The sequence below is a fragment of the Methylotuvimicrobium alcaliphilum 20Z genome, assembly GCF_000968535.2.
Lineage (GTDB): Bacteria > Pseudomonadota > Gammaproteobacteria > Methylococcales > Methylomonadaceae > Methylotuvimicrobium > Methylotuvimicrobium alcaliphilum.
In genome coordinates, this window is record NC_016112.1 from 2246092 (window position 1) to 2707464 (window position 461373).

Consider the following 461373-nt stretch of genomic DNA (forward strand, 5'->3'; position numbering starts at 1 on the left):
AGTATGAATTCAATCTATGAAATTGTCGATAACGAATTACAATTTATAGAATATTCAGAATTTAGCGACATCCCTCTGTGTCAATATACCTGAGACACCGCCCCATGCATTAATTAGGGAACATTTTCGGAGAAAATCTCATGACTGACACAACCGTACAAGCTATTCCTCATGCCGCGGCGAACGCGGAGGACACGCAAGACGCCCGTAGGGCGGCTGAAGTGTCCTCCGCGTTCGCCGCGGAACCTTCCCGCATCACCAGCGAAGTGCTTGAAAAGGCCGCCCGCCGGACGTTTACCGCCGAATACAAAGAGCGCATCTTGACCCAGGCTGATGCGTGTAGCGAACCGGGCTGCATCGGCAAGTTGCTGCGCACAGAGGGATTATATTCCTCACATCTCAGCAAATGGCGCAGCGAACGTGAGCAGGCCATCCGCGCCGGTCTATCCAAGCCGCGTGGCCGCAAACCTTCGGACAAGAATCCGTTAGCCGCTGAAAATGCTCGTCTGCAAGCCGAAATTCAGCGTTTGCAGGCATGCCTAACACAGGCGGAGGCTATCATCGATGTCCAAAAAAAACTTTCGCAACTGCTGGGCTTGTGCGAGATTCCAGCCCACACCGGGAGAGCATCATGAAGGCCACGCTTGAACTCAGCCGTGAGGTAGGCGTTAAGGCCGCCTGCGAGGCGCTCAACTTCAACCGTGCCTCGTTTTATCGCGCACAACAAGATCGCTCTTCGTGGCCGGTCGAACGTCCGCGCCCGCCGCTGGCACTGAGTACGGACGAAGAGCCACACGTCCTGGCGCATCTGCACAGCGAGCGTTTCATGGATCGCTCGCCTTATCAGGTCTATGCGGCGCTGCTCGACGAGGGCGTTTACCTGTGCTCCATCAGCACCCTCTATCGCATCCTGGTGCGCCACCAGGAAGTGCGCGAGCGCCGCAACCAGCTTCGTCGTCCCAACTACACCAAGCCCGAGTTACTCGCCACTGCGCCCAACCAAGTATGGTCATGGGATATCACCAAACTCAAAGGCCCGGCCAAATGGACGTATTTCTACCTCTACGTCATTATCGACATTTTCAGCCGCTGCGTGGTCGGCTGGATGGTAGCGCACCGCGAATCCACCGAGCTGGCTAAGCGACTGATTGGCGAAAGCTGTACTCGGCAAACTATCCGTGAAGGCCAATTGACTATTCACGCCGACCGCGGCAGCAGTATGACCTCCAAAGGCGTCGAGCAACTGCTGGCTGACCTGGGCGTGACCAAAACCCATTCACGGCCCCATGTCTCCAACGACAACCCGTATTCCGAGGCGCAGTTCAAGACCTTGAAATACCGACCGGGCTTTCCGGCTCAATTCGGCGCTATCGAAGATGCCAGAAGCTTTTGCGGAACGTTCTTCGACTGGTACAACCATGACCACTATCACTCCGGCATTGCACTGTTAACCCCGGCCAGCGTTCACAGCGGCCAAGCCGTCGAGATAGTTACGCAGCGCACGCAAGTCCTGCATGCCGCATTCGAGCGCAATCCGGAACGCTTCAAAAACCGCCAACCCCATGCCCAAGCCGTACCTGAAGCCGCTTGGATTAACCCGCCCCCTTCACGGACGGCAAATGAGGCTCTCGACCAGGAAAACTAAACTCACAATCTACACTAATTTTTTATTATGGGTGTCTCAAAATCATTGACATATACCGCATACCCAGTTTCACTTACCGACTTAAGACTTGCATAGACTGTGTTTGGTCCATCGGTTCCAAGCAATTAGTGCAATATGACGGATCTGATTGGCGAGAGCTAATGCTACTTTCATAACTTATACCCTGAAACTATGGACGAGCGGTCACAAATAACTCTTCAATGGCATCTTGTTCTTACGGCGAATGAACGTAAGCTAGATTTACCTTGGCAATTTACCTTCGGACGGAGCAATGATTCTGTAATGTCCGTCAATGTTTCTGGGCGGCTTTAATGAAGGTTTGCTGGCGCGAAACCGCCCTACGAATCTAAATTGATATTCGGGAGATGGCATGCTGAATTATCGGCGTAATTTTGTGCCGGGCGGTTGTTATTTTTTTTACGGTCAATTTTCTGGAACGTAAACGGGATTTGTTGGCCGACCATATCGATTTGATGTGTGCTGCCGAGTAACCCTACTCTGTTCCGATTCCGTACTTTCATAGTAACGTTCATGAAGGCTTTGCCATCGTCCCAGTAAATGAAAGTGCGAGGCGTTGGGGAAGGTGCGGTCACTCGCCCGACAGGACGCCGTGAATACGTCCATGTAGGCTCGGCGGCGGCTATCCCTGCCGCCGACGCCTATCGGTCGAGCAACCGCACCCTCTTCGGAACCGGCATTTTTACAGAATATTTTTGCATATCGAAAAACCTGATTAGCAAGTTTCTTCAGCTAAAGCCCAAAAACCAGGAGATCCTAGCAGGACGGGGTTTTCAACCCCGTCCTAAACGTTTCGACTTTGGCCGAAGTAAGCCGAAATGTTTAGGGCAAACCGAAACTTGGGGACAGGTTAAATAACCCGTCCCGCAGAAGTGGCTGCGGCTACAACTGGCCTCCGCTCGGACACTTGGCTTCGGCAAGCTGAAGCATCTTGCTAATCAGGTCGAAAAATTAGATAAAAAGTCTAAAACTACGAACTTTCATAGTAATAAGCTTCGCCGTACAAAATTTGCCTATTCTGTACTTTAGGCCCTTAATAGACTTTATGGAGGCATTGACGATGTCATTCCCGGCAACAACTGAACCGATGTCACCCGAAGAATTCCTCGAATGGGAGGAACGGCAAAAGGACAAACACGAATTCATTGGCGGCGAGATTTTCGCGATGGTTGGCGTGACGCGTCAGCATGCCACGATAGCCGGGAACCTTTTTCGATTCCTTGGAAACCACCTTGCAGGGACTCCCTGCCGTGTCTACATGGCTGACATGAAATTGAAATTGGCGAATGCTTTTTTTTATCCTGATGTGTTTGTCACCTGTTCCGAGTCGGATCATAAAGCCGAACGCTATATGTCCGAACCGCGTTTGATCATCGAAGTCTTGTCCGAATCCACGGAAGCATATGACCGGGGAGAGAAGTTTGCCAACTATAGAAAGTTTTCATCCTTGGCCGAATATGTATTAATCGACCTGGTTGCCCATAAGGCGGAAATCTTTCGGCGGGACGATACCGGGCATTGCGTTTTGTATGAATTCTGTGAGAATGAACCATTTTTTTTCAAGCGTAGACTTGGCAATCGATTGCGCTACGCTTTTCGAGAATGCCGATTAATATCATTCATCAACTATCCGAATAGAAACCAGGTAAACGCAATTTGCAAACTCCCAGCGTAATAACCAAAAGAATCATTCCCCAGATTCTCGAACAACACGCCGAAGAAACGGCTTTTCTGTGGATATTACGCAGTTATGCCGTCTATGCCCCGCATTATCGCTTGGAAGACTTGGCAAAACTCGACAGCCGCATCGAAGCGCATCTGGACGGTTTACGAATTGCCGGGAGCGAGGCTTGGCAGTTATGCGAAGAGGCCTTAAAATTCGGCGAACCGGGGGAGGTCTTTGCCGCAGGAATCTTGGCGCTGGAGAGCAAGTATGCGAATCGTCTCGAACGCGTTCTTGAAACAGTGACGCAATTTCCGGAAGCATTGCGCGGTCTGGTTTCGGCGTTCGGTTGGGTTGCGCCGCAACGACTTGCCGGTACGGTCAAAAGCTATTTGACATCGGATTCGCCTTTACTCATACAGATTGGCATTGCCGCCTGCGCAGTTCATCGCGCCGATCCGGGCTTGGTTCTCGCTAAGACTATCGCTGATGACCAAGCACCGGCTTCGCTAAAGGCCTGTGCATTAAGAGCCGCGGGGCAACTCAAACGCCGTGATTTGATTGAACCGATTCAGGATCAGCTAAAAGCAGACGATGAAGCAGTCCAATTTTGGGCCGCCTGGTCCTCAGTGCTGTTAGGCGATAGGATACGAGCGATCGAAACATTGAAAACGTCTGCTTGCATCAAGTCCCCGTTGGGCCAGCGCGCGTTTGATTTGCTATTACGCGCAATGTCTCCCATTGATGCGCATCGCTGGCTGAAAAACTTGGCTCGATATCCGGAATGGCAACGCGATTTGGTCGTCGGCGTCGGCATCATCGGCGATCCGTTTTATGTTCCTTGGCTGATCAAGCAAATGAGCATTCCCGAGTTGTCGCGAGTGGCCGGCGAGGCGTTCAGCAGCATCACCGGCGTCGATATCTCTTATGAAGATTTGGACGACGAACCGCCGCAAGGCTTCGATGCGGGGCCTACCGAAAATCCGGAAGATGAAGATGTAACGATGGACAGCGACGAAGACTTGCCCTGGCCTAGTCCTCTAAAAATAGCCGCTTGGTGGGACGCGAACAAGGGACGTTTCAACCAAGGCGTTCGCTATTTGTCAGGCATGCCAATCTCGGAATTGCAGTGTAAACGCATATTGACTGAAGGTTATCAGCGCCAGCGTAAGTCGGCGGCCTTGGAACTTGCGTTGATGCAAGTTGAAGCGCCTCTGTTCGAAGTGCGCGCACCAGGATGGCGGCAACAATCATGGTTAAGCGAATAAGCGGGGAGAACGGTTCATGTCGATATCCATTGCAGGATTGATTTTTTTGCTCGTTTCAATTGTATTTTTCGGTTTGGTATTAAGAAACTTTTGGACTCACCGGCACAGCCTAACGACAGAGGCGCAAATATGGTTAAGGCTCGCAATGATTTTCGGTATTGTCGCCGTTTTGCTGCTGTTCGTTTGAAGATTTTGCCTACTTAATGAATATGCTTTACTTTTTAAAATAAACGGAATTTGTTCCTCATTTCTTTGCGCAGATAAGTATAGTCGACAATGATTTTCCAATCGTGTTTGACATTAAATTCAATAGAATCCCAAGCGGCGATTTTAAAGACCTCTGTGCCGTCTTCGCGATAACTGTAATAACTGATGCTGTCGTCATCGATCATGACTAATCTCCCGAAAGCCTGCAGCGAGGGTGATTGGCGGCTGACCGGGTCGATAAAAAGATTCGTACCGATATAGTCCGAATTGGCGTCATACAGGATTAAGCCATCGTTACGCATGATCCAGATATCCGGTTGTATTTCATCCTGGTTCAGAATGGTCGCAAACAGTTTGGGCAGTATCTTTTCCGGGGACATTCTAGCTTCGAGGTATTCGACAATGCGACCGTCCTTTTTGATAGGCATTCGGTATTTTAGAATAAGTCGGTTATTTTCGAAATCGGCAATCGGTATTAGCTCATCGTTTTCTTCACTTGCGATAAACGCTCCTGTTAGCACTGAAATAGGTTGAATAAAAAACGAATCAAACTGCGGATAACGGTTTTGTAATTCTTCTAAGATCGACGACTCGTCGATATCGCCGGAGCTGAGTTTTTCTGCCGCTTGGCTCAGAACGGAAAATACCAGTGCGATTTTCGATTGCAGCGCATGCGCGATGGAACGTGCTTGTTGCTGTGAGCGTTCTCCGTAAAAAGTGATTCGGCTTAAGGCTTGTTCGGCTTCATGTTTAGCTTCATGCATTTGGTGTGCATAATGAAGCGAAAAGCCCGCTCCGATACTAATTGCAATGAGTAGCAAGGCGGTCAAGAAAACGGCAAATTTATTTTGTGCAAAAAAACGGCTTAATAATTCACGTCTTGAATAGGCATAGACATTGACCATGCGTCCGTCACGAAAAGCCTTCAATTCTTCAGCTAATTTTCCGGCATCGGTAAAACGTTGCAAAGGATTCTTATGCACGGCTTTTTCGCAAATCGCGATCAATTCAGGAGGTGCTGCAGTATTGAATTGTTTAGGAGAGGGAGTATCGGAATCCTTTTCTATTTGTTGCTGTACTGCGGAAATCGAGCCGCGGTAAGGTTGAGTGCCGGTAATAATTTTATAGAGAATCATTCCCAAACTGTAAACATCCGATGTTTTATCCGCGCGACCGCTGAATTGTTCCGGCGCCATATAGGCGGGCGTACCCAGCGCTTCCGATGTACTTGAGTCGCTTAAGCTATCGCGTTGGTGAGTGAGAGCTTCTCGATAAAAATAGGTATTGTCGTCATCGTCCAGCACCTGGGCTAATCCCCAGTCGACAACGATGGTTTCGCCGAAATTACCGACAATAATATTCGCGGGTTTTAAGTCGCGATGAATGACGCCTTTGGCATGAGCATAGGCCAAGGTATTGCAAACATCGATTAAAGTATCTAATAGTTGAATGCGTTGGTTGAATCCAGTTTTGGGATCGGTGTCGGATATTTTTTCGAATTTCCGGGCCAGCGTTTCGCCTTTAATATAGCGCATCACATAATAAGGCCTACCGTCGTTTCGTTGACCTAGCTCATAAACAGGAACAATGCCCGGATGTTCGAGTTTTCCGGTAATTTTGGCTTCATGTAAAAACGAATGATCGAGTTCAGCGTCGCCGCTTAGTTCATCCAGCATTTCCTTGACCGCGACTCGCCTGCCGATGGTCTCGTCATAGGCTAGATAAACCCGGCCGACACCGCCTTGACCGAGAATATCGAGTACGCTCAGATTCTTGAATCTTTGATTACCGGAATTTTTATTGTCGGGTTCAATAGTCAAAGGACGATTTGTGGCAAAACGTGTCGAGTCGTCTTCATCGATCAGCGATGTATTGGAATGGGATTCGTCGTTAAGCATTTGACCTCGGCTGCTCTCAGGCGTGTGTTCTGTTGAATATTGTCATAGTCTTTATCTGCTTCGGCACTCTTTTATCAAAACGCATAAACTTTTACTAAAGGATAATTTAAAATTTTGCTTTGCAATGGGTATAAATTCGTTTAATTTAAGATTTTTTTCTTCAAAGCCAATAATTCGTCATGCTTGGGTATTGCTTCGAGCCCTTCTTCAATTTTGCTTAGGCTTTCATCGTATTTTCCTTCAGCATATAATTGCTGGGCTTGTTCTGCCAGGATATCGGCAATCTTCTTTAAACCGTTTTTGGCTTCTTTATTATAAGGATCGATTTCAAGCGCTTGTCGATACGACCATAACGCATTACTGCCGGTCGGGGCGGTCAGATAACCGACTTCAAAATGAATCTCAGCCAGTTCCAATAAGTCTTTGACCTTAAGTTGTTGCTTCGGCGTTAGTTCAATAATTTTATCTTGAAGCGGGTCGGTTTCCTGCGATAGTTTGATATAGCCTCCGGTCGTAACGGCAATGGCTATTATAGCCATTGTGCCCAGAATAATCGGTAGGGGCGATTGTGGCTGCAAGTCGGTGATGAGCTGCTTGACCGAGGGAGTGCGATCTTTTCTTTCCAAAGCCAAGGCGCGTTGCAGGCCTTTCCACTGCCGACGACTTAAGCTAGGCACCGTTTTAGGTTGCAGATTAAGCTCATGGGCCTTGAGTGCCGATAATTTTCCGTAAGGATGCTTTCCAGTCAAAACTTCATAGATGACGCAAGCAAGCGCGTAAACATCGTCGCTAGGGTCGGGCTCTTTATTAGAAAACATTTCAAGGCTGGCATAAGCCGGCGTCAATGCGCCTAAATCCCTACGAGCATCGAAAATGGTTTCGTCCTGATCTTTACCGGGACGGACTGCACAGGCGATACCAAAATCGAGGACTTTGACTTCGCCGTTTTCTAATATCGAAACATTGCCCGGTTTAAAGTCGGAATGGATAATGCCGTTTTTGTGCGCATAAGCCAAAGCCAAGCACATGCCTTTGATAATGTGCCAGGCTTTTTTGAACGGCATACCGTTAGGAATAACTTTATTGATGTAGTCTTTTAACGACTGTCCGGTCAATACTTCCATCGACATAAAAATATGCGATCGGTCTCTGTCGAAGTCATAGACGGTAATGATATTCGGATGAGCCAATGTTTGAGCCTTTCTGGTCTCCCGTTGCAAAGCAATATAGGAAGTTGGGTTATCCTTGAATTCGTCGTTTAAAATTTTCAAGGCGACATAAGGAGACTTATCTTGAGCTTCTTGTTTACGTAAATCCAGCGCTTTATAAACGACGCCCATGCCGCCGCTACCGAGCAATTCCTCCAGTATGAAACGGTCTTTTAACACCGAGCCGATACCGATTTTTTCAGATTCGGTTGAGCTAAATCCCGATGATCCGGAATATCTAGTGCCGCGAGTCGTATTAATCATTTGCCCGGATGTTATATCAACCGAACTAACCGCACCCCTTTGGGCTGTGGATTCGAAACGATCGGTCAACCGGGTTTTCTCGAAGTCAACATTCGGTTGAATGATTTCGCCCGGTTTTGGTGTATTGGTTTTTGTTGTTGGCCAGACAATGGTTTCATCTTGCTCGTGAGAGGACGTGCTTATTCGTGTTTCGTCGTCATTATGCAGAGATAGAGTTGTTTGTACGATTAAGCCCTGGTGAATTTGCGGTGGTAAATAGCCCTGTTCAAAGCAGTCATCCAGCAACTTGCGCAGTTCGCCTGATTGTTCGGGATGTTCGCTAAGCAGTTGACGCATTTGTTTCGACAAATCGCCGAAGGTTGCTTCGCCTTCGCGGAAAGAATTTAGTACCTGAACAAAGTGGCTTAATGGGGTTTCCATGATTTTCCGGTGAATCGGGCTGTAACGGCTCTTAATGAGCGAAATGATAATGCAAAATAATAGGCGGGTAATAGCGAATGGTAAATAGTAAAAGGTGAAAGGTGAAAGGTGAATAGTCAATGATTAGCCGGACGAGGTTTTGTAAACCCGTCCGTAACGTTTTTAAGGTAGGAAAGGCATCAATCGCGTAACCTAGTATGACTGGGACAACGGGAAGTCCTTGAAGAAAGGTACGCATTGTCAACCTTCCGGTGCTTGTAAAAAAGCGGAAATGTCCCCACCAACTGCAGCAATAGCGCAGACCATTCAATTCAATCGAGAAAAATTAATAAGTATTTCCGAACCCAAATCCAAGCAAGCAGTCCATTCACTATTCACTATTCACTATTCACTATTCACTATTCACTATTCACTCTCTTAAACACCATCAGCGTAATATCGTCATTAAACACTTCGGTTTGGCAAAATTGTTTGAGCTGTTGAACAATATTATCGATGATGGCATCCGGCTCGTATTCAGTGGAATGAGAAAAAATATCCACGAGCCGCTTGGTACCGAAGAAGTCGCCTTGGGGGTTTTCCGCCTCGGTCAAGCCGTCCGTGTAGAGTAGCAAACAATCGCCTTCGGCCAACACGGTTCTTTTTTCCTCGAATTCGACATGCTCCCGAACGCCGACGATGAGTCCTTCCGTGTCGAGTTGCTCGCATTGAGCTCGAGTCCGGCGATAAAGTAGAGGGGGCGGGTGCCCGGCATTCGAATACCTAAGGTGGTGAGTTTGTGTCTCGTATTGCAAGTAAAATAAGGTGATAAAGTAGTCGGAATGGTTAAGATCGGCAAACAGAAAGTCATTTAATACATTGAGCGTTTGCGCCGGCGATGCCGGCCAATGCGCTTGCGCCCTAATGGCGCTTCTTGCCGAAACCATAAATAAAGCGGGTCCCACGGCATGACCGGAAACGTCGGCAATGACCATGTCGAGATGAGTGTCGTCACGGTAAAAATAATCGAAATAATCGCCTCCGACTTGCGTAGCAGGTAAGCAAAACCCGGTGATCTTGAACTGATTCGATATAACTGGTGCAGAGGGAAGCAAAGATGCTTGTATATTCTGAGCAATTCTCATTTCGTTTTGCGCAATGGCCAAATTAACTTGAGCCATGCGTATTTGGCGTTCGGCGGCTTTTCGCCCTGTAATGTCATGCACAAAGCCGCTGAATTCGTAAGCATGGCCTATTTTTAGCGGCGCTACACTGAGTTCGATAGGAAATTCAACACCATCTTTACGTAAAGCGATCTGTTCGGTCAGTTTATTCAAAACCGGGCTTTTACCGGTTTGCAAAAAGGTTTGCAGTTCGTCGTTCAGCGATTTACGAAAGCGTTTAGGTACAATCAACCCGGCGACATTTTGACCTATTGCTTCCTCGCGCGACCATCCGAACATGAGTTCGGCTCTTTGGTTCCAATCGGTAATGATGCCGTAGGAATCCATGATGATAATGGCATTGAGCGCGGTTTCAATGATCAACCTTGTTCTTTTCTCGCTTTCTATTAATGCGTCTTCATAATGTTTACGTGCCGTGATATCTCTGTCCACGCCGCGCCATTTAATCAAATTGCCTTGTTTGTCAGTTATCGGTAATCCGGTAGATTCGGCGATTACCTCGTGCCCGTCCTTATGTCGATAATGATTAAGTAGCGAATAGAAAGGTTTATGTACCGAAGAATAAGGCTGAAAGCTAGTTTGATCCTGAGGTGTCAACAGCTCCGTATAGTGCTTTCCTAAAACGGCTTCAGGGGTGTAGCCGATGATGGTATCGACCGCATTACTGCTATAGATGTAATAGCCGTTCGGGTCTTGCTCCCACAGCCATTCTCCGGTCATTTCGGCCATTTGCCGAAACCGTTCCTCGCTTTCCTTAAGCGCCGCTTCAAAATGCTTGCGTTCGGTGATATCTTCTTCGACAGCGAGAACGTGCGTAATTTGGCCTTGGCTGTTTTTTATGGTGCTGATGCTTTCAAACGCCCAGTAATCTTCACCGTTTTTCTTTTGATTTTTAATTTCTCCGCGCCATTCGCCCCGACTTAACAGTTGTTGCCACATGTTTAGATATTGCTCGGCGGTCGTATCGCCCGACTGCAAAATTTTCGGGTTAAAACCGAGTAGCTCTTCCTTAGAGTATCCGGTCATTTCACAAAATTTCGGATTAATGTATTCGATGCGTCCGGAAGGGTCGGTGATAATGACTGCGCTAGCGCTTTGCTCAACGGCTCTGAGCATTAAAATAAGGTTGATGTCGAGCTGGGTTTTTTCACCAAGTTTTTGAATCAGCAAAGCAAATCGGCTTACATTATCGGTTTCGCTTAAAGCAAGGCGGCATAATGAAATCAATGCGGGGAATGGAGAATCGGTTGCATCCTTCAGTTCGGCTTGAAAACTGATGCTGGTTTGCTCGAAAGGCATTTTCTCCAGAATTTCCTGCCAAAAATTCGCAGGATTAGACGCTGATAATAGTCTGTCGAGCGGTTTATCGATTAGCTGTTGCGTTTGATAACCGAAAAGCGCGATTGCGCTTTCGTTGACCGCATCGATAACCGGTGTCGAAGGTGTCCGGTTTTCAATGCTGGCGATGATTAAGCTTAAAACCGGGCCGTCGATAAACGAATGCATGTTAATCGGTTTATTTGGTAGTGTGAATCAAAAGACTGGGCAGTAGTAATCGATCAAAAATTAAAAAAACTGTGGATTATCGGCGACAAAACCATGTACCTTCGATTTGGGCTTAAAGTCCGGGGCTATCCAAGGTTGAATATCTTCATCGACTAAGTATTCAGCCAGCCATTGCGCTTGCCCGCGTATCGGCAAAATAAAGGCATATAGTTTACCGTTAGGTAATTCGGCGACGTCACCGATTGCAAAGATGGCCGGATCGGTGGTTTGCATGAATGAATTCACTTTTATCCCTCGGTTGACAGCCAGTCCCGCTGCGGCAGCAAGTTCAGTTCTCGGCTTGAATCCACAAGAGACTAAAGCCGCATCAAATTTACCGCCGTTATTGGAATTAACAAGTATTTCGCCGTTTTTCTTGTCGATGCCGGTGACAGATTGGTTAAATAAAACGTTAACTTCGCTATTTTTCAAAATTTTAAGCAGTTTTGCCGAGTCGCCATTGCTCAGTTGCCGCTCCATCAAGCGATCCATGGCATGAAACAGGCTAACTTTATCTCCCGAAACGGCTAAATCCGATGCCACTTCGCAACCGATTAAGCCGCCGCCGATAATCGCCCAATGAGGCGGTTTGTTCTTGTTCAACAACGTTTGTCGTATCTGACGTAATTCTTTGAGGTCGGCAAGGCTGTTAAGGAGATGAAAATTATTGCGATCGGCCATTAACGCCGGCGGGATGAAGGCTGCGGAACCTTGGGCTAAAACTAAAACATCATAGTCTATAGTTGTTTTTATTGATTCGGCTGCCAAATTGACGATTTTATGGTGGCGATCGATAACTTCCGCTTCGGTCTCTGTTAGAACTTCAATCCTTTTTTGTCGAATAGTTTCAAAAGTTTTGAGAATGATGGACTGCTCTATACCCTCCTTGCTAAAGCCGTGAGAAAGCAACGGCCGAGAATAAAAGCCGTCGCTTTCCCGTGTTACCACGGTGATACGAGCATCCGGGTTTAAAGTATGTAGTTTTTCGGCAAAGGTTATGCCGGCAAACCCCGATCCGATTATCACGACTTTCATGGCAATAATACTTAGAGGGGCTCGAAAGCGCTTTTTTCAGCTCCGCACTCAGGGCAAACCCAATCATCAGGAATATCTTCCCAACGAGTGCCGGGTTCGATTCCGCTATCCGGATCACCTAATTGCTCGTCGTAAATATGTCCGCATTCTAAACATTGATATTTTTTATAATCTGCCATAACGTTGCCTTATTAATGATGGATGAAATAGTCGTACCAAACACAATTTTCTATGAAATACCGATAGTGATTTATTTATAACTCAATTAGCTAAGCCAAGGCAAACATGAGTTTTAACATAACAGTCAAGCCAAGGTATCCAGTTCAAGCCTTTCGAGAATCATTTCGCTGCCGGCAGTAAGCCGAGTATCCCGGCTTTGGCAGACTGGGCAATAGAGCCGATTAGCCGGCACCTCCGACTCGATGCCGCACTGTTCACAGACGATTTGCGCCGCTTGTCGTTCAATAATCAAAACGGCACCATCGGCTATGGTATCGACGCGATTGATTTCAAAAGCGCTTTGCAACAATAAGGGCTCTACACCCGATAAAACACCGATTTTAACCGTGATGCTAGCAACTTTCGTTGCTTGATGTTGCCGGGCCAGATTTTTTACTTGATCCAGCAAATCCTCGCATAGCGAGAGTTCATGCATGCTGCGCATCCTCGGTTAGCATTTGATCGAGTAATTCCCAAGTTGACCGCGCTTCTTCCGCACTGATTTTCTGGATTGCATAGCCGACATGGATGAGAACATAATCGCCGATGCCTATCGGTTCATCCTGCAGTAAAAACAAACTGACTTCTCGTTCGATGCCTTTGATCGAACAAATAGCGCGACTACCGTTAATAGAGGCAATTTGCATAGGAATGGCAAGACACATGAGAATTCCCGAAATGAGTTTTAAATTGTGATAGTGGTTAGGTAAAGTCCCGCGGCCGCAATTGCTAGCCCCCCGGCTCGAGTCAACCAAAGCCGGCGTTTAATTAGCACGGCCATCGTAATGCCGAACGCATGAACCAGTGAAGTCGCGACAATGAAACCGGCGCCGTAGAATAAAGGCGATCCGGCTTGCGGCATTTCCAGTCCGTGCGCATAGCCATGGACGCTTGCGAATAAACCTGCGATCAGCATACTGGTGACGACGGGTAAACGCACCGAAAACATTAAAAAAACGCCTAAAAGCAATACCGTTGCGGCTATGGCAAACTCAAGCAAAGGCAGATTCAGGCCATACGAGGCCAATAATGCTGACAGGCTCATCGTGCCGACAAAAGCAACCGGCAAGCGCCAGAGTGCTTTATGACCTAATTGTACGGCCCAAATGCCAATTGCCAACATCGCCAGCAAGTGATCGACGCCTATGAACGGATGGATGAATCCTTCGGCAAAACCCGCGCCTTCCGCGCCGAAGGTATGGGCTTGAGCCGCCGTACCGTAAGCGGAGAACGCGGTGATTCCGATTATTGCATTGATAGACTTTATATTCATGTCACACCTTTTCGGCTAAATTTGAGGATAAAACTTCGTACTTGTTGTGAAAAAACCGGCTTAATGCTCCAGGACAATAGGTTTTATAACATGCTAGTATCTTGGCGGCAAAAGCAGTTAATAGAGTCGTGATTGTTGAATGGCTTTACGGCTTACGCATCCTGAAAAACAAACCCACCTAAGAGTTTTACTATAGCCATCATGATAACAGAACATTCATTTTCCGATACCTACATTACGCTTGCACATGGTAATGGCGGACGTTTCATGCGCGAATTGATCGAGCATTTATTCGCTAAATATCTCGATAATGCCTGGCTCGATACCCGTGCCGATGCGGCCGCCATGCCTTTCGACGAATCGGATGGTGAGTTGATGATCACGACGGACGGTTTTACGGTCGATCCATTAGAATTTCCCGGCGGTAATATCGGTAGTCTGGCTATCCATGGAACCGTGAATGATTTAGCGGTGGCAGGCGCAACGCCGCGTTACTTGAGTCTCAATGCATTTATCGAAGAAGGCTTGGAGATAGCCGTACTTGATCGACTTATTCGCAGCATGGCTGAAGCTTGCCGAGAATGCGGTGTTGATATCGTAGCCGGCGATACTAAAGTATTACGCCGGGGGCAGGGCGGCGGTGTTTATTTTGCCGTAACCGGTGTCGGTAAACGCTGCCATTCTATCAATCTGGGTATTGATAATATCGAGGCCGGCGATTGCATTTTGCTTAGCGGAACTGCCGGCGATCATGGTTGTGCCGTGTTGTTGGCACGCGAGCAATTCGGCTTGAGCGGAACGTTAAAATCCGACGCGGCGAGTGTTTTCCCGGTGACGCGTGCATTGCTGGATCTGCCCGGGTTACGATTTATGCGCGACCCGACCCGAGGCGGAATAGCGACTGTCGCGCACGAAATTGCCTCGGCTGTCGCCGGCACGGTCAAACTGCTCGAATCGAAGATACCGATTAACGAGCAAGTTAAAACCGTCGCCGAAATCTTAGGTTACGACCCTTATTATTTAGCCTGCGAAGGGAGGGTAATGGCCGTAGTCAGTGCCGGCGATGCCGAAGAAGCGCTTAAAAGAATGCGTAGCGCGGGTTGTAGCGATGCGGCGATTATCGGCGAAGTTCATGCCGGTAGGGCCCAGGTGATTTTGGAGACGGCGTTAGGCGGTGAACGAATACTAGAGGAGCTTGAAGACGACCCGCTGCCGCGGATATGTTAGATCTTCGAGCTGTCAAACATACCTTAGGAATATGCACAAAATAACTTATACAAGCAGTAGGTTTTTGGCGGTTTGATGACTCGCTTGACAGGGCGCCGTGAACCCAGCACCTTAATTATCAAAGATAGTTAACCATAACGTTCATGAAGGCCTAGCCATCGCCCCGGCAAATGAAAGTTCTCTGGTGGCGAAGGGTGCTGCCACTCGCCCGACAGGGCGCCGTGAATACGTCCGTGTGGGCTCGACGGCGGTTATCCCTGCCGCCGACGCCTGCCGGTCGAGCAACCGCGCTCTCTTCGGAGCCGACATTTTCTCTGCCGAGCTTCGTATATCGAAAAATTAGATATAAAGAGCCTAAATCTACGAACTTTCACAGTAACCAATGGGCTATGGAATTTAGGCGCTGGGTGAATACTTCCTTATTTACTCAACGAAATAAAAGATGAATCGTTTTGGTTATGAGTCGTGGTGATGATAGGTTTCAAAGATCGTAACGTGAAACGTTTCGATCATTTAATCCGGCAATATACCGGCCAGTCGCACAAAATTTAAGTATTTTTGCCGTTTTCCAGCAAATATCCCAACCCTCTTATAGTTCTGATATTGACTTCGAAAGGCTTAAGACGTTTACGTAAACGGTGTATATAGACTTCTATGGCATTATCGCCTAGTTCATCTCCGCCAGTCGATAAACGCTGAGCGATTTTATCCTTACTGACTACGTATCCGGCCTGTAGCATAAGCGTTTCAAGTACGCCATATTCGCGCTGAAACAAAATCAATGGATCTCCGTCGACTAGAACTTGGTGCTCAAGCGTGTCGAGGGTTAGCCTACCAACCACAATATCTTTACTAAAACCGCAGTAACTTCGACGAATTAGAGCATGGACGCGTGATTCCAATTCCCTACAATCGAATGGTTTCACCATGTAATCATCCGCGCCGCGCTTAAGCCCATCGATTCGGTCGTTTAATCCGTCTCGAGCCGTTAAAATCAAGATGGGAACCGTATCTTTGCGCATTCTCAGTTTCCATAAGATTTCGCTGCCGTCCATGTCGGGTAATCCTAAATCCAGTATCAACAAGTCAAAGTCTTGTGCGAGCAAAGCGCCTTCCGCATAATTGCCGTTCGGTGCACAGGTGACATCATAGCCGGATCGGGAGAGGGTATATGCCAATCCATCCGCCAGAACGGCATCGTCTTCTACGAGTAAGATTTTCATAGTTTTGATCGCGCTGTAAATTACATTGTTTCCTCGGTTGCTCGTTAACGAGCCAACGGGTGTTTTTTGCCGTTCTTTCTTTGGTCGTTGTAGGTTTAATCCCCCGGAATTTCCGGAGGATTAAACATCATCTATCGTTTCTCCTTTAGTTAGTTTTAGGATCCGGCCGTTCCCAGAATCGGCTGACCAATAAAGCCTCCATAATGCTCATTGATGGAATTGGGGACCAGCTTGGCATATTTACCTAGCCCGAAAACGCCCATCAGCATTAAAATAATACCGGCGATCACCGAGACTAAAACCAAAAAACCGTGCGCCTCGGCGAATGTGTCTCCGCCAGCTTCGCCGTGATCGGAATGAAGGCGGCGGTCGGCCCGTAAACTTGATACTTAGAACCGCTCCAGGTCCGGCCGATGATACAGGCCAGTGCGCCGGCGATGATGCCTTGTTCCGGCCGCAGCCCCATCGCCGTTGCGAATCCCATTGCCATTGGGATTGCGGTCAACGCAACGATGAGTCCGGCGCTGAAGTCGCGATAGGTGGTTTTCAACTAGGTTTCGCGGGTTAAATCTTCGAAACGGCTGTCCCAGAAGGTGTTGGATTCCTTCAGCCGCTGCAAAATCGATGTCGGTTGATTGGTTTGCGGCTCAGTTTTTTTACCGGAGCCGCCGGATCCTTCTTGAATATGTTTTTGAATAGTACTCATAAATTGCTCGCAAAATATCAAGTTAATAAATGCCCAACTTCATAACGCTAAGCACGTAGGAAGCCATTCGGCAATAGTGTCAAGCTTTGGTTGCCTTGACTGTTTTGCTTAGCGCCTAATGAAACTTCGGTAATTTTCAGGCGACTTTTGCGAATGAAAGGAATCGGATTGAAGCTGGGTTGCCGGTTTAACCTAGGGTTGTACCGTTTCGGAATGACGGCTTCATCGATTTGGTTGCCGTCGATAAAGGCGTTGAAAGCGGCTTGATTCAAGCCGGTAAAGAGCTCCGTTTTAATTAGTACCTTGTCGGCTGAATAGCTTTGACGTAAGGCCTTGCATGTTTTTTTGAATTCCGGAGTCTTCAAGGACTGAAGCAATTCGGTCTTTGAAAAATACAAAAGGTCGATTGGACAATCGGAAAGAAATCGGCAATGCGTCAAGACGAAATGGAGCTTGTCGTCTCCGGCGTTAGCTAGGGTATGCTTGACCAAATTTAGCGATTCCACCGAAAAATCGGTCGGAATCAAGATTGTTCTTTTCATATTTCAATCCTCTTAAAAATGGGGCAAGCTCATGTTATTGATTAATACTTTCACATGCCTTTCACCAAGCTTTCGCGAAACTTGCTTGAAACTTTCGTGAAACTTACACGGCGAGAAGAGATGTGTTGCGGCTTGAGGAATTTAAGGGATTTAAATCGAATGAACCCGGAGGTAACTATTTTTTTAAAAAAGAGGGTGACCAAGTGCTAATGGGCTTTAAATGCAGGGAACTGATCAATTAAATGCGGAGTGCTATATTGCAAAGGCAAAGGCCTTGAACATAAAAAGAGCAGTTAGCATATGTTATAGACCGTTCGTGCTGAGCTAAGTCGAAAGGAGAGCAGAAAAGTCTGAGTTGATTTGTTAAGCTGTTCATGGCTCAACAGGCTCACTACGAATGGCTTAACTTAATGGCAGTAAAGTGTGGGGGGCTAGTCAGTTTTTGCGTGAAATCAGAATAAGTCAAACTGTATCGGTTCAGCTCGAAATTGTCATTATTCCAGTGACTATCGCTACGAAAAGTATAGAGTTTGTCGACAATGGTTCAAACCGGGCAGGCTTCGATGATTTGTCCGTAACTGATGCCTGCGTCGTTTCCCGGTAATCGTTCCGGTAGATAAACCTCGAAGCCTTCCTGTTTCAAGTAGTTTATCGCCAATTCGGTCAATCGTTTATTTTGAAACACGCCGCCGCAGAGACCAATTCGGTCGATTCGGTGCGTTGTTCTAATCCGGATAGCCTGACCTCGGATCGTTTCGGCTAGACTGGCATGAAATTGACCGGCTCGTTCTTGTTTAGATAATTTCTTGTTTTGCAGCATCGCCAATAAAGGCGTCCAATCGCTGCGCCAAATGCCGTTTTCGTCTTGTGCCAAGGGAAGCATTGGCCCCGGTCCGCCATCGGCGCTCAAGGCTTCCAGTTCCATCGGAGCTTGGCCGTCGTAATCGGCTGTCGATACCAGCCCTAGCAATGCCGATGCGGCATCGAACAATCTGCCGGCGGAACTGCATAAAGGCGCATTGAGCTCGTGTTGCCAAGCTTTTTTCAAGAGTTCGGTAGGGAATGGGCATTCTTGCCATTCCCGGCCGCATTCCCAAAATAAAGCCGCTGCGCTTCGCCACGGTTCGCGACCGACTTTGTCGCCGCCGGGTATTCTGAAGGGTTTTAAAGATCCCGCGCGTCGCCATTCCCCGGGCTTGCCCAATAACGCTTCGCCTCCCCAGATCGTGCCGTCTTCGCCGTAGCCGGTCCCGTCCCAGGTAAAAACCAGCATGGTTTCGAATAAGCCGTATTCGCCGGCTAATGCCGAGGCATGGGCGTGATGATGAAATACCTGCGTTACCGGAAATCCCGATTGTTCGGCCCATCGGCTCGAACGGTAATCGGGGTGCGCGTCGCGAATGACTTTTCTGATGCTTATGCCGTAGAGCGTTGCGAGCTCGTCTATGGTTTGTTCGAAGACTTCTTGACTCCGCCTCGATCCGAGGTCGCCGATATGCGGAGATATCACGGCGCGGTCGTCCCAAGCTAGTGCTATGGCATTTTTCATGTGTCCGCCCACTGCAAGCACCGGCTCTTGTAACGTAAACGGTAGTGTCATTTCCAAAGGTGCACAGCCGCGGCCCAGTCTAATCGGTCTCATGCTACCGGCAATTTTTCTGAAGACCCCGTCGTCCGCCGGTCTCAATATCGGACGGTTATGATGTAAAAAAGCATCGGCTACCCGGCTTAATCGCCTCTCGACTTCATCGCCGTCGGTCATGACCGGTTCGCCGCTGATGTTCGCCGATGTCGCAACCAAAGGACCGCCAAAGTCAGCGCTTAATAGATGATGCAATGGGCTATAAGGCAGCATGATGCCGATTTCGGTGATACCGGGGGCGACGGATTCGGCCAGTGGACTACTGTTCCGTTTCTCGACCAAGACGATAGGACGGAGCGGGTCTTGCAATAAAGTCAATTCTGCCGGGTCGGGTTCTGCGTATTCCATCACGGCTGTTAGACCTTTTGGACCGCGCCAAGGAAGGAGAACCGCGAGCGGTTTGCGGGCGCGTTGTTTTCGTTCTCGCAAGCGTTGGACTATTGCCTCCGAGCTTGCATCGCAGATCAAGTGATAACCACCGACGCCTTTGACCGCAACGATTGCCCCTGCGCGTAAGGCTTCGATGCAGGCGGTCAAAGCCTTTCCGGTATCCGAAATGGTTTTTTCACCGGCGATGTGAAAAGTCAATGACGGTCCGCAGAGCGGGCATGCCAAAGGTTGAGCGTGAAATCGCCTGTCCAGGCGATTTTCGTATTCTTTTCGGCAGTCGGAACACAGTTCGAATTCGGACATCGCGGTGTTGACACGGTCGTAGGGCAGTTTTTTGATCAGCGTGTAACGGGGTCCGCATTGCGTGCAATTGATGAACGGGTAACGGTAACGGCGTTGTTTCGGATCGCTCATTTCGGCAAGACAGTCGCCGCATAAATAATAATCAGGCGGTATGTGAATGGCAGAAGCCGACTCGGTAATGCTATCGAGAATCGAAAACGTATCCAGGTCGTCGGGTTCGGCGGTTTGCCAGCTTGCGAGTGTCGGTTTTGAGAGAGGAGGGGCGTTATCGATGAGACGTTCCATGAACCGGTCGATCCGGTTCGGTTCGCCTTGTATCAAAATTTCAACAGTACCGGCCCGGTTAAGCACCCAACCGCTTAAGTTTAATTCATGGGCCAAACGGCATATGAAGGGGCGAAATCCGACGCCTTGCACTTGACCTGTGACTATCAAGCGGCGCGCATCGTTTTTGCGGAAAGAGGTTGTTAGAGTGGATATCAATACAAGGCGGGTTCAGCAAATTAAGTGCAAGTCGTTTCTTCGTGTTCGGCTGATCGAGTCCTGATTCCCGACGACCACCAAATTCGGCAGGCGCCTTCATCGGAAACCATGCACGGGCCAACCGGCGAGCGCGGCGTGCAGGAGGCGCCGAAGAGCTTGCAATCGACCGGCTTGATGCGGCCCAGCACGACTCTTGCACAGTCGCAGCCCGGCGGCATCGCGCCGGCATTTTTTCTCGCATTTTCGGCATGAACGGGAAAACGAAGCCGGGCGTTATGCTGTGCATAGTCGGCGCTAAGCTCAAGTCCTGAGGCTGGTATGATGCCGATTCCTCGCCAAGGGGCGTCGACGATCGTCAGGGTGCTTTCGACCAATCGGCGCGCGGTCGGATTGCCATGCGGTTTAACGACTTGCTCGTAGCAATTATCCAAAAAAATTCGGCCGTCGAGTTTTTGTCGTAAGACAGAATAAATCGCCGCCAATAAACTGTCCGGCGTGAAACCGGCAATCGCGGCCGGGAAGCCGTGGCGGTCCACGACGAATTGCCATTCCTCAGGCCCCATCACGGTTGAAACATGGCCCGGGGCAATCAGCGCATCGAACGACGGCGTTTCGTAGTCGAGTAGCATCTCAACCGCTGGCCAAGTCAGGCGACCGCTCATTAGCAGCAATAAGTTATCGGGAATGCCTTCGGCGAGCATACCGGCGACCGGGGCGCAGGTCGTTTCGAAGCCGGCGACGAAAAATACGACGGTTTTACCGGGTTCGGATTTCGCAATTCGAACCGCTTCGGAAGGCGAGGCGATCGGGCGAATGTCGGCGCCGGCGGCTTTGGCTTGTTCGAGAGAACGTACCGACTTGCTCGAAACATTGACCGGCACGCGCAGCATGTCGCCGAACGCCACGACGATGCTATCGGGTTCGTTCAGGCCGATTTGTATCGCTTGATAAATGTCTTCTTCCGGACAAACGCAAACCGGGCAGCCGGGACCCGGAATTAGGTCGATCATGTCGGGCAGGGCGCTTCTGAGTCCCGCCATCGAAATCGAACGCTCATGACCGCCACAGACGTTCATGATGCGCACCGGCGAGGTCAACGGCAGTGCGCGGATTTTATCGAGCCATTGTCGTGCATCGAGTGCCATCGGAAGACCTTAGGCTGGTGCGCCGGCTTTAACAACCGGGCGAAAGCGGACTTGCGCCGGATCGGCGTGTAATAGTTGGCCGTCGCGCTGGACGTTAGGGCGTGTCGTTTGTTGTTGCGCCAGTTTATTTCGATGCGCTTGGAGTTGTTCGTGCAGCCAATCAATCCAGGCACCCAATCCGGAATCGCCATTCTGCCGAGAAGATAGGTTAAACACAGGAGCTTTACTGGCTAAATTACGTAGTGCTTGTTCGGCCCTTTCCGGTGAAAAATCGTCGAGAAACGGCAATAAGTCGGTCTTGGTGATCAGCATCAAATCCGCAGCTCGGAACATGACCGGATACTTGGCCGGTTTGTCGTCGCCTTCGGTCGTCGAGAGCAGGGTGACGTTCAGATGATGTCCTAGATCGAAACTGGCCGGACAAACGAGGTTGCCGACATTTTCTATGAACAAGATATCGATAGACGACAAGTCGATATGATGCAGGGCATCGTGAATCAGATGCGCGTCGAGATGACACGCAGTCCCTGTCGTGATTTGATAGGCGGGAACGCCATGCGCGCGAATTCTGGCGGCATCGTTTTCGGTTTCAAGATCGCCTTCGATTACGGCCAAGCGTAAAGAACCGTTCAGGCGCTTGATCGTCGCTTCGAGCAAGGCGGTTTTGCCTGAGCCGGGCGAGGACATCAGGTTGATCGCCAAGACTTTCCGGGCATCGAAATGGCTCCGGTTATGTTCGGCTTGGCTGTCGTTTTTGGCGAGTAAATTTTTCAGTACCGTGACCGTCGTGGTACCGTTAGCCGGTTTTTCCGCTAAAACAAACGGACGATTACCGGGCGTGATATTACAACCGCAGGTGTTGCACATAGGGGTGGCCTCTATTACTTCTAATTAGTGCATAGCTATGTTATATGAGCGCTATGAATGGCACAAGCCGATAATAACACTTCGAAGGTTTGAGGGTACTCAAAATTCGGCAATCCTGAGTAAGATTGGAAGGTTGAATCTCGGAGTGAAATTCCCATAAACTGTTTTTTTGTATTTAAGGAGTCAATAAGATGCGTTATTTACACACGATGGTACGGGTTCGCGATTTGGAAGAAGCATTGGATTTTTATTGCAATAAGCTCGGATTGATCGAAACCAAGCGAATGGAGAGCGAGCCGGGCCGCTTTACGCTCGTTTATTTGGCGGCGCCGAAAGATAAGGAGCAGGCCGAGAACCAAGAGGCGCCGTTACTGGAATTGACCTACAATTGGGACCCTGAGGAATACACCGGCGGCCGCAACTTCGGCCATTTGGCTTTCGAGGTCGACGACATTTACGAAACGTGCCGAAAATTGATGGATGCAGGCGTTACGATTAATCGGCCGCCTCGGGACGGTCATATGGCCTTCATTCGCTCGCCGGATGAAATTTCGATCGAGTTACTGCAAAAAAGCGAGCCGTTGGAGCCGAAGGAGCCTTGGGCGTCGATGCAAAATACCGGAACGTGGTAATTAAGTCCGCCGGATTTGGAAATTTAGGCATTCGATTCCCGCGCCGGGACTCGGGAATCGATTGAAAGCCGAATTAGCTATTAACTTGAGCAATCCAGTCTTGCAAGTTGTAATAATTGGAAATGCGAGCGACTTTGTTATCACGGATTTCGAAGAAGGCGCCCGCAGGCAGTCTGTAAGTTTGTCCGGCAGCTTCCGGCAAGCCTTCGTCCGTTTGTAAGTATTCGCCCAAGACGACAAACTCCGCGGCGGCGCGTTTGCCGTCCGGGGTAGTCATGATGACCATGTCGACTAATTCTTCCTTGTAATTATTGTTCATGCAAGCCATGAACTGCGTAAAGGCCTCTTTGCCGATTTGGCGCTCGCCTTGATTGATATCGTGAATGACGTCATCGGTCAGCAAGCTTAAGAAGGTATCCATGTCGCCGGCATTGAAAGCAGCGTAGTATTGTTGTACTAAGTTAATGGTATCTTGATTCATAATGGCCTCTAGGGATTGAAAGGTAACTTTTAAAAAACCGACTATTTTATCGTTGTATTGGTTTTTACGCCATAGAATGCATGGCATTCAGTTTCGATCGGGTCTGATTCGGCGGTGACAGGCGCGTCTAATTGACGCAGATGCTTGCATTACAGCGGTCGCTTGTTTAGTCTTCCCGGGGACATTACTAGAACGGACTTGACGTATGAATCATCCTGAATTTCCATTGGCCGAGGAATTAATTTATTTAAACCATGCTGCTGTTGCTCCCTGGCCACTACGGGCATGCAATGCCGTAAAAGCATTTGCCGAGCAAAACACGCAGTTCGGAGCTTACCATTACCCCGATTGGCTCAAAAAAGAAAACGAGCTTCGCATTCAGCTACAAGCTTTGTTGAATGCGCCTTCGTCTGACGATATAGCGTTGGTTAAAAATACTTCAGAAGCGCTTTCGTTTGTCGCTTACGGCTTGGATTGGAACGACGGCGACAATATCGTCTCGACAAACGAGGAATTTCCTTCCAATCGCATACCCTGGCAATCCTTGGCAGGACGTGGCGTCGAATTTCGCCAGGCAGACTTGAACGGTACTTCCGCTCCGGAAGAGGCGCTATTTGCATTAGTCGATAACAATACACGCTTATTGACCGTGAGTTCGATAGAATTCGCTTCGGGCTTACGTCTGGATTTGGAAAAAATAGGCCGGTTTTGTAAAGCCAACGGTATCCTGTTCTGCATTGATGCGATTCAAAGTTTAGGAGCTGTTGAATTCGATGTGCAAGCTTATCAAGCCGATTTTGTGATGGCCGACGGTCATAAATGGATGTGCGGTCCCGAAGGCTTGGGGGTTTTCTACACGCACCCGGCCGCCCGAGCGCAATTGCAATTGACTCAGTTCGGCTGGCACATGGTTAAACATATCCACAACTATGAAAACAAGCCCTGGGAAGTACATCCCGGCGCCAAGCGATTCGAGTGCGGTAGCCCAAACATGCTGGGGATTCATGCCTTATCGGCCAGTTTGTCATTGCTGCTGGAAATTGGTATGGGTCATGTTGAAGCAGCAGTTCTTGCCAACGCCGATCGGCTTGCCGAAGGTATTATGCAAAATGAACGCTTGGAATTGATTAGCCTCCGAACTCGCAAATTGAAATCCGGTATCGTCGTATTTAGACATAAAACACTGGCGAATAAGCTGTTGTTCAAGCAATTGCAAGCCTGTGGTATCGTTTGCGCATTGAGAGGCCAAGGAGTTCGCTTTTCACCGCACTTTTATCATTCGGAGGCCGACATCGAGCGTGTACTGGATAGCTTGTCAAGCTTTTAAGGGATCGCTTTTAAATCTAAAAAGAGCAGTTGGCATGTGTTGTAGGTCGTTCGTGCTGAGCCAAGTCGAAGCATGAACGGTCTATAACGATTTTACCGGTAAGGGGTGTTTAGCCAGCAATTCCCAGTTTGAGCAGTTTCGCCGATTTTAGGGTGTGGGGTATGCCTGTCGAGGAGCGCCGTAAACCCATCCATGGGGGCTTGGCGGCAGCTCGAACGCCAAGGATGGCGTGAATGCAGATTTTGCATTACGCCAAGGATGGCGTGTAGTAGGGCAATGCAGGAGCAATTGCCGAGGAGCAAAAATCCGCCCTGCTGCCGACATCTTCGCCAAGCATACCCCATACCCTTTTTGATCTCCAAATTGGGAATTGCTGGTATTTAGCAATTTCACTTGCTTCAAATACCTCCGCACGTCAAAATCGGTTGCTTTCTTATATCAAGTGATGACTTCAAAATGTCCATCGATAGTCTATGAGCCGGAATAATCGGATTTTATTTGCCGGAGACCCCCATGGAGATTTTCAATCTTTGATTGATGCGGCGATTGAAAATAGACCTGATGCAGTAGTTTTATTAGGCGATTGCGACCTTGAACGACCTTTGGAGCAGTATCTACAAAAGATAATCGGTTTGACACGAATTTGGTGGATTCCAGGCAACCACGATTTCGACTTTCCGCGCCGTTATCATTATCTTTTCAACTCCGAATTGGCCGAATACGGCCTTCATTTGAAAGTCCGTGAAATCGCCGGGCTTCGAATAGCCGGTTTAGGCGGAATATTCCTTGGACGCATCTGGTATCCGCCGCAAAAGCCCCGATGGAAAAACAAAGCGCATTATCTCGCTAGCCAGCCTGGGCATATTAAAAAAAATGGATTATCGCTTAAATTAAAATCGGCAATTTGGCACGACGAAGTGGAGTCATTGAAGCGCCTTAAAGCCGATATATTGGTGACGCATGAAGCGCCAGGTTGCCATGAATACGGTTTTAGCGCGATTGATGATATTGCTAAGGCCATGGGGGTTAAAAAAATTTTTCATGGGCATCAGCATGACAGTTATTATGCAAAGTTACCTTATGACATCGAGGTCTTCGGGGTTGCCGACCGGAGTGTTGTCGATCTTTCCGGTAAGTTCTACCCGGTAAAGACCGACTAAGCAATGAATGTCATGAAGGCTATTTTGATATTGATTGAGCAAATATTTGCCGAAAACGCGACGCGGAAACCATTGCAAAAATGCCGAAGTTGATGATAAGTGTATCTTTCGCACTTCAAATTTCGGCAGTGCCTGAAGAGGCGCCAGGGGCCGCATGGGGCTGGCATAGAGCCTACAGGGATGTATTTACCCAGCACCTAAATTCCATAGCCCATTGGCTATGGTTAATTGTCTTGGATAATTTAGGTGCTGGGTTCACGGCGTCCTTTGACGGACACCCCGGCGCCGAATTTTGATCTGCGATGGGTATAATTATTGGGAAGAGTTATTGTTATTTGAATCCGCGCGCGTTATTTAAAATAAGAGCAGCAATAATCGGTAGGGCTTTTGATGTTAATTTGAAATTGCGCATTCGCAGGAACGTCGAACGACTCGCCCCCTTTAACTTTTTGCCATTGTTCGGAGTCCGGTAATAAAACCTCAAGTTCTCCGTCGATTATTTCCATCAATTCTTTATCGGTGGTGGTAAAAGTGTATTCTCCAGGCAACATAAAGCCTAAAGTTTTGATGCTACCGTCGACAAACTTAACGGTACGACTCGTAACATTACCGTTATGGTAGACATTAGCTTTTTTGATGACAGAAACATTATGGAATTTCGACATGGCGATCCTTTATTATGCACAGTAAAAAGGATGCGATTTTAGCAGACTTTTGAGCTGCTCTACATTAAAAGTAGGTGGGATTGCGGAGAGCGGGAGCTCAGGAGGGACTTTAACGCGTGATGAGATTTGGTCAAGCTTGGGCAAACTGTAGTTGCCCAAGCGCCCGGTTTAACTTAAATTAATATTCGGCTTTAACTTCTTGGTAGCCTTTAATTGCTTCGATTAAAGAAGCCTCGGCTTGAGCTTTGTCGCCGTTTCTGACGGCTCTACGTGCTTTTTTCAAATGAGCTGCAGATCTAGTTCTTTTGACATCCAATCTGCCAACTTCAATGCGCTTAGAGTCTTGACGCGCTCCTTTAATCAGCTCCAGTACAGTTTCGTCAGCTTCGCCGTTTTTCAGTGCAGCCAAAGCATCCTCTGACTTTTGCGCGGCGCCTGCAATAGATGCGGCAACTTCTTCCGGTGTTGCGTTTTCAATCTTTCCTGCGGCCAGGACTTGAGTAAAGCTTCCTAGGGAAAAAGTGACGGCGAGAGCGATGACGATCTGTTTTAAAAATTTCATGTTCTAGTTTACCTTTTGTGAGTTAATAATTTTGGCTATTGCTAAAACCTCGGGATTACGATCGCGGGTAAGACGCGTGTTCCGCAAACCTGATGCGCATGCATATTGAGCGTCTTGTCTAACTTTAGCCAATGTAGGGCCTTGCCATGAGCAAGCCTCACGCTAAGACCTTACAAAATCCATAGTAACACACTCAGAAATATTTACTTAGTAATTCTTACAATGGAGGCCAAAATCATGCTTTGATCCATAAGTTAATCAAAGTAAACTTGGCTATACCTTTCGCACTTCAAATTTCGGCATTGTCGAAGGAGGCCTTGGGGTGCTAGGTCGATTTTGCTCATGCAAAATCGACATTCACGCCATCCATGGCGCTCGCAAAGGCTTTGCCTGCATGGAGCTGGCATAGAGCCTACATAGACGTATTTACCCAGCACCTAAATTCCATAGCCCATGGTTAATTGTCTTGGATAATTTAGGTGCTGGGTTTACGGCGTCCTTTGACGGACACCCCGGTGCCGAATTTTCATCTACGATGGGTATAAATCTCTAAAAGATCAAGTTTAACGTTATAATGTTAATTTTAATCGCCTAAAGCGAATGTCCATACACGCACAATTCAAACAGCTTGCCCATCGATTACCGGAATGCCTGAATCAAGACCGCCATCGCCTGAAACGCCAACTCGACCGTTTGCGCAAAGACGCCAAAAATGGCAAGGTCCCGTCCGACAAACTTACTGACTTGACCGGCCGCATCGAACAATCGGCAGCATTGTTTTCGAAACGGCGCGCGTCGATACCCGCCATCTCATTTCCCGATTTGCCGGTCAGCGGCAAAAAAGACGAAATCGCGCAGTTGATTCAAGACCATCAAGTCGTGATCGTCTGCGGCGAGACCGGCTCCGGCAAGACCACGCAATTGCCGAAAATCTGTTTGGCTATCGGACGAGGCTCTGCCGGCTACATTGGTCACACGCAACCGCGCCGCATCGCCGCGCGCACGGTAGCGGACCGCATTGCCGAGGAGTTGGGCGAACCGGTCGGCAAATCGGTCGGTTACAAGGTTCGTTTTCACGATCAAACGCGCAAGGAATCGTTGGTCAAATTAATGACTGACGGTATTTTGTTGGCCGAAACGCAAAACGACCCGTATCTGAATCAGTACGATACGATCATCATCGACGAGGCACACGAGCGCAGCCTGAATATCGATTTTCTGCTCGGCTACATGAAATGGCTGTTGCCGAAACGCCCCGATCTGAAATTGATCGTGACCTCGGCTACGATCGACCCGGAGCGTTTTTCGAAACATTTCGCCGATGCGCCGATCATCGAGGTATCGGGCCGCACCTATCCTGTCGAAATTCGTTACAGGCCTATCGAACAGATCGAGGAAGGTGACGAAACGACGGCCGATTTACAAATGGCTATTTTGGATGCGGTCGACGAACTCGCGCGTGATATGCGTGGCGATATTTTGATATTTTTGAGTGGCGAGCGGGAAATCCGCGAAACGACCGAGTCGCTGCGCAAGCATCATCCGACCGGCTACGAAATTCTGCCGCTGTATTCGAAACTCAGCGTCGCCGAACAAGAACGTGTATTCAAGCCGAAAGGCGGACAGCGCATCGTGCTCGCGACCAATGTCGCCGAAACGTCGTTGACGGTGCCGGGCATTCGCTGCGTGATCGATACCGGACACGCGCGTATTAGCCGTTATAGTCATCGCAGCAAGATTCAACGTCTGCCGATCGAGCGCATCTCTCAGGCCAGTGCCAATCAAAGGGCAGGGCGCTGCGGCCGCGTCGCGGAGGGTATCTGCATTCGCCTGTATTCGAAGGAGGATTTTCAAGTACGTCCGGTATTTACCGAACCGGAAATTCTGCGTACCAATCTGTCGTCGGTGATTCTGCAGATGATTGCCCTTAACCTTGGCGATATTGAGGATTTTCCGTTTATCGAGCCGCCCGAAGACAAGATGATCCGCGACGGCAAAACGATGCTGCATGAAGTCAATGCGCTCGATAAACAGGGTAATTTGACCGAAATCGGTAAGCAACTGGCCAAATTGCCGACCGATCCTAAATTGGCTAGGATGCTGCTGGCAGCCGCCGACTATCAATGCCTCCATGAAGTATCGATTATTGTCGCGGCGCTGAGCATTCAAGATCCCCGTGAAAAACCGGCCGACAAGATGCAACAGGCGGATGCCAAACATGCCGTTTTCCGCCATGAAGAATCGGATTTTCTGACCTTGCTGAATCTGTGGAACCATTTCGAGGAGCAGAAAAAGCATTTGTCGAACAACAAGCTGCGTAAATATTGCAAAGATCAGTTTATATCCTATGTCCGCATGAAGGAATGGTTCGACATTCATGCGCAGATCATGCAGGTGATCAAAGGCGAATTGAAGCTCAAGCCAAACATGATCGAGGCCGGTTACGGCGAAATTCACCGCGCCTTGCTACCGGGCTTGTTGTCGAATATCGGCTTCCGGCACGAGCAATACGAATACCTCGGCGCGCGCGGACTCAAGTTTTTCATCTTTCCGGGTTCGGGATTGCACAAGCCGCGTCCGAAATGGATCATGGCCGCTGAACAGGTCGAAACGTCTAAAGTTTACGCAAGAACGGTCGCCCGCATCGAACCGGAATGGATCGAGGCCTGTTCCGGGCATCTGGTCAAGCGCAATTATTACGATCCGCATTGGGAGAAGAAGGCAGGGCGTAGCGGTATCTACGAGCGCACGCTGCTGTACGGTTTGACTTTGCAGGCGAAGCGCAAGATACCTTACGAACACGTCGATCCGAAGGCAGCGCGCGATTATTTTATTCGTTTCGGCCTTGTCAATCAGGATTATCAAACCAATGCACCGTTCTTCAAGGCCAATCAACAATTGCTCGAAGAAGTCGGCTACATTCAGCACAAGGGCCGGCGCGTCGATTTGATCGAGGACGAGGAATGGCTGTATCAGTTTTATGATAAAAAAATTCCCGAATCGGTCGTCAATAGCATTACGTTCGATCAGTGGCGTAAAAGCGTCGAACGCGACAATCCGAAATTTCTGTTCCTGACCAAGGAGGATTTAACTCGCGAGCAGGATGATTTCATCAACGAATGGGATTTTCCGGACAGCAAGCAAATTGGACGTTTGAGTTTCGATTTGCAATATCGTTTTGAACCGGGGCACGACGAAGACGGCGTGACTGCGGTCATTCCGGTGCATCAACTCAATCAAGTGATAGCGCAACCTTTCGATTGGTTGGTGCCGGGCATGCTGGAAGAAAAACTCATCGCGTTGATCAAGTCGTTGCCGAAACAACTGCGTAAGCATTTCGTGCCGGTGCCGCAGACAGCGAAGCAGTGCCTCGAAATCGAGCCTGATTTCAAGGGTTCGCTCTATGAGTGGCTCGGCATGCGTTTGCGCAAATTGACCGGCGAAGCGATTCCGTTGACCGAATGGCATCCGGAAACCTTGCCCGAGCACTTGACGATGAATTTTCGTATCGTCGACGAGCAAGGTAAGTTGCTCGACTACGGGCGCGATCTAAAAAAGCTACAGGATAAATACGCCGTCGAGGCTGTCGACAGTTTCGACAAAAAGGCCGCCGATGAATTGAATTTCACAGGCTGTATTCAATGGGCCTTCGACGATTTGCCGGAAACTTATGAATTCATACATGAAGGTCAGTCGTTTATCGGCTTCCCGGCGATCGTCGACGAAGGCGATGCGGTCGGCGTCAAGATTTTCGATACGCGTGATAAAGCCGACCGCTTGCACAGAGCTGGTTTGACTCGGCTGTTCCAGTTGCAGTTGAAAAAGGAAAAGACCTATTTGGCAAAAAACATGCCTCATTCCACGGCTGCTGAGCTAACGGTCAATCAGTTGCCTGAACATTCGATACTAAAAGATCATGCGGGCGCCTCTTACAAAGAAGATTTACTTTACTTAGTTTTTCTCGAATTGTTCGTCGGCGATCGCGTCATCCGGACGCAGAAAGATTTCGAACAGAGTATTCGCGAGCACAAAGGGGGGTTAGTAGCGTTCGCAAACGAGGTCGGCAAACTGACGCTGGATATTGTCGAACGCTATCAAGGCGTCAAAAAACGCCTGTCACGGTTGCAACAGGACAACGCGACCGTGCTCGATATCAACGAACAATTGTGCCTATTGATTTATTCTGGTTTCATTCGTCATACGCCGTTTGCACAGCTCAAACACCTGCCTCGCTACCTGAAGACGATCGATTACCGTCTCGATAAAATCGTCGGCGATGCCTCCAAAATCCCGATCGTGCAGCGTTATTGCACGCGCTACTGGAAAGATATTGCGAACCGAGCTAAGAAAACCGTCGTGCTACCGGAACAAGAAGCGTTCCGCTGGATGCTCGAGGAATTTCGCGTGTCGGTGTTCGCTCAGCAATTAAAAACCCCGTATCCGATTTCGGAAAAGCGCATCGAAAAGGCCTGGGATCAGCGGCAATAGTTCGGAGTCGCTACGAGTTATACACAGCATAAATCAAGGACTTATCCAGCTTGTTTCCATAAGCCATTGAAACATGAGCCCTCAATGTAAGTCATTGATTTTTATTTTAATAAGTTATCTGTATCGATTTTAGACAATTTAACTGAAGCGTAATAAATCCGGTGCGTTAGCGAATTAAAAAACAACGAATCCACAGAGTTATCCACAGGTTTTGTGGGTAACTTTCGAAACTATTCAGCGTGTTTGTGTTGTAGCAAAGACCGTTCATTGCTAAGAAGGTGTATATGAATTTTGTAAGCTACCAAATACTTCTGTCATTTTATTCGTTAATGCCGAAATTTGAAGTGCGATAGCTATGCCAGGGGGGAGCAAGAAAGGGGAATAAGAAGAGACTCCCCGAAAAACCCGGGGAGTAAGGCTTGAGCTTATTTACTGGAACTTATTTAAAAGTGCCACCGTATGATGTAGGGCGATCGAACTCCGTCCAAACATATTTCGGTTCTACCATACTTTCGGTTGGGATCGGACTCGTGATAATGTCGAAAACCCCGGAAGCAGTTCTTCCTACAGTTTGTAAAGTTCCGTTGATCAATCCGCCTGTCGCACCGACAACCGGGTTAGTTTTATTGGTTACATCGATCAAGTTTTTAGGTACTTCAGCAAGACCTGTAAACATATTTGCAACACCACCTAAAAATTTATCGCCAACTCGAGAAAGATAGCTTTCCTCTGCATGACTGATTGGGGTGTAAGCACCTAACGTTAAAACTAAAGCCACTGCGACAGGCTTGAACGTATACATCATTTTTCTCCTTGGTGATTTTTAAAGTATAGTGTCGTATCGCTATCACAGTATAGAGGAACCCATATGACTGGTCAAAGACTTAACATATAAAACTTAAGTGACGCTTAACTCGTATTCTAGAAATTCAGGCTGGTTTAATGAGGTAAAGGCGGGGCGTACTCTTTTGATTTTCCTGACTGTTGATGCATGACTTATCGTAACGGGAACCCTCCAAATCGGCGCACCATTTGTCGACTTCATCGGCTTCTTGATCGCCGCCGGGATGGCCAGGATAGGCAAGTATCGTCAATAATCCATCCGGTGCAAGCATTCGAAGGGCCTGATTCAGTGCGGCAATCGTCGTATCGGTTCGAGTGATCAGCAATTTGTCGCCGCCTGGAAGATATCCTAGATTGAACATGACCGCTTTGATGCGCCCGTGAAATTGCATGGGAATTATGTTTGTCATTTCCGCGTGACTCACCCTGAACAGCTCAACTTGCGTATCGATTGTTTCCTGTTCGAGTCTGCTCCGCGTTTTATCGATCGCGCTTTGCTGAATGTCGAATCCGAGCACGATGCCTCCGGGACCGACATGCCGAGCCAGAAACAGCGTATCGTGCCCGTTGCCGACTGTGGCATCGATCGCGTAATCGCCGGCTTGCAATACAGCCTTTACGGCTTTATGCGCTTTGTGAACTAGGGAAATGCGTTTCATAATAACGTTGGATGTTGCAGTGCTTATCTAAGGTTGCGTCGTTAAGTAAGGTATCGGCCAAATGACGGCTATAGCACGGAATTTGAAGGCTGCCCTTGGCGCCGAAACCATTGAATACCCAAAGCTTGGTATTTGCGGGATGCCTGCCTAGAAAAGGCATTCGGTCCTGCGTGCAGGGGCGGATGTTGGCTTGTTGATCGATGATGCGCGTTTTGGACTCGAAACGTGGATCTATCTTGGCAAGCGATTGAATCAATCGATGCTTGGCCCGCTCTGTAACGGCTGTATCGGTGCAATGCCTTTCGAATGTCGCACCGGTCCGGTAACGATTTTCTCCGATGGGAATCAGCCAGTTGCCGAAATTGATGATCTGTTCCGGTAAGACAAAGTCGCTTTCGATGGTTAGTATTTCGCCTTTGACCGCCTGCAATGGTAGCCAGGAAAACCAAGGGTTATTGAGTAAACGGTATCCTTCGCAAAAAATGATCCGTTTCGGCTTGAGTCCTTGCCGGTAGAAAGGCTCAAAGTCTTGTGTGCCGCGAAAATCGAACGTGATTTTTCGGTAACTGTCGAGGCCGATAAAGAAGCCCTGCAAAGCATCGAGCAGCGGACGGGTGTTTAAATAGCCTGTTTGTTTTTGCTCCAATAGCCGGCGGCAATATTGGAACGGATAAGCGAATGATTCTCTTGGGTGTATTTTCGATAAGTAGGCGCCATATTCAGGGTCGTTTAAGCGTTTTTGACATTGCGCGATTTCGGCTTCGTTGCGCAACAGACGAAACATCGTTTTTTCTACAAAGAAATTCCGATCGAAAACTTTCGATAGACGGCTGTAGAGCGCTTTCGCTTCCGGCAATAAATCGTCAACCCGATCGGATTTGACCAGGCGTATGCCGGTAACAGGATTAATGAGGCCGGCCGCAACTTGCGAAGCATTTTCGCGGCCGTCGTCGACGACCATGACCCGTGCGTTGCGTTGCATCAGTTCAAAGGCAAGCAGGCTTCCGGCCAGTCCTTGTCCTACGATTAGAAAATCGATATCCATTTTGTTTTTAGCCGCGACGTAGACATCGCTCCGAAACGACTATTTGAGCGTGAGCGGCATGCTCTTGAATTGTATGCCTTGCCATCCGTAACACATGAAATTTCGGATGTTTTGATGACCGGTTCCAGTCGGGTCGTTCAACACGTCCAAGCGATAATAATCGCCGAATAGATTCAAGGTTTGTTGCTCATCGAGTCCGTTCATTTTTGCGAACGCGAAAATTTTGCATGAGCCTTCGTTTGTACCGGCTTTATTGATTAATTCATTATCTTCGAGGCCGTTGCTAAATTCGGCTGGTTGATATTCGTAGTGTTCGGCTATCACAGCCATCGTTTCTTCGAAATCGACCGGTCTATTGGATTTTAATTTGTCGAGAAATTCAGTTAAAGTCATTGTTATCTATTGTTTTGTTAACCCAGCTTTAATATTTTCTGGGTATAAGTTATTGAATAGTTAAAATAAACACTATGCGCTATAGCACCATTCCAGCCTCTTTGTTTGAGCGCCTCTTCAGGTAGGGATTCGGTCATAAATAACTTCTTTAATTTTAATGTAAGGTAAGCACAGGGCAAACGCATTAAAACACTATAGAAAATCAGATAGTTAAAATATTCTTTTTTTCCTGGTTAACTATAAGATTTGGTTTGCTTGAAACCTAAATAAGGCTTTGTGTCGCTATCGCGACGCTTATGTGTAGTCGGTTCGCGGACCGACAACCGCGATACTGCTACGAAACCCAATCCCTGGGTTTCGCCCTTCGGGCCAGCTAAAGCTGTTCAAAATCGCTCCAGGCGATTTTGTCTTTGCTTGTCCAAAGAAAAGTATCCAAAAGAAAAGACACCCGGAGGCCGCTGCATCCTGCGCGCTGACGATTTTGCCGAGGGTTTTCGGAAGGGCTATCCTTAGCCCTCCGAAAACGAGCGGCATCCCTGCCGCTCCCCTAACGGGCTATTCTCGGCAAAATCGCCAGTGCTCGGCGCGGCCTAACGGGGCCCAGGGAGGGGTACCATAAGTTAAACCGAATTGACTAAGCGTTCTAAGCAACAGGATAACATATTGATATGTTGATTATTTTAATGCGTTTACCCTGCCGAACCCGCTACAAAACGTATAGCTCTAGGAAGTTATTTATCACAAAATCCTAAGCTCTTGCTTACCGGTTTCGAGAAGCCGGGATTGGGGCTTCTCGTACTGCGTCCCCAAGCAAAGAGCTTGGGGACGAGCGACCGGCCTTACTTCAGTCCGCTCACTGCTGACTGTTAACCGCTGACTATGCTTTAAGCGTGTTTCATCAAGCGTTCTTTTTCGCGCTGCCAGTCTCGGTCTTTCGATGCCGTTCGCTTGTCATGTAATTTTTTGCCTTTGGCCAAGCCGATTTCAACTTTGGCCCGACCGTTTTTCCAATACATCGATAAAGGAATCAACGTATAGCCTTTGCGCTCGACGCTGCCGATCAATTTATTAAGTTCTTGACGATGCAATAGCAGTTTTCTACCGCGTATGGAATCCGGATTGACATGTGTGGAAGCGGATAATAGCGGCGAGATATGAGTGCCATACAACCACGCTTCGCCGCGCTTGATTTGCACATAACTTTCCTTTAGTTGCGCCCGGCCTTCTCTCAGACTTTTGACTTCCCAGCCTTCTAAGACTAAACCCGCTTCGAAGCGTTCTTCAATAAAATATTCGTGCGTAGCCTGGCGATTGGTGGCGATGGTATTATTTTGTGACTTGTTTTTTTTCTTCGATTTTTTATCGGCCATGGCGTGTTAAGTGGATTTATAAACTGACGGGATCTAATAATTTTGGTATTTTACTCGATTTATCGATAATTATTTAGCTTTATAGCAAAGAACAGGCACGGAAATGACGCAAACAAAGAAATCAATTCATGGTGAATGGTCGTCGCGCTTAGCATTCATTCTAGCGGCAACCGGTTCGGCGGTCGGTTTAGGCAATATCTGGAAATTTCCTTATATTGCGGGAGAAAACGGTGGCGGAGCTTTTGTTATCGTTTATCTACTTTGTATTCTGTTGATCGGCCTTCCGATTATGATTGCGGAAACGCTCATAGGTCGCCGCGGACGGCAAAGCCCTATCAATACGATGTCCGATTTAGCTGATGAGGCGAATGCCGATCCTAAATGGCATTATGTGGGTTGGTTAGGCGTTATTTCCGGATTTTTGATTTTGTCTTATTACAGTGTAGTAGCCGGTTGGGGCATTGCCTATGTTTTTAAAGCTTTTTTAGGCGGCTTTTCCGGTGCGGACGGCACAACAATCAAAGATACTTTTAGCAGTTTAATGAGCAGCCCGCTGCAACAGATTTTTTGGCATAGTATTTTTATGCTGGTGACCATGCTAGTGGTCTCAAGAGGAGTGGCCGGCGGCTTGGAGAAAGCAGTCAGATTTTTAATGCCCGGTTTGTTTGTCATTTTAATGTTGTTGGTAGCATATGCAATGACGACCGGGTCTTACCAACAAGGCATTAACTTTTTGTTCAACCCGGACTTTAGCAAAATTACCGGTCAAGCCGTTTTAACCGCAATGGGGCATGCGTTTTTTACATTGAGTCTAGGCATAGGCGCGATCATGGTTTACGGTTCTTATTTACCGAATAGCATTTCGATTACTCGAACGAGTATCTTGATCGCCGGAGCCGATACTGCTGTTGCCTTGTTGGCCGGTATCGCGATTTTTCCTATTGTTTTTGCAAATAACTTGGAAGTTGCTGCCGGACCCGGGTTGATTTTTCAAACGCTACCGATTGCATTCGGCAATATGACCGGCGGCTGGCTGTTTGGCATTTTGTTTTTTGTTTTACTGGTTTTTGCGGCGCTTTCTTCATCAATTTCGCTAATCGAACCGGCTGTTGCGTGGTTGGTCGAAAATAAAGAAATCGATCGCAAGAAAGCATGTGTTTGGGCCGGCCTTGCAACTTGGGTTGTCGGGTTAGGTACGGTCTTTTCTTTTAATGTGTGGTCGGATTTTAAAATTTTCGACCGGACCATTTTTGATTTATTGGATTATTTGACGGCTAATTTATTGTTACCCATCGGCGGTTTCTGTGTGGCCGTTTTTGCAGGTTGGATCATGAAGCCCGATGATAGCGAGCATGAGCTGCGTAGTTCCAAGCCAATACATTACCAAATCTGGCGTTTTCTGGTTCGATACGTCTCTCCCGCAGCAGTTTTTCTGGTATTTTTGAATGTGGTTGGAGTGCTTTAATAATGGTGTTGGTACAAAAAAGCGCGCTGGTTAAATACTCTGCGCAAAAGATGTTCGATCTGGTCGATAATATCGAAGCGTATCCGGAGTTTTTACCCTGGTGCTCAGGAAGTCGCATTTTGTCTCGTAAGGACGATGTTGTTGAAGCCGAATTGATGATTGCTAAGGGAGGGTTTAAAAAATCGTTTGCAACCCGTAATAAACTGGACCATGGCGGTCGAATTACGATTGAATTACTGAACGGACCATTCACGCACCTGGAAGGCAAATGGGATTTTATGCCTCTGCGGGAGGATGCGAGTAAAATCTCATTGGATCTTGAGTTCGAAATGTCCGGAAAATTGGCGAGTCTGGCTTTCGGGGCTGTCTTTAATCAAATATGCAATACCATGGTGGCCTCGTTTACCGAGCGTGCAAAGGAAATATATGGCTGAAAAATTCATTAGAGTAGAAGTCGCTTATGCTAAACCGGAGCAGCAGGTTATTTTAAACGCCTCAGTACCGGAAGGTGCAACAGTCGAAGAAGCTATTATCAAATCGGGGGTTTTAACGCGCTTTCCTGAAATCGATTTGTCTCAAGCCAAGGTTGGTATTTTTAGTAGCGCCTGTAAACTGGATCGGGTGTTAAAGGAATTTGATAGAATAGAAATTTACCGGCCATTATTGCACGACCCTAAGGAGTCAAGAAGAAACAAGGCTGCAAAAGAATAAGTGATTGGCTTGTAGAATTCCTTCAAAAAATTCAACACTCTAAAGGAATTTTTAGGCTAATTGATCCTAGAGGATGAGGTCAGCGGATCATTGTCGATTGTGTTGTTGTCGGTCGGTTTTTTGAACTCGATCGTGCTACTTGATGTTTCATCGCTACCAAACACACCGGTTATTTTTTCCCAAACTGTTTTATCCAATTTGCGCTTGGGTAACACAATCGTTGTCTCGTGCGAAACTCGTTCTGTGGGCTTTGAGCTGGGTCTGAAATCGCCTTGTACTCCTATCAATTGATCCTCATCAAAGAGAAGCGTTACTTTTTTTTGCAGTCTAGCTCCGCCTTCCAATTGTTCAGAAAAAATATAATCCCAACGATGCTGTTGAAAGGGGTCGAGCAACATGGGCGACCCCATGATGTATAAAACTTGGCGTTTATTCATGCCAGGACGCAACTGATCGATGGTTTCCTGGTCGATCATATTGCCTTGTTGAATGTCCAATGTATAGACGCCCGGCAAGTTTTCCATGATAGTTGTACATGAAGCGAGTATTAAGCTTGCTAGGAAGCATGAAAAGACAAGCGGCTTTCTCATTTAGCGTCTAAGGGATAAGCAAAACGGGAATCTTACATCAATTACAATAATTATCCTAGAATGCAGTTCTGTACTGTTAAACTGTATGCTCATTGCAGGTAAAAAAGGCTACAATAGCTTTTTGCTTCCAGTTCTCTAAATTTTCAGGTACCGAACGGATTTAATTTATTCCGGAAAGCAAAACGATCCACTTTTTTATAGGAGATTTTATTTTGGAAAAACAAGATTTAAGGGACGCAGGCTTAAAAGTCACTCTACCTCGCGTTAAAATTCTTGAAATTCTTGAAAGCCAAAAAGATGATCGTCATCTAACTGCCGAGCAGGTTTACAAAATTTTGTTGAGTGAAAATGAAGAAATCGGGCTGGCCACTGTTTATAGGGTTTTGACTCAATTTGAAGCCGCTGGTTTGGTTGCAAGACATCATTTCGAAGGTGGAAATTCGGTCTTCGAACTAAATACTGGCGGTCATCATGATCATATCGTCTGCGTCAAATGCGGAAAAGTCGACGAATTCACCGACCCGGTCATAGAAAGCAGACAAAAAGAAATTGCCGACAAGCTGGGTTATGAATTAACCGATCACAGCTTGTACTTATATGGATTGTGCGTTAATTGCAAAAAATCCTAATTTCGTCCATCCTCTATCCAACACTGAATGTTTAAGCCTCTCATTTTGTATATTGGCCTGCGCTATACGCGGGCAAAACGCCGTACACAATTTATTTCATTCATCACGCTGACATCTATACTTGGCATCGCATTGGGAGTGACCGCATTGATTACCGTCTTATCGGTGATGAACGGTTTCGAAGCGGAATTGCGCGAACGGATTTTAGGTATGACTTCACATGCTACCGTTACAGGGCTCGATGGCCAATTGGAGGACTGGCAAAAACTAAACGGTTTGATTGACAACTATCCTAATATAGAAGGAACGGCTCCATTTATTAACGGCCAAGTCATGATTAATGCGGACCGACGAGTCAGCGGTACGATGCTGCGAGGCATCTTGCCGAACGTGGAGCATCAGGTTTCCGAAGTTGCCGAAAAAATGAAGGCCGGTTCGCTCGAACAACTAATGCCCGGCGAATACAACATCGTTTTAGGTGCGGAATTGGCCGCCTATCTCGGCGCGATGGTTGGAGACAAAATTACTGTAATCACCCCTCAAATCACGTCCACGCCGGCCGGAATATTGCCTCGTATGCGCCGATTTACCGTTAGCGGTATTTTCGAAGTCGGCATGTATGAGTATGACCGAAACATGGCGATTATCCATCTGGATGATGCATCAAGATTGTTCAGAATGGGGGAGGCGGTTTCCGGTCTACGCTTAAAGCTTGACGATTTGTTCAATGCGCCGCAGATCAGTCGATCCATCGCTCAAGCATTGTATGAGGATTATCGGGTTAGCGATTGGACGCAAGCGCACAGTAATTTTTTCCGCGCGATTCAAACCGAAAAGCGGGTCATGTTTATTATCTTACTGTTAATCGTTGCAGTGGCCGCTTTCAATATTGTATCGACGCTGGTCATGGTTGTAACCGATAAACGCGGTGATATTGCCATTTTAAAAACTCAGGGGTTATCTTCGCCTTCGGTCATGGGAATTTTCATCGTTTTAGGCGCGATTATCGGTGTGGTCGGCACTTTACTAGGAACTGCAGGGGGGATTGCCTTGGCGCTGAATGTCGAAACCATTGTGCCGGCGATTGAACAATTTTTCGGCGTGCAATTTATGGCGGCCGATGTCTATTACATCAGCGAGTTACCTTCGAAACTGGAATGGGAGGATGTGTATACAATCGCAGGAATGGCTTTTTCGTTATCGTTACTCGCAACCCTTTATCCTGCCTGGCAAGCATCAAAAATTAATCCCGCGGAAGTTTTAAGATATGAATGATTCGACTATTTTACAATGCCGCGATTTGACAAAGAGTTTCAAGCAAGGCGGACTCAATGTCGATGTATTGAAAGGCGTCGATTTAAATATCGGCATTGGCGAACGTGTGGCTATCATGGGCGCCTCGGGTTCAGGTAAAAGCACCTTACTGCATATGCTCGGCGGTCTCGATAAACCCGATGGCGGTGAAGTCGTTTTGGACGGAGTCAATCTCAATAAAGTCAATTCGACTAAATTAAATAAACTGAGAAACAGCTCTTTGGGCTTCATTTACCAATTTCATCATTTGCTGGGCGAATTCACGGTATTGGAAAATGTGGCAATGCCGTTGTTGATCGGCGGTGAAACGGTAGGTCAAGCTCGTCATAAGGCCGATGAGCTATTGCAACGAGTCGGTTTAGGGCATCGAGTGGAGCATAAGCCCGGAGAGTTATCCGGTGGTGAGAGGCAGCGGGCCGCCGTTGCCAGAGCATTGATCAATCAACCGAAATGCGTATTGGCCGACGAACCGACCGGTAATCTAGATAGTAAAACTGCCGAGCAAATTTATCAATTGATGTTGGAGTTGAATCGCGAACTCAAAGTGAGCTTCTTGGTCGTTACTCACGATCCGGTTTTAGCTCAGCGCATGGATACCGTGTTGCATATGGAAGATGGTCTGATCGTCAATCACTGAAAGGTGAAAGGTGAAAGGTGAAAGGTGAAAGGTGAAAGGTGAAAGGTGAAAGGTGAAAGGTGAAAGGTGAAAGGTGAAAGGTGAAAGGTGAAATGATGTGGCTTTTCTATCTCTTGTCAAGACTACATCATTCACACTTGATCGACTTGCATGCCTTTACACGAAACAAAAAAGCTAGCTATTTAGTACGATGTCGTAAATATACCTTTTCATCTCTGACGATCCTTATCGCAGACTCTTGTCAATCGATCAACCGAACCCTACAGGAAATAGAAAGGGGATATTTATGACCACATCTCCTCAAGGTCTTTATCATAAATCGCGGGAACTAGCGCTTCTGCCGCTTAGTCCAGCGCTTACCGACATGATAGCGCCAGAGATTGCTCATGCCGAAATAGCCGGCAGTCGAGCATATCGTGCCAATTACCAAGCAACCGAGTAAAAACGGCGCCCAAATATCGCCTAATTCCGCCATAGCATTTTCAAAGGTAAATTCAACGTCGTCATGCGGCTTTCTCGCCATCAGGAGTAACCCGACCCTATAGGCAAAATAAAACATCGGCGGCATTGTAAATGGGTTAGTGATCCACACCAACGCGACCGACAAAGGTAAATTAGCACGAAAATAAAAGGCGCCAACCGCGGCGATTGCCATCTGGCCGGGGACAGGAATCCAGGCGGTAAATAAACCGATTGCAAAAGCTAGCGCTACCGAACGGCGATTTAAATGCCATAAATTCGGCTCGTGCAAACGCTCACCCAAAAACTGTAGATTTTTGTGTCCTTTGATTTTATCGGGATGAGGCAGATACTTTTTGATGAGCTTTTTAGGCATGATCTTTGTAGTTATAGTTTTTCAGGCCCGTAGTTTATCAGGTTTCTTTTAAGCCGAAAAAGCATAAATCATTCGGAGAATCGATGGTTGAATCTGCGCTTTTCTTCGCAGCCGGTATTTGGACGGTTCAACAATTTCCACAATTGCCTGGAGGATGGCATTGGCTAGTCTCTGTTTGCGTTTTGGTCGGAATCTTACTCAGACTTAAGTATCGAAAAGCCGCAATCTTTTTGTTCGGTATGCTATGGGCGATTGTTTATGCATCGAACGCTTTATCGAATCGACTCCTAGTTGACTTGGAAAGCAAGATAATACCGATAGAGGGCCGCGTGACCGGACTGCCCCGTCAAAGCGATAGACGTGTGCGCTTCAACCTAACCGATATTCAAGGTCCTGAAGGCACACCTAAGAAACTGCGCTTGAGTTGGTACAATCCTAAGCGCGAAATTAAAGCCGGTCAGTATTGGTCGTTTTCAGTCAAACTCAAACGACCGCATGGCAATTTGAATCCGGGTGGTTTCGATTTTGAACGTTGGTTACTGAGCGAAGGCATCGGGGCAACCGGTTATGTTCGTGATAGACCGACGCCAGTTATGGTTTCGGATAAGACGTCGTTTTTTGATATTTCAACTTGGCGTCAACAGCTTTCGGATAGGCTCAATAACGCAGGTGCTTCAAGCGATACAATCGGCATTATCAAGGCTCTGGCAATCGGCGAAAGGCAACAGCTAAGTTCGGCCCAATGGAATATTTTCCGTAACACCGGAACCGTTCATTTAATAGCGATTTCCGGTTTGCATATCGGGCTAATTTCAGGGCTGATGTATTTAACGATCCTTAAATTCTGGGCCCGAACCGGAGTATTGAGATGGTCGCCCCATTATGTCGGCGCACTTGCGGCGCTGTTTATCGCTGCGTTCTATGCCGGTTTGGCCGGGTTTTCGGTGCCGACACAACGCGCATTGATCATGCTGGCAGCAGTTATGCTTTCGGTCATTTGGCAAAGAAACGTTAGTCTCTCCAAAACATTAGCGTTAGCTTTATTTGCTGTACTGGCGATGGATCCCTTGGCAATATTATCACCCGGTTTTTGGCTCTCGTTTTTGGCGGTTATTTTTATAGCCTTCATTGCAGGAGGGAGACTTCAGAAAACAAATCGCTGGCTGGCGGCGCTAAAAATTCATTGGGCGATGGCATTTGCGCTTGCGCCGGTATTGTTATTCTTTTTTCAGCAAACGTCATTAATTGCGCCACTGGCAAATTTAATTGCTGTTCCTGTCGTTAGCTTTCTGGTTGTACCCATTCTGCTTCCTTCCATGTTTCTTCTCGGGACGATACCTGGGTTAGCGGAACCCCTATTGTTGCTAGTCGACACAATATTAAAAGGATTGCTTTGGTTTTTGGCTGAATTAGCCGATTGGCCATTCGCGACAGTTTCTTATCCTCAACCTACGTTGATTGCAGTGGCTTTTTTTGTGCTGGGTGTTTTTATGTTATTGATGCCTCGAGGGTTAACCGGGCGCTGGCTGGGATACCTAATGCTTTGTCCATTATTTTTTCCGAGCTTGGATCGCCCGGAAGATGGAGAGGTCAAACTAACCTTGCTCGATGTCGGACAAGGCTTAGCTACCGTAGTGCAAACCGCAAAGCATGTGTTGGTATTCGACACCGGAATTCGTTTCGATTCCGGATCGGATAGCGGCACATCGGTCTTGTTGCCGTTTTTACGTTATCAAGGCATCGATCGAGTCGATAAGCTTATTATCAGTCACGGCGATAACGACCACATCGGCGGCGCGGCTACATTACTCAGGGGTATTAGGACGGATGCAGTTTTGAGCAGTGTTCCGGAGCAAATTGATCATATATCGGCTGATTTTTGTAGAACCGGTCAAAGTTGGTCATGGGACGGCGTCTCATTTGTTATGTTAGCGCCTGGCGAAACGGCCGGTTTTCGTTCGAACAATGATAATTCCTGCGTGCTCAAGGTTATCGCCGAGCAAGGCAGTATCTTGTTGACCGGCGATATTGAAAAAAACGCTGAAGCTTGGTTAATCGAAAATTACGCTTCCGATTTGCTTGCCGATATTTTGATCGTTCCGCATCATGGTAGCAAGACATCCTCGACGCTGTCTTTTTTGCAAGCCGTTTCCCCTAGTTATGCACTGATTCCATCCGGTTATAAGAATCGCTTCGGATTTCCTCATCAAGAGGTCATCAAACGTTTGGATAATTTAAACATTAATTGGTTTGATACTGGGCGCCATGGTGCTTTGACCGTAACGACGACAAAACATACGCTAAAATTGGAAGCGCAGCGCTTAGCCCGTCGGCGCTATTGGCATGCGGCCCCATGATTAATCTATACCCTTTGCTGGTCAAATTTCGGCGCCTGGGTGTCCGTCAAAGGACGCCGTGAATACGTCCATGTAGGCTCTGTGGCAGCATCTCCGCTGTCAAAGCCTTTACGAGCGCCATGGATGGCGTGAATGTCGATTTTGCAGGAGCAAAAATCGACCTAACACCCCGGTGCCTCCATACGTCAATGCCGAAATTTGAAGTGCGATGGGTATAACCCCATAAAAAAGCCTAATGGAAAAAATAATAACCAAGCACTTTACTATGGTATTAAATAGGACTAAAATAGTCCTGAATTTTTGGAGCAGAGTATGTTGCGTCTAGGCAAGTTAACAGATTATGCGACAGTGATTTTAAGCTATATGGCAAAAAACCGCTTCCAGATGCATGCTGCCAATGAAATCGCCGATATAACCGGTATTGCACCGGCAACGGTCAGTAAACTTTTAAAACAACTCGCCAAGGCGGGTCTAGTTTGCTCGACTCGAGGCGCGAAAGGCGGTTATGAGTTGGCGAACTTACCCGAATATATTACTGTGGCGAGCATTATTAGCGCCGTAGAAGGCCCTATTGCTTTAACCGAATGCAGTATTTCGCAACAAAACTGCGAACAGGCCGGCGGCTGCGAAATCCGCGGCAGTTGGGGGAAAATCAATCAAGCCATCTTTAATGCGCTTGATTCAATTACACTAGCGGATTTGATTTTGCCGGCATCGAAGCCGGATGAATTTTATGTGCCGGTAGCGAGTCTTTACCGGTAACGACGGAGAACGAAATGTCAGCAAGCGCAAAAGAAATCGAACAACTGATCGGAAAAGAATACAAGCAAGGCTTTGTCACGGAATTGGAAACCGACACTTTTCCGCCCGGTTTGGACGAAGAAGTAATTCATAAGCTCTGGAAAATCAAAAACGAACCCGAGTTTATGCTGGAGTACAGGCTGAAAGCGTTTCGCCATTGGCAAACAATGAAGTCGCCTGAATGGGCCTTCGTTAAGTTCGAACCGATCGATTATCAAGCAGTCAGTTATTATTCAGCACCTAAGCGTAAGGAAGACGGGCCGAAAAGCCTTGACGAAGTCGATCCGCAAATCTTGGAAGCCTATAAAAAGCTCGGTATTCCGCTCGACGAGCAAGAGCGTTTGGCCGGGGTTGCGGTCGATGCAGTGTTCGACAGTGTTTCGGTTGCAACCACATTTAAGAGTAAGCTGAAAGAGGCAGGGGTAATCTTCTGCCCGATATCCGAAGCCTTACGTGAATACCCGGAATTGGTTCAACAATATCTCGGCTCTGTCGTGCCGACCGGCGACAACTATTTCGCAGCCTTGAACTCGGCCGTGTTTACCGACGGTTCGTTCGTCTATATTCCGAAAGGCGTGCGCTGCCCGATGGAATTGTCGACTTATTTTCGCATCAACGCGGCCAATACCGGCCAGTTCGAAAGAACGCTGATCATCGCCGACGAAGGCAGTCACGTCAGTTATCTCGAAGGCTGTACCGCACCAATGCGCGATGAAAACCAGTTGCACGCCGCGGTCGTCGAGCTGATCGCATTGGAGAATGCCGAAATCAAATATTCGACCGTGCAAAATTGGTATCCCGGCGATAAAGAAGGCAAGGGCGGAATTTATAATTTCGTGACCAAGCGAGCCGATTGCCGTGGCGACAATTCGAAGGTTTCGTGGACGCAGGTCGAAACCGGATCGGCAATCACCTGGAAATATCCGAGCTGCGTGCTGACCGGCAATAATTCGATCGGCGAATTTTATTCGGTCGCATTGACCAATAATTATCAGCAAGCCGATACCGGCACAAAAATGATACATATCGGCAAAAATACGCGTAGCACGATCATTTCGAAAGGCATTTCGGCGGGCAGGGCGCAGAACACTTATCGCGGCTTGGTCAAGGTCTTGAAAGGTGCCGAGAATGCGCGCAACTATACGCAATGCGATTCGCTCTTGGTCGGCGACAAATGCGGCGCGCACACGTTTCCGTACGTCGAGGTAAAACAACCTTCAGCGCAGGTCGAACACGAAGCGACGACGTCGAAAATCAGCGAGGATCAACTGTTTTTCTGCCAACAACGCGGTCTTTCGGCCGAAGACGCCGTTTCGATGATCGTCAATGGTTTTTGCAAGGAAGTCTTCAAGGAATTGCCGATGGAATTCGCGGTCGAGGCTCAAGCCTTGTTGGGGCTCAGTTTGGAAGGATCGGTTGGGTAGTGGGTAAATACGACAAGCTGCTTCAGAAAATATTAAGCGGTCGTTCCGATGGCAATGTTTCGTTTTCCGAACTCAGGCAGTTATTGACAAGACTCGGATTTGAAGAGCGTATAAAAGGTGACCATCATATTTTTGTTAAACACGGCATTTTTGAAATTATCAATTTACAACCGAAAGCTAATTTAGCGAAACCATACCAAATAAAACAAATACGAAATATTCTTGTTCGATACCGATTAGGTTTAAAAGATGATCAGCAAATATGAATTGATAGTTTATTGGAGCGATGAGGATTCGTCATATATCGTTGAAGTGCCTGAACTCCCGGGTTGTATGGCGGATGGGTCCAGTTATCAGGATGCGGTTGGAAATGCCGAGCGCGTTATTCAAGAATGGTTGGAAACCGCTCATGAATTAGGACGACCGATTCCCGAACCCAAAGGCAGATTAATGTATGCCTAATTTCAAGGCAAACACATCATCATATAGAACTTAGGCTAATATCATGCTCAACATTGAAAACCTCCACGTCAGCGTGGACGACAAACCGATACTGAAAGGGATCAATCTTAAAGTAAATTCCGGCGAGATTCACGCGATCATGGGGCCTAACGGCTCCGGAAAAAGCACGCTATCCCACGTTTTGTCCGGTAAGAGCGGTTATACCGTCACCCAAGGTCAAGTGACTTACGAAGGCAAAGACCTGACTGGAATGGCGCCTGAAATCAGAGCCCGCGAAGGCGTGTTTTTGGCATTTCAGTATCCGGTCGAAATTCCGGGCGTCAGCAATATCTATTTGCTCAAAGCAGCGTTGAATTCGATTCGCAAACACCAAGGCTTGTCCGAAGTCGATGCGATGGATTTTCTGACGCTGATCAAAGAAAAAGTCCGTTTGCTCGAAATGGATGAAAAATTTCTGTACCGGGCCGTTAACGAAGGCTTTTCGGGCGGTGAGAAGAAACGCAACGAAATCCTGCAGATGGCGGTGTTGGAGCCGAAACTGTGCATTCTCGACGAGACCGATTCCGGTCTCGACATCGATGCATTGAAAGTCGTCGCCGAAGGCGTCAATTCGATACGTTCACCGGAGCGTTCGTTCGTGATGATCACGCATTATCAACGACTGCTCGATTACATCAAGCCGGATTTCGTGCATGTCTTGGCGCACGGACAAATCGTCAAATCGGGCGGGCCGGAGTTGGCCTTGGAGCTCGAGGAAAAAGGCTATAGCTGGGTTGAAAACAAACAGGCCGCTTGATATGACTACGCAAACCGCTAGCCGTTACACGGCAGAATATTCGAAAATCGAAACGACGTTACCCGGCGGGTCGCTGCCGTGGCTGCGCGCATTGCGCAGTGATGCGCTGAAGCAATTTTCCGGGCGCGGTTTTCCGTCGCTACGGGAAGAAGAATGGCGCTATACGAACGTTTCCGGCATCGAAAAAAATTTGTTCGAACCGCGTCTTGAACCGAGTGACAATCAAATCGACAAAGATTGGCTCGAAAATTATCGTTTGGCCGATTGTTGGCAAATCGTGCTGGTCGACGGGTATTATTCGCCCGAACTCTCGGACTTAGCGGACCTTCCGGAAAACGTAACGGTCAAGAGCCTAAGCGAATTGCTCGAGGCCGATGCAGGGCAAATCGAAACTTATTTCGGCCAAGCGGTCGGCATCGACGAGCACAGTTTCGTCGCATTCAATACCGCGTGGTTTACCGGCGGCGCATTCATTCGCATACCGGCCAAAACCGTTTTGGACAAACCCGTGCAATTGCTGCATGTCGTCACCGACCCGAACCGCTTGGCAACGACGCGCAATCTCGTGATTGCCGAATCGATGGCGCAGGCGCAGATCGTCGAGACCTACGTCGGTACGGATCAGTCTTATTTATCGGCTTCGATCACCGAAGTTTTCGTTGAACAAAATGCCGATTTGACTCTATATAAAGTGCAATGCGAATCGGAAAAAGCGTATCACTTCGGCGGTACTTACGTGAAACAGGGCAGGAACGCGCGCTTCAGTCATCACAACTTCGCATTCGGAGGTCTACTGGCAAGAAGCGAAATTCACGTCGATCTCGGCCATGCGAGCGAATGCAATCTGAATGGTTTGTATTTAGGCATCAAACGGCAGCATCTCGATAATCACACGCGTATCAACCATCTCGAGCCGCACGGCATCAGTCGCGAAGTTTATAAAGGCGTTCTGGACGGCAGGGCGCGTGGCGTGTTTCAAGGCCGGGTCGTGGTCGCCGAGGATGCACAAAAAACCGATTCGGAAATGAACAACCGAAATTTATTGCTTTCGAACGATGCCGAAGCCGACACCAAGCCGCAATTGGAAATCTATGCCGACGATGTCAAATGTGCGCATGGCGTGACGGTTGGACAACTCGACGAAAAATCGGTGTTTTATCTGCAATCGCGCTGTGTCGACGAGGAAACCGCTCGCAATATGCTGACGTTTGCGTTTGCGAACGAGATGGTTACTAAGATAACGCAAAAAAGCCTGCACGATCTCGTGCTCGCGGAAGTGCTGAAACGATTTCCGCAGCAGGGGATTATGCAAGATTGGTTGTAACGGGTATTGGCCGTTGATTCATCCACAGGGAACACAGAGCATTTGTAGCCATGCCTCTGTGAACTCGGTGTTCTTTGTGGTTTTATTGTTTTGAAGAGATAAATGATAAAAGCCTAAAGCAACCTGAGTTCGGGTTAAGAAACTCAGCCAGTATCAGGCCTCGCTTCCAGAAGACGCCGTGAATAGCTTGAGCACAGCATCCATGCTGCGCACACTTCTTCCAGCGAGGCCTGATACTGACTTGACCATCTGGAATATATGCTTTTTATATTTCGAACTCAGGTTAAATTATGTCGCCGATATCGATTGTGATTTCTGGGAGTTCGGACAAGGCGATCGAATCACCGGACGTCAATGTTCGCTTCTCGGCATAAAGATCGCCGGCCGGCTTTCGGTAAATTTCGACGCTGGCCTCGTTGAGGTTGACTAGCCAGTACTCGGGAATTCGGTGCATGGCATAAAGATGCATTTTTTGATTGCGGTCGAATTCGAGCGACGAATCGGCGACTTCGATCAGCAATAAGACATCGTTGGCGACGGGATGACGGGTCGAGTAAAAGTCCGGGGTCGGTTTCAAGAGCATGAAGTCCGGTTCCGGTTCGGACAGATCGCCGAGTCGCAAAGGATTTTGCGCATTCATGATAGCCTTTCCGGCTACGCGTATGGCAAAGAAATTCATTAGCCGGATGACATGACCGGCATGATTGCAGCCTATCGGGGACATTTCCAAGATTTCTCCGTTGATCAATTCGAGACGGCTGTCGGGCGGGAAAATGCCGGCTTCGCCCAATCTGCGCCATTCGTCGATATCGGTCAGATGTTTTCGAGGATTTGCGATCGCCATAATTGAAACCGGTTGATTTTAAAAAAGATGTCATTATTCAGCATAAGTCATGTATGAGAAGGTGCCAGGCATTGATTTATAAGGCTGTCTGCAACAGGACGTTGCAGTCAGAGCTTACAGGGATGTATTCACGCGTCCTTAGAAATCAATGCCTGACACCAACCTACCGCATGCGCTGAATAGTGACAAAAAGATAAAATATAAAGAATACACGCCAAACAAGCAAACCATGACTCAATTTCCTATCGATAAAATACGCAACGATTTTCCGATTCTGAACGAGAAAATCCGTAATAAACCGCTGGTCTATCTTGACAATGCGGCCTCCAGCCAGAAACCGAACGTCGTGATCGATTGCATCAGTCATGTCTATCGCCATGATTACGCGAACGTTCATCGCGGCGTGCATACGCTTAGCGTGCGCTCGACCGACAAGTTCGAAGGCGCACGGGAAAAGATCAAAGATTTCATCAATGCCGAATCGGATAAGGAAATCATTTTCACGAAAGGCACGACCGAATCGATCAATCTGGTCGCGCAAAGTTACGGCAAAGACAATATCAAAGCCGGCGACGAGATTCTGATCAGCGCAATGGAGCACCATTCCAACATCGTGCCGTGGCAGATGCTGTGCGAACAGACCGGCGCGATACTGAAAGTCGCTCCGATTAATCTTCGCGGCGAACTGATCCTCGACCAATTCATCAAACTGATCGGCGATAAAACCCGCTTGGTTGCGGTCGCGCATATGTCGAATGCACTGGGTACGATCAATCCGGTCAAACAAATCATCGCGGCCGCGCATGACAAAAACATTCCGGTATTACTCGACGGTGCGCAAGCGATACCGCACATGCCAGTCGATGTGCAAGAATTGGATTGTGATTTTTATGCCTTTTCCGGCCATAAGCTATACGGTCCATCCGGCATCGGCGTGTTGTACGGCAAACAAGCCTTGCTCGAAGCGATGCCGCCGTATCAAGGCGGCGGCGATATGATTCGCAGGGTTACGTTCGAAGAAACCGAGTACAATACGCTGCCTTATAAGTTCGAGGCCGGCACACCGAGCATCGCCGACGCAATAGCCCTTGGTGCCGCAATCGATTATCTAAGCGCAATCGGTATGGATGCTATCGCCGCATATGAGGCCGAACTACTCGATTACGCGACCGAACAGGCTAAGAAGATCAAAGGCCTTCGAATCGTCGGCGAAGCAAGCGAAAAAGGCGCGATCCTGTCGTTCGTGCTCGATCATATCCATCCGCACGACATCGGCACGATGCTCGACAGTCTCGGTATTGCGGTTAGAGCAGGACACCATTGCGCGATGCCGGTCATGGACTTTTTCGAAGTGCCCGCAACCGCACGAGCGTCGTTCGCGATATATAATACGAAGCAGGAAATCGATGTATTGATGAACGGCATAGAATCTTTAATAGAGGTATTTGGTTAATGTTTGACGATTTAAGAGATCTTTACCAAGAGGTCATTTTCGACCACAACCGCAATCCGCGTAATTTCAGGATCATCGAGAATGCGGATAGGAAAGTGGACGGTTTCAATCCGCTGTGCGGCGACCGTCTGACGCTGTTTTTGAAAATGAACGGCGATGTGATCGAAGACGCGAGCTTTCAGGGTTCAGGTTGCGCAATTTCGACCGCCTCGGTTTCGTTGATGACCGAAATCGTCAAAGGCAAAACCGAAGCCGAAGCCGAAGCCCTGTTCAAAACTTTTCACGAAATGACGACTGGCAAGGACGAACAAATCAATCTCGAAGCGGTCGGCAAACTGGCCGTGTTAGCTGGCGTCAGAGAGTATCCGGCGCGCGTCAAATGCGCGACGCTGGCTTGGCATACGCTCGATGCCGCGCTCAAAAACGAAAAGCAATCGATTTCGACCGAATAAGCGCCTTTGACTGAGCCACTTTATTTGGGCAAACTTGCGGTGCTTTATGAAGGGCAGGGCGATGCCGATGATTTTAAGCGATTGGCCGAAAGGTTGGGCGTTCCGCTTAGAGTAACGTCCGAACCCAATTTCGATCAGCTTGAATCATTTTATTTGACCTGGCGCGATGGTGTGCTGAAACTGCTCGACCGTGAACTGCTGAAAAAAGGCGGTCTGGCGGTCGACATCGAACCCCGTCCCGGCGAGCAGCGTTCCTGGCCTGCTCCGAAAAACACGCCGCTGGGTCAAGCCTTGGGACGAAAAACGCAGACCGTTGTCGATGCGACGACAGGCTGGGGCCAGGATAGCCTTCATATCTTCAGGATGGGTTATAGTTTGCGCTGCATCGAACGTTCGCCGGTCATGGTTGAGCTATTGCAAGATGCTTTTCGGCGTTTGGGTGAATTGGAGTGGGTCAAAAATCTGTCGCTCGAGTTACCCGAACTGATCGCCGGCAATGCGATTGAAACTCTCGCCGGGCTCGATGAACATCCAGATTGCATCTATATCGACCCGATGTTTCCGCCGAAACGCAAAAAATCGGCGTTGGCGAAAAAATCGATGACGATTTTGCAAGAATTGCTAGGCGATGATCCGGATAAAGATGAATTATTTTCCGCAGCGATGCAGTCAGCAGCGAAGAAGGTGGTTGTCAAGAGTCCCGATTATGCCGAGCCGCTCGGCGGCAAACCGAGTCAGAGTTTTCAGGGAAAACTGTTGCGTTACGATGTATATGTCAAAAATTAAAATCTAGGAGTCATCATGTCCGATTGGATAGATGTCGTCGATCAAGATGCCTTGGCCGATGGCGAACATGTCGTTATCGATGTCGATGGCGCCGACGTCGCAATATTCAAAATAGACGGCGAATTTTTCGCGATCGAGGATGTCTGCACGCATGACGGCGCAGAAATCGCCAGCGGCGAACTCGACGGAGACGAAATCATTTGCCCGAGACACGGCGCTCGGTTTTGCGTTAAAACCGGCGCTGTCAAGTCGCCGCCTGCCTATGAAGACATCCCCTGTTTTCCGTTGCGTATCGAAAACCACCGTATTCAAGTTCGCGATGATCGTTGGGATTAACCGTTCAACTTAGAAAAAGTATTTCACCATGAAGAATAGGAAGTTAATTCAATAACTTACTACTCGTTTGTGTAGAACGTTCGCTCACCAAAAAGGTTAGTGAGAAGGTTTAGGTAATTTCTTGAAATCCTTCATGAACTTCATGTGCTTCATGGTTAAACTGCCGAATTCAGGTTCAATCGTTTTTCGTTTATGAATGAAACGCGCTAATCGTATATAATCTAATGTTTTTCCATGAGGCTGATTGAGTGCGAGTCAATGTTCGGCCAATGGTTTTTCGGTTTCTTTAGATTATAAACATTCATGCAAGAAATTAATCCTATCAAAAACAAAATCTCCGACCTCAAAAGCCGCGGCGACGCGCTTAGGAGGTATCTTTGACTTCGATATCAAAAGCGAGCGCCTGGTCGAAGTCCTGAAAGAACTCGAAGATCCCGCGATCTGGAACAATCCCGATCAAGCCCAAGCCATGGGCAAGGAAAGGGTGCAACTCGAAAAAGTCGTCGGCACGATCAACGAGTTGGATAGCGGCCTCGCTGACGCCGAAGAGTTACTAGCGATGGCAGTAGAAGAGGGAGATGAAGAAACCGTCGATACGGTTGCGAACGACCTCGATCAACTCGAAAGAAAGGTTGCCGAACTGGAGTTTCGGCGCATGTTCTCCGGTGAAATGGATCCTAATAATGCCTTTCTCGATATTCAAGCCGGTTCCGGCGGCACCGAGGCACAGGATTGGGCTTCGATGATCGAGCGCATGTATTTGCGCTGGGGCGAAGCGAAAGGTTTCAAGACCGAATTGATCGAAGAATCGCCGGGCGATGTCGCCGGCATCAAGAGCGCGACGATCAAGTTCGAAGGCGAATACGCCTTCGGCTGGCTGCGCACCGAAACCGGCGTGCATCGATTGGTTAGAAAATCTCCGTTCGATTCGGGCAACCGTCGTCATACTTCGTTCGCCTCGGTATTCGTATCGCCCGAAATCGACGACGACATCGATATTGATATCAATCCGGCCGATTTGCGTATCGACGTTTACCGGGCCAGCGGCGCAGGCGGTCAGCATGTCAACCGGACCGAGTCTGCCGTAAGGATTACTCATGGACCGAGCGGCATTGTCGTGCAATGCCAAAGCGATCGTTCGCAGCATAAGAACAAAGACACCGCAATGAAACAGCTCAAGGCCAAGTTATATGAAATGGAAATCATGAAACGCAGCGAGCAACAACAGGCGCTCGAGGATTCCAAATCCGATATCGGCTGGGGCAGTCAGATCCGGTCGTATGTCTTGGATCAATCGCGCATCAAAGATTTACGCACCAACGTCGAAACCGGCAACACACAGGCAGTACTCGACGGCGAATTGGATCAATTTATCGAAGCAAGTTTAAAAAGCGGGTTATAAACGAAAGGATTGAAACTCAATACGATATAGTCGAAATCCTAAAGAAAGTTGCTATACCCCTCGTAGATCAAAATTCGGCACCGGGGTGCCCGTCAAAGGACGCCGTGAATACGTCCCTGTAGGCTCTAGCCCAGCTCCATGCTGGCCCCTTACCTAGCGTTAGGTGAGGGGCCGAGCACCCCGGCGCCTCCTCAGGCACTGCCGAAATTTGAAGTACGAAATGTATATCAACGCGAAACCACTAATGGTACAAGTAGCACCCTATTGCCCCTGTCTTCTTAACATTTAAAATCTTAAATAACACCTTAAAATCATGTCCGAACTTTTGCAAGACGAACAAGAACAAATCAGACAACGCCGCAGCAAACTGATTGAAATACGTGAGCGCGGCATAGCATTTCCTACGGATTTTCGTCGTAATGTCGTAGTCGGCGAACTGCTGGCGGAATACGGCGAAAAAACCAAGGAAGAACTCGAGGCCGAACCGATCCGCGTCAAGGTGGCCGGACGCATGATGACTCGCCGCATCATGGGCAAGGCGAGTTTCTGTCATATTCAGGATATGTCGGGGCAAATGCAGCTTTATGTCGCGCGCGATCATCTGCCGGAAGGCTTTTATAACGAGCAGTTCAAGAAATGGGACATCGGCGACATCGTCGGTGCCGAGGGCGTGTTGTTTAAGACCAATGTCGGCGAATTGAGCATCAAAGTCGACGATATTCGTTTATTGACCAAAGCGCTTAGGCCATTGCCTGAAAAATTCCACGGCATCGCCGATCAGGAAATCAAATATCGCCAGCGTTATTTGGATTTGATCATGAGCGATCAATCGCGCAAGACTTTCCTGATCCGTTCGAAAATCGTCACATACATTCGAGACTTCTTGGTCGCGCGACAATTTCTCGAGGTCGAAACGCCAATGATGCAGGCGATTCCCGGCGGTGCGACCGCGCGTCCGTTCAAGACGCATCACAATGCCTTGGACATGGAGTTGTTTTTACGCATTGCGCCGGAATTGTATTTAAAACGACTGATCGTTGGCGGTTTCGAACGCGTTTTCGAAATCAACCGTAATTTCCGCAACGAAGGCCTGTCGACACGGCATAATCCGGAATTCACGATGCTTGAATTCTATCAAGCCTATGCCGAGTATCACGACTTGATGGATTTGACCGAAGAAATGGTGCGAGGCATTGCACTCGAAGTACTCGGCCAAACGCTGATTACTTATCAAGGCGAACACTACGACTTCGGCAAACCGTTCGATCGCATGACCGTGGTCGAATCGATTCTGCATTTCAATCCGGATTTGACGGTCGATGATCTCGCGACGCGCGAAGCGTCGGCGAAGGTGGCCGAAAATTTGAAAATTCCGGTCAAGGACGGCTACGGTCTCGGTAAGCTTCAGATCGAGATCTTCGAAAAAACGGTCGAACACCGCTTGATGAATCCGACCTTTATTACTGCGTATCCGGTCGAAGTGTCGCCATTGGCCAGACGTAACGATGATGACCCGCATGTGACCGACCGTTTCGAGTTTTTCGTCGGCGGGCGCGAAATCGCGAACGGTTTCACCGAGTTGAACGACGCCGAGGATCAGGCCGAACGTTTCCGTAAACAAGTCGAGGAAAAAGAAGCCGGCGACGACGAAGCGATGCATTACGACGCCGACTATGTCACGGCATTGGAACACGGCATGCCCCCGACGGCGGGCGAGGGCATAGGCATCGATCGTCTGGTGATGCTGTTCACCGACGCGCCTTCGATTCGAGATGTATTGTTATTCCCACATCTTCGGCCTAAGAATTAACCTAGAAAAAGCATTTCACCATGAAGATAATGAAGAATAAGAGGTTAATTCAATAACTTGCCAATATCATTACGACTTCAAAAGGATTTTATCGGGTAAAAAGGAAATGTAATAAACAAACTGCTTAAACCGAGTAGTCCATCATGAATCATCCGGCTTTACGCGAGGCGACTTACGAAGACTTGTTCGATCTGCCCGAACATATCATCGGCGAAATCATTAACGGGCAGTTAATGACTCAACCGCGCCCCGCACCAAGACATGCCTTGGCCGCTTCGGTGATCAGCGGCCAGTATATCAGTCCTTATCATCGAGGTAGAGGAGGGCCCGGCGGTTGGTGGATATTGTTCGAACCCGAATTGCATTTGGGTCGAAATATTCTGGTTCCTGATTTGGCCGGTTGGCGGCGCGAACGCATGCCGCAATTGCCCGATGAGGCTTATTTTAGTATCGCTCCCGACTGGATTTGCGAAGTGATTTCGCCCGGAACTTCGCGCATCGATCGCGCCGTTAAGATGCCGATTTATGCGGCATGCGAAGTGTCGTGGCTATGGCTGGTCGATCCGGGGCCAAAAACGCTTGAAGCCTATCGTTTGCTGGAAGAGCATTGGTTGCTTGAGCATACCTGGCAGAATGACGATATGGTTAGGGCGCCGCCTTTTGACGAAGTGGAACTGGTCTTGGCGGACTTGTGGGCTCCTTGATGGTCATTCGCGGGCTTTCGTATGAATAAAAAACTTCTTATCGGTGCAACGCTATATACCTTTTTCGTCGTCTACGGCAGCTTGGTTCCGCTCGATTACCGGCCAATGCCTTTCGACATAGCTTTGGAAAAATTCCGAAATATTCGTTATCTCAATCTAGGCATAGAATCGCGTGCGGACTGGGTAGCGAATATTCTGCTTTACATACCGTTGGCTTACTTGTGGGCGGCTGGTTTTGGCGGCCAATTTCGCGGATACACCAGGCTACTGGTTGCGGCACCGGTTTTGCTGTTTTGTTGGGCTTTGGCTGTTTCGGTCGAGTTTGCTCAGTTATTTTTCCCACCCCGTACCGTTTCGATCAACGATTTAATCGCCGAGGCAATGGGCTCGGCCATGGGCGTAGGGCTATGGTTATTTTCAGGCGATTATTTTCGACGTTTATCTCGTCATCTTTCGCTTGGTAATTTTCTATCGATCAAAGCGGCGATTATTTTCTATATCGCCTTCTATTTTGCCTTAAGTTTTTTTCCGTTCGATTTTGTTATTTCCCATCAAGAGCTTGACGCTCGGCTGACTTCCGGCAGTCACAGTCTTTTTATGTCCATCGATACCTGCCGCGCCGATGGTATTCGCTGTGTAGTCAAACTCGGGGCAGAAATAGTCGTATTGATTCCGTTAGGAGTTTTACTCTGTTTATTGCCTTATATTTCGCACCCCAAACTGGTTTGCATCTTGACCGGTTTTTTTATCGGATTGTTTGTCGAAACCGGTCAATTATTTCTGGCGTCTGGTGTGTCGCAAGGTATTTCGGTTCTGACGCGCATGACAGGCCTCGGGCTAGGCGCGGTCGTGTTTGCCTTTTTTTCTAAACATGACAAAGACTATTGGATCGCTTGGTTGAAGCCCACGATCCTAACGCTTCTACCTCTCCATGTTTTTTTGGTAGCCGCACTGAATGGCTGGACAGGCGGGAATTGGATCGGTCTTGAAAAGGCTCTTGAAAAACTCGAGACTGTTCAGTTTTTACCGTTTTACTATTTCTATTATACGACCGAGTCCTTGGCCATGGTGAGCTTGCTCAGCAACATCGGGATGTATTTTCCGATTGGCTTGGCTTTTTGGTTATGGAACTATGCAGACTCCAAACCTGAGCGTTTTCATTGGTTTTTAGTCGGATTAACTGCCGCTGTTTTTGCCACTTTGATAGAAACCGGCAAGTTGTTTTTAGCACCTAAACACCCTGACCCAACTGATGTATTAATCGCATTTGCTTCGGCGGCATTGGTCTATGAATCGCTTAATCATGCGATGCGCTGGTTTGCTAACGGAACGATCAAGCAGGGAAGGGGATTATCGATTGCCGAAGCATTCCACGATGACGAAAACTCTATTTCAGAGGATGATCCTATTCGGTCATCGACAACCGTCAAACCGGAAGAAATCGATAAACGTTGGCGCTTATTCTCGGGAATTCTTGCGCTGATTATTGGTTGGGCTTTCTTGAATTATCCGATCGGCGCACCATTTCTATCGGTATTATTAATCGCTTACGCGGCTTTATTGTTTCGTTATCCTCATGCCTGGCTATTCGTCTTACCGGCAATGCTACCGGTTTTGGATTTTGCCCCTTGGACCGGGCGGTTTTATTTTGACGAGTTCGATCTGGTCGTCATGACAACCCTTGCGGTTTATTATTGGCAAAAATCCAGTATTCGATTAACTCGACAGTTTTCCGGAACAGTTAAGCTATGTTTAGGATTGTTTGCTTTAATTTATCTAACTAGCCTATACAGAGGCTTATTTCCGTTGCAAGACATCGATATCAACGCCTTTTCCAATTACTACAGCTATTATAATAGCTTACGAGTGGGTAAGGGGGTTATTTGGGCCTTCTTTTTGTTACCGCTGTTAAAACAGACATTGCAACAATACCCAAAGGCAAAACAGTATTTCGGTTACGGAGCGTTGTTGGGATTGATCGGCGTCATTGGCGTTTCGATTTGGGAGCGCTTTTTGTTTTCCGGTTTGTTCAATTTCGAAAGCGATTATCGCATCACCGCAATGTTTTCAACCATGCATACCGGTGGCGGGCATATCGATGCTTATTTAGTCTTGGCATTACCTTTTATTGCGATGCTGTTTCTCTACACGCCCCGCAGATTGATAGGAGGAATGGCCGGCTTTGGAATTTTCGCTGCCGGCCTTTATGTCCTGATGGTGACCTTTTCCCGAGGACCTTATCTGGCTTTTGCGGTAGCATTTCTCGTTTTTTTGATCAGTCTAGTTTTTGCCGTTAACGCGAGACATTTGCGCACTAACCGAAAATCAATACCGCTGTTGAGCGTGGTATTACTCGTTCCGATAATGGCTATTCCGGTCTTTCAAGGTGGCTTTATACAAGAGCGCTTCAAGCGTATCGATCAAGACCTGGATGTTCGCCTGCAGCATTGGCAAGCTATTCTCGACATGAGAGATGACGATGCCATGACAACCTTATTTGGAATGGGCGTTGGCAGTTACCCAAGAACCTATTTTTGGTGGCATAGAGGTGTTGGCATGCCGGCCACCTATACGATACAAAGCGATGTCGGAAATCGCTATTTGCGTTTAGGATCGGGGGGGGCGCTTTATTTAGACCAACAAGTCGCGATAAAGCCCGATACTGAATATCGTTTGTCCGCGGATTTACGTTCGGAGTCGGGGCGAGGGGAGATTACCTTACCCATCTGTGAAAAATCGTTATTATATTCGTTTCGTTGCGTCTGGAGCACCCTACGAATCGATTCCGAGCCGGGCACATGGAGCCGGGCGGAAAAAATCTTAAATACAAAATATGTCGGATCCAGTTTGGGTAAAACAGCGGGGGAATTGTCGAGACGTCCGGTTAAACTGGGTATTTACAATAATAGTCAAGGCAATGTCATTGATATCGATAATATCAGCTTGATTGATTCTAATAATAAAAATCTGCTTAGCAATGGCGACTTTTCCGAAGGTACGGATTATTGGTTTTTTACGATCGATAATCACCAAGCTCTCAATGTCGACAATTTTTGGGTACATTTATTATTCGATCTAGGCTGGTTTGGTACCACTGCATTTATAATCTTGCTGATTTATGCTTGTTATAGACAGCTTAAAGCGCTTAGCAAAGGTGACTATTATGCGGCGATTTTACTCTCATCGATTTCGGGATTTGTTATTGTCGGTACGGTTGGTAGCCCATTCGAAGCGCCTCGACTCAGTTTATTGTTTTTCCTGATCGTGTTTTTTGCATTGAGCGAAAACAAAAAATTACCATTACGCAAGCGAACCCCGCAATTCGTTAAGTCGTCATTAAGTTAATCCTTGGAAAATGTAACCCGGTCTTAGCTTAACGGCTATGACTACGGCTACGGATACTTTAACCGTTATACGCGTTACTTTTTTTCAGGAGATTCAACAATGATGAAATTGATCGCAATAATCATCACGGGTTTGGTTTTTTCAACATCGGCCTTGGCTTCAGGCGGTCATCACCATCCAGGCCGAGGTAAAGGATATAGCAAACATTATTACCATCCGAAGCATAGAGCTAAACGATACCGGCCTGTCGAACGCGTGTATTATCGCGAAGAGGTCCATTACTATCCGCAAAGAGTCACGTTTTACGAGACAGTGCCTCGTTACATACCGGCCCCCGCCACCTATGTGCCGGCTCCACGCTATAGCCGCTATGACCAAAGGTCCACGCAAGGACTGGTAGGCGGCGCCGTGGGTAGCATGTTAGGTTATGAAGTTGGAAGAGGCGATCCGATTGCATCAGGCATCGGCGCTGCGGCCGGCTCATTGCTTGGCAACGAATTGGGACGTAGATAACGATAAATCTATTCGGCGGATTCGTACAACATGAGATGCAGGCCCCATAAATCGGTGAGTCACAATGGTTGTTAGTTTCCGTTGGGCTTTCGGCGGGTCATAATAAGAAATTAAACCACCAAGGGAACATTTGGATTCTTAGTGGTTTAATTTCGCCATCAATCGCTGTAAAACACCAGCCCAATTTCGCGTGATATACTCATCGTAGATCAAAATTCGGCACCGGGGGCGCGGAAGACTTTTGAGGTGCTAACGGAATAAAGCAGGACTATAAAATACAAAGCAATAAATGATTTTAATGGCGCATAATGTATATTATGTTAAATAGTGGCATAGTAGCTTTGTCGTTTGTAATAATCTTTATCAATTAACCCCCTCATCATTTGATATTCACAGAATAGTAACTAAACTTTGATTTCTTTTTACAGCTCACTTTAAGACCTAAGGCGCTTCCCATTTGAAGTCAAACGAATCGAATAAAAATCTACGACGAAAGCAATTTGGATTTTTAGTGTTGCTCTTTGTTTTGATGTCGCAGGTTTTATCCGCTCCAACGCCAAGCATTTATCCTGTTGTCAACAGCGCATTAACGCAAAACTCTGTTAGCCGAAACGGGTTGAGCGCTATATTTAGAATGCGGCTTCGTCAATGGCAAGACGGGTCACCCATCACTGTTTTTGTATTGCGTGACAACAATCCTCTTCATCAGCAATTTTGCAAACAAGTGTTAAATGTGTTTCCACATCAGATGCGTCGAAGCTGGAACAAGCTGGTATTTAGCGGGACCGGCCAGGCCCCCGTTACCGTTGCCAGCAAGGAAGAAATGGTTGATAAAATCGCATCTACACCTGGCGCAATCGGATATTTAAGCGATGAAGACATCACTGAAGATATCAAAATCCTGATCATTAAATAAGGCCTTTTCCAGTCATGCGTCATACGTCGACTTTAAACCGTTTTTTTAAATTGCATAGCTACGGTATCGTATTAGTTTTATGCTGCTTGTTTACAAACGCCCAAGCCTTCGAAAACGACTGGTTACCTCAAAACCTTCAAATTCACGGTTTTTTATCTCAAGGATTTATTCATACTTCCGATAATAACTTTTTTGGTAAAACTGACGACTCGATATCAAGCGACTTTAGAGAGCTCGGCATCAATGCCTCTTATAGGATTTTGCCGGAATTGCAAATTGCCATGCAGGTGGTATGGCGCGATGCGGGTAAAACCGACGATAGCAACGTCCGAATCGATTACGGTGTAGCCAGCTATAATTTATATTCGTCGGAACATTCATTGTTAACACTCAGGGGTGGCAGAGTCCCTACTCCGTTAGGCTTATACAACGATACGCGGGACGTTGCCTCGACTCGCCCCAGCATCTTATTACCGCAATCGATTTATTTCGATGTCAATAGAAATTTGGCCTTATCAGCCGATGGCGGCTATATCTACGGAGAACATAGAACCGACTATGGCGATTTTTCGTTGAATTTCGGTGTAGTTATACCCCGATTGGACGATCCTGATTTCAAGAATGTTATTGTAGGCTCCGATCCTGGGAAAATGGAAGGCGATGTTTCCTGGGTATTGCGTACCGGTTATGAATGGGAAAACGGCTTAGTCAAATTGGCCGTTACCTATGCCGACTTCAATGGCGATTATAAGCCGTCCTCCGGTGCTCTTTTACAGCCTGGTTCCTGGCGATTCAATCCATTGATTTTATCCGCTCAATACAATACCGAAAAATGGTCGCTTACCGGGGAATACGCCTTACGCCGAGCTCAATTGAGGAATTTCGGGGCTATTCCGGACACTGAATTTACCGGCCAAAGTTTTTATATACAAGGCACCTATAGACTAACTTCTTCTCTAGAAGCTTTAGTGCGTTATGACGAATTAATTTGGGATATGGATGATAGAAAAGGTTTGAAACTCGCGCAAGCCGCACCCGGAATTACCAATCATTCCAGGTTTGCTCAGGATTGGACTTTTGGTTTACGTTATGAAATATTGCCGGCATTGAATTTCAGTGCCGAATACCACCGAATCAATGGAACCGGCTGGCTATCCAACTTGGAAAACCCCCAAGGAACAACGCAGCATTGGGATATGTATACCATTATGATGTCTTACGATTTCTAATAGCCTACATCGTCATTCTTATGAAATTCAAGAAATGGCATCGGCTTGCCTATTCCATAACCTTGCGCATAATCGACACCAAGTGCTCCCAGTTTTTCGAAAATAGCGTCATTTTCAACGAATTCGGCAATCGTTTTTAAGCCCATTCCCTGTCCTACACTGTTAATGGCGTTGACAAATAATTGGTCATCTAGGCTTGAATTAATATTTTTTACAAATGACCCGTCTATTTTTAAATATTCAACCGGCAGTTGTCTTAGATAGCTCATCGATGAAAAGCCCACACCGAAATCGTCCAAAGCAAAACTTCCGCCTATGCTGTTTATATTATTTATAAATTCATGGGCGGACTGTAGGTTGGTTACGGCTTGCGTTTCGGTGACTTCAAAAATAAATTTATGTGCATCGAGCCCATATGAACGCAACAGCTTATCGATTTTTGAAAAAGCATCGACATTTGAAAGCGTCTCCCCGGATAAATTAATTGACAGCCTAATATCGATTCCTTGTTCTATCAATTCAACCTGTTTTACGAAAGCGAGTTCGACAACGCACATATCGAGTTGAAAAATTAACCCCGTTTGTTCGGCGACTTCGATAAACATACCTGGCGGAATGATTTCGCCGTTGCTTCCAATCATTCTCAACAGACACTCGTAATGAGATATAGTCTTATCACGAATATGCATGATCGGTTGGTAAAACAGCTTAAATTGTCGATCGTTAAGTGCCTGTTCAATTTTAGCTTTCCAATTGACCTTCGTCTTGATTTCGCTCCGATGAATATCCTCGCTATTTGCGAGTCGCCACCCTCCCCGGCCGGATTCTTTGGCTTTATACATCGCAACATCGGCAGTGGCCAAAAGGTCTTGAGCGGAGCAATTAGGCTCTGGAAATATTAACAATCCTGCACTAACCGAGACCCGGTGTTGTTGATTGTTGTCCGTTATCGATACCGAGGTCATTCCTGTACAAATTTTTTGCACTAAATCCTCGGCTGCTTGTTGACTGATTTCAGGAGCCATTACGATAAATTCATCGCCACCAAAGCGAGCGATAACATCGGTATCGCGAGTGAAGCTGCGTAGTTTTTCGGCCACTTTAACTAATAGTTCGTCACCGACTTGATGGCCGCTGCTATCGTTAACGTATTTAAATTGATCGACATCGAAAAAAATCAAAGCCGAACTATGATGATAGCGAATCGCCATATTGATAGCATGCTCGAATTCTTTTTCGAATTTTCGGCGGTTATATAGACCTGTCAACGGGTCGTGTTCGGCTAACCAAGTCAATTGTTTTTCGGATTTGCGTCTATCGGTTAAATCCAACCCGACAATGAGAACTTCAGGATCGGCATCGATACCTAGCTCTTTGAGCACTAATGGCGATAAAAACCATGAGATATAGAGTTGAGCACCGTCGGCGGAATAAATCGGACATTCGTATTGAAAGGTATTGTTATGCTTATCCGGTAGTTGTGTTATTGAACTTTCAATCATTCCTCTATGTTCTTCAGTAGGAATAAATTCGACAAAATCTGTATTTAATAACTCGGCTTCCGTATATTGAAGCAAATGTTGCGCATACAGATTGACCGATTTAATACGCCCCACGCTATCGACCGTCATAATAATGACTTGAGCCGAATTAAGAATATTGTCAATAAAATTCTTTTCAATTTGCAGCTCCAAAGCCTGCTCGGAAAGGCGTTGGGTGCGTAAATTAACTTCATCGTCCAATTGCTTAAGGGTTGAAATCAGTTGATGCGAGGCGGATTCCAAAACATCGATTTCATCTTTAAAGAAACTGTGTTTTTTCGAATGAAGTAATAATTTAGCCACTAAGTCGTATTGTTTTTTTGCGATCAACGGCAATAATACAATTAGTCTTTTTAATTTTTGTGTCGGTCCAATCAATAATAGTAACAATACTCCACCGGACAACAATAAACTAAGCAATCCATTAATGGCATAGAGAGCAGTCGCTTTTTTGATTTCGTCCAAGCCCCGACTAATGTCTTCAATAATCAAAAGTACTGTATTGTTGTTTCCGTTAAACGGAAAAGGAATGATCTCATAAGTCCTTTTCTCAAACTTAAATATTTTCGGATGATCGGGTATTCCATCAGGATATTGCCGACTAAAAGCATTAAGTAATCCGATATTCCGCTCTGAATCCGTTAAAGCCACTATATTTGCTTGCCATGGCTGAATAGATAGTAATTCTTTTTTTGGATTTGTAAATTCATGCGGTAACGTTAAGATACTAATCCCGGAGCCGGTCAAGTCTCTCATCTTTAAAACTGTATCGGCAAGATCGATACCAAAAATGAATACGCCAATAAAACTTCCATGATGTAAAAACGGCGTAGCATGAAAATGAACGCAGCGCTCCTCGCACAAAATATTGTCGAACGGTGATTCGTGGGTAATCACATAATCCAACCATTCTGAAAACTGCCCTTGATATGGCGTGTTTCCCCAAGAACCAATCAACTTTTCATCCGAGCTAAACAGAAATGCCGATTCGATATCCGATTCGACTTCAATTTTAAACCAATTATTATCGATAAAATGGTTAATGACCTCCAATGCGTTTTGGGGGGCTGTTTTGTCATCGATAAATGCCGGAATCAACCACCCGATATCGACCCTGTCGTTTTTGATGCCTTCCAAAATACCTTGAAAAGCTTGTCGATAAAAGCGATGGACACGAGACCTTTCTTGCTGGTAATTCTGATTCAATGAAAACTGTCCGAACAAAACAATCGCGCCGGAGGCTAATGCTGTTGCAAAGCCGACAGCGAGTATTGTTTTCCAAACCAGACTTAAAGACGGCTGTTTATTTTTTTTAACAGTTCGCATGTAGTAAATGAAAGTGCGTCGAACTTAAGATTGAGTTAGTTCTGATCTGATGGTATCGAAAAGGGTTCTATATTCCGGCGATAAATTTTGATACGACTGTTCAGGAAAAATACAAAATGGCGCACGTAAACCAAAATATTCAATTGTTTGACCAATTTGTGTCAATTCGATCCCAAATCGGACTAACAATTTGGCTAAGCGAGGCTCCATTAACGCTACCCCATATTCGAGTTTTTGCTCCAACATCAATTCGATTGCTGCAAATGCTAAACACATCGGCATATAGTTAATAGGATATCTTTTATTTTCCACATCACCTCGATTATCGATTTGATCGGCAGAGTAATTGATATCGGCCGGTCTTCGCCTAAATGATGGCAGAATAGCCATTCTTGAAATCTCCCCTGTTCTTCCGGATCTAAGTGTTGCCAACCCTAGCTTGGATAAGTCGAACGGATGTTTGTAATGTTTCTCAACAGGTAATTTCATATCAGATGATTCATTGGCAATAATGAGCCTTACATTTCCAATTGGAAGATGATTTTTTTTCAATATGAGAAGACTATGTATCGCATCATCGTCCCATTCATCAAACTCCTGTTCATTGTAAACTGAATCGGCCGATATCATTTTTTGGTCTTCATAATACACACGATACCTAAGGTTATAAGCTTGCTTTTTTAAATCCGGCGACAAAGCTTTTTGGGTACAAAAATATTTCGAATAATGATCTATCAAGCTCAAGTTGGAATTCATAAAATGACTCCCTGTCTAAATTGGTGTTTTTGACTAGACTTTAAGGCTCTTCCGGATTTCCCGTGGTAATTTGAAAAATTAGCGGCAAAGAAAATTCTTAATGAATAAGTTACATTCAATATCAGTTGCTTAAAGAAAATCTTCGTTTCTTATTCGGTATCGATGCGCTATTACCACGGCAAGTACGGAAGAGCCGACTTTAAAGCATAGTTGAAAGCCATTATTTATCCAGGAGTCTAATAAACCAATGAACAATTTTCATGGAGTAGTGAACAGTTTGTATCTACAAAAAGCCGCAGAAATCTTCTTGCCTATCAAACAACTCACCTATGAGCGTATGCATATTATTCCTGGAGCTACTCTACTCGATGTAGGGTGTGGCCCTGGAATCGACGTTAATGCGCTATCGAAACTGACAGGGGGGGCTGGAGAGGTCATTGGGATTGATCATGATCACGCTATGTTGAAAAATGCGGCGCAATTTTGTGAAAGCAATCTGAGGAATAATAAATTTGAATTTATACACGGGACTGCAAACGAACTCCCCTTCAAAAATCATTATTTTGACGCATGCCGCAGTGAAAGGCTTTTTATGCATCTCAAATATCCCGAGCGGGCTTTATTCGAAATGCATAGAGTAACTAAACAAGGAGGTATCGTGGTGGTTGCCGATACCGATTGGAGCAGTTTATCCATCGATACCGAACATCCGGAAACCGAACAAATTCTTTCGAATTATCGAATAACCCAGGTGCTGAATAATGGATATTCCGGCCGAAATTTATATCGCTTATTCAGGCAGACCGGCTTTTCTAACATAGCTGTAGAGGTTATGCCAATTTGTCTAACCGATTATAATTTGTTTAATTTTCTTTCTATGCAACAGAGTGTGGAAGATCAAGCTTTGGCTAGTCAAAGTATCCAAGAGTCAACGTTGAAACATTGGCGCGAAAACCTAAAACAGTTTGCTGATAACAACTGCTTTTATTGTTGCGTTAATATTGTAGTAGTTTCAGGCGAAAAGTCCTGTTAAAGAAATGAAGTATCATTATATTCCCTTTATATACCCATCGCAGATCAAAATTCGGCACCGGGTGCCTGTCAAAGGACGCCGTGAAGACGTTTATGTAGGCTCTATGCCGGCAAAGCCTTTGCCGAACACCCCGGCGCCACCTCAGGCACTGCCGAAATTTGAAGTGCGAGAAGTGCGAAAGGTATAGCTTTATGAAGGTATGGGGTGTGGCTTGGGTTTACCCTGCACCTAAATTCCATAGTCCATTGGCTACTGGGATAATTCATCCAGCTCCTAAATAAGCCATGTTTTGAATCATTGCCAAAGACCTATGGAATTTAGGTGCTGGACTTAGGGTGTTGGGTTAACGGTGTTCATCGATAGACTCATCCCATACCTTTTATTCTTAAACGCTTTTTCAATCAAAAGGGAGCAAATTGAAAAGCCGCTTGAAATTCTCGTTGCTTTGATGAGCAATCGTTTCAAATGTTGTGTTTCTCAATTTTGCTATAAATTCGGCCACATGACGAACATAAATCGGATAATTAGGCCGCCCACGAAAAGGAACCGGAGCTAGGTAGGGCGAGTCGGTTTCAATCAAATATCTATCCGCCGGAATTTTTTTCGCCACTTCTTGTATTGCTTTAGCATTATTGAACGTTACAATTCCTGAAAAGGAAATATAAAAATTCAACTCGAGCGCACGAAGTGCAAATTGCCAGTCTTCGGTAAAACAATGGATGATACCGCCGACCGAATCGGCACCTTCTTCTTTCAAAATACCTAAAGTGTCTTCTCGGGCTTCTCGCGTATGGACGATTAAAGGTTTGTTTAAACTCTTCGCCGCCGCGATATGACGTCTAAACCGCTGGTGTTGCCAAGATAAGTCCCCTTCACTTCTAAAATAATCCAATCCGGTTTCACCGATGCCGATGACTTTTTCGGCTTGGCCAAGTGTGATTAATTCATCAGTTGTCGGTTCCTTTCCGTCATGCGCATTGGGATGCACGCCGACCGTCAAGGAGATCTGAGGATAAGGAGCGACCAATTCGCACATCGACGGGTAAGCTTCAAGATCGATGCTGATGCACAGCATGTGCTCGATTTGTTGTTTCGATGCTTCTTGCATGAAGCAAGAAAAATCATCTTGATAAGGAGAAAGATCGATACGATCTAAATGGCAGTGAGAGTCGATTAGCATGGGATAAAACAGATGTTAGGATTGAGTCTAATTGGAGAAATTGGAGCGTAGAAGCCGACAAAACCAAACCGTTACATTGTATGGGTGGCTCGATCCGATTCCAGTGCACCGGCTAAATAGGTTTCTATTTTATTACGTGCCATGCCGCCATCCTGGTCGCTGAATTGAACGCCGATACCGGTAGTACGATACCCTTCCGAACCGGCCGGTGTTTTCCAAATAATTTTACCGGCAATCGGCAAGCGTTCTGTTTCTTCCATTAAATTCAATAGCATAAAAACTTCCTGCCCCATTTCGTATTCGCGATTTGTCGGAATAAACAATCCGCCATTGGTAATGAAAGGCATGTAGGCGGCATATAATGCGTTTTTATCTTTAATCGACAAGGATAATATTCCTTGTCTGGGCGATGATGATTCAGACATGCTTTTTCCTATTTTTCGTTAAGCCGCGCCCACTCGATTAGTAGCTCTTCGAATAGCAATTGTTTATTGAGCTGGGTATCGATGCGGTTTCGACTGGTAAGCATAAGATCGTAGACGCTATACAAACGTGATAATTCTAATGTTTGCGCGGATTTGTACAAGTCTTCGAATAAATCACGATTAATCAGTTTTTCGGTAGGTAATTGAAAGCAACATTTAATTAAATCCGTAACCCACCCCGTTATCCAAGTCAACAATAGGCCGGGATCCAGTTTAACCCATTGTTCCGAGACAATATACGGATGAGTGCGCAAAGCGGCGATGTCGAGCCATTGATCGAAACATTTTCGACGTAATTCAAGGGTATTGTTCCTCGCATAATCCAAGGCCAACAAAGGCGAGCCTTTCGATACGCTTAGCAATAAGTCGCTATCTTTTTTTATTCCTTGGTCGAACAACCACTGTTTAACGCGTTCCGGATCGGGTCTCGAAAAATAAACTTTTTGACATCGACTCATCAAAGTGGCCGGGAGTCGGCTTGGTTTATCCGTGATGAGCAACAGAACGGTTCGTTCGCTCGGTTCTTCAAGAAATTTCAAAAAAGCATTAACCGCTGAGATATTTAATTGATCGGCCGGTTCAACTATGACGACACGATTTGCTTCATATTGCGGTTTTAATGATAACACCGACAGGATGTGTCTGATCTGATCGACCTTGATAGCTTTACCGGGCTCCTCCGGATTCAATCTGATATAGTCAGGGTGCGTTTGTGCGTTAACTAACTGACAGCTATGACATTGCCCGCAAGGCAGTCCGTTAGTATCTGTTTCAGAGCAAAGCAAGGAATGTGCGAAACGCTCCGCCAACCGGCTTTTGCCTCTGTCTTTATTTCCGGCAAACAATAGGGCTTGAGGTATGCGTTGACCGGTAATGTAGCGGACAAGATGCTGCCAGTCCGCTTCCTGCCAAGGCAATAGATCAGGAGTGATGGTCATTAAAAACAAACGGGTGTAAAAAACGTGTTATTTCGCTTTGTACATCGATAAGTGCTTGGTCGGATTTAATAACTTTAATACGTTCCGGTTCCAATTTAGCCTGCAATAAATAAGCACGCCTCACTTGTTCGAAAAAAACCAAGGTCTCGGATTCGATGCGATCCAGCGAACTGCGATGACGAGCGCGCTTGAGCCCTATTTCGACCGGTGCATCGAATAAAAAGGTTAAATCGGGGCGTAGATTACCTTGAACGAAATTTTCCAGCCACTGAATCGCTTGAGCGCTCATATTGCGCCCTCCGCCCTGATAGGCGTAGGTCGCATCGGTAAAGCGGTCGCATATTACCCAGGATCCGGCATGTAAGGCCGGCTCGATCACCTGTTTGAGATGTTGAGCGCGGGCTGCGAACATCAATAACAATTCCGCTTGATCGGTGATGACTTCGTCGGATGACTCTAATAGTAAGATTCGAATATGTTCAGCGAGCGGAGTGCCTCCGGGCTCTCGAGTGAGAGTCACAGGAATTCCGTGCAAGCTTAGATAATCCTTTAAAAAACTCATATTGGTGGTTTTGCCGACCCCTTCCCCACCTTCAAGCGTTATGAATTTTCCTTTAATCATCATTGTTTTAATTGATAAGTGGTTACAGCCTTGTTGTGTTCGGCAAGATTGGCGGAAAAAGCATGCGTGCCATCTCCCTTAGAAACAAAATAAAGACTCTCTCCCTCCTCAGGATGAAGAACCGCATGTATCGAGGCTTGTCCGGGCATCGCGATCGGCGTCGGCGGTAATCCGCTAATCACATAGGTATTGTAGGGAGTATGCGTCAACAGGTCTTTCTTGCGAATATTGCCTTGATAATCCTCGCCCATACCGTAAATAACGGTTGGATCGGTTTGCAGTAACATGCCTTTTTCAAGCCTGCGAATAAACACGCCGGCAATGATCGGACGTTCCTCGGGAACGCTCGTTTCTTTTTCGACAATCGACGCCAGTATCAATGCTTGATAAGGAGACTCAAACGGAAGATTATCCTGCTTTTGCTGCCACTCCTGATCCAGGATACTCAGCATGCGATCGTGAGCCCTTTTTAATAAGGCAAGGTCGGTTGTGTTTTTGTCAAAGAAATAAGTATCGGGAAAAAAAAGGCCTTCGGGATGACCGTAATCGGAATTCAAATAACTGAGTAAGGATTCGCTATCCGATTTAGCCAGTGTTTTTTGAATATTAGGATGGTTATTGATCTGCTCAAGAAACTGATTGAAATTCCACCCTTCCGGAAAAGTAATGGCATATTGTCTGCTTTTTCCGGATGCGAATAACGAAAGAATATCAAAAGCGGTAGCGCCTTGAGCGATTTCATAGTCTCCGGCTTTCAAACGGCCGGCGGATTGTGTTTGCAGGGCTAATAATTTTAGCCATAGCGGTTTAACCGCTAATTCTTGTTCCTGAAGTTTTTCAGTAATGCGACCGAACGAATCGCCTTTGTTGATTTCAATATAAACCGGCTTGTCGGCTAAAGGAGTAGCTACAAAGTGCTGGTAATCTATCCATAGCCAGCCGAGTAAAAAGCTGGTTAATACAATCGAAATACCCATGAATTTATTTAGCATGCCTGAAGCCATTCTATTTTGTACTGTTCGAGCCAGTCCGTTATTTCGCGGGTTACAGGGCCAACAGCAAATGGCTTGCCATCAACTTGGGTGACCGGCCATAGACCGATGACCGAATTACAAACAAATATTTCATCCGCGTTTAATAATTCGTCGAGACCGAAATAACGTTTCGACAAAGTTAACGCATTTGATTCGGCAAGTTCCAAGATAATTTCGCGCATAATCCCGGCTACGCCTGAGTGAAGAATCTCGGAGGTATAGAGTTGTCGGTTAATGACATAAAACAAATTAGTCATTGTTCCTTCTATAACGTTCCCATCGGCATCGAGCATCAAACCTTCTTGAATGCCGGGATCGTTCCATTCGGCACGAGCTAAAATCTGTTCGAGGCGATTGAGATGTTTAATGCCGGCAAGCGCCGGATTTAGCCCTAAACGGGTAGAACAAACCCTGGCAGTAATGCCATTGCGGGTATAATTTTCAGAATAATCAGGAAATGGATAAACGCTAATAACACGAGTCGGTTTGATGCTGTCCGGTTGCCGATAACCTCGACCGCCCGTTCCGCGCGTCAGGATAATTTTTAACACGCCTCGATCGACGTCTTTAGCCGCATTCTCGGCTTCCGCGACTAAATTGCCGGTATCTTCTAAAGGGATCTGTAGACGCCGGCAACCTTCTTTTAGGCGGCGGATATGTCTGTCGAAAAAAACCAGTCGGCCTTTATTGATTTCAATCGTTTCAAATAAACCGTCGCCATATTGAAATCCGCGATCCGAAACATCGATGGTGCAACCCATCGCACCATTGATTAAAAACACCGGAAACTCACCTATGTCATCGAGCTAATTATTCGAATCGCTTAAAAATCAATGTGCCGTTAGTTCCGCCGAAGCCGAAAGAATTCGATAAAGCGACATTCATCGACATATCCCGAGCAACATTCGGAACATAATCCAAATCGCATTCGGGGTCTTGGTTATCCAAGTTAATAGTCGGCGGCGCTATTTGATTTTTCAGGCTTAATGCCGTCAGTACCGCTTCGATGCCGCCTGCAGCACCCAAGAGGTGCCCTATCATCGACTTGGTTGAACTGATGGCAACCTTATAGGCATGATCGCCCAAGGCGGATTTCATCGCCTGTGTCTCACCGAGATCGCCGGCGGGCGTAGAAGTTCCATGCGCATTGATATAATCGACATCTTCAGGATTTAAACCGGCATCGCGTAACGCATTTTTCATGCATCGAGCGGCGCCTTCTCCGCCTGGCGAAGGTGAAGTCATGTGATATGCGTCTCCACTCATGCCGTAACCCACGAGCTCGGCATAGATTTTCGCACCACGTGCTTTAGCATGTTCCAACTCTTCCAGAACAACAACACCGGCACCATCGCTTAACACAAAGCCGTCACGATCACGATCCCATGGGCGACTTGCACGTTGCGGATCATCGTTTCTTCTCGATAAGGCTTTCGCTGACGCAAATCCGCCCATCGCGGTCGGTGAAGTGGTACAACGTTCGGCGCCTCCGGCGATCATTACGTCGACATCACCGTATTTGATCATTCTAGCGGCGTCGCCAATGTTATGTGTACCGGTTGAACAGGCGGTAACAATCGCAAAATTAGGTCCTTTTAAACCATATTTAATCGATAAATTACCGGAAATCATATTGATGATATTGCCGGGTACAAAAAACGGCGAAATACGTCTCGGACCGCTTTTATCATATAGCGCATAACAGTCTTCAATGCCTGTTATCCCGCCTATTCCCGAACCGATTGCCACACCGATTCTTTCGGCATTACTATCATTAACCTCGATGCCGGAATCCTCGAACGCTTGAGATCCTGCGGCTAATCCGTAATGGATAAAACCGTCCATGCGTTTTGCATCTTTTTCAGGAATATATTGAGAGATATCGAAGTTTCTTATTACGCCACCGAAAGTCGTGGCAAATGCAGAAATATCGAAGGAATCAATGGCGGAAATACCGCTTTTACCATTGACGATTCCGTCCCAGGTTTCCGAAACTGTGTTAGCTAAAGGCGTAACCGCGCCTAGTCCAGTTATTACAACTCGGCGTGTGCTCAATGTTTTGTACCCGAAGTTAATTTTAAAGAGGGGATATTAAGGCATGCATAAGTAGACATTAACAGCATCCACTTACATACTTCGAACGGTCATATTTTCGGTGGTTTGACGCCCTCTTTTGTTCTATAACGCTCACACCTCAGTTTTCTACTTACGTCCCTGTATGCGTCGAACAAAATTATCATGTCATAATTCGCCGAGAACATGACCGTTCGAAATATAAAGCAGTTTTTATGCGTTTTTTTCGACGTAATCGATCGCTTGTTGAACAGTAGTGATTTTTTCGGCTTCGTCGTCCGGAATTTCACATTCGAATTCTTCTTCAAGGGCCATGACGAGTTCAACGGTATCCAAAGAGTCTGCACCAAGATCATCGACAAAAGAAGCATCGTTAGCGATATCTTCTTTAACACCTAATTGCTCAGCGACAATCTTTTTTACTCTTTCTTCAACATTACTCATAATTATTATCCTCAACAATGTAAGATTATTTTTAAAAAATAATACTTACAATAGTATAGTTATTTGTTTTACTTAGAAATCCCGTCATCTCATTCCAGACGGCGGGGGAATTATACTTTATATTATAAAAATATCACAATATTATGCCATGAACATGCCGCCGTTCACATGCAGCGTTTCTCCGGTGATATACGCGGCACGCTCCGATGCTAAATAAGAAACGGCATAGGCTATTTCTTTAGCATCGCCCAAGCGGCCTAATGGTATTGAGCTTAAAAGTACCTGCTTATGCTCTTCGGCCAGTTCACGGGTCATGTCTGTATCGATAAACCCGGGAGCAACAGTATTCACGGTAATGCCGCGCGAACCGACCTCCTTGGCCAGCGACTTGGAAAAACCCACGATGCCGGCTTTAGCGGCGGCATAATTGGCTTGACCTGCATTACCGGTCGCACCGACTACCGAGGAAATATTGATTATTCTACCGGTTTTAGCTTTCATCATGCCGCGTAAAACGGCTTTACTCATGCGAAAAACGGATGAAAGATTTGTAGCAATAATTTCATTCCATTCGTCATCCTTCATACGCATCAGTAAATTATCGCGAGTAATACCGGCATTATTGACGAGAACGTTTGGCGTCCCAAAATTGTCATTAATGGTTTTAATTACCGTATCAATCGAGTCAGGATCGGCGACATTGAGTTTAATGCCTGTTCCTGCGTCGCCTAAGTATGCGGCAATCGCTTCAGCACCCTGGTCGCTTGTTGCCGTTCCGATTACAAAAAACTCGTCGGCAGCCAATTGCTCGGCAATTGCACGACCGATACCTCTGCTCGCACCGGTTACCAATGCTATATTTTTAACCATTCACTATCTCCAAGGCTTGATTTAATGAGTCAGGATCATAGATGCTTAAATGTTCGGCATTCTTAGCAATTCGTTTATTCAAGCCAATGAGAACCTTACCCGGGCCGCATTCAACAAACGCCGTAACACCTTGGTCGGACATAAACTTGACGCCGTCTACCCAACGCACCGGTTTAAATAATTGCTCCTTTAACGCATTGCGAATGACTTCGGGAGCGCTATGGGTGCTGACGTCAACATTATGGATCAGAGTGATTCGAGGTGAATCGATACTGGTTTGCTGTAAGAGGTCGCCCAATTGCTCCGCAGCCGACTGCATTAACGCGCAATGCGAAGGGACGCTAACCGGAAGCAAAACTGCGCGTTTAGCACCAACTTCCTTAGCCTTCGCCATTGCGCGCTCGACCGCTGCTTTATCCCCGGCAATGACAACTTGACCAGGCGCATTAAAGTTAGCCGGCGCTACCACACCACCTTCTGCCGAATCTTTGCATAGTTTTACGACTTCATGATCTTCCAGTCCTAAAATTGCAGCCATGGCGCCCTGTCCTGCCGGAACCGCCTCCTGCATCAGGCGGCCCCTTTCGGAGACTAGCTTGATTGCATCCTCATAAGCCATCGCACCGGAGCAAACCAATGCGGTATATTCTCCCAAACTATGTCCTGCCACCCAACCGGGTTGGACAGGACACTGCTTGTTCCAGATTTTCCAAACAGCGTAGCCGGCAGCTAACATAGCCGGTTGAGTTATTGCCGTTTGATTTAATTTTTCTAAAGGACCGGCTTCAACGATCGCCCATAAGTCATAAGACAACACCTCGGAAGCCTGTTCAAAAGTTTGCTTAATTTCCGGATAGACTTCCGCCATGGCCGATAACATGCCTACCGACTGGGAGCCTTGACCCGGAAAGACAAAAGCCAAATTATAAATTTGTTCAGTCATTCATTAATTCTCTAGTATTTGATTAAAGCGGAACCCCAAGTAAACCCAGCGCCGAAAGCCTCCAATAATAGCACTTGGCCGCGTTGAATTCGCCCGTCTCTAATGCCTTCATTTAATGCCAGTAAAACGGATGCCGATGAAGTATTTCCTTGTGTTTCCAATGTCAATATGACGTTATCCATCGACATTTTAAGCTTCTTAGCCGTGGCGGCAATAATTCTCGTGTTGGCTTGATGCGGAACTAGCCAGTCGATCTCGGAGCGTTCCATGTTGTTTGCCGCTAAAGTTTCATCGACTATCTGACCTAGCGTATTGACAGCGATCTTAAATACCTCGTTACCGCGCATATTGACATAACCGGGCTCATCGCGATTAGACTCTGCCGCGACTTGAGGGTTAGGTAAATAGAGTAACTCTTCATATCCCCCGTCCGAGTGGATGTGAGTCGATAGGATGCCCGGACTATCGGAAGCTTGCAACAAAACGGCACCGGCGCCATCGCCGAAGAGTATGCAGGTGCCTCTATCGGTCCAATCCATGATCCGGGAATAGATTTCGGTGCCGACAATTAAAATGGTTTTAGCTGCTCCCGATTTAATATATTGGTCTGCAATGCTTAACGCATAGATGGTGCCCGAACAAGCGGCTTGAAGATCGAACGCCACACAATTTTTGATGCTCAAGCGTTCTTGCAATAAACAGCCGGTGCTCGGATAAACACGATCCGGAGTGCCGGTCGCGACAATAATCATATCGATTTGCTCAGGAGCTATGCCGGCTGCTTCAATAGCTTGACGTGCGGCAATTTCCCCCATGCTTGATGCAGTCTCGTCAGGCGCCGCGATACGGCGACTTTTAATGCCGGTTCGCTCATAAATCCAAGCATCAGAGGTATCGACGATTTTTGAAATATCGTCATTTGTGCGAATTTGCTTAGGCAAGTAACCGCCTGTGCCGATTATTTTAGAGCAATGCGTCATAAACTCTCTCTTTTCGATAATATGGTTTCGACCTGCTCGCCTATCTTTCTGATGACGCCTTTGGAAACTTCTATTTCCGCTAATTGCACGGCCGTTTTAAACGCCAGAGCATCCGCACCGCCATGGCTTTTGATCACTAAACCATTCAAGCCGAGAAAACTGGCGCCGTTATACATTCTCGGGTCTATTCGCTGCTTGAAGGATCGAATGACAGGATAGATTAGCAAACCGGACAGTCGCGTAAAAATATTTTTATTAAACGCTTCTTTCAAAACGGTACCGATCATCTTAGCGGCACCCTCGATAGATTTTAGTGCTACATTGCCGACAAATCCATCGGCGACAATCAAGTCGACCTTGACGTTTCCCGCCGTCAAAGAATCCCCTTCCACATAACCAATATAATTTAACGATGAGTTTTCGAGCAATTTCGCGGCGGCTTTAACTTGTTCGTTACCCTTGACTTCCTCTTCACCGATGTTGAGTAAGCCGACAGTCGGATTATCGATGTTTTCAACAGCTTTAACCAATTCAGATCCCATTACCGCGAATTGAAAAAGATGCTCCGCCGTGCAATCGACATTGCCGCCTAAATCCAAAACATGGGTGTGACCGAATATCGAAGGTATTGTCGAGATAATCGCCGGTCGATCTATGCCCGGAATCATTTTTAAAACAAAGCGCGCGGTCGCCATCAGCGCACCGGTATTACCCGCGCTCACACAAGCATCGGCTTCGCCGCTCTTAACCAGATTAATCGCGACACGCATTGAGGAATCTTTTTTATTTTTTAATGCTTTAGAAGGTGACTCTTCCATACCGACGCATTGCGATGCGTGCCGTATCGAAAGTCGGTCGGCAAAATCAACCAAAGCCTGAGACAGATGATCTTTTAGCACGACTTCGTCGCCTACTAAGATCAGTTTTAAGTTTGGATTGTTCTTTAAGCAATCCAATGACGCCGGAATAGTTACCGCGGGTCCATGGTCCCCGCCCATCGCATCAATTGAAATTGTTAAACTCACGCCTGCGAATGACCCTAAAAAATAAGATGCTCAACCGATTCGGACAAATCCGGTCCGGTTGAGCATCTTGGTATAAAAGAAATGGACTTAACTTAGTCTTCGTCGTTAGTGTTTACGATTTGGCGGCCTTTGAAAAAACCATCGGGGCTAACATGATGACGCAGGTGAGTTTCTCCAGTCAACGGATCCTGAGATAGGGTCTTACTGGTTAACGAATCATGAGAACGACGCTGTCCACGTCTTGAGCGGGTTACTTTGCTTTTTTGTACAGCCATTATTTCACTCCAGTATGCTTTAGTTTGGCTAAAATTGAAAAAGGGTTATTAGAATTCGATTGTTCGACATCCAAAGAATCCTGATGATCGACACTTGTCTCAGCTTTAAAACAAGCTTCCGAATGACGCGGAAAATCAGGTAGGGCCAGCAATAGCTCATCCTCAACAATATCTTTGAGGGGAATTTTTCCTTCCCCAACCAGCAAAGGCTCGTAATCTTCCGGTAATCGATCCGCTTCATCCAATGAACTGACGATCCCTAGCTTAATGTTGTTTTCAATATGCAAATCCATTTCATTTAAACAATTTTGACACTCCACGGTCAATGTCGCTGCAATTTTCCCTTCAACGCTTGCCAGTCGTCCTTGCCGGCTAAAAAAAAGGTCAACAGTAGCATCGCCAGTGTCATCTTTTAGCAAAGGCGCCAAACGACTTAGGCTTTTTAGTTTTATTTGTCCCGAGAGTTCGCTATGCTTATCAGCAAAACTCAGAGGGTCTATAAGTTCGGGTAATCGATCCAACATAACCGGGCAATAATAGCCCTAATAGAGTACTTCGTCAAACCGCAATCTAATTTACTAAAATGGAATTCAAAAATCTGGTCCTCGCTTCATCTTCCGAATATCGGCAATCTTTGTTACGGAAATTGCATTTGGAATTTATTAGTGATTCGCCGGAGCTTGATGAAACACCGCTACCCGATGAGTCTCCGAGGCAAACCGCTCTCCGGCTGAGCCAAGCCAAAGCCAGCGAATTAATCGGAAAATTTCCAGGCAGTTTAATTATCGGCTCCGACCAAGTCCCGGTTCTCAAGGGCTGTCGACTTAATAAACCAGGTAATAGAAAAAACGCCATTGAACAACTTTTAGCCGCGTCAGATCAATGTGTGACATTTTACACCGGAGTGGCGGTAGCAAACAGCTTAACCGGTGAAGTGATTAGCGATATCGATGAATGTCACGTTTATTTTAAAAAATTAACGCAGACTGCTATTAATCGTTATGTCGATTTGGAAAAACCGTTTAATTGCGCGGGAGGATTCAAATCTGAAGGAATGGGTATCGCTTTATTGAACAAAATTGAAGGAGACGATCCTAATGCCTTGATTGGACTACCTTTAATTAAATTAATTGGCTTACTGGAAAAGTTCGGCGTCAAGGTGATTTAAATAATTCATTAACCTGAAAAAGCATTTTGTCCACGAAACACACGAAAATCACGAAAATATTCAATTAGTTATACTTTCAAGTCACTTATCCAATTGAGTGATTCAAGAGATTTATGTAACCGCATGATTACTTTCGTGTATTTCGTGGACTGACTGCCGAATTTAGGATTAAGAGCCTTGAAAAGGTTTAATGGAACTGCTTGCCCGGAGCCAATATATCGAATGTAGCATTAGCCTCATCAACCGCCGCCGCCATTACTTGTTTTATTTTAGCTTCATTGAGTCGAAGAATAGATAAGGTTGATGACGATAAGGTCGACAAAAACTCATCACGCGTTTTACTCTCATTCAAATTAATCGCCAAATAAAGCAAATGGGCGTCCAATTTATGGATCAACGCTTTTTCAGGGTGCAGCTGGTAGCGTATCGCTTCCGATATCGATTCAGGGAGTTTCCATGATTCTGCCAGCTCCCCTCCTACATCGGCACGCGTAAAACCCAAGACTTGCCGCTCTAAATTGGCCAGTTGGCGCTTGTTTTGGAAATTGTTCTTTAGTATTTGCCGAGATTGATCGGGCAACTTGGTATAGATGACTAATGCCCCGATGTCGTGCAGCAAACCGGTCAAAAACAATCGTTCGCAATGCAAAACTGCCGCCTTCTTAGCTAGTAATTTAGCAATGACCGCGCAATGAATACTTTGTATCCAAAAGTCGGTCATGTTAATTAGGTCGTCGGGAATATTGTCGAAAGTATCGACAACTGAAGTCGCTAACGCTAAGCTCTGTAATTCCTCTATTCCGATAATGGTAACGGCTCTAGAAATCGTATCGATTTTTGCTTGAAAACCGTAGAATGAACTATTGACGATTTTCAATAAACGCATACTTAAAGCCGGATCTTTCGTTATGACCCTACCGATATCGATAGCGGTATAACGAGGATCTCGAACCATTTCCCTGATTTGAAAATAGATATCGGGCAACGAATAGAGCTTGACGGAGTCTTCAATTAAGGATTTTGCAGTCAAACTCTTTGTCACCGTTGAGCCCGCCTTACTTGTGATAAAGCGCTAAAACCTGTTTAACATAATTACGGGTTTCAGGATAAGGAGGAATGGAATTATTATATTTTTTTACCGCGCCTTCTCCAGCGTTATAGGCGGCAACGGCCAATGTTAAATTTGAATTGAACATCTTTAGCAAGTCCTTCAAATAGCGTGTCCCGCCATTGATATTTTGCACCGGATCGGTACGATCTCGAACCCCGTAGCGTTTGGCGGTCTCCGGCATCAATTGCATTAACCCCACCGCGCCCGCCGAGGAAATGGCTTGAGCATGATAAGCGGACTCCGCTTGAATAACGGCATGTACCAGTTTTTCATCGACCTGATGTTTCGAAGCCGCTTGTGCAATGATATCGTTATATTTCTGTTTATTACCTTTCATTCGGCCCACAGCCCAATTGTAACTCGAAGGACGGGTGCGGATGATTCGCTTATAAAATCGATGAGCCGGCCGATCGGTGTAATAAACTTTGCCGTCGGGCGAAACATACTTATAAATATCGGCCGACAAAACCTCGGAGAACAAAAAAAAGGCTACATAGAAAAAGATCTTTTTTCGCATGACTTGTTCCCAATTTTTATATTTCGAACGATCAGTCCAAAGTATGCGTAATAATTGTTAAAAAACCTAAGCACCATTTCACACAATCAGTATAGTTCAGCTCATAAACACTTTATGTTTTATCGGCACTGCTTTTCGAATCGGCCAAATATTTGTCGATGTCTTCCTTGGAAAACCCTATTTTCTTAGCTACCCGATCGGCATGACTGACTCTGGATATACCCTCTATTAACTTATAGGTAGGCGCACCGCCGGCAAATTCGACTTGTTTCGGCAAGCCGATGCCCTTCGCGACAAAATTATCGACTAATTGATGGTTGTGTGTGATTAAAATAGTGCTGTTGCCTTTTCGGTAAAAACCGTCAAGCACATTGGAAGACGACTCGAGCTTTTCTTCGAAGGTCGTGCCTTCGGATAGCTCATCGAGCACTACGAGGCTTTTAGCCGTCGTAGCCAAAAAGATATCCCGAGTTCTTTTTAGCTCGGTACCGAAACGCCCTTCTCCATCATCCAAATGACTGATTTCCGGTACTTGATAGAAAATCTTATCGGCAACGGTTAGAGTCGCCGATTTGACCGGTACATAGCAGCCGATTTGTCCCAATAGCTGAATTTGCGTGACCGTTTTACAAAATGCTGTTTTACCGCCGCTGTTGGGGCCCGTAACTAAAACCAGCTTATCATCATCCAATTGGAAATCGTTACCGACATATTCCGGATTCTGGTAAGCAAGAACAGGATTGCGCGCATTAACGAGATTGATACGATGATGATCGGCTTCGATAAATTGCGGAAGAGCAAGGTCTCCACCGAAGCTTTCCCGGAATTTTATAAACGCAAGCAATTCATCTAATTGGCCCAGCGCATCTAAGGTTTCGCCAACCGCTTGCGAAGTTTTAAACTCATTGCGTAACGGAATAATACAACTGTCCCGATCAAAACCGCCGACTACAGGAAAATAAATTAACAGTAGCGGCACAAAGAAAATCGATACCACCGGTATCGATTCCTTCGAAATACTAAACAGGCTAGTAGGAAAAAAGTTCGCAAGCGCCCAAAGTACACCAAAAAAAAGAGCAATCAATAAGGGTTTAAAGAGATTAGGCTTAAAAATAATCGCCGGGATCCACGATCCTTTTCGTTCCTGTTTGCTCTGTATGCCTTGTTCGCTGATAAATACCGGGCCTTTCATCAATGAGTAAGCTCGAGTCTCGGTAAAGTTTTTAATCTGCCCCAATACATCATTCAGATAGGCGCTTTGCGTTTCAGGCACGGCCTTGACTTGATCAACTAGGTCCAGCATGAATCGGGTGCCGCGCTTGTATTGAAGATAGCCGAAACCTTCGATTTCATTTTCTTCTCGCGCTGTTCCGAAAGAACCCAAAAATTCTCCGTATAACAACGAATAAAGATTCTTTTCATTACTCGAGGCTTGTTCAACAATGTCTTGAAGCTGTTGTTTCAATTCGTCGTCATCAGCTATGGCTTCGGCCGCTTGTTGCTTCGATTTGATAACTTCGATAGAGTCGAGCGGTTTGGCGAGCGAGCGATACAAAACCGATTGTCCGGCGATAGTTTGAGCGTGATTTAAAGTATCGAAGATCTCATCGACTTCAATCGCGCTGAAAGCGCCCGCGTCGAGTACGCCCGGTTCGCCCTCGGCAAACCGGCTTGATCGTGTATCCGGCCAATTTTCAGGCCAAGTTTGTAATATTGTCGATTTCATGGTTTCTTCTTTCTATCGATAATTCCAAACACAATAATGGCCGCAGTCACAATTCCGACCATCATGATGGTTTCTCTTGACGCTCCGAACAGATAAGCGATTCCACCGCCGATACCCATGCCGAGCCCACTAAACGCTAAACTGCGCATTAGTCTACAAACAGCGCAATTTCTATCGTAGTCTTTCATCGCAAAACCTTACGGGGATTCAATGCCTACCTTTAATGGCGAACATTAACGATTGATCAAATTCAAAAACTCCGAGCGGGTACTAATTTCTTCCCTAAAAATTCCCGTCATCACTGACGTCGTCATCACCGAATTTTGTTTTTCGACACCGCGCATCATCATGCATAGATGTTTTGCTTCTATGACCACCGCAACACCTCTGGCATTGATGGATTTCTCGATAGCATCGGCAATCTGTTTAGTCAATTTTTCCTGGATCTGTAAGCGTCTGGCGTACATATCGATAATTCGGGCAACCTTCGAAAGACCCAGTACCTTACCTTGAGGTAGATAACCGACATGGCATTTGCCGATGAAGGGTAATAGGTGGTGTTCGCATAACGAATAAAGCTCGATATCCTTAACGATGACCATATCTTCAGTATCGGCCTCAAATATAGCGTTATTTAACACATCGTCCAAAGATTTTTCATAACCGTTATTCAAAAACTTGAATGCATCCGATGCCCGCTTAGGCGTATCGATCAAACCTTCCCGGGTCACATCTTCGCCGACTGCTTCGATAATTTTGGAAAAATACTCTTCCATCGTTCGTTCTCGATAATTAAAAAAGCAGGCCAGTATACCTTATCGGGATATTAAATCTAATGCCTTGAGTAGCGTATTTTGATCGGCCCCCTGTTTCGTTCCGTTTTCGCTAATATACCGCCGCCAAGACCTGGCACCAGGAACCCCGTGAAAAAGCCCAAGCAGGTGCCGTGCTATCGAATACAATCGCACGCCTTGTTTTAATTGCTCGCCCACATAAGTAAGTAAAGCCTCTACTATTTCTTCACGGCTCTTGATTGCATGAAAGTCCCGGTAAAACAGTTCATCGACACCGGCTAATAAATAAGGATTCTGATAAACCTCTCTTCCGACCATGACGCCATTGACCTCGTCATTAATGACAAGCGCTTGATCCAATGAACGGACGCCGCCATTCAAAATAATTTCCAATTTTGGAAAATCCCTTTTGATTCGATATACAACATCGTAGCGTAGCGGCGGAATTTCCCGATTTTCCTTTGGAGACAGTCCGCTCAACCAGGCTTTTCTGGCATGAATGATAAACACCCGGCACCCGGCTTCGGAGACCAGGGTAATAAAACGATGTAACGCTTCGTAGGAATCTTGGTCATCGATACCGATCCGACATTTGACGGTCACCGGAATCGACACGACCCGATTCATTGCCGATAAGCATTCGGCAACTAATTCCGGAGTCGCCATCAAACATGCGCCGAATCGTCCATTTTGGACCCGGTCGCTAGGACAGCCGACATTCAGGTTAACTTCGTGATAGCCGTAATCTTCAACCATTTTAGCGCATGCCGCTAATTCCAGAGGATGACTACCGCCCAATTGACATGCCAATGGATTTTCGTCGGGATGGTATTGTAAAAACCGATCCCGGTCGCCATGCAGTAAGGCACCGGTCGTAATCATTTCGGTATATAAGTAAGCATGTTTTGACATCAACCGATAAAAATACCGGCAATGCCGGTCCGTCCAATCGAGCATCGGAGCGACGCAAAACTTTCTTGACGCTATGATTTCCGGCAATGCTGAATCGGATTTCGATGTGATGACCGTCTCTTCATTGCAAGTTTTAAATTCAGATTGATCCATGATGGTATTCAGCAACTGTGCTGGGCCGGTTGTGCCGTATTTTGTTGCAAATGCTCATTTTTCAACTGAATGTAATGCTGATAAGAATATTCCAAAAATTCTTTTTCGCGATCCGTCAATGGACGAACCTGCTTGACGGGACTGCCGACATAAAGAAAACCGCTTTCGAGCTTTTTGCCGGGCGGCACTAACGCACCGGCGCCGAGCATGATGTAATTTTCTAAAACCGCCCCATCCAAAATGATCGCCCCGATGCCGATTAAACAAAAATCGCCGACGGTACAAGCATGAACCACCGCGTTATGACCTATCGTAACGCCTCTACCAATCGTTAACGGATGGCCTTGAGGCGAAAACGGACCGGCATGGGAAACATGCAAGACCGAACCGTCTTGTACATTAGTACCATCGCCGATACGTATCGACTCTACATCGCCCCGAATAACGGTCGAAGGCCAAACCGACACGTCATCGCCCAATACGACGTCGCCAATGACGACAGCGCTTGGGTCAATCAAAACCGAACGCCCTATAACAGGCTGTTTATCTTTAAATTTTCTAATCGACACATAACCTCCAGGTTATTTACTATAATTTTGCTAAGGATTTGGTCGAAAATAACTTCCCTATTTTAAGGAGGGTTCGGTTGCTCGATTGGCAGGTGTCGGCGGCAGGGAAAGCCGCCGTCAAGAAGCCTACACGAATGTGTTCACGGCGTCCTGTCAAGCGAGTTACCGAACCCTCAACAAAGCTCATAGTTCCAGGGGGTTATTTATCACGAAATCCTAAATTCAAAAACGAAAAACTTTAATGCGATGAACAAAAGTCGTCAACCGACTTAAAATTGAAGCATTATAGCTTTCATACGAGAATACCAATGCTTAACAAGTTAATAAAACAGAGGTTGCCATTGTGATTTTTAACGGTATTAAACGACAGCTTCGTTCGGTCATACAATGGAATAACCCGCATCCGGAAGCGCTGCTCGAACAATGGACGGACAACGGCGATGAAATCAAAAATGCTTCCAAGTTGATAGTCGGGCCCGGACAAGGCTGCATTTTTGTTTACGAAGGTAAAGTCAAAGCGGTCATTCAAGAACCTTGCCTAGTCGAACTCAACACCGCGAATATTCCGTTTTGGACGACGATTAAAAAATTCATGCAGTTTTTTGTCAGCGAACATAAAGTTGCGATCTATTTTTTCAGAAAAACTAAAATTCTCGATCAAAAATGGGGGACCACATCACCCATCAAATATGAGGATCCGAAGTATCATTTTCCGGTAGGACTAAAAGCCTACGGCAATTTCAGTTATCGAATTTTAGATGCCGAAGATTTTTTCAATAACATCGTCGGCAATCATAACAATTTTTATATCAACGAGTTTCGCGAAATCATGGCGGCTCGTATCATGCATCCATTAGCCGATTATCTTGCCGAAAGTCGATTCAGCTATGCCGACATCGACGCGAATCGCGAAGAAATCGCACACGGCATGCACATCAAATTATCAACGGCCTTTCAAAAACTCGGTTTTGAAATCACCGATTTTCGCATCGAAGGCACCGATTTCGACGAGGATACGCAAACACGCATCAAACGTATTGCCGACTTGACGGCCGAGACACATGCCGCGCAAATCGCAGGTATCGATTATACGCAACTGCAACAACTAGAGGCGATGCGCGACGCAGCCAGAAATGAAAGCGGTGCGGCAGGACTTGGCATGGCCATGGGTGCGGGCCTCGGTTTCGGGCAATCCATGGCGCAAACCGCTATACCGGTTCAAACCAGTCAACCGCAAGGTAATTCGGAAGCGGTGCAAAAGTTAGCGCAATTAAAACAGATGCATGATTCCGGCTTGATTACCGAGCAAGAATACGCCGATAAAAGAAAAGAAATTCTCGATCGTTTTTAAGTCCTATGAAACGTTGTCATAGCTGCTCCGCGCCGCTGCTCGCCAATACCAATCTTTGCCGCTATTGCGGTACGCGAAATGACGTCGACTTGCATGGAAAGCATCATTTTGTCACCATCGATCATGAATCGGAACGAAAATGTCCGCACTGCGCCGTGTCTTTACATACGATTGGCCTAGACCTCGACGATGGCCTCGGCGAGTTTATGATAGAACGCTGCGAACACTGTTTCGGCTTATTTTTTGACCCCGGCGAGATTGAGCGATTGTTAAAAAGCTCGGTTTCGAATGTTTTCAGCATCAATCAACAATTGCTCAATAATATCAGCGCCGAGCGTTATCAAGCACACAGCAAAAAAGTCAAATACATCAGATGCCCGGTATGCGATGCCTTCATGCGACGCACCAACTACGGACACCGGAGCGGCGTCGTCATCGACCGATGTAATGCACACGGAATATGGCTCGATAATGGGGAAATTACGCACTTGATGGAATGGAAAAAAGCAGGCGGATTACTATTGCATGAGCAAAAGTTTCGCCATAAACCCCAAATAAAGCAATATGTTAAATCTCCTACAATACCTAGATATACTTCCGAAAATCCAATGAGCGAACCGGTTTTGCTAGACACGCTATCTTCATTGATTGCCAAACTTTTTACTTGATTGGGATTAGCAGCTCCTAGATTTGATTGAAAAACCGTCTGATAATCTGAAAGCTGCGGGGTTCACTGCAGCCCTCGACAGACACATCCTCTACCTTCAACGAGGTCGAACGGCTTTTCAGTATGAAAGGGGTAGATATCAGCAATTCCTCTGCTAATATGAAGGCTCGGCCAACCCGCACAACTTTATCGAAACTACTTCGGATGCTTAATTCAGTTATAATGGCCAGCTTAATTGTTAACCCTATTTTCAAAGATCTTTGAATGACAAAAAATTTCTTATCCATTAAATGACGCCAAGTACATGACGACACTCATACTTTGACGGGAAACCAGCAAAATACAACCGCTATTGAAATATTCTATATTTTTTAACGGTTACTTAAGCTTTGCTGAATCTAATACCGCAATCAATTTAGCTTGAATGAGAAATCTACATGTACACAAAATTCTTCGGCCTTAAAAAAAAGCCATTCTCATTGATTCCAGACCCGGAATTCTTATACCTGAGCTCGAAGCATCGAAAAGCTTTAAGCACCTTGCAGTACGGCTTGATGAGTCACGCCGGCTTTACCGTAATAACAGGCGAAATCGGCTCAGGTAAAACCACACTGATTCGAAGTATGTTAGATAAAATCAAGGATCAGTGCACCGTCGGCGTTATCACTAATACGCATAGTGCTTTCGGTGATTTGTTGACCTGGGTACTAGGTGCGTTCGAAATCAATCACGAGACGAAATCCAAGGCAGAGCGCTATCAATTATTCGTCAAGTTCATTAGCGAACAAGCTCGCAAAAGGCGGCGCGTAGTACTGATTGTCGACGAAGCTCAGAACATGGAAATTGAAACACTGGAAGAGCTCAGGCTGCTCTCCAACATTAATGTCCAGCAAGAAATCATGCTCCAGTTGATTTTGATCGGCCAACCTGAGCTCGTGGATAAATTGAACGAACCGCAGTTAATTCAATTCGCTCAGCGTATTTCGATCGAATACCATCTTACTCCCCTTAACTTTGAGGAAACCGAACTTTATATCGACCATCGCTTGCAAACCGCCGGCAGCCAAACCAAAATATTCAATCAATCGGCTTGCGCGGCCATTTTTTATTACAGTGCCGGCGTTCCACGCCTAATCAACAACATATGCGATTTAGCAATGGTTTTTGCATTTGCCAACGATACCAAGGAGATTGGCTGGAAAACGATTGTCGAGGTAATCAACGAAAGAAAAACGGGCGGAATTAATCGTTTCAGAGGAAAGCATTGCCCGGAACCCGACTTAATGCAGAAAGTAGCGGAAGCGGAAAAATTACGCCGGGCAATCCTCGAAAAAACTGGAGTCGATATTTCAAAGTGTCATTAAGCGACCGGTAGCTCTATTTAAGAAGAGCCTTCATTAATAGCCACTAATTCAACATGCTGTAGCGCGGCTGTGACATGCAAAAGCTTTCCGATACGATACAGCACTCTTTGATCCCTGCGATGAACCTCAATCGTCTGCTCCGGTTTCAAGTAATGCGCACCTAAAATAATACTCTCCGGCTGATGTAAAATCGAATCGGCAGGAACGTAAATCGCCACTTGACCTTGCTGCTTATTAATGCCAAGCAAAATGATCCAAACTAATTCGGAACGCATTCCCATCAGCTCAATACCCAGAATCAACCCCTCGTCTTCAAGTCGACTGATTCTTCGGATCTGACCGATTTCCAATTCTTTAAACCCTTGTTGTTGAACCGCAAACAACTCGCCAACTTTGATTCTTTGGTCTTCCGAATTCCAAATCAAGGCATAGCCTTTAATGCTGTTATTCAAGATCACAAAATCGCCGAATGGAATTTTATTGAGCAACTCAATCGGTTCAGGTTGTGACCAGATTTTATTACCGCTTGAAGCCAGTGCGCCGAGTTTATGGATTTTGGCTGCTTTCGGATCGATAGCCAAATGCCCGTTTTTTTTCTGGTTTAGGTTATAAGCAATTTCATCGCCTTCCGGAACCAAGTCTAAATCCGGTGCTTGCCATCTGCCGGCAATTCTTGGATCATGCGCAGACTTCACTTTAATCGTTTCATTGTCGACACCCTGTATTTTTGCGAGCATACTGACGATTGGCTTAAAGCCGATATAGCCCCTAGCATTATCTGTCGATACAATACGAGTGTATTTTCTGATACGCTTTTTGGTCAATACTTCCGCCACTCTGAAAAGCAAATCCTTATCGATAAAGCGATAATCCGATTTTTGATCCTTTCTTCTTTTTTGAGCGGCGGTAATGAGAAAATTAACGACCGGCAGTGTAGCTATATAACGAGTATTGTTTTGTGGTTCGGTTAGGGGAGGCATGCATTTGGTCGGCGCTTCATCAATATCCAAATTAAACTGAAAAACACCCTGTATCGCCCCAGGCGCAACAGCGTTAGTTAATCTGATAGTCTCAACACACTCTTCTAACAGATTGAAAAGCGTATTCATTTCACGAACTCTAAAACAATCGGTATCACAGCATGAAAAAACCAGCATTTGCTTGAAGATGCTAGCAATTGTTTTATGCTTAACATGATTCATATTCACTGGAATATTTAAAAGCTCAAGGGTTTCCGCTCTCATGTAATTACGGTAACAATTTAACCAAAAGCCTTTCTGAACGCTAGCATAGACTTGGCTTATATGCAGTAAAACTTGACTCGCGGCATACATTGCCGAAAATAATATTTGTGCTTGTTCCTGCTTGCTCCAACTGGAATCTATCGACTCGAGCTGATGACTCAAATCCGAAAAACTCATCGTCAATTGCGTGTAAATCCATACTAAAATTTCAACATTCGAATCTTCTTCTTCAGATAAGGGAAAGCCGCTATCTAAATACACGCTTTCAAGCCTCTCGGCAACTTCATTAACCAGCGGAATTGCTTGATACAGACATGTAAAGCGAAATCGAGGACTGACATCCATGCTATTCATAACATGAAAAGCCGAAGCCAGTTCACGACAAATCTCGTAACCATTTTTAGAAGATAATAAATCCAGCCATTGCGCAAAAGATTGTTCATCAGGAGCAAATGGCATTGCTTCGTTTGTTAAGTTGGGTTGCAATCTGAATTTAAGTTTATTCATTTTGTCCTTAATCATCAGTAAGTGTCATTAAGCGAACGCAGTTTCTGCTATACTCGATTGCAGTTTAGACTATCAGTCGAATCGGTATTCCAATTTTTACTTTTGGCGAATGTTTTTTACGGAATCAGCATGTCTTTATTGAATTTTTTTTTCAAGGATAACAAACAAGGTTCCGCCTGCAGCATTAACCCTGATTCGATAACGGTTGAAACGCTGAAAACGTTGATTCCCATTCGGAGTTTAAATGAAGAAATGCTGGAGTCTTTCGCAACCGACCGGTACTCTGAGGTTTTTCCCGCCAACACTATTTTGTTCAATCAGGGCGAACAAAACGACTCCGCTTATTTTTTATTGAAGGGAACGGTCATTATTTCCGACAGTGCCGGAAAAAATTATGAAGTCGAAGCTAATACCGCACGCGCTAAATTTCCCCTCTGTAGCGGTATCAAACACGCCTTGAACGTTATCGCAAAAACCGACGTAAGTCTATTGAGGGTTTCGCATAAAATCATGTGCGCGCTGCCGCCCTCTTCTCATCATCCCGCTCCGCTTAACATACCGAAAGAATTAACCGATAACCGTTTATTGCAAGCTTTTTCACAGTATTACCTAGAAGAAAAAATGGACGTGCCGTCGCTGCCGGAGATTGCTTTTAAACTGCGCAAAGCAATTCAAGCCGACATTGGCGTGGCCGAAGCCGTTAGAATAATTCAGCTGGATCCGGTTATTGCGGCAAAATTGATTCAAGTTGCAAACTGCCCGTTATATTTAACCGCCATTCCGGCTAAAACATGCTTCGAAGCAGTCAATAGAATCGGTTTAAAGGCAACCCAAAATTTAGTGATTTCTCTCAGTCTTAAACAAATATTTCATTCTCAGAATCCACTGATCAAAAAAATACTGGATAGGGTTTGGAGGCAAAGCATCTACATTTCCTGTATTTGCTACGTCTTAGCTAGCGAAACCAAAAAAGTCAATCCGGAAGAGGCTTTACTCGGGGGCTTGGTTTGCGATATAGGGATTGTTCCTTTCTTGAATTTTGCCGCTAACCTTCCGGAGGATTACTACAAGGAAGAGTCGCTTGAGCGTGTCATTCCCTTTATAAGAGGCCCTGTCAGCGCCTATATCTTGCGAGAATGGAGTTTTCCCGAAGAACTCTACGAAATACCTTTGTATGCCGACGATTGGTACCAACATCGCGGCAATCAGATTTCTCTCATCGATATCGTCGTATTATCAAGACTGCATAGTAAAATCGGCACACCGGAGATGGCTAATTTGCCGGAAATAACCTCCATACCGGCAGCAAGCAAACTGGATTTTATCCAACTCTCGCCGGAAAACTCGTTACATATTCTTCATGACGCGCAAACTAAAATTAACGAAGCCAAGCGAGCTTTTGCAATATAGATACTATGCTACTGAATCTATTTAAAAAAAGACCTATTCCAAAGCCTAAGCAAGCTCCCAAAAGGGAACAATCGATAACGGCTGAAATACAGCTTTCAAGAGAAAATCACTCAAGAAACAACATTAAACCGGTTAGAATTCCGGTTAATTTTCTTAAACGGTTAATGCCTTTAGGGCAACTGTTAACCGAAGAAGAGATACAGGCTTTAAAAATTCGCACCGAAAGTTTCGCCCCGGGGGCTGCCCTTTTCATTCGCGGTACCGAGGTCGATGCACTCGTTTATCTGTGCAAAGGTATGGTGTATTTAGAAACGGCCAGCGGTATTGGGCAAGAAATTAACGAAGCCACGCTAAAAGCATTGTTTCCATTATCGAGCGGGGAATTTCACCAGTTTACCGCCATCGCCAAATCGAATGTCACGGTCATCTATATTCCAAAAACCGTATTACTACTTAACCGTAACCCGATTAACCCACTAAATAACCCACTACTTGCCTCCGATTCGCTACAAAGCAATCCATTTTTCCTCCGCTTTTACGAGCATTTTCAGCAACACGATTTAAAAATTCCCAGCTTTCCCGATGTCGCTTTAAAGCTGAGGCGATCGGCAATGCACGACATCGGCATTGCCGAAGTCGTCAAGATCGTCAACATGGATCCGGTTATCGCGGCAAAATTAATTCAAATCGTCAATAGTCCGTTATATCGAACACTCAACCCAATTACCAACTGTCATGACGCGGTTAATCGCTTGGGGCTTAAAAACACCATGAACCTGGTGACAGCGATCAGCATGAAAAGCCTGATAAAGAGCGAAAAACCAACGATCAAGAAGCGTATTCAGGAGAATTGGGCACAGAGCATTAAGGTTTCGTGTATTAGCTATACGCTGGCAAACTTGACTCGCCAAGTCAACCCGGAAGAAGCCCTGCTGGCCGGGCTTCTTCATAATATCGGAAACCTACCCATGTTAATGTTTGCCGACCAATTGCCGGAAAGCGCTTTCACAGTGAGTGATCTTGACCAATGCATCAATTCACTACAAGGTCAAATTGGCACGATCACCTTGGAAAGATGGGAGTTTCCTGATAATCTCAAAGCAGTTCCGGTAAAAGTAAGCAACTGGTTCGATCACTCCGGCGATACCTTAAATCTTAGTGATATTGTGTTGCTCGCTAAATTCCATTTCTTATTGACGCCGCATGAAAATAAGGTAGAACTGCCTTTAATCAATACTTTGCCGGCATTTCAAAAGCTGGATTCTCAATTATTGACTCCGGAACAATCATTGCAAATATTGCAAGATGCCAAACAACAAATTAACGAAACAATGAAATACTTTCTGGCTTGACGTATGTCCAATTGGTTTTCCCATATAATCGATCATTTCACGTCCAAGCCCGCTGAATCTAAAAACGATCTACAGGAACATATTGATAATCATCCAGTTACGGCTGCCCCTATTTTATCCTGCGACAAACCTTTCAAGACAAGTCGCATAAAACAGCCAGTCGAAATACTAAAACAATTCGTACCGATAAGAAACCTTGACGATGCGGCAATCGATCTTTTGCAGCAACGGACAAACTGTTATCGGGCTGGCAATACGATTTTCGTTAGAGGCCAAAACAATAAAGGCAAAGTGTTTTATTTGCACAAAGGAACACTCGAATTGACACCGGACTGCGAAAGCATCTATCAAATGAGCGCCGATTCGCCGCTGTCGCATTTACCGCTTAACAGCGGCAAAACTATTGGCGCGACGGCAATCGCCAAAACCGATGTGGAGATCATCGAAATATCGGCAGAACTCATTAAATTGTGGACCGAACAAAGTAAAACGAATGCAACGCAATTAGAACTGATCGATATCGACCTGCCTAAACAAATCGAAGATAACGGTTTTTTTAGCGATTTTTGCCGGATTTATCGCGAAAACAAGCTAACTTTACCATCTTTGCCAGCAGTCGCTCTAAAACTCAAACAAGCGATGGAATTCGAGATTGATGTCCGCGAAGCCGCCAAAATTATTCAAATCGACCCCCCAATCGCCACCAAGCTAGTCCAGATCGCCAACAGCCCTCTTTACTCTCCAATTTCGCCGGTAACCAATTGCCAGGAAGCGGTCACCCGCCTTGGCTTAAACGCCACTCGGCAATTAGTGATGGGCATCGGACTCAAACAAATGTTTCGATGTCAAAACAAACACTTGCTTGGTGCCATGCAATCGCTTTGGAAAAACAGTCTGTACACCTCAAGCCTCAGTTTTATATTGGCTCAGGAGAGCGGTAAAGTGAATCCCGAGGATGCCTTGTTAGCTGGACTCATCAGCGATATCGGCATCATCCCTTTGCTGCATTTTGCCGAACAACACCCTGAGCACTATAAAAATCGCTCCGAACTTGATGATACCATCCCAGTTTTAAGAGCGCCCATCGGCAAATTAGTCTTGCATACCCTCGGTTTTTCCGAAGAACTCGAGCAAATACCGCATCATGCCGAAGACTGGTATTATGACAGCGGCGATAAACTGACGCTGACCGACATTGTCATACTGGCTAAATTACACAGCTATATCGGCATTCAACATGATAAAAAGCTACCCTATATCAATTCGATTCCTGCATACACGAAATTAAACAACGGCAAATTGACGCCGGACTTTTCACTGCATATCCTGCACAAAGCGCAGCAGCGCATCGATGCAGCGATGCAAATTCTTTCTTGATTGATATCCAAAACAGATGAATAACCCATTACTGACCGATAATACTCTGCCTCATTTCTCCGAAATTAAACCCGAACATGTCGTACCCGCCATCGAAAAATTACTGGCAGACGCGCGTGCGACGGTCGATCGGCACCTCAAGGCCACCGACCAATATAGCTGGGAAAACCTGATCGAGCCGATCGAAAACACCGAAGACAAGCTAAATAAGGCCTGGTCTCCAGTCAGCCATATGAATTCGGTGGTCAACAGCGAACCGCTTCGTGAAGCCTATAATGCATGCTTGCCGTTGCTCAGCGATTATTCGACCGAAATGGGCCAAAACGAAGCCTTGTTCAAAGCCTATCAAGCGATCGCACAAAGCGACGAATTTCAAAGTCACGACAAGGCCCAGAAAAAAATCGTCGCCAATGCCTTGCGCGATTTCAAACTGTCCGGCATCGACCTGGAGCCGGCCAAGAAACAACGCTACAAAGAAATTAGCCAAGAACTGTCGAGGCTGACTTCCCGCTTCGAAGAAAACCTGATGGATGCGACCAATGCCTGGAGCAAACTGATCACCGATAGCGACGACCTAGCCGGCCTACCGAAATCGGCATTGGCGCAAGCCAAACAAACCGCCGAGGCCAATCAACAAAGCGGCTGGATGATTACACTGCAATTTCCGTCATTCCAAGCCGTGATGACCTATGCCGACAGCCGTGCGCTGCGCCGTGAACATTACGAAGCCTTCGTCACGCGCGCATCCGATCTCGGACCGCACGCGGGACGCTGGGACAATAGCCAAGTCATGGAGCAAATCCTGTCGTTGCGCCATGAACAAGCGCGCCTATTAGGTTATGACAATTACGCCGAATTATCCCTGACAACTAAAATGGCCGACAACCCCGACCAGGTCATCGGCTTTCTCGAAGATTTGGCCGATAAATCTTGGCGACAAGCCCGCAAAGATTTATACGAATTGCGCGAATTCGCTTCGAAACACTACGGAATAAAAGACTTACAGCCTTGGGATATCGGTTATTACTCGGAAAAAATGCGTCAGCATTTTTATCAACTTTCACAAGAAGAAGTGAAAACCTATTTTCCGATCGACCGCGTCTTGCCTGGCCTGTTCGCGATCGTCGAAAAACTCTACGGGCTCGACATCAGCGAAATCGACAATTTCGATAGTTGGCACGAAGACGTCCGTTTTTATCAGATTCTCGACCGCGACGGACAACTTCGCGGCCAATTCTATACCGATCTCTATGCCCGTCCGAAAAAACGCGGCGGCGCTTGGATGGACGTTTGCGTCAGCCGCAAGAAATACCAAGGCGAAGTCCAAACGCCGGTCGCGTATCTGACCTGTAACTTCACGCCGCCGACCGGCGACGACCCTGCCTTATTGACCCACGACGAAGTGACGACGCTGTTTCACGAATTCGGGCACGGTCTGCATCATATGTTGACCCAGGTCGACCATCTCGGCGTATCCGGCATCAACGGCGTCGAATGGGACGCGGTGGAATTACCGAGTCAGTTCATGGAAAACTGGTGCTGGGAAAAAGACGCGCTGGAATTGATTTCAGGCCACTATCAAACCGGTGACAAACTGCCGGACAGCCTATTCGATAAAATGCTCGCCGCGAAAAATTTTCAATCCGGCATGATGATGGTTCGGCAACTCGAATTCAGCCTATTCGACTTGATAATCCACAAAGAATACGATCCGGCCAAGGGCGGGCGTATCTACGAAATTCTCGAGCAAGTCAGAAAACAAGTCGCCGTGGTTACGCCACCGTCGTTTAACCGCTTTGCGCACAGTTTTTCACATATCTTCGCGGGAGGCTATGCGGCAGGCTATTACAGTTACAAATGGGCCGAAGTGCTGTCCAGCGACGCCTTTTCGATGTTCGAAGAGCATGGCATCTTCAATGAAACCATCGGTCATGCATTTTTGACCAACATTCTCGAACAAGGCGGAAGCGACGACGCGATGGAATTGTTCATCCAATTTCGCGGACGCGAGCCTGAAATCGATGCACTGCTCAGACACAACGGAATCATCTGATGAAGTATCACGACCTGCGCGATTTCATCGCGCAACTGGAAAAACAAGGCGAATTGAAGCGAATTCAATACCCGGCCGACCCGGTGCTCGAAATCACCGAAATATGTAATCGCACCTTACAACAAGAAGGCCCTGCCCTGCTCTTCGAAAAACCGAAAGGTCATTCGATACCGCTGCTCGGCAACCTATTCGGCACGCCGCACCGAGTCGCGATGGGCATGGGCGCCGATTCAGTCGAGTCCCTGCGCGAAATCGGCAAACTCTTAGCTTATTTAAAAGAACCGGAACCGCCGAAGGGTTTTCGCGATGCATTGGACAAAATTCCGGTATTCAAGCAAGTATTGAACATGGCGCCGAAAATCGTTAAATCGCCGCCCTGCCAGGAAGTCGTGCTCGAAGGCGATGAAATCGACTTAGGCAACTATCCGATACAAACTTGCTGGCCCGAGGATGCCGCACCGTTAATCACCTGGGCATTGGTGATAACCAAAGGTCCCTACAAGGAACGTCAGAACCTGGGCATTTACCGGCAACAAGTCATCGCAAAGAACAAAGTCATCATGCGCTGGCTCGCGCATCGCGGCGGCGCTTTGGACTTCAAGGAATGGCAAGAGGCCCATCCCGGCGAGCCGTTTCCGGTTACGGTCGCGCTCGGCGCGGATCCCGCGACGATACTAGGCGCCGTCACGCCGATACCGGATAGCCTGTCCGAATACGCCTTCGCCGGATTACTGCGCGGCAGCAAAACCGAACTAGCGGACTGCCTATGCAATAACTTGCAAGTCCCTGCCAGCGCCGAAATCGTTTTGGAAGGTTTCATTTATCCAAACGAAACCGCGCCCGAAGGTCCTTACGGCGATCATACCGGCTATTACAACGAAGTCGACGAATTTCCGGTGTTCACGATCGAAAAGATTACCCAGCGCCGCGATCCGATTTACCACAGCACCTACACCGGTAAACCGCCCGATGAGCCGGCCGTTCTTGGTGTAGCATTAAACGAAGTGTTTGTGCCGATCTTGCAAAAACAATTTCCTGAAATCGTCGACTTCTACCTACCGCCCGAAGGTTGTTCTTATCGCTTGGCCGTGATCAGCATCAGAAAACAATACCCGGGGCACGCTAAACGCGTCATGCTTGGGCTTTGGTCGTTCCTGCGCCAATTCATGTACACAAAATTCGTCATCGTCGTCGACGATGACGTCAATCCGCGCGAATGGAAAGATGTCATCTGGGCGATGACCACGCGCATGGACCCCACCCGAGATTTCACGCTGCTCGACAACACGCCGATCGATTATCTCGATTTTGCCTCGCCGGTATCGGGATTGGGCTCGAAAGCCGGTTTCGATGCCACTAATAAATGGCCCGGCGAAACCGACCGCGAATGGGGGCGGCCGATCGTGATGTCCAAGGAAATTATTCAGAAAGTGGATAGTATTTGGGAGGATTTGTTTTAACTGCCTTCCTGCGGGACGGGTTATTTAACCCGTCCCCAACGTTTCGGATTGGCCTAAGCGGTTTCGGCTTGCTTCGGCCACGGTTGAAATGTTTCGGCGTACAGGGAAGTATGCTCACCGAAAAGAATTTCAAGCCCGCACCACTATACCTTTCGCACTTCAAATTTCGGCAGTGCCTGAGGAGGCGCCAATTTGCTGTTATTGAACCCAATAGTGCAAAATTTGAGTAAAAGTCCCGTCTCCATTGTTGACTGACTCCATTTGACCGCTGATACCAGAATATCGGCCTGTTCCGCCGACAATCGCTATGACTGACGTTCCCTTATCGAATTCACGCCCAGCAACCTGAATACTACCGTTTGTCATAGTCAAAGTCCATTGACATTGGAAGCTATGGCCAACGCGCGTGCGTATGCACATGCCGCTATTATTACCGATCCGTGAACCTTGTTCATCGAGTAAGGGTTGATCGAACGTCAAAATATCCCCCTCCGTATCTCCTAACTCTCCAATATCAACCAGTTTAGCCTGATGCGTTCTCGCATCCGCGATGGTGATCAGTGTTTTGGGCATACAATGTGTGCAGGCTGTCATGCTTAAGAAGTAGACCAATAAGATGAGGCGGTCTAAAGAGTCAAACATCTAATTTTCCTCGCGATTAATGTATCATCATCGTAGATCAAAATTCGGCAGTTTAGCCATGAAGCACATGAAATTCATCGAAAGTCGACGTGTGCTATGAAATCTCCAAGGCGTAACCTCCCCGCCGCGGATCGCCGATGCCGAAAAAGCTGTCCGGCGAACTACTAACCGAATGCGTACCGCCAAAAAATAGATTACAGCTGTTCCAGACTTTATGATTCGAATAATTTTTAAGAAGCCGTAAGACCTCGTTATTATCAAAGCCTCCCTCTATACTGAGCAATCCGGCTTCATGATGGATGCGAGGATGCCTGACTGCTTGATCCAGTGGCATTTTAAAATCGATTACGTTAATCAATACTTGCAGTATCGCCGTACGGAGCCGATTGGAACCGCCCGACCCCAAAGCAATACGCCGCTTGTCCGAAAGCGTCACGATGCATGGCGCCATCATAGAAGTCATTCTTTGATTGGACGGCCAATTATGAAAGCCCTTGGGATTGAGGTCTTGTTCGCCCAGCATGTTATTAAGCAGAATGCCTGTGCCGGGGATGAACAAGCCGCATCCTTCGCCATTACTGGTAGTGAGACTGGCGACATTGCCCAAACCGTCGATGACGCTGATTTGCGTGGTTCCCCTAGAACAAAACGGCGCGGGTTTGATATGCCTAAGATAAGTTTTGACGTTTTCCGGATCCAGAACATGCTCCCCCGGATGGTGCGAGCTATCGCTCAGATAGGAATCGATGCGTGCCTTGTTGGTTAGCTCTTGAACCTGGGCCAATAAATCGAGATAGGAGGCCGTGCCGCAACGATAGCGGGATAAATCGAAAGACTGCAATAATTGGAGTGCAAAGGCTATCAATGTACCGCCTGAACTAGGAGCGGGATTGGTTTTCACTGTGGCGCCGCGATATTCGATCGACAACGGTTTTCGTTTGACCGTTCGATAATGCCTAAAATCTTCGCTAATAAGATGGCCGCCTTGCTCGGCACAAAGCCGTGCGGAAGCGGCGGCGATTTCACCCTGATAGAAAAACGCTTCACCCTCCCGAGCCAGCACCTCGAGACAATCGGCAAAATCCGGCAGATATAGTAATTCACCTTGTTGCAGTAATTGGCCTTGGTGCATTTTGCTGCCGAAGGCATTGCTCGCTTCGGGATAACTCAGATAAATGGCCTTGACGATGTCGAAAATATAGGACTGAAAGGCATTCATAATGACGCCATTTCTTGCCAGTTCAATAGCGGGTTCGGCTAAAACAGTCATCGGTAGCGTACATAGTTCCCGGTGAACCGCAAATAATCCTTTAACAGTACCGGGCGTCGCGACCGAACCCAAACCGATATGAAACTCCTGCCGAACTGTGCCGAAGTCTGCGGAAATCGGAAAAAAGTCCGTGTCATCGACGCTGCGCTTGGAGAGCGGCGTTTGAACAAAAAAATCATAGAGCACAGTGTCGCCGGGCGCGGTACGGGCCATCAAAAAACCGCCGCCGGCCAATGAGGATAACACCGGCTCAGCAACACAAGCCGCCAAATGCGCGGCAATCACCGCATCGAAAGCATTGCCTCCTTCGCCGAGAATATAAGCGGCTGCTTTTGCAGTTTGCTCATGACCTGCCGCCACCACACCCCTACTCTGCATTTTGTATCAGACTCCAATTCTTCCGTAACGGAAAAATAAGCATATCATGCTAATGCTATTCATCTCTTGACTTAAAACGATCCCTAAAGACGAGAGTTAGCCAGATCGTCAACGTTATGGTTGTAAAGACTGTCACCGCAAGTTCGATGATTTAACTCATACGATTTTCGCTGGACATCATCAACCGTTGAAAACCTGGATACTCTGCTTATACTTCATGGGGTTGAACATGTCGAATTCCGATATTGCGCGCGAATTGGACTTGAATGAATCGGACGCGCAACAAATGACATGTTAGTTGCGATCCGGTATTGTGGCTAAAAAACCGACGGTGGCTCTAGAAGGCGAAGTGGAATGCGATGAAGTCTATGTGGTCTCAGGCCACAAAGGACAGCCCGCTAAAGTAAAAAAAAGGGCGTAAAGGTCGGCGTAACCGATTAAAAGGCGCGCGTGGACGCGGGACTTTGGCCAAGGAAAAGCCGCCAATATTCGGCATGATTCAGCGAGGCGGACAAGTCGTCATTCACATGGTCGAGAATATTCAACAAGCTACCATCAAACCTTTAGTGCAACAAACGATTGCTAGCGGTACATTGATCTATACCGATGAATACACGATTTATGATCGCCTTGAACAATGGGAATACATTCGAAAAAGTGTCTGCCATGGGGCCGGAGAGTATGCGCGCGACGAGGATGGCGATGCTTTCACGAAGTCCATGTCAACACCATGGAAGGGCTCTGGTCTTTGTTACGCTCCTGGTTGCGACCTCATCGCGGTATCTCTCAAGAATATCTACCGCTCTATTTGGGCTTTTTTGAATTTATTCGTAACACAAAACGCGGCAAAGCGTTATTACAATCTCTGGTTGAATTGTTGGTGGCGTGAAACAGCTCCCCGGATTCCACTATGAGCCAAAGCTTTTTTACGTTACCTTTGTTTTACGATCACAACGGAAAACCCAGAAGAACCGACGGATAATTTTTTACATAATCTGATTTCTAATTGACGTTAAAACCGGATATTCATATTCGGCATCAAATCCCTCTAGCTCTTGGTCTCCTGAAATTACGTTAAACCAACCTGTAAAATCCGAATCGAGAGGAATAGTGTCTAATTTAAGTTGCATGCGCTCTTCTCCGTTATCCAGCTTCGAAATCACCAACATACCGCATGTGGTCCGACAGCGCATATCGGACGATTTGAAATGATTGGGCCGTTCATACACAATTTTTAATATACGTTTGTTATTCATAATAAAACTCCAGTTATGTATTATTACTAATAAATCTATGCCATTACCGTAAAATCGGATTTTTAGGCCGCCATTCTTTCTGCCGTTTCTGACGACTTCCGAACCATTGATGCAACACTTATTATATCCGCTATTTCAAACAACGATAATACTTGATCGATATTCAAAATAATCACGAACCGACCTTTGATCTTACCCATGCCACCGATGAAGTCGGAACGGATATTAGCGCCGAATGAGGGAGCCGGTTCTATATCGGCCGGTAGAATCTCCAGGACCTCATTGACAGCATCAACCATAACGCCGATATCTTGTTTTTCGCCTTCTTCCGTATGAATTTCAACAATAATAATGCACGAACGGCGTGATACCCGGGCCTCAGGCATATTGAACCGGGCATTCAAATCGATAACAGGCACAACCGCGCCGCGCAAATTGATAACCCCTCGAATAAACGCAGGCATGCGAGGAATTTCAGTTAGCTGACCATATTGAATGATCTCTTTTATAGCCAATATCCCCATCGCAAAAGTATCGCCAGCAATCATGAATGTTAGATATTGATTCTGCTCAAGATCGACATCATGCGCTTGTTTCTTATTTCGATCGGCAACTTTTTCCATGATAACCTCCTAGAATCGGGCGTATTCGAATTCGTCATCCGCCAATTCCTCGTCTTGAGCTTCATTGACGATTTTTTTGGTACGGCTCGAAACTTTATGCACTAATTTCAAATTCCCGCCAGCAGCCAAGCGATTTCCCGCAGATTGTTCGGTAATTTTGAAAAAGCTCATCAAATCGCCCAGTTGCGAAGATTTTGCCCCCAATTCTTCGGAAGTCGACGACAGCTCTTCCGCAGCGCTGGCGTTTTGCTGTGCCACTTGATTCAATTGACTAATCGCCGTATTAATCTGGCTCACACCGGCCGATTGCTCTTCGGATGCAGCTGCAATCTCCTGCACGAGGTCTGAAGTCTTCTGGATCGACGGCAGCATTTGATCGAGCAGTCCTCCTGCTTTCTCGGCAGTATCGACGCTTTTCCCTGCCAGTTCCCCGATTTCCTGTGCCGCGACCTGACTGCGCTCCGCTAAATTACGCACCTCGGCTGCAACAACAGCGAACCCCTTACCGTGCTCCCCGGCTCGCGCGGCTTCAATTGCCGCATTGAGCGCCAATAGATTGGTTTGATCGGCAATACGGGCTACGGCTTTGACGATATCGCCAATGTTGGCCGCCTGTTTTTCCAACTCAACCACCATTTCGACAGATGTCGATTGGCGTTGAGCGGCAATGCCCACATTATTAACAAGGCCCATGATTTCATCGCTGGTTTTCATGACCAAGGACTGTGTGGCATCCATTTTCTTTTGACCTTCTTCGGCATTTTGCACTTGACGAGCAACTGCATCTCCTACTTGTTTGAACGCGGTCAACGATTCGTGCGCTGCCCCCGATGCTTCTTCGGCGCCCGTAGCGATTTGGTCGGACGCGCGTTTAAGTTCCTCCGCAGCAGATGCTGCCTCATTGATGCCGGATGCAAGTTGACCTGTTGCAGCGGCTATACGCTCAGCGGCTTGTTGCTGTTTGGCGAGAGTGCGCGCTTTTTTACGTTGAGCTTCCGCGTCACGCACTGAGACCGTCGACTGTTTGGCACTATCGGCAGCAACAACATGAGCTTGTGAAATATTTTTTTTAACTATGGCCATCGGTGGGTCTCCTTAAAATGTCGCACTTGCAGAGTACGACAATCATCTATTAGCATTCGGAAAAAATTACATTTCTGTCGAGTTGTCTTCAAGCCGCTATCTACCTTAGATTTGCTTTTGACCGAATATCATTTTGAGCTTCTATACTTTTCGCACTTCAAATTTCGCCAGTGCCTGAAAAGGCAACGGAGTTCAGGCAAAAACTTTGCATGCATGAATGCCGACACAGTGCCTGGAAGTTTATACGGCGCTCTTTTGACAGGAACCCCAACACCGAATTTTGATCTGCGATGGATACAGTTTCCCAATTAAGCTCTAGCGATGATTCGCCTGAGCCAAGAGGCGTCGTTAGTAGCCGTGCTACGCATGAAGAAGAGCAAGCTGAAGTACCGGCTCCGCGAGTATCGCGGGGAGACGGTGATCAACCGTGACTTGGATGTCCAGGCGCTGTATAAGCACGTCGTTCGGAAACACTGGCAACCCATTGCCGGACAGCCGTACCAGGCTAAAGTCGTGGATGTTGAAATCAACCTGGCCGAACAGGACAAGCAGCCCGAACAGTGGGCACCGGTTCGACTGTTGTTTGTGCGCGGCACCGCCCGCACCGATAAAACGCAAGCCGGTAAAAAGGATTGGGCGGTGTTCCTCTGCACCGATACCGCCTTAACGGCGACACAGATACTCGAACTTTATGCGATGCGCTGGGCGATCGAAGTGTATTTCAAGGAAGCGAAGCAGCAGCTGGGCTTTTTGAAAGAGCAAAGCAATCATTAAGCGGCTTATGTGGCTTCGATTCACTTAACGGCCATACGCTTTTGCCTGTTGGTGATTGCCAAACAGATGCACGGTGTTGCCAGCGTTGCCGGTATGAGGCAGCAGTTGCGAGCGAACAGTACCGACATCCATTATGCCGCCAAACTGTGGCAGGTATTTCGTGCCGTGCTCAGCGGTGCGCTGGATGAATTAACAGCGGTATTGGGTGATGCGGTCACCGCACTCGTGCTGGAAACGATAAATGCACACATACACTGCTGGTTTACGCAAGCCTTGCAACTTGACCCTAAAACCCTAAGGCTTGAGGCCTTATAGATCAAGGGTTTTGGGCTATTTATGGGGTTAAAATAAACTCCGAAACTTTAGTAATAATTCACCTGATTAGCAAGTTTCTTCAGCTAAAGCCCAAAAACCAGCATATCCCTAGCAGGACGGGGTTTGCAACCCCGTCCTAAACGTTTTGACTTTGGCCGAAGTTAGCCGAAATGTTTAGGGCAAACCGAAACGTTGGGGACGGGTTAAATAACCCGTCCCGCAGAAGTGGCTACGACTGGCCACTGCTCGGACAATTGGCTTCAGCAAGCTGAAGCATCTTGCTAATCAGGATAATTCATGCCCTAAATGCGGCAAGCCGATGGTACTAAGAACTGCCCGGAGCGGTGCTAATCAGGGCAAGCAGTTCTTGGGCGGCATACAGGTCGATTAAATCCTGCCAACTCAGTTCGCCGATGATATTCTGCGCATTGTCGAGAATCTCATACAAAACTCCATCGCCACCGCGTATGCTGAACAGCACAATAGCATCCACTTCACCGCCGCCTTCCCGATGAGGTTCATCGCTGGCTGGACTAGACGTGTATTGGCCAACAGGTCTGATTTCCTTGATGCTACCATCCGCTTGATACAAGCGATGCTCGCCCTGGATGACAAAGGTTTTATTTAAGGCTTTGTGCCGGTGTAAGACAATTTGCCGGTTAGCGGCAAATTTAAACAACACATCTGCGATGTGGCGCTGCTCGTCAATATCCAGAATCGAATACTGTAGATATTCGATATTGGCCAGGGTTTGCCAGTGGATATGGCTATCGTTGAAAAGAAAGTCGCTCATGGATCATCCTCATCTTGAAGGGAATAACAAAAACATTACTGCACTGATCGATTGCCGTTCAGGTGACTATAGCTTATGCAATGCTGTATTGACCGTAAGCCGATATTTGCCCGCCAAGATCGGGCAATTTGCCCGTGTATCCTGAGATAGCTTTGCAGTAATCTTATAGGCTCGTAGAATGCAGGAACACCAGACTCTCCCACACAAGTCATGCCATGAATTTACAACTAAATTTGCTAACCCGAATCGCATTGGTGGCTTTAGCATGCTTGCTGGTAATCGCAGCTTTTGTGCTGTATCAAAGTCATTGCGTTGCCAAACAAACCACCGGGCAAATGGCCGAGTCGCTAGGCAAGCAATTGGAGTCGCAATTGTTGTTGATCAATGTCGGGCTGGGTCAAACCAATCCTTTTCCGGATTTTGGGCCCTGGAAACATTCCGGTAATCAGCCTGGTATCTGCCTGAGTTATACCCCTGCCGATGGCTCATTGCCACGTAGCCTTTGTAACGGAAGCAAGCTAAACCGGGCGGAATGGCCGACTTTCTTTGAAACAGGCTATCGGCAGATTTTTAATCCCGGTTTGCCGGCGATACGGCCGGTTGCGCTAAACGGCAGGCTCTACGGCTCCCTGACAATCACGCCTAGCGCGGAACTGGAAATTGCCGAGGCTTGGAATAGGATGCTGAGCTTGATGACCTTATCCGGCGTTACGGTCCTTGCCGTCTGCCTGCTGGTGTATTGGAATATCAGCCGCGTCTTAAAACCGGCAAAAACCATTGTTGCAGGCATCAAAGAGATGGAATACGGGCATCTTGATTGCCGTTTACCTGCGTTTGAGTTAAATGAATGGCAGCGTATTGCTGCGGCTATCAACCAACTGGCGAACAGTCAGCAACAATTGCTAGACGAGCGCCAAAAGCTAGTGTTGAAGTTAATCAACATACAGGAAGGTGAGCGTCGCTATTTGGCAAGGGAGCTACATGATGAATTCGGTCAATGTCTGGCGGCCATCAATGCTGTCGCTGCTTCAATCAAACAAACGGCGTTACAACAATGCCCGGCACTCGTCGCCGAAACCGATCACATTAGTCGAATTACTACCCATATGTTGGAGAACGTACACGGCTTGCTGGGGCGTTTGCGTCCGGCCGAATTTGAGGAATTAGGATTAGCTGCCAGCCTCAATAGCCTGGTTGCCGGCTGGAATGCGCGTAGTGGCGACAAGACTCGCTTTCATTTAGACATAAGCGGCGATTGCTCATCGTTGACGGAAGTTCCGTCCATGACCTTATTTCGGATTACCCAGGAATGTCTGACCAATATCGCCAAACATGCTACTGCTTCCCATGTCAGCATTAGTCTGATCATCGGTTTAGAGTCTGCAATTTTGACGGTCGCGGACAATGGCGTAGCCAAGACGTTGCCATTGGCCGATACCGCCGGAATCGGCTTATTGGGCATCCGTGAACGCGTCACTGCTTTGCAGGGACGATTGCAATTGGCCATTGCCAACCCACACGGTTTAATCGTTGAGGTATGCTTACCGATAGCGGCCAATATCGAGCACACGGCATGATCAGCATTTTATTGGTTGACGATCACGCCATTGTCCGTGAAGGCTACCGAGCATTGTTGAGCAAACAGCCCTGTATGCGAGTGGTTGCCGAAGCTGGCGACGGTACACAAGCGTACCAATTGTTTAAGGAATACGAACCTGATCTGGTGATTACCGATATTTCGCTGCCGAGTAGCAGCGGATTGGAGTTGATTGCCAAGATAAAACAGCGTCGAGCTGACGCCAGAATACTGGTCTTCAGCATGCACCAAAACCCTGCCTTTGCCGAGCAAGCCGTGCATGCTGGAGCTTTGGGCTATGTAAGCAAAAGCAGCGAACCTGAGGTGTTGTTGCGTGCCATTCATGACGTATATTCAGGACGCCATGTATTAAGTCCCGACATCGCTCAAATACTGGCACTGGAAAAACTGGGCAGCGAACGCATTGCTCTACAAACCTTGAAAGTACGCGAGTTTGAAATTTTGCGTTTACTAATGGAAGGGCAAAGCCACGATGACATTGCTCGTGTACTGAACATCAGCGCCAAAACCGTCGGCAATTGTCATTATTTGATCAAAAGTAAGCTCGGTGTTGCCAGCGATATTGAATTGACAAAACTGGCCATTAAATTCAACGTACTTGATCCATTGGAGTTATCTCGAATTGTTGAGTGATGATGTGCATTATTAACAGTATCGAATGTCGGTTAAGCGAATTACAGCAGACACAGCCTCTAAAAAATCGACCGTCGCTATTGGGTCGCCATGTGACCGTCTGCTCTTCAGATTCATCGCCCGAAAGCAGTCAACGGAATTCCGATTCCCGAAAGCGGCCAAACGTCACTGGGTGCAGCCAAGGCACTGCCGCCATTCGGGCATGGATTTAAGTTTCTCCAAACCCGACATTCGCGAAAGCTCACAAACGCAATAAGCCGGCAGCAAAACATTAGACATTTCGGCACGAACTGTCTAATGTTAGGTGTTCTAATTCGCGCTATTCTCTGTTTTTGCCAAAAGCCAACCGAAGAACAGTATCTAATTCGGTGCCGTCCAGCGCCACCAATAGGGTACCGCCAACACTCACGAACGGCTTCAGGCAACCTTGTGTGTACAATCTGTCACCTACTTCGGCCAACACCGGATAGAGTGTTTCCTGTGCAATTGGGATCCAGCAAGTTGCCGATTTGGCTGGTCGAAGGAATTTGATGAACACCAAAAATCGACCTGATTAGCAAGATGCTTCAGCTTGCCGAAGCCAACTGTCCGAGCAGTGACCAGTCGTAGCCACATCTGCGGGACGGGTTATTTAACCCGTCCCCAATGTTTCGGTTTGCCCTAAACATTTCGGCTGACTTCGGCCAAAGTCAAAACGTTTAGGACGGGGTTGCAAACCCCGTCCTGCTAGGGATATGCTGGTTTTTGGGCTTTAGCTGAAGAAACTTGCTAATCAGGAAAATCGATTGTGCGTTATTTCGATTGTGGAGTTTTTCCATCCGTCGCTGATAATCCAGAAAAGACGGGCTTTGCGTGAAGAACACCGAGAAGGCGCTCAGAGCGGCATCTTCTATCCTGTATTTTCGATTGTTGCCGGGTTTACGGGAGTCCGGTAAGTCTTCGAAGGTGCGACGTATCAAGTCAATTATTTCCAAGTCCATTTGTATCTACCAATGGCTTTATTAATGTTGCGATTGATTAGTTTTAAGTGCCCCTTATTTTATCAGGGTTTTAAATTGGGAATTGCTGATTTCATCCGAGAAATCATACCCCCCTGCAAGTTAAACAGATTCCCCACTATTCTCTGATCGTTGCGTTTTCACCGATGACTCTACTCATCCGGGTATCAGGTCGCCTCAAATCTGCGGATTTCGAACAGCGCCTCATTTAGGTCCATTTCGTCGGCTTCCAGGAGTTTGCCGACCAGATGCTCCGTTAGCGGCTTGAGTTGGGCCAGCACGGCCTTGGTTTCGCCGTATATGCGCTCGCTCTGTGCTTCCATGATGCTGCGCGTTTCCTCGTCCACTTCGGTATGTTCACGGGAGAGTGCGCCGAAGTTCAGCCGAGTCTTGCGGTACATGCCCATTTCGCCCACGGCGTGGTGCAGCAACTGCGTCACGCGGGTGATATCGTTGTGTGCCCCATTGGTCGTGCCTTCCTCACCAAAGAATAGTTCTTCATTGGCCATGCCGCCCAGCAGCACGCGCACGTCGTGTTCGATATCGCTCTTGGTCTTGAGCAGATTGACCCCCTGCTTGTGAAACACGAATCCCAGCGCGTTGGTACGCGAGTTGGCCTTAAGCGAAATCTTGATGGTTTTCAGATCGGCCAGGATCTGCTCCCAGTTGTCGTTGGTCAGCTTGCGTTCGTGCTCAAGGTCCACCAAAAAATGACCCCATTCGTGCACGGCGATGATGCGACGGTCGCGCTCACGTTCCGCAGTGGTGTCAGTATTTACGTTACCCACCAACACGCGTTCAGCAGCCTGCATCAGGGTATTGGCGCCGATCATTTCGCCGGTCTGCACGGCCGAAATGCCCGCCTGATTGACGATGGTCTCCAGGTCTGCCGGGCTACTGCCTTCGGTCACATCCACCAGATGGCGCAAGTCCAGGTTGGGCAGCACTTTTTCGGCTCGCTGGCCCAGGTAGTGATTGATGACAGCCAGCCGCTCTGCTCGGTTAGGCATACGAAAATCCACCTTCATCTGAAAGCGGCGCAGCATGGCCTCGTCCATCTCCATGGTCTCGCTATTGAAGTTGCTAGCCACGATCCAAATGATCTCGGCTTCGTTTTTGCTGCGCACACCATCCAGCACGGAGAGAAATGTATTCGCGGTGTCGTCGTCGAACTTGCGGCGGCCGCCGCGTTTCATGAACAGATCCTGTGCCTCGTCCAAGAAAATGATACAGCGCTTGCGCCGCTTGGCCATGGCCACGATACGGCTGAGCGTATTCGAGCCGCCGGACACGAAGCCCGTTTCCAGATTGGCGGCAGAGTGGAACAGGATGGGCAACTGCAACTCCTTGGCCAGGTAGCTGGCTAACTTAGTTTTTCCGGTACCGGCCGGGCCGCTGAACATCACATTAAAAGGTTTGAAGATGCCGTACTCAGCATATTCCGCGCGGCGCTCATACTGATCCTTGATCTGTGCCACCTCGGCCTTGATGTCCCCCATGCCAACCAGGTCGTCGATGGAGCCGTGCACCTGTGCCGGCTCGATGAACTTGAGCGACTTGTGCTGACCCATGAGCTGGAAATACAAGAATCCCAGTACGCCGAGCGTAAGCGCAACCGACAGTACACCACTGACGTTGGCCTTCCAGCCGTCCTTTTCGGATTGCGGGCGGGCACTGGCAAAACGCTGATCCAGGCGCTCAAACAATTCACTGCTGCTGGCGCTGAGTTCACCGCGCGGGATGAAGGCAAGCTTGGCGCCCCAAGGCGCTATGGCCGCTCTGTCGGCGAAAATCTTGGTCTCCATGTCGCTGGGGTAGTACGCGTACTGCTTGCCCTGCGATTCGATCAGGATGATGCGCTCCGATACGTTCCACAGCAGCGGCTCGTAAACCACCGTAATACGCTCGACCGGGTTCGTTTCCAGGAAGCTCAGCAACGGGCCGTTACCAAATACCACAGGCAGCTTGTCGTTGAACGTCCACACCTCCTCGCCCTCCGTACCGGCAACAGCCATGGCCTTGACCTGCTCAGCAATGGCGGCCTGCTTCTGAATGAGTACGAACGAATAGATGCCGGTGGCTGGAATTAGGAGAGCCACAACCAACATCGTCACCTTGACGGCGGTCGATTGAATCACGAACCAGTCCTGTATCTGTCTGGCGGCCTTCTTGATGGCGAACCACAGGCCCGGGGATTCCGAAGCCTCGTCGCTACGTTTTAACAAATCCAACATGGAAACCCCTAGTTACGATCGTTGCGGCACGGTCCATTGCAGGAACGCAAGGCGCTCAAACGCCTTTTTGAAGCCTCTTTATGGGTAACTGGCAGAGAAGAACCTTGAAGAAACCCGACTAGCGATTAGAGTCTGATTCTGGCTAGAGGTTCAGTCTGTCGAGCCAGAAGTGTGGGACGTCCGGGTAGCGTCCGTTCCAATCCGCCCAGTCCTGCTGGTAAAAACGACCATCTTCTTAGGCCCCGCGGCATCCCACGCTTCTGCGGTAAGTTTGGTTCCGCTCAGGATTGGGTCTTGGGCGATTCGATTGAGCGGCGGAGCTTCGGCCAACAGCTCTCAGAATATATTCCTAAATCGGATGATATTCAGTTTCTTTTTTCTTACCAACAGGACTAGCGGGAGCATTTGAACAGAAACTTACGGTTTCGATTCATCGTCATCGATACGGATTCTGCTCAGGCCGTAGTTATCGATTTCCGTTATCCATTTTTCCTCGGCCTCCCCGATAGCTTTAAATCGTTCGCTCATTTCAATCTCGCTCAAATGATTGACCCCGGTTTGTCTCATCGCGTCGCGGTCCGATAACCTTCCAATTAACTGACTCCAAAAAGTGTTATCTTCGAACTCTTCAATATAATCTTCAGCCACGGATTCACCTGCGAATTCACCTGAAGTGACGTACTCCCCTCGTTCTTTATCGAAATCGACAAGAGCCTCGAAGCCCATCTCCTTGGCGTACGACATCAATTTTTGCATCAAATTTCTGTAGTCTTTGGTATCGGCGCGATCATCTGTGCTATGTGCGTGCAAGACCCAATCGGCGATATGGATCAAATCGAGCAATATCCGGTATTCTTTTTTCGTGAAGTTTATTTTCATAATGGGGCGCAAAGTTTTAATCGTTAGTCGTAACAGGGTTATAAACCGTAGTCGCGAATATTGCCGTTTGAGCCTGGCAATATCAGTAGCCCCAATACCATTCTCATACAACGCCCTTATTTACGGATCAATGGTGCTTTTTATTATCCGCTAAAATACGGTAAACGCTGGCCTCTCCAATGTTAAGCTGCCGGGCGATCTGCGTTTTGGTTACGCCATTGGCCGCGAGTTCAACGACTTCCTGGCGCAGTCCGGTGGCCAAAGGCTTTCGGCCTTTATACTTGCCCGCGGCTTTTGCCTTGGCGACGCCTTCCCGCTGCCTCTCCAGCATAATTTCCCGCTCGAATTGAGCGACGCCGCCCAAGACGGTGAGCATCAGCTTGCCGGTGGGCGTCTGCGTATCCATGCTCAGGTTAAGAATGCGCAGGCCGGACTGCTTTTTTTCCAGCGTCTGAATAATGGCCATGAGATCCGCAACCGATCGAGCTAACCGGTCCAACTTTGTCACGACCAAGACATCGCCTTCTCGGGTAAATTCCAAGGCCTATTCTAACTGAGCCCGAACGGAAACCGAGGAAACCTGGTCCTGGAAGATTTTTTTGCACTGAGCCGCTTCGAGTTCTCGAAGTTGTGCTTCAAGCCCGGCAATTTGGTCAGTCGTCGACGTTCTGGCGTAACCGATAATCATGTTTCTCTCAATGGAATTTTCAATGCTGTGATAGAGAGTCGATCATAATGCAATTTAAGGTCTATTGAGAGTGTTAATTCATGATGGGGGCAGCATTTGGAAAAAATCAGCCGCTGGTTCCGACTTCAAAACTATCGGGCATTCCATTCGAAAAATTGCCACTAATTTCGATGCGAGCCTAGTCAGATTTTGAACGCCTTGGATCGGCTATGAGCCGTCAATGGCGCTTAACGCTTAGGAACTATCATGAAATAACTTCGACAACTGTTAGAAGGGGGCGGTGGCTCGATTGACAGGTGTCGGCGGTAGGGAAAGCCGCCGTCAAGCATGGATGTATTCACGGCGTCCTGTCAAGCGAGTCACCGAACCTCCGCAAAGCCTAATACTTGCCGCAGTTATTTTGTGCATATTCCTTAATTTCATCCTGTCTCTTTTATAGTAGGCTTTGTTTTTATGTACAGGATCCAACCTAAGCTGCGCGGAATCATTGGCGATACCTCCGGTCAATTTGGAAAAGAAATTTTAAGTTTCCTCCGGTATATGTCAACGCTTGTGTGAAAGGACGTCGAATATCGGTAGAAGCTCCTGCCGAACAGTATCCAGCACTGCACATTCGATCTCACTAGCAAGAACCTTATGTGCATCAGAATAACGCGTCCAGTCCAAGTGATTGATTCTTTCGAAGTCGATTTCGTAGTAGGTGTGGGCCTGGCCAAAGGTGAATGTCACTCTGTCTAACTTACCATCAGCGGAATGTGTCAATGACATTGAGACATTCCGGCCTCCTGCGATCTTGCGGATCACAATGGCCGTACTCCTATATTCTTCAAAATGGGGAACACCGGCCAAGCCGGGGACATAGATGCTAAATGGTGGATTTGTTTTTGTAATGTGGCTTCCAAAACCAATAGTATTGCCAATTCTTTCAACACCTGCGCCGGAATTCCTGCCTTTATATAACTCAATTTTATATGAAGCATTTTCTTTATCATCACTCTTTCCTTGGAAAGTGATTATGGACCTTCTTCCAGAAGACATATTTTCTAATGCACCACCATGACCTGACCAATATCGGCAAAATTCCCTGTTGGACTATATTTTATAAGATTGTCTGATATTATTTTCCACTGCAACTCAGTCGCTGTTTGAGCTGCTGTTACAGCTGTATGGATTGCCTGCAAAGCGAAGCGCTGCTTTTTCCAGCATTATTACCGCCTACAAGATAATTTATTGGTGCTAAATTCAGTTCCAAATTCGAAATTCTTTTGAATTTCTGAATCGTTATTTTTTCCAGCTCCATTTTCAATAACCCCAAAATATATTAAACAAACCTCACCTCCACCATTTCATTAAGCCGTTTACGCCTCAATTCCCAATCCCTCATCACTGCCGATAGCAGCTTATAAAACGCCTGACTGTGATTTCGCTCTTTCAAATGGCAAAGCTCATGGGTTATCACGTAATCGATGCAATCCTTCGGCGCAGCGATCAGCTCCGGATTGAGGATGATAGTGCCTTGCGCGGTGCAGCTTCCCCAGCGCTTGGACATAAAGCGAAGCTGTATGCCTCGGTCATGTTCGATGCCCAATCTGACAACGTGCCGAACACAAACCGCATAGCGTTCGGAAAAGATGGCCTGGGCTCGAAAGCGATACCAATCTTGTAGAAGCGTTTTGACTTTTTCAGTATTGTCCGGATGAGCGGTCTCGATGATCAATCGGCCCTGCATGAGTTTCACTTGATCGACCGCACCCGGCTTGACCCATAACCGATATTGCCGGCCTAAATAACGATGCGTTTCACCGGTTACATAGCGCCTTTGGGGAAGAATCGGCGGATAGGCTTCAAACTGCAATTTTTGCTTAAAAATCCAAGTTGCCCTTTTTCTGACCTTCTCGGCAATGGCTTCTTGACCGGCATTTCTCGGCGCATCGACAATGACCCGGCCATCAGGATAGACATGAATGGCCAGTGTTTTACGATCGCACGCATTCACCGAATAAACGATCTCGGTCTGTCCGAATAAAATCGAATGCGGCTTGGATTCCTTCACGGCTACAACCGGGCCGTTCATGACAAATCGCGTCGTTCGGCAATCGATAACACTTGCTGGGTGATGCGCTCGATCAAATCCAGATCCATCGCCAATTCATAACGACCTTTGAGGCTATAGAGATAGTCTTCTATTTCGTTCATCATCCCGTTTTTAATGTCCTGGTTACGCGTCCAGTCGCGGATTTTGTGTTCGCGGATAATGGCTTCCAGTTTCACTGCGGTCTCTGCGGCAAACAGGTCGGGTGTGACCCCTGGGACCGAGTACGCCGCCAAGGGTTCTTGAATCACGCCATAATAGGCTTTGGCTTCGTCGCGGTGCGCCAAAATATCCGGCAAGTCGGAACCGGTTTTACCGCGTAATTCATCTAATGTTTCACGAACACGCTTCAGATATTCCATGTCAGACAGGCGTTTCGCACGGTGTTCGGCAATCGCTTCATCAATCAGCTCTGACAGCCGTTTATACAAGGCAGGGTCTTCTTCCATCTTTTCGGTGATGGTTTTCTTTACCCGTGAGGCAATGGCATCGGCCTTGGCCGCGTCGCCCTCGATCGTTTCAATTTCATGTTCGAATTCATCGATCGCAAACACGTTGACCGGCTCAATGAGCTGCTTCACGGCATCGGCCCCGATGTATTTATTCACCATGTTGCGGATTTGGGTTTCATAGGATGAATAATCCACCGCTTCGCCGTAGCGTTGCTTGACCGCTTGCCGCAGATTGAGGAAATACTTCAAATCGTCCTTGTAGCGGGCGATTTTCTTCTCCGGCGTTTCGTCCTGAAACTTGGCATTGGCCAATGCCAGTTGCAGGGTTTTGGCAAAAGCAGCCAGACACTCATAAAAGCGTTGCCGCCGGTCTTCCGGTTCCAAATGGCGCTGCATCGCTTCCAGGTCTTTTTGATTGCCGACTTCCTTGAACACCTCCCAAACATTGGTGTGGCGTTGCGGCAGCAGTTTGATCTCTTCGCTGATGTCGGTCAGCGTGCCTTCGATGTCTTCCGGATCGAAACCTTCATTTTCCAAGGCGGCGTAAGTATCGATCGCATCGTTGAGTTCGCCGAAAATACCCCGGTAATCGATGATCAGACCGTAATCCTTGCCTTCAAACAAGCGGTTCACGCGAGCAATGGCTTGCAGGATATTGTGCTCGCGCAAGCGTTTATCCAGATACAGGACGGTATTGCGCGGCGCATCGAAACCGGTGAGTAATTTGTCTACGACGATCAGAATTTCCGGTTCGTCGGAGTACTTAAAGGCGTTGATGACGCTATCCAAATATTTTTGCTCATTGCCGTATTTGGCCATCATCGCTTTCCAGAACGCTTGCACGTCTTCCAGCGCATTTTCATCGACCGTTTGATTGCCTTCGCGGGTATCGGGGGCGGAAATCACCACCTCCGTCGTGACATCGCCAAACTCGTCAAAGTATTTTTTATAGCGCAACGCCATGGCTTTGCTGGAAACGGCAAGCTGACCTTTTTTACCGGTGCCTTTGTAATTGGTTTTGAAATGCTGGCCGATGTCATAGGCGATCTCGGCCATGCGCTGTTCGGATTTACTCAGTTCTTCTTCGCGGCGGAATTTCTTCTTGAGGTCGGCTTTTTGTTCGGGTGTCAGGTCTTTGGTGATCCGTTCGAACCAAAGATCAATTTGTGCCTGGTCTCCGTGTAATTCGCTCATGCGGCCTTCGTAAAGTAACGGCGTTACGGCGCCGTCGGCTACCGCTTGGTTCATCGTGTATTTATGAATGAAGCCGCCGAACTTGGCCGCCGTGGTCTTTTCCTTCTTGAGCAGCGGCGTGCCGGTAAAGCCGATATAACAGGCATTCGGGAATACGTTCTGCATTTTGGCGTGCGACACACCGTATTGAGAACGGTGCGATTCATCGACCAAGACAAAGATATTGCTGCTTTCATCGCTGATCTTGCGCTTGCGGCTGGCCGACTCGAATTTGTCGATAATCGTCGTGATGATGCTGGCTTTGTTGTGGGCGATCAGTTCTATCAGGTGTTCGCCGGTCTTGGCTTGCACGACCGGTTTGCCGCAGGCATGAAAAGTCTTGTAAATCTGATCGTCCAGATCGACGCGATCGGTGACCAGCACGATTTTGGGGTTGTGAATGTCCGGCGATAACACAAGGGCTTTGGCTAACATCACCATGGTCAGGGATTTGCCGGAACCGGTGGTATGCCAGATCACGCCGCCCGGTCTTTGGCTATCGCCTTTGCGTTGGCTAACCCGCGCTAATGTTGCGCCCACGGCAAAATATTGCTGATAACGGCAAATCTTTTTTTCCTTGTTGTCGAAGACGATGTACTGATAAATCAGCTCCAGCAACCGTGCTGGCCGCAATAGGCTATGCAGGGCTTTATCCTGCGGCGAAGGCAGACGTTCCCCAGATTGCCAAAGGGTTTCCATATATGCCCGCTGCCGCTCATCACGTTCGACAAACAAAAGGGCGTTGAAATCTGCTCCGGCGGGTTCATTGACCAACTTATGCAAAAGCTTTTCCTGCCCGTCTTTGTCTTCTTCTTTCCAAGTCGCCCAAAACTTGGCCGGTGTGCCGGTCGTACCGTATAGGGCTTTGTTCTGGCTGACCGATAGCAATAGTTGGGCATAAGTAAACAGCTCGGGGATTTCATCGGTGCGTTGATTGCGTAAATGCTGGCTGATGCCTTCTTCGGCCGCGTCTTTCAAATCGGGGCGCTTGCATTCGATCACAGCCAACGGAATGCCGTTCACAAACAAGACAATATCCGGCCTGCGGGTCTGTTTGCTGTGTCGGCGTTCTAAAACAAATTCGTCACAGACGTGATAGACATTGTTTTCCGGATGTTTCCAATCGATGTAATGCAGAGAAAAACTTTTAGTATAACCATCAATGGTTTGTTCCAGCGCTTTGCCCAAGGTAAGCAGATCGTAAACCTGCTCACTGGTATTCATCAGACTATCGAAAGGAATATCGGTCAAAGCCTGCACGGCTTTTTGAATGTTACTCTCGCTGAACGCGTATTTCTGGCCTTTGAAGGTAATCGAGTTGAATTTACGAAGTTGTTCCTTCAACACGCTTTCCAAGATCAGCTTGGAGGTGCGCCCGCCGCGCAAGGCCAGATTTTCCGAAGGGGTTAGGTATTGATAGCCCAGCTTGTCCAGCAAGGTGACGGCGGGCAGGAGTGAGGATAAATCTTCCAGATAATCATGGGCGGCCATATTAAAATCCAGTCATTCCTGATTGCAATTTACAATCCTGTTTTGATTCCATTAGAATGACAAGCAACACGGCCCCTTTCGTTTTAGCTACTTGGGTAGTTAAAACGCTAAGGGGTTTTTTATTGTCTATTGCTTTTGTCATTACCATACCTTACACTTCTTTTAAAGGTTCCCCCTTGATGACAAGAGCCCAAGGGGCTCTCTCCGGAAGGAGTAGTCGAGGGGGTCATTTTTTAAGTCATTAAAAAATATCAATAATAATACCGTGTTCCGGTTCTAAAAATATCAAATTCACTGCTTAAAGCCGGTTTAATTCGGTCATAATACTCAGTGTCACCTGTTTGCCACTTTCTAAAGATCGCCCAATTGCAATAATCGGCAATCTGCAAGCCGTAATGCGACTTTGACGCATGGTGAAGTATCTTGAAACGGCAATCTTCCGGAAGCATTTCTTTAAGTATGTGCTTGATGGCTTTCTCTACAGATTCCCGTTTACGTTTAATCGGAATGGTGTCGGTGATGACAATGATTTCATCGATATGGGTACCGTTCTCCCGTTCCATCACATGCCGCAGCAAGTATCCCAGCATCTTCGGATAGAACTGTTTTTCGTCGTGTAAAGCTGGCTCGGTTTTTCTTTTCTCGACGACCAAACTATCAATTTTGATATGATTCAGGGCATTCCCAAGAATCCCAAACACTTTCTTGCGCACATGTGCATTATCCTCGGCACAATGAAAATATTCGGTATTGAGTCCATATTCCAAACAGTCATGCTTATACTCATCAATTTGAGTATAAGTCGAAAATGGGCGTTTCATTGTAACGCTGGTCAAAACAAAGTAAGGCGTCCCCTTGGAACTAAAGTCAAAATTTCCACCTTCATCGAGAAAAATATAAACGCAGTTAGTCAATTGAAACTCCAGAGCAACAGCGTTCAGTGTGTCAATAAAGACAATACCGTTTCAAAGGCTTTGACTTCCGCCGCTATCGACAACTGGAAAAAATCTCGATAATCGTTTTGGATATGCGCTTTATCCAAGGCTTCGTAATAGGCCAAACGGTCTGCGGCCTGGAAGATCACCGGTAAAAATCCGGCTTTCATTAAATCGAAATTCATCAGCAAACGCGCGGTGCGGCCATTGCCATCGACAAAGGGATGGATTTTGACAAAGTCCACATGCAGGCGGGCGGCGCGTTCGAGGGGGTGACCGTCAACGGCGTGGTAAGACTCTACTAATTCAGCCATCTGTTCGGGGACAGGCAGAAAGTCCGGCGGCCTATGTAAGCTACCTGCAATCAAGACGTTCTCATGGCGATAGACGCCGGCGTTCGGGCTATCGATGTTTTTCAACACCAATTGATGGATGGCTTTGATCAACCGTTCGGAAAACGCCTCGTCACCGGCAATCACCGCCTCGACGTAGTCGATGGCATTCTTGTGATTGATGACCTCGAAATGCTCGCGCATCGACTTGCCGCCGATGGTGATGCCTTCCAGCACCACTTTGGTTTCTTTCAGCGTCAGCGTATTGCCTTCGATGGCGTTGGAGTTGTAGGTCCATTCCAGTACCCAGTGGTCATGCAGGGATTTCAGGGTATGCGGCGGCAGCGGTCGGCGGGCGTCCAGTTCGGCTTTGAGTTGGTCGCAGCGTTCAAACATGAGCTTCTACCTTAACCCGCTTCTTGCCGGTCAACAATTGTTGCATCAAGCCTTTTTTCTGCTGTTTCAGTGTGGCAAGTTGTTTTTGGTGGGTTTGGATTTCGGTGTCGGCAGCGGAAAGGACAGAGGCAATTTTTTTTTGTTCTTGTACATCTTCAGAAATATATACTTTGATCTCTCCAAAATGATGAAACTTTAGATTCCAAGTATCAGAAGTTAAGCCTTGCGAATATCGTTGAAATAGGTGAACGATCGGCATTGATTTGAATAAATAAGCGGCAAACTTACCATCAATTTTATCGGTCGGAATGCAAACGGTGTAAGCTGGACTGATTATGCCTTCAAGCGTTGACAGAGCTGAAACACCTTGCCACATTCTCATGGTGTTATAGCCAATATCACCTGCGCATATTCTTAGATATTTTGATTTGTTGTCATTTGACGTGTCTTTACGTTCGACTTCATTTCTAGGAATAACACCTTTTTCGCGGGTAATTGAAAGCAAGTTAAGACCAACATGCCCCGTTTCATTACGCTCTTTAAAAAGTTCGGCCAAATGGAAAGTTTTCCACTCCCCCTCAAACCCAGCAAACCGCTTCTTGCCAGTCAAAAGCTGCTGCATCAGGGCTTTTTTGCGCTTTTGCTTGGCGGCAATCAGGGCTTCCAGTTTTTCAACGGCTTTGTCCCAAGTGGAGAGGATTTGGGCGATTTTTTGTTGTTCGGGAAGGGAGGGTAAAAGAATCTTTATCGTCCGATAATCCGCTAAAGTTAGTTTCGGCCGTGTTTGGCCTCCTGTTCTAAAATAAACCTGTTTTGAAATTGAATAGCTGTTAAGCACGCTACATAGAAATATCGGGTCAGTTAGTGAAAGATTAGGTCGAAGCCTAATAATATCCGCTGTAATTACTCCTGGTAGAATATTCATCGGATATAAAGCCGCTATCCCAGGCGGTAGTCCCATCTTCGTTATAAGTATATCGTTTGATTTTACTGAGTGGGCTACTAATTTTTCAGCCTTTTCTTTCGTTACATATACATTACTTACCCATTCAAACCGATTCCGCTTTACATCTCTTACAAACACCACAGGAACGCCATTGCAACGATAATCGCTCTGAACCAGATCGCTTCCAAAGGGACCAATTACAAAACTGTTCTTTTCATTTTTCGATAAATTAACTAATTCAACAAGTTTCCATCCATCAGGTACGTGCATAACCCAACTCCTTCAAATACCCCGTCATTTCCTGTTTCGCTTCGCTCAACTCGCTTTCAATTTGGCTGATGTCTGCCTGCACGGGAGAATAAGTCGTTTTATGCTGTTCAGCGGTGGGCATCAGTTGCCTCCGCGTTGGTTTGAGCAACCCCCTCCCAACCTCCCCCTTCGCAGGGGGAGGAGATTGCCCCTTCCCGATTCCTTCCTTCAAATTGAGAAGAGTTTTCTCCCTTTTCTGATAACGGGAAAGTCGAAGTGGGGCCTTCTACCTTCCCTGGCAAGCTGAAGTCCGAGGTAGGGGGCGCTCCCTCCCCTGGCAAGGGGAGGGCCGGGGTGGGGTTGCATTCCAATACCTTCATCAACACTCCTTCCAGGTTTTGCATCACCTCTTGATTGGTAAAGCGTAAACCCCGTAGACCCAGGCTTTGCAAATAACTGTCTCGCTTGGTATCAGCCGTCTGCGCTTCCGGATGAAAATGACTATCACCGTCCAGTTCCACTACCAACTGCCACTCAGGGCAATAAAAATCGACGATGTAATGGCCTATGCCATGCTGACGGCGAAATTTAACGCCCAATTGCTTGCCGCGCACCGCTTGCCAAAAGCGTTTTTCCGGTTCGGTTGGGTTTTTACGCAGATCGGCACGGCGATCACGATATTGCGGCAGGTTGAAAATAGTTTCTTCAGACTTGACCATTCTCTTTCTCCCAATTCTCGAACTCGCTGTCATCCTCCGCTTGCAAACGGGCTTGATTATTCGCTACGGCAATTCGTTCTTCGGCGCTCAGTGTGTCGCTGTCGTCTTCCAAGACATGTACGCTTTGTTCCGGTAGCAGGCGTAGAAAACCAATAATGTTTGGGTAGATACTTTCTTCAACTTCTAGGCTGATCGTTTTCATCATATTCACCGCGTTAGTTTAATTCCCATGCTTTTTGTGCTTTTTTAGACAAGGATTCAACAGTTTCGTTTTTCCATAGTTTGGTTTGCCAGTGTGTGTAGTCAAATTGCTCGCGTTTTATCAGCATGATAAAACGTTCGGCATCTACCCTGCTTAAACTGGAAAACAACGCTTGGAATCCTGCATCGATAATTTCGCTATCGGTTTTCATGCTTTATAACCCAATTCCTTCAAATATCCCGTCATTTCCTGCTTCACGCCCTCCAGTTCGCTTTCCAATTGGCTAATTTCAGCTTGCACCGCATCGATATCAATCTCAGCCTCTTCCTCGAAGGTATCGACATAGCGCGGAATGTTCAGGTTGAAGTCGTTGTCCTTGATTTCGTCGAAACTGGCCAGATACGCGTATTTATCGACGCTTTCCCGTGCCCGATAGGTCGCCACGATCTTGTCGATGTCCGATTGCCTTAGCCGATTCTGGTTCTTAACATCCTGATAGTCGCGGCTGGCGTCGATGAACAGCACCCCCTCCCGGCCTCCCCCTTCGCAGGGGGAGGTAGTTTTCCTCCCTCCCTTGATAAAGGGAGGGGCGGGGTGGGGCCCGAACTCAACTCTGACAAGACTTTGGAGCGGTTTCTGTCTTTCCTGAATATCAAAACAGCCGCCGGAATACCCGTGCCGTAAAACAGATTGGATGGCAGGCCGATGACCGCATCTAGCAAGTTTTCTTCAATCAGTTGCTGACGGATTTTGCCTTCGCTAGAACCACGGAATAACACCCCATGCGGCACGACCACGCCGACCCGCCCGGAATCTTGGGTGGTGGTTTCGATCATGTGCGAGATAAATGCATAATCGCCTTTCGATTTGGGCGGCAAGCCGCGATGAAAGCGTTTATACGGATCATTTGCCGCGTCATCATGTCCCCATTTATCGAGCGAGAACGGCGGATTGGCGACCACCACTTCAAACTTCATCGTGGTGTCGTCCTCGATCAGTTTCGGGCTGCGGATGGTATCGCCCCATTCGATACGGGCATTGTCCATGCCATGCAAGAACATATTCATTTTGGCCAGTGCCCAGGTGGCGCCGGTGATTTCCTGACCGTACAGGGCAAAGTCTTTGATGCCGTTTTTCAAAAGCTGATTACCGCATTTAATCAACAAGGAGCCGGAACCACAAGCGGGATCGGCAATGCGTTCACCTGCTTGCGGATTTACTAATTCGGCAATCAGTTCCGAAACTTCGGCAGGAGTATAAAACTCCCCTGCCTTTTTACCGGCACCGGCGGCGAATTTCGCAATCAGATATTCATAGGCATTGCCAATCACATCCAGATTGCCCACGCGGGACGGGCGTAAATCCAGCCGCGTATCGTTAAAATCCTCTAACAAATGCTTTAAGCGGGTATTGCGATCTTTGGTCTGGCCCAGATTGGCTTCGGAATTGAAATCAATGTTGCGAAACACGCCGGAAAGCTTTTGCTTGTTGGTTTCTTCGATATGTTCCAAGGCAATATTGATGATCTCACCAATGTTGGCTTCATTGCGTTGATCGTACAGGTTTTGAAAACTGCATCCTGTGGGTAGAACAAAGCGCTCGCGCTGCATCCGGCGCAGAATCATTTCTTCATCATCACCGAATTTTTCCTTTAGCCCTTCATAGTGCTCCTGCCAAACATCGGAAATGTACTTCACGAACAGCATCACCAGAATATAGTTTTTATACTCTGCCGCATCGACGGTACCGCGAAAGGTATCGCACGCCTTCCAGAGAATGCCGTTGATTTCGTCCTGATTGATTTTCGTACTCATTGTTATCCTATTGATACTGCTCTAAAGTTTTATCCAATAATGCATCTAAAAACTGTTTTTTCTTCTCGATCAACCGTTCTAACAGGGCTTTTTCTTTCAGTCTGCACACATGCGCGTTAACGATGCGCTCTTGCACCTCTAAGGGCGGCACGATCACCGGTAAATCCTCTAATGTCGTGCGGTTGATATGCGGCAGGGCTGTACCCGCGACATGCCGTGAAAAATAACGTTGCGCCTGGTTGTGATTGATATACCAAACCAGGTAAGCCGGTCTAACTATAGTCGGCTGGACCCTGACGATAAAAAAATGTGGTCCGGCAACCGTGGTTCTGAAATCTCGTTCAACTAAAACAGCAAATATGCGGTTACCACGCCCATTAAACAGGATGTCTCCCGGTTTCAAATAATCGGGATTTTTCCACCCTGTTAAATGAACCTTGAAAAGATCGGTGCTATCAATTCCGCTTTCCGGATCCACATCTTTCATTTGTACAACGGATACCTCGCCATCCGAGGCGTGTTGAATACTCCCTCGAAAAGGGTGACCTGCCATTAAAGTGGTTATTTGCTTTAAAGCCGTTTTCATAAACTTTGCATTATTTTCATTGATGCAAAGTTTAAGTACAGGCAAGGACCTCTGTCAAGCTGTTTTTTTGCAGTAAAAGAGAAGATGCAAAATAATTGAGTTTTTGCCCTAAATGAGGCTTATTCAACAGCCGAAGATAGATGGGATTAGGCTTTGTCGCTTCTCAAACGAAGAAAATATACCGTTACAATACGATTTATTTGAGTTTTCAGCTTGCAGCTTGTATAGATCCTATCAGATTCTCGATGAGAACACGGTAACCCTTTTTCTTCTTAGCATCGAAAAGCTTCCCAGCGGTTTCCAACGCTTCCGGTTCGGTATCGAACCAATCCTTCCGGACGGTTCCGGGCGATCCCACCCTGCCCCATTCCCGGACCAACGACCAATCACCCAATATGCCCGGCGTAATGAAAAGCTGATAGAACCGCTACCTATTTTGATCGGGATCTTAAACTACTGGAGTTCGGCACGCCCGATGCTGGCATAATGGAAACGTCCGCATTGCTGCCGTTTATTGTTGTACTCGGACTTGCGGTCGAGATGTACTTAGCGAGTTTCACCAACGAAAAAAAATACCAGCCCCTAGATTTAAGAGATTTAAAACCTAAATTTTCATTTAAAGTCGCAATGGTACTTACCCATGCCAAAGGTAGTTTTATTTCCTACATGCATCCACTGACCCACATAAAGAATTTGAAGTAAGACCGGAATAAAATCGCCGCTTAATTGAAGGTTGCCTAAAACTCCCTCAAAAGTCATTTTTTGATGTTGTCGATTCGAATAGCGTTACCAATTACACTCGGACAAATTAGAATTACAGTCAAGACGTTTTATGGCATCATCCAAAGCCGAAAAATCGGGCTTTACATAATCCTTACCATAAAACTCCACCAGTAGAAAATAGCGTCTAACCAGTGTCATTAAAAACTCCCGTGCATTAATTGAATCCTTGAGCACACGACCGTTTTTTTTGATACTGACCGGGGTTTCAAAAACGATATCGATATTACCTGCATCAAATAAAGGAATTGAAGGTTCCAAGTAAGAATCAGGCGGCGGCTTAATAAAAACGCCATGTTCATAGCAGCAAACCGCCCCATTTCCTAACGTTAACCAATGAACAGTCTCAAGACGGCCTTTCGTATTCGACTTGCTTACCCCCCTCGAAAACGCTCGGGCCCAGGCATAAATGATCAAAGGCAAATTTTCAAGAGCAGGCCCGGCCAGAACCATTGAAAATTGCAAATGATCACCAGCACTATAATGAGTTGCCCCTAAAGGAGGGGGTTCGATAACAAACGGCCTAGGAATTTGATTAAATTGTTGAAGACTATGTTCGTTTACTGTCGGAGTTTCAAAAATCTTCGTATAAAGACAGGTTGCCGACAACATGCAGTTGCTGCATGCCTCCCCAGGCACAAGGCAAACTATTTTTTAAAAGCCATGCCAAAAACGCCTCGCAACATCGAGCCGCTATAAAAATCCAGTTGTAGAGAATCCTCCAACTTAATAACGCTGAACGGCTAACGTATTCATGCCAATCCTATTAAATATTATGAATTTAGGCTTTTAAGCAATTCTTTTGCTTTTTTATTACCGCCCGCATTGATGTAGACCAAGATCGCCTTACTAATTTCCTGAAGTTTTTGCTTGTCATCAGAGGTCCAACTTTCGTCCACTGCTTTACCAATCATCGATTTGAGATCTCCGTACAATTCACCTCCTATGATTTCTCTAACCTTGCCTTTCTGTTTTTTTTCGAGTTTATCAGCAAGAGCCTCAATACTTAATTGATGGCCACTCATCGATGCTCTCAGATGCTTCTTTTGCTCATCCGCCAAAATTTCGGCCAATTCTTTAGCATAATTAGGGTCCTCGATCATATAACCATAGCCCGCCGCGGTTTTAGCGCCCGCACCTAACCAAGTCAGTGCGTTTGAAAGTGCATCAAAAATCTTCTCGAGTTGAGAAGAATCATCATGCTTACGCGGAGCAATGCGAAAAACCAAACTAGTTTTTTTAACCACCAAAAACGGCACTGGAACCGGCTCGTGCCAATCAGCCAATGGAAGCACGAATTAAAATTAGCGGTTACGCCCCACCATTTCCCCAGTCCGGTTAATGTCTGACCGGTAACAGCTTTACGTTCTTTATAGGATTCTTTGGAGATTAATGAGACGGGAAACTGTGTTTCGATGAAGGTTTTATCGGTGATTGGCATAGTGGGCTAAAAGTTAGGAAAATACGGCGACTGGGATGAGTGTGCTAATTCAGGCATTTTGCAGCTCATTCAAACCAATTTTCTAAGGCCAAATTCTGAAAGTTGTCGAAGTCTTTAGTGTTTCGGGTCACCAGCGTTAAATTTTGGCTAACGGCAATCGCTGCGATTTCACCGTCAGCATAAGCACAGGTAAGTCCCTGGCGTTGTAATCTGGCCCGCTCTTTTGCATACCAATCTGCGGCCGCTTGGTCATACGGCAAAACCATCAAGCCATTAGCCGATAACATCGCTAAATAGGATTGTAATTGTTTTTTCCTTTTAGACGCTGCCAGTAACTCGCAACCATAGACCAGCTCATGCCAGACAATCGCCGCTGTTGCATACTCACCGTCATGATCGGCAAGCTGCTGTAAGACGTTGTCATCGGGCTTTAAGCGAGCGGGCTCCGAGAGGATATTGCTATCCAGCAAATAACTTATTCGTCCCATGAAAATTCCCGTTCCTGGCTGGCTTCACGTATTTGTTTGAGTTCGGCATCAGTCAACGTGCTATCCGCGTCCAATTGACAACGCCATTGTTGGATGGCCTTGAATAAGCCTGTATTCTTTTGGGCCAGCCTTTGATAGCTGGCCTCTGATAACATCACGGCAACAGGCTTGCCATGACGGGTAAGATGAATCGCTTCATTCGATTCAAGCTGATGGATCAATTGTGACAGGTTGTTTTTTGCCTCGGCTATGGTACTGGTTTTCATCGGAGACACCTCTAATATAGCTATATTTATAGCCATAATAAGTCTTTCGATAACCGTTATCAAGCCTGCCGTTACTGAAAATATTTATAAACGTCTTTTCTATGTAAAAAACGAGTAAAAATCAATTCATCGTTTAATACTTCCAATCCCACTCACTATTCACCTATTCGAACACGGTATAACGTATCATAACCCTCTATTTTTTTTACATTTTTTAGTTAGGTTAAACTTTCCGCTACCTTGCATTCTTCAATCATTTCTTTGATTTTAGCTAACAGCTAAATGCTGCGTAAGTCTTTGGCGAACTTGGACTCAAATCTGACTTTCACTTCAGCTCGCCATCCGTTGGGAGAGAGAAAATAAAAAATTCAACTTATTGCGTATGTTCCTAAGCTGGCACATCCCTGTGTTTCTTGTGCAACCCCTTGCTAATGACGCCCTCAAAATACCGCCCCAACTTCCAATGGTTTAGCGGATGTCGATCGAACCGGTTGTCGCCAACGAATCCCTGCCAATCGCTTGCGTGTTGGTCAATGTGTTTTTCGAGGCATTGATCAGCGTCGATTTCTCGACTTTCGAGCCGACGACGCTGATCGAGCCGGTGCTGGCGGCGCTATTACGACCGATCGCCTGAGTATTAGTCAACGTGTTTTTAGAAGCGTTGATCAATGTGGATTTTTCGATTTTGGAGCCTTCGGCCATGGCGGTGCCGGCGACGATTGACATTAAAACGACTGCTGCTAAAGATACTGTTTTCATGATGGTTTCCCCTTAGGTTTTGTTGATTTGGTTCGTTCAAGCGCTTCGTTGAACTTGGGTACAGTATCCCGATTTTCGGAAGAAAAGGCGGTGATCGAGTCACGCCGTTTGTGTGATTTATTCACCGGCCGGCGAAGATTCGGTTTGCCATCGACAGGGATATACACATTCGGATCGTATTCCCGGTCTCGGTTCGGGTCGTAAGTAAAGCCCGGGACCGTGGCGCTGGCCCGTTCAATCTGGTAAGTCCCGTTCAAAAAAAACTGCGATCCCAGCCAGTTTAAATCCTCCTTCGGCAAGTTGTTGGGATAAGGTTGGTTATGGTCTAAAAACATCGCCATCGCATGCCGGTAGCAATCCTTATAAAACATCTGCACCTGGCGGCGCAGCTGCGGGTCTTTGACACGCGCGTTATCGATGCTAAACGACATCAGGCGGATATTTTCGGTACACGGAATCCCCAGGATCGCCGCATCGTTGATGCCGCCGGTCACCGCCAGAACGACGTACCACCAGATCGGCACCTTGGCATTGTTGCCGCCTAGCGTCGCCGCCGTAAACGTCGTGTCGTAGGTTTTACCGGTATTGCCGCCAGCCACCGCATTGCCGCCCGGACTGCACGCCTTGGTATAACTCAAATTGTTGTAACTGACGGTCATGTACGGTTGGACAGCAATCACCAACACCGCGAACATTGTCGTGGCATCGATTTCGATGCGGCGCAACGACACAGACGACGCGTCCTTGGCTTCCTGGCTGGTAATCGGTTTGACGATATTGGGAACGCCGTCGAATAACCGGGCACGGGATAACGCTCGGCGCCGCTCAAATGCGGAAACACATACATGATCAAGGTCTTGTTCATTAGCCGTGGAAAGATTTGCCGAATCTCTGACTCGGCGTCCTGTGTATAAGCGAACAGCTCCGAAGTCTGTTCCGGCTTGCGGCGTGCCGCTTCCCGCTCGAGCAATTCGCCGCGCGTCGCGTCGAGTTCGTCCTGACCGTTCTCGGTACCGGAAAAATGTCTGCGGTAAACTTCTTTCATGGTCGGGCCTTCCTGGGGCAAAATCGATTCTTTGTCGCCGGTTGCGCAGCCCGTCGTGATTAAAGCCAGGCTCAAGCGCACAGCGCGTTAATCCAGCACTTCGTCGTCAGTCGTTTGAGTTGAGGCATAATGGGTTTTTCTCCCGTCCGGTTCATAATCGATCGGTAGTTCGATGTCGACGTGGACGGCCAATTCGGCGCCGGTATCCACGTAACCGGCAAGGCCGCTCGCGCGTGGTCACTTGCCATCGCCAATGACATGACGACGAAAGCGGTGAGTCGATGAGCGGATTGGCCCATCTTATTACGTAATTTCTTCATGTTTGATGTCTCCGTTTTGAAAAAGAGAATGAGACCAGCGAAATAGATTCAGTTTAGGGTTGGGTCAACGGATGAAGTAGCCCACGAGCAAGACCACAACGATTGCTCTGAGCACAGAAGAGGTCATGTCATAAAAGTCTCCTTTCCTGGTTTGCCAGGCGTGATATTGCGATTGCGCGATCCAGACCAACCACAGCAAATAAATCACCGCGAAGACCATGGCGATCCCTAACAACAGTTGTCCCGGATTGGCGATATTACCGGTCGCCTGCGTGAAGGCGGCTGCTTGCTGATTCGTCATGTCAGTGCCGGTAGTCGCCTTTCAAGGGCGGAAAACTGCGCGGCTGCGTCGACGGAGCCGATAAATGCTCTTGAATCCCCAATACCATGCGGTCAAGATCGAGCGCCAACCAGTCATATTGAAATTGCACCCTGGCGTCGCTGTCTGCCTGGGCTTTGGCTTCGGCGATCAGCGGTTTCAAGGATTCAATCTCATGTTTTATTTTGGCTAACGCGGTACGCTCGGCGTCGCTGTCGGCAAAGGCCGAAAATGGGCAACTAGGTAGAAGCAAAAGCTTAACGATACGTGGTACTCTTCGGGTCATGGCGTTCTCTATGCGATGAAATCGATGGGGTGCTTACTTGCCGGTTATTGTTTACTTCAGAATCCCCAAAAAGCCATAAAAAACCCTAACTGAAATTCCGATGGGTTTTTTTATGGCCGATAGTCCGGCGTTTGTTCATTACCTTACAAATATTTTTTAAACGTCGACGACATCACCAAAAGCGATACCGCGAACAGCACGGCGAACGGCAGCACGACCAGATTGGGATGAACGCTCACAGGCATCGCGAGATAGACTATCCAAGGCAAAATCAATGACGGATAGAGCGCTTTTTTGGCCCAGTGATAGACGAACGACGACTCTCTCCCGCCACTCCAGCGACGAATGTCGCGTTGCACCAGCCCATCGACCAGGCCCGTCGCGCCCAACAGGACGAAGGCCGGCATTGCCAAGGTCAATACCGCCAGACGCACCCCGAATATCTGCGTCACGGTCATGGCGGCCAGAACGTAGGCTTCGACCATTTGAAAGAGACGATGCAGACTTTTTCTAAACTGTCCGGAACTGGCTTGGGTCGGGATTGCCAGCCAAATGATCGCTGATTGAATGCCCGTTTTTTTGAAGGTCAGATCGTAGAAGTTTTGGGAAAAACGCTCGGCATAGCGCATCGGGCTCTCGACGATCGCGCTTTGCCGAAAATCACGGTTCAAATACTGCAATTCCTGTTGCAGCATGCGTTCGCTGTGGTCCACGCCCGGCTCGTCCCAAAAACCGGTTGCCATGCCCACCCACTCGATCACGATCGAAAACACCAGCGTCAGGATCAGGTACATCACGATCTGCACCAACCGGATCAGCGTCGTCGCTATAATGCCTTGCTCTGCGGTTTGCTGCGCCGACGCCGGCCGTCGTTTGGTCTGTTCCGCCATGTCAGCCGGCCCACCAATGGTCGCTGGTCAAATAACGGCGCTGCATTTCGGCGGCCACTTCGCGCAGGCTCTTCGGCATCATGGCGTCGTCGCTTTTGGAGGGCAGCGGCATGCGGATTTTCCACAGATTGCCGCCTTCGAGCAGCGCGAATGCCTGGCCTTTCGGCAACGCCATCACGTTGGCCGGCGTGATCAACGGGACTTCGGTCACCGCTATCCGGTCTTGGTTGGTCGAGGTGAAATCGACCTTGGAAGTCGGGTCGGCGGTGTCGTTGACGCCGGAGACTTCGGTCACGGTGGTTACGTTACAGCTATCGACTTGACTGGTCAGCATTTCCGCCGTGGCCAATTCCTTGACCCTGAGCATGATCAGCGTATTGAAGTTGCCGGCTACCTGCCCGGCTTTGGCCTTGCTGCCGATTCGCGCTTCGACATCGGACCAGGTTTGCGTGTAGGCCGTCACCTGAAAACCGGACCCGCCGGCCTTGTTCAGCAGCGGAATGAACTCGTCGCCGATCAATTCGTTGAACTCGTCTGCATGCAGCGATATCGTCGGCATGTCCGGCGCCTGTTCCGTTTCCGGCATGCCGCGATCGGTGCCGTGTTTGTAAATTTCCCCCGACACCGACACCAAGTCGGCGAACATGGAATTGCCGACCGCCGAGGCGACCGCGGTGTCGGTGAGCGCATCCAGTCCGATATAGACCACGCCCTTGCGGCGGATGATCTGCCGCCAATCGATGATCGGGCGATTGTCTTCCATGTCCGAATAATCCGGCGAGATCAATGACGCGGTTTTGCCGGAGATCAGTTTTTCCATCAGCGGCAGCAGCGAGGCCACGATCTTGTCAAAATAGGTCTTGTCGTACTCGAAGGCGGAGCGCAGGCCGTCGGCCACCGGATCGTACAATCCGTTCTCCTTGGCATAACGAACCAAAGCAATCGCCTCGTGCGACCTGCCTTTCAACGCGAACGGCAGATCCCGTTCATTAATAGCTTCCGCCATGCGCTGGACTTCCTGGACCCATTCGATCGGCGCGACATCCGGCAGCCATTGCCGGTAGTATTCGATCAGCAGGGGTTCGATATGGGTGATGTACCGCGTGACTTGCCGGTAATCCGGGCGCCGGCCCATTTTGACCAAGGCCACCGCGATCATGTTCGTGAACCGCCAGGCGAATTCCCGGAACGCGGCGGAGTTGCCTTCGCTGGGCAAGGTGTTAGTCAGTCGTGTGGCGACTTCGGTGATTCGGGAAAAGTTGCCGATCGCATTGTAACGGCAGGAGATATCGGGATAGCCCAAGTGGAAAATGTAGGTCTCGTCGCTACGCCCGGCCCGTTTGGCTTCGGCGACCACGCGTTTCATCAGGTCGGCGTCACCCTTCGGATCGAATACGATAACGGTATCGCCCCGGGCAATATCCTGGGTAATCAGGATTTCCGCCAAGCGTGTTTTGCCGACTCGAGTGGTGCCGAGCACTAAGGTATGACCGACCCGTTCGCGTAGATCCATCGTGACAGCCTGTTCCCGCATTTCGACGGCGTGAATTTGCGGCTTGCCGCCGACCGGCGGCAAGGGTCTGACCGGGTTCCACGGCGATTGGCTTCGCAACAGTTTGGCGACTCTATTGAGTAGGAATGAATGTTCCCATTGCGACTCCCTGCGTCGGGCCCAGCGATAGAAGGCGGACGGCTCGACGTAATGCCGAACTTTCGGATTCAGGGTGTCGCGCAAGCGCTGCGTATGTTGTTGCCGCCACAAGAATCCCTTGCCTAGAAACAGTCGGCGGCGACTGACCGGAATATGCTTGGGCTCGACGACATATTCCGGCATCCGGCGCATGTTCCGTTGATAACACAGGATAATCATCGCGTCGAACAACCGATAGAGTCCGAATCCGGTCAACAGCACCGCCGACAGATAACCGACCGCCGGCGTCATCATGATCGCCCAAGGTGCCAGGGCGGAGATCAGCGCGATGCCGAAGGCGCAACCGGCGGACCACAGTTCGATTGGCGGACGCAACAGCGCTTCGACGGGATAGGTCTTGTTCATTGCTCGATGCGGTGTTGTGAAATCAACACGGGGTAATGTTTCAACTCCAATTGTTTGGCGATAAAGTCACCCGGCACCGGGTTGACTTCCAGTCCATCGGCGGTTTGCCTTAATCGACGAAGTTGATAGGGATTCTCCACGTTGACGACGATGCCGGTCGCACGATGCCGTTTTAGCTGTTCCAGGTTATGCCGAAGCCAATCGAGCGAGAACTCGTCATATCCGATGATGAACACCGGGCGATCGAGCCCGGGCCGATCGATGACGCGGGCTTGGACGGGCCCCGGCGTCAGCGCCTGACTGCTGACCGGCAGCGGATCGAAGTTTTGGGGGATATCCGGTAAAGATAGGGATTGTTGATAGTTCGGGTGTTTTATTTGCAAACGGTCCGGCATTGGCCGCGTGTTGCCGGCGTCGAATAGGACCACCGGCTCGCTGTTTGCTGCTGTGCCGAATAGCGCAATGAGGATGAAACAGTAAGTGACGCAACGCATAACGGACTCCTGATTGAGGGAGTCGTCATTGTTGATAACCGGGATGAAATCGACAATATAAAACCCTTAATCCGATTTAGAAGGGTTTTTGTTGCCTTGATGTACTCTGCGCTGTGTACTATTTTTTTTAAAATCAGTACTAGCGACACCGTCTGAATCAAGCCATGGATTAAGATATCCTTGGATGAGATAATTATTCTAAAGCGGACGCAAAGAAATAATTCATTTTAAATCGGCTGAACATCTGGTTACGACCCAAAACAGCCTGTCAACCATACGAATTCCTTTTGACCGGTGTTATTCTTAAAGCAGACAGAAATTTAGAATCCAGCACCGCTTTAAGCTTTACCTTATTAAGAAATGATCTGGCTTAATAGTCGGATTTTATAAATCCGCCGTTTCAATTCATTACAAACTCGCAATAGATTTTTACGGCACCGGCATCCTGTCTTAGTAGCCCTCTCATTCCAAGTTTCGCTAAACTGTCATGCAGTTGGGATTTTCTATAACTATCCCGAACTGAATCGGTAAGGCTGTCATTCCGATTGCCCTTGTTTAGATTATCCAAAGACTTAACGACATTTATCGGGACCTTGGGTTCTTTCTTATCCTTACCCACAGTTCCTAAACGGGTGCCGAATTCCCTGCGCATCGCCGTCACCCGCACCTTGCTTTTACGGCTTTGCATATCTTTCTGATCGACAGAACAGCTAAAATAAGAGTCGTCGAAAAACACGCAATCCGGTAAAATCGACAGCCTAAACCAACGGTCCTTTTGGTTTTCAATCACGATGTCCTTCGAATCCTTAAACGACTCGGCCAGTTCGACAAGTTCGGTCTGTAACTCGCAATCGTCTTCCACTTCTAACCAACCATAAGGATGCAATGCGATAGAGGTATCTTTTTCAACAAAAGAAAATTCGCGCAAATGCGCGGCCAATCCTAATAAGAGCGATAGCGTCGATTCATTCAGTTGAAAATCAATAGCCGATTCCTTGCCCGGAGTACCAGCGAGAATCTGTTGCCTTTCATCCCGAGGCAATACGATTCGAAATTTTGCCGGGTCATGGCAATTGATATAGTTCGTTTTGAAACTGTCTTCCAAATCTTCCAACGCAAATTTCAAGTAGTCTCTGTCCTCGAAATCGTCGTAAAGCGCTTCGATATAAGCCGTCTTACCATCCGAAGTTTTCCCTTGCGCAATTTCATCCAACGAAAACCAAGCAAACTCCGCCGTACTTTTCGCGATCTTTTGTTGCAATAAACAAAAGCCTTCCAAGGTCAGATCAATGGCATAAATTTCCAGAAAATATTCGGTCAAGGCGTGGTTTGATTTGGCACCTTGCACCTGTCGATAAGGCCTTAAGGCCCGCCATGGACGAAATACATAATGCTGTTCGTATTCCAGACCAACTTCTTCCAGCAATTCTCTTTTGAGCGTTTCGGCCAACGCCGGTTTAATCGATGCACGATCAGCCGATTGCAATAGGCGCAATTTGTCTTGCATGTTGCCATCAAAATGGCTGAGGTCTTTTTGGTTGACTCGACCTCCGATTAAGCCGTAGTTTCCTGATTTCTTTTCATGTCGGGTTTTATCCTCGCGATGAAAAAAAAGAACCTTGCCTTCATGCTTGATCATGCTCCAGGCGACATGAATATAACGAACCGGTTCCGCCTTTTGCTTGAGATGACGATCGTTGCGGCGATTCTCGATGATCTGTAAGACCTCTCGTTGGCGTTCTGTTTTACTAGGATCCACGTCTCGGGTATTCCAGAAATCCGTCTCGAAATAGCGCGAGCCCGGGTCGATCAGGGCTGTCAGCGCGGACAAAGCCATCAACTGGGCCGGGAAAGAAACGAAACACCATTCACCCCGCTGCAAGTCTTGCGGCTTGAGCGTCGCCAAACTATCCAGCAAGGCTTCGCAGAGATTAACGGTGTTTCCGGCAACCTCCGCTGATATGCCTTGAATTTCGGATAGTCCGGCAATTAACGTGTCACGGCTGACGGCGTAAAAATCGCCTTCCTCTTCGGCGAAACGCGGCAAGGCGTTTATCAAGGCTTTAATCAGATGGCGGGTCATATTGTTCCTTTGCATTTGCGTTGCATGACTCGATTATTTGGCGCCGGCTTCCACTTGGGCAATGACTTCCGCCAGCAACGACGGGCGAATATGCAGCGTGGTTTGTGTCGGTATCGCGCTCAGCAGAGCCAAAACCTCAGTTTTAGAACGACTTTGCCGGCGAATGGCCCGGACCAACAAACCCAGCGTGCCGTGCGCCGCAATATCCAAACCTTTGGCGGCAAGTCGCGCGGCGGTATCGTCGGTCAACAACAAACTGTCGCCGAATTCGATGCACAAATGCAGCGCTTCCTGCTCGCCGCTATGCAGGGTGTAAAGCGGCGTTAGCGCCGTAACCAATGGAGAGATCTTGGCAGGGCTCTGCCGGACGAATAGCGCCGAAAATGCAGCCATCGCCCGAGGCCGGTGAATAAGAACTTCCTGCCAAACGGCCTCGGGCACATAGACTTTATCAAAATCGGCCAATACGTCGAGACAGCCTAATTCGTCCAGATGAATGATAGGGCCGGCATCGGCGACAACGACCGGTTTAGTCTTGTCCATTTAAGCCCCAATCGACATCGTCCTTGATGAATTGCTCGGCCATCGCTTCGCGGTGCGATTCCAGATAACGCCGCATCGCTTCGGCGATCAATTCGTCGATATTGGCGTTCCAGCCTTGTTGCACCAGATATTGGGCTTGCTGCAACAGTTGATCGGGGATTTGGGTTTGTAGGGTGGTCATGATTTAGTCTCCGGAAAGCTAATGCGATAAATATGCCTGGCCAGTTCGAAAATAAACTTCGATTTTTGGTAATTGAAGTAATTGAATTGATAGTTCAAATTGGCAAACGTTTTGATTTTTTCCATATCGATCTGGTCTTTATGTTCACGATCGGATGGAATATTCACATTGCCGTTCGAAGTTAAAAACCAAAACGCTTGATACAACCCTTTGATAAAAAATTCGCTCTCAATATTTTTGTCTTTATTTTTTTGCAGGTTATTTAACGCATCATGAAAATTAATGGCTTGCCTTCTATTGCCGGTTTTGTGCAGAGTATTCGCATAGTTTTCAATTAATGGAATTTTTCTACTTCTGAAGTCTCTGCCGTATATCTCCGACATCTCCGATTCATCGAGCGGAGGATCGAACAGGCTTAACAGATGCCGCTCATAAGGCAAAACCTCATCCCTCAAATCGAACATTGCCCGCATATTGACGATAAATAAATAAGCCACATCTTGGGCTTCAAGCCGTTCGAAAATCTTGCTGTGCGCGGACCAATTGCGAGTCATTTTCATGATCCACGAAAATGCGTACAGTTCATTCTGCTTATCGAGCCACTGCGGTTCGGCCGCTTCCCATTCGTGAGCCAACGTTCGGATCAGAAGTTTATAAAAAACCGTCGGTTGTTCCGGCTCGCGCAATGGTAAAAAATTGGCCAGCACGTCCAAATAATCGTGAACATCGTCCAAGCCGGGGTGTTTTTCCGGTTCTTTGATGAATTCCTTAAAGCGATAGCGGTCTTCGGGAAGGCCTTTCAGAAAACGGCAAGCTTCTATAATGCCGCGCCGCAATCTTGAATAAGAATTTTGATGGTGATCTTTAACCCATTTCTTTACGTCCTCATCACTTTTTTTGTAGCTAGTCGGTGGATTGATTTTGGCCGCTTTGAATGCCTTCTCATTGTCACTTAATTGATCTCCATGATCGGAACAACAAAGAATATGGTCTTTCGGAAACCCCATATTAACAACCAGTTTCGTGTAAAGATAAAACCCCGCTTTTTTCTTCATTTCGTAGCACGCGGTTTTCCAAGCCACTTCATTAGCCGTTTCGTCCTCCTGCTTTTGATAATTTTCGAAGGTCTCTAACAAATGCAAAAGCTCTTCGTTAGTTACATCTTTATAAGCGATATCGGGAGGATAAGCAGGCAAGTCGATGTCTAGAATAATGTAATCGACTTTTTTGTCCAGATCCGAGGTAATAAATTCCAGGCCATCCTGTAACGTCAATTCAATAAAGACGCCCTGGGCTTTCATGTTTTTTTTCAGCGCCCGTTTATCTTCATCGAACAAGCTAACGTTGAATACGCTTCCTAACACATTGCTTGCGGTTGCCTTAGGATCGCCTTCAAAATCCTCGACCCATAAAAAATAGCTCATGCATTATCCCTCAATCGGTTTTTAAAAGTTCATTGGGTATACCGAATTCCAACACAAAATCATCCAGCGGTTTGGGTTTACTAAACTGGCTGCCGGTCTTTCTGGCCAATGCCGACAAAAAAACATGGCCTTTACCGCTGCCTTTTAGCCTGGAACGTTCGTTTCGAATACTGGGATTGCGGCAAATCAACCAGTGATGAACGTCCCGCTCGGTCCCTTCCAATCGCACCGGTTGTCGATCGGCCGACGAATAATACTTGAACGCATTGACCAAAATCTCGTTCAGCAAGATGGTCAACAACGATTCGGTGATGCCGTATGCTTTGAATTGTATATCGGTGCGCTCGAATCCGTGCAATTCCAACTTGAAAAAACGTTCCTCGATCCAAGATAATCGCTGTTCGAGCGTCGCCGACCGGTTCAACAAAGCGGCATAGCTTTGTTCCCAATCGGTTTGTAGTTGCCGTTCCAGTTCATAGTGCTCTTCATTCCAGACTTTGCGGCTAATATCGGGACTGCACAATCCATGCGATTTGGCGTAACTCATATAATGCTGCTGAATTTTTTCGGCGCCGGAAACCGAAAGCAAATGCATCATGATCATGTTCAGCGTATTGTCGAAAACCGACAACAAACCGCTATCGCCCTGCATGTCCTGCATTAGCCGGTTTTTAAGTACGGTTTCATCGGTGGAAATAATACTGAAAACATCCAGTAAACCGCGCATGGTTTGAGCGGCTTGGGCATACAATTTCGGTTGGTTTTCGTGCGTGGTATTGTAGATGATCGCATCCAAAGGACTGCGGAATTTATGGGCGAACATAGCCATCGTGTCTTCCAGCTCTTTTTCGGATTCCTCAAGTTTTTTATTTTTGACTTCGAGTTCCCGATTCTTTTCTTCGAGTTCGACGGCTTGTTGTAGGCTCGTCAAGCAAATGTTTCTCAAGCCGATATTGGTTTCCTTATTTCCACCAAAAAAATCATCAAAAAAAGTCTCCGCTTGAACGATGTCGTTTTGTGTCAATAAGTTAAGTCTCAACAAACCGAGTGTTCTATTATGCTCGGTAAATCCATAATCTACATTAAGGGAAAGTTTTTCCATCAAAAACTCACCGACTTCACCTGGATCAAATTCCCTAGATAGACGATCAGCTTTAACTAAATCTTTTTCTACTCCCTTGCCCAATGCATAACACATCATCAAAAATAATTGGATGAAATCATAGGTATGGTCATCAGAAGAATCGAAGCCGTCATGGGCCTTATTAAAGTATTCAAAAGCTAAGCTATCGTTTTGATCTACGCCTTTTCCCGATACGCGTAATAAACCCAAAATTAAATTGGGCAAAGCGCTGGAGTGTCCAATTGAAACTTCGGAACACCATCTGTAAATAAAAACATAAGAGTTTTGATTTTCCAAAGATTCCGGAATTACTTTAGATAGATACTGCTTGATCAGCCAATCGCCGGCTTTGACGTAGCCGCCTTTAACACAATTAAGCATGTAACCCATGCCTTCTTCGTAGTTTTTGTGGGATAGTAGAAACTGAGCGGAACGAAATTGACTTTCAAGAAACTCGTTTGTTGGGCTTTTATCTTGCCAATGTTCAGCGGCTTTTATAAACCATTGGTAGCCCAGTTCACTGTTTTGCTCGACGCCGTTGCCCAATGCGTAGAGTTCGCTTAACAACAAATAGGCTTCGATCATACCCAAGCTATAATTCGGTGCTTGCTCCGGATTGGAGTCAAAAAAAGACTCGGCTTGCTCAACAACCTTGTTTGCCCAAAAAAAGGCACTTAGATCGTTTTTTTCGACACCTTCCCCGTGGTAATAACAACAGGCTAGTTGGTATTGCGCAGCGGCAAAGTGGTGAGCCGCGGCCTTGCTGAACCAGCCGACAGCCAATGTTTTATTCTGCTGAATACCGAGGCCGTAAAAGTACAAATAACCTAACCAATATTGGGCTTCCGCGCATTCTTGCTCGGCTGCCTGTGTCAACCAATGGAAAGGTTGCTCCGGACTTGGGAACAGATGCTTTTGAAGGAAGGATTTATCGACCCCAAAGCGGACTATGCTCCAAAAAGCAATAGATTGCGTGAATTCCGTTACTTTAAGTGGATCATGTTTTTTTATGGAAAGCTCTGAAATTACGCGTCTGTGAACTAAATCATTTAGGATACTTGAGAGAGAATCTTCGCTCTGAATCTCAGGCCTTGAAGCAATAAGAGATAAAATACCTAATGTCAGTTGTGCCTCGGCAAGTCCGTCCTCCGCCGCATTCTGCAACCAATTGAGCACCATAGCGTGGTTTTCATCCGCTCCTTCATCATCATCCGCTTTTGGGTTCGCATAACGCTCCAAAGCCAAATGCAGTTGTGCTTTCTCGTCGTTTTTGTTGCTCTGCGTTTGCAACTTGGAAATCGTGTTTTGTTCGCTCATGATTCTGGTCTCTGGTTTTTCGTTTGTATCGGTCGATTCGGTTTCGCTCGATAGCGGTTTTTCTTGTTCGCCGCCGGCGAGGCGGCGGTGAAATATTTACATCCTGAACGTTTATCGTTCTATAAATTCCACTTTTACCGGGATATTCAGGTCTTTGCCGATTTCTTCTATTAACGCTGTCGCGTTATGCTTGTTGACATGTGTCGTAATGTACCAACCGTCGCAACGTTTCTGCGTTTGGTAGCCGTTCGCCGGCGTTTTGGCGATGAGCGGGGCGGCGCTCAGCGTTTTATTCAATTTCGCCACCCGATCCAGATTGAACGCGCGACTTGCGAGGGCAGCGCCGGGCTTTTTTATGAACGCAACTCTCAACTGATTTTTGCTGATATTGAGATTCGAAATGACTCAAGCAGTTTTTGATTTCCATTTCCAAAGATTGCAGGCGTAGGCAATGATCGCTGGCGGCGGAAACTTGATCGAAGTTCCCGGCCATAGCGGCTTCCGCGGTCGCCAATTTCAAATCGTCGCCGGCTTTGCCGATAACGGCGAACAGTTCGTTGAATTTTTGGGTGACGCTTTCAGGCAGTCTGTTCATGTTGTCGTTCTCCTGCGGTTCGTTCGGTTAAACGGCATTGCATGGTCGGCAATGCCGCCGCTTATATTCTTAATCGATACATTAAATTACTGGTTTGAACGGGTTTGTATCGGTAAATAAAGGCTTGCGCCCGCCGTGCCGTTCGTTTCAACTTGGCGTGTAGTATCTTCGAAAGATTTGCCGCTGTAATGGGAAAACTGTGGGCATTTTTTGATGATTAGCAAATAGTCGTTCGAGCTGATTTAAATGAACAGATTTGCTCATGCCTTCCAATCAAATGGTTCAGCCGCTTTTTGACTGTATTTTACGCATGTCTTCGTACGCACAAATCAAACAGCTTGCCTATCGATTACCGGAATGTCTGAATCAAGATCAGCATCGCCTCAAATGCCAACTCGAACGATTGCGCCATGACGCCAAAAAAACAACAAGGATTCGGCCGATAAACTCGCTGAGTTGACCGTCTTCATCGAACAATCGGCGCGCGTCGATTCCGGCGATTTCCTCTTGCAGTTTTTGGAATACCTGATCGAGATCTATCTTGGCATAGCACGCTCGCCGAAGCTGGCTGCCTAGCATATCCTCCAATGCAACCACTTCGGTGCAAATGCCGTGCTCCCGGAGCTCCCACACCAGCGGCGCGTGATCGTCGTCGCCGCTGACCAGGGTCAGGAAGTCTGGTTTCAAGCGCATACAGATCGACAGCGTTTTGATTTGCAGTAACTGATCGTCAGATTGTTTGAAACCGCAGCCTTGCATACGTTTGGCCGGGCATACGATGGTTTTTGCGTCCAGCATTTCCAGCGCATAGCGCTTGCGGTCGATTTGTTCCGCGACCGTCGCCACGGCTTCCGCGCTGTCGTCTTCCGGGACGCGCTTCCGTATTGTGTATAGGATTTCGATGGCATCAACGCCGCCTTCTGACATCATAAGCGGTGAACCTGAGTCATGAGCCGCGTGCTCTGCGTTCTTGCCATCGATGGCGAGGATTTTTCTGACCACGTTCATTTTCTCTTTTTTTCGTTGCGTTTTTTACCTTAAAGGACATCTTCAAGTTACGAAAAATTATCTAAAAAGGAGCTTTTGTTGTAACTGCAAACCTGAAGCAATTACGCTATGGATCTAAACCCTTTTGTAGCGAAAATTAACGAATCAGATTTTGAACAACCAACAGGCGATGTTATTTCAAATCAATATTTTAAAGACACCTGTAAGAAGATTTTGATGGAGAACTGTAGGAAAGTTCGGATTGGATAGATAAATAACTGGCTGGCTGGTTTAGAATTAATAGCAGCTGTTGGGTTACATGAGAAATAACACCACTGGTTGGCAACTTTTGGCCGTTATCTTCCCAAATTGGTCGATTTGAGCCAATGACGGCTATGGGGAAATGTATTAACGTATTGTTTCTATTGTGATAGAGCTTTACTGAAATAATCGCTTATCCCAAATGACTTTTTTAGGCTCTGAAACTATGAAATTATTGGCATCAGGATGAAGCGGGTTAACGAGGGCGTTTTGGTCTAATCTGGCAATAACTGATGGGACAATTAATATTGCAGTCCGTGCTTGGTTTAGCCATTGGTCGCCAAATGCCCTGGCCGGGACGTTGTTTTCTGAATCCCAACCCTCTGGGAGCTGGTTCTCATCAACGATTTCTACCGAAACACTGCCAGGTACGTCTACGATGACATACTGCTGAGTTTCAGGAATACGGCCGGTGTTGGCATGTGCCAGAATTTCTAACATGGCGCAAGAGTATGACAACGAACCATAAATAACCGGCTTGCCTGGGCTATTCCATCGTCCGCCAATGAATGCAGCGCCTGTCCCGTCCCAAATAGGATGACGTCCGTCCGCAATCCGGTAGATCTGCACTAAGCCGCAATACCGTAATACAAGCGCCAGAGCAATTCTTCGACCCGACGGGCTCCTATTTCGGTCATCGAAACCTCAAGGGGAGCGCGATGTTGCAGCATCGGATGAGGCTTATGCAGAAATTCCCTGGCATCGTCTTCCGAGTTCCAAACGTACTGAGCAGTCGCATAGATTCTGGCCAAGCGTTCAGTTCGTTCGGATTCTTGGGCGCTTAATCTATCCCGGCGGCGCTTATAAGTCGCCTCGGGGACAATCCGATACAGCAGTTGTTTGCGCTCTTCCGTGTTGAGACCAATAGTGTCTACAATAGTTTTCAAGGCCTGTTTGGGCAAGCCGTGTGATACCAGGGCATCCAACTCGGCAAAAGAATGGGGTACCGGTATCAGCGACATGAATGAAGCTATTTTTTCTGGGGTTACTAGAACCATCTTGAAGCCTTAAAGTATCATTTGATTAAATTATGATGTCTCACATGATACCTTTTGTCAATTTTTGGATAACACCGACAAGCTATGCCGAATCATTTTAAAAAGGGTATCACAATGCGGCCGCTAAAGGGCGTCCGCATCCGGGTCAATCAAACCTCCATAGGCTCTGCCATTACCATGGCATCGTCGACTTCTACGCCTAAGTATCGTTCTGTACCTTCCAGTTTGATGTGGTTTAACAGCAATTCTTCCGCGCGAGGGTTCTTGATCTGGGGATAAATAAGTGAGGCCTTGATGCGCCGGAAAGAATGCGTGCCATGATACGAATCTGACTGATTTTCACCCATGAACGCTTTGGCAGCTTTGAAGCAAGAACTTCGTGCGTAAGCGGAAAGCCCGCTTTCTGCTCTTGGCTTGTAAGTGCCATCGCTATGACAGTACCAGAGCGCTCGTTGAATATATCTTGGTTTAGGATAAGGACCGGGCGCTCGCCGGACTGCTCGCGACCTATCGTAGGATTGAGATCAGCCCAGCGAATCTCGCCCCTCAGTATTTTGGCCATACATCCAGATCCTCAAGACAATCCTTCGTCAGCCATGGCCTTCTCGAAAGCAGGATCCAGCTTGGCACATTCCTCGGCCAAGCGATTGCGCTCAAGGCGCTCCAGCTTCTCTAGCACAGCCTCCTGAATGGCGCGGCTACGATTGCTAAATACTTTGCGCTTCACCAGGGCATCGACATTGGCGAGAACCCCTTCCTCAATAGTTATTGCTACTTTCATTTGACTCATGTTCGTTACCCTTAACGGTATGATGGATTAGCATACTCCCGAGATTAATAAAGTAGCAAGGCGATGCGGTTAACGCTAAAGTAAAGGGCGCGTCGATCAGCTAGGCATTTTTTACACTAACCCCAATTGTTTAAAAACATCAACACCTGTTCCGGTTTTCTATTTAATGATTGCAAAATTAAAAACCTGACACCGACCTACCTTACTCACTCTAGTCTTTATTCAATCCAAACGGAGGCATTCTGAATCACTTTGCCCTCACCTCACAAACACCAACAAGCCGATCTACAACTCTTCAAAGACCGCTTGCCACCGCCCGAACTGGATGACATCGCCCGACTGTAATCGGCAATGCGATTCGGCTTGGCCGTTTACCATACTGGGATTGGTGGCTCCCCGGTCGGTGAGATAATAGACGCCATCTTTGAAATCGATAATGGCCTGATAACGGCTAACGGTCGGGTCATCGATGACGACATCATTATCATCCAATGCGCCGATGCGGATACTTCGCCGATCGATAAGAAAAACCTGCCCGCTTGAGTGCCGTAATTGGGCTTTCGGCAATGAATCATCGGTGGAAGGCGTGTGCGTTTCGGAAACGGATTCCGGTTGCTGTGGCGTTATCGGCTCAAGCACCCGTTTTCGGCGCTTTACAATCAACATAATCAGTATCAGCAGCAGGACTGCGACAAAAGCCAAAAGGATTGGGGAGAAATACTCCACATTTGCCGCAGAGCTAGTCTCCGCCTGCCGATCGGGAATGTTCAAGTCCAAAGGCTTTTTCAAGCTTTGACCATCGACTAGACTGACCTCTAAATACAGATCGTTCACGCGATCGGGCAAAGCATCGCGGTCGATCGTCAAGCGCAGACCGGTATCCGTCCGTTGAAAAAATTCAGCTCCCAATTCCGTCAGCGGCATACCGGCACGGTAGAGTGAATACCTACCACCGGTAGATTCGGCCAAACGGCGCAGGTTCTGCTGCTCGATGCTATCTTTGACACCCAGGCTAACCACACTGATCTTGGCATTTTGCGCCGCCTGTATCACGTCATTCGGCCCGTAAGCGCCGGGCAAATCTTCGGCATCGCCATCGGAAACCAAAACCAATATGCGGCGATAACCGTCGCAGTTTTTCAGTTCGTCCAAGCCTTGCAGCGACGAGCGAAATAATTCGGTGCGTTGGCCTTTCAGTTCCAAGCGATCGATCGCGGCAAGTAACGGTGCCGGGTCTTCGGTAAAGTCTTGCAGCACCGTCAATCCGGCATCGAAACCGCCGATGGCGTAGCGATGCCATTCGTTTTTTTCGGCAACCAGGGCCTTCAACAAGGGAATCACTTGCACGCTGAAAAAATTTCGCATCGACAGGCTGGTATCGGTCATCAACAAATAGCAAACCGGCCATTCGGGTTGCGGAGCCCATTCCCGGGTTGTCGGCGCCAACGGCGATGTCCCGTCAATCAACTCGACACTGCTGATCGGCCCGGCCGTTTCCCCTTGTACCCAAGCGCTTATCCTTAGCCGTTGTGCTTCCCGATCGTAAACGGCTTCATCCAAAACGATTTCCGCAGCCATGGCTTGACTGAGGGTCATCGGCAATAACAGCCCATAACGAAACCAATGATTAACCTGTCGCCTCATAATTGCTTCCTCTCATATCTATGTTAGTCGACTTGAACGCTACCGTCAGCGTTAACGGTAATGCTAACCATCAAGCCTTTTTGTTGTTCCACCGCCAAACGTAGAGGCTTCAAGCGACTGCTGCCGTCACGGTAAAACACTCGGCCCTTAACTTCCGCCACTGCCGGATTACCGCGCCGGGCATATAAATTGGCATAAACACGGTACACGCCCGGCGTCGCCTCATGCAATTCCCACACTTCATTGCCGGGCCCCACGAGGCTGTCTTCGGTGAGTTCGCCGGGATGATTGGGGTGTGTTTTCTGCCGAAAATTAAACTCGATCCCGGCCGGATTGACGACATGCAAATCCACATCATGGTTAACCGTGCTCCAGCGGATGTAAATTACTAAAAAGGTTTTGGCCAGCTGTTGCCGGGCCGATTCGACTTGCTGTTGCAGTTGTCTCGCCCTACCCTCCGCCTCGCTTCGCGCTTGTTGCTGCTGTTCCAATAGCTGTTGTTGCCGCGTTAACTGTTCTCGTAACTGCGCTACCTTGGCGCTCAACTCCGGCGGCGACTCTTTGAGATAATAGGGCAACAAAATCAACGTCAACAACACGAACGCGCCTAACGCCGAAGCAAACAAATCCAGCGCCGACATACTAAAAATAGAAATCTCGCGATTGCGGCGCCGCATCGTCAATGATCCTTAATTCGGTAAACCACTTGCTCCGAACCGAAAATCAAGCGTTGCCCCGGCTTGATCGTTGCCCAGACCCGATTGGCAAGTTTGGCATGATCGACAAAAACGCCGTTGGTAGAATCCAAGTCCATGACCAGTAGGCCGCGTCGCTCATGCCATCGTAACTGGGCATGGCATCTAGAAACATCGGTCTGCTCGATCACGAAGCTCACCTGATTCGGATCACGGCCCAACTTATAGATAACGCCCGGCTGCAAAGTCAATACCGGCCACTGCTTCTTTTCCGGATGCAATACAATCGCCACCGTAGGGTTTGGCAATGGCTGCGGTTTTGGAAACCCTTTCGAGTCGCGCTTGATAAAGCCTGCAGGATGGCCGGACGGCATTTTTTCGCCCCACTTTTTTCGATACCATTCGCTCAATACATGGCTATCGACGATAGCCGGAGAATGCTTCCGTTGTTGCCGGAGCGTCACGGCCAAAAGCAATGCCAAGACGACCACAATCGCGATCAAGCCCTGATGATCGCTCGCCATGGGCTTACATAGTGAATGATCGAGACTAAAATCAATGCGATGGGAACGTAAAGCTTGAATCAATTCATCCGACTGTATCGAAAAAAAAGTCCCTTCGTTGATGTCCAATCCGATTTGGTTTGGCGCACGGCCGCCTGAAGCATCCACGGCATGGATCCCGCTTCTGGCTTTCGCAACATTGACGCCAACGACCCGACCGCACGCATCGAGCAAAGGACCGCCACTGTTGCCGGTATTCACCGTGGCATCGTGCTCAAACAATGCGATCGCGCGGCCGCCGCTCGTCAACGGAAATAATTGCCGTGCCGAAATGACGCCGCGTTTGATTTTAGGATCGATGAAGGCAGGATTCTCGGGGCTATTATCCGAAGCACCCGGAAAACCGATCGATACCACCTCTTGATTTTTTACGACGTCGGCCGCCTTGGTCAACGGTAAGGGCGGCAAAGGCCAGCTATCGATTTTGAGAATGGCCAAATCCTGTTCGGCGGAAGACCAAACAATATCCACGCGATGCAATTTGGCTTGCGGAACGATCGCCTCGACCGCTACCAACTCGACTTGCGCCTGCATTGCGTTCTCGACGACATGATGATTACTGATGAAATAACCCTGGCCGTTAATCGCAAATGCGCTTCCGCTGGATAACGCATTGAAATGGCCGGGCCGGGCATTATCAATCGCCACCACACGAATCACCGCCCTATCCAATCGCTCCCAATCGACCGCTTGGTCCCGGCAAGCCGATAGAGACAAGAGCATCGTCAAGGCCAGCAACCCCCCGCGAAGAATCAATCGTCTAGTCATTTTGGTCCGGTTCATGTTGAAGCGATGGGTCTAGGGCTTTCGAAGACGAAGGGATAACGACATCATCCGTTCGTAAAACGTTTGATTCAGTGGACTCATCTTCCTTCGCGGCGGCTATGCGATGGTCCGGTTCATTGTCGAACGGCATCGCACTACCTGCCGGTTGGGTTGGCCAGAGCGTCTTATCCAACCACCCGTAAGCCTCTGCAATCAGGCCGGCGACGGCCAGTGCAATCAGAAAAACCGGACGGCAACGGCGCTGTTTGACCGATTTGGAATGCTCTCCTTCGCAGAAAACCGTCAATACTGTCGTATTATCCTGGCCCGGTAACCGGGCCTGCGCGACGGCCGACAATAGACAGTCGGCCGTTTGCTGCGCGTCATGCCCTTCCTTCATCAAGGCATGAATTTCCGGATCGGTGAGCGTATGAATACCGTCGCTGGCCAGCAAGAAGCGGTCGCCCGGATGGACCGGCAAACCTTCATTCGGGCAATCGATGAAGGTAATCTCTTCGCTCGTCACCGCGCTGGTAATCGTATGATACTCAGGATGTTGCAGGGCTTCCTCCCGGCTCATTCGCCCGCACTCGACGTCTTCCAGCAAAACTTCTGCAAACGCATGGTTCGCATTCAAACGCTGCCAATGACCTTGGCTCAAGCGGTACAAAGGACTGTCGCCGACACTTAACCAAAAAGCCCTGCCTTCAACCAAGGCCAAAGCCACCAGAGTGGTCCCCATATCGGCCTCTCCTGCTGACGATTGTTCGCAGAGCTGTTTTAAATGCGCATGAGCGGATTGCAAAGCGGCCGTCAACACCGATGGCATGCTGGCGTTTGTCCGGTCTTTGAAAGACCGAACAAACGCTTTGGTGACTTGCTCGCTGGCGATCGCTCCACCAGAATAGCCGCCCATGCCGTCGGCCACGATAAAAACCTTCGCATCCTGACTGTCAAACGTGGCGAAATAATCTTGTTGTTCGCTGCGTTCGCCGAGGGTTTGGCCGTTACCGATGGAATCTCTGTTCAATGGCGGATTACCTGTGGTTAGTTTGGTTATAGATCAATTAGACATAACGGACAAGTGTGTTGCCGGTTTGGTTTGTTTTCAAAAAACAAAAATCACTGTCCGCCGCGCACCAAACGAACGTGGTAGTTGAGGGTCTTAAGGTTGAAGCCGACAGAGCCATTGCAGAAATGCACGAGCCACGCGCCGTTCGAATGGTAGGCATACGGCGACGAAGACCAAAATACCCAAGATGTAGTATTGGGAAAAGCGTCCGGATGGATCGTAGGCTTTTGGTGTTTGCCCTCACATACATTCCCAGTGTCATTCCAGGTTTTAGGCGAATCAGTCGAACAATATATCAAGGTTTTCAGTTCATCAATCGTCGGCACGCGCCAATCGCGATAACCGGCAAATACTGTTTGTCGTGCTGCTTCAATGGCTTCATCGTACTTGTACTTTTTCGCCTTGCCCATACAACCTTGGTTTTGCCAAACTTGTCCAAGACTGCAGCGCATCCATTGTAGACCCGTTGTCATATCAGTCACGGTACCGTCTCCATTATCCCGATAACGGCCGGCGATGAGTTCTTCTTGTTTTGCTTTAGGCTTTATTATCCCTTGTTTGCTCTTTTCAGTGGCCAGTCTTTCCGCTTCAGGCTGTTTTTTGGGGGTTTGATGGATCTTGCCTTGCAGCAAATATTGAAACTCTCTTACCGTTTGCGGTCGGTTTTTGCCGCGAAATTCTAAGGCACGATCGATCGCGGCCAAAAAAGCCGGGCTGTAGCTTTGGCTTTCGAGTCTGCCGCTGAGCGGTTGATAGGGGTCGGGTTCGTCTTCGGTCAACGCCATGCTGCGTTCGGTCGCTTCCGGCGGGGCATTGCCGGTAATTGCCCGATATAAGGTTGCGCCCAGCGCATAGATGTCGGTCCACGGTCCTTGTCTGCCTTGGCTGCTGTATTGTTCGAACGGAGCGAATCCGGCGCTGACCACCACGCTCAAGCTGCGGCTGCGTTCGCCCAAGGCCATTCGGGCCGCGCCGAAATCGATCAGGATCGGCGTGCTGTTGGTACGGAGAAAGATATTGTCCGGTTTGATGTCACGGTGCAGAAAATCGGCCTGATGCACCGCACGGACGCCGTCGAGTACCGGCAGAAAAATCGACAGCGCTTCGGCTTCGTTCAAGGGCCGTTGGAGCCGGTCCAGGTAGGCACTCAAGCTCTCGCCTTGTTCGTAGTCCATCACGATGTAGGCCGTGCTGTGTGCGGTAAAGTACCGGAACACTTGGACGATATTCGGGTGTTTGAATTGCGCCAGCGTTTGGGCTTCAGCCATGAAACGTTCCAGACCCCATTGATAAGCATCTTGGTCGCGGGTCGATTTCGGCGCTACCGTGACCGAGGCTTCGCGGACCGCCAAGTCGGTCGGCAAGTATTCCTTGATCACGACCGGTTTGTTCAGGTGTAAGTCCTGTGCCAGATAGGTGATACCGAAACCGCCGGCGCCCAAGACCGCGTCGATTCGGTATTCTTGCAGTTGAAAACCAAGCGGTAGCGCGTTTTTGTAGTCGTTATCGGGTGTCATGGTCATTGTTTTTATTATTCCCTCGGTCTCAGGCTTAGTTCAACAAAGCGCTCAGGCGGCAAAAAAGAGACCATCGTAGTGTGTTAGGATTGATCATTTTAAATGCAAAAATCAAAATCACTGTCCGCTGCGAACAAGGCGAACGTGGTAGCCACTGGTCTTACGTGCATCGGATTGGAAATAGCCATAGTAAAAATCTACGTACCAAGCGTAACTTAAACTGGTGGGCGACGAAGACCAGAAAACCGAAGCAGGTGTGTTAGGAAAAGCAGTCCGATGAATCGTTGACCTTTGATAATTCCCTGAGCATGAACTTTTAGTATCATTCCACATTTTAGGCGAATCGCTAGAGCAATAAATCAAGGTTTTCAATTCAAAAATTGTCGGCTCGCGCCAGTCACGATAACCGGCAAAGACAATTTGTTGCCCCGCATTAAGTGCGTCATTGAATGTGTATCGTTTCGCCTCCCCCATACAGGTTCCATTTTGCCAGATTTGGCCTAGACTGCAGCGCATCCATTGCAGTCCCATAGCTATATCGGTTAACGTGCCATCCCCGTTATCCCGATAGCGGCCGGCAATCAAACCTTGTTGTCTGGTTTGTGTCTTGGCTTTTTCCAATTGACGTTTTTCATCGGCTAGCTTTTCTGCATCGACCCGAAGTCTCGCCTCTTGCTGTTTTCGATTTTCCTCAGATAGACGCTCAACTTGCGCTGCACGTTGAGTTTGCTCTTGCTAGAAAAAGATTGCCATAAGCATGGTGAAGAAAATGATGGGAATAATAAGGTAAATAATACTTATAGCAATAACTGTTTCAATAAATAAGCGTATTCCAAAAGGAGGAGCTTTCGGCTTGGCAGAGCTTGCGGTGCCGGTTTTTTTCGGCCGCGACTCTGCCGCTTCAGGCTGTTTTTTGGGAGTTTGATGGATTTTGCCTTGCAGTAAATATTGAAACGCTCTCACCGTTGGCGGCCGGTCTTTGCCGCGAAATGCCAGGGCCCGGTCGATCGCGGCTAAAAAAGCCGAGCTGTAGCCTTGGCTTTCGAGTCTGCCGCTGAGCGGTTGATACGGGTCGAGTTCGTCTTCGGTCAGCGCCATGCTGCGTTCGGTCGCTTCCGGCGGGGCATTGCCGGTAATTGCCCGATAGAAAGTGGCGCCCAGCGCATAGATGTCGGTCCACGGGCCTTGCTTACCCTGGCTGCTGTATTGTTCGAACGGGGCGAATCCGGCGCTGACCACCACGCTCAAGCTGCGGCTGCGTTCGCCCAAGGCCATTCGGGCCGCGCCGAAATCGATCAAGATCGGTGTGCTGTTGGCCCGCAGAAAGATATTGTCCGGTTTGATGTCGCGGTGCAGAAATTCGGCCTGATGAACGGCGCGCACGCCATCGAGCACCGGCAGAAAAATCGACAGCGCTTCGGTTTCAGTCAAAGGTCGTTGGAGCCGGTCCAGGTAGGCATTCAAGCTCTCGCCTTGTTCGTAGTCCATCACGATATAGGCCGTGCCGTGTGCGGTAAAGTACCGGAACACTTGGACAATATTCGGGTGTTTGAATTGCGCCAGCGTTTGGGCTTCAGCCATGAAACGTTCCAGACCCCATTGATAAGCATCTTGGTCACGGGTCGATTTCGGCGCTACCGTGACCGAGGCTTCGCGGACCGCCAAGTCGGTCGGCAAGTATTCCTTGATCACGACCGGTTTGTTCAGGTGTAAGTCCTGCGCTAGGTATGTAATACCGAAGCCGCCGGCGCCCAAAACCGCATCGATCCGGTATTCGTGCAATTGAAAGCCGAGCGGCAGCGCGTTTTTGTAGTCGTTATCGGGTGTCATGGTCATGGATTATCGCTATTGCGTTGGTTATCCTAAAAAATTCAGTCAGATATCGTGGAATCCGTTCGTGTTGAGCTTGTCGAAACATGAGCGGATTCCACGCGCCCCCATTGGGTGAGCATTCTCAATCCCGCAACCCTTCGACAGGCTCAGGGCGAACGGGATTGAGAATGCTCAACTTGATTTTTTAGACTCATCTACCCGTATCGCGATGGCCGAGTAGTTGTCATGTTCGCCGGATGCTCGACTCAATAACCGTTGTCGCAGTGCGTTCAGCCAGTCTTGCGGCGTATCGGTTTGCGCCAGGTCGGCCAGCATTTCGTGTTCTTCGATATATTCCCAGAAACCGTCACTGCACAGTAGAAAGGCATCGCCGGCTTGTAGCTTCTGTTCGGTCTTGGCGATGGTCGGTTTCGGCAGGTTCGGTTCGCCTAGACAGCTCAGTAAGCGATTGCGGTCGGGGTGATGTCGGATTTGTTTTGCGTCGATGTCACCGGTAGCAACCAGCATTTGCGGAACGCTGTGGTCTTTGGTTTGAAAATGAATACCGCCGTCTCGAAAAAAATACAGCCGCGAATCGCCCAGATGCGCCCATAAAACACGGTCGGCTTGGCGCAACAACAACACTAAGGTGGTGCGCATGCCGGCCAAGTCGGGATCGTTTTGTTGCTGCCGGCGCAGTCCGTGTTGCGCGGCCGTGAACAAGGCCGTTATATTTTCTTGGGTCGATTGCGAGCTTTGACGATAAGCCTCGCGTATCGTCGTCACGGCGGTTTCTGCCGCGACCTCCCCGCCGCCGTGTCCGCCCAGGCCATCCGCCAATAGCCAGGCTTCGCCGTCGTCAACCGATTCATGCGCCACGGCGTCTTGATTGATCGCGCGGCCGCCGGTTTCGCTCAGCGAAGCGGTATGGCAGCGAATACCGGCATCATCGGGGCTTGTTTTGTGACGGCGGAAAAGAGACCATTTAGGTGTCATAAGGTGTAGTCATCATTAATGCAAAAAACAAAAATCACTGTCCGCCGCGCACCAAACGAACGCGGTAGTGGCTGGTCTTACTGCTGCTGCCGACATGGCCATTGTAGAAATGCACGTACCACGCGACGCCCGAAACGTCGGCATGCGGCGACGAAGACCAAACAAAGGAAGCGGATGTATTAGGAAAAGCGCTCTGTTGGATCGTGGGCCTTTGGTAATCACCTCCACACACTTCTCCAGTGTCATTCCAGGTTTTAGGCAATCCGCTCGAACAATATATCAAGGTTTTCAATTCAGCAATCGTCGGCACGCGCCAATCGCTATGGCCGGCAAAGACCCTTTGTCGTCCGGCTTGGAGCGCGTCATCGAAGGTATATCTTGACGCTTCACCAGTACACGTTGAATTTTGCCAAGTTTGGCCAAGACTGCAGCGCATCCATTGCAGACCCGTGGTGATATCGGTTACGGTGCCATCTCCATTATCCCGGTAGCGGTCGGGAATTAAAGACTCATATCCCTGTTGGATATAAAACGCTAATGTCAAAACAGCGCCAAGCCCAGCAAGCAGCCACATGTGAATAGGCGTTTTTTTGTTGGAGGCTTTAACGGGGGCTGGTTCGCATAAGCGCCAACTTAAGACGCAAGACCTTGATTCACAGTTGAAAAATCAAGATGTGGCCACAACATAGAGTATTTTTACCGACGAAAGTGAAAATCCCTATGAAGCAGCCACAGCTAACAGATACCCTTTTTGATGACTTTTTGCAAGAGCTTCCAGCAGATTTCCAGGAGCAGGCCTATGAATTACAGGCGTTTGCACGGGCACGGAAAATCCGATCACCGTTGCAATTATTACAGTTAGTCCTGTTGTATTGCGGACTGGACTTGTCGTTGCGCAGCTGTGCCGGCGAAGTTGCCAAGCTTCAAGGCTATTTGAGCGACACGGCGGTGACCAAGCGACTGGCGGCCTGCGTGGCGTGGATCAAGTCGTTACTGAAGCGTGTGTTCGGATTGGATAAACAGATTAACAATGGCTCCTTGAATTTCATTGTGATTGACGGTTCGACCGTGCAAGAACCCGGCGCGAAAGAAACAACGTATCGCTTGCATGTGGCGATCGACTTGATGAGCTTGACACTCCGCGAGGTCAACGTCACGACCGATAAAGTCGGCGAGAGCTTGGATCACTATCAGTTGACTGCAGGTGATGTCGCGTTGCTTGATCGAGGCTACAACCAACCGAAGTCTTTAGTCCCGGTCATTGATCGCGGCGGCCACGTCGTGCTGCGCTACAATCCACACAGCATGACCCTTTACGAACGGTGCAACGAACCGAAAGGTGTTAAAATCGATTGGGAACAGCGCATACGCGATTTGAATGGTCAGCCGGGTGCGATACCCGTTTATCTGTGCCATCAAGACAAACGTATTGAAGGCGTGGTGCATGCGATGCCGTTACCGCCGGAACAGGCGGCGCAAGCACGCCGCAAAGCGAAACAACGCGCGCGTGATAAAGGTCGCACGGCGAGCCAAAAGACCTTGATGCTGAGCGGCTGGGTGTTGATTTTTACTTCGCTCCCCGAAGCGCTGCTCGACACGAAATCAATCGCTGAGCTCTACCGGGTTCGCTGGCAAGTGGAGCTGGTCATAAAGCGGCTAAAGAGCTTGCTTGATATCGACCGGCTACGCGCCCGAAAAGACAGCAAGCTGGCGGATTTATATTTGCATGGCAAGTTACTGTTTGCTGCAGTGACTCAAAAAATAGCGCAGCGCCGATTCGGCCGGGCGGCCACCACAATGGACGGTGATCGTTCGATTACCCATTGGCGTTTATGGCGCACGATCGCCAATGAGATCAAGGCAGGACTTACGGCTTGTTTTCCAATAAATAAGCGATTTATCGATGACTGCACAAAAAGCCTCTGTGAGCGTCCGCGCAAGAGAAAGCTTCAGGGTTTGCCGGGGCGTGTTTTGGAGCTCATTATTGAAGGTCGGGGAGGTGGCGTTAGTCTTACTTAATCAAATACTTAGATTCTTAAGTTGGCGCTTATGGGGCTGGTTCGTCCCATTTAGCAGCGCGTTTCCCTTTGAGGCTTTGCGGCTTGGCTACGGTTTCGTTGCTTCGTACTTTTCGATTTTCGTCCGCCTTACCTTGCAACAGGTATTGAAACGATCTGACATTTTCCGGACGCTGTTTGCGGTTGAGCAATAAGCCTTGATCGATGCCTTGTAAAAAATGGTCAGGATATTGGCCGCGCCCTAGCGACATGGCAGAAGGCAATGGGTCTCTATCGCCTTCGAGCAGGGCTTGGCTGCGCGTGTTGGCCGGCGTCGGCAAGCGGCCGCTCAAACAACGGTAAAACGTCGCGGACAGCGAATAGATGTCGCTGTAAACGCCTTGTAGGGGTTCGGCGCTGTATTGTTCGGGCGGTGAGTAGCCGGCACTGTTGACCATGAAGCTGACGCTTTTGCTTTGGCTGCCGACGAATTGCCGTGCGCCGCCGAAATCGATCAGCATGGCCGTGCTGTTATGTCGTAAGAAAATGTTATCCGGTTTAATGTCCAGATGCAGTAGTTGATGCTTATGCACTTCGCGCAAACCGTCGAGCACCGGCAACAATAGCTGCATGCTCTCTTGATAAGACAAAGGCTTATCGATTCGGTCCAAATAGGTTTGCAGGGTTTCGCCGTGCTCATAATCCATGACCAGGTAAGCGGTGCCATTAGCTTCCATGAAATCCAATATTCGTACGATATTGGGATGCCTAAGCCCCGCCAATACTTGCCCCTCTTGCAGAAAACGTTGCAGTCCTTGCCGATAAAACGTTTGTTGACTTTGGCTAACGGCTTGGACTTGTTGCGTTTGATGAAGCCTAAAGGCTAACCCATCGGGAAAGTATTCTTTGATGGCGACGGCGTGGCCGAGTGCGGTATGTTGCGCCAAGTAGGTCATCGCAAAACCGCCTTGGCCCAGCAAGCGTTCGATTCGGTAGTTTCCGAGCACTGTTCCGGCGGGTAACGTTGTTTGTGCGCTTTGCTGTGTCATGCCGTTAAGCCCAGTTGAACGTTCTGTCGCATAAAGCAATGAATAAGAGTTCGGTATTGCCGACGCGAATCCGGTCGCGGTCGTTAAGCGGCTGCGCGCCCATGACCACCGCGCCGTTAAGGTAGGTCAGATTTTGTCCGCTACCGTGTTGAATGAAAAATTGATGGTTCAACGGGTCGTAAACGATGAAACCGTGTTCTTTCCGGGAGATGGTGTCGTCACCGACATCGAGCGTGATGGTCATGTCGCGGTCTCGTCCGATGCGGTTCATGCCCGGTATGATGCGTCTGTCGCTGCCGCGCGCTTTGCCGTTCAGCACCACCAACCAGCCGACGACCGGTTCTACCCCTTCAAAACTTTCGCCTTTGTCACCGAATATCACCCGGGTTTTAGCCGTTTCGGGATTGACGCGTTGTGTTTGGCGATCGGCTTTAGAGCCGGTCGGTTGCGCCGGTTGTTGCGTCACATAGTGCGTTTTGCGGCAATAGGGACATTCGTCATAAAGTTCAGGATCGTAGTAGTGCTCATCGGCTGGGCAGCGGACCATGGGCATGATGATTTCTCCGAGTTACGGGTTTGATTTGGTTGTTTTGTCGGCTTAGTTTTGGATATACAGACGGGCGATGAGGTAATTTAAACAGTATTGTCCGGATTGAACGATCACCCGCTCTTCGCGGCCTTGGACCAAATGGGTGCAAAAAACTAATATCGCGCTCATGACCAGCGCCAATAGGGTTGTGTCGAAAGCCACGCCCAAGCGCATCGTGATATCTGCTAAAAACTGCGGTGCGGTCGGGTCTGTGCCGTCCGATCCCGCATAGTTGAGCGTTTGGGCTATACCGATCACGGTGCCGATAAAACCTAGTGTCGGTATCAGCCAGCTAAGGTAACGTAACATGTTGTAATCGATGTCGAGTCGATATTGGCGCAGTTCCAGTTGTGTGGTCAGCATTTCATGGGTTTGTTCTACTGAGCGGCCGGCTTGAAAACGCAGCACCAAGCTTTTGATCAATTCGGCTAGCTCGTTATCGCGGGTTTTGACGCTTTTGTATAACGTGCCCATGTCTTGAAGGGTCAGCACGATGTCGTCTTGTTCCGGTAAATAGCGTTGACGCAGTGCGTCTACAGCACATTGGATATGTTGCAAGCGGTAGCCCAGTTCACCCAATCCGATAAAAAATATAAACCACATTAGGTTTTGCAGTGTTAACGGATACGGAAAAAAGGAACCGGGACCTTGGTCGAACAATAACTTGGCAACTGCAGCCGGTAATGAGAAAAAATTACCCAGGGCAATCCATAATAATGCTGTTATCAATGCCATCAAAGCATAGGTACCTCGGGTCAGGTTCATGGGCCTTTTTGTTGTTCCGATGAGATTTATTGAGCTGCGTGGAATTGTACCCATTTAACGAGTCGATTCCATTTTTAATTGAAGTATAGACAATATGCCTTTGTGTTCTAGAGTTGACGCTAATGCTGATAAATATGCGGGTATGGTTGTTTCCGACCGAGAAAACATCAGCTTAGGGCGAGTGCTAATAGTAACGGAGTCTTCGCTCGGCTGTGCCGATAGCATGAATCCAAGCATCTTGATTGGTGTACGAGAAAGCCCCTATCCATGTAACTGGAACTAGTTGATCCTCGATGAGGCCGAATCGTGCGGTTTAAGCAATCAAAGTGACCAAAAAAACGGCAGACCGGATAATTATGTATAGCTGACTATCGACTATCCTATTATGCTGTGAAGAATCTTGGCGCAATCGCCGCTTAGATAATACAAAACTTAGATCTGGATTAAGTCAGGCTTTATCGAAAAGGATTATTCAAAACGTTTGAAATGATCGCAGATTTTCCGTTGATCAAAAGCGAGCAAAGGAAAAAAATCAAAAAGAATATTAGGCTCTATGTCTACGAACCCCCATGCAATCGACTGCTTTACGATAGGAGATGAATAATTATTCTGCGAATATTAGAGCCTGGCGAGGATCCAATGGCATTTAAGCTGATGACATAAAAGCATCAAGGCAAATGAAAGATGACAGTGTATTACTGTTGTTTTTATGTATTTAAGAAGTCGTTAACGACCCACAAGCGACATTCAGCCCAAATCCCAGTTGTCGGCGAACTAATACTAAGCTGACAGTTAATATCGAAATTCGCCTTTTTACGTGACTGATAGGTGGCTGTCCTCCGGCATTGAATCATGTCATTGCTAAGTTTAGTGGTTGCAGCTATGCTACCGCATACTTATGAAAATTGTCGTAGATACCAATATTTTTTTGGCTGCCTGCTTAAGCCAAGGCTCTGCTAACGCGGTGATCGCTGCTTGTTTACGAGGTCAGGCCATTCCTTTAATGGGCACGGCATTGTTTAACGAGTACGAAGATGTAATGGCCCGGTCAACGTTATTTCAACGTAGTCGTCTGAGTGCTGAAGAACGTAATGAGCTTCTGGATATTTTCCTCTCGGTTTGTCAGTGGACACGGATCTATTATGGCTGGAGGCCGAATCTACCTGACGAGGGTGATAACCATTTGGTCGAGCTTGCGGTTGCCGGTAATGCGCAATTTATAGTAACTCGCAATCTTCGTGATCTATCCAGAATGGAATTGAATTTTCCGCATTTGACTGTACTGACACCTGAAGCATTTTTGAAGGAAATAGCAACATGACAGCACTGACCGTAAGACTACCCGACGACAAGTACCGTCGCCTTAAAGAGGTGGCTCATCAGCGTGGCATCAGCGTCAACCGTCTGATCGACGAAATGGCCACTTTGATGCTCGCCGAGCTGGATGCTGAAACTCGTTTTTTAATTAGAGCGGAAAGAGGCCGTGGAAACTTGGCGCGAGGCTTAGAATTACTTAAGAAAGACTAACCTGGTAAGGCGGATTCGCCAACCGGAAACCCGGCATGGCTTTGAAGAATATTGGCGTTTTGCTATCGCGAACACGGCCTATCGGTTATTGATTTTTACATCGGGTTGTGTTTTTTTGACTTAATTTCTTTGTGTTAGACGACCGCTTTATGTCTCATACTCGTCTTTGAAAACCAGTCACTGTTCGTCTCTTTTTGGCCGGCTGCCGCCGATGGACAGTGACATAGTTCAGTTGCAAATAATTCCGGTTGGAGCGCTCGTCAGTTACATTTAATCCTGGTCGAAAATTTCGCTGATTGCTGGTTTGGGGCGTTACGATTGCAGGTCGTAACGGTTAGGTATAACAACCTGCAATCAAACAACAATAAATCGAACTCAGTTTTTTAGAACCAGTATTTTGCAGTGAAAATAGGCAGGTTTCGATAGAAAACGGCCTTGCCGCCAGAGTTCAACAAAACGATTGTTTTTTGGACGCTGTATTTTGTTTTATGTGGTGCGAAATTGGTGCTATATTGGCGTATAACCTATTTTTGAAAGGTCAGGCCATGGTAAGACAAAGCATATCCGTATCGGAACCCAATGACGAATGGTTGAAAGCCCAAGTCGCCAGTGCAGAGTACAGCAGTAAGAGCGAGGCGATTAACGACCTTATCCGGCAGGCACGGCGGCGGCAGCTTGAAATCGAGCATATTCGTTCTGAACTGATTAAATCGGAACAGAGCGGTTTTATCGACGAGCAGCCGGACGAATTATTGGCCAACTTCAAGGAAGAAGCACGGCAAGATGGGCTCTTATAAACTTTCGAAAAAAGCCCGCGCCGATTTGAAGAGAATCTGGTTATACGGCGTTATACCCTTTGCTGGTCAAATTTCGGCGCCGGGGTGTCCGTCAAAGGACGCCGTGAATACGTCCATGTAGGCTCTGTGACTGCATCCCTGCTGTCAAAGCCTTTGCCGAACACCTCGGCGCCTCCATGCGTCAATGCCGAAATTTGAAGTGCGATGGGTATAAAACGCATGGTAGTCAGAGAGCCGATCAATATCATCAAGGGATGCTTGATCGTTTTGCACACATCGCTGAACAGCCTTATCTATATCAAGCCGTTGACTCTATCCTTGCTGGGTACAGGCGTAGCGTGTATGGCACCGACAGTATTTATTACCGGATCAATGACGGCACAGTCGAAATCATGACTATTTTAGGCCATCAGGATACGGAAGATTGGCTATAACAAGCAGTCGTGCCACCAGTCGCCATTTAATCATTGGGAAGTTCGGTGCTACACAATCCCGAAATGCGCGTTTGACCTAATCAGCCTTTGCAGATACTGGTTCCTTCTGAAATTACCAGTCCAAAGTCCAACGAAATTCGAATTTTTGAGTGTCCGCTTACGATAATAGCATCTGCGGAATTCTCCCAAAATCAAATAATCCGAGATGAAAATGCCGGATAAGTGCAAGAAAAACCGATTATGAAATCAAGAAACTACAGTTAGAGGATGCGTCGTGTTTCATATTTCACTACCAATTTCTCTACCTGATTGCATAGTTTATTCAGATTGATTCTAGAAGCGGATGGATTGAGAAGCGCCGATTTCTATACGTCTCACACGATAAAAATAAACAATAACAGCATCATTAACGCTGTGGCTCGAATGATAGTGGACTTCATTGCCATGATCGAGATACTGTTTGCGCCCCACATTTTGAATTGACTCCAACTGACAAAGGCGAGCCATAAAAAAAGCAGGATTGCGATAATCGATTGTATCGCAATTTTAAGTTCTTGATAGCTGACGCCGCCGGCGCTGTTTGTGAATGCGGCCGAAGGATTTATCAACGGTTGCCAGACAGCGGTAGCTGGAGGTTGAATGTCACTGATCCCATTACCCACCGTACTGACGGAACCGGTACTGCCTCCGGCGGTAACATTGCCGGTAATCGCTGCCAGGTTATAACCATTAAACGTCGAAATGTAATGGGTAATGGCGGTGTTATTGGCATCACTGGGGATTTGTGCGCCGTTGGATGTTAAAAACTTTTTAAGCCCTCCGACCCCGACCAGGTGAGCGCCTGCCAATAAACCCGATTCGGTCATAACGATACCGGCTACCGTTTGGCCTACATAGTGATCCAACCCTAAATTGCTTATATAACCCCACTGCTTGATGTTGTAATCTTTGATCGCTTGGGTTTGTACTGCCGCGTTCGCTAAAAAGTCGGCTTTGCTGTGTATCCCGTACTTCCCGGTCCAGGTCCCTGTCCAGTCATTGGTATTCGGCGTGTGATCTTTGAGATAATATCCGGCATCGATCAAGGCGCTCTCCCCCATCTGATAACTGCCTAAAAAGCCGTATTTATTGACGGTGCCGGGATTGCTGCTGGATTCTCTGGCACTGAGCGCCGCCAAGTAATCGTTGTATTCGGAAGCCGCCCACGCCACTCCTGAAATGAACAAGCCGATAATCAGTTGCCTGGTTTGCTTCATCACGCTTTACTCTGAGCCGGGTGGGATTTCTTGTAACTGCCCTGCCCGATAACGAAAGTAAAGTACTTGGGTCTGCGTTGGACAGCATAATGGATCGCTCGGACCCTGGACTTTCGTTTCGACCGGGAGAATTCCAGTCGTTTGCACGGGCCTGAATCCCTCCACCATGCCGGTAATCGGTACCGTCGCCAGATTCTGCCATTGATTCTGTTGTTTTGAGACAATGCTTAACTGATTCCGCCAATAAGTCGGCCCAATGATCGTCCACAACACCGCCTGTTCTAAACCGGGTTTACCGGCATCTAATTCGACCGGCATGCTCTGTTGGATCTGCACTTCTTCTCGGGTATCCAGCTGTTGCTTGAACAGCGCGGTTAATTCCGGATCGGTAGTTTCTGCTTTTCCGATGTGCACACACATACCGAACATAACAATGACGGACAGTATCTTTCTGATCATTGCATCATCCTCACTTGCTTAAATTATTTGAAATGCCCACGACTGAGCGTGCGTAATTTTTTGCTCTGCGTTTCTGCTGGACACTGGGGCCTGGAGAGTGATAACGCCCGATCGCCTCGAACCAGTCTTGGCTTTCTCGGTATTCCGATGCCAGTATTTTCGCCCCGATACGGACATTGTGGTAGGGATCGAGCGCCTGCCACGGATTGCCTAGCCTGTCTTGGTGATAGCGCCAATTGACCTGCATCAGTCCGACATCGATCGACCGGATACCGCGTTCCAAATAAAAAGTCAGTCCTTTATAGGCCGCGATTCGGGTCGGGTATCTTCTCGGGACACCCGCAACGTTCAGCGTCCATGGCCAGGGACGGGTCTGCCGGCTACGCAATCGAATTCGGCTTTCTTGCAGCGCCACGCTGTATAGCAGGCGAGGCGGTATGTCGTACTCGTGCGCAATCTGTCGGTAACTCGACGGTATGGACTGCGCATATAGCGGATTACCCGCCATCGACAGACCCATACCCAGAACGATTACCCATGATTTTGTAATCATCGTTTGTTACTTTTGATCCGACCTGTTCGCAGATGTGTGCTTAGAGTTTTATTGCGGTGAGTGAATCAGTATTCATTTTAAAAACTACAGGTATTGCTTGATCGATTTTATGCGTGATTTTTAACAGGTTGCCTTGATCATGATTCAAGGTGATCTTGCCGCTTTTCAACCGTGATGAGTCAATAGCCAGATCGGCCACCCATTTTTTGATCTTTTCATCATCCTGACCGGGCTTTGTGTCGACGAAATACACATCGATCTGATTTTTGTTCAGCGAACGGTTGCCTAGCACTCGCCGAATCAATTGTTTGCATTCATAACAGTTATCGACTTTGAGAAAAACCAACAGGCGGCTGTCCGCTGTTATCGATGATATTGTGTGGGTGCTATTGTTTGGACGTATTTTATTGATGTCGATCAGCTGAACATCGCCGTACAGTTTTCTGAATGCCTCGTTGTAGGCCGCTTGAAACGCTAGAATGCGTTCGGCATCCTCGAAGCGCATTTGCGCCCACATTTCAGCGTATTTTTTTCGCTCCTGATCGTTTCTGGCGTGGGTTCCTAGGACTTCGATCGGCGAGATAGTGGCCGGGCTTATGCTGCCGCGTATGCCTTTCATCAGTGTTTTATAGCGGCGCCATTCTTGTACCGATAACGACCACTGCTTGCGTTGCACGTCATCCGTTTCGACCGGTTTGATTTGGGTATCTCGATACTCGCTAGTGGTTTGCTCCGCGACGGATGGAATGATCGGCAACGTAATCAGCGCTGCTATTGAAATCACAACACCCACAACCGATTTGTTCGGCATAACCATATAGACACCTTTATACACCTTGCGTTAGGACTGTATTGAGAGCACCTTGCGCTCTCCGGATTGATTTTTGAGTGTTACGACGCCCGCTGCCCTATTCATATCTTCGACAGTCCATTGCTCGATCGCCTGCCCTATCGTCAGTTCTACCAACTGTCCTTGATAGCGAAACACCGCATATGACTCGCTCCCCCATTGATCAACGCTGACCAAGGAAAAAGGCGCGATTGCAGGACGAGGTTTGGGTTTGAATTGCTTTACTGGTTTCCGGATTGGTTTTTTAGGTTTTAGGCGATTGAATACTTGATCGATTTGCAGTTGTTGAGACATAAGGCGGTCTTGCAATTCCTTGATGAGCGCGTCCTGTTGGTTTTTCCGGCTGTCGTTGGTTGTCTCAAATTCGCTCGTATCCGACGCAAATGGCAGGCTGAGTTCCGGATAAGCGTTACGGGCTTCGGCCAATTTTTCCGTCTCGATTTCAGGTGTTTGTTCCAATTCTTTTGCTACGTCTTTCGGCTGTGCATCGATATTTTCAGAAAGCGGAGGAAAAGAAGATCGACTATCGCTTTCCAGATCCACTAGATTGGTTGGCGGCTCATCATCGCCTGTCGTTGTAAATAACAGAAGAATTATGACGACAACGGCGGCCAGCGCCGCTCCCCCGTATTTCGCCCAGGCCGGAATCGGTTGCAGGGCTATCGTTTCGTCGTTGTTTAGGGTTTCGACGTTCTCTGGCATGGTTATTCTCCGTTAGCGGAAATATTTGTGCTGCATTGCGATTGTCCGGTTCTGCGGTTTGCACGTAATTAATTCGCCGTCTGATGGGATCGATGACGGGCACAAGCTCCGGCGTGCCCAAGACCGTCAGAGCATCCTGCAAGGTCATGGGTCCAAGACTCCGTTGCACGTCGGGCAACGGATTCAGGAACATTCGAACGGCGTTCGGATTCAGTGTTGGCGGACTTTCCACGCTATACCCGCTTCGTCTCAGAAGATAATGGACGGCTTCTCCGACAGTTTGCAGGTCGCTGGGAATTGTGACGGTGATGATGACCTGCAAGGGTTCCCGTTGCGGGAGCGTTGGGATTGCTGGAACAAACGAGTATCGAGCGGTCTGGACGACTGCGACAGGTTTGAATTTTTCGCTGAGTAATGAATAACGGGTTTCGTTGATTTCAGGAGCGGGTATTTCCGCCGGCGCGACCGCCGTTTCAAGTTCGTTGTTCGGTGCTTTGTCGCCTTGCGTGGCACAGCCGGCGAGCAGCGATAGTGCGAAGAACTGGAACAGGATTTTTATGGAAGTTTTCATCATGTCGACTCTGTGCTAGATGGCTTTTGTTACACAGAAGTCTGCGGGTTTGCAGGGATTTCAACAATAAAAAACCCTTTTTACGATTTCATAGGGTTTACCCTTTTCCGGATAGCCCTCTGTGTCAATATACCTGAGACACCGCCCCATGCATTAATTAGGGAACATTTTTCGGAGAAAATCTCATGACTGACACAACCGTACAAGCTATTCCTCATGCCGCGGCGAACGCGGAGGACACGCAAGACGCCCGTAGGGCGGCTGAAGTGTCCTCCGCGTTCGCCGCGGAACCTTCCCGCATCACCAGCGAAGTGCTTGAAAAGGCCGCCCGCCGGACGTTTACCGCCGAATACAAAGAGCGCATCTTGACCCAGGCTGATGCGTGTAGCGAACCGGGCTGCATCGGCAAGTTGCTGCGCACAGAGGGATTATATTCCTCACATCTCAGCAAATGGCGCAGCGAACGTGAGCAGGCCATCCGCGCCGGTCTATCCAAGCCGCGTGGCCGCAAACCTTCGGACAAGAATCCGTTAGCCGCTGAAAATGCTCGTCTGCAAGCCGAAATTCAGCGTTTGCAGGCATGCCTAACACAGGCGGAGGCTATCATCGATGTCCAAAAAAAACTTTCGCAACTGCTGGGCTTGTGCGAGATTCCAGCCCACACCGGGAGAGCATCATGAAGGCCACGCTTGAACTCAGCCGTGAGGTTGGCGTTAAGGCCGCCTGCGAGGCGCTCAACTTCAACCGTGCCTCGTTTTATCGCGCACAACAAGATCGCTCTTCGTGGCCGGTCGAACGTCCGCGCCCGCCGCTGGCACTGAGTACGGACGAAGAGCTACACGTCCTGGCGCATCTGCACAGCGAGCGTTTCATGGATTGCTCGCCTTATCAGGTCTATGCGGCGCTGCTCGACGAGGGCGTTTACCTGTGCTCCATCAGCACCCTCTATCGCATCCTGGTGCGCCACCAGGAAGTGCGCGAGCGCCGCAACCAGCTTCGTCGTCCCAACTACACCAAGCCCGAGTTACTCGCCACTGCGCCCAACCAAGTATGGTCATGGGATATCACCAAACTCAAAGGCCCGGCCAAATGGACGTATTTCTACCTCTACGTCATTATCGACATTTTCAGCCGCTGCGTGGTCGGCTGGATGGTAGCGCACCGCGAATCCACCGAGCTGGCTAAGCGACTGATTGGCGAAAGCTGTACTCGGCAAACTATCCGTGAAGGCCAATTGACTATTCACGCCGACCGCGGCAGCAGTATGACCTCCAAAGGCGTCGAGCAACTGCTGGCTGACCTGGGCGTGACCAAAACCCATTCACGGCCCCATGTCTCCAACGACAACCCGTATTCCGAGGCGCAGTTCAAGACCTTGAAATACCGACCGGGCTTTCCGGCTCAATTCGGCGCTATCGAAGATGCCAGAAGCTTTTGCGGAACGTTCTTCGACTGGTACAACCATGACCACTATCACTCCGGCATTGCACTGTTAACCCCGGCCAGCGTTCACAGCGGCCAAGCCGTCGAGATAGTTACGCAGCGCACGCAAGTCCTGCATGCCGCATTCGAGCGCAATCCGGAACGCTTCAAAAACCGCCAACCCCATGCCCAAGCCGTACCTGAAGCCGCTTGGATTAACCCGCCCCCTTCACGGACGGCAAATGAGGCTCTCGACCAGGAAAACTAAACTCACAATCTACACTAATTTTTTATTATGGGTGTCTCAAAATCATTGACATATACCGTAGGCCCCTTTCCTTTAGGGCTCCCTTCCCTTCTTCCCTTTGCCCTTTTTCCATTCCTTTTGAAACCATTTTCCGTAGTTCTTCCTTTTACGCCTTTTTGCCTTTTCCAGCCATTTCTGTCCGGTGTCAATTATCATTGCCGATCCTATTGAATGGATGTGTATATGGATGGCCGTAAGGATGTTTGCCTAAAATAAGAAATAGCACCCGGGCTAATTCCATTTGACCTTCGTTTTGTCGACTTTCCGGCAGGGATAACCACAATGACTTGGGGTTTTGAGGTGGATGTTTTAAGGCTCGGCATAAAGTTTTTCATCGCCCCATAAGCGGCATTCACTCCGGTTTTGCCCAAGGTCCGCAAATTGATCATTTGCCGATGTTAGATTTGCAGAAGTATGCCGGGTTAAATAATAATGAAACTAAGCTACGAAGCTATTGAAGCTAGATGTCACTGTCGCTCAATCCAGCTCTAATATACGACTTAATTATCTAATAGCACAGGATTACACATATGGTGCCAAAAATTGGTATCTATGGTTTTGATTCGGCATGGACCAACAACCCAAAGCAACCGGGCAGTATTTGTGCGCTGATTGGTGATGATCAAAATTGGGTGTTTCATGAACCGAGGCTCGCACGTTTTGTCGAAGCGCTTGCATTTATTCATGCCCATCCGGCTCATAAGCAGATCATTGCCTTAGATCAACCAACCATTGTTAATAATGCCACCGGCATTCGTCCAGTCGAGCGTGTTGCCGGGAGTATAGTAAATAGGCTTGGCGGAGGAGTTCAGCCTGCGAATCAGGGGCGAGCCAATATGTTTGATGCTGCGGCACCGGTTTGGCGATTTATTCAATCTCTTCAAGCGATTCAAAATCCGTTTGCCGCTCGAGCAGAAGTTCATGGGCGCTTTTTGATTGAGGTGTTTCCCGCTCTTGCCATTCCCTCTTTGGTGCCAAACATCTGGCAACGTGAACGTGCTGCTAAATACAATCCAGGACAAGCGGCAAAATTTCAATTGGCTGATTGGCAACTCGTATGTGCTGGGCTAATTGATCGCGCATTGGATTGTGGTTTACATATGGTGATCGATTATTTACGAAAAGAGCAGATCAAACCTAATCCCACGAAGTCGGACCAAGATCGGCTCGATAGTGTCATTTGTTCGCTGATTGGGTTTTACTGGCTAAAATCAGGATTGGTCGAAAATTGTGTGATTGGGGATGAGCATCATGGTTTTATGGTCACACCGGCACAACCTACCATTCAGTCGATTTTGCAACGTGCCGCTGCTGAAAAATGGGTTTCATTCAATCAGCCTGCGGGATTTAATGCGACAGGTCTGACTACAACCACCTCATTTACCTCAGACTACAGTCACTCAACGCAAAACAAAAAATCTAAACCAATAACTGAGATACACGGCAAGCCATTAGCAAAATCAAGCAATACCCAGTCTGGTTTGAGCTACGATGCGGTGTACTTGATGTTAATCGAAGCCGCGAATGCTAGATGCATTTTGACTTATGGTGACGTATTGGAACCATTTGACATCAAAGCCAACTCGTTTTCCGTGATGGGTCAATTAGTACCGATACTGAACCAAATTACTCGGCAAAATCTGCAAAGAAAGGAACCTCTGCTCCCCTCACTGGTGGTTGCAAAAACTACGGGTATTGCTGGCGATGGCTTTTATCAACATCTAGGTTCGGGGCCGTTTACTGACAAAGACAAAAAGCGACTGTTGAAGCTTGAGCAGGCAAAGGTTTTCGATTTCGATTGGTCTTCTTCGTAATCCCAAGCTTTGAATGACTGGTTTAGGTATTGCAGCCGACTACCCCTAAGATCATTGAATGTCGAAAATGGCCGATCTTTCAAAAAAATGATTGATATGAGCTAATGCCTCCTTTGAAGCACTAGATAACAGTCTGTTTTAATAATTTTTTTGTAAATTTATTGATGATTCACTTCTTCTTATAGGACTAGCGGGAGCATTTGAACAGAAACTTACGGTTTCGCCATCAGCGTTCAATTCATAACCGTAAGTTTATGTACTGATCTCCAATCAAAACTGGAGTTAAATTCGGCCTTCTTTAATAGCTTTATAATAAGTACGCCGGCTGATACCAACTTCAGAAACCGCTTTGCTAACGCTTGCGCCATTGTCGACCAGCTTTTGCACTTGCTGTAGCTTGGCTTCATTAATCGGCTTACGGCCTTTATATTTTCCATCCGCTTTAGCAATATCAATGCCTTCCCTTTGGCGTTCCAACATAATGCCTCTTTCAAATTCAGCAATAGCGGCCAGCATGGTAAGCATCAGTTGCCCGGTTGGAGATTTAGTGTCTAAATTAATGTTGAGGACTTCAAAGTCAGCGCCTTTCTTTTTTATCGCTTCGGCTATGTTCAACAAATCCTTGGTTGATCGCGCTAATCGATCCAACTTTGTCACCGTAACGGTATCGCCTTTACGAATGTAAGCTAGTAATTTTTTTAACTCGGGACGATCAGAATTACTTCCCGATCCTTTTTCCTTGAAAATCTCATGGCAACCCGCCTTGTTAAGTAATTCCAACTGGGCAGCCATATTTTGCTCCGTTGTGGATACTCGGCAATAGCCGATTTTTGATGAAGTCATGTTGTTTCGGCTATTTTGTGCATATAGAATATGTGCAGATTATATGCTGTGCATTTATTGTAATTCAATTACAAATGCACAAAATAGTGCTTTATTTTTATGTGCAGCTAGAGCAAGATTCAAATGCACAGTTAGAGAATCCGAAATCGTAATCTAGCACTTGTGATAGATGTTATTTCAAAAAACAGAACCCGCCTTTCTAGGAATTCTAATTATCGCCAGTTTCTTGAAGAAATTTGTACAAATCAGCGAGTGCCGTTAACGATGACTACCAGTGAAGGTTTTCTAAACCAACGGCAACGCTACCAGTCCATCAAGCTGTCACAGGATTTCTCAGATGAAGAAATGGCCAGGGACTGGACACTTTCCGATGCTGACAAAAAGGAAATCAGCAAATACCGAAAAAATTCCCGGATATTCATTGCCATCCAGTTAAGCGCGTTACGCTTGTATGGCCGCTTTCTGGCCGAGGTCAACGGCCTGTCACCCCGTATTGTCAACTACCTCAACAACCAATTGGGTTTGCCGCCTTCGCTTACAGTACCAACACCGGATCGTGAAGCGACATTTTCTGAGTACCGAAAAAATATTCTGAATTATCTGGGTTTTTCCAAATACGACGATGAAGCCCAGGCTCGATTGCAAAAATGGCTGGAACAACAAGCTTTACAAGCACATCTGCCCGACGAGCTATTCTTGCGGGCCGAACGCTATCTATTGGCCGAGCGTGTCGTATTGCCTGGAGCCAGTGTGTTAGAGCGGCTGGTTATCAGCGTCTGCGCCGAAACGCACGAACATTTATTTGAAGTCTTGTGTGCCAGGTTTACGCCAGAACTGAGAACAGCTATTGATAACCTATTGATCGTACAATCCGGTGACCAACGTTCATTATTCTACCTATTGAAAGAATATCCGCCGTCAGCCACGATCTCGTCCATCCAAAGTTACCTGGAACGATACCGGAAACTTGAAGGAACAGGCATTAGCAAACTTGAAGCGCAGTGCGTCGATCCCGCTTTTATCGATTATCTTTACAAGCTCGCCCGCCGCTACAACGCAAGAGACATCAAGCGTTTTAAGGAACCCAAACGCTATGCCATGATGGCCTGTTTTCTTCTGGAAACCCGTAAGGGTTTACTGGATTCCCTGGTCAAGATGCACGACCAGTTCATCATGGACATGCTACGAAAAGCGAAGCACATTCATGAAATGAAACACCGTGAGTTTCGTAAGCGTCAGAAAAAAGCCATTGATACGGTGCTCGATACCACCCAGTTAATTATCGATTGGCCGGACGACAAACCCTTGCATAAAACTGATCTATGGCAACAGGTTAGCGAGAAACAGTTGCTGGATTCCATTAACGATCTGCATAGCTTCAAGCGGCTAGAAGAGCGTGGGTATGGCGATATTTTGTTGGGGCGTTACCCCAGCTTACGCAAATATTTTGCTGAATTTATTCAGTTGCCGTTCGCCGTAAAATCCGGCACCGAGCCGCTAATGAATGTGATTAACCTTGTTCGTCAGTTGGATGCCGGTACTCTCAAGAAGATTCCCGATAATGCCCCGACAGGATTTATTCCGCAAGAGCTTCGTCGCTCATACAAGGATAAGGACGGCAATATAAAGCGTAATGCCTGGGAACTGGGGCTTGCGATAGCCATGAAAGAGGCGCTTCGCTCCGGCGATTTATATCTGCCGCGAAGTAAGCATCATGTGTCGTTCTGGGATCTCATGCTGGATGAGCGCCACTGGCAAGCCAACCGAGAGGCTTCGTACGAAGCACTTCAGCAACCTTATCAGGATGCCGTTAAATCTGTCCTGACATTGCAATTCCATCAGGCCGTTGGAAAAGCTGAAAAATGCTTTGGCCTTGATACGTTCGCAGAAATCAAGGATGGCAAATTGAGGCTGAAAAAAGACGACAAAGCCGAAATCCCCGATGCCGTCATCAAGTTGCAAAAAGTCATTGATGCCAGTCTGCCACCTATTCGAATTGAGCAGTTACTGATGGAAGTGGATAGGCAAACGGGGTTTAGCCGCCACTTTATCCCCCTACAGCAACACCAGTCCAGACCGGCAAATTTTTATAAGACCTTGATAGCCGGGCTTATCTCACAGGCAACCAATCTCGGTGTGGTCGCCATGAGCGCCAGTGTCAAAGGTGTTACCGTTGATATGTTGCGGCACGTCTTACAATTCTATGTGAATGCGGTCAATTGCTCATAAACAGGATTTCCTGAGGCTTTGCTGTACAGTTCGAGGGTTTCAATCAATGGGCTGATAGGATCGCGCCAGGGCGTTTTATGCGCGAATCCGTGCCGTTCCTGTAACGCTTCGAGCGTGTGCAGGGATTCCACCAAGGCTTCCGCCTGCTCGATCGCGATTTGTAGGTGCGCGCAGTAATCCTTGAAAGCCTCATCGGTCTCTTTTGCGTGCTTGGTACGTCTGTGTGTAGTTGTGGCATACACCAGACTTTCAAAAAACAATCGCCAGAATCGCCGCTCGATGTCCTCGTCGGATTCCGCTGCGTCGGTGTGGATCATTTGTCCGGGTGTCGTTATGGTTGATCGGAAAACCTGATCGACACGCAATAAGGCTTTTTTAAGTTTAAGTCCTGTGCTGCCTTTTCCGGTGTCGTTTTTTTGGACGGCATCCAGCAAATGCCGGTAATCCGAATCGGATTCATTGAGTCGGCGCAACACGTCCAGCGCCAAGTGGGGATAGTGGGACATTGCACCTCGTCTTGATGCTGTCGTCCGAAGGGATAACCGGGCAACTGGGGACGAATCCAGCGTTCGGGAGCTAACCTAGCCCGGTTAAATCGATTATACGCCGCTCTGTACGACCTTTGCCATGATGTTCTCGGCTATTTTCTGTTTATGCGCTACCGATAGATGCGTATAACGTTTGGTCGTTTGCAAGTCCTTATGCCCGGCCAGCTCCGCTATTTCGGCCAGCGTCGCGCCGTGCATCGCCAGTGAAGAGCAGAAGTCATGCCGTAGGGAGTGAAATACAAAGTTTTCGACCTTCGCTTGCTCTAGGGCTTTTTTCCAGTGCTTTTTGAACTCGAATGGTCGGTCGGGTTTCAGTGCCGAAGGGAATAGTAGTGCGCTGCCGACTCCGCGAAATTTCTTTAGTTCGGTTAGGGTGTGGATCGGGACCGGACAAACGCGCGGCTCCCCGTTCTTGGTATTGTGCAGGAACGCCAGACCGTTATCGAAGTCGATATCCTTCCAGGTCAACCGCATCAATTCATTTTTTCGCATGCCGGTAGTCATGGCCATAAGCACCAGCACATAGAGACGATCCCATTCCGAAACGAGACAAGCCTTTAGTAATCGTGTGCGTTCGCCCTCAGACAAATAACGCACACGTCCTCGCGGCATCGGCAAGCTTGCGGTCTTTTTGACCGGATTGGATGTAACGTAACCTTGTTGGAAGGCATAGGTAAAAATCGCGGACAATATGCCTCGATACCGGTTAACGGTCGTATTCGATCGGGTTTTGTTGATGGTTTTGGTTTTTCCGGCGTTTTTGCCTCGACCGTTGCCGATGATGCACTTTCCGGATTGCAGGTTTTTGAGTTCTAAACGGATTCGATCCGCGTCGATTTCTTGAATGCGATATTCCCCGATGCGCTCTACCCAGTACTTAGCAACATGATGTTGGTGTTGCCAGTCTTTGCCGTGCCATTGAAGAACATACTCATCGACCAATTCAGCAAAGGACATACGAGCGCCTTTGTTGCCGAATGCGGCGATTGCATCTCGGTCGGCCTCGATGCGATCGGCCCATGCTCGGGCATCGCCTTTGCGCTTAAAGGTTTTGGATTTGATTTGTTTGCCTAGCCTGTCTCTGATAATTGCTCTATAGACAATGCCGGATTGATTTTCGATTTTTCGAATAGTTGCCATCGTAAAAACTCCAGTCCGAAATGGATTCGGATTCCGCAATTATGGGTTTCGGCATGGTGTAGTTTTTGGTGTAGTGCCGAAAGTGTTGCGTGTTTTTTACCGATAGCAAACTGAAAAAATCCTTTATTTTCAGTGTTTTATTGGTGGCGATGGGTGGACTTGAACCACCGACCCCGGGGTTATGAATCCCGTGCTCTAACCAGCTGAGCTACATCGCCATTGAAGAGGTCTTGCAAAAGAGCGGGCATTATAGAGACCCGCTCTTGGTTTGTCAAACGTTGAAACGAAAATGCATGACATCGCCGTCTTTAACGACATAATCTTTGCCTTCGAGACGCCATTTACCGGCATCCTTTGCACCCTGCTCACCTTTGTAAGTGACGAAGTCTTCATAAGAAATGACTTCGGCGCGGATGAAACCTTTTTCGAAATCGGTATGAATGACTCCTGCGGCTTGCGGAGCCGTGGCGCCGACGGGTATCGTCCAAGCTCTGACTTCTTTGACGCCGGCCGTGAAATAAGTCGATAGATCGAGCAATTGGTAACCGGCGCGTACGACTCGATTTAAACCCGGCTCGTCTAATCCTAAATCATCAAGAAATTCTTGTTTTTCGTCTTCATCAAGCTGCACGATTTCCGCTTCGATTGCCGCGCATACCGGCACGACCATGGCGCCTTCTTTGTCGGCAAATGCTTTTACTTTGTCCAATATCGGATTGTTTTCAAAACCGTCGTCTTGAACATTGGCGATATACATCGTGGGTTTAACGGTTAACAAGCACAAGTCTTTAATCAGGGCCATATCATCATCGGATAGATCCATCGCCCTAACCGGTTCGCCGGTGTTCAAATGTTCGTTAACTTTTTCCAATACGGCTTTTCTGGCCAGTTCGTCTTTGTTGCCGGATTTCGACGCCTTGGCCGCCCGTTGCAAGGCCCTTTCGACAGTCGACATATCGGCCAGCGCCAATTCGGTATTGATGACTTCGATATCGGCTATCGGATCGATTTTTCCGGCGACGTGAATAACATTATCGTCTTCGAAACAACGAACGACATGTGCGATAGCATCGGTTTCGCGAATATTGGCAAGAAATTGATTGCCCAGCCCCTCGCCTTTCGAAGCACCGGCAACCAATCCGGCGATATCGACGAACTCAATCGTGGTTGGCAGTACACGTTGAGGATTGACGATTTCAGCGAGTTTATCCAACCGCGGGTCGGGCACGGCAACAACACCGACATTAGGATCGATAGTACAAAAAGGATAGTTTTCGGCGGCGATTTCCGCCTTGGTTAAAGCATTGAATAAAGTCGATTTACCGACATTAGGCAAACCGACGATTCCGCAATATAGCGCCATAGAGGTCTCTGAAGTGTTTAAGCAATTGGGATAGTTGCTTTGATGATAAAAAACCGCAAATTATACAATTTTCGGACGAATTGATGAAACAACATTCACAGGATATTTAAGTGGTAAGCCTTAAAGCAGGAGCGAACCAAAAAAAATGCCGCATAAAAACCGATTTCCTACTCTTCTGTTGAAACGGTTATTTTTAGATATACGGTTAGCCTTCGAAAATCGATTTCGTCCATGGCATCGTTAAAAATGACCTGGTAATGGTTTTTACCTTGCAATTCATAATGAAAAAAAATCGCAAGCGGCGTTAAGACCGTTGATCCGAGAATCCGAATTTGAGCGAAGCTATCCCCTGTGAAAAGCTGCCAACCGTAATCTTCGGAATATCTAAGCAAGCGTTCGGTATCGCCAATAAAATAGCGGCGTCGACAGACAATGCCGCTAAAGATAACAACCGCAATCAACAGCCATTGAACATAAGGCTCGATAGCACTAAGCGCAATCGCAAGCAAAGCCATCAAATGCATTAGCAATAGAATTTTTTTCTCTCGCTTCGACACTCCGATTCGCAGTGTTACCAACTCTAAATGTTTCATAGAATCACAACGATGGTTTGATATTTTTCAAGCCATAAACAGACAGAAGTATACTTCGTGCGGTCATGTTTGCGGCTTTTATGGCAATGCTATTTTGTTCGGTAGCAAGGCACGAAAACAGGCGCATAGTAAGCTATGTAACTGTTTTCGTAACGCCGCTATCGGACAAAAGAGCGCGTTAGAAAATCGCAAATGTGACCGCGCGAAGTATATAATCGGAAACTTTCAATCAACTCTAGCGATAATTCATGAATCAAGCTTGGAAATCTTTTCTTATTGAACAGCAGACACGGATTAATACCAAAACTGCCGACATAGAAAAAATCGACGATTTAGACAAACAAACCGGGCAGGTTTGTCCGGTTATCGATCTAGCCGTGTTAAAAGTCACCGGCAACGATGCAGGCCGATTTCTACAAGGCCAAGTAACTTGCAATATCGACGAACTCTCCGAACAAAAGTGCAGTTTCGGAGCCTTTTGCAATGTTAAAGGGCGCGTTATCGCCAATTTTCTTGTATTCAAGTCGAACGACGGCTTCCTTCTAATCTTGCCCTCCGAATTACTCGATAGCATCATCGAAAAACTACGAAAATATATTTTACGTGCCGATGTGCAACTGATCGATAGCCGAGACGAGTATTGCCTAGTTGGGATTAACAAAAGCCCGTCAAACTCTTTTTCGCCCGTTCCGGAGCATGAACTTCACATGCTTGCCGAGCCCTTCCGCTTGATAAAACTGCCTTCATCGAAATCACGTTATATAGCCGTTGAATCGGCGGAAAAAGCTATCGCACTATGGTCCATGGTTACCCAAGAACATGACTATCATGCAAGCATCCCTGAGCAATGGCGGATATTCGATATCGAAGACAAAATACCGTGGGTCGATAAGGAAACTAGCGAAGAATTTATTCCGCAAATGCTGAATCTCGATCAACTAGGCGGCATCAGTTTTAACAAGGGTTGTTATACCGGGCAAGAAATCGTAGCGCGCACACATTATCTTGGAAAAACGAAAAGAATGCTGTTCTTAGCCGAATCCGCTGCCGCGGAAGTGCCACCTCCGAAAACGGCTATTCTCGACGGCAGCGGTCAAACAATAGGAAAAGTCCTGCGCGCTCAAAAGGAACGAAATACCATTAAACTGCTTGCGGTTCTTCCGAATTGCGAACTCGATAGCGAAAACTTAATGCTTGATACAACGGCTAAGGACAAAATCAGGCTAATAACGCTATAATTCTATGGAATTGGTGCTGTGTGATTGCGTCCATACTTGACGTTGGATGTCGAAATTTACCGATTTTAATGTCGGATAAAATGACTGTTTTATGGATTTTAAGTAAATAACTGGCGCTTTATAACTTATGATCATCAACAATTTCAAAAATATTTTGAATTTAAAAGCGGGAACACAGCAATTTAGCTAAAAATGTTTTTTTCGAAAACTTAGGCTTGACGGCGGCTTTCCTACTTGGACAGCTATTTGAATTTAAACTGTAAATCTTTGATGGGGACTTGAACTCGAATGCAATTTAAATCAGTCCAGGCTTTTCTTGACCATGTTCAAAAAGAACTGGATGCCAATCGCCTGATATTGCCAACTCTCCCTGACATTGCGTTAAAAGTCCGCGATGCGGTAACTAAAGGCGAAGCAACAGCGCAGCAATTAGCAGACATGATAGTCACCGACGCAGCCCTGTCTACGCGCTTGATTCAAGTCTCTAACAGCCCTTTATATCGCGGGGCCAACGAGATCAAGAGCATTCAAATGGCGGTCACGCGCCTAGGGCTTAAAACCATTAGCTCGTTGATAACCAGTCTGGTAATGCAACAAATGTTTAACCCGACATCAAAAGTGCTCGAGCATTACTTTAGACAGTCCTGGGAGCAAAGCATCAATGTCTCGGCCATTAGTCGAGCATTGGCGACATGCACCCGACATTTAAATCCCGATGAAGCCATGCTGGCCGGACTCATACATCAAATCGGAAAATTGCCTATTTTGATGTTGGTTGAAGACATTCCGGAATTCAGAGACAGCCCTTCTCGTCTTGAAAAATTGTTGGAAAAAGCCCATCCGGCCGTCGGAAAAATAATCATGGATACCTGGACCTTTCCCGACGAGTTAAAATCCGTTCCGTATCAATATGTTAATTTTAACTATGATTCGGGTGAAAAAGCCGATTATGTTGATCTCGTGCAAGTCGCTTTTTTACAAAGCATAGCCGGGACCGATCACCCTGCAACACGGGTAGACTGGTCCACCGTGCCGGCATTTGCCAAGCTGGGCCTGTCTTCCGATGCGGAAATTTTGGAAATAGAAGGACTATCCGAAGAAATAGAAATCGCACAGTCTATGTTCTCCTGATGTTCGCTCCCGAATCGCTCTACTACAGGCCCTCCCTGGCGTAATGCAAAATCCGCATTCACCGATATCCTCTCAAAAACATACAGATCACACCCATGATTGACATTGAAGCCGCACTCAGGTTCAGACGCATCGGAACCATTACCATTTTCGCTGTTTATTTCTTGATCCTGGTCGGCGGCATCGTTCGCGCATCCGGGGCAGGAATGGGTTGCCCTGACTGGCCGACTTGCTTCGGCAAATTGATTCCCCCAACCGACATTTCTCAGCTTCCGCCGGACTACAAAACCATCTATGCCGAACGCGGTTATCAAAACACCGATTTCAATCCGGTCAAAACTTGGACCGAATACCTTAACCGCTTAACCGGCGCCAGCATCGGCATTCTGATTTTACTGACCGCCTGGTCGTCCCGTATTTATCTCAAGTCCGATAAGACGGTATTTTATCTTTGCTTGGCGGTGGTTTTTATCGTCGGCTTTCAAGCCTGGCTAGGTTCCGTGGTTGTCGCCAGCAATCTAAAGCCGCTGATGATAACCTTACATATGCTATTGGCATTGTTCATCGTGGCTTTGCTAATTTACGTGATAGCAAGATCGCAGCGGGAGTTTTTTCAAAGCCTTGATACACAGTCGCTGCCCCATGTTTTCAAGGGCGTGTTGACCGCCGCATTGGCCATGACCTTGATTCAAGTAGCAATGGGCACGCAAGTTCGAGAAGCCGTCGATCTAATTGCGAACGAACATGCCTATATCGACCGTCAATATTGGCGCGATGACCTCCCCATCATTTTTTATGTACACCGCTCGTTTTCGTCGATTATCTTGTTTACAAACCTATGGCTAGCCTGGAAGCTATATCGCTCGTCCGCTCAAAACAGACTATTACATACACTCGGCATCGCCTTGACAGTCATGGTCGTCATTGCAATTCTCGCCGGTGTCAGCCTCGACAGACTCGGTTTTCCCGCTGCCGCGCAACCGATTCATTTATTGATGGCCAATTTTATTTTCGGTACGCAGTTTTTTATTTACATCTGCTTGATCTATTCCAAGCAGAACAGTTAAGCCGCCGAGCCTAAGATTAACCTAAAAAGAGCAGTTGGCATGTGTCTTAGACCGTTCGTGCGGGGCCAAGTCGAAGCATGAACGGTCTACAAAACTTTCACCGGCTTGGTCAACTGCTCTTTTTAGGATTAAGCATTATCACATTCGCCGATATCTTCAAACCAGATATGCGGCGATTGCTCGATAAAACGCCTCATCAGCTCAATGCAATCGGCATCGTTCAACTCGATGACATTGACTCCCGCTTCCCTGAGCCAATCCAAATGACCTGAAAAATTGACCGATTCGCCGACAACAACGGTGCCGATATTAAACTGCCGAATCAATCCGGAGCAATACCAACAAGGTGCCAAGGTCGTCACAAGAATTTTATCGCGGTAGTTCGTTTGCCGCCCTGCTTTACGAAATGCGTCGGTTTCGCCATGTACCGATGGGTCTCCGTCTTGAACCCGCCGATTACGCCCCCGACCAAGCACACGGCCTTCGCAATCGAATAACGCCGCACCAACCGGAACGCCGCCTTCGTCAAATCCCGTCCGGGCTTCTTCAAAAGCCACGGTTAACATATTCGAATAATTCATCATAAACTCCAAGTGAATGGTGTTTTAACCTAACGTTCATGAAAGCCCGGCAATCACCCCGGCAAATGAAAGTACGAGACGTGGGGAGGGCGCGGTCACTCGCCCGACAGGACGCCGTGAATACGTCCATGTAGGCTCGATGGCGGCTATCCTGCCGCCAACGCCTGTCGATCGAGCAACCGCACCCTCTCCGGAACCGGCATTGCCAGAACAGAGATTTGTATATCGAAAAATTAGATAATGAATCCAAATTTACGAACTTTCATAGTAAAAAGAGCAGTTGAGAGCCTCAAACTACCGTTCGCCTTGAGCCCTTCGGCTACGCTCAGGAGAGCCCTGTCGAAGGGTGAAGGCTAGTTTGAGGCTTCACCAGGTCGGTGAAAGTGTTGTAGACCCTTCATGCTTCGACTTGGCTCAGCACGAACGGTCTACAACACATGCCAAATGCTCTTTTCAGGATTAAGTATAGTGTTCCCACACATTAAAATTCGGTTTTTTTTAACCCTCTAGCGTTAGGTGATTCATGTAGGGTACGCTGTGCGTACCATGGTAACCCCGCGATGTTGATGTGCCAACCGAACCGCCAGGGCACGGCTTTGGTACGCGCAGCATACCCTACAATTTTTGTATAACGATGAGAGCTCCAGCGTAGGAAAGAGCGAATCCCCCTTTTCCAAAGGTAGAAGAAGGTTTAGCTTAATGGCAGTGACGCAGTCTCCTGAAAACGAGTAAAAACTCATTTTTTCAAACAACCGTGTAAAAACAAATCGACGGTCTGCCTAACCCAAAGATCTATTTCGGCTTCTTCCGGCGTTGATGCCAATCCAAGCTGCAACTTCTGAAAATGTTCGTTTCGCAGACAACTCAAAAAATAATCGGCTAAAACCCTCGGAGACACATCCGAAAAATGCCCTTCTTGCTGTTTTTTGACGAAATAATCGACCAGCGTATCCCGGGCGCGTTGCGGGCCTTGCTCATAAAACTTTGCAGCCAATTCCGGAAAACGCAGCGACTCGCCGATTAAAATCGTCCTGATCCGCACCGCATCAGGGCGCGTTATGAGATGAACATAGTGTTTCGCGAAAACTCCCAGCGCCTCTCCCGGCTCGAGATTTTCGGGCAATCTGTCGACGAACTGGTCGCTGCAACGTTTGATTACGGCGCCGAATAACCCCGCCTTATTACCGAACCGGCTGTAAATCGTCCGCATCGATACGTGAGCATCCTTCGCGATCGTTTCCATATTCAGATCACCGTAACCGTGCTCCAGAAACAGTTGCAACGCACTGTCCAACAGGCGCTCGCGGCTTTCACACTCCTGCCCTTTCGGCGGCCGTCCACATTTAACCATGCTGTCTTACTCATAAAATACATTGACAAGAACGACGATCATACCTAAATTAAACGGTAATTTGTATTACCTTTTAATCCGCAGCGATCGAGGTCGCCTTACCGATGAATCCAAAAACCGAACCAGCCCTTGCGATATATCGCCCCTCCGTCAACGAAGTTTCGCTTACGAGCGGTGGAAACATTCCGTCTTTGTCGCCAAGTCTGCTAGCGTTTTGGGTTATTACGGTTATTGCGATCGCGCTGACCGGATGCGGTGACACAGCCGAAATCCAAGCTCCACCGGCGGCCAAGGTCAAAATCGCGCACCCGCTGTCCCGTGATGTCACCGAATGGGACGAATTCACGGGCCGCATCGAAGCGATCGAAGCAGTTGAGGTCCGGGCGCGGGTCGGCGGCCATTTGGAGAAGGTCAATTTCTTCGCCGGCGAAAAAGTCAAAAAAGGCGATTTATTGTTCACGATCGATCCGAAACCCTATCAGGCTCAATTGAATCTGGCTCAAGCCGAATTGGAAAGAGCCAAATCCAAACGAGAACTCGCGCAGAACGACCTCGAGCGCGCCGAAAACTTATTAAAAGCCAAAGCGATATCCATCGAGGAATACGACGGGCGCAGCAAGGGCCTTCGCGAAGCCTCCGCCTCTGTGCAAGCCGCTGAAGCGAACGTATACCGAGCCAAACTCGATCTCGAATACACGCGTATTCATGCGCAGATCGACGGACGCGTCGGGCGCGAATTGATCACGACCGGAAACCTCGTCAACGGCGGCGGCGCCGCGACGCTGCTGACCCACATCGTCTCGATCGATCCTGTCTATGTCTACATCGACGCCGACGAGCGTTCGGTATTGAAATACAAACGTCAACTCAGCGGCCGCGAGAATCTTCAAGGCATGCCGATGCAACTGAACTTGACCGACGAAAGCGATTTTCCGCATCGCGGCACGCTCGACTATATCGCGCCGAGCGCCGATACCGATACCGGCACCGTGACTCTGCGCGGCGTTTTCGAAAATACCCATAATCTGTTGAGTCCGGGCTTTTTCGCCCGCGTGCGCATACAAGGCGGCGCCCCCTATCCGGCGCTATTGCTACCGGATCGCGCTATCGGTACCGATCAGGCGCAACGCTTCGTCTGGGTATTGAATCAAGACGATCAAGCCGAATACCGTAAGGTGATTCCGGGCGCGCGCATAGACGGTTTGCGAGTCATCTCCGAGGGCTTGACGGCCGAAGACAAAGTCGTGATCGAAGGACAGCAAAAAGTCAGGCCCGGCGCCAAAGTCGCGCCAGAACTCGTCACGTTTGGCGGAGAATAAACAATCATGTACCGATTTACGCATTTTTTCATCGACCGTCCGATCTTCGCGTCGGTCTTGTCGATTCTAATCGTCATGGTCGGCGGTCTCGCGCTGATCGCATTGCCGATCGCCCAGTATCCTGAAATCGCGCCGCCGACCGTGATGGTCAGCACCGTCTATCCCGGCGCGAATGCCGCGGTCGTCGCCGAAACGGTCGCGACGCCGATCGAACAGGAAGTCAACGGCGTCGAAGACATGCTGTATTTGTCGTCGCAATCGACCAACAGCGGCAATATGGCGCTGACGATCACGTTCAAGCCCGGCACCGACCTCGACAAGGCGCAAGTCCAGGTGCAAAACCGAGTCGCGCTGGCTGAACCGAAACTGCCCGAGGAAGTCCGGCGTCAAGGCATCAGCGTCAAAAAGCGCAGCCCGGACCTCAGCCTGGTCGTCAACCTGATTTCGCCGGATCAACGCTATGACAGCGTCTACCTGAGCAATTACGCATTATTGCAAATCAAGGACACGCTCGCTCGGCTGCCCGGCGTCGGCGAAATACTCGTGTTCGGCGCGCGCGATTACAGCATGCGCCTGTGGCTGGACCCGGAAAAAATCGCCGCGCGCAATATGACGGCAAGCGACGTCGTCAATGCCGTGCGCGAACAAAACATACAAGTCGCGGCCGGCGTCGTCGGCCAACAACCGTCTCCGGAAGCGACCGACTATCAATACACGGTCAGTACCTTGGGCCGGCTGACCGATCCGGAACAGTTCGCCGATATCGTCATCAAGCAAGGTTCCGACGGAAAAATCACGCGTCTCAAGGATGTCGCGCGCATCGAATTGGGCGCGAAGGATTACAACTCCAGTTTGTATTTGGACGGCGAACAAACGGTCGGCCTGGCCGTTTTCCAATTACCCGGCTCGAATGCCTTGGACACCAAAAAAGCCATCGAAGCCGAGATGGAAAAAATGAAGACGCACTTTCCGGAGGGCCTCGACTACACGCTCGTCTACGACACGGTCGTTTTCATTCAGCAATCGATCGACGCGGTCGTCAAGACCTTATTCGAAGCGCTGCTGCTGGTCGTTATCGTGGTTATCGTCTTCCTACAGAACTGGCGTGCCGCGATCATTCCGCTGCTCGCGGTGCCGGTGTCGTTGATCGGCACTTTCGCCGTGATGGCCGGCATGGGCTTATCGTTGAATACCTTGTCGCTGTTCGGATTGGTGCTCGCGATCGGCATCGTCGTCGACGACGCGATCGTCGTCGTCGAAAACGTCGAACGCCATATCGCCGAGGGCATGAGCTCCCGAGACGCGACGCGCAAGGCGATGGAGGAAGTCATCGGGCCGATCATCGCGACGACGCTGGTGCTGGTCGCGGTATTCATACCGACCGCCTTCATCACCGGCGTATCCGGTGCGTTCTATAAACAGTTCGCTTTGACGATCGCGGTTTCGACGCTAATCTCGACATTGAACTCGCTGACCTTGAGCCCGGCGATGTGCGCATTGTTGTTGGACCGCGCGCACGGCAACAATGATGCTTTCACGCGCTTGCTCGACCGGCTGTTCGGTTGGTTTTTCGCCGGCTTCAACCGCTTTTTCGATCGCTTCGGCGAAGGCTATGCGCGCCTGGTCGGCCGCCTGATCCGGATGACTGTCTTGGTATTGACGCTCTATGTCGGTCTGAACGGACTGAACTGGCTGGCCTTCGAAAAAGTACCGACCGGTTTCATTCCGCAACAAGACCAGGGCTATCTGATTCTGTACACGCAACTGCCCGATGCCGCATCATTAAGCCGCACGCAGGACGTGGTCAAGGAAGCCACTCGCATCATTCTCGATACCGAAGGCGTCGCGCATGTGATCGCGTATTCCGGCTGGTCGGTACTGACCGGCGCCAATCAGTCCAATGTCGCGACGATGTTCACCCCGCTGGACAAATTCAAGGACCGCGCCGGCAAGCCCGAACTGCATGCCAACGAGATCATCAAAAAACTGCAACAACGCCTCGCGCAAATACCCGATGCGCATATCGCGGTATTCGCGCCGCCGCCGGTGCGCGGCATGGGTTCGGTCGGCGGTTTCAAACTGCAGATTCAGGACCGTACCAGCGCCGGCATCGATGCCTTGCAAGACGTCGCCAATGAGATGATTGCCGAAGGAAACCAACAGCCCGGACTTACCGGATTATTCACGACCTTCCGGGCCAGCGTGCCGCAATTATTTCTCGACGTCGACCGGACTCGCGCGAAAGCGATGGACGTACCGTTGAAGGAAGTCTTCGAAACGCTGCAAATCTATTTGGGCTCGATGTACGTCAACGACTTCAATAGCTTCGGGCGGACCTACCAAGTCGTCGCGCAGGCCGACGCCGACTACCGCATGCACCCGGAAGATATTACCGAATTGAAAACCCGGAACGCAGCCGGCGGCATCGTGCCGCTCGGCTCGCTCATCGACGTCAAGAAAATCACCGGTCCGGACAAGATCACGCGCTACAACATGTATCCTGCCGCCGAAATCAACGGCGGCACCTTGCCCGGAATCAGTTCCGGCCAAGCCATCGATATCATGAGCCGATTGCTCGACCAACAACTGCCGCCCGGATTCGGCTACGAATGGACCGAACTGAGCCTGCAGCAAGTCTTAGCCGGCAACGTGGCATTCCTGGTGTTCCCGCTCAGCGTCGTGTTCGTATTCCTGGTGCTCGCCGCACAATACGAAAGCTGGTCATTGCCGCTTGCGATCATCTTGATCGTGCCGATGTGTATCTTGTCGTCGATGACCGGCATCTGGCTCAGCGGCATGGACAACAACATCTTTACCCAAATCGGCTTCATCGTACTGGTCGCGTTGGCCAGTAAAAACGCGATTCTGATCGTCGAATTCGCGAAGCAGCGCCAGGAAAGCGGACTCGACCGCTTCGCAGCCGTCATGGATGCTTCGCGAGTTCGGCTGCGTCCGATTCTGATGACATCGTTCGCATTCATCATGGGCGTTTTGCCGCTGGTGCTGGCGCAAGGCGCCGGCGCCGAATCCCGCCGCTTGCTGGGCACCGCGGTATTCAGCGGTATGATCGGCGTCACGTTGTTCGGCCTGTTGTTGACGCCGGTGTTTTATGTCAGCGTGCAGGGACTGGTCCAACGTCTGACCTCTTCTCGGAAACAAAAGCCGCAACACTCTACATCGGATTCTGAATGATGAAACAAGTCATTTTTACGAATAGCAGCCGGGCGTGGTCCAATCTCGGATTGGGTCTGACTTCGTTATGCCTGACATTGCTCAGCGCCTGTGCGGTCGGTCCCGATTATCGACTGCCCTTTATCGAAACGCCGCAAGAATTCGGCCAGGCCGTCCATCCCGAATTTTCCAAGGAAGGCATCGAGCTTAACTGGTGGACCTTGTTCGAGGATAGCCAGTTGAATGACTTGGTCGAACAAGCCGTCGAGCACAATTACGACCTGAAAACGGCCTATGCCAATCTCGAAGAAGCCCGCGCTCTGTATTTGGAATCTGGATTGGATCTTGTCCCTGTCATCAACTCGCGTGCGGGCTATACCGACCAGAAACGCAGTTTCGGCGCGATGAATAACCGCACCTTCGCGCCGCGCGAATTGAAACTGTATAACATCGGTTTCGACGCCTTTTGGGAACTGGATTTGTTCGGCCGCGTTCGCCGCAGTGTCGAAGCCAGCGACGACGAAGTCGACGCACAAGAAGCGATCCTGCGCGATTTGAGCGTAAGCCTGATCGCCGAAGTCGCGCGTAATTATTTCGAGTTACGGGGCTTGCAAAATCAATTGGCCGTCGCACAAAAAAACGCCGAGAATCAGGCCGAAACAGCCGAAATCACGCAGTCCAGGCTCGTAAACGGTCGAGGCACCGAACTCGACACATCGAGAGCGCTTGCCCAACTCGAAGCCACGAAAGCCGGTATTCCGCCCCTAAAAAGCGCGATCCAAAAAACGATACATCGTCTGAGCGTATTGACCGGGCAATTTCCCGGTGCACTGACCGAACGATTGTCGCGCCCTGCCCCGTTGCCGAAATTGCCCGAAACGATTCAGATCGGCTCGCCAGCCGAACTGCTGCGCCGCCGCCCCGATATCCGCATCGCCGAACGCACATTGGCCTCATCGACCGCGCGCATCGGCGTCGCAACGGCCGATCTTTTTCCGCGCGTCACCTTCGTCGGTTCGATCGCACTCGAAGCCAGTTCCTTATCGGGACTCGCTACGGGCGGTTCGGACGCTTTTTCGGCGGGTCCGAGAATCACTTGGGCAGCGCTGGATCTCGGCCGCGTCCTCGCCCGTATTGATGCAGCCGATGCCCATGCCGAAGCCGATTTGGCACAATACGAACAAACGGTTTTGAATGCGCTCGAAGAAACCGAAAACGCATTGATCAATTACAACCAGGAGCGCGCCAGACGAAAATTGCTGGCCGCGGCGGCCGAGGCAAGTCAAAGAGCCCAAGAACTCGCTCACTTGCGCTTCAATGCCGGTCTCAGCGATTTTCTGACGGTCTTGGATATCGAATCGAGACTGCTGCAGGATCAGAGCAGCCTAGCTCAAAGCGAAACCGCAACCGCTACAGCGCTTGCCGCGTTATATAAGGCCTTGGGCGGCGGTTGGGAGACGACTCTAGAGACTAATGATGACGATTGATTTAAATATAATTTTTACGAAGTTCATTAGACTTCGCTCATTCCCAAGCTCTTTGCTTGGGAATGCAGTACGGGAAGCTCCAGCTTCGCGAATTTGGCAAACTAGAGCTTGCGAGACTGAATACCAAGGAGTTTGGGAAACAACAAAATTTACCGCGTCTTGAACGGCGTTTGCGGCTATAGGCGTCATTGTTCGCTAATTTTCCAGGGAAATTAGCTGACCGGATCGGCAAAACTGCCTTTATCATTGCTCTCCTTGACTGACGACTATAATAGCTAATCTGCGGTACATCATCAAAATCATGATGAATACGCATGTTAACCCCAACACGGCAGGGAAAAGAACGGTAGTCAGTGAATGGTGTTCAAGCGCCATAACAACCAATAGATTGCGGATAGCGAACAAAGCATAAAAGTTTAACGGCTCGGATGTCGGCTGGTGATATGCCTTGCGAATCGTAGGACCGAACCCCAGCACATCCACTGTTGTGAGAATAACAACCGCCCAGAGCGGATCCGAGGTGAAGTACCACAGCGGTAAAGAAGATAACGCCGTTATAAGGAATACCCAATCCGTTTTTGCGATCGTTACATCCCCGCGCTTTGCGAAAGCCAGTATGGCAATGAAGATCGTAAGAATCCCCGATACCCCGATTGGCCAAGCCCCAACGCCGCCTTGATTTTTAAGTTGCGCCAGAAAAACCACGAAGGTGGTTGTACCCCAAATCACCCAAGAAAATACATGCGGTTTGGTCGCACCTTTCAAAACGGAATATATGTAAGGAGCCGTCGCCAGAAAAGTCAACACGATGGCAACAATGCTCAATAGCTCTTTGTAAGATACGGTTTCCATTGTTTCTATTGCCTATTTACCTAACATTACCAATCACCCTGCGGCGACGAGTGATCCATTTGAAAACGCCAGACTTTGCCGCGCGGGTGCATTGGATTGTTATTCGCTCGGGTTACGCCTCGGCACCATTTAGCCTTAGGCGCATTGCCAGTGGACCAATTTTGGAGATGTCATCGACACGAGATTGTAGCGTCAGATTTCCCCTAAAGTAACTGCTCCGCAGTTGTATTTAAATCTCTGTACAAGTTAATTTTATTGAACTTCAACAATTGAGGCCGCATCGAAGCCGGTCAGCCACATATTGCGGACGATAACGAGCTTGACTTCATCATTGTTATCCTTCATCCGTTCGGCCAAGGCTTTGCGTTGCTGCTTGGTGGTGTGATGTTTGGCCAGCTCGGAACCGTCTAACGAGTCATCCATTGTTACCATTGATTAAATTGATTATGACTTTGACGATGGTATCTTTTTCTTCCGGTTTGCTTTCGGCAATCAACAAAGTAAAGGCAACCAGGGCGTTATCGGCAATGCGTTTTTCTCCGTTTGCGTTATACAGATAATCATGGCGCTGTAAAAACCAGGCAAAAATCGCCGCCGCGATGCGTTTGTTGCCATCGCTGAAAGAATGGTTTTTGACGATAAAATACAACAGATTCGCCGCTTTTTCCTCGATGCTCGGATACAGCTCTTCGCCGCCGAAGGTTTGATAAATCGTGGCCAGCGAACTTTTGAACGAGTCGTCTTTCTCGTTGCCGAACAAGCCGCTTAATTGTTCCTGTTCACGCCATAGCCGGATTTGAGCGATGGCTTCTTCATAGCCAATCGGCGTTTGCGTGGCTTTTTGCGTGCCCGCGATGACCAAGCGTTGATGGTCGTAATCATCCAGCACCGTCAAGGCGTGGCTGTATTGTTCCAGAATCGCCAAAATGCCTTGCGACTCGCTGGCTGACAAGGCTTTGTGATGCACCAGGCGCGACGATAACGCGATGGCCTGTTGCAGATCGGCCAGTTTTTCCCGGCTGTCACGTAGTTTTTGTTCGTTCAGCGCGTAACCTTGCAGTAGGTATTGCTTGAGGATAGTGTTGGCCCAGATGCGGAATTGGGTGCCTTTTTTGGAGTTGACGCGGTAGCCGACGGAAATAATCATATCCAGATTGTAATGCTCGACATCGCGGCTCACCTGGCGTTTGCCCTCTTGTTGAACTATCCGGAATTTCCGGATAGTTGCCTCGGCTTCTAATTCTTGCTCGGCCAGAATATTACGGATATGTTCATTGATGGTGCGCACATCTTTATCGAACAAGGCCGATAATTGGCGTTGGTTTAACCAAACGGTATCTTGTTCCAAGTGAACATCAATGCGAATGCTGCCGTCTTCATTTTGGTAGATGGCGATTTGTTGGGGTTGGTTTGTTGAAGTCATGCGCTGATGCTTAGGGTTGATAGCCCACATTGAGCTGCGTAGCAACGGCCAGTAGGCGGTTATCGCGTGTCCATAAGGTGGCGTTAAGCGCCAATTTTGCAGAGGCTAACAGATGCACATCGACAAAACCGATGCCCAAACCAAACAAGGTATTCGCTTCAATAAACCGGTTGATTTCCTCACCGAACGCAACCGGCGTTTGCGGCAAGTTATCCAATAGCTCCAAAAGAGTATGCCTTTGCGGTAAATTACCTAACGCGAGTTCACCCCGGACAAACGGATGACCTAAAACTTGAGCGCTTTCCAATAAAGCGACTAACGCCGGTTCTTTTTTGCGAAAGTGGTCGATCCATACCGAGGTATCCACTAATACCGGCATTGTTACAACTCGGTTTGCCGGCGCGGGATGGGCTGCAAATCAGGGGCAATACCGCCTAAGCTAGCTAGTCGCTTGGCGCTCTCGCGTTCAATCAGGGCCTTCAAGGCTTCTTTGATGAGGCTGGATTTTTCTTTTAGGTTGGTTAAGGCTTGAGCTTTTTCGAGTAATTCATCATCTAATACAACTGTCGTGCGCATAATGGCCCCCATAAAATGTCATCGAATGATGCGCTTTTTTGTGCAGTTAGGCAATTTTCACCCGCACTTCGCCGCGCATCAACTTGGGGAGCAAGGTGTCGTGGAGTTTTTCTATTTCTATGGTACGAATTTGAACAGCATTTATCAGTCTTTTTTCTTCTATACGTCTGATAATGTTAGTAAACCTATTGATACTTTCATTGTCGGGGAGCATAAAATCGGCATCATATAAGCCGTCAATTGTTATTTGCGGCTGCGCGGAACCTGATACGTAAAGTTTGAAATCCTATGTAAGTGTCCAATATTTGAGCAGCTCAAAGCATATTTCAGACTTTTTATACCTTTCAAGAGCCTAGTAAGACAGATATTGACCTTTCCTGACGCTTCACCTCGACAAGAAACCTTCCGTCGATCAAATGTGTGTTTCAATCCACGCGCCCGCACGGGGCGCGACGTACTCGATGCCCAGTTTCGTGTTCGCGTCGGGGTTTCAATCCACGCGCCCGCACGGGGCGCGACCGCTGGAGCAATCGCAGCAATTGGGATGGCAGGTTTCAATCCACGCGCCCGCACGGGGCGCGACCAGTCGACTCCTTGCGTCGATGCTCCTGTGTCGTTTCAATCCACGCGCCCGCACGGGGCGCGACAGCGTTTCCTCGTTCTCTTGACCCGTATTTGCGTTTCAATCCACGCGCCCGCACGGGGCGCGACGTATCTCCTATGTATGGATACCCATCAGTCAGGTTTCAATCCACGCGCCCGCACGGGGCGCGACGATCGCCCTGTGATCTGTGTTAACGTCAAATTGTTTCAATCCACGCGCCCGCACGGGGCGCGACCAGCGATTCGGCGCGTGTCGCAGATGTCTTGACGTTTCAATCCACGCGCCCGCACGGGGCGCGACGTAATATAACTTCTACTGCTGTCAATTACGCTAGTTTCAATCCACGCGCCCGCACGGGGCGCGACGGCTACGACTGGCACATGATCGTCGACAACTGGGTTTCAATCCACGCGCCCGCACGGGGCGCGACTTCGGCGCTTGGCCGAAAAGCACGGTATTACAGTTTCAATCCACGCGCCCGCACGGGGGGCGCCGTTTGGATTAACGCCGTTTCGGCTTTTTTGTTTCAATCCACGCGCCCGCACGGGGCGCGACGCCGTGGTGTTCATATTTACTGCGGAGGATTTAGTTTCAATCCACGCGCCCGCACGGGGCGCGACGCGAGAGGATCCGATGTATCAGGCGGTATTGGTGTTTCAATCCACGCGCCCGCACGGGGCGCGACCAATGAACCGTTGCCGAAAAACGCATTGGCCAGTTTCAATCCACGCGCCCGCACGGGGCGCGACAAAATTGGGAGCAAGCAAAAGTGGTTGGATTCGTTTCAATCCACGCGCCCGCACGGGGCGCGACTTGACGCGCTTCGTCACGGGGTCAGCGCATTTGTTTCAATCCACGCGCCCGCACGGGGCGCGACTTGATGTCGAGGTTCTTTTTGTTGCGATCTAGGTTTCAATCCACGCGCCCGCACGGGGCGCGACCGAGAGCCGCCCGGATGCCAGCGCAAATTGGATTGTTTCAATCCACGCGCCCGCACGGGGCGCGACACGATTAAAGCTATCTATCGGATGGCGGTTGAGTTTCAATCCACGCGCCCGCACGGGGCGCGACGAACTGAGCTCAGAACAAACTTATTGGATAGCAGGTTGAGTTTCAATCCACGCGCCCGCACGGGGCGCGACCTGATTGTTTTGTTCTCATACCGATACGAAAAATTCGTTGTTTCAATCCACGCGCCCGCACGGGGCGCGACATTTTTGAATCCGACGCCTCGCTATTTTCCAGGTTTCAATCCACGCGCCCGCACGGGGCGCGACCACATGAACGCTGAAAACGCCCTATTGCAATACGTTTCAATCCACGCGCCCGCACGGGGCGCGACGCCCGCTAAGATTTCGACATTGCAGGGCGGTTGTTTCAATCCACGCGCCCGCACGGGGCGCGACATGAGCGATCGGCCTCGGTGATGACCCAAAACTTGGTTGTTTCAATCCACGCGCCCGCACGGGGCGCGACTGCCCGTGCGCCTTCGTCGCTGCGGATTGTGTTGTTTCAATCCACGCGCCCGCACGGGGCGCGACCCGTAGCGCCAAATGCATTCAACCTCAATCTGGTTTCAATCCACGCGCCCGCACGGGGCGCGACTCGAAAGGCCTGGAATTCGTCAAAGACTCGGTCGTTTCAATCCACGCGCCCGCACGGGGCGCGACCCGATAAAGCAGGATTCGTCGGCGGTAGTGAGCTGTTTCAATCCACGCGCCCGCACGGGGCGCGACCGCTATTTAATCGATACAGTGCTAGAGGGCGGGTTTCAATCCACGCGCCCGCACGGGGCGCGACGATCGTTTTTGATTGGTGTGCCCTGGTGTAGCGTTTCAATCCACGCGCCCGCACGGGGCGCGACGTCAGTTCGTTTTGCGTCATTCGGCCCTCCGGGTTTCAATCCACGCGCCCGCACGGGGCGCGACTCGTTCGATAAAAGTGAGCGTCGCCGGTCACGACTCCGGGTTTCAATCCACGCGCCCGCACGGGGCGCGACTGCATTTACCCAATCGGTTGAAGTCAAAGGCTTTACGCGCTTTAAAATGCGAACCTATCGAAACAAATACGGTATTCATTATAGTCAGACGCCATGCAATAACAAGAATACAAAATAAATCAATCGATTGGGCATTTTGCGAAACCCCAAGCATTTTCATGAGTACTTGGGGTTCGCGCTACATCAATAACAGCCCATTCAAATCCAATACCTTTTTGGCTCCAACATGTTCTACCTTTCGTTCCCAATTGTTGCCCAGATAATAAAACCGCAAACTATCCTCCTCCGGGTCCATCACATTAATCAGGTCGTTTTTCAACTGCGTCCATTGAGCCATATCGACTTCGATCTCGAACACCGAGTATTGAACCCGTTGCCCGAATACTTGGCAAAGTCTCGCGATTTTCCGCAAGCGCTTGGGCCCGGTTTCGGTCTTAAAACTAACATCGTAGGTCACCAGTATCATCATCGATCTATCTCCCATTATTTCCACAAGAACGGCACGTAGCTGTCGCAATCGCCGCGCAAGAATCTCGCCAGTATTTGGGCTTGCAGCCACGGTAATAAACCAACCGGTACGGTTTCTTCAAACCAAGGATGCATCAAGGTATCTTGCTTGCGATCCTGCCAGGCGGCCAACAATGTTTTACGCGGCTCTTCCTTGAGCGTCACCGAACCATTCGGCCAGGTTTCGAAGTCATTAAGGGCAAGTTGACGTTTGTTGATCAACGACAGGACGAAGCGTTCGACCATCGGCCTGAATTCCTCGACCAAATCCAACGCCAATGACGGTCTGCCGCTACGCAATTGATGCAAAAAACCGCTGGCAGGATCGAGGCCGACCGTTTCGAGCGCGGAACGGCAATCATGGGTCAGCAGGGTATAACAAAACGACAAGAGTGCGTTGACCGGATCGGTCGGCGGCCGGCGTCTGCGTGCGTCGAATTCGAAGCCCGGTTGACGGATCAAGTGTTGAAACACGCCGAAATAAACCTGTGCCGCCTCCCCTTCCCTGCCCATCAAGGTATCAATCCCGTTACAGTCGGCCAGTTGTTGCATACATCGGCTCAAGCGTTTCTCGGCGGCTGCCAGATCGTGCGTCATATTTTGCTGCTCGGCTTGATTCCCGTAATCACGCAGATAACGTCTCAATACCGAGCGCTGATTATAAAGCTTTCCGGTCAACATCGTTCGTGCGATCGCGACGCTCTTTGCGGTATCCGCGCCGGTCAGGTGTTGGGTACGACGCAGCAAAACATTGCCGCTTACGGGCCCTTCGACTCGCGCCAGAAATTTTCCGAATTGATTTAGATAGGTAATCGTTATGCCGTTTTCCGCGCAATGCGCCATCAAATAAGGCGAAATACTGACTTGCCCGAAGCAAACCAGTCCTTGTAATTTATGGATCGGTACACGCGCTTTCAGCTCTTTATCGACTTTTAGAACCAGATTCTCGTTGTCTTTGTGTAACCAGGAATTTTGAGTTTGGATATAAATGACGTTTCTTAACGGTCGCATATTCAGTCCTGTGCAAGTTGCCGGGCCAACCAGGCCGACGCGGATTTGCCAAATATTTGCGGATGGCATTGTTCGAGCAACGAACAGTTTCGGCATTTTTTCGCTTGGTAATCGGCTTTCGGCGTTTCTTTGCTGCGGATAATTTCGCGGCAGCCCGTAATAGTCTCCAGCGTCAATTCACGTAATGTCTGATCGAAAACGACCGCATGCCGCCTGCGTACTTCGCCGTAAAACAAAGCGCCTTCCGGCACTTCGACATTTTCCATATCTTCCAGACAGAGCGCTTGGGCGCATAACTGGACTTCATCGGCCCGGTGCGCCTTGGGCCGGCCGCGTTTGTATTCGATCGGAAATGGAACTTCCGTACCGTCCGACTGCCGGTGATATTCGACCACATCGGCCACGCCTTCGATGCCCAATTCGGCATGAGACAAACGCAGCGCTCTAACGGTACGAATATCTCCGCGCGTCTCGCGGTCGGGTTGGTTGACTCGCTGATGCAACACTTGTCCCTCGGCGGTAAAGCGATTTTCGAGCCAAACGTCTTCCAATTCGATCAGCGCGAATTGCCGGGGGCAATACAAATAGTGTTGCAGGCGGGATAGGTAAATCGGTTCGAGATCGTTCATCGTCAAAATTTGCAGAAAACCATTCAGTCGCGCTCTGGAAGTCGCTCCTACAGCTTGTCGTCAAAAGCCTTCTTTTTCCTCCGGCTGCAATCCAGGAAGCGTTTCCAGCTCATAACTGCCGTCGGCATTGACCGTCAAACTGCCATGTACCTTGGCCGAAGAATATTGACCGCTTCGGCTATTATGTTGCCACCAAATCACTTTTTTGACGGCCATGGAGCCTTCGGGCCTTGCCGATGACGCATCGCCTTCGAACAGTCTCGGCAAAACCTTTTTGATCGCCTCGGCATCGTCATCGCTGAACCCGGTTTTCTCGGCCAGTTGCGGCGTGATCGCACCGTAAGCGACATAAACGGCATGGTCGACCCTGTGCTTCATGCCCATCGTATCGGCTCCTTTTTTACTACCATCGCCTTCGCTGTTGACGCTCTTGGTGATTTGCGTACTGGTAATACTGACCGGTTCGACGCTGAAAGCCGATTGGATCGTGACCGGCCCTCGAATCGGAATCGAAACGCCGGCTGCATCGCCGTCCTTACCGAACGCAAAGACTTGCCCGAAAGCGCGAACGTCAAACCATTTCGCACAGGCCATTTGCGCGGTTTGATCCTTGCTTTGCTTCTTGGGATTGAACGCATCCTTACCCAATCCGATTGGTGGTTCCGCTTCGGCCCGATTTTTCAAACTGGTCATACCGTCGGTTTTCTTTTCGTCGGATTGCACGAAAATCGAAAAGCTTTCGCTTTGCAAGCGGTCGCGGATTTTCCGTTTCAGACAAACATCGGTCATTTCGCCGTAACCGTCATAATCGGTGCGCGGCCGGTTGCCGTTGAGCGGGTCGCCGTTGGGATTGGCGTGATCGACGCTGAAAATAACGGCAAAGTCGATTTTATGGCTCAATGTGTTTCGGTCCAGTTCGCTCATTCTGAGTCTCCTTGTGCTTCAGTTTCGTTGGGTTCGTGAGTGTCTGTTTTCGTTTTGAATTTTTGCCGCTGGCAGTGATATGCCAGCAAAAATTCGCCGGAAAGCGGCGCTTTGCTTCTGAAATCTTCGCCATTAAATAAAGCGATCACGGCATCGAGCTCTTTCTGCCGGTTGGTTAAAAAGCCGGCGCGCGACACGCGCAATCGTTGAATATAGGGTTGCAAGGCCAACTCGATCGAGCGCCAAGTTTCGTAGGGACGGTCGGCGAAGCGTTGCATCAAACGAGCCGCTGTAGTCGACCGGTTTTCCCCGCCGACATTAAGAGCCACTTCTTCGATACGCTCGGCGATCGCAAGTAACCGTCCGTACAAGTAGTCTCGCGATCGATTGTTTTCTTCTAATGCCATGGCATAGTTTCTCCTTTGATTTGAGTTTGGGTGTCTGCGGTAATAGCCTTTGAAAAGCGCGCAGGCAATGGCGAGGTTTTTCTCCCACAGCCATTGTCCATCACTGGCGTAAGCGTTGCGGTTAGTCGCCTTGCGAATGCAGTTGTCGACCAAATCCCAAGGAAAGGGTTGACCGTCGACGATACAGGGCACCAAGCGCTCGATGACTTTTTTCTTGAGATTGTCGGTGACCTTCTCGCCGTAGGCGGCTTTGGCAATCGCGATAGGAACGGGCGAACTGACCGGCCAAATGACTTTGGTTTTCGGTTTTCTCCCCGTATCGTTCGGAATTTCGAGCGTATGACGTTGCGGCCACGAAAACTCGGTATGCCAGGACTCAAGCCGATTGAAAAAATCGTCCCGAAATAATTCACGGTAATAGAGGATTCCCATACGCCCGGGTGTCGCCGAATCAATGCCCATCACGACGATTTGCTCGTTGGCCGTCAATTCGGCCCGATAGCCGGCCATTTTTTTGCTCAGCTGTTGCGCATAGGATTGGCCTAAATCAATCGAATGATCGACAGTGTCGTCCGTTTGCTCAGGCGCCTCGGCCTGATCGACTTCTTCCAAATCGAAATCGCCGGTATTCAGAAAAGACCAGGTATCGGCCAACGGTTCCGGGATCGGCTTACCCGAAACCGCCCAGGCTACATAGACTTGATCGCCGTTTCGGTAGCCTTGACGGGATATGAGCCAGCGCAATGCGTTATGAGCTTTCTGCGTTGTTAAAAGTCCAACTCCGACCGACTGGCTACCATTTTTTTTAAAACTCTCTTTGGTATCAGTAAATTTTCCTAAGACTGTAAAACCATTAAAGTCATTGAATGAAATTAATTTGGCCTTGTCTCCAGTATGACGTATTTTTGCAGGATGATTAGAAGCAAGTGCAGTGAAATTTCCTGTAACAAAACATAGTCCCCCCACACCTTCATTAGCTGAAATAAATGTGTTCCAGCTATTTTGCAGGCTAATGTCTTTCCATGTGTCAGAATCTGGTTGATTTTCAATTTCAACAGACCAACAAACCAATGCAGCCCCCTGGTCTACCTGCTTTTTTTCTTTAGGTAAAACTTTAAAAATTAGGGGCATTTCATCACTGCTATCGCTTGTCCATTGGCGTAATAAATATTTTTTTTCTTGATCTAAGAATAAGATTTTGTTCTCTACCAGATCTGAAATAACTCTTCCTTTTTTTACATATTCCAAAACGGCATTTGCTTTTGGATGGCTAAATTTTGAATCACACCAGCTTTTTAAAAGCTTGTAATATTCCTCAAAAAAGCTTGGTTTGTAAGTTATGAATTCTGAATAATCTTTGGCTACATACTGCAATTTATCCGCCAAAGGGTGCGGAGGGGGTTTAGTTCCTGTTCTTCCGGCTGATTGTTCGGTAGCCGGCAACACGATCTGTGTTTTTTCCAGCACTGTTGCACGCTTGAAATTACCTTCACCATTGATAACGATATTAATATGAGCATTTTGATTCGTATGACTAATCGGCATCAAACGCTGTTCTATCGGCAAATCCAGTAATATCGCCGCTTCATAGGTTTGATAAAGCTTTTCCATCCAACTCATCTGCGATTCTCCTCATCCTCGACGGCCAGTAAATTACTGCCTATTCCGAACGGCTTGCGGCGCATCGGCCTGACGAAACGACTGACCGGACAGTTTTCCGGTCTTGGAAATTCTAAAATGCCTTTTTTCATCGTCGCGTGCCAAAATCGGCTGTGCAATTCGTCGATGCCGGTTTCGTCCGGGTAGGCGAAACTGTGGAACATCAAGCCGAATGCCAATTCGTCGATTTCATCGTAAGCACCTTCTATAGAGCCGAATTCGCACGGTTCGACGTAAGCCTGGCAATCGCGCGTGCCCAAAAAAATATCCTGCCGGCCGCCCCGTTCCAGCATACGCTGTACGATGCTGTAATGCTTGCCGTCGATTCTGTCCTTTGCCAATTCGGGCCGATGCTCGTTCCATTCGAAATGCGCTTGTACCTGATACTCAACGTCCCGTAAAAAGGTATAAATGGCCAGCGTATTGCCGCCGTTCCAAACCAATGGCTTGGTCCCTTTGGTCTGCGTTCTCAGCGGCTTGATTACTCTGACTTTATCTACGTACCAGATCAAGGTTGGTTTCCAGTAGATCGACTTGAGCACGCCCTTGATCGCTTCATAGGTCGGCAGATGATAAGAACATTTCTCGCCGCCGATGCGCGTTACCGGATCGGTAAATAAGGCGTGACGCCCCCACAATCGAAAACTGATGCTGTTTTTCACGAACACTCCTTATAAAATTATTGCCTCGGCTTTGCTGACCGGCTCGGTCGACAGGCCGAAGGCTTCACTGTAATAACGCTCGTCCAGACCGTAAATTCCTTCGCCAGGTTGAATTTCGTAAACCGCCTGCTGTTCGACCAGTCGGCGCCAGACGTTCGGAAAGACATTGACGCTGTATTGCTGAGCGCGTTGCAAACATTCACGAAACCGCCGCGCTTCAAATCGTTTGGCGATACCGCCCAACTCGACAAGTAACTGCTTTCCTTCAAGATACGGCACGATAACCGAATGCGTCGGCGCGTCGATCGCCTTGAACACATTGCCGGCGGTCATGAACGATTGCTTCAAATGCAATGCGGCACCGACTCCGACGTTGTACTTGTTCTGGCTCAATAAATTCAACAAAGAATCGTCCCTTCCCACTTGTTTGGCCGAAAGCGGATAACTCATGTCATCCGCACGGTCATAAAAGTAGTATTGAAAATAACGCCGCATCGCTTCGGGAGACAATAAGTCTTCATCTTCGATTTCGCTCAAAACGCGCTTGGTTTTTTCCTGGCCGACCTTGATATCGATCAATTGCGATATGGTTTCCCGAGCCGGATTGACAATGTGCACCGTCGCGGTCGACAAGTGTCCGTTGCGATTGCAACGCCCCGCCGCTTGCGCTATCGAGTCGAGTCCGGCCAAAAAACGAACGACGCCGGCAAAATCGATATCGACGCCCGCCTCGATCAATTGCGTGCTGATGCATAGCACCGGCAACCCGTCCGCCAAACGCTGGCGCATAAGCTTGAACAAGGCCTTTCGATGCGCGGCGCATTGGCCTGTGCTCAGGTGAAACAGGCTTTCGATATCGACGGTTTCGGCGCATTTCAAATACAAGGCCTGCGCCCAGGCTTTGGTATTGACGATGACCAGGCAATTTCCTTTTGTGTCGAGTTCGGTCAGCGCCAATTCGGCGATTTCGTCTTCGCTCCAACCTTCGGGTTTGGTCTTGTCACTGATAACGACCCGCTTGAGTTGATCGAACAAGCCGCTGATATCGGGCATCAACTCGCTGTTTTGCGGTAACGACAACTGGCCTTTGTCCGACGCCCGCAAACGATCCAGCACCGGCTGCGTGGCGGTGCACAGTACGGCGGTCATCCCGGCATGATCGGCTAAAAAGTTTAGCGCATTACAGAATAAATGCGTGCACTGAATCGGTAGGGTTTGAATTTCATCGAAAATCACGACGCTGTTCGCCAGTTGATGTAAGCGCCGAACACCGCGTGTGCCGCCGCCGAACAGAGTTTCCAAAAACTGCACCATTGTCGTTAAAACGATCGGCGCATCCCAGTTTTCTGCCGCTAATTTGCTATGCCAGGTTTGTCGTTCCGGTTCCAAATTGCTGTGTTGTTCAAGCACCCACGGATACGCATCGCTTTCCCGTTCAAGTGCGCTGCGTATCGCGGCGGCATTTTGTTCAATGATCGAAGTATATGGAATGACGTAAATGATGCGCTCCAATTTATGCTTTTGAGCGTGGTGCAAGGCATAGCGCAAACTTGCGTAGGTTTTGCCGCCGCCGGTCGGTACGGTCAGCGTATAGATGCCTTGCGGCTCGTGGGCACGGTTTTTACACACTTCGGAAATTTCGCGCCGGATTCCGTCAATCGGAGTATTGGATTCGGTCGGTTTATTCGAGAATCCTGCCAAAAACAATTCCAGACGTTCTATCGCCACTGTCAATTGCAAGTCGTTTTTGTTTCGGTAGCACGCATTACCGGGTGTTTCAAAATCGGCGCTGTCGATGCGATCGGCATCGATCAGACAGCTAAACAAAAATCGCGTCCAAAAGCCCAAATAAAATTCTCGTATCGTTGTTGACTGCTTCGAGCCGGACATCATCATTACCCTGATTTGTTCGAGCATCGCTTTTAGCAGCGGCTTGTCCATTAGTTTCTTTGCTCGTTCGAGAATTTGACTGTCGGCGTTCTCCTTGCATTCGGCCAAATGCGTTCGAACGTCGTCTTTCTGCATGCGCACATTGAAACCGTTGCTGCCGTCCGGTTTCAGGCAGTCGATCAGGCCGCTGTGATGCGAGGCAATGCAAACCGCCATAATCTGCCCGCACAAGCGGCCTTCGCCGTTATTGCCATAACGGCTCAACTCTTGCCAAATCCATTGCGCACCGGCGCTGGAGTGATCAATTTTACCTTTCAGCGCTTTGGCGTCGACGGCTTCATTGTCGATGTCAGGATCGATCAGCCCCGTGGCTGATTGCAGATAATTTTGAAACTCAGTGCTGTATTTGCCGAAATCATGCAGCAAACCGATCAATTCGCCCGCTTCCGGCAGGTTGATTTTAGTGGCCAGTTTTTTTGCAATTTCAGCAACATCGATAAGGTGCTCTTCCAAAGTTTGTATTTTCTTATCATTAGAACGGACATGTGCAACATAAAGCGTGTCTTTTATTTTCAAAATACGATCTCGATACAAAATTTTTATCTATTTCAGACGAGATATACCGTTCACTCTGGTGAAAACTCCGAAGGTTCCAAGACAAATTAAATCGGCATTCTCATTCTGCAAATGTAGAGCATGCCAACCGTTTACGCTAGACAATAAAGCCTTGCCCTTGGCAAAGTAATCGAAATGACCAAAGTAAGCCGAAAAAATTGGAACTAGAAAAAGGGGCAGGATTAATTTCCCTCACGCCGACGAAACTGCATTGCACTAAAAGCCTTGTATTTTGCCTCCGCCTGCGCTATTCGCGCGGACTCCGGCAAAACACCCGGCAATACGGCTATCGGTGGCTAAAAATCTTCACTTCGCTAACGCTCCATTGTTGAGTAGACCGCAGGCACTTCCCCCACAGACTCTCGCAGAACGGTACGTGAACCTCTCGATTCATACCGCTCCCATCAGGCAAACGCACCTATCATTCCCGCCCGCCAATGGGCAAACAAGTTTGGATGTTGATCTGCAATCTTCTCCAGAAACAGCATTGCCTTTATTTTATGCTGGCGTAGCGGCTTGAACTTTCGTCTTACCCACCTCACCAGAGTCATGTTGACGTGACGACACATACCATATAACGCAGATCGGGTATAACAACCATAATAGCCTATCCATCCCCTAATGATGGGATTCAACCATTGTGCTATTTGCCCTAAGCTCAACTCGGTACGCGTTCTGACTCGTAACTTTCTGACCTTTCCTCGCATTGACTTCAGCGCCGCTTTACTCACCGCCGGCGTAAAGTTTACAAACACACTGTTTCTTTTGCGATTCCTACACAGTCGCCGTCTGAACGTATACCCCAGAAAATCAAAGGAGGTATGCTTATAGCGCCCTTTGCGACTTCCATCTTTACAGTAAACAATCTTGGTTTTCACCGGATGAAGTTCAAGCCCACAGGACTGAAAGCGTTGTTTCAGTGCTTCCAGCATGTGTTTGGCTTCTGCCTCACTCCGGCAGTGCACCAGACCATCATCGGCATAACGACACCAGGGTGTATCCGAGTAGTGCTTTTGCAACCATTTGTCGAAGACATAGTGCAGAAACAGATTACTGAGCACCGGACTGACAACTCCACCTTGTGGCGTGCCTTTTCCCCGGCTACTCAATTCCCCATTGGGCATCTGCATCGGCACCGTCAACCAGCGCTCGATATACAATCTCACCCAAGCCGTATCGGTATGCTTATAGACCGCTTTAAGCAATAGATCATGCGGTATATTGTCGAATAATCCCTTAATATCAAACTCAAGTACCCAGTCATAGCGCCAACAACGTTCTCGCGTGACACCCACCGCATCGAGTGCTGACTTATTCGGCCTGTAGCCATACGAGTCAGGCAAAAAGTGCGGCTCAACCTGGGGTTCAAATTCCAGTTTGACGACCATCTGAGCAATACGATCACTCACGGTGGGTATACCCAAAATCCGTTCGCCACCTGCTTTCTTCGGTATGGCTACCGCTTTGACAGGCGGCGGGAAGTAACTGCCGGACGACAGCCGATTCCATAACTTGTAAAGATTGTCTTTCAGATTTCTTTCAAAATCTGCCAACGATTGCCTATCAACACCTGCAGCACCCGCATTGGCTTTCACCAATTCAAATGCACGCATCACTTGCCATTTCGAAATGACAAATGGCTTTGCCTCGCTCATATCATCCTCCTGCCTTTCAACAGTTGTGATAGCAATAAAGGCTGCCTGATGTTGCCCCTTCGCTCCTCGTTCATTACAAACGCTTCAACACTACTACGAGCAACTCCGCCCCAGTATCACGCATCGGTACTCTCATACTTATCAATTTAGTGATTTGCATTTCTCCCTTAACATCATGATGACTGGTTCCCACAGTTCCCATTGAAAGCCCGGTACAGAGTCACGCCCACTATACGCCGGACACCATCTGCACAGACTTCGGATCCGCTTGCAGACTCATCCCTGAAGTCTTGGACGCCCCAGGTTTTGATGTCGAGTCTCTGAATAACGACGCGTCAACATAGGTTCGGTTTAACTCGTCTCTCTGTACCCTACCTGCTAATTATGAATTAGCTTTTCCTCAACGCTCACTACCTGCACTCTTAATACAAGCAGCTTGAGGTGGTTTAAAGCCGGTTTCCGACAACAGACTTTGATGGACCTACCATCATCTTCCAATGAGCTTATACACATCTGATCGCTATTTCCGTATAGCGTCAGTTTGTGTGCCTGTGGCACACTCCAAGATTTTCAGCGAATGTTGTTGAAACGATTTCCCTCATTCCCATAACGCAAAGCTAAGCCGACCGCTTGAGCGCCTCGTTAAGTTTATAACGTAATTTCGGCAACTAACTCATCAATTGAAAGAATTGCTCCGCCAGCGATAGCATGACGATCTTTTGGGTGCGACGGAAAGACAGAAATTGGCGAAGAGGTGCGACATCAGTGCGCTTTAACGCTCTGCTAATGTGCGCCGTTTGAGGCATCACCATTGAGGGCTTTGTTAGCAGCTTCAGCTTTCAAGCGCTCAACCAGCCAGACCTTGATGATCAATTGCCGGGTAACACCGATACGAGCCGCTTCACGGTCCAACGAGTCTACTACCCACGAAGGAAAGTCGACATTTATGCGCTTCTGTTCCTGGTTGACACGACGCGCCGTGGATAAGTCAAGATCATCAATGATGTCTTTTTTACCTTGGTCAAATTTCTTATCAAAATCTTTAGCTTTCATATAGTTCTACCTCTCGTTTGCGGGAGCGCCTTACAGAAATAAGCCGAACTGTTCCGTTTCTATAGGTGACGACGGCTGACCAGTGTTTCGAATCAATCAGACCTATGACCAGAAAACGAGGTTCATCATCCGATCTAGCTTGGAGTTCCAGCAGGTCAGTGTCTCGCCTGAGGGCCTGGGCATCCAGAAAGTCGATTCCGTGCTTTTCCAGATTGGCTTGGCTTTTATCGTCATCTTATTCAAAGTCGCTCATGAGTATAAAATATTCTTTTTTTACTCATTTGGCAAAGAGGGGAAAACGTGGGAGTAGCTGCTATCGCCAAGCTTAGCCGGGGAGGCGCGTCAGCGCCGACGTCGTCTGGAGCTTAGTGTTGAACAAGCCCGGCCCGGTTGTATCAGCATGGATGGGATGCTTTATCCTAAAAAGAGCTTCACCAATTCGGTGAAGGTGTTTTAGACCCTTCAAGCTTCGATTTGGCTCTCATGAAGATAATTTTTTATACTTTTAATATCAATTGCTTGATGAGATATGAAAAGAGCAGAAAATGTTGGTAAACAATGCTGGTTTCATGGTAACGCCATGCACCCATAAGAGCTAACTTAGTGCTTATCCTATGCGCATTTGCCGCTTTATTAGTCATATTGGCATGGATTACCGATATCCAGGTAAGGTTAGGCATTACCATCCATGGCACTGGATTCCGCCAATCCCTGGCGGAATGACGCTTAAGTTAGCTGACCCTACGGTTGCTTTCTTTGCTCGGCAGGAACGGCCTACAGCACATATCATCTGCTGCTTTAGGTTTATAGTAGCGAGCAAAATCTAAACAACCTTGCCTTCTTTAATGAATTCGCGTTGGATCGCGGTTTCTAGTCTCTTTAGGTCGAGCTTAACGCTTTGCGCCGCCATGATTTCAACCGCGCAATAGTGCGTGACATTTAAAATGCTCGCTCCCGACAGTTCGTACCGGTTCGCTACCTGCCGCCAATCGATATCGAGATGAACCTCGAGTTGTTCGGGAATCGTTTTGCGCCAAATTTCGTAGCGCTCATCCGCACCCGGCATTGGAAAGTGAATGATCGCTTGAAAGCGCCGCACGAACGCCTCGTCGATATTGGCTCGCTGGTTTGAGGCCAGAATCACTAAGCCGTTATAGTTCTCGATCCGCTGCAACAAATAAGCGACTTCTTGATTGGCGTATTTATCGTGGGCGTCTCGTATGTCGGTGCGCTTGCCGAACAATGCGTCGGCTTCGTCGAAAAATAAGATCCAATCTTTGTTTTCGGCCTTGTCGAACAAACGCGACAGGTTCTTTTCGGTTTCGCCGATGTATTTCGATACGACGCGCGACAAGTCGATTCGAAACACGTCCTTGCCGGTCTGCTTGCCGAGCAGTGTCGCGGTCAAGGTTTTGCCTGTGCCGGGCGGTCCGTAGAATAACGCCCGATAGCCCGGCTTGATCTTTTTCTTCATGCCCCAGTCTTGCAGTAAGGTATCGTTGTATTCGATCCAATGTTCGATTTCGCGTATTTGTTTAAAGGTCGACGGCGGCAATACCAAGTCGTCCCAAGCCATTTCGGTTTCGATATATTCGGCCGGAAAGTCGATACTGAAGCGCGGTTTGCTAATCGTGCCGAGCGTCAACCATTCGACGATTTCAGGGTCGAGCACCAAGCGCCCGCTCATGATCGGCTCGCCTTCGGGTACCGGGTCGAGCCGGAGAATTTTTTGTTTCGCGAACCAATGGTCGTCGTTGAAGATTTTTTGAATTTCGAGACGTTTTTCCAGATCGTCCCCGGCCAGAATGAATTGCGCGGTTTCGCCGGTGGGAAGAATGCCTCGGTGATTAGTGCCTTTGACGCCGCCGAATTCGGGGAAATCGCCGCCTTCGGGAAGAAACTCGGAAATCAATTTATTGAAGAAATGAGGTTGGAGGTGAGGAACGATAGCGAGTAACAGTACGACAAACTCTTCCAGGCTAGGGTTGTATTTTTCTATGAATTCGGTCAGCCATGATTCACTGCTATAAAAACTCAACGACTTTATTTCAATTTCCGAGGGTTTTCTAAGGCGTGAATATAGGCAATCTTCAATAAAGGATTTTAACCAGTTAAGGGCTATTTCAAGGTTCACGATGTCAACGTTCATTGAGTCATTTCATTGAATTTTATTGAGGATAAGGACCGAAAAAAATGCCGATTTATGCTTATTCCTAAGCATCGAATCCTTACTCAGGTCAAATCATATTGGCTTGGTTAACACCAGTAGGGTTACCGTGGTACGCACAGCGTACCCTACAGGACTCGCTTCCACCGCTCCAGCGTTAGAATGCATAGCGATCTTGTCTCGGCAGCGAAGGTTTGGGTTTCCACGAAGTACCGCTCATCGTTATACATAAGTCTTGAATTACCCTTTTGCAATCTTAGCCAATGAGGCCTCGATACCATTGATTGTCGCTTAACAACACACTAGGCTTCGAAATCGCGATCTGGGGATCGCTCTAGGCTGTCGAAACGCATGCATCAAATCACATACCTTATTAATATTCAATAACTTAAAATCATTCTGGACGCAATCGTTTGACCAAAACGACAGCTTAAGCCGCTTTTATTTTGCTCATAAAGCGACTAATCAATGACTTAGCTAAAAGAAGCACACCTGAATGGCTTATAATTGTTCACTTTACAGTGATTTTATTTCCTCAGCTTGTGGATTTAAAATTATCGCTGTATGCGGTATAAATAGGTCTTATTTTAACCCATCCCCCAAATACTATGCTTCAAATGTCAAAACTACTAAACAGCCGCGATGAATGGAAAAACAAAGCGACTGAGCGCGCAGCTGAGCTTCGTGAGCTTAGAAAAACACAAAAACGTCATTTGAAAAAAATAGCGGAACTGAAACGGAATAATTGCCAGTTAGAACAGCTTGTCGAAGCAAAAAAACATTACCTTCGAGCATCAGTCAACCCTAGCAACCCAGGATATTGCTGTTGTACCCGCGAATACTTCAACGGTTATTGACATAACACAAGCTCAGCAAACGCGACTTTTATGCGTGCTTATCGTGCTTGATGCGGTGGTTTCTTTTCGTAGCGTTCCGCGCATTCTTGAATTATTTCATTCACAAACATCGCTTGAATTACCGTGGACGCCACATTTTACTTCGGTGATTAACTGGAGTTTGCGCGTTGGTTTAGGGTTACTGCGCCAAGTGTGCCCAACGTGCGAGCCTTGGATTGCGATTATTGATTACTCCATTGATATAGGGACTAAAAAAGCACTGGTCGTGCTCCGCGTAAAAACACAGTCTCTATGCCAACGCGGCAGCGCCATTCAATTGCAAGATTGTGAATGTATCGGTCTTAAGGTGCGTGAAACGGTTAATCATCAGACGGTTTGCCAGGACTTAGAGGACATTTTTGCTATCGCCGGCGTACCTCAAGCGATTGTTAAAGACTGCGACTACACGCTAGCAAAAGGTGTGCGACAGTGGTCGGCCAAACAAGAAAAACCGGTGCCCGTCATTGATGACATCGGTCACTGCATGGCCAGCGCGCTGAAAAGTCAATTTGAAAAAACAGCGGATTATAAAGCCTTTACTGCGGCACTGGGTCAAGGTGCGAAATGCCTGAGACAGACAGAATTTGCCTGTTTGACACCCCCTAAATTACGGACTAAAGGGCGTTTTCAAAGCATCAGTAAACTCGGTGAATGGGGGGCTAAAATGCTGGATGTCTTTGCCGTTAAAGGCGGCGCGAAGAAAGGCAGCGTGTTAGCTAAATTACGGACGGTGTTTCCGGGCTTTTTACGGATGAAACCCTTTATTGAGCGCTTCGCGTTGACGACTAAAATAGTCTCAGAGGTGATGGAAATCATTAAAAACAAAGGGCTTAACAAAGTCACCTACCAACAATGTTACCAATTATCAAAAACATTGCCGCGAAATTCTAAAGTCAAAACACACCTACAAGCTTGGTTAAAAAAGCATGTGCAGATTCAAGCAGAGCTGACCGAACTGCCGTTGTTAAGCAGTAGCGATATTATTGAAACGCTGTTTGGAAATTATAAATACATGCTTGAACGCAGTCCGCAAGCCGACATGAATCGCTCCGTGCTATTGATTCCTGCTTTATGTGGCAGTCGAAAAGAAGCGGTGATTGACCAGGCATTAAATAAAGCATTTCAAGTAGATCTAGCACACTGGGAGGAGAAGAATATCCCTTATACGGTAAGAAAAAAGCGCCAAGAATTTTTTAAACATAAAAGCCAAAAATCGGGGAAAATAATAACGGACTAGATCAGTCTTTCGACAGGCTAGGATCGCTCCCACAGAGCATCCGACCCTTTGATAGGGGTAGGGAAGATTTCTCTCCCCTCCCTCCGAACCGTGCATGCGGTTCTCCCGCACACGGCTCTCCAGTCGGTGGTTTCCTCATCGGGACAAGCTGGTGAGCAATGGTGTTATTAATTGGTGAACCCCATTACTCCGCGTTACCACGTCAGCCCGCAAACTCGGTTTGATTCGTTACCTTCGGCTCCCTTCAACGGCTGAGCCTCTTTAAGCCTTTTACCTGAGGTTGGCTTAATGGCCGTGACACCGAACGCTACCTCGTTTCCACCTTCCTACCCTTCTTTCCTATGGCCGGTTTTGCTAGCCGGCTTTTACCATCTTTTCCCCTCTCGGTTTAGGCTCGTGTTTGTTTTCTCTGTTTGCGCCTGGTTTCCCAGCGGTGCCACACTGTCCTCGCCTTGCCTTGAGCTTCCTCGACTTACGGTAATATAAGGGTTCTGACTCCTGCCACGGTCACCTCCGTAACAGGTCTCCCCAGTTTCTTCACAATACCTTCTGAACATTCCACTCCCAACCACAAGGTAGGCCCATTTATCGTTTTATCTGCCACAACAACGTAAATGATGGTTTTCAGGCTTCGTCGACTCCCAGGGGACTCGCCGCCTTACCCCGCCGAATCGGATTCGCTTTACTGCGGACTGCTCTTTTGCCTCCAGTTGCTCTCCACCCCACCTCGCGGTGACGCAGTTACTTTCAGCTACGACGTTATGGCTTACGCCGACAGGGACTTACACCCTGCTGATTTTGTGCCCTCCTGGGCGCACTGGGAGCGACGCCTTCGTCGCGATTTTCGAAGCCATTGACTTTCAATACCCACTGATTTTTCCAACAGTACCGTTCCCAGGTATTCGACGAAATAAGTGTAATTCAACTACTACTCCCCCGGTCCTCGGAAATTAACACCGACCTTCTCTGTATAATTAACGCCTCTGCTTCCCAATCTATTATTAAGCTTTTTGGACATCAGCTTATAAGTCGTCAAACTGCTATTCCAATTTTCCCTGGATGATTGCGTCGTGTCGTTACCTTGCTTATTCGTCCAGTGAACAGCAATTGGCGGGTCATGATCCGGGGAAGCGTGCGCCAAAGGTACAATGGCTTTCCCGTTTAATTTTTGTGTATAACCTTCTGCCGATTCGTCCGCGGCTGAGCCTTCACTTAAAAACTTTGTCGAATCGTTTGGGTGTTTCAATGCCGGCAACTTGCTATTTTTTATGCTGCTACGACTTGACGATGAATCCGAATAAAATGTTGAACGTATATTATTTGAACCACGGACACCGGGTTTTAACACAAAAGTGGCGCCGCTCCCTTCCAAAATTACAAAATTCGATGGATGCGAAAAGCTGCTGCGCTCCCAGTCGACCCCTTCTTTACTGTAACTCAATAAACCGGCCGTGCCATCGGTTTTTGTGGTTGAAAAAGAAACGGCTTCTAATTGCCCATCCGCTCCTCGTTTAACAACGGATCTTGCAGCGCTTACTCGCTCGAATAAACCTGTTTTTAAATTCTTAATCCAGGAACCGACTGTGACTGGCTCAGAAACTCCTCCAGTTGGTACCTTCGCACCGCTAGGTACACCTAGATTTTGGTTGGTAACCGGATTAATCGTCATCTTAACCCACCACTGTCCGTCTCTTTCGTAAGGTTCTATTTGTTGCAAACCATAACGGACTTTAATAAAGTTCATAGCAGCCGTTAGTAACGGCTTAGTAATCCGACCTGTTAATTTTCGAGCGGCGGCGACAGCCGCATTCGCCGCCAACTTCAGGCGTTCATTAGGGTCTTTCGGAACGCCGGCTTGCAATAGCGCACTACCGGCCTTCTTCAGCATTTTCCCCAACCAAGCCACAATCTTATCCAATCCCTTATCGATCGGCTTGCGGATTTTATTGATGATACCGACGATTTTTTCAGGAATATTACCGAGGCCCGCGAATTTGGCCAGGAACGCCAACACCAAGGTCAAGGTATTCGCCATCGTTTGCTCGACTCGTTTGGCCGCGGCGGCGATTTGTCCGGCTGCGATCGCCGCGATCGAATTGATGAACGCGCCGACCACTGCGCCGATTTGCCTCAGTTTTTGCACGAAGAACGTGATCGTATTGTAAATCGCGATGATCGCCTGAATCACCGCGCCGGCCGGATTCAGCATGCTAACCAGCTTGGTTATCGCGGCCTTGACGATTTCAGTCGAAACCATTTGCGTGACTTGCGCGATCAGCAGGTCTTTCAATTCGCTCAATTCGGTTTTGATTTGCTCCCAGGCAGCGGCCGGCCCCTCCTTGACCAGCGTCACCAATATTTCCGAGGTTTTTTCCAAACCGGCCAGAATCGGATCGGGAATGATCTTGACCAATTTCGCGCGTATTGCCTGCCAAGTGAGACCCAATACCGACAAGACCAACTTGACGATTTCAATCAGACTGAACGATTTCGGAATGTACACGCCGGCATCCGCCAACGGCCCGACGATCCATTTGATCAACGCGGTTTTCAAATGCTTCACGATATTCCCGGCGAATAGCCGAAAACCCATTTTGCCGGCATTGACCAGATTGCCGACGAAGCCGATAGGATTCCTTAGGATGCTCTGAAACGCCCCTTTGGCTTTTTGCAGATAAGGCATGATACCCGGTGCGACGACCGAAAACAGAATCTCCAATAAACCGATCACTTGATTGAAGGCCCAGATCATGAACTCGCCGGCGATGTTTAAAAACGCGCTAACGATTTTACTAAACGCGCCGGCCACGGTAATGATATCTGCGAACGTCAACGATTTAAGGGTATTGACGATCTTGCCCGGTATGGCTCTGACCATGCCCATCAAGCCGGCCAATGCACCTTGAAACCATGTCCAGGCTCGTGCGACGGCATTGCCTTTTTTGAGGTTTTCCCAGATTTCTTGTTGACCGATCAGCTTCATGAAGCCGCCGATCAAGGTATCGGCATTGCGCGGCATCGGTTCGTCGGTAATCGGATCTTGCCCGAGCACCGCGCATAACAGATCGTAACCGGCCGTGCCCTGCGCCAGCGCTGCCAAAGGTTTGAGAATCGCATCCTTGACCATTTTCAGGATGTCGACGACCAAGCCTTTGGCGAATGAAATCAACCGGCCGATCGGGTCGGTAAAAATACGCTTGGCTCTATTCCATACTCCGCCGAGGTTTAAGATATCCCGCCAGCGGAGCGAATCCAAGAATTGCTTCAAACCGGATACGATCGAAGCGCCGATATCGCCCAACTCCGCAATCTTTTGTTCGACCCAGCTTGCGACCTTGGTGAATACGCCGTGGTTATCGAGCGCCTGCGTAATCAAATGACCACCCGGTATGAACTCGATCAAGGCTCTGAGAATATTGGCCGCGCTGCGGTCGGTCGAACGCATGTTGATCGGATTGAAGCCCAACAATATCGTCAGCATCCGAAAGCCGGGTATGTGATAGGCTTTGTCGGCGAAATAATCCAACGCATCGCGAACGCCGAGCCGCTGTACGGCCGGCGGTGTCGTTGTCGTCGTCACCTGCGGACTCCGCTGCACGGCGGCGCCCTGTTGTATCGTATGGGTCAGTTCGTGTGCGAGCAGTTGCTTGCCTTCGCCGGTACCGGGCCGGTATTGGTCGTGGGAAAAGAATATGTGATTGCGGTAGGTAAAGGCTTTCGCGCTGAGTCGATTGCTCAAGCCGCCGGCTTCGGCGTCGTGATGAATCCTAATGTTGCTGAAGTCGGCGCCGAAGCGAGGCTCCATGAAGCCTCGGACATCGCCTGACAAAGCCTCGCCGCCGGTGGTTTTATTATGAATCGCCGATTGGACTTGGCTACTGACGGCTGGCGCGCCGTCGCCTTTGCGTTGTAATTGTTCTTCTTCTTTTTTCCGGATCTCTTCGTCGCTTGATTCGGCTTTCTGCAGATCTTCCTCGGGAGCTTCGGCCCTTTGTAAGGGCTCTTCCTCTTGCTTTTGCAACTTGTCTTCTGGAGCTTCGGTCTTTTGCAGTATTTCGTCTTCTTGCTTTTGTATCGTTCGCTCGGGCTCTTCGGCTTTTTGGAGCGGTTCTTCCTCTTGTTTTTGGACTTTTTCTTCCGGAAGCTCGGCTTTTTGAAGAGGCTCTTCTTGTTTCTGAACTTTTTCCTCCGGTAATTCCGCCTTTTGCACTCGCTCTTCCGGCGCCGGCATCTTCATGACCTTATCGGCCATGTTATCGGCCTCATTTTCGAATTTGTCGCCGGGCTTGTTGGCCGTCATTTTCAATTGCACGGCCGGCGCTTTCGGTTCGTTCGCGGCAGCAAAAAATCCGCTCGAACCGGCTTTGGCAAAAAAAGCTTGATTGGCCGGTTTCGAAACAGTGCCGGATGATTTTTTTACACCGGTTTTCATAGGCTCCACTCCACCCAAAGCAGGTTTTGCATCCACGGCAGCTTAATCGTTGCAATGTTCCAAGGCAGGCTATCCAATAAAATATCGCAGCTTCGATATTCGACATTCAGTTGCCAGTCGCCATCGCCGCGCCGCATCAGTTTTCCGGGCCTCAGAATAAACGTTCCTCGTAAACTGTCGATCGAGGTATTTCGTAATACGTCCCAATGTTTCACCACGGCAGTCAATAATTCATCGGCTTCGCTTCGTTCTTCGAGACTCAGTTCCGTTAGGGTTTCGACCGGCATCGGCAAGTCGATATTGCACAGTACCTTGGGTAATACCAAGTCGTATTCGTGTGCGGTCGGTTCTCCGGTTGCCAGATAATGCAAAAGCGCTAAAGCCCTGCCGGTTTTAACGATTTTATAGTCTTGCAAACAAGCCGATGCGGTAAACAGTTGCGGCAAAAATGGATGCAGCAACACCAAGCCGGCATTATCGACATAGATGCCTTCGTCGATATCCGGATCGTCGAAGGGATACGATGAATGCGCTAGTGGCTCGTCTTCCTGCCGATGTGTCGCTGGTGTTGGAGACCGTGACGCCAAATCGCTTCTCCGAGAGTCTTGATGTTGCCGCTTTTCTTCGAAATATCGATCCGGCGCGTAGTTTGCATCGTATCGGTCTTTAACAATTTCACCCATTTTGTCCAGCATCGTTTGGCTAACGGCTTGACCCGACGACAATATGACCAACAGGTTCTGCACAACCGTTCTTAAGCGGTCTTCCTCGGCAATTGCGGGCGGTACGGAATCCGTTAAGTCTTGCCGTATTTTCTCGAAAACGACAGCGGTTTCCGGAAAATAGCGAACTAACAAGCGGGCAACGGAATCCGTCGAAAACTGCCGAAGCAAACGAATTCTAGCCGCATCGTCTCGTAAAACTCCGATCAGCGCCTTGCTGAAATGCCGGCCACCCAAGGCGGACTCGTTATCACGCCAGTTTTCGGTCAAAACCTGTTCCAAATTTTGACCAGTCGGCAAACGGAACGACCAAGGCAGGCGGCCTGTCCTCAAAAAAAACAACAGCGCTTCGTTTACGGCTTGTTGTCTCGATTGCCGATAATTTCCGCCGGCGATGAGCGCCCTCGAATCGTCGGTATGCGAAGCGCTAATATCGGCTAAGGCGCTTTCCAGATTGGTAGCAATTCTTTTCGGTAACTCGCTTTCCAGATTATCCAATTCGATGCTTCCGACATCGATCGTCAAGCGTTCGAGATACAGATAATCGTTCGGCGATGAAAAACGCTCCAAAACACCGTCGAGAATTTGAACAATTTTGTCGTGAGTCAAGCGAGTCAATAGGCGTTGTAATTCGACGCCGTCCGCATCGGAGCCGGTCGTTTCGGCATCGAGCGCATAGCATCGAATCACTGCGTTCATCGGAGCAATAAGGTTCGTTCGGTAACGTAATGGCAGCCGTTTGCAGTGATTACGGTGAGTCTTGCGCTAGGTCCAAGGCTCTCGAACCCAACTTCGACTTTTTCGCCGGCATATAACGATTCTGACGTTCGAGCAGATGGAAAATCCCATATCCAGGCAATGATTGGAGGCGATGCTCTCCCTTCGACGCCTCCCGAGAAACTCATTAGGTTCGTACCAACCGACTCGAATGTTATCGTGGGCCGGATATCAGGTCCGTCGCAAAGCCTTCTGAATTCGCCGTCCACGCATTGGTTGCGTTCGCTGCAGTCAAAGGCCGGAATCCGGGTTTCGGTATTGCGCCTGCGGTCTCGTATGATCACACCGTTGAACGCATTGCCGTTAGGCAACGGCTCATTGCTATAACGCACGCTAATATCGAAGACCGGCGCCGGTTGCCCATAGCTCATGGCCCATTCCAGACTGAAGCGTTCGCAAACAAAATGCTCGATTCGCAAGACCGAGAACGGTTCCTTTTCGTCCGGCTCGTATGAGACGATCAGGCGCCCCCTGCCCGCCTCGCCGAATTCGTCGACCAACACTTCTTCTATCGATGCGTTCAGTATTTTAATGGCTCCGCCTATCGTATTATCGAAAGATTGATTCAAGTTAGCCGCCGTGACATCCGCAAAGACTTTTTCTGCACCTATCTCGAAATTTTGACCATTGAAGCGGAAATGGATCAGGTTGCCGCTTAGTCGAACCACCTCATAAGGCGTTTCCGGACCGGGCGCTTGCAGCCATAAACGATAAGCGCAGCGTCTCGACAGACCTTCACACGGTAAATCGCATTCCGCTTCGCAAACAAAGACCAATTCGGTTCTAACGCTACATTGATTACGGTCGACAACTTCGACCGGCAGCATTTGACCGCTCGCTGTCGGCGGTGAAACGAACACATCTTCGCTTAACAATTCGCCGTTTACCGAATACGGCTGCGTGCCGCCGGTAATCCGCACGGTCACGATATAGGCATCGGCATCGGGGCATTGATAATCCGGTTCGAGCAGGCGCAAAGGCTCGGCGATCACGATATCGCGCACGATCGACTCGCTATCGTCGGCATCGATGATGCGAATGCGATGAGCGCCCGTGTTTAATATCAGCGGCTTATCGGTCAAAGGCACATAGGCTTGATCGTTCAGTTGCAAACGATAAGGCGCTTTTCCGCTCAGCGGTATCACGGAAACTTCCGCTTGATGGTTAGGATTCGTGCAGCCCACTTCAATATCGAAGGTCGGCGGCGATTTCGGCAAAACGAATTGAATCGGCGCGCAGTCGGAACAGCACAAATAAGGCAGATAAAAATCGGCGATGACCGAACCGTCCGGTAATTGACCGACAACCGCATCCAAGAGTTTTTGCCAGTTCGACGGCGCTGCTGTCTCCGGACGAAACGGTCTTCCGGTCACGGTTTCAAGTAGCCATTGCAAATCTTTATCGTCCGCCAATGCGGGATTGTTTTTCAGCCTATCGGCAGCCGCCTTTGCTCTTGTATGTGCAACGGATGGCTGCATGCCTTCAACGGTTGATGCTGCGGCGGCAACATTTTTCACTGCGGATACCCCAGATTTTGCTTCGGATTTGGACGTCTGGTGATAGACCAACACGAATGTGCCGCCGATGGGCACGCCGGCTTTATGGCGGATACCCGGATGTTTTTGTAAAAAATGGCTCAGAAAGCGTTTTTTCTTGACTTCGCGAACCCGACGCAACAACTCTTCTTCTATGAGTTCCAGGGCTTCGAGCTTGCATTGATCGAGCATCGATTTCAAGACAAGAGAAAGCGCTTTCCAATCGAGTTCGCCTGCGGTTTCATCGCCTTCCCGCTGTTTTTCGATTTCGGCCGTCCATTGTTTAAGCCCTTCCATGTTTTGCTGCAATGATGGCCAGTCGATTTCGGCGAGATCCTCGACCAATAGATGTTCGAATTTGTGGAGATAACCCACCGACCGAATCGCGGCATTCATCAAAGGGGGTTCGCCGATATCGACCAAATCGCACACATCACGTCCCCGATATTTTTCGGCGAATAAGGCGCCCAGAGTACCTGGCTGACGATCGAGTCTTGCTATGCGGCTTTCGGCGGAGAGAGCTTGCCGGCCGATGTTTTTGTTCAACAAAGCCGATAGCGCCTTAGAAGACGCGCATAAAATTTCTCGCTTGTAGGCTCGGTAGAGCGTCAGTAAATCCTCGAAATAACAGGCATGCTCTTTAAGATCGACGGTTCCGGTTTCTTCGAACGCTCCGGTACGCAATGCCATGATTTGTATCGGCAATCGGTAACGCTCTTTTTGCAGCAGTAGATTTTCCAGTACATCCTGATAGGGTTTGCCTAAGTGTCCTTCGATGCGCAAAAAATTGTAAGGCTCAAGATCGAAACGCAGCGGATCGAGCACGAACGCTTGCGAAGCATATTCAAAGGCGCGGTAGCCTAGATTTTGTGCGTCCCGACCGCGCCGGGTCATAACCGGATTCCATAAGCGATACAACGGCGGATTGCCGTTTTGCAAATAATAGTAAGGAATCGCCTTCTCCGATAATGCGACTGCGCCCAAACGGCTAGGCGTTATCTTGATCTGCTGCGTTGCATCGTTCGTTAATGGCGGCTTATTCGAGAACCGCTCGACCATCTCGACCAAACGCGCGAACAACTGTTGTAGCGTTCGGGTTTGCTCTGTACAGGCGCCGACCGCAGGAGACGGCAAAAAACGATGCCGGTAATGGCCGGGCTCGGCGACGGCTTCGGGAAACAATAAACCCAACATTAAATGCCGTGGAAACAACTCTGTCGGCGGGCCGCATAAACAAATCAACTCAGCCGCTTGCCAGCGGAATTCGTCGTAAGCGGACAACAAGTCGTCGAAACAATCGTAATAATACGGTAGAAATAAAACTTGTTCGGCCGAATCGGGTTGGCTATTCAAAAAACCGAATTTCGCGTCGAAGCCTTCGAACGGATCGTTCGGATAATCGTTCTCGACGAGCGGTTTAAAGGCTCGATACCCGGCCGATAAGGCCTCGCCGACTTTAGCGGCCAAGCCGGAAGAGGAAAAAACAGCGTGAAATGCCGCCAAGACCTGCTGCGAAGTCGCCAAAGACGTACTCGGGACACTGATATTCGGCAAACGCAAATCCGGCAGATTGAAACGTTCGGCCAATTGATTTTCCAAATCGGCGGAACTCAGACCCGCATCGAGGCCGTTGAGCGCGGCAATGATGTCGGCTAAATCGGTGCGTTTGATCAACAAACGCCTAAGCGTGACCGTCACCGACGATCCTTTGTCGTCGCAATTATTCGGACTGCAATTGCGCAGCGGGGCCTTTTTCAACTCCAAAAACAACAGCAGCGCCTTATCGTTCAGAAAACCGGACGGTTGATTCAAGGCTTGGGTATTCGGCTCGCCGTCCGGAAACAGCTCCCAAAGCGGATAGCCTTCAAATGGTGCATACTCGATATCGTTCGGCAGCGTGTAGGAGCGATAGGCGCTCAGCTCGATATCGTCGGCTTGGCTGATCAAATATCCTTCCGAAGTGATACCGACGCCCTTCGATAGCCGAATAACCGCTTCCGGAGACGTCGTGTATTCGAGTTCGAACCCGCATACGATGCCGATACCGATCAGGTTCGAGCGCGTCAGCCGGTTTTGCTCGTCCAAGTAATTAAATACCTGATTCAGATGCCGGTTGCTCAACACCTGATTGGCTTCGAAAATTGGAAATTGATCGTATTCAGCTTTCATGACGTTTTGACCGTATTCATGGGTTTTCAAAGGGCCGTGGTACGGCATTGAGCGAACCGAGGGCCGTTTTATCGAGCCGTACCGGATTATGATCGCTGCCGTCGTCGCAGTCGTGCAGAGTCGCTTCGGGGTAAATAGATTTCAGATCGGCCAGCAAATTGACCACGACTCTCAGCCGGTACGACACGTCGATATAGTCTTGGTAATGCTTATCGAGCAAGGCTTTCAATTCGTCTTCGGTACCGGTTTTAAATTGAGCATCGGAACATAGCACGATCGGTGCCGGCTCGAACGATGACAAATCTTCCGGCGGTTCCAAGCCGTTTTCGACATAGCCGTTCAGCCAATCGGAAAACGCCGTGCCGTAATCGGCAAGAATGCCGGCGGCGCATCGGCACAACGACGTTTCGTCTCCATCGAGCAAAGCCTCGGCCAACAAGGCTTCGACTCTTTCCTGCAGGCGCTGTTCGGTCCAATCGATCGAGGCGTTCGCTTCAAGCCACAAGCACCAAGCCGTTTCGAAACGTTCGAACTGCCGGCCGTAACGGGCGATTTCAGCAAAATGTTCGGTCAACCGAGAAACGATAGTGTTCCATAAAACGGCGCCGATCGCCGCGGCACACTCTATCCCGCCGGGATTCAGGATCGACTCGAATTCGCTTGCCAGCTGCGCCCGCAAAACGTCCGGATCGAAATAATCCAGGGTTTTGCCGTGGTACCAGTCATTGAAGACTCGGCTGAATTCGCTAAAAATCGCTGTTGCACAGTCGCAGGCCTCCTCTTCCGTAGCCTGGTTTTGTTCGAGCAATAGCGCGGCCAACTCGTTCACGAGCGGTTCGCAGGGATTGTCGATAATCCCTTGATTGCCGACCCAACATATTTTGCTCAATAAGTGCGCCGGCGTTTCTTGGCGTATCGTGCGTTCGGCAAACGCTCGCAAATCCAAGTTGACGTTATACGACGAGGTCCAGCCCGGCATGACCCAGGTTAAACGAAACGAATAAGGGTCCTCAAAGCCGCAGGTTTTACATACGCCTTCAGAGCATACGGGATAAAGCGCGTCGCCGGGAAACTTCGGTCTGAGCAGCACATGTTCGACCAGGATCGTTCGTTGGTGCGCGCTCCAATTCAGTAAAACGGCCTTGATCTTTTGCGCCTCGGCCTCTGTCGCCAAATCATCCGGATGAGCGGCGCGCAATACGATCGTATCCTCCTCAAGCGTTAATCGATGAGTCTGCTCATCTATCCGATAAATTTCAGGGTCGCTCATTTGCTTGACGACCGTACGGTAAGCGGCGGTGTTCGATGCAGCGTATGCGTCAAGCTCAAGCGTCCCGGTCAACCAGGGCCGATTATTCCAATCCATCAATTCAAAAGCGATTTCGGTCTTGCCGGCGATGGTTTCCAATGGCGACAATGTCATCTTCAGATCGGCAATGCCCAGCAGCAGATTGACGCGTTTTTTCAGAACCGGATATTGCTTTTGCGCGCAAGCTTCGCCGGTAGTGTCGAACGACCGGTAACGGTACCGGCTAATTTCCGGCAGTCCTTTGAGCAGGGCGAGTTTGGTATCGATCAAGGATGCTTGCGCTTTTTGACGGCCGGCAAGGTCGCTTAGCAATAAGGTGTAGTCGGATAACTGTTCGCCGAAACGGGCCAATAAGTGATCGAGAAACCGGTTACGCCGCTGCAAGAATTCCGGTTCGGACTCGATCAGCTTTTCGAGTTTTTCTTTATCCAAACCGGCGACCAGATCGTCGTAACCATCGATAATATCTTGCGTTAACTCCTTGATAAAATAGGTTTGACGTATGCCGGGGTCCAACGAAAAACAATCGGCACTTTGCGCTAGCTGTGCTATTTGATTGGCTAAGAATTGCTCGAATACCAGCAAATAGGCTTTCAATTGTTTGGCTTGAGCCCGGCGTAATTTGGACGCATGGCTGGGCAGGCCTTCGGGGCTGATGCCATAGCTCTGCGGAAATTCGTTTTGTATCGAAAAATAATGGCCGGGATCTCGGTATGTTCCCTTCGGCAACGGCAGGTCTTTCGGCGTATTTTTGATCTTCGGGCGTTCGGCTTCGCCGCGTAATTGATGCAAGGTCGCAATGGCTTCGTCGTGCCTCGCTTGAAAAGGCAGGCCGTTTTTAAAAAACAAGAATCGCGATGCTTCGCGGTAAAATCGCGGCTGTCTGCGATCGTCGAGCATCAGCAACCAGGCCGCGCTGATTCGATCCGGATTGAACAAAGGCTTGCCGTCGTTTTGCCAAATCGGGTCAGCCTTGCCTTTGACGATTCGGCCTTGCGAATCGTAGAGGGTCAACTGCAGGTTGTTGACCGCCAGAACGCCGTCGATCGCCATCAAACGCTTGACGATATCGGACGTTCTGATTTCCGATTTCAACATTGCTCGCTGCAGATCTTCGGATTTGATGAAACCGTTGTCGAGCGCCGGCCCGTTGAAAATAGCTTCGACCGACAAGCCTTCATCGAGCAATTCTTGCAAACTGTAAAACGCGATCGGCGGGTTCAGATAATGCTCGATTTCCTGCCAGATGCGCGCTTGCACGCGGTCGATATCGACATCGGAGGCCACTTCGAGATCGGCGCATACCGCAATTTCGGCCAACGCTATGCCTTCGATACGGCAATAATCCTCATCGAGATTGCGTCTCTGATGCAATGACAGCTTGGCCTGTTCGACGGCCTTGGCGATCTTGAGCGTTTTGCGCCGGTAGAGCCCGACGATTCCCGAATCCGAAGCGTCCAGCAGCAACTCCTCCAGTTCGTCCAGCGTCGTTTCCCCCTGTGCATCGGCATTGCCGAACACGCGCAGCGTGGCATTGTCGATTGCCAGCGTTAATTCTTCCGATGTCAACAGAAAATCCACATAGAACAATTCCCGCCAATGTCTTTTTAAATAGCTTTCCTTGTCGGCCTGATCCAGAGCCGAGTCGGTCAAGACATCGTAGCCTTTGGCCGCACCGATTCGAACACTGATCTCATAATCGTGGAAATTATCTAAAAAAGCCTGCCATTCGTCCGCTGCGGACAAGGATAAATCAGGGAAACGCACTTCGACGACCCGAGTCTGAACTCTGCCTTCGGCGTCATAAAAAAGGCGCGTTTTCTGAATTTTGCGGGCATTCAAGTCGCCCAGCTCAGGATCGGATTCCAGTTCCAGCAGAACCTCGTATAAACCCAATACCGCTACTTTTTTCGGGGCTAACTCGCCTTGCTCGGGCTTCCGGTAGGACAAAACCAAACGCTCATCGTCGCATAGTGCGTAATAATCGGTTTCGCAGGCGCATTGCTTACAAAATACCCAAGCATTACGCACCGGCTCCAAATCGATTAGCACGCGCCTGAAATCGTCCGGTGTGACGGGACCGTTCGTTAGTATCTCGCGTGCAGTATAAAACGCTTGAGCCGGGAACGGGTCGGCGGCGGTCGAGGATTCTCGGGTCAACAAGTCCTTGATATCCCAACCGCTTCGATAAGCGATATCGGTCAACGCATAACATAAGGCTTCCAGGATCGTGATGCCCGGATCGTGGGTGTTGTAATCGGTCCAATGCCGACTGCCGGCCTGCTCGATATAGCCGATGCCTTCGCGGCGCAACGCAAAAAAGTCTTCGCTAGGCTTTTGCGAATCCAGTCGGGGTAAGAAAACGGCTGGCTCTTTCATGGTTCGCACGGACAGGTTTCGCCGAGTTCATGCACTGCGGCGGGTTTGATGACATCGATTTGGTGTTCGCCGGCCGGCGCCGAAACCAAAATCGATGCCGCAGTCGAGCCTGCCGCCTCATGGACCGCGACGTCTCCTGTCGCCCCGCCGCTATCGTGATACAACACAAAGTCGGTCAAATAATCGACATAAGTCTGCTCTTCGATGAAACGAATCAATACCGATTGATGAATTTTTCCGCCGAAAGAGGGCTTTGCATCGTTCGCAAAAGCCCAGGGCGACAAAAACCGGGTAATCGCTTGGCGTAGCGTATTGCGATAAAACGTCTCGTCGAAGCCTTCATGAAAACGGACTTTACACGAGCAGTGCACGGTCTCGAAGCGCGGATTGCGAACATGCAAGTTGACGAAACAGGGCACGCGCGAACTCAAAAAATCCTTGATTTCATCGAGCAAGCCCAGACTCGTATAGGGTTTGAGGGGATCGCGATACGTTTGGAATCGCAGATTGGGAATCGCGACTAGCGTAACATGGCCCGGCGCGAGTTCCCGGTAGATGAAATCGCCGTTTTCTCCGGGCTCGTACTGAGTATGATTCAGGCATTTGACGCGATAAATTTGCGGAAAGGCTTCCAAAACCAGGTGTTCGTAATCCCAAAGCGCGACCGCTCTGTCCTTATGACGCAAACGTTCGCTAACGCGTGTATAAAAAGCCGACGGCGTTTCGGCGCCACGTCCGCCGAACGCTGAAAAAGGCTGCTCGATCTTTTTGACGGCCGCATTTGGCCGCTCCAACTTGCTAATCGTGCCGGCTTTTAGCGGTTTCGCCGAGAAGCCGGGATCGTTGCCTCGGTCGCTAAAGGTCGCCTGTAAGGCTTGCGCGGAAACGGCCTGTAAACGGCAAACCGCTTCGCTGTGCGATGCAACCGCCGCCCTTAGCCAATGCATGCCGGGGGGCAAAATCGAGTTGTTGTTATCGGCGTCGTTCGGCAGTGCAAACCTGATGATGCCGGAGTTCAATAGACCGCCCGCGCCGTCCTCGACTTCGTCTTTCTTGAAAGCGATCCATTCGTTACCCCGTAGATAACTCCAGTGGATATGCGGGTCGGGTTTGATCGTCAACGGGTCGGCCGTGCCGTCCGCGACTTGGAACAGCAGCGACAGGTTTTGCGGCGGTTCGAGCCCTGTTAGTCCGATGTAAAACTCGGCTTCGCTCATTATTTCGTCATGGTTTTGTTGGAAACGAAAACCCGGTATCAAATAAACCTTACGCGTCGAATTAAGAAACGGATGCTGTTCACAGTGACCGAACGGCGCCAAATGAAAGAAAAAGGCTTGCCTATTCCGCCAAATGCCTGAATCGGTGCTATCGAGCGCAATCATTTGCTCATCCGTGGTGTAATCAAGAGTCAACTCGGTCATCCATGGGCCGACAGGAGGCTTGGGCTTGATAGGCTCGTCACCTAGGACTTCGCCTATTCCCTCAACCATCGTCGAGACACCGGCAACAAGGCCTGCAACGTTATTATTGAATTGAATAGTCTGGGCACCGAAATCCTCAATAAGTTGACTGCCGGCCGACATAACAACCGATGTCTTTTCAGTTACCCACTTACCGGCATTATCGAGCTTGATCATTTCGCTCGCTATCCGATTGATATCATCATGAGTATTGGCTACGAGACTCATAAAAGTATTGATCGTTTGAGTTAGGTTGGTGACCCCCGTTTTTTCTTCTATTTCTTTTGCAATATTGACGACCGTATTTTTCAAATTGGAAAGCCTGGTTACTGTTTCATTCAATCGACCAATGAGATCAGGAACTCCCTCACTAGCATCGTCAGGAGTAAGTAAACCTGGAAGATTACTCCAGTCATTGACGCCAACAAGGTCTATCTCTACGTCAAAAGATTGTTGTAAAAGATTACGGATAGCAGGTCCGATTTCCCCTGTCATTTCGACGTAGACTTGGTTTATTTTTTCAAAAACTTTCTCAGTGTTTTGGATCACTTCAGGAAACCTTTCAATCAAATCATTGGTAACTTCAGCCATCTGAGTGGGTAATTGACTGAGATTTTCAATGACTGAATTGTGCAAATCATTGAATTCTTGCACCCTAGTATTGATTTGGCCGATAAAATCGACTGCCGTCTGCACTCCCTTTGCCAATTCCTTATCGTTATCCATCAGCTTTCTGATGTAATCGATCAAAGCTTTTTCATACTTGTCTTGCCCGAAACCTTCGCTCGTCGAAAACCGCACAAAACCATGACGCGCAGCGGAGTTATAAAACACTGGCTCATTGAAATCGGCGGCATCAACGATGGTTTGATTGATTTCGCTATCTAGCGAATAGGAATCGCTTGTAATCGCTTTGGTCTCGCTAGTCGCTTGTTTCCAGGTCCCCGACTGTAAATAATCGATTTTGATATTGACTTGGGTACCGAAAGGCTCGGGAGGATTTTGCCATTGCAAATTGACTTTCGCTGAAAGCAGTCTTTTTTGAAAGGCTTCTTTGGAACCCAGGATTAATGAACTATTGGCCACCGGAGCTGGGCCGAATGGCTGGAAAGGCTTAGAGGCGACCACCGAACCGAAATCATTGGAAACCTTTAAGGTTCTGAGTCCTTTGACGGCAACGTTCAATCCGATTTTATCGAGCACTGCGTTGGCGAGTAACGCCACAGGATAAAGGCGGTCGCTTTGATGCCGAAATTTGACTAATAAAATCGGCAAGTTGGTTGAAAAATCAAAGCCATGAACTTTAGGGCTATACGCCGTTATTGCAGGATCGGCCCCGGAAAGTTTGATTTTCAATTGAAGCCTGCCTTGCACGCTTTCAAATTTCATTGCCGACTTTTCGAGCCAACCTTCTTCGGTAGACAAAGAACAAACCAGATCCGCTTTCAAATCGCCGGGCAACGTATTGAAAGTAATATCACTCAAATAAAATTCGACCGTCACGGTCCGCTCGCCTTCGGCCAACCATAAATAGTGCGAAGCGATAGCAAAACCCAGTTCGGCCTCGGGCATCGCAATGCTGTCCAGTTGCGCATTGCTATAGCGTTTATTGAAAAAAGGATGCCAAGATTGTTCTTCGTTGGTCAGTTTCTCCCCCAGTCCGTCTTCGGAATCGGCAACCGGCGAGGCATAGTAACGGCCCGACTGTTTAGCCGCGTTGACACCCAATTCGGCAACCGCTTCGCCGCCATGCCGGTAAACGGTCTTCAGCGCCGCGACCTTCGCTTTATTGGCAATGAAATCGCGGTCGTTCGTAAAAAAGGCCTCGATGCCTGACTCGTCCTTTCCGGCCTTGAACGACACGCCACTATCGAACAGGTGGCTGTCGGCATGTTTAGCCAATTCGGCCAATAAATGGACCCGAGGCGGTTCGGCGGGTTTTTCCTTGAGCTGTAAAATGTCCCGGTAATAAAAATCCAGGTGCCGGCTTGTCAAGGTGTTGATCTCGGCCCGCGTCCCTTCGAATAAGCGTAAGAAGGCGATCAGCAGCGCATAATGCGGTTCATGATTGCCGTTTTGAATGAACGAATGTTCCAATTCTTGTTTGGCTTCAACGACGATGCGCGCATAGATTTTTAAAAAATCATCGAATATCGATGTAAAAAGGTTGTGACTGGCGATCGAATTATGGATCGAAAACCAATAATTCGGATTGGACGGGTCAAGCAGTGGGCCGAAAACCCCCGCATCCTTGACGATGCTGTCGATGTAATGCGGCCAATCCGGAAAGTTGCCGATGATCCAATCTTTCGAAAAGGGCCTTCGATAGATATCGCCGAAGGCTTGGGCTTCTTGACCGAATATCGTCAATTCCGCAGCAACGTCCAGCTCGTCGGCGGTCAATCCGAAATCGCTCTCGTAAGCCTTGTAGTAGGCGATAAGCCGTTTGAAACCTTGCGCCGACTGCGATCGTATGCGGTTTTGCAAAAGATTTTTCAGCGCCGTATCGACCGGCAAGTTTTCTTTCAAGCGGTCTAGTCGCTTGGCCATGGTCGCCGCGATACTGAACAAGAAACCCAAGCGTTGTTTGAGCGCCTCTGCTTGCGTTCGATTGCCGCTATTATTCAAAAAATCGAAATAGGCTTTGACTGCCGAGCGGTACGCGTCGACGTCTTGTATCGCGGCGACAGCCAACAACACAGAGACATCCTTATCGAAAAAACTTTGCCAATCGCCGGTGACGCTGTTGTTCGGGTCATAATAATTGAGATAGGCCGAATAGGCTTTTGCAAACACCAGACCGTACTCCGGTCCTCGTTCATTGACCGGCACATGGTTCGGATCCAAAGCCTTCGGCACACGCAAGTCTCGGCTGCTGCCTTCATGCGCTAGCCTCGAGGCATCGGTGTTTTGTTTGCAATCCGAGTTGGCCATGATTCAATCGCTATCGGGCAAGAGGTTGACGGCTGCGGTTAGGTTAATATCGGTACCCTCCAATTTGTAATAGGGATAAACGAAATTGAAGCGCGAGTTCGTAGCCTTGACGCGGTAGATCACTTCGATCAATACCACGCCCTCGAGCTCCAGGCTATCGTCGAGCCGAACGCTTTCCAGTTCGACACGCGGCTCATGATATAAAATCGCCGATTCCACTTTGTCCGCCATCAAGGTCTTCATGCGCGTATCCAAATTTTCGAACACCAACTCCTGCAAATTACAGCCGTATCTAGGCAGCATCGTGCGCTCGCCTTGCGCGGTGCTCAGTAGAATCTCAAGGCTCGAAGCGATGTCCGCTTCGGCTTCGAGCATCGTAACGCCGCCACTTGCCCGGTTGAATGTCGGCGGAAAAGACCAGCCGCGTCCGAGAAAACTCATGTCATCCTCCTATCAATACTGTCGGCATACCGGGCGGCAGGATCGCGCCGCCCGAAGCGCTCGAATCGCCGACACGCGCGGCCGGCATGCCGCCGATCATGACCGTTGCCGAACCCATGATAATCGCATCGACTCCGCACGAATCTCCCAAGCGCGCCGCCGGCAGACCGCCGATCAAAACGGTCGGTTCGCCCGGCGGAATGATCGGCACCGGGGCGCCTTGCGTCGCGGTGCTGACGATCATGTCGGTGATTCTGGCTGCCGGTAACATCGCTTCATCTCCTCAATTGATCTGCACGACGCCGCCTTGGATCGTGGTGCTGGCACTGCCCTTGACCGTGGTGCTGGCGCCGGAAATTTCGGCCGAACCGGAACCCGAGGCCTTGAATTCGGCTTGCGCGCTCAGTTCGGTATTGATGCCTTCGATCTTGACGTCACCGGCGGCTTGTAATATCAAGTCTTTGACGCTTTCGAGCTTGATGCCGTCGGCATTCATGGTGACTTTATTGCCGTTCTGATCCTCGATCACGACAGCCTGATCGGCTTCGGACAAAGTCAGACGGTTGCCGCCCGGCGTTTCGAGCACGACGACCTTGTTTTCATCGTCGAAGGTCAGGGCCATCTTTTCGCGGCTGACATAGCCTTTCAGATGATTGTCGTCCTTCGCTGTCTCCGGCGCCGGTTTCGCACTGCTGTGGCACATGCCCAACACGACCGGATAACGCGGATCGTCACCGAGAAATCCGACCACGACTTCATCGCCGATCTCGGGCCGAAAAAATGTTCCTCGACCGTCGCCGGCATCGAGCGTTGCAAGCCTTGCCCAAATGCCTTCATCGGCCGTGTCGACCAGCGGCAGCCGAACCTTTATTCTGTCTTCGCCTTTGGGATCGCTTTCCAATACCGTCACGACGCCCATTTGCAATCCGCAGACCGACGGCAATAATCCCGCCGCCGGCAACGGGCGTAAATTATAGGTTTCGGCGAATAGATCGGGATTTAGGCCCAGTTGCGCATCGGTTTCCCAGTTGCCGCCGGAAACGCAATGCCGCACGCCCGACACATAAAACAGTCCGGCAAAGCGCTCGCCGATGCCGCTGACTTCGATCACGGTCCCCGGCATGACCTCGGCAATGCCTTGAAATTTCGCTCGGCCTCTGATTCTGGCTAGACGCTCCTTCAACAAACGCGCATCGGCCCAGGTTTTCAATTCCGGCTGACTCAATCCGCCGCCATGGCGTATTTCATGCATTTCAGTGCCTAATATCGCCGCCAATGTCTCGGCATCGATATTGCCGGCACTGGCGGATTTCGGTTCGGAAGCTTCGGCTTCGATCAATGTCTGATCGGCCGCATGCCAAGCCGTAGCCTTGATTCCGGGACTTTGCAAACGTGCATCGATTTCGGCATCCAGTTCCAACAGGGTCGAACCGTAACCGACCTTCACGACCGATTCTTCGCCGGTTGCGGGCTTGCCGACGGTAATCGCATCGTCGCCGACATTGACGACGAAACCGTTCGCTTCGGCCCGGCATAGCATAAAATCCCAATCGGTCGATTCGAATTGCACGACCTCTTGTAAATCCGGTTCCGTCGTATCGCTCGTGCCGGTCAAGCCGTAATCGCCGAATAATGTTTCGATAATGTCGCTGTCTTTTTGTTCGGTAAAGTAGCGGCTGTGTATGCCGGACGTCATTTTGACCGCTTCATGCCGGCAGTCCAGAATCAAGAGGCTTTCGTTTTTTCTGAGCTTGATACTATGCTTGACGATCATGCCTTTAAATACCGTGGCGTTTTGCGAGCGGTAACCGAACTGAATCTCGATCTTTTGACCCGGAATGAACAATCCGGTATTACTGGCGGGAAAGTCGGCTTGCGCCGCTTCGCCGTCTTTCAGTTGAATCGTGGCTGACGGAATCCGGTTCAATTCTTTATTGACGCTGACCGATAGCACCTGAAATTGTCCCGGAATTTCGGTGCCGTCGATTAATAAGGCCACCGTGCAGACATCGGGAGTGGCCGGCGTTGGAATGGCGGATTCGTTTCTCATGGTCGAGCCGTTTTGTTGACCGGAGGAAACATGATTTCACGGCCGGGTTCGAGCGACCTGAAGTGATCCAATCGGTTGATTTTTGCGATTTCCAAGTAATAACGCGGATCGCCGTAGATTTTGTAACACATCAGCGGCAACGTATCGCCGGCCTTGACTCTGCGGCTGTGGCTCAAGTCGGGCGAGCTTTTGTTTTCTTTCGCGGCGCGTTTTTCTTCTTCGATACTGCTTTTGAACTTGACCTTGACCAATGCCCGTATCGGCGTGCCGTCCGGTCTGAACAGTTTGTAAGTAATGCCGACTTCGACGACCCGCCCCTTAAAAATCGAATGCTCGCCCCAAACCAGCTTAAAATGACGCGGTTCGTGAGCATCGCCTTTATAGCCGGTCAACACTTCCTTGAACGCCTTGATGTCGTCGGCGATCGAGTCGCGCGGTTTACCGTCGATGATGCCGGTATTGTCGAATAAAAATTCGAAGGAAATTTCTTCCGGTTCGGTATATTCGTATTTTAATTGTTGACCGCTGGTCCCCTGCCCTTGCCCGGATTCGGAAAACTTAAGCTTATAGTCGAGCGTATAGCTCTCCGGATTGATCAAGGCCTCGAAGCTTTCGTCGGCTTCGAGCAAGCCGCCGCTTTCGGCTTTTTCCGAATCGGAGAAAGCCAGTATCAACATCTTTTCCAATTTCCCGTTTTCGGCCATCAGCGCTCCGTTTTATTTTGCAGAATCTGTAAAACTTGTTCGACGCACTCGGCAATCAAGGCATCTTGGTCGATCGGATTTGCCGCCGAACCTCCTCTGCCGGCATTGCCCGGTTCTTGCCATAAACTCCCTTCTTCGGGCGGGTTGACCGTGACTTTGATATGCAGTTCTTTGATTTCAATCGGCATGGCGGACTCAGGTTTGCACCGTGAAATAACGGTAGGTCAATTCGATCGTTTCGATGACGACCGCGCTTTCGTTGGCGTTGAAATCGCCGATCTGCCATTTTTTCGGTATCGCCTGAGCGACTTTCCAAGTTCGCAAGGGCTCACTTTTTTCATTCATCAAAATTACATTGACCGACGCGGGCTTGAACACACGGTCGCGAAAGGCATCGAGCAACCAATCGATCACGTCGGAATCGGTCAACATACCGCGTTTCAAGACCATGTCGGCATACTTGGTTCGGACCGGCAATTTATGTTCGAAACGGTTTTCGCCGCCTTCCTTGAAACTTTCATAATCGTATTCCACGGTGAGACCCGAGACCGACTGAAACCGGACGTCATTGCTCACTTGGCTGATGCCGAACTCCACTTTGTAATAAAAGCCGAGCGGCGGATAGTAATCGGCCATCGGCGTTATACTTTCATTAGTTTGAGTCCTTCGTGCGCGACTTCGATGGTTTCGATCGCGACTTCATTGGCGTCGGACTTTAAATCGGGCGCGGTGACCTTGACCGGAAAACAACGTGTCGCCGACCAAGCCGCAACCGGTTCGTGTTTTTCGTTCAATAAACGAATCACGACATCGCGGCGGCCTTCGACTCGTTCGTTGGCGATTTCGTCGAGCCAATCGTTATAATCGAAGTCGCCTTCGAATTTGCCGCGTTTCATCGTGATATTGCTGAGTTTGATCAGTCCGGGCATGCTGATCTTGCTGAAATCCTTGCTGTCGCTATGCCGGTATTCGACCTTTTCACGCTCCATCACAAGGCCAGTGACTTCGGTAAAACTCAATTTTGCACCGCCCCAATCCACTTGAAAGTGAAAACGCGGTAATGGATAAACTTGCGCCATGATGATGCCCTCTTGTTTGCTAAAGTATGTCGGCCGCTAAAATCAGGATTCGGGCATTTTGTGCGAGAATCTGAGAATGATGAATTCGGCCGGCCTAACCGCAGCCATGCCGATTTCGATAATCATCCGGCCTTCCAAAATATCGAGCGGCGTCATCGTTTTACCCAAGCCCACCGCGACATAAAAGGCATGCTCCGGCTTGATGCCTTGCAACGCGCCTTGCCGCCATAACACGGTCAAGAAGTTTTCGATCATCGCCTGTACCTTGACCCAGGTATTCGCATCGTTCGGTTCGAAAACGAATTGTTCGGTCGCCTTTTTGGTCGATTCCTCGACGAAAATAAAAAAACGTCTGACATTGACATAACGCCATTCGTTGTCGTTGCCGGCTAGAGTACGGGCACCCCAAACTAGTGTGCCTTTGCCTATGAATGGCCGAATCGCATTGACCGATTTGCCGGCCGTCGGATCGACGTTCATTCGATCTTGCTGCACGTTCGAAAACTCAATCGTCGGCTTGATCGCGGCAGTCACACTGACGTTCGCCGGTGCTTTCCAGACCCCCCGGCTGTTGTCGACCGCCGAGTAAATACCCGCGATCGCGCCGCTCGGCGGCATTTTACAAGGCAAGTCTCGAATCGCCGCCTTAGCCTTTTGATAGACCTGATTGTTTCCGCTTATCAAGGTCTCGAGTTTAACAGGGCTCGCTGACGTGCCGTCGATCACATGAACGAAATCGACTTCATTTTCATCGATCGCGAAATCGAGTACGGTTTCTATATTCGGCGCATAGGCCGCACCGTATTTGAGATTGTTCGCTCCGATTCCGTCGCTTCTAAAATTACCGATGCCGGTCAACAGGTTAGCGGCGCTGTTGGACATCGACACCGACCCTCCGTGAACATCCATGATGACGAAACGGTCTTTCAAGGCTTCGCATTGCGCCAACGCCCGATTGTGTAAGGTCGCGAAGTCGCTGATACCACTGAGAAACTGTGCTTCCGGAAATATGATCAAGGTCGGTTCGTCCGCAGTTTCCAATGCTTCCAATCCTGCCTCCAGATCGTTTCTAACCAGATCACCGCCCAAATCCTTATAAGGGTTGACCGAAACGATATAGCAAGGTCCGCCACCGTTCGCGAAAAACAATAGCAGCGCATAATACATAACATGTTTCGAACGGTTGCCTTCCGCCAATGTCGCAACCGCCGTTTGTGTCAATGTATTTCCGTCTTCGTCCTGCGTTTCGTTGAGCGTCACGACTATTGCCTCCTCGGGTTGGGGACCGCCGAAAAGACTTTCGTATTCAACCAGCGAGGCAATACGCGTCGGTTTGAGATGAAGGTCGTCATCAACGAATTCCATGGCCTTCTCGGTGTAACCGATAAACGCGGGAATCGCGGTTTCGACCGGTGCAATGGACGGAGGGAATTTCGGAATTTCCTCGATATAAACGCCAGGAGTTTTATACGCTGTAGCCATGATAATTACCGATTCATATTAAAGATTACTCATAAATCTCCGAAACGAGTTTAATCACTCTATCGCCGCTTAAAACCGGCTTGACTGAGTTTTCGGAGGGTTTGCGGCGATTGCCGGCATTGCCGAAATAAGTTGAGGGCAACGGCTCGGCGGTTTCGAATTCCAAGGAACCGTTGCTTTGGTTTAAATAATGCCAAAATGTCGAGCGATTTTTTAGTCGCACATGAAACGAAGGCGGGGTTTGCTTTGCCCTGCCCTGACTATCGATCAAACTGAATCGGCTATCGCCCGGTCTTTCGGCATGCAAGCGAATCAGCGCAAATACATCCTTCGGCAGATTCGAATCCAAGGCAATACCGCGAAAAACCGCGCCCTCCATCTCCGGCACTTCCATTACCGGAACATCGCCTTGATGTACATAAACCGGCCAAAGCCCGGCTTGATCGGTAATCGTATGAAGGAGATCGCCCGGCTGGTCTGCGATAAGCTGTGTCAGCGAGTTGCCCGATAAGCCTATCGCTTCGACGAGATCGTCATTGGCGATAGCCGGAAATTCCTTGGATAAAAACAGGACTTCATCGTTGCCGGCACCTCGAGAAGCACCGGTCAAATTCGATAAGACCGGTACGTTTTCCTTGTACAAATAACGTTTGCCTAGTTCGGCATCATAAAGATCGACGATGCGTTGCCGTCTCAGCGTCAACGCGGTGTAATTAATGAATGCCGGGTTGCGCACGATAACCGCAAACTCGAAAAGCGCATCGCTAGCGATAACAGCCTCTTCCGGAACCGCCGCGATCACGCCCAAAGTGCTATTGATCACAATAGCCCGATAGGCTTCAAGCTGTTTCTCTGTCGATGAGGTCGGCCGAATCTCAAGGAAGGTGCGGACATCATAAGACGATAAGCGTTGTTGTTTTTTCAGCGGGTCGGCGATCGAATCGAATACGGTTGAGCCATCGTCCAGCCAATAGTGATGCAGCACCTTCACTTCGAAGAGGCGCCGATATTTAACGCGAATTTGCTCACTCATTGGCGACCGCCAATCCGGATTTATGCCGGAAATCGTGAACGACTTCAGTAATGACGCCCCTCTCGCTTTTGACCGCCCGGAATTTCAAATCCAACATACGCAGTACATAGATCGCAAACGGGTATTGTTTACCGCCCAAGGTTCCCCAGAGGTGATTGACTTCCTCCATCGTCGGAGAATACAGATCGAAAATCAGTTTGAACGATTCGAGTTGATCGAGCGGATTGGCGGGCGCATTATTCGAAATCGACGCCGGATCGACCGTGTCCTGCGTGAAAACGTTTTGCGCCTGAAAGAAGCGTATCGCTCGCGACAGCATCAATAAGGCATTGGTGTAATTACTGTGCGAGGCGACGATCAGTATTTGAAAATTGAGAAAGGTCGGCGGGTTTTCATAGACGGTGCGGAGTGTAACGTCGTTGCGCGTGTAGTTCGGCACGTTTTTTAAGGTTTTTTCTTCCTTGATGTTGACCAACGACAAATAAAGCACATCACGCGGATTCGCGCCCGCCCCGTTTCCGAAACCGTCGGCTAGGTTCCCCAAGCGACAGACATTCATGACATCCGCCCCGTAATGGCCAGTCAAATGTCGATTGAGTTCGTTCAGGACTATCGTCAGAGCATGTGCGATCATGCGGTGCTTCCTATTACCGAATTTATTCATTGAATAGCTTTTCATGAATAAACGGCAAAAACGATGCCATGCTCGACGAATCGATTAATAATACAAATTATTGATAAATATAAGAAAATATTAGATCGAATTCGTCACGTTTTGCTCTCTGTAACAACAGCCTGTTACAGAGAACGAAGGAAAGCTTATCAATCGAATAGAATATGCTTTATTAACAGAGACTTGAAATCTGTAACATTAAGGTGTTACAGACTGTGACAGTTGTATTCGAATTACTGTGTAGGATTAAAGTTTGCATTCCATTATCGTCTGCAGCGTTCCGTCTTCATCCACTGTTTCAAGCCGAACATCGAAGCCCCAAAGTCTTGCGACATGCTTTAAGACATGTTCGGCGCTTTGAGCTAAGAACCTTCTGTGATATTGGGTATGGCGTAGCGTCAGCGAACGGTCGCCTTTACGGTCGACATGATAAACCTGAATATTGGGTTCGTTACTACCCAAATTGTACTGTTCGGACAAGGCTTGCCGGATATGCCGATAACCGTCTTCGTCATGAATCGAGGTCACGGCGATCTCTTGCTCATTGGAATCATCCAAGATGGAAAATAGTTTGAGGTCGCGAATGACTTTAGGGGATAAAAACTGGCTGATAAAGCTTTCGTCCTTGAAATTCTGCATCGCGAAATGCAGTGTCTTGTTCCAATCGCTGCCGGCTATTTCCGGAAACCAACGTTCGTCCTCGGGCGTCGGCGTTTCGCAAATCCTGCGGATGTCGCTCATCATCGAGAAACCCAAGGCATAGGGGTTTATACCCGAATAATAAGGGCTATCGAAGGCCGGTTGGTAAACGACATTGGTATGCGATTGGAGAAATTCGATCATGAACCCATCGGTCACCAGACCTTCCTGATACATTTGATGCAAGATCGTGTAATGCCAGAAAGTCGCCCAGCCTTCGTTCATCACCTGAGTTTGGCGTTGCGGATAAAAATATTGGGCTATCTTGCGCACGATGCGAATGATTTCGCGTTGCCAGGGCTCCAGGAAAGGGGCATTTTTTTCAATGAAATAGAGAATATTTTCTTGAGGTTCCTCGGGAAAGCGGACGGCTTCGTTAGCGGCGCTATAGACCGGTTCTTTGGTCGGTATGGTGCGCCATAACTCGTTGACTTGGGATTGCAGATAGGCTTCGCGATCCCGCTGCCGGGCTTGCTCTTCTTGTAGAGACAATCTGGAGGGGCGTTTGTAACGGTCCACGCCAAAGTTTCTCAAGGCGTGGCAAGAGTCGAGAATGGCTTCGACCTGCTCTTCGCCGTAGCGCTCTTCGCACTCGGCTATATAATTTTTGGCAAACAGCAGATAGTCGATAATAGAATCGGCGCTGGTCCAGGTCGTGAATAAGTAATTATTTTTGAAAAACGAATTGTGGCCGTAAGCGGCATGCGCGATTACCAGAGCCTGCATCGTCATGCTGTTTTCTTCCATTAAATAGGCGATACAGGGGTTCGAATTGATCACAATTTCATAAGCCAGGCCCATTTGGCCTTTTTGATAGCGTTTTTCGTTCTTGACGAATTCCTTGCCGAATGACCAATGGCTATAGCCGATGGGCATGCCGACCGAGGCATAGGCGTCCATCATTTGTTCGGCCGTGATGATTTCCAGTTGTACCGGATAGGTATCCAATCCGAAATCACTTGCGATACGGGCGATTTCCGTATGGTATTTTTCAATCAGCTCGAAGGTCCACTCCGATGTTTCCGATAGGGTTTTTCTACTCATGCTTTTGACTTCTCGAAAAGTTTACGAAATACCGGATAGATATCGGCCACTGTGGCAATTCGTTGCATCGCAAAATTGCTCCAGGTGTCTTTCAGAGTCGAATATTCGTGCCAGAGGTTTTGATGTCTGTCCTCGGTGATTTCGATATAGGCGTAATACTGCATATAGGGCATGATTTGCTCGGACAGTATTTTTTTGCAGTCTATCGAATCGTTATCCCAGTTGTCGCCGTCGGAGGCCTGCGCGGCATAGATATTCCATTCTGAGATCGGAAAACGTTCCTTGATGATCTTTTTCATCAAGATGAGTGCGCTCGATACGACCGTACCGCCGGTTTCCCGGGAATAGAAAAAGGTTTCTTCATCGACTTCATTGGCTTCGGTATGATGAGAGATAAATACGACCTGGGTTTTTTCATAGGTGCGCGTCAGAAAAAGATACAGCAGCATGAAGAAGCGTTTTGCCATATCTTTTTCTTCGGGCCCCATCGAACCTGAAACATCCATGATGCAAAACATCACCGCTTGGGTCGTCGGTTTAGGCATGTCTATGCGGTTGTCGTAGCGTAAATCGAAGGTATCGATAAACGGAATGCGCTCGATTTTTTCCTTGAGCCGTTTGATTTCTTCACGCAACTCGATAACCACGGCATCGGTTTCGCTGTAACGTTTGAGCAAGTCTTCCAGTTGTGCTTCGGCCTCCTCAATCCTATTACGATAGGGCGCGCGCAAGGCGATGCGCCGTCCCATCGCGCTCCGCAATGAACGAATGACATTGATATTGGTAGGTATACCGTCGCTGGTATGGCCGGCGCGCACTTTTTTGGTTTCCTGGAGCGTCGCCAGACGGGTTTTGACTAGGTTGGGCAACTCGAGATCTTCAAAAAAGAAGTGCAAAAATTCCTCACGAGTTAATTCGAAGACGAATTCATCCATTCCTTCGCCGGAATCGGAGGCCTGTTTGCCTCGCCCGCCTCCGGCGCTTTCGGGCCGTTTTATTTTATCGCCTTGCCGAAACTCCTTGTTTCCCGGATGAATGATCTCCCGATAACCGTCGTTACCATGGTGAAAAAAAGGCTCCGAGATATCTTTTGCAGGAATGGAAACTTTTTCGCCTTTATCCAAATCCGTCACGCTCCGCTCGTTTACCGCGTCGGTCACGGCCTTTTTAATCTGGCTGCGAAAACGGCGAATAAATTTCTGCCGGTTGACGGCGCTCTTATTCTTTCCGTTCAGACGTCTATCTACAATTTGAGTCACACATTTCTCCTCAAGCGTTAAGACGATTTACGCACCCTCAAATACCATTCGCTAAGTAAGCGCACTTGTTTTTCGGTATAGCCTTTTTCAATCATCCGATCGATAAACTGTTCATGTTTCTTCTGATCTTCGGGCGAAGCCTTGGCGTTAAAAGAAATCACCGGCAATAAGTCTTCTGTCGTTGAAAACATTTTCTTTTCGATCACAGTGCGAAGTTTCTCGTAACTGGTCCAGGCCGGATATTTTCCGCCGTTTTTGGCGCGAGCCCGTAACACAAAGTTGACGATTTCGTTACGGAAATCCTTCGGATTACTAATACCGGCCGGTTTCTCGATTTTTTCAAGTTCATCGTTCAAGGAGCTCCGGTCGAACATCTCTCCGGTATCCGGGTCGCGGTAATTGGTATCCTGTATCCAATAATCGGCATAGGTCACGTAGCGATCGAAGATATTTTGTCCGTATTCCGAATAGGATTGCAGATAGGCGGTTTGAATCTCCTTGCCAATGAAATCGATGTATTTTTGCGTTAGATAACCCTTGAGGTAAGACAAATACCTCTCCTCGACTTCGGCCGGAAATTGTTCGCGTTCGATTTGCTGTTCGAGGACATACAAAAGATGAACCGGATTGGCCGCGACTTCGGTGTTGTCGAAGTTGAATACCTTAGACAGAATCTTAAAAGCGAACCGAGTGGAGAGACCGGTCATGCCTTCATCGACGCCGGCGAAATCGCGGTATTCTTGATAAGACTTGGCATGCGGATCGGTATCTTTCAGATTCTCGCCGTTATACACCCGCATCTTGGAAAAAATATTGGAGTTTTCCGGCTCTTTCAAGCGGGATAACACCGCAAATTGCGCCATCATTTCTAAGGTGCCGGGCGCGCATGGCGCGTCGTGCAATGAGCTGTTTTCCAGCAGTTTGTCGTAGATTTTGATTTCTTCCGAAACGCGCAGGCAATAAGGTACCTTGACGATATAAATCCGGTCGAGAAACGCTTCATTGTTTTTGTTGTTCCTGAAAGCCTGCCACTCCGATTCGTTCGAGTGGGCCAGAATGATGCCCTGGAACGGTATCGCCGGAAAACCTTCCGTGCCTTTGTAATTGCCTTCCTGCGTCGCGGTCAGCAGCGGATGTAGTACCTTGATCGGCGCCTTGAACATTTCCACGAATTCCAGCAAGCCTTGGTTGGCCCGGCACAAGCCGCCCGAATAGCTGTAGGCATCGGGATCGTCTTGAGAATACAGTTCCAGTTTACGGATATCGACTTTACCGACTAGCGATGAAATATCCTGATTGTTTTCATCGCCCGGCTCGGTTTTGGCAACGGCAACCTGTTTAAGAATAGAAGGACGAATCCGAACGACTCTAAATTGGCGTATATCGCCGTTGAACTCATGCAGCCGTTTCGTCGCCCAAGGCGACATGATGGTATTGAGGTAACGGCCGGGGATGCCGTAGTCTTTTTCAAGAATATCGCCGTCTTCATCGGCATTGAAAAGCCCCAATGGCGATTCGAATACCGGCGAACCTTTAATCGCATAAAACGGTGCTTTTTCCATCAATACTTTAAGCCGTTCGGCCAGCGAAGATTTACCGCCGCCGACCGGACCCAGCAAATAAAGAATCTGTTTCTTTTCTTCCAGACCCTGGGCCGCATGACGGAAAAATGCGACTATTTGCTCGATGACTTCTTCCATTCCGTAAAATTCGCGGAAAGCAGGATAAATTTTTATGACCTTATTGGAAAATATTCGACTAAGTCTGGGATCGTTATGCGTATCCAATAATTCCGGCTCCCCTATAGCCGCTAGCATGCGCTCGGCCGGGCTGGCATAAGTCAGCGGATCTTTTTTGCAAAGCTCCAAGTATTCCGGAAGAGTCAATTCTTCGTCCTTTAATTCCTCGTATTTTGCTGTATAACGCTCAAATATACTCATCACAACCCCACAATGATTGATTACTTCATTTATTTGTCATTAGACCATGGATGCGCTCATTGTCTCCAAAGTCACACAAAACATTAGAATATGAACTTATGTTTTTGAGTGTCTTTAGGTTTAAACAGTATTTTTTACTATAAGTTTCACTTGCTATGCCGTTGTCGCTCATTATGCCAAACGTTTCTCGTATTACTATAGCAATTCAATTGCCGGCGCCGGCTAAGTGAAATCGGAGGATTTTTTCCTTAGACAAGTTCTACGATAGGGAGTTACAGGTGAAGTTAATAAAAACTATGTATGCGGTAATAGTTGAAACACCCACCACTACCGGAAGCACTTAAAAGTTCAATGTGGATTGTAGGGTACGTTGAGCGTACCTTATGTCGGCACAAGGCAACACATGAAGGCGCGTTAAACTACGGGTGGGACTGCTGTGGTCACTGCCATTAAGTTATAAGCCATCACAGAAATAAGTAATGCTTGCATTTAGGCTCTACTGTGCCTAAAAAGCTTGCCATCCATGGTACTGGATTCCGCCAGTCCATGGCGGAATGACGGGCTTCCCTAAACTTTATGGCAGTGGACTGCTGTGGTACGCACAGCGTGCGTAGTAGTAATTTCAACTATTAACGCGAACATAGCTTTAATAAAGCCGAACGGGATAATGCGGATTAGACCACCCCGTTCGTCGAATGGTACGTCTCAACCGGATGCGGGAATCCTACCGAATTTGCCCGCACGGTAATCGGCCAAGGCCTGACGAATTTCGATCTCGCTGTTCATTACGAACGGCCCGTAGCCGACGACCGGCTCGTCGATCGGCTCTCCTGCCAATAAAAGCGCCTTTGCGTCATCGCCGGTTTCGATGTCGAGGTAAGCGCCGGCACGATCCAATACGACTAATTGAGCCGCTTCGGCAACACGGTCATTATTGATTTTGATCTTGCCTTGCAACACGACCAACAGGGTATTCCAACCATCAGGCACGTTTATTTTGGATTGTCCCGAATTGAGGCGCATGTCCAGAACGGTCATCGGCGAAAACGTCTGCGCCCGCCCAACCGTATCGGCATGACTTCCGGCAATGACCCGAATCGTCCCGGCTTTGTCCGGCAATTCGACTTCCGGAATCGACCGGCTCAAGATGGCCTGATAGTTGGGCCGAGTCATTTTGTGCTCGGCCGGCAGATTGACCCAGAGCTGAACCATTTCGAGCATCCCGCCCGTTTGAGTAAAGCTTTCGGAGTGAAATTCTTCATGCAGGATTCCCGAGCCCGCAGTCATCCATTGAACATCGCCGGGCCCGATTACGCCGCCCTGCCCGGTCGAATCCTTGTGCGCCACCTCGCCTTGATAAACCAGCGTGACGGTTTCGAATCCCCGATGCGGATGTTCGCCGACTCCGCGCGGTTTATCGGCGCCGGCAAAATATTCGGGGCCTGCATAATCGAGAAGCAAAAACGGACTGACTCTATCGGTTTGCCCGGAACCGTAGGTAAACAAGGACCGTACCGGAAAACCGTCACCTACCCAGTGTCTCGATGGTGCGCTTTGAATGGCCAAAATTCTTTTCATCGCTTGCTCCTGATGTATACCTTTCGCACTTCAAATTTCGGCAGTGCCTAAGGAGGCACCAATGCCATGCTAATAGAAGCGGAGGCGGCTCAAGAATCCATCGATATCACTCGAGCGATACCCTGCGGAACGGTCAGGCTAACCTGCCCTCCGGCATTGCTGCATGCCCATGTCGGAAAGATGCTTGCAGAATTCATGGCATTGAACCCTGCCGTCGCCATTCATCTTGAAGCCGGCAATCGCATTGTCGATCCTGTTGCGGAAAGAATCGACCTTGCCATTCGAGTCCGTCAACCTCCGATAGAAAACAGCGACCTGGTCATGCGTGTTTTTTCGGAACGTCGGCAATGCCTAGCTGCAAGCCCCGGCCTGATAAAGCAATACAGCTTGCCGAAAACCCCAGCGGATCTTAACAATTGGCCAAGCCTGTCGCACGGAACACCTCAGGATGAACACGTTTGGCTATTACGAGGCCCCGGGCAGATACAAGTCTCAGTTCGCCATCGACCCAAATTCATCAGCAATGACATGTTGGCCTTAAGATTGGCTGCGATTGCCGGGATTGGTGTCGTTAAGTTGCCCGCGATGTTCATGGGCAATGAATTGGCCGATGGCAAGCTGGTTGAAGTTTTGCCGGAATGGAAGCCTAATCGAGAAATCATTCATGCCGTGTATCCCTCTCGGCGAGGGTTACTACCCTCGGTAAGGGCTTTACTCGAATTTCTGGCGGAGCGTTATAAAACGTTAGACGAAAACTAGCTGAAGCTCATAGAAATGTTGTTGATTTACTCCCTTTATACTCAAAAATTAGCTAAGGAATATGCGCAAAATAACTTCTACAAGGAGTAGGCTTTGCGGCGCTCCTCTATTACCTTATACTTTTAGAAGGTTTTTCGATCAAAAAGGAGTAGGAAAAGGAAGGAATATTTATAAATTCTTTGCCGAATCACTGAGCCTTTATCGTTCCTACAACCTGGACTTTTACGGAATATCCTTCGATTGTTTCCGGTATGCGCACTTTGTCATTGCGATTATCTTCAGCTAATCCGACGATAATCGCTTGTCGTCCCTCCTCGTCAAGACCAATCCCTACCGATACGACGCCCGGTAATTGCAACAACTCGGGTTGATGTTTATTCTTTACCTCTTGGATCGATGCATTCATTGCCGTCTCATTAACGCCGCATGCCGCTAAAATTATCAAACTGATCAATAGCATTAGGCGCCGCATCAGCGGGACACTCCTAACGCTGTAAATACGTTTTGAATCCGGTTAATCAAAGTCGTTTCTTCGCTGCCGGCAAACAGCAAGCCGACGATATTACCTTGCATATCCAATACTGCCGAACCGCTATCTCCGGGCTGACTCATGGCTCCGGCCATTAATTGATCGGTAAAGACCGCATAGCGTCCGCCGCCCAATTGCACATTAGCCGTTACATCGATTTGCTCTATTCTTCCGGTGGTATATTGAGTAGTGCGCCCGTATTTTTGAACATCAATGCCTAATTCACCTTCAGCCATACCCTCAATTGTGCCGATTTGTAAAATTTCATCGATAACCCAATCGGGCTGTAAGGGTTTCGCGATCGCACAATCGACCAAATTTTCAGTGGCTTGCGCACGGACCGATTGCAAGCGCGTGCTGCTTCCGAAAAAACGGGCAGATGTATTTAGGATATCGGCAACTACACCGGCGACATTGCAATCGCTCGGCACCATGCCGCTGATATTGATCGGTACGAAATCGGCCAGATCGGCTATATGATCGTCAGGAAATTTTCCTCCATCATGAGCGCCCGGTTGTATAATCGGATCCCCGATATTGGCGGCATTGACATTGGCCAGAACATGGTTATTGGAGAGAATATAAAACTCTCCGTTTTTTCTTACTAAGCACCCTAGGGTTCCGGCTGAAATATCGATATGCCCAATTGACACACCACCCGGAGCAGGTCTGAAACGACCGGTAGGATCTTGAAAAACTCTAAACCTTTTGGTTTGAATGACATCGGTCGGCGTATCCTCAATAGCTGAAGGCACCATGTCCGAAGAGGTTAAATCGGCTTTATTGACCTTTTCGCTTACCGAACAGGTGATACACAGTTCCTCGGTTTTAACGCCACCGGTTATTTTGTATCCGACGCCTGTCGCAATGACATTCGGTTTATTCATCAATTGCCTGCGAGCGCCGTACAGCAATTGTCTGATGTCTTGAATCGTGTTAGCCATATCTTTCTCCCTAAATTTATTATTTGAATAATGAGCTTACATAAAGTTGGCGTTTACGAGACTCATACCCTGACCCTGAAAAAAAACATTTGTTTCACAGAAGAAATTATCTTGTTGAACAACTAAATTCTTTAAGGATTTAGCCGTAAATAACTTCCCCATTTTACAGAGGGTTCGGTAACTCGATCGGCAGGTGTCGGCGGCAGGGAAAGCCGCCGTCAAGCCTACATGGACGTATTCACGGCGTCCTGTCAAGCGAGTTACCGAACCCTCAACAAAGCTTACAGTTCCAGGACGTTATTTATCACGTAATCCTAAGTGCGTCGATTCCATATACAAAATACTTTCTACCTGTTAATAAACAGACAATAATGATACCAACAAAACTATCTAAAAAAATGATGCCAACTTATTGATAAATAATCTTTAAATTACAAGAAAAGGAATGCGAGGTATCGAAAGTGTCACAAGTCGATGTGACAAAGACCGTGCTAGTAAGTGAGGATTAAGAAATTTTTGAATAAAAAACATGTCCTTAGAATTTGTAACAGCTAGATGTTACAGTCCGTTACAGTTTTACACCCTTTTGGGACAGTATTTTAATAGGCTTTTTTAGTGCTTATTCGATGTTTTTCCATCTTTCGGTAAAGTGTCATTCTCGAGCATTGCAACTGTTCGGCGGCTTTACTTTTATTCCAATTTGCAGCGCTTAAAGCGGCCAACAGATACTCACGTTCACGGTCATCCCGACCTGAAAATGTCTCAGACATTTTGTTGCCGCGAATCAGTTCCGGCAAATCGTCTCTGGAAATTCGTTCACGAGGGGAGTCTATAAAGACGGTTTCTAAGACGTTTTTTAATTCACGTATATTCCCCGGCCAATGATAATCGAATAAAGCCTCTAAGGCTTCTACACTTAAGCCGAGCAGATTTAACCCAAATTGCTGATTGAATTGCTTGAGATAAAAATTGAGTAATTCCGGAATATCTTCTTTGCGTTCCCGTAAAGGGGGTAAATGAACTCGGGCTACATTGAGGCGAAAATAAAGATCGTCCCTAAATTCTTTTGCCAACATCATTTTTTCCAAATGCCGATTAGTGGCCGCGATAATTCGAATATTGAGTGCAACGCTTTGTTTAGCGCCTAACGGATAAACCTCTTTGCTTTCCAGAACGCGGAGTATTTTAGCTTGCGCGTATGGGCTCATATCCCCGATTTCGTCGAAAAAGACCGTACCCCCATCCGCCATTTTTAATTTTCCCGCATATGCGGTTTGTGCGCCGGTGAATGCCCCTTTTTCGTAACCGAATAATTCGCTTTCCAATAAACTATCGGGTAAGGCCGCGCAATTAATCGCGATGAAGGGTTTATGCGAGCGTTGACTATAAGTGTGAATAAATTTAGCAACGAGCTCCTTTCCGGTTCCCGTTTCTCCGGTAACCAGCACATGACTGTCGACATGAGCGACTTTTTGCAAATAGGTTTTTACCTTTTGCATCGAATGACTACTTCCGACGAAAGGGTGATGAAGGGCCGAATTTAAAGCCTGGGCGCTAGAAACCGTTGAGGCCCGGGGGCTTAACAATTTAGTGATCGAATCAATCAAGTCTCGATCGGAAAACGGATATTCAAAATAATCCTTAATCCCTATGCGTAATGCCGAAATCGCAAGCCTTTCAGATCCTTGCATTGTGACCAAGATAACCGGAAATCTTCGGTCTCTTTCATGAAAGGATTTAACAATAGCCAGCGTATCGACACCGTCCTGGCATGGAGATTCGAGGATCAGTAATTGCGGATTCGATGTTTGAAAGTATTTCAACGCTTCCTGACAAGTCTTAGCTTCGACCAATTCGACTGCTTGATGATGTAAGACGGTCTGTATCGATTGCTTTAGCTCATAACTCTGAACGGCAAATAAAATCGTTGGTTTATTCATCGAACTCCCCATACTTATCGCAATAAACAGCGTGAGAAATATATATACTTCGAGCCTATTGATTAGAATAGTAGCTGAATTTACGACTATCGACAGGACTTAAAAGTCGCTTGTCAGGCCTGGAATGCCGATACGTTGAATCCGCACGGCATTACTGCCTTCTTGGTAAGCCGGAAGCGAGCCTTCCTGTCGCCAAAGTCTAAAAGCAAGCGCGTAAGATAATACTCGAATCGGATAATCCCTCGGCAAATGCTGCAGATAAGGCTGAATTGTCGTGAAGTCGGTGACGCCGTATTTTTGCATGATAAAACGTAGACCGCCGTTGGCCGGACCTATGTTGTAGGCCAATAGCCCTAACAACAAATCGCCTTGCATTTCGTCCAAATAATATTTAAAGGTTGCGGCCGCAAGGTGGGCATTATAACGATCGTCGATAATCGAGAGCTTTTGTCCGGAGAAATGTTTTTGCGCTTCGTTTTCGACGATTTTCGGCACCCGGGTAATTTGAAATAATCCACGGCCGCCATCTGAACTATTCCGAGGGAGAAAAGAAGATTCCGCCGCCGCAATGCCCAACAAAAGATCGGGATCGATATGGAAACGCCGCGCGGCGTCCTGAACAAGGGGGCTGTATTTTTCTCCTCGAGCCACCATTTGCTGCATTGCGCCGACCCCTTGACGGCGATATGCGGCATAAACCTGATGCGCAAGCGTTACCCTGCGCACTTCTTGCTTTCCGCCGACCAGCATACGAAAATGATCGAAAGCTATCGCAAATTGATCATTCATGATCATTTTTCCGGAGCCGACAGCTAAAATCACTGAAAACACGGGCATTAACATCACGGCTCTACCCTGTAAGCTTCGCCGAAGCTTCCACCAAATCAAGAACAAAAACGAAGCGAATAGAATTAAAACCAATACCCCTACAGCAAACGGCAAAAGACTGGTAAGAAATTGAGTTCCAGTAAAGTGTTCTGCCGAATAGCCTAGCAGCACGATAATCGCTGATACAAGCGTAATGCTTAAACCGGTCAATTCAATAGCCGCCAACATTAATTTATGCTTGAAGCTATCCGGAAATCTGACGTTTTTTTTCTTAGCTGATTTAGCGGAGCGACGAGCTTTTGGCTTAGGCTGTCGGCGCGTATTGCTTTTTGGCTTGTTACGCTTTGATTTTATACTTCGCGCGGTCATGTTTTCGGGTTTTATGGCAATGCTATTTTGTTCGGTAGCAAGGCGCGAAAACAGGCGCATAGCAAGCTATGTAACTGTTTTCGCAAAGCTTCCGCTCCTGCTCACGCCCCTTACCTACATCCATGTAGGTAAGGCAGCTACCGGACAAAAGAGCGCGTTAGCTTACCAGAAAATGTGGCCGCGCGAAGTATATAGTGGAAGTAGTCAACGATTAGGAAACAAACAAATCATTTTAGCGATGAAAATAGATTGATTAGAATGCTCAGAACAAGACTGATAACAATCATCGACGTGATCGGAATGAAAATGGATCGTCTTTCATCAACGATTTTAATATCGCCCGGCAAATTACCGAACCAACTGATCAATCCGGGCGCGTAACTAATGAGCAAGCCTAATACCAATAAAAAACCGCCAATCATTATCAATAATTTGCCCATAATTTACCTCATCATGAACTCAATCGAAAAAACCGTTTACAAATGCCGCTCGATATCATGCGCTCTTAGCCCCCAAGCCAAAAGGTTTTCAATGCGATGATTGGCACTTTTCATGCGTTCAGTCAAAATAACGAATAATTTTTTATAAAACAAATAACCGAGATCGGGATACTTCTCAAAATACGCATTTAATTTATCACCGACAATTTCCCAAGCACAACCTTCGGAAATTGCCGTAACGGTCGCAGTCCGCCGGTGAATCTCATGAAGACAACTTTCGCCGAAAATATCGCCTTCCTTAAGATCGCAAAATCCGGCCTGAAGTTGTTTCTTTTGCTCTAGGCCAACCTGTCCGGTTACCCGCAAGTTGCCCTTTTCAATCACAAATAAGGTATTGCCGATATCGCCCTCTTTCACCAACACATCCTGTGCCTTGAATGCATGACGAAACCATGCCTCACCTTCTTTGAATTCAGGGTCGGCTAAAATTTCTTTAAGCGTTTGATTCACTGATATACCTATTAATAGTGTATTGATTATGTCTATGATTATAAGATTAACGAAAGTAATCCACCAACAAAAACCGGGAAATCGATCTGTTACGCATATTGATAAAACCGGCCGATGAGACAAATGGGCATTTTTCGGTGATACTATTAATTCGTCCCTGGAATACGAATGCTACGGACTCATACGTCATTATGCAATCTTGTTTAGCGTATTAATCTTTGGCAATATTCGTCAAAGCATCAAGATAGCAGGCTTTTCTTCGCTGCTTCCTAAATTACCTCAATGGATAAACAGTCTATCAGGTTTCATTTTCCGCTTGCCACATGCAGATAGTGGTCGGGAGCTAAATCTTCTTGCCTAATTAATTTAGTCAAAATCGACATCGATTCAATTCTTTTTTATTTTTCAATAATCGTATAACCTATTCTTCAAATACTCGAAACGGCCGAAACTTAATTTAGGAAACGATTGACTTCCAGTCTTATCGGATTCGTCGAAAAGCTAAGGAACGAGCATGAAATAACTTAGACAACGGTTGGAAGGGGATTTGGTGGCTCGATTGACAGGTGTCGGCGGCAGGGATAGCCGCCGTCAAGCCTACACGGACGTATTCACGGCGTCCTGTCAAGCGAGTCACCAAACCGCCACAAAACCTACTACTTGTATAAGTTATTTTGTGCGTATTCCTAAACGGTTTATTAATTTTTATCCAGAAACCGCCTGCACTCGAGATTAAATCGTGCCGCCTCGAACACAGCTAGACTGAAACCTTGCCGGAGCCGACCATGACCTTATCAACCGCACCCATCCAAAATAGTCCGAGTAGCACCGAAGAGCACGAAGGGCTACAGCATATCAATCTGAAACTAGCCGCACTGAATCAACCCACTTGCGAAGCCGAAGGCGATCGGCAATATCTAAAAGTCGCCGATAGCCTGTTAAAAAATTATTCGCAGCAACGCCGCCTATTGGCCAATTACCGTTGCCCAGCCGATCAACGGATACAAGATTTTTTAAACGCTTACCTCCTCGAAAATAACGTCGACGTTTCGGTTCAGTTACCCGGCGAAACATTCATTCTCGAGCAAAAAGGTCAAGCCCGGGAATTATCGCTGCCTTATCGCCATAACGAGTTTCACTCCGCTTATGTCGACTCCTATCGTGTTTTACAAGGCGTCTTGCATAATCCTCAAAACGATCGACGGACAACTAAAGGGGTCTTTCACATCGTTGCAGGCGGACTTCCCGTTCCGGGCGATAAAAGCGAAGTACCGGTTAACGCTTATGCCGCGTTATTACAACACGCATTGACTCCACCAAGCGATCTACTTCGCTTGCCTTTCACAAGCCTACAAAATAAGCCGGCCACGCTTTGGGTCTCGTTATTATTGAGACCGATCGTTCGACCCGCAATCGAACCGATAAGCCCGGTCAAAACCATGGAAACCCGTTTTTTCGCACCGGGCGGATTGGTCGCTAACTTGGATTTCGTCGAATCGATCTTCGGCAATGCCGGCGATCCTTTCTTACCTGAGAACGATGCGGCACTCGATATCGAACATTGGACAGGGCATACCGGTTGCATTATTTTAGCCCCGCATTTGGTGCATTGCCGGAAAAAAGATATCGGCCTCCCCCATTACGACGATGCTAGCGAACGCCAACGCAAGGACGGTATGTGCTGGCATCGTGAAGACGAACTTTACAACGACGGCAAACCGTTTAAATTGGTTTGTCGCAATATGCAAGGCGTCGTCGTCACCTTAATCGCCGACAATTATTTCGGTTACAGCAAAAAAGAGATCAAATCTCAAATCAGCTATTCGGCCAATCTCTTCGGCGACTGCGAGGAAGAACATGCAGGCGGCGCGTTGGCGTTTCCCAGAATGAATCTTGGCGACATTTATCTACCGCATGGCAGCGATCTCGATCAACGCTATTCGTTCGATAAGCTATGCGAACAATTATCGCCGATGATTCAAAGGAAGGATGAAGGTTACGCCGTCGACAACAATTTTCCGGAGATCATATACATTCCGGCAGCAGCCGAGATCAATGTGCAACAGCAACGAATCAATTGGCTGCAAAACGGCCGCCCGCAATCGCTTAAACTGCTCGCCAAACACACTTACATCTATCCAAACGGTTTCAAGGTCCACATGGAACGCCATCCTCATGCGCCGAGCTGGCGACTGGTCGGCACCCTACCCGAAGGGACATTTTGTCACAAACCCAGCACGGTCTCCGGCGGCGGTAAATCGGAAATTTCCAAATCCATAGCCGGCGCCGTCATTTCCGGAACCATTTTCGTCGAAGACTTCGAAAAAGACATGGATATCGTCGAGACTATTTTCAAACACGATTATTCGACCCGTTTCCGCGACCCGGCACGGCACGGCAGCGATAAGCGCAGTCTGCTCAGCAATCAACGCACCTTGGGTTCCGTCATCAAGCTATTGACACCTTCGGTCACCGACTATTCCGATGATTATAACGAATGGTTGGAACTAATTCCCCAACACATTTGGGCAATTGTGCTGATTATCAAACGCTTTTACCGTGAGGAATGGGGCGATAATTGGCGCGATTATTTTTCAGTGGACGTGGTTAATAGCTACCCCGGCAATGAATTGAAATACCAAGGGCGCAAACTGATCGCCAGTTACCTACGAGTTGGCTTCGATTCGAACGGTGCTTGGCGCGTTTTCAAACTACGCCAAGACTTTATCGCTTCGGCTAAAGTTCAGATGGAAGACGACATCAGCGCATCAACGGTTGTGCCTTCTGAACAACTCACGGGGCTCGATCCCGATTATCGAAATTCTTCGGTAAAATTAGTCGAAAATTGCGAGCAAAGTTTTTTCCAGCGCCCCGACGATGCTGTACATCGAGGCAGCGATTTACAAACCGAGCGTGATTTATCGGGAGGCAATAACTTTATCTCCAATTTCCAACCCCTAGCAACACAAGATGCACGCGATCTAATTGAAGATATCATTCACTTCGAAGAATTCAGCGAACCGATGCGTAAATTGATCGAGCGAGCTGCCGAAGGACAGGAAGACGATTTTTTCGTCTCATCGGCACATCCGAGATTGGTCGACGGCAAACCTAGCCAAAATGTGCGTTATCTGCAAGTTCGTCCCGATATCGCCGACCCGAGAATGCGTTATATCGCCGAAATTTCGACTCGTTTGGCTCGAAGCCTCAAGGCCGACCAATCGGTTTACTTTCCGGTCAATGCGGTTCTTCCCGGACGCCGCAACAATCCGCAAGATTTAGCCGCCGGCATCCGACCTTTGGCTGTTTACAACCCCATCCATTATCAAGAGTTACCGGAACTTTTCATGGATTTTGTATGCAGTCTAACCGGCAAATCTCCTTCCACGACGGGAGCCGGATCGGAAGGCGCATTGACCAAAGGGCCGTTCAATGCCTTGAGCACGACCGCCGATCTAAATACTGCACTGGTCTCGTTCATCTTATGCGGCTACGACGGCTTTTCGACCGCTGCCGGTTACATCGGAACTCAGCGTAGAATCGATCACGACATTAGTTTATTGATTCCGGAAATCTGGTCGCGCCTGCCTGTCGCCGAACGCGATGCGCGCTATTTGATCGAAAACGGCCACCTCGAAAAATTGGAAGATTTCGAATACGAAGGCAGAACCGTGTATGCAAGCCGGCTCGGTTACCGGATAACCGAGCGTTTCGTGCATACCAACTTCGGTAAAGTCTTCGATTATCCAACAGCGGTTTTTGACGAAGCGATGCTAAAACCTGAAATCCAAGATCTTGCCGCTTTTGTCGACGGCATCGATAACGTCTATGAAACGCAACAACGGGTGGCTCTGATTTATTTCCAAGACGGCACGATAAATGATGCCTGCCCGCCTCTTAAAGCCCTATTACATGTCATGGCTTATGGACATTATGAAGGTAAAACCATCGACGACCCGGCGATTCGAGATTTATTTACACGAGACTCGCTACTGGCAAGCGATTGGTATCGTGAGCGACTTTCCATCAAACACCAACGCGATTTGGCCTTATGGCGGCGTCATCGCGACATAATTACAGAATGCTTAAACGAAACAGAAAACAGCGATCCATCCGAATATTCGAAACTGAAAGTGAAGCTTGAGAAAACTGAAGCCATGCTTGCCGAATTAAGCCAACCGGGCTATTCGGAAAGTTTAATCGGCACGCTAGGCGCAGACTGGGTGCATCACTAAGAACTAGGTCTTGGAGTTTAATTATACCTTTCGCACTTCAAATTTCGGCAGTGCCTGAGGAGGCGCCAGCATGGAGCTCGCATAGAGCCTACAGGGATGTATTCACCCAGCACCTAAATTCCATAGCCCATTGGCTATGGTTAACTACCTTGGATAATTTAGGTGCTGGGCCTGTCGGGCGAGTGACCGCCACGCCTCGCACTTTCATTTTCCGGAGCGATTGCCAGGGCTTCAGAACGTTAGGCAAACGATTTTTTGTATGAATGGTGTAAATATATCCATCATTCTGAATTAAAAGAAGGAAGATTTATGATTGGCACTATTGTCGCGCTTGCAATTGTTTATTGGTATTATCGAGACGCCGAAGCTAAGGGGCGCAATCCGTTAAGAACAGCAGGTTTTGGCTTTTTGTTTTACTTGATACCTGCCGTTTTGTGGACTTGGCTGGTAACGCCGAGCCTTCGCGATGCCGCTACCCACAATCCCACTGGCTTATACGTTTTCGTATATAGCTACACTTACATATTGGTCGGAATTGCTTGTGCCGCTTGGGTAAAATGGAAGCATTTCAATTAAAAGAATATTGGGCATTTCTCGCATGACCAAGCATTTACTTAGGAATATGCACAAATTTACTTCTACAAGTTTTAGGCATTGTGGCGGTTCGGTGACTCGCTTGACAGGACGCCGTGAATACATCCATGTAGGCTCGACGGCGGAATCTGATTGCCATGGATGGCATGAATGCAGATTTTGCAGGAGCAAAAATCTGCCCTGCCGCCGACGCCTGTCAATCGAGTCACCGAATCACCTTTCAGCATATGTCGAAGTTATTTCATGCTCGTTCCTTAGCTTTTTTAAGAAGGGTTCAATTAGCTGATGTCTTCGGCGGAGAAAGCCACCGTCAAGTCGGGACATATTCGCCCAGCAGCTAAATGTCATAATCTATTGGTTATGGTTTACTATCTTGGATAATTTAAGTGCTGATTTCACGATGTCCCGTGAAGCAAATAACCGAATCCTCGACAAAGCTTATAACCCCAGGAAGTTATTGATCGCGAAATCCTAAGCAATACATCTTAAACATGAGTAAAACCTTTACTCCACACTGATCAAAATTCGACTCCTGATTCCCTACCTAACTACTCTACCTCGAAATTTGGCTAGCTAAGGTCAAATGGCATCCGTTCCCCACTCTATCAAACAAAAAATGATCAAACACAAACTACTCGATAAATTAATCGACGAACTAAACGGCATCGTACCGGAAGCCGATCATTTCAATCTTTTCGAACTGCGCGGATTCTTTTATGCAATGGCCATCACGCCGCCATCGATTCTACCCGAACAATGGGAAAACTGCTTTTTTTATCATCGCACGCCCGATTTCGAACTGAAGCACATCGAAAACCTAATGTCGGCTGCATTTGATGTATACGATGCTTACGTACAATTGCGAGTCTCCGGGCAACTTAAGTTTCCATTCGATATTGAAAATCTCAAAGGAAAACAATTCGATTGGACCCAACAGTGGTGTACCGGTTTTTGGACCGGATTAGCGCTCTGCAAGGAGTTTTGGTTAGGCGATGATAAGGACACCGTTGATGCCGACGCTTATTGGGACGATATTGCACGAAACGCGCGCCTGTTTGAAGTTTTGATCACCCGCGATTTCTCCAAGTTTCCGAATATCGAACAGATCAAAACTAATATCATTGAAGAAGGTAAAGAACCAACCGATGACTGTCTATTTGCCAGGCTGTTCGTAATGATCCCCTTCTCGGTTGAAATCTTGCAACATGTCATCGACGACATCGAAGCCGAATTAGAGGAGCAAAAAACCTTGGGGCAAGCCACCTCTAGGCCGAAAATCGGCCGCAGCACCCCTTGTCCCTGCGGCAGCGGCAAAAGACTCAAGAATTGTTGTTTGTCTTGAAACGGAATCTTCCGCCAGAGTTAAACCTAACAAAAACGCACCGCCTCCAATCGTTAACGTACGATTTTTCCGACCCTGGTTGACAAAAAAAGATCGAGCAGTACATTAGCTCAGAAATAATGACATTGGTTGTCGGCTCTCCTTATAGCTCTCAATTGCCTAAACTTTTAACAGATTCCATATGCCATCTTCATTAATAGATCACTCTGCTACAGCCGAAAATTCGCGGCAAAAATTAATTGAAAATTACATGCGTATTCGCAATATTAGTCTTCAAATTTGCGCGCCTTTAATGGTCGATGATTATCAAATTCAGAGCAGCGTTGAGATCAGTCCGCCCAAATGGCATTTAGCGCATGTGACCTGGTTCTTTGAAACTTTTCTACTGGAAGCATTCGATTCGGAATATCGCCCCATCAATCCCAAATACGGCTATTTGTTTAATTCTTATTACCAAACGATTGGTTCTATGCATGCCCGGGCAAAACGCGGCTTATTGTCACGTCCGACGGTTGAACAAATGCTTCATTACCGTTCTGAAATCGATAAGCGCATCATAGATTTTATAGATAACCTCGACGAATCCCAGTGGCAACAAGCCGCTTTTCGTCTAACCCTGGGCTTACACCACGAACAGCAGCATCAGGAATTGCTGTTCATGGATATCAAGCACAACTTTTGGAACAATCCCTTAAAACCGAGTTATCTGGAGCGCTCCCAACCGGCAATTAAAACGACCGGAAAATTGGATTGGGAGGAAAGGCCAAGCGGCGTGGTAAAGATAGGAGCGGATAATGATGATGACTTCACTTTTGATAACGAGAAGCCTAGTCATCAAGTTTGGCTAGAACCGCACCGTTTAAGTTCTCGGCTGATCACAAACAGCGAATTTCTGGACTTTATGGAAGACGGAGGCTACTCCAGAGCTGAATTGTGGTTATCAGATGGCTGGAGCCACATCCAGAACACCCAATGGAAATCTCCGCTTTATTGGGAAAAACATGATGGCCTATGGCTTGAATTTACCCTTTATGGACTTGAGGCTCTGAATCCGTCCGCCCCTGTTGCTCATATTAGTTATTACGAAGCAGACGCTTATGCTCGATGGGCAGGTAAACGGCTGCCATCGGAGGCCGAAATTGAAACAAAATTACTGGAAATACCGGTAACAGGCCATTTTAGTGAAAGCGGAATTTTTCACCCGCAAGCAGGTACAGATCAATTTTATGGCTCGTTATGGGAATGGACTACCTCCCCATATCTGGCCTATCCTCGCTTTAAACCGCTGGAGGGCAGCATGGGTGAATACAACGGTAAATTCATGTGCAACCAATGGGTCTTGCGAGGTGGATCCTGTGTCACACCAGAAGATCATATCCGTCCAACATATCGCAATTTTTTCTACCCACAGGATCGCTGGCAATTTTCCGGTATCCGTTTAGCGGACGACCTATGAATGTACTAAGCCGAAAAATTAGTTTCCATGATTTCGAACCCGAACTGGAAAGCTTTCGTGAAGCAGTGCTTAAAGGTCTATCCCGCAGACAAAAACAAATACCGCCTAAGTTTTTTTATGATGAAATCGGATCTCAATTGTTTGAAGCAATTCTGGAACAGCCGGAATATTACATTCCTAATGTTGAACGTGACTTGTTAACAGCATACGCGAATGAAATTAGCCGTCTTATTGAGCCAGGATCGGTATTGATCGAACCCGGAAGCGGTAGTTGCGAGAAAGTACAATTACTGCTGGAAAGTCTGCTTCCATCCGCCTATGTACCGATGGATATTTCCCGTGAATTTCTCAAGCAATCGGCCTGCGGTTTAAGTCAGAAATATCCTTGGCTAGCCATTTATCCAGCCTGCCTCGATTTTACTCAACAGATGCTATTGCCTCATGGCATCCCTCATGGGAGACGTGTCGTATTCATTCCGGGTTCTAGTCTGGGCAATTTTGACCCGCCGGAAGTTCAGCATTTTCTGAGCGGTATACACCGACTAACCGGCAATGGTGGTGGTTTACTTGTCGGTGTTGACCGTAAAAAGGATCATTCCGTATTGAATGCAGCCTACAACGATACGGCCGGCATCTCGGCAGAATTCAATCTCAATCTGCTTACCCGTATCAATAGCGAACTAGAAGGCAATTTTGACCTCGACCGCTTCGAACATCGTGCTTATTACAACGACCAACGAGGGCGTATTGAAATGCACTTGGTCAGTAGCCAGGTTCAGCAAGTTAGAGTTTCCGGCCAACATTTCCAGTTTACAAAAGGCGAATACATTCATACCGAAAATTCCTACAAATACAGTCCTGATGAGTTTATTACCTTGGCTAACGCCAGCGGTTTCAGGTTGATCAAAATGTGGTCTGACGACCTGCATCTTTTCAGTGTTTACTTTCTTGAAGCCGTTTAAAAACCTGAAAAATTAACACAACAAGGAGCAAAAACATGAAAGCTATCTGGAACAATGTCATCATTGCCGAAAGCGATGACACAGTAATGGTCGAGGGTAATCATTATTTTCCTGCCGATTCGGTTAAAGCCCAATTCCTTAAGAAAAGCAACACGAACACCTTCTGTGCCTGGAAAGGTAAAGCAAGCTATTACGATCTCTGCGTAAACGATGCGATTAATCGCGACGCCGCCTGGTTCTATCCCGATCCAAAACCGGAAGCGTTAAATATTAAAAACCACATCGCTTTCTGGCGAGGAGTAGAAGTTATTCAATAATAAAGTGTTTTTAAAAATAGACGCAGTCAAACTTTACATTTGACATTTACCCTCCCAAATTCGGCTCCGGGGTGTCCGCCAAAGGCCCAGCACCTAAATTCCATAGCCCATTGGCTGTTACCGGTCATCCCGGTGCCTATTAATCACTGTCGAATTTTGAAGTGCGCCGATGTTTTATCGGAGCCTGTTTTGCTTTTCGGGTATATCCCCTGCGGCGTTCAAAAAGTATATTTCGAAAGAGGCAAACTCCTCACCCGTTGCCCTGTCAATTTAAACAGGGCATTACAGACCGCCGGCGCGATCGGCGGGGTGCCGGGTTCGCCGATACCGCCCAGCGGCTCGCCGCTGTTGATAATTTCGACATCGACAGCCGGCATTTGATCGGGCCGCAAGATCGGGTAGTCGTGAAAATTGCTTTGCGTCACACGGCCTTTCTCAAGTGTAATTTCCTCGCTCCACGCTGCCGACAAACCGTAAACAATACCGCTTTCCATTTGCATTTTAACGATGGCCGGATTTACCGCAAAACCGCAATCGACCGCACACCAGACTCGAACAACCCGGATGTCGCCATCGTCAACCGCCACTTCAGCCACCTGAGCGACGATGCTACCGAACGATTCATGCAAGGCGACACCCATCGCATGTTTGATACCATTTTCGTCTTTCCATGCCTCGGATTTCCAATTTGCCATCCCGGCAGCGGTATCGAGTACTTTTTTAAAACGCGGTTGTTCGGTTAACAAGTTACGGCGAAATTCGACCGGGTCGGCACCTGCCGCATGAGCCATTTCATCGATGAACGACTCCTTGAAAAATGCATTCTGCGAATTTCCGACCGAGCGCCAGTAGCCGATCGGCACCGGCTTGACCGTTACATTGACCAGTTCGGCGCGCTTATTCGGTATCGCATAAGGTTGATGAGGACCGCCTTCGAAAATGCTCTCGTCGATAGTAGGGTCTTTTAGAAACTCGGGATTGAGCCGGCCCGATGGTCCCTCGCCCGCCGTCGTAATTTGAATTGCAAGCGGATTACCTTGCGCATCGAAGCCGGCCCGGTATTTCGCTGCGGTCATCGGGCGATAATGGTCGTGTTGCGTGTCTTCCTCGCGCGTCCAAATAACTTTGATCGGCTTACCCGGAAGTTTCTTGGCAAGCGTTACCGCCTGCGCCGTGTAATCCATGATGAAGCGCCGTCCGAAACCGCCGCCGAGGAAAGGAGTGATGACTTCGATAGCATCCAATTTTAGACCGGTAATTTCGGCTGCGACTTTGGCGACGAAATCGGCGCCTTGATTCGGCGCCCAAACCTTGCAATGATCCTTCGTGACCAGGGCGGTGCAATTCATCGGTTCCATCGTTTGGTGCGCCAGGAACGGCGCATGATAGACCGCTTCGATAGTTTTAGCCGCTTCGGATAAAGCCTTATCCGCATCGCCGACATTTTCTACCCTGACTCCCGATTCGTTCAACGCGGCTTTAAGTTTTTCCAAATACGACTTCGATGAGAAATCGGCATTATCGCCTTCATCGAAAGTCACCGGTAATTGTTCTAAAGCCTTTTTGGCTCGCCAATATTGATCGGCAATCACGGCAACACCGTTCGGTATCTCCTCGACCGCGACGACTCCTGGCATTTTGAGTACAGCGTCTTGGTCGTAGGATTGGACCGAACCGCCGAATACCGGCGATTGTTTGACTGCGGCATACAGCAGTCCATCGGCCTTGATATCGATACCGAATTCGGCTTCTCCGGTGGCTTTAACCCTGTTATCGGTTCGCTTGATCGGTTTACCGATGAGCCGGAAAGAGGCATCGTCTTTTAACGGCACGTCTGCGGGTATATCCAGTTTAGCCGCCAAGGGCGCCAATTCGCCATAGGTCATTTTTTTTCCGCTCTCGCGATGAATCACGACACCAGGTTCTGTCGTACATTCGCCGGGAGGTACGCGCCAGGTGCCTGCGGCGGCTTCGATCAACATTGCCCGTGCGGTCGCACCGGCTTTTCGCATGGTCATATAAGACGAACGCACGCTGAAACTGCCGCCGGTAAAACGCGTCGTATTGTTGAACATAATACGGTATTCCGGCCCGTGCGGTGCCTGCACGACCTTGAGCATCGCCATGTCGGCATCCAGTTCTTCGGCCATGATGGCCGGTATCGAGGTGTAGGTCCCCTGCCCCATTTCGATGAAAGGATTTTGAAAAGTCACGACGCCGTTTTCATCGATTCCGATAAAGGCATTGATCACGCCTTCGCCTTGTTCGTCAACCTTGGCGCAACCGGGCAAGGATATCCCTAACACGAATACGCCGGCGCCGGCCGCGGCGGTTCCAAGAAATTGACGGCGCGTCATCGACAGATTCGATAAAGTGCTCATGACTGCTCTCCTTGAAGTTGCGCCGCTTGTTTGACCGCTTCGAATATTTGCAGATAGGTTCCGCAACGGCAATAGTTGGTCATTTTTGTCCGGATTTCATCTTCGCTCGGATTCGGATTCTCCCGCAGCAAAGCGGCAGCCGCCATGATCTGGCCGGGCTGGCAGTATCCGCATTGCGATACATCTTTGTCGATCCAGGCTTGTTGCAACGGATGCAGACCTTCTTCCGACGCTAACCCTTCGATGGTCGTGATTGCTTTATCTTTGGCCGCACCGAACGGCATCATGCAAGATCGAACCAGCTCGCCATCGAGATGGATGGAACAGGCGCCGCACATCCCGATACCGCAACCGAATTTGGTTCCGGTTAAACCGGCGATATCGCGTATAGCCCACAGTAAGGGCATATCGTCCTCGGCGTCTAACTCGTATTGCTTACCGTTGATCATCAAGGTCGTCATCGTTCACTCCCCGGCATCGTAATGGCCGCTTAGGTGGTCGAAATCTTCCCTGGTATCGATATCGAGTTCCGCTTCGGGTAAAGGAATTTTCTGAAGTTTATCTTCAAATTGCAACAACAGTCTCTTCGCGCCTCGGTCGCCCTGCAAGGAGCGCAACGCACCGAAAAAAGTCGACGGAAATAGCGCCGGAACGCCGACCGTATCATGATACTGGCTTGCGGCGATACGGGACGGTTCAATTTGCCACTGTGTCAACAAGTTCTGCATCGCCCTGTAACCGACCAAAGGTTGATCGGATAATAACATCAATACGCCGTCGGCGTTAACCGGCAGAGAGTCGATGCCGGCTTGAATCGACGAAGCAATACCCGTTTGCCAGTCCGGGTTAACAACTGCGATAACCCCGCCCAAACCGACCTTTTCTTGTATCGTCTCTGCTTGCGAGCCCAGAACCACAATGACACGCTCATTCAATAATGAACGAGCGTTTTCGATCGTATTGCCGAGTAAGGTTCGGCCGCGCCATTCGAGGAGTTGTTTGGGATTACCCAGTCGGCGGGATGCGCCGGCGGCTAAAATTATTGCATATACATTCTCAAAATCACGAGTCATAGTGAATGCAACTTTAAATGCCGAGTTGTCCGCCGGTTCGCCCTTTCATCGCGGCATGAATACCGGCCATGATCGATAAGGCAATTTCCTCGGGCGTCTCGGCGCCGATGTCCAAGCCGACCGGGCCGAAGACCTTAGCGGCAATCTTCGGTGCATCCGCGCCTAAACTATCGAGGAGTCTATCTCTGCGATGAACAGGGCCAAGCAAACCAATGAAAGGGATTCGGCTAGACGCTATGACTCTTAAATAGCGTTCATCATATTCGATACTGTGAGTCATCAACACGAGCGCATCGAATCGATCCAACGACAAACGCTCCTGCAAGTCCTCGGGCATTAAATGCAACAAGGCATCGACTGCGGGAAATCGTTCGGGCTTGACATAGCCCGGCCGATGATCGACGATCGTAACACGCCAACCGAGCGCTTTGGCGAACTGCACGACCGGAAGCGTATCGACACCGGCTCCCAACACCAGCAGTTGAGCTGGCGGCCGGATTAAGTCGAAAAACAATTTAACGGTATGGCGATCGATCTCGCAAGTTTTTAAACAAGCTTTGTGCTGCATCCAAGTTTGTTTGGCCCACTCGACGACCGATTCGGGAGTATTGCCCTGTTGGCTAAGACCGTCTAATTCGGATTCAGTCAAAAAATAACTATCGCCGATTGAATAATCGGGATGGTCCGATTCATAAATAGTCGCCAAAATGCCTGCCGTGTGGCTTTCGGATGCATCGACAATTCGGTTCAGCGGATGAAAATCACTGTTGGCTTTCAATAATTGCAACAATACCCTTACTGCCCCATTGCAGCCTAAACCCAGGCCCCAAACCGCATCGTCGGGAGAACGCATATCGTAGAATAGCGTTTTGGGATTTTCGGTTTCGAAAACCGTATGCGCCTGTTCTATCAAGTCTCTTTCAAAGCAGCCGCCGCCCAACAGACCGCTCGACTCGCCATTGCCGGCTATCAGCATTCTGGCACCGGCTTTTTGATAAGTTGAACCAAAAGTTTCGATGATCGTCGCCAAAACAACATTTTCCGTGTTATTCCGTAATCGCCAATAAGCGTCGATCAAATGATGGGTATTACGGGTCATGACAACGATCCCGAGCGACTATGCCGCGCCATCGGCGCAATGCTTGCAGATGCCGTGAATTTCAAGCGTTTTACGTCGCGCGGTAAATCCTGCTTGCTTCAATTCATTCGCCAAACTGTCCATGACCGGTGTCGCCGGTCTTTCTTCGATCTGACGGCAACCTTCGCAAATCAACAACAATAAATCGTGCTTGCCTTCAACATGATTGCAGCCGATAAATGCATTCATGCTTTCGACGCGGTGAATTAATTTCTGTTCGATCAAAAAATCCAGCGCGCGATAAACGGTCGCCGGTTTTGCCGAATCGTTGAACGGCTTGATCCGGTCCAATAAATCATAAGCCTTGACAGCCTCGTGGCTATCCCAAATCAACTCAAGAACCTTATGACGTATCGGCGTCAATTGCGCGCCTCTCTCCAAACATAGCTTTTCCGCTTTTTTTAAGGCTTCCTGCTTACAGGTTTTATGATCATGGTTAAAGGTTTCGGCACAGGCCTGTTTTGAATCGCCGGTTTGAGACATTAATTAACTCCGATTTTTTGCGGGAATTATACAGTATCAATCCAGTCTTTGCGGCACCGGAGTTATATTCATCGCAGATCAAAATTCGGCGCCGGGGTGCCCGTCAAAGGACGCCGTGAACCCAGCACCTAAATTATTCAAGACAATTAATCCTAGCCAATGGGCTATGGAATTTAGGTGCTGGGTGAATACGTCCATGTAGGCTCTATGCCAGCTCCATGCTGGCAAAGCCTTTGTGAACGCCATGAATGGCGTGAATGTCGATTTTGCAGGAGCGAAAATCGACCGGACACCCCGGTGGCTCCTTAGTCACCTGCCGAATTTTGAAGTACGAAAGGTATAGAACAAGCTTTAACGATAGTGTCGATATGAACTATAGTAGTTCCAAAATGCCTCCATCCCTTAGATTGACGCATAATATAGAAATCTAACGCCAATACGAGAAACATCCATGTTTGAAATTGCCGAACTGGGTCATACCCTAAAAAAATCAGAATACAACGAACAAATTCCGGAACTCAGAACCCAATTGTTGCTGCTTCAACAACAGCTCGGCACTTGCGATTTCCCTGTCATTATTCTTATCTCCGGAGTGGACGGCGGCGGCAAGGGTCAAGTCATTAATCTACTGAACGAATGGCTGGATGCGCGCTACATGGAAACATTCGCCTTCGACGAACCCAGCGATGAGGAAAAAGAGCGTCCTAAATATTGGCGCTATTGGCGTTCTCTGCCGCCTAAGGGAAGAATAGGCATCTATGTCGGTTCTTGGTATAGCGACCCGATATCGCACAGAGTTTACGGAGACATCGACGATAGTCAATTATCGGTGGAGCTAAAGCACATCAACGAAATGGAACAATTACTAATAAACGACGGCGCATTAATCATAAAATGTTGGCTGCATTTGAAAAAAGAAACGCAGAAAAAACGTCTCAAGGAACTTGAAAAAGATCCGGAAACCAGTTGGCAAGTCACCGAACGCGATAAAAAACATTTGAAACTGTATGACGAGTTCGTAGAAATCGCCGAAAATGTATTAACGACAACCAGCACAGGAATCTCGCCTTGGCTAGTTGTCGAAGGAACCGATATTCGTTACAGCAGCTTGACAGTCGGGCAGCATGTTTTGCATAGAATTCGTCAACATATCGAAAGCCGCAATGGAAAATCGGAAAACATAAACGGCCTATCCTTCGTCAATATTAACCAGCAAAGCTTACTCGACACGTTGGACTTATCGCTCGAACTCGACAAAAAAGACTACAACGATCAATTACTACACTATCAAGGTAAATTGAATAAATTGGTCAGAATGGCACGAGAACAAAAGCGTTCCACAATACTGGTATTCGAAGGTTGGGACGCCGCCGGTAAGGGCGGAGCGATACGGCGCATTACATCGGCAATCGACGCGAGAAGCTACCGAGTCATTCAAACCGCAGCGCCAACCGACGAGGAAGCCGCGCATCATTATCTATGGCGATTCTGGCGGCATATCCCTAGAGCCGGCAAGGTCACCATTTACGACAGAAGCTGGTACGGCCGCGTCTTGGTCGAACGCGTGGAAGGCTTTGCCCAAGAAAAGGAATGGATGCGCAGTTACTCGGAGATTGTCAATTTCGAGGAAGCATTGATCGAACATGGCATTCTATTGTTGAAGTTTTGGCTGCACATCGATAAAGACGAGCAACTAGAGCGTTTCAAAGCTCGCGAGCAAATCAGTTACAAAAAACATAAAATCACCGAGGACGATTACCGTAACCGGGAAAAATGGGATGACTATAAAATCGCGGTCAACGAAATGATTGCACGAACAAGCACCCGCACCGTTCCTTGGCTAATGATAGAAGCGAACGACAAACGCTATGCGCGCATCAAAATCTTGAAAACCGTTTGCGAGAAACTGGAAGCGATGCTGGAACCTGAGAAATAATCGTTTCTGCACGAAGCGCCTCAATGATGCCTGTGTGCGCCTCATAACTTAAAGCTGACCGGCTTTTATCGGCCATTTCGAGAACAGGCAATATTTTGATGCGGACCTCTATCTTTCCGAGTTTCAGCATTTTGAATAAATGCGGAATAAAATCGTCGTCGCCGATAAATGGCGCTAAGGATTTAGCTTGACCTTCATAACGGAGCGCTACCGGCTGAATTGCCGTATGGGTCAATAAGGCCGGCTGCAGCAGCGATGGATGAAACGGTAAAACGGTTGAGCCATCCGAAGTTGTACCTTCCGGAAACACGAATACCTTGCTGTTTTGTATCAACAACCAGCTCATTTGCTCGGTCGTGGCATGAATCGCCTGCTTATCTCCTCGCCGGACGAATATTGTCCCGGCTTTTTTCGACAAATAACCGATGACGGGCCAATCGAGAATATCGTTTTTGGCGACAAAATATCCCGGCAAATGCTGCCCCAATGCGATGATATCGAGCCAAGAAACATGATTACTGACAACCAACGCCGGTCCATCGACCGCCTGTCCTTCGATAAGGACTTCGAGGTTTACAATCCGTCTGAAGGTTTTGAGCCAAGCCTGCTTGATCCGGTTGATTCTTTCCCGAGCTTGAATCGGGCGACAAGACCTATTAATAACCGGAAACAGACCCAGAACGATCACGAAACCGGATAAGAACAGTAGTACAATCAGTTTTATTTTATAAAGCAGGCGAAGCGTGGCTATCATTGATTAAGTAATCGGGTTTTAAATAATGTTTCGAATAGCGGTCTTCCAGTTGCGCCAACGGCAACAGGATAAACAAATCCATGACGTTGAAATCTTCGTCCCAAAACGGGCGGCCGCAAATTTGTACACCAAAGCGTAAATACGCTTTCAACAAAGGCGGAATCCCCGACTCGTCGCGTTCGCATCGTAAATGTTCAGGCACTTCGATTAAGGGCACTACCGACAACGCGTCCGAAGCCTTGTTTTTTGAATCGATCGATCGATAAACCGCATCGACCGCATAACCGCTCGGCCCGGGCGAAATACTCGCGCACCCGATCAAATAATGGTAATCGCCCAACTGCGCATAATTTACTAACTCCGACCAGAGCGTGGTTAATACCGTACTGCCCCGGTATTTCGGGTCCACGCAGGTACGGCCTATTTCGAGAAAGCGCCCAGGTAAAGCCAGCACTCGGTCCAGATTAAATTCTTTTTGCGAATAAAAATATCCCAATTTGCGGGCTTGTTCTTGATTTAGTAAGCGTGTATAGCCTACAATTTTTTCATTAGTCGTATCGACTACGACCAAATGATCGCAAAAATGGTCGATTTCGTCATAATCTAAGCCTTCTTTGTCAGTTTTGAGTCTCGCCCCCATTTCCTTGGCGAAAACCTGATATCGCAGACGCTGCGCATGTTCGATCAAAACCTGATCGTGTGTGACAAAACAATCCAGTCGGCGTGTAGGACTAACTCTTATCTGTGTGTCGATTAATTTCATAATGTTGGCTGCAAATGCTTTACTTATCGATAAGATAAATAAGAAATATTTCAATTTCGCGTCGTTTCTATGAAAAATTGGTGACAGAAGTAAATCTTTCGCTCATGTTAGGACCAAACATGAGCTTCACGGATTAGGCTGATAGATCCTGACTAAAATCAAAATGCTTGCAGCTTGTTCAGACAGGCATCGCGCCATAAACTATTGATACTTTTCACACATATTTAAGGTAGCTCGGTAAATCGCTCGACAAAATAAGGCCGACGTGTCGCCGAACCCCTTGCGAAATTTGAAGAAGTTATTTCCTGTTCGTTCCTAAGGCGCCCTATCCTAAAAAAATCAGTTGGAGCGCTTGGAATCTGTTCTTGCTGAGCCCTTCGGCTGCGTTCAGGATAGCTTTGTCGAAGCAAGAGCGATCTCCAATCGACTCCATTGGCTGAATATTCTAAATCCGATCACCCTTTCGACCAGGCTCAGGGCAATCGGGATTTAGAATGTCCAATTGCTTTTTTAGCTTTATTCAACACTTAAATTCTATTGGTCATTACTATCCTTTAGCACTTTACTTTGGCTAAATAGTCTAGCGAATTAACTACGCACCATAGGCCCGAAATGCATTGCACTTATTTGTTAAATCCACGTTATTTTGAAACTATCAACTCAGCCGTTAGATACTTTGCAACCTTTTTCTGAAAATTATGGCAACCAATAAAGTTTACGACTCAAGGGCGCAAGGGTGGTCGACTAGAAAAAAAGTCGTCTTCATTATCGGCCTGTTCGGACTTATTTCGGTATCCCTGGTCGGCATGATTTACTGGAACGGCAATGTCTTTGAGGGAGTTCGTTCTTATGTGAGAGGCGAAGGACTCTGGGCCAAAGCGCAAAAAGATGCGGTTTTTTACTTAACTCAATATTCCTACAGTCATGACGAGGCGGATTACCTAGCTTATTTGGAAGCTCTCGAAATCATCAGCGGCGATAGCAAAGCTCGAACGGCTTTATTTCAATTGCCACCCGACAAGCAAGCAGCGAGGGAAGGCTTTCTTCAAGGGCAAAATCATCCGGAAGACATCGATGCGATGATCCATTTTTTTTTAAAATTTCACCGCATTTCCTACATGCGTGAAGCGATCGATATATGGCAGTCTGCCGATAAACAAATCGATGCATTGACACGAATCGGCGAACAAATACGAGATGAAGGTATCGGCTCGCGTCGCGATAGCGAAAAACTCGCCGAATTAAGGCTGCGCATGCGGCAGCTCAATGACGAGCTTCATGAACTGGAAAACCTATTTTCGTTAAAACTAAGCGAAGGCGCCAGATGGGTTAAACTCATGGCATGGCAAATTAGCTTGCTGATATTAATTATCTTTGTCGGTATTGGGCTCTTGGTCAGCCGGCAAATTATCAAGAGTATCGAAAAGTCCGAACAACAACTGGCTCTCAGTGAATCGCGTTTTCGAAGCCTGAAGGAGTCCAATACCATCGGTATTATTTCATGGCGCCTCGATGGTATGATCGACGAAGCAAACGACCTATTTTTGAACATGTTAGGTTTTGTCCAAGCCGATATTGAAAAAGCTGCTGTCAATTGGCGAGATATTACTCCAACTGAGTTTCATACCAAGGATCAACAGGCTATCGACGAGCTTTTAATGCAGGGCCGATGCGAGCCTTATGAGAAAGTGCTGATCCATAAACAAGGATATTGGGTACCCGTATATATCGGCGCGGCATTGCTTAGCGGTAACCGTGAACAAGGTATCGCTTATGTAATGGACCTAAGCGAACGTAAGAAAGCTGAACAACAATTGAAACTTGCGGCTACGGTTTTTGACTTCAGTAGCGAAGGGATTATGATCACCGATTCATCGGTTCGCATCGTATCGGTCAATCAAACACTATGCAAAATGACCGGCTACGATCAAAAGGAATTATTGGGTAAGCCGCCTTCGATCTTGCAATCGGGTTATATCTCGACCGAACAATACCAATATATGTGGGATGCTCTAAACCAAGACGGTCATTGGCAAGGCGATATTGTCGATCGCACCAAAAATGGCGCATTATTACCGATGCGAATCAGCATTAGCCAAGTTAAAGACGGTGCCAATCAAATCACACATTATGTGGCAATACTGTCGGATATTTCGGAACGCAAGGCCGAAGAAGAGCATCTCCGTCATATTGCTCATCATGACCCATTGACCGGTCTGCCCAATCGAATTTTGTTTAACGACCGGATAGAAAGAGCCATAAAGAAAGCCGCGAGAAACAATACCAAGCTGGCTGTTTTGTTTCTGGATTTAGACAAATTCAAACCGGTTAACGATTTGTTCGGTCACAAGACCGGAGATCGCCTATTGCAGAGCGTGGCTCACCGGATCGCACGGAGTGTTCGAGAAACGGACACCGTCACCCGATTAGGTGGCGACGAATTCGCAATATTACTCGAGGATGTGACCGATTTGGAAATGGTCGATAAAATTCTTAAACATACGGTCGATGTCATCAGCGAAACCTATCTTATAGATGACCGTATGATCGACATTGGCGTCAGCGCCGGAATGAGCATTTATCCCAACGATGGCACCGACATTAAAACACTACTGGACCGCGCCGATAAAGCCATGTACGAAAATAAAAAAACGGCAACGGCAGCTAATATCAACCGTTGATATACCCACCGTAGATTTATCAAACAGCACCGTTTCCAGGTATACGATGACCTCTGTTTAGCAAGTTTACCGATATTTGTGTATAACGGCGAGAGCCGGAGCTTGGGAAAGAGCGTAAAAATTGAGCTTAGAGTTCGGTCATAAATAACCTCCCTATTTTTAATGCAAGGTAAGCATGAAAAAGCCGCCGTCTAGCGCCTTGGCACCTCTTCAGGCGTTACCGAATTTTGATATACGATGAGTTTAATTCAATGTATCCGCAATTATGCCGCACTACACCTTAGCCCAAACGGATCTTATAATCATTCTGGTTTATTTCTGTATCGTACTGGCAATCGGTATCAAGGTAGGAACAGAAGCCAAAGGCACGGAAGATTATTTTCTAGCCGGACGATCGATGACCTGGCCTTTCGTCGGCATTTCATTGTTTGCGTCCAATATTTCCAGCACCACTTTGGTGGGATTGTCCGGAGATGCTTATGCAACCGGTATTTCGGTCTTCAACTATGAATGGATGGCTGCGATCGTCTTGGTGTTTTACGCGGTTTTCTTTTTGCCGATGGTGCTACAGTCAAAAGTTTACACGATGCCCGAGTTTTTACAGAGACGCTACGACGCTCGCTCGCGTTATTTTTTTTCGGGCTTAACTTTAGTGGGTAATATTCTTATCGATACCGCCGGTGCACTCTATGCCGGCGGTATTTTGCTAAAAATGATTTTCCCTGACATTCCTCTGTGGCAATCTATTTTAGTCTTGGCTTTATTGGCCGGAGCTTATACCGTAGCGGGCGGTTTAAAAGCGGTTATCTATACCGATGCAATACAAACAATACTAATTCTAATCGGCGCTATTATCGTTTCAATTCTTGCTTATCGAAAAATCGATGGATGGGAAGCAGTGACCGCCGTTACGCCGGAAAACATGCTCAGCTTGATACAATCAGCCGATGACACTACTTTACCTTGGACAGGGTTGGTTTTGGGAGTGCCTATTCTCGGTTTTTATTTTTGGTGTACCAATCAATTCATGGCGCAAAGAATTCTTAGCGCAAAAAATATACAGCATGGTCGCTATGGGACATTGCTGGCTGCTTTATTGAAGTTACCCGTTTTGTTCATCATGGTATTGCCGGGCAGCATGTCTCGTGTGCTTTATCCTGACCTACCGAACCCCGATCAGGTATATCCGACTTTGTTGTTCGACTTATTGCCTTCCGGACTCTTAGGGCTTGTAGTTGCAGGGACTCTCGCCGCACTGATGTCCAGTATAGACTCTACGCTCAACTCGGCATCCACCCTGGTAACCATGGACTTTATTCGCCAAATTCGTCCCCAATGGTCCGACCGAACCCTAATGTGGGCCGGGCGGCTAACTGCATTTATCTTCATGGTTTTAGCGGCTGCTTGGGCGCCTTATATTGAAAATTTCAGCTCATTATTCCAATATTTGCAAAACATATTAGCCTATATCGCACCGCCCGTCGTCGCAGTCTTCATCTTGGGCATTTTCTGGCGCGGAGCAACGGCAACTGCGGCGTTTTATACTTTTATTGTCAGCCTGGGCATCTCGTTTTATTTAATAATTAGTCCAATCGATATGCATTTTCTTCATGTCGCTTTCATGCTCTTTGTCATCTGTCTGATTATCATGTTCATAATCAGTAGGCTGACGGAAAAGCCAAATTTGCAGGATATCGCGCCTTATCTTTGGAAGATTCGCAGGCTACAAGAAGAATCGGTTGAATTGGAGCTTCTGCCGTGGTATCAAAATTACCGGATACTCGCCGCTCTGTTATTAGTATTGACTATCGCTTTGGTTATCGTGTGGCGGTAAATTATGTTTTCGGCCTTTATACCTTTCGCACGTCAAATTTCGGCAGTGTCTTAGGAGGCGCCGGGGTGCTCGGCAATAGCCAATGGTTATGGAATTTAGGTGCTGAGCCTTTGACGGGCACCCCGGTACCGAATTTTGATATACGATGAGTATACTCAAAAAATAGCTAACTTTATGAGGGTATGGGGTGTGGCTAGCGAGGATGTCGGCAGCAGGGCAGATTTTTGCTCCATGCAAAATCCGCATTCACGCCATCCCTGGCGTTCGATTGCTGCCGTCAAGCCCCCATGGATGGGTTCATCCAGCCCCTAAATTCCAAACGATTTAGTTGCTGGATCGAATTTCGATAATTTAGGGGCTGGATCCTCGATAGACACATCCCATACCTTTTATTTTTCGACGGTTTTTCGATCAAAAGGGAGTATAACAAAGCTATTTTATTAAACGCTTGCACGAAAGTAAGCACTAGACGCTAGACTGCGCCAGGAACCGGCAGTAATGCATGCGACTAAAACTCGGCCTGACCGGATAAAAGTTTTTTCTGATGTCGTCTGATCCGCCGCATGACTCCTCGCGCAGTAAGTGCGAGTGGACTATCCGTCGCGACATCTGCTTCGCTCATAGCTTCCATGGTCCAAGTATTGCAGTTGTTAAAAATATGATAGGAACCGGTTGCGCTGTAAAAACGGCTATAAGCATACAAGCCTCGCCCTAAATTGATTAAATCGCCCTGCCCGTCTCTTACGAAAGACTGATTGATAAAACCCAACATTGCGACCACCTGGTTTTTTGACAATAAGATGCGTTCGATGTCACTGCGCCGAAAATAATGCTCCGGATGGTGCCGAAGCCCAGCGACATGCATGACTGACTCGGTCGGAAAAAACAACGCCTTTATAGCCAACCACAAAGAAAACGACTCGGCCTGATAAAAAGCGCGATCGCCCCAACCAAACTCGATAAAACCGATTTCAGTTAAATCGAACGCCAGTCCGGAAATACTCTCCGCCGCCGTTCTAGCATCGACCACGATACCGGTATGTAATCCGTGATCGACGACATGAATAATCATTTGTTCGGTGCCGTTTGCATAAAGCGCCGATGGCGAAGATCCGCAGCCGCTGCATAAAAAGCAGGCCATCCAAAAAACGATCGGTCTGATAAGCATCTCGGCACACTCGTCGATTCAACAAGGCAAGGCAATCAAATCAAATTCATCAATGCTTTGTTCAAGGTTAAATAAGGCATCAAGCTGCTTGTCGTACTTCTCGAAACTTCTTGAAAAACTCGTTGATAACGGATGAGCTTCTGCTTGTTAGCAGAGTCTGCGAAATAAGCTTTGCAATCGTACGCATCCGAGGCCAAAAGAGATTGCACGAGCCTTCCATGCGTTTGTTTGATTTCAGCCTTGAGATTGTTAAAAACTTTGCGCTCCCAATGATTTTGCACCGTTATAGCCGACAGCTGCTCCAACAACTTGTCCAAGTCCAAAAATTTGGCAACTTCGACAAACGTCTTACGTACTGTACTGAAAGCATACCCGGATTCAGTAGAGAGTACTGCAATTTGCGGAAAATCGTTCAGTGCATTGATGAATGCGATACGCTTTGCCAGTTTGACGGGTACACCGTTAGCCGCTTCATTCTCGGAATCGGACGGAATAAATTCATTGGCGAAAGCAGTTAAACAAGAGCGATAATTTTCCAACGTAATAGGATCAGGACGCACAACCAGTTCGTTCATCAATACCCATTGGCTGAATTCGGCCAAGACATTTTCCAGTTGTAATAGCAGACCGTACTGCTGTTCGGCAGGAATGAGATTATCCAAACTAAAAATTTCTCGGCGAAAATCGGCAGCTTCCAGTACTTGATCGAAAGTCAAATAAACGGTAATGCTGTCGATGATACTGCCGCCATTGTCATTATGCCAATTCAAAAAACCGCACCCTGCTTGATTGATAACCGTATTACTGATTACGGTCGCCTTAATTGCCGGCGCGAGAGGATGATTGGCTAAATGCTCGGCAAAGTTCTGCCGTATCGGGTCTGGAAAGTAGCTTTGCAAATAAATATCGTAATCGGAAGCCGATATTAATTCGCTTCTATCCATGATGTCTTGTGTCAGTTGGATCTTACAGGCGGCCATCAGCACGGCAAATTCAGGCCGTGTAATGATTTGACCGGATCTCCCCATCACTTCTTTGTAAGATGGAAAAGACTCGATGGCACGGTCGAGCACGCCGGCACTTTCCAATCGTTCTGAAAGCAACAAGTACTGTTCGGCATTCCCTTTTACACGTAATTGTTCGAGCGACAAGCATAGACTTTGTTTGTAATTATTGGTCAATACTGCCGCGCATACTTCGTCGGTCAAGGATTCGAAAGTTTCCCGATAATCCTTCAAGCCTTGTTTTTTCTGAAGCCCGGTCAATAATATTTTGAGGTTGACCTCATGATCGGAACAATCGACCCCACCCGAATTATGAACCGCATCGGTATCGATACGCCCTCCACCAAGCGCGAACTCAATTCTGGCCTTTTGAGTGAAACCGAGATTAGCGCCTTCGCCGACAACCGCCGCACGCAATTGCAGCGCATCGACACGTACATCGTCGTTGCTTCGGTCGCCTACATCTTCATGTTTTTCGTTAGTTGCTTTCACATAGGTACCGATACCGCCAAACCATAGTAACTCAACCGGCGCAGTCAATAATAAGCGAATCAAGGTCGAGCCATCTAAGCTTTTATAACGAATACCCAACCATTTGCGCAATTGCGGAGATACTGCAATATCCTTCGCATGTCGCGAATAAATTCCACCTCCCTCGGAAATGAGACTTCGGTCATAATCGTCCCAGCTCGACCCCGGCAATTCAAACAAACGCTTACGCTCTAAATACGATTTTTCGAGATCGGCCGGGGCGGGATCGATAAAGATATGACGACCGCTAATTGCGGCAAGCAAGTGCGTGCTATGCGATAACAACATGCCGTTTCCGAATACGTCGCCGTCCATGCTGCCGATGCCGACAACTGTAAAAGGCTCGCTTTGTATATCCTTACCGAGTTCGCGAAAATGCCGTTTAACGCATTCCCAAGCCCCACGGGCGGTAATTCCTAATGCTTTGTGGTTATAGCCGTTTGAGCCGCCGCTCGCAAAGGCATCGCCAAGCCAAAAATGATATTGAGCTGAAACCGAATTCGCCAAATCCGAAAACTGAGCCGTTCCTTTGTCGGCGGCGACGACCAAATAAGGATCATGATCGTCATAGCTCACAATACCGGGTAAAGGCACAACTTGATCTTCGACATAATTGTCGGTCAAATCTAGTAAGCCCTGAACCAGCTTGACATAAGCCTTGCGGCCCGCTTCTCTAAAGCCGGGGTCGGCAACCGGTGCCTTGACGATAAACCCGCCCTTTGCGCCTTTCGGAATAATCAGCGCGTTCTTGCTCATCTGAGTTTGCATCAGATCTAAAACTTCGGTTCTGAAATCGTCGGGCCGGTCCGACCAACGAATGCCGCCGCGAGAGATTTTACCCCCCCGCAAATGTATCCCTTCCATATCGACGGCATGCACATATATTTCATTTTGAGGCTTTGGAGGGGGCATGTCGATGATGCCGAGGCTGTTGATTTTGAATGCGATAAAAAAATCGTCCCGCTTTTGCCTAACATGAAAATTACAACGCATCGTTGCATCAATTAAATTAAACAGCGTACGCAAAATTTTGTCGTGATTGATATCGGTAACGCCGCTAAGATTTTCTAGCAATTTAAGACGTAACGGAAACAACAACTGTTCCTCGCGTTGCATCGGCTCCCCTAAATTAGGGTCGGGCCTGAAACGGGCCTCGAAATACTCAAACAAGGCGAAGGCGGTACTAGAATTAGCGAGTAATGCCTGGTTGAAGCTACTAGTCGTCGTCGGGTAGCCCAATTGCAGATAATAATTGCGATATGCACGCAGCACATCGATCTGCTGCCAAGTCATACCAGCCAATACGAGTAAGCTATTCAACTCGTCGTTTTCAGCTTTTCCGTTAAATACCGCACCGATACCGGATAATAAGCGAGATTTTAACTCGGTAAAACTGTCATGCTGAGACTTCGCGGCGGAAATCGTAAAGCTTTTAATAAAAACCGGGCGACCGGACACTGACAATGGGAATTGAACCTGATCCAAAACTCGCAAATTAAAATTTTCGAGAATTGGAATATATTCGTCTAAATAGCGTTCTTGCCGACTGCAAAAATGCAAACGATAATGCCGAATCTTGCCGCACGGTCTCAACAAACCAATCGTCATCGGCTCGTCATCCAACAACGATTCGATTAAGCCAATGTCCTTGATGGCATGGCGCGGAGGCATCAACGCTTGATATCCGGGCGGAAAAACCGTACGGTATTTCTGCCATAATTTACAGGCTTTGTATTTACCGTAGGCGCGCTCCAGAGTTCGACACAACGACGTAGACCAGGGCCTGATCTGTTTATTGAGGTCCCTATCTAATTGATCGACATCGATTGTTATTGTTTCGGCCGTTGGTCTCAGCAAAAAATGCAGCCCTAAATAAGGACCGCTAAGCATAATTTTCCGGACTAATTCAGCGCTACTATCGAGATTTGACGACAAGCGTCCTAACAATACGGATTCAATTTCTTCGCTATACAAATGAATCGGGACAATAATTAGCGCGGACATCGATTCCAACCCGAAGCCGCCGAGCACCACTAACTTGATGCCTTCCGGACGATATAGGTAACGCCTGAGCGATTGAATCAATAAATCGAGTTGCGGAATCTCGAGCAAAAATAAATCGACTTTCGGAAACAAATTGAATATCTCTTTAAGCTGCAGATATTCATAACTGTTTTCAGGGGTTTTATGATGCGCTAATGTTTGTTCGATTTTACGTTGTAAAAACGGGATATTACTGCATGCCCCCCCCATTTCGGTCTCATCGAAAACCCCGAAAAAACCGTATTCGCAAAAACCGCCTCCGTCCGGCAACGAATGTTTGAACCCTATGTAAATTAAGGGTTGGTCGTGAATCAATGGGCTTCGTACCGGTAAGTATTGGATGATCAAAGGATAATCGCGCGCCAAAACAGCCTGCATCACTCGAATGAAGTCCGATATGGCTGTAGGGTTATTGTCGCGACAAAACTCTGAACCCAAGGGTTTAAGCGAAGTGGTCGTGTCTTGATCGTCGACCGACAATCGATGGCTCTTAAAAGGGATAAAAGCCTTTTGCTCGAGCCAATCGATCAAAGCGCTAAATTGAGAAAACTCGGAAATATCATTGAGGCCAAGCAAGCTTTCTTTCAAGGCTATGCGGTCTCGATCAAGGGCTTCGGCCCATTCGATAATTGCCGTTATCCTTTCGAAAAATGCATCTTTGATACCTGAATCAACCGCTTCAAGACGCAACACGATCAACAGTTGCTTGGTTCCGGATAAACCATTACTTTCTAACCCGGTTATCATTTCCCCCTGACGCTTAACAGTCAAAACGGGATGTGCCAATAATTGAAACGGAAGCTGTTGATCGCTTTGTAAGGCCAATAAAGAATCGACGACATGCGTTAAATTACGACAGACAATCACGATAAATTGTTGAGGATCGTTCGGTATCCTTAGTTCTTCGACGATATGCGTTTCGATATCGTCAGTAAAGAGCTCAAATATCCTGGCAATCAGCGATGAGGATATATGAGGCGGCAGTGAAACAAAATAGCTGTCCGGAAACAACAGCATTTCCGCCAATTTAATTAAAAACCGCCGGTTTTGATTGTCGCCGTGTCCTTCTAGAATATGTTGTACCGCCTTTAATTTCCGGCGCTGACGCGATGCCTTTAGAGCAAGATTACCGGCTCTCAGATATACTTTCACGAACTACTCCTTGAGTTTCTGTTAATAAACGTCACGGCTAAGAATTGCGCACGAAATAAGTTTATCAACCTAAATTCGGCAGTTTAACCATGAAGCACATGAAGTTCATGAAGAATTTCAAGAAATTACCTAAATATTCTCGCTAACCTTTTTGATGAGAGAAAATCCTATACAAACGAATACAAATTGTTAAATAAACTTCTTATTCTTCATGATCTTCATGGTGAAATGCTTTTTCTAGGATGAATATTTAGTGATAAAGATTGAGTATTTAGCAAGGAGAGCTCATCAAACAAAAGTTTGATCCCCAATTTGGGACATTAATTATCGTAGGCTTTTTTTAATTTCTAAAACGTTGACTTCTTCCATTCGCGTATAAGTGACCGAGTCCATCAGTGTCTTAATAAAATAAATACCCATTCCGTTTTCCTTCGGATTATCGAAATCCGGAATCGGCACTGACTCGATATCAAAGCCTTGTCCATGATCGAAAACTTTAATATCGAGTTCATCTTCCTGTATGTGAATCGTAATTCTTACACAGTCCTTCGGCCCTTTATAATTAGAATGCTTAATTGCGTTTGTTGTTGCTTCGGTTAACACAAGGTTCAATTGATAAGCCAACGCATCTCGATCACCGGAATAATGATCCAGCTCTCTACCGATCCGCTCCCCGATGCTGCCGATCAAATCCAGGTATTTGGTTTGTGTCGGAATAACTACATCAACCTGAATATCCGCACTTTGCATAAAAGCCTCTAAGATTCACTGGTGGTCGCTTCGTCCAAATTATTATAAATTTCGAATACCCGGTTCAGCCGGGTTAATTCAAACATAGACAACACTTGCGGCTGTAGGTTCGACAAAGCTAATTTACCTGATTTTGCAGTCGCATGTTTAAAGCCTGCCAGCAACGCACCAAGCCCCGAACTATCAATAAACTTGACCTGTTGTAACTGCACGACGATATTAGGTTCGCCTTCTTCTATCATATCGATAATAAATGCTTTTAAATCACTCGAATTGTGAGCATCGATCCTCTCTTCATTGATGTGAAGGACATTGAAACCGTCTAATTGTTGCTGCGTTAAATTCATATATTTTATATTCATTAATCAAAAGTAGTCGAAAATAGCCGATTGTAGTAGTTATACTCATCGTATATCAAAATTCTGCATCGGGGCAGCAATTCTCAGTTTAAGAAATTTTGCCGTATTCAGGGTGCGGGGCCTGTCAAGCGCGAGTGACCGCCCCTTCAACAAAGCGCATAGTTCTACTCTCTTTATACTCAAAAAATGGCTAACTTTATGAATTCAAGCTTTTATTCTTAGACGGTTTTTCGATCAAAAGGGAGTAGGAAGTTTACCCATCGTAGATCAAAATTCGGCACAGGGGGCCCGCCAAAGGACGCCGTGAACCCAGCACCTAAATTACTAAGGCTATTAACCATGGCCAATGGGCTATGGAATTTAGGTGCTGGGTGAGTACGTCCATGTAGGCTCTATGCCAGCATCCATGCTGGCAAAGCCTTTGCCAGGCAGCCCGGTGCCTCCTTAGGCACTGCCGAAATTTGAAGTGCGAAAGGTATATATATGACGACATCGTAATCTGAAGCACTTTGCAAATCAAGAAACTCAATTCACTTCGGCAATCACATTGAACAAGAATATCGACACGATTCCTTTTAAACAAGCACTTTGGTATTGGTTTAAACTCGGCTTCATCAGTTTCGGCGGCCCGGCCGGCCAAATCAGCATGATGCATCAAGAGTTGGTTGAAAAAAGAAAATGGATCTCCGAACAACGCTTTTTACATGCATTGAATTATTGTATGGTTCTACCCGGCCCGGAAGCCCAACAATTAGCTACATACATCGGATGGTTGATGCATGGTGTAAGCGGCGGTATTGCCGCCGGCGTTTTGTTCGTACTACCTTCGCTGTTTATTTTAATCGCTCTGACTTGGAGCTATTTAGTATTCAACGATGTTCCCGCCGTATCAGGCATACTCTACGGTATTAAACCGGCTGTCACCGCCATTATCGTTTTCGCCGCCTATCGAATCGGTTCCAGAACGTTAAGCAACCGTTATCTTAAACTAATTGCAGCACTTTCCTTCTTCGCCATTTTCGCATTGAATATTCCGTTTCCCTTGATCGTGCTTGGTGCAGGCGTCCTAGGTTGGCTCGGCGCGCATTGTTTTCCGAATCAATTTCATATATCCGAACACCCTGCGAACTCTATAAATTCTTTTGGACCTGCCATTATTGACGACCATACGTCCATGCCTGGCCACGCTAAGTTTACTTGGTCAAAAATCTATAAAACCGGTTTGACCGGTTTCGGGATTTGGGCAAGCCTGATTTTAGTATTGCTGATCAACTTCGGTCGACACAATTTATTAACACAGATGGCTTGGTTTTTTACCAAAGCTGCTCTATTAACCTTTGGCGGAGCTTATGCCGTATTGCCTTATGTTTATCAAGGAGGAGTCGGGCACTTTTATTGGTTGACCGGCACGCAAATGATGGATGGTTTGGCATTGGGCGAAACGACTCCCGGACCGTTGATTATGATCGTTGCGTTCGTCGGCTTCGTCGGCGGTTGGAATCATCCGGTGTTTGAGACTAACAGTTTAGTTTGGTCCGGCATCGCCGCGGCAAGCATCGCAACGTTATTCACTTTTTTACCGTCGTTTTTATTTATATTGATCGGCGGACCTTTAGTCGAAGCCACTCGCGACGACCTAAAAATGACTGCACCGCTCAAAGGTATTACTGCCGCCGTGGTTGGAGTAATTTTAAATCTGGCGGTATTTTTTGCTTGGCATGTTCTTTGGCCGCTAAACTTCAATGGCCCTTTCGATGTATTTTCCGCATTGACCGGCACAGTCGCTTTCGTATTGCTGTTTAAATTTAAACGTGGCATGGTAACAGTGATCGGCTTAAGCGCGATACTGGGATTGCTTTATTCGTTGCTCATCACGAACTGAGCACACGCACCGATTTCCAATATCTATCGGAGCAGTATTGATTATCTAAACTGGAAATCGCGACTCCTTTGATCGTCGAGACATGCAAGAATCTTCTTTGCTCGATATAGATGCCGACATGATGCTGTTGGGGACCCGTATTAAAAAATACCAAATCTCCGGTTCTCAATTGCTGCTGCGGTATAGGCTTCCCAGTCTGCGCTTGGCGGTCGGATGTTCTAGGCAAATGAACACCTAACTTTTTCGCGAAAGTCAGATAAACGAAACCGGAGCAATCGATACCGGATTTCGAAAGCCCGCCACATTGATAAGGAATCGACGCCCATTCGCGGTAATGGCCATAGAGCGTTTGCTTTAATGCCGCTTCGGAATTAGGCATAGTAGTTATTGAGGATGTTTTTTTCTGGCCTCCCGAACAAGCATTTAACAGCGCGAGCGCAAAAACTATACCTTTCGCACTTCAAATTTCGGCAGTGCCTGAGGAGGCGCCGGGGTGCTCGGCAAAGGCTTTGCCAGCATGGAGCTGGCATAGAGCCTACAGGGACGTATTCACGGCGTCCTTTGACTGGCACCCCGGTGCCGAATTTTGATCTACGATGGGTATAAAACAATAATTTTTAAATCACTAGTTAAGAAGCGCAAGCGCGTTGCAAACAGGATGGGGGTAGACTCAACACTCGTGTCATCAGCCGCCATTTGAGCTGATCGATTGGCCGCTCGACGGGCAGCTTCCCACTCGAGTAGCTTCGACTAGCGAACGTGTAATCGGTGGAATGAAGGCTACCTTTGTGCGATTACGCCATGCTAATCGCACCTACCGCCCTAGATCGGCAAGCCATGAAAAAAGCCTCCTAACTTAACGATTGAGGCGACAATTATTTTGACAATTACCGGAATTGGGTTAAACAGCAATGTAGCATAAAATATCGTGTCTGCCCCCTGTTTCTTGCAATTTCGAACAAGTCCGTTAACCCCCTTTCGGCCCCGCAAACCACCAGATTATCAGACCGACAACTGGCAGCAGTAATATCAAAATCACCCATAAAACTTGCGATCCAGTTGAAGCACCACTTTTTACAATGCTAATAATGGCCCAGATATCCAGGACAAGCACTACAAGACCCAGAAAACCGCCGACTTCAATATCCATAAGTCCCCCTAACAGGCTTGTGTTTAATGAATAAACTATTTTGTCTCATCAGCTTCGAACTTTACGCTTTAAAAATGGGTGAGTTCTGTACGGTAACGCACATTGCTCAGCTTGCAACAAATTGGAGCATACCCGCCACCCGGCATGGGGTCTTGAATTTTGCAAATACGTTCTTGCATAAAAACGAGACTTGATGCAAATTGCAAGACCTGACCCTATTCACTTCTGTCTAATTTAATTGAATCTCAAATTAGAACAACCGCTGAAAATCTTGGAAACGGAGCGTTTTGGCGCAGTAACCCTAAACCAACGCGCAAACTCCAGTTAATCACCGAAGTAAAATGTGGCGTCCACGGTAATTCAAGCGATGTTTGTGAATGAAATAATTCAAGAATGCGCGGAACGCTACGAAAAGAAACCACCGCATCAAGCACGATAAGCACGCATAAAAGTCGCGTTTGCTGAGCTTGTGTTATGTCAATAACCGTTGAAGTATTCGCGGGTACAACAGCAATATCCTGGGTTGCTAGGGTTGACTGATGCTCGAAGGTAATGTTTTTTTTGCTTCGACAAGCTGTTTTAACTGGCAATTATTCCGTTTCAGTTCCGCTATTTTTTTCAAATGACGTTTTTGTGTTTTTCTAAGCTCACGAAGCTCAGCTGCGCGCTCAGTCGCTTTGTTTTTCCATTCATCGCGGCTGTTTAGTAGTTTTGACATTTGAAGCATAGTATTTGGGGGATGGGTTAAAATAAGACCTATTTATACCGCATACAGCGATAATTTTAAATCCACAAGCTGAGGAAATAAAATCACTGTAAAGTGAACAATTATAAGCCATTCAGGTGTACTTCTTTTAGCTAAGTCATTGATTAGTCGCTTTATGAGCAAAATAAAAGCGGCTTAAGCTGTCGTTTTGGTCAAACGATTGCATCCAGAATGATTTTAAGTTATTGAATATTAATAAGGTATGTGATTTGATGCATGCGTTTCGACAGCCTAGGCCTAACCCCGCAGGTGCAACCTCCGCTCACTCTCAATCAACCCCGACTCGCTCGTTCAATTTTTCTTGATTGCCGGGAAGCTAGAGCTTCCTGAACAGGTTACCCAAGCTGGAGCTCTCATCGTTATACATAAATTGTAAGGTACGCTGCGCGTACCAAAGCCGTGCCCTGGCGGTTCGGTTGGCACATGAACATCGCGGGGTTACCATGGTACGCACAGCGTACCCTACGCGGATCACCTAGCGTTAGATGAGGAAGATCCGAGAGTGTTAAGTGACAATATAATGGTATCGAGGTCTCATTGGTTAAGATTACAAAAGGGTAATTTTTGACTTATGTATAACGATGAGAGCTCCAGCTTGGGTAACAGCATATCAATCGATAATAAACATTAGCCGCGATAACGCCCTCTCTTCCATAACTTTTTCAATCCGCCGGTATCAACTGCCCCAATAATTCCTCGATGAATTCCAGCTTTTCTTCCGTAGCGTTGAACGGCATGATGAAACGCAATTTGTCCGCGCCGTCGAATTTGTAGACTTGCGCCTGGGTTTGTATCAATTCGATCAGACTGGCCGCGTCGATCTTCGGTTCGTGCGAGAACACGATGCGGCCGCCGCCGGCGTTCGCTTCGATTTTCTTGATGCCGAGTTTTTCGGCTTGCTGTTTCAATTCGGCAACGCTGAACAATGTCTTGACCGGTTCCGGCAGCAGACCGAAGCGATCGATCATTTCGATTTGCAGGGCTCTCAGGTCTTCGTGCGTATCGGCGCTGGCGATGCGTTTGTACAGCACCAGCCGGGCGTGGATGTCGGGCAGATAATCTTCGGGGATCAACGCCGGCGACTGCAAATCGACTTCGGGACCGGCTTCCATCGGCGCGTCGAGTTCGGGCTGGCGGCCCGATTTCAATGCATTGACCGCGCGTTCGAGCAAATCGGTGTAGAGCGTGAAGCCGATTTCCTGGATTTGCCCGCTTTGTTCGTCGCCTAGCAATTCGCCGGCGCCGCGGATTTCCATGTCGTGCGACGACAGCATGAAGCCCGCGCCGAGGTCGCCCGACGCTTCGAGCGCTTCGAGCCGTTTCAACGCGTCCTTGGTCATGACCGTTTTCGGCGGAATCACGAAATAGGCATAGGCCCGATGATGCGAGCGCCCTACCCGGCCGCGCAATTGATGCAATTGCGCGAGACCGAGCTTGTCGGCGCGATTGATCACGATCGTATTCGCGCTGGGTATGTCGATGCCGCTTTCGATGATCGTCGTGCTGAGCAATAAGTTGAAGCGCTGGTGATAGAAATCGAGCATGATTTTTTCCAGTTCGCGCTCGGGCATCTGGCCGTGCGCGATTTCGATGCGCGCCTCGGGCACCAGGTTTTCGAGCTGGCGCGCCATTTTCTCCATCGTTTTGACGTCGTTATGCAGAAAGAACACTTGACCGCCGCGCTTGATTTCGCGCTGACAGGCCTCTTTGATTTGCGAGTCGATCCATTCGCTGATGAAGGTCTTGATCGCGTGGCGGTTCGGCGGCGGGCTCGCGATGATCGAGATTTCGCGCAGACCCGACATCGCCATGTTCAAGGTTCTCGGAATCGGCGTCGCGGTCAGCGTCAGCATGTCGATCTCGTTGCGCAACTTCTTGAAATGCTCCTTTTGGCGCACGCCGAAACGGTGTTCCTCGTCGATGACGACCAGGCCGAGTTCGCGGTATTTGATCTCGTTCGACAACAGTTTATGCGTACCGATCACGATATCGACCTTGCCCTGCTCCAGGTCTTCGAGAATCGCTTTTTGCTGCTTCGGCGTGACAAAACGCGACATCACTTCGATGCGCACCGGCCAGTCGGCGAAGCGATCGCGGAAATTCTGATAATGCTGCTGCGCCAACAGCGTGGTCGGCACCAGAACCGCGACTTGCTTGCCGCTTTGCACCGCTATGAAGGCCGCGCGCATCGATACCTCGGTCTTGCCGAAGCCGACGTCGCCGCAGATCACGCGGTCCATCGGCTGCGGGCTGGCCATGTCTTCGAGAATCGCTTCGATCGCGGTTTGCTGATCCGGCGTTTCCTCGAACGGAAAAGCGGCCGCAAAGGCTTGGTATTCGGTGTTGTCGACATTGAAGGCATGGCCTTTTTTCATCGCGCGTTTGGCGTGGATGTCGAGCAATTCGGCCGCGACGTCGCGAATGCGTTCCATCGCCTTTTTCTTTGCCTTACTCCACTGGTCGCCGCCGAGCCTGTGCAGCGGCGCGTCTTCGGGGCTGATGCCGGTATAGCGACCGATCAGGTTCAGCGACGAGACCGGCACGTAGAGTTTGTCGTTGTTCGCGTATTCGAGCATCAGGAATTCTGCGGTCATGCCACCGAGTTCGAGGGTTTGCAGTCCCATATAGCGTCCGACGCCGTGCTCGACATGCACGACCGGCGAGCCGATCGTCAATTCGTTCAGATTATTGACGATGTTTTCGAGTTCTTTCGCGGCCGATTTGCGGCGACGGCGGCGCTGTTGGACTTTTTCGCCGCTCAACTGGCTCTCGGTAATCACGGCGATCGCCGGACTATCCAGCCACAAGCCTTGATCCATCGGCGCGACGACCATGCACGGCGACTGTTCGGATTGCAGAAACGCGTGCCAATGTTCGACTTGTTGGGTCTTAATGCCGAATTTGCTCAATTTACCGATCAAGTCTTCGCGGTGCCCGGCCGTTTCGGCGACGAACAGTACCTTGCCCGGAAACTCGTCGAGAAACTGTTGCAACGCCCGCGCCGGCTCCTTCAACTTCGCGTCGATCGTTACCTCGGGCAGCGGCTTGCAGCGAAAATCAATCTCGCTAATTCCACCGAGCTGGGTTTGGCTCAACGTAATACGAGTAAACTTATCGGTACGCTCGCGCATTTCTCCCGGCGACAGGAACAAGGTTTCGGGTTCGAGCAGCGGCCGCTCCACATCATATTTACGTTGTTCGTAACGCTCTTTTGCCTCGCTGTAGAAAGACTCGGTGCTTTGCGCAAAATTGTCGGCCGTAACCAACACCGCAGAATCGGGCAGATAATCGAATAGCGCTGCGGTGCTTTCAACGAACAACGGCAAATAATATTCGATGCCGCCGAACGCGACGCCTTTGCTGACATCTAGATAAAGACTGTTCTTCTGCGAGGCATTCGGGAAACGGGTTCGAAAGGCTTGGCGGAAATGCTTGATCGCCTCGTCGGTGAACGGAAATTCGCGCGCCGGAAACAATTGTATGCGGTCAATTTTTTCAACCGAAAGCTGCGTCTCGGGATCGAAGGTGCGGATCGATTCGATGTCTTCGTCGAACAATTCGATACGGTACGGCACCTTGCTGCCCATCGGAAACAGATCTACGATGGCGCCACGCACCGCGAATTCGCCATGCTGATAGACCTGAGACACGCACTGATAGCCGACGCTTTCGAGTTTTGAGCGGTTCAGCTCCAGATTGAAGGTATCGCCGACGGAGATTGAAAAACTGTTGGCCAGAACATGATCTCGCGGCGCAAGCCTGTGCATCAGAGTCGAGACCGGTACGATCAGCGCGCCGCGTTGGACTTCGGGCAGCACCGCAAGCGTTTTCAGGCGTTCCGAGACGATGTCCGGCAGCGGCGAAAACACATCGTAAGGCAGGATTTCCCAGTCGGGAAAATGCAAAATGGGATGCTTATTTTGCAGAAAGAACGCCAGTTCATGCTCAAGACGCAATGCAGTTTGACTATCCGGCGTAATAATCACGAATAAGCGCTTTTCTTGTTGTATCGCCGATGCCAACGCAAGCGAATCGCCGCAACCGTTTAAACCTGTCCAAATTGAAATGGTATGCGGTTGTAATGAAATTTCGGTGGGGAAAATCAAATCTTGATGTTTAGACATGACTCGGCGTCAAAATTGAGAAATTTTAAAAGGGTATTATATACTTTTCGTTGGCAACTTCTCAGTAGATGCATTTGAAATTTAGAATGGCGGAAACGTTAATCCTCATGATCATAATATGGGCGGTTTCACCTTAGAGCATGAAAGCACTGATTTCATGCCTGTTCCTAACGGGTGAATCCCGACACAACCTTGCATGTATATATTCGTCGGCGTATATTGATAACTAAGGATCATAAGAATACGAACAGTCCTATAAGTGAATATCACGGTTTTCTCTTGAGAATTTACTAAGAGTGAAAACCTCTCCCCGCGTTTGCAAGGATCGCAAAAGTTGCGGTCGTTAAAGGCCGCGTAAGGTTAAAGCTTATGTCTATCGTAAAACGTCTACACTCCATGCCGTTCGGCTCTCATATACTCGACGACGGACGCGTCAATTTCCGCTTGTGGGCGCCCGGCGCGAAGCAAGTCGAACTTTGTTTACAAGGTTTGGCTCCGGAAATACGATTGCTGATGGCCCCGGAAGATGATGGCTGGTTCGGCATTACTACCGAATTGGCCAGCGCGGGATTTTATTACCAATACCGAATCGATAAAAAAATACAAGTTCCCGATCCTGCCTCCCGATATCAACCGCAGGATGTCCACGGTTCCAGTCAGGTCATCGATCCTAGCGAATGGCAATGGCAAGACAATGATTGGATAGGCCTGCCTTGGGAAGATTCGGTCATTTATGAATTGCATGTCGGCACTTTCAGTAAAGAAGGCACATTCGCCGGCGTTAAAAAACATCTAGACCACTTGGTCGATTTAGGCGTCACCGCATTGCAATTGATGCCGATCGCCGACTTCCCCGGGCGCTGTAATTGGGGTTACGACGGTGCTCTGTTATTTGCCCCCGACAGCCGCTACGGGACACCCGACGACTTAAAAGACTTGATTGCCAGCGCTCATGCCAAGGGTCTGATGGTTTTCAACGATGTGGTTTACAATCACTTCGGACCGGAAGGCAATTATCTGCATCATTACGCGCCGGCATTTTTCAGCGATCGAACGCATACGCCGTGGGGCGCGGCGATAAATTTCGACGGCGAACACAGCCATTGGGTACGCCAGTTTTTTATCCATAATGCCTTATATTGGCTTAACGAGTTTCATTTCGACGGCCTACGCCTGGATGCGGTACATGCCATTTTCGACGAATCCGACCCGGATTTTTTGAGTTGTCTGGCCGAAGCCGTGCGCCGGGGTCCGGGTTTCGACCGGCAAATTCACTTGATACTGGAAAACGACGCCAATGCCGCGCATTACTTGAGGCAGAATTCGGAGCACCCGGAACGTTATTTTACCTCGCAGTGGAATGACGACTTTCATCATACGCTACACGCACAGTTGACCGGCGAACACCAAGGTTATTATCAAGACTACGGCGAGCAGCCGATTCAACACCTGGGGCGGTGTCTTGCCGAAGGCTTTGCCTACCAGGGAGAGATTTCCGGATACCGAGACGACAATCCGCGCGGCGAACCGTCGAAGGATCTACCGCCGACCGCTTTTGTCAATTTTCTCCAGACTCACGACCAAATCGGCAACCGAGCCTATGGCGAACGCTTATCGGCTCTATGCTCGCCTGAAGCGTTACGAGCCGCAACCGCGATATTGCTGCTAGCCCCTGCCCCGCCGTTGTTGTTCATGGGACAGGAATGGGCCTGCAGCCGTCCTTTCAACTACTTTGTCGACTTCTCCGACGACTTAAATAAGCAAGTCGCCGAAGGCAGGCTCAACGAATTTGCCAAGTTCCCCGATTTCAAACCGAACCCCAAAAAGCCGATTCCGACGCCGAATGAGCCGGAAACCTTCGAGTCGGCAATACTGGATTGGAACGAAATCGACGAAACGCCGCATCTGCAATGGCTCGAATATCACCGAAAACTATTACGCATTCGAAGCCGGTATATTCGACCGAGACTCTACGGATTGGCCGGAGGGCAAGCCGAATACCGAGTTCTCAATGAACATGCGTTATGCGTGCAATGGCCGATGAATGATGGAAGCATTTTAAAAATGATCGCCAACCTCGGCAGCGAACCGGCTTGGGTCAACTGCTTTAGCGAAGGCGAAGTCTTGTTTGCCGCCGAACCCGATGCGTCCGAGCGTATCGAACAGGGCCGGCTGACGCCTTGGTCGGTAATTTTTCTATTGGCCGAAGCCGATAACGAGTCTTAAGAAATATGCATAAAACAACTTTCCTAAACAGTAAACTTTGTGGCGATTCATGCCCGTTCCTAAGTTTTCTCGATGTGCTAAAAACTAGCGGCCATGGCGCTTTCCGATAAACCAAAGGCGGAAACCGTCATTCCGGATTCGACTTATCGGTTACAATTAAACAAGCATTTTAATTTTGAGCAGGTCGCCTCCTGCATTCCCTATCTTCACCGCTTAGGCATTAGTCATTGTTATCTATCGCCTTTTCTAAAAGCCCGCCCGGGGAGTTCGCATGGCTACGATATCGTCGACCATAACACGCTCAATCCGGAAATAGGCGAGACTGAAGATTTCGACACCCTCATTAGTCGACTTCAACAACACGGCATGGGCTTGATCGCCGACATCGTGCCTAATCATATGGGCATCATGGGCGCGGACAACGATTGGTGGCTCGATGTCCTGGAAAACGGTCCTTCTTCGGCCCATGCCTCATTTTTCGATATCGATTGGCATCCGGTCAAAAAAGTCTTGGAAAACAAGATCTTGATTCCGGTATTGGGCGACCATTACGGAAATATTCTCGAAAAACAAGAACTGAAACTTAGCTTCGACAGCGAGCGCGGCGAGTTCAGCGTTTATTATTACGAACATCGCTTTCCGATCGATCCGCAAACGTATCCGTTGATCTTGAGTTCGCAACACCAACGTTTACATGAGTATTTCGAAGCAGACGACCCCGTTCTACACGAATATCAAACGCTCGATAATAGTTTCGGAAAATTACCCGCCTATACCGAAATAACGCCGGAGTCGATCGATGAAAGAACCCGCGATAAGGAAGTATTTAAAAAACAATTAGCGAGACTTTGTTTAGAGAATGCCCGGCTTACATTATTTATCCGGTCTAGGATAACGGAAATCAATCGACATCCCGAAGACTGCGGCGAACTGCACGCCTTACTGGAACGACAAGCCTATCGCCTGGCTTACTGGCATGTAGCCGGCGATGAAATCAATTATCGCCGTTTTTTCGACATCAACGACCTAGCCGGGCTCAGAGTCGAGGATGCAGAGGTTTTCGATGCCAGCCACCGGCTTGTTCTGAGTCTCGTCGAACAAGGGAAAATCCAGGGCTTGCGAATCGATCATGCCGACGGCCTGCATAATCCGGTCGCTTATTACCGACGCTTGCAATCGGAAAATATATCTCGTTCCGATAAGGATTGCGCTTCGAAAATTGCTCCTCTTTATATCGTTGCCGAAAAAATCGTCGCGAATTATGAATATCTTAACAGCGACTGGCCCATTCACGGGACCACCGGTTATGAATTTGCCGCGATCGTCAATGGACTTTTTATCGACATGACTGCCGAAAAAGCGTTGACCCGCACTTATACGCGCTTTGTCGGACATAAACGGGATTTCGACGAGATTCTCTATCAAGCCAAAAAACATGTGATGGAAACGTCGCTAGCCAGCGAACTCAACATGCTAGCGATCCAACTCAGTAGAATCGCCGAAGCCAACGCTAAAACCCGCGATTACACGCTCAATGCCTTACACGATGCGCTAAAAGAAACCGTATCCTGTTTTCCCGTCTATAGGACTTATATTAACAGCCTAAACGTACGCAAAGAAGACAGCCAATATATCGACTGGGCCGTTCAACAAGGGCGCCAACGTAGTCGAGCATCCGACTTAACGATATTCGGCTTTATCCATGACGTCTTATTATTAAAAACCGGAGACTCGACAGTTTCCAGCAATGACTTATTGAAATTCGTCATGCGCTTTCAGCAATATACCGCACCGGTCATGGCCAAAGGCACCGAAGACACCGCTCTCTACGAGTACAACCGGCTAGTTTCATTAAACGAGGTCGGTAGCGATCCTAGACATTTCGGCAACTCGAGCAATGCATTCCATCATTTCAACCAGGAACGCGCGCGAAAATGGCCCCATAGTTTATTATGTCTATCCAGTCATGACACGAAACGAAGCGCCGACACGCGGGCTCGAATCAATGTATTGAGCGAAATTCCGCAGCAATGGCATGAAGCGGTTTTTCGTTGGCATCGCATCAATCGCATCAGAAAAGATAAAAGCGAAGCGGTTATCGCGCGTAACGACGAATATCTGTTTTATCAAACACTAGTGGGCACTTTTCCGCTAGGCGAATTAAACGCGTCAAATTTATCCGCGTATCGAGAACGTGTTGAAAATTACATGCTCAAAGCCGTACGCGAGGCCAAACAATTGACTTCTTGGACGAATCCGAACACAGATTACGAGCAAGCGGTTAGCCTATTTGTCAAACGCTGCCTAAACGAGACCCATACAACGCCTTTTTTGCCGGATTTTCTCGAATTCGAACATAACATTCGTCCGGCGGGCTTATTCAATGCTCTATCACAAACACTGCTGCTATTAACCTCGCCCGGCGTACCTGATATCTATCAAGGCAACGAGAACTGGCGGTTTTCGCTGGTCGATCCGGATAATCGCCGACCGGTCGACTTTAATCACAATGACATTATTCTAAGCGAACTCGATAATCAAACTAGCCAAGATCGTGCCGATTTACTGAAAACTTTACTGGAAACGATCGAAGACGGGCGCATCAAATTATTTGTGATAGCGCAAACGCTGCGTTTCAGACGCAGGTACTCCGACCTGTTTCAAAATGGCGATTACATCAAGCTCGATTGCAGCGGAACGCAGGCCGAACATACCGTCGCCTATGCCAGAAAAGCGCAAGATCGATGGGCTCTCATCATACTGCCTCGACTGACGACAAGCTTGCTGGATAACGACACCTACCATTTTCGCCCGGAAATTTGGCAAGATACGGCGTTGACATTGCCGCAAGAGTCGCCCTTGAAGTTATGCGATATTTTTAGCCGAAACGCTTTGACGGCAAAAGATGTTAACGGAAATCGTCTGCTCAACTTAGGCGAAGTATTCGAATACTTTCCATTCGCTTTATTGACCAATCTTGCGCCGGACTAAGCCAATCTTACGATGCGCTTCGCTAATCAAAATCAGCTATATTTCATCACCTATTGCATAAAGAACAATGCTAAGCCCAAACCGACCGAACACGACATCGCGCCGCCAACCCTAAAACCGAGCGCGCAGCCGCCGATGCTCAATGCCATGATGCTCTTGACGACCGAATTGACAGCCGCCGCAATCAAAATGGCCAATACCGCAACATCGATCGCCATACCTTCTTGACTCATGCGCGACATCGACAGCGTAATCGGGTCGACATCGGTGATTCCGGAAATCGCAGCGACAAAATAGACTCCGGTATCGCCGAAATAAATCCGCAGCATCCTCGCGATGAATAAAATAGCGAGCAACAACGCCCCGAATTTCAGCGCCATAACTAATTGAAAAGGATTTTCCAACTTGAGGTCAGTATCGGATTCATAAATATTTGTCGCAGTTCTCCAAAACAGAAATGCAAAGAAATAACTGAGCAACCCCATCAAGAGAAGCGCCGGAAACAAAGGCCTCAACAAAGACGGATTAATGATCGAAGCCAAAAACAAAGTCCGAGGAAACATCGTAGCGCAGGCGGTCAGAATTCCGGCCGACAGGGCATTTTCGTCACCCGGATATTGCCTAGAAAACCTCGCCAAGTTAAGCGTGACCGCGGTCGACGAAGCCAAACCGCCGAATACGCCGGTCAAAACCGGACCGTGCCTGTTACCGGCAATCTTGATCGAAAAATATCCCAAATAAGATATCGTCGCAATCAAGACCACCATCAACCAAACATGATAGGGGTTGAATACTTGCCAAGAGTCTAAATAACGGTCGGGTAAAATCGGCAGTATAACGATCGAAATCAACAGTAACTTTAGTGTTGCGAATAATTCTCGGCGCTCGATTTTTTTTAACCAGCCATGCAGTAAAGGTTTAAAACCGAGTAAAAACGTAACTACGACAGCCGATGAGGAAGCCAAGACGGTATAACCGAAAACGGCCAGCGCGCCGAATGCGAAAGCCAGCAACGAGGCAATAACACTGGTGACACCAAAGTCCTCGGTTCTCTCAAGGCTACTGTGATAAGCAACCATTAACACTAACGTCAATGCCAAAAAAGAAAAACCGATCAAAAGCGGATCCACCTCCCGCGCAAACAATGCCCAAACGCCGCCGAGCAAAGAGATTAGACCGAAAGTACGCAACCCGGCCACACGCGTTCCTTCTCCCCAATCGCGAGACTCCCAACCGCGCTCGAGACCGATTAGTAAACCGATGCCGAGGGCCGTGCCTAACAGTTTGAAGTTTTCCAAATCAGTCATGAACCACCCCTGACAAAATTATCGACTATGATCATCCGATTTACGATAATCCTAAAAAGTGCAGTTGGCATGTGTTTTAGACCGTTCGTGCTGAGCCAAATCGAAGCATGAACGGTCTACAACACTTTCACTGGCTTACTGATGCCCCCCCATAACAAGGCTCTCCTGAGCGCAGCCGAAGGGATCAGGGCGAACGAGACTCCCTTTTGATAGAAAAACCATCTAAGAATAAAAGGAGTAGCTTGAAGCACTCAACTGCTAATTGGAACGGCAGCTATTTCTTGCAGTCCAAACGATTAAAAGAATAAGATTCCAGCCAATGAAGTATTTCGGCTTAGAATATCACGAAATTTTATCGATGATGTCTTTCAGACGGTATCGTTCTATCGCGGGAGCTGATATTTCATTATGTTACCTGATTAGCAAGATGCTTCCGCTTGCCGAAGCCAAGTGTCCGAGCAGGGGCCAGTCGTAGTCGTAAAAACTAAAATATGCTGTTACCCAAGCTCCAAGCTTGGGTAACCTGTTTAGGAAGCTCTAGCTTCCCGACAATCAAGAAAAATTGAACGAGCGAGTCAGGGATGATTGAGAATGTGCGGAGCTTGTGTCGGTCTCAGGAAGCGGGAGCTTCCGGGGTGTCTTTCCCAAGCTGGAGCTGGGAAAGAGCGTGATGTAGGTTGGCCGTTTTTAGCTTGACGCGCATGGCTTGCGAACCCCGTCCTGCGAGGGATATGCTGATCTTTGGGCTTTAGCTGAAGAAACTTGCTAATCAGGTTATGTTATGTCGGTCGAGCCGAAACGACACCGACCCATCTAATCGGAGGTTATCGACAACATGATCAAGATCAAAAATATCGACCATGTCGTGATCCGTGCCCGAAACCCGGAAATCATGATACGTTTTTATTTCGATGTGCTAGGTTGCCGTTTGGAAAAATCGTCGGAAAAAATCGGCTTGTATCAATTGAGAGCAGGAGCCTCATTGATCGACATCGTTTCGATCGACGGCGAACTCGGCCGGCAAGGCGGACGGGCTCCGAGTGAAGGGAGTCGGAATATGCATCACTTTTGCCTGCGCATCGACCCGTTCGATGAACAAGAAATCAAACGGTATTTAGTAGAAAAAAGCGTTAGCTACAGTGATATCGAAACACATTATGGAGCCGAAGGCTATGGACCTTCGATGTATATCAAAGACCCGGAAAATAATGTTATCGAATTGAAAGGGCCTGCGAATGCTTAGGTTTTTTTTCGAAAATCAATCCCTCCTTTCCCTAGGCTGATCGAGTTTAACTCTTTACTATTCCATAATGATCCAAAAACCACCTAAGAATGAAGGGTATGTGATGTGTCTATCGAGGAACGCCTTGAACTCATCCATGGAGGGCTTGACGGCAGCGCTCGAACGCTAGGCATGGCGTGAATGCAGATTTTACAGGAGCAAAAACCTACCCTACTGCCGACATCCTCGCTAGCCACATCCATACCGTCATAAAGTTAACTAATTTTTGAGTATAAAGGAAATAAGGTCAAGCATTCCGGAAGTGACTTTTACCCAGAAAGGTCAAGCACTGTTGGCGCGGACCTGGAGGCACGAAGCGCGATATCTGTCTGATTTTCTTATGTTTTTTACGATTACAGTAACTATTTTTCAATAGTTTTAGGCTACTGTAAAATCTGCTGTAAGAATTGGCAAATGTTACTGAATTTTATGAACTTAAATAAACGATTTTTAAGCGCTTATTTATTGATTTTGCAGTATTTTTGAACGTCGTTGAACGTTAAAAATTTATCATTGGAGGCTGCGGCCGGAATCGAACCGGCGTAGATGGCTTTGCAGGCCACTGCATAACCACTTTGCTACGCAGCCATAATATTAAATAAAAAAGCCGCGAGGTTCGCGGCTTAAAAATTTATTGGAGCGGGAAACGAGATTCGAACTCGCGACCCCAACCTTGGCAAGGTTGTGCTCTACCACTGAGCTATTCCCGCATCGCTTCAATAACGAGTATTATACTTGAATATTTTAGCTCGTCAACTTTTTATTGAACATTTATTGAATTAGTCCACGCTGTTTTGCCTTGGCATTCACCTTCCGCTTCAATTTTTACATTAGCGAAGGCATTTTTTTTGCCGAAAGCATCTTGAAAACCAAGAACAGTAACAGGTGTTCCTGGCGGCATATGTTTACATCCGCCTACTCTGTCGTCTTCTTCTGTATCATCATAAGCTGCAATCGTACCAGGTACAGCAACCAATCGTATTGTGGAGTTCTTATCATAAGCATTCGGCCCTTGTAGAACATATTTTTGACCGATGACCAAGTTTTTCATAACCGGTCCGGATACGGATGAACCCGACCCCCCTCCAAACATCATGATACCCAACAAGACTACGGCACCGCCTACCGCACCGTAAAAAATCTTAGGTTTTTCATCCTTGAGCTTCATTGCGGAACTTAAAAAACCACCCGCCATTTTTTTTATTGATTCTGCTTTATCTTCAGAACTCTTCGAAGCTGTTTCTTTTTCAATTGTTTCCTGGTTACTTTCCGAAGGTTGGTTATTGTTGTCTTCGCTGCTCATATTTTTCCTCTCAATCTTCTAGTTATTATAATTAACAATGGGTTTCTACACGTTATCAAACAAAGCCAGTAAAAACCTAATCCCATTGCATTAAATATTGCAATGCTAATACATTCAACTCGGATTGATCAAATTACCACGATAGCAAAAGTTTTCAAGCTTAAAATTAAGTCACTTAACTCTACTTCAATAGTAATTAGAAATATCAGAGTTTTTTTAGCGCGCTTTAGTCGAATCCGTCCTACTCAAATAAAGTCATATCCTTTTTTGGTTTCAGTCTTTTGAACATTTAACTCCTCGACTCTTCTACATTCAAATTGCCAGTAACCCAATCCGATATTTTTTCTATCTCGGAGAATAATCGGGAACGTTTCATTGTTCATAGTCATACGAATCAAATCACCATCCTTAAGATTAAAGGACTCAAGTATGATAAAGCTTTTTTCGCTTTCTTGATTCTTAACGCCATAAATTAATGCCTTTTGAGGTAACTCGTCTGTTTCGTTCTTTGTGTAAGACTTATAAGAAACCGCAAACACTCGACTAGCCAACAATTGGATTTCAAAACCGATCTTTCCGTCAGCTTTAACTGAAGTAATTTTGTTAACAACACCCAGCGATCGTTTAGAAATCGGTGAATTTTTTTTTCTAAAACCGATTAAACTTCCGATTGAGATCATGCCTGCCTTGTTGAAGCGGCACGCCAGCGACCTTTCCGAAGCCGACTCGGCTACCATCTCATCCTCTCCTAATTTGTTCGCAGGGTCGTCTCCGCTAAGCAAATCGTGGCATGCTTCCAATCCAATACAAAAATACCGCTCCAACCTGTCGCCGAATACCGGCACGCCATGAAACTCGATTCCGGTCCATCTCGAAAGCAAATAATCTAATAATTCAGCCGGCAATAAGCCATCACCGTCTTTCACTAGCATTAATGAACTAAAACGCGCTTGCTCCTTCGAGACAAACTTTGATTTGTTTTGAAGTACTTTTATTAGCTTATTAAAACCCAAATATAAAACCGAAGAATCAGAGGGCGGAGCAGATTCCGATATAAAATGCGGTCCTTGGTCCTCATCCGTCAAAATAATGCATTGATGTGGCTGGGTCTCGAAGGGACTATGACTTATCGCCAAATGGGCGCTGTGTTGTTCAATGAAATTAAATACCTGCAACACCTCTTTTTGCATAAGCCCCGAAGGTTCAGCCAGGCAAAGCAATAAAATTTGCCTATAGCAATCACCCACAGAAAGCCCCTGCCCTGGTTCTAAATGACTTTTAGGAACATTGGTCGAATCTTTTTTGATTTTCACGCTTAAGCGATACAGCGAATGGATATCTATCCATACCCAATCCGGAACCGGAAAATTCATTAGATAATGACTGACGACAATGTTGCTCAGACCTCTGATCGCTCTTTGAATAGATAAAGGAGCACTCTTACCTTGAAACCAACCTACGCTTCTGCGAGTAAGCTCTTTCACAACAATCCAATAACCAAGCGTAAATTCCTTTTCTATTGCGATCAATACATTAAATATTTTGTGCTCGTCAGGCTCTTTCGGAAACCCCTCCTGCATTAATCTGAAACGTAAATATTCCTCTACACTGGAAACTCGAAAACTTAATATTTCCAGCGCATCAAGACGAGTCTGAGCACTCATTGCCAGACTATTGAACTCTTTCAAAAAATCGTATATTAAACGCGTAGACAACCCGGGATTGGCAACCGGCAACTCATCCAACCAATGTTTCAATGCCTTTTCTTCGAATATTCTCAATCTTTCAGAAATATTCTGTTGGGCGGGTATTACTAAAAAAAAAGAATTTTTCACTGATCCCTCAGATTTAAGCGCTCAACCAAAAACTGAAACATGTGCTTGACTCAACATCTCGTTTGCAACAAATATACCCATCGCAGATCAAAATTCGGCACCAGGGTGTCCGTCAAAGGACGCCGTGAACCCAGCACCTAAATTCCATAGGTCTTTGGCAATGATTCAAAATCATAGCTTATAGGTGCTGGATAAATTATCCAAGACCATTAACCATGGCCAATGGACTATGGAATTTAGGTGCTGGGCTTGTCAAGCGAGTTACCGAACCCGCTACAAAACTCATAGCACCAGGAAGTTATTTTTCACGAAATCCTAAGCACATTAAATATCGGCACCGGCTTTCAAAGAGCCCCCGGAGGTCGGTATAGGCTCTATGCCCCCGCGAGGATCATAGAACTTACAAGATCCTATTCACCCCGCATATAAAGATTATTAATTATAGTCATATTTTATGGAATTTAGATGCTGGGGGGCTTGACGACAGTTCTCGAACACCAAGGATGGCGTGTATAAGGCAGCAACAGTAGGCGCTTTAGACGGCGCAGGACAGAAAATGCTCCTGCGTTTTCTGCATTCAATACATCCTTGTAACCCAGCAATTGTCGAGGAGCAAAACTTGCCCTGCTGCCGATCCTCGCTAGCCCCATAACTTTTATAAGGTTAGCCATTTTTTGAGTATAAGGGGAGTATGATTAAAATTATTCTGAATCCATGCCGACAATCGACAAAAATCTCGTTTTATCCAGCGCATATTCTCGCAACGCCGATAAAATCGTTGGATCTGCTGAACTATCGGACTGCAACTCCTGCACTTTTGAGAAATACTCATTAATCGTCATGCAATTGCTAACAGCCCCCGTCAAACGCTCCGCACAATCTTTCATCCAGCGCGTCCGCTCCTCCTCGTTTAACGTTTCAGGATAGTTCCGGGCTCGATATCGGAAAAACATTTCCGGTAACCGCGGATCGCTGAAGTTTAAACGCAAGTTAGCTAAATTCTCAGGAAGAGTTTTATGAACTTTCTCCATTGCTTTTTTGTCGCTATCGCTGAAAAAACCGCCACTGTAAATCATCAAATCAGGGTCGGCATCAGATTCCGGAAAATCCGTTTCAAAGACTTGGGCAATTTTATCTAAGATATTAGAATCGTTGCGGATTTTATCAATATACCGATAGCAGCGATCGATATCTAAATTGAGCCTCGCTGCGTCATCAGGCCTTATAACCGCTATCGGCGCCAAAACAGGACACTTGTTGACATGCACGGTTTTTAGCGGAATCCGTTCGACTCCTTCCGGAAGATCTTTTGTAGCTGTAAAAATTCTTTGCTTGATTTCATCGACAGACAAATTAAGTAGAATTTCAGGGTCACTAGAAAGATCATAAACCACCACCCCATTGCTGTTGCTCGGGTGCCGACAAATAGGCAGAACCACGGCCATACAATGATTTCTGACAGCGTATTTTCCTGAAATGTGAACAACCGGTTTAAAGCTGCCTGTTTGCAACAAACGGTTTGCGGCAGATTTAACTCGGTTATCAAAAAGAAACTTATATAGTTTAGGTTGCGTATCACGGACCAGCTTAGCCACGGCTATTGTTGCGTAAACATCCGACAACGCATCGTGAGCCATGGCATGCTCAATACCATTAGCCTTGGTCAATTCTTCCAACCGAAAAGTAACTAGCCCCTCCTCGTTTACCGGCCATTCAATACCGCCGGGACGAAGCGCGTAAGCGGCTCGAACCACATCGATTAAATCCCAACGCGAATTACCGTTTTGCCATTCTCGTTGATAAGGATCGTAAAGGTTTCGATACAAAGTATTGCGCGTCACCTCATCGTCGAAACGAATATTGTTATACCCTAGGGTGCAAGTATTGGGCTGAGAAATTTCACGAGAAATCGCTTCGATAAACTCAGCCTCGCAAATCCCTTTTGCTTCGGCAATTTGCGGAGTAATACCTGTAATTAAACAGGCAACGGGATCGGGAAGACAATCGAGTGCGGGCTTGCAGTAAATGACAAGCGGATCGCCTAAAACATTGAAATCATAATCGGTGCGAATTCCGGCAAATTGAACCGGCCTATCGAGTCGTGGGTCTATTCCAAACGTTTCGTAGTCATGCCAATAAAAAGTCCGTCCGGCCACAATGGGTCAACAGCCTTTTAAAGATTGACCAGGGCTTTCAGCACATCGGTCCGACTGACAACGCCAACAAGTTCGGAATCTCGAAAAACAGGAAAACTTCTAATCGTAGAATCCTTGAACTTGGCCGCAATGTCGACGATACTCGCATCCGCATCGACTGAAACGATATCCGTGGTCATAAATTCGGAAACCTTACCAGCCGAACCTTGGTTATAAGCCGATTCTAATACGACTTTCATGCTGTCCTTTTCGGAGAACATACCGACTAACTTGCCTTGACCGTTTATGACAGGAGCACAAGTGATTTTATGGGAAAGCAATTGTTTAATTGCCTCAACGACATTGGCATTTTCCTTGAGTGTGACCATATTTCTTTTGGTCATATAATCGGCAACAGTAATTTTAGCCAGCATGGATTAACTCCTGATTATGGTTATTATTATCAACGAAAGAAACCATTAGACAAACACAAGCGTTAAACTCGTCCTTCCGCTTCCATTTTTTTTCTTTTATCACACTTTTTAATGCAAACGCAATCGCCTTTATTAGCCCCGCCGCATGAGCCCTTGATAGCATTTCTTCCAAAAATAACGCCCACTGCCATTATCGCAATAACAATGAGCATAAATACAAATGTTACTAAAAAGTAAGTCATTGTTCCTCCTTAAAATAATCGCGAAACGCCGGGGTTGATGTCTCACTGAACCCCTGCGCAGTTTTGGTAATAAATAAGACAGGAAGATGCTGTTGCTCTGCCAATCGCAAACCGTCTTCGGCGCCTAAGACCATAAAGGCGGTTGCCCATGCATCAGCCTGCATCGCGGTTTCGCTCAATACTGTTACCGAGGCAAGGTTATGATTGATAGATTTTCCCGTTCTTGGATCGATCGTATGTGAAAATCTGACTCCTTCTACTTCAAAAAAGTTTCGGTAATCTCCGGAGGTCGCCACCGACATATCGGTAATCGATACGATTTTTTGTATCATTCGCTGCTCTGAAGACGGCTTTTCTATAGCAATACGCCAAGAATTACCATCCGGTTTGCGTCCTCTCAACCGAAGTTCGCCGCCAATTTCAACTAAATAATCCTCAATACCTCGCTTTTCCAACAGCAAACCGACTTGATCGACCCCATAACCTTTAGCGATCGCCGATAAATCAATATATAGATCAGAATGATTTTTTTTGATCGATAAAGGCTCTGTTCTTAACTTCAGATGCCGATAACCAATTCGCTGCATTGCCAGAAGAATCGCTTCGTTCGAAGGCGCCTGAAACGATAAAGGATCAGGACCGAAGCCCCATAAATTAACTAAAGGGCCAACCGTAATATCAAAGGCGCCCTCCGTCAAATCACTGATCCGTTTAGCTTCGGCCAAGACACTATAAAGAGCCTCGGAAACCGGCTGCCATTCGACTGAGTCGCTGTTATTAATCAACGATAATTCTGATTGCGGCCGATAGGTCGACATCTGATCGTTAACGAGTTCCAGCAATTCTTTGACGTCAATATTAAGTTGGTCGGCGTTAACTTCATCGGGTAACACCGATGCTTTGATGCTGAAACTGGTCCCCATCGTTTGACCGGTCATCTCGAAAGCAAAAACAGCTTTCTTAGTCCCCTGGTCATCACAGCCTACCAATAAAAAAACGAGGACCAGAAAAAACCCGAATCCTCGTTGATCTTGTTTTACATGCATAGATTTTTTTTGCAACCTCTCCCAAAATACTCGGGAGAGGTGTTTGCCTTTAAATTATCAACCGCCGAAATCATCCAAGAAGATACTTTCAGGCTCGACTCCGTATTCCAACAGCATGTTGATAACCGACGAGTTCATGATTGGAGGCCCGCACATGTAGTATTCACAATCTTCCGGTGCCGGATGATTTTTAAGATAATTCTCATACAACACATTATGAATAAAGCCAGTATACCCGTCCCAGTCATCGTCAGGAAGAGGATCGGACAACGCGACATGCCATTCGAAGTTATCATTCTCGGCCGCCAGCATGTCGAAGTCTTCAACATAGAACATTTCGCGCTTACTGCGCGCACCGTACCAGAAGGTTATCTTGCGTTTCGACTTTAATCGGCGTAATTGATCGAAGATATGCGAACGCATCGGAGCCATACCAGCACCACCGCCGATGAAAATCATCTCCTTATCGGTATCTTGCGCGAAGAATTCGCCGTAAGGGCCCGAAATGATACACTTATCGCCTGGTTTCAAATTGAAGATATAGGACGACATGATGCCTGGCGGAACGTTTTCAGGTGCTCCCGGTGGCGGCGAGGCGATCCTGACGTTTAACATGATTTCCTTTTCCTCAGGATAACTTGCCATCGAGTAAGCTCTCAAGGCAGGCTCTTTGACTTCGGAAACATAACGCCATAGGTTGAATTTATCCCAATCTTCACGGAAACGTTCTTCTACAATGAAATCTTTGTATTTTACGACATGAGGAGGACATTCAATTTGAATGTAACCGCCTGCGCGGTAATTGATCGCTTCACCTTCCGGCAAATCTAAAACCAATTCTTTGATAAACGTCGCGACGTTATGATTCGACTTGACAGTACATTCCCATTTTTTGACGCCGAAAACAGAATCTTCGACTTCAATTTTCATGTTTTGCTTTACCGTGACTTGGCAAGACAGACGTTCGCCTTCGTTCGCTTCACGCTTAGTGATATGAGAGCGTTCAGTCGGCAAAATTTCGCCGCCGCCCTCAAATATTTTGACACGGCATTGCGCACATGAGCCGCCGCCGCCACAAGCCGAAGGAACGAACAATTTGTTGTCTGCCAAGGCAGTCAACAATTTAGACCCGACAGGAGCATGAATCGTTTTCTCATCATTGATAAGAATTTCCACATCTCCCGAGGCAACTAATTTGCTCTTTGCGCCGATGATCACGAAGACCAGCGCAATCACGATTACCGTGAAAATAATAATCCCTAATGCAATTTCCAGCATTACGATACCTTTTTAAAGTTGGATTCCAGAAAAAGCCATGAAGCCAAGAGACATCAGACCCGCGGTAAGAAAAGTGATGCCAAGACCTTGCAGGCCACCCGGTATATCACTGTATTTAAGCTTTTCGCGCACGCCGGCCAAGACCGTTATAGCCAATGCCCAACCGAAACCACTGCCGATTCCGTAAGTGACGCTTTCGCCGAGACTGTAATCGCGCTCGATCATAAACAAGCTGCCGCCGAGTATTGCACAGTTCACAGTAATCAACGGCAAGAACACGCCCAATGCGTTGTATAGCGCCGGAAAGAACTTATCCAAGATCATTTCCAGAATTTGAACCAAGGCTGCAATCATGCCGATACAGCTAAGCAGTGCTAAAAAGCTCAAATCGACACCGCTAATACCCAACCATGACAGCGCATCTTCTTTCAATAAACTATGATAGATGATGTTATTGGCAGGAACAGTGATTGTTTGCACGACCATCACAGCAATACCAAGCCCCATAGCAGTCGAAATCTTTTTCGAAACCGCTAGGAATGTACACATCCCCAGGAAAAACGATAACGCCAGGTTTTCGATGAAAACCGCTTTAACAAATAGACTGATATAAGCTTCCATTAGTGATGTCCTCCTTCACCGTGAGCAATCGGCATGATTTCAAATTCAACATGCTCGCGTTGCTCGGGCTTAAATTGACGAAACACCCAAATGATCATTCCGATAATAAAAAACGCGCTGGGCGGCAACAGCATCAAACCATTCGGATCGTACCAACCGCCGTCTTTGGTCAATTCGAAAATTTCGATACCAAGGAGTTTGCCTGAACCGAATAATTCGCGGAAAAAAGCGACGATAACCAAAATCAAGCTATAGCCCAACCCATTACCGATGCCGTCCATAAAACTTTCCAATGGCGGGTTTTTCATCGCATAAGCTTCGGCACGCCCCATGACGATACAATTAGTGATGATCAAGCCGACAAATACCGACAATTGCTTGCTGATGTCGTAAGCAACCGCCTTCAATATTTGGTCGACAACGATAACCAACGACGCAATGATCGTCATTTGCACGATGATCCGAATGCTGCTCGGAATATGATTCCGGATCAAACTGATCGATGCGCTTGAACACGCCGTTACCGACGTCAATGCAATCGCCATGATCAGTGAAGTCGACATTTGCGACGTAACCGCCAGTGCCGAACAGATACCCAATACCTGAAGGGTAATCGGATTTTCGTTAATTAAAGGTTTTATTAAAACCTTTTTAGTTTCGCTCGTTAATATTGCACTCATGATTAACCCCCTACCCGTCTGTTCTGACTTTGTCTAAATAGGTAGCAAAGCCTTCTTTGCTCATCCAATATTTAACCAGATTGGACACACCTACGCTGGTTAAAGTGGCGCCGGCTAATCCATCAACTTGGTATTCGGAGCCCGGCTTATTGGTATCGACCGTACCTTTGACCAATTTCAAAACCGGCTCACCGGCTTCGTTGTAAACTTTTTTGCCTTGCCACAAAGCTCGCCAATTTGGATTGACTACTTCACCGCCCAAGCCCGGTGTTTCGGCTTGATCGTAAAAGTTGATGCTTTGTACGGTTTGACCGTCGGCTTCCAGCGCTAAAAAGCCATAGAGCGTCGACCATAATCCATATCCGCTAACCGGCAGGATGATCGACTCTATTTCTTCGCCTTTCTTAACTAGATAAACTTTAGCAATCTTGGCTTTGGCCTTTATACTGGCGATATCCTCTTCCGGCGGAATAGCGATACTCAGCTCGGGATCCTTAGTCGCTTTCCGTTGATCGTAAGTCGCAACGTCGATGTCCTCGACATAATCGCCGGTTTCCAAATCAACCAATTTGGCTTCGATTTGTTGATCGAAAGCCTCATTGATATCGACGCCCTCTTCCAGCAAGCCTGCGACATCGAGAATGTTCTTCTTCATGTCTAAGGCCTTATTCTCGGCTTGCATAGGCCTCAACGCAACGGCGGCAAATGAAACCAAAATCGCGCACACAAAACAGACAGCCAACGCAATCGCAATCGTCTTCTCAAGACTATCGTTACTCTGCGCTAAAACTTTATCCGCGTATACCTTAAATTTTTCGTAGTGTTTACAATCTTTTAGATTAGGCATGACGCTTCACCCTTCTTCTAATGTTTGCCTGAACGACAAAGTAATCGATGATAGGCGCGAACATGTTCGAGAATAGTATCGCCAGCATGATTCCCTCAGGAAACGCCGGATTTACCACTCTGATCAAAACCGTCATAACACCCACTAACATTCCAAAAATCCAGCGACCGGTATTAGTCATCGCAGCACTCACAGGATCGGTAGCCATGTAGACCATGCCGAATGCGAAACCGCCGACGGTCAAATGCCAATACCATGGGAAAGCAAACATTGGGTTGCTGTCGCTGCCGATAAAATTGAATACCGACGACATCATCAACATGCCGAGGAACACACCGCCCACTATACGGTAAGAGGCGATACGGGTGTAGAGCAAAAACGCACAGCCAATCAAAATAGCCACCGTCGAGGTTTCGCCCAAACACCCGGGCATGAAACCGAAGAATGTTTGCATCCAACCATAACCGGCCTCTTGGACGGCATCCAGGCCACCTGAAGCGGCTAAACCTAAAGGCGTAGCAGCCGTGTAACCGTCAACCGCAACCCAGACGGAGTCACCGGAAATAGATGCCGGATACGCGAAGTACAGAAATGCACGACCGGTCAAAGCAGGGTTTAAGAAATTTTTACCGGTACCGCCGAAAACTTCCTTACCGATTACGATACCGAACGAAATACCCAGCGCAACTTGCCACAACGGCATATCGGGCGGCATGATCAATGTATAAAGCATCGACGATACCAAGAAGCCTTCGTTGACTTCATGACCGCGCACGGTCGCAAACAAGACTTCCCAAACACCGCCGACAGCCAGGGTCACGATATAAATTGGCAAAAAGTAAAGCGCGCCATGAACCAAGTTGGATAACGGATTGTATGGGCTATATCCGAATATCATCATAGGCAGACTACGCCAGCCGTCCGCTTTTTCCAGGCCCATCGCTTCCATCGCGACATTCGCTTGATAGCCGGTGTTATACCAAGCCATCAGGATACAAAAAAATGTTGCAATAACGACAAACGTCATTGTTCGTTTTAAATCGTTACCGTCACGAACATGAGTTTTACCGCGAGTCACCTCAGCGGGCGTATATAGAAAAGTATCGACCATCTCGTAGAGACCGTAGTACTTCTCTAGCTTACCGCCTTTGGTAAAATGCGGCTCTATGTTGTCTAAAAAATTTCTAGCCGACATTAGCCTTCCTTCTCGATTTTAGTTAAATTCGCTCTCAGAACCGGACCAAACTCATGCTTACCCGGATCGACAAAGGTAAACAGAGCCATATCTTCCTCGTCCAACTCCAAACAACCTAGCATTTGCGCTTGATCCGTATCGCCGACAACCAAAGACTTTAGCAATGGCGTAGGCAAAATATCCATCGGCATCACGGATTCGTAGACGCCAACCGGAACAATGGCCCGATTACTGCCGTTTTTGTTCGTCGTCAGCGGAAACTTGCGTCCGATTTTTCGGTCTTTACTGGAGGTGTATACATTTAAGGCCGAATACTTATCCTTGCCCGGAACGATCCAACCGAAGAACTCTCGGTCACGGCCTTCTTTCAATACCGAAACTTGATTGCTGTAATAACCCAAATAATCCGACCAATCTGCCGCTTTATGGCCATAGATAACCGAACCGGAAATCACGCGATTCTCCCCGTCCATCAGCTCTCCAGCGACGAGTTCGCTGAGACATGCACCGACACGGGTTCTAAGCAATCTTGGTTTTTTAGCGGTAGGCCCCGCCAACGAAACCACTCTTTCAACATTCAATTTACCGGTCGTGAACAACGAACCAATTGCCATCACGGCTTGATAATCCAAATGCCAAACCGATTTATTGGCGTTGACAGGGTCGATATAATGAATATGCGTACTAGGCAAGCCGGCCGGATGTGGACCTGAAAACTCGGCAACTGTAACGGAAGACGCGTTTCCGGTCGGTATGTCGGCACCGGAGGCTTTACAGACGTAAACTTTACCATCGGTCAACTTAGCAATCACTGCCAGACCGTTGCTAAAGTCGGTAGACCGTTCCTTGATAATTACCGATGGATCGGCGGCCAAAGGATTGGTATCGATTGCGGTCACAAAAATCGAACTAGGAGTGCTATCGATTGCCGGTGTTTTTCCGTAAGGACGCGTTCTCAACGCAACCCACAAACCGGAAGCAATGAGGCTTTCCTTGACTTGCTCGGTTGATAAACCGTCCAATTCGGAATCTTTATATTTTGCAAACGATTCCGCCTCATTACCTTTCAGCTCGATGACAACCGATTGCAAAACGCGCTTGGCTCCGCGGTTTATCGCCTTAACGATACCGGCACCGGGCGATGTGAAATTGACCCCAGGATTTTTTTTATCGGAAAAAAGCACTTGACCGAGTTTGACTTTGTCACCCTCGGCTACCATCATGGTAGGCTTCATTCCTACATAATCCATCCCAAGAACGGCAACCGACTTAACCTTATTACCGTTTTCTATTATTTGTTCGGGCTCTCCCGTGATCGGAAGATCCAAACCTTTTTTTAAATTAAATTGCATAGTAAATAAGCCTGCTCTCCAGACATATCGCGGCGAACAACCCCCTTATTTGAAACAGCAGAAATAAGAGGCACTTGAAGACGTAAACCGGGGCATTAGACCATAATTTCGTTTCGTTCTCAAGATCGATAAAATGTCCTTTGAGTCAACACACTGTCACCTATCACGCATATTTCGGCTTATTGTTATGAATTGAAATTTTTCGACACAATATTCAAAAACAAAAAAGCCGTTACATACCAAGTAAGTAACGGCTTTTTTGTATCGATTCGATGCTATATAAAAAGCACAGCATTAAAGTTTCTTATCATTAATAAAGATCTTTAATGCTAATCAGAGTATACCTTTCGCACTTCAAATTTCGGCAGTGCCGGAGGAGGCCTCGGGGTGTCCGGTCGATTTTCGCTCCTTGGCAATTGCTGAGTTACATGGATGTAATGAATGCAGAAAATGCAGGAGCATTTTTCTGCCCTGCATTGCCCTAATACACGCCACCCATGGCGTTCATAAAGGCTTTGCCAGCATGGAGCTGGCATAGAGCCTACATGGACGTATTTACCCAGCACCTAAATTCCATAGCCCATTGGCCATGGTTAATTGTCTTGGATAATTCATCCAGCACCTAAATAAGCCATGATTTTGAATCATTGCCAAAGACCTATGGAATATTTAGGTGCTGGATTTACGGCGTCCTTTAACGGGCACCCCGAGGCCGAATTTTCATCTACGATGAGTATAATAAAATACCAAAGTCATTGGATGCCTACTTCTTAAGAGGATATCAATGTATCGAAAGCATATTGTCCAATGCTTTTTTAGCTAGTACAGACTCTCGTTCCGGTACCGATATCCGATTAACGACATGTCCTTGGACCAGATTTTCCAGCACCCAAGCCAAATGCTGCGGATCGGTTCGGAACATCGTAGAACACATGCATACCGTCGGCGACATGAAATGCACATTTTTGCCTTGATCCTTACATTCGTCGTGCAATCGATTGACCAGGTTCAATTCGGTAGCAACCAACCAACGGGTACCGGGCTCAGCCTCACGTACGATCTTCAATATCGCTTCGGTCGAGCCAATGTATTCGGATTTTTGACAGACTTCAAAACTAGCCTCGGGATGTGAAATTACATGCGTTTCGGGATGTTTTTCCAAGAACCTGTCGATATGCTCGGGCTTAAACATTTGATGAACCGAACAAAAACCTTTCCAAAGAATTATTTTTGCATTTCGAATTTGTTCCTCGGTCAAGCCTCCCATCGGCTTATCAAAATCCCAAGTTACCATTTCCTCAAGCGGGATGCCCATTCGATAACCGGTATTACGCCCTAAATGCTGATCCGGAAAAAACAACACCTTCTCGCGTCTAGCAAAACTCCATTCAAGAATTTTTTGCGCGTTCGACGATGTACAAACGATACCGCCATGCTCGCCGCAAAACGCCTTCAAATCGGCCGCCGAATTTATGTAGGTAACCGGCGTCACCATGCTATCAGGATCCAATACCGTCGACAATTCTTTCCAGCACTTATTGACCTTGATGACATTCGCCATATCGGCCATAGAACAGCCAGCCGCCAAATCGGGAAGAATTGAAATCTGATCGGGCCGAGACAGAATATCGGCGACTTCGGCCATGAAATGCACACCGCAAAACACGATATATTCGGCTTCAGAGGCTGCCGCATTACGCGACAACTTCAACGAATCCCCGCTATAGTCGGCATGCTTGAACACTTCGTCACGCTGGTAATGATGTCCAAGAATGACGCAGCGCGAACCGAGCTTTTCCTTCGCGGCTGCGATGCGCGCATCGCATTCTTCATCATCGAGAAGCGCATAATCTTGGATAGGTAAGGCTGTCGCAGACATTTTTTATCACTCAAATTTTGTAGGGTACGCAACGCACACCCTTATTAAACTTCGTTCGCTTTATTCATGAGGCTAGCGTCGCATACGAACCGATAAACACACTCCGAGTAACATTAATTTTGCTTTTCGTCTTTTCCGGTCGGCTTACGCAATTTGATACCCAATTCCTTCAATTGTTCCTCGCTTACAAAAGCCGGTGCATTAAATAATGGACATGCTGCAGTTTGCGTTTTCGGGAATGCAATCACATCGCGGATCGAATGCGCGCCGGTCATCAACATCACTAGACGATCCAAGCCGAAAGCGATACCGCCATGAGGCGGCGCACCGTATTTCAATGCATCCAACAGGAAGCCGAATTTCTCGCGCGCTTCATCGTGGCCTATTCCGAGAATGGCGAATACGATTTGCTGCATGTCGGTCCGATTAATCCTAATCGAGCCGCCGCCGACTTCGGTTCCGTTCAGCACTAAGTCGTAAGCACGCGACAAAGCATGACCCGGGTCGGCTTTCAACTCCTCGATAGAGCAACTCGGCGCGGTGAACGGATGATGAATCGCGGTATAGCGCTGAGCCTTTTCGTCCCAAGCAAACATAGGAAAATCGATGACCCATACCGGTTTCCAATCGCCATCGAGCAAGCCGCGATCCAAACCTAATTTGACACGCAAAGCTCCCATGGCTTCATTGACGACACCGGCCTTATCGGCGCCGAAGAAAATCAAATCCCCGTTTTGCGCACCGACCTTAGCCATCACCTTCGCCCAAACATCATCAGGCGCAAATTTAACAATCGGCGATTGCAAACCTTCGACACCAGCCGCCAAATCATTAACCTTGATATAAGCCAAACCTTTAGCGCCATAGATACCGACAAACTTGGTCAAATCGTCGATTTCTTTGCGGCTCAATTCACCGCCCTCGGGCAGACGCATCGCGACGACACGCCCGTGCGGATCGTTGGCTGGACCCGAAAACACCTTAAAATCGACTTCTCGCATTTCTTCGGCGATATCGACCAATTCCAGAGGAATACGCAGATCGGGGCGATCGGAACCGAATCGACGCATCGCCTCGCTATAACTCATAACCGGAAACGGATCGGCTAAATCGACATCGATGATATCCTTGAACAAACGGCGAATCATCTGTTCCATAATCGCCATAATTTCTTGTTCGTTCATGAACGACGTCTCGATATCGAGCTGCGTGAATTCCGGCTGTCTGTCGGCGCGCAAGTCTTCGTCACGGAAACACCGCACCACCTGGTAATAGCGCTCCATGCCGGCAACCATCAGTAACTGCTTATAGAGTTGAGGCGATTGCGGTAAGGCAAAAAAGGCGTTTGGATGCGTGCGGCTCGGTACGATGTAATCCCTAGCTCCTTCCGGCGTTGCTTTGGTTAAATAAGGCGTTTCGATTTCGAAAAACTCCTTATCGTCGAGGAACTGACGTAAATTACGCGTCACATCGCGGCGCACCTTCATTTTATGCTGCATCTCGGTGCGGCGAAGATCGATATAACGAAAACGCAGACGCATTTCCTCATTGACTTCAATCTCACTTTCGATTGGAAACGGAGGCGTTTCGGATTCATTTAAGACTTCGATACTTTTGCCCAGCACCTCAATCTCACCGGTTGCCATATTCGAATTATGCGTACCCTCAGGACGATCTCGAACAATACCTTCGATACGTAATACATACTCGCTACGTACACTCTCGGCTATTGAAAACGACTCCGGCGCATCAGGATCGAAAACTACCTGCACCAAGCCTGCCCGATCCCTCAGATCGATAAATATAACGCCGCCATGATCCCGGCGACGATGTACCCAGCCGCACAAAGCAACCGATTGTCCTAAATGTTGGGTATTCAATTCTCCACACTTGTGGCTACGCATAACTCTTCTCGTGTTAATCCAAAAAATTTGCCGATGTTACTTACTTACAACCTGTTATGCAAGCTGCCGTTATTGGGCAGAACAAGCACCGCCGCCGCACCCGCTGTCAGTTGAAGAACACGACGCGGGAGCGGAAGCCTCGCCGGCGACATTTTTCTTATTGCCGCTTTTAAAATCGGTTTCATACCAGCCGCCGCCCTTCAATCTAAAACCGGCAGCGGAAATTTTTTTCATCAACTCGGGCCGGCTACAGGCAGGACAATGAACCAAAACAGGATCACTCATTTTTTGCAAAGCCTCATGTTCATGACCACAGGCTTGACATTGATATTCGTAAATAGGCATTTTCAACTCCGTAACAAGAAATAATTGCCAAAATAAGGGCACGATTTAATTTTTCAAGCCCAATAAGGTAGAATTATCGTTTAAAAAAATAAGCGCATTATAATGAATAAACTCATCATTACCCAGCCCGACGACTGGCATTTGCATATCAGAAACGGCGAGATACTCAAAACCGTACTGCCGCATACCGCTAAACGGTTTGCAAGAGCCATTATCATGCCCAACTTAAAACCTCCGGTGACGACGTTCCGACAGGCCTTGCAGTACCGAAATGAAATTTTGTCGGTCCTTCCTTCAGAGTCTCATTTCACCCCATTGATGACGCTTTATCTAACCGGCTCAACCACTATCCAAGACGTCAAAGAAGCCGCCGAATGCGAACACATCTATGCGTTTAAACTCTACCCTGCCGGCGCGACCACCAACTCCGATGCCGGAGTCGCCGACCCGAAAACGATTTATCCGATTTTCGAGGCGATGCAACAATTCGACATACCACTGTTGATTCACGGCGAAGTCGTCGATCAAGACTGCGATATTTTCGACCGGGAACGCGTGTTTATCGAGCGCACGCTCAACGATATCACTCGCCAATTTCCTAATTTACGTATTGTACTCGAACACGTCACAACAAGTGATGCGGTCGAATTCGTAAAATCGGCGCCGAATACGATTGCGGCGACCATTACGCCGCAGCATTTACTTTATAATCGCAATGCGATGTTAGTAGGCGGTATAAAACCTCATTACTACTGCCTACCGATCTTGAAGCGAGAACGACACCGTCAAGCTCTGGTCGCAGCCGCAACTAGCGGCAACCCAAAATTCTTTTTGGGCACCGACAGCGCTCCACACCTAACCGGCTCAAAAGAAAATGCTTGCGGTTGCGCCGGCTGTTTCAGCGCTCATGCTGCGATCGAGCTTTATGCAGAAGCCTTTGATAAGGTCGGCGCTTTAGAAAAATTGGAAGGATTTGCGAGTTTTTTCGGGGCCGATTTTTACCGATTACCCAGAAATACTCGTTCGGTCACATTGATTAAAGAACCTTGGCTCGTACCTGAATCTTACGGGCATGGAGAAATTAATATCACACCGCTTAAAGCCGGCGAGCCGTTAGCTTGGAAACTCGAAGTCGAGGGCCGTGAATACTGACTCCGATAGCTTATACTCATCGTAGATCAAAAATTCGGCACCGGGGTGTGCGCCCCCTCACCCCGATGCCTCCTAAGGCACTGCCGAAATTTGAGGTACGAAAGGTATATACCATAGAAGGGGCCATGAAGCATTCCCCTCGGTTAAAACCGTTCTTACAATCAGGAAAGTTTTTTCATCTCATCCATTTTATCGAAATCAACCCCTACGCTAACGATAAAGCTAGTCGCTTGCTCAATATTCATTTCGGACTTTATGACTCTGGATTTATGCACAATCACCGTAAAACCAGAAGTCGGATTCGGCGATGTCGGCACAAACAATACATACTGATCGTCTCGCTTATTGGTCACATAAGCTGGAACCCAAAGCCCTTCTTTAGGATATTCAATATAAACTACCTCCCGCGCTTCCTTACGATCATGCGAGGAAAACATATTAATGACTTTCTTAGTTACCCGATAAATGCTATTTAATAACGGAATTCTATCGATAATAAAATCAAACGCCGCGATAGCCCAAAACTTACCTTCCTTGACGATTTTGTGTCCGATCATCGATAAAATCAAAAAACTAACCGCAAACACCATTAATGTATACAGGTAATTATCGGCATAACCATATACCATCCTAAAGAGATCGGAGACCCGATCTTTTACGAATATGACGATCTGTAAAATGATCACAATCGGAATTACCGCGAAAATTCCGATCAAAAAATTATTTAAAATCGCCTTAAGCTGTTGATTCATCATGTACCCTTTTAGTTGTTATGTATACCCGTCGTAGATCAAAATTCGGCGCCTGGGTATCCGCTAAAGGACGCCGTGAACCAGCACCTAAATTATCCCAGATGGTTAAGCATAGCCTATGGGCTATGGAATTTAGGTACTGGGTAAATACGTCCATATAGGCTCTATGCCAGCTCCATGCTAGCAAAGCCTTTATCGGACACCCAGGCGCTTCCTCTGGCACTTCCGAAATTTGAAGTACGAAAGGTATAATGGTAGGCCGTGACACTTAACCGGCTAATTGTTCTGCACTCACAGACTTAATCGGACAACAAGACTACAAAGATTTCCAAATCAATACAAAGCCCGAAATCCCCAAAAATGCCGCGAAGATTTTAGCGTATTTTTCGTTATCGATGTTCTTATAAAGCATTTCCTCAGTCAATAAAAATACGACCACGGCAATTTGCAACAACGACACATTATCGGCATAAGAAATCACATACTGATGTTTAACAAATAATAAAGTCAAAATCTGAAACACTGCGAACATGCCATAACAAACCGCAACAGTCGACCGAGTCTGATTTTTTTCATACTGTTTGCTATGCGCTATCGCAGTCAATAGAGAACCGCCTAAATTAGTCAAGCCATGCACTATGCCCATCGAAATTAAATACGTTCTTTCGTAACTGACCAGTTTTTCAATTATTCTATTGACTGCGCCGACCGCATCCTTAAACGCAACGAAAATTAAAAATACCCCAATCAATGCGCCGATATTGATCCGAACGCTAGTCACGATAAATAAAAACACCACAACGAATGGTATGCTGTATTTAAGTACATTCCTAACGAAGTTTATATCTATAAAATGATGATGTTTAACCAACTGCAACAAGTTGATGGCGATTGAGATCGGCAACAAAATCTCAAGCGCATTGATGAACTGATAGCCCAATAGCAATAACAAGGGCGTACCAAACAACAAAACGCCCACGCCAAAAATCGACTGAATGACGGTCGTCGCTATAATTGTCAACAAAATATCCAACGGCATCGATACCTCCTTTTTATTTTTATAAAGATCTGAATTATATACAGACTTAAGTTTTCTAAGGACTTAATGACAAATAATTTACTGGGTTTATGAGCTTACCCCCTTTTGATTGAATAACCGTCGAAGACTAAAAAGGTATGAGATGCGTGTATTAGAACACCAACAGGTAAGCGATGTAGAAGAAAAACAGCCTGGCTCGCTAGCTCCCACCCTATATCCCCGGAAAGTTAGCCATTTTTTGAGTATAAAGAGAGTAGTAACACCACGACCAGCAAGTTTTTCAATAGGTTGCCGGGTTTGCGGAAAAACTTATCAAAATCCCGACTAAACGAGGTCTCCAAAAAATTAGCGCCAAACATAGTAAAAGACAAAAATATTGTTTGAGCCGGCGCTATTCCATAAAAAAATTAGAAATTTCCAATATTTATTTCCTCAAAAATTTGGGAGATATCAGCTTTTCTTTATTAACGACCCTGATTTTGAACCGGGCTTTTTTAGTAAATCCGGGAAATGCTCGATCGACAATCCCTAATTCCGCAAGTTTGTTTACATCAGCGGCTTGCGGAATTTCAGCCGACTTGATCAAAATTAATTCATCGGCACCGAGTCTAACTGCGAGCCAAGCGGCAAGACTGTCGGAAGTTACTTCCCAACTTGCGGGGACACCGGCTTGATTAAGTTCATTGACATCGGGTGACCAAATGACCGATTTTCCTAGATCGAGCTGCCGAACAGTATCGGCAATCGACTCAGCCAATACACAATCGCGATGCATCGAATGCATTAGCAAGGCCATCTGCCGCATCGCCAAAAGAGCCATTGCGTGCGCGGTAATATCATCGAAATGCCAACGCTGTTGAGCCTGACGCACTTGTTCGGCAAAATCGCCGCCGCCGGGAACCCAAACACATCCTTCCCGGTAGAAAGCAGCCGCTTTGTCCATACACGATTTTAAAGTACCGCTGCATTCAAGACTACCGCCGAATTTTATGACCCGCAATCCGGCTTTCATGCAACCGTCAACTGACGTAAAACCGATATCATCGCCGAGGCTTTGTCGAAGCACTCCTGGTATTCCTCTTCCATCACCGAGTCGTTGACGATACCGCCGCCGGCCCAAAAACGGATCGTATCATCCGAATGCACCAAGGTTCTGATCGCAATATTGGTATCCATATTGCCGTCGAAACCCATATAGCCGATCGCTCCGCAATAAACACCCCGCCGATGCGGCTCCAATTCTTCGATGATCTGCATCGCCCTGATCTTTGGCGCACCGGTAATCGAACCTCCGGGAAAACAGCTTCTCAATAAGTCCAAACTATGCCGCCCATCTGCCAACTCGCCGGTAACCGTGCTAACCAAGTGATGCACCGTCGCATAACTTTCGATATCGAATAAACGGGGAACTTTAACGGAACCTTTTTTGCAAGTTTTACTGATATCGTTACGCAATAAGTCGACGATCATGACATTTTCGGCACGATCTTTCTTGCTGCTTTCCAACTGACTGATTTGATCCAGGTCGTCGGCGTGACTAGATTTCCTCGGGCGCGTTCCTTTGATCGGCTTGGTTTCGACAAAGCCGTCACGAAGCTTTAAAAAACGCTCCGGCGAGGAACTCAATACGGATGCCTCCGGCGTATTCATATATGCGCTAAACGGCGCCGAATTTAATTTTCGCAGTTTCAAATAAGCCGCCCAAGGATCGCCATGGCATGGAGCACTGAAACGCTGGGCAAGATTGACTTGGTAACAATCGCCATCATTCAAATATTTTTTGATACGACTAAAGGCTTCGGCATAATCCGCCTGATCGAAGTTGGCTTCGACAGACCCCGTGACACGGAACACATTTTGAGCCCCCTCTTCCGGCAATCGGCTAAACAATGCCGTCAAATACACCAATTGTGCTTCATCGAGGTAACCGACCAAGCGGCTGCGCCGCAACTGATGATCGACAATAACAGCCCATTCGTAAATACCGACCGCCATTTCGGCAATATTTTCGGCATCTCGCGCAATGACCGGTAGTTTTTCCAAGCGGCGGGCCAAATCGTAGGAAAAATATCCGATAGCGCCACCATTGAATGGCAAATCGTCGAATCCCGACCGCTTCGGTAGTAATTGTTTTTTAACCAATTCAAAAGGATCGTCGGTCGATTCGCTGACAACACCCTCCCGCTTGATCTTAGTGACATTTCCATGTGTGACTAAAGTGCAAACCGGATCGGCGGCGATGATATCGAAACAGCCATGTCGACTAACCGGGTATCCGCTATCCAAAAACACCGCCCAAGGTTTACCGGCAAGCGGTGCGAACAAGCGAGCACTATCTTCGAAATATGGAAGTGGTTGATTGATGATTTTAGATAGCGACATTTAATAGAGAAAGAGGGGAACCGTTCGGAGTCATCCAAGTATCCGCAATGTTTGGGAACACAGCATCAAATGCCGATGAACAAGATTGCAATTTTATAACATCCTAGGGTATTTAAGAAACGTAAAAGGAAAGGAAACGATACCATGACAAACGCATTTATCTAAATTCGGCAGTTTAACCATGAAGCACATGAAGCTCATCAAGTCTTTCAACCGCTTATTCTAAAATTTTAAATAGCCTTTCCTGACGCAACTATTCAATCCCCCGGCAATTATCGTTCCCACGATCTGCGCTCATCGTTATACATAAATTGTAGGGCACGCTGCGCGTACCAAAGCCGTGCCCTGGCGGTTCGGTAGGCAAATGAACATCCCGGGGTTACCATGGTACGCATAGCGTACCCTACGAGGCTATGTATAGCATTCGCACTTCAATTTCGGTAGTGCCCGAGGAAGCGCAGGGGTGTCCGAGAAGGCTTTGTATTTGGTTATCACTGAAAGCGCTAAGAAATATGCACAAAATAACTGCTACACGTAGTAGGCTTTGCGGCGATTCGGTGACTCGCTTGACAGGACGCCGTGAACCCAGCACCTAAATTATCCAAGATATTTAACCATAGCCAATGGGCTATGGAATTTAGGTACTGGGTGAATACTTCCATGTAGGCTTGACGGCGGAATCTGATTGCCATGGATGGCATGAATGCAGATTTTACAGGAGCAAAAATCTGCCCTGCCGCCGACACCTGTCAATCGAGCCACCGAACCCCCTCCCAGAAGTTGTCGAAGTTATACCTTTCGCACTTCAAATTTCGGCAGTGCCTGAGGAGGCGCCAGGGTGTGCGGCAAAGGCTTTGCCAGCATGGAGCTGGCATAGAGCTTACAGGGATGTATTCACGGCGTCCTTTGACGGACACCCTGGTGCCGAATTTTGATCTGCGATGGGTATATTTCATGCTCGTTCCTATACTTTAAGCCTTCGGACGATCATCGAAACGTTTAGCACCGGGCGGCAGTTTATCGAATACCGGATGCCTGGTAATGCCGTAATGTTCCGGATAATAAACGCCGCCTAAATACAAGCCATCGGGCGGCGCTGTGATTCCGCCTTGATCGCGATCCTTGATCAACAATAATTCTTGTGCCCAATCGACCGGCTGTTTATCCATACCGATTTCCATCAACACGCCGGCAATGTTTCTGACCATGTGGTGCAAAAACGCATTGGCCGAAATATCCATAATGACCTTTTCCTGTTCGCGGTAAACATCGATAAAATGCATCATGCGGCAAGGACTTTTGGATTGACAGCCTTGCGCCCTGAACGACGAAAAGTCATGGTCGCCAATCAAATATTGTGCCGCTCGATGCATTTTATCGGCATCAAGCGACTGATAGCACCATGTGACTTGTTTGCGCAGCAACGCCGATTTCATCGGCCTGTTCAAAATGACATAGCGATAAAACCGGGCAATGGCGCTATAACGGGCATGAAAATCGAAAATCGCCTGTTGCGCCCAAATAATCCTGATGTCATCGGGCAAATGCGTATTCCCACCCATCATCCATCCGTACATAGATCGCTCGGCTTGCGTGTCGAAATGCACCACCTGCTCGAGCGCATGCACGCCGGCATCGGTCCGGCCCGCACAGATTACCGTAATCGGCTCGTCGGCGATTTTGGACAGTGCAGTTTCCAACTCGGATTGAACGGTGCGACGCGCGGTTTGCCATTGCCAACCGAAAAAAGCGCTACCGTCGTATTCGATTCCTAAAACGATTCTAGGCATCTCAATCTAATAATTTATTCATGAATATAAACTTCGGTATTGATCGCAACGCGCTCGAATAAATCGAGCAAATCGGCATTGATCATACGAATGCAGCCGTGCGATTCGGGCTTGCCGTTCATCAGTTCGTCGGGGCAACCGTGAATGTAAATATAGCGCCAGGCCGTATCGACTGAACCGTAACGGTTTTTTCCCGGCTCGAGGCCGCCCAACCAGAGAATTCGAGTCAAAATCCAATCGCGTTCCGGAAATTGCTTGCCTAATTCCGGTGAATAAATCTCACTGGTCGGCCTACGTGCTTTGAAAACGGAATAGACAGGAATACCCTCACCGATTTTCGCGCGAATCTTATGCCAGCCGCGCGGCGTACATTCGCTGCCCCTCAATTCGCCGGCGCCGTTTTTTGCCGTAGAAACGGGATACGACTTTACAACCCTACCCTCATCGACAATTACCAATCGTTGCGCGGGAATCGAAATGTCGATGAATGAGTTAGGTTTCATGGATTTATTAGTGAATAGTGAATAGTGAATAGTGAATAGTGAATAGTGAATAGTGAATAGTGAATAGTGAATAGTGAATAGTGAATAGTGAATAGTGAATAGTGAAATGATGAGGCATTTCAATTACGTGTCAAGCCCTAATCTCCTCTTTCCTCTTTCCTCTTTCCTCTTTCCCCTATAAATCCAGCAACTCGTCATTAACATCTGCCATATCGAAATAGGCCGGGTCGAATTCATCGATTGACAACCATTCGTGCATTTCATCATATTGCGGATTTTCCGGATCGTTTAGGATTTTGAGCAAGTTTTCATAACCTGGAATACCACCACAGTCTTCAGGCGGTGCTGCGCGTTCGCCTTCTATACAACGAGGCAAATGGCCGCCATTGTCATCGTTAGATAGGATTTTTTCTAGTGTAATCGTATGCATCCAACTATCGCCGAAATCGTATTCGTATTTAATTTCCTGCATTTCCTGATTCAGAAGCTCAGAAATCGTATGTTGACTTTCATCCTTTAAGTCAAACTCTTCGTCCGGTACGCCGTAAAAAACGCCATCGGCGATAAACTGATGCAAATGCGATTCAAACCATCCCATCGCAACTTGAATAATATCGTGCAATTGCTGCAAACTCGCGTCTTCCGATACCAATAAACGGCGCCAAATAGGTGGAGTAGAACCATCCAACGAAACTTTGATTTGATATACTTTATTTACCATTTTTTAACCTTTGAATTATTAAACGTAATATTTATCGATTTGATTTCATCATAGGCCCGCCCCCTTCTATAGGCACGTCGATTCCGAATTGATGTTTATTGCCCTTTTCATTCACCGATCAGCGGCATTAAACAGCGCAATCGATTCCACATGCGCGGTTTGCGGGAACATATTCATGACGCCGGCTTTTACCAGTTTAAAACCTAAATCGTTCACCAGAATGCCTGCATCGCGGGCCAAGGTCGACGGATTACACGAGACATAGACGATACTTTCGGGCTGCCATTGCTTGAAATGATGCAATACCTCCGATGCGCCGGCTCGCGACGGATCGAGCAAAATTTTGTTATAGCGCTGTTTCGCCCACGGTAAATCGACAATCGCCTTACTCAAGTCGGCAGCGTGAAACTCGACATTATCCAGATTGTTTAAGCGGGCATTCGCCTGTGCATGATTGACCAACGGCAAATCGCCTTCGATACCGACCACTTTTCCTGCATAACGAGCCATCGGCAAGGTAAAGTTTCCAAGCCCGCAGAACAAATCCAGCACGACATCGTCCTTAGTTAAATCCAACGCTTCGATGACCCGGTTGACCATGAGCCGGTTGATTTCATAATTGACTTGCGTAAACATCGCCGGTCTGAACCGGAATACGATATCGTGCTCCGGCAAAGCATAGGTCGGGGTTACTACCGGTTCGCCATCGATCGGCGCAATCGTATCGGGGCCTTTCGACTGTAGACACAAGGTCACATTATGCTTATGTGCAAAAGACCGCATTCGCTCCTTATCCTCGTCGGTCGGCGGCTCCAGTACGCGTACCGCAAGCACGCAATCCTCATCGCCGATCGCAACTTCGATTTGCGGAATTTTCTCTCTGATCGTCAAGCCGCCGATCATCTCCGATAAAGCCATTAAGCGCGTTCCGATAACCGGATGCATGACCTTACAGCTTTCGATCTCGGCCAAAAACGGTTGGCGCTTTTCGCGAAAACCGACGAGCACCCTGCCTTTTTTCGCGACATATTTGACACCCATGCGCGCCTTGCGCCGATAACCCCAATGCGGCCCGTCCAATGACGGCCAAATTTCGGGAATATCGAGCTTACCGATGCGTTTAAACTGCTCTTTCAGCAATTCCTCTTTAATATGGATTTGCTCGCTTGAAGCGACATGCTGAAAACTGCAGCCCCCGCATACGTCATAATGCGGACATTCCGCATCGACGCGGCACTCGGCCTTACTCAATAGCTTGACGACCCGGCCTTCGGCGAAATCGCGGCGAATGTCGGTATAGACAAATTCGAGTTCCTCGCCCGGCAAGGCTGCATCGATAAATACCGCCTTGCCGTCTACATGGGCAACCCCTCGCCCGTCATGCGTCAGCGAATCGATGATGGTTTTAACGGGGGTGTCCGGTAATTTTTTACGTTCCCTTTTTCTGCGCGCCATGCTTATTTTTGTCTCCAACTACCGTTCGGCATTTGATACCACCAGCCGGACTGCGCATTACTGACCCAACGCGCGGCAAACGTCGATTTGATCTGAGCGAACCAATTGGGTTGGCCGTTGGCATTGGCAATAGCCTGGTATAACTGATTACGATCGGCGTTCTCGGCGGCCACCAAACGATTCACCTGTGTTCTATCGCGCAAAGGCACGGCAGAGGCATTCCTGACGACTAACAGGCCATCCGAACCGATGCCAACGTAGCCTGCATCGTAAAACGGTTTCAGCGACAAAAAACGGCTTTGCATCGATGCGGTCAGGCGTCTGATTTCGGGCGAGTCGATCGACAGATCGGCCTGTTGCGCATGCGCCGGTGCAATCACGACATTCAATACCCCATCGATCAATCGATAAAACACGATCTTCAACGACTGTAAGTCGCTTTGGGGCTTTTGGGATGAATCAGTCGTTTGCTGTATATCTTGAATGATTTGATCCGCCGCTTTTTCCGCTGCAGCGGCGGGAAAATAGATGTTAATCGTCACACAAGCCGTTAGCAGCAAGGCGCCGATGATCGATAATTTTTTCATGTTTAACTCCGGTTACTCGATGACCACGTCGTCCGACGCCATCGTAATGCGTTTCAGACGCTCCAATAAAACGTTCCAATCAACGCGGGGATTATACCCCATCACATCGATTCTCGGCAGACCGCCGCCTTTGACGATGTAATACCCTTGCTCGGCCGGCTCTACACCTGTCAACTGGCATACGCCATTATGCAAATAACAGCCAATACCGAGACGCTCGTAACCGAAATTCTCGAAAAAACCTAAAAAGGCTCTCGAAATCAAGTCGGTGGCCCCGCCTCCGCCGATACTGGCTAAATTTTCGACTGCGGTTTGACTGATTCGTCGACTCGAATCGTCATCATCGGGCGTGCCTAACCATGCAAAAAAAGTCGCCGGCTGCCAATTTTCCAGATAGAGATCGCGAACGAAACCGGACAAGCGCCCTTCGATACGACCGAATTTAAATTTGCTCGTCAATTGTGCCAGATCTAAATTCTCTATTTCGACCGAACCATAGAATTGAGAAAATTCACTGAATAAGCCGGAAGATGCCAGCTGGCTGATCGTAATCCGGCCGTCGAACACATCAATCGTCAACTCGCCATCCAAAGCAAGCTTATTATCCCGGTAATCGACGCCGGGAATCCTGCCGCTAATCGTTCCGCTCATCGGCGTCCAATCCAATGCCTGCGTCAACTCTTCTAATGAAATATCCTCCAATTCGCCGATAAAAAACAAATCGTGCTCGTCGTTTTCGCGTGCAGTCCAATCGAAACGATCGATCGTTAAAGTACCGCCAAGTAATGGTAAGCGAGTTCTATTTAAAAGACGAAACGAGGTCGCTTCGGTCAAAAACGAGATTTTAGCCGAGTCAATCGGCACATTACCCAGTTGTAACTGTTGCCAAGCAAAGACCGATGGCTTAGAAGGGCCTTCCCGAGCGGACCAATGCAACACCCCAATTCCATCGGTTAAAGCCAAGCGAGATTGACTGTCGCTTACGTTCAAACCATCGATATCCACTGCCAGGTCGAGCAACGTATTATTATGTATCGAAGCGTCGGCGCTTAAACGCCCGGACAGACTCATGCCTTCTGCCGGAGTACCTAAGAGAAGCGAATCGAGATAAATGCCGGATACAGACTGCAAATTTTCCGCTTGGACAAAAAACCGTCCCTGCTCGAGACTCAAAGAAGGAATCGTTTTAACCTGGCCGCTTCCGGATACCTCGAATACGCCGGGGTGGCGGAAATCGACATGCGCGATGTCCACTCGCCGCGAATCGACATACCAAGTACCCGCGCTATTGATCGAGACTGTTTCAGGCGACAGTTCGACAAACCAGGGCTCGATATACAATCCTCCTTTGGAAAATTCGGCGCGGCTCAACCATTGCCAATTGCCTGTCGCCGAACCCGCCCGTAAAGACCATATGGCATCGATATCTTCTCCGGCAAGACTACCGTCCGTAGCTTGTGCGGATAAACCCTTAAGACTGGCATAGACGGAAAGCTTGTCCAATTCGATTCCGGGTCCTTCTGCTAAGACATCGATATCCGCACGCTCCGCACCTATTTGAAAGTCATTGGAATCGATAAAAGGTTTGATAGCGTCGCTTTGCAAGCCGCGCGAATTTACTTGAAGCGCCCAACGCTCGTCTTCGACCGAGGCATGCACGGCAACTTCGCCGCCGCCGGCTTTGAGCCGTTCGATGCGAACTTCACTACGCCGGGGACCGATACTGAAACGAAAATCGAAAGCCGGCGATTGTAACCAGGCGCTTTTAATTTCCGCCCTGCCTTTGAAACAATGGATTTCCTCGTCGCGCCAACTGAAATCCGAACATTCGATGCCGACGAATGTTATTTCATCGAAGGGCGCGGGAAGCCCGAGAGATTGCACCGATAAAACGATATTTTGAGACGGCGCCGCAAATTCGGACAACCGAATCTCTATACCTTCAAGCTGCCAGCCTTCCGCTTCGATCGTAGCTATTCTCAAGCCGACCGAATCCAATGCCATTACCGTTGAAGACATCAACAAACAGGCAGCAGTTCCAAGCGGCTTCATGGCACATGCCGTAACGATCAACCTGGAAAAACACCGGTCGATAAATAACGGTCGCCACGATCGCAGATAATCACGACAATCACCGAATTTTCAACTTCTGCAGACAACCTCAATGCAGCGGCAACGGCTCCGCCCGACGATACCCCGGCAAAAATACCTTCCTCGGTCGCCAGCGCCCGCATCGTGATTTCGGCGGTTGCTTGATCGATATCGATAATTCTATCGACGCGGCTACGATCATAGATTTTCGGTAAATATTCCTTCGGCCAACGCCGAATGCCGGGGATTTTCGAATCGCCTTCCGGCTGAACGCCCACGATTTGAATCGCGGGATCTTGTTCTTTTAGAAAGCTCGATGTCCCCATGATCGTCCCTGTCGTGCCCATCGAGCTGACGAAATGCGTGATACGGCCTTCGGTATCGCGCCAGATTTCAGGGCCGGTACCTTCATAATGCGCGCGGGGATTGTCCGGATTGGCAAACTGGTCGAGAATTCGGCCCTTGCCTTCACGCTCCATTTGCCGGGCCAAATCGATCGCGCCCTCCATGCTCGATGCGGACGGCGTCAAGATGATCTCGGCGCCGTAAGCCTTCATCGATGCCCTACGTTCCTCGCTCATGTTGTCCGGCATGATCAAGGTCATTTTATAGCCTTTGATCGCGGCTGCCATGGCCAATGCGATACCGGTATTACCGCTGGTCGCCTCGATCAAACGATCGCCCGGCTTGATTTCCCCGCGCGTTTCGGCATGTTTGATCATACTCAGCGCGGGCCGGTCCTTTACCGAACCGGCCGGGTTATTACCTTCCAGTTTGGCTAAAATAATATTCGACGAATCTCCGGGCAAGCGTTGTAATTTAACCAGGGGAGTATTGCCGACACAGGATTCTATCGTTTTAAAAGTCATGTCTGAATTGTCTAAAGTAAAGTTATTGCTGTGAGGAAAATAAAGCTATACCTTTCGCACTTCAAATTTCGGCAGTGCCGGAGGAGGCCTCGGGGTGCTAGGTCGATTTTTGCTCCTCGGCAATTGCTCCTGCATTGCCCTAATACACGCCATCCGTGGCGTAATGCAAAATCGACATTCACGCCATCCATAGCGTTCATAAAGGCTTTGCCAGCATGGACGTATTTACCCAGCACCTAAATTCCATAACCCATTGGCCATGGTTAATTGTCTTGGATAATTTAGGTGCTGGGTTTACGGCGTCCTTTAACGGGCACCCCGAGGCCGAATTTTCATCTACGATGAGTATAAATTGAACGGACATACTTCGTGCGATCAATGTCTATCCGTGCCAATAGTGTCTATTTTCCAGCTCTTGAAAAGATTTTCCGGCTAAGCCTTGCTGTCGATCGAAGGCGGCTCTAGCGGTATTTCGAATGCGAACAGACTGCCATAACCTTCGCCTTTCGATTCGGCCCAAATTCGCCCGCCATGGTGCTCGACAATGCGCCGGCATAAGGCCAAACCCATTCCGGTACCCTCGAACCGCGTTCGCGGTTGCAAGCGGCTGAAAAAAGCGAACAAACGATCAATCTGCGCCGGATCGATGCCAATACCATTATCCTTGATACGCACTTGCCAAATGCTATTGTCTCGCTTTGAAGCTATTTCCAAATGCGGTTTATGTCCTTCGCAATATTTAACCGCATTGCCGATCAAATTCTGAAACAAACGAATCATTTCATCCGGACTCGCATACACTTGAGGCCACTCGCCGTCGATATCGATGATCGCCTTCGACTCGTTGATGATGGCAGCCAATACAACGAGCGACTCGTTGAGCACTTCGAGACTGTCTACCCGGCGCATTGCCTCGGTTTTACGACCGACACGGGAAAACTCGAGTAATGACATAATCATCGCATCCATGCGTTTAGCCCCTTCAAGCACGAAATTAAAATTAAGCTGTCCGTCTTCGTCTAATTTACCCTTCAAATCGTTCGCTAAGAATTGCAAATGCCCAATGATGCTTCGCAAAGGCTGACGCATATCATGAGAAACGCTGTAAGCGAATTGTTCGAGATCGGCATTCGACTGCTGCAAGGCTTCAGTTTTCCGCTCGAGTTGTTCGGTCGCACGCCGCCGCTCCATTTCACTCGCGGCACGCGTTGCAAATACCTTCAATAAAGACAACAAGAATTCGGGATTATCGATCGGTTTGACATCCATCAACCCCATATGCCCCAAAAATTGGCCTTGACTATCCGACAACGGTATTCCTACATAACTTTCCACGGCGTTTTGTTTTAGCCAAATATCATCCGGAAAATATTCGGCGACTTTTTCCGAAAAGACGCTAATCCGCTTTTTAATAACATTCTCGCAAGGCGTGCCGCAAATATCGTAACTAAAATTTTCGCCGACCATTTCACCGTTCCAAAACGCAATAGTTCGCGCTTTTCGAATATCGCTACTATCTATTTCGGCAACGAAAGCAAAACGCATGTTCAATACGTTCGCCAAGCATTCAACCAACGACGCAAAAAAAGTTTCCCCGACAACGGACGACGTTCCTTTAATAATCGCCTCCAGCGTATTGCGCGTTTGTGTCAAAAGCTCGGACTTTTGTAACACAAGCCGGCGTTCCGCCTGTAATTTCTTATTGACCCTCCATAGACTCAAACTCAATAACGAGATCAAAGCGGCAATGACTACAGCGGAAATAATTAGCAGCGAATAACGCCGCCAAACATCCTCAAGCGTAAAACGAGGCGGCGAATCGAAAGGTGGTAAACGCAAGTCTCGCAACAAATCCGCCACGGCGGTGTAATCGGCCGGAATGGTAAAACCACGAATTGCTAATTGGCGCGTAACCTCGGGATTGTCGGTCAATAAGAATAAAGCGGCGACAACGCGACGAGCCAGCGTTTCGTTAATATGCGGCAAAGATGCAATAGGCCATTCGGGAAACAAACGCGTCGATATCGCAGCAGGAAAATCGGGTAAATCTTGACGATTTAGTACCTGCACTCGGGCCATGTCGAGTTTTCCTTGCAGAGCCATCGACTCGAGCACACCGCTACGCACAAAACCGACCTCGGCATCGCCGTTAAATACGGCTTCTATGACCCGGTCATGAGGCATCCCTGTTACGAATGGCTTAAAATCCTGACCGGCATATAAATTATTTTTCATTAATTCATGAGCCTGCATTTGATAGCCACCCAACGACCGGGGCGTGGCGACGGCAACCGTTTTTCCGCGCAAATCGGACAAATGCTGAAGCTCTTTACGATCAGTCAGTGTAAAAATAACGCCGCCAAATGCCGAAAGCGCTTGACCGCCCTCGCTTTTAACCAACGTTGCCAAAGGCGCCGACAAACCGCTTCGGTAAGCCATTAACCAATAATGCGATGGATTCGTCAAAATAAAATCGATTTGACGCGTCGCGACTGCCTGCTCCAACTCCTCATAATTCATGGCCTCGACACTAAATTCGCAATCCGGAATCGCTTGATTCAAAATATCGGCCAGCGGTTGATATTGCTTCTGAATATAGTCTTTAGAACGATAAGCCAAGACACCGATTTTCAGAGGTTCGGCTAAAACAGTTGACTCAAAAAGAACGCACAAAAAAGCTAGCCCGACACAACAAGAAGCGTTTTTGCAAATCCCGGCATATTTTTTCATCGGACCATCCTGCATCCAACACACATCAGTCCCCGGAAATTCATACGCCCTTTTGATCGAAAACCAGTCTAAGAATAAAAGGTATGGGGTGTGTCTATCGAGGACCGCCGTGAATCCATCCATGGAGGCTTGACGGCAGCGCCCCCTGCTGCCGACATCCTCGCTAGCCACACCCCATACCTTCATAAAGTTAACCATTTGTTGAGTATAAAGGGAGTAAGGCTTCTTACTGATCTCTCAAGCGTTGCAGCCAACTTTCCGCCGGCTCGGGTTTACCGTATAAATACCCTTGATAAATCACTCGGCCGCGAGCTTTCAAAAAATCGCTCTGCGCTTGAGTTTCCACCCCTTCAGCCACCACTTGCAAGCTCAAATGTTGCGCAACCGCTAAAATAGTTTCGACCAGTGCGGCATCGTTCGGATCGGTCGGCGCATCTTGTATGAAACTTTTATCGATTTTTATTTCATGTATCGGCAAGCGTTTCAAATAAGCCAAGCTCGAATAGCCGGTGCCGAAATCATCCATTGAAAAATGAATGCCCATCGTCGACAATATAGTCATCTTAGCCACGACATCTTCAAGATTACCGATCATTAACCCTTCGGTCACTTCCAAAACCAAATGCGTCGGATCGGCACCGCTCAACATCAATTGCCGCTTTATTTCCCCCACGAAATCCGAACGTTCGAAATGCCTCGGACTAATATTTACCGAAAGCCGAATCGAGCGGCCTTCGCCATCGAGCTCGGCCAATATCCTGCAAACCGAACCGAGCATCCAGCGATCGAGCGCTACGATCAAATCGGTCGCTTCGGCCAGCGGAATAAATACTCCGGGCATGATCAAGCCTCGTTCAGGATGCTGCCAACGCACCAGAGACTCCGCTCCTACCTGGATACCGTCGCTATCGACCTGTGGCTGCAAATAAAGTTTGAGTTGTCCTTCGGCGATCGCCGTACGCAATTCACCTTCGAGCTTGAAACGCTCCTTGACCGCATCCCCCATCGTAGTTTCGAAGAACACAACACGTCCTCCGCCTTCGGTTTTGGCGCGATGCATGGCCATATCGGCCTGACGTAATATATCGATTGCTGTTTCACCGTTTCCTTCCGAACACAGTGCGATTCCGACCGCAGCATCGAGATGCATTAGCTCACCCTCGACCTCGAAACCGCGGCGCAATTCAGCCCGCAATTTTTCCGCCAGCGCTAACGCTTCTCGTCCAAACGCTTCTTGCGTAGGCGCTTGACGTGTCAGCAAAACGGCAAACTCGTCGGAATCCAATCTTGCCAATAGATCATCATCACTCAATGCATCAAGCAAACGAGTAGCGACGGTTTTCAGTAATTCATCGCCGATTGCCAGTCCGCGAGCTTCATTGATGTCCTTAAAACGGTCAAGATTTAATAAGAGCACACCGGCAAATCGACCTTCCCGAGAAGCGGCAATCAAGGTTTGCTCCAATTCCTTCAAGAACAGAGCCCGGTTGCCTAAACCGGTCAGCGGGTCGCGCCACGCCAATTTTTCGGCCGCCTCTTGTGCGCGTCTGATTTCGCTTAGATCGGCAAATACGGCGATATATTGCGTCACGTTCCCGCGCTCGTCCCTAACCGCGCTGATCGTTTCCCATTCCAGAAACATCTCCCCGTTCTTGCGCCGATTCCAGATTTCGCCGGCCCATTCTCCTTTATTCTGCAGCGCTCGCCACATCGCCGCCCAAAACGACTTACTGTATCGCCCGGAGTTTAACAGGCGTGGGTTTTTTCCTTGCACTTCGGCTTCGGTATAACCGGTAATGCGCGTAAAAGCAGGATTAACGGCAATAATGTTCGCATCGGCATCAGTCACCATGATCGCTTCGCCGGCCGTCTCAAAGACTCGGGTGGAAAGTCTATGGCGCGCCTCGGCTTGTTTACGCTCGTCAATATCGCGCCCAACCACAACCAAGCCTTTACGGCGACCATCATCATGAAACAACGGAATTTTAATAATCTCAAACGTTCGCGAAGATCCGTCGGGGCGTGGGATGTCTTCTTCAACCCGGGTAATGACTCCGGCTTGCCAAGCTTTTTCGTCGCTGGCCTCACAGGCTAAAAAAGACTCTTTATAAAAGTCTTGGTAAACCGCTAGCTCGGAATCTTTTTTACCTCGATAATCGACATGCTCCAAACCGAATAATTTCAAATCGAAATCGTTCGCTTCGAGCCAACGCCCTTCTCCATCCTTAAAGCAAACGATATCCGGCAGCGCATTGATTAACGTCCGCAAATGCATGCCGGTTTCGGCCAAACGTTGCTCAAGGCGTCCTCGGCTAACCGCATAACGAATCGCACGCACCAATCCATCGGTTTCGAAACGACCTTTGACTAAATAATCCTGGGCTCCGCAATCCAATGTCCGCAATGCGAATTGACTATCGTCATTACCGGTCAAGACAATCAACGGCAAAGTTCCGGCGGCTTGACGAACCGCATCTACGGTATCGAGCCCACTCGAGTCGGGCAGAGTCAAATCGAGCAAAACTACATCGAGCGAACCGTCCTGCAACTGGCGTTTAGCTTCGGTTAAGTTCGTCGACCAAATAATTTCGAAATGGACGTCCCGAGACGCACGCAAAGCCTGACGCACCAAATTAGCATCGCCGGGATCGTCTTCCACCATTAATATCCGGTAAGATCCGGTGTTTGGCATCATTTGTTAAACGTTTGAAGGGTAATCATCATTGGGAATAATTATAAAGGTATCCGAAAATTTTTTACTCATTGGTTTTTATTTATCGCTTTTGCTACTTCTTTTCGATCGAAAAAACCGTCTAAGGAATATGCACAAAATAACTGCTACAAGTAGTAGGCTTTGCGGTGATTCGGTGACTCGCTTGACAGGACGCCGTGAATACTTCCATGTAGGCTTGACGGCGGCGACTGATTGCCAAGGATGGCATGAATGCAGATTTTGCAGGAGCAAAAATCTGCCCTGCCGCCGACACCTGTCAATCGAGCCACCGAACCCCCTCCCAGAAGTTATCGAAGTTATTTCATGCTCGTTCCTAAAGAGCAAGAGATGTGCGATGTATATAACGAGATAAGACACTTGTAAAATGAAATGAATAAACTAAGCTCTTCTGTATAAAAAAACCATAAGAAAAATCGATCTCGTAACGCTCCGACGCATTCTTTACAAACTACCCTTGCAATCCGAGACACCAGCCGAACACCTGCTTAGAAATTACAGTATGACTCACGGATGATCGTCGATCTTGTCTATTGATACTTGACTACCCGGACACCTATCCCCATGCCGTTTAGAACCGATTACGACTACTCCACCGAAGAAAACATTCAATTTATGCATCGCATCGTTAAACTCATGATGCAGCATAAAATCACTCCGACCCCAATCAATTATGCCGTATTTTACGAATACACCGCGAGTTACAATGACAACCTCAAGGCCGCTGTCGACCAACTAATTGCCGAAAAAAATCCTTTCGATATGGAGACCGGCCTGGCTTTATATAAAAAACATATCTGTCACGCGGCACTGGTATCGTTCGACAAAATCAATCAAGATATCCAAAGGATCATCGATCAAACCGAAAAATCGGTTAATGAAACTCAGCAAAAAGCATCAGAAGCCAGCGATAGTTTTGAGAAAAAATCGATACGCCTGGAAAACATAACGAATTTGGAAGAATTGAAAACCGTACTGTCGGAAATTGCCGGCGAAACAAAGAGCCTGATAGATACCAGCGATCATTTTAAGTCACAACTGGAAGTCGCTAATAAAGAAATGGAACAGCTGCGCAAGGAACTTTCAAAAGTTAAGGAAGCGGCGACTGTCGACGCTCTGACCGGACTATTGAATCGCGGAACATTTGATGAGACGCTAACCAACCTCCTCGAGGAATCGAGCGACAAAGACATTTGCCTGACACTATTGGATCTGGACCACTTCAAGCAGGTCAATGACAAATTCGGACATTTAATCGGCGACAATGTGTTGAAATTCACCGCATCGCTACTGAAAAAGTATAGCGAAAAACATCATTATGTTGCTCGTTACGGGGGTGAGGAACTGGCCATTATCATGCCCGACACTTCATTGTCCGTAGCTCAGGATATTGCTGAAAAAATCAGAACGTCATTACAAAACAGCAGACTAAAACGCAAAAACAGCAACGAATCGATCGGCACCATTACGTTATCGATCGGTATCGCGACTCGAAAACAAAACGATACGATTGAAAGCTTTATCTTACGCGCCGATCAGGCCCTATATAAAGCCAAAGAAACCGGGCGTAACAAAGTTATCTGCGAATGGGCCATGGACGCAATCAGCCATTGTTAACGAAAACACCATTCAGCCGAAGCGCTTCGAAACCTCCTTTGCGATACCTTTTAAAGTGCTTGCGGACGGCTTCCCTTTCAAACAACAAATCTTCGGCAACTCTAATTGAAGATGCGCCATTTATCATTCATCGAGTTTTTGTTGGGAAAGTTCGTTTTTGATGAAAAGGGTAAATTTTAACGCATGGCATTAAATTCGTAAGTATTCAGACCCCGTTGGCAAATTACCGCAATTCAGGCGTAATTGTTGGCCTCCCCCTTTGAAAAAGGGGGGATTGAGGGGGGATTTATTTAAAAAATCTCCCCTAGCCCCTCTTTTTCAAAGAGGGGGACTGAATACTTACTTAAATTCTTATGTACTCTAAACCAAACTTTGATTCACATCGGGTACGGTTTAATTGATAAAGCTGCTCTGACTCATCAATCATTTTAAGGATTTCGCGATAAATAACTTCCTGGAGTTTTGAGCTTTATCTAGGATTCGGTGACTCGCTTGACAGAACGACGCCCCGGCGCCGAATTTTGATCTAAGATGGATATAATTCAATCGGCCAATGTCACGTCGACAAAAGTGTAGACTATAATTTTTAATTATCGAATACATACAGGAAAGCTCATGAGAAGAATTTACTTTTTGTCTCCGGACATTGGAACCACACATAAAATCGTTGACGAACTTCGTTTGGAAGGGATCAAAGATAGACACATACACATACTGGCCAAACGCGACACGCCGCTTGATGACTTACCCGAAGCTTCGGAATTTCAAAAAACCGACTTTGTTCCCGCAATGGAACGTGGTGCTGCGTTAGGTGGGGCAACAGGACTACTCGCAGGACTTGTCGGTTTACGATTTGCCGGATTTGCCATTGCCGGAGGCCCGGTTCTAGGTGTCTTGCTCTACGGTGCGACAATTGGCACAATCATGAGCGGTCTGGCCGGACTCGAAATCGGTAATTCGCGCGTCAAGCAATACTCCGAAGCAATAGAAAACGGCTCGTTCTTGGTCATGATCGACATCCCGACAGAGCGTATCGATACTATCAGCCAATTGATCGTCAAACATCATCCGAGCGCGCAATTCGAAGGTATCGAACCGTTGCTACCGCCATCCTATTGATTTGGGGATGACCATGAAAATTGCCGTCGCCAGTCAAAACCGTAAGGAGGTCACCGGCCACACCGGTCGATGCAGGAAATTCTGGATATACCGGGTCGAACATGAAAGCGTTACCGGGAAGGAGATTTTGGAACTGACCAAGGAGCAGTCTTTTCATGAAACATCCCGCCTCGAGCCTACTCCGCTGGATGATATAAATGTTCTAATCTGCGGCGGTATTGGCGACGGCCTGGCGCGTCGATTAGCGGAAAAAAACATCAAAGTTCTTGTTACGAAAATGATCGAACCCGATCTTGCCATTGAAGCCTTTTTAAAAGGCACATTGAAAACGGAACCGATCGAACATCACGAACACAAGCATTGATGAACTGGTGCTATTTTAATGATGTCAACTCGATATTGGAGGCATTATGAAAAACAGAAATAAAGTCAAGTCAACCGCAGCCGCTTTTAGCAGCAATTCCCAGTTTGAGCATTTTCGCCGATCTTAGGGTGTGGGGTATGCCTGTCGAGGAACGCGGCGACGACGGCCCCTTTAAAGCCTTGTTGGTGAGACCGGTTCCGAATCTAACCGTTCTACCCAAGAACAATATCGGCGTATTCCCGTTCGACCGCTTCTATTAAGATCATCCACGAAAGGGAGGAAGTCAAATCTCACGGGCCTCCCGACATGCCGATCTGGGGCCGAGCCTTCACCAACCAAACCTCGCTGTATTTCAACAACTATCACGAGGCCGATACCGAATCGGCCGCTTGCAGCCGTATTCTTGCTCTGACCGAATACTTATATCGCTTGCAGGAATAAACCCTTTTCCATGACAGTGCAAAACCCGCGGAGTCAAACAATGAAAAAAGTCCAATGGTTCATCATCTTAGTTGTGGCGGTCATTCTGTTTCTGCCGCTTTCGAACCTGATCGGTCTGTCCGGTGAAAACGAGCCGATCGAAGTAATTGCCGGTAAATCGGAGGCTTTTGCGAAAGCTTCGCGGGTTTTGCAGAACAAATGCGTCGACTGTCATTCACCAGGCATGACCCGCATGCCGATCTACGCTGGCCTACCGATCGCAAAACAACTGATGGAGCACGACATCGAAGAGGCCAGCGAACGATTGTTGCTGACGAAAGAAGCCTATAACGGCAAGGAACCCTTGTCGCCGTTGATGTTGGCCCGGCTAGAAGGCGTTATCCGCAACAATAGCATGCCGCCGGCGCTATACCTTCTGATGCATTGGAACGGCAAGTTGAACCATGACGAAAAAACGACACTAATAACCTGGATCGCAGAAGAGCGCGTCAAACATCCATGGAGCAGGGACGCCGCCAATCAATTCAAGGGCGAACCGGTGCAACCGCTGCCGCTTACCGTCGATCTCAATCCTGAAATTGTCGCACTCGGCGACAAACTGTTTCACGACCGCCGACTGTCCGGTGACGACACGTTAAATTGCGCATCTTGCCACGATTTGACGCGCGGCGGCACCGATCAGACCAAAGTCGCGATCGGCATTAGCGGCCAATTGGGACCGATCAACTCGCCAACCGTCTATGTTGCGATGTATAACCTTGCGCAATTCTGGGACGGACGAGCAAAAGACCTTCAGGAACAAGCGGCGGGACCGGTGACGAACCCGATCGAAATGGGTATGGTATGGGATGAAGTCGTCGAAAAACTCAAACAAGACGAAGCCTATCAACAAGCCTTCGCCAAGCTGTATCCGGACCAAGGCTTGACCAAAACGACCGTCACGAATGCAATCGCCGTCTTCGAGGAATCGCTGGTTACGCCGAACTCCCGCTTCGATCAATACCTTCGCGGCAACGTGACCGTACTGACGAACGAAGAAAAAGCCGGCTACGAGCTGTTCAAGACGCATTGCGCGTCCTGCCATTCCGGCCCGGCGCTCGGCGGCTTGTCGTATGAAAAAATGGGAGTCGCGCGCGATTACTTCAAACAACGCGGCGGCGAGTTGACAGAAGCAGACAACGGCCGATTCAACGTCACGAAACAAGAAAAAGACCGTCATTTCTTCAAAGTGCCGGTGCTGCGCAATATCGAATTGACTTTCCCTTACTTCCACGACGGCTCCGCCGAAACGCTTGCCGACGCGGTTCGCGTGATGGGCCAAGTGCAACTCGACAAAGACTTCAGTGGCGATGAAATCGGCGATATGGTTGCTTTCCTGAAAACGCTCACTGGCGAATACAAAGGCAAGCCGCTTGGCGAATTGACTGCTGGGGACATTCGTTAACCAATAGTTCAAACACGCGGCAGGTAAATGATTCAAATGCTGCCTGTCGCGTAATTGTAACCATTTGGGTGAAACAACTATGCTCGGCATCGACCACGACATCAACGATCTTTCTCTGGCGGATCAAGGCAATGAGCGCATCGAATGGGCTTTTTCGGAAATGCCGGTGCTGCGCGCGATTCAAGAACGTTTTCAGCGCGAAAGCCCATTGGCCGGGGCACGCATTAGCGGTTGTCTGCATAACACCACCGAAACCGCAAACCTGGCCCGCACACTGAAAGCCGGCGGCGCCGAGCTAGTTTTATGCGCTAGCAATCCGCTCAGTACGCAAGACGATGTCGCGGCTTCGCTGGTGAAACATCATCGGATTCCGATCTTTGCGAAACGAGGCGAAGACAACGACACCTATTACCGCCACATCGAAAAGACGCTGGATCACCGACCGCAACTCACGATGGACGATGGCGCCGACTTGGTCAGCGAACTGCATAAAAATCGCCGAGAGTTACTGGACGATATGATCGGCGGCAGCGAAGAAACCACGACCGGCGTGATACGGCTGCGGGCGATGGCGGCGGATAAAGCCCTCAAATTTCCGGCATCTGTCATGGCCGATCTCGAGACGGCAGCCAAGTCACGGACATTCCGCAAAGCAAGCGCCGCCTCAATGTCTAATCTTGTAACCCGTCTTGAATACCCACCACACGAAAGTCAGGCATGTCATGAGAAAACCAAACGTCATGCCGATGCTCACGGCGACATCCACGTCAGCTATGCCGTAAAAGCTCCATCGAAAACCGCTTATCAAATACACTACCGGATTGAATAGCGTGATCTTCTGCCACAATGGCGGCAACATATCGATGGAATAGAACGCGCCGCCTAGAAAGGTCAGCGGCGTAACGATCAACATCGGGACCACTTGAAGTTTCTGAAAGCTATCGGCCCACAGGCCGATAATGAAGCCGAATAGACTGAAAGTCACCGCCGTCAGCAACAGAAAGGCAACCATCCACACTGGATGGGCGATCTCGTAGGGCACGAAAATGCGCGCGGTACCCAGAATGAGTAGGCCCAACATGACCGATTTGGTTGCCGCCGCCCCCACATAACCGATCAGCACTTCGAACCATGAAACCGGTGCCGATAATAGCTCGTAAATAGTACCCGCCCACTTGGGCATGTAGATGCCGAAAGAGGCATTGGAAATGCTTTCGTTCAGCAAATTCAGCATTACCAACCCTGGGATGATGAAGGCACCGTAGCTGACACTGTCGATGTCGCCCATACGCGAACCGATGGCTTTGCCGAATACGATGAAATACAGCGAGGTGGTCAGCACCGGTGCTACGATGCTTTCCGACAGCGTACGAAAGGTACGCGCCATTTCAAAATGGTAAATGGCGCGAATGCCGTAAATATTCATTCTTGTGTTCCTTTGGGCCGATGTACTAGGCTGACGAAAATGTCCTCCAGTGAACTCTCTCTGGAGCGTAAATCTTTGAATTCGATGCCGTGCTCGCCGAGCGTGCGCAACAAATCAGCAATCCCGGTTTCATCTTCCTGGGCGTCGAAGCTATAAACCAGGGCGTGTCCATCGTCGGAGAGCACTAACGGCCAAGCGCTCAATCCGGCCGGGATGCCGGTCATCGGCCGTCGCAAAGTCAGGGTGAGCTGCTTTTTGCCGAGCTTGCGCATGAGCACCGCTTTGTCTTCAACGACGATCAGTTCACCCTTGCTGATCACTCCGATGCGGTCTGCCATGTCTTCGGCTTCCTCGATGTAATGAGTGGTCAGAATGATCGTAGTACCCTGCGCACGAAGGGTTCGAACCATTCGCCACATGTCGTGCCGTAATTCCACATCCACGCCGGCGCTCGGCTCGTCGAGAAACAATATCGTTGGTTCATGCGCGAGCGCCTTGGCAATCAGAACCCGGCGTTTCATACCGCCCGAAAGCGTCATGATTTTTGCGTTCCGCTTGTCCCACAAGGACAGGTCGCGCAGGACTTTTTCCAAGTAGGCTGCATCGGGCGCCTTGCCGAACAGTCCCCGGCTGAATTTGACCGTCGCCCAGACCGATTCAAACGCATCCGTATGCAATTCCTGCGGCACCAAACCGATGGTTGCCCTCGCCGCGCGGTAGTCTCGCATGATGTCGTGTCCGTCGGCGATGATGGTTCCGGAAGTGGCCTTGACGATGCCGCAGATGAGGCTAATCAACGTCGTCTTGCCCGCACCGTTGGGTCCGAGCAAGGCGAATATCTCGCCGCGTTTAATGTCCAGGTCGATTTTTTTGAGCGCCTGGAAACCGCCGGCATAGGTCTTGTTGACGCCGCACACGGAAATGATGGGGGCGGAGCTATTGGCGGTCATCGCCGCCGTGGCTGTTTTCATAGATGAATTTGATATAGAAGGTGGATTTTGACTTCGGTTGCCGAATTCATGCGCAATCTTTTCATGACTCGGGTTTACAATCAAGCCGGCCGTGGAATTGGGTTCGTTTTTTCATCGCGCGGATCCGACTCCCATCAAACGGTTATATGGTATTGGACGATACGTTGGGCGGCAACGGCAACCGCTCATACCAGTTGCCCATTCCTATAGTCGGCCATGGCCTGCTCGATTTCTTCTCGCGTGTTCATCACGAAAGGCCCGTACTGAGCGATCGGCTCTCCTATCGGCCGGCCGGCCAACAGCAAGAATGCCGCTGCGTGCTCTTCAGCCAAGATTTCATTCCGGTCGCCATCGGAAAGAACCCCGGCACTGTGCGATGCCAGGATACGCCTATTTGCCGCAGGTCCTATTGCCAATGTGCCCTCATAGGGATACCTGATTAGCAAGATGCTTCAGCTTGCCGAAGCCAAGTGTCCGAGCGGGGTCCAGTCGTAGCCGCTGCCACGATAAGGCGCGTAGTAATGGTATCGAGTTGGAAGCGCCGGTTAAAGCGGTACGCGAACGCACCTAAGTAACTGGTGCCGTATTTTGCGAAATCGAAAGCATGGTAGGCGCCGCCTAGACTGGTTTTGAGATTGCCCAGTACCGTATTGATCCAACAGAACTCCGGCAGGTCTTTGGGTTTCCGGCCACCGGCGACGGTTACCTGGTGTTGACAATCGGCATCGGTCACGCCGGCAAAACAGGCCAAGCCGCCGGACCGCACGACACAACAGGGGCTAAGATCACCTTGTGCCCAATTGGCAATGGCTTTACGGGTAAAACCCGGAATCGGCGCCATTTTGATAAACCTCGGCTGTCCCTCGGGGCTGAGCGAGAGCGCCGCGACAAATGGCACCTTATTCTCAGAGCCGCGCCCGGCCTTACCGCCAGCCAATTCGCCACCGAGATAGGCATCGTCCACCTGGACGTCGCCACTCAAGGTATACCGGGCATCCCGTTCGACCATCGCTTGCATCAGTTTCTGTTGGATCAGCCAAGCGGTAAGATAACTGACACCCAACTGCCGTTTCAAAGCGAGGGCGGACAAGCCGGTCTTGGCCTGGCTGATCAAGTAGATCGCCAGAAACCAGATCGTCAGTTTAAGGTGGGTGCTCTGGAATAGAGTGCCCGCAATCAGCGATGTCTGTAATCGGCAGGACCGGCATTGGAAGGTTTTGCGTCCACCTGATTTAAGCACATAGTGTTCGGCATGACCGCAGTCGGGGCAGCGAAAGCCTTGGGGCCAGCGGGACTGTTCCAAACTGTCTTCACATTGCGCTTCGGTGCCGAATTGCGCTAAAAAAGCAGGCAGTGACAGGCCTGCTTGAAACTGGATTTTATTCATGGCCATGAGCTGGACTCCTGGGTAATTAAGTGGCCAGTATGCGCCTTCTAGCCAAGAATATTCTGGTTTTTGGGCTTTAGCTGAAGAAGCTTGCTAATCAGGTTCTCTGATGGGTCGGCCAATGATGAAAACCCTTGGGGTTGAGATCTTGTTCACCCAGCATGTTATTGAGTATGATGCCGGTCCCCGGGATTAACAAACCGCAGCCCTCGCCATTGCTGGTAGTCAGACTAGCGATATTGCCCTGACCGTCGATCACGCTGATTTGCGTGGTTCCCCTGGAACAGATGGGCGCCGGTTTGATTTGGGTACGATAGGCTTCGACGTTTTCCGCATCCAAGACATGCTCTCCGGGATAGTGCGTGTGATCGTCAAGGTAGGCGTCGATGCGCGCCTTATTGGTCATATCTTGAACCTGAGCCAGCAAATCGAGATACGGGACCGTGCTTGGGCTATGGCGAGACAGGTCGAAAGCTTGCAACAGTTGCAAAGCAAAAGCAATCAGCGTGCCTCCGGAACTGGGGGCGGGATTGGTCAGCACGGTGGCTCCGCGATAATCGATCGACAACGGCTTGCGTTTGACTGGCCGATAATCATTGAAATCTTTACCGACCAGGTGCCCGCCTCGTTCGGCAAAGAGTCTTATGACGGCGCGAGCGATCTCGCCCTGATAAAAAAACGCTTCGCCCTCCCGTGCCAGCACCTCAAGGCAATCGGCTAAATCGGGCAGATACAATACCTCCCCTTGCTGCAGCAATTGGCCTTGATGCGTTTTGCTGCCAAAGGTTTTATGCGTGTCGGGATAGGTCAGGTAAATCGCCTTGACGATATCAAAGATATAGGCCTGAAAGGCATTCATGACCACGCCGCCGCGCGCCAGTTCGATCGCAGGCTCGGCCAGAACCGTCAATAGATGCTCACAAATAAATGTTTCCTGTGCTTTGCCATGCTGTTAATGGTCAATTAAACTGAGCCAGAAATGGCCAACAATTTTGAGCCACTTTTTCAGACTTTATTTATACCAATAAATCTGACAGAGTCCCTGAATTTTTTCCAGGGAGCGTCATGAAGGAGTGGATTGTGATCCATCAGATTAAAGCGTTATACAACGATGGCAACGGCTTATCCGAGCGTCAGATTGCCAGTCAATTGGGTATTTCCCGTAACACCGTGAGCAAATACCTGAAGCTGTCGGCTGCGGACATTAGTGCCCTGCAGGAAGAGATATCCCGTGGTAAGAAGCTGGACGATTACCGCGACTACATTATTCAGTTGCTGCAAACCTATCCGGGCTTGTCAGCGGTCAAAGTGCTGCGCAAACTGAAGGCCAAAGTGGACGATTTGGCCGTTTCCGACCGTTCGGTACGGCGTTATATACAGGCTCTCAAGCAAGAGATTAGCTTTAAGCAGGCGCGTTATTATGAGCCGGTATTGGACATGGTGCCGGGCGAACAATGCCAGGTCGATGGCGGCGAACTCCGCGATGTGATGATTGGCGGCGTGGCGACGACGGTATATTTCATGGTGTTTGTGCTATCGTATTCGCGTCTGATGCATGTTTCGATCTGTGCCAAGCCGATTGATACCGAGATGCTGATTCGCCAGCACGATGCGGCATTTCGCTATTTCGGCGGCATGCCGCAGGAGTGCGTGTACGATCAGACCAAGCTGGTGGTCATTAGCGAAGTGTTTCGCGAGTTGCGCTTGAACCAGCGCTTCCATCAGTACGCCACGGCAGCGGGCTTCACGATTCGGGCTTGTGAAGGTTATGATCCGGAAAGCAAAGGCAAGGTCGAGGCCGGGGTCAAATACGTCAAACAAAATGCCTTGTATGGCGAGACTTTTACCGACTGGGATGCTTTGAAGGCCCATATGACCGACTGGCTCGACGGGATAGCCAATCAACGGCGACACGGCACCACCGGCCAACAACCGGCGATACATTACGCGGCCAACGAGCAAGGCCATATGCGGGCTTACCTGACGCCGTCTTGTGTTGACGCTACCGCCAGCCAGGCCCGCATCACCCGCAAGGCGGATAAAACCGGCTTGATCGCCTGGCAATCCAATAAATACTCGGTACCGATGGCGTATCAATGCGCCCGTGTCGCCGTGCATGAAGCTAACGGCGTCATCCAGATCAGCGATCTCAGTACTCACAAAGTGATCGCCGAACATGCTGTGTGTCTGGAAAAGGGGCAAATTATCAAGAACCGGCATCATTACCGAGATATGTCGCTACGCATCGAAACGCTTGAAAAGGACTTGCATGAACTGCTGCCGTCTCCGGCGGTCGTGACTCAGCTATGTGCCTTGTTGAAAGCCAGCTCGCCGAAAATCTACAAAGACCAGCTGGCCGGTGCCAAGCAGGTGCTGACCGAGCAGATCAAACAGCAGGGTGCGATTCCCGAAGCGGTGCTGACGCGACTGATCGACACGCCTCGGTTAACGGCCAGCGGCCTGAAAGAACGACTGGAGGCCTGGCGGCAGTCTGTGGGACGCTCGGACGACAGCGATGCCCTATCGATGCCGCCATCAGAGCAGGCCACTGCCGCCATCAAGCAAGAATGTCCGCTGGCCCGTTATCGTGCCCTGAATGGCCACTCGGCTGGCCAAGGAGAGAGCCATGCCATCCATTGATCAGATTGCCAGGCAATACCGCAGCTTGTGCCTGACGGCCATTGCCGAGCACTTGCCGACCTTGCTTGGCCAAGCCGAGACCCATGAAAGTTCCTACCTGCAGTTTGCCGAAAGCTTGGTTGAACATGAACAGCGCCAGCGCAACGCCAAGCGCATCGAGCAAAACCGCAAACGCGCTGGCTTTCCTTTGCTCAAAAGCCTGGAAGAGTTCGATTATCGCTTTCAGACCACCATCAGTAAACGGGAAGTCAACAGTCTGCTCGACTTCGGCTTTATCGACAATCGGGACAATGTGGTCTTCATCGGACCGCCCGGGGTCGGCAAGACCCACCTGGCCATCGGCATCGGCCTGAAAGCCATTGATGCCGGTTATAAGGTCAGCTTCAACACCGCACTAGGCTTGATGGAGGTATTGGAACTGGCCGAACTCAAAGGCGAGTTGAAAAAGAAAATCAACCAACTGCTCAAATTCGATGTGCTGATCATCGACGAACTAGGATACCTGCCGATGAACAAACAAGGCATGCACAACCTGTTTCAGCTCATCAATGCGCTGTACGAATACCGCTCGGTGATCCTGACCACCAACAAGGAATTCACCAACTGGGGCGAGTTTTTTATCGATGACAACGTCGCCGTACCCATCGTCGACCGCATCATCCATCATTCACACATTTTTATGCTGGGAGGGGAAAGTTATCGACTCAAATCAAAGCTAAATCAAGCATCGTAACCCTGGAAAAGTGGCTCAATTTAAATGGCCAAAACTGGCTCAATTCTGTTGGCCATTGACACATGCTCTTCACAGAGGATAAGGCTGTCAGATTCATCCATTTAAAAACCCTAACGACAAGCTCACTTGCCACAAAAAGCATAGCGACGAAAGGAGCCATGCTTTTTGTGGTCAGGTGGAGCGTTTGGTTAGACTTTTATTGTTTCGGCTACACAAAAAAACCGCTCATCTTAGCCGAAACTGTATATCATCAAGGAAGATATATGTGTCGCCAACGCTATCGTAAGTATCGATTACATGAACGGAAAGATAATATTTACCGGCCCCGTAGGGAATTGGATGACTAAAGGAATCCATGATCCAATCGGTTTGCACAAAAGGGGATATTTGTACCACTGATGATAAATTCCGTTGGCCCATAATATGATTTAACGAGGTGGCAAACAAAATCATTTCTTGACTCGGATCATCAACGCGGCTTAGTTTGACATAAATTTGATCATTCCAAATAACCGGCTGGCGAGAAAAATTCAAGTCCACGCTGGCGACTTTCCAGCGAAATGACAGGGGCAGTTCGGTGACCCCTTCGGGAATATCGATGATATTGCGAATATTGGTTCCAACACTCGGGAAAAAAGTATTTTCATCGACGCCGTGCGTACCGCAGGCCAGCATTTTTTCACCTTTAGGTGGCGTGATTTCACCAAAAAAAGGCACGCCTTTGCAGTGCAAATGGATATCGATTTCTTCCCAGTGCTGCCACTCGGCCAGACGGTTTTCATTGACTTCTTCACCGGAATCATCCGGCAGCTCAAAATCACCATTAAATACGGCATCGAAAATATTGAGCAATCCTTCGCCTAAACCATCATCGGATAAAGGTTTAGCGGTCACCAATAAACGTTTTTTCGCTTTATCTATTTTATTTATCCCCTCATCTTCAATCCAGTCTGGATGTCGTGCCAACACCTGCGACAAAGCACCGGACACATGCGGCGTGGCTTGTGAGGTGCCATTGGCGCAATCATAATTGCCGCCGTAAGCGCAGCGACGTCCCTCTTTACTCGCCGGTACAGTTGAATAGACATCGTTCCCGGGAGCGGCAAGAGCAATCCAGTCGCCATAATTGCTGCCACCGATTACACCGATGGACTCCGGAACTTTTTCAAAACCAAAAAACGAATAAATATCGCCAAATAACCAAAACAATTTATCGGCAAAACTCGTATTCGGGTCGCCTATTTCAACCCAACGTTCATTGCTATACAGCTCGGTTGCTCCAACGGCAATCGCTTGGCTACAGGCTGCCGGGAACATTTTTGCGTTTGCAGCTGCGTTTCCGGCTGCTGCAACCACAAGGCTATTATGATTAGTTGCCTCGGTGACGGCGTTACATATTTGATCTTTTGCTGCCTGTGCGTCACAAGGGCCATCCCGATGATAAGTACTTTTATATGCTTCACAAGCGGCAATTTGATCCGCTGTCGGGTTTTCCGGTACACCGGCGCTAATATTGATAATCGGGGCGGGCGTATGGGATGGACTGTCCGCATCCAGGTTTGCCGACCATTTAATGGCATCCGCCAAATCACCGTACCACATATTTCGTTCTTCTGTAATTTTAACAGCTTGTAGATAATTTTTAGGAACAATTCCCGCCATACCGAGCCCGTTACCTGTATTCGCCGCAATAATCCCGGCAACATGGGTGCCGTGATAATAGGTGTCCTCCGATCCATCACCTGAACCAACAAAATTGAGACCATTAATCACCCGTCCATCCAATTCTTCATGCTGAAAACTAATTCCTGAATCAATCACGGCAATCTGATGAGTCAGTTCGTCACTGCCCTGGGTAACGAACCAAGCTTCATCTGCGCGCACACGTTCCAAATTGGGCTGATAGCCGCCCTGGAAAAGAGGGTCATTGCTGACAGGGGAAGAGAATAAGAGTCCGGTTTTCATATCGGCACCCACGCGCTCAACTTCAGGAAAAGCTCTCAGCTGATCCATAATCTCGTCCAGATTTTGGAATAAAGGCACAGCAAAATGCAGTTCCAATTGATAGTACGGACTCGATTGACCAATAATTTCTCCGTCGACGGCGCTTGCAATTTCACGCATCCGTTGTTCCGTGGTGCCTTCTCGAAAACGAATCAACAGCAGATTGTTGGCAAAAATTCGCCCGGTAATGGGTTCGCTGATAGCGTTACGCTTAGCCCGGTCGTATCCAATCGGAAATCCCGTTATACAGACTTTTTCCGGGTCGGAAACGGCCTCGCCCTGACTGGTTTCGGCGACCACAACATAGGAAAAACAGCGATCCGCTTGCGAGGTATCTACGAAAAGCGTTCCCTCATATTTCAGGGAATATAAACCCACCCTATCAGTGCTTTTGGAAGAAACGAAGTTCAAATCGATATTTTCGCCCGATTCCTGTTGTCTGAGTTTTACCGAAGAAATTTGGGTCAGCGTATTTTCACTGCCCCCAATGCCGACTAAAACCGTTTGTTCGCCGAAAGAGTCTTCTGCCAATAACCGTCTCAGATCCATGCTAAAGCCCAACATTGGCTCATCCTCGCCATATACCCTGACCTTGGCCGTGGCGGTAAAACTTTGCCCGGTTTCGACCACGGTTGCCGTGGTGGTGACGACATACTCGCCGGGCTGTTCGCCAATTAACAATTCATCGGTAGTTTCGTGAATATGATTGTTTTGATTAGTCTGAAACTCCCGGCCATTGGTGTCCCGGATAAACGAAATCCCACCCGCTGGTTTCACCGTGCGGTTCAATCGTAAAGTAAAGGGCTGTTTCGCCTCGCCTTTGGTGCTGAAACGATAATAGGTCGTAAAATCAATTGTTGTGCCGACACGAGCTTTCCTCTTCATTGAGCTATTAGCATAACCATCAATCACCCCATCGACCTCACCCACTGCGGGCGTGGCCGGATCATAGTGAATCGTCCAATGCAAGTCCTCCGGATTAAAGGGATACAAGCGATCTTGTCTAAATACCACGGTATTGTTGCCGACCAGGGTTGCATTCGCATCGGCATTATTAAATTTCACCCGGCCATCGCCCATAATCGTGGTATGCGGCGACGAACTGGTCACCGTCGCGCTCACATTTTGAATCGCTTCACCATGATTGATCAGCGTCACGTTAAAGGTGTATTCAAACACCGTGCGGCTGATGCGTTGCTTACTGACTAACGTATAATCCGGGCTGATTTCCGGCGCTATGGCGAATGTCTTGCCCGGAAACAAAGAGGGTAAAGTGAGCAATATTAGATAGCCTGCTTGACGTAATAATTTTTTCATGATCACTCGACTATGTATTTTGTTGAGAAAAGACGGTAATACGATTTGTTTTTCTCTGGCTGAAGAACAGAAATAATCCAACCCCGAAAAGCCATAAAGCCGGTGGCGCAGGAATAGGACTAGGCTGATGGACAGTACTGCCTGAAACAATGCTATTAAAAGCGGCATCATAGAGCTCAAACGCCTGACTGCCAGGCATCCCCGAACCCAACCAGACAAAGGTCAAGCTAAATGAACCAGCAAGCGATGGCCTATCAATCAATGCCAAGGCATCGTATATTCCTGGTTCGTCAAACAACAGCGGCTCTGGTTGGGTGACTAACAAATCCCAATCGGTATTAACCGCAGGCGGTGGATTTTGCAGATTCGAATACAAGGTTGCGTCAAAATACAGGGTAAATCCTGTATTACTGTCAAAGCTATGATCGCTAACTGTGTAGCGATATTGCCATAAATCTTCATCGACAATCGCATCGGGAAGATCGACAGCCTGATAATGGATCATGGCGGCTTGGGCTGGAAAAACTAGACAGGCAAAACAACCGCCTATAAGGTAAAAGTAAAGACGTTCAAACGAAAAAATCGTAAGATATTGATAATAAAAGCCATACTTTCCTCGTTGAGAATGTGATGAGTGGGATTTCAAAGAGAAAAGGCAATAATTACGCCATTAATCTAATCAATTGATTGGACTAAGGTTTTGGGTTGGCAGATAATCTTTCTTCGTATAATTGAGTTATATGCCATTGAAGAGTGAGTGATATGGCATAGTTTTATACGAGAAAATCCATAGGTTGGAAGCCAAAAGTGTAACTATTGAATAGCAGGCAAATCTGCCCATACAAGTCGATATTACCGGTATTTTCAGGCCCTTTTGCCTCGATATTCGATAAACCGCGCATAGTTGCCCAGGGCAAACGCATTAAAAAACTATAGAAAATCAAATAGTTAAAATATTCTTTTTTTCCTGGTTAACTATAAGATTTAGTTTGAAACCTAAATAAGGCTTTGTGTCGCTATCGCGACGTTTATGTGTAGTCGGTTCGCGGACCGACAACCGCGATACTGCTACGAAACCCAATCCCTGGGTTTCGCCCTTCGGGCCAGCTAAAGCTGTTCAAAATCGCTCCAGGCGATTTTGTCTTTGCTTGTCCAAAGAAAAGTATCCAAAAGAAAAGACACCCGGAGGCCGCTGCATCCTGCGCGGCCTAACGGGACCCCGGGAGGGATACCATAAGTTAAACCAAATTGACCAAGCGTTCTAAGCGACAGGATAACATATTGATATATTAATTATTTTAATGCGTTTACCCTGCATAGTTGCCTCGATAACTTGCTATTGACCGTAAATTCAGGCAAATTTGCCTATCGATTAAATTGCAACTGACTTTAGACGGTGTTATTTTCGATGTCAAGCTCCCCGACTCTATTGGATGACGTTCGAAGGATCATGCGTCTCAAACATTATTCCTTGCATACCGAAAGTACTAACTGCAATTGAATTAAGCGCAATTCGTCAGGTTTCATAGAATGACGGAAGGACAATCCTTATTTGAACACAGCGAAGCCAAAATCGAAGCCTTTTTGACGCATCCGGCTACGTAGCGTAATGTCGCCGGATCGACGCAGAATCAGGCGATGAACACTTTGGCTCTATGTGAAATACAGTGGGTAATCAAATTTCAACTTTCCACATAGGAAGTAAATCATATTAATGAAATTGTTGATGTTGCGATAGCCTCTGGCTCGCCGTTTAGCCAGCTGAATCTTACTATTGATGCCTTCAAGAATGCCGTTACTAATGAGTGATTCCACGAAATGCACAATTCCCGACCAATGTCCTCGAACTGTGTTGGCGAACTTGATAAACGCTGGAATTTTGGCTGCGTCCACCGCATCGCACCATTGCCTCAAAAAAGCCTCCGCTGTCGGTTTGTCGGGCATTTCCCAGAGATCATTGAATAGCACTTTTAAGCGGTAAGCTTCGCCCAGCGTGGGGTACAGTTGTATCAGTTCATCCAGCTCTTTTTCTTTTTTGTCGGATAGGTTTTCCCGGTTCTTTAGAAAAGTGTATTTGTGGCCTTTCAGAGCATCATGCTCTTTGCGTTCGGCAATGCGCACCTGATTCATGGCCTCGTTCAATAATTTCACAACATGGAATCGGTCAAAGGTAATTTGTGCAGACGGGAATGATTCGGCAGCACCGGCAATAAATGACGGTGACAAATCCATGCTGATTTGCTCCACCTGTTCTTTATCAACACCTTTATCTTCAAGGTGTTGCTGAATACTTTGCAGCGTTGCCTTACCCTTACCTTCGGTGACATGAATTACGCGGGCTTCATCCAAATCAACGCCCAGCGTAACGTAATGATGGCCTTTTTTGGTCGAGGTTTCATCGACGCCCAGCTTGGTTATCGTGCTCGGATCATCGGCTGCTTTTGCCTTGCTAATCCAGTGATTAAAGATAGTCCAGATGCGCTGTGGATTGACCTTCAGTATCTCGGCGACTCGGTTGACCGGCATTTCCCGCTCAATCAAGGCTAGCGCTAAGGCTTCGAATAACAGGGTAAAACCACTGCCTGGCCGTGCCCAAGGAACGTCAACAGTACGGACTTTGCCATCGGTCGTGGTAATGCGCGGCACCGCACAATGGAGGTAACAGGTGTGTTCAAAAAAGCTCAAATGTTGCCATTGCCGCTCTACGGTATCATGCACTGGACAGAGGTTATTCGCGTCGTCTAAGAAGCGCGAGCCAGTCACGAAATCGATATGCAGATGAAGTTCGCTACGGGCCAATTCATCTGTAGAAAAGGTCACAGCTTTGACCTGCCAAGGAGGTTGCAGGCCTAAAGCCATGCTGAATAAAGTTTCACTGTTCATGGCTATATTATTGCATTACCCACTACGAATCACATAGAGCCAACACTTTGGTATTTTTGTACAAAAAAATTCTCGACAAGCCGCTGGAAAAGCGTATCGATGCGATTCGTTCCGGTAAAAAACGGCACATTCCGGTCGTTTTGTCGGCGGATGAAGTGAAACAGGTTTTGGCACGCATGAAGGCGTTCCGCAGTTAGCGGCAAAGACCCTTTACGGCAGCGGATTACGGATTGCCGAGGCGGTCAGGCTCGGAGTTCAGGATCTCGATTACGAATACAAACAGATTACAGTGCGTTCCGGCAAGGGCGACGAAGACCGGGTGACGACCTTTTCCGCGGCGTTGATGCCGCTGCCGCGCAATCGCCTTGATAAGGTCAAGCTGATTCAAAGCCGGCAACGTCTCGAATTCCGCGTGTCGGCAATGAGGAAGGGTAATGGTTGACTCAACCATGACGGTCATGGGTTAACGCTGCAGTCAACGGATCGAATAGTTCGAACAAACCCGATAAAGCGAGTCGACAGCCTCCCGGTCTCGGCTGAAGCTGCAAACGACTTCGCGTTTGTGTTCATAGTAGCGCCCGGAATGTTGCAGGCCGACCGGATCGGTCGCGAGCCATACCGGCGTTTCGGCGCCCTGATCCGGTGTTTCGTGGCCGCCGAATCCCAAATCGTTGCTCAATTTAGAATTGACGTCGCCCGGATGGCAGGCATTAACCGCAATTCGGTAAGGCAGCAGTCTTTCCGAGAAAGCCGCGCTCAGCATGCGGTCGGCCTGTTTTGACTGCCGGTACGCGCTGTCGTTGTCGTAGCGCCTGCGGGTAAACTCCAAATCGCTCAAATCCAGGCCGCCGGCCCAGTAGCTCGCGACATTGACGATACGGGCAGGCGCCGACGCTATCAATGTATCGGCGAACGCGTCAATCAACCGGAAATAACCGAGCACGTTAGTGGCGAACTGCATTTCGATGCCTTCGGAAGTTTCCTGCCGGGTGCGCGGCGTACAGGCGGCATTGTTGATCAATGCATGCAGCGGGCCGGTCCAGCGTTCCGCCAAACCACGGATTTCGAGATGCTCGCTCAAGTCGGCGAGTTCGAAGCGCACTGCTTCATTCCCCGTGGCCGCGATGATTTCCCGCACCGCTCGTTGTGCTTTATCGCCATCGCGGCAGACCAGTACGACTTCGGAATTCGGCTTTGCCGCCAGTTGCCGCGCAATGGCTTTGCCAATCGCCCCGGTGGCGCCGGTGACCAAATAAACCCGTACACCGGAACTTTGAGCGCTTGATGAATAAGCAGATGAAACCATGAAACCGCACTCCATCGAGGGATGTTTAGACCCGTATATTATCGTGTAACTGTCGTTTTCAATGAATCAATCCTCGTAACTATTCAGCGCATTTGGTCGGTTTGCGTCGGGTATTGATTTCTAAGGACGCGTAAATACGTCCCTGTAAGCTCTGACCGCAACGTCCTGTTGCAGACAGCCTTATAAATCAATGCCCGACACCTTCTTATATATGACTTATGCTGAATAATTACCAATCCTCTTTCGTTGCCGCGACGACAACGAATGCGCATTGACCCCGCCCTGCCCTTAGCGATTCGATCTCCCGAGTTTCGGACAATGGGCGGGCGAGCGTTTGGCCCCAAGCGTCGATCGAGAAACCGGTTTCCAGCAGAAGTTGCTCTACTTCGTCAGCCGAAATGAATGTGGCTTCGCGGTAAAATACGCTCTCGTCCTGATGCGCCAAATAATCTTGTCCCAAGGCACTTTCCCTATCGATAAACCCGATCACAAGGCGGCCGCCCGGCTTAAGCACTCGGTAAGCCTCGGCAAGCATTTTCACTGGGGAGTCTACAAAACAGATGGTCGTTACCACCAACGCGTAATCGAAGGTGCCGACTTCGAAAGGCAGATTCTCGGCCACGCCTTCGACAACCTTTATGCCTCGCGCCGAAGCATGGAGCAACATCGCCGGGGAAGGATCGACGCCGACCTGTATCCCTAACGGCGCCGCGAAGCGACCGCTGCCGACGCCTATCTCGACGCCGTAACCTTCCCAGGGCACGAATGGCCGCAGGGCCAGCAATTCCGAGATATAAGCAGCCTCATGCTTTTCGAACCACGCCTCGTAACGTTGATGATGAGCCTCGAACGGAGCCACTCTAGGCATGGCGCAACTCCTGTTGAAAACTGCCTTCCGCGATCCTACTCATGGCCGCCCCCGTGTCTGCCGCGACGTCCTTCCCCTCCGCCATGTCCACCGCGTCCGGATGATCCTTGCACACATCGCTGAAACGCCGGCAGGTGGCGCTGCTGCGATGCATCCCGAAGATTGCGGAACACGGTCAGAATATCCGGTCGTTCCGTGGCTTGAACTAACCGTTCGTAGATTTCGGCATTGGCGATTTCGGCGGCGACGCCTGCTTCGCAAGCTTCTTGCAGACTCGCATAACGCTCAACCTTTCCCAACCAGGGATTCTCGGGAATGGTTAACCCATAGCGAGAAAAAAGTGTGCAAAGCGCGTCTATGTGTCGGCTTTCCGCATCTCGTATGTTGCCGAACGGCGGCGCATCGCCAAAGTCGGCAATGACTTGATCGTAAATCGCCAAGGCCCGGTATTCATCATCCAACGCCTCGTTGAGGGCGGCGATTTCAGTTTCGGTGAGCGGGTTCATGGTTTATCCTCCAAGGTGAAAGAAAGCGACGGTAGCGATGCCCGCGAGCAACAGCAATATTTGGCGTAGCGATGTCAGCAGGCTAACCTGCCGGTGCAAGGACGGTATCAGATCGGCCGTCGCGATATAGATGAAGCTGGCGGCCGAGATCGCCAAAATATAGGGCGCCGCTTCGCGTGTCTCGACCAGCCAAAAATAGGCGATTAAAGCACCGGGCAATGTGGCGATGGATGATAGCCCATTGAGCGCCAAGGCCTTCACACGACTGTAGCCGCTATCGAGCAGGATGGCGAAGTCGCCGACTTCCTGCGGGATCTCGTGCGCAATCACTGCCAATGCAGTAGTGACGCCCAATGGTATAGACGTAAGGAACGCTGCGGCGATCACCATGCCGTCCACAAAGTTATGGAAGGCATCACCGATCAGAATCAACGGCGCGGCATGGCTATGTACCTCGCATCCGCTATTGTGACAGTGACGCCAAATGACGAGCTTTTCCAAAACGAAAAAGCCGACCATGCCGGCCAAGACCGTCGCCATGACAGCGATCGCCGGAGCCTGTTTCAGCCCGGCGGGCAACATGCCGAGAAAAGCCGCGCCGAGCAACGTGCCGGTCGCGTAGCTGATCAAACAAGGAACCAGCACTCTACGAATGCCTTCCGGAAAGAACAAAAACAAGGCCGCACCGGCAATAGCGCCTAAGCTTCCCAACAGGCTGAATCCGATTATCCATAGCAGCATTCGTAGGTCCTCGATCGATTTAACGCAACACCTGATTAGCAAGATGCTTCAGCTTGTCGAAGCCAAGTGTCCAAGCAGGGGCCAGACGCAGTCGCAAAAACTAAAATATGCTGTTACCCAAGCTCCAGCTTGGGTAACCTGTTCAGGAAGCTCTAGCTTCCCGAAAATCAAGAAAGATTGATCGAGCGAGTCGGGGTTGATTGAAAATGTGCGGAGGTTGTGTCGGTCTCAGGAAGCTGGAGCTTCCGGGGTGTCTTTCCCAAGCTGGAGCTTGGGAAAGAGCGTGATGTGGGTTAGCCGTTTTTAGCTTGACGCGCATGGCTTGCGAACCCCGTCCTGCTAGGGATATGCTGATCTTTGGGCTTTAGCTGAAGAAACTTGCTAATCAGGACGCAACATGCCCAACACGATCATATCCGTGGCCTGCTCGGGGGAAAGCCCGTGCGCGATCAAGGTCTCCATTTGTTTCTTGTCGACGGTGCCGATAGCCGCTTCGTGGGTGATCTTCGCAAGCGGATGACTGACTTTGACGACCGGCGTCGATTGTCCGACCGCTTGGTCTTTGATGATTTCCATGCAATCCATGTGACCGCGCGCTCGTACATCGTCCAGGCGCCGATGTCCCGGCCGTCAAAGACGATTTGCCCGGAACTCAGCCGAAAACCCTCGCTGCCGATGATCAAGCGCGCCAGGGTGCTCTTGCCGGTGCCGTTCGTGCCGATCAACGCATGCACATCCCCTTCGTCGATACCGAAATCCAGATCGTCGAGAATCTTTTTGGGGCCCGCCGCATAAACGACATGACTCAACGCCAGCAAAGACATCCTTCAGGACTCCTCAGCGACCACTTCGGAATCGGAGCGCAAGCGCTCGGGTTCGCAGTGCTGATCGCGGCCGGTCAGCTCATCCATTTTTCTGAACATAGGCCCGACCAGCGATTGCTCGATGCCGGTGAAATACAGCCGGCCGGCATTGACGACGACGAACACCGAACTGACATGATGCAGCAGCGCGGCAAAGATCGGATTGAGCAAGCCGAATGTCGCTAGCGCCAGGCCGACGCTGTTGAAAATGACGGCCCACAGATAATTTTGCCGGATGATGCCGCCCATTTTATGACCGAGCCGCAAGATCGTGACCAGATCCTGAGCATCGTGACCGAGAATGACGACATCCGATGAAATGATCGCCAGATTGACGTTCTTGTGCCCGCCGATCGCGATGCCGACATTGGCGGTGGCCAAAGACGGTGCGTCATTGACGCCATCGCCGACCATCGCCACTTTGCCCTGTTCCTGAAATTTTTTGACCAGCGCGGTTTTGTCGTCCGGCTTGCAATTGAAATAGTACTCGTCGGCGTTGATATAATCGGCCACGCGTTTGGCTTCCTGTTCTTCGTTATCGCCGGTCGCGAGCACGACCTTTTCGATACCGCAGGCACGGATCGTATCGGCCAAGCCCCGCATTTCCGACAGAATGATATCGCGAATGACGATGACGCCTTGGACTTCGCGGTCGACCGCCAGCCAGACAGCTCGGCCGGTATAGTCGATAGCCGGCAATTCGATGTCCTGAAGGCTCAGCGTTTCGGCGCTGCCCATCAGAATTTCCCGGCCTTCGATCCGGGCCTTGATGCCGCGGCCCGGAAGGTCCTCGGCTTTCTCGACCGGCAGGAAGGCAGTCAGACCCTGCTTTTTCGCATAATTGACGATCGAATGCGCGATCGGATGATCGAAACGCGATTCGATCGATGCGGCCAGTTCCAATAGACCCTGTGTCGGCAGGCCCATTTCGATGACCTGGCTGACTTCGGGTTCTGCCAACGTGACCGTGCCGGTTTTATCCAGAATCAGTGTTTTGATGTCCTGCATGTTCTCCAGCGGCTCGCCGCCGCGGGCTAGAATATTCGAACGAGCCAGACGCCCGATATTAGCGGCGAACGCGGTCGGCGTAGCCAGCGCCCAGGCGCAAGGGCAAACCACCGCCAGCGCCGTCGCCATCAAATGCAGGCTGCCGGTGATGTAGAGCAGCAAAAAGGCATAGGCCGTGACCGACAACAGCAGAATCTGCACCGTGGTATCGGCGCGCCGCTGCAGATCGGATTTGTTCTCCAGACTGTTTTCGATTTCCTGAGTGATCACTGCGAGAAATGAATCGTCCCCGTTTTTATCGGCCTTGACCTGCAGCGGCGCGCTCAGATTCAGCGTGCCAGATGTCACGCTGGCACCGGTCTCCTTATATACCGGAAAAGGTTCGCCGGTAATCGTCGATTCGTCGATCGCCGAGGCGCCTTCGATGATGATTCCGTCGATCGGAACCATTGCGCCTTTCGGAATCAGCACCGTGGCGCCTAGCCGAATTTGGTTGATCGGCACTTCCACGATGTCGCCGTCCTGCAGCATCCGGGCGGTCTTTTTACCCTCCTGAATCAGGCTTTCGATCTTTTCCCGGTTCTTCCGGATGATCGTAAACGAGATGTACAACCCCAGACCAATGAACCAGGCGACCATCGCCCCGCTCAACGGCGCGCCATCGATCAGCGTCACGGTCATGACCAAAACGATCAGCAGTTCCGCCGAAACCTTGTGCAAGAACAACACGCTTTTCAACAGGCTTTCGAGATAGAGCACCAAACAGAACAGATAAAACGGAATGCCCAGCCAATACAAGACCGGCAAATCATAAAGCGCATCCAGGCCGAACAAGACCACCGGAATGACGGCGGCGATGACGCGCAGCAGCATGATGTCTTGGCGCGGACTGATTTTCAGCAGTTCCGCATCGATTTTGTCGAAATAGGTTTTATCAATCATGTTTGTGCCCTTTATCAGATGTAGGTAGGGTTAGCGTAACTCGACATCCTCTCGTTCTCACGCTCCTGTGTGTGGAAACGCATAACGAGCTTAAATACAACGAGCCGCTCCCAGAGCCCGGTATCGGTTCCCACGGAGGACCGCTCATCGTTTTATACACATCTTTATGTTAGCCGCGTCATTCCGGCAGGGATTGCCGGAATCCAGGCTACATGGATGTATTTGGCTTGCCAACCTTGGCACTGGATGCGGCAACTGTTCCTGCGTTGCTCTAGCTCCTGCATCCATGCATTCGACCCGCTTCCCGGCGGGTATGACGAGACTTATGTATGACGATGAGCGGAGGACCGTGGGAGCTCGGGAAGTCTCAGTTCGAAGCTTGCCGGCCCTTCCCCCAATGCCGAAACGCCAGCACAACCGCAACGGCGATCATCGCAATCCCGGCCAGCCAGGCCGTCGAGCTTTCCGGATGCTCGCTAAAGGTCGCCGACTGATAAAACAGCGTCGCGGTCAAATAAGCCAGCCCCGTGGACCAGAGTACCATGAACGACGACCAGACGAGACTGGATTCCCGGTAGGCAGCCGCCGAAGTCGCAATGCAAGGGAAATACAGCAAAATAAACAACAGATAGGCGAATGCGCCGATCGTCCCGTCGAAATGCCGATGCAAGGCCTCGACAAACGAATCTTGGCCGGCCGACTGATTGACCGGGTCGGCACCGAACATCTTTTTCAGTCCCATCGGAATGGTCATGAAGGCCCGTTCTACCGCATCGCCCAAGTCGAAGGACTGAACTTGCCGGGCGGAAGCCGCCTGTCCGGTTTCGGCATAGATCGTTTTCAGCGTGCTGATGACGACGACTTTATGCAGGATACCGGTAAACAACGCGACCGTCGCCGGCCAATTTTCTTCGTCGATACCCATCGGCCCCAACGCCGGCGTCACCGAGCGACCTGCGGCGCTGAGCACCGAATGTTCGATGTCGTTCGGTTTAAAGCCGCCGTCCTTCCCGATCGAACCCAGGATGTTCAAGAGCACGACCATCGTGATGATGATTTTTCCGACCCGCACGACGAAGGTCTTAACTCGCATCCAACTGTTAATCAATACATTTTTCAGCTTCGGAACGTGATAATTCGGGATTTCCATCATCACCAGCGAAAATTCCTCTTTCAGAAACGTGTTCTTCAGCAGCAATGCGGTCAGCACGGCGAAGAAAACGCCTATCGAATAAAGCACGAATACGATCAAGCCGCCGTGGTCCGGGAAAAAAGCCGCGGCGAACAAGGTAAATACGGCCAACCGAGCGCCGCAGGTCATGAACGGATTCAACAGGATGCTCAGCAACCGGTCGCGCGGATTCTCCAATGTCCGGGTCGCCAGCATCGCCGGCACGTTACAGCCGAAACCCAGAATCATCGGTACAAAGGCCTTGCCGGGCAGTCCCAGGACGCGCATCAAGCGGTCCATCGCAAACGTCGCGCGGGCCATGTAACCCGACTCCTCCAATACCGAAATGAACAGATACAGAAAACCGAGGATAGGAACGAACGCGGCCACTTCCCGGATGCCGTTGCCGACACCCTGGGCGATCAGCATGATCAGCCATTGCGGACTGTCGAGCAGCATCAGGAAATGCCCCATGCCATCGACAAAAAGCGCCTGAGTCAGGTCGTTGAAGAACGGTTTGAAGACACGCCCGAGTTTGATCGTGAACGTGAACATCAAATACATCACGCCGAAGAAGATCGGAATGGCCAAGAAACGGTTCAATATCACATTATCGATCTTATCGGAAAAGTTCCTGCCCAGCTCGGACTGCCGCGTGAGCGTCTCATTTAGCAATAGACCGATAAAACCGTAGCGGCTGTCCGCAATCAATAGATCCGCCTCTTCGGCGGCTTGGTCTTCGATCGTCCGGCGCAGTTGTTTCGCGGTCTCAATCAGTAACGGATCGGCATGGCCGAGCGCAAAAGCGTCTTGTTCCAGCAATTTGACGGCGAACCAGCGCGCATCGCCGTAAAGGTTGTCCAATTGTTGCTCGACCATCGGTATGAGTCGATCCAGCGCTTCCCGAATCGCAAGCGGATAATCGATCACCGAATGCGACAGAACTTTATGCTCCAGCCATTGGTTGATCGCCGCTTTCAAGGCCCTGACCTCATCGACTCGAGTCGCAACCAATGAAACCAACGGACATTCGAGGCGGCGGGCTATTTCGTCGCTATCGATCTTGATGTCGCGGCCGGTCGCGTCGTCCATGTTATTCAGCACCACCAGCATCGGCAGCCGCATTTCCAGCAGTTGTGTCGTCAGATAGAGGTTATGTTCGAGATGCGATGTATCGACGATATTGATGATCAGGTCCGCCTGCCGCGAAAGAATGTAATCCCTGGCAATTTTTTCATCCAGCGCTGTGGCCGTACCGCTCTCATCCAACGCATAGATGCCGGGCAAGTCGACAATTTTGACGGTTTTGTCATCGAACCGATAAAAGCCGCTTTTGCGCTCGACGGTCACGCCGGCCCAATTGCCGACATGCTGACGGGCGCCGGTCAAACCATTGAACAGCGTGGTTTTACCGCAGTTGGGATTGCCGATGACGGCGACGGTGTAATCCTGTTTCTGCAAGACAGGTTTCGGGGCCGGCGGCACTTTGTCCAGACGCTCGATTCTCAAGCCGGCGACTTCATCCGGGCGCACGCTGAGATCGGTACCGCGCACTCTGATTTCAATCGGGTCGCCTAACGGCGCGACTCGCATAATTTTGAATTCGGTGCCGGGTGTCAAACCCATCGCCAGCAGTTTCTGCCGGTAAGGCAAGAAGCTTTTGTCATAACCCACGACGCGTCCGCAGTCGCCCGCTTTCATATCGCTCAAATTCATTTGCATCGAAAGCCACCCTTGTTCCTTTTAAAACGCAAAAAACGCCAATGCCGTTGCTGAATCAGCAAACTCGTCAATGTCGAACGATTTTTCAATAGCCTAATTTAGGATAAAACCTGGCTCAGTAACGGATCCTACTGGCATAACGGCAAATGTCGGGCTTTCGCGATCGATCAGTGAGGCGAGATATTGTCGACTATTTTTAGCGGAACCGACCTCGATAGGAGCCCCTAAGTGTCTATCCACTCGCTTCCGTCGCCCGCCTTCTTGCCGAGTAAGTCTTCATACCGCCGGACAGTACTTTGACCCGCAAGCCGTTTTGCGCCAATAGGCGATACGCGTAATAAGCGCGCTGGCCGACACCGCAGATCAACCAGATATCACGATCCGTAGGAAACTCGTGAATGCGGTCGCGTAACGATTCCAGCGGTAAGTTTTGTGCAGCCGGAACATGGCCGCCGGCATATTCGTCCGCGCTGCGCACATCGACCAACAAGGCCGGGGTTGTCTCCAGCTCGTCCCAGTTCGCCAAAGGAAAATCGCCGCGCTGATGGTTGCCGGCCAACATGCCGGCGACGTTGACCGGGTCTTTGGCAGCGCCGAACTGCGGCGCATAACAAAGCTCCAGATTCTCCAGATCGAATATCGTGGCTCCTTGCATCAGCGCCGTCGCGATGACGTCGATCGGCCGCGTGACATCCTTCTCGCCGACGGCTTGCGCGCCCAAAATCTTGTTGTCCGTCTTCGAGAACAATAACTTGATGTGTATCGGTTTCGCGCCGGGAAAATAACTGGAATGGTGACCGGGATGCAAATAGACCTTCTCGAAATCCATGCTGAGCCGCTTCAATAGTTTTTCGCTGGCGCCGGTGCAGGCAACGGTCAGACCGAAAACCTCGCATACGGCGGTTCCCAACACGCCATCGAAAGCCAGGGGCGGTAATGCTTCTTTTTCGCCGCAAGAGAAATCATGAATGATTGCCGTCGCAGCAACCCGTCCCTGCCGGTTAGCGGGCCCCGCCAGCGGGACCAGTTGCCATTGACCCGTGACACGGTTTTTGACTTCGACGACATCGCCGACCGCCCAAATCGCCGGATCGTTCGTCCGCATGTAGGGATCGACACGGATTCCGCCGAGTTCGCCCAGTTCCAATCCGGCCTCCCGAGCCAGCGTGGCTTCGGGACGCACGCCGATTCCCAGTATGACCAGATCGGTGTTGAGCGTTGCGCCTTTCGAGGTGTGCAAGATCAAACCGCGCTCCGGGTGCTGCTCGAACGACACGGCGCTTTCGCCGAGCCTTAATTCGACGCCGTTGGCTCTCAAGCGCTCCGCGGCATAGCCGGCCATTTCAGCATCCAGCGGCGGCAGCACTTGGTCTGCCAATTCCAGCAAGGTGACGTCGAGTCCCAATGCCACCAGATTTTCGGCCATTTCAAGCCCGATGAAACCGCCTCCGACGATCAACGCTCGCGATGCCTGAGCGGTAGCGGCCTTGATCTTTCGGCTGTCCGGGATATTGCGCAAGACATAGATACCCGGCAGATCGATGCCCGGCAAGGGCGGGCGGATCGGCTGGGCGCCGGTCGCCAAAACCAGGGCATCATAGGCTTCTTCGCGGTACGTACCCGTTTTCAAATCACGCACTTCTATCGTCCGCGCTTGCCGGTCGATGCGCGTGACTTCGGTTTCGGTATGGACTTCGATGTTGAAACGGTGCTCGAACAAATCCGGACTGGCCACCAGCAGCTTGGCTTCGGACTCGATCACATCGCCGACGAAATAAGGCAGGCCGCAATTGGCGAACGAAACGTGCTGGCCTCGTTCGAAGACGACGATATCGCAGGTTTCGCAAAGTCTCCGCGCACGCGCCGCGCAAGTCGCTCCGCCGGCCACGCCGCCGACAATGAGGATACGTTTTTTGTTTGGATTCATAATTATACTCATCGTAGATCAAAATTCGGCACTGGAATGCCTCCTAAGCTTTGCCGAAATTTGCAATGCGAAAGATATAAAAGGACCGGATAATGAGAGGAGCATCTCTACCCAGCCGACACACGAGTAATTTGTGCTTATGCTCTTTGACGTTTCCCCAATCTTTACCGTCGATACAGAATTCCGCATTCCATTTTTTCGCCGCTATTCAGACATAAATTAGAAATAGCTGAGTGAACATATTACTATGGTAGATTAGCCGAACCAAAGAATCTCCGCCGAGTTATTTTACTCCCTTTATATTCAAAAATTAGCTAACTTTATGAAGGGATAAGCTGTGGCTAGCGAGGATGTCGGCAGCAGGGCAGATTTTTGCTCCATGCAAAATCTGCATTCACGCCATCCTTGGCGTTCGATTGCTGTCGTCAAGCCTCCATGCTGGTCTCTCACCTAGCGTTAGGTGAGGGATCGGACACCCCGGCGCCTCCTCGGACACTGCCGAAATTTGAAGTGCGAAAGGTATAACGCCAACGCACACATTTGGTGCCGTACTACCCTGGCAATGACTCTCTCTGCACTAAATCATGTCATCGCTTCCCCAGTGGAAAACAGCCATCCCTCCCTTCTCAAAACCCTTCTCACCATAGCCTATTGATATCATTGAACTATTAATTACTATTCGAAAACTATCTCACTATTGGCATTCCAATTGCTTAAATACTAATAAATCTCCGACGATGGAGTAACTGACAAGCTCACTGTCGAGCAAACCGGACAAAGGCGTCTCTCATGCGATAACCCTCCTATCGCATGGCAGACGCCTTTTTATTTGCCTGAATTTTAAATTTTCGGAACCGACCATGAATACAGACCTAGCATTCAACGCTAAACAACGACCGACCGTACTAGCGGCTACTGCAGCCTTTTTGCTTATCGCAAGCACGAATGCTGCATCGGTAGAAAACATCGAAAAGGAAGACCTGAAATTGGGTTTCATTAAGCTAACCGATATGGCGCCATTAGCCATCGCCTATGAAAAAGGCTATTTCGAAGACGAAGGCCTGTATGTACAACTGGAAGCTCAAGCCAATTGGAAAGTACTGCTCGACCGCGTCATCAACGGCGAGTTGGACGGCGCGCATATGCTGGCGGGACAACCCCTGGGCGCGACAATCGGTTTCGGCACGAAAGCCGATGTAATCACTGCTTTCAGTATGGACCTAAACGGCAATGCCGTGACCGTTTCGAACGACATCTGGCAACAAATGAAACCGCATGTGCCAATGCAAGACGGTAAGCCCGTGCATCCGATCAAAGCCGAATCGTTGAAACCGGTGATCGACAAATTCAAGGCCGAAGGCAAACCGTTCAATATGGGCATGGTGTTTCCGGTTTCGACACATAACTATGAACTACGTTATTGGCTAGCCGCTGGCGGCATTCAACCCGGTTATTACGCGCCGCCGGGAGAAACGACCGGACAACTCAATGCCGATGTACTGCTGTCGGTCACTCCACCGCCGCAAATGCCCGCCACGCTCGAAGCCGGCACGATTTACGGTTATTGCGTCGGCGAGCCGTGGAACCAGCAAGCGGTGTTCAAAGGCATCGGCGTACCGGTCGTGACCAATTATGAAATCTGGAAGAACAATCCGGAAAAAGTACTCGGCGTCAGTAAAGACTGGGCCGACAAAAACCCGAACACGCACTTGGCCGTCGTCAAGGCGCTGATCCGCGCAGCAATTTGGCTCGACGCCGATAACAATAAGAACCGCAAAGAAGCGGCCAAGATTATTTCCGACAGCCGTTATGTCGGTGCCGACTACGAAGTGATCGCCAACAGCATGACCGGGTCTTTCGAATACGAAAAAGGCGACACGCGCTCGCTGCCCGACTTCAATGTCTTTTTCCGTTATCACGCCACGTATCCCTATTACAGCGATGCAATCTGGTTTTTGACGCAAATGCGCCGCTGGGGACAGATCAACGAATCCAAATCCGACGAATGGTTCATCGAAACGGCTAAAAAAGTCTATCGCCCCGATATCTACATGGCCGCCGCAAAAGAATTGATTGCCGAAGGTAAAGCCAAGGCAAGCGATTTTCCGCCTGAAAGCGAAAGCGGATTCAAACCGCCGCAAGCCGATTTTATCGACGGCATCGTTTACGACGGCAGCAAACCGAACGAATACTTGACGAAATTCACGATCGGCCTGAAAGGCAAAGAAATATTGAAAGACGGGAAAATCAGCCAATGACGGCGCATCGCTCCGAATAAAACAAGCAAATAAAGAACAACCCCTTCCGATAGTGACATCGAATGTCGCCTAGGTGCAGGGATGCGCCATTTTTTTAGACATTCATGCCTAAACATGACCGTTGGTTAGACAAAGAGGTTCGCCATGTCGACTACATTAATCAAATTTTTCAACGTAACCGGGCTGACCTGGTTCGTACCGTTCGTCAAGCTCTGCGCAGGCGAAAATCCGCAGCAGCAAATGCGGCAAATCGGTTTGACGATCATCGTGCCGATACTGGCTTTTGTCGTATTCCTAGGTCTTTGGAATGCCTCGGCCGTAAAAATCCAAACCAGTTTGGGGGCGATTCCGGGGCCTGAAGCCGTATGGCAAGAAGCGCAGGGCCTGATCGGCGCCCATTATGCCGAAAGAGAAAAAAAGGCCGCATTCTACGAGCGCCAAAAAGTCCGCAATCAACAAAGGTTGGCAAACGACCCGCACGCCGAAATCAAAACTCGGCCTTATACCGGAAAACCGACTTACTTCGATCAAATTTTGACCAGTCTTTATACCGTATTCACCGGCTTTATCATTGCAACATTGATTGCAGTACCGCTCGGTATTCTTTGCGGCATGAGCCCGGTCATCAATACCGCGATCAATCCGATGATTCAGATTTTCAAACCGGTTTCACCGCTCGCTTGGTTGCCGATTGTGACGCTGGTTGTTAGCGCGGTCTACATCACGACCGACGATTCATGGTTCGAAAAAGCGTTTTTGACTTCGGCGATTACCGTCACGCTCTGTTCTCTATGGCCGACTCTGATCAACACCGCGGTCGGCGTCTCGTCGATCGACAAGGATTTGGTCAATGTCGGCAAAGTCCTTCGCCTCAACTGGAGTACGCAGATCAAGAAAATCGTACTGCCTTCGGCCTTGCCTTATATCTTCACCGGCATGCGCATGTCGCTTGGGGTCGGCTGGATGGTGCTGATCGCAGCCGAAATGCTCGCACAAAACCCCGGCCTCGGAAAGTTTATCTGGGACGAGTTTCAAAACGGTAGCTCGAATTCGCTGGGCCGTATCATGGTCGCGGTATTCACGATTGGTATCATCGGTTTCATGCTGGACCGCGTCATGCATTCGCTGCAACAAGCCTTCTCATTCGGCAAAACGCTCTGACCCGGAGACCGACATGAAAACATCCCAACTCTTACGTAGCGATGACGAATCAATCGACACGCCGGCACCCTCTGCACCGTTAGCCAAGGTCCATTCATTGAAACCTTTTTTACAACTCAAAAACGTTTGCAAATCGTACGGCGAGGGAAAAGCTAAAACGTCGGTATTGAAAAACATCAATCTGGACATCGAGGCAGGCGAATTTATCGCGATCGTCGGCTTTTCCGGCAGCGGCAAGACCACGCTGATTTCAACGATCGCCGGATTGATCGAGGCCGACAGCGGCGAGGTACTTAAACAAGGCTGGCCGATCAAAGGACCGGGGCCTGACCGCTGCGTGGTCTTTCAAAATTATTCGCTGCTACCTTGGCTAACCGTATTCGACAATGTCGCTCTGGCCGTCGATCAACGCTTCAAGGATTGGCCGGCCGACCGGCGTAAAGCGCATACCGAAAAATATGTGCGCATGGTCAATTTGGGCGCAGCAATGACCAAAAAACCGGCCGAATTATCGGGCGGCATGCGCCAGCGCGTCAATGTGGCGAGGGCCTTGGCCGCCGATCCCGATATCTTGTTGCTGGACGAACCGTTGAGCGCATTAGATGCACTGACACGCGGCAAACTTCAGGATGAAATCATCGCGATTTGGCAAGCGGAAAAGAAAACCGTGATTTTAATCACGAACGATGTCGACGAAGCCATTTATATGGCCGATCGCGTCATCGCGCTGAATCCCGGACCCGGCGCGACATTCGGCCCAAACTTCAAGATTCCGCTGGCAAGGCCGCGCGACCGGGCCGCACTGAACCACGACGAAACCTTCAAGAAACTCCGTGCCGAAATCACCCGTTACTTAATGGGCGTCGGTATGCAAAAAGCCGAATCCGGCAGCGATGCGGTCGTCTTGCCGGACGTGCGACCCAACACTAGCAACGATTGGAAATTGGATAACTCGGCTTTAAAACCCAGACAAAATGACCTTGGCAAACCGCGTTATTTGGAATTCTCGCAACTCTCGAAAATCTATCCGACGCCCGACGGCAAGAGTACGGTCAAGGTTGTAGACGGATTCGATATGTTAGTCAAAAAAGGGGAATTCATCTCGATCATCGGCCATTCGGGCTGCGGCAAATCGACCGTGCTGTCGATGACCGCCGGTTTAACCGACGTATCCGAAGGCGGCATTGTGCTCGACAACAAAGAAATCGACAGCGCCGGCCCGGATAAAGGCGTCGTGTTCCAGTCGCCCAGCTTGTTTCCCTGGTTGACCGCATTCGAGAACGTCATGATCGGCGTCGATAACGTTTACCCGCATGCATCGCAATCCGAGCGCGACGATATCGTCGAATATTATCTAACCCGCGTCGGACTTGCCGATGCGATGGAGAAAAAAGCGGCGGACCTCTCCAACGGGATGCGGCAACGGGTCGGCATCGCCCGCGCTTTCGCGCTGTCGCCGAAACTGTTATTGCTCGACGAACCGTTCGGCATGCTCGATTCGCTGACCCGTTGGGAATTGCAGGAAGTCCTGATGGAAGTTTGGGAACGGACCCATGTGACCGCGATCGTCGTGACCCATGATGTCGACGAGGCCATCCTGCTCGCCGACCGGGTCGTGATGATGACCAACGGTCCGCACGCGAAGATCGGCAAGATCGAAACGATCGACCTACCGAGGCCGCGCACAAGACAAGCCTTGCTCGATCACCCGGATTATTACAAGTACCGGGAAAGCCTACTGACCTTTCTGGCCGAATGCGACCATACGCATTGAGACGCTTGTAGACGGTACGCGATGTGTACTTGATGTTACCGCGTGTTGCCTAAGCCCGTTCTAATGGATCGCATGTGCGATCAAAACGATTTCATGTTCATTAAGGAGAATACAATGCTGTTAGCTAACGCTTTACCGCTTAAAACCCGAAGGTCATGGCATGCCGTCTGTTCGGCAACATTAATCGCGATAACATCGTCAGCCCAGGCCGGCGGCTTCGACGAAACGATTGAAAACGCGCTCAAGTTCGGGCAAAGCGACGGGAAATACGGTCAAGTCACTTTCGACCTGAACTACCGCTACGAACATGCCAACACCGAAGGAACCCGGCCGGAACCGGCCAATGCCAACACCTTCCGTTTACGCCTGGGCTATTTAAGCCCGAATGTATTCGGTTGGCAAGGTTTCGCCGAGTACGAAAACGTCTTTGCCGCGCAGCGCGATTACAATGGCGTATCCACCGGCAACAGCCGTTATCATGTCGTCGCCGACCCGGCCGACCAACACGAGTTGAATCAACTCTGGCTCACCTTTAACGGTATTCCGGATACCTTAATCAAGGGCGGCCGGCAACGCATCAAGCTGGACGACGATCGTTTCATCGGTAACGTCGGGTGGCGGCAAATGGAAATGACCTACGATTCGGTGTTGGTAACCAATACTTCGATTGCGGATTTGACGATTCGGGCCGGTTATATCGGCAGGGTCCGAACCATTCTTTCGTTGACCGACAACACCGAACTGCCGTTACTCAACGTCAATTACAACTTCGGCAATTTGGGCAGCGCCGTTGCTTACGGTTACTGGTTGAAATATACCGAAGATAAGGCGTTGTTCGGTCGCTCCAGCCAGACCTACGGCATAAGACTGATAGGCTCGCCGCAAATCAACGAAGACTTGGCGCTGCATTACACGGCCGAATACAGCTATCAAGCCGATTATCAAAACAATCCGAACAGCTTCGCATTGGACCGTTACAACTTGATGGGCGGTTTAACGTTATTCGGTATTACCGGAAAAGCGGCGATGGAACAACTTAACGGCAATGGACGCAATGCATTTCAAACGCCGCTCGGGACTAATCATGCATTTCAAGGCTGGGCCGACCGTTTTCTGGCAACGCCGGCCGACGGTATTCGTGACGTCAATTTCACATTAGGCAGCAGCGTGCTCGGCGCCAATTTGATGTTCGTTTATCACAACTTCACCGATGACAGCGGTAGTGTCGATTACGGCAATGAATACGATTTTCAAGTCACCAAGGCGTTCGGCAAGCATTATTCCGTCTTGTTGAAGTACGCCTATTACGTCGCCGACGCCAACGCCCCCGCCTTTGCCCAAAACGACACGCAAAAGGTTTGGGTACAAGGCAACATTTCGTTTTAACCGGTTTGCCGGCGCGACTCGGCTATTCATTCACCCGGTAAAGTCAACGCGCCCGCATCTTCTTTGAGGAGAATGGTCATGAAACAAAAACTGGTCGTCATCGGTAACGGCATGGCGGGCATGCGTACCGTCGAAGCCTTGATCGAATCGGCACCCGACTTATACGACATCACCGTATTCGGCGCCGAACCTTACGGGAATTACAATCGTATCTTGTTAACACCGATCTTGTACGGCGAAAAACGGATCGATGACATCATGATTCACGACTTTGCCTGGTACCGAAAACACCATATCACGTTGCATTGCGGCCCGGGTAAAACCGTCGTCGATGTCGACCGAAACCGCCGCCGCGTGATCGCAAAGGACGGTACGGAGGCCACTTACGACCGGTTATTGATCGCAACGGGTTCGTTGCCATTGATTTTGCCGATTCCAGGCCGCGATACCGAAGGCGTGATGAGTTTTCGCGAAATCTCCGACGTCGAAGCGATGATCGCAAAAAGCCTAAGCAAACGGCACGCCATCATACTCGGCGGCGGCTTATTGGGTTTGGAAGCCGCCAACGGTCTTAAGCAGCGCGGCATGAACGTCACCGTCATCAACCGCGCGGACCATTTATTGAATCGCCAACTCGATAACGAGGCCGGCGACCTGTTGAAATCGCAGCTCGAAGCCAAGGGGCTTCGCTTCGAGCTGGGTTGCACGATCGAAAACATCATCAGCCGAAACGGCCATATCTCCGAAGTCGAATTGAACAACGGCAGTTCTCTACCCGCCGATCTTCTGATCATGGCAACCGGTATCCAACCGAATATCGCGCTCGCAAAAAACATCGGTCTCGACTGCGAACAAGGCATCGTCGTCGACGACGCGATGCAAACCAGCGATCCTGAGATCTATTCAGTCGGCGAATGCGTGCAGCATCGCGGCGAATTATTCGGACTGGTCGCGCCGGTGTACGAGCAAGCCAAAGTCTGCGCCCGGCAACTGAGCCATCGAACCGATTCGCGTTATCAAAGCCTGTTGCCGGCAACCCGGCTCAAGGTCACCGGCATCGACCTGTTTTCGGCAGGCGATTTCAATGGCGGAGAACAATGCGAGCAGATCGTTTTCAAGGACCCTGCCCTGCATATCTATAAAAAATTGGTCATCAAGAATCGGCGTATCGCCGGTATCGTGCTCTACGGCGATACCGGCGATTCGGCTTGGTATCTCGATTGCTTGAAGAGCCGAACCGATATTTCGCCGTACCGCGATTGTTTGATTTTCGGGCGCCCACCCTTGCCGATTGCCGCATGACCGCCGCCATGAACGAAAAGACAATCAAGACCACCTGTCCCTATTGCGGAGTCGGCTGCGGTATCGTTGCAACCGTCGACGATGCTATCGGCCACCAAGTGACGATACAAGGCGATCCGGATCATCCCTCCAATTTCGGTAAACTGTGCTCGAAAGGTTCGGCATTGGGCGATACCGTCTCGACGGAAAACCGTCTGTTGCATCCCGAAGTTCATTGCATACCGTGCGACTGGAATACCGCGCTCGACACCGTTGCCGACGGTTTGACCTCAGTCATCCGGCAATACGGGCCCGATGCGATCGCGTTCTATGTCTCGGGCCAGTTATTGACCGAAGACTATTATGTCGTCAATAAATTCATGAAAGGTTTTATCGGCTCGGCCAATATCGACACCAATTCCCGGCTGTGCATGTCCTCGGCAGTCACCGGCTATAAAAGGGCCTTCGGCGCCGATGCCGTCCCGTGCAGCTATGAAGACTTGGAAGCCGCCGAATTGATCGTGCTGACCGGCTCGAACACCGCGTGGTGTCACCCCATCGTGTTTCAACGCATCCGAAAAGCCAAAGAAAACAATCCGGCGCTGAAAATCGTAGTCATCGATCCGCGCCGGACCGCGACATGCGACAGCGCGGATTTGCATTTAACGATAAAGCCAGGCATGGACGGCTTATTGTTCAACGGTTTGTTGACCTATTTAGCGCAAACCGATGCGCTCGATAATGATTATATCGCCGCGCATACTCAGGATTTCGAATGGGCTTTGCAGTCCGCCCGCAACACGGCGGGAAATATTGAAATTGTCGCGCAAGACTGCGGTTTGTCCTCGGCCGACGTCGAAAAGTTTTACGGTTGGTATGCGAAAACCGCTAAAACCGTCACAGTCTATTCGCAAGGCGTCAATCAGTCTTCTTCCGGCTCGGATAAGTGCAATGCCATCATCAATTGCCATTTGGCGACCGGTAGAATCGGCAAGCCGGGCATGGGGCCTTTTTCGTTCACCGGTCAGCCAAATGCGATGGGCGGACGCGAAGTCGGCGGCTTGGCCAATACTTTGGCAGCGCACATGGAGCTAGATAACCCCGAGCATATCGACCGCGTCGCCCGCTTTTGGCAAACCGACCGGATCGCGACCCGCCCCGGCCTGAAAGCGGTCGAACTCTTCGATGCAATCGATGCGGGCACCATCAAGGCCGTCTGGATTATCGCAACGAACCCTGTGGTCACGCTGCCGGACGCCGATAAAGTCAAAAATGCGCTCAAACGCTGCAATCTCGTCATCGTATCGGATTGCATCAAGAACACCGACACGGTCGATTTGGCGCATATCCGCCTACCGGCGGCCGGCTGGAGCGAAAAAGCCGGTACCGTCACGAATATGGAACGGCGCATTTCCAGACAGCGCCCGCTATTTCCGTTTTCCGGTTTGGCTAAGCCGGACTGGTGGATTATAAGCCAAGTTGCCGCCCGCATGGGCTTCAAGCATGCCTTCGATTACCGGTCCAGCGCCGACATTTTCCGCGAACACGCCGCGCTTTCCGGATTTGAAAATAACCTGGAAGGCCAACCTCGCGATTTCGATATTTCGGCCTTTGCGGACCTGACCGAAGACGCCTACGACCGTTTGCAACCGGTGCAATGGCCGGTCACCAAGAAGAACCCTAACGGCACCGAGAGACTGTTCACCGACGGTAAGTTTTATACCGCGTCCCGAAAAGCCCGATTCATTGCGATACGCCCGCGCGCCCCGGTCAATAAGCCCGACCCGAACTATCCTTTCACGTTGAATACCGGACGTCTACGCGATCAATGGCATACGATGACCCGAACCGGCTTGTCGGCGAAACTCAATGCCCATAAACCGGAGCCTTTCGTCGAGATCCATCCGCTCGATGCGGCACGTTATCATTTACAAACGCATGACCTAGCGACGATCTCCAGTCTGTGGGGTAATATGATTGCCCGGGTTGTTATCACCGAAAACCAGCAACCCGGCAGTCTGTTCGTGCCGATGCACTGGACGGCGCAATTCAGTAGCCGTGGACGAGTCGGCGCATTGGTCAACCCGGTCATCGACCCACATTCCGGTCAACCAGAAAGCAAGCAAACCCCGGCAGCCATCACGCCTTATCGAGCTCTCTGGTACGCGATGTTATTGACGCGTTCGCCGTTGATGCTAGACGATATAGAATATCGCGTTACAGTCAAAGGCAACGACTTCATCCGGTACGAGCTAGCCGACCGAACCCCCTTCCCTTCCTGGCGCGATTGGCTAAAATCGCTATCCGGCGAGTCGAACAACCCTCATTGCCTGGAATACAGCGATCCGGAACGGGGAGTTTATCGCAGCGCGCTAATCATCGACGGACGATTGGAAGTTTGCTTATTCGTGTCCTCAACACCGCCATTGCCGGAAACAGGCTGGCTTGAAACGCTATTCGCTCAACCGCAGATCAACAAAGAGGAGCGCCTGCGACTACTGAGCGCTTTGCCGCCGGAAGGACAAGAGGATTGCGGCCGCTTGGTTTGTTCCTGTTTCAATGTCGGCGAAAAATCGATCGCCAAAGCGATCAGGGAATTCAATTTAGCGAACGTCGAACAAATCGGGCAACAACTCAGCGCAGGAAAGGGCTGCGGCTCTTGTCTGCCGGAGCTGAAACGATTTTTGCCGAGGCAATGAGCATCCGCCTGCGGCTCAATGCTGTTGATCATTGACAGACACTCCCAAATCCATTGAAATCACGATCGAAGAACGCAATTTTATCGATAAACCTGGACCGAGAAGGGAGTACATATGAGGGGATTTCCTCGTTGGCTAATTTTAGTCGCATTGATTGTGGGCTTGGCCCAGTGGTGGAACTTCGATACGTCAATAATCGATGAAGCCAAAACAATCATCGGCTCGACCGAAGGAAGCACTAAGCATGATACCGAAACGGCTTTTTTACCGAAAGAAGCCTACCTCACGATTCGGCGTATACAGCAAGGCGGTCCTCATCCGTATCCTCAGGACGATAAAACATTTTTCAACCGAGAAAGACACTTGCCGCAGAAACCTCGAGGATACTACCGCGAGTACACGGTCGACACACCTGGACTGAGTCATCGGGGAGCACGGCGCATCGTTACAGGCGGACAGCCGCCTCAAGTGTGGTATTACACCGACGATCATTACAACAGTTTCCGTGCCTTTCCGGTGCCGCAATGATGACATTAACGCCGTTATCCACTCCGCGGGAAATCCGAAACGAGGCCCGTCGTAATTCGCTACATCTGGTGGAAATCGATCTTACGGGCTGCCGTGACAAAAAATCCGCCATGCAACGGCTATCCGATACGTTGTCGCTGCCGGCGTCATTCGGCCGCAATTGGGATGCGCTGCTCGATGTACTAAGGGACCTGCAAGTTGATAATAATGAGCAAAACCTCATCCTGATGGTTCTCGGTGCAGACTTGCTACGCCGAAACACTCCCGAGGACTATGAAATACTGCGTACGATTCTCGAGGAATGGTCGGCAGAATACGGCCCCAATAAGGTGACGACTTATCTTTTCGATTCGTGCGGTTAAGAATACGCATCACAGATCATCTTTCCTCGTTTCCATCGCTCCAGCGTGGAAATGCATACCTATCTCTCTTGGCAGCCAAGGTATGGGCTCCCACGGCGGAGACCTCATCGCCGTTATACACAAGTAATGTATTACCCTTTTGCTATTTTAGCCAATGAGTCTTCGATACCATTTATTGTTGCCTAATACTTTCGACCTAGAAATCACGATCAGGGGATCGCTCCCACAAAGGGTTAACAGCGCGCTGATAGGGGTAGGGAAGATTTCTCTCCCCTCCCTCCGAACCGTGCATGCGGTTCTCCCGCACACGGCTCTCCAGTCGGTGGTTTCCTCATCGGGACAAGCTGGTGAGCAATGGTGTTATTAATTGGTGAACCCCATTACTCCGCGTTACCACGTCAGCCCGCAAACTCGGTTTGATTCGTTACCTTCGGCTCCCTTCAACGGCTGAGCCTCTTTAAGCCTTTTACCTGAGGTTGGCTTAATGGCCGTGACACCGAACGCTACCTCGTTTCCACCTTCCTACCCTTCTTTCCTATGGCCGGTTTTGCTAGCCGGCTTTTACCATCTTTTCCCCTCTCGGTTTAGGCTCGTGTTTGTTTTCTCTGTTTCCGCCTGGTTTCCCAGCGGTGCCACACTATCCTCGCCTTGCCTTGAGCTTCCTCGACTTACGGTAATATAAGGGTTCTGACTCCTGCCACGGTCACCTCCGTAACAGGTCTCCCCAGTTTCTTCACAATACCTTCTGAACATTCCACTCCCAACCACAAGGTAGGCCCATTTATCGTTTTATCTGCCACAACAACGTAAATGATGGTTTTCAGGCTTCGTCGACTCCCAGGGGACTCGCCGCCTTACCCCGCCGAATCGGATTCGCTTTACTGCGGACTGCTCTTTTGCCTCCAGTTGCTCTCCACCCCACCTCGCGGTGACGCAGTTACTTTCAGCTACGACGTTATGGCTTACGCCGACAGGGACTTACACCCTGCTGATTTTGTGCCCTCCTGGGCGCACTGGGAGCGACGCCTTCGTCGCGATTTCTCCCGTATTTGGCTACACTGCATATGGACTACAACGCGCCTAAAGCGCCTATACTGTTAGTGCCATAATAGACGCCATCCATGGCGTAATACAAAACCTGCATTCACGCCTTCCTTGGCCTTCGAACTGCCGTCAAGCCACCACGGACCGGTTCACGGCGTTCCTCGACAGGCATGCTCTCCACCCTAAACTGCGAGAACATGTTCAAAATGGGAATTGCTGCCCAAACGTTTTGATTGACTCAAACCATAGTCGATATGTTACGCCCCCACCCCTTCCAACTTGGCATAAGATAACATCAGCCATTTGATGCCTACTGCTTGAAAATTGATCTGAATGCGCTCCTGTGCGCCGCTACCTTCTCTTTGCAGCACCACCCCTTCGCCGAATTTTTCGTGACGAACGCGCTGCCCTAATTTGTATGTCCCCGGCTCATGACTATCCATGTTTCCGGTGAATGAAACCGGACGGCTGACCTGGGCGCGCATCCTGACTTCCTGAAGCGTTTCGGCCGGAATTTCTCGCAAAAACCGCGAAGCCTTCGGATAGGTTTCGCGCCCCCACAAGCGCCGGGATTCGGCATAGGTCAAACACAAGTTTTCCATCGCGCGGGTCATGCCGACATAACATAGCCTACGCTCTTCTTCCAAGCGCCCCGGATCCTCGACCGATTGTTGCGACGGAAACAAACCTTCCTCGAAGCCGACCATGAACACCCGCTTGAATTCCAAGCCCTTAGCGGCATGCAAGGTCATCAGCTGCACGCAATCTTGTTCGGCATTGCTTTGCATTTCACCGGCTTCGAGCGCCGCATGCGTCAAAAACATGTCAAGTTCGCTCAGGTTTTCTTCGTTATCCTGGTCGTACTCGTACAGTCGAGCGGCATTGACCAATTCTTCTAAGTTTTCGACGCGGGCCTCGCCCTTATCGCCTTTTTCTTTTTTATAAAACTCGATCAACCCGGACTTTTCGACGACGATCTTAACTTGCTCGAACAACGGTAAACCTTGCGTCTGTTCGGCCAAACTCCGAACTAAAGCAATGAATCCGGACATGGCATTCCCAGCCCTTGGCGTCGTCAATTTTTGTGCAATCGCGAACTCAACCGCCTGCCGAAGCGATAAATTCTTATCCCGCGCCAATACCCGAATGTCGTCCAATGATTTAGCCCCTATACCGCGCGTCGGCGTATTGATTACGCGTTCGAAAGATGCATCGTCATCGGGATTGGCCATTAGGCGCAAATAAGCCAAGGCATTCTTGATTTCGGCCCGATCGAAAAAGCGCAAGCCGCCATAGACACGATAAGGAATACTGGTCGCGATCAGCTTTTCCTCGAACTGGCGCGACTGCGCATTGGAGCGGTAAAGAATCGCGATATCGCTTCGCGAACCGCCTTCATGGACCCATTTCCGAATACGCTCGACGACATAATAAGCCTCGTCTTGCTCGTTGAATGCGGCATAGACCGAAATCGGCTCGCCGTCGCCGCTTTCGGTCCAAAGCTCCTTGCCCATCCGTCCTTCGTTATGTTCGATCACCCGGTTGGCCGCTTTCAGAATATGGCCGGTCGAACGGTAGTTTCGTTCCAGTTTGACGACTTTATGATTCGGAAAATGCTTCTGAAAACGGTAGATATTTTCAATTTTTGCGCCGCGCCATCCGTAAATGGATTGATCGTCGTCGCCGACCACGAACAGATTATCGCGGTCTTGCGTCAACAACCGTAACCAAGCATATTGGATCGTATTGGTATCTTGAAATTCGTCGACATGCACATGCCGGAACCGTTGTTGATAAAAGCTCAAGGTTTCGGGATTATCGCGCAGCAATTCATGCGCGCGTAGCAGCAGTTCGGCAAAATCGACCAGACCGGAGCGCTGACAGACCTCTTCATAAGCCTTATAAATCGCCAGCATTTGCCGCTGGAAAAAATCCCCGGTTTCCGGCATGTGCTTGGCTCGAATACCCTCGTCTTTTTGCCCGTTGATATACCATTGCGCTTGCTTGGGCGGCCACTTGGCCTCGTCCAGATTCAGGTTTTTGTAGAGGCGCTTGATCAGGCGCAACTGATCGTCCGAGTCCATGACTTGAAAGGTTTCTGGCAGTTGCGCATCTTTTGCGTGACGCCTGAGCAAACGATGCGCAAGCCCATGAAAGGTACCTATCCACATCGAGCGTGCAGAAATATTGAGCAGGTCTTCTATGCGAGTGCGCATTTCCGTTGCGGCTTTATTAGTAAAGGTGACGGCTAAGATGCTATGCGGCGAATGGCCTTCGACTTGAATCTGCCAGGCGATGCGATGCACCAAGACCCGGGTCTTGCCGCTGCCGGCGCCGGCTAAAACCAACATTGCGCGAGAAGGTGCCGATACCGCCTCGCGCTGGGCATCATTGAGAGGATTAATAATTGAAGTAATATCCATTTGTTATCGTTGAAACATTTCTATAAGCTATGCGCGTTTAAGGAAAGCAACAATGACGGCCGGACCAGGCTTTAATAACCAACATTAATTAGCAGAGGGGACTTACAATGAGCTTCGATTTTAAACGCATGATAAAATTCGAACACAATCTTGGCGATAAGGATAAAAAATACCGCATGTTCGGAGGCGCGGCATTAGTATTGATATCCTTATTCACCGCAAAAATTATTTTATTGCTGTTAGGAACCGTTTTAATCGGCACCTCTTTTTTCGGTTGGTGTCCGGTTTATTCCGGACTCAACAAGAACACTTGCACAAGCGGCGAATCGGAAAGCAGCCAATAAGCGCTTAAATTCTACAGGGACGTAGATCAAGCAGCTTATAAAATAAAGTTCTGTCAATCCTCTTTTTTATATTCGCCTTCCAGAACATTATTATCTTTAGGTCGACCGGGATGAACCGCGCCACCAGCCTGTATCAGATGATTCTCAATCACATAACGGGCAATTTTGCCGCGCAATTGAGGAATTAGACATGCAAAGCCAAGCACATCGGTAAAAAAACCCGGAGTCAACAACAATGCGCCACCAACCAGCAAAATCGGCCCCTCTATCATTTCGTAAGCGGGAACCACGCCCTGATTCAAATTCGCTTGAAAACGCCTTAAGGTCGCAAAACCTTGCTGTCTTAACAAAGCAGCGCCCAATACAGCAGTAAATACCACCAAAAAAACCGTCGGAAATACACCGATCAAGCCGCCGATGGTCAGCAACAAATAAATCTCTAGAAAAGGAATGATCAAAAAACACAAAAATACAACTTGAAAAACTTTCATTTAAAATTCCTAAACAAATTTCACATTGGAAACAGATAACCCCGGAAAGTTTCCCATTTGAAATCAATTATACCCATCGTAGATCAAAATCCGGCACCGGGGTGTCCTCGGGCACTACCGAAACTTGAAGTACGAAAGTTATAAACCCATTTTCACCCGCTCAAGATCAATGAACCAAGGTCGGCGAAAAATTGCCCCGCTGCCTTATCCCGGATTAAACGGTACAATATAGGGATTTTAAAACCGAAACTCCAGTACAAATTGACCGAGTCTCTCGTTATGTCGAATCACATTATCCTCTTTTGCACCTGTCCGGACCAGAATACGGCAAGCTCAATCGCACATACGTTAATCGGAGAGAATTTTGCCGCTTGCGTGAATATTCTTCCAGGATTGACTTCCGTTTATCGCTGGCAAGATCGAATCGAAACGGCGCAGGAATACCTGCTGCTAGTTAAGACACGACGCGACATTTACCCGCAAGTGGAACGGTGCATACAAGAGGCTCATCCTTATGAACTTCCCGAGATCGTCGCGGTCTCTGTCGAACACGCTTTGCCTGAGTATCTGAAATGGATCGATTCATGCCTATCAAAATAATATTGCTTTGCCTCATTGCATCTTTTCATCAAGCCGCCTTTGCCATCAGCGAAAGCGAATTACTGCCGCAAGAGCAAGCATTCAAACTTACTGCCAAGACCAATACACAGAATAAAATCGTTCTAACCTGGCAGATCGCAGACGGCTACTATTTGTACCGCGATAAATTGGGCGTTGAAAGCCGGTCAGAACGGATTACACTCGACGATGTCACTTATCCTCCAGGAAAAACCAAGCATGACGAGTTTTTCGGCGATATGGTCATTTATCGAAACGAACTCATCGTTGAAGTACCGTTCATCAAGCTAGACAATGCGCTTAATACCTTGCAATTGGCGGTTAAACATCAGGGTTGCGCCGATATCGGCATTTGTTATCCTCCTCAAAAGACCGGACTGACGGTAGACCTACCAGATCAAGATCCTTCCGCGAAAACCGGCTCGATTTTCGGCTTAGTTCAGGGCCTGAGCGACTTAAAGCTAAATCTGTTCCAGGATGAATTGCTTCCGGCAGAACAAGCCTTCCGCTTTTTCGCTTCGGTCAAAGACCCGAATACGTTGACCGTCAATTGGCAAATTGCGGAAGGCTATTATCTGTATCGCGACAAATTTCAATTCGATATCCTAGATTCCGATAAAGTAAAAATCGGCAACCTCAATTTGCCCAAAGGCACACCCTACCACGACGAGGAATTCGGCAACGTTGAAATCTTCCGTAACGACCTAAGCTTCGACCTGCCGATTAACCGCTATCAAGCGGATCAACAAAACATTATCCTTCAAGCACGATTTCAAGGCTGCGCGGATCGGGGCGTATGCTATCCCCCGATGTCGCAAAGCACGCCATTGATTCTACCGACGACCGCATCGGTATCGACGCAAAATATTTCTTCGATAAGCACTCGGGTCGATGAACCACAATCCGAACAAGACCGCATCGTACAATCGCTGCATCAAAGCACGCTCTGGCTCACGCTGCTGTCCTTTTTCGGCTTTGGATTGTTACTGTCTTTCACGCCCTGTATTTTCCCGATGATTCCGATTTTATCCGGCATCATCGTCGGCCAACGCAACCGGGTAACCACTGGCCGCGCCTTTCTTTTATCACTAAGTTACGTCACCGCCTCCGCATTGACCTACACGGTCTTCGGAGTACTGGCTGCGTTATTCGGCAGCAACTTGCAAACAGTATTCCAGCAATCTTGGATCATCGCGCTATTCAGCGGGGTTTTCGTGCTATTGTCGCTATCGATGTTCGGCTTTTACAATTTGGAATTGCCTGCATCGATTCAAACCCGACTGCATAAATCCAGCGATAAACATCGTGACGGCTCGTTTTGGGGCGCGGCGATCATGGGCTCGTTATCGTCGCTGATCGTAGGACCGTGCGTCGCCGCCCCCCTAGCCGGCGCATTGATCTATATCGGCCAAACAGGCGATGCGATACTCGGAGGCATCGCATTATTCGCGATGGGCTTCGGCATGGGCGTGCCACTTTTGATAATCGGCGCGTCGGCAGGAAAATTATTACCGAAAGCAGGACAATGGTTGAATACGACCAAAGCGGTCTTCGGCGTAATCATGCTGGCTGTCGCGTTATGGATGCTCGACCGTATTCTGCCTCCCGATATGACGATGTTTCTATGGGCCTTATTACTGATCATTCCGGCCATTTACCTGAAAGCTATCGACCCGTTAAGTGAAAATGCCGGCGGCTGGAAAAAGCTTTGGAAAGGCGCGGGAGTCGTAATGCTGACTTATGGCGTCCTGTTATTGATCGGCTTGGGCATGGGCAACCATAACCCGCTAAAACCTTTACAGGGACTGAGCTTAGCAAGTACAGCCGAGGCCGACAGCCCTCTACCCTTTGTCAAAGTCGCCTCGCTACAGGAGCTCGAAAATCGGATAGAAACGGCAGCGCGCAACAATCAACCGGTCATGCTCGACTTTTATGCCGACTGGTGCGTCTCGTGCAAGGAAATGGATGCGTATACTTTCGCTCATCCTGAAGTCAAACAAGAACTGAATCGCTTCGTTTTATTGAAGGCGGACGTCACAACTAACAATGCAGAGCATCAAGCCTTGCTGAGAAAATTTAACTTAGTCGGCCCCCCGGCCACTTTATTTTTCGGAGTCGATCTAGCCGAAAAAAAACACTTACGCGTGATAGGCTATCAGGATGCCAACACTTTTTTAAACATACTGCGGCAAGTTGACGACTTATGAAACAAACCACGGTACTTATCATCGCTGCTGCAGTCGCTTTAGCCGGCGGCATTTGGCTGCAAAGCAAAAATCAACCGGAAACGCAAACCGAGGCCATGGAACTGCCGGATTACCGACTACCCGATTTGACCGGCAACGAACGCAGCTCATCCGAATGGCGCGGTAAAATCGTCATCGTCAACTTTTGGGCAACTTGGTGTCCGCCCTGCCGCGAAGAAATCCCCGAATTTATTGCCTTGCAGCAAGAATACCAGGGCCGCGGCTTGCAATTTGTCGGCATCGCTATCGAAACTAAAGAATCGGTCGAAAAATATCTCGACTTTGTCGACATCAATTATCCGATGCTAATCGCCGGCGACCAAGGCATCATCCTGACACAACAATGGGGCAATTCTGCCGGAATTCTTCCTTTCAGTCTTATCTTCAATCAACAAGGCCGGATGATTCATAAACAAGCCGGGCAATTATCCCGCGCCAAGATTGTTGAAATCATCGAACCTCTGATGGACTGAGAAATCGTTAAATCATTCTACTCCCTTTATATACTATCGCAGATGAAAATTCGGCCTCGGTGTGCCCGTTAAAGGACGCCGTAAATACGTCCATGTAGGCTCTGTGCCAGTTCCATACTGGCAAAGCCTTTATCGAGCACCCCGAGGCCTCCTCCGGCACTGCCGAAATTTAAAGTGCGAAAGGTATACTCAAAAAATGGTTAACTTTATGAAGGTATGGGGTGTGGCTAGCGAGGGTGTCGGCAGCAGGGCAGATTTTTGCTCCATGCAAAATCTGCATTCACGCCATCCTTGGCGTTCGAGCGCTGCCGTCAAGCCCCCATGGACGGGTTTACCCAGCACCTAAATTCCATAGTCCATTGGCTATGGTTAACTATCTGGGATAATTTAGGTGCTGGGTGAACGGCGGTCCTCGATAGACACATCCCATGCCTTTTTATTCTTAGACGATTTTTCAATCAAAAGGGAGTATAAATCAAGCAAAGTTCTTAAAAGATCCAGTTTTTACGGCGTATTTGTGTTAAATGACATAAATATGGACAAACGTGCTTAAATTAGGGAGAATTATCGGCACCGAATCTAAATTAGCACTTCAATTGCATGGCGAATATTTGCGTTATTAACGGTCCGAACTTGAATCTGCTGGGTCTAAGAGAACCTACCTATTACGGTAGCAAAACCTTAGCCGATATACAGCTGGCGATGGAAAAATCCGCCTCGACTCTTGGTCACACGGTCCTTTTTCACCAATATAACGCCGAACACCAAATCGTGGAACTAATTCATCGATCTTTTTCCAACGATGTCGATTTTATCATTATTAATCCAGCAGCTTTTACTCATACCAGCGTGGCGATACGCGACGCATTGCTGGCGACCAAGATTCCCTTCATTGAAGTGCACCTGTCGAACGTACATGCCCGGGAAGCTTTTAGAAAACATTCCTATTTTTCGGATATTGCCGTGGGAGTTGTTTGCGGACTGGGAGCCATCGGTTACGAATTGGCCTTAACGGCCGCTCACGAGATATTAGCAAAGAGAACATAACACAATGGATATTAGAAAAATAAAAAAACTAATTGAGCTCATCGAAGAATCGGATATTGCCGAATTAGAAATCAGTGAGGGGGAAGAATCCGTCCGAATTAGTCGTTACTCGAATGCCGCGCAAGTGAACTACGCACCGGCTCAATTCGCCCCGACCGCCCCATCTTCGGCACCCGCACCAAGCCCTGTAGAACCGGCCGAGAAAAAAATAACCGGTCACATTGTAAAATCGCCGATGGTCGGCACTTTCTACAGGTCCGCTTCTCCCGGCGCCAAGCCTTTTGTCGATATCGGGCAATCGGTTCAAGCGGGCGATACTCTCTGCATCATAGAAGCGATGAAAATCCTCAACCAAATCGAAGCCGATAAAACCGGCACAGTAACGCAAATATTGGTTGAGAACAGCCAACCCGTCGAATATGACCAACCTTTGTTTGTCATTGAATAACAGCCCAAAGGTATTTAATCATGTTCGATAAAATAGTCATCGCCAATCGAGGCGAAATAGCGTTGCGCATCTTGCGTGCCTGCCGTGAACTTGGAGTCAAGGTTGTCGCGGTACATTCTGTGGCGGATCGGGATCTAAAACATGTTAGGCTAGCCGACGAGTCGGTTTGCATAGGCCCCGCCCCATCCACCGATAGTTATCTAAATATCCCAGCCATCATCAGCGCAGCCGAAGTCACCGATGCCGAAGCCATTCATCCGGGATACGGCTTTCTATCGGAAAATGCCGATTTTTCGGAAAAAGTAAAGCAAAGCGGCTTTGTTTTCATCGGCCCGAATGCAGATACGATCCGCATAATGGGCGATAAAATCGCCGCAAAAAAGGCAATGATAGCGGCTGGCATTCCCTGTGTGCCGGGCAACGGCAATCCGTTGACCGACAATAATAAGCAAAACCTGCAAATGGCTCAGGAAATCGGCTACCCGGTTATCATTAAAGCTTCCGGCGGCGGTGGCGGACGCGGAATGCGTACCGTACATACCGAAGCCGCATTGATCAATGCCATTACCATGACGAAAGCGGAAGCGGCTGCCGCATTCGGCAACGATACTGTGTACATGGAAAAATTCCTGGAAGACCCCCGCCATATCGAATTCCAGGTGATGGCCGACTCGCACGGTAATGCGATCCATCTTGGCGAGCGTGACTGCTCGATGCAACGCAGGCACCAAAAAGTCGTCGAGGAAGCGCCCGCTCCCGGCATTACCGACGAAGAACGTAACCGTATGGGCGAATTGTGCGCCAAAGCTTGCCGCGATATCGGCTACCTGGGCGCCGGAACTTTCGAATTCTTATATGAAAAAGGCGAATTCTTCTTCATAGAAATGAATACGAGGGTTCAAGTCGAGCATCCGGTTACCGAAATGGTCACCGGCTTCGATATTGTTAAGGAACAATTACGTATCGCCTACGGCTTACCCTTATCGATTACTCAAGAGCAAGTCAAAATTCAGGGTCATGCGATCGAGTGCCGACTCAATGCCGAGGACCCTAAAACCTTCATGCCCTGCCCCGGCACAATCCATCAATTCCATATGCCGGGAGGCCCCGGCATACGATGCGAAACGCACATCTATAACGGTTACAAAGTACCGCCCTATTACGACTCGATGATCGGCAAGCTAATCGCGCACGGCGAAAACCGCAATAGTGCGATTGCAAGAATGACGACCGCATTGAACGAAATGGTGATCGACGGTATAAAAACGAATATACCGCTCCAAAAAGACATCATGACCGACTCCGGATTCATCGCCGGACAACGCAACATTCACTATCTTGAAAAGCTATTGGACTTAAACTAGCATGCTTGATTGGGTCGGGTTACGCTATCGCTGACCCGACCGCAAGATCCCAGCTGAGTAAGCATTTCCAGCAAATACCCTCCTTTAATCAACAATAATAGCTTTATGTCTTGGCATCAATTAAGCGTGATTACCGACGAAGTCTCGGCGCCCGAACTTTCGGATTATTTCAGCGATCTGGGCGCGGTTTCGGTTACTTACATGGACGCCGAAGACCAACCGGTCTATGAGCCCCTCCCCGGCGAAACCAAGATCTGGCCAAATACAAAAGTCATCGCTTTGTTTGAGCTCGATACCCAGCCGGAAGACATTAAAGCACGAGTCTTCGACGCTTTTAATCGGCATTCGCTCAAGGAGTGGTCGGCAGAGATTCTGGAAGACCAAGCCTGGGAGAGAGCCTGGATGGAACATTATCATCCGATGAAGTTTGCCGATCGCCTTTGGGTTTGTCCGACCGGACAAGAGCAACAAGAGCCCGGCACGGTTTGCCTGACTCTCGATCCGGGGCTTGCCTTCGGTACCGGCACGCATCCGACTACCGCATTGTGCCTGGAATGGCTTGCCGAACATGACCTGAGCGACAAAACCGTCATCGATTACGGCTGCGGATCGGGAATACTGGCGGTTGCCGCTGTGTTGCTCGGCGCTCGTGAAGCTCATGCTATCGATATCGATCCGCAGGCACTAACAGCGACACACGACAATGCGATGAAAAACGGCATTGCCGATAAAATTCGATGCTATTTACCGGAACAATTCGCGGCTTGCAGCTGCACCGCCGACGTCGTCATAGCAAATATATTGGCTCAACCGCTAATTGAATTATCCGGTAAAATTGCCTCATTACTCGCTCCTGCCGGCTCCTTGGTTTTATCCGGCATTTTGAAAGAACAAGCCGAAGCCGTTAGCGCAGCGTACCGGCCGTTTATTTCAATCAATCCGCCGACAATCCAAGAAGACTGGTGCCGCCTTGACGGTCGAAAGGATACATAAGCGATGTTCACACAATGCCCCGAATGCCACCACCCGCAAACGTTGACAATAGATCAATTACGCGAAACTCGGGGCATAATCCGCTGCAGCCAATGCTCGACGCAATTCGATGCACTGCAACGACTTAGCGACACACCGGCGAATGTTGCATTACCCCCATCTGAAGAACAGCTGCCTTGGGTACAAGACCGCAAGCCGACGAATCCGCTTTTATGGAATTTATCCGTAGCCGCCGGCATCATACTGCTATGCGTACAAATTATCTATTTCCAAGGTCCTTCGGCATTACAACACGAAAGATTCAGACCCTGGTTCATTGAAGCGTGTTCTTATTTAAGCTGTTCATTACCCGATTACAGAAACCTGGCCGACTTTTCGGTTTTAGCGAGCTCGCTGATCTTGACGGCCGATCAAAATTACTATTTTAAAGCCATCATCAACAATCAGGCTGAATTCGCCCAACCGCATCCGGGCGTAAAACTAACTTTATTGAAGCTTTCCGGAGAACCGTTCGCGCAACGCGCATTTACACCGGACAATTTAACTTTCCGCACCGACAAAATTGCGCCTCACGAAACTATCGAAATCGGTCTCGCCATCGCCGCACCCGGCACTTCGGTCGGCGGCTATACTTTCGAACTCATTTAATTCATGCCGCATCCTGAAATTTATTTAAAGAAAAACGAAGACCGACGCTTGCGCCAAGGCCATTTATGGATTTTCAGTAATGAAATCGACACCAAACGAAGCGTGCTCAACGATTTTGAACCTGGGCAACTGGTTAATATACTTGCGGCTGACGACAAAGCGTTGGGAAGCGCCTATATCAATCCACACACCCTGATTTGCGCGCGTTTACTCTCCAGAAAATCCGATCTGAGCTGTAGTATCAAATTTTTTAAAAAACGACTCAATACCGCATTGCAACTGCGCGAACAACTCTTCGGCAAACCTTATTATCGTCTTGTGTTCGGAGAAAGCGACGGCCTACCCGGCTTGGTTGTGGACCGTTTCGGCGATGTCTTATCGGTGCAAATCACGACCGCCGGCATTGAACGCCACAAAGACGACTTACTGACCGCTCTGATCGACCTGCTTGACCCGCAAGCCATCGTATTGAAAAACGACAATGGTCAACGAGCTTTGGAAGGCTTGCCTTTAGACAACGAAATCATCTACGGCAGTTTGCCGGAAACAATGATCATTGAGGAAAACGGCTGCTTATTTAGAGTCGATATTCAAGAAGGCCAAAAAACCGGCTGGTTTTACGACCATCGCGACAGCCGCAATCGTCTTATGCAACTATGTAAAGAACGAAGCGTATTGGATCTGTTCTGCTATACCGGGGCCTGGAGTATTCCTGCCGCCGTATCCGGAGCCTCCGAAGTCACTTGCGTCGATGCCTCCGAAAATGCACTGAAACTCGCATCGAACAATGCGCAATTAAACGGCGTGGAAACTAAGATGAAGTTCGTGCATAGCGATGTTTTCGATTTTCTGAAGACAGCACGTCAAGATAACCGACATTACGATATTATCGTCCTTGACCCGCCCGCATTGATTAAACGCAAAAAAGATTTTAAGCAGGGCTACGAAGCCTACCGGCGACTCAATCATTTAGCCTTGCAAATATTATCTCCGAACGGCATACTGGTTTCAGCATCCTGTTCACACCATCTAGGACGCGATGCGCTCCACGAGATCCTAAGATCTTCCGCGCGCCATATAGATCGACATTTAATTTTTTTTGCCGCTGTAGGACAGGGTCCCGATCACCCGATACACCCGGCAATACCCGAAACGGATTATCTAAAGACGTTTTTTTGCGCCGTTTCTCCAAGCTTATGATCGTTTCGTTACATGTCTGCTGAAGCAAAAAAGCCGCCATGCGCATTATGCGGCCAATCGGTTGAAATAAAAGGATTTACACTCGACACACCCACAAAACAGTTACTCTTCTGCTGTGCCGGTTGTTTGAGTATTTATCAACTGCTCAACGAAAATCAAAGCGCCGACGCCAATCAACCCGACGACCCAATCACACCACCCAATAAAGAGGTTTATTAACCATGAAAGCCTGCAATTCCTGCGCTCACCGCGTTGCCATCGGACGCAATTACCGAAACGTTCCTGTTTGGAAAAGAGCGATCGGGGTACCGTTGATTTATTTACCGATACTGACGTTACCATTCGTATTTGCTAGCGCTTACTTAACCTATCTACATTTACGCTTGATCGGGGCCAAAGACCTCAAAACCTTATCCGACTTCTTGCCGGCCCGCTCGACCCACCGCTATAACTTAAAAAACCAAATTACAATGGACCCATCATTCAAATTGAGTCCTTCACAATCGAAACTTTATTGGATATTCAACTGTACTTGGTATTGCCCACTCAGCGTCGGTTTATTCGAATGGCATACTTACATGGTCAAAATCGTTGAAAATTGGTGGTGCCCATTCGGTCACGAGAAAAAAGAAAACTATAAAAACGGCGCTATCGATAAATCGTTCTGGCATATTTATCAACACGATGAAGATAAACTTAACACGGAAGACCGCGTTAACCCCATCTGGAATGACGAAGTTGAAAAAGAGAAAAGTGAATAGGAAATGGAGAATAGTGAATCGTGAATGGATAATGGTTTAGCAGCTAAAAGTTTTGCGGGAGATTTAGCTAGCCTCAATAGCGCATTCCACGGCACGATACTAAAAATCATACCCTCGAATCAAGGTACGCCCCAAGGTCCCAAACCACTATGGATTTCATGATAAATAACGTCCTGGAGCTATGAGCTTTGTTGAGGGCTCGGTAACTCGCTTGACAGGACGCCGTGAACCCAGCACCTAAATTATGCAAGATAATTACTATAGCCAAAGGGCTATAGAATTTAGGTGCTGGGTGAATACGTCCGTGTAGGCTTGACGGCGGAATCTAATTGCCATGGATGGCATGAATGCAGATTTTGCATTACGCCAAGGATGGCGTGTATTAGGGCAATGCAGGAGCAATTGCCGAGGAGCAAAAATCTGCCCTGCCGCCGACACCTGCCAATCGAGCAACCGAACCCTCCGTAAAATAGGGAAGTTATTTACGACCAAATCCTATTCACTACTAACTGTTAACCGCTAACTAAAACCATGCAAATAGGACCGCATACTCTCGAGAACAATCTAATTCTCGCCCCAATGGCCGGAATTACCGACCGTCCGTTCAGAACGCTCTGCAAACAATTCGGCGCAGGACTTGCCGTATCTGAAATGGTCAGCTCCCTGCCGTCATTGCAAACCAATAAACGCACCTTATTAAAAGCCGACCACAGCGGCGAAACGGGCCTACGTTCGGTGCAGATTGTCGGAACAAATCCGCGACAAATGGCCGACGCCGCTAAACTTAACGTCGACCGGGGCGCCGATATCATCGATATCAACATGGGATGTCCGGCCAAAAAAGTCTGTGCAGTCGCAGCCGGCTCCGCTCTAATGAGAGATGAGGATCTAGTCAAACGCATTCTCGAAGCCGTCGTCGAGGCAGTTTCGGTGCCGGTCACATTGAAAATCCGCACCGGCTGGGATCCACAAAATCGTAATGCGCCGGCTATCGCTAAAATAGCCGAAGACGCCGGCATTGACGCACTGACCATACATGGCCGAACACGCGCCTGCAAATTCAATGGCAACGCCGAATACGAAACCATCAAGCAAATCAAAAAAAACATTGCTATCCCGGTCATCGCGAACGGTGACATCGACTCGGCCGACAAGGCTCGTTATGTCTTGAAAAAAACGGGGGCCGATGCGCTGATGATCGGCCGCGGCGCTCAAGGCAACCCTTGGATTTTTAGCGACATAATCAGTTCTTTACGCAGCGGCGAGCCCTTAGAACCGCGAACTATCGACTCGACCCGCGAAACTTTATTGAGTCATGTACAACAATTATATAGTTTCTACGGCAACCTAAGCGGTGTTAAAATAGCGCGCAAACATATCGGTTGGTATTTTGACAGGCTCGGCATCTTACCTGTCGAAATTCGCAATGCTATCAACCGAGCTCAACAGCCGACCGAACAAATTCAGCGTATCGACTCGGCATTCCGGCATTTTTCATACCATCGTGCTGCATAATATGGAAGCAACTCAACAATCCGCCAAGGTGATTAATATTGACAATAAAATACCGACCGCAATACCATTGTCTACACAGGTCAAACAAGCCATTGAGCTCTATTTTTCGCAACTAAACGGTCATGATGCCGCAGGACTCCACGCAATGGTCATCGGAGAAGTCGAAAAGCCGCTGCTGGAAGTCACACTACAGCATGCCGGTTATAACCAAACCAAGGCTGCCAAAGTGCTCGGTTTAAGTCGTAGCACCTTACGTAAAAAACTGGACCAATACGGTATTTCTTAACACAGCCTGAACATTTAGTAACAATAGGATATTGAAAATAAAAAACATTATGGAACTACATTTATTAAAGCTGGGTTATTTTTACTAATACCGCTCTCGTTCAAGGCTATTATCTTTCCTGGCTACCTAAAAATTTTAACCACGAAAAAGAAAAAGGCATTAATCGAATTGTCGATTATCGACGAATACCCTTTCTATAACCCCTAAGATCTTCATAAACTTTCTATTTTTTGTGGCTTAACTGCCCAGTGATACCTGAAACCCTTTTCGATATCGATCAACACTCCTTACCCGAGGCTCCACTCATGTACAAAAAAGTTACTCGCGCACTAGTCAGCGTTTCCGACAAATACGGCATCGTTGAATTCTGCCGAGCACTGAACGACTTAGGCATTGAAGTTTTATCTACCGGCGGTACGGCAAAAGCCTTGGCTGAACAAGACATTCCTGTTATTGAAGTCTCCGACTATACCGGTTTTCCGGAAATGATGGACGGAAGAGTCAAAACCCTTCATCCGAAGATACACGGCGGCATATTGGCCCGGCGCGGCATCGACGATGAAGTGATGGCCGCCAACGGCATCGCTGCGATCGACATGGTCGTGGTTAACCTTTATCCGTTCGAAAAAACCATCGCCAGACCGGATTGCGACCTGGAAACTGCAATCGAAAATATCGATATCGGCGGACCGACAATGATCCGCGCGGCCGCCAAAAACCATAATGATGTCGCTGTCGTCGTGGACCCAAGGGATTACGAAGCCATCTTGTCGGAATTGAGAGAAAATAACATTGGCTTATCCCAAGAAACACGTTTCAGCCTAGCCTTGAAATGTTTTCAACATACCGCAAATTACGATACCGCAATTTCAGCTTACCTGGGCCAGGTGAATGACCAAACGTATCCCGAAGTCCTGAATTTGCAGTTTAAACTCAAACAAACCATGCGTTATGGTGAAAACCCTCACCAATCGGCCGCTTTTTACCGGGAGCGCAACCCCGCTGCAGGAAGCATCGCCGCCGCAAATCAAATACAAGGTAAAGAACTTTCCTATAATAATATCGCCGACTCTGACGCTGCACTTGAATGTGTCAAGTCCTTCGAAGAGCAAACCGCCTGCGTCATCGTTAAACATGCCAATCCCTGCGGCGTCGCAATTGCGGACACTATCCTAGAGGCTTACGACAGAGCCCATGCGACCGACCCAACCTCGGCATTCGGCGGCATCATCGCTTTCAACCGAGAACTCGATGAAGCAACCGCCTCGGCCATCATCGAACGCCAATTCGTCGAAGTCATTATCGCGCCTACAGTTAACAACGCCGCACGCGCTATTCTTGCGAAAAAACAAAATGTCAGGGTTCTCGAAACGGGCATCTGGACCAGCGGTAACGAGCCCGGCTTCGACTACAAAAAAGTCACCGGCGGATTATTGGTGCAAGACCGCGATCACGGCATCGTGGCGCAAGCCGAACTAAAAGTTGTCAGCCGCCGCGCCCCGACCACCCAAGAACTCGCCGACTTGATGTTTGCTTGGAAGGTAGCCAAATTCGTCAAATCCAATGCGATCGTCTATTGCAAAAACGGTCAAACGATCGGAGTCGGGGCCGGACAAATGAGCCGTGTATATTCAGCTAAAATCGCCGGCATCAAAGCCGCCGACGAAGGATTGTCCGTGCCGGGATCGGTAATGGCATCGGACGCTTTCTTTCCGTTTCGCGACGGCATCGATTCGGCCGCAGAATGCGGCATCACGGCCGTAATCCAACCCGGAGGTTCGATGCGCGACAACGAAGTCATTGCGGCGGCCGACGAGCACGATATCGCAATGGTATTTACCGGCATGCGCCATTTCCGGCACTAAAGAGAGTGTGAAAGGATCGGCGAACACATCATAAAAAAATTTATTCACCATGAAGTTCATGAAGTATTTCAAACACTTACCCTAAAATAGCAACTAACCTTTTAGGAAAACAAAAATGATTGACCAAGGCAGATTAAGTTATTGAATTAACTTCGTAACTATTCAGCGCATGCGGTAGGTTGGTGTCAGGCATTGATTTCTAAGGACGCGTGAATACATCCCTGTAAGCTCTGACTGCAACGTCCTGTTGCAGACAGCCTTATAAATCAATGTCTGACACCTTCTCATACATGACTTATGCTGAATAATTACTTAACTTCTTATTCTTCATGGCCTTCATGGTGAAATGCTTTTCTAGGTATTAATTAAAAACCCCAACCTTGAGAAACCGAATGAAAATTCTTATTGTCGGCGGCGGCGGCCGCGAACATGCCCTGGCTTGGAAAGCCGCGCAATCCCCTAGAGCCGAAACAGTCTTCGTTGCGCCAGGCAATGCCGGAACCGCATTAGAACCCAACCTCGAAAATGTCGACATTGCGGCTGATGACGTTAGCGCATTACTAGCCTTTGCCAAACAACAAGAAATCGACCTAACCATCATCGGCCCCGAAGCGCCGTTGGTCAAAGGCATCGTCGACAGCTTTCAAGAAGCCGGCTTAAAATGCTTCGGACCCACTGCTCAAGCCGCGCAATTAGAAGGATCGAAAGCCTTTTGCAAAGACTTCATGGCGCGCCACAACATACCGACTGCCGAATACCAAACCTTCACCGATACCGCCGAAGCGATAGCCTATATCGAAGCCAAAGGGGCGCCGATCGTAGTCAAAGCCGACGGACTCGCGGCAGGTAAAGGGGTGATTGTCGCGCAAACCGTCGCCGAAGCGACTAGCGCAGTCGAAGACATGTTATCCGGAAATGCCTTCGGTGCAGCCGGCAATCGCGTCGTGATCGAAGAATTTTTGGCCGGAGAAGAAGCTAGCTTCATCGTCATTGCCGACGGCAAACATGCCTTGCCCATGGCCACCTCGCAAGACCACAAAGCCCGCGACAACGGCGATAAAGGGCCGAACACCGGTGGCATGGGTGCCTATTCCCCTGCCCCTATCGTAACACCGGAAATCCATGATCGAGTCATGCGCGAAGTCATCGAGCCGACGCTGCAAGGCATGATTGAAGACGGCAATCCTTACACAGGATTTTTATACGCCGGATTGATGATCGCGCCAAACGGTTCGCTCAAAGTTCTCGAGTACAATTGCCGGTTCGGCGACCCGGAGACCCAACCGATCATGATGCGCCTAAAAAGCGATTTGACCGCACTTTGCGAAGCTGCCCTAGAAGGAACCCTAAATACAGTCGAAACCGATTGGGAGGAACGCGCCGCACTTGGCGTTGTCTTAGCCGCAGGCGGTTATCCGGGCGACTACCGAAAAGGCGACGTTATCACGGGCCTTCCTAAATCGGAACTAGACGACCGAAAAGTCTTTCATGCCGGCACTCAGTTGCAAGGCAATGACATCGTTACATCGGGAGGGCGCGTATTGTGTGCTTGCGCTTTGGGTGAAACGATTAAGGATGCTCAAGTCAATGCCTATGCATTAACCGCCGAGATACAATGGGATGGCATTTATTATCGAACTGATATCGGCTTTAAGGCTATTCGGTAAACATACACCTTCGCTATTCGAGTCTCGACTTATGTCTAAGGATTTCGTGAAAAATAACTTCCTGGAGCTATGAGTTTTGTAGCGGGTTCGTTACTCGCTTGACAGGACGCCCCGGTGCCGAATTTTGATCTACGATGGGTATATAAATCAAGGACTGAAACTAACTCTCGGTTTATTCGGGCCTAGTCAGTCTTAATTGATAGCAAAGAACCGCCCAAGCCCCTGCTATTCCGAGCAGTGAAGAAATTGCAATTAACGACATCATTTCGCCGAGACTCAAATAACGCATCGAAAATACACCGTCATAAAGACCGGACAATCGATCGATCGGCTGCTGCAGAATAAAAAGCATGACCGTCACAGTAATCCAAGCCAAAATGCCGGAACAAAAACCCAGCCAAAAACCGGTATACAAAAACGGCCTTTGAATAAAGCGATGGGTCGCGCCCACCAGTTTAGCGATGATCACTTCATCACGCCGGTTGTGTAATTCCAGTCTTATCGTATTGCCGGTAATGAATAATACGGCTAGGGCCAATATAAAACTGAGCAGCGTAACGCCACGATCCGCCAGTTCCATGATCGAATACAAGCGTTTGATCCATTGCATATCCAATTGTGCAAAATCGACTTCTTGTAAATCCGTTAATTTTTTAAACAATTCGTCCAGTTGCGGTCCTTCTTCGAGGCTATGTTCCGGCATAACCTGAATGACTGTCGGCAAGGGGTTTTTATCCAACGCCTTCAGTGCATCGCCGAAACCGCTATATTCGCGAAACTCGGCGAGCCCTTGGGTTTTCGTAACAACCTTAACTTCCTGTATATGATCGAATTTTTTAATTTTCTCGGCTAACTTTACGCCGGCATCATCAGTGACTTGATCTTTTAAAAACAACGAAATTTGATTGCTATCTTCGAGTCCGCCGGTTAATTGTTGAATATTGGCGACCAACAGATAAAATCCGGCGGCCAACGAAATTGCAATGGATAATACGCTGACGGTCATCAGCGATGTCACCGGCGCGCGCGCCAAACGACCTAAACTGGAAAACAAGGCTTGCGCATGAATATCCAGATAAGCCTGCAGCATAGCGCTTAGCTTACCGGAAACAACTTTTCGCCGGGCTTCCTTTTTCTGTCGAGGTTGCGGTCTTCTGTGGTTGATATTCGGCTTTTTCATCTGTTAACTTGCGACCAAGCGACCATGATCCAATTGCAATACACGATGTCCCATTCGCTCAACCAAAGCGATATCATGTGTGGCAATCAACACCGTTACGCCGACTTGTTGAAAATCCTCAAATAATTTCATAATCTCGGACGACAATTCCGGATCCAAATTACCGGTCGGCTCGTCAGCGAGAATCAACGGAGGTTTGTTTATAACGGCGCGGGCAATACCGACGCGCTGCTGTTCGCCGCCGGACAAAGTCTGCGGAAGTTTTTTTTCCTTACCCAGCAAGCCGACCTTATCGAGCGCAGCTCGAACGCGCCGACCGATATCAAAATGACTGTAACCCGCCACGACCAATGGCAATGCGACATTGTCGAAAACGGTTCTATCTTGCAACAATTTATAATCCTGAAATATTAAGCCCAGCTTCCTTCGTATATAGGGTATTTGCCGATCGGACGCCTTGTTCAGATTTTGCCCGTCCAACAAAACTTGCCCTCGCGAACATCTTTCCATGACCGCGATCAACTTCAACAAAGTGCTTTTACCGGCTCCGGAATGGCCAGTCAAAAAAGCGAATTCGCCGCGCTGTAGATGAAACGTGACATCCAGCAATGCATCGCCGGCATCGGGATAACGTTTACTGACATGATCGAATTTGAGCATAATCCTATTGATCTTTGGCAAATAAGGCGTCGACAAACTGTTCTGCATCGAAATCCTGCAAATCATCGATCCCTTCGCCGATACCGATAAAACGAATCGGTACGCTTAATTGCTTGGCCAACGCAAAAATAACGCCGCCCTTCGCGGTGCCGTCCAATTTGGTTAATGCGATACCGGTCAATGCCACAGTTTCGTTAAATTGTTTCGCCTGAGACAACGCGTTCTGACCCGTTCCCGCGTCTAGAACCAACAAAACCTCGTGCGGCGCGGTTTCATCGAGCTTTCCGATAATGCGCTTAACCTTTTTCAGTTCGTCCATCAAATTAGATTTGGTGTGTAAACGTCCCGCAGTATCGGCAATCAATACGTCGACACCTTTAGCGTGTGCCGATTGCACACCGTCATAAATCACCGAGGCCGAGTCGGCGCCGGTGTGCTGCGCGACAACATGGATGTTGTTCCGCTCGCCCCAGGTTTGCAACTGTTCGACCGCTGCTGCCCTGAAGGTGTCGCCCGCTGCCAGCATCACACTATGGCCTTGAGATTGAAAGCGCTTGGCCATTTTACCGATCGTCGTAGTTTTGCCGGCACCGTTGACGCCGACTACCAAAATCACGAAAGGTTTATCTTGTTTGGGAATCTGTAAGGGATCATCACAAGGTTTAAGAATAGCCAATAATTCTTGTTTCAGCGCATTTTCCAATGCTTCTCCGTCGTTTAATTGATGCCGTTCGAGACTATCGGTCAATCGCCGAATGATTGCTGTCGTCGCTTCGATACCGATATCGGCCATCAATAATCTAGCTTCGATTTCCTCCAGTAAATCGTCGTCGATGGCTTTTTGACCAATAGGAATCGTTGCCATCAATCCGCTTAGGCCGGACCGGGTTTTCTGCAGCTGCGACTTGAGACGACGCGCCAGCGATTCCGGTTCCGGCTCGACATAGCCGACTTCGATTACTGCTTCGGCAGCTTCAACCTCGGCGACAGGACGCTCGACCGTTTCGCCGGCCAACACTTCGCCCGCATATCCGTAACGGCTATAAACGGCGATCGCGAGCAACGGCAGCATCAATATTGCCGAAACAAAATTATGCACAATGGCCGACCATGCCGGTAGTCCGTATTTGGCAGCAATTACGCTAAAACCGATTTGTACGAACAGTAAAATACTCAGCATCATGCCGGCTTTTCTGACCGGTTTGGCGCAATTAGCCGAGGTGGCTCGCAGCACCAGCCAAGTTAAGACAACAAAAATCGGCAGGGCAAAGACTCTATGCAACCAATGGGCAGCCACCTGTGCATCGTAGGATAAAATTCCTTGATAACCGGTGACCAGACCATTGAATATATTCAACGCGGCACGGTAATCGGCTTGCGGCCACCATTGCCCGTTACACTGGGGAAAACCGCTGCAGACTTGTCCCGCATGATTGGCGTTAACCCATAAACCGGATAGGGTTTGCACCAACACCAACAAGCCGGCGAACCCGGCAAGCCAGATGGGACCGCTTATTCGACCTAGCTTATTTAAGGCAGGATTTAATCGTACAAATAGCCAACTCAATAGCCAAAACTGAATAAATCCAAGCAATGCCTGAGCAGTGACTATAATCGGCATCGCATTCAATTCGACCGCTTTGACGGCCGTGCATACTTGCGCAGTCGCCACGATAAGCAACGCCACCGCGCCAATTGTCGCCACGGACCGTTGATATTGCTGGCGCCATGCGATCAATGCCAACAGCAACACGGTCAACATCGATAAGCCGAATACATAGCGGCGCGCCATTTCTTGCCAAGCTTTACCTACATCGACCGCTTTTCCCGGATAAAGCTGTTCGGCCGAGGCTTTAAACTCGGCATTATCGGCGATAAACCATTGACCGTAGCATTCAGGCCAGTCGAGGCATGCCAAATCCGCTCCGGTCAACTTGACGACGGAACCGGCTACGATAAGCAATAAAGCTAAAAAGGCGGAAACAAAGGTAATTTTTCTAAACATGGTTTATCCGATTTGCGAAACACTAAGTAATTTTCTAAGATCGCTCTTTACATCATAAGGGTTAAATCCGGGCTGATAACGCATCATGATATTGCCCAATGGATCCATGATCAACAGCACACCGTTCGCGATCCCGGTTCCGTTGAGCTTTGTCATCTGCTTCAGTAAATCCGCACTGGGGCGAATTTTTAACAGCCGGTCGTCGTCTTGCCACCACGTCTTTATATGCTGTTCGGCATCGGGATTCAGCAATATCACCGTTCGACGGATACGGGTTAACTCTTTGCCCATCATCAGTAAGAGTTGTTTGGACTTATAAACGGCATCGAGGCAGGTTTGATCGCAATCCGCGTCAGGCACCACATTGATTAAAACCCAGCGGCCTTTTAATTCGTCAATATTTTCGGCCGAGAATGAATCGATACCAATTAGATCGGGGCGCTCGGTCAGTAACGGCGGAATAATCAATTCGCCATGATTGGTTGCGCCTTTAAGTAGATTGGGATGTTCTTTTAAATACCACGCAAAAAGAAACGGGATGATCGACATTCCGAAAATAATCAGAATTAGGTTGCGATTTTTTTTCTGTTGATTATTCATGTTTTGTTTTGCACGCGTACCATATAAATAAAGCCGTTAAAGTTAAAGCCAAGCCATACCATTGCACCGCATAAGCAACATGCTTTTCTGGCGGTATGACAGTCGCGATATGCCATTCCCGCAAATAACCTTGATCCTCGGCTGGGTGTAGTTCAATTTGATAATCGGCCAACGGATAACCCAGTTTCTCAGCAATAATGTTGCTGTCGATCAGTTGCACGAGAGACGGCCAAGTATCGGTTGGAATTTCCGCACCTTCCAGATGATAACCGACATCCGGAAAAGCATTGATTCGTCCTTGGACGGTAACCTTGCTTTCTTGCAAGGTAATATCAGGCAGCGTTTGTCGATCGCGACCCGCTTCAATCCATCCCCGATTAACCAAGACTGCCGTATTGGAGTTTTCCGGCAGCAACGGCGTCATCACGAAATACCCGGCCTTTCCGTGTCTAATTTGATTATCCAGCAAAAATTGACGCTCGGTATCGTAACGCCCGGTTAATTCGACAGTTCGATAACGAATACTCGCGGCATCGACCGGCAACTCCGATGTAAACGACAACGGCGGTAATTGGCTTTGTTTCTCCTGTTCGGCCAGGTAGGCGGCTTTTTCCGAAGATCTGGATAATTGCCAGTTTCCTAGCGAAATCAGTAGAACCATCAACAACACATAGGCGATTGATGGAATTAATGTGAGTCTAAGATTACAAAGACCGATTTTGATCGTCATGATTTTTGGATTGTCCTATTGGCAAGCGTCGATTAATCGTTGAGAATACCCGATTATCATCGATCGCTTTTAGACTTTTTATGCTTATTAAAACTATCTTCATTATTGCGTTTGCTGCAATCCTTATCAGCCTGGGCTCCGCACTTTATCATATCGTTGTCCGCAAACCGGAAAACCGGTCGGATAAAGCCGTCAAAGCATTAACAGTCCGAATTTCATTATCAATCGTGTTATTCATTTTATTGTTTCTGGCGATGGCCTTCGGCTTATTAAAACCTCACGGTATCGGCTCGGCCATTCATGCAAAAAAACCGCCTCAAGCGGAACAAAGCCAATAAAACCCATCTCTCAAGCAGGACGGGGTTTGTAAGCCCGTCCTGAGCGTTTCGACCGAAACAAACCCAATTCGAAAGTAATTATTCATACCCCCCCGTTCCCACGCTCCAACGTCACTGCCATTAAGTTACCTGATTAGCAAGATGCTTCAGCTTGCCGAAGTCAACTGTCCGAGCAGTGGCCAGTCGTAGCCACTTCTGCGGGACGGGGTTGCAAACCCCGTCCCGCTAGGGATATGCTGGTTTTTTGGGCTTTAGCTGAAGAAACTTGCTAATCAGGTTAAGTTAAGCCGTCACAAAATAAGTAATACTGGCATTCAGGATCGAATGTGCGTCAAAAGCTTGCCATCCATGGCACTGGATTCCGCCAGTCCATGGCGGAATGACGGGTTTCCCTTAACTTAATGGCAGTGACGCAGAGCGTGGGAACGATAACTTCCGGGGAACCCTGAGCGCTTCGACCGCAGCAAAACCAATCCGAAACGTTGGGGACGGGTTAAATAACCCGTCCCGCACAGATCCTCTTTCATCTTGCCTCTTTCATCTTGCCTCTTTCATCTTGCCTCTTTCATCTTGCCTCTTTCATCTTGCCTCTTTCATCTTGCCCCTTTCACCTTTAACCTTTCTTAAATCGAACGACAAAAAAAAAGCGCTGCCTGGCAGGCAGCGCTTTAATTTGATGCCCTGTTATCGACTTACATCATGTAAACGAAGACAAATAATCCTAACCAGACCACGTCGACAAAATGCCAGTACCAAGCCGCCGCTTCGAATGCGAAATGATTCTCCGGTTTAAAATGACCTTTCCAGCTGCGAAACAATACCACAGAAAGAATAATCGCACCGACACAAACATGGAAACCATGGAAGCCAGTTAGCATAAAGAATGTCGACCCGTAAATACCTGAACCTAAGGTCAAGCCCATTTCGGTATAGGCTTCGTGATATTCCATTGCTTGAAAACCGACGAACAGAAAACCCAACGCAACCGTTGCAATCAGGCCTTTAATAAGCTGGTCACGGTTTTTTGCCAACAAACCATGATGCGCCCAGGTACAAGTAACGCCGCTTGTCAACAGAATTAATGTGTTTAAAAACGGTAAACCCCAAGCCCCCATCGGTTCGTATTCGCCGCCGATTTCACCCGGTCCGTTAGTCGGCCACATCGCTTCGAATGCCGGCCACAAGGTTTCATGAGTCGCACGTCCGGGACCGTCGCCGAAACCGCCAAGCCAAGGCACTGAAAGGTTTCGCGTATACCATAAGGTTCCGAAGAATACCGCAAAGAACATGACTTCCGAAAAAATGAACCACATCATGCCCATGCGATAGGAAATACCGACTTGAGTACTGTACATTCCCGATTCGCTTTCAACAGCCTGAAGCGTAAACCAGCCGGCTAGCATGATAATAAATACGACGAAGCCCATAATCATCATCGCCGAACCGATCGAGGAGCCATTTAACACATTGGCAAAACCTGCCAACGTCAGCATAAGCCCTCCGGTTCCAATAATCGGCCAGGTCGCCTTATGCGGAATGTAATAAGCGTTTGTAGACATAACCTTCCCCTATTTTTGCTTTTTTACTGATAATTCAGTGTTATCGAAAAATGTGTATGCAAGCGTAATTGTTTTGTACTTTTCAGGCAGTTTCGGATCTACGACGAAACGAACCGGCATCGTTTTAGATTCATGGGCTTCGAAACTTTGTTCGTCAAAACAAAAGCATTGCGTCTTTGTGAAAAATTCCGCAGCCTGACCCGGCGTAATACTGGGGATCGCCCGGGCAATCATCGGCTTATCGGTAAGGTTTTCGGCATAAAAGTTAACCGTATAATATTGTCCGGGGTGCACCTTCATTTTATACGTCTCGGCACGAAACTCCATCGGCGCGGCTTGGTTCAACGAAGTGACGAATTCAACAGTCACTTCACGGCTTTCATCGACTTCGCGTGCCGTTTCTGCGGCCGCAACCGAGGCCGTTTTTCCGTTCAGGCCCGTTATGTCGCAAAATACATCGTAAATCGGAACCAGCACATAACCGAAACCGAACATGCCCACCGCAATCAATACTAAATTGCGAACCAGTTTTCTGTTTTTTTGCTTCGTATCATCATTCATTGCGAAATAGCTCTTAAAACCGCAAACACATATATCGCAATCGCGACAGCGACCAGCACAACTGCTGTCAAAATATTCTTTGTTTTCGTATTCATAACATCACCGCTTTACCCGCCGTAAAGCGGGTAAAGTCTTTAAAAAAGTCGATCCGTTACTGAACGGCTACGGCGCACCGTAGCCCGATTAGAAATGCTCGGTTGGAATTTCTTTCGGTGGTGTCGTGAATGTATGGTATGGAAGCGGAGAAGGTAAAGTCCATTCCAAACTATGTTTAGATGCATCTTCCCAAACTTCGCCGGTGACTTCTTCGCCGGTTCCGCCTCTAATCGTTTTGATCACGATATACAAGAACAGCAACTGGCTGAAACCGAATACGAATGCACCGATACTCGATACCATATTCCAATCTGCAAACTGTACGGCATAGTCGGGAATTCTGCGCGGCATGCCGGCAAGTCCTAAGAAATGCTGAGGAAAGAATAATACGTTGACCGAAATCGCCGACAACCAAAAGTGCAGTTGTCCCAATTTCTCGTCATACATATTGCCGGTCCATTTCGGCAGCCAGAAGTAACCTGCCGCCATCAAGATGAAGATCGAAGCCGGAACCAACGTGTAGTGGAAATGCGCAACGATGAAATAGGTGTCGTGATATTGGAAATCCGAAGGCGCGACCGACATCATCAAGCCGGTAAACCCGCCCATCGTGAACAGTACGACGAATGCAATCGAGAAAAGCATCGGTGTTTCGAAGGTCATAGAGCCTTTCCACATGGTCGCGGTCCAGTTGAAAACTTTAACGCCGGTCGGAATCGCAATCAGCATCGTCGCATACATAAAATAAAGCTCTCCGGCAACCGGCATACCGACCGTAAACATGTGATGAGCCCATACGATGAACGATAAAAATGCAATCGATGCGGTCGCATAGACCATCGAGCTGTAACCGAACAACGGTTTACGCGCAAAGACAGGAATGATTGTCGAAGCGACACCGAAGGTCGGCAGAATCATTACATAAACTTCCGGATGACCGAAGAACCAGAAAATATGTTGATAAAGGACAGGATCGCCGCCGCCGGCTGCATCGAAGAAACTGGTATCGAAGAAACGGTCGGTCAATAGCATAGTCACCGCACCGGCGAAAACCGGCATGATCGCAATCAGCAGAAATGCAGTGATCAACCAGGTCCATACGAACAATGGCATTTTCATCAGCGTCATGCCGGGTGCGCGCATATTGAAGATCGTAGCGATGATGTTGATCGCGCCCATGATCGATGAAATACCGAGCAAATGCACAGAGAAGATCGCGAACGGTAGCGCGGCGCCGGTTTGCAACACCAATGGGGGATACAAGGTCCAACCCGAGGCTGGGGCACCGCCTTCCATGAACAAAGTGCTCGCGAGCATCAATGCACCGGCCACGAGTAGCCAGAAACTCATGTTGTTCATACGTGGTAACGCCATATCGGGCGCACCGATCATTAATGGGATCATCCAGTTGGCTAATCCAACAAATGCAGGCATGACCGCACCGAATACCATGATCAGCGCGTGCATTGTCGTCATGGAGTTGAAGAACTGGGGCTCAACAAACTGCAATCCCGGTTCGAACAACTCCGCGCGGATAACCAAAGCCATCGCGCCGCCTAGAAAAAACATTGCTAATGAAAACAGCAAATACAGTGTACCGATATCCTTGTGATTGGTGGTAATGATCCATCTTAACAGCCCCTTTTCCGGACCATGGTCGTGATGATCGTGATGATCGTCATGTTCAGCTACTACCGCAGACATATTGTTACCTCTATGATTTTTAAAAAGATTAGATTTTGAATAAAGTTAAGCATTACTCTTCATCATCCTCATCTTCCTCTTCATCCGTCGGTGCGGATGATTTCAATGATTTAATCGCAGCGGGTTGAACCGAATCGCCCACCGAGTTACCTAAGGCATTGCGGGTATAGGTAACGACTGCGGCAAATTCGGTTTCGCTCAGCATTTGTCCAAATGCAGGCATCATCCCTTTTCCGTTATACATTAACTCGATTTGAGCATCGATATCGCCCGTCACGACAGAGCTTCCGGTCAAAGCCGGAAATGCACCTTCCATACCGGCGCCGTCGGCCATGTGACAGGAAGCACAGTTATTGGCATACACGGCTTCACCCTTAGTCATCAGCTCATCAGTCGTCCACTCCTTATCGGCCAATTGTTTCTCGGCTTCGGCCCCCGCCTTCTGAGATTCAACCCATGCGTCATAGTCGTCTTGCTCCATTGCGATCACGACGATCGGCATGAAACCATGATCTTTTCCGCAGAGTTCGGCACACTGTCCGCGATAGGTTCCTGCTTTTTCGACATAAGTCCAGGCTTCATTTATAAAGCCGGGGACCGTATCTTTTTTCCATCCTAAATCAGGCACCCACCAGGAATGCAGAACATCGGCAGCAGTGAATAAAAAGCGGATTTTCGTATTGACCGGAACAACCAACGGATGATCGACATTAAGCAAGTAATGAGGCACGGATCTCGGATCGATACCGGAACCCAGCTGACGCGCTCTATTACTGGCTTCGTCCAAGGTACTGAAAAAGTGAATACCGTTATCCAGGTATTCATATTCCCATTTCCATTGCCACCCGGTGACTTTGATCGACATATCCGCATCTTGAACATCGTCCAAATCGAGCATCGTTTTTGTAGCCGGAATCGCCATACCGATCAGAATCAAAGTCGGAATGATCGTCCAGATAATTTCGACTTTGGTGCTCTCATGAAATTGAGATGCGACATGCCCTTTCGATTTACGATGGTGATATATCGAGTAGAACATTGTGCCGAACACAGCAATACCGATTAACACACATATCCATAAAATCAACATATGCAAATCGTAGACTTCTTGACTGATCTGGGTTACGCCTTGCCTCAGATTCAGTGTATATTCGGCCTGTGCATTCCCTAGTCCCAAGGACATCAAGAACAGGCTTGCGAACAGTTGCTTGGTTTTCTTCACGGAGCAGCCTCCCGGTGGTAGTTAGAAACTCTTGTATGCAATTGATAAATTCTTAGTAACGTCATCAGCGCCAGCTTGTTTTAAGATCAAGGCTTGTACGATTTGGCTTTCTAACGGCAAGCGCCCTATCTTAAGTCAATGAAATAGAGAAAAAGTTTCTCTCGCTGATCAGCTACTTTTAGCCGGGGTTCAAAGCAAATCAACATTCACTAATTTCCCTGTTTTTATAATAGCTATTTTAAAAACGAGAATTTTAACCCATGATGCAACGGTAAGCCAGAAGAGCTTTGCCGATGCCTTAAAACTAACGCGCACAAAAAAGCCCGTGATTCCCTATTCACGGGCTTCAATTATCTTCATTTTCACAGTCTATTCCGGGCTAACAGTCTTCATCGACAGTAACCTTAACCGTCAATTTAGGCTACAACCGTATCGAAATATTTTCTGAAAAATGCTAACTTCATATTGAAAAAGTTGAAAAAGCATCCATTCATTTTTTCATCGATTAACTCAAAACGGCGGCATAGCCTCTATCGAAAGTCGGAATGTGACTTTCCAACCAACTCTTAACCATTTGCCCCACCTCATCGGTTACATCGGCTTCGCCGGCATGGAATTTTTTTTGTAGATCGGCGCAAGTTCCCACTAAGGCCTCGTGTTCGGCTTTATGTGCCGCCAAACCGGCAAAACCGGCCGCTTCCATTTCTTTTTCTTCATGCGCGAAATGCCCTACGACATAGGCAATTAAATCATCGAGTTGCGCGCCGATTGCGGATCTTTCCGCCCCGCCTGTCGCCAAATCGTAAAGTTTATTGAGTTTGTCGAACAAAACTTTATGTTCATCGTCGGCAAAACCGACATTGGTGCCGAATTGATCTGCCGTCCAAGTGATTAAAGCCATAATTTCCTCTCCTGTGTTGATTAATTGCCTTGTTTGAGCCTTTTCACTCGTCAAGGCTTTGAATTATGAGAATGCGGCGCATTCGCCCTCCCCTTGCATTGCAAACTGTTTTGCATGCCGAAATAACCGCAAAAGAATTATGGTTTATTTGGAACTTAATTTCAATATTTTTTATAGGGTTTTCTCGAATGCCGCCGACAGCTCATCGAAGTCGGGTTCGGGCATAAAAGGAAATACTCCTAGCAACGGTGCGTCGATCATTGCCTTAATCGTGGCGATATTTTCCTCGCGCAACAGCATGTTGTTATCGGAGCAAACGGCTATCCAACCGGCGCAAGCTTGCCCGGACTGCACAATCGACTCATAAGTTAATCTTGCATGATTGATACAACCCAGCCTTATCTTCACCACGATGACGACCGGCAAGCCCAGTACGCGCGCCAAATCGGAGACATCGGAGTCGGCATTCAACGGAACCCGCCAACCGCCGACGCCTTCGACCAAAACGATATCGGCATTTTGTTGCAGCGTTTGAAAAATCGAACATATATCATCCAAAACCGGCGGATGCTCTGCTCCAGCCAAATGCGGCGAAACCGGCATGCGATAGGCGTAAGGATTAACCCATTCGTATTGCACCGGTATCGAGGCGTTTTGCTGTAATAGCAGCGCATCTTCGTTTCTCAGTTTGCCGTCGATTTCGAGACAACCCGAGGCGACCGGCTTCATGCCGATAACCGTATGCCCTTGATTTTTAAAATGACGCATCAACGCGACAGTCGCCCAGGTTTTTCCGACACCCGTATCTGTGCCGGTTATAAATAGCCCTTTAGTCATTGTTTTCTACTCTCGCCGAAACGATAAAAACCTCAAATGTCGCCTCAATATTGGCATCATTAAGCGGATAAGCCTCGATCATGCTTGTCATTTCCTGTTTTGTCGTTAGCCTTTTATTACGTCCGGAAGACACATTATGTGCCCCCATCGATTTAAGCTCTTTCATTAAAGCCAATACGGAACCGTAAACCGGCCGATAAATTTCGGATTGCACCGCTATTTCCTTAAATCCGGCATCGGCCAGGCAACGCCTGATTTCCGTTTCGCGGTAAAACTCGTTGACATGATGATAGTCGTCGACTGCGGCCCAAGCCTGTTTTAACTCGCAGAGCGTATGCGGACCGAAAGTCGAAAATACCAATTCGCCGTCCGCCTTGAGAATACGATGCAGACCGCAGAAAACCGCCGTTAAATCGCGGCACCATTGCAAGGCCAGATTGGAAACCACCGTATCGACCGAGTTCGTATTTAACGGCGGGCTTTCCGCATCGCCGCAAACATAATGCAAACGACCGGTATCGCCGAGCTTTTGCCTTGCCGCATGCAGCATCGGCAAGGCAATGTCGAGCGCAACAATTCGCTCGACATTTTCGGCATCGAGCAAGGATTTAGTCAAAAATCCGGTGCCGCAGCCCAAATCGACAACGGTGCCCGTCAATTGTGCCGGTGCTACTCTTTGCAATAGATTTATGCCAACCGTTCTTTGTAAACCGGCAACACGATCATAAGACAGACTCGCCGAACCGAACGATTCTCTGAGCTTGGTCTTATCCAGTTCAAATACCGCGCTCACCTCGACTCCCAAAAATCGATAAGACTCTCGATCAATTCCGGTCGATGCGATAAAAACGGCGCATGCCCGGCATTTTTAATCACGCTCAAATGCAGGTCCGGATTGATTACCCGCATTGCTTCGCCGATGCCAACCGGAACCAAGGTATCTTTTTCGCCCAACATCGCCGCGACCGGTACGCGAAGATCGGCAAGCGCCGACCTTAAATCGGTCTGCTTTAAAACAGCTAAGCCGCCCTGCAGCGTTTTTTCCGTCGGCATGCGGGATTCGCGAAGCACGGCCGCGAGTTTTTTAGACAATTTCCTAAACTCTGGCAAACCATTGATTTGCAATGACAAGAAACGCAATAGCGTCGATTCGCAATCGACGCCGAGGTTCTCGGCGAATAGATCGAGCTGATTTTCCGGCATACCCGGCCAATCCGCATTTTCGACAAAACAAGGATTGCTGGCCAGCAGAACGACCGACGAGACGACTTCCGGAAACAATCCAGCCATTGCCAAGGCCACCGACCCGCCCAACGACCAACCGATCCAGCAAGCTTTACTATCGACAATTTCGCTCAACTGCTCGCATACCGACTCGAGCGTGAACTCGGGTATTTCGGCGCTTAAGCCATGCCCCGGCAAATCGACGCAAACGACGCGGCGGGTTTGCGCCAATTGCTCGGCAAAATTGCGCCAAATGCCCGAATGCATCGCCCAACCATGGACCAAGACGATAGGCTCCCCTTCGCCGTAAACTTGATAATGAATAGTCATTGCGATATAGATTTTGCCAAGGATTCGAGCAAACGATCGACTTGTTGCTCGTCGTGTAGCGCCGAAAAAGTCACGCGCAGCCGAGCGCTGCCTTGCGGAACGGTGGGCGGCCGAATTGCACCGACCCAAAACCCGTCATCGAGCAAACGCTTGCCGATTTCGACCGCCCTTCGACTATCGCCGATCAGGATAGGCTGAATCGCCGAATTCGAGGGCATCAACGGAAAACCGAGCTGTTCGGCGCCTCGGCGAAAACGTCGCACCAAATCGTTTAAATTTTCCCTGCGCCACTGATCTTCGATAAGAATATTCAAAGCAGCACGGGTTGCTTCGGCGACGGCGGGCGGCAATGCGGTCGTGTAGATATAGGTTCGAGCCTTTTGAATCAAAGTCTCGATCAGCGTTTCGGAGCCGGCGACAAAGGCTCCAAAGGTACCGAAAGCCTTGCCGAGCGTTCCGACCAATATCGGCACCTGTTGTTGCGTCAAGCCGAAATGCTCGACGATTCCCCGCCCTTTGTCGCCGATCACGCCCAAACCGTGCGCATCGTCGACCATTAAGCAGGTGTCCTGATCTTTCGCGATTTGCGACAGGACGTCGAGCGGCGCCAAATCTCCATCCATACTGAACACGCCGTCGGTTACGATCATCGACCGTCCTTCGGTACGGTTCAAACTATCGAGCAAACCGTCCGCGTCGGCATGGCGATATCGTTTGAAACGCGCGCCCGATAACAAACCGCCATCCAATAGAGAGGCATGATTCAACCGGTCTTCGAAAACCGTATCCCCCTTGCCCGTCAGCGCCGAAATGACGCCGATATTCGCCATGTAACCGGTCGAAAACAACAGCGCACGATCGCGGCCGGTAAACTCCGCAAGTTCTTCTTCCAAGGCATGATGCGCGCTGCCGTGACCGCAAATCAAATGCGCGGAGCCGCTGCCGACGCCGTAACGAGCCGCGCCGTCTTGAAAGGCCTTGACGACCGCAGGATGATTGGCCAAGCCGAGATAATCGTTGCCGCAAAAATTAATCAGCTTTCGTCCGCCGCACTGTAATTCGACGCCTTGAGCGGATTCGACGACTCGGCGCGTCCGGTACAAATCTTCGCGCGCCAAGCGCTCGAGCTCGGCATCCAGCCCGGATTCGATACCGATCATTGAACGTGACAAGACCCGCCGGAACGCACGCCTAAGCGCTCAAATAAGGCTAGATCTTGATTGGTCATCGGATTGTCGGTCGTCAACAATTTTTCGCCGTAGAAAATCGAATTGGCGCCGGCGAGAAAACATAGAGCCTGCATTTCGTCGCTCATAGCATTACGGCCGGCCGACAAACGCACGCGGGAAGTCGGCATTAGGATACGCGCGACCGCGATGGTTCTAATGAATACGATAGGATCCAATTTTTCGGTACCGTTCAGCGGCGTACCCTCGACCTGAACCAGCATGTTGATCGGCACGCTTTCCGGATGCTTCGGTAAATTAGCCAATTCGATCAACAGTTTCGCTCTGTCTTGTTCGCTCTCGCCCATGCCGACAATGCCGCCGCAACAGACATTGATACCGGCATCCCGAACCCTCGCTAAGGTATCGAGACGGTCTTGATAGCTACGGGTCGTGATGATTTCCGAATAATAATCTTCCGAAGTATCCAGATTATGATTGTAATAATCGAGACCGGCTTCCTTGAGCGTCGCGGTTTGAGTGTCGGTCAACATACCCAGGGTCACACAGGTTTCCATGCCTAACGCTTTAACGCCTTGAATCATTTCGACGACGCGCGCGACATCTTTGTCTTTCGGTTGTCGCCAGGCCGCGCCCATGCAGAACCGAGAAGCGCCTTCGTCTTTCGCGCGCCGCGCTGCCTTTAACACGTCATCGACCGGCATCAAGGCTTCCGGTTGCAAATCCGCATCATAACGCGCGCTTTGCGGGCAATAAGCGCAATCTTCCGAACACGATCCGGTTTTAATGCTCAATAAGCTACTAATCTGAATCTCGTTCGGGTCGAAATGTTCGCGATGAATCGATTGGGCACGAAATATCAAATCGTTGAAAGGCAACGCGAATAAAGCTTGAACCTCCTCAGTGCGCCAGTCGTGGCGAATCGTGCTTATTGCTGGGTTTGCTGACATTCTGTTAATCTCCGGATTATAAAAATTGAGCGATATCGATCAGGCTTTTGTCGGATTCGAGCTGCACCCGGTACCGATCTTTTTCAATGGCGCACCGTTTGTCAACCTGACCGCTTTAAAATGGTAAACAACTGGCTCGATATTATACAGAATTACTTATTGCCGCCCACCTGCATTTTATGCGGCAATCAGGGACAGGCTTCGAGGGATATTTGCGGGCCTTGCATGGAATTACTGGTCACTAACCCATATTGCTGTTACCGCTGCGGCATTCCTTTCGAACACGCGCCAACCGGGCCGGTATTGTGCGGCGATTGTCAAAAACGCATGCCCGGCTTCGACGAAACGCATGCGCCTTTTAAACATCAAAGCGTTATCCGTTTTTTAATCTCAGGATTGAAATTTCGCCGCCAATTCAAAAATGCGCGACTGCTAGGATTGTTGATGGCGGACTACTTGAAAATATCCGCCGAAATGCCCGATTGCCTGGTGCCGGTGCCGTTGCACCCTCGCCGCTACCGGGAACGCGGCTTTAATCAATCGATCGAAATCGCCCGCACGCTAAGCCGCGAACTAGCGATACCGATTGACCTCGACTGTTGCATTCGTAGCCGCAACACGCCCCACCAAATCGATTTGCCGGCCAAGGAACGGCGTAAAAACATGAGAAACGCATTTACCGTCAACGGACCGTTAAGATTCGATCATATTGCAATCATCGATGACGTGATGACCACCGGCACGACCGTTTCCGAACTGGCGCGAGCGCTAAAAAAAGCCGGTGCGGCCCGAGTCGATGTTTGGGTTTGCGCACGGGCATGAGAAATCGCGATGTTTAAAGCGAGGATTCAACCAGGAAAACTAGGGCGAATGCCCTGTCATTCGCTATAGGCATTGTAAAACTGCTTTGCGGTTCGGCCGCTTTTCGATGCCCTGAGCTTGGCAAACTCCAGGGCTTTTTGATGGAGTTGTTCGCTGTCGCCGTCGTAACTGGTGAACAGACTATCGACGATTTCCAGAAAGGTTTCGGTATTCGGCGGGTAAAACGACAGCCACAAGCCGAAGCGGTCGGAGAGCGATATTTTTTGTTCGACCGCATCGGAATAATGAACCTCGCCGTCGACTAAGCGGGTATCGAGATTGTCGCGCATCTGTTCCGGCATCAGATGGCGCCGGTTCGATGTGGCATAGAGCAATACATTTTCCGGCGGCAATTCGATGGAACCTTCCATGACGCTCTTCAGCGCGGTATACAAGCCGTTATCGGCTTCGAAGGAAAGGTCGTCGCAATAGACGATGAAACGCTGCTCTTGTTCGCGAATGTCGTCGACGATTTCGGGCAGATCGATCAAATCTTGTTTGTCCACTTCAATGACCCGCAGACCCCGATCCTTGTATTCATTGAGCAAGGCCTTGATCAACGACGATTTACCGGTACCTCGCGCGCCCCAAAGCAAGGCGTTATTGGCCGGTTTTCCCGCTAAAAAGCGCTCGGTATTGTCGATCAAGCATTGCTTTTGCCGATCGATACCGAGCAAATCATCGAGTCGAATCGCATCCAGTTGCTTGACCGGCCGCAGACATTCTTTCCGCCGCCGCCAAATAGCGGCGTGAGTTTGATTCCAATCGATCATGACCGCTCCTCCTTCGACTATCGCTTAATCCTAAATTCTACAATTTAACCATGAAACACATGAACTTCATGAAGGATTTCAAGGGTGCTAATGCAGTACAATGTTTATAGCTTGTTTTTTATTACCATGAAGGGCATGAAGATAATGAAGGGAAGAGAATTGAGTGCTTTATAAACTATCCCAATATAACAGATGAACTCAATGCAGTAATATAGCGTTTTCAAATCCAGTCCTGATTAGCAAGTTTCTTCAGCTAAAGCCCAAAAACCAGCATATCCCTAGCAGGACGGGGTTTGCAACCCCGTCCTAAACGTTTTGACTTTGGCCGAAGTTAGCCGAAATGTTTAGGGCAAACCGAAACGTTGGGGACGGGTTAAATAACCCGTCCCGCAGAAGTGGCTACGACTGGCCACTGCTCGGACAATTGGCTTCAGCAAGCTGAAGCATCTTGCTAATCAGGAATCCAGTTAATGACTCAAAAACATCAAAACAATGGCGGGACTGGAGTGCAGGCAAGCCTGCACTCCAGCGGCAATAATGATGACATAGGCTGTTAATGATAAGTCACTCATTTAAATTGAAATCGCTGTATTTTCAAGTACTTCATGATCTTCATGGTGAAATGCTTTTTTAGGTTAATTCGCCGGTTGACAAAGCAATTCCAAACGAACCTTGCGCTCGCTGATGTGCTGGGTCAATTGCCTGGCCAAGTCGCCGAGCGGGTCTTCGCCGCTCGCTTCGGCCTCGCCGACCGTGCCCATCAATTCGTATAATTCCGTTTGCTTTTGTTCGCTGAGTTCCTGTTCGGCCTCGGACAAACGCCGGCGCAATTGTGCGATACGGCGAATCACTTTGACCAAGCGCGCGCCGGTATCGCTACCTTCGACGGCTTCCGAGTCTTGGCCGAAATCGATAATCAATTGTTCGATTGCCGCCAAATCGCCGGCCTCGTAGGCACGATTGACGCGGGCCATCATGATTGTGCGGCGTTCGCGTTCGATCTCGTTAGTGGCGCGGTCGGGGTGCATCAGCTTCGTCGCTTTACGGTAGGCTTGTTTGATTTCCGGCGTAATTTCGGCCGGCGGAACCTGGCTTTCGGTTAAACCGGCTTCTTCAGCCGATCGCTGCGCCTGCTGCTCGGCGTCATGGGCGCGCGCTCGCAACTCGATATTGTCGGGATAGCGCTCTGCTTGTTCCGAGGCAATTCGAGCATCCAACTCATCCATTTCGACATACAAATAACCCACTAGCCGGTAGTAGCGGTAATGAAACTGCGCCATTTCGGTTTTTACCGTTTCCAACGCCAACTCAGCGGATGAGACCTGCTCTTCGAGCTCGGCTTCTTCGGTCTCCAAACGCTTGAGTTCTTGTTCTTCCGGTAGCATTAACGATTCTTCCAATTGATGTCGAATCTCGACAGAAATTCTTGCGTTTTCACATGCCCGCGGCCGGCAATCTTGCGATACCAATACAAGGCTTGCTGATCGACGGTTTCAACTGCAGGACCGTTCGGATAAACTCGATGCAGCATATCTTGCGCTCTCGGCGCGCCTTGATCGGCGGCTTGTCGATACCAAAACACGGCTTTTTCATAATCTTGCGCCACGCCAAAACCGGCCCAATACAATTCGCCTAAAAAATCTTGCGCATAAGGATGACCTTGTTCGGCCGCTTTTCGGTACCAAAACGCTGCTTGCTCGCCATCTCGCGCCACACCTACACCGAACTCGTAGAGCGCCCCCAGCTCGATTTGCGCATAAGCGTAGCCTTGCTCGGCGGCGCGGCGATACCAGAATGCCGCCTGCACTGTATTTTGCTCGACCCCGTAACCGCATTCGTAGTTCAGCCCTAGGTTACATTGCGCTCCGGCATAGCCTTGATCGGCCGCCTTTCGGTACCAAAAAACAGCCTGGATTGCATCCTGCTTGACGCCTAATCCGTATTCGATTTTTAAACCTAAATTATATTGAGCGCCGGCCAGACCTGCTTCGGCAGCCTTGCGGCACCATGACAATGACTGAACCGGATTCTGTTCAATGCCAAAACCATTACCGTACATTTCGGCCAGATCCATCCAAATTTCCGGATCGGCAAGCGCTTGATGAGACGTACACCAGTTGAACGCCATGCGCATATAATATTCGGCTTTTTCGGCATTTCGAGGAATCCCTTGTCCGCCCAAATACATTCTCGCAAGCGGAAAATAGGCCTTACCGTAATCTTGATCGGCTAATTCTTGGAACGTCGAGAAATCTTGTTTCAGCTGCTGCCTCATCGAAAACAAGGGCCGCAGCGATTCGCTTTCATTGCCGTTTATGACTGTAGCCGTCGCATCGCAGTTAAATCGGATTTCATTGCCGTCATCGGTAATACGATTATAACTGTCGCGGGCTAAGCGGTAACGCTCGTCCATATTGACCGCAGGCTCATTGGCTGGAGCGTTACGAATAGCCTCCAATCCGCGCCCGACCATGCTTGTCGATGACGAAAAAGGGGAAGAGAGATTGCGCTGCACGCTGACAGAAGGCAATCGTTCAGCCATGTCTATTTCCTCGGTCATATTTCATGTTTGGAAAAAATTAAGTCGTTTCGTAAAGTAGGTAGCTCCGGAATACTCCGAGCTTAAAAATATGCGTAGTCGTTTTTCTGCTGGGGAGGATTATTTAACCTAACGTTCATGAAGGCCTAGCCATCGCCCCGGCAAATGAAAGTTCTTGGGTGGCGGAGGGCGCGGTCACTCGCCCGACAGGACGCCGTGAACCCAGCACCTAAATTATCCAAGATAGTTAACCATAGCCAATGGGCTATGGAATTTAGGTGCTGGGTGAATACGTCCCTGTAGGCTCGACGGCGGAATCTGATTGCCATGGATGGCATGAATGCAGATTTTGCAGGAGCAAAAATCTGCCCTGCCGCCGACACCTGTCGATCGAGCAAACGCGCCCTCTTCGGAACCGACATGCTCTCTATCGAGCTTCGACTATCAAAAAATTAGAAGAGTCCAAATCTACGAACTTTCACAGTAAGAGCAGTTGGCAAGTGTTGTAGACCGTTCGTGCTGAGCCCAGTCGAAGCATGAAGGGTCTACAACACTTACACCGGCTTGGTGAAGCCTCAAACTGCTCTTTTTAGGTTCATGTGCTTCATGGTTAAACTGCCAAATCTAGAATTAATCTTTAGCAAAATCAAAGATTCTGCAACCCCAGTCTCTCGCCCCGGTAACTGCCGTCCAAGACATTGGCCCACCAGGCTTTATTATCGAGATACCATTGCACGGTTTTTCGCAGACCGGTTTCGAAGGTTTCTTGCGGTTCCCAACCCAATTCGCGTTTAATTTTACCGGCATCGATCGCATAACGCAGATCATGACCGGGACGGTCTTGCACGAATTGCATCAAATTTCGATGCGGCCTGAAATTCGAATCCGGCATTAATTCGTCGAGCACGGCGCAAATCGTTTCGACGACTTCCAGGTTGGTTTTTTCATTGTTGCCGCCGATATTGTAAACCTCGCCGATAAGGCCATTTTCGAGCACGGTCTCGATCGCGCGGCAATGGTCTTCGACATACAGCCAATCGCGCACATTCATTCCGGCCCCGTAAATCGGCAACGACTTTCCGCTAAGCGCGTTCAAGATCATCAACGGAATGAGTTTTTCCGGGAATTGATAAGGCCCGTAATTATTCGAGCAATTGGTCGTCAATACCGGAAAATCGTAAGTGTGATGATAGGCTCTGACCAAGTGGTCGGACGCGGCCTTCGACGCCGAATACGGCGAATTCGGTTGATAAGGCGTTTGCTCGGTGAATTTGCCTTCCGCGCCGAGCGACCCGTAGACTTCATCGGTCGAGACATGAAGAAACCGAAAATTCTGCCGATCTTCGCTATCGAGTTGCCGCCAATAAGCCTTCGCTGAATCGAGCAATCCGTATGTGCCGACCACATTGGTCTGAATAAACGCACCGGGATTGTCGATCGAGCGGTCGACATGGCTTTCGGCCGCGAAATTGACGATCGCATCGGGTTGATAACGCGTCAACAAATAATCGACCAGGCTTTTGTCGCCAATCGACCCGAGTACGAAGCGGTGATTGTCGTTTCCGTCTAAATCCGCCAGAGTTTCCAGATTACCGGCGTAGGTCAAGGCATCCAGATTGATGACTTTGACACTGCCTTTTTCCACTAAGCGACGGACGAAATTGCCGCCGATGAAACCGGCGCCGCCGGTTACCAAAATCGTTTTGTGTTGCATTAGGCGCCTCCTCCTTTTCGAGTCATCATGCCTTTCGATGGGTTATAACCGAGTATGGCCGCTGTCATGAAAATGACAAAGGCCGATAGTGTGTAGATAAAAGCCTCTTGATTGAATTGGTTATACAACGCAAAACGAATCAATTCCACTGCTTGCGAAAACGGATTGTACCGGGCGATATTATGCAGCAATTCGCTGGACTCCTTGATTTTCCAAAGCGGATACAACGCAGTCGACATGAAAAACATCGGAAAAATGACGAAATTCATCACGCCGGCAAAGTTTTCCAATTGTTTGATGAACGATGACAGCAATAAGCCCAATGCGCCAAGCATCATTCCCGACAACAACAAGGCCGGCAATACCCAGAGATAGCCTTCAAGCGGCGCCTCGATCTCATACAGCCAGGCGATACCAAGAAAGACATAGACTTGCAAGACCGACACGGCGGTTCCGGCAATCAGCTTACAAAACAGCAGAAACCAACGCGGCAATGGTGCAACCATCAGAGTCCGCATACTGCCCATTTCGCGGTCGTAAACCATCGACAACGAACTTTGCATGCCGTTGAACAATTGAATCATGCCGATCAGACCGGGGGTGATATAGACTTCGTAAAGAATATAGGTTTCGTAAGGCGGCGCAATCGCGATGCCAAGCGCGGCGCGAAATCCTGCCGCGAACACGAATAGCCATAGCAAGGGTCGAACCAAGGCTGAAATAAAACGCTCGCGTTGCTTCACGAAGCGCAATAATTCGCGGCCGATAATGCCCCACATCGCTCGCCAATAATGCAATAGCCTCATGTCCGTGCCCCCTGAGTCAGTGCAAAAAACGCCTCGTCGATCGACTCTTTGCCGGTCTGTTGTAAAACCGTGGGAATCGCGCCGTTCGCCTTGACTTGGCCTTGATGCAACACGACCAAATGATCGTCCGGATAAATTTCGTCGATGAGATGCGTCGCCCACAGCACCGATAATTGCCCGTCATTAACCAATTGATGAACGTGTTCGACAATCGCCTTGCGGCTCGGCACATCGAGTCCGACCGTCGGTTCGTCGAGCAACAGCAGTGACGGCTTATGCAACAGCGCCCGGGCAATTTCGACACGCCGCCGGTGCCCGCCGTTGAGTTGCCGTATTTTTTCGAAACGGCGCTCATACATATCGAATCGCTCCAATTCCTCCTGTATACGCTGTTTCGCCACCTTACGCCTCATGCCGTGCAGAGCCGTGTGGTAACGCAAATTCTGCATCACCGTCAGATCCATATCGAGCGTGGTTTGCTGAAAAACCACGCCCAACATCGCCAATGCCTTGCGCGTTTGTTTCTTGATATCGAAGCCGGACAGTTCGATACGTCCGGAACGCGTATCGTAAAGCCTCGTAATTAACGCAAACAAGGTACTTTTTCCGGCGCCGTTCGGTCCGAGCAGAATCGTACATTCACCGGGATTTATCGAAAAGCCGACCTTATCCAGAGCCTTCTTGCCGCTGTAGGAAAAACTTAAATCCTCGACGGACAACGCGATCGAATTCATGGCTTCGCAACCACACCCCAGGGATAGCGCCCTACCCCGACCGATTTGGTGACTTTATGGCTAGCCAAGTCGATGATCGAAATATCGTTGCTGACGCCGTTGGTCGTATAAAGCCGCTTTTGATCGGGAGAGAACGCCAAATTCCAGACTCTTTCGCCAACCAACAGAAATTTTTCGATCTCGTAAGTTTTGGCATTAATTACCGCAACCCGGTTCGCAGGCCCCATTGCGACATAGCCCCAGCGATTATCCTTATCGATCGCGACGCCGACCGGCTGAATCTTATCGAAAGTCACGCCCGGAACTTCCAGTTTAATATTCTTGACGACTTGCCGAGTCTCTGCATCGAGTATCGTCAAGGTCCCGGCCATTTCGGATGTCGCCCAAACGAATTTACTGTCGGCGGTAAAACTCAACGCCCGTGGGCGCGGGTCGACTAGCGTGTTATCGACGATAGCAAGGCTCTCGGTATCGATCCAGTGCAGCATATTGGTCGTTTCGGAAGCGCTGATAACCCAACGCCCATCGGGGCTCGCGGCAATGCCTTCCGGCTCGACGCCGACCTTGATTTCCTTGATCGCTTTGCGTTCTTGCACATCGATCACGGTGACTTGACTGTCGTCCTCGTTCGATACATACATACGGCTGCCGTCGGGACTGACCGCAAAGGTCTCGGGATCCTCGCCGGACGGCAATCGTCCGACTTCCTCAAGCGTTTCGGCATCGATGATTTTAATCGTATCGTCGTCGCTGGTCGCTATGTATAGGAACTTATTATCGGGGCTGATTGCAATACCGCGAGGTCTTTGCCCGACCGGTACCGTTTTGGTTAATGTTCCGGCAATCGGATCGACGACGGCCAAGGCATTGTCTTTTTCCAGTGTGACGTAAACTGTTTCGGCGTGGGCCGTAACGGCAGCGCATAGCGCGACAGTCCATAAAATATTTTTCATAGTCTCTACCTTTTACTTACATTTGGTTTCAGGTTGATCAAAACCCAGCGTATCCAATTCGGTTTTCGGATGTAAAAAACCTTCGATCGGGGCGACCGCAACCAAAGAACGCGGCGCTGCGAGTAACAGCGGTTGTCTCAACTGACCGTTCCAAGTCCGGAACGACAATGGCCTGCCTTTATAACCTTGCAACGCGAATTTGTCGCTCAACAAATAAGTCTTGATATCGTTGAGTTGGCTCGATTGGGTCCGGGTCGCGGCCTCGCCGACGGCACGAATCGCTAGATAAGCGCCGTAATCCGCCTCTTCCATCCAACGGCCCTTTTGCTCTTTGAAACGATTTTGAATTTGCACCGCGCCCCATTGTTCATGCGCACGATGCCAGGACGTCGCGATCAAGCCTTGCGTGCCGATAACCGGCCTTGGAATCCAAGTCCGATAATCGAGATATTCGCCGAACAAGCCTTGTTCGTCGGCAACCACCAATATATCGTAGTCGACGCCCTGCGTGAACACCGGCACATCGGATTGAGCGGTACGCCGAGCGTCATAGGTATGATCCCAGGCTTTCTCCGCGACGATTTTCATGCCGAAACGCTTCGCGGATCGCTTGATCGCAGCGGCGAATAATTTATCTTCATCGCTCGCACCGATCACCAAAAACCACTTGGCCCAGCGCTTTTTCAACATATATTGAGCCAAGGCATCGGCACGCATTGCGCGGCTTGGTAAGATATGCAGCACATCGCTACCGCAACGCTGCCGCAGACTGTCGTCCGTCGTCCCCGCATCGAAAATCAAGGTGTGCTCCGGCTTATTCGCATCGATGATTTTCAGTAAATCATCGGCTGGCAAATTAGCGACAACAAAGGAAAATTTCCCGGCTATCTTGTCGTTAAATTCCTGGGCGACATCGCCGTCGATCGGCACGATAACCTTGTTCAGTTTATACAATTGACCGGTAAACTGTCCGGTAGTGTTGTTATCGTCGATCGCCAGTTCGGCGCCAAGTTCCCCTTTGTCTTGAATAAACGGATCAAGATTCGACAAGGCCGGCGGAGCCGTTTTTTCTTGGGTAAAGTAAACAATTTCGATTTCCTGTTTTTGTTCCGCTTGTGCAACAAAGACAGTCAACGACAGCATACTAATACCTAACAATAAAGATCGGACGATCATTTTCCTACTCCATTCAATTGCTGTGGCTGAGATAAAAATTCGGCGCCGGGGGTCCGCCAAAGGACGCCGTGAATACGTCCATCTAGGCTCGATGAAAGCTCCATGCTGGCAAAGCCTTGTCGGACACCTCGGCGCCTCCTTAGGCACTGCCGAAATTTGAAGTGCGAAAGATATAACTTAACAAATTCCTGACGCTTAAGGTATTGCTCAATCGAGCATTATAAACATAACTGAGCAGGGTTTCCTTATGCATCGACACCGCCAATAATAAACTGCCCCCTAATACAAGCGAAAACACACTATAATTTAAAAAAGCGCCACATTATTCGATAACCCAACATTACTCATGATTTCGTAATCCCCATGGCCGACATCAATCCTCCTTCAGAAGATCATCGTGATATTTTCGATTTAGATACCGATGATACGATTCAAGATAATGGCCGAAGATCGGTTCGCTATGTCAGAAACGATATTCAAGTCGCGTTGATTGCAAAAAACCTGCTAGGGATAGATAAAAAGACACAAGCCCAACTTCAAGACATCAGCAGTAAAGGCTTACGCGTAAGCGCCGAAGAAAAACTGAGCATCAATAAAAAAATTACTGTAGTACTTAAATTCACGGACGGCAGACGATTTAATATCAAAGCCAAAGTCGTCCGCCAATCCAGCAGCAATAAGTTTGACTACGGTATCAAGTTCGAAGAAAGACAAAACGGTCTTGGCGATCATTTACTTGAAACTCAGACGGATTTACTGTTTAAATGAACGATCCAAGAAAATTATTGCCCAATTAAAAAACAGGCATTGCCACCCATGAAACCGGATATCGGCAAATTATACCTTTCGCACTTCAAATTTCGGCAGTGCCGCGGAAGAGACCCCGGGGCCGAATTTTCATTTACGATGGGTATAAAATGCCATATCGGTACCAATGAACACTTTGTTATACCTATCGCACTCCAAATTTCGGCATTAGCGTATGGAGGCGGAGGGGTGTTCGGCAAAGGCTTTGGCAGCATGGATGCTGTCATAAAGCCTACATGGACGTATTCACGGCGTCCTTTGACGGGCACCCCGACGCCGAAATTTGACTAGCAAAGGGTATAGTCAGGAATCTTTTCGAATGAGGAATCCAAAATGGAAATCCAAGCCATAACACCACGCATCGACAATACCGTACCGAATGTTCCCGCTCAGCCGGAGCAAAATCGCGGACTTACCGAAGCGCCAAACCAAGACGTCGCCACACCAAGAGCGCCTATCGTCAGCGACGAACAAAATCTCGAATTATCGGATAACGCACTACAACTTTCCGAATCGTTTCGTAACCGTGAAGCACAAAATGTCAATTCAGCCCCACCGGTCGCCGAACCGGAACAGGCCAACGAGATTGTCAGGCAAACCGCCGACTTGATTAAACAATTCCCGTCGGACGGTCTAGCCGCTCAGAGCAACCTAACATCGAGCGTCGTGAAAGGACTGCTCGGTTAAATGATGCCTTCGCCTTTTTTAAGCGGAATTTATATCTATCCGGTTAAATCATTGGCGGGTATCGCGGTCGACCGCTGGCCGGTGACTGAAAAAGGTCTGCGCTATGATAGGCAATGGATGTTGGTTGATAAAAACAGAAAATTTTTATCCCAACGGCGCCTGCCTAAGATGGCATTGATTCGCACCGCATTGACCGAAAGTTGTCTGACTCTATCGGCGCCGGGTTTGGACGATTTGGTACTCCCCCTGGAGGCAACAAACGGTGAAACGCTCGAATGCGAAATCTGGCATGACCGCTGCCTGGCACACGAGGTTTCAACACAAGCAAACCGATGGCTCAGTGATTTTTTACATATCGACTGCAAACTGGTTTACCAAGCGGAAGAAACGATTCGCCCGGTCGATCCGAATTACGCCCGGCCCGAAGACAAAGTTTATTTTTCGGACGGCTTTCCGTTCTTGATAATTTCGGAAAACTCTCTGGCATCACTCAACCGCGCCATGAATCTGAATTATCCAATGCCCCGTTTTAGGCCTAATTTGGTCATTTCAGGTTGCGATAGCTACGCCGAAGACAGTTGGCGAACGATAAGCATCGGCGAAATCAACTTCAGATTACCTAAACCCTGTGCGCGCTGCTCGGTACCGACTATCGATCCGGAAACGGCAGAATCCGGACAAGAGCCGCTGCTCACATTAAGTAGAATTCGCAAATGGAACCAAAAAGTTTATTTCGGACAAAATGCCTTGCATGACAATACCGGAGTATTACACATCGGCGATCAGGTTAGCATCCATAAAACCGGACCCAAACAACCCCCGATAGTCTAAAACGAAATATTGATGTTGCCATGATCACGCTCATTAGAATGGCAAAACCATTGAGATTAAGACGTCGCGATTCACTGAAATTTCCTAAGCCTATACCTTTCTTTCACACTTCAAATTTCGGCAGTGCCCGAGGAAGCACCGGAGTGTCCGACAAAGGCATTGCGGGCACGGAGCTGGCATAGAGCCAACATGGACGTATTCACGGCGTCCTTTGACGGACCCCCCCGGTGCCGAATTTTGATCTACGATGGTTATACTTAGAAAGTCATTGTAAATTTTTTAGTTTTTTATCTTAAATAGAGCGCGATGCAAAAAATTTTCCTGATCCTGGGTATTCCCTTATTAAGTATCGGCTTTTGGCTTAGCGAAGAATTTAAAGGCATCGCAGCCGGCGTTGCTATTTTTTTGTTCGGTATGATGTCGCTCGAACAAGGCTTCAAGGCCTTTACCGGCGGCACACTGGAACGCATTCTGCAAAAAACCACCGATACGCGACTCAAAAGTCTGGGCTTCGGCATCGTCGCGACAACGCTGATGCAATCGAGCTCATTGGTATCGATCATCACAATATCGTTTCTCAGCGCGGGTTTGCTCGATTTAGCCTCAGGCATCGGGATTATCTTCGGAGCTAACCTCGGCACCTCGACCGGCGCCTGGCTGATCGCCGGCTTCGGACTTAAAGTCGATATCGCCGCATACGCGCTGCCTATGCTGGTTTTCGGTATATTATTTATTTTTCAAGCCCGGAAAAAAGTAAAAGGCGTAGGCTTCATTCTGACCGGACTCGGCTTTCTGTTTTTGGGCATCGACTATATGAAGGATAATTTCGAGCGCATCAAGGAAACCATCGACCTAGTCGAATTCGCCATGCCGGGCATCAAGGGCTTGTTGGTTTACACCGCGGTCGGCGTTGCCGCCACGGTCGTCATGCAATCGAGCCATGCCACAATGGTCTTGATCATCACCGCGCTAGCAGCACAACAAATCACTTACGAGAATGCCCTGGCCTTGGCGGTCGGCTCTAACATCGGCACGACGATCACGGCTATTATCGGCGCACTCGGCGCCAATATCGACGGCAAACGTTTAGCTTGGGCGCATTTAATTTTTAATTTTTTGACCGGCTTCGTCACACTCATATTTATTCCTTATTTTGTCGTGTCTGTAGATTGGCTAAGCGATAAGATCGGAATAAACCCCAGCGACTACACCTTAAAACTCGCCGTCTTTCACACCTTATTCAATTTTGCGGGAATCGCTCTATTATTCCCTTTTATCGGGTACATGGTCGTGTTTTTACAACGCTTCATTAAGGAAAGAAAAATCAGTATTTTCATGCCGAAATATTTAAATAGCTCGGCGGTTGAATTCCCTGAAACCATGAACGAATCGATACGACTGGAGACGCTGCATCTATACGACAATGCCGTTTATGTCATTCTAAGAACCTTTGGATTGAGCCGCCGGGATCTTCAGGACAATGAGCAGTTACTTCAAACTTTGAAGCAACAAGAAAATCCGGCCGAATACGATATCGAAAATGCTTACGAAAAACGCATTAAAGGTATTTACAGTGCCATTATCGCCTTCATCAGTCGCGCTTCTTTTTCTCCGGAAAACAAACCCTCGGCAAAACTTTATTGGCTACGCGATGCGAATCGTCATATCGTCGAGGCGATCAAAGATACCAAGCATCTACAAAACAACTGGCTGCATTTTGCCACTTCGCGTTACCGCTACGCCCGCGATGAGTATCAAAAGATTGCTTATCAAATCGCAATATTGATCAAGCAAATCGATGCATTCATGAAAAACATCGAGGCCGATGAACTCCCTTTTGTTTCGCTCGATGCTCTCAAGGCTAAAATTGAGGAAGACGACCAGCAGATCACACGCAGCATCGAGACATTGATTCGCGAAAATAAAATCACCGCCGAAACCGGCTCATCGTTGATTAATGACAGCGCTTACATGTTCAGTATCAAAACCAATCTGGTCAAAGCCGCGGAAACTTTATTTTTGCATAATACGCATCACCTTGAGCCTGAGCAGAACCTGGCATTGAATGAAACGGAAATCAAAACGGTCGTGGAAACAGTCAATTCATAAGTAAAAGGTATCGGATCATGAAAGCAAAATTTTTGACCCAATTGGAACATTTCTTCGATCCAGAGCACAAAAAAACCAAACACTACGCCAAGGAACTAAAAACCGTTCTCCGCAAACTGAAAAAGAAGGAACGCGAATTGACCGATGCGCTCGAACAAACCGCCGATCAGGAATTGGCGAAATTGTATCAAACCGAATTGGAAATCATTCGAGTCCAACGAAAAAAAGGGCTGGATACTTTGCAAAACATCCGCAAAGAACGTCAAGAAAAACCATGATCCCCGCAATTCCCAATTTGAGGATAAAAAAGGCTGCGGGGTGTGCCTGGCGCGGATGTCGGCGGCAGGGCAGATTTTTGCTCCTGCAAAATCTGCATTCACGCAATCGCAATCCTTGGCGTTCGAGCCGCCGTCAAGCCCCCCATGGATGGGTTTACGGCGTTCCTCGACTGGCATAGCCTGCATCCTGAATACGGCGAAATTTCTCAAACTGGGAATTGCTGCCATGATTTAGGGCACTCGCTTTTCACACAAGCGAATTAAGCGGCATTCGATTCGACGGAACACACTATCAGCCAATTTGGCATTATTTCGGGCAAAAAAAAGCGGACATCGATTGTCCGCTTGAGAAACTCTTAAAACCCTTTAGGAGGAAAGCCTGCAAAACGCAGTTAATCAAGAGTTGCATGCATTATACTGTGTACAAAAAACCTTGAAAATGTGGCGAATTGACGCGCGGCAGCTTGTCGCAGCAGAGAAACAAGACTCGCAATCGACAAAACTTAGGAACAAGCATGAAATAACTTAGACAACTGTCGGAAGGGGGTTTGGTCAGCAATTCCCAATTTGGAGATCAAAAAGGGCGTGGGGTATGCTTGGCGAGGATGTCGGCAGCAGGGCAGATTTTTGCTCCTGCAAAATCTGCATTCACGCCATCCTTGGCGCTTGCAGATTTTTGCTCCTGCAAAATCTGCAAGCGCCAAGGATGGCGTTCGAGCTGCCGCCAAGCCCCCATGGATGGGTTTACGGCGTTCCTCGACAAGGCATACCCCACACCCTAAAATCGGCGAAACTGCTCAAACTGGGAATTGCTGGGGTTTGGTGGCTCGATTGACAGGTGTCGGCGGCAGGGATAGCCGCCGTCAAGCCTACATGGATGTATTCACGGCGTCCTGTCAAGCGAGTCACCAAACCGCCACAAAGCCTACTACTTGTATAAGTTCTTTTGTGCATATTCCTTAGTTAATAAAGAACCGGGCTAACTGCTCATGACTCGCGCGTATTTCTTGGTTTTATGTAGTCCCATCGCCAAAATCAGCTGGATCGAAATCCGATGACCGGCCCGCTTTACGGAAATCGGGAATTGCAGTAGTATTGCCCGTCATTTTGTGTCTCTTTACATAGATGAAGCTTTAGTCCACGCAATACGCAAAAATCATCAAAATGTTCGATTTTCATGATTTGTTGAATTTTCACCCCAAGGGTGGAGCATTCTCCTTGAGAAGCGCCCCCACGTCCTAAACATGACGAAATGGGCCAACCAGAGAGTTGCCGAATTTTTGTGGACAAACTGCCGGATTCAGGATCATGTGTTAACACAACATTCCCATTACCAATCAATCACTGACCACCCATGTCATCAAACGAAACGCTGCCTTCCAATTTCATTCGCCAGATCATCAATAACGATCTGAAACAAAACAAAAATAACGGCAAAGTCGCCACGCGCTTCCCTCCGGAACCGAATGGTTATTTGCACATCGGCCATGCCAAATCGATTTGCTTGAATTTCGGTATCGCGGCCGAATATCAGGGCACCTGCAACCTTCGTTTCGACGATACGAATCCTGAAAAAGAAAGCGTCGAATACATGGAAGCGATCGAACGCGACGTGAGTTGGCTTGGCTTTCAATGGCACGAACTTCGCCATGCCTCCGATTATTTCGAACAGCTTTACGATTACGCAGTCGAGTTGATTCAAAAAGGCTTGGCCTATGTCGATAGCTCGACACCCGAACAAATGCGTCAGAATCGGGGCACGCTGACCGAACCCGGCAAGGAAAGCCCGGACCGTAGCCGTTCCATCGAAGAAAACCTCGATTTATTCACACGCATGCGCGCCGGCGAATTCGCCGACGGACAATACGTCTTGCGGGCAAAAATCGATATGGCTTCGTCAAATATCAACATGCGCGACCCGGTCATTTACCGAATTCGCCGCGTACATCATCACCGCACCGGCAACCAATGGTGCGTTTATCCGATGTACGACTATACGCATTGCATTTCCGACGCGATCGAAGGCATCACGCATTCGCTGTGTACGCTCGAATTCGAAGACCATCGACCGCTCTATGACTGGGTACTCGACAACATTACGATTCCCTGCCATCCGCAGCAAATCGAATTCGCGCGACTGCAACTCGAATACAGCATCGTCAGTAAGCGTAAACTGAATCAACTGGTCATCGAAAAACATGTCGGCGGCTGGGACGATCCGCGCATGCCGACGCTCGCCGGCCTGCGCCGCGCGGGCGTGACGCCGGCCGCGATCCGCGACTTTTGCGAACGCATCGGCATCACCAAAAAAGATTCGTGGATTGAAATGGCCGTTCTGGAAAACTGTATCCGCGAAGATTTGAATGAAAATGCCCCGCGCGCGATGGCGGTGCTACGCCCGTTGAAGCTGATCATCGATAACTATCCGGACGACAAAGTCGAAGCGCTCGAGCTCGGCAATCATCCGCAAAAACCGGAACTCGGAACGCGTAAAGTCGAGTTCAGCAAGGTTTTGTATATCGAACAGGACGATTTCGCCGAAAATCCGCCGCCTAAGTACAAACGCCTAGTCGAAGGCGGCGAAGTTCGTCTACGCGGCGCCTACGTGATCCGCTGCAACCGCATCGTCAAAGACGAGAACGAATCAATCATAGAGCTGCATTGCAGTTACGATCCGGACACATTAGGTAAAAACCCGGAAGGTCGTAAAGTCAAGGGCGTGATTCATTGGGTCAGCGAACGCCATTCCGTACCTGCTGAAATACGCTTGTACGATAGGCTATTCAGCCAGCCGAATCCCGATTCGCTCGATAACTTTCTGGACGCTTTGAATCCGGATTCGCTGGAAATCCTAACCGAATCGCGCGTCGAGTCGAGCCTTACCGATGCGCCGCCTGAAAGCCGTTTCCAATTCGAGCGCATGGGTTATTTCTGCCTCGATGCGATAGACAGCACTCCCGGCAAGCCGGTATTCAACCGCACCGTCACGCTACGAGATACCTGGGGAAAATAAATACCTAGTTCAACCGTTGAACCTAAAAAGAGCAGTTGAGAGCCTCAAACTACCGTTCGCCCTGAGCCCGTCGAAGGGTCAACGGTAGTTTGAGGCTTCACCACGACGGTGAAAGTGTTGTAGACCCTTCATGCTTCGACTTAGCTCAGCACGAACGGTCTACAACACATGTCAACTGCTCTTTTTACTGTGAAAGTTCGTAGATATAGACTCTTTATCTAATTTTTCGATATACGGAGCTCATCAGAGAAAATGCCGGTTCCGGAGAGGGTGCGGTTGCTCGACCGACAGGCCTCCGCGGGCACTGCCGAAATTTGAAGTGCGAAAGGTATAAAAGCCGCAAGCCACATAAATCATTGCTTTCAAAAAAGCGCATTTTGAGATTGAATAAGATCAAACGCATACTTTTTAACATCTTGAATTTAAATAAATTCCAAATTAATAATCGCTGCTATACTGCTCTATCGAAATTCAAATGTCAGCATTAGCGCATGGAAGCGCCTGGGTGTTCGCAAAGGCTTTGACGTCATGAATGCTGTCATTGAAACTACTTGGACGCATCACGCCGTCCTTTGACGGGTTCCCCTGCGCCGAAATTTGACTATCAAAGGGGATAAATCCCTTTATTACCCCTGACTGTATGCCCCTTGACTTCAATCAAACCTCCTTTGGTACCCGCCTTCGTCAATGGGCTCCTCAATTACTGACCGGCCTAATGCTTATTATCGGAGTCGGCACTACCGCTTTTTTTTGGCAACACGCACGCGAGGAGAACTCGGATAGTCTAGGCACCGCCTTCGAATTATCGGCAAATCAAATTACCCAAATTGTCGGCAACAGGATCGATATCTATATAGTCCTTATGAAAGGGGTCAAAGGCTTTTTTGAGGGTTCGGACGACGTCACTTTAGAGGAATTCCGCGACTATGTGAGCGCGCTGAAAATCCACAAAAACTTGCCCGGCATTCAGGCAGTAGGACTGGTGATACCTGTCGCGCATGCCGACAAAAACCGGCATATCGCCGAAATTCGGCAACAAAACATACCGAACTACCAAATCAAACCGGGTGGCGATCGAGAACAATACGCCCCCATTACCCGTCTCGAACCCTCGACAGCAGAAAACCGGAAAGCCTTGGGATTCGATGCCTACACCGTGCCCGCCGCACGAGAAGCCTTGCAACGGTCGCGCGACACAGGCGAAGTCATCATGACTTCAAGAGTTATTCTCGTACAGGATGACGATAAATCCGATTCATACGCCTTTGTGATGTATTTACCTATCTACAAGATAAAGGAGAAACTCGATTCGATAAGCGACCGGCAATCGGCCATTTCGGCCTGGGTCGACGTCCCTTTTCGTCTCAGTAATCTGATGGCCGGATTACGCGAAGAACTCAACCCGACTATCGAACTCGAAATTCATGACGGAGAGCCCCTATCGAATCAGACGCGGATATATCACTCGAGTGACTTAGCCGTGGATCGGCTATCCGGCAACCGCAGACTGGAAACACGACGTCAAATCAATATCGCAGGTCGGCAATGGACCTTGCTAATGCGCACCACTCCGGCTTTCGAAGCCGGCATCGCCCAACATAACCCTGCATTGATCGCTAAGACCGGTTTAGCGCTGACACTGTTACTCGGCATGCTAACTTGGCAACTTGCCAAAAGCCACAAAAGCACTAAACAGCGTTACCGGCAACTCTTCGATCAATCGAGCGACGGCTTACTGGTGATGCGCCGAGCCGACCATGGCTTCATCGACGCCAACCCTTCCGCATTAAGACTGTTGGGTTATCGCCATGAAGAACTGTTGCACCTACAGTTACAAGACATCCTGACTCACGATGAATTGCCGAAATCGACTCCCTGCGCCGATAAAATCATGTCCGATACGGCGCATGCTGAAGAATGGACTTGTCTGCGTAAGGACGGCTCCGAGTTTACAGCTGAGGTCTGTGTTCACAAACTTGATGCCCGGCATTGTTTCGCGATCTTACGCGACTTGACCGAACGCAAAAAGGCCGCGCAACGCATCGAACGCTTGACGCAGCTCTACCAAGCACTTAGCGAAATTAATCAAGCCATCGTGCGCACGGGAAACCAGGTCGATTTATTCCAATTAGCCTGTCGATGTGCGGTTGAGCGTGGCGGCATGGCGCTTGCCTGGGTAGGTCAACTCGACAGAATGGACTCCCGAATCAAATCCGTCGCCGCATTCGGCGAGGGAATAGAACATCTTGAAGATCTGACATTATCTTCCGACCCTTCAACTCCTGAAGGCCGCGACCCCACGGGCACGGCCTTACGTGAAAACCGCGCTATCATAGTCAACGACTATATCAATGATCCGATGACGCAATACTGGCAGGATAGGGCCAAACGATTCGGCTGGGCTTCGGGTGCCGCATTCCCTATTCAACGTAACGGCGAAGCCTTTGCGATACTGACGGTTTACCACGACCAACGGGGCGCCTTTGATGATGAAGTCGTGAGTTTGCTCAATGAAATCGCCATCGACATCGGCTTTGCTCTGGACAATGTCGACCGAGAAAATCAGCGGCTAAAACTACAACAAGAATTGTCTAGCTATTATCAGCACATCACACATATCATCGATGTGAACCCGGCCATCATTTATGCGCTAAAAGCACAATCTCTTGATGAGAACGATTTCGTGATCGATTTTATCAGCGTAACCGCGCGGAACATGACCGGCTATCCACTTGAAGAATGGCACGCACCCGGATTCTGGATCAGTCATGTTCATCCGAATGATCGACAACTCGCATTACAAGCCCAGCAGCGCTTACTGAAACAAGGCAGAATTAATTACCAATACCGATTCTTGCATGCCGACGGTCATTACTGTTGGATTCACGATCAATCGATCCTACATCGGGATAATACCGGACAACCTTTGGAAATCATCGGCACCTGGCTAGACATCACCGAACAAAAACAGGCGGAAGAGAGGGCTCATGAACAAGCACGTCTGCTAGCCGAGTCGCAAGCTATCGCTCATGTCGGCAGTTGGGTTATCGAGATACCGAACAATCGAGTCATTTGGACCGAAGAATCCTATCGGTTATTTGGTCTTTCTTCGGGAAAAGACCCGTTCACCCTCGATTACTTTCTTCACCTGCTGAATCCCGCCGATATCGAAACGATGCAAACCTGGATAGCGGACTGCTTAGCCGGAAAACAGCCCGAAGGCATCGAATTCAGAACACGTCCGATAAAAGGCATATTCCGCTGGATATTCGGAACAGGCGAACTTGAAACCAAAGAAAACGGCGAACCACTGCGAATTATCGGCACCCTTCAAGACACCACAGAACGCAAAATTGCCGAAAACGCTTTACGGGATAGCGAAGCTCGCTATCGTCAACTTTTTGCGGCCAATCCTTTGCCGATGTGGGTCTACGATCTCGACAGTTTGGCATTCCTTGCCGTCAATGATGCAGCAGTTATACAGTACGGTTATAGCCGAGAAGAATTTTTAAGCATGACGATAGCGGACATTCGCCCTGTCGAAGACCTCGAGGAACTGTACGAGGATATCCGGCAGACCGCTCTAACCATGGATCAATACAACGAAGCATCAATTTGGAGACATCGCAAGAAAGACGGCTCCCTAATCTGGGCCGAGATAACCGGACACACGCTAACATTCGAAAACCGCAATGCCGAAATCATTCTTGCCCACGACGTTACTGCGCGCATCAATGCGGAACAACAATTACGGCTCCATGCACAAGTCTTTCAATCCAGCCAAGAAGGCATCATCATCACCGACGCCGAAAACAACATTATTTCGGCTAATCCCACCTATATCGAACTCAGCGGATACACAGAAGAGGAAGCGCTCGGCAAGAATCCCCGTCTGATCTCATCAGGTTTACAAGATAAGTCATTCTACGAAAACATCTGGCAGGAAATCCATCAACGCGGACATTGGCAAGGCGAAGTCATCAATCGCCGCAAAAATGGCGATCTGTATCCACAGTGGCTCTCGATCACTGTGATTCGTAATCCGGAAGGCCGAATCACTCATCATATCGGCATCATGAGCGACCTGACCGAACACAAAGCGGCAGAAGAGCGCATCCGATTTCTGAGTCATTTCGACACATTGACTCAATTACCTAACCGCAGTCTGCTCCGCGATAGAACCGAACTGGCAATAACCGGCGCCAAACGAGCGAATGCCCGCATTGCATTGATGTTTATCGATCTCGACCGCTTCAAAATCATTAACGATTCGCTAGGCCCCACTATCGGCGACCGGTTGCTGGTTGCAATAGCCGATCGGCTGACCGATCATTTACACCCTAACGACACGTTATGCCGACAAGGCGGCGATGAGTTCATTTTATTATTGCCGAACACCGATGCCGAAAGTGTCGCCCATGTCGCCCAAACCATTCTACAGCTGATCGCCCAACCGTTTGTTATCGAAGATCATCGTTTGACACTGACGGCCAGTATCGGCATTGCCGAATTTCCCCAAGACGGAAACAATTTCGAACAGTTGTCGCAAGCCGCCGACGCCGCCTTATTCCGAGCCAAGGGGACCGGTCGCAACAATTTTCAGTTTTTTACACGACAATTGCACGAACAAGCCAACCGGTTATTGCAAATCGAAAATGAACTACATCTAGCCCTTGAGCGAAATGAACTGCTGCTCTATTATCAACCGCAGGTAGATGCGAAAACTTCGACGATTATCGGTTGCGAAGCATTGGTTCGCTGGCAACATCCCGAAAAAGGCATGATTCCGCCGGGACAGTTTATCCCTATCGCCGAAGAAAGCGGCTTGATCTTGAAAATAGACGACTGGGTGCTGAAAACCGCAATTCGCCAAAACGTCTCGTGGCAGGCTGAAGGCCTGCCCGTCGTGCCTGTTTCTGTTAATCTGTCGGGGCTGCAATTTCAACAAGCTTCGCTCTATGAAACAGTTGCCCAACTATTACAGATGAATCGGCTCGATCCGGCAATGCTGGAACTCGAATTAACCGAGGGCATAGCAATGGACAATTCCGAACGCACGATCAGCCTACTCCGTCGATTTCATCAGCTCGGCATCTCACTTTCGATCGACGATTTCGGAACCGGTTATTCGTCGCTCGCTTATCTCAAACGTTTCCAAATAGACAAGCTTAAAATCGATCAATCGTTCGTACGCGAGCTAGGCCGCGACCCGGAAGACGAAGCAATCGTCAGTGCCATCATCGGCATGGCCAAAAGCCTGGGTTTCAAAACCATCGCCGAGGGCGTAGAAACACGCGATCAATTGGAATTTTTGCTAAATAATCAATGCGATCAAATACAAGGCTATTATTTCAGCAAACCGCTACCGGCAAACGAGTTCGCCGAGCGACTGCGAAGCAAGGATTTATTCATAGCTCAATCTCGATAAGCGGTTCAAGTATACCTTTCCCACTTCAAATTTCGGCAGCGCCTAAGGAGGCGCCGAAATTTAATGTCCGATAAGCATGACTTTATTGCATTTTCCAACCTGATATAATTAACACTTAAATATTTCGATAAAATTCTTTAAGATATAAGCCTGCATATATCTGTAAAATCCAATTCCAGCCATCAATTCCCATCCTAATTTCGGGGTACGTCTAACCTATGTTACGTAAAATACTGATTGCCAACCGCGGCGAAATCGCCGTGCGCATCATTCGCGCCTGCGCCGAAATGGGCATTCGCTCCGTCGCGATCTATTCGGAAGCCGACCGTTTCGCCCTTCATGTTAAAAAAGCCGACGAATCCTATTGTATCGGTAGCGAACCGATGTCCGGTTATCTCAATATTTATGCTTTGGTCAATCTGGCTGCAGCGACCGGCTGCGATGCCATTCACCCGGGCTACGGATTTTTGTCCGAAAATGCCTTATTCGCGAAAGCCTGCAAGGAACGTGGCTTGATCTTTATCGGTCCCGAGGCAGAAGTCATACATCGTATGGGTGATAAAACCGAAGCACGCAAAGCGATGGTTGCAGCCGGGATTCCGGTCACCCCTGGCTCGGAAGGCAATCTCGAATCGGTTGAAGAAGCCTTAGAGGTGGCCGAATCGATTGGTTATCCGGTCATGCTGAAAGCGACTTCCGGCGGCGGCGGCCGTGGCATTCGCCGCTGCGATAATGCCGAAGAACTGCAACGTAATTACAGCCGCGTAATCTCAGAGGCGACCAAAGCCTTCGGCAGCGCCGATGTGTTTCTTGAAAAATGCATCGTTAACCCGAAGCATATCGAAGTACAAGTTCTGGCCGATCACCACGGCAATGCGATTCACCTCTACGAACGCGATTGCTCGATTCAACGCCGCAATCAAAAACTGATCGAAATTGCGCCTTCACCTCAACTCGACGAAGCACAACGCCAATATATCGGCGGTTTGGCCGTGATCGCGGCAAAATCGGTCGGCTATACCAATGCCGGCACCGTCGAATTTCTGCTCGACGATAACGACCGTTTCTACTTTATGGAAATGAATACACGCGTTCAGGTCGAACACACGATCACCGAAACCGTGACCGGCGTCGATATCGTCGAGGAGCAAATCCGTATCGCCGCCGGTTTGCCTTTGCGTTTCAAACAACATGAAATCGTTCGTCGCGGTTATGCCATCCAATTTCGCGTCAATGCCGAAGACCCTAAGAACAGTTTTCTACCGAGCTTCGGTAAAATTACGCGTTATTACGCGCCGGGCGGACCGGGCGTACGCACCGATACCGCGATTTACACCGGCTACGAAATTCCGCCGTTTTACGACTCGATGGTCGCGAAGGTCATCGTAAATGCGCTGACTTGGGAAGACGCGATTCAACGCGGCGAACGTGCGCTCAAAGACATGGGCTTATTCGGCATCAAAACGACGATTCCGTATTATCTACAGATCCTGAAACACCCCGAGTTCCGCACGGCCTGTTTCAATACCGGTTTCGTCGAACAGCACGGAGAACTCGTCAATTATTCTAACAAGCCGCGCCCTGAAGTGCTCGCGAGTGTAATCGCTGCGGCGATGGCCTCACATACCGGCTTGTGATTTCCTGATTTAAAAAACTGACAGCCGACAAGATTCAATAGGATACAAAATGCCAAAAGTTCATATTACCGATGTGATATTGCGCGATGCCCACCAATCGCTGATCGCAACGCGACTGCGTACCGAAGACATGCTGCCTGCATGTGAAATGCTCGACAATATCGGCTACTGGTCGCTCGAATGTTGGGGCGGTGCGACTTTCGACGCATGCCTGAGATTCCTAAAAGAAGATCCGTGGGAACGTCTCAGTAAACTGAAAGCCGCATTACCGAACACGCGCCTGCAAATGCTGCTAAGGGGGCAAAACCTGCTCGGTTACCGCCACTATTCGGACGATGTCGTTAAGACTTTCATCGAACGGGCCGCTGCGAACGGTATGGACGTCTTTCGCATTTTCGATGCATTGAACGACGTACGCAATCTGCAAACCGCTATAGAAACCACCAAGGCGACCGGTAAACATGCACAGGGGACGCTATGCTATACGACCAGTCCCGTGCATGATGTAAACAGTTTCGTGACATTAGCCAAGGAGTTGTCCTTGATGGGCTGCGACTCGATCGCAATCAAGGATATGGCCGGCTTGCTAACGCCCTACGCGGCTTCGGAACTGGTCAAAGCACTGAAAGATACGATTGATTTACCGTTGCATCTACACACACACGCCACTTCCGGACTCGCCGAAATGTGTCAAATCAAAGCAGTCGAGGCCGGCTGCGAGCACATTGACACCGCATTGTCATCTTGGTCCGGCGGAACGAGCCATCCGCCGACCGAAAGCCTCGTCACGGCTTTGAAAGGCACTGATTACGACACCGGTCTCGACCTCGATAAACTGCAAACCGTCAACAACTACTTCGCCGAAATGCGTAAGAAATACCGCCGCTTTGAAAGCGAATTCACCGGCATCGACACGCGCGTGCACGTATTTCAGGTACCGGGCGGCATGATCTCGAATCTCGCGAACCAATTGCGCGAACGCAATGCACTGGACCGAATCCAGGAAGTTTACAAAGAAATTCCCGAAGTTCGTAAAGATCTGGGCTATCCGCCTCTGGTCACGCCGACATCGCAAATTGTCGGCACGCAAGCCGTATTGAACGTATTGACCGGTAAACGCTATGAAACGATCACTAACGAGGTCAAACGTTACCTGCAAGGCGGCTACGGCAAGGCCCCGGCCCCGGTCAACGAGAGTCTACAAAATAGGGCAATCGGCAAGGAAGAGCCGATCGACTGCCGCCCGGCCGATCTACTCAAGCCCGAGTTCGAACATTTACGCTCGGAAATCGGCCATTTGGCGTTGAATGACGAAGACGTACTCAGCTATGCGATGTTCCCGGAAGTCGGCAAACAATTTCTCGAGCAGCGCTCGAACGATAACCTGGTTCCCGAACCGTTGGAAATTGAAACTCAAGCAACCGACGCCGTACAAAAAGCGGCGACCGAATTCAATGTCGCGCTGCACGGCGAGTCTTATCATGTCAAAGTAACTGGCGCCGGACCTAAAAATCAAAGTCTTCGCCACTTCTATTTCATGGTCGACGGCGTACCGGAAGAAATCGTCGTGGAAACACTCGACGAAATCGTCCTGGACGGCGGCACCCATGGTGCGGTAAAAAGCACAATTTCGAGTAAACGTCGCCGCCCATCTTCGGAAGGCGATGTCACAGTCAGTATGCCGTGTAACATTCTCGAAGTCTTGGTTAAAGTCGGCCAATCAGTCACAGCCGGCCAAGCTGTTTTGATCACCGAGGCAATGAAAATGGAAACGGAAATCACTGCACCGATTTCGGGTACTGTAAAAGCCGTGCATGTCGTCAAAGGCGAACCGGCCAATCCGGATGAAGTGTTGGTAGAAATCGAGGTCGCATAAGAACATGACTGAAACGGTTTTTGCCGACGATGCCGCAATCGCTAAAGCGGTTGAATTGTTGAATCAAGGCCGTTTAGTCGCCTTCCCGACCGAAACAGTTTACGGTCTTGGCGCCGACGCCGGCAGTGCCGAGGCCGTAACCGGCATATTCAAGGCCAAAGGCCGACCGGTCGATCATCCTCTGATCGTCCATATCGCAAGCCCCGCTCAGTTATCGGACTGGGCGAGCACGGTCCCGGAAACGGCTCAACGATTGGCAAAACGCTTTTGGCCGGGACCGCTAACTTTAATTTTAAAGAAACGTCCCGAAGTTCCGAATGAAGTCACCGGCGGACAAGATACCATCGGGCTGAGAATTCCCGATAGCCCGGTTGCCTTGCATCTTTTACGAGCATTCGGCGGCGGCATTGCCGCACCTTCAGCCAATCGATTCAAACGTGTCAGCCCGACTCAAGCCTCCCATGTCGCTGAAGAACTGGAGGGGTTGGTCGATTTGATTCTGGACGGCGGACCTTGCCGAGTCGGCGTCGAATCGACCATCATCGATTTAAGCGGTGCAAGCCCCTTGCTGTTAAGGCCAGGCAGTATTACTAAGGCCGAAATCGAACAGGTTCTACAATGCGAATTGACCGAGATAAGCACCACGAACAACGATACGCCCCGTGCGCCCGGACAAATGGCCGTGCATTACGCGCCAACGACCCCGACTCGTTTGTGCCCTTCCGAGCAACTTAACGAAACGATTAGGCAATTGTCCGAACAAGGAAATAAAATCGGTTTACTGGCATTTCGCTTCGAACCGAACTTATCGATGACTATCATTCAGTTACCTGAAACTGCCGAAGCTTATGCACAAGGTTTGTATGCAGCGCTACGCGAACTGGATCGCCAAAAATTGGACATCATCTTGGTCGAACAACCACCAGAATCCAATGAATGGCATGCAATCAACGACCGATTGAAAAAAGCGGCTACGGCATTTTAGTCCTAACCACACTGCTATCGATATCCACAAACTATTGAATAGGTCCTTCAGTTCGGTTTTCAATCGTTCCCACAAAGCTCCCATCGTTATAAACAAATCGTAGGGTACGCTGCGCGTACCTCTATGCCTTTAAGCACGGAATCCCTGCTCAGATCAAACCATAAGGGCTTGGTTAGCATTGGTGGGGTTACCATGGTACGCATAGCTTACCCTATGGCGCTAGATTGCAGTGTCGTCCGGAAAATCTATTGGTGTTTGAGTGAAGCGGCTTCGATAGTCGCGACGTAGGCGTCGCTCCCACAGCGCTTGTAACCTTTTATGGGAGCGATCCCCTGGTCGCGATTTCGAAACCGGGAGCGTTAGGTGACAACAAACGGTATCGAGGTCACATTAGCTAAGATGGTATCTACCAACGACGAGCTCAGAGCGTGGGAATCATTTGGGGAGTTTTTTTACTTCTGCGGGACGGGTTATTTAACCCGTCCCCAACGTTTCGGTTTGCCCTAAACATTTCGGCTGACTTCGGCCAAAGTCAAAACGTTTAGGACGGGGTTGCAAACCCCGTCCTGCTAGGGATATGCTGGTTTTTGGGCTTTAGCTGAAGAAACTTGCTAATCAGGAAATCCTTAGTCTTTACCACACGACTACGGAAAATCTCTTAACTTAATGACAGTAATCCTAAGCAGCCGGTTTTCGACCGGTTTCTTGAGCCTGTATCGCCGTGATCACAACGGTATTGACGATATCGTTTACGGTACAGCCTCGGCTTAAATCGTTGACCGGTTTATTCAAGCCTTGCAAAATAGGCCCGATGGCAATCGCTCCGGACGAGCGCTGAACTGCTTTATAAGTATTGTTGCCGGTATTTAGATCGGGAAAAATAAATACGTTCGCTTGCCCTGCCACCTCGCTGTCCGGCATTTTGGTCTTGGCAACACGGCTATCGATCGCCGCATCGTATTGAATCGGCCCTTCCAGTTTCAATTCCGGTTTCAATCGTTTAGCCAATTCGACTGCCGACCTAACCTTATCGACCGCCTCGCCTTTTCCGGACTCGCCGGTTGAATAAGAAAGCATCGCAACGCGTGGCGTGATATTGAACATACTCGCGGTTTGCGCGGAACTAATCGCAATATCGGCTAATTGTCTGGAATTAGGATTCGGATTGACCGCGCAATCCCCATAAACCAGCACCCGGTCTTCCAAGCACATGAAAAAAACGCTAGAGACGATCGATGTTCCCGGTTTGGTTTTGATGATTTCAAAGGCCGGCCTGATCGTATGCTGGGTCGTATGTATTGACCCGGAAACCATTCCGTCGGCAAGATTATGGTGTACCATCATCGTCCCGAAAAAACTGACATCTGTCATAAGATCAAACGCCAATTCGTAATGAACGCCCTTATGCTTGCGTAACTCGAAATAAGTTTCGGCAAATTTCTGACGCAGTTCGGAAGTCATCGGATCGATAATCTCGATGTCTTCTAATTGCAAAGCCATCGCAGCGATTTTTTGCTTGATCGTTTCTTCATTACCTAGCAGCGTCAACTTGACGGCTCCCCTAAGGAAAAGGATTTCGGCTGCCCTTAAAATGCGCTCTTCCTCGCCTTCAGGCAAAACAATATGCTGCGGATTGGCTTTGGCTCGCTGCAAAATTTCATATTCGAACATGATCGGCGTCACGCGCGGCGTTTTACGCGTAAACAGGCGCTGCTGCAGCTCCTGCATGTTGATATTATCTTCGACCAAACTCAAGGCCGTGGCGATCTTGCGTTCATTATTGGAATTTAAACGCGCATGTACTCGAGTAACGTTCATCGCCGTCGTGAAGGTGTCGGTGGCGACACCTAAAACGGCAAACGGCAAAGCCCCTAATCCCTCGATTAAGTATTGCACCTGCGGCGCGGGCTCTTGCTCTCCAGTCAACAGTAAACCGGCAATTTGCGGATAACTTTTCGAGTGATAAGCCATCAAACAAGCCAGAATGATATCCGAACGATCCCCGGGCGTAATGATCAAATCGCCTTTCTCAATGTAGTCGAGAAAATCCGAAACTAACATCGCCGCAACCTTGTAGTTATAAACTTCAAGGTTGAGCGTTTCGAAATCATGCGATAAAAACTTTGCATTCAACGACCTGGCAATATCGCCCATGCTGGGCTTTTCCAGTGACGGTTCGGAGGGTACGACATAAACAGGAAAGTTGGATTGCGGATCGTGTCCGAATTGATCTCTAAGTTCGCCAACCTGAGCCGCCGGAACACTGTTGATCACCGTTGCCAACAGGACAGCATTTTTTTCCTGAATATCATGTCGGAGCCCGGCCAAAGCATCGATTATTTGTTCATTGGATCGATTGCCTCCTTGAATAATTGGCATCAACAGACAATCTAAATTGTTCGCGACATCGGCATTAAAATCGAACTCAAAAATCGACTCGCCGCTTTTATAATCGGAACCGACACAAATCACATGATCCGATTGAATTTTTAAGCTTCGGTATTTAGCGAGAATCAGTTTTATTAAATCGTCATAACGATCATGAGCCAATAGGCGCCGAGCTTCCTCATCGGTGCATCCGTACATCGATTCGTACGGCCACTCGAGCTGATAACGATAGGTTACTAGCTCAATCAAGTCGTCTTTTTCCTCTCCGGCATGAATAATAGGGCGAAAAAAACCGATCTTTTGGGCAAAACCGGAAAACATTTCCATCATAGCTAGCATGATGACCGACTTACCGCTGCCCTGCTCGGCACCGGTTATATAAATATTTTTAGAGACTTGGGACATTTTTGTTTAAAGAATCAATTATGGAGAAAGAATTATTTCCGGTTCCCATGGTCCTGAAGCTGTGAAAGTTTTGGCGAATAGGTCATAAAAAATTTATTCACCATGAAGGCAATGAAGATAAAAGCTAATAAAATCAAAAATCTAATTCTTCATTTACTTCATGCGCTGCATGGTTATTTCGCAATATTCAATACTTTTACGGTCTTTGGAGCGGTGGGAACGAGGAAGAGCCTAAATGATGTCGATAGTCTTTAGGATTTCGCGATAAACATACCTTTCGCACTTCAAATTTCGGCAGTGCCTAGAGCCTACATGGATGTATTTACCCAGCACCTAAATTCCATAGCCCATTGACCATGGTTAATTGTCTTGGATAATTTAGGTGCTGGGCGGACACCCAGGCGCCGAACTTTTATCTACGACGGGTATAACTTCCCGGTTCCATGAGCTTTGTATCGACTACGACAACTCGCACAAGACTTTATCGTTTTGCCATATTTTGCAAGCACCTGCTTTTTTTGGTTCCGACGAGCCTTGCTTAGATTTATCATAAGACTAATGCGACAGTAACGAGTTAATATATTCCAAATCATTTTCGCTCAGACTGCTGGCTGCTTGTTTCAGGCGAATACTGTTGATCAGATAATCGTAACGCGAGCGCGCATGATCTCGTTTTGCACGAAAAAGGTTTCTTTGTTCGGCTAATATTTCAACCATGGTTCGAGTGCCGACTTCCAAACCGGCCGAGGTTGCTTCCAACGCGCTCTCGGCCGACTTAACGGCCGATTGCAATGCATCGACGCGACTGATACTGGCATTCACGCCTCGGTAGGCATTGTTCACCTGGCGTATAACGGCGCGCTTTGCCGCGATCAGATTTTGTTTGGCCGCCTCAAACTCTTGCCTTGCTTGCCGAGTGCGCGAATTCACCGCACCGCCCTCGAATAGCGGCACATTCAATTGCAAACCGATGCTTTGCGTATCGCCGCGAAAACCGAAAGTACTGGTATTATCCGACACGCCATAGGATCCGACGATGTCCAATTGCGGCATATGCCCGCTATTTTGCAAATCGACGGCCTTCCTAGCAAACTCGGCCTGATTGAATGCCGAAATAATCGAAAAGTTGCCGTTTAGCGCCGCATCGCTCCATGCCTTCATTTCATTGGGCTCAGGGACAATCAACGGCAACTCTTTTCCTATCGGGCTAAGCTCCCCGTCAAACTCGCCGATGATTTCACGCAAAGCTTCCTTTTGATTATCGAGATTATTATCCGCTTCGATTTCATTGGCCAAGGCTAAATCATGGGCAGCCTTCGCTTCATAAACATCGGTAATCGCAATCAAACCGACTTCGAAACGCTGCTGAGCTTGTTCCAGTTGACGAGCAATCGCATTTTTTTCGGCAACCGCAAAGTCTAGACCGTCCTGCGCGGACAACACGTTGAAATAAGCCTCGGTGATTTTGACCATTAAGTTCTGCAGCTCCGCCAAATATTCGGCCTCGGTCTGAGCAATTTGGTTATCCGACTGGCTTAATTGAATCCAATGATCCCAATGAAAAACCGGCTGCACAAAATTAAGGCTAAAAGTGTTATTCCAAAATTCTTGATTAGTCTGCGGACCTCGAAAATCGAAACCGGCACCGGCTTTTTTGTTGTGAAGCCATTCTCGGCTACTAGCCCCGGTAGCCGAAAGACTGGGCAGCAAACGCGCAATACCTTGATCCTTGAATTCCGCGTTGGCATACTGCCGTGCAAGCGCTTGTTTTAATATCGGATCATTTTCCAGTGCTTGCATGTAAACCTCAATAAGATCCTGCGCAAAGGACTGATTTTGAATAAGTAAAGCAAATAGCGCTACGATGGCGCTTTTAAAAAAATAAAGCTTGCTACTATTCATTTGTAGATGAACCCGGTTTAAACATATTAATTCGATCCTTGTCTCCACTCTGGAACACAGAAGATGTAATTTTAAGGCTATATTCGCATCAATGGTTGAAGTGATTACTACACCAACCTCAAAACTTGAAGACTGCAGGGGACGCTGTAAGTACCACAGCAGTAACACCCGTAGTTTAAAACGCCCTCGTGTGCTACCTTGTGCTGACATTAGGTATGCGTAGCGTACGCTACAACCCACTGGATTTATAAGCGCTTCTGGTAGTGGCGGGTGTTTTCAACTAATACCGCATAATGAGCCAATTCTAACACCTACACCCTAAAAAAATTCGTTACTATTTTATTTTCTCAACGCCCATTATAGACTCGACAATAAAAGTGAAATTAGAAGTTTAAATAGCTTATTTAAAGTAGACTTTGTTTGTAATTTATATTAATGATCTTCAAAACCTGTTGCCATGAAAAAAATTGTCCCTTTTCTCATTATCGTCCTTTTCAGTATACTTTCCAGCGGTTGTGCCAGTTTCGGACGGGGCATTGCCGAAGCTTATTTCGAAAAACAAGAAGCCGCCGATACCCGATTATGTGAAGTTACCGGCAGCCCTTTTGAAGGTATCAAACCGCATCTAAATAATGCGGACGGTAAAATGAAAGTGCTGATGGTCCATGGAGTCGGCGATAGACTGCCGGGCTATTCAACACAATTTCTTGAAAAACTCGCCAAATCACTAAACCTAACTGTCAGAGCTAAACGTAACAAAGACATTTTTCTGCGCGATCCTTTGGACGAATCGAAAAAACTCGGCAATTTGAGAATTCATCGTTTACTCAACAAGAGGCGCGATCAAGAATTATTGTTTTACGAGCTAACCTGGTCCGAAATCACCGCTCAACAAAAAGCGATTCTGGCCTATGACAACTCCGGCGAGTACTCCTTTCGCCGCGCCGAGGTCAACGATTTATTGAAACGATTTTCCAACGATACCGGCCCCGATCCGATTATCTATCTCGGCGATAGCCGAGAAGACATTTTGGTCTCGTTTACGCAATCGTTTTGCTGGATGACCAAAGGCCTATGGGACGATTTACCCGACCAGCAGGCAAAAAGCTGTACTTTCGACGATTTAGCGGCGGTTGAAAATTTAAAAAACGACCAATACGCGGTCGTATCACATAGTCTCGGCAGCCGAATCACAATCGATGGATTGCAACGGCTTGCCCGCTTTTTCAGCGATAGCAGTTTCAGGCCCGAGCTCAACCGTCCGAAAGAGATGGTTCAAGCCCTACAACAGAAAGTCATTCCCATATACATGATGTCGAATCAACTTCCGATGCTGCAGATGGGTCGGCAATTACCGGAAATCACGGGCCAACAGAGTGCCTTTTGCAGTCCCGAAGGCGAACATTATGATAAAAGAATTCTGAGCGAAACACCGATTATCGCCTTCAGCGACCCGAACGACCTATTGAGCTATGCCATACAACAAAATTTTGTCGATAGATTCATCGACTCGAGACTGTGCGCCGAAGTCACGAATATCAACATCAATGTCGCGAAAATTTTTGACGCTTTCGGTTTAGGAAAATTTGCCAATCCGCTCGACGCCCATATCGGCTACACCACCGACAAACGGGTAATCGCAATGATCGCCAAAGGCATCGGCAACGCCAATACCTCTAAACTTGTCAAAAAGCGTTGCAGTTGGACCGAAACAATCGATTGAAAGACTATGCCAGCTATGCTATAAATCACTATATTAGAGCTCACTAATATTAAAATAAATTGACCACTTCTTCCACATCCTTCAATCACCCACTAGACCGCCTTGTCGCTTACGCGCTGCAGGGCGGCCTGCCGGTATTCTTTTTTACGCTGTCCTTGGCGCTCGGCGCGATTGCGCTGACGTTTACGCCGCGCGAGGAAGAACCGCAAATCGTCGTGCCGATGGCCAATGTCATCGTTGCCGCGCCCGGCCTGTCCGCAGGACAAGTCGAAAAGCAGATTACCTTGCGCTTGGAAAAACTGCTGACTCAAATTACCGGTGTCGAACACGTTTATTCCCGCTCGAGCAATGGTCAAGCTATCGTAACTTTACGCTTTTTTGTCGGCGAGGACCGAGAAGATGCCTTACTGAATACCTATAACAAACTCTATTCGAATCAGGATCAAATTCCGGCAGCGGTAACCGAATGGCAAGTCAAACCGGCCGAAGTCGACGACGTTCCGATCGTATTGGCTTCGCTTTGGAGCCGGGCGCCGGACTTGTACAGCGACTATGAATTGCGCCGCTTTGCCGATGAAATTACCGTGCAATTGCAGCAGATCGCCGACACTAATCAAATCAACGTGGTCGGCGGGCGTGCACGAACGATCAATGTCATGCTCAATCCGCAAAGCATGGCCGCCCGAAAAACCACGGCTATAGAAATCGCAAGCGCCATTCGACAAGCCAATCAACTGCATAATGCCGGACTCGTCTCGGTTAATAATCGTTCGATTCAATTACAAGCGGGCGATTTCATCAGAACGACCGAGCAATTGAGCGCACTGGTCGTCAATATCGTCGACGGCATTCCGATTTATTTGCGCGATGTCGCCGAAATCACCGACGGCCCGGAGGAACCGGATCATTACAGCTGGATTCAGTTTGCCGACGGGCACCCTTTATCCGCCGATTTCAAGGACGATTACCCGATGATCACGATTGCGGTCGCAAAAAAACGCGGCGCCAATGCGGTCGCGGTCGCCGAGAATGTGCATCGTAAATTGGCGCAGTTGCAACAAGAATTGCTGCCGCCCGAAATTGGCATCGAAGTTTTGCGCGATTACGGCCAAACCGCCGATGAAAAAGTCAACAACCTAACAACGAGCCTCGCATTCGCGGTCGTTACGGTCGTGTTATTCATCGGTATCTTTCTTGGCTGGCGCCCTGCCCTCGTGGTCGGCTTGGCGATTCCGGTCTGTTACGGCGCAACCTTGGCGCTGGATATGTTTTTCGGCTATACGATCAACCGCGTGACCTTATTCGCGCTGATCCTGTCGCTCGGGCTGCTGGTCGACGATCCGATCACCGGCGTCGACAATGTCGAACGCTATATGCGTCTTGGCCAAGGTAGCTTGAATGAACGTATCGTCGCGGCGATCGCCGAAATCCGCCCGGCGCTGCTGATGTCGACGATCACGATCATTCTGGCCTTCATTCCTCTGGCCTTCATTACCGGCATGATGGGGCCGTACATGGCGCCAATGGCATTCAACGTGCCGGTAGCGGTCATTCTATCGACGGTCACGGCCTTCATCGTGACGCCGTGGCTAGCCGGCAAGGCTTTGAAACCGGCCGAAGACGATCTTGAAACGACAACCGGACCTAGCCGCTATGAAAAACTGATCGAACCGTGCATCGCCAATCGCAAGTCGGCCTGGATCGTCATCATCGCGATGCTGATCTTGTTTGTTTTGACTGCACTTTTGCCGGTATTGCGCCTAGTACCTTTGAAATTACTGCCTTTCGACAATAAAAACGAAATGCAGATCATCGTCGACATGCCGGAGGGCAGCACGCTCGAACATACCGCCGCCGTTACCCGCTCGGCCGCCGCGATTGCCGCGCGTTTGCCTGAGGTCAAGGCGATCGCGGCATTTGCCGGCACGCCGTCGCCGATCGACTTCAACGGCTTGGTTCGGCAATACGATTACCGCATCGCGCCGCATTTGGCCGATATCCGCCTGACTTTGGCACCTAAGGAAGAACGCGAACATCAATCGCATGCCGTACTCTTAAGACTCAGAGCTTTGCTGGCGCCGCTCAATGTCGACGGCATTTCGGTCAAGGTCGTCGAAGTTCCGCCCGGCCCGCCGGTCATCAGCACACTGGTCGCGGAAATTTACGGCGGCACGCTAACGCCTTACGAACGACAACGCCAGGCCGCTCAAGTCGTCATGAATAGAATGGCGAAGGAACCCTTTGTCGTCGATATCGATTCGAGTGTTGAAGACAGTCAACCGCGTTGGCGTTTCGAAACCGACAAAGAAAAAGCCGCGCTGGCCGGAATTTCCACCGAAAACCTGGCCATGAACTTAGGCCTTGCGAATCGAGGCCATATTCCCGGCTATTTCCATCTCGAACGCGAAGTCCGCCCGGTGCCGATTAAACTCAGGCTTGCGCAAAACGTGCGCAGCAGCCGGCGCGATTTGGGCGTATTACCAATCAAACCCGATAGAAACCCGGCCGCCGAAGCCTTGATGCTGGCCGAATTGGGTTCTTTTGTCGAATCCGAGGCCGAAAAATCGATCTATCACAAAGACTTGAAACCGGTCGTCTATGTCATGGCCGAACTGGAAGGCCGCACGCCCGCCGAAGTCATCGCCGATATCAATGCCGATTTGAACGGTACGAAAACTTCGGCTCCGGATTGGGATAGCCGCACGTTTCTAAATTCCGGCGGCGGCATTCCCTGGCATTTACCCGACGACATCACGATCGGTTGGGGCGGCGAAGGCGAATGGAAAATCACGGTCGACGTATTCCGCGACATGGGCATCGCATTTGCTTTCGCGCTAGTTGGTATCTTCTTCGTATTGCGGATACAAACCGCCTCGACCACGTTGTCGCTGATCATCATGTCGTCGATTCCGCTGACCGTAATCGGCATCATGCCTGGCTTCTGGGTGTTGAATCAGTTCGGCGAACGCTTTATCAACGGCAGCCCCGACCCAGTGTTGTTCACTGCGACGGCGATGATCGGCATGATCGCTCTGGCCGGTATCGTGGTCAGAAACTCGCTGATTCTGGTCGAATTCATCACACAAGCCCGAAACGAAGGACTGGGATTGAAGGACTCCTTACGGCAAGCCGGTAGCGTCAGAATGCGCCCGGTATTATTGACAGCCGGAACCACCTTACTCGGTAACCTCGTTATCGTGCTCGACCCGGTATTCAGCGGCCTGGCGATAGCGATTATCTTCGGCATCATCGCCTCGACTTTGTTTACGCTGTTCGTCATACCTGCCGTTTATTATTTGATCTATGCCAAAAGCGAGAATGCCACAACATGACTTTACCGAATAGTATAAAAACGCTGGCTTTATCGGCTGTAACTCTTCTAATATTGTTATTGATGATTCTGTGGATGGCAGGCGCCTTTCAAAGCAAAATCAAGCCCGAAACCTCAGCGAGCGGTCCGGCTTATCAAGGCCCGAGCCTAACGGTCGAAAGAGTGACGGTACCGGTCTTTGAAAAGGCCACCGGCACTCTTGAATCGAAGCAGTCCGGCGATATCAGCGCACAAGTTCAGGCTCGCATCAAATCGATTCATGTTAAATCAGGCGATAGCGTCAAGCCTGGCGATTTACTGATTACACTCGACGATGAAGCCATTGCCGCCCGAACCGCGCAAGCGAGACAAAACATCAATGCGGTGAACGCGCGCCTGGCCGGCGCCGAGGCGCATTATCAGCGCACCCGAAAACTGTTCGCTCAAGAAAGCGCGACCCAAGCAGCGCTGGATGCGGCCAAGAGCGATTATGAAAGCCTCAAATCGCAACGCGCGGCGGCCGGATCCCAATTACAGGAAGCCAGCTCCATTCAGGATTTCAGTAAAATCCGGGCCACTTTTCCGGCCCGAGTCATAGACCGGCACGCTGAACCCGGCGAAGTCGCCTATCCGGGCAAAAAACTGCTGACGCTGTACGACCCGGCGGCACTCAGTGTCGAAGCCTATATCCGCGAATCGGTCGCAATCGGGCTACAAACCGGACAAACACTCGAAGTCAGTATTGAAGCATTGAAACTGACTTTGCCCGCGGTCATCGAGGAAATCGTCCCGGCCGCCAATCCCGGCGCGCGTAATTTTCTAATCAAAATGCGCATCGACAGCCGCCCCGGCTTGTACCCCGGCCTGTTTGTCCGAATCCGCATTCCGCAAGGCGAAGAGCGATTGCTTTCGATTCCGCAAGACTATGTGCACCAAGTCGGTCAACTCGATGTCGTCTGGATACTGAACAACGGCCAAATCGAGCGCCGTTTCGTCCGCCTCGGCCGCACCTTACCGGACGGCCAGATCAAAGTCGTGTCCGGCTTATCGGGCGGCGAGCAATTGGTTCCACCGGAACGCGCATTAGCCGAAGGCGTTTGATGTTTATCATAACGTTCATGTAGGCTTGGCAATCACATTGGCTGTTTCCGTTCCGTGAATGTCTTCCAAAACACCTCAGGTTTTAAGCTTGAGTGGCTTGGATAAAGGCAATAAAGCGGTCTTTCTCCAAGCAAAGCTCTGGGTCAAAATCTTGGGAATCACCTGGCTGATAACCGTTATTAAGTAAATGATGTTCTATTGCTGCTTCAAAGTGTTTTTCTTGGGTGTTTGCCTTCATTGTTCCTAATTCATAGGTTCACTCGCCATAGTGTGTTTTTGCCCTAACGATTAATACCACACAGCGATCATTCTCAATGCGATAAACAATACGGTCTTGAAAGCTCAGACGCACGGAATAATAGCCCGTCAAATCACCCACCAGCGGTTTGCCTGAGTACGGTGCAATGGAAATTTTATGGCGTAAAATGTCCTTGAGTTTGTTTTTTAATTTAGGTGTCAGTTTGGCAATGTCTTTTTGTGCTTGCTTGGTCAACTCAATCTGATAGCGATCACAGCTCACAAAGGCTCTCCGAAGACCTCCTCAAAACTGGCGACTTCGCCTGTTTCTGCTTGTTGGATAGATTCATCAAATGCTTGTTTAAAATCAGGCTGAGAGAGAAGCAGTAAGGTTTCTTGTAAACTGTCGTAGTCATCGGCAGACATTATGACGGCATTACCCGATTTATGCTGTACCTCAATAATTTCATGTTGCAGAGTGGTTTGTTTAATCAGCTCAAAAAAGGTTTTTCTGGCTTCAGTTGCTGTAATAGTTATCATTATTTTGCCCTCATGAATGTACCGGATAATGTACCACTATGACCGAGATGAGTAAATCATTCAGCTTCTTTTCCTCGTTTTTCTGGTTCCCACGGTTCTCCGTGGAAATCCATACCGGGTTGGATTTTGGTGCTTCGACACAGGCGCGAGTCAATTTAAGTCCAGTATGCAAATGTTTTTCCTGGGTGTTTTTTATTGTTATTCATTATCCCACTGTTTCTACAATGGCATGCTCTAAATCACTTCGTGGATTTAAGAACATAATCTCAAGAACTTTCTTCGAGAATCGCAACACCTTGATTCTAAGTGCTACTGTCGGGCCAAAATCTTACACACTTGAGCAATCGCGAATATGTGGCATCCATCAATGCCACCCGTGACGAAATCGAAGCCGACTCCACGATTTGAGAAAAAATTAACACTGACAACATCTTTTTGGCATGCTTTTCATGCCCCCTTTCCGGCATTATGAGCTTGCACGTTAACATTTAACACGAGCACCCTTTTGCAATACTCAGTCTTGCGGCAGCCAAAAACCCCCCAAATTCATGCTGGTCACATCGAACGGCGGCGCATTGACAATATCGTCGTTTTGCCAAGTGCGCTCCAACAGCCAATGTCCGTCGAGCAGGCGATAGACCTCCAATATCCGAAGATCGGGATCGACCAGCCACAACCATTGCACCGACTCCGCCGCATAAATCGGCATTTTGACAACCCGGTCCGTGCGCGCGGTACCGGGGGATATCACTTCACAAACCCAATCGGGTGCGAGACTGAAATAAGCCTCATCAGGAAAACGCGGCATGCGCTCTTTACGCCAACCGGCGAGATTGGGTACCAAGATATTGGGTCCCAAATGCAGCTCCGGTTCATCTAATATCCACCATCCACCCGCCCCCCTTTGCCTTGATCGAAAGGTCCCATCACTTCGCCTCCGATAATCGAGGCGGATCGGGCGTGTTTGGGTGCCGGACGGGGCTGAGTTATCAATTGACCATGCAAAATTTCGCCGATGACATGATCCGGCAAATCAAACAAGTCTTCATAAACGGCGGGACGATAGACAAAATGACTCATAAGCGGTTACCGGAAAAAACAAGAAATGCGGGCTGGAAGCAAGGCAGCCTCCAGCACTCGGGGTCGCATGCCCTAAGATTGCTCGCTCCCAAATTCTTGTTTGGGAGTGTCTACCGTCAAGCTCCGCTTGGCGAACAATAAGCAGAGCTTAAAGGTAAGCATTCCCAAGTAGAACTTGGAAACGAGACAACTCTTCTTAATAGGATTATGAGTATTCGGTTTATTACAATAAAGCCTTAAACTCCCGGTGCCAGCGGGCTAGTTGCTCATGATAATGATGGGCTTCGTATTTCGGTCCGTTGTAATATCTGGCCACACTCCGAAAATCGGCCTCTTCAGGCTTTGCTTTTTTAACCGCGTCTTTTCTGCCGGTTAGGAATCGCGCGACAAAAGCCACCTGTTGTTCGGCCGGCGCGGTAAAAAGCTCCGTCGCCGATTTCGCTCCGACCATTTTGAAATTAGCCCCCATGATCTGCCCCAATCCGAGACTCATCGATTGCATGCGTAGTTCTTCCAGCGGCACGTCGGGATGCTGTTTGTTCAAACGCGACAAATAATGCTGTTCGAATCTCGGCCTTATGACGCCGGCGGTTTCTTGGCGAATGATCGCTAAAATCCATTCGGGGCGGACGGCAACGCCTTTTTCTTGCTCGATTTGTTTCGAAGCCTGTTGCGCCATTTCTCCATACCGGGCAAGAATACCCCGGCAATCCAAAAAACGCCTTTTATGCAATGCATTCAAATGAAAGATCGCATCATCGAAGCGCCCTGTCATGATATGTCCGGCGTCAATTCTATCAAGCGCGGCTTTGAGCATTTTTTCCAACGTAGTCAAAGTCAATTTGGCGTCCGGTATCACTGTTATCAGAGTCCGCGCGGTATTCCATCGACACTCGTAGCAAATCGTTTTTCGGCTAATCGCCGGATTCAAATCGTGCTCGAACTGAAACTGCGCGACCGCACGATTGGTGCCGCGACCGAAATCGCCGTCGATCGAAAAGGCGCCGGTCGATGTCGTCGAATAACCCAAGAAAATCAGCAAGCGCTGAATCGCCTTGATGCCGCTTTCGCCAGCCGAGGTACGTGTCAATGAAGCATCGCCGTTCAAAAAACGCTGTAGATCGTATCGCCATTGGTCGTCATGATCATTTGCATCTGCGATAATCCTTCCGATTCGCGCATCATTCATTAAGGTTGTTATAGTCATAGCATCAAACTCCAAAAAAGAAATGAACCCATCATCGTTAGCATGCGTACCAATTCACGCTGTCAATAGAGGTTTCAAAATTTTCTGCGAGAACTCAAAGTCGCTCTTCGCATCGCTGTCTATCCAATCAATTTTTGTAAGACTGCTTTTCAGTAAATGCTCGGCCGTTTTTCTATCCGTCTGTTTATCGAACAAAATGATCAGTTTGCGTAAATGCGGCATAGCGGCGAGTACACTAAGTTCATAACTGCAACCTTGCCGTTCCGAACAATACCCCCTTAAATCCATCAAAACACAATTCGCTCGATGCGCCAACACGACTAATACCCTCTGCCAAGTACCGTCGAAGCAAAAAAAATCGTTGACACGAAACCGCCCATCCAAGTCAGGTAACAAATCCAAATCCTGCAAAGCTTGTTGCAATCGCGCCTCGCTGCTGATGAAACGGTCCTGTATATGTCCGCTCAAAAACGTAAACAATTCGTCAGGCTCAAGCGTGCGCAATGATAAATCCTTGCCTGCTATCAACAAGGTTTTGCCGGAATAACGCCACCGCTCGACGATTTGATCGAATAAGGATTCAATACGATTATCCGACCGAAACACGCGCAACAGCAACAATGTCGGCGCTTGATGACGTTGCCGCAACACTGGGGTCAACACAACAAACGACAGAGGAATAATAACCCAGGCAAATAAGACTAAATACGCCTGAAAACCGAGCGAATGGCTAAGCACCATCGCATGAAAAAGCAAGGCAATAGCCCATAAACCGGCGAACAGGTATAAGGGTTCCGAAAATAGTTTTTTACGATAAGCCGTAGCAACGCCTCTCGCCAGCAGACGAACCGGATAATAAGCCAACAGCCATGGCGCAATACTAAACAAGATAAAAACGAAATAAGCATTCGTTGCCGAAACCCAGTCCATTACCCAAGAATCCGGTTCGTCTCCCAGCGCTTGTTCGAGAGCATTTAAGCCGGTCAACGATGACGCGGACAATAAAAAAAACACGATCAACAAATACGGTCCGACGGCGCGTAATTTCGGACCGGTCATAAAAAACACAAAGACTAATAGCGGCACCTGCTGGCCGAATAACCAGAACATCATCTCGATCGAAACCTGTCTGTCGTAAGAGCTTACAATGACCAACATGCCGGCCAATAACATATAAGACACAGACACGATCAGAATTTTCCATCGTGACCAACGCTCCAACAATCCTACCCCCGGCACTAACGGCCACGCATAAATTAAAGTCAGAATCGTCGTCCGGCGCCAACTATAGACCTCTTCCACATAGGCGGCCTGTGCGCTAACGGCAACAATCATTGCAACGATAGCCGAAACCAGCACGAATGCGATGCGTAACCGCCAAAGTGCATGGGTATTCTGCCGAAACAAATCAATGCCTTCGACCGAAAACCGGTCATCCTCACTATCGGCCGAAAACGTTGAATCGGCCTTAGGGTTTCGTGATAAATAACGTCCGGGAGCTATGAGCTTTGTTGAGGGTTCGGTAACTCGCTTGACAGGACGCCGTGAAATAGGAAAGTTATTTACGACCAAATCCTTAGCAACCGAGTCATCGGGTGCATCACCAACCATCATCAGCTCGAGTACTTTATTGCGATAACGCCGAGCAATAAGCAGGCCCGCAACCCAAGACAATATCAGTGCGGCGATTAATGCAAAAAAAAGCTGCCCGTCCAGTAAATTCATAAGACCTCACTTTATACCTTTCGCACTTCAAATTTCGACAGTGCCTGAGGAGGCGCCAGGGTGGCGGCAAAGGCTACAGGGATGTATTCACGGCGTCCTTTGACGGAGAACTTTGATCTGCGATGGGTATATCTTCGGTCCTTAATTTCGCATTGCCGGCCTATATTGCACACGGTTTGTTTATTTCAAACTTAGCAATCGCGCCAGTCGGCCTCGTTTCAAAAACAGACGATCGAAAAGCAGCAAATGCAGCTTGGCCATGAGGTAGCCAGTCAACGCAATCGCAACCTTTATTACGATGCTTCTAACCTCTTCCTTTGGATTCAACCATTTTATCGCCGGAAGAAATAATGCCGCCAATAAACCCAGAAGCACGACAATCAAACCGCCGACCGACATCGAAAACACGACACTATTCCATTGTGCGGCAACAAGCTCGATCATTACCCAAAGCAAGAAGCCGATAGCGCCGAATGCCGCAATCTTTAAACCGGAGACCAAATAACAAGCTTTGAAGAACAGACTCCCTCCGACCTGTAATTGAAAAGCTAAATCCATTCTTTGCTTTGTCGCCTGTTGCCCTGGTTTCTCGGCCAGAATGGTTTTCAATTTCAAGAATTCCCAATTTTTTTGAGGTTCTGCATGGATATCGAAATCGCCCCAGGTACCTGGATTCCCCTCCGCCTTGTGCCGTTGATCCAAATCCTTCAATTGCCGGTCTGCCATCAAATAGCCGCTGGCCATCAGCGAATACGCTTCTACTTCGGTAAACGAATCGAGATCGGTGCGAAGCCCTGCAATTTTTTCTTGCAGATCCTTCGAAACACCGTAGGCTGTCAGGTGCTCTTCGTTAGTCTGTCCGCCGGGATTGTCGCAACCTATCCAGTCCAAAGGCTGAGGCGCCAAACCCTTTCGGGTATGAACGAAAAACACACTTTCCAACGCCTTGCTATCCAAGCGGACTTGTAAATCTTGATATTGAGCTTCCCGAATTCTATCCTGCAACACAGATACGGTTCGCAAAACCACGCCGCCCGGATCATCGGCCGGATCATGGGAATCGTTCAACTGCCCGCTAGCATCGCTACATAAAATCAGCGTACACCCTTCCGCAAGCAGACCTTGAATGCCTTGATTATCATAAACGCCACCATCGACTAATTTGACGGCACGCTTCGGATACAGACCGTTCAATACGAGCGGTTCGAACAATCCGGGCACACAAGACGAGGCCGCCGTGGCATAGCCCAATCGGAAATTTCTGAGGCTGTCTTCCGGCGCTTGCCAATAATACAGCCGGCGATAGCGTTCGTTGCTATCGATGTCGATCAATCCTGGCGGTTCACCCATCCAACTGGCGGTGAAGAACCAATTATGGCCGGAATTCAGCGATGTGGTATTCAACATCAAAATCGGCACCTTGGCCCGCCGCCGCCAGTTATGGAAATTCGGCCTGAAATCTTTTCCCTGGTACCTTCCGTGCGCGGGCTCTACCATTAAATCCGGCATTTTGCGAGGCAGGTAGGCTTTACCATCATCCACTTGAGAATACAGTTTGCTTTCATAAAGCTCGCCCAATTTATGACTGCGCGTATAGCGCTTGGAAAACAACATCTTGACATTATCGATAAAATCGTTGAACGTCCTCAGACGAATGTTGCTTTGCACGCCCTGCAAAAAATCTTTTTGCAGCATTTCGATGACATCCAAGTAATCATCGCGATCCAGCTTCTTCGTCGAATCTTCCAGCAATTTCTGCACTTCCAAATAATACTGAGTACCCAAAATACTGCCGCCCGAAACGGTCGACAGTACATCGACACCGCGTAGCGCATCGACCTCTGCCAGCCTAGCCATCACCCCCAGATGAAAGAATGAAGCGCGGAATCCGCCGCCCGACAAAGCCAACCCGACCTTGCCGCGATAACACATCAACGCATTGGCCGTTTCGTCGCCCAACAGTCGATGCAATGCTCGCCAGGCTTCATGCCAAGTTTCCGGTTCTTCCGTTTCATCGGGGACATCAAGACCCTGATTTTTCGCCAATCTTACCCATTGCCGAAAAGTTGATTGAAGTTCCCATTCTTTCGGTTCCGGTTCTGAATCTCGTGCCTTGGCCAACCATCCACCCGCTTCGGCATAATCTGCTAGACCGAAATAAGCCTCGCCGATTGTGACCGAAAACCAATAATTTTTGGACAGTTCGGGATCGTTTTGCCGAGCCAACAAATTTTCCAAACTCTTTTTGCGCAAGTCCGATGCTTCTTTTCGGAATTTTTGCGCTTCCTTGGTCTTAATGCCGTTTCGTTGCTCCAGGCTTTCGGCGCGCGCCGCGAGCAAGTCTAAAAGATAAGCCGCATTATTCGCAGCATAACCCAAATCACGATCCGGATCGGTTTCAAAAGCTGCCCGGTAAAACGACAAGCTTTGATAAAGGTGATCGATTTGTCCGCAAAATTCCCAAAGCTTTTTATAAATCGCGCCGCCCAACGACAAGGTTTCTGAGTCTCGGTTTTTCGAGTCGCGTAAACCAATCGATTCCAGCAATGTCAATGCTTCTTCGAAGCGATGCTTGGGATAGCGTTCTTCGTCCTTATAGGTGCATAAAGCCAACTGTTGAACGATCCAAATGTCTTCAGGATAAATGTCACGAGCCTTTTCCAAAACCCTGCGCGCTATACTGAATTCCAGCTCACCCTTCAGAACTGCGATCAGTTCTTTTAAGCCGGGTAAATCCGGAAATTCGCTTCCCGATAAAATGTTGTCGGCCGTTTCGATTGCGTTCATCATCCCACCTCTAATTGTTATTGTTGGTCAACTCTACATATTGCGTGAGCAAATCTTTCAATTTTATCGCTTGAGTTTCACGGGTTTGCTGCATCCAATTCGGTACGTCCATGGCTTTGGCCTGAGCGTCCCATTTTGCTGCCGCCTGTTTGTCACCAAGCCCTATCGCCGCTTCAAAGAGCGTGGCGATCACCCAATAACGACCATGCTTATCTTCCAACTTGTCGACTAACGGGCTCGCGAATCGAATAACATCTTTACGCACGCGTTTGGCCTGCACAAAGTCCGCCAAAGCCTCTTCGCAATTACCGTCTTGCATCGCATGAAGGGCTCGCTGATTCAACAGGTAGGCCAGATTGATACCGTTGTAATGGTCCTGTTTGATATAAAAACCGCGTTCATAAGCGGATATGCTCTTTTCCAGGCATTCCGAACGATCGCATTCCTCCCACATGCGTTTATGTATCGCGCCCCATAAACCCAGCGTCTCCGGATTGTTGGAAGTTTCCGGGGTCAATACTTTGAGAATCTCGCAGGCCGCACCCAACGCCTCGAGAACGGAAGGTTGCTTGCTTTTATAAGTTGCCAAGGCCAATTGCTGAACCACAAACGAATCGTCGGGACGCATTTTATTAACTTCTTGCAACAAAAGTCTGGCCGACGAAAAGTCGTCGTTTTTGATGCGCTCCATTGCCTTGTCAAGCATCGTCTTGGCGCTGGGATTATCCTCTCCGACGATTTGCGCGACCGGGCTCGGCGAAACTCCAGCTAACGTAATGGACGGTTTCGGTGCGGAAGGTATAGCCACCGATTTAAACAGTTGCGATGATAATTGCGGAGGCTTCAATTGCGGCAGATAAGTATAGACAGGGCTGTCGGTTACAGGGTTACCGATAATTTGTTTAATCGCCTCCTGTAACTCTTTCATGAGGCGTCGAGCTTCTTTGTAGCCGACCTCTTCTCCTAAATGTTTATAGCGACGAATTACGATATGCGACATATCGAAAGGGCTTTTAAATTGCTCTTCGGCTAAAACGATGGTCGTATGCGGCCGCAAAGCATAACGCACGCCGAGTTCGAAAGCTGCATTGACGTTGTAAGTGGACAGGTCGGCAATGACCAGATCGGCATTCAACAGCCGTTCGTACATCGGTACATCGATCGTACCGGAATGAACGATTTCGTCGGCGCGAACGCATTCCAGCCCGGCCGACTCGACCGCCGTTTTGATGATTTCGTAAGAAGCATCGAGATCAAGTTCCCGGCCGTTGGTGTAATCGATTTTCTTACCGTAGCCTTGGATGACAAAACATTGTTTCATACTCCTCCCTTTATATACCTTTCGCACTTCAAATTTCGGCAATGCCAGAGGAGGCGCAATACAATCCGCGAAGCGCCTCACCACAATTCCCGGGTATTCAACCAATAGACTCGACCGGCCTTATCGTTCACTTCATGATACATATGCGCCGTTCCTCCCGGGGCATCTCCGCCCTCTCCGTTCCAGAGACAAATGAAGCGCACTTTTTCCGTGCCGTAAGCCAATGCCGAGTATAGCAGCCAAAGATTGCAGCGTTCATAAGGATTGACACCCTCAGGCAACGGACCCAACTCGACCGGTGCGGTTTTAATTTGTGCGTGCGGTTTGATCGCGAAGTAACGGTCCCGCCAAGACTCACCTCCTGTCAGTACCGATTTCTGAATGAATGCCGATTCTTCAAATGGCAACAAAAGATGAAGTCTTACGCCACGTTGCAGGCAGGCTTCGGCAAACAGAATATCGCCGCCGCAGGCGCCTTGCGCCAATGCCAGATCTTCCGGACCCGCGCCGAGTGTATCGAGGGTATCGGCTATTTTTTTCGCGGCGACAGCTTCCTTATCGGCTGGAAATCTGGGTTTATCCCGATCCGGCGCATCGATCATGTGTCCGCTGAACAACAAAACCTGACGCGGCCGCCATCCGCTTTCATTTTTTCGAAATGTATTCATCAATACTCCGGAGCTAAGCAAGCAGAACTTGTTGTCAAACTCACCCAACTCATGCACCAAAACAGGGAGTTTGCTTTAATAAAACGTTACTTTTGGGCATTAAAAGCCATTGTTTCCTCCTAAAAACCGATTATCTCGTATTGACCGGGCTTCCAATCTAAACTTTTATTATTTAATATCAATTGCTTATATTGAAACAAAAAAAATTGGCATAGGAAATGCTTTAGGATAACTAAGCAGAAATACTTTCATTGTGTGTCCTCCTCCTTTGTGATTGTTTGTTAAGGCCTTGGCGCTTTATTCTTCCGAATAAAGCGCTTTTTTTTATGCGGCAAATGACTTATTTTTTAAGCCTGTTGCGGCATTTCGGCCTTACGCTCCTCGCCTTTGCCGATCGTTAGCAAGTCCCAAACCAACAAACCTAAGCCGCTTGCCGTGATCAACCCGAAAAACAAACGTCACGTCATCGCGCTATGGAAGGCCGGATGAGACTACGCAGCGAAATAGCCGCAACAATGAAATCAACAATTCTCAATTTAAAACTTTAGCTTATATATACCTTTCGCACTTCAAATTTCGGCAGTGCCGGTGGAGGCCCCGGGGCCGAATTTTCATCTACGATGGATATAAAACGTTTGGAGCGGGTTAAATAACCATACGCATAAAGTTAAAGACGGCCAACCCATATCCACTCTTTCCCAAGTTTCTATTAAAGCACGTAGCCCGTCAGCGTAGCGGAATACGGGAATGGCGTGACTCCGAGCTTCCCGAATTGCGCTATTTAGACTCGCCGAAAGCGGTAGGTCGCGATTTATACCTTTCGTACTTCAAATTTCGGTAGTGCCTGAGGCGGCACCGGGGTGTGCGGCAAAGGCTTTGCCAGCATGGAGCTGGCATAGAGCCTCTACAGGGATGTATTCACGGCGTCCTTTGGCGGACACCCGGTGCCGAATTTTGATCTACGATGAGTATATCAGCGGGGGTCTGTGTTAGCTTGATGCGTATGGGTTGAATAAGCCGCCCAGCTAAGTAAAAGTATGATTGAAACGAACCGGCAATATTGGCTAGGTTAAGTTCGATTTGCTAATATTCCGCTAACTACCAATTAAATTAAGAGTGAGCCAATATGGACCTTGCCGAACAGGTTTTTCAAACTATCAAACCCATGCCGGAACCCCTCGTGCAGGAAATTTTGGACTTCGCGTTATTCCTGCGCCAGCGTGAAACACAAGCCGAGTGGCAAAACTTGATGAATGCTCAGACGCACTCACTCGACGATTGGGACAACGATGAAGACGAGGTGTGGAACGATGTCCCAGCCGTCTGAAATCGTTTTACTGCCATCTTTCATCGCTCAAATACACCTGCCTTAATCCCCACAGCTGCCAACGCACAGGCCGACTCTTTTCTCCTTCCTGATCGAAAAAACGCCTAAGAATAAGATTAGCCAATTCTTGAGTATAAAGGGAGCAAACCAACTGGAAAAATTGAAGACAATGACGACCTTTCATGCCTGTTCACCGAGGATTGCCACGATGCCCGCAATGAGAAGCGCCTTATTGTCATGTCTATTCATCACGGGCTGTGTCTCGACCGACACCGTTTTGATTGCTCCGCAGGGCGGACAGCAAGCGTCTTGTTTGCAATTTTATCAAGACCTCGATGATGCCGTTTTCGCAAATGGCGCCGAGGATACCGGCGAAATGCGGATTCCCGGCTTTCCCTATCTTCGCGGCAATCGTTTTTTTGCTTCATTTGCCGGTGAGTCAATGTCCGATTCGGCTTACGCGCAGTGGCTCGAACAAATGCGGCAATTGGATGAGAACGCAAGACTGACGGAATTCGCGAATTTGCCGCGAGACGCGGCCGCCGGCATAACTTCCCTTTTGCCTGCGGGTTCGTCGTTTCGGCAAAGACTCAACGAATGCGGCCTCGCACTGGTCGGTTCGGATTCGTTTAAAAAACCCGACTACAAAACCGAATTAGCCGATCGAGTCGCGGTACCCGACCATTACAAAACTTGGCAACGAGTTGCCGGAGCCTACCCGCTGCTGCGCTGGTTCGCCGGGGTTGCGCTCGACGACTTGCACAATGAATTAAACGCCCCCTTTCAACTGCCGATCGAGCAAATTCCGGTATCCGGCAAACCGATCCGCTACGCGCCGCCCCGAACTGCGTCGATCACTCGGCAAGAAGCAGCCGATAGATTCGCCAAAGCCTACCGCAACCCGCTGCAAATTCCGCTGTTCGAAACTGAGCTACTTGATATCCTGTTCGCGCAATTCGCACCGGTCTGGGAAATCGACACGCGCAACGAAACCGATCTAATCGGCACCGTGACGCTCGATGCGAACGGCAAACCGTCGATCGACACCGAAAAACCGACAGTCTACGTCAAACACTCCTATACACGTTTTCACGGCGAAAATTTGTTGCAGTTGATTTATCAAGTCTGGATGCCGGCGCGCGAAAAAACGGGAACATTCGATCTTTATGGCGGCGAGTTGGACAGCGTGATTTGGCGCGTGACATTGAACCGCAAGGGCCTACCGATCGCCTACGACAGCATTCATGCCTGCGGCTGTTATTACAAACTGTTTCCGGTAAAAGGCTTCATCGCATTGCCAAACGCAGACGGAACGGAAGCCGTGTTATCGCCGAAACGAATATCGGTTAATCCCTACGAAAAACGCTTGCTGTTACGCTTGTCGAACAGAACGCATTATCTGCAGCAGGTATCGGAAGCCGGTGCCGCAAACGCCGCGCCGTATCGCTTCGAATCTTACGACCGTTTGCGATCGCTGCCTATCGGCAACGGCGAACGGCGCAATCTGTTCGGGCCTGAAGGCATTATCGAGGCCAGCCGAAGGGCCGAAAGATTCCTGTTATGGCCTTTCGGCGTTGAAAGTCCCGGCGCGATGCGTCAATGGGGCAGCCATGCGATAGCGTTCGTCGGCCGAAGACATTTCGACGATGCGTTTTTACTGGAAAAATTGATCGCTCAGGAAAAATGATACCCGCATTTACTTCCTTTTTACTCGAGAATTAACTGATTTTATAAAGGTGTGGAGTGCTGGCGTTTATGAAACACCACCTAATCTGATACAGACGGCCGGCAAAAACCGATCCATACCCACCTCTTAATTTAGATGTTTAACTGTCCATTGCGGTCATTCAAAACGTGGCTTCGGTATTATCCCGATCGGTTTGTCATGAATGAAATGCAGGCTATACAGTTTAGAAAATCTAGCTTCGAAGCTGCATTATTGACAGTTGAGCTGGAAAAATCGTATGTTAGCCCGGTCGGGACAATAACTTGATGGCTCTGCTTTGCGGAGCCATCGGGTCGAATAAAGAGCTTGAGCATGTCAAAACGACATACAGTATCGAACGTAGCGCCATCAATCAGATCAAGCAGTCACCTAGGCGCTCCTTATCTGACCCGTTAGCCCTCAAGGAAGCGACACAATGATCTTGGAAGCGGAAATAGAACAGTACAGAACATCAGATCAACTGAAGTCCTTTGTAGAAGAGGTTCGTGATAGGGTTGAGTCGGATCCTGATGAATTGCAACGGGCTCGGAGGGGCGAAGGACTTTACAAGGCCTTTGTCAATGAAGTGATGCCGTTGTCTCAGTTTGCTCATCTGCTATACTCGCCCGAAACCTTATTTCGTCCTGTGCTTGGAAACCAAGGTTATGACGTTGAAGTTTTTGACGGACAGAGAAATCCAATCGACAGAATAGAAATTGCCAAGCCTCATGATGGTCAAGCTGAAGCGGAGGATAACCGTCTCGTGGCTGTGCGAGGGTTTGGCCAAACACGAGTTTATGACTTAGGAGGCCAATTGGATGCATTGGCGCCCTGGATCGCTGACACCGCTGAGAACAAATCACTCAAAGATTACAGCGATTGCACACTTGTAATTGTGGCCGCTACTGACCCACCATTTGACGAAGAACTACCAGTCTTGGAGCAACGATCCATCGAAATTGTAGAGCAATTGGGAAAGATGGCATTTCGAGCAAAGCGTGCATACTTGGCTGTCCCATCGTTGAATAAGTGCTTTAAGATTGAGGGCTAACAAGGTTATGAAATTGACCTCAATACGCTACGCTTCTTTCGCCAATTTATAACGTCGTTATGTGTGAATGGAGCGCGGTAGGATGCGGTGAGGTACGAACCGCATCGTTCGAAAAACGTGAATGAACAAAGGTAATCGATGACAGAATATCGCCGCTTTCAACATCCCGGAGCCACTTGGTTTTTACGGTCAATTTGGCCGAGCGTCGTGGCAAACGGCTATTGACCGATCTTGTCGATGTATTAAGGACGGCGTTTACCAATGTGAAACGCAAACACCCCTTCAAGATTGATGCGGTAGTCATATTGCCGGATCATTTGCATTGCATCTGGACCCTACCGGAAGGGGGACTCAGATTTTCCACTCGCTGGGGACTCATCAAGACGCATTTTTCCCGACAGATTGCAAAAGGTGAGAGGATTTCGAAAAGCCGAGAAAACCGAGGAGAACGCGGTTTATGGCAACGGCGATTTTGGGAGCACCTGATTCGAGATGAAACAGATTATCGGCAACACATAGATTATATTCATTGGAATCCCGTCAAGCATGGTTGGGTGCGATGCGTTAAAGATTGGCCGCATTCGAGCTTTCATCGTTATGTGATATCTGGGGTTTATGCTGAAAATTGGGGTAATGGCATCGATTTGTCGGATATGGCGGTAGGGGAATGACTCGAACGATGCGGTTCGTGCCTCACCGCATCCTACCGCGCTTTACGTTAGCTCTTTGAAGGCGCATCACTATTAAATTAATAAGGAATGAAAATGGTTCAAAAAACAAATGATCAGATAATTCTTGAGCAAATAATCAAGGAGAGATGTGCTGAGTCTGAAGATGAACTGACGGTGTCGGAATATTTTGAAATATATTCGGCATCGGAAATACTTAAGAACTATGACCTTACTTACGATGACATCTCTTACGGGATTGTAGGTGATGGTGGAGATGGTGGAATTGATTCGATCTATACCTTTATAAATGGAGAGCCGTTAAAAGAAGACACGGCAATAAATACGAATCAGAAAAAAAATCATATTGAATTAATAATGATTCAGTCAAAAACCTCGGCTTCATTTAAAGAAGATGCCATCACCAAGTTCAGAGAATCAGCCCAAGATCTATTTAATCTGGCAAATAACCCTAATGATTATTCTTCTCGATACAACTCAGAGCTTATTGATAAAGTAAATCTTTTTAGGGATTCTTACGCCAAGCTCGCAAAAACGTTTCCCAAGATGGAAATACGATATTTCTATGCCACTCAAGGTGATGAAGTGCACCCAAATGTTTCGGGCAAAGTTCCAAAACTCCAAGAAGATATTGTTAAAATGTTTGGTGGTGCTGAATTTTCATTCGAATTCATAGGTTCATCCAAACTTCTCGAAATGACTAGGAATGTGCCATCTACATCAAGATTTCTTGAGGTTGCAGAGTCGCCAATTGGTACTAGTGCTGGTAGTTATTTATGTCTAGTCAGCCTTTCTAAATACTACGAGTTTATATCAGATTCTGGCTCATTGGCACGCAGCATCTTCGAATCAAATGTCCGAGATTATCAAGGTAGTGTTGTCGTTAATACTGGCATACGGAAGACACTTGAAAATAAAGAATCAGAAAACTTTTGGTATCTGAATAACGGTGTAACCATCATTACTCCTAAAGCAGTAATGGCGGGTAAGCAACTTACAATTGAAGATCCACAAATTGTTAATGGATTGCAAACATCTCATGAAATATATCAATACTTTTCTCAGTTGGATGACCACGAGGGTGATGAAAGGGCTGTACTTGTAAGGGTTATATGTGAAGAGAATGAAGAAGCTAGAGATAGAATCATCCGAGCTACAAATAGTCAAACATCTATTCCTCCAGCATCACTAAGAAGCTCCGATGATATTCATAGAAACATTGAAGATTTTCTAAAGTCGAACGGTTACTACTATGATAGGAAGAAAAACTTTTATAAAAACCAAGGGATGCCAGTTGCTAAGATCATAAGTATTTCCTATATGGCGCAAGCAATGATGGCTATTATGCTATTAAAACCAAATAGTGCTAGGGCTAGGCCATCGACACTAATAAATTCCGATGTCGAATATAAAAAAATATTTAGCTTGGATAAGCCAATTGACATATATCTCAAAGCCATCCAAATAATGAAAACTGTTGAAACTTATCTAAAGCCAGAGAATTGCGAAATACAGTTAGAAAGAAAGACAATCACAAATATTAAGTTTTATGTGGCAATGGTAGCCAGCATAAAGCTAGCAGGCACTTCAAAAGATATAGAGAAAAAGTTGTCAGAATTACCAAACGTTGAAGTGTCCAATGAAATACTTCATGACTCACTTCAAAATGTTTTAAAAGAATTTAATGATCTTGGCGCCACTGACCAAGTTGCAAAGAGTTCATCTCTAGTGGCTAACTTGCTGAGCTAACAAGTTGCAGTGTTTAGGGTCAAGTCCGCCCTTCCTTGAATTGTTGAGGCGACAACTATGCTGACATTTACCGTGTCCGGCGAATAACCGCACCCTCACCACTCTGTGTACTTTCATTATCCGGGGTGATGAGTAACTTCATGATCGTTAGGTTATTTTCTGCGATAAACATCGGAACCTTCGACTTTTTTCAGCTTGGATTCCAATCCTTTCACCGAGTCGGCGGATATGAACATATAGTCTTGCGACAAACCGGAGTTCGGTATATGTCAATGATTTTGAGACACCCATAATAAAAAATTAGTGTAGATTGTGAGTTTAGTTTTCCTGGTCGAGAGCCTCATTTGCCGTCCGTGAAGGGGGCGGGTTAATCCAAGCGGCTTCAGGTACGGCTTGGGCATGGGGTTGGCGGTTTTTGAAGCGTTCCGGATTGCGCTCGAATGCGGCATGCAGGACTTGCGTGCGCTGCGTAACTATCTCGACGGCTTGGCCGCTGTGAACGCTGGCCGGGGTTAACAGTGCAATGCCGGAGTGATAGTGGTCATGGTTGTACCAGTCGAAGAACGTTCCGCAAAAGCTTCTGGCATCTTCGATAGCGCCGAATTGAGCCGGAAAGCCCGGTCGGTATTTCAAGGTCTTGAACTGCGCCTCGGAATACGGGTTGTCGTTGGAGACATGGGGCCGTGAATGGGTTTTGGTCACGCCCAGGTCAGCCAGCAGTTGCTCGACGCCTTTGGAGGTCATACTGCTGCCGCGGTCGGCGTGAATAGTCAATTGGCCTTCACGGATAGTTTGCCGAGTACAGCTTTCGCCAATCAGTCGCTTAGCCAGCTCGGTGGATTCGCGGTGCGCTACCATCCAGCCGACCACGCAGCGGCTGAAAATGTCGATAATGACGTAGAGGTAGAAATACGTCCATTTGGCCGGGCCTTTGAGTTTGGTGATATCCCATGACCATACTTGGTTGGGCGCAGTGGCGAGTAACTCGGGCTTGGTGTAGTTGGGACGACGAAGCTGGTTGCGGCGCTCGCGCACTTCCTGGTGGCGCACCAGGATGCGATAGAGGGTGCTGATGGAGCACAGGTAAACGCCCTCGTCGAGCAGCGCCGCATAGACCTGATAAGGCGAGCAATCCATGAAACGCTCGCTGTGCAGATGCGCCAGGACGTGTAGCTCTTCGTCCGTACTCAGTGCCAGCGGCGGGCGCGGACGTTCGACCGGCCACGAAGAGCGATCTTGTTGTGCGCGATAAAACGAGGCACGGTTGAAGTTGAGCGCCTCGCAGGCGGCCTTAACGCCAACCTCACGGCTGAGTTCAAGCGTGGCCTTCATGATGCTCTCCCGGTGTGGGCTGGAATCTCGCACAAGCCCAGCAGTTGCGAAAGTTTTTTTTGGACATCGATGATAGCCTCCGCCTGTGTTAGGCATGCCTGCAAACGCTGAATTTCGGCTTGCAGACGAGCATTTTCAGCGGCTAACGGATTCTTGTCCGAAGGTTTGCGGCCACGCGGCTTGGATAGACCGGCGCGGATGGCCTGCTCACGTTCGCTGCGCCATTTGCTGAGATGTGAGGAATATAATCCCTCTGTGCGCAGCAACTTGCCGATGCAGCCCGGTTCGCTACACGCATCAGCCTGGGTCAAGATGCGCTCTTTGTATTCGGCGGTAAACGTCCGGCGGGCGGCCTTTTCAAGCACTTCGCTGGTGATGCGGGAAGGTTCCGCGGCGAACGCGGAGGACACTTCAGCCGCCCTACGGGCGTCTTGCGTGTCCTCCGCGTTCGCCGCGGCATGAGGAATAGCTTGTACGGTTGTGTCAGTCATGAGATTTTCTCCGAAAATGTTCCCTAATTAATGCATGGGGCGGTGTCTCAGGTATATTGACACAGAGGGGTTATCGATGAACGATGAAACTTGTTCGTCGACTTTTGCCTGCGTCTGCCAAAATTTCGGTTTGATTCGGTAAGCGATCACATAGCAAGGATATTCCGGCATGTATTTGACCGATTTTTGCACCTGATACACCTTCGCAATGACCGGGTGCCGATCGAAATAGTCGACAAAATCGGCGACGATGTCGGGGTCTAGGCCGTGTGGAATGAATTCGTCGGATTCCAGAATCAGCGATCTCTCTTCCTGCGCGGAATTACGCAGATATTCCCAATTTTCCAAGCGCTCGTAAAATGGCTCGGCTTCTTGCTCACGCCCTGCATCGTTATAAAACTCGATCGCGTAGCGGCACAGATTGGGCAAATATTCGGGGAATTTTTCCATCCATTTCTCAATATCCGCCAGTTGGCTTTCATCTTTTTCAATGATCAACCGGTACCAGAAACAATTGATTGCGGCGCTTGAGTTTTCAGGATAGCGGCGCAACAGCTCCCGGTTCGCGCTATCAAAAAGCGCATAGTCGTTCAAACGGTTAGCCGCTGTAATCAGCTCGTCCAATTCGGTATCGTTCAAATCTTGTATCGCCTTTTCCCGCAGATCTTGGTATTTTTCCGACCATGAACGAAATTCATTATGGCTGACTTGCCAATTTTCCTGCGCCTCGACTTGCCACTCGTCATTGAATCGGCAGATCAGCTTGGCCTCCATCGCGCCGAGCAATCGAGTAGCCGCGGATTCTGCCGGCGCTTGCGGAGCCTTGAATGATGCCGACAATGCCGCCAAGCGGTCGGATATCGCCGGATGGATCGCCGAGTAATTGGTTTTTTCCTTCAATGCAAATTCAACCGCTTCGGAAACGTTTTCAACCGAAGCAAAAAACTGCGGAACATCGGCATAAGGTCTAACGGATTGAATATCGTCTTCGTGATGGCTTTTATCCCAAATCTTTCTCCAGAATACGGAGTCGAATTAATTCATGCTCTTTCCCGAGCTCCAGCTTGGGAAAGAAACCCCGGAAGCTCCAGCTTCCAGTGACCGACACAACCTCCGCACACTCTCAATCAACCCCGACTCGCTCGTTCATTCTTTCTTGATTGTCGGGAAGCTAGAGCTTCCTGATCAGGTTACCCAAGCTGGAGCTTGGGTAACAGCATATTTTAGTTTTTGCGACTACGACCTGGCCCCTGCTCGGACACTTGGCTTCGGCAAGCTGAAGCATCTTCCTAATCAGGACATCTTTTAAATGAGGCCGGCTTATGAAACTCGCCAAAAATCACCCTTCACAAGAAAGCCAAGTGATTCAAATGGCATTGAATAAAGCCATTGCCAATGCATTAGAGAAAAAACGCAAGCTCGGCCAATATGCGGTGATGTGGGAAAACAATCGGGTGGTTTATAAAGGCGCCGATGCGCCGGATAGGCATGACGACAAACAAACGACTTGAAAACGAAAATTCGGCGCACGAAAATTTAAAAGACACCAGTTCTTGCTATCAAACATTTCCGACTAATGGTTTTCACTGATAAAAAACGGCCATCCCGGCCATTTTACGGTGACATTAAAATCGCTTTCGAGAATCAAGCATAGGTCGGCTGAAACGCCTGCTCGGGATTCGCGACCGGACCGTTGCCGTCCCAGTACGGCGACAGTTTCCGCAACGTCGCGACGATGCCCGGCATGACTTTCAAGACCTCCTCGACCTCATGCATCGTATTGTAACGCGAGAACGAAAAGCGGATCGTGCCGTGCGCGGCGGTATACGGAATATCCATTGCGCGCATCACATGGGACGGCTCCAACGACCCCGAGGTACAGGCCGAACCGCTCGAAGCGGCGATGCCGGCCTTGTTCAGCAACATCAAGATCGCCTCGCCCTCGATGTATTCGAAGGCGATGTCGGTCGTATTCGGCAGGCGGTTGTTCAAATCGCCGGTGATGAAGCTATGCGGAATCTGTTCGACGATGCCGCGCTCCAAGCGGTCGCGCATCGCCTTGACCTGGATATTTTCATATTCCATGTATTCGAGCGCCAATTCGCAGGCCTTACCCAAACCGACGATAGAGGCTGAGTTTTCGGTGCCTGCTCGGCGGCCGCGTTCCTGGTGGCCTCCTCGCAGTAGCGGCCGGAAGCGAGTTCCTCTCCGCAGGTACAACACGCCGATTCCTTTCGGCGCATGCAGCTTATGTCCCGAAATCGACAGCATATCGATCTTGGTATCCTGCAACATCATCGGAATCTTGCCGACCGCCTGCACCGCGTCGGTATGAAACATCACGCCGGCCGCATGGGCCATTTCGGCCATTTCGACGACTGGAAAAATCGTGCCGGTCTCGTTGTTCGCCCACATCACCGACACGATCGCGACCTGGTCGGACAACATTTTTTGTAGGCGTCCAGGCTCAAGCGGCCGCATTTATCGACCGGCAGGCGGTGTATCGTATAGCCTTCCTTTTCGAGATATTCGCACAGACTCAGTATTGCCGGATGCTCGACCGTCGCCGTAATGATTTCCTTCTTGTTCGGCTGCGCCTTGATCGCCGACAGAATCGCGGTCGAATCCGATTCGGTGCCGCACGACGTGAAGATGATTTCGGAGTCGTGCTCGGCGCCGATCAATTCCTGCACCTGTTGCCGCGCTTTTTTGAGCGCCTTCGCGACGCCGTCGGCGAATTTGTGAATCGACGACGGATTGCCGAACTGTTCGGTAAAAAACGGCAGCATCGCATCGACGACGAGCGGGTCGACCTTGGTCGTGGCATTGTTATCGAGATAAATATCGCTCATGATCAGCCTCCCGCCGCGACAGCGACCTTAGGCATTTGCGAGGCAGGAATAACGCGAATGAATTCGCCCAAGACTTCCATCAAGCGCTGTTGTATGCCGGCGATCGTCATCGCGGCCATTTGGCAGCCGCTGCAAGCGCCCGTCATGTTGATATAGGCGGTGTTGTCGACGACTTCGACCAACTCGACGTCGCCGCCGTCGGCCATCAATTGCGGACGCAGCGATTCGAGTACTTCCTCGATTTTCTTGATGCGCTGCAGATTGGTCAGCGGTTTTTTCTCCATCACGACGGCTTCGATCGGCGCGGCATCCGGATCGAAGGTCTCGCCGCGTTCCTTCAAGACCCGCTCGAGTATGCCTTCGATGTCTTCATGACAAGCCGCGCAGCCGCCGCCCGCCTTCGTGAAGTTGGTGACGTCCTCGACCGTGCGCAATTTGTTGGCCCATACCATTTCTTCGATCATCACCGCATCGATCGCGAAACATTTACAGATCAGCGCGCCTTCTTCGTGATCGTCCTCCCACTCCTCGCCCCGATAATTCGCGACGGCGGCTTGCAAGGCTTCGCGTCCCATCACCGAACAATGCATTTTTTCCGGCGGCAGCCCGTCCAACTCGTTCGCGATGTCCTGATTGCTGACTTTTAGCGCATCATCGAGCGTCATGCCTTTGATGATTTCGGTCAGCACCGACGACGAAGCGATCGCCGAGCCGCAGCCGAAGGTTTGGAAACCGGCGTCCTCGATCACCTCTGATTCTTCGTTGACTTTCAAGGTCAAGCGCAACGCGTCGCCGGTAGTAAACGACGAACCGCATACGCAGCTTTTCACTGCATTCGGATTGGTGAACTTGAAGCCGGAGCCGTCCAGACTATCGACGAAATCGATCGACATGCCGTCCAATTTCGGCAAACTGAGCGGATCGACGAATACCTTGACTTCGCCGCAATCGATCACGGTATCGTCTTGACTTTCTTTGGCCTCCAAACGCAGCCCATAGGACAAGCCGGAACAACCGCCGTCGGTTACTTCGATGCGCAGTCCGCCGGTCGGCTTGTCGGAACTGCTGATAAATCGGCCCACCGCTTTGACGGCGCTTTCGGTTAACGTAATCATG

396 protein-coding genes, 3 tRNA genes, 13 pseudogenes and 1 CRISPR repeat array (1 of these 413 only partly in view) are annotated in these 461373 nt (G+C 48.6%); of the genes and pseudogenes, 137 read left to right on the top strand and 275 right to left on the bottom strand.

Going from position 1 to position 461373, the window contains the following annotated elements; translation table 11 throughout:
- From MEALZ_RS09590 to MEALZ_RS22665, 5 genes are all read left to right on the top strand, one after another.
- On the top strand, nucleotides 1-93 hold the final stretch of the coding sequence (locus MEALZ_RS09590) for a hypothetical protein (RefSeq protein WP_014148429.1). The gene continues 747 nt to the left of window position 1, outside the view; only the last 93 of its 840 coding nucleotides appear in the window; its start codon lies off the left edge, out of view; the stop codon is at nucleotides 91-93.
- A 47-nt stretch (nucleotides 94-140) separates the two neighbouring features.
- A protein-coding gene (locus MEALZ_RS09600) for an IS3 family transposase (protein WP_408607054.1) occupies nucleotides 141-1645 on the top strand; the annotation gives its coding sequence in 2 pieces (ribosomal slippage) (nucleotides 141-579 and nucleotides 579-1645; 1506 coding nt in all).
- Between the two features lie 1099 nt (nucleotides 1646-2744).
- A complete protein-coding gene (locus MEALZ_RS09610) occupies nucleotides 2745-3359 on the top strand; it encodes a Uma2 family endonuclease (RefSeq protein WP_014148431.1) in 615 nt (204 codons plus the stop codon).
- Nucleotides 3341-4615, top strand: coding sequence for a TIGR02270 family protein (locus MEALZ_RS09615; RefSeq protein ID WP_014148432.1), 1275 nt, complete (start codon nucleotides 3341-3343; stop codon nucleotides 4613-4615). Before MEALZ_RS09610 ends, MEALZ_RS09615 begins: the two co-directional genes overlap by 19 nt.
- A 16-nt stretch (nucleotides 4616-4631) precedes the next feature.
- Nucleotides 4632-4802, top strand: a complete 171-nt coding sequence (locus MEALZ_RS22665) for a hypothetical protein (protein WP_014148433.1) — start codon at nucleotides 4632-4634, stop codon at nucleotides 4800-4802.
- Between the two features lie 34 nt (nucleotides 4803-4836).
- Here the strand turns inward: MEALZ_RS22665 and MEALZ_RS09620 are convergent, their stop codons facing one another.
- The 8 genes from MEALZ_RS09620 to MEALZ_RS09660 form a co-directional block, all read right to left on the bottom strand.
- On the bottom strand, nucleotides 4837-6720 hold the full coding sequence (locus MEALZ_RS09620; RefSeq protein WP_014148434.1) for a serine/threonine protein kinase: 1884 nt from the start codon (nucleotides 6718-6720) through the stop codon (nucleotides 4837-4839).
- 140 nt (nucleotides 6721-6860) lie between these two features.
- Complete coding sequence (locus MEALZ_RS09625) at nucleotides 6861-8612, bottom strand: protein kinase domain-containing protein (RefSeq protein ID WP_014148435.1); 1752 nt, start codon at nucleotides 8610-8612, stop codon at nucleotides 6861-6863.
- A 398-nt stretch (nucleotides 8613-9010) separates the two neighbouring features.
- Nucleotides 9011-11281: a PAS domain S-box protein gene (locus MEALZ_RS09635; protein WP_014148436.1), complete on the bottom strand. Its 2271-nt coding sequence runs from the start codon at nucleotides 11279-11281 to the stop codon at nucleotides 9011-9013.
- Nucleotides 11282-11341: 60 nt separating this feature from the next.
- On the bottom strand, nucleotides 11342-12355 hold the full coding sequence (locus tag MEALZ_RS09640) for an NAD(P)/FAD-dependent oxidoreductase (RefSeq protein ID WP_014148437.1): 1014 nt from the start codon (nucleotides 12353-12355) through the stop codon (nucleotides 11342-11344).
- 11 nt (nucleotides 12356-12366) lie between these two features.
- The gene (locus MEALZ_RS09645; protein ID WP_014148438.1) at nucleotides 12367-12534 is read right to left on the bottom strand and encodes a rubredoxin; all 168 of its coding nucleotides are present in this window, start codon (nucleotides 12532-12534) and stop codon (nucleotides 12367-12369) included.
- 125 nt (nucleotides 12535-12659) lie between these two features.
- Nucleotides 12660-13010 (bottom strand): hydrogenase maturation nickel metallochaperone HypA, encoded by a 351-nt coding sequence (gene hypA / locus MEALZ_RS09650; RefSeq protein ID WP_014148439.1) that lies wholly within the window; start codon nucleotides 13008-13010, stop codon nucleotides 12660-12662.
- Nucleotides 13003-13239: a HypC/HybG/HupF family hydrogenase formation chaperone gene (locus tag MEALZ_RS09655; protein ID WP_014148440.1), complete on the bottom strand. Its 237-nt coding sequence runs from the start codon at nucleotides 13237-13239 to the stop codon at nucleotides 13003-13005. Before MEALZ_RS09655 ends, hypA begins: the two co-directional genes overlap by 8 nt.
- A gap of 20 nt (nucleotides 13240-13259) precedes the next feature.
- Nucleotides 13260-13847: a HupE/UreJ family protein gene (locus tag MEALZ_RS09660; RefSeq protein ID WP_014148441.1), complete on the bottom strand. Its 588-nt coding sequence runs from the start codon at nucleotides 13845-13847 to the stop codon at nucleotides 13260-13262.
- A 201-nt stretch (nucleotides 13848-14048) separates the two neighbouring features.
- Between MEALZ_RS09660 and hypE the strand changes: the two genes are divergently transcribed.
- The gene (gene hypE / locus MEALZ_RS09665) at nucleotides 14049-15074 is read left to right on the top strand and encodes a hydrogenase expression/formation protein HypE (RefSeq protein ID WP_014148442.1); all 1026 of its coding nucleotides are present in this window, start codon (nucleotides 14049-14051) and stop codon (nucleotides 15072-15074) included.
- A gap of 548 nt (nucleotides 15075-15622) precedes the next feature.
- Here the strand turns inward: hypE and MEALZ_RS09670 are convergent.
- The 8 genes from MEALZ_RS09670 to hypB form a co-directional block, all read right to left on the bottom strand.
- On the bottom strand, nucleotides 15623-16297 hold the full coding sequence (locus MEALZ_RS09670) for a response regulator (RefSeq protein WP_014148443.1): 675 nt from the start codon (nucleotides 16295-16297) through the stop codon (nucleotides 15623-15625).
- Between the two features lie 155 nt (nucleotides 16298-16452).
- Nucleotides 16453-16587: a hypothetical protein gene (locus MEALZ_RS23740; RefSeq protein WP_014148444.1), complete on the bottom strand. Its 135-nt coding sequence runs from the start codon at nucleotides 16585-16587 to the stop codon at nucleotides 16453-16455.
- A gap of 5 nt (nucleotides 16588-16592) precedes the next feature.
- The gene (locus MEALZ_RS23415) at nucleotides 16593-16847 is read right to left on the bottom strand and encodes a SulP family inorganic anion transporter (RefSeq protein WP_014148445.1); all 255 of its coding nucleotides are present in this window, start codon (nucleotides 16845-16847) and stop codon (nucleotides 16593-16595) included.
- Nucleotides 16848-17003 (bottom strand): hypothetical protein, encoded by a 156-nt coding sequence (locus MEALZ_RS23420; protein ID WP_014148446.1) that lies wholly within the window; start codon nucleotides 17001-17003, stop codon nucleotides 16848-16850.
- A 47-nt stretch (nucleotides 17004-17050) separates the two neighbouring features.
- Nucleotides 17051-17545, bottom strand: a complete 495-nt coding sequence (locus MEALZ_RS09680) for a universal stress protein (RefSeq protein WP_014148447.1) — start codon at nucleotides 17543-17545, stop codon at nucleotides 17051-17053.
- Nucleotides 17546-18089: 544 nt separating this feature from the next.
- Complete coding sequence (gene hypF, locus MEALZ_RS09685; RefSeq protein WP_231692892.1) at nucleotides 18090-20315, bottom strand: carbamoyltransferase HypF; 2226 nt, start codon at nucleotides 20313-20315, stop codon at nucleotides 18090-18092.
- A gap of 68 nt (nucleotides 20316-20383) precedes the next feature.
- Nucleotides 20384-21508, bottom strand: a complete 1125-nt coding sequence (hypD, locus tag MEALZ_RS09690; protein WP_014148449.1) for a hydrogenase formation protein HypD — start codon at nucleotides 21506-21508, stop codon at nucleotides 20384-20386.
- 9 nt (nucleotides 21509-21517) lie between these two features.
- Complete coding sequence (gene hypB, locus MEALZ_RS09695) at nucleotides 21518-22375, bottom strand: hydrogenase nickel incorporation protein HypB (RefSeq protein ID WP_014148450.1); 858 nt, start codon at nucleotides 22373-22375, stop codon at nucleotides 21518-21520.
- Nucleotides 22376-22566: 191 nt separating this feature from the next.
- Between hypB and MEALZ_RS09700 the strand changes: the two genes are divergently transcribed.
- A complete protein-coding gene (locus MEALZ_RS09700; protein ID WP_014148451.1) occupies nucleotides 22567-23007 on the top strand; it encodes a VOC family protein in 441 nt (146 codons plus the stop codon).
- 73 nt (nucleotides 23008-23080) lie between these two features.
- Here MEALZ_RS09700 and MEALZ_RS09705 read toward each other — a convergent pair whose 3' ends face one another.
- Nucleotides 23081-23488, bottom strand: a complete 408-nt coding sequence (locus tag MEALZ_RS09705; protein ID WP_014148452.1) for a ketosteroid isomerase-related protein — start codon at nucleotides 23486-23488, stop codon at nucleotides 23081-23083.
- Nucleotides 23489-23693: 205 nt separating this feature from the next.
- On the opposite strand from MEALZ_RS09705, the gene MEALZ_RS09710 reads away from it, so the two are divergent.
- Together MEALZ_RS09710 and MEALZ_RS09715 are read left to right on the top strand one after the other, a co-directional pair.
- Nucleotides 23694-24815: an aminotransferase class V-fold PLP-dependent enzyme gene (locus MEALZ_RS09710; protein WP_014148453.1), complete on the top strand. Its 1122-nt coding sequence runs from the start codon at nucleotides 23694-23696 to the stop codon at nucleotides 24813-24815.
- Between the two features lie 473 nt (nucleotides 24816-25288).
- Nucleotides 25289-25975: a metallophosphoesterase family protein gene (locus tag MEALZ_RS09715; protein ID WP_014148454.1), complete on the top strand. Its 687-nt coding sequence runs from the start codon at nucleotides 25289-25291 to the stop codon at nucleotides 25973-25975.
- A gap of 350 nt (nucleotides 25976-26325) precedes the next feature.
- Here MEALZ_RS09715 and ppnP read toward each other — a convergent pair whose 3' ends face one another.
- Nucleotides 26326-26640: a pyrimidine/purine nucleoside phosphorylase gene (ppnP, locus tag MEALZ_RS09725; protein ID WP_014148456.1), complete on the bottom strand. Its 315-nt coding sequence runs from the start codon at nucleotides 26638-26640 to the stop codon at nucleotides 26326-26328.
- 178 nt (nucleotides 26641-26818) lie between these two features.
- Nucleotides 26819-27202 carry a hypothetical protein gene (locus tag MEALZ_RS09730; RefSeq protein ID WP_014148457.1) on the bottom strand — a complete coding sequence of 128 codons (384 nt, stop codon included), beginning with the start codon at nucleotides 27200-27202 and terminating at the stop codon, nucleotides 26819-26821.
- Nucleotides 27203-27802: 600 nt separating this feature from the next.
- Here MEALZ_RS09730 and hrpA point away from each other — a divergent pair.
- On the top strand, nucleotides 27803-31690 hold the full coding sequence (hrpA, locus tag MEALZ_RS09735; protein ID WP_014148458.1) for an ATP-dependent RNA helicase HrpA: 3888 nt from the start codon (nucleotides 27803-27805) through the stop codon (nucleotides 31688-31690).
- A gap of 439 nt (nucleotides 31691-32129) precedes the next feature.
- On the opposite strand, the gene MEALZ_RS09740 is transcribed toward hrpA, so the two are convergent.
- The 5 genes from MEALZ_RS09740 to smpB all read right to left on the bottom strand — a co-directional run bounded on the left by MEALZ_RS09740 (nucleotide 32130) and on the right by smpB (nucleotide 36000).
- Entirely contained in the window at nucleotides 32130-32495 is a 366-nt protein-coding gene (locus MEALZ_RS09740; protein ID WP_223842361.1) for an exosortase system-associated protein, TIGR04073 family, read from the bottom strand.
- A 124-nt stretch (nucleotides 32496-32619) separates the two neighbouring features.
- Entirely contained in the window at nucleotides 32620-33192 is a 573-nt protein-coding gene (locus MEALZ_RS09745; protein WP_046061086.1) for a class I SAM-dependent methyltransferase, read from the bottom strand.
- Nucleotides 33158-34237, bottom strand: a complete 1080-nt coding sequence (locus MEALZ_RS09750; protein WP_014148461.1) for an NAD(P)/FAD-dependent oxidoreductase — start codon at nucleotides 34235-34237, stop codon at nucleotides 33158-33160. Before MEALZ_RS09750 ends, MEALZ_RS09745 begins: the two co-directional genes overlap by 35 nt.
- A 39-nt stretch (nucleotides 34238-34276) precedes the next feature.
- Nucleotides 34277-34630: a HopJ type III effector protein gene (locus tag MEALZ_RS09755; protein WP_014148462.1), complete on the bottom strand. Its 354-nt coding sequence runs from the start codon at nucleotides 34628-34630 to the stop codon at nucleotides 34277-34279.
- A gap of 884 nt (nucleotides 34631-35514) precedes the next feature.
- Complete coding sequence (smpB, locus tag MEALZ_RS09765) at nucleotides 35515-36000, bottom strand: SsrA-binding protein SmpB (RefSeq protein ID WP_014148465.1); 486 nt, start codon at nucleotides 35998-36000, stop codon at nucleotides 35515-35517.
- A 103-nt stretch (nucleotides 36001-36103) separates the two neighbouring features.
- Between smpB and MEALZ_RS09770 the strand changes: the two genes are divergently transcribed.
- From MEALZ_RS09770 to MEALZ_RS09780, 3 genes are read left to right on the top strand one after another with little or no spacing between them, the layout of a single operon-like run.
- Nucleotides 36104-37465, top strand: coding sequence for a sodium-dependent transporter (locus MEALZ_RS09770; RefSeq protein ID WP_014148466.1), 1362 nt, complete (start codon nucleotides 36104-36106; stop codon nucleotides 37463-37465).
- A 2-nt stretch (nucleotides 37466-37467) separates the two neighbouring features.
- Nucleotides 37468-37899: a type II toxin-antitoxin system RatA family toxin gene (locus MEALZ_RS09775; protein ID WP_014148467.1), complete on the top strand. Its 432-nt coding sequence runs from the start codon at nucleotides 37468-37470 to the stop codon at nucleotides 37897-37899.
- 7 nt (nucleotides 37900-37906) lie between these two features.
- Nucleotides 37907-38176: an RnfH family protein gene (locus MEALZ_RS09780; protein WP_198482359.1), complete on the top strand. Its 270-nt coding sequence runs from the start codon at nucleotides 37907-37909 to the stop codon at nucleotides 38174-38176.
- 56 nt (nucleotides 38177-38232) lie between these two features.
- On the opposite strand, the gene MEALZ_RS09785 is transcribed toward MEALZ_RS09780, so the two are convergent.
- The gene (locus MEALZ_RS09785) at nucleotides 38233-38700 is read right to left on the bottom strand and encodes an outer membrane protein assembly factor BamE (RefSeq protein ID WP_014148469.1); all 468 of its coding nucleotides are present in this window, start codon (nucleotides 38698-38700) and stop codon (nucleotides 38233-38235) included.
- 278 nt (nucleotides 38701-38978) lie between these two features.
- Here MEALZ_RS09785 and fur point away from each other — a divergent pair, with 278 nt between their 5' ends.
- The 3 genes from fur to lolD are packed head-to-tail and all read left to right on the top strand — an operon-like array spanning nucleotide 38979 to nucleotide 41346.
- The gene (gene fur, locus MEALZ_RS09790; protein ID WP_014148470.1) at nucleotides 38979-39395 is read left to right on the top strand and encodes a ferric iron uptake transcriptional regulator; all 417 of its coding nucleotides are present in this window, start codon (nucleotides 38979-38981) and stop codon (nucleotides 39393-39395) included.
- A gap of 27 nt (nucleotides 39396-39422) precedes the next feature.
- Nucleotides 39423-40670 carry a lipoprotein-releasing ABC transporter permease subunit gene (locus MEALZ_RS09795; RefSeq protein ID WP_014148471.1) on the top strand — a complete coding sequence of 416 codons (1248 nt, stop codon included), beginning with the start codon at nucleotides 39423-39425 and terminating at the stop codon, nucleotides 40668-40670.
- Nucleotides 40663-41346 carry a lipoprotein-releasing ABC transporter ATP-binding protein LolD gene (gene lolD, locus MEALZ_RS09800; RefSeq protein ID WP_014148472.1) on the top strand — a complete coding sequence of 228 codons (684 nt, stop codon included), beginning with the start codon at nucleotides 40663-40665 and terminating at the stop codon, nucleotides 41344-41346. Before MEALZ_RS09795 ends, lolD begins: the two co-directional genes overlap by 8 nt.
- Before the next feature lie 328 nt (nucleotides 41347-41674).
- Here the strand turns inward: lolD and MEALZ_RS09805 are convergent, their stop codons facing one another.
- Nucleotides 41675-42181 (bottom strand): DUF2062 domain-containing protein, encoded by a 507-nt coding sequence (locus MEALZ_RS09805; protein WP_014148473.1) that lies wholly within the window; start codon nucleotides 42179-42181, stop codon nucleotides 41675-41677.
- Between the two features lie 83 nt (nucleotides 42182-42264).
- Between MEALZ_RS09805 and MEALZ_RS09810 the strand changes: the two genes are divergently transcribed.
- From MEALZ_RS09810 to sufD, 7 genes are all read left to right on the top strand, one after another.
- Nucleotides 42265-44538, top strand: coding sequence for a DNA internalization-related competence protein ComEC/Rec2 (locus MEALZ_RS09810; protein WP_014148474.1), 2274 nt, complete (start codon nucleotides 42265-42267; stop codon nucleotides 44536-44538).
- A 312-nt stretch (nucleotides 44539-44850) separates the two neighbouring features.
- Nucleotides 44851-45300 (top strand): SUF system Fe-S cluster assembly regulator, encoded by a 450-nt coding sequence (locus MEALZ_RS09815; RefSeq protein ID WP_014148475.1) that lies wholly within the window; start codon nucleotides 44851-44853, stop codon nucleotides 45298-45300.
- 14 nt (nucleotides 45301-45314) lie between these two features.
- The gene (gene sufB, locus MEALZ_RS09820) at nucleotides 45315-46763 is read left to right on the top strand and encodes a Fe-S cluster assembly protein SufB (RefSeq protein WP_014148476.1); all 1449 of its coding nucleotides are present in this window, start codon (nucleotides 45315-45317) and stop codon (nucleotides 46761-46763) included.
- Complete coding sequence (locus MEALZ_RS09825; RefSeq protein WP_014148477.1) at nucleotides 46763-47029, top strand: type II toxin-antitoxin system HicA family toxin; 267 nt, start codon at nucleotides 46763-46765, stop codon at nucleotides 47027-47029. The genes sufB and MEALZ_RS09825 overlap by 1 nt, the downstream gene beginning before the upstream one ends.
- Complete coding sequence (locus MEALZ_RS09830; RefSeq protein WP_014148478.1) at nucleotides 47013-47225, top strand: type II toxin-antitoxin system HicB family antitoxin; 213 nt, start codon at nucleotides 47013-47015, stop codon at nucleotides 47223-47225. The genes MEALZ_RS09825 and MEALZ_RS09830 overlap by 17 nt, the downstream gene beginning before the upstream one ends.
- 43 nt (nucleotides 47226-47268) lie before the next feature.
- Complete coding sequence (gene sufC / locus MEALZ_RS09835; RefSeq protein WP_014148479.1) at nucleotides 47269-48021, top strand: Fe-S cluster assembly ATPase SufC; 753 nt, start codon at nucleotides 47269-47271, stop codon at nucleotides 48019-48021.
- A 1-nt stretch (nucleotide 48022) separates the two neighbouring features.
- Nucleotides 48023-49345: a Fe-S cluster assembly protein SufD gene (gene sufD / locus MEALZ_RS09840; RefSeq protein ID WP_014148480.1), complete on the top strand. Its 1323-nt coding sequence runs from the start codon at nucleotides 48023-48025 to the stop codon at nucleotides 49343-49345.
- 283 nt (nucleotides 49346-49628) lie between these two features.
- Here sufD and MEALZ_RS09845 read toward each other — a convergent pair whose 3' ends face one another.
- Complete coding sequence (locus tag MEALZ_RS09845; RefSeq protein ID WP_014148481.1) at nucleotides 49629-50189, bottom strand: Uma2 family endonuclease; 561 nt, start codon at nucleotides 50187-50189, stop codon at nucleotides 49629-49631.
- 229 nt (nucleotides 50190-50418) lie between these two features.
- On the opposite strand from MEALZ_RS09845, the gene MEALZ_RS09850 reads away from it, so the two are divergent.
- The 11 genes from MEALZ_RS09850 to MEALZ_RS09900 all read left to right on the top strand — a co-directional run bounded on the left by MEALZ_RS09850 (nucleotide 50419) and on the right by MEALZ_RS09900 (nucleotide 63135).
- Nucleotides 50419-51642: a cysteine desulfurase gene (locus tag MEALZ_RS09850; RefSeq protein ID WP_046061498.1), complete on the top strand. Its 1224-nt coding sequence runs from the start codon at nucleotides 50419-50421 to the stop codon at nucleotides 51640-51642.
- Nucleotides 51642-52094 (top strand): Fe-S cluster assembly sulfur transfer protein SufU, encoded by a 453-nt coding sequence (gene sufU, locus MEALZ_RS09855; RefSeq protein ID WP_014148483.1) that lies wholly within the window; start codon nucleotides 51642-51644, stop codon nucleotides 52092-52094. The genes MEALZ_RS09850 and sufU overlap by 1 nt, the downstream gene beginning before the upstream one ends.
- Nucleotides 52095-52100: 6 nt before the next feature.
- Complete coding sequence (locus MEALZ_RS09860) at nucleotides 52101-52880, top strand: class I SAM-dependent methyltransferase (RefSeq protein ID WP_014148484.1); 780 nt, start codon at nucleotides 52101-52103, stop codon at nucleotides 52878-52880.
- 15 nt (nucleotides 52881-52895) lie between these two features.
- Nucleotides 52896-53216 carry a non-heme iron oxygenase ferredoxin subunit gene (locus MEALZ_RS09865; protein WP_014148485.1) on the top strand — a complete coding sequence of 107 codons (321 nt, stop codon included), beginning with the start codon at nucleotides 52896-52898 and terminating at the stop codon, nucleotides 53214-53216.
- Nucleotides 53217-53519: 303 nt separating this feature from the next.
- A protein-coding gene (prfB, locus tag MEALZ_RS21840; protein WP_162472936.1) for a peptide chain release factor 2 occupies nucleotides 53520-54618 on the top strand; the annotation gives its coding sequence in 2 pieces (ribosomal slippage) (nucleotides 53520-53594 and nucleotides 53596-54618; 1098 coding nt in all).
- A 313-nt stretch (nucleotides 54619-54931) separates the two neighbouring features.
- Nucleotides 54932-56428 carry a lysine--tRNA ligase gene (gene lysS, locus MEALZ_RS09875; RefSeq protein ID WP_014148488.1) on the top strand — a complete coding sequence of 499 codons (1497 nt, stop codon included), beginning with the start codon at nucleotides 54932-54934 and terminating at the stop codon, nucleotides 56426-56428.
- A 143-nt stretch (nucleotides 56429-56571) separates the two neighbouring features.
- The gene (locus MEALZ_RS09880; protein WP_014148489.1) at nucleotides 56572-57132 is read left to right on the top strand and encodes a Uma2 family endonuclease; all 561 of its coding nucleotides are present in this window, start codon (nucleotides 56572-56574) and stop codon (nucleotides 57130-57132) included.
- Nucleotides 57133-57153: 21 nt separating this feature from the next.
- Nucleotides 57154-60477: a VanZ family protein gene (locus MEALZ_RS09885; protein ID WP_014148490.1), complete on the top strand. Its 3324-nt coding sequence runs from the start codon at nucleotides 57154-57156 to the stop codon at nucleotides 60475-60477.
- A gap of 99 nt (nucleotides 60478-60576) precedes the next feature.
- On the top strand, nucleotides 60577-60990 hold the full coding sequence (locus MEALZ_RS09890; protein ID WP_014148491.1) for a hypothetical protein: 414 nt from the start codon (nucleotides 60577-60579) through the stop codon (nucleotides 60988-60990).
- A gap of 457 nt (nucleotides 60991-61447) precedes the next feature.
- Nucleotides 61448-61906 carry a substrate-binding domain-containing protein gene (locus MEALZ_RS09895; RefSeq protein WP_223842362.1) on the top strand — a complete coding sequence of 153 codons (459 nt, stop codon included), beginning with the start codon at nucleotides 61448-61450 and terminating at the stop codon, nucleotides 61904-61906.
- A gap of 14 nt (nucleotides 61907-61920) precedes the next feature.
- Nucleotides 61921-63135 carry a porin family protein gene (locus tag MEALZ_RS09900; protein WP_014148492.1) on the top strand — a complete coding sequence of 405 codons (1215 nt, stop codon included), beginning with the start codon at nucleotides 61921-61923 and terminating at the stop codon, nucleotides 63133-63135.
- Here the strand turns inward: MEALZ_RS09900 and MEALZ_RS09905 are convergent.
- Nucleotides 63132-66002: a bifunctional diguanylate cyclase/phosphodiesterase gene (locus tag MEALZ_RS09905; RefSeq protein WP_014148493.1), complete on the bottom strand. Its 2871-nt coding sequence runs from the start codon at nucleotides 66000-66002 to the stop codon at nucleotides 63132-63134. The genes MEALZ_RS09900 and MEALZ_RS09905 overlap by 4 nt on opposite strands.
- A 24-nt stretch (nucleotides 66003-66026) precedes the next feature.
- Entirely contained in the window at nucleotides 66027-66758 is a 732-nt protein-coding gene (locus MEALZ_RS09910; RefSeq protein WP_014148494.1) for a PEP-CTERM/exosortase system-associated acyltransferase, read from the bottom strand.
- Between the two features lie 247 nt (nucleotides 66759-67005).
- On the opposite strand from MEALZ_RS09910, the gene MEALZ_RS09915 reads away from it, so the two are divergent.
- Nucleotides 67006-67791, top strand: coding sequence for a methyltransferase domain-containing protein (locus MEALZ_RS09915; RefSeq protein ID WP_014148495.1), 786 nt, complete (start codon nucleotides 67006-67008; stop codon nucleotides 67789-67791).
- 397 nt (nucleotides 67792-68188) lie between these two features.
- Here the strand turns inward: MEALZ_RS09915 and MEALZ_RS09920 are convergent, their stop codons facing one another.
- The 14 genes from MEALZ_RS09920 to MEALZ_RS09980 form a co-directional block, all read right to left on the bottom strand.
- Nucleotides 68189-68971 (bottom strand): TatD family hydrolase, encoded by a 783-nt coding sequence (locus MEALZ_RS09920; RefSeq protein ID WP_014148497.1) that lies wholly within the window; start codon nucleotides 68969-68971, stop codon nucleotides 68189-68191.
- A gap of 71 nt (nucleotides 68972-69042) precedes the next feature.
- Nucleotides 69043-69396, bottom strand: coding sequence for a PilZ domain-containing protein (locus MEALZ_RS09925; RefSeq protein WP_014148498.1), 354 nt, complete (start codon nucleotides 69394-69396; stop codon nucleotides 69043-69045).
- Nucleotides 69397-69404: 8 nt separating this feature from the next.
- Nucleotides 69405-70394, bottom strand: a complete 990-nt coding sequence (locus MEALZ_RS09930) for a DNA polymerase III subunit delta' (RefSeq protein ID WP_014148499.1) — start codon at nucleotides 70392-70394, stop codon at nucleotides 69405-69407.
- Entirely contained in the window at nucleotides 70378-71016 is a 639-nt protein-coding gene (gene tmk / locus MEALZ_RS09935; RefSeq protein WP_046061502.1) for a dTMP kinase, read from the bottom strand. The genes MEALZ_RS09930 and tmk overlap by 17 nt, the downstream gene beginning before the upstream one ends.
- Nucleotides 71016-72008 carry an endolytic transglycosylase MltG gene (mltG, locus tag MEALZ_RS09940; RefSeq protein ID WP_014148501.1) on the bottom strand — a complete coding sequence of 331 codons (993 nt, stop codon included), beginning with the start codon at nucleotides 72006-72008 and terminating at the stop codon, nucleotides 71016-71018. The genes tmk and mltG overlap by 1 nt, the downstream gene beginning before the upstream one ends.
- Nucleotides 72002-72832, bottom strand: coding sequence for an aminodeoxychorismate lyase (gene pabC, locus MEALZ_RS09945; protein ID WP_014148502.1), 831 nt, complete (start codon nucleotides 72830-72832; stop codon nucleotides 72002-72004). Before pabC ends, mltG begins: the two co-directional genes overlap by 7 nt.
- 28 nt (nucleotides 72833-72860) lie before the next feature.
- Complete coding sequence (fabF, locus tag MEALZ_RS09950; protein WP_014148503.1) at nucleotides 72861-74105, bottom strand: beta-ketoacyl-ACP synthase II; 1245 nt, start codon at nucleotides 74103-74105, stop codon at nucleotides 72861-72863.
- 231 nt (nucleotides 74106-74336) lie between these two features.
- A complete protein-coding gene (gene acpP, locus MEALZ_RS09955) occupies nucleotides 74337-74567 on the bottom strand; it encodes an acyl carrier protein (RefSeq protein ID WP_014148504.1) in 231 nt (76 codons plus the stop codon).
- 141 nt (nucleotides 74568-74708) lie between these two features.
- Nucleotides 74709-75437 carry a 3-oxoacyl-ACP reductase FabG gene (gene fabG, locus MEALZ_RS09960; RefSeq protein ID WP_014148505.1) on the bottom strand — a complete coding sequence of 243 codons (729 nt, stop codon included), beginning with the start codon at nucleotides 75435-75437 and terminating at the stop codon, nucleotides 74709-74711.
- Nucleotides 75430-76380 carry an ACP S-malonyltransferase gene (fabD, locus tag MEALZ_RS09965; RefSeq protein ID WP_014148506.1) on the bottom strand — a complete coding sequence of 317 codons (951 nt, stop codon included), beginning with the start codon at nucleotides 76378-76380 and terminating at the stop codon, nucleotides 75430-75432. The genes fabG and fabD overlap by 8 nt, the downstream gene beginning before the upstream one ends.
- Before the next feature lie 11 nt (nucleotides 76381-76391).
- Nucleotides 76392-77360, bottom strand: coding sequence for a beta-ketoacyl-ACP synthase III (locus MEALZ_RS09970; protein WP_014148507.1), 969 nt, complete (start codon nucleotides 77358-77360; stop codon nucleotides 76392-76394).
- Nucleotides 77357-78385 carry a phosphate acyltransferase PlsX gene (gene plsX / locus MEALZ_RS09975; RefSeq protein WP_084685401.1) on the bottom strand — a complete coding sequence of 343 codons (1029 nt, stop codon included), beginning with the start codon at nucleotides 78383-78385 and terminating at the stop codon, nucleotides 77357-77359. Before plsX ends, MEALZ_RS09970 begins: the two co-directional genes overlap by 4 nt.
- A 92-nt stretch (nucleotides 78386-78477) precedes the next feature.
- On the bottom strand, nucleotides 78478-78660 hold the full coding sequence (rpmF, locus tag MEALZ_RS21845) for a 50S ribosomal protein L32 (RefSeq protein WP_014148509.1): 183 nt from the start codon (nucleotides 78658-78660) through the stop codon (nucleotides 78478-78480).
- Nucleotides 78660-79184, bottom strand: a complete 525-nt coding sequence (locus tag MEALZ_RS09980) for a YceD family protein (protein WP_014148510.1) — start codon at nucleotides 79182-79184, stop codon at nucleotides 78660-78662. The genes rpmF and MEALZ_RS09980 overlap by 1 nt, the downstream gene beginning before the upstream one ends.
- Before the next feature lie 59 nt (nucleotides 79185-79243).
- Here MEALZ_RS09980 and MEALZ_RS09985 point away from each other — a divergent pair, with 59 nt between their 5' ends.
- On the top strand, nucleotides 79244-79828 hold the full coding sequence (locus tag MEALZ_RS09985) for a Maf family protein (protein WP_014148511.1): 585 nt from the start codon (nucleotides 79244-79246) through the stop codon (nucleotides 79826-79828).
- A 187-nt stretch (nucleotides 79829-80015) separates the two neighbouring features.
- On the opposite strand, the gene MEALZ_RS09990 is transcribed toward MEALZ_RS09985, so the two are convergent.
- The 7 genes from MEALZ_RS09990 to MEALZ_RS10020 all read right to left on the bottom strand — a co-directional run bounded on the left by MEALZ_RS09990 (nucleotide 80016) and on the right by MEALZ_RS10020 (nucleotide 85610).
- Nucleotides 80016-80870 (bottom strand): HDOD domain-containing protein, encoded by an 855-nt coding sequence (locus MEALZ_RS09990; protein ID WP_014148512.1) that lies wholly within the window; start codon nucleotides 80868-80870, stop codon nucleotides 80016-80018.
- A gap of 13 nt (nucleotides 80871-80883) precedes the next feature.
- Entirely contained in the window at nucleotides 80884-81456 is a 573-nt protein-coding gene (locus MEALZ_RS09995) for a transglycosylase SLT domain-containing protein (RefSeq protein WP_014148513.1), read from the bottom strand.
- Between the two features lie 112 nt (nucleotides 81457-81568).
- Nucleotides 81569-83182, bottom strand: coding sequence for a MutS-related protein (locus MEALZ_RS10000; RefSeq protein WP_014148514.1), 1614 nt, complete (start codon nucleotides 83180-83182; stop codon nucleotides 81569-81571).
- Nucleotides 83179-83331 carry a hypothetical protein gene (locus MEALZ_RS10005; RefSeq protein WP_223842363.1) on the bottom strand — a complete coding sequence of 51 codons (153 nt, stop codon included), beginning with the start codon at nucleotides 83329-83331 and terminating at the stop codon, nucleotides 83179-83181. The genes MEALZ_RS10000 and MEALZ_RS10005 overlap by 4 nt, the downstream gene beginning before the upstream one ends.
- A gap of 84 nt (nucleotides 83332-83415) precedes the next feature.
- Nucleotides 83416-83958: a GTP cyclohydrolase I FolE gene (folE, locus tag MEALZ_RS10010; protein WP_014148516.1), complete on the bottom strand. Its 543-nt coding sequence runs from the start codon at nucleotides 83956-83958 to the stop codon at nucleotides 83416-83418.
- A gap of 39 nt (nucleotides 83959-83997) precedes the next feature.
- A complete protein-coding gene (dusA, locus tag MEALZ_RS10015) occupies nucleotides 83998-85041 on the bottom strand; it encodes a tRNA dihydrouridine(20/20a) synthase DusA (protein WP_014148517.1) in 1044 nt (347 codons plus the stop codon).
- Nucleotides 85042-85049: 8 nt separating this feature from the next.
- The gene (locus MEALZ_RS10020) at nucleotides 85050-85610 is read right to left on the bottom strand and encodes a gamma carbonic anhydrase family protein (RefSeq protein ID WP_014148518.1); all 561 of its coding nucleotides are present in this window, start codon (nucleotides 85608-85610) and stop codon (nucleotides 85050-85052) included.
- Between the two features lie 343 nt (nucleotides 85611-85953).
- Here MEALZ_RS10020 and MEALZ_RS10025 point away from each other — a divergent pair, with 343 nt between their 5' ends.
- The 3 genes from MEALZ_RS10025 to MEALZ_RS10040 all read left to right on the top strand — a co-directional run bounded on the left by MEALZ_RS10025 (nucleotide 85954) and on the right by MEALZ_RS10040 (nucleotide 88992).
- Complete coding sequence (locus MEALZ_RS10025) at nucleotides 85954-86961, top strand: SPFH domain-containing protein (RefSeq protein WP_014148519.1); 1008 nt, start codon at nucleotides 85954-85956, stop codon at nucleotides 86959-86961.
- A gap of 5 nt (nucleotides 86962-86966) precedes the next feature.
- Nucleotides 86967-87629: a TFIIB-type zinc ribbon-containing protein gene (locus MEALZ_RS10030; protein WP_014148520.1), complete on the top strand. Its 663-nt coding sequence runs from the start codon at nucleotides 86967-86969 to the stop codon at nucleotides 87627-87629.
- A gap of 436 nt (nucleotides 87630-88065) precedes the next feature.
- Entirely contained in the window at nucleotides 88066-88992 is a 927-nt protein-coding gene (locus MEALZ_RS10040) for an ExeA family protein (RefSeq protein WP_046061092.1), read from the top strand.
- Between the two features lie 17 nt (nucleotides 88993-89009).
- Here the strand turns inward: MEALZ_RS10040 and MEALZ_RS10045 are convergent, their stop codons facing one another.
- Nucleotides 89010-90695 carry a hypothetical protein gene (locus MEALZ_RS10045; RefSeq protein WP_162472937.1) on the bottom strand — a complete coding sequence of 562 codons (1686 nt, stop codon included), beginning with the start codon at nucleotides 90693-90695 and terminating at the stop codon, nucleotides 89010-89012.
- 177 nt (nucleotides 90696-90872) lie between these two features.
- Here MEALZ_RS10045 and MEALZ_RS10050 point away from each other — a divergent pair, with 177 nt between their 5' ends.
- The 5 genes from MEALZ_RS10050 to ubiD all read left to right on the top strand — a co-directional run bounded on the left by MEALZ_RS10050 (nucleotide 90873) and on the right by ubiD (nucleotide 98395).
- Nucleotides 90873-92153, top strand: a complete 1281-nt coding sequence (locus MEALZ_RS10050) for an HDOD domain-containing protein (RefSeq protein WP_014148523.1) — start codon at nucleotides 90873-90875, stop codon at nucleotides 92151-92153.
- Between the two features lie 164 nt (nucleotides 92154-92317).
- Entirely contained in the window at nucleotides 92318-93505 is a 1188-nt protein-coding gene (locus MEALZ_RS10055; RefSeq protein WP_223842293.1) for an HDOD domain-containing protein, read from the top strand.
- 3 nt (nucleotides 93506-93508) lie between these two features.
- On the top strand, nucleotides 93509-94882 hold the full coding sequence (locus tag MEALZ_RS10060) for an HDOD domain-containing protein (RefSeq protein WP_014148525.1): 1374 nt from the start codon (nucleotides 93509-93511) through the stop codon (nucleotides 94880-94882).
- Between the two features lie 16 nt (nucleotides 94883-94898).
- Nucleotides 94899-96935, top strand: coding sequence for an oligopeptidase A (prlC, locus tag MEALZ_RS10065; RefSeq protein WP_014148526.1), 2037 nt, complete (start codon nucleotides 94899-94901; stop codon nucleotides 96933-96935).
- Entirely contained in the window at nucleotides 96935-98395 is a 1461-nt protein-coding gene (gene ubiD, locus MEALZ_RS10070) for a 4-hydroxy-3-polyprenylbenzoate decarboxylase (protein WP_014148527.1), read from the top strand. The genes prlC and ubiD overlap by 1 nt, the downstream gene beginning before the upstream one ends.
- Nucleotides 98396-98593: 198 nt before the next feature.
- On the opposite strand, the gene MEALZ_RS10075 is transcribed toward ubiD, so the two are convergent.
- Complete coding sequence (locus MEALZ_RS10075) at nucleotides 98594-99037, bottom strand: dirigent protein (protein WP_014148528.1); 444 nt, start codon at nucleotides 99035-99037, stop codon at nucleotides 98594-98596.
- Between the two features lie 94 nt (nucleotides 99038-99131).
- Nucleotides 99132-100685: a gamma-glutamyltransferase gene (gene ggt / locus MEALZ_RS10080; RefSeq protein ID WP_014148529.1), complete on the bottom strand. Its 1554-nt coding sequence runs from the start codon at nucleotides 100683-100685 to the stop codon at nucleotides 99132-99134.
- 434 nt (nucleotides 100686-101119) lie between these two features.
- Here ggt and MEALZ_RS10085 point away from each other — a divergent pair.
- A pseudogene (locus MEALZ_RS10085) lies at nucleotides 101120-101599 on the top strand (transposase); the annotation flags it as partial.
- 72 nt (nucleotides 101600-101671) lie between these two features.
- Here MEALZ_RS10085 and MEALZ_RS10090 read toward each other — a convergent pair.
- The 3 genes from MEALZ_RS10090 to MEALZ_RS10100 all read right to left on the bottom strand — a co-directional run bounded on the left by MEALZ_RS10090 (nucleotide 101672) and on the right by MEALZ_RS10100 (nucleotide 103647).
- Nucleotides 101672-101941: a hypothetical protein gene (locus MEALZ_RS10090; protein WP_014148531.1), complete on the bottom strand. Its 270-nt coding sequence runs from the start codon at nucleotides 101939-101941 to the stop codon at nucleotides 101672-101674.
- A 62-nt stretch (nucleotides 101942-102003) separates the two neighbouring features.
- Complete coding sequence (locus tag MEALZ_RS10095) at nucleotides 102004-102564, bottom strand: chemotaxis protein CheW (protein ID WP_014148532.1); 561 nt, start codon at nucleotides 102562-102564, stop codon at nucleotides 102004-102006.
- A 9-nt stretch (nucleotides 102565-102573) separates the two neighbouring features.
- Nucleotides 102574-103647 (bottom strand): methyl-accepting chemotaxis protein, encoded by a 1074-nt coding sequence (locus tag MEALZ_RS10100; protein WP_014148533.1) that lies wholly within the window; start codon nucleotides 103645-103647, stop codon nucleotides 102574-102576.
- Nucleotides 103648-104013: 366 nt separating this feature from the next.
- Here MEALZ_RS10100 and MEALZ_RS20705 point away from each other — a divergent pair, with 366 nt between their 5' ends.
- Both MEALZ_RS20705 and MEALZ_RS20710 read left to right on the top strand, forming a co-directional pair.
- On the top strand, nucleotides 104014-104421 hold the full coding sequence (locus tag MEALZ_RS20705; protein WP_048481332.1) for a transposase: 408 nt from the start codon (nucleotides 104014-104016) through the stop codon (nucleotides 104419-104421).
- A 9-nt stretch (nucleotides 104422-104430) separates the two neighbouring features.
- Nucleotides 104431-104736 (top strand): hypothetical protein, encoded by a 306-nt coding sequence (locus tag MEALZ_RS20710; protein WP_014148535.1) that lies wholly within the window; start codon nucleotides 104431-104433, stop codon nucleotides 104734-104736.
- A gap of 325 nt (nucleotides 104737-105061) precedes the next feature.
- On the opposite strand, the gene MEALZ_RS10110 is transcribed toward MEALZ_RS20710, so the two are convergent.
- Complete coding sequence (locus tag MEALZ_RS10110) at nucleotides 105062-105529, bottom strand: cupin domain-containing protein (RefSeq protein WP_014148536.1); 468 nt, start codon at nucleotides 105527-105529, stop codon at nucleotides 105062-105064.
- Here MEALZ_RS10110 and MEALZ_RS23225 point away from each other — a divergent pair.
- The 3 genes from MEALZ_RS23225 to MEALZ_RS10120 all read left to right on the top strand — a co-directional run bounded on the left by MEALZ_RS23225 (nucleotide 105528) and on the right by MEALZ_RS10120 (nucleotide 107759).
- A complete protein-coding gene (locus MEALZ_RS23225; protein WP_162472938.1) occupies nucleotides 105528-105674 on the top strand; it encodes a hypothetical protein in 147 nt (48 codons plus the stop codon). The two genes, MEALZ_RS10110 and MEALZ_RS23225, sit on opposite strands and share 2 nt — an antisense overlap.
- 70 nt (nucleotides 105675-105744) lie before the next feature.
- Complete coding sequence (locus tag MEALZ_RS10115; RefSeq protein WP_014148537.1) at nucleotides 105745-107106, top strand: sensor histidine kinase; 1362 nt, start codon at nucleotides 105745-105747, stop codon at nucleotides 107104-107106.
- Nucleotides 107103-107759, top strand: a complete 657-nt coding sequence (locus tag MEALZ_RS10120) for a response regulator (protein ID WP_014148538.1) — start codon at nucleotides 107103-107105, stop codon at nucleotides 107757-107759. Before MEALZ_RS10115 ends, MEALZ_RS10120 begins: the two co-directional genes overlap by 4 nt.
- Nucleotides 107760-108535: 776 nt before the next feature.
- Here the strand turns inward: MEALZ_RS10120 and MEALZ_RS23425 are convergent.
- The 56 genes and pseudogenes from MEALZ_RS23425 to MEALZ_RS10360 form a co-directional block, all read right to left on the bottom strand.
- A pseudogene (locus tag MEALZ_RS23425) lies at nucleotides 108536-108739 on the bottom strand (ISNCY family transposase); the annotation flags it as partial.
- A 185-nt stretch (nucleotides 108740-108924) separates the two neighbouring features.
- On the bottom strand, nucleotides 108925-110991 hold the full coding sequence (locus MEALZ_RS10130) for an AAA family ATPase (RefSeq protein WP_014148541.1): 2067 nt from the start codon (nucleotides 110989-110991) through the stop codon (nucleotides 108925-108927).
- Nucleotides 110992-111408: 417 nt separating this feature from the next.
- Nucleotides 111409-111870, bottom strand: a complete 462-nt coding sequence (locus tag MEALZ_RS10135) for a hypothetical protein (RefSeq protein WP_014148542.1) — start codon at nucleotides 111868-111870, stop codon at nucleotides 111409-111411.
- Nucleotides 111871-111997: 127 nt separating this feature from the next.
- Nucleotides 111998-112558: pseudogene (locus tag MEALZ_RS23745) on the bottom strand (recombinase family protein).
- Between the two features lie 543 nt (nucleotides 112559-113101).
- The gene (locus tag MEALZ_RS10145) at nucleotides 113102-113596 is read right to left on the bottom strand and encodes a hypothetical protein (RefSeq protein ID WP_046061093.1); all 495 of its coding nucleotides are present in this window, start codon (nucleotides 113594-113596) and stop codon (nucleotides 113102-113104) included.
- A 118-nt stretch (nucleotides 113597-113714) separates the two neighbouring features.
- Nucleotides 113715-113858 (bottom strand): AAA family ATPase, encoded by a 144-nt coding sequence (locus MEALZ_RS23910; RefSeq protein ID WP_198482298.1) that lies wholly within the window; start codon nucleotides 113856-113858, stop codon nucleotides 113715-113717.
- A 21-nt stretch (nucleotides 113859-113879) separates the two neighbouring features.
- Complete coding sequence (locus MEALZ_RS10150; RefSeq protein ID WP_014148545.1) at nucleotides 113880-114632, bottom strand: M48 family metallopeptidase; 753 nt, start codon at nucleotides 114630-114632, stop codon at nucleotides 113880-113882.
- On the bottom strand, nucleotides 114629-117826 hold the full coding sequence (locus MEALZ_RS10155; protein ID WP_014148546.1) for a type I restriction endonuclease subunit R: 3198 nt from the start codon (nucleotides 117824-117826) through the stop codon (nucleotides 114629-114631). The genes MEALZ_RS10150 and MEALZ_RS10155 overlap by 4 nt, the downstream gene beginning before the upstream one ends.
- Before the next feature lie 251 nt (nucleotides 117827-118077).
- Nucleotides 118078-118740, bottom strand: a complete 663-nt coding sequence (locus MEALZ_RS10160) for a DUF3800 domain-containing protein (RefSeq protein WP_014148547.1) — start codon at nucleotides 118738-118740, stop codon at nucleotides 118078-118080.
- Nucleotides 118741-118763: 23 nt separating this feature from the next.
- Nucleotides 118764-119489: a Fic family protein gene (locus MEALZ_RS10165; protein WP_014148548.1), complete on the bottom strand. Its 726-nt coding sequence runs from the start codon at nucleotides 119487-119489 to the stop codon at nucleotides 118764-118766.
- Complete coding sequence (locus MEALZ_RS21850; RefSeq protein ID WP_014148549.1) at nucleotides 119482-120705, bottom strand: restriction endonuclease subunit S; 1224 nt, start codon at nucleotides 120703-120705, stop codon at nucleotides 119482-119484. Before MEALZ_RS21850 ends, MEALZ_RS10165 begins: the two co-directional genes overlap by 8 nt.
- Entirely contained in the window at nucleotides 120692-120826 is a 135-nt protein-coding gene (locus tag MEALZ_RS23750) for a hypothetical protein (RefSeq protein ID WP_014148550.1), read from the bottom strand. Before MEALZ_RS23750 ends, MEALZ_RS21850 begins: the two co-directional genes overlap by 14 nt.
- On the bottom strand, nucleotides 120813-121403 hold the full coding sequence (locus tag MEALZ_RS21190) for an endonuclease domain-containing protein (protein WP_014148551.1): 591 nt from the start codon (nucleotides 121401-121403) through the stop codon (nucleotides 120813-120815). Before MEALZ_RS21190 ends, MEALZ_RS23750 begins: the two co-directional genes overlap by 14 nt.
- On the bottom strand, nucleotides 121390-121608 hold the full coding sequence (locus MEALZ_RS10180) for a hypothetical protein (protein WP_014148552.1): 219 nt from the start codon (nucleotides 121606-121608) through the stop codon (nucleotides 121390-121392). Before MEALZ_RS10180 ends, MEALZ_RS21190 begins: the two co-directional genes overlap by 14 nt.
- A gap of 10 nt (nucleotides 121609-121618) precedes the next feature.
- Entirely contained in the window at nucleotides 121619-121816 is a 198-nt protein-coding gene (locus tag MEALZ_RS10185) for a hypothetical protein (RefSeq protein ID WP_014148553.1), read from the bottom strand.
- Nucleotides 121813-122130, bottom strand: coding sequence for an N-6 DNA methylase (locus tag MEALZ_RS23625; RefSeq protein ID WP_014148554.1), 318 nt, complete (start codon nucleotides 122128-122130; stop codon nucleotides 121813-121815). The genes MEALZ_RS10185 and MEALZ_RS23625 overlap by 4 nt, the downstream gene beginning before the upstream one ends.
- Nucleotides 122073-123419 (bottom strand): type I restriction-modification system subunit M, encoded by a 1347-nt coding sequence (locus MEALZ_RS10190; protein ID WP_014148555.1) that lies wholly within the window; start codon nucleotides 123417-123419, stop codon nucleotides 122073-122075. The genes MEALZ_RS23625 and MEALZ_RS10190 overlap by 58 nt, the downstream gene beginning before the upstream one ends.
- A 7-nt stretch (nucleotides 123420-123426) precedes the next feature.
- Nucleotides 123427-124050, bottom strand: coding sequence for a restriction endonuclease subunit S (locus tag MEALZ_RS10195; protein ID WP_162472939.1), 624 nt, complete (start codon nucleotides 124048-124050; stop codon nucleotides 123427-123429).
- A 163-nt stretch (nucleotides 124051-124213) separates the two neighbouring features.
- Nucleotides 124214-124420 (bottom strand): annotated as a pseudogene (locus MEALZ_RS21855) (WGR domain-containing protein); the annotation flags it as partial.
- Between the two features lie 197 nt (nucleotides 124421-124617).
- On the bottom strand, nucleotides 124618-124764 hold the full coding sequence (gene cas6, locus MEALZ_RS23915; RefSeq protein WP_084685405.1) for a CRISPR system precrRNA processing endoribonuclease RAMP protein Cas6: 147 nt from the start codon (nucleotides 124762-124764) through the stop codon (nucleotides 124618-124620).
- Between the two features lie 27 nt (nucleotides 124765-124791).
- On the bottom strand, nucleotides 124792-125397 hold the full coding sequence (locus MEALZ_RS10210) for a hypothetical protein (protein WP_014148559.1): 606 nt from the start codon (nucleotides 125395-125397) through the stop codon (nucleotides 124792-124794).
- 161 nt (nucleotides 125398-125558) lie between these two features.
- A complete protein-coding gene (locus MEALZ_RS21865; RefSeq protein WP_014148560.1) occupies nucleotides 125559-126071 on the bottom strand; it encodes a hypothetical protein in 513 nt (170 codons plus the stop codon).
- 71 nt (nucleotides 126072-126142) lie between these two features.
- A pseudogene (locus tag MEALZ_RS23920) lies at nucleotides 126143-126226 on the bottom strand (hypothetical protein); the annotation flags it as partial.
- Nucleotides 126227-126291: 65 nt separating this feature from the next.
- Complete coding sequence (locus MEALZ_RS10220; protein ID WP_231692872.1) at nucleotides 126292-126696, bottom strand: type II toxin-antitoxin system VapC family toxin; 405 nt, start codon at nucleotides 126694-126696, stop codon at nucleotides 126292-126294.
- Nucleotides 126697-126701: 5 nt separating this feature from the next.
- A complete protein-coding gene (locus tag MEALZ_RS10225) occupies nucleotides 126702-126980 on the bottom strand; it encodes a type II toxin-antitoxin system Phd/YefM family antitoxin (protein ID WP_014148562.1) in 279 nt (92 codons plus the stop codon).
- 468 nt (nucleotides 126981-127448) lie between these two features.
- Nucleotides 127449-127739, bottom strand: a complete 291-nt coding sequence (locus MEALZ_RS10230; protein ID WP_014148563.1) for a hypothetical protein — start codon at nucleotides 127737-127739, stop codon at nucleotides 127449-127451.
- Complete coding sequence (locus MEALZ_RS10235; RefSeq protein ID WP_014148564.1) at nucleotides 127736-128470, bottom strand: conjugal transfer protein TraG N-terminal domain-containing protein; 735 nt, start codon at nucleotides 128468-128470, stop codon at nucleotides 127736-127738. The genes MEALZ_RS10230 and MEALZ_RS10235 overlap by 4 nt, the downstream gene beginning before the upstream one ends.
- Entirely contained in the window at nucleotides 128416-128859 is a 444-nt protein-coding gene (locus MEALZ_RS10240) for a TIGR03751 family conjugal transfer lipoprotein (protein ID WP_162472940.1), read from the bottom strand. The genes MEALZ_RS10235 and MEALZ_RS10240 overlap by 55 nt, the downstream gene beginning before the upstream one ends.
- Nucleotides 128860-128871: 12 nt before the next feature.
- Complete coding sequence (locus MEALZ_RS23755; protein WP_014148566.1) at nucleotides 128872-128994, bottom strand: hypothetical protein; 123 nt, start codon at nucleotides 128992-128994, stop codon at nucleotides 128872-128874.
- A 174-nt stretch (nucleotides 128995-129168) separates the two neighbouring features.
- A complete protein-coding gene (locus MEALZ_RS10245; RefSeq protein WP_014148567.1) occupies nucleotides 129169-129405 on the bottom strand; it encodes a TIGR03758 family integrating conjugative element protein in 237 nt (78 codons plus the stop codon).
- 1 nt (nucleotide 129406) lies between these two features.
- Complete coding sequence (locus MEALZ_RS10250) at nucleotides 129407-129709, bottom strand: integrative conjugative element protein, RAQPRD family (RefSeq protein ID WP_014148568.1); 303 nt, start codon at nucleotides 129707-129709, stop codon at nucleotides 129407-129409.
- 143 nt (nucleotides 129710-129852) lie between these two features.
- Nucleotides 129853-130599, bottom strand: a complete 747-nt coding sequence (locus tag MEALZ_RS10255) for a TIGR03747 family integrating conjugative element membrane protein (RefSeq protein WP_014148569.1) — start codon at nucleotides 130597-130599, stop codon at nucleotides 129853-129855.
- A gap of 1 nt (nucleotide 130600) precedes the next feature.
- Nucleotides 130601-132655 (bottom strand): type IV conjugative transfer system coupling protein TraD, encoded by a 2055-nt coding sequence (traD, locus tag MEALZ_RS10260; protein WP_014148570.1) that lies wholly within the window; start codon nucleotides 132653-132655, stop codon nucleotides 130601-130603.
- Complete coding sequence (locus MEALZ_RS20990; protein ID WP_014148571.1) at nucleotides 132652-133149, bottom strand: PFL_4695 family integrating conjugative element protein; 498 nt, start codon at nucleotides 133147-133149, stop codon at nucleotides 132652-132654. The genes traD and MEALZ_RS20990 overlap by 4 nt, the downstream gene beginning before the upstream one ends.
- Before the next feature lie 400 nt (nucleotides 133150-133549).
- Nucleotides 133550-135247, bottom strand: coding sequence for an NUDIX domain-containing protein (locus MEALZ_RS10270; protein WP_162472941.1), 1698 nt, complete (start codon nucleotides 135245-135247; stop codon nucleotides 133550-133552).
- 18 nt (nucleotides 135248-135265) lie between these two features.
- Nucleotides 135266-135775: a DNA-binding protein gene (locus MEALZ_RS10275; RefSeq protein ID WP_014148573.1), complete on the bottom strand. Its 510-nt coding sequence runs from the start codon at nucleotides 135773-135775 to the stop codon at nucleotides 135266-135268.
- Nucleotides 135762-135956: a ribbon-helix-helix domain-containing protein gene (locus MEALZ_RS10280; protein WP_014148574.1), complete on the bottom strand. Its 195-nt coding sequence runs from the start codon at nucleotides 135954-135956 to the stop codon at nucleotides 135762-135764. The genes MEALZ_RS10275 and MEALZ_RS10280 overlap by 14 nt, the downstream gene beginning before the upstream one ends.
- On the bottom strand, nucleotides 135953-137380 hold the full coding sequence (locus MEALZ_RS10285; RefSeq protein WP_014148575.1) for a hypothetical protein: 1428 nt from the start codon (nucleotides 137378-137380) through the stop codon (nucleotides 135953-135955). Before MEALZ_RS10285 ends, MEALZ_RS10280 begins: the two co-directional genes overlap by 4 nt.
- 10 nt (nucleotides 137381-137390) lie before the next feature.
- On the bottom strand, nucleotides 137391-139820 hold the full coding sequence (locus MEALZ_RS10290; RefSeq protein WP_014148576.1) for a tetratricopeptide repeat protein: 2430 nt from the start codon (nucleotides 139818-139820) through the stop codon (nucleotides 137391-137393).
- A gap of 111 nt (nucleotides 139821-139931) precedes the next feature.
- Complete coding sequence (locus MEALZ_RS23435; protein ID WP_014148577.1) at nucleotides 139932-140117, bottom strand: hypothetical protein; 186 nt, start codon at nucleotides 140115-140117, stop codon at nucleotides 139932-139934.
- Complete coding sequence (locus tag MEALZ_RS23440) at nucleotides 140110-140415, bottom strand: hypothetical protein (protein ID WP_014148578.1); 306 nt, start codon at nucleotides 140413-140415, stop codon at nucleotides 140110-140112. The genes MEALZ_RS23435 and MEALZ_RS23440 overlap by 8 nt, the downstream gene beginning before the upstream one ends.
- A gap of 372 nt (nucleotides 140416-140787) precedes the next feature.
- Nucleotides 140788-141417 (bottom strand): NYN domain-containing protein, encoded by a 630-nt coding sequence (locus MEALZ_RS20995; RefSeq protein ID WP_162472942.1) that lies wholly within the window; start codon nucleotides 141415-141417, stop codon nucleotides 140788-140790.
- Between the two features lie 423 nt (nucleotides 141418-141840).
- Entirely contained in the window at nucleotides 141841-142293 is a 453-nt protein-coding gene (locus tag MEALZ_RS10305) for an RES family NAD+ phosphorylase (protein ID WP_046061098.1), read from the bottom strand.
- Nucleotides 142293-142721: an antitoxin Xre/MbcA/ParS toxin-binding domain-containing protein gene (locus tag MEALZ_RS10310; RefSeq protein WP_014148581.1), complete on the bottom strand. Its 429-nt coding sequence runs from the start codon at nucleotides 142719-142721 to the stop codon at nucleotides 142293-142295. Before MEALZ_RS10310 ends, MEALZ_RS10305 begins: the two co-directional genes overlap by 1 nt.
- A 149-nt stretch (nucleotides 142722-142870) precedes the next feature.
- Nucleotides 142871-143068 (bottom strand): site-specific integrase, encoded by a 198-nt coding sequence (locus MEALZ_RS22910; RefSeq protein ID WP_014148582.1) that lies wholly within the window; start codon nucleotides 143066-143068, stop codon nucleotides 142871-142873.
- A 23-nt stretch (nucleotides 143069-143091) separates the two neighbouring features.
- A pseudogene (locus MEALZ_RS10315) lies at nucleotides 143092-143283 on the bottom strand (type II toxin-antitoxin system PemK/MazF family toxin); the annotation flags it as partial.
- Between the two features lie 12 nt (nucleotides 143284-143295).
- On the bottom strand, nucleotides 143296-143511 hold the full coding sequence (locus MEALZ_RS10320) for a ribbon-helix-helix domain-containing protein (RefSeq protein WP_014148583.1): 216 nt from the start codon (nucleotides 143509-143511) through the stop codon (nucleotides 143296-143298).
- Nucleotides 143512-143796: 285 nt separating this feature from the next.
- Entirely contained in the window at nucleotides 143797-145155 is a 1359-nt protein-coding gene (locus MEALZ_RS10325; protein WP_014148584.1) for an FHA domain-containing protein, read from the bottom strand.
- A 23-nt stretch (nucleotides 145156-145178) separates the two neighbouring features.
- The gene (locus tag MEALZ_RS10330) at nucleotides 145179-145832 is read right to left on the bottom strand and encodes a YfaP family protein (RefSeq protein WP_014148585.1); all 654 of its coding nucleotides are present in this window, start codon (nucleotides 145830-145832) and stop codon (nucleotides 145179-145181) included.
- A gap of 2 nt (nucleotides 145833-145834) precedes the next feature.
- Nucleotides 145835-147196, bottom strand: coding sequence for a trypsin-like peptidase domain-containing protein (locus MEALZ_RS10335; protein WP_084685412.1), 1362 nt, complete (start codon nucleotides 147194-147196; stop codon nucleotides 145835-145837).
- Nucleotides 147174-148208: a PP2C family protein-serine/threonine phosphatase gene (locus tag MEALZ_RS10340; RefSeq protein WP_014148587.1), complete on the bottom strand. Its 1035-nt coding sequence runs from the start codon at nucleotides 148206-148208 to the stop codon at nucleotides 147174-147176. Before MEALZ_RS10340 ends, MEALZ_RS10335 begins: the two co-directional genes overlap by 23 nt.
- 92 nt (nucleotides 148209-148300) lie before the next feature.
- Nucleotides 148301-149773 (bottom strand): protein kinase domain-containing protein, encoded by a 1473-nt coding sequence (locus tag MEALZ_RS20730; protein WP_014148588.1) that lies wholly within the window; start codon nucleotides 149771-149773, stop codon nucleotides 148301-148303.
- 111 nt (nucleotides 149774-149884) lie between these two features.
- Nucleotides 149885-150388, bottom strand: a complete 504-nt coding sequence (locus tag MEALZ_RS21880) for an Lcl C-terminal domain-containing protein (RefSeq protein WP_014148589.1) — start codon at nucleotides 150386-150388, stop codon at nucleotides 149885-149887.
- Between the two features lie 114 nt (nucleotides 150389-150502).
- The gene (locus MEALZ_RS10350) at nucleotides 150503-151603 is read right to left on the bottom strand and encodes a serine/threonine-protein kinase (protein ID WP_014148590.1); all 1101 of its coding nucleotides are present in this window, start codon (nucleotides 151601-151603) and stop codon (nucleotides 150503-150505) included.
- Between the two features lie 168 nt (nucleotides 151604-151771).
- Entirely contained in the window at nucleotides 151772-152575 is an 804-nt protein-coding gene (locus tag MEALZ_RS10355; RefSeq protein WP_014148591.1) for a PP2C family protein-serine/threonine phosphatase, read from the bottom strand.
- Between the two features lie 34 nt (nucleotides 152576-152609).
- Nucleotides 152610-153149 carry an Lcl C-terminal domain-containing protein gene (locus tag MEALZ_RS10360; RefSeq protein WP_014148592.1) on the bottom strand — a complete coding sequence of 180 codons (540 nt, stop codon included), beginning with the start codon at nucleotides 153147-153149 and terminating at the stop codon, nucleotides 152610-152612.
- Nucleotides 153150-153295: 146 nt separating this feature from the next.
- Here MEALZ_RS10360 and MEALZ_RS10365 point away from each other — a divergent pair, with 146 nt between their 5' ends.
- Complete coding sequence (locus MEALZ_RS10365; RefSeq protein WP_046061100.1) at nucleotides 153296-154594, top strand: transposase; 1299 nt, start codon at nucleotides 153296-153298, stop codon at nucleotides 154592-154594.
- A gap of 28 nt (nucleotides 154595-154622) precedes the next feature.
- Here MEALZ_RS10365 and MEALZ_RS10370 read toward each other — a convergent pair whose 3' ends face one another.
- The 3 genes from MEALZ_RS10370 to MEALZ_RS10380 are packed head-to-tail and all read right to left on the bottom strand — an operon-like array spanning nucleotide 154623 to nucleotide 156975.
- Complete coding sequence (locus MEALZ_RS10370) at nucleotides 154623-155621, bottom strand: serine/threonine protein kinase (RefSeq protein ID WP_014148594.1); 999 nt, start codon at nucleotides 155619-155621, stop codon at nucleotides 154623-154625.
- Between the two features lie 4 nt (nucleotides 155622-155625).
- Complete coding sequence (locus tag MEALZ_RS20735; protein ID WP_014148595.1) at nucleotides 155626-156174, bottom strand: FHA domain-containing protein; 549 nt, start codon at nucleotides 156172-156174, stop codon at nucleotides 155626-155628.
- A 45-nt stretch (nucleotides 156175-156219) separates the two neighbouring features.
- Nucleotides 156220-156975, bottom strand: a complete 756-nt coding sequence (locus MEALZ_RS10380; protein WP_014148596.1) for a MotA/TolQ/ExbB proton channel family protein — start codon at nucleotides 156973-156975, stop codon at nucleotides 156220-156222.
- An 898-nt stretch (nucleotides 156976-157873) separates the two neighbouring features.
- Between MEALZ_RS10380 and MEALZ_RS10385 the strand changes: the two genes are divergently transcribed.
- The 4 genes from MEALZ_RS10385 (at nucleotide 157874) to MEALZ_RS10400 (ending at nucleotide 159733) form a co-directional block, all read left to right on the top strand.
- A complete protein-coding gene (locus tag MEALZ_RS10385; RefSeq protein ID WP_014148598.1) occupies nucleotides 157874-158296 on the top strand; it encodes a putative toxin-antitoxin system toxin component, PIN family in 423 nt (140 codons plus the stop codon).
- Nucleotides 158293-158502 carry a hypothetical protein gene (locus MEALZ_RS10390; RefSeq protein WP_014148599.1) on the top strand — a complete coding sequence of 70 codons (210 nt, stop codon included), beginning with the start codon at nucleotides 158293-158295 and terminating at the stop codon, nucleotides 158500-158502. Before MEALZ_RS10385 ends, MEALZ_RS10390 begins: the two co-directional genes overlap by 4 nt.
- A 545-nt stretch (nucleotides 158503-159047) precedes the next feature.
- The gene (locus MEALZ_RS10395; protein ID WP_046061520.1) at nucleotides 159048-159299 is read left to right on the top strand and encodes a ribbon-helix-helix domain-containing protein; all 252 of its coding nucleotides are present in this window, start codon (nucleotides 159048-159050) and stop codon (nucleotides 159297-159299) included.
- A gap of 254 nt (nucleotides 159300-159553) precedes the next feature.
- The gene (locus MEALZ_RS10400; RefSeq protein ID WP_048481334.1) at nucleotides 159554-159733 is read left to right on the top strand and encodes a type II toxin-antitoxin system RelE/ParE family toxin; all 180 of its coding nucleotides are present in this window, start codon (nucleotides 159554-159556) and stop codon (nucleotides 159731-159733) included.
- Between the two features lie 374 nt (nucleotides 159734-160107).
- Here MEALZ_RS10400 and MEALZ_RS20745 read toward each other — a convergent pair whose 3' ends face one another.
- The 6 genes and pseudogenes from MEALZ_RS20745 to pilL2 all read right to left on the bottom strand — a co-directional run.
- Nucleotides 160108-160989 (bottom strand): TIGR03758 family integrating conjugative element protein, encoded by an 882-nt coding sequence (locus MEALZ_RS20745; protein WP_014148602.1) that lies wholly within the window; start codon nucleotides 160987-160989, stop codon nucleotides 160108-160110.
- Nucleotides 160990-160995: 6 nt separating this feature from the next.
- Nucleotides 160996-161448 carry a hypothetical protein gene (locus tag MEALZ_RS10410; protein WP_014148603.1) on the bottom strand — a complete coding sequence of 151 codons (453 nt, stop codon included), beginning with the start codon at nucleotides 161446-161448 and terminating at the stop codon, nucleotides 160996-160998.
- 10 nt (nucleotides 161449-161458) lie between these two features.
- Nucleotides 161459-162001 (bottom strand): transglycosylase SLT domain-containing protein, encoded by a 543-nt coding sequence (locus MEALZ_RS10415; protein WP_014148604.1) that lies wholly within the window; start codon nucleotides 161999-162001, stop codon nucleotides 161459-161461.
- Nucleotides 162002-162041: 40 nt separating this feature from the next.
- Entirely contained in the window at nucleotides 162042-162812 is a 771-nt protein-coding gene (locus MEALZ_RS10420) for a TIGR03759 family integrating conjugative element protein (RefSeq protein WP_162472944.1), read from the bottom strand.
- Nucleotides 162813-162842: 30 nt separating this feature from the next.
- The gene (locus MEALZ_RS22915) at nucleotides 162843-163553 is read right to left on the bottom strand and encodes a hypothetical protein (RefSeq protein WP_223842391.1); all 711 of its coding nucleotides are present in this window, start codon (nucleotides 163551-163553) and stop codon (nucleotides 162843-162845) included.
- Nucleotides 163554-163629: 76 nt separating this feature from the next.
- Nucleotides 163630-164127 (bottom strand): annotated as a pseudogene (gene pilL2 / locus MEALZ_RS23925) (PFGI-1 class ICE element type IV pilus protein PilL2); the annotation flags it as partial.
- A gap of 182 nt (nucleotides 164128-164309) precedes the next feature.
- Between pilL2 and MEALZ_RS10440 the strand changes: the two are divergent.
- Together MEALZ_RS10440 and MEALZ_RS20755 are read left to right on the top strand one after the other, a co-directional pair.
- A protein-coding gene (locus MEALZ_RS10440) for an IS3 family transposase (protein WP_408607020.1) occupies nucleotides 164310-165814 on the top strand; the annotation gives its coding sequence in 2 pieces (ribosomal slippage) (nucleotides 164310-164748 and nucleotides 164748-165814; 1506 coding nt in all).
- Nucleotides 165815-166383: 569 nt separating this feature from the next.
- On the top strand, nucleotides 166384-167667 hold the full coding sequence (locus tag MEALZ_RS20755; protein WP_014148609.1) for a DUF429 domain-containing protein: 1284 nt from the start codon (nucleotides 166384-166386) through the stop codon (nucleotides 167665-167667).
- 282 nt (nucleotides 167668-167949) lie between these two features.
- Here MEALZ_RS20755 and MEALZ_RS10450 read toward each other — a convergent pair whose 3' ends face one another.
- Entirely contained in the window at nucleotides 167950-168510 is a 561-nt protein-coding gene (locus MEALZ_RS10450) for a recombinase family protein (RefSeq protein ID WP_046061102.1), read from the bottom strand.
- A 162-nt stretch (nucleotides 168511-168672) separates the two neighbouring features.
- Here MEALZ_RS10450 and MEALZ_RS10455 point away from each other — a divergent pair, with 162 nt between their 5' ends.
- Nucleotides 168673-170739, top strand: a complete 2067-nt coding sequence (locus MEALZ_RS10455) for a DUF4158 domain-containing protein (protein WP_206742856.1) — start codon at nucleotides 168673-168675, stop codon at nucleotides 170737-170739.
- On the opposite strand, the gene MEALZ_RS10460 is transcribed toward MEALZ_RS10455, so the two are convergent.
- The 5 genes from MEALZ_RS10460 to MEALZ_RS10480 all read right to left on the bottom strand — a co-directional run bounded on the left by MEALZ_RS10460 (nucleotide 170712) and on the right by MEALZ_RS10480 (nucleotide 174383).
- Nucleotides 170712-171245 (bottom strand): hypothetical protein, encoded by a 534-nt coding sequence (locus MEALZ_RS10460; RefSeq protein ID WP_014148612.1) that lies wholly within the window; start codon nucleotides 171243-171245, stop codon nucleotides 170712-170714. The two genes, MEALZ_RS10455 and MEALZ_RS10460, sit on opposite strands and share 28 nt — an antisense overlap.
- A gap of 93 nt (nucleotides 171246-171338) precedes the next feature.
- Nucleotides 171339-172427: a tyrosine-type recombinase/integrase gene (locus MEALZ_RS10465; protein WP_014148613.1), complete on the bottom strand. Its 1089-nt coding sequence runs from the start codon at nucleotides 172425-172427 to the stop codon at nucleotides 171339-171341.
- A gap of 141 nt (nucleotides 172428-172568) precedes the next feature.
- Nucleotides 172569-172645: transfer RNA gene (locus MEALZ_RS10470), tRNA-Met, on the bottom strand.
- 53 nt (nucleotides 172646-172698) lie between these two features.
- On the bottom strand, nucleotides 172699-173790 hold the full coding sequence (ychF, locus tag MEALZ_RS10475) for a redox-regulated ATPase YchF (RefSeq protein WP_014148614.1): 1092 nt from the start codon (nucleotides 173788-173790) through the stop codon (nucleotides 172699-172701).
- Nucleotides 173791-173957: 167 nt separating this feature from the next.
- Entirely contained in the window at nucleotides 173958-174383 is a 426-nt protein-coding gene (locus MEALZ_RS10480) for a protein YgfX (RefSeq protein WP_014148615.1), read from the bottom strand.
- Nucleotides 174384-174631: 248 nt separating this feature from the next.
- Between MEALZ_RS10480 and ygfZ the strand changes: the two genes are divergently transcribed.
- The 3 genes from ygfZ to MEALZ_RS10495 all read left to right on the top strand — a co-directional run bounded on the left by ygfZ (nucleotide 174632) and on the right by MEALZ_RS10495 (nucleotide 177819).
- Nucleotides 174632-175621 (top strand): CAF17-like 4Fe-4S cluster assembly/insertion protein YgfZ, encoded by a 990-nt coding sequence (ygfZ, locus tag MEALZ_RS10485; protein WP_014148616.1) that lies wholly within the window; start codon nucleotides 174632-174634, stop codon nucleotides 175619-175621.
- Nucleotides 175622-175909: 288 nt separating this feature from the next.
- Nucleotides 175910-176752: an HDOD domain-containing protein gene (locus tag MEALZ_RS10490; protein ID WP_014148617.1), complete on the top strand. Its 843-nt coding sequence runs from the start codon at nucleotides 175910-175912 to the stop codon at nucleotides 176750-176752.
- A gap of 95 nt (nucleotides 176753-176847) precedes the next feature.
- Complete coding sequence (locus MEALZ_RS10495; protein ID WP_014148618.1) at nucleotides 176848-177819, top strand: COX15/CtaA family protein; 972 nt, start codon at nucleotides 176848-176850, stop codon at nucleotides 177817-177819.
- A gap of 128 nt (nucleotides 177820-177947) precedes the next feature.
- Here MEALZ_RS10495 and MEALZ_RS10500 read toward each other — a convergent pair whose 3' ends face one another.
- Nucleotides 177948-178403, bottom strand: a complete 456-nt coding sequence (locus MEALZ_RS10500; protein ID WP_223842294.1) for a nucleoside deaminase — start codon at nucleotides 178401-178403, stop codon at nucleotides 177948-177950.
- 733 nt (nucleotides 178404-179136) lie between these two features.
- On the bottom strand, nucleotides 179137-179751 hold the full coding sequence (locus MEALZ_RS10505; protein ID WP_014148620.1) for a TetR/AcrR family transcriptional regulator: 615 nt from the start codon (nucleotides 179749-179751) through the stop codon (nucleotides 179137-179139).
- A gap of 104 nt (nucleotides 179752-179855) precedes the next feature.
- On the opposite strand from MEALZ_RS10505, the gene MEALZ_RS10510 reads away from it, so the two are divergent.
- The 3 genes from MEALZ_RS10510 to MEALZ_RS10520 are packed head-to-tail and all read left to right on the top strand — an operon-like array spanning nucleotide 179856 to nucleotide 185728.
- On the top strand, nucleotides 179856-181070 hold the full coding sequence (locus MEALZ_RS10510; RefSeq protein WP_014148621.1) for an efflux RND transporter periplasmic adaptor subunit: 1215 nt from the start codon (nucleotides 179856-179858) through the stop codon (nucleotides 181068-181070).
- Between the two features lie 6 nt (nucleotides 181071-181076).
- Nucleotides 181077-184262 (top strand): efflux RND transporter permease subunit, encoded by a 3186-nt coding sequence (locus MEALZ_RS10515; protein ID WP_014148622.1) that lies wholly within the window; start codon nucleotides 181077-181079, stop codon nucleotides 184260-184262.
- A complete protein-coding gene (locus MEALZ_RS10520) occupies nucleotides 184259-185728 on the top strand; it encodes an efflux transporter outer membrane subunit (protein ID WP_014148623.1) in 1470 nt (489 codons plus the stop codon). The genes MEALZ_RS10515 and MEALZ_RS10520 overlap by 4 nt, the downstream gene beginning before the upstream one ends.
- Before the next feature lie 243 nt (nucleotides 185729-185971).
- Here MEALZ_RS10520 and MEALZ_RS10525 read toward each other — a convergent pair whose 3' ends face one another.
- The 16 genes and pseudogenes from MEALZ_RS10525 to MEALZ_RS10605 all read right to left on the bottom strand — a co-directional run bounded on the left by MEALZ_RS10525 (nucleotide 185972) and on the right by MEALZ_RS10605 (nucleotide 204343).
- Nucleotides 185972-186580, bottom strand: a complete 609-nt coding sequence (locus MEALZ_RS10525) for a hypothetical protein (RefSeq protein WP_014148624.1) — start codon at nucleotides 186578-186580, stop codon at nucleotides 185972-185974.
- 252 nt (nucleotides 186581-186832) lie between these two features.
- Nucleotides 186833-187003: a type I restriction enzyme subunit R domain-containing protein gene (locus MEALZ_RS22685; protein WP_162472945.1), complete on the bottom strand. Its 171-nt coding sequence runs from the start codon at nucleotides 187001-187003 to the stop codon at nucleotides 186833-186835.
- A complete protein-coding gene (rhuM, locus tag MEALZ_RS10530; protein WP_046061527.1) occupies nucleotides 186996-188003 on the bottom strand; it encodes a virulence protein RhuM/Fic/DOC family protein in 1008 nt (335 codons plus the stop codon). Before rhuM ends, MEALZ_RS22685 begins: the two co-directional genes overlap by 8 nt.
- A gap of 10 nt (nucleotides 188004-188013) precedes the next feature.
- Entirely contained in the window at nucleotides 188014-188382 is a 369-nt protein-coding gene (locus MEALZ_RS10535) for a type II toxin-antitoxin system VapC family toxin (RefSeq protein ID WP_014148627.1), read from the bottom strand.
- A 2-nt stretch (nucleotides 188383-188384) separates the two neighbouring features.
- Nucleotides 188385-188579, bottom strand: a complete 195-nt coding sequence (locus MEALZ_RS10540) for a type II toxin-antitoxin system VapB family antitoxin (RefSeq protein WP_014148628.1) — start codon at nucleotides 188577-188579, stop codon at nucleotides 188385-188387.
- Between the two features lie 422 nt (nucleotides 188580-189001).
- Nucleotides 189002-191182: a CRISPR direct-repeat array (repeat unit 32 nt; unit sequence GTTTCAATCCACGCGCCCGCACGGGGCGCGAC).
- A 178-nt stretch (nucleotides 191183-191360) separates the two neighbouring features.
- On the bottom strand, nucleotides 191361-191651 hold the full coding sequence (gene cas2, locus MEALZ_RS10550) for a CRISPR-associated endonuclease Cas2 (protein WP_026130023.1): 291 nt from the start codon (nucleotides 191649-191651) through the stop codon (nucleotides 191361-191363).
- Nucleotides 191652-191665: 14 nt separating this feature from the next.
- Nucleotides 191666-192700, bottom strand: a complete 1035-nt coding sequence (cas1c, locus tag MEALZ_RS10555) for a type I-C CRISPR-associated endonuclease Cas1c (protein WP_014148631.1) — start codon at nucleotides 192698-192700, stop codon at nucleotides 191666-191668.
- Nucleotides 192701-192702: 2 nt separating this feature from the next.
- Complete coding sequence (gene cas4 / locus MEALZ_RS10560) at nucleotides 192703-193329, bottom strand: CRISPR-associated protein Cas4 (RefSeq protein ID WP_014148632.1); 627 nt, start codon at nucleotides 193327-193329, stop codon at nucleotides 192703-192705.
- Between the two features lie 60 nt (nucleotides 193330-193389).
- Nucleotides 193390-194253, bottom strand: a complete 864-nt coding sequence (cas7c, locus tag MEALZ_RS10565) for a type I-C CRISPR-associated protein Cas7/Csd2 (protein ID WP_014148633.1) — start codon at nucleotides 194251-194253, stop codon at nucleotides 193390-193392.
- A complete protein-coding gene (cas8c, locus tag MEALZ_RS10570; protein ID WP_014148634.1) occupies nucleotides 194250-196280 on the bottom strand; it encodes a type I-C CRISPR-associated protein Cas8c/Csd1 in 2031 nt (676 codons plus the stop codon). Before cas8c ends, cas7c begins: the two co-directional genes overlap by 4 nt.
- Entirely contained in the window at nucleotides 196277-196981 is a 705-nt protein-coding gene (gene cas5c, locus MEALZ_RS10575) for a type I-C CRISPR-associated protein Cas5c (RefSeq protein ID WP_046061106.1), read from the bottom strand. Before cas5c ends, cas8c begins: the two co-directional genes overlap by 4 nt.
- Nucleotides 196982-196990: 9 nt before the next feature.
- Nucleotides 196991-199447: a CRISPR-associated helicase/endonuclease Cas3 gene (locus MEALZ_RS10580; RefSeq protein ID WP_046061528.1), complete on the bottom strand. Its 2457-nt coding sequence runs from the start codon at nucleotides 199445-199447 to the stop codon at nucleotides 196991-196993.
- A gap of 443 nt (nucleotides 199448-199890) precedes the next feature.
- On the bottom strand, nucleotides 199891-201141 hold the full coding sequence (ltrA, locus tag MEALZ_RS10585; protein WP_014148637.1) for a group II intron reverse transcriptase/maturase: 1251 nt from the start codon (nucleotides 201139-201141) through the stop codon (nucleotides 199891-199893).
- A 783-nt stretch (nucleotides 201142-201924) separates the two neighbouring features.
- Nucleotides 201925-202194 carry a type II toxin-antitoxin system BrnA family antitoxin gene (brnA, locus tag MEALZ_RS10590; protein WP_014148638.1) on the bottom strand — a complete coding sequence of 90 codons (270 nt, stop codon included), beginning with the start codon at nucleotides 202192-202194 and terminating at the stop codon, nucleotides 201925-201927.
- Nucleotides 202184-202417: pseudogene (locus MEALZ_RS23930) on the bottom strand (BrnT family toxin); the annotation flags it as partial. The gene brnA and the pseudogene MEALZ_RS23930, both read right to left, overlap by 11 nt.
- Nucleotides 202418-203017: 600 nt before the next feature.
- On the bottom strand, nucleotides 203018-204343 hold the full coding sequence (locus MEALZ_RS10605) for an ATP-binding protein (RefSeq protein WP_014148639.1): 1326 nt from the start codon (nucleotides 204341-204343) through the stop codon (nucleotides 203018-203020).
- 626 nt (nucleotides 204344-204969) lie between these two features.
- Between MEALZ_RS10605 and MEALZ_RS22690 the strand changes: the two genes are divergently transcribed.
- Together MEALZ_RS22690 and MEALZ_RS10610 are read left to right on the top strand one after the other, a co-directional pair.
- Nucleotides 204970-205218: a hypothetical protein gene (locus MEALZ_RS22690; RefSeq protein WP_014148640.1), complete on the top strand. Its 249-nt coding sequence runs from the start codon at nucleotides 204970-204972 to the stop codon at nucleotides 205216-205218.
- Nucleotides 205219-205252: 34 nt separating this feature from the next.
- Nucleotides 205253-206494: a hypothetical protein gene (locus MEALZ_RS10610; protein WP_014146701.1), complete on the top strand. Its 1242-nt coding sequence runs from the start codon at nucleotides 205253-205255 to the stop codon at nucleotides 206492-206494.
- 928 nt (nucleotides 206495-207422) lie between these two features.
- On the opposite strand, the gene MEALZ_RS10615 is transcribed toward MEALZ_RS10610, so the two are convergent.
- The 19 genes from MEALZ_RS10615 to MEALZ_RS10710 all read right to left on the bottom strand — a co-directional run bounded on the left by MEALZ_RS10615 (nucleotide 207423) and on the right by MEALZ_RS10710 (nucleotide 238193).
- Nucleotides 207423-210926 carry an eCIS core domain-containing protein gene (locus MEALZ_RS10615; protein ID WP_014148641.1) on the bottom strand — a complete coding sequence of 1168 codons (3504 nt, stop codon included), beginning with the start codon at nucleotides 210924-210926 and terminating at the stop codon, nucleotides 207423-207425.
- Nucleotides 210923-212347 (bottom strand): contractile injection system tape measure protein, encoded by a 1425-nt coding sequence (locus tag MEALZ_RS21000; protein WP_014148642.1) that lies wholly within the window; start codon nucleotides 212345-212347, stop codon nucleotides 210923-210925. The genes MEALZ_RS10615 and MEALZ_RS21000 overlap by 4 nt, the downstream gene beginning before the upstream one ends.
- Nucleotides 212344-216129: a hypothetical protein gene (locus MEALZ_RS10625; RefSeq protein ID WP_046061531.1), complete on the bottom strand. Its 3786-nt coding sequence runs from the start codon at nucleotides 216127-216129 to the stop codon at nucleotides 212344-212346. Before MEALZ_RS10625 ends, MEALZ_RS21000 begins: the two co-directional genes overlap by 4 nt.
- A 16-nt stretch (nucleotides 216130-216145) precedes the next feature.
- On the bottom strand, nucleotides 216146-219817 hold the full coding sequence (locus MEALZ_RS10630; RefSeq protein WP_014148644.1) for a hypothetical protein: 3672 nt from the start codon (nucleotides 219815-219817) through the stop codon (nucleotides 216146-216148).
- Nucleotides 219814-224211 carry a baseplate J/gp47 family protein gene (locus MEALZ_RS21005; protein WP_014148645.1) on the bottom strand — a complete coding sequence of 1466 codons (4398 nt, stop codon included), beginning with the start codon at nucleotides 224209-224211 and terminating at the stop codon, nucleotides 219814-219816. The genes MEALZ_RS10630 and MEALZ_RS21005 overlap by 4 nt, the downstream gene beginning before the upstream one ends.
- 3 nt (nucleotides 224212-224214) lie before the next feature.
- Nucleotides 224215-224652 carry a GPW/gp25 family protein gene (locus MEALZ_RS10645; protein WP_014148646.1) on the bottom strand — a complete coding sequence of 146 codons (438 nt, stop codon included), beginning with the start codon at nucleotides 224650-224652 and terminating at the stop codon, nucleotides 224215-224217.
- Between the two features lies 1 nt (nucleotide 224653).
- Nucleotides 224654-224923 (bottom strand): PAAR domain-containing protein, encoded by a 270-nt coding sequence (locus MEALZ_RS10650; RefSeq protein WP_014148647.1) that lies wholly within the window; start codon nucleotides 224921-224923, stop codon nucleotides 224654-224656.
- Nucleotides 224924-224935: 12 nt separating this feature from the next.
- Nucleotides 224936-226702, bottom strand: coding sequence for a type VI secretion system tip protein VgrG (gene vgrG, locus MEALZ_RS10655; protein ID WP_014148648.1), 1767 nt, complete (start codon nucleotides 226700-226702; stop codon nucleotides 224936-224938).
- Complete coding sequence (locus MEALZ_RS10660; protein WP_014148649.1) at nucleotides 226699-227406, bottom strand: CIS tube protein; 708 nt, start codon at nucleotides 227404-227406, stop codon at nucleotides 226699-226701. The genes vgrG and MEALZ_RS10660 overlap by 4 nt, the downstream gene beginning before the upstream one ends.
- Nucleotides 227406-227594: a DUF5908 family protein gene (locus MEALZ_RS10665; protein ID WP_014148650.1), complete on the bottom strand. Its 189-nt coding sequence runs from the start codon at nucleotides 227592-227594 to the stop codon at nucleotides 227406-227408. Before MEALZ_RS10665 ends, MEALZ_RS10660 begins: the two co-directional genes overlap by 1 nt.
- A 7-nt stretch (nucleotides 227595-227601) precedes the next feature.
- Nucleotides 227602-228042 carry a phage tail protein gene (locus tag MEALZ_RS10670; protein ID WP_014148651.1) on the bottom strand — a complete coding sequence of 147 codons (441 nt, stop codon included), beginning with the start codon at nucleotides 228040-228042 and terminating at the stop codon, nucleotides 227602-227604.
- A gap of 5 nt (nucleotides 228043-228047) precedes the next feature.
- Entirely contained in the window at nucleotides 228048-228485 is a 438-nt protein-coding gene (locus MEALZ_RS10675; protein ID WP_014148652.1) for a phage tail protein, read from the bottom strand.
- Between the two features lie 42 nt (nucleotides 228486-228527).
- A complete protein-coding gene (locus MEALZ_RS10680) occupies nucleotides 228528-229967 on the bottom strand; it encodes a phage tail sheath family protein (RefSeq protein ID WP_014148653.1) in 1440 nt (479 codons plus the stop codon).
- Between the two features lie 25 nt (nucleotides 229968-229992).
- Nucleotides 229993-231000: a hypothetical protein gene (locus MEALZ_RS10685; RefSeq protein WP_014148654.1), complete on the bottom strand. Its 1008-nt coding sequence runs from the start codon at nucleotides 230998-231000 to the stop codon at nucleotides 229993-229995.
- Entirely contained in the window at nucleotides 230993-231634 is a 642-nt protein-coding gene (locus MEALZ_RS10690) for a DUF4255 domain-containing protein (protein ID WP_014148655.1), read from the bottom strand. The genes MEALZ_RS10685 and MEALZ_RS10690 overlap by 8 nt, the downstream gene beginning before the upstream one ends.
- 285 nt (nucleotides 231635-231919) lie before the next feature.
- Nucleotides 231920-233416, bottom strand: a complete 1497-nt coding sequence (locus MEALZ_RS10695; protein WP_014148656.1) for a SpoVR family protein — start codon at nucleotides 233414-233416, stop codon at nucleotides 231920-231922.
- Entirely contained in the window at nucleotides 233413-234675 is a 1263-nt protein-coding gene (locus tag MEALZ_RS10700; RefSeq protein WP_014148657.1) for a YeaH/YhbH family protein, read from the bottom strand. The genes MEALZ_RS10695 and MEALZ_RS10700 overlap by 4 nt, the downstream gene beginning before the upstream one ends.
- Before the next feature lie 17 nt (nucleotides 234676-234692).
- Nucleotides 234693-236615 carry a PrkA family serine protein kinase gene (locus MEALZ_RS10705; RefSeq protein WP_014148658.1) on the bottom strand — a complete coding sequence of 641 codons (1923 nt, stop codon included), beginning with the start codon at nucleotides 236613-236615 and terminating at the stop codon, nucleotides 234693-234695.
- A 705-nt stretch (nucleotides 236616-237320) separates the two neighbouring features.
- Complete coding sequence (locus MEALZ_RS10710) at nucleotides 237321-238193, bottom strand: pirin family protein (protein ID WP_014148659.1); 873 nt, start codon at nucleotides 238191-238193, stop codon at nucleotides 237321-237323.
- 66 nt (nucleotides 238194-238259) lie between these two features.
- Here MEALZ_RS10710 and MEALZ_RS10715 point away from each other — a divergent pair, with 66 nt between their 5' ends.
- Nucleotides 238260-238952, top strand: a complete 693-nt coding sequence (locus tag MEALZ_RS10715) for a LysR substrate-binding domain-containing protein (protein WP_014148660.1) — start codon at nucleotides 238260-238262, stop codon at nucleotides 238950-238952.
- A gap of 187 nt (nucleotides 238953-239139) precedes the next feature.
- Here MEALZ_RS10715 and MEALZ_RS10720 read toward each other — a convergent pair whose 3' ends face one another.
- The 6 genes from MEALZ_RS10720 to MEALZ_RS10745 all read right to left on the bottom strand — a co-directional run bounded on the left by MEALZ_RS10720 (nucleotide 239140) and on the right by MEALZ_RS10745 (nucleotide 244512).
- Nucleotides 239140-239358, bottom strand: coding sequence for a hypothetical protein (locus tag MEALZ_RS10720; RefSeq protein ID WP_046061534.1), 219 nt, complete (start codon nucleotides 239356-239358; stop codon nucleotides 239140-239142).
- Nucleotides 239359-239423: 65 nt separating this feature from the next.
- The gene (locus MEALZ_RS10725) at nucleotides 239424-240425 is read right to left on the bottom strand and encodes a chymotrypsin family serine protease (protein ID WP_014148662.1); all 1002 of its coding nucleotides are present in this window, start codon (nucleotides 240423-240425) and stop codon (nucleotides 239424-239426) included.
- Nucleotides 240426-241024: 599 nt separating this feature from the next.
- On the bottom strand, nucleotides 241025-242365 hold the full coding sequence (locus MEALZ_RS10730) for a sigma-54-dependent transcriptional regulator (RefSeq protein WP_014148663.1): 1341 nt from the start codon (nucleotides 242363-242365) through the stop codon (nucleotides 241025-241027).
- Nucleotides 242366-242464: 99 nt separating this feature from the next.
- Nucleotides 242465-243622, bottom strand: a complete 1158-nt coding sequence (locus MEALZ_RS10735; RefSeq protein ID WP_014148664.1) for a lytic transglycosylase domain-containing protein — start codon at nucleotides 243620-243622, stop codon at nucleotides 242465-242467.
- 167 nt (nucleotides 243623-243789) lie between these two features.
- On the bottom strand, nucleotides 243790-244002 hold the full coding sequence (locus MEALZ_RS10740; protein WP_017839451.1) for a DUF2905 domain-containing protein: 213 nt from the start codon (nucleotides 244000-244002) through the stop codon (nucleotides 243790-243792).
- A 36-nt stretch (nucleotides 244003-244038) separates the two neighbouring features.
- On the bottom strand, nucleotides 244039-244512 hold the full coding sequence (locus MEALZ_RS10745) for a Crp/Fnr family transcriptional regulator (protein WP_014148665.1): 474 nt from the start codon (nucleotides 244510-244512) through the stop codon (nucleotides 244039-244041).
- Between the two features lie 785 nt (nucleotides 244513-245297).
- Between MEALZ_RS10745 and MEALZ_RS10750 the strand changes: the two genes are divergently transcribed.
- The 6 genes from MEALZ_RS10750 (at nucleotide 245298) to MEALZ_RS10780 (ending at nucleotide 253418) form a co-directional block, all read left to right on the top strand.
- On the top strand, nucleotides 245298-248747 hold the full coding sequence (locus MEALZ_RS10750) for a hypothetical protein (protein WP_014148666.1): 3450 nt from the start codon (nucleotides 245298-245300) through the stop codon (nucleotides 248745-248747).
- Between the two features lie 309 nt (nucleotides 248748-249056).
- On the top strand, nucleotides 249057-249323 hold the full coding sequence (locus MEALZ_RS10755) for a hypothetical protein (protein ID WP_014148667.1): 267 nt from the start codon (nucleotides 249057-249059) through the stop codon (nucleotides 249321-249323).
- A gap of 634 nt (nucleotides 249324-249957) precedes the next feature.
- The gene (locus tag MEALZ_RS10765; RefSeq protein WP_162531682.1) at nucleotides 249958-250683 is read left to right on the top strand and encodes a UPF0149 family protein; all 726 of its coding nucleotides are present in this window, start codon (nucleotides 249958-249960) and stop codon (nucleotides 250681-250683) included.
- Between the two features lie 181 nt (nucleotides 250684-250864).
- A complete protein-coding gene (egtB, locus tag MEALZ_RS10770; protein WP_046061110.1) occupies nucleotides 250865-252139 on the top strand; it encodes an ergothioneine biosynthesis protein EgtB in 1275 nt (424 codons plus the stop codon).
- Nucleotides 252136-253101, top strand: a complete 966-nt coding sequence (egtD, locus tag MEALZ_RS10775) for an L-histidine N(alpha)-methyltransferase (protein ID WP_014148670.1) — start codon at nucleotides 252136-252138, stop codon at nucleotides 253099-253101. Before egtB ends, egtD begins: the two co-directional genes overlap by 4 nt.
- A gap of 35 nt (nucleotides 253102-253136) precedes the next feature.
- Entirely contained in the window at nucleotides 253137-253418 is a 282-nt protein-coding gene (locus MEALZ_RS10780; protein ID WP_014148671.1) for a DUF427 domain-containing protein, read from the top strand.
- A 218-nt stretch (nucleotides 253419-253636) separates the two neighbouring features.
- On the opposite strand, the gene MEALZ_RS10785 is transcribed toward MEALZ_RS10780, so the two are convergent.
- From MEALZ_RS10785 to MEALZ_RS10805, 5 genes are read right to left on the bottom strand one after another with little or no spacing between them, the layout of a single operon-like run.
- Nucleotides 253637-255799, bottom strand: a complete 2163-nt coding sequence (locus MEALZ_RS10785) for a xanthine dehydrogenase family protein molybdopterin-binding subunit (RefSeq protein WP_014148672.1) — start codon at nucleotides 255797-255799, stop codon at nucleotides 253637-253639.
- A complete protein-coding gene (locus tag MEALZ_RS10790) occupies nucleotides 255796-256260 on the bottom strand; it encodes a (2Fe-2S)-binding protein (protein WP_014148673.1) in 465 nt (154 codons plus the stop codon). The genes MEALZ_RS10785 and MEALZ_RS10790 overlap by 4 nt, the downstream gene beginning before the upstream one ends.
- A gap of 3 nt (nucleotides 256261-256263) precedes the next feature.
- Nucleotides 256264-256872, bottom strand: coding sequence for a nucleotidyltransferase family protein (locus tag MEALZ_RS10795; protein WP_014148674.1), 609 nt, complete (start codon nucleotides 256870-256872; stop codon nucleotides 256264-256266).
- Between the two features lie 13 nt (nucleotides 256873-256885).
- Nucleotides 256886-257971, bottom strand: coding sequence for an XdhC family protein (locus tag MEALZ_RS10800; protein WP_014148675.1), 1086 nt, complete (start codon nucleotides 257969-257971; stop codon nucleotides 256886-256888).
- A gap of 18 nt (nucleotides 257972-257989) precedes the next feature.
- The gene (locus MEALZ_RS10805; RefSeq protein WP_014148676.1) at nucleotides 257990-258493 is read right to left on the bottom strand and encodes a transcriptional repressor; all 504 of its coding nucleotides are present in this window, start codon (nucleotides 258491-258493) and stop codon (nucleotides 257990-257992) included.
- A gap of 451 nt (nucleotides 258494-258944) precedes the next feature.
- Between MEALZ_RS10805 and pap the strand changes: the two genes are divergently transcribed.
- On the top strand, nucleotides 258945-260429 hold the full coding sequence (pap, locus tag MEALZ_RS10810; protein WP_014148677.1) for a polyphosphate:AMP phosphotransferase: 1485 nt from the start codon (nucleotides 258945-258947) through the stop codon (nucleotides 260427-260429).
- On the opposite strand, the gene MEALZ_RS10815 is transcribed toward pap, so the two are convergent.
- Both MEALZ_RS10815 and MEALZ_RS10820 read right to left on the bottom strand, forming a co-directional pair.
- On the bottom strand, nucleotides 260371-261183 hold the full coding sequence (locus tag MEALZ_RS10815) for a lysophospholipid acyltransferase family protein (RefSeq protein WP_014148678.1): 813 nt from the start codon (nucleotides 261181-261183) through the stop codon (nucleotides 260371-260373). The two genes, pap and MEALZ_RS10815, sit on opposite strands and share 59 nt — an antisense overlap.
- Nucleotides 261155-261946 carry a GNAT family N-acetyltransferase gene (locus MEALZ_RS10820; protein WP_014148679.1) on the bottom strand — a complete coding sequence of 264 codons (792 nt, stop codon included), beginning with the start codon at nucleotides 261944-261946 and terminating at the stop codon, nucleotides 261155-261157. The genes MEALZ_RS10815 and MEALZ_RS10820 overlap by 29 nt, the downstream gene beginning before the upstream one ends.
- 698 nt (nucleotides 261947-262644) lie before the next feature.
- Between MEALZ_RS10820 and MEALZ_RS10825 the strand changes: the two genes are divergently transcribed.
- Nucleotides 262645-264627 carry a sensor domain-containing protein gene (locus MEALZ_RS10825; RefSeq protein ID WP_014148680.1) on the top strand — a complete coding sequence of 661 codons (1983 nt, stop codon included), beginning with the start codon at nucleotides 262645-262647 and terminating at the stop codon, nucleotides 264625-264627.
- 265 nt (nucleotides 264628-264892) lie between these two features.
- Nucleotides 264893-266461 carry a sodium:solute symporter gene (locus MEALZ_RS10830; RefSeq protein ID WP_014148681.1) on the top strand — a complete coding sequence of 523 codons (1569 nt, stop codon included), beginning with the start codon at nucleotides 264893-264895 and terminating at the stop codon, nucleotides 266459-266461.
- 508 nt (nucleotides 266462-266969) lie between these two features.
- Here MEALZ_RS10830 and MEALZ_RS10835 read toward each other — a convergent pair.
- The 4 genes from MEALZ_RS10835 to MEALZ_RS10850 form a co-directional block, all read right to left on the bottom strand.
- Nucleotides 266970-267629 (bottom strand): DUF2459 domain-containing protein, encoded by a 660-nt coding sequence (locus MEALZ_RS10835; RefSeq protein ID WP_014148682.1) that lies wholly within the window; start codon nucleotides 267627-267629, stop codon nucleotides 266970-266972.
- 35 nt (nucleotides 267630-267664) lie between these two features.
- Nucleotides 267665-272359 carry an NAD-glutamate dehydrogenase domain-containing protein gene (locus MEALZ_RS10840; RefSeq protein ID WP_014148683.1) on the bottom strand — a complete coding sequence of 1565 codons (4695 nt, stop codon included), beginning with the start codon at nucleotides 272357-272359 and terminating at the stop codon, nucleotides 267665-267667.
- Nucleotides 272360-272683: 324 nt separating this feature from the next.
- The gene (locus MEALZ_RS10845) at nucleotides 272684-273109 is read right to left on the bottom strand and encodes an ATP-binding protein (RefSeq protein WP_014148684.1); all 426 of its coding nucleotides are present in this window, start codon (nucleotides 273107-273109) and stop codon (nucleotides 272684-272686) included.
- A gap of 8 nt (nucleotides 273110-273117) precedes the next feature.
- Nucleotides 273118-273456, bottom strand: coding sequence for an STAS domain-containing protein (locus tag MEALZ_RS10850; RefSeq protein WP_046061538.1), 339 nt, complete (start codon nucleotides 273454-273456; stop codon nucleotides 273118-273120).
- A 559-nt stretch (nucleotides 273457-274015) separates the two neighbouring features.
- Here MEALZ_RS10850 and chrA point away from each other — a divergent pair.
- Nucleotides 274016-275350, top strand: coding sequence for a chromate efflux transporter (gene chrA, locus MEALZ_RS10855; RefSeq protein ID WP_014148686.1), 1335 nt, complete (start codon nucleotides 274016-274018; stop codon nucleotides 275348-275350).
- Here chrA and MEALZ_RS10860 read toward each other — a convergent pair.
- The 4 genes from MEALZ_RS10860 to mfd all read right to left on the bottom strand — a co-directional run bounded on the left by MEALZ_RS10860 (nucleotide 275340) and on the right by mfd (nucleotide 281390).
- A complete protein-coding gene (locus MEALZ_RS10860; RefSeq protein ID WP_014148687.1) occupies nucleotides 275340-275729 on the bottom strand; it encodes a C40 family peptidase in 390 nt (129 codons plus the stop codon). The two genes, chrA and MEALZ_RS10860, sit on opposite strands and share 11 nt — an antisense overlap.
- 588 nt (nucleotides 275730-276317) lie before the next feature.
- Nucleotides 276318-276500 (bottom strand): PLDc N-terminal domain-containing protein, encoded by a 183-nt coding sequence (locus MEALZ_RS10865; protein ID WP_014148688.1) that lies wholly within the window; start codon nucleotides 276498-276500, stop codon nucleotides 276318-276320.
- Between the two features lie 245 nt (nucleotides 276501-276745).
- Nucleotides 276746-277090: a hypothetical protein gene (locus tag MEALZ_RS22920; protein ID WP_162531683.1), complete on the bottom strand. Its 345-nt coding sequence runs from the start codon at nucleotides 277088-277090 to the stop codon at nucleotides 276746-276748.
- A gap of 838 nt (nucleotides 277091-277928) precedes the next feature.
- Nucleotides 277929-281390, bottom strand: coding sequence for a transcription-repair coupling factor (mfd, locus tag MEALZ_RS10875; protein WP_014148689.1), 3462 nt, complete (start codon nucleotides 281388-281390; stop codon nucleotides 277929-277931).
- Nucleotides 281391-281759: 369 nt separating this feature from the next.
- Here mfd and treZ point away from each other — a divergent pair, with 369 nt between their 5' ends.
- Together treZ and treY are read left to right on the top strand one after the other, a co-directional pair.
- Nucleotides 281760-283616 carry a malto-oligosyltrehalose trehalohydrolase gene (gene treZ, locus MEALZ_RS10880; RefSeq protein ID WP_014148690.1) on the top strand — a complete coding sequence of 619 codons (1857 nt, stop codon included), beginning with the start codon at nucleotides 281760-281762 and terminating at the stop codon, nucleotides 283614-283616.
- Between the two features lie 93 nt (nucleotides 283617-283709).
- Nucleotides 283710-286607 carry a malto-oligosyltrehalose synthase gene (gene treY / locus MEALZ_RS10885; RefSeq protein ID WP_014148691.1) on the top strand — a complete coding sequence of 966 codons (2898 nt, stop codon included), beginning with the start codon at nucleotides 283710-283712 and terminating at the stop codon, nucleotides 286605-286607.
- Nucleotides 286608-286657: 50 nt separating this feature from the next.
- Here treY and MEALZ_RS10890 read toward each other — a convergent pair whose 3' ends face one another.
- Complete coding sequence (locus MEALZ_RS10890) at nucleotides 286658-287914, bottom strand: MgtC/SapB family protein (protein ID WP_014148692.1); 1257 nt, start codon at nucleotides 287912-287914, stop codon at nucleotides 286658-286660.
- An 835-nt stretch (nucleotides 287915-288749) separates the two neighbouring features.
- On the opposite strand from MEALZ_RS10890, the gene MEALZ_RS10895 reads away from it, so the two are divergent.
- Nucleotides 288750-289157: a VOC family protein gene (locus MEALZ_RS10895; protein ID WP_014148693.1), complete on the top strand. Its 408-nt coding sequence runs from the start codon at nucleotides 288750-288752 to the stop codon at nucleotides 289155-289157.
- A gap of 553 nt (nucleotides 289158-289710) precedes the next feature.
- Here the strand turns inward: MEALZ_RS10895 and MEALZ_RS10900 are convergent.
- From MEALZ_RS10900 to MEALZ_RS10980, 17 genes are all read right to left on the bottom strand, one after another.
- Nucleotides 289711-289784 (bottom strand) — tRNA-Cys (locus MEALZ_RS10900).
- A 47-nt stretch (nucleotides 289785-289831) separates the two neighbouring features.
- Nucleotides 289832-289906 (bottom strand) — tRNA-Gly (locus tag MEALZ_RS10905).
- Between the two features lie 50 nt (nucleotides 289907-289956).
- Complete coding sequence (locus MEALZ_RS10910) at nucleotides 289957-290499, bottom strand: hypothetical protein (protein WP_014148694.1); 543 nt, start codon at nucleotides 290497-290499, stop codon at nucleotides 289957-289959.
- Between the two features lie 245 nt (nucleotides 290500-290744).
- A complete protein-coding gene (locus MEALZ_RS10915; RefSeq protein ID WP_014148695.1) occupies nucleotides 290745-292334 on the bottom strand; it encodes a hypothetical protein in 1590 nt (529 codons plus the stop codon).
- Between the two features lie 701 nt (nucleotides 292335-293035).
- The gene (gene sbcB / locus MEALZ_RS10920) at nucleotides 293036-294490 is read right to left on the bottom strand and encodes an exodeoxyribonuclease I (RefSeq protein WP_014148696.1); all 1455 of its coding nucleotides are present in this window, start codon (nucleotides 294488-294490) and stop codon (nucleotides 293036-293038) included.
- Nucleotides 294491-294507: 17 nt separating this feature from the next.
- A complete protein-coding gene (locus MEALZ_RS10925; protein WP_014148697.1) occupies nucleotides 294508-294903 on the bottom strand; it encodes a CBS domain-containing protein in 396 nt (131 codons plus the stop codon).
- 62 nt (nucleotides 294904-294965) lie between these two features.
- Nucleotides 294966-295145 (bottom strand): (Na+)-NQR maturation NqrM, encoded by a 180-nt coding sequence (gene nqrM / locus MEALZ_RS10930; protein WP_046061113.1) that lies wholly within the window; start codon nucleotides 295143-295145, stop codon nucleotides 294966-294968.
- Nucleotides 295142-296191 carry an FAD:protein FMN transferase gene (locus tag MEALZ_RS10935; protein ID WP_014148699.1) on the bottom strand — a complete coding sequence of 350 codons (1050 nt, stop codon included), beginning with the start codon at nucleotides 296189-296191 and terminating at the stop codon, nucleotides 295142-295144. The genes nqrM and MEALZ_RS10935 overlap by 4 nt, the downstream gene beginning before the upstream one ends.
- Nucleotides 296192-296248: 57 nt before the next feature.
- Nucleotides 296249-297469, bottom strand: coding sequence for an NADH:ubiquinone reductase (Na(+)-transporting) subunit F (nqrF, locus tag MEALZ_RS10940; protein WP_014148700.1), 1221 nt, complete (start codon nucleotides 297467-297469; stop codon nucleotides 296249-296251).
- A 12-nt stretch (nucleotides 297470-297481) separates the two neighbouring features.
- Nucleotides 297482-298090, bottom strand: coding sequence for an NADH:ubiquinone reductase (Na(+)-transporting) subunit E (gene nqrE, locus MEALZ_RS10945; protein WP_014148701.1), 609 nt, complete (start codon nucleotides 298088-298090; stop codon nucleotides 297482-297484).
- Nucleotides 298090-298770 carry an NADH:ubiquinone reductase (Na(+)-transporting) subunit D gene (locus tag MEALZ_RS10950; RefSeq protein WP_014148702.1) on the bottom strand — a complete coding sequence of 227 codons (681 nt, stop codon included), beginning with the start codon at nucleotides 298768-298770 and terminating at the stop codon, nucleotides 298090-298092. Before MEALZ_RS10950 ends, nqrE begins: the two co-directional genes overlap by 1 nt.
- A gap of 10 nt (nucleotides 298771-298780) precedes the next feature.
- Nucleotides 298781-299617 carry a Na(+)-translocating NADH-quinone reductase subunit C gene (locus MEALZ_RS10955; RefSeq protein WP_014148703.1) on the bottom strand — a complete coding sequence of 279 codons (837 nt, stop codon included), beginning with the start codon at nucleotides 299615-299617 and terminating at the stop codon, nucleotides 298781-298783.
- A complete protein-coding gene (locus MEALZ_RS10960; RefSeq protein ID WP_014148704.1) occupies nucleotides 299610-300812 on the bottom strand; it encodes an NADH:ubiquinone reductase (Na(+)-transporting) subunit B in 1203 nt (400 codons plus the stop codon). The genes MEALZ_RS10955 and MEALZ_RS10960 overlap by 8 nt, the downstream gene beginning before the upstream one ends.
- Complete coding sequence (locus MEALZ_RS10965) at nucleotides 300812-302164, bottom strand: Na(+)-translocating NADH-quinone reductase subunit A (RefSeq protein WP_014148705.1); 1353 nt, start codon at nucleotides 302162-302164, stop codon at nucleotides 300812-300814. Before MEALZ_RS10965 ends, MEALZ_RS10960 begins: the two co-directional genes overlap by 1 nt.
- A 781-nt stretch (nucleotides 302165-302945) precedes the next feature.
- Complete coding sequence (nadA, locus tag MEALZ_RS10970; RefSeq protein ID WP_014148706.1) at nucleotides 302946-304043, bottom strand: quinolinate synthase NadA; 1098 nt, start codon at nucleotides 304041-304043, stop codon at nucleotides 302946-302948.
- A 113-nt stretch (nucleotides 304044-304156) separates the two neighbouring features.
- Nucleotides 304157-305947: an aspartate--tRNA ligase gene (gene aspS / locus MEALZ_RS10975; protein WP_014148707.1), complete on the bottom strand. Its 1791-nt coding sequence runs from the start codon at nucleotides 305945-305947 to the stop codon at nucleotides 304157-304159.
- 69 nt (nucleotides 305948-306016) lie between these two features.
- A complete protein-coding gene (locus MEALZ_RS10980) occupies nucleotides 306017-306292 on the bottom strand; it encodes an FmdB family zinc ribbon protein (protein WP_014148708.1) in 276 nt (91 codons plus the stop codon).
- 102 nt (nucleotides 306293-306394) lie between these two features.
- On the opposite strand from MEALZ_RS10980, the gene pyrC reads away from it, so the two are divergent.
- The gene (gene pyrC, locus MEALZ_RS10985; protein ID WP_014148709.1) at nucleotides 306395-307444 is read left to right on the top strand and encodes a dihydroorotase; all 1050 of its coding nucleotides are present in this window, start codon (nucleotides 306395-306397) and stop codon (nucleotides 307442-307444) included.
- Between the two features lie 161 nt (nucleotides 307445-307605).
- Here the strand turns inward: pyrC and MEALZ_RS10990 are convergent, their stop codons facing one another.
- From MEALZ_RS10990 to MEALZ_RS11050, 13 genes are all read right to left on the bottom strand, one after another.
- Nucleotides 307606-308196 (bottom strand): DUF502 domain-containing protein, encoded by a 591-nt coding sequence (locus MEALZ_RS10990; RefSeq protein ID WP_014148710.1) that lies wholly within the window; start codon nucleotides 308194-308196, stop codon nucleotides 307606-307608.
- Nucleotides 308197-308512: 316 nt separating this feature from the next.
- Nucleotides 308513-309235, bottom strand: coding sequence for a hypothetical protein (locus tag MEALZ_RS10995; protein ID WP_014148711.1), 723 nt, complete (start codon nucleotides 309233-309235; stop codon nucleotides 308513-308515).
- A 424-nt stretch (nucleotides 309236-309659) separates the two neighbouring features.
- On the bottom strand, nucleotides 309660-310301 hold the full coding sequence (locus MEALZ_RS11000) for an amino acid kinase family protein (RefSeq protein WP_332881495.1): 642 nt from the start codon (nucleotides 310299-310301) through the stop codon (nucleotides 309660-309662).
- Complete coding sequence (gene pabB / locus MEALZ_RS11005) at nucleotides 310244-311617, bottom strand: aminodeoxychorismate synthase component I (RefSeq protein WP_014148713.1); 1374 nt, start codon at nucleotides 311615-311617, stop codon at nucleotides 310244-310246. The genes MEALZ_RS11000 and pabB overlap by 58 nt, the downstream gene beginning before the upstream one ends.
- Nucleotides 311618-312588: 971 nt before the next feature.
- Nucleotides 312589-313407 (bottom strand): tRNA pseudouridine(38-40) synthase TruA, encoded by an 819-nt coding sequence (gene truA, locus MEALZ_RS11010; protein WP_014148714.1) that lies wholly within the window; start codon nucleotides 313405-313407, stop codon nucleotides 312589-312591.
- Between the two features lie 14 nt (nucleotides 313408-313421).
- Nucleotides 313422-313910 (bottom strand): L,D-transpeptidase, encoded by a 489-nt coding sequence (locus tag MEALZ_RS11015; RefSeq protein ID WP_014148715.1) that lies wholly within the window; start codon nucleotides 313908-313910, stop codon nucleotides 313422-313424.
- 175 nt (nucleotides 313911-314085) lie between these two features.
- Complete coding sequence (locus MEALZ_RS11020) at nucleotides 314086-314631, bottom strand: plasmid pRiA4b ORF-3 family protein (protein ID WP_014148716.1); 546 nt, start codon at nucleotides 314629-314631, stop codon at nucleotides 314086-314088.
- Nucleotides 314632-314742: 111 nt separating this feature from the next.
- Entirely contained in the window at nucleotides 314743-316086 is a 1344-nt protein-coding gene (gene rlmD, locus MEALZ_RS11025; protein WP_014148717.1) for a 23S rRNA (uracil(1939)-C(5))-methyltransferase RlmD, read from the bottom strand.
- 2 nt (nucleotides 316087-316088) lie between these two features.
- Complete coding sequence (locus MEALZ_RS11030; RefSeq protein ID WP_014148718.1) at nucleotides 316089-316673, bottom strand: YdbL family protein; 585 nt, start codon at nucleotides 316671-316673, stop codon at nucleotides 316089-316091.
- A gap of 12 nt (nucleotides 316674-316685) precedes the next feature.
- Nucleotides 316686-318725, bottom strand: coding sequence for a hypothetical protein (locus MEALZ_RS11035; protein WP_014148719.1), 2040 nt, complete (start codon nucleotides 318723-318725; stop codon nucleotides 316686-316688).
- Nucleotides 318726-318742: 17 nt separating this feature from the next.
- Complete coding sequence (gene cysM, locus MEALZ_RS11040; RefSeq protein WP_014148720.1) at nucleotides 318743-319633, bottom strand: cysteine synthase CysM; 891 nt, start codon at nucleotides 319631-319633, stop codon at nucleotides 318743-318745.
- 432 nt (nucleotides 319634-320065) lie between these two features.
- Complete coding sequence (locus MEALZ_RS11045) at nucleotides 320066-322363, bottom strand: PhnD/SsuA/transferrin family substrate-binding protein (RefSeq protein WP_048481336.1); 2298 nt, start codon at nucleotides 322361-322363, stop codon at nucleotides 320066-320068.
- Nucleotides 322364-322589: 226 nt separating this feature from the next.
- Nucleotides 322590-325058 (bottom strand): EAL domain-containing protein, encoded by a 2469-nt coding sequence (locus MEALZ_RS11050; protein ID WP_223842296.1) that lies wholly within the window; start codon nucleotides 325056-325058, stop codon nucleotides 322590-322592.
- A 600-nt stretch (nucleotides 325059-325658) separates the two neighbouring features.
- On the opposite strand from MEALZ_RS11050, the gene MEALZ_RS11055 reads away from it, so the two are divergent.
- The 7 genes and pseudogenes from MEALZ_RS11055 to MEALZ_RS11075 all read left to right on the top strand — a co-directional run.
- Complete coding sequence (locus MEALZ_RS11055) at nucleotides 325659-326711, top strand: GGDEF domain-containing protein (RefSeq protein WP_014148723.1); 1053 nt, start codon at nucleotides 325659-325661, stop codon at nucleotides 326709-326711.
- A 615-nt stretch (nucleotides 326712-327326) separates the two neighbouring features.
- A complete protein-coding gene (locus MEALZ_RS11060; protein WP_014148724.1) occupies nucleotides 327327-327830 on the top strand; it encodes a membrane protein in 504 nt (167 codons plus the stop codon).
- 13 nt (nucleotides 327831-327843) lie between these two features.
- Nucleotides 327844-328194 carry a NifB/NifX family molybdenum-iron cluster-binding protein gene (locus MEALZ_RS11065; protein WP_046061541.1) on the top strand — a complete coding sequence of 117 codons (351 nt, stop codon included), beginning with the start codon at nucleotides 327844-327846 and terminating at the stop codon, nucleotides 328192-328194.
- A gap of 137 nt (nucleotides 328195-328331) precedes the next feature.
- On the top strand, nucleotides 328332-328454 hold the full coding sequence (locus MEALZ_RS23760; RefSeq protein ID WP_014148726.1) for a hypothetical protein: 123 nt from the start codon (nucleotides 328332-328334) through the stop codon (nucleotides 328452-328454).
- A 46-nt stretch (nucleotides 328455-328500) separates the two neighbouring features.
- A complete protein-coding gene (locus MEALZ_RS23765; protein WP_269844343.1) occupies nucleotides 328501-328635 on the top strand; it encodes a hypothetical protein in 135 nt (44 codons plus the stop codon).
- A gap of 40 nt (nucleotides 328636-328675) precedes the next feature.
- Nucleotides 328676-330079, top strand: coding sequence for a cytochrome c peroxidase (locus MEALZ_RS11070; RefSeq protein ID WP_014148727.1), 1404 nt, complete (start codon nucleotides 328676-328678; stop codon nucleotides 330077-330079).
- 79 nt (nucleotides 330080-330158) lie between these two features.
- Nucleotides 330159-330569 (top strand): annotated as a pseudogene (locus tag MEALZ_RS11075) (adenosylhomocysteinase); the annotation flags it as partial.
- Between the two features lie 174 nt (nucleotides 330570-330743).
- Here the strand turns inward: MEALZ_RS11075 and MEALZ_RS21915 are convergent.
- The 5 genes from MEALZ_RS21915 to MEALZ_RS11095 all read right to left on the bottom strand — a co-directional run bounded on the left by MEALZ_RS21915 (nucleotide 330744) and on the right by MEALZ_RS11095 (nucleotide 334773).
- A complete protein-coding gene (locus tag MEALZ_RS21915) occupies nucleotides 330744-331505 on the bottom strand; it encodes an ABC transporter permease (protein WP_014148729.1) in 762 nt (253 codons plus the stop codon).
- On the bottom strand, nucleotides 331502-332476 hold the full coding sequence (locus MEALZ_RS11080) for an ABC transporter ATP-binding protein (RefSeq protein WP_014148730.1): 975 nt from the start codon (nucleotides 332474-332476) through the stop codon (nucleotides 331502-331504). The genes MEALZ_RS21915 and MEALZ_RS11080 overlap by 4 nt, the downstream gene beginning before the upstream one ends.
- Before the next feature lie 185 nt (nucleotides 332477-332661).
- A complete protein-coding gene (locus MEALZ_RS11085; protein WP_046061114.1) occupies nucleotides 332662-332922 on the bottom strand; it encodes a pirin-like C-terminal cupin domain-containing protein in 261 nt (86 codons plus the stop codon).
- A complete protein-coding gene (locus MEALZ_RS11090) occupies nucleotides 332916-333869 on the bottom strand; it encodes an IS1595 family transposase (protein WP_014148731.1) in 954 nt (317 codons plus the stop codon). Before MEALZ_RS11090 ends, MEALZ_RS11085 begins: the two co-directional genes overlap by 7 nt.
- A gap of 91 nt (nucleotides 333870-333960) precedes the next feature.
- Nucleotides 333961-334773 carry a gamma-glutamyltransferase gene (locus MEALZ_RS11095; RefSeq protein WP_048481337.1) on the bottom strand — a complete coding sequence of 271 codons (813 nt, stop codon included), beginning with the start codon at nucleotides 334771-334773 and terminating at the stop codon, nucleotides 333961-333963.
- Nucleotides 334774-334943: 170 nt separating this feature from the next.
- On the opposite strand from MEALZ_RS11095, the gene istA reads away from it, so the two are divergent.
- On the top strand, nucleotides 334944-336503 hold the full coding sequence (istA, locus tag MEALZ_RS11100; RefSeq protein ID WP_014146712.1) for an IS21 family transposase: 1560 nt from the start codon (nucleotides 334944-334946) through the stop codon (nucleotides 336501-336503).
- Nucleotides 336490-337236, top strand: coding sequence for an IS21-like element helper ATPase IstB (istB, locus tag MEALZ_RS11105; protein ID WP_014146713.1), 747 nt, complete (start codon nucleotides 336490-336492; stop codon nucleotides 337234-337236). Before istA ends, istB begins: the two co-directional genes overlap by 14 nt.
- 225 nt (nucleotides 337237-337461) lie before the next feature.
- On the opposite strand, the gene MEALZ_RS11110 is transcribed toward istB, so the two are convergent.
- The 3 genes from MEALZ_RS11110 to MEALZ_RS11120 form a co-directional block, all read right to left on the bottom strand.
- Nucleotides 337462-340557, bottom strand: a complete 3096-nt coding sequence (locus tag MEALZ_RS11110; protein ID WP_014148732.1) for a S8 family peptidase — start codon at nucleotides 340555-340557, stop codon at nucleotides 337462-337464.
- Nucleotides 340558-340567: 10 nt separating this feature from the next.
- Entirely contained in the window at nucleotides 340568-341203 is a 636-nt protein-coding gene (locus MEALZ_RS22700) for a hypothetical protein (protein ID WP_162472948.1), read from the bottom strand.
- 1007 nt (nucleotides 341204-342210) lie between these two features.
- On the bottom strand, nucleotides 342211-343440 hold the full coding sequence (locus tag MEALZ_RS11120) for an ISL3 family transposase (protein ID WP_014147191.1): 1230 nt from the start codon (nucleotides 343438-343440) through the stop codon (nucleotides 342211-342213).
- 47 nt (nucleotides 343441-343487) lie between these two features.
- On the opposite strand from MEALZ_RS11120, the gene MEALZ_RS23150 reads away from it, so the two are divergent.
- A complete protein-coding gene (locus tag MEALZ_RS23150) occupies nucleotides 343488-343637 on the top strand; it encodes a hypothetical protein (protein WP_014148734.1) in 150 nt (49 codons plus the stop codon).
- A gap of 32 nt (nucleotides 343638-343669) precedes the next feature.
- Nucleotides 343670-343882 (top strand): site-specific integrase, encoded by a 213-nt coding sequence (locus tag MEALZ_RS23935; protein WP_198482363.1) that lies wholly within the window; start codon nucleotides 343670-343672, stop codon nucleotides 343880-343882.
- Between the two features lie 33 nt (nucleotides 343883-343915).
- Here the strand turns inward: MEALZ_RS23935 and MEALZ_RS11130 are convergent, their stop codons facing one another.
- The 9 genes and pseudogenes from MEALZ_RS11130 to MEALZ_RS11165 all read right to left on the bottom strand — a co-directional run bounded on the left by MEALZ_RS11130 (nucleotide 343916) and on the right by MEALZ_RS11165 (nucleotide 354494).
- Nucleotides 343916-344746 carry an SDR family NAD(P)-dependent oxidoreductase gene (locus MEALZ_RS11130; RefSeq protein WP_014148736.1) on the bottom strand — a complete coding sequence of 277 codons (831 nt, stop codon included), beginning with the start codon at nucleotides 344744-344746 and terminating at the stop codon, nucleotides 343916-343918.
- Between the two features lie 229 nt (nucleotides 344747-344975).
- Nucleotides 344976-345614: a class I SAM-dependent methyltransferase gene (locus MEALZ_RS11135; protein ID WP_014148737.1), complete on the bottom strand. Its 639-nt coding sequence runs from the start codon at nucleotides 345612-345614 to the stop codon at nucleotides 344976-344978.
- 35 nt (nucleotides 345615-345649) lie between these two features.
- Nucleotides 345650-346120, bottom strand: coding sequence for a ferritin-like domain-containing protein (locus MEALZ_RS11140; protein ID WP_014148738.1), 471 nt, complete (start codon nucleotides 346118-346120; stop codon nucleotides 345650-345652).
- A gap of 3 nt (nucleotides 346121-346123) precedes the next feature.
- Nucleotides 346124-346861 (bottom strand): ZIP family metal transporter, encoded by a 738-nt coding sequence (locus tag MEALZ_RS11145; RefSeq protein WP_014148739.1) that lies wholly within the window; start codon nucleotides 346859-346861, stop codon nucleotides 346124-346126.
- A gap of 381 nt (nucleotides 346862-347242) precedes the next feature.
- Nucleotides 347243-347437 carry a SufD family Fe-S cluster assembly protein gene (locus tag MEALZ_RS23445; protein WP_223842297.1) on the bottom strand — a complete coding sequence of 65 codons (195 nt, stop codon included), beginning with the start codon at nucleotides 347435-347437 and terminating at the stop codon, nucleotides 347243-347245.
- A gap of 26 nt (nucleotides 347438-347463) precedes the next feature.
- A pseudogene (locus MEALZ_RS23940) lies at nucleotides 347464-347685 on the bottom strand (ATP-binding cassette domain-containing protein); the annotation flags it as partial.
- A gap of 3 nt (nucleotides 347686-347688) precedes the next feature.
- The gene (locus MEALZ_RS11155) at nucleotides 347689-349674 is read right to left on the bottom strand and encodes a heavy metal translocating P-type ATPase (protein WP_014148741.1); all 1986 of its coding nucleotides are present in this window, start codon (nucleotides 349672-349674) and stop codon (nucleotides 347689-347691) included.
- A 367-nt stretch (nucleotides 349675-350041) separates the two neighbouring features.
- Nucleotides 350042-352567 carry a Fe(2+) transporter permease subunit FeoB gene (feoB, locus tag MEALZ_RS11160; protein WP_014148742.1) on the bottom strand — a complete coding sequence of 842 codons (2526 nt, stop codon included), beginning with the start codon at nucleotides 352565-352567 and terminating at the stop codon, nucleotides 350042-350044.
- Nucleotides 352568-352799: 232 nt separating this feature from the next.
- The gene (locus tag MEALZ_RS11165; protein ID WP_014148743.1) at nucleotides 352800-354494 is read right to left on the bottom strand and encodes an FAD-dependent oxidoreductase; all 1695 of its coding nucleotides are present in this window, start codon (nucleotides 354492-354494) and stop codon (nucleotides 352800-352802) included.
- A gap of 860 nt (nucleotides 354495-355354) precedes the next feature.
- Here MEALZ_RS11165 and MEALZ_RS11170 point away from each other — a divergent pair.
- The 8 genes from MEALZ_RS11170 (at nucleotide 355355) to MEALZ_RS11205 (ending at nucleotide 365943) form a co-directional block, all read left to right on the top strand.
- Entirely contained in the window at nucleotides 355355-356752 is a 1398-nt protein-coding gene (locus tag MEALZ_RS11170; RefSeq protein ID WP_014148744.1) for a CmpA/NrtA family ABC transporter substrate-binding protein, read from the top strand.
- 144 nt (nucleotides 356753-356896) lie between these two features.
- Nucleotides 356897-357913: an ABC transporter permease gene (locus MEALZ_RS11175; RefSeq protein ID WP_014148745.1), complete on the top strand. Its 1017-nt coding sequence runs from the start codon at nucleotides 356897-356899 to the stop codon at nucleotides 357911-357913.
- 13 nt (nucleotides 357914-357926) lie between these two features.
- Complete coding sequence (locus MEALZ_RS11180; protein WP_014148746.1) at nucleotides 357927-359687, top strand: ABC transporter ATP-binding protein; 1761 nt, start codon at nucleotides 357927-357929, stop codon at nucleotides 359685-359687.
- Nucleotides 359688-359801: 114 nt separating this feature from the next.
- The gene (locus tag MEALZ_RS11185) at nucleotides 359802-361073 is read left to right on the top strand and encodes an alginate export family protein (RefSeq protein WP_014148747.1); all 1272 of its coding nucleotides are present in this window, start codon (nucleotides 359802-359804) and stop codon (nucleotides 361071-361073) included.
- A 78-nt stretch (nucleotides 361074-361151) separates the two neighbouring features.
- Nucleotides 361152-362375, top strand: a complete 1224-nt coding sequence (locus MEALZ_RS11190) for an NAD(P)/FAD-dependent oxidoreductase (protein ID WP_014148748.1) — start codon at nucleotides 361152-361154, stop codon at nucleotides 362373-362375.
- Between the two features lie 8 nt (nucleotides 362376-362383).
- Nucleotides 362384-365053 (top strand): nitrate reductase, encoded by a 2670-nt coding sequence (locus MEALZ_RS11195; RefSeq protein WP_046061550.1) that lies wholly within the window; start codon nucleotides 362384-362386, stop codon nucleotides 365051-365053.
- A 114-nt stretch (nucleotides 365054-365167) separates the two neighbouring features.
- Nucleotides 365168-365581: a ribonuclease domain-containing protein gene (locus MEALZ_RS11200; RefSeq protein ID WP_014148750.1), complete on the top strand. Its 414-nt coding sequence runs from the start codon at nucleotides 365168-365170 to the stop codon at nucleotides 365579-365581.
- Nucleotides 365578-365943, top strand: a complete 366-nt coding sequence (locus MEALZ_RS11205; RefSeq protein WP_014148751.1) for a barstar family protein — start codon at nucleotides 365578-365580, stop codon at nucleotides 365941-365943. Before MEALZ_RS11200 ends, MEALZ_RS11205 begins: the two co-directional genes overlap by 4 nt.
- Before the next feature lie 1301 nt (nucleotides 365944-367244).
- Here the strand turns inward: MEALZ_RS11205 and uvrD are convergent.
- Entirely contained in the window at nucleotides 367245-369410 is a 2166-nt protein-coding gene (gene uvrD, locus MEALZ_RS11210; protein ID WP_014148752.1) for a DNA helicase II, read from the bottom strand.
- A 107-nt stretch (nucleotides 369411-369517) separates the two neighbouring features.
- Between uvrD and MEALZ_RS11215 the strand changes: the two genes are divergently transcribed.
- Nucleotides 369518-369754 (top strand): YgaP family membrane protein, encoded by a 237-nt coding sequence (locus MEALZ_RS11215; RefSeq protein WP_014148753.1) that lies wholly within the window; start codon nucleotides 369518-369520, stop codon nucleotides 369752-369754.
- A gap of 53 nt (nucleotides 369755-369807) precedes the next feature.
- On the opposite strand, the gene MEALZ_RS11220 is transcribed toward MEALZ_RS11215, so the two are convergent.
- Complete coding sequence (locus MEALZ_RS11220; RefSeq protein ID WP_014148754.1) at nucleotides 369808-370245, bottom strand: FxsA family protein; 438 nt, start codon at nucleotides 370243-370245, stop codon at nucleotides 369808-369810.
- A gap of 279 nt (nucleotides 370246-370524) precedes the next feature.
- Between MEALZ_RS11220 and cutA the strand changes: the two genes are divergently transcribed.
- The 15 genes from cutA (at nucleotide 370525) to purD (ending at nucleotide 385376) form a co-directional block, all read left to right on the top strand.
- Complete coding sequence (gene cutA / locus MEALZ_RS11225; protein WP_014148755.1) at nucleotides 370525-370845, top strand: divalent-cation tolerance protein CutA; 321 nt, start codon at nucleotides 370525-370527, stop codon at nucleotides 370843-370845.
- Nucleotides 370830-373070, top strand: coding sequence for a protein-disulfide reductase DsbD (dsbD, locus tag MEALZ_RS11230; RefSeq protein ID WP_014148756.1), 2241 nt, complete (start codon nucleotides 370830-370832; stop codon nucleotides 373068-373070). The genes cutA and dsbD overlap by 16 nt, the downstream gene beginning before the upstream one ends.
- Nucleotides 373067-373582 (top strand): TlpA family protein disulfide reductase, encoded by a 516-nt coding sequence (locus MEALZ_RS11235; protein WP_014148757.1) that lies wholly within the window; start codon nucleotides 373067-373069, stop codon nucleotides 373580-373582. Before dsbD ends, MEALZ_RS11235 begins: the two co-directional genes overlap by 4 nt.
- 600 nt (nucleotides 373583-374182) lie before the next feature.
- Nucleotides 374183-374629, top strand: a complete 447-nt coding sequence (gene aroQ, locus MEALZ_RS11240) for a type II 3-dehydroquinate dehydratase (protein WP_014148758.1) — start codon at nucleotides 374183-374185, stop codon at nucleotides 374627-374629.
- Nucleotides 374630-374633: 4 nt separating this feature from the next.
- Nucleotides 374634-375077, top strand: a complete 444-nt coding sequence (gene accB / locus MEALZ_RS11245; protein ID WP_014148759.1) for an acetyl-CoA carboxylase biotin carboxyl carrier protein — start codon at nucleotides 374634-374636, stop codon at nucleotides 375075-375077.
- Nucleotides 375078-375097: 20 nt separating this feature from the next.
- Nucleotides 375098-376441 carry an acetyl-CoA carboxylase biotin carboxylase subunit gene (gene accC, locus MEALZ_RS11250; RefSeq protein ID WP_014148760.1) on the top strand — a complete coding sequence of 448 codons (1344 nt, stop codon included), beginning with the start codon at nucleotides 375098-375100 and terminating at the stop codon, nucleotides 376439-376441.
- A gap of 105 nt (nucleotides 376442-376546) precedes the next feature.
- Nucleotides 376547-377434, top strand: coding sequence for a 50S ribosomal protein L11 methyltransferase (gene prmA, locus MEALZ_RS11255; RefSeq protein WP_014148761.1), 888 nt, complete (start codon nucleotides 376547-376549; stop codon nucleotides 377432-377434).
- A gap of 3 nt (nucleotides 377435-377437) precedes the next feature.
- Nucleotides 377438-378082 carry a zinc-ribbon and DUF3426 domain-containing protein gene (locus MEALZ_RS11260; protein WP_014148762.1) on the top strand — a complete coding sequence of 215 codons (645 nt, stop codon included), beginning with the start codon at nucleotides 377438-377440 and terminating at the stop codon, nucleotides 378080-378082.
- 3 nt (nucleotides 378083-378085) lie between these two features.
- Nucleotides 378086-379282: a class I SAM-dependent rRNA methyltransferase gene (locus MEALZ_RS11265; RefSeq protein WP_014148763.1), complete on the top strand. Its 1197-nt coding sequence runs from the start codon at nucleotides 378086-378088 to the stop codon at nucleotides 379280-379282.
- A 12-nt stretch (nucleotides 379283-379294) separates the two neighbouring features.
- Nucleotides 379295-379501 carry a hypothetical protein gene (locus tag MEALZ_RS11270; RefSeq protein WP_046061115.1) on the top strand — a complete coding sequence of 69 codons (207 nt, stop codon included), beginning with the start codon at nucleotides 379295-379297 and terminating at the stop codon, nucleotides 379499-379501.
- Between the two features lie 2 nt (nucleotides 379502-379503).
- A complete protein-coding gene (locus MEALZ_RS11275; RefSeq protein ID WP_014148764.1) occupies nucleotides 379504-380043 on the top strand; it encodes a hypothetical protein in 540 nt (179 codons plus the stop codon).
- Between the two features lie 531 nt (nucleotides 380044-380574).
- The gene (gene dusB, locus MEALZ_RS11280; protein WP_014148765.1) at nucleotides 380575-381558 is read left to right on the top strand and encodes a tRNA dihydrouridine synthase DusB; all 984 of its coding nucleotides are present in this window, start codon (nucleotides 380575-380577) and stop codon (nucleotides 381556-381558) included.
- 1 nt (nucleotide 381559) lies between these two features.
- A complete protein-coding gene (locus MEALZ_RS11285; protein ID WP_014148766.1) occupies nucleotides 381560-381844 on the top strand; it encodes a helix-turn-helix domain-containing protein in 285 nt (94 codons plus the stop codon).
- Nucleotides 381845-382149: 305 nt separating this feature from the next.
- On the top strand, nucleotides 382150-383709 hold the full coding sequence (gene purH / locus MEALZ_RS11290) for a bifunctional phosphoribosylaminoimidazolecarboxamide formyltransferase/IMP cyclohydrolase (RefSeq protein ID WP_014148767.1): 1560 nt from the start codon (nucleotides 382150-382152) through the stop codon (nucleotides 383707-383709).
- A gap of 392 nt (nucleotides 383710-384101) precedes the next feature.
- Nucleotides 384102-385376, top strand: coding sequence for a phosphoribosylamine--glycine ligase (purD, locus tag MEALZ_RS11295; protein ID WP_014148768.1), 1275 nt, complete (start codon nucleotides 384102-384104; stop codon nucleotides 385374-385376).
- A gap of 172 nt (nucleotides 385377-385548) precedes the next feature.
- Here purD and ftsX read toward each other — a convergent pair whose 3' ends face one another.
- Genes ftsX through MEALZ_RS11320 form a run of 5 tightly spaced genes read right to left on the bottom strand, consistent with a single transcriptional unit; the run spans nucleotide 385549 to nucleotide 390551 of the window.
- The gene (gene ftsX / locus MEALZ_RS11300; RefSeq protein ID WP_014148769.1) at nucleotides 385549-386556 is read right to left on the bottom strand and encodes a permease-like cell division protein FtsX; all 1008 of its coding nucleotides are present in this window, start codon (nucleotides 386554-386556) and stop codon (nucleotides 385549-385551) included.
- A gap of 3 nt (nucleotides 386557-386559) precedes the next feature.
- A complete protein-coding gene (gene ftsE, locus MEALZ_RS11305) occupies nucleotides 386560-387216 on the bottom strand; it encodes a cell division ATP-binding protein FtsE (RefSeq protein WP_046061116.1) in 657 nt (218 codons plus the stop codon).
- A 4-nt stretch (nucleotides 387217-387220) separates the two neighbouring features.
- Entirely contained in the window at nucleotides 387221-389221 is a 2001-nt protein-coding gene (ftsY, locus tag MEALZ_RS11310; protein WP_014148771.1) for a signal recognition particle-docking protein FtsY, read from the bottom strand.
- Nucleotides 389222-389224: 3 nt separating this feature from the next.
- A complete protein-coding gene (locus tag MEALZ_RS11315; protein ID WP_014148772.1) occupies nucleotides 389225-389821 on the bottom strand; it encodes a hypothetical protein in 597 nt (198 codons plus the stop codon).
- Entirely contained in the window at nucleotides 389814-390551 is a 738-nt protein-coding gene (locus tag MEALZ_RS11320) for an SURF1 family protein (protein ID WP_014148773.1), read from the bottom strand. The genes MEALZ_RS11315 and MEALZ_RS11320 overlap by 8 nt, the downstream gene beginning before the upstream one ends.
- An 80-nt stretch (nucleotides 390552-390631) precedes the next feature.
- Between MEALZ_RS11320 and MEALZ_RS11325 the strand changes: the two genes are divergently transcribed.
- Entirely contained in the window at nucleotides 390632-390889 is a 258-nt protein-coding gene (locus tag MEALZ_RS11325) for a twin transmembrane helix small protein (RefSeq protein ID WP_046061117.1), read from the top strand.
- A 692-nt stretch (nucleotides 390890-391581) separates the two neighbouring features.
- Here MEALZ_RS11325 and MEALZ_RS11330 read toward each other — a convergent pair.
- From MEALZ_RS11330 to bioB, 10 genes are all read right to left on the bottom strand, one after another.
- Nucleotides 391582-392448, bottom strand: coding sequence for a cytochrome c oxidase subunit 3 (locus MEALZ_RS11330; protein WP_014148774.1), 867 nt, complete (start codon nucleotides 392446-392448; stop codon nucleotides 391582-391584).
- 9 nt (nucleotides 392449-392457) lie between these two features.
- The gene (locus MEALZ_RS11335; RefSeq protein WP_014148775.1) at nucleotides 392458-393009 is read right to left on the bottom strand and encodes a cytochrome c oxidase assembly protein; all 552 of its coding nucleotides are present in this window, start codon (nucleotides 393007-393009) and stop codon (nucleotides 392458-392460) included.
- Nucleotides 393010-393192: 183 nt separating this feature from the next.
- Nucleotides 393193-394809 carry a cytochrome c oxidase subunit I gene (gene ctaD / locus MEALZ_RS11340; RefSeq protein ID WP_014148776.1) on the bottom strand — a complete coding sequence of 539 codons (1617 nt, stop codon included), beginning with the start codon at nucleotides 394807-394809 and terminating at the stop codon, nucleotides 393193-393195.
- A 52-nt stretch (nucleotides 394810-394861) separates the two neighbouring features.
- On the bottom strand, nucleotides 394862-396031 hold the full coding sequence (coxB, locus tag MEALZ_RS11345) for a cytochrome c oxidase subunit II (RefSeq protein WP_014148777.1): 1170 nt from the start codon (nucleotides 396029-396031) through the stop codon (nucleotides 394862-394864).
- 505 nt (nucleotides 396032-396536) lie between these two features.
- Nucleotides 396537-396932, bottom strand: coding sequence for a bacteriohemerythrin (locus MEALZ_RS11350; RefSeq protein ID WP_014148778.1), 396 nt, complete (start codon nucleotides 396930-396932; stop codon nucleotides 396537-396539).
- 171 nt (nucleotides 396933-397103) lie between these two features.
- Nucleotides 397104-397769, bottom strand: coding sequence for a dethiobiotin synthase (gene bioD / locus MEALZ_RS11355; protein ID WP_014148779.1), 666 nt, complete (start codon nucleotides 397767-397769; stop codon nucleotides 397104-397106).
- Nucleotides 397762-398562: a malonyl-ACP O-methyltransferase BioC gene (bioC, locus tag MEALZ_RS11360; RefSeq protein ID WP_014148780.1), complete on the bottom strand. Its 801-nt coding sequence runs from the start codon at nucleotides 398560-398562 to the stop codon at nucleotides 397762-397764. The genes bioD and bioC overlap by 8 nt, the downstream gene beginning before the upstream one ends.
- Nucleotides 398559-399323 carry a pimeloyl-ACP methyl ester esterase BioH gene (gene bioH, locus MEALZ_RS11365; RefSeq protein WP_014148781.1) on the bottom strand — a complete coding sequence of 255 codons (765 nt, stop codon included), beginning with the start codon at nucleotides 399321-399323 and terminating at the stop codon, nucleotides 398559-398561. Before bioH ends, bioC begins: the two co-directional genes overlap by 4 nt.
- Complete coding sequence (gene bioF / locus MEALZ_RS11370) at nucleotides 399320-400483, bottom strand: 8-amino-7-oxononanoate synthase (protein WP_014148782.1); 1164 nt, start codon at nucleotides 400481-400483, stop codon at nucleotides 399320-399322. The genes bioH and bioF overlap by 4 nt, the downstream gene beginning before the upstream one ends.
- Nucleotides 400480-401460, bottom strand: coding sequence for a biotin synthase BioB (gene bioB / locus MEALZ_RS11375; protein WP_014148783.1), 981 nt, complete (start codon nucleotides 401458-401460; stop codon nucleotides 400480-400482). The genes bioF and bioB overlap by 4 nt, the downstream gene beginning before the upstream one ends.
- Before the next feature lie 120 nt (nucleotides 401461-401580).
- On the opposite strand from bioB, the gene MEALZ_RS11380 reads away from it, so the two are divergent.
- Nucleotides 401581-402282 carry a ComF family protein gene (locus MEALZ_RS11380; protein WP_014148784.1) on the top strand — a complete coding sequence of 234 codons (702 nt, stop codon included), beginning with the start codon at nucleotides 401581-401583 and terminating at the stop codon, nucleotides 402280-402282.
- 56 nt (nucleotides 402283-402338) lie between these two features.
- Here MEALZ_RS11380 and MEALZ_RS11385 read toward each other — a convergent pair whose 3' ends face one another.
- The 8 genes from MEALZ_RS11385 to MEALZ_RS11420 form a co-directional block, all read right to left on the bottom strand.
- Nucleotides 402339-403094: an ATP-binding protein gene (locus tag MEALZ_RS11385; RefSeq protein ID WP_014148785.1), complete on the bottom strand. Its 756-nt coding sequence runs from the start codon at nucleotides 403092-403094 to the stop codon at nucleotides 402339-402341.
- Between the two features lie 635 nt (nucleotides 403095-403729).
- Nucleotides 403730-404479, bottom strand: a complete 750-nt coding sequence (locus MEALZ_RS11390) for a J domain-containing protein (RefSeq protein ID WP_014148786.1) — start codon at nucleotides 404477-404479, stop codon at nucleotides 403730-403732.
- Nucleotides 404479-405636: a tetratricopeptide repeat protein gene (locus MEALZ_RS21010; protein WP_014148787.1), complete on the bottom strand. Its 1158-nt coding sequence runs from the start codon at nucleotides 405634-405636 to the stop codon at nucleotides 404479-404481. Before MEALZ_RS21010 ends, MEALZ_RS11390 begins: the two co-directional genes overlap by 1 nt.
- Before the next feature lie 643 nt (nucleotides 405637-406279).
- Complete coding sequence (rfbB, locus tag MEALZ_RS11400) at nucleotides 406280-407347, bottom strand: dTDP-glucose 4,6-dehydratase (RefSeq protein WP_014148788.1); 1068 nt, start codon at nucleotides 407345-407347, stop codon at nucleotides 406280-406282.
- Nucleotides 407347-408153 carry an ABC transporter permease gene (locus tag MEALZ_RS11405; RefSeq protein WP_014148789.1) on the bottom strand — a complete coding sequence of 269 codons (807 nt, stop codon included), beginning with the start codon at nucleotides 408151-408153 and terminating at the stop codon, nucleotides 407347-407349. The genes rfbB and MEALZ_RS11405 overlap by 1 nt, the downstream gene beginning before the upstream one ends.
- Nucleotides 408150-408887, bottom strand: coding sequence for an ABC transporter ATP-binding protein (locus MEALZ_RS11410; RefSeq protein WP_014148790.1), 738 nt, complete (start codon nucleotides 408885-408887; stop codon nucleotides 408150-408152). Before MEALZ_RS11410 ends, MEALZ_RS11405 begins: the two co-directional genes overlap by 4 nt.
- Nucleotides 408884-409840 (bottom strand): PQQ-dependent catabolism-associated beta-propeller protein, encoded by a 957-nt coding sequence (locus MEALZ_RS11415; protein ID WP_014148791.1) that lies wholly within the window; start codon nucleotides 409838-409840, stop codon nucleotides 408884-408886. The genes MEALZ_RS11410 and MEALZ_RS11415 overlap by 4 nt, the downstream gene beginning before the upstream one ends.
- A 12-nt stretch (nucleotides 409841-409852) precedes the next feature.
- Complete coding sequence (locus tag MEALZ_RS11420; RefSeq protein WP_014148792.1) at nucleotides 409853-411016, bottom strand: ABC transporter substrate-binding protein; 1164 nt, start codon at nucleotides 411014-411016, stop codon at nucleotides 409853-409855.
- 363 nt (nucleotides 411017-411379) lie between these two features.
- Here MEALZ_RS11420 and MEALZ_RS11425 point away from each other — a divergent pair, with 363 nt between their 5' ends.
- The 5 genes from MEALZ_RS11425 to MEALZ_RS11450 all read left to right on the top strand — a co-directional run bounded on the left by MEALZ_RS11425 (nucleotide 411380) and on the right by MEALZ_RS11450 (nucleotide 415728).
- Nucleotides 411380-411784: a PilZ domain-containing protein gene (locus MEALZ_RS11425; RefSeq protein ID WP_014148794.1), complete on the top strand. Its 405-nt coding sequence runs from the start codon at nucleotides 411380-411382 to the stop codon at nucleotides 411782-411784.
- 372 nt (nucleotides 411785-412156) lie between these two features.
- Nucleotides 412157-412510 (top strand): hypothetical protein, encoded by a 354-nt coding sequence (locus MEALZ_RS11435; protein ID WP_014148795.1) that lies wholly within the window; start codon nucleotides 412157-412159, stop codon nucleotides 412508-412510.
- Entirely contained in the window at nucleotides 412511-413341 is an 831-nt protein-coding gene (locus MEALZ_RS11440; RefSeq protein WP_014148796.1) for an MOSC domain-containing protein, read from the top strand.
- Between the two features lie 306 nt (nucleotides 413342-413647).
- Complete coding sequence (locus MEALZ_RS11445) at nucleotides 413648-415450, top strand: Na/Pi cotransporter family protein (RefSeq protein ID WP_014148797.1); 1803 nt, start codon at nucleotides 413648-413650, stop codon at nucleotides 415448-415450.
- 17 nt (nucleotides 415451-415467) lie between these two features.
- On the top strand, nucleotides 415468-415728 hold the full coding sequence (locus MEALZ_RS11450) for a hypothetical protein (RefSeq protein ID WP_014148798.1): 261 nt from the start codon (nucleotides 415468-415470) through the stop codon (nucleotides 415726-415728).
- Between the two features lie 574 nt (nucleotides 415729-416302).
- Here MEALZ_RS11450 and MEALZ_RS23230 read toward each other — a convergent pair.
- Complete coding sequence (locus MEALZ_RS23230; protein ID WP_162472949.1) at nucleotides 416303-416464, bottom strand: hypothetical protein; 162 nt, start codon at nucleotides 416462-416464, stop codon at nucleotides 416303-416305.
- A 618-nt stretch (nucleotides 416465-417082) separates the two neighbouring features.
- Here MEALZ_RS23230 and MEALZ_RS11465 point away from each other — a divergent pair.
- The 5 genes from MEALZ_RS11465 to MEALZ_RS11485 all read left to right on the top strand — a co-directional run bounded on the left by MEALZ_RS11465 (nucleotide 417083) and on the right by MEALZ_RS11485 (nucleotide 428667).
- On the top strand, nucleotides 417083-418741 hold the full coding sequence (locus MEALZ_RS11465; protein WP_014148799.1) for a glutamine--tRNA ligase/YqeY domain fusion protein: 1659 nt from the start codon (nucleotides 417083-417085) through the stop codon (nucleotides 418739-418741).
- Between the two features lie 715 nt (nucleotides 418742-419456).
- Nucleotides 419457-424169, top strand: coding sequence for an EAL domain-containing protein (locus MEALZ_RS11470; RefSeq protein ID WP_046061121.1), 4713 nt, complete (start codon nucleotides 419457-419459; stop codon nucleotides 424167-424169).
- A 218-nt stretch (nucleotides 424170-424387) separates the two neighbouring features.
- The gene (locus MEALZ_RS11475; RefSeq protein WP_014148801.1) at nucleotides 424388-425806 is read left to right on the top strand and encodes an acetyl-CoA carboxylase biotin carboxylase subunit; all 1419 of its coding nucleotides are present in this window, start codon (nucleotides 424388-424390) and stop codon (nucleotides 425804-425806) included.
- A 49-nt stretch (nucleotides 425807-425855) separates the two neighbouring features.
- A complete protein-coding gene (oadA, locus tag MEALZ_RS11480; RefSeq protein WP_014148802.1) occupies nucleotides 425856-427682 on the top strand; it encodes a sodium-extruding oxaloacetate decarboxylase subunit alpha in 1827 nt (608 codons plus the stop codon).
- Nucleotides 427683-427686: 4 nt separating this feature from the next.
- Nucleotides 427687-428667 carry an L-threonylcarbamoyladenylate synthase gene (locus tag MEALZ_RS11485; protein ID WP_014148803.1) on the top strand — a complete coding sequence of 327 codons (981 nt, stop codon included), beginning with the start codon at nucleotides 427687-427689 and terminating at the stop codon, nucleotides 428665-428667.
- 678 nt (nucleotides 428668-429345) lie between these two features.
- On the opposite strand, the gene pta is transcribed toward MEALZ_RS11485, so the two are convergent.
- Both pta and MEALZ_RS11495 read right to left on the bottom strand, forming a co-directional pair.
- A complete protein-coding gene (gene pta, locus MEALZ_RS11490; protein WP_014148804.1) occupies nucleotides 429346-431460 on the bottom strand; it encodes a phosphate acetyltransferase in 2115 nt (704 codons plus the stop codon).
- A 555-nt stretch (nucleotides 431461-432015) separates the two neighbouring features.
- Entirely contained in the window at nucleotides 432016-433362 is a 1347-nt protein-coding gene (locus tag MEALZ_RS11495) for a TolC family outer membrane protein (RefSeq protein WP_046061122.1), read from the bottom strand.
- A 457-nt stretch (nucleotides 433363-433819) separates the two neighbouring features.
- Between MEALZ_RS11495 and MEALZ_RS11500 the strand changes: the two genes are divergently transcribed.
- Genes MEALZ_RS11500 through MEALZ_RS11510 form a run of 3 tightly spaced genes read left to right on the top strand, consistent with a single transcriptional unit; the run spans nucleotide 433820 to nucleotide 439496 of the window.
- Complete coding sequence (locus MEALZ_RS11500; RefSeq protein ID WP_014148806.1) at nucleotides 433820-435085, top strand: hypothetical protein; 1266 nt, start codon at nucleotides 433820-433822, stop codon at nucleotides 435083-435085.
- A 59-nt stretch (nucleotides 435086-435144) separates the two neighbouring features.
- Nucleotides 435145-438417 (top strand): efflux RND transporter permease subunit, encoded by a 3273-nt coding sequence (locus MEALZ_RS11505; protein ID WP_014148807.1) that lies wholly within the window; start codon nucleotides 435145-435147, stop codon nucleotides 438415-438417.
- On the top strand, nucleotides 438414-439496 hold the full coding sequence (locus MEALZ_RS11510; protein WP_014148808.1) for an efflux RND transporter periplasmic adaptor subunit: 1083 nt from the start codon (nucleotides 438414-438416) through the stop codon (nucleotides 439494-439496). The genes MEALZ_RS11505 and MEALZ_RS11510 overlap by 4 nt, the downstream gene beginning before the upstream one ends.
- 82 nt (nucleotides 439497-439578) lie before the next feature.
- Here the strand turns inward: MEALZ_RS11510 and MEALZ_RS22710 are convergent, their stop codons facing one another.
- From MEALZ_RS22710 to MEALZ_RS11550, 9 genes and pseudogenes are all read right to left on the bottom strand, one after another.
- The gene (locus tag MEALZ_RS22710) at nucleotides 439579-439734 is read right to left on the bottom strand and encodes a hypothetical protein (protein WP_014148809.1); all 156 of its coding nucleotides are present in this window, start codon (nucleotides 439732-439734) and stop codon (nucleotides 439579-439581) included.
- Nucleotides 439735-439752: 18 nt separating this feature from the next.
- A complete protein-coding gene (locus tag MEALZ_RS11515) occupies nucleotides 439753-440016 on the bottom strand; it encodes a type II toxin-antitoxin system mRNA interferase toxin, RelE/StbE family (RefSeq protein WP_014148810.1) in 264 nt (87 codons plus the stop codon).
- Nucleotides 440013-440273, bottom strand: a complete 261-nt coding sequence (locus tag MEALZ_RS11520; protein WP_014148811.1) for a type II toxin-antitoxin system Phd/YefM family antitoxin — start codon at nucleotides 440271-440273, stop codon at nucleotides 440013-440015. The genes MEALZ_RS11515 and MEALZ_RS11520 overlap by 4 nt, the downstream gene beginning before the upstream one ends.
- A 514-nt stretch (nucleotides 440274-440787) precedes the next feature.
- Nucleotides 440788-441353 (bottom strand): annotated as a pseudogene (locus tag MEALZ_RS11525) (Uma2 family endonuclease).
- Between the two features lie 223 nt (nucleotides 441354-441576).
- Nucleotides 441577-442560 (bottom strand): N-acetylmuramidase domain-containing protein, encoded by a 984-nt coding sequence (locus tag MEALZ_RS11530; protein ID WP_014148814.1) that lies wholly within the window; start codon nucleotides 442558-442560, stop codon nucleotides 441577-441579.
- A gap of 54 nt (nucleotides 442561-442614) precedes the next feature.
- Complete coding sequence (locus MEALZ_RS11535; RefSeq protein ID WP_014148815.1) at nucleotides 442615-444285, bottom strand: hypothetical protein; 1671 nt, start codon at nucleotides 444283-444285, stop codon at nucleotides 442615-442617.
- A 180-nt stretch (nucleotides 444286-444465) separates the two neighbouring features.
- Nucleotides 444466-447075: a patatin-like phospholipase family protein gene (locus MEALZ_RS11540; RefSeq protein ID WP_014148816.1), complete on the bottom strand. Its 2610-nt coding sequence runs from the start codon at nucleotides 447073-447075 to the stop codon at nucleotides 444466-444468.
- A 7-nt stretch (nucleotides 447076-447082) separates the two neighbouring features.
- Nucleotides 447083-448393: a TRAFs-binding domain-containing protein gene (locus tag MEALZ_RS11545; protein ID WP_014148817.1), complete on the bottom strand. Its 1311-nt coding sequence runs from the start codon at nucleotides 448391-448393 to the stop codon at nucleotides 447083-447085.
- 77 nt (nucleotides 448394-448470) lie between these two features.
- Complete coding sequence (locus MEALZ_RS11550) at nucleotides 448471-449061, bottom strand: hypothetical protein (RefSeq protein ID WP_014148818.1); 591 nt, start codon at nucleotides 449059-449061, stop codon at nucleotides 448471-448473.
- A 1126-nt stretch (nucleotides 449062-450187) separates the two neighbouring features.
- Here MEALZ_RS11550 and MEALZ_RS11555 point away from each other — a divergent pair.
- From MEALZ_RS11555 to MEALZ_RS11575, 5 genes and pseudogenes are all read left to right on the top strand, one after another.
- Entirely contained in the window at nucleotides 450188-450388 is a 201-nt protein-coding gene (locus MEALZ_RS11555; RefSeq protein WP_014148820.1) for a DUF2281 domain-containing protein, read from the top strand.
- 208 nt (nucleotides 450389-450596) lie between these two features.
- Entirely contained in the window at nucleotides 450597-452075 is a 1479-nt protein-coding gene (locus MEALZ_RS11560) for a hypothetical protein (RefSeq protein WP_014148821.1), read from the top strand.
- A 454-nt stretch (nucleotides 452076-452529) separates the two neighbouring features.
- Nucleotides 452530-453144: a hypothetical protein gene (locus tag MEALZ_RS11565; protein WP_014148823.1), complete on the top strand. Its 615-nt coding sequence runs from the start codon at nucleotides 452530-452532 to the stop codon at nucleotides 453142-453144.
- Nucleotides 453145-453282: 138 nt separating this feature from the next.
- Nucleotides 453283-453815: pseudogene (locus MEALZ_RS11570) on the top strand (REP-associated tyrosine transposase).
- A gap of 93 nt (nucleotides 453816-453908) precedes the next feature.
- A complete protein-coding gene (locus MEALZ_RS11575) occupies nucleotides 453909-455582 on the top strand; it encodes an AIPR family protein (RefSeq protein WP_014148825.1) in 1674 nt (557 codons plus the stop codon).
- Nucleotides 455583-455900: 318 nt separating this feature from the next.
- Here the strand turns inward: MEALZ_RS11575 and MEALZ_RS11580 are convergent.
- Nucleotides 455901-457405, bottom strand: a protein-coding gene (locus MEALZ_RS11580; RefSeq protein WP_408607020.1) for an IS3 family transposase whose coding sequence is annotated in 2 segments (ribosomal slippage) — nucleotides 455901-456967 and nucleotides 456967-457405 — 1506 coding nt in all. Because the reading frame shifts where the segments join, the coding sequence is not laid out codon by codon here.
- Nucleotides 457406-457432: 27 nt separating this feature from the next.
- The gene (locus MEALZ_RS11590) at nucleotides 457433-458305 is read right to left on the bottom strand and encodes a hypothetical protein (protein WP_014148827.1); all 873 of its coding nucleotides are present in this window, start codon (nucleotides 458303-458305) and stop codon (nucleotides 457433-457435) included.
- Between the two features lie 422 nt (nucleotides 458306-458727).
- On the opposite strand from MEALZ_RS11590, the gene MEALZ_RS11600 reads away from it, so the two are divergent.
- Nucleotides 458728-458916, top strand: a complete 189-nt coding sequence (locus MEALZ_RS11600; RefSeq protein WP_014148828.1) for a hypothetical protein — start codon at nucleotides 458728-458730, stop codon at nucleotides 458914-458916.
- A gap of 133 nt (nucleotides 458917-459049) precedes the next feature.
- Here MEALZ_RS11600 and nifS read toward each other — a convergent pair.
- Together nifS and nifU are read right to left on the bottom strand one after the other, a co-directional pair.
- Nucleotides 459050-460257: pseudogene (nifS, locus tag MEALZ_RS11605) on the bottom strand (cysteine desulfurase NifS).
- Nucleotides 460258-460259: 2 nt separating this feature from the next.
- Nucleotides 460260-461372 (bottom strand): Fe-S cluster assembly protein NifU, encoded by a 1113-nt coding sequence (gene nifU, locus MEALZ_RS11610; protein ID WP_014148829.1) that lies wholly within the window; start codon nucleotides 461370-461372, stop codon nucleotides 460260-460262.
- Nucleotide 461373: the final 1 nt, after the last annotated feature.

What these genes read in the sequence shown, in the direction of transcription:
- MEALZ_RS10820 (WP_014148679.1), bottom strand. Translation starts at nt 261,946, where the DNA reads ATGAAATTAATCGACACACAGATAAGAGTTAGTCCTACACGCCGACTG.
- MEALZ_RS20705 (WP_048481332.1), top strand. Translation starts at nt 104,014, where the DNA reads ATGAAGAAGAGCAAGCTGAAGTACCGGCTCCGCGAGTATCGCGGGGAG.
- mltG (WP_014148501.1), bottom strand. Translation starts at nt 72,008, where the DNA reads ATGCTAAATAAATTCATGGGTATTTCGATTGTATTAACCAGCTTTTTA.
- MEALZ_RS10285 (WP_014148575.1), bottom strand. Translation starts at nt 137,380, where the DNA reads ATGAGCTATTTTTTATGGGTCGAGGATTTTGAAGGCGATCCTAAGGCA.
- MEALZ_RS09985 (WP_014148511.1), top strand. Translation starts at nt 79,244, where the DNA reads ATGGAATTCAAAAATCTGGTCCTCGCTTCATCTTCCGAATATCGGCAA.
- MEALZ_RS10815 (WP_014148678.1), bottom strand. Translation starts at nt 261,183, where the DNA reads ATGATAGCCACGCTTCGCCTGCTTTATAAAATAAAACTGATTGTACTA.
- MEALZ_RS11390 (WP_014148786.1), bottom strand. Translation starts at nt 404,479, where the DNA reads ATGCTACCGGAAGAACAAGAACTCAAGCGTTTGGAGACCGAAGAAGCC.
- bioB (WP_014148783.1), bottom strand. Translation starts at nt 401,460, where the DNA reads ATGTCAGCAAACCCAGCAATAAGCACGATTCGCCACGACTGGCGCACT.
- MEALZ_RS11220 (WP_014148754.1), bottom strand. Translation starts at nt 370,245, where the DNA reads ATGAAAGTTTTTCAAGTTGTATTTTTGTGTTTTTTGATCATTCCTTTT.
- nadA (WP_014148706.1), bottom strand. Translation starts at nt 304,043, where the DNA reads ATGTCTGCGACAGCCTTACCTATCCAAGATTATGCGCTTCTCGATGAT.
- MEALZ_RS21000 (WP_014148642.1), bottom strand. Translation starts at nt 212,347, where the DNA reads ATGAACGCAGTGATTCGATGCTATGCGCTCGATGCCGAAACGACCGGC.
- MEALZ_RS10145 (WP_046061093.1), bottom strand. Translation starts at nt 113,596, where the DNA reads ATGTCTTCTGGAAGAAGGTCCATAATCACTTTCCAAGGAAAGAGTGAT.
- nqrE (WP_014148701.1), bottom strand. Translation starts at nt 298,090, where the DNA reads ATGGAAGCTTATATCAGTCTATTTGTTAAAGCGGTTTTCATCGAAAAC.
- MEALZ_RS10120 (WP_014148538.1), top strand. Translation starts at nt 107,103, where the DNA reads ATGATCAGCATTTTATTGGTTGACGATCACGCCATTGTCCGTGAAGGC.
- MEALZ_RS11540 (WP_014148816.1), bottom strand. Translation starts at nt 447,075, where the DNA reads ATGATGAACGCAATCGAAACGGCCGACAACATTTTATCGGGAAGCGAA.
- cas1c (WP_014148631.1), bottom strand. Translation starts at nt 192,700, where the DNA reads ATGCGACCGTTAAGAAACGTCATTTATATCCAAACTCAAAATTCCTGG.
- MEALZ_RS11545 (WP_014148817.1), bottom strand. Translation starts at nt 448,393, where the DNA reads ATGAAACAATGTTTTGTCATCCAAGGCTACGGTAAGAAAATCGATTAC.
- MEALZ_RS09905 (WP_014148493.1), bottom strand. Translation starts at nt 66,002, where the DNA reads ATGCGAACTGTTAAAAAAAATAAACAGCCGTCTTTAAGTCTGGTTTGG.
- pyrC (WP_014148709.1), top strand. Translation starts at nt 306,395, where the DNA reads ATGAATAAACTCATCATTACCCAGCCCGACGACTGGCATTTGCATATC.
- fabD (WP_014148506.1), bottom strand. Translation starts at nt 76,380, where the DNA reads ATGACTGAACAAATTTATAATTTGGCTTTTGTCTTTCCGGGTCAAGGC.
- MEALZ_RS10990 (WP_014148710.1), bottom strand. Translation starts at nt 308,196, where the DNA reads ATGAATCAACAGCTTAAGGCGATTTTAAATAATTTTTTGATCGGAATT.
- MEALZ_RS10720 (WP_046061534.1), bottom strand. Translation starts at nt 239,358, where the DNA reads ATGAATGCATCGATCCAAGAGGTAAAGAATAAACATCAACCCGAGTTG.
- MEALZ_RS10845 (WP_014148684.1), bottom strand. Translation starts at nt 273,109, where the DNA reads ATGCAAAGTGCGGATATTCAGGTTGATGTAGTTATTCCGACACAAACC.
- MEALZ_RS10690 (WP_014148655.1), bottom strand. Translation starts at nt 231,634, where the DNA reads ATGATCGCACATGCTCTGACGATAGTCCTGAACGAACTCAATCGACAT.
- lolD (WP_014148472.1), top strand. Translation starts at nt 40,663, where the DNA reads ATGAATGATTCGACTATTTTACAATGCCGCGATTTGACAAAGAGTTTC.
- MEALZ_RS10730 (WP_014148663.1), bottom strand. Translation starts at nt 242,365, where the DNA reads ATGAATAAACCAACGATTTTATTTGCCGTTCAGAGTTATGAGCTAAAG.
- MEALZ_RS09930 (WP_014148499.1), bottom strand. Translation starts at nt 70,394, where the DNA reads ATGACCATCACTCCTGATCTATTGCCTTGGCAGGAAGCGGACTGGCAG.
- MEALZ_RS10280 (WP_014148574.1), bottom strand. Translation starts at nt 135,956, where the DNA reads ATGACCACCCTACAAACCCAAATCCCCGATCAACTGTTGCAGCAAGCC.
- MEALZ_RS11470 (WP_046061121.1), top strand. Translation starts at nt 419,457, where the DNA reads ATGCTTATTATCGGAGTCGGCACTACCGCTTTTTTTTGGCAACACGCA.
- MEALZ_RS10910 (WP_014148694.1), bottom strand. Translation starts at nt 290,499, where the DNA reads ATGAGCAGCGAAGACAACAATAACCAACCTTCGGAAAGTAACCAGGAA.
- MEALZ_RS09670 (WP_014148443.1), bottom strand. Translation starts at nt 16,297, where the DNA reads ATGAAAATCTTACTCGTAGAAGACGATGCCGTTCTGGCGGATGGATTG.
- ftsX (WP_014148769.1), bottom strand. Translation starts at nt 386,556, where the DNA reads ATGAAAAAGCCGAATATCAACCACAGAAGACCGCAACCTCGACAGAAA.
- MEALZ_RS11510 (WP_014148808.1), top strand. Translation starts at nt 438,414, where the DNA reads ATGACTTTACCGAATAGTATAAAAACGCTGGCTTTATCGGCTGTAACT.
- MEALZ_RS11260 (WP_014148762.1), top strand. Translation starts at nt 377,438, where the DNA reads ATGTTCACACAATGCCCCGAATGCCACCACCCGCAAACGTTGACAATA.
- MEALZ_RS11420 (WP_014148792.1), bottom strand. Translation starts at nt 411,016, where the DNA reads ATGATCGTCCGATCTTTATTGTTAGGTATTAGTATGCTGTCGTTGACT.
- MEALZ_RS10980 (WP_014148708.1), bottom strand. Translation starts at nt 306,292, where the DNA reads ATGCCTATTTACGAATATCAATGTCAAGCCTGTGGTCATGAACATGAG.
- MEALZ_RS09915 (WP_014148495.1), top strand. Translation starts at nt 67,006, where the DNA reads ATGAACAATTTTCATGGAGTAGTGAACAGTTTGTATCTACAAAAAGCC.
- MEALZ_RS10380 (WP_014148596.1), bottom strand. Translation starts at nt 156,975, where the DNA reads ATGAACCTGACCCGAGGTACCTATGCTTTGATGGCATTGATAACAGCA.
- egtD (WP_014148670.1), top strand. Translation starts at nt 252,136, where the DNA reads ATGAATGTACTAAGCCGAAAAATTAGTTTCCATGATTTCGAACCCGAA.
- MEALZ_RS11185 (WP_014148747.1), top strand. Translation starts at nt 359,802, where the DNA reads ATGCTGTTAGCTAACGCTTTACCGCTTAAAACCCGAAGGTCATGGCAT.
- MEALZ_RS10670 (WP_014148651.1), bottom strand. Translation starts at nt 228,042, where the DNA reads ATGGCCGATTACTATCCGCCGCTCGGCTTTTATTACAAAGTGGAGTTC.
- MEALZ_RS11045 (WP_048481336.1), bottom strand. Translation starts at nt 322,363, where the DNA reads ATGAAAAAATATGCCGGGATTTGCAAAAACGCTTCTTGTTGTGTCGGG.
- cas8c (WP_014148634.1), bottom strand. Translation starts at nt 196,280, where the DNA reads ATGAGTTGGATGGAAAAGCTTTATCAAACCTATGAAGCGGCGATATTA.
- MEALZ_RS10335 (WP_084685412.1), bottom strand. Translation starts at nt 147,196, where the DNA reads ATGAACCGGACCAAAATGACTAGACGATTGATTCTTCGCGGGGGGTTG.
- lysS (WP_014148488.1), top strand. Translation starts at nt 54,932, where the DNA reads ATGTCCGAACTTTTGCAAGACGAACAAGAACAAATCAGACAACGCCGC.
- MEALZ_RS10630 (WP_014148644.1), bottom strand. Translation starts at nt 219,817, where the DNA reads ATGAAAGAGCCAGCCGTTTTCTTACCCCGACTGGATTCGCAAAAGCCT.
- MEALZ_RS09900 (WP_014148492.1), top strand. Translation starts at nt 61,921, where the DNA reads ATGCGTCATACGTCGACTTTAAACCGTTTTTTTAAATTGCATAGCTAC.
- dsbD (WP_014148756.1), top strand. Translation starts at nt 370,830, where the DNA reads ATGCCTATCAAAATAATATTGCTTTGCCTCATTGCATCTTTTCATCAA.
- MEALZ_RS20735 (WP_014148595.1), bottom strand. Translation starts at nt 156,174, where the DNA reads ATGCCCATGGTCCGCTGCCCAGCCGATGAGCACTACTACGATCCTGAA.
- ltrA (WP_014148637.1), bottom strand. Translation starts at nt 201,141, where the DNA reads ATGAGCGAGGCAAAGCCATTTGTCATTTCGAAATGGCAAGTGATGCGT.
- accB (WP_014148759.1), top strand. Translation starts at nt 374,634, where the DNA reads ATGGATATTAGAAAAATAAAAAAACTAATTGAGCTCATCGAAGAATCG.
- MEALZ_RS10390 (WP_014148599.1), top strand. Translation starts at nt 158,293, where the DNA reads ATGACAGCACTGACCGTAAGACTACCCGACGACAAGTACCGTCGCCTT.
- MEALZ_RS10050 (WP_014148523.1), top strand. Translation starts at nt 90,873, where the DNA reads ATGTCTTTATTGAATTTTTTTTTCAAGGATAACAAACAAGGTTCCGCC.
- MEALZ_RS11560 (WP_014148821.1), top strand. Translation starts at nt 450,597, where the DNA reads ATGCCCGCAATGAGAAGCGCCTTATTGTCATGTCTATTCATCACGGGC.
- MEALZ_RS11440 (WP_014148796.1), top strand. Translation starts at nt 412,511, where the DNA reads ATGATGCCTTCGCCTTTTTTAAGCGGAATTTATATCTATCCGGTTAAA.
- MEALZ_RS10925 (WP_014148697.1), bottom strand. Translation starts at nt 294,903, where the DNA reads ATGCTGGCTAAAATTACTGTTGCCGATTATATGACCAAAAGAAATATG.
- MEALZ_RS10525 (WP_014148624.1), bottom strand. Translation starts at nt 186,580, where the DNA reads ATGGAAACCGTATCTTACAAAGAGCTATTGAGCATTGTTGCCATCGTG.
- MEALZ_RS11195 (WP_046061550.1), top strand. Translation starts at nt 362,384, where the DNA reads ATGAACGAAAAGACAATCAAGACCACCTGTCCCTATTGCGGAGTCGGC.
- MEALZ_RS23765 (WP_269844343.1), top strand. Translation starts at nt 328,501, where the DNA reads ATGCCGATCTGGGGCCGAGCCTTCACCAACCAAACCTCGCTGTATTTC.
- MEALZ_RS09625 (WP_014148435.1), bottom strand. Translation starts at nt 8,612, where the DNA reads ATGGAAACCCCATTAAGCCACTTTGTTCAGGTACTAAATTCTTTCCGC.
- MEALZ_RS10465 (WP_014148613.1), bottom strand. Translation starts at nt 172,427, where the DNA reads ATGGCAACTATTCGAAAAATCGAAAATCAATCCGGCATTGTCTATAGA.
- cutA (WP_014148755.1), top strand. Translation starts at nt 370,525, where the DNA reads ATGTCGAATCACATTATCCTCTTTTGCACCTGTCCGGACCAGAATACG.
- MEALZ_RS10935 (WP_014148699.1), bottom strand. Translation starts at nt 296,191, where the DNA reads ATGCATGTAAAACAAGATCAACGAGGATTCGGGTTTTTTCTGGTCCTC.
- MEALZ_RS10650 (WP_014148647.1), bottom strand. Translation starts at nt 224,923, where the DNA reads ATGTTACCGGCAGCCAGAATCACCGACATGATCGTCAGCACCGCGACG.
- dusB (WP_014148765.1), top strand. Translation starts at nt 380,575, where the DNA reads ATGCAAATAGGACCGCATACTCTCGAGAACAATCTAATTCTCGCCCCA.
- MEALZ_RS20730 (WP_014148588.1), bottom strand. Translation starts at nt 149,773, where the DNA reads ATGACCATGACACCCGATAACGACTACAAAAACGCGCTACCGCTTGGT.
- rfbB (WP_014148788.1), bottom strand. Translation starts at nt 407,347, where the DNA reads ATGCAACACAAAACGATTTTGGTAACCGGCGGCGCCGGTTTCATCGGC.
- mfd (WP_014148689.1), bottom strand. Translation starts at nt 281,390, where the DNA reads ATGTCTAAACATCAAGATTTGATTTTCCCCACCGAAATTTCATTACAA.
- MEALZ_RS10095 (WP_014148532.1), bottom strand. Translation starts at nt 102,564, where the DNA reads ATGGAAAAAGTTGCCGATCGAAATAAGAAACAAGCGCATGATGTCGAT.
- MEALZ_RS11530 (WP_014148814.1), bottom strand. Translation starts at nt 442,560, where the DNA reads ATGACTATAACAACCTTAATGAATGATGCGCGAATCGGAAGGATTATC.
- MEALZ_RS10355 (WP_014148591.1), bottom strand. Translation starts at nt 152,575, where the DNA reads ATGACACCTAAATGGTCTCTTTTCCGCCGTCACAAAACAAGCCCCGAT.
- acpP (WP_014148504.1), bottom strand. Translation starts at nt 74,567, where the DNA reads ATGAGTAATGTTGAAGAAAGAGTAAAAAAGATTGTCGCTGAGCAATTA.
- MEALZ_RS11500 (WP_014148806.1), top strand. Translation starts at nt 433,820, where the DNA reads ATGAAAAAAATTGTCCCTTTTCTCATTATCGTCCTTTTCAGTATACTT.
- MEALZ_RS09880 (WP_014148489.1), top strand. Translation starts at nt 56,572, where the DNA reads ATGAATCATCCGGCTTTACGCGAGGCGACTTACGAAGACTTGTTCGAT.
- MEALZ_RS10780 (WP_014148671.1), top strand. Translation starts at nt 253,137, where the DNA reads ATGAAAGCTATCTGGAACAATGTCATCATTGCCGAAAGCGATGACACA.
- MEALZ_RS11425 (WP_014148794.1), top strand. Translation starts at nt 411,380, where the DNA reads ATGGCCGACATCAATCCTCCTTCAGAAGATCATCGTGATATTTTCGAT.
- MEALZ_RS23910 (WP_198482298.1), bottom strand. Translation starts at nt 113,858, where the DNA reads ATGGAGCTGGAAAAAATAACGATTCAGAAATTCAAAAGAATTTCGAAT.
- MEALZ_RS10540 (WP_014148628.1), bottom strand. Translation starts at nt 188,579, where the DNA reads ATGCGCACGACAGTTGTATTAGATGATGAATTACTCGAAAAAGCTCAA.
- MEALZ_RS11465 (WP_014148799.1), top strand. Translation starts at nt 417,083, where the DNA reads ATGTCATCAAACGAAACGCTGCCTTCCAATTTCATTCGCCAGATCATC.
- MEALZ_RS09805 (WP_014148473.1), bottom strand. Translation starts at nt 42,181, where the DNA reads ATGCCTAAAAAGCTCATCAAAAAGTATCTGCCTCATCCCGATAAAATC.
- MEALZ_RS10795 (WP_014148674.1), bottom strand. Translation starts at nt 256,872, where the DNA reads ATGACTCGTGATTTTGAGAATGTATATGCAATAATTTTAGCCGCCGGC.
- MEALZ_RS10960 (WP_014148704.1), bottom strand. Translation starts at nt 300,812, where the DNA reads ATGTCGGCTAGAAATTTTTTAGACAACATAGAGCCGCATTTTACCAAA.
- MEALZ_RS09795 (WP_014148471.1), top strand. Translation starts at nt 39,423, where the DNA reads ATGTTTAAGCCTCTCATTTTGTATATTGGCCTGCGCTATACGCGGGCA.
- fabG (WP_014148505.1), bottom strand. Translation starts at nt 75,437, where the DNA reads ATGGTTAAAAATATAGCATTGGTAACCGGTGCGAGCAGAGGTATCGGT.
- MEALZ_RS10290 (WP_014148576.1), bottom strand. Translation starts at nt 139,820, where the DNA reads ATGAGCGAACAAAACACGATTTCCAAGTTGCAAACGCAGAGCAACAAA.
- MEALZ_RS11565 (WP_014148823.1), top strand. Translation starts at nt 452,530, where the DNA reads ATGATCTTGGAAGCGGAAATAGAACAGTACAGAACATCAGATCAACTG.
- MEALZ_RS09680 (WP_014148447.1), bottom strand. Translation starts at nt 17,545, where the DNA reads ATGAAAAGAACAATCTTGATTCCGACCGATTTTTCGGTGGAATCGCTA.
- MEALZ_RS10155 (WP_014148546.1), bottom strand. Translation starts at nt 117,826, where the DNA reads ATGGCCGCCCATGATTATCTGGAAGATTTATCCTCACTCCTGCCCGCC.
- MEALZ_RS11475 (WP_014148801.1), top strand. Translation starts at nt 424,388, where the DNA reads ATGTTACGTAAAATACTGATTGCCAACCGCGGCGAAATCGCCGTGCGC.
- MEALZ_RS10685 (WP_014148654.1), bottom strand. Translation starts at nt 231,000, where the DNA reads ATGAGTGAGCAAATTCGCGTTAAATATCGGCGCCTCTTCGAAGTGAAG.
- MEALZ_RS09850 (WP_046061498.1), top strand. Translation starts at nt 50,419, where the DNA reads ATGACTCAATTTCCTATCGATAAAATACGCAACGATTTTCCGATTCTG.
- MEALZ_RS11030 (WP_014148718.1), bottom strand. Translation starts at nt 316,673, where the DNA reads ATGAAAAAATTATCGATCATCGGCGCCTTGCTGCTAACGGCTTGTGTG.
- MEALZ_RS09640 (WP_014148437.1), bottom strand. Translation starts at nt 12,355, where the DNA reads ATGAAAGTCGTGATAATCGGATCGGGGTTTGCCGGCATAACCTTTGCC.
- MEALZ_RS09770 (WP_014148466.1), top strand. Translation starts at nt 36,104, where the DNA reads ATGACGCAAACAAAGAAATCAATTCATGGTGAATGGTCGTCGCGCTTA.
- MEALZ_RS09635 (WP_014148436.1), bottom strand. Translation starts at nt 11,281, where the DNA reads ATGCATTCGTTTATCGACGGCCCGGTTTTAAGCTTAATCATCGCCAGC.
- folE (WP_014148516.1), bottom strand. Translation starts at nt 83,958, where the DNA reads ATGGAAGAGTATTTTTCCAAAATTATCGAAGCAGTCGGCGAAGATGTG.
- MEALZ_RS11235 (WP_014148757.1), top strand. Translation starts at nt 373,067, where the DNA reads ATGAAACAAACCACGGTACTTATCATCGCTGCTGCAGTCGCTTTAGCC.
- pta (WP_014148804.1), bottom strand. Translation starts at nt 431,460, where the DNA reads ATGTCCCAAGTCTCTAAAAATATTTATATAACCGGTGCCGAGCAGGGC.
- MEALZ_RS11145 (WP_014148739.1), bottom strand. Translation starts at nt 346,861, where the DNA reads ATGCTGCTATGGATAATCGGATTCAGCCTGTTGGGAAGCTTAGGCGCT.
- MEALZ_RS10415 (WP_014148604.1), bottom strand. Translation starts at nt 162,001, where the DNA reads ATGATTACAAAATCATGGGTAATCGTTCTGGGTATGGGTCTGTCGATG.
- ygfZ (WP_014148616.1), top strand. Translation starts at nt 174,632, where the DNA reads ATGAATCAAGCTTGGAAATCTTTTCTTATTGAACAGCAGACACGGATT.
- MEALZ_RS09740 (WP_223842361.1), bottom strand. Translation starts at nt 32,495, where the DNA reads ATGATGTATACGTTCAAGCCTGTCGCAGTGGCTTTAGTTTTAACGTTA.
- MEALZ_RS11050 (WP_223842296.1), bottom strand. Translation starts at nt 325,058, where the DNA reads ATGATGCCAAACACCGGATCTTACCGGATATTAATGGTGGAAGACGAT.
- MEALZ_RS11315 (WP_014148772.1), bottom strand. Translation starts at nt 389,821, where the DNA reads ATGAATAATCAACAGAAAAAAAATCGCAACCTAATTCTGATTATTTTC.
- sufB (WP_014148476.1), top strand. Translation starts at nt 45,315, where the DNA reads ATGTCAGCAAGCGCAAAAGAAATCGAACAACTGATCGGAAAAGAATAC.
- MEALZ_RS10725 (WP_014148662.1), bottom strand. Translation starts at nt 240,425, where the DNA reads ATGGCTAACACGATTCAAGACATCAGACAATTGCTGTACGGCGCTCGC.
- MEALZ_RS09705 (WP_014148452.1), bottom strand. Translation starts at nt 23,488, where the DNA reads ATGAATCAAGATACCATTAACTTAGTACAACAATACTACGCTGCTTTC.
- ychF (WP_014148614.1), bottom strand. Translation starts at nt 173,790, where the DNA reads ATGGCGCTATATTGCGGAATCGTCGGTTTGCCTAATGTCGGTAAATCG.
- MEALZ_RS09815 (WP_014148475.1), top strand. Translation starts at nt 44,851, where the DNA reads ATGTTGCGTCTAGGCAAGTTAACAGATTATGCGACAGTGATTTTAAGC.
- MEALZ_RS23420 (WP_014148446.1), bottom strand. Translation starts at nt 17,003, where the DNA reads ATGAGTACTATTCAAAAACATATTCAAGAAGGATCCGGCGGCTCCGGT.
- MEALZ_RS10385 (WP_014148598.1), top strand. Translation starts at nt 157,874, where the DNA reads ATGAAAATTGTCGTAGATACCAATATTTTTTTGGCTGCCTGCTTAAGC.
- MEALZ_RS10740 (WP_017839451.1), bottom strand. Translation starts at nt 244,002, where the DNA reads ATGGGCAAATTATTGATAATGATTGGCGGTTTTTTATTGGTATTAGGC.
- MEALZ_RS09775 (WP_014148467.1), top strand. Translation starts at nt 37,468, where the DNA reads ATGGTGTTGGTACAAAAAAGCGCGCTGGTTAAATACTCTGCGCAAAAG.
- MEALZ_RS11450 (WP_014148798.1), top strand. Translation starts at nt 415,468, where the DNA reads ATGAAAGCAAAATTTTTGACCCAATTGGAACATTTCTTCGATCCAGAG.
- MEALZ_RS09970 (WP_014148507.1), bottom strand. Translation starts at nt 77,360, where the DNA reads ATGACGCATTGCTCTAAAATAATCGGCACAGGCGGTTACTTGCCTAAG.
- MEALZ_RS22915 (WP_223842391.1), bottom strand. Translation starts at nt 163,553, where the DNA reads ATGCCAGAGAACGTCGAAACCCTAAACAACGACGAAACGATAGCCCTG.
- MEALZ_RS11080 (WP_014148730.1), bottom strand. Translation starts at nt 332,476, where the DNA reads ATGAAAACAGCCACGGCGGCGATGACCGCCAATAGCTCCGCCCCCATC.
- MEALZ_RS11575 (WP_014148825.1), top strand. Translation starts at nt 453,909, where the DNA reads ATGGTTCAAAAAACAAATGATCAGATAATTCTTGAGCAAATAATCAAG.
- MEALZ_RS11385 (WP_014148785.1), bottom strand. Translation starts at nt 403,094, where the DNA reads ATGATCGATTGGAATCAAACTCACGCCGCTATTTGGCGGCGGCGGAAA.
- MEALZ_RS11200 (WP_014148750.1), top strand. Translation starts at nt 365,168, where the DNA reads ATGAGGGGATTTCCTCGTTGGCTAATTTTAGTCGCATTGATTGTGGGC.
- MEALZ_RS10325 (WP_014148584.1), bottom strand. Translation starts at nt 145,155, where the DNA reads ATGAGGCGACAGGTTAATCATTGGTTTCGTTATGGGCTGTTATTGCCG.
- MEALZ_RS10805 (WP_014148676.1), bottom strand. Translation starts at nt 258,493, where the DNA reads ATGTCTCAAACCGGCGATTCAAAACAGGCCTGTGCCGAAACCTTTAAC.
- tmk (WP_046061502.1), bottom strand. Translation starts at nt 71,016, where the DNA reads ATGATTAAAGGAAAATTCATAACGCTTGAAGGTGGGGAAGGGGTCGGC.
- MEALZ_RS10865 (WP_014148688.1), bottom strand. Translation starts at nt 276,500, where the DNA reads ATGGATATTGAAGTCGGCGGTTTTCTGGGTCTTGTAGTGCTTGTCCTG.
- rpmF (WP_014148509.1), bottom strand. Translation starts at nt 78,660, where the DNA reads ATGGCTGTACAAAAAAGCAAAGTAACCCGCTCAAGACGTGGACAGCGT.
- MEALZ_RS11015 (WP_014148715.1), bottom strand. Translation starts at nt 313,910, where the DNA reads ATGAAACCTAACTCATTCATCGACATTTCGATTCCCGCGCAACGATTG.
- MEALZ_RS11135 (WP_014148737.1), bottom strand. Translation starts at nt 345,614, where the DNA reads ATGCCTAGAGTGGCTCCGTTCGAGGCTCATCATCAACGTTACGAGGCG.
- nqrF (WP_014148700.1), bottom strand. Translation starts at nt 297,469, where the DNA reads ATGCTGGAAATTGCATTAGGGATTATTATTTTCACGGTAATCGTGATT.
- MEALZ_RS09995 (WP_014148513.1), bottom strand. Translation starts at nt 81,456, where the DNA reads ATGCGAAAAAAGATCTTTTTCTATGTAGCCTTTTTTTTGTTCTCCGAG.
- MEALZ_RS10165 (WP_014148548.1), bottom strand. Translation starts at nt 119,489, where the DNA reads ATGTTTGAACGCTGCGACCAACTCAAAGCCGAACTGGACGCCCGCCGA.
- sufC (WP_014148479.1), top strand. Translation starts at nt 47,269, where the DNA reads ATGCTCAACATTGAAAACCTCCACGTCAGCGTGGACGACAAACCGATA.
- nqrM (WP_046061113.1), bottom strand. Translation starts at nt 295,145, where the DNA reads ATGACTTACTTTTTAGTAACATTTGTATTTATGCTCATTGTTATTGCG.
- MEALZ_RS11405 (WP_014148789.1), bottom strand. Translation starts at nt 408,153, where the DNA reads ATGAGGCTATTGCATTATTGGCGAGCGATGTGGGGCATTATCGGCCGC.
- MEALZ_RS20755 (WP_014148609.1), top strand. Translation starts at nt 166,384, where the DNA reads ATGGTGCCAAAAATTGGTATCTATGGTTTTGATTCGGCATGGACCAAC.
- MEALZ_RS11130 (WP_014148736.1), bottom strand. Translation starts at nt 344,746, where the DNA reads ATGGTTTCATCTGCTTATTCATCAAGCGCTCAAAGTTCCGGTGTACGG.
- MEALZ_RS10605 (WP_014148639.1), bottom strand. Translation starts at nt 204,343, where the DNA reads ATGAACGTTGACATCGTGAACCTTGAAATAGCCCTTAACTGGTTAAAA.
- MEALZ_RS11485 (WP_014148803.1), top strand. Translation starts at nt 427,687, where the DNA reads ATGACTGAAACGGTTTTTGCCGACGATGCCGCAATCGCTAAAGCGGTT.
- MEALZ_RS11060 (WP_014148724.1), top strand. Translation starts at nt 327,327, where the DNA reads ATGAGAAGAATTTACTTTTTGTCTCCGGACATTGGAACCACACATAAA.
- MEALZ_RS11495 (WP_046061122.1), bottom strand. Translation starts at nt 433,362, where the DNA reads ATGAATAGTAGCAAGCTTTATTTTTTTAAAAGCGCCATCGTAGCGCTA.
- MEALZ_RS23445 (WP_223842297.1), bottom strand. Translation starts at nt 347,437, where the DNA reads ATGGAAATCATCAAAGACCAAGCGGTCGGACAATCGACGCCGGTCGTC.
- MEALZ_RS10250 (WP_014148568.1), bottom strand. Translation starts at nt 129,709, where the DNA reads ATGACCCGAAGAGTACCACGTATCGTTAAGCTTTTGCTTCTACCTAGT.
- MEALZ_RS10030 (WP_014148520.1), top strand. Translation starts at nt 86,967, where the DNA reads ATGAAACGTTGTCATAGCTGCTCCGCGCCGCTGCTCGCCAATACCAAT.
- MEALZ_RS11120 (WP_014147191.1), bottom strand. Translation starts at nt 343,440, where the DNA reads ATGAACAGTGAAACTTTATTCAGCATGGCTTTAGGCCTGCAACCTCCT.
- MEALZ_RS10130 (WP_014148541.1), bottom strand. Translation starts at nt 110,991, where the DNA reads ATGTTGGATTTGTTAAAACGTAGCGACGAGGCTTCGGAATCCCCGGGC.
- rlmD (WP_014148717.1), bottom strand. Translation starts at nt 316,086, where the DNA reads ATGGCGCGCAGAAAAAGGGAACGTAAAAAATTACCGGACACCCCCGTT.
- MEALZ_RS10045 (WP_162472937.1), bottom strand. Translation starts at nt 90,695, where the DNA reads ATGCCATTTGCTCCTGATGAACAATCTTTTGCGCAATGGCTGGATTTA.
- MEALZ_RS10675 (WP_014148652.1), bottom strand. Translation starts at nt 228,485, where the DNA reads ATGGCGCAAGTTTATCCATTACCGCGTTTTCACTTTCAAGTGGATTGG.
- MEALZ_RS11350 (WP_014148778.1), bottom strand. Translation starts at nt 396,932, where the DNA reads ATGGCTTTAATCACTTGGACGGCAGATCAATTCGGCACCAATGTCGGT.
- MEALZ_RS20990 (WP_014148571.1), bottom strand. Translation starts at nt 133,149, where the DNA reads ATGCGTTGCGTCACTTACTGTTTCATCCTCATTGCGCTATTCGGCACA.
- MEALZ_RS10110 (WP_014148536.1), bottom strand. Translation starts at nt 105,529, where the DNA reads ATGAGCGACTTTCTTTTCAACGATAGCCATATCCACTGGCAAACCCTG.
- MEALZ_RS10040 (WP_046061092.1), top strand. Translation starts at nt 88,066, where the DNA reads ATGTACACAAAATTCTTCGGCCTTAAAAAAAAGCCATTCTCATTGATT.
- MEALZ_RS10275 (WP_014148573.1), bottom strand. Translation starts at nt 135,775, where the DNA reads ATGGACAAGACTAAACCGGTCGTTGTCGCCGATGCCGGCCCTATCATT.
- MEALZ_RS23760 (WP_014148726.1), top strand. Translation starts at nt 328,332, where the DNA reads ATGCCTGTCGAGGAACGCGGCGACGACGGCCCCTTTAAAGCCTTGTTG.
- MEALZ_RS11155 (WP_014148741.1), bottom strand. Translation starts at nt 349,674, where the DNA reads ATGATTGATAAAACCTATTTCGACAAAATCGATGCGGAACTGCTGAAA.
- MEALZ_RS11110 (WP_014148732.1), bottom strand. Translation starts at nt 340,557, where the DNA reads ATGAAAAAATTATTACGTCAAGCAGGCTATCTAATATTGCTCACTTTA.
- MEALZ_RS10000 (WP_014148514.1), bottom strand. Translation starts at nt 83,182, where the DNA reads ATGAAATCGACAATATTACAAACTTGGCCTGAAAATTGGCCGGATACA.
- MEALZ_RS09610 (WP_014148431.1), top strand. Translation starts at nt 2,745, where the DNA reads ATGTCATTCCCGGCAACAACTGAACCGATGTCACCCGAAGAATTCCTC.
- MEALZ_RS11265 (WP_014148763.1), top strand. Translation starts at nt 378,086, where the DNA reads ATGCCGCATCCTGAAATTTATTTAAAGAAAAACGAAGACCGACGCTTG.
- MEALZ_RS11285 (WP_014148766.1), top strand. Translation starts at nt 381,560, where the DNA reads ATGGAAGCAACTCAACAATCCGCCAAGGTGATTAATATTGACAATAAA.
- MEALZ_RS10660 (WP_014148649.1), bottom strand. Translation starts at nt 227,406, where the DNA reads ATGGCCGAAAACGGGAAATTGGAAAAGATGTTGATACTGGCTTTCTCC.
- MEALZ_RS10535 (WP_014148627.1), bottom strand. Translation starts at nt 188,382, where the DNA reads ATGCCGGTATTAGTGGATACCTCGGTATGGATCGACCACTTTCGCAAA.
- MEALZ_RS10785 (WP_014148672.1), bottom strand. Translation starts at nt 255,799, where the DNA reads ATGAGCACTTTATCGAATCTGTCGATGACGCGCCGTCAATTTCTTGGA.
- MEALZ_RS11065 (WP_046061541.1), top strand. Translation starts at nt 327,844, where the DNA reads ATGAAAATTGCCGTCGCCAGTCAAAACCGTAAGGAGGTCACCGGCCAC.
- MEALZ_RS10350 (WP_014148590.1), bottom strand. Translation starts at nt 151,603, where the DNA reads ATGACCATGACACCCGATAACGACTACAAAAACGCGCTGCCGCTCGGC.
- MEALZ_RS09655 (WP_014148440.1), bottom strand. Translation starts at nt 13,239, where the DNA reads ATGTGTCTTGCCATTCCTATGCAAATTGCCTCTATTAACGGTAGTCGC.
- MEALZ_RS09745 (WP_046061086.1), bottom strand. Translation starts at nt 33,192, where the DNA reads ATGAAACGCATTTCCCTAGTTCACAAAGCGCATAAAGCCGTAAAGGCT.
- traD (WP_014148570.1), bottom strand. Translation starts at nt 132,655, where the DNA reads ATGAACAAGACCTATCCCGTCGAAGCGCTGTTGCGTCCGCCAATCGAA.
- MEALZ_RS10895 (WP_014148693.1), top strand. Translation starts at nt 288,750, where the DNA reads ATGATCAAGATCAAAAATATCGACCATGTCGTGATCCGTGCCCGAAAC.
- uvrD (WP_014148752.1), bottom strand. Translation starts at nt 369,410, where the DNA reads ATGGATATTACTTCAATTATTAATCCTCTCAATGATGCCCAGCGCGAG.
- MEALZ_RS10950 (WP_014148702.1), bottom strand. Translation starts at nt 298,770, where the DNA reads ATGAGTGCAATATTAACGAGCGAAACTAAAAAGGTTTTAATAAAACCT.
- MEALZ_RS09925 (WP_014148498.1), bottom strand. Translation starts at nt 69,396, where the DNA reads ATGTCTGAATCATCATCGCCCAGACAAGGAATATTATCCTTGTCGATT.
- hypA (WP_014148439.1), bottom strand. Translation starts at nt 13,010, where the DNA reads ATGCATGAACTCTCGCTATGCGAGGATTTGCTGGATCAAGTAAAAAAT.
- purD (WP_014148768.1), top strand. Translation starts at nt 384,102, where the DNA reads ATGAAAATTCTTATTGTCGGCGGCGGCGGCCGCGAACATGCCCTGGCT.
- cysM (WP_014148720.1), bottom strand. Translation starts at nt 319,633, where the DNA reads ATGACTTTTAAAACGATAGAATCCTGTGTCGGCAATACTCCCCTGGTT.
- MEALZ_RS10370 (WP_014148594.1), bottom strand. Translation starts at nt 155,621, where the DNA reads ATGACACAGCAAAGCGCACAAACAACGTTACCCGCCGGAACAGTGCTC.
- MEALZ_RS09730 (WP_014148457.1), bottom strand. Translation starts at nt 27,202, where the DNA reads ATGAAATTTTTAAAACAGATCGTCATCGCTCTCGCCGTCACTTTTTCC.
- ubiD (WP_014148527.1), top strand. Translation starts at nt 96,935, where the DNA reads ATGAAGTATCACGACCTGCGCGATTTCATCGCGCAACTGGAAAAACAA.
- MEALZ_RS10460 (WP_014148612.1), bottom strand. Translation starts at nt 171,245, where the DNA reads ATGTCCCACTATCCCCACTTGGCGCTGGACGTGTTGCGCCGACTCAAT.
- cas7c (WP_014148633.1), bottom strand. Translation starts at nt 194,253, where the DNA reads ATGAGCGAACTGGACCGAAACACATTGAGCCATAAAATCGACTTTGCC.
- aspS (WP_014148707.1), bottom strand. Translation starts at nt 305,947, where the DNA reads ATGCGTAGCCACAAGTGTGGAGAATTGAATACCCAACATTTAGGACAA.
- MEALZ_RS09785 (WP_014148469.1), bottom strand. Translation starts at nt 38,700, where the DNA reads ATGGAAAACTTGCCGGGCGTCTATACATTGGACATTCAACAAGGCAAT.
- MEALZ_RS22665 (WP_014148433.1), top strand. Translation starts at nt 4,632, where the DNA reads ATGTCGATATCCATTGCAGGATTGATTTTTTTGCTCGTTTCAATTGTA.
- MEALZ_RS10100 (WP_014148533.1), bottom strand. Translation starts at nt 103,647, where the DNA reads ATGGCCATAGTTAAAAAAAATATTTCACAAGCTCATGTTGTTGCTGCC.
- MEALZ_RS10185 (WP_014148553.1), bottom strand. Translation starts at nt 121,816, where the DNA reads ATGAAAACCGATAGCGAAATTATCGATGCAGGATTCCAAGCGTTGTTT.
- MEALZ_RS11320 (WP_014148773.1), bottom strand. Translation starts at nt 390,551, where the DNA reads ATGACGATCAAAATCGGTCTTTGTAATCTTAGACTCACATTAATTCCA.
- MEALZ_RS10075 (WP_014148528.1), bottom strand. Translation starts at nt 99,037, where the DNA reads ATGTTTGACTCTTTAGACCGCCTCATCTTATTGGTCTACTTCTTAAGC.
- MEALZ_RS10505 (WP_014148620.1), bottom strand. Translation starts at nt 179,751, where the DNA reads ATGGTTAAATGTGGACGGCCGCCGAAAGGGCAGGAGTGTGAAAGCCGC.
- MEALZ_RS11020 (WP_014148716.1), bottom strand. Translation starts at nt 314,631, where the DNA reads ATGGTAAATAAAGTATATCAAATCAAAGTTTCGTTGGATGGTTCTACT.
- brnA (WP_014148638.1), bottom strand. Translation starts at nt 202,194, where the DNA reads ATGAAAGCTAAAGATTTTGATAAGAAATTTGACCAAGGTAAAAAAGAC.
- cas4 (WP_014148632.1), bottom strand. Translation starts at nt 193,329, where the DNA reads ATGAACGATCTCGAACCGATTTACCTATCCCGCCTGCAACACTATTTG.
- MEALZ_RS10135 (WP_014148542.1), bottom strand. Translation starts at nt 111,870, where the DNA reads ATGAAAATAAACTTCACGAAAAAAGAATACCGGATATTGCTCGATTTG.
- MEALZ_RS10255 (WP_014148569.1), bottom strand. Translation starts at nt 130,599, where the DNA reads ATGGCGGAACAGACCAAACGACGGCCGGCGTCGGCGCAGCAAACCGCA.
- MEALZ_RS10625 (WP_046061531.1), bottom strand. Translation starts at nt 216,129, where the DNA reads ATGAAAGCTGAATACGATCAATTTCCAATTTTCGAAGCCAATCAGGTG.
- MEALZ_RS10705 (WP_014148658.1), bottom strand. Translation starts at nt 236,615, where the DNA reads ATGAGTATATTTGAGCGTTATACAGCAAAATACGAGGAATTAAAGGAC.
- hypB (WP_014148450.1), bottom strand. Translation starts at nt 22,375, where the DNA reads ATGTGCAACACCTGCGGTTGTAATATCACGCCCGGTAATCGTCCGTTT.
- MEALZ_RS10005 (WP_223842363.1), bottom strand. Translation starts at nt 83,331, where the DNA reads ATGCGCAGTTTAGCGTTTAGTGGGCTCGGCATGGGTATCGGCGGTGGA.
- MEALZ_RS10270 (WP_162472941.1), bottom strand. Translation starts at nt 135,247, where the DNA reads ATGCAAAGGAACAATATGACCCGCCATCTGATTAAAGCCTTGATAAAC.
- egtB (WP_046061110.1), top strand. Translation starts at nt 250,865, where the DNA reads ATGCCATCTTCATTAATAGATCACTCTGCTACAGCCGAAAATTCGCGG.
- MEALZ_RS10800 (WP_014148675.1), bottom strand. Translation starts at nt 257,971, where the DNA reads ATGACCCGTAATACCCATCATTTGATCGACGCTTATTGGCGATTACGG.
- MEALZ_RS09910 (WP_014148494.1), bottom strand. Translation starts at nt 66,758, where the DNA reads ATGAATTCCAACTTGAGCTTGATAGATCATTATTCGAAATATTTTTGT.
- MEALZ_RS10710 (WP_014148659.1), bottom strand. Translation starts at nt 238,193, where the DNA reads ATGAAAAGAATTTTGGCCATTCAAAGCGCACCATCGAGACACTGGGTA.
- MEALZ_RS10500 (WP_223842294.1), bottom strand. Translation starts at nt 178,403, where the DNA reads ATGATGAATTATTCGAATATGTTAACCGTGGCTTTTGAAGAAGCCCGG.
- accC (WP_014148760.1), top strand. Translation starts at nt 375,098, where the DNA reads ATGTTCGATAAAATAGTCATCGCCAATCGAGGCGAAATAGCGTTGCGC.
- MEALZ_RS23230 (WP_162472949.1), bottom strand. Translation starts at nt 416,464, where the DNA reads ATGGGGGCTTGGCGGCAGCTCGAACGCCATCCTTGGCGCTTGCAGATT.
- MEALZ_RS11435 (WP_014148795.1), top strand. Translation starts at nt 412,157, where the DNA reads ATGGAAATCCAAGCCATAACACCACGCATCGACAATACCGTACCGAAT.
- prmA (WP_014148761.1), top strand. Translation starts at nt 376,547, where the DNA reads ATGTCTTGGCATCAATTAAGCGTGATTACCGACGAAGTCTCGGCGCCC.
- MEALZ_RS09715 (WP_014148454.1), top strand. Translation starts at nt 25,289, where the DNA reads ATGAGCCGGAATAATCGGATTTTATTTGCCGGAGACCCCCATGGAGAT.
- MEALZ_RS10750 (WP_014148666.1), top strand. Translation starts at nt 245,298, where the DNA reads ATGACCTTATCAACCGCACCCATCCAAAATAGTCCGAGTAGCACCGAA.
- MEALZ_RS09755 (WP_014148462.1), bottom strand. Translation starts at nt 34,630, where the DNA reads ATGACTTTAACTGAATTTCTCGACAAATTAAAATCCAATAGACCGGTC.
- MEALZ_RS22710 (WP_014148809.1), bottom strand. Translation starts at nt 439,734, where the DNA reads ATGAAGGCAAACACCCAAGAAAAACACTTTGAAGCAGCAATAGAACAT.
- MEALZ_RS22685 (WP_162472945.1), bottom strand. Translation starts at nt 187,003, where the DNA reads ATGGATGACTCGTTAGACGGTTCCGAGCTGGCCAAACATCACACCACC.
- MEALZ_RS09620 (WP_014148434.1), bottom strand. Translation starts at nt 6,720, where the DNA reads ATGCTTAACGACGAATCCCATTCCAATACATCGCTGATCGATGAAGAC.
- smpB (WP_014148465.1), bottom strand. Translation starts at nt 36,000, where the DNA reads ATGGCCGATAAAAAATCGAAGAAAAAAAACAAGTCACAAAATAATACC.
- MEALZ_RS10320 (WP_014148583.1), bottom strand. Translation starts at nt 143,511, where the DNA reads ATGAGTCAAATGAAAGTAGCAATAACTATTGAGGAAGGGGTTCTCGCC.
- MEALZ_RS10665 (WP_014148650.1), bottom strand. Translation starts at nt 227,594, where the DNA reads ATGCCGATTGAAATCAAAGAACTGCATATCAAAGTCACGGTCAACCCG.
- MEALZ_RS10360 (WP_014148592.1), bottom strand. Translation starts at nt 153,149, where the DNA reads ATGTGGCTGCTTGCTGGGCTTGGCGCTGTTTTGACATTAGCGTTTTAT.
- hrpA (WP_014148458.1), top strand. Translation starts at nt 27,803, where the DNA reads ATGTCCATACACGCACAATTCAAACAGCTTGCCCATCGATTACCGGAA.
- MEALZ_RS09710 (WP_014148453.1), top strand. Translation starts at nt 23,694, where the DNA reads ATGAATCATCCTGAATTTCCATTGGCCGAGGAATTAATTTATTTAAAC.
- MEALZ_RS11165 (WP_014148743.1), bottom strand. Translation starts at nt 354,494, where the DNA reads ATGAATCCAAACAAAAAACGTATCCTCATTGTCGGCGGCGTGGCCGGC.
- MEALZ_RS11325 (WP_046061117.1), top strand. Translation starts at nt 390,632, where the DNA reads ATGCTTATTAAAACTATCTTCATTATTGCGTTTGCTGCAATCCTTATC.
- MEALZ_RS10310 (WP_014148581.1), bottom strand. Translation starts at nt 142,721, where the DNA reads ATGGTTCTAGTAACCCCAGAAAAAATAGCTTCATTCATGTCGCTGATA.
- MEALZ_RS21190 (WP_014148551.1), bottom strand. Translation starts at nt 121,403, where the DNA reads ATGGTCAAGTCTGAAGAAACTATTTTCAACCTGCCGCAATATCGTGAT.
- oadA (WP_014148802.1), top strand. Translation starts at nt 425,856, where the DNA reads ATGCCAAAAGTTCATATTACCGATGTGATATTGCGCGATGCCCACCAA.
- purH (WP_014148767.1), top strand. Translation starts at nt 382,150, where the DNA reads ATGTACAAAAAAGTTACTCGCGCACTAGTCAGCGTTTCCGACAAATAC.
- MEALZ_RS09890 (WP_014148491.1), top strand. Translation starts at nt 60,577, where the DNA reads ATGATGAAATTGATCGCAATAATCATCACGGGTTTGGTTTTTTCAACA.
- MEALZ_RS10115 (WP_014148537.1), top strand. Translation starts at nt 105,745, where the DNA reads ATGAATTTACAACTAAATTTGCTAACCCGAATCGCATTGGTGGCTTTA.
- MEALZ_RS10515 (WP_014148622.1), top strand. Translation starts at nt 181,077, where the DNA reads ATGTACCGATTTACGCATTTTTTCATCGACCGTCCGATCTTCGCGTCG.
- MEALZ_RS11410 (WP_014148790.1), bottom strand. Translation starts at nt 408,887, where the DNA reads ATGAATTCGATCGCGTTGTCCGTCGAGGATTTAAGTTTTTCCTACAGC.
- MEALZ_RS10495 (WP_014148618.1), top strand. Translation starts at nt 176,848, where the DNA reads ATGATTGACATTGAAGCCGCACTCAGGTTCAGACGCATCGGAACCATT.
- MEALZ_RS10420 (WP_162472944.1), bottom strand. Translation starts at nt 162,812, where the DNA reads ATGCCGAACAAATCGGTTGTGGGTGTTGTGATTTCAATAGCAGCGCTG.
- MEALZ_RS11535 (WP_014148815.1), bottom strand. Translation starts at nt 444,285, where the DNA reads ATGAATTTACTGGACGGGCAGCTTTTTTTTGCATTAATCGCCGCACTG.
- MEALZ_RS09830 (WP_014148478.1), top strand. Translation starts at nt 47,013, where the DNA reads ATGATCAGCAAATATGAATTGATAGTTTATTGGAGCGATGAGGATTCG.
- MEALZ_RS09865 (WP_014148485.1), top strand. Translation starts at nt 52,896, where the DNA reads ATGTCCGATTGGATAGATGTCGTCGATCAAGATGCCTTGGCCGATGGC.
- treZ (WP_014148690.1), top strand. Translation starts at nt 281,760, where the DNA reads ATGTCTATCGTAAAACGTCTACACTCCATGCCGTTCGGCTCTCATATA.
- MEALZ_RS10765 (WP_162531682.1), top strand. Translation starts at nt 249,958, where the DNA reads ATGATCAAACACAAACTACTCGATAAATTAATCGACGAACTAAACGGC.
- MEALZ_RS10365 (WP_046061100.1), top strand. Translation starts at nt 153,296, where the DNA reads ATGAAGCAGCCACAGCTAACAGATACCCTTTTTGATGACTTTTTGCAA.
- MEALZ_RS10450 (WP_046061102.1), bottom strand. Translation starts at nt 168,510, where the DNA reads ATGACTTCATCAAAAATCGGCTATTGCCGAGTATCCACAACGGAGCAA.
- MEALZ_RS10410 (WP_014148603.1), bottom strand. Translation starts at nt 161,448, where the DNA reads ATGATCAGAAAGATACTGTCCGTCATTGTTATGTTCGGTATGTGTGTG.
- MEALZ_RS10955 (WP_014148703.1), bottom strand. Translation starts at nt 299,617, where the DNA reads ATGCCTAATCTAAAAGATTGTAAACACTACGAAAAATTTAAGGTATAC.
- MEALZ_RS10400 (WP_048481334.1), top strand. Translation starts at nt 159,554, where the DNA reads ATGCTTGATCGTTTTGCACACATCGCTGAACAGCCTTATCTATATCAA.
- MEALZ_RS10835 (WP_014148682.1), bottom strand. Translation starts at nt 267,629, where the DNA reads ATGCTTATCAGACCGATCGTTTTTTGGATGGCCTGCTTTTTATGCAGC.
- MEALZ_RS09920 (WP_014148497.1), bottom strand. Translation starts at nt 68,971, where the DNA reads ATGCTAATCGACTCTCACTGCCATTTAGATCGTATCGATCTTTCTCCT.
- MEALZ_RS11175 (WP_014148745.1), top strand. Translation starts at nt 356,897, where the DNA reads ATGTCGACTACATTAATCAAATTTTTCAACGTAACCGGGCTGACCTGG.
- rhuM (WP_046061527.1), bottom strand. Translation starts at nt 188,003, where the DNA reads ATGACTTCAACAAACCAACCCCAACAAATCGCCATCTACCAAAATGAA.
- MEALZ_RS20745 (WP_014148602.1), bottom strand. Translation starts at nt 160,989, where the DNA reads ATGAAGCAAACCAGGCAACTGATTATCGGCTTGTTCATTTCAGGAGTG.
- MEALZ_RS11070 (WP_014148727.1), top strand. Translation starts at nt 328,676, where the DNA reads ATGAAAAAAGTCCAATGGTTCATCATCTTAGTTGTGGCGGTCATTCTG.
- MEALZ_RS10715 (WP_014148660.1), top strand. Translation starts at nt 238,260, where the DNA reads ATGCTAATAGAAGCGGAGGCGGCTCAAGAATCCATCGATATCACTCGA.
- MEALZ_RS11550 (WP_014148818.1), bottom strand. Translation starts at nt 449,061, where the DNA reads ATGAATACATTTCGAAAAAATGAAAGCGGATGGCGGCCGCGTCAGGTT.
- ftsY (WP_014148771.1), bottom strand. Translation starts at nt 389,221, where the DNA reads ATGTTTAGAAAAATTACCTTTGTTTCCGCCTTTTTAGCTTTATTGCTT.
- MEALZ_RS10850 (WP_046061538.1), bottom strand. Translation starts at nt 273,456, where the DNA reads ATGAATTTAACGCAGCAACAATTAGACGGTTTCAATGTCCTTCACATC.
- MEALZ_RS10490 (WP_014148617.1), top strand. Translation starts at nt 175,910, where the DNA reads ATGCAATTTAAATCAGTCCAGGCTTTTCTTGACCATGTTCAAAAAGAA.
- MEALZ_RS10995 (WP_014148711.1), bottom strand. Translation starts at nt 309,235, where the DNA reads ATGCCGTTGGATATTTTGTTGACAATTATAGCGACGACCGTCATTCAG.
- MEALZ_RS10890 (WP_014148692.1), bottom strand. Translation starts at nt 287,914, where the DNA reads ATGACTGATTTGGAAAACTTCAAACTGTTAGGCACGGCCCTCGGCATC.
- MEALZ_RS11415 (WP_014148791.1), bottom strand. Translation starts at nt 409,840, where the DNA reads ATGAAAAATATTTTATGGACTGTCGCGCTATGCGCTGCCGTTACGGCC.
- vgrG (WP_014148648.1), bottom strand. Translation starts at nt 226,702, where the DNA reads ATGAGAAACGAATCCGCCATTCCAACGCCGGCCACTCCCGATGTCTGC.
- MEALZ_RS21850 (WP_014148549.1), bottom strand. Translation starts at nt 120,705, where the DNA reads ATGCACGTACCTGATGGATGGAAACTTGTTGAATTAGTTAATTTATCG.
- pabB (WP_014148713.1), bottom strand. Translation starts at nt 311,617, where the DNA reads ATGTCGCTATCTAAAATCATCAATCAACCACTTCCATATTTCGAAGAT.
- hypD (WP_014148449.1), bottom strand. Translation starts at nt 21,508, where the DNA reads ATGGCACTCGATGCACGACAATGGCTCGATAAAATCCGCGCACTGCCG.
- MEALZ_RS11380 (WP_014148784.1), top strand. Translation starts at nt 401,581, where the DNA reads ATGGTAAACAACTGGCTCGATATTATACAGAATTACTTATTGCCGCCC.
- MEALZ_RS10520 (WP_014148623.1), top strand. Translation starts at nt 184,259, where the DNA reads ATGATGAAACAAGTCATTTTTACGAATAGCAGCCGGGCGTGGTCCAAT.
- cas2 (WP_026130023.1), bottom strand. Translation starts at nt 191,651, where the DNA reads ATGATGATACTGGTGACCTACGATGTTAGTTTTAAGACCGAAACCGGG.
- MEALZ_RS10680 (WP_014148653.1), bottom strand. Translation starts at nt 229,967, where the DNA reads ATGGCTACAGCGTATAAAACTCCTGGCGTTTATATCGAGGAAATTCCG.
- nifU (WP_014148829.1), bottom strand. Translation starts at nt 461,372, where the DNA reads ATGATTACGTTAACCGAAAGCGCCGTCAAAGCGGTGGGCCGATTTATC.
- MEALZ_RS21010 (WP_014148787.1), bottom strand. Translation starts at nt 405,636, where the DNA reads ATGGCTGAACGATTGCCTTCTGTCAGCGTGCAGCGCAATCTCTCTTCC.
- MEALZ_RS10395 (WP_046061520.1), top strand. Translation starts at nt 159,048, where the DNA reads ATGGTAAGACAAAGCATATCCGTATCGGAACCCAATGACGAATGGTTG.
- MEALZ_RS10245 (WP_014148567.1), bottom strand. Translation starts at nt 129,405, where the DNA reads ATGACGAATCAGCAAGCAGCCGCCTTCACGCAGGCGACCGGTAATATC.
- MEALZ_RS11520 (WP_014148811.1), bottom strand. Translation starts at nt 440,273, where the DNA reads ATGATAACTATTACAGCAACTGAAGCCAGAAAAACCTTTTTTGAGCTG.
- MEALZ_RS11270 (WP_046061115.1), top strand. Translation starts at nt 379,295, where the DNA reads ATGTCTGCTGAAGCAAAAAAGCCGCCATGCGCATTATGCGGCCAATCG.
- MEALZ_RS10965 (WP_014148705.1), bottom strand. Translation starts at nt 302,164, where the DNA reads ATGCAATTTAATTTAAAAAAAGGTTTGGATCTTCCGATCACGGGAGAG.
- MEALZ_RS11180 (WP_014148746.1), top strand. Translation starts at nt 357,927, where the DNA reads ATGAAAACATCCCAACTCTTACGTAGCGATGACGAATCAATCGACACG.
- MEALZ_RS09845 (WP_014148481.1), bottom strand. Translation starts at nt 50,189, where the DNA reads ATGGCGATCGCAAATCCTCGAAAACATCTGACCGATATCGACGAATGG.
- MEALZ_RS11090 (WP_014148731.1), bottom strand. Translation starts at nt 333,869, where the DNA reads ATGGCCATGAATAAAATCCAGTTTCAAGCAGGCCTGTCACTGCCTGCT.
- MEALZ_RS10790 (WP_014148673.1), bottom strand. Translation starts at nt 256,260, where the DNA reads ATGACGACCTTGATGATCAACGGTAAGCAATACGAGTTAGACGCCGAG.
- MEALZ_RS09885 (WP_014148490.1), top strand. Translation starts at nt 57,154, where the DNA reads ATGAATAAAAAACTTCTTATCGGTGCAACGCTATATACCTTTTTCGTC.
- MEALZ_RS10695 (WP_014148656.1), bottom strand. Translation starts at nt 233,416, where the DNA reads ATGAGTAGAAAAACCCTATCGGAAACATCGGAGTGGACCTTCGAGCTG.
- MEALZ_RS11445 (WP_014148797.1), top strand. Translation starts at nt 413,648, where the DNA reads ATGCAAAAAATTTTCCTGATCCTGGGTATTCCCTTATTAAGTATCGGC.
- MEALZ_RS10180 (WP_014148552.1), bottom strand. Translation starts at nt 121,608, where the DNA reads ATGATGAAAACGATCAGCCTAGAAGTTGAAGAAAGTATCTACCCAAAC.
- MEALZ_RS09810 (WP_014148474.1), top strand. Translation starts at nt 42,265, where the DNA reads ATGGTTGAATCTGCGCTTTTCTTCGCAGCCGGTATTTGGACGGTTCAA.
- sufD (WP_014148480.1), top strand. Translation starts at nt 48,023, where the DNA reads ATGACTACGCAAACCGCTAGCCGTTACACGGCAGAATATTCGAAAATC.
- MEALZ_RS11600 (WP_014148828.1), top strand. Translation starts at nt 458,728, where the DNA reads ATGAAACTCGCCAAAAATCACCCTTCACAAGAAAGCCAAGTGATTCAA.
- cas6 (WP_084685405.1), bottom strand. Translation starts at nt 124,764, where the DNA reads ATGACTTTTGAGGGAGTTTTAGGCAACCTTCAATTAAGCGGCGATTTT.
- MEALZ_RS21915 (WP_014148729.1), bottom strand. Translation starts at nt 331,505, where the DNA reads ATGAATATTTACGGCATTCGCGCCATTTACCATTTTGAAATGGCGCGT.
- pap (WP_014148677.1), top strand. Translation starts at nt 258,945, where the DNA reads ATGTTTGAAATTGCCGAACTGGGTCATACCCTAAAAAAATCAGAATAC.
- ctaD (WP_014148776.1), bottom strand. Translation starts at nt 394,809, where the DNA reads ATGTCTGCGGTAGTAGCTGAACATGACGATCATCACGATCATCACGAC.
- MEALZ_RS10210 (WP_014148559.1), bottom strand. Translation starts at nt 125,397, where the DNA reads ATGTTGTCGGCAACCTGTCTTTATACGAAGATTTTTGAAACTCCGACA.
- MEALZ_RS10645 (WP_014148646.1), bottom strand. Translation starts at nt 224,652, where the DNA reads ATGAGTTTTCTCGGACGCGGCTGGTCTTTTCCGCCGACATTCAACCGG.
- MEALZ_RS22910 (WP_014148582.1), bottom strand. Translation starts at nt 143,068, where the DNA reads ATGGGTGAAAATCAGTCAGATTCGTATCATGGCACGCATTCTTTCCGG.
- MEALZ_RS11330 (WP_014148774.1), bottom strand. Translation starts at nt 392,448, where the DNA reads ATGTCTACAAACGCTTATTACATTCCGCATAAGGCGACCTGGCCGATT.
- bioF (WP_014148782.1), bottom strand. Translation starts at nt 400,483, where the DNA reads ATGATCGGTATCGAATCCGGGCTGGATGCCGAGCTCGAGCGCTTGGCG.
- sufU (WP_014148483.1), top strand. Translation starts at nt 51,642, where the DNA reads ATGTTTGACGATTTAAGAGATCTTTACCAAGAGGTCATTTTCGACCAC.
- MEALZ_RS10230 (WP_014148563.1), bottom strand. Translation starts at nt 127,739, where the DNA reads ATGAAAACAGTATCTTTAGCAGCAGTCGTTTTAATGTCAATCGTCGCC.
- MEALZ_RS09660 (WP_014148441.1), bottom strand. Translation starts at nt 13,847, where the DNA reads ATGAATATAAAGTCTATCAATGCAATAATCGGAATCACCGCGTTCTCC.
- MEALZ_RS11140 (WP_014148738.1), bottom strand. Translation starts at nt 346,120, where the DNA reads ATGAACCCGCTCACCGAAACTGAAATCGCCGCCCTCAACGAGGCGTTG.
- MEALZ_RS10825 (WP_014148680.1), top strand. Translation starts at nt 262,645, where the DNA reads ATGGCAACCAATAAAGTTTACGACTCAAGGGCGCAAGGGTGGTCGACT.
- MEALZ_RS10860 (WP_014148687.1), bottom strand. Translation starts at nt 275,729, where the DNA reads ATGCCTAATTCCGAAGCGGCATTAAAGCAAACGCTCTATGGCCATTAC.
- MEALZ_RS11170 (WP_014148744.1), top strand. Translation starts at nt 355,355, where the DNA reads ATGAATACAGACCTAGCATTCAACGCTAAACAACGACCGACCGTACTA.
- MEALZ_RS23225 (WP_162472938.1), top strand. Translation starts at nt 105,528, where the DNA reads ATGGATCATCCTCATCTTGAAGGGAATAACAAAAACATTACTGCACTG.
- dusA (WP_014148517.1), bottom strand. Translation starts at nt 85,041, where the DNA reads ATGGATCAATCTGAATTTAAAACTTGCAATGAAGAGACGGTCATCACA.
- MEALZ_RS11555 (WP_014148820.1), top strand. Translation starts at nt 450,188, where the DNA reads ATGGACCTTGCCGAACAGGTTTTTCAAACTATCAAACCCATGCCGGAA.
- MEALZ_RS10830 (WP_014148681.1), top strand. Translation starts at nt 264,893, where the DNA reads ATGCCGCACTACACCTTAGCCCAAACGGATCTTATAATCATTCTGGTT.
- MEALZ_RS10735 (WP_014148664.1), bottom strand. Translation starts at nt 243,622, where the DNA reads ATGCGCCTGTTTTCGCGCCTTGCTACCGAACAAAATAGCATTGCCATA.
- bioD (WP_014148779.1), bottom strand. Translation starts at nt 397,769, where the DNA reads ATGACTAAAGGGCTATTTATAACCGGCACAGATACGGGTGTCGGAAAA.
- MEALZ_RS09645 (WP_014148438.1), bottom strand. Translation starts at nt 12,534, where the DNA reads ATGGCAGATTATAAAAAATATCAATGTTTAGAATGCGGACATATTTAC.
- MEALZ_RS09700 (WP_014148451.1), top strand. Translation starts at nt 22,567, where the DNA reads ATGCGTTATTTACACACGATGGTACGGGTTCGCGATTTGGAAGAAGCA.
- MEALZ_RS21005 (WP_014148645.1), bottom strand. Translation starts at nt 224,211, where the DNA reads ATGGCCAACTCGGATTGCAAACAAAACACCGATGCCTCGAGGCTAGCG.
- MEALZ_RS10755 (WP_014148667.1), top strand. Translation starts at nt 249,057, where the DNA reads ATGATTGGCACTATTGTCGCGCTTGCAATTGTTTATTGGTATTATCGA.
- MEALZ_RS10510 (WP_014148621.1), top strand. Translation starts at nt 179,856, where the DNA reads ATGAATCCAAAAACCGAACCAGCCCTTGCGATATATCGCCCCTCCGTC.
- MEALZ_RS11055 (WP_014148723.1), top strand. Translation starts at nt 325,659, where the DNA reads ATGCCGTTTAGAACCGATTACGACTACTCCACCGAAGAAAACATTCAA.
- MEALZ_RS10150 (WP_014148545.1), bottom strand. Translation starts at nt 114,632, where the DNA reads ATGAACGGCCCGGTTGTAGCCGTGAAGGAATCCAAGCCGCATTCGATT.
- MEALZ_RS10225 (WP_014148562.1), bottom strand. Translation starts at nt 126,980, where the DNA reads ATGAAAACCAGTACCATAGCCGAGGCAAAAAACAACCTGTCACAATTG.
- aroQ (WP_014148758.1), top strand. Translation starts at nt 374,183, where the DNA reads ATGGCGAATATTTGCGTTATTAACGGTCCGAACTTGAATCTGCTGGGT.
- MEALZ_RS10090 (WP_014148531.1), bottom strand. Translation starts at nt 101,941, where the DNA reads ATGAATAACAAACGTATATTAAAAATTGTGTATGAACGGCCCAATCAT.
- MEALZ_RS10060 (WP_014148525.1), top strand. Translation starts at nt 93,509, where the DNA reads ATGTCCAATTGGTTTTCCCATATAATCGATCATTTCACGTCCAAGCCC.
- MEALZ_RS09980 (WP_014148510.1), bottom strand. Translation starts at nt 79,184, where the DNA reads ATGTTGGATCGATTACCCGAACTTATAGACCCTCTGAGTTTTGCTGAT.
- MEALZ_RS10190 (WP_014148555.1), bottom strand. Translation starts at nt 123,419, where the DNA reads ATGAGTACGAAAATCAATCAGGACGAAATCAACGGCATTCTCTGGAAG.
- MEALZ_RS10330 (WP_014148585.1), bottom strand. Translation starts at nt 145,832, where the DNA reads ATGCGGCGCCGCAATCGCGAGATTTCTATTTTTAGTATGTCGGCGCTG.
- MEALZ_RS11215 (WP_014148753.1), top strand. Translation starts at nt 369,518, where the DNA reads ATGAGCTTCGATTTTAAACGCATGATAAAATTCGAACACAATCTTGGC.
- ppnP (WP_014148456.1), bottom strand. Translation starts at nt 26,640, where the DNA reads ATGTCGAAATTCCATAATGTTTCTGTCATCAAAAAAGCTAATGTCTAC.
- treY (WP_014148691.1), top strand. Translation starts at nt 283,710, where the DNA reads ATGGCGCTTTCCGATAAACCAAAGGCGGAAACCGTCATTCCGGATTCG.
- MEALZ_RS10055 (WP_223842293.1), top strand. Translation starts at nt 92,318, where the DNA reads ATGCCTTTAGGGCAACTGTTAACCGAAGAAGAGATACAGGCTTTAAAA.
- feoB (WP_014148742.1), bottom strand. Translation starts at nt 352,567, where the DNA reads ATGCAAATGAATTTGAGCGATATGAAAGCGGGCGACTGCGGACGCGTC.
- MEALZ_RS23750 (WP_014148550.1), bottom strand. Translation starts at nt 120,826, where the DNA reads ATGCCCACCGCTGAACAGCATAAAACGACTTATTCTCCCGTGCAGGCA.
- MEALZ_RS09750 (WP_014148461.1), bottom strand. Translation starts at nt 34,237, where the DNA reads ATGGATATCGATTTTCTAATCGTAGGACAAGGACTGGCCGGAAGCCTG.
- MEALZ_RS22690 (WP_014148640.1), top strand. Translation starts at nt 204,970, where the DNA reads ATGCTTCAAATGTCAAAACTACTAAACAGCCGCGATGAATGGAAAAAC.
- truA (WP_014148714.1), bottom strand. Translation starts at nt 313,407, where the DNA reads ATGCCTAGAATCGTTTTAGGAATCGAATACGACGGTAGCGCTTTTTTC.
- hypE (WP_014148442.1), top strand. Translation starts at nt 14,049, where the DNA reads ATGATAACAGAACATTCATTTTCCGATACCTACATTACGCTTGCACAT.
- MEALZ_RS10480 (WP_014148615.1), bottom strand. Translation starts at nt 174,383, where the DNA reads ATGAAACATTTAGAGTTGGTAACACTGCGAATCGGAGTGTCGAAGCGA.
- bioH (WP_014148781.1), bottom strand. Translation starts at nt 399,323, where the DNA reads ATGACTATTCATTATCAAGTTTACGGCGAAGGGGAGCCTATCGTCTTG.
- prlC (WP_014148526.1), top strand. Translation starts at nt 94,899, where the DNA reads ATGAATAACCCATTACTGACCGATAATACTCTGCCTCATTTCTCCGAA.
- istB (WP_014146713.1), top strand. Translation starts at nt 336,490, where the DNA reads ATGCCATCCATTGATCAGATTGCCAGGCAATACCGCAGCTTGTGCCTG.
- MEALZ_RS11035 (WP_014148719.1), bottom strand. Translation starts at nt 318,725, where the DNA reads ATGAAGCCGCTTGGAACTGCTGCCTGTTTGTTGATGTCTTCAACGGTA.
- MEALZ_RS11190 (WP_014148748.1), top strand. Translation starts at nt 361,152, where the DNA reads ATGAAACAAAAACTGGTCGTCATCGGTAACGGCATGGCGGGCATGCGT.
- MEALZ_RS23440 (WP_014148578.1), bottom strand. Translation starts at nt 140,415, where the DNA reads ATGAACAGACTGCCTGAAAGCGTCACCCAAAAATTCAACGAACTGTTC.
- ftsE (WP_046061116.1), bottom strand. Translation starts at nt 387,216, where the DNA reads ATGCTCAAATTCGATCATGTCAGTAAACGTTATCCCGATGCCGGCGAT.
- MEALZ_RS10615 (WP_014148641.1), bottom strand. Translation starts at nt 210,926, where the DNA reads ATGAAAACCGGTGTAAAAAAATCATCCGGCACTGTTTCGAAACCGGCC.
- ggt (WP_014148529.1), bottom strand. Translation starts at nt 100,685, where the DNA reads ATGCAGAGTAGGGGTGTGGTGGCGGCAGGTCATGAGCAAACTGCAAAA.
- MEALZ_RS11275 (WP_014148764.1), top strand. Translation starts at nt 379,504, where the DNA reads ATGAAAGCCTGCAATTCCTGCGCTCACCGCGTTGCCATCGGACGCAAT.
- MEALZ_RS11335 (WP_014148775.1), bottom strand. Translation starts at nt 393,009, where the DNA reads ATGAATGATGATACGAAGCAAAAAAACAGAAAACTGGTTCGCAATTTA.
- MEALZ_RS11205 (WP_014148751.1), top strand. Translation starts at nt 365,578, where the DNA reads ATGATGACATTAACGCCGTTATCCACTCCGCGGGAAATCCGAAACGAG.